Annotated in this window: 414 protein-coding genes, 6 pseudogenes and 3 riboswitches (2 of these 423 running past the window's edge); of the genes and pseudogenes, 69 read left to right on the plus strand and 351 right to left on the minus strand. The window is 29.6% G+C overall.

What is annotated here, in order from left to right; translation table 11 throughout:
* Positions 1-119, plus strand: partial view of a MerR family transcriptional regulator gene (locus CLFE_RS12330; RefSeq protein ID WP_077853130.1) — the final stretch only. Its footprint begins 313 nt before the window's first position; the window shows 119 of its 432 coding nt (coding positions 314-432); its start codon lies off the left edge, out of view; its stop codon occupies positions 117-119.
* 258 nt (positions 120-377) lie between these two features.
* Here the strand turns inward: CLFE_RS12330 and CLFE_RS12335 are convergent, their stop codons facing one another.
* Positions 378-1,508, minus strand: a complete 1,131-nt coding sequence (locus CLFE_RS12335; protein ID WP_077894057.1) for an aldo/keto reductase — start codon at positions 1,506-1,508, stop codon at positions 378-380.
* A 269-nt stretch (positions 1,509-1,777) separates the two neighbouring features.
* Here CLFE_RS12335 and CLFE_RS12340 point away from each other — a divergent pair, with 269 nt between their 5' ends.
* From CLFE_RS12340 to CLFE_RS12355, 4 genes are all read left to right on the plus strand, one after another.
* A complete protein-coding gene (locus tag CLFE_RS12340) occupies positions 1,778-2,314 on the plus strand; it encodes a flavodoxin family protein (protein WP_077894058.1) in 537 nt (178 codons plus the stop codon).
* 26 nt (positions 2,315-2,340) lie between these two features.
* Complete coding sequence (dmpI, locus tag CLFE_RS12345; protein WP_077894059.1) at positions 2,341-2,529, plus strand: 4-oxalocrotonate tautomerase DmpI; 189 nt, start codon at positions 2,341-2,343, stop codon at positions 2,527-2,529.
* Between the two features lie 222 nt (positions 2,530-2,751).
* The gene (locus tag CLFE_RS12350) at positions 2,752-3,420 is read left to right on the plus strand and encodes a ferritin-like domain-containing protein (RefSeq protein WP_077835196.1); all 669 of its coding nucleotides are present in this window, start codon (positions 2,752-2,754) and stop codon (positions 3,418-3,420) included.
* A 92-nt stretch (positions 3,421-3,512) separates the two neighbouring features.
* Positions 3,513-4,331 (plus strand): TIM barrel protein, encoded by an 819-nt coding sequence (locus CLFE_RS12355; protein ID WP_077853133.1) that lies wholly within the window; start codon positions 3,513-3,515, stop codon positions 4,329-4,331.
* On the opposite strand, the gene hydE is transcribed toward CLFE_RS12355, so the two are convergent.
* From hydE to CLFE_RS12425, 14 genes are all read right to left on the minus strand, one after another.
* A complete protein-coding gene (gene hydE, locus CLFE_RS12360; protein ID WP_077894060.1) occupies positions 4,328-5,383 on the minus strand; it encodes a [FeFe] hydrogenase H-cluster radical SAM maturase HydE in 1,056 nt (351 codons plus the stop codon). The genes CLFE_RS12355 and hydE overlap by 4 nt on opposite strands.
* Positions 5,376-6,617, minus strand: a complete 1,242-nt coding sequence (locus tag CLFE_RS12365) for a M16 family metallopeptidase (protein WP_077894061.1) — start codon at positions 6,615-6,617, stop codon at positions 5,376-5,378. The genes hydE and CLFE_RS12365 overlap by 8 nt, the downstream gene beginning before the upstream one ends.
* 87 nt (positions 6,618-6,704) lie before the next feature.
* Entirely contained in the window at positions 6,705-7,268 is a 564-nt protein-coding gene (locus CLFE_RS12370; protein ID WP_077894062.1) for a DJ-1 family glyoxalase III, read from the minus strand.
* Positions 7,269-7,278: 10 nt separating this feature from the next.
* On the minus strand, positions 7,279-10,143 hold the full coding sequence (locus CLFE_RS12375) for a DNA topoisomerase IV subunit A (protein WP_077894063.1): 2,865 nt from the start codon (positions 10,141-10,143) through the stop codon (positions 7,279-7,281).
* A 20-nt stretch (positions 10,144-10,163) separates the two neighbouring features.
* On the minus strand, positions 10,164-12,116 hold the full coding sequence (locus CLFE_RS12380; RefSeq protein WP_077853138.1) for a DNA gyrase/topoisomerase IV subunit B: 1,953 nt from the start codon (positions 12,114-12,116) through the stop codon (positions 10,164-10,166).
* Positions 12,117-12,243: 127 nt separating this feature from the next.
* Positions 12,244-13,305 carry an iron-containing alcohol dehydrogenase family protein gene (locus CLFE_RS12385; RefSeq protein WP_077835189.1) on the minus strand — a complete coding sequence of 354 codons (1,062 nt, stop codon included), beginning with the start codon at positions 13,303-13,305 and terminating at the stop codon, positions 12,244-12,246.
* A complete protein-coding gene (locus CLFE_RS12390; RefSeq protein ID WP_077853139.1) occupies positions 13,302-13,961 on the minus strand; it encodes an MtnX-like HAD-IB family phosphatase in 660 nt (219 codons plus the stop codon). Before CLFE_RS12390 ends, CLFE_RS12385 begins: the two co-directional genes overlap by 4 nt.
* A gap of 12 nt (positions 13,962-13,973) precedes the next feature.
* The gene (locus CLFE_RS12395; protein WP_077894064.1) at positions 13,974-14,822 is read right to left on the minus strand and encodes a DegV family protein; all 849 of its coding nucleotides are present in this window, start codon (positions 14,820-14,822) and stop codon (positions 13,974-13,976) included.
* 37 nt (positions 14,823-14,859) lie between these two features.
* Positions 14,860-15,501, minus strand: coding sequence for a lactate utilization protein (locus CLFE_RS12400; protein ID WP_077894065.1), 642 nt, complete (start codon positions 15,499-15,501; stop codon positions 14,860-14,862).
* 22 nt (positions 15,502-15,523) lie between these two features.
* Positions 15,524-16,396: a pyridoxamine kinase gene (locus CLFE_RS12405; RefSeq protein WP_077894066.1), complete on the minus strand. Its 873-nt coding sequence runs from the start codon at positions 16,394-16,396 to the stop codon at positions 15,524-15,526.
* A gap of 15 nt (positions 16,397-16,411) precedes the next feature.
* The gene (locus CLFE_RS12410; RefSeq protein WP_077853532.1) at positions 16,412-17,338 is read right to left on the minus strand and encodes a radical SAM protein; all 927 of its coding nucleotides are present in this window, start codon (positions 17,336-17,338) and stop codon (positions 16,412-16,414) included.
* Between the two features lie 182 nt (positions 17,339-17,520).
* Positions 17,521-17,718, minus strand: a complete 198-nt coding sequence (locus CLFE_RS12415; protein WP_077894067.1) for an alpha/beta-type small acid-soluble spore protein — start codon at positions 17,716-17,718, stop codon at positions 17,521-17,523.
* A gap of 714 nt (positions 17,719-18,432) precedes the next feature.
* Positions 18,433-18,768, minus strand: a complete 336-nt coding sequence (locus CLFE_RS12420; RefSeq protein WP_077835182.1) for a hypothetical protein — start codon at positions 18,766-18,768, stop codon at positions 18,433-18,435.
* An 11-nt stretch (positions 18,769-18,779) separates the two neighbouring features.
* A complete protein-coding gene (locus tag CLFE_RS12425; protein WP_077835181.1) occupies positions 18,780-19,031 on the minus strand; it encodes a hypothetical protein in 252 nt (83 codons plus the stop codon).
* Between the two features lie 223 nt (positions 19,032-19,254).
* On the opposite strand from CLFE_RS12425, the gene CLFE_RS12430 reads away from it, so the two are divergent.
* Positions 19,255-20,004: a glycosyltransferase family 2 protein gene (locus CLFE_RS12430; protein ID WP_077894068.1), complete on the plus strand. Its 750-nt coding sequence runs from the start codon at positions 19,255-19,257 to the stop codon at positions 20,002-20,004.
* A 138-nt stretch (positions 20,005-20,142) separates the two neighbouring features.
* Positions 20,143-20,922, plus strand: coding sequence for a potassium channel family protein (locus CLFE_RS12435; protein ID WP_077894069.1), 780 nt, complete (start codon positions 20,143-20,145; stop codon positions 20,920-20,922).
* Between the two features lie 95 nt (positions 20,923-21,017).
* Here the strand turns inward: CLFE_RS12435 and CLFE_RS12440 are convergent, their stop codons facing one another.
* Together CLFE_RS12440 and CLFE_RS12445 are read right to left on the minus strand one after the other, a co-directional pair.
* Positions 21,018-22,757 carry an ABC transporter ATP-binding protein gene (locus CLFE_RS12440; protein ID WP_077894070.1) on the minus strand — a complete coding sequence of 580 codons (1,740 nt, stop codon included), beginning with the start codon at positions 22,755-22,757 and terminating at the stop codon, positions 21,018-21,020.
* 108 nt (positions 22,758-22,865) lie between these two features.
* On the minus strand, positions 22,866-24,245 hold the full coding sequence (locus CLFE_RS12445) for an MATE family efflux transporter (RefSeq protein WP_077894071.1): 1,380 nt from the start codon (positions 24,243-24,245) through the stop codon (positions 22,866-22,868).
* A 635-nt stretch (positions 24,246-24,880) separates the two neighbouring features.
* Here CLFE_RS12445 and brnQ point away from each other — a divergent pair.
* Positions 24,881-26,215: a branched-chain amino acid transport system II carrier protein gene (brnQ, locus tag CLFE_RS12450; RefSeq protein ID WP_077853173.1), complete on the plus strand. Its 1,335-nt coding sequence runs from the start codon at positions 24,881-24,883 to the stop codon at positions 26,213-26,215.
* 898 nt (positions 26,216-27,113) lie between these two features.
* The gene (locus CLFE_RS12455; protein WP_077832954.1) at positions 27,114-27,491 is read left to right on the plus strand and encodes a hypothetical protein; all 378 of its coding nucleotides are present in this window, start codon (positions 27,114-27,116) and stop codon (positions 27,489-27,491) included.
* A 40-nt stretch (positions 27,492-27,531) separates the two neighbouring features.
* Here the strand turns inward: CLFE_RS12455 and CLFE_RS12460 are convergent, their stop codons facing one another.
* On the minus strand, positions 27,532-27,900 hold the full coding sequence (locus CLFE_RS12460; protein ID WP_077851454.1) for an HIT family protein: 369 nt from the start codon (positions 27,898-27,900) through the stop codon (positions 27,532-27,534).
* A 142-nt stretch (positions 27,901-28,042) separates the two neighbouring features.
* Here CLFE_RS12460 and CLFE_RS12465 point away from each other — a divergent pair, with 142 nt between their 5' ends.
* Complete coding sequence (locus tag CLFE_RS12465; protein WP_077894072.1) at positions 28,043-28,783, plus strand: DUF434 domain-containing protein; 741 nt, start codon at positions 28,043-28,045, stop codon at positions 28,781-28,783.
* A gap of 27 nt (positions 28,784-28,810) precedes the next feature.
* Here the strand turns inward: CLFE_RS12465 and CLFE_RS12470 are convergent, their stop codons facing one another.
* Both CLFE_RS12470 and CLFE_RS12475 read right to left on the minus strand, forming a co-directional pair.
* The gene (locus tag CLFE_RS12470) at positions 28,811-29,719 is read right to left on the minus strand and encodes a ketopantoate reductase family protein (protein WP_322975634.1); all 909 of its coding nucleotides are present in this window, start codon (positions 29,717-29,719) and stop codon (positions 28,811-28,813) included.
* A gap of 63 nt (positions 29,720-29,782) precedes the next feature.
* The gene (locus tag CLFE_RS12475) at positions 29,783-30,232 is read right to left on the minus strand and encodes a methylglyoxal synthase (RefSeq protein ID WP_077894073.1); all 450 of its coding nucleotides are present in this window, start codon (positions 30,230-30,232) and stop codon (positions 29,783-29,785) included.
* Between the two features lie 295 nt (positions 30,233-30,527).
* Between CLFE_RS12475 and CLFE_RS12480 the strand changes: the two genes are divergently transcribed.
* A complete protein-coding gene (locus tag CLFE_RS12480) occupies positions 30,528-30,725 on the plus strand; it encodes a nitroreductase family protein (RefSeq protein WP_077894074.1) in 198 nt (65 codons plus the stop codon).
* Positions 30,726-30,737: 12 nt separating this feature from the next.
* Here CLFE_RS12480 and CLFE_RS12485 read toward each other — a convergent pair whose 3' ends face one another.
* The 5 genes from CLFE_RS12485 to CLFE_RS12505 form a co-directional block, all read right to left on the minus strand.
* A complete protein-coding gene (locus CLFE_RS12485; protein ID WP_077894075.1) occupies positions 30,738-31,280 on the minus strand; it encodes a 2'-5' RNA ligase family protein in 543 nt (180 codons plus the stop codon).
* A gap of 34 nt (positions 31,281-31,314) precedes the next feature.
* Entirely contained in the window at positions 31,315-31,608 is a 294-nt protein-coding gene (locus CLFE_RS12490) for a DUF2325 domain-containing protein (protein ID WP_077832959.1), read from the minus strand.
* Between the two features lie 139 nt (positions 31,609-31,747).
* Complete coding sequence (locus tag CLFE_RS12495; protein ID WP_077894076.1) at positions 31,748-32,587, minus strand: methyl-accepting chemotaxis protein; 840 nt, start codon at positions 32,585-32,587, stop codon at positions 31,748-31,750.
* Positions 32,588-32,615: 28 nt separating this feature from the next.
* On the minus strand, positions 32,616-34,637 hold the full coding sequence (locus CLFE_RS12500) for a methyl-accepting chemotaxis protein (protein WP_077851460.1): 2,022 nt from the start codon (positions 34,635-34,637) through the stop codon (positions 32,616-32,618).
* Between the two features lie 292 nt (positions 34,638-34,929).
* Complete coding sequence (locus CLFE_RS12505) at positions 34,930-35,490, minus strand: tyrosine-type recombinase/integrase (protein WP_077894077.1); 561 nt, start codon at positions 35,488-35,490, stop codon at positions 34,930-34,932.
* Between the two features lie 303 nt (positions 35,491-35,793).
* On the opposite strand from CLFE_RS12505, the gene rpsD reads away from it, so the two are divergent.
* The 6 genes from rpsD to CLFE_RS12535 all read left to right on the plus strand — a co-directional run bounded on the left by rpsD (position 35,794) and on the right by CLFE_RS12535 (position 42,599).
* Entirely contained in the window at positions 35,794-36,384 is a 591-nt protein-coding gene (rpsD, locus tag CLFE_RS12510) for a 30S ribosomal protein S4 (RefSeq protein WP_077894078.1), read from the plus strand.
* Between the two features lie 140 nt (positions 36,385-36,524).
* Positions 36,525-37,424 (plus strand): metal ABC transporter substrate-binding protein, encoded by a 900-nt coding sequence (locus tag CLFE_RS12515; protein WP_077894079.1) that lies wholly within the window; start codon positions 36,525-36,527, stop codon positions 37,422-37,424.
* A gap of 108 nt (positions 37,425-37,532) precedes the next feature.
* Positions 37,533-38,645 (plus strand): permease, encoded by a 1,113-nt coding sequence (locus tag CLFE_RS12520; protein ID WP_077894080.1) that lies wholly within the window; start codon positions 37,533-37,535, stop codon positions 38,643-38,645.
* Positions 38,646-38,657: 12 nt separating this feature from the next.
* Positions 38,658-39,389, plus strand: coding sequence for a TIGR03943 family putative permease subunit (locus CLFE_RS12525; RefSeq protein WP_077832966.1), 732 nt, complete (start codon positions 38,658-38,660; stop codon positions 39,387-39,389).
* Positions 39,390-39,513: 124 nt separating this feature from the next.
* Positions 39,514-40,944: an anion permease gene (locus CLFE_RS12530; protein WP_077894081.1), complete on the plus strand. Its 1,431-nt coding sequence runs from the start codon at positions 39,514-39,516 to the stop codon at positions 40,942-40,944.
* A 20-nt stretch (positions 40,945-40,964) separates the two neighbouring features.
* Positions 40,965-42,599 (plus strand): NAD-dependent malic enzyme, encoded by a 1,635-nt coding sequence (locus CLFE_RS12535; RefSeq protein ID WP_077894082.1) that lies wholly within the window; start codon positions 40,965-40,967, stop codon positions 42,597-42,599.
* 97 nt (positions 42,600-42,696) lie between these two features.
* On the opposite strand, the gene CLFE_RS12540 is transcribed toward CLFE_RS12535, so the two are convergent.
* A complete protein-coding gene (locus CLFE_RS12540; protein ID WP_077894083.1) occupies positions 42,697-43,422 on the minus strand; it encodes a metallophosphoesterase family protein in 726 nt (241 codons plus the stop codon).
* 173 nt (positions 43,423-43,595) lie between these two features.
* Here CLFE_RS12540 and CLFE_RS12545 point away from each other — a divergent pair, with 173 nt between their 5' ends.
* Positions 43,596-44,477 carry a LysR family transcriptional regulator gene (locus tag CLFE_RS12545; RefSeq protein WP_077894084.1) on the plus strand — a complete coding sequence of 294 codons (882 nt, stop codon included), beginning with the start codon at positions 43,596-43,598 and terminating at the stop codon, positions 44,475-44,477.
* Here CLFE_RS12545 and crcB (CLFE_RS12550) read toward each other — a convergent pair.
* Both crcB (CLFE_RS12550) and crcB (CLFE_RS12555) read right to left on the minus strand, forming a co-directional pair.
* Entirely contained in the window at positions 44,472-44,825 is a 354-nt protein-coding gene (gene crcB, locus CLFE_RS12550) for a fluoride efflux transporter CrcB (protein ID WP_077894085.1), read from the minus strand. The two genes, CLFE_RS12545 and crcB (CLFE_RS12550), sit on opposite strands and share 6 nt — an antisense overlap.
* 11 nt (positions 44,826-44,836) lie before the next feature.
* Positions 44,837-45,256: a fluoride efflux transporter CrcB gene (crcB, locus tag CLFE_RS12555; RefSeq protein ID WP_077832972.1), complete on the minus strand. Its 420-nt coding sequence runs from the start codon at positions 45,254-45,256 to the stop codon at positions 44,837-44,839.
* Positions 45,257-45,310: 54 nt separating this feature from the next.
* Positions 45,311-45,372, minus strand: a riboswitch (Fluoride riboswitch).
* Positions 45,373-45,563: 191 nt separating this feature from the next.
* Between crcB (CLFE_RS12555) and CLFE_RS12560 the strand changes: the two genes are divergently transcribed.
* Positions 45,564-46,808 carry an MFS transporter gene (locus tag CLFE_RS12560; RefSeq protein WP_077894086.1) on the plus strand — a complete coding sequence of 415 codons (1,245 nt, stop codon included), beginning with the start codon at positions 45,564-45,566 and terminating at the stop codon, positions 46,806-46,808.
* A 15-nt stretch (positions 46,809-46,823) separates the two neighbouring features.
* On the opposite strand, the gene CLFE_RS12565 is transcribed toward CLFE_RS12560, so the two are convergent.
* Positions 46,824-47,750 (minus strand): ribonuclease Z, encoded by a 927-nt coding sequence (locus CLFE_RS12565; RefSeq protein ID WP_077894087.1) that lies wholly within the window; start codon positions 47,748-47,750, stop codon positions 46,824-46,826.
* A gap of 300 nt (positions 47,751-48,050) precedes the next feature.
* On the opposite strand from CLFE_RS12565, the gene CLFE_RS12570 reads away from it, so the two are divergent.
* Entirely contained in the window at positions 48,051-48,614 is a 564-nt protein-coding gene (locus CLFE_RS12570; protein WP_077851469.1) for a P-loop nucleotide/nucleoside kinase family protein, read from the plus strand.
* Positions 48,615-48,639: 25 nt separating this feature from the next.
* Here CLFE_RS12570 and CLFE_RS12575 read toward each other — a convergent pair whose 3' ends face one another.
* From CLFE_RS12575 to CLFE_RS12620, 10 genes are all read right to left on the minus strand, one after another.
* Positions 48,640-49,710, minus strand: a complete 1,071-nt coding sequence (locus CLFE_RS12575; protein ID WP_250944613.1) for a sensor histidine kinase — start codon at positions 49,708-49,710, stop codon at positions 48,640-48,642.
* 286 nt (positions 49,711-49,996) lie between these two features.
* Positions 49,997-50,701 (minus strand): LytR/AlgR family response regulator transcription factor, encoded by a 705-nt coding sequence (locus CLFE_RS12580; protein ID WP_077894089.1) that lies wholly within the window; start codon positions 50,699-50,701, stop codon positions 49,997-49,999.
* An 85-nt stretch (positions 50,702-50,786) separates the two neighbouring features.
* Positions 50,787-51,518 (minus strand): hypothetical protein, encoded by a 732-nt coding sequence (locus tag CLFE_RS12585; RefSeq protein WP_077894090.1) that lies wholly within the window; start codon positions 51,516-51,518, stop codon positions 50,787-50,789.
* A 122-nt stretch (positions 51,519-51,640) separates the two neighbouring features.
* The gene (locus tag CLFE_RS12590; protein WP_077894091.1) at positions 51,641-52,930 is read right to left on the minus strand and encodes a methyl-accepting chemotaxis protein; all 1,290 of its coding nucleotides are present in this window, start codon (positions 52,928-52,930) and stop codon (positions 51,641-51,643) included.
* A gap of 124 nt (positions 52,931-53,054) precedes the next feature.
* On the minus strand, positions 53,055-53,693 hold the full coding sequence (locus tag CLFE_RS12595) for an epoxyqueuosine reductase QueH (RefSeq protein ID WP_077894092.1): 639 nt from the start codon (positions 53,691-53,693) through the stop codon (positions 53,055-53,057).
* A gap of 170 nt (positions 53,694-53,863) precedes the next feature.
* A complete protein-coding gene (locus CLFE_RS12600) occupies positions 53,864-54,721 on the minus strand; it encodes an SDR family oxidoreductase (RefSeq protein ID WP_077832981.1) in 858 nt (285 codons plus the stop codon).
* Positions 54,722-54,917: 196 nt separating this feature from the next.
* Positions 54,918-56,030, minus strand: a complete 1,113-nt coding sequence (locus CLFE_RS12605; RefSeq protein WP_077894093.1) for a 4-hydroxybutyrate dehydrogenase — start codon at positions 56,028-56,030, stop codon at positions 54,918-54,920.
* Positions 56,031-56,197: 167 nt separating this feature from the next.
* On the minus strand, positions 56,198-56,605 hold the full coding sequence (locus CLFE_RS12610; protein WP_077832983.1) for a YjdF family protein: 408 nt from the start codon (positions 56,603-56,605) through the stop codon (positions 56,198-56,200).
* Between the two features lie 198 nt (positions 56,606-56,803).
* Complete coding sequence (locus CLFE_RS12615; protein WP_077851477.1) at positions 56,804-58,801, minus strand: fructose-1,6-bisphosphatase; 1,998 nt, start codon at positions 58,799-58,801, stop codon at positions 56,804-56,806.
* Between the two features lie 154 nt (positions 58,802-58,955).
* Positions 58,956-59,093 (minus strand): hypothetical protein, encoded by a 138-nt coding sequence (locus CLFE_RS12620; protein ID WP_169850973.1) that lies wholly within the window; start codon positions 59,091-59,093, stop codon positions 58,956-58,958.
* A gap of 126 nt (positions 59,094-59,219) precedes the next feature.
* Between CLFE_RS12620 and CLFE_RS12625 the strand changes: the two genes are divergently transcribed.
* Positions 59,220-59,657, plus strand: coding sequence for a MarR family winged helix-turn-helix transcriptional regulator (locus tag CLFE_RS12625; RefSeq protein WP_077894094.1), 438 nt, complete (start codon positions 59,220-59,222; stop codon positions 59,655-59,657).
* Between the two features lie 22 nt (positions 59,658-59,679).
* Here CLFE_RS12625 and CLFE_RS12630 read toward each other — a convergent pair whose 3' ends face one another.
* The 6 genes from CLFE_RS12630 to CLFE_RS12655 all read right to left on the minus strand — a co-directional run bounded on the left by CLFE_RS12630 (position 59,680) and on the right by CLFE_RS12655 (position 68,102).
* Positions 59,680-60,441, minus strand: a complete 762-nt coding sequence (locus tag CLFE_RS12630) for a GGDEF domain-containing protein (RefSeq protein ID WP_242951655.1) — start codon at positions 60,439-60,441, stop codon at positions 59,680-59,682.
* A 572-nt stretch (positions 60,442-61,013) separates the two neighbouring features.
* Positions 61,014-62,264 carry an alginate O-acetyltransferase AlgX-related protein gene (locus CLFE_RS12635; RefSeq protein ID WP_077832987.1) on the minus strand — a complete coding sequence of 417 codons (1,251 nt, stop codon included), beginning with the start codon at positions 62,262-62,264 and terminating at the stop codon, positions 61,014-61,016.
* A 21-nt stretch (positions 62,265-62,285) separates the two neighbouring features.
* On the minus strand, positions 62,286-63,707 hold the full coding sequence (locus CLFE_RS12640) for an MBOAT family O-acyltransferase (RefSeq protein WP_077894096.1): 1,422 nt from the start codon (positions 63,705-63,707) through the stop codon (positions 62,286-62,288).
* 335 nt (positions 63,708-64,042) lie between these two features.
* Complete coding sequence (locus tag CLFE_RS12645) at positions 64,043-65,140, minus strand: hypothetical protein (protein WP_077832989.1); 1,098 nt, start codon at positions 65,138-65,140, stop codon at positions 64,043-64,045.
* A 14-nt stretch (positions 65,141-65,154) separates the two neighbouring features.
* Positions 65,155-67,464, minus strand: a complete 2,310-nt coding sequence (locus tag CLFE_RS12650; RefSeq protein WP_077894097.1) for a glycosyltransferase — start codon at positions 67,462-67,464, stop codon at positions 65,155-65,157.
* Between the two features lie 374 nt (positions 67,465-67,838).
* The gene (locus CLFE_RS12655; RefSeq protein WP_077832991.1) at positions 67,839-68,102 is read right to left on the minus strand and encodes a helix-turn-helix domain-containing protein; all 264 of its coding nucleotides are present in this window, start codon (positions 68,100-68,102) and stop codon (positions 67,839-67,841) included.
* Between the two features lie 151 nt (positions 68,103-68,253).
* Between CLFE_RS12655 and CLFE_RS12660 the strand changes: the two genes are divergently transcribed.
* Positions 68,254-68,610 (plus strand): helix-turn-helix domain-containing protein, encoded by a 357-nt coding sequence (locus CLFE_RS12660; protein ID WP_077832992.1) that lies wholly within the window; start codon positions 68,254-68,256, stop codon positions 68,608-68,610.
* Between the two features lie 276 nt (positions 68,611-68,886).
* Here the strand turns inward: CLFE_RS12660 and CLFE_RS12665 are convergent, their stop codons facing one another.
* Together CLFE_RS12665 and CLFE_RS12670 are read right to left on the minus strand one after the other, a co-directional pair.
* Positions 68,887-69,981: a helix-turn-helix domain-containing protein gene (locus tag CLFE_RS12665; RefSeq protein WP_169850974.1), complete on the minus strand. Its 1,095-nt coding sequence runs from the start codon at positions 69,979-69,981 to the stop codon at positions 68,887-68,889.
* A gap of 101 nt (positions 69,982-70,082) precedes the next feature.
* The gene (locus CLFE_RS12670) at positions 70,083-70,661 is read right to left on the minus strand and encodes a GNAT family N-acetyltransferase (protein WP_077894099.1); all 579 of its coding nucleotides are present in this window, start codon (positions 70,659-70,661) and stop codon (positions 70,083-70,085) included.
* A gap of 168 nt (positions 70,662-70,829) precedes the next feature.
* On the opposite strand from CLFE_RS12670, the gene CLFE_RS12675 reads away from it, so the two are divergent.
* Both CLFE_RS12675 and CLFE_RS12680 read left to right on the plus strand, forming a co-directional pair.
* Positions 70,830-72,164 (plus strand): glycosyl hydrolase family 18 protein, encoded by a 1,335-nt coding sequence (locus CLFE_RS12675; protein WP_077894100.1) that lies wholly within the window; start codon positions 70,830-70,832, stop codon positions 72,162-72,164.
* Positions 72,165-72,347: 183 nt separating this feature from the next.
* Entirely contained in the window at positions 72,348-74,144 is a 1,797-nt protein-coding gene (locus CLFE_RS12680) for an urease accessory protein UreH domain-containing protein (RefSeq protein WP_077894101.1), read from the plus strand.
* A 20-nt stretch (positions 74,145-74,164) separates the two neighbouring features.
* Here CLFE_RS12680 and CLFE_RS12685 read toward each other — a convergent pair whose 3' ends face one another.
* From CLFE_RS12685 to CLFE_RS12700, 4 genes are all read right to left on the minus strand, one after another.
* A complete protein-coding gene (locus CLFE_RS12685; RefSeq protein ID WP_077832997.1) occupies positions 74,165-75,541 on the minus strand; it encodes a sensor histidine kinase in 1,377 nt (458 codons plus the stop codon).
* Positions 75,538-76,221: a response regulator transcription factor gene (locus CLFE_RS12690; protein WP_077894102.1), complete on the minus strand. Its 684-nt coding sequence runs from the start codon at positions 76,219-76,221 to the stop codon at positions 75,538-75,540. The genes CLFE_RS12685 and CLFE_RS12690 overlap by 4 nt, the downstream gene beginning before the upstream one ends.
* 120 nt (positions 76,222-76,341) lie before the next feature.
* A complete protein-coding gene (locus tag CLFE_RS12695) occupies positions 76,342-76,887 on the minus strand; it encodes a glutathione peroxidase (protein ID WP_077832999.1) in 546 nt (181 codons plus the stop codon).
* 61 nt (positions 76,888-76,948) lie between these two features.
* The gene (locus tag CLFE_RS12700) at positions 76,949-77,806 is read right to left on the minus strand and encodes an NAD(P)/FAD-dependent oxidoreductase (RefSeq protein WP_077894103.1); all 858 of its coding nucleotides are present in this window, start codon (positions 77,804-77,806) and stop codon (positions 76,949-76,951) included.
* Positions 77,807-78,048: 242 nt separating this feature from the next.
* On the opposite strand from CLFE_RS12700, the gene CLFE_RS12705 reads away from it, so the two are divergent.
* Entirely contained in the window at positions 78,049-79,659 is a 1,611-nt protein-coding gene (locus CLFE_RS12705; protein WP_250944600.1) for an IS1182 family transposase, read from the plus strand.
* 180 nt (positions 79,660-79,839) lie between these two features.
* On the opposite strand, the gene CLFE_RS12710 is transcribed toward CLFE_RS12705, so the two are convergent.
* The 10 genes from CLFE_RS12710 to CLFE_RS12755 all read right to left on the minus strand — a co-directional run bounded on the left by CLFE_RS12710 (position 79,840) and on the right by CLFE_RS12755 (position 88,741).
* Positions 79,840-81,141, minus strand: a complete 1,302-nt coding sequence (locus tag CLFE_RS12710) for a pyrimidine-nucleoside phosphorylase (protein ID WP_077895542.1) — start codon at positions 81,139-81,141, stop codon at positions 79,840-79,842.
* Between the two features lie 18 nt (positions 81,142-81,159).
* Positions 81,160-82,341, minus strand: coding sequence for a phosphopentomutase (gene deoB, locus CLFE_RS12715; RefSeq protein WP_077895543.1), 1,182 nt, complete (start codon positions 82,339-82,341; stop codon positions 81,160-81,162).
* A gap of 13 nt (positions 82,342-82,354) precedes the next feature.
* Positions 82,355-83,536, minus strand: coding sequence for a NupC/NupG family nucleoside CNT transporter (locus tag CLFE_RS12720; protein ID WP_077895544.1), 1,182 nt, complete (start codon positions 83,534-83,536; stop codon positions 82,355-82,357).
* A gap of 182 nt (positions 83,537-83,718) precedes the next feature.
* A complete protein-coding gene (gene deoC / locus CLFE_RS12725) occupies positions 83,719-84,366 on the minus strand; it encodes a deoxyribose-phosphate aldolase (RefSeq protein ID WP_077895545.1) in 648 nt (215 codons plus the stop codon).
* Between the two features lie 201 nt (positions 84,367-84,567).
* Positions 84,568-84,963 (minus strand): cytidine deaminase, encoded by a 396-nt coding sequence (locus tag CLFE_RS12730; RefSeq protein ID WP_077833007.1) that lies wholly within the window; start codon positions 84,961-84,963, stop codon positions 84,568-84,570.
* Between the two features lie 96 nt (positions 84,964-85,059).
* Positions 85,060-85,992, minus strand: a complete 933-nt coding sequence (gene deoR / locus CLFE_RS12735) for a DNA-binding transcriptional repressor DeoR (RefSeq protein WP_077895546.1) — start codon at positions 85,990-85,992, stop codon at positions 85,060-85,062.
* A gap of 27 nt (positions 85,993-86,019) precedes the next feature.
* Positions 86,020-86,997, minus strand: coding sequence for a D-isomer specific 2-hydroxyacid dehydrogenase family protein (locus tag CLFE_RS12740; RefSeq protein WP_077895547.1), 978 nt, complete (start codon positions 86,995-86,997; stop codon positions 86,020-86,022).
* Positions 86,998-87,167: 170 nt separating this feature from the next.
* A complete protein-coding gene (locus CLFE_RS12745) occupies positions 87,168-87,521 on the minus strand; it encodes a hypothetical protein (RefSeq protein WP_077895548.1) in 354 nt (117 codons plus the stop codon).
* Positions 87,522-87,703: 182 nt separating this feature from the next.
* A complete protein-coding gene (locus CLFE_RS12750; RefSeq protein WP_077895551.1) occupies positions 87,704-88,069 on the minus strand; it encodes a nuclear transport factor 2 family protein in 366 nt (121 codons plus the stop codon).
* 213 nt (positions 88,070-88,282) lie between these two features.
* Positions 88,283-88,741, minus strand: coding sequence for a phage holin, LLH family (locus tag CLFE_RS12755; RefSeq protein ID WP_077895549.1), 459 nt, complete (start codon positions 88,739-88,741; stop codon positions 88,283-88,285).
* 146 nt (positions 88,742-88,887) lie between these two features.
* On the opposite strand from CLFE_RS12755, the gene CLFE_RS12760 reads away from it, so the two are divergent.
* Positions 88,888-89,673: a rhamnogalacturonan acetylesterase gene (locus CLFE_RS12760; RefSeq protein WP_077833013.1), complete on the plus strand. Its 786-nt coding sequence runs from the start codon at positions 88,888-88,890 to the stop codon at positions 89,671-89,673.
* A gap of 55 nt (positions 89,674-89,728) precedes the next feature.
* On the opposite strand, the gene CLFE_RS12765 is transcribed toward CLFE_RS12760, so the two are convergent.
* A complete protein-coding gene (locus tag CLFE_RS12765) occupies positions 89,729-90,916 on the minus strand; it encodes a leucine-rich repeat domain-containing protein (RefSeq protein ID WP_077895550.1) in 1,188 nt (395 codons plus the stop codon).
* Between the two features lie 342 nt (positions 90,917-91,258).
* Here CLFE_RS12765 and CLFE_RS12770 point away from each other — a divergent pair, with 342 nt between their 5' ends.
* A complete protein-coding gene (locus CLFE_RS12770) occupies positions 91,259-92,869 on the plus strand; it encodes an IS1182 family transposase (protein ID WP_250944600.1) in 1,611 nt (536 codons plus the stop codon).
* Positions 92,870-93,035: 166 nt separating this feature from the next.
* On the opposite strand, the gene gshAB is transcribed toward CLFE_RS12770, so the two are convergent.
* The 3 genes from gshAB to CLFE_RS12785 all read right to left on the minus strand — a co-directional run bounded on the left by gshAB (position 93,036) and on the right by CLFE_RS12785 (position 95,804).
* Positions 93,036-94,022 carry a bifunctional glutamate--cysteine ligase GshA/glutathione synthetase GshB gene (gene gshAB / locus CLFE_RS12775; protein ID WP_077895402.1) on the minus strand — a complete coding sequence of 329 codons (987 nt, stop codon included), beginning with the start codon at positions 94,020-94,022 and terminating at the stop codon, positions 93,036-93,038.
* Positions 94,003-95,481 carry a glutamate--cysteine ligase gene (locus tag CLFE_RS12780; protein ID WP_077895403.1) on the minus strand — a complete coding sequence of 493 codons (1,479 nt, stop codon included), beginning with the start codon at positions 95,479-95,481 and terminating at the stop codon, positions 94,003-94,005. The genes gshAB and CLFE_RS12780 overlap by 20 nt, the downstream gene beginning before the upstream one ends.
* Before the next feature lie 158 nt (positions 95,482-95,639).
* Entirely contained in the window at positions 95,640-95,804 is a 165-nt protein-coding gene (locus CLFE_RS12785) for a zinc-ribbon domain-containing protein (RefSeq protein ID WP_077835958.1), read from the minus strand.
* Between the two features lie 330 nt (positions 95,805-96,134).
* On the opposite strand from CLFE_RS12785, the gene CLFE_RS12790 reads away from it, so the two are divergent.
* From CLFE_RS12790 to CLFE_RS12800, 3 genes are read left to right on the plus strand one after another with little or no spacing between them, the layout of a single operon-like run.
* A complete protein-coding gene (locus CLFE_RS12790) occupies positions 96,135-96,779 on the plus strand; it encodes a TetR/AcrR family transcriptional regulator (protein ID WP_077895404.1) in 645 nt (214 codons plus the stop codon).
* The gene (locus CLFE_RS12795; RefSeq protein ID WP_077835960.1) at positions 96,780-97,478 is read left to right on the plus strand and encodes an ABC transporter ATP-binding protein; all 699 of its coding nucleotides are present in this window, start codon (positions 96,780-96,782) and stop codon (positions 97,476-97,478) included. It begins immediately after the preceding gene.
* Positions 97,478-99,718: an ABC transporter permease gene (locus CLFE_RS12800; protein WP_077895405.1), complete on the plus strand. Its 2,241-nt coding sequence runs from the start codon at positions 97,478-97,480 to the stop codon at positions 99,716-99,718. The genes CLFE_RS12795 and CLFE_RS12800 overlap by 1 nt, the downstream gene beginning before the upstream one ends.
* A 42-nt stretch (positions 99,719-99,760) precedes the next feature.
* Here CLFE_RS12800 and CLFE_RS12805 read toward each other — a convergent pair whose 3' ends face one another.
* From CLFE_RS12805 to CLFE_RS12855, 11 genes are all read right to left on the minus strand, one after another.
* Positions 99,761-100,354 carry a CHAP domain-containing protein gene (locus CLFE_RS12805; protein ID WP_077895406.1) on the minus strand — a complete coding sequence of 198 codons (594 nt, stop codon included), beginning with the start codon at positions 100,352-100,354 and terminating at the stop codon, positions 99,761-99,763.
* A 15-nt stretch (positions 100,355-100,369) separates the two neighbouring features.
* Positions 100,370-101,182 (minus strand): hypothetical protein, encoded by an 813-nt coding sequence (locus CLFE_RS12810; RefSeq protein ID WP_077895407.1) that lies wholly within the window; start codon positions 101,180-101,182, stop codon positions 100,370-100,372.
* A gap of 227 nt (positions 101,183-101,409) precedes the next feature.
* Positions 101,410-102,627: a DUF438 domain-containing protein gene (locus CLFE_RS12815; protein WP_077895408.1), complete on the minus strand. Its 1,218-nt coding sequence runs from the start codon at positions 102,625-102,627 to the stop codon at positions 101,410-101,412.
* Between the two features lie 83 nt (positions 102,628-102,710).
* The gene (locus CLFE_RS12820; protein ID WP_077850534.1) at positions 102,711-103,946 is read right to left on the minus strand and encodes an MFS transporter; all 1,236 of its coding nucleotides are present in this window, start codon (positions 103,944-103,946) and stop codon (positions 102,711-102,713) included.
* A gap of 30 nt (positions 103,947-103,976) precedes the next feature.
* Positions 103,977-104,960, minus strand: a complete 984-nt coding sequence (locus tag CLFE_RS12825; RefSeq protein ID WP_077834232.1) for a glycoside hydrolase family 43 protein — start codon at positions 104,958-104,960, stop codon at positions 103,977-103,979.
* A 281-nt stretch (positions 104,961-105,241) separates the two neighbouring features.
* Positions 105,242-108,781: a DUF4132 domain-containing protein gene (locus CLFE_RS12830; protein ID WP_077895409.1), complete on the minus strand. Its 3,540-nt coding sequence runs from the start codon at positions 108,779-108,781 to the stop codon at positions 105,242-105,244.
* 9 nt (positions 108,782-108,790) lie between these two features.
* Entirely contained in the window at positions 108,791-109,108 is a 318-nt protein-coding gene (locus CLFE_RS12835; RefSeq protein ID WP_077895410.1) for a hypothetical protein, read from the minus strand.
* A gap of 10 nt (positions 109,109-109,118) precedes the next feature.
* Positions 109,119-110,783 carry an SWIM zinc finger family protein gene (locus CLFE_RS12840; RefSeq protein WP_077895411.1) on the minus strand — a complete coding sequence of 555 codons (1,665 nt, stop codon included), beginning with the start codon at positions 110,781-110,783 and terminating at the stop codon, positions 109,119-109,121.
* The gene (locus tag CLFE_RS12845) at positions 110,759-111,868 is read right to left on the minus strand and encodes a VWA domain-containing protein (RefSeq protein ID WP_077895412.1); all 1,110 of its coding nucleotides are present in this window, start codon (positions 111,866-111,868) and stop codon (positions 110,759-110,761) included. Before CLFE_RS12845 ends, CLFE_RS12840 begins: the two co-directional genes overlap by 25 nt.
* Complete coding sequence (locus tag CLFE_RS12850; protein WP_242951727.1) at positions 111,852-114,257, minus strand: DUF5682 family protein; 2,406 nt, start codon at positions 114,255-114,257, stop codon at positions 111,852-111,854. The genes CLFE_RS12845 and CLFE_RS12850 overlap by 17 nt, the downstream gene beginning before the upstream one ends.
* On the minus strand, positions 114,218-115,330 hold the full coding sequence (locus tag CLFE_RS12855) for an ATP-binding protein (RefSeq protein ID WP_077895413.1): 1,113 nt from the start codon (positions 115,328-115,330) through the stop codon (positions 114,218-114,220). Before CLFE_RS12855 ends, CLFE_RS12850 begins: the two co-directional genes overlap by 40 nt.
* Before the next feature lie 200 nt (positions 115,331-115,530).
* On the opposite strand from CLFE_RS12855, the gene CLFE_RS12860 reads away from it, so the two are divergent.
* Entirely contained in the window at positions 115,531-116,226 is a 696-nt protein-coding gene (locus tag CLFE_RS12860; protein ID WP_077895414.1) for a rhamnogalacturonan acetylesterase, read from the plus strand.
* A 92-nt stretch (positions 116,227-116,318) separates the two neighbouring features.
* Here the strand turns inward: CLFE_RS12860 and CLFE_RS24275 are convergent, their stop codons facing one another.
* Positions 116,319-117,167, minus strand: a complete 849-nt coding sequence (locus CLFE_RS24275; protein ID WP_284738932.1) for a methyl-accepting chemotaxis protein — start codon at positions 117,165-117,167, stop codon at positions 116,319-116,321.
* A gap of 229 nt (positions 117,168-117,396) precedes the next feature.
* Positions 117,397-118,323: an ROK family protein gene (locus tag CLFE_RS12870; protein WP_432706047.1), complete on the minus strand. Its 927-nt coding sequence runs from the start codon at positions 118,321-118,323 to the stop codon at positions 117,397-117,399.
* A 126-nt stretch (positions 118,324-118,449) separates the two neighbouring features.
* On the opposite strand from CLFE_RS12870, the gene CLFE_RS12875 reads away from it, so the two are divergent.
* Entirely contained in the window at positions 118,450-118,650 is a 201-nt protein-coding gene (locus CLFE_RS12875) for an alpha/beta-type small acid-soluble spore protein (RefSeq protein ID WP_077834240.1), read from the plus strand.
* A 182-nt stretch (positions 118,651-118,832) separates the two neighbouring features.
* Here the strand turns inward: CLFE_RS12875 and CLFE_RS12880 are convergent, their stop codons facing one another.
* From CLFE_RS12880 to CLFE_RS12965, 18 genes are all read right to left on the minus strand, one after another.
* Positions 118,833-120,038 carry an IS256 family transposase gene (locus tag CLFE_RS12880; protein WP_250944772.1) on the minus strand — a complete coding sequence of 402 codons (1,206 nt, stop codon included), beginning with the start codon at positions 120,036-120,038 and terminating at the stop codon, positions 118,833-118,835.
* Between the two features lie 179 nt (positions 120,039-120,217).
* Positions 120,218-122,170 (minus strand): ABC transporter permease, encoded by a 1,953-nt coding sequence (locus CLFE_RS12885; protein WP_077895364.1) that lies wholly within the window; start codon positions 122,168-122,170, stop codon positions 120,218-120,220.
* Positions 122,157-122,924: an ABC transporter ATP-binding protein gene (locus CLFE_RS12890; RefSeq protein WP_077834242.1), complete on the minus strand. Its 768-nt coding sequence runs from the start codon at positions 122,922-122,924 to the stop codon at positions 122,157-122,159. Before CLFE_RS12890 ends, CLFE_RS12885 begins: the two co-directional genes overlap by 14 nt.
* 111 nt (positions 122,925-123,035) lie before the next feature.
* Positions 123,036-124,085 carry a sensor histidine kinase gene (locus CLFE_RS12895; RefSeq protein WP_077895383.1) on the minus strand — a complete coding sequence of 350 codons (1,050 nt, stop codon included), beginning with the start codon at positions 124,083-124,085 and terminating at the stop codon, positions 123,036-123,038.
* A 20-nt stretch (positions 124,086-124,105) separates the two neighbouring features.
* Positions 124,106-124,795 carry a response regulator transcription factor gene (locus CLFE_RS12900; protein WP_077895365.1) on the minus strand — a complete coding sequence of 230 codons (690 nt, stop codon included), beginning with the start codon at positions 124,793-124,795 and terminating at the stop codon, positions 124,106-124,108.
* Between the two features lie 81 nt (positions 124,796-124,876).
* Positions 124,877-125,839: a sulfite reductase subunit C gene (asrC, locus tag CLFE_RS12905; RefSeq protein WP_077834244.1), complete on the minus strand. Its 963-nt coding sequence runs from the start codon at positions 125,837-125,839 to the stop codon at positions 124,877-124,879.
* An 11-nt stretch (positions 125,840-125,850) separates the two neighbouring features.
* A complete protein-coding gene (gene asrB / locus CLFE_RS12910) occupies positions 125,851-126,645 on the minus strand; it encodes an anaerobic sulfite reductase subunit AsrB (protein ID WP_077895366.1) in 795 nt (264 codons plus the stop codon).
* On the minus strand, positions 126,638-127,654 hold the full coding sequence (gene asrA / locus CLFE_RS12915) for an anaerobic sulfite reductase subunit AsrA (protein ID WP_077895367.1): 1,017 nt from the start codon (positions 127,652-127,654) through the stop codon (positions 126,638-126,640). Before asrA ends, asrB begins: the two co-directional genes overlap by 8 nt.
* Before the next feature lie 2 nt (positions 127,655-127,656).
* Positions 127,657-128,427, minus strand: coding sequence for a formate/nitrite transporter family protein (locus CLFE_RS12920; RefSeq protein ID WP_077852644.1), 771 nt, complete (start codon positions 128,425-128,427; stop codon positions 127,657-127,659).
* Between the two features lie 69 nt (positions 128,428-128,496).
* Positions 128,497-129,183 (minus strand): Crp/Fnr family transcriptional regulator, encoded by a 687-nt coding sequence (locus tag CLFE_RS12925; RefSeq protein ID WP_077895368.1) that lies wholly within the window; start codon positions 129,181-129,183, stop codon positions 128,497-128,499.
* 113 nt (positions 129,184-129,296) lie between these two features.
* Complete coding sequence (locus CLFE_RS12930; RefSeq protein ID WP_077895369.1) at positions 129,297-130,250, minus strand: hypothetical protein; 954 nt, start codon at positions 130,248-130,250, stop codon at positions 129,297-129,299.
* Complete coding sequence (locus tag CLFE_RS12935; RefSeq protein ID WP_077895370.1) at positions 130,243-130,797, minus strand: ECF subfamily RNA polymerase sigma factor, BldN family; 555 nt, start codon at positions 130,795-130,797, stop codon at positions 130,243-130,245. Before CLFE_RS12935 ends, CLFE_RS12930 begins: the two co-directional genes overlap by 8 nt.
* A gap of 152 nt (positions 130,798-130,949) precedes the next feature.
* Positions 130,950-132,365: a HAMP domain-containing sensor histidine kinase gene (locus tag CLFE_RS12940; protein WP_077895371.1), complete on the minus strand. Its 1,416-nt coding sequence runs from the start codon at positions 132,363-132,365 to the stop codon at positions 130,950-130,952.
* Complete coding sequence (locus CLFE_RS12945; RefSeq protein WP_077895372.1) at positions 132,362-133,015, minus strand: response regulator transcription factor; 654 nt, start codon at positions 133,013-133,015, stop codon at positions 132,362-132,364. Before CLFE_RS12945 ends, CLFE_RS12940 begins: the two co-directional genes overlap by 4 nt.
* Positions 133,016-133,119: 104 nt before the next feature.
* A complete protein-coding gene (locus CLFE_RS12950) occupies positions 133,120-133,869 on the minus strand; it encodes a hypothetical protein (RefSeq protein ID WP_077895373.1) in 750 nt (249 codons plus the stop codon).
* Between the two features lie 117 nt (positions 133,870-133,986).
* On the minus strand, positions 133,987-135,153 hold the full coding sequence (locus tag CLFE_RS12955) for an MFS transporter (protein WP_077895374.1): 1,167 nt from the start codon (positions 135,151-135,153) through the stop codon (positions 133,987-133,989).
* A 360-nt stretch (positions 135,154-135,513) separates the two neighbouring features.
* Positions 135,514-137,265, minus strand: coding sequence for an ABC transporter ATP-binding protein (locus CLFE_RS12960; protein WP_077895375.1), 1,752 nt, complete (start codon positions 137,263-137,265; stop codon positions 135,514-135,516).
* On the minus strand, positions 137,262-138,992 hold the full coding sequence (locus CLFE_RS12965) for an ABC transporter ATP-binding protein (protein WP_077895376.1): 1,731 nt from the start codon (positions 138,990-138,992) through the stop codon (positions 137,262-137,264). The genes CLFE_RS12960 and CLFE_RS12965 overlap by 4 nt, the downstream gene beginning before the upstream one ends.
* 95 nt (positions 138,993-139,087) lie before the next feature.
* On the opposite strand from CLFE_RS12965, the gene CLFE_RS12970 reads away from it, so the two are divergent.
* Positions 139,088-139,894 (plus strand): MerR family transcriptional regulator, encoded by an 807-nt coding sequence (locus CLFE_RS12970; protein ID WP_077895377.1) that lies wholly within the window; start codon positions 139,088-139,090, stop codon positions 139,892-139,894.
* A gap of 76 nt (positions 139,895-139,970) precedes the next feature.
* Here CLFE_RS12970 and CLFE_RS12975 read toward each other — a convergent pair whose 3' ends face one another.
* From CLFE_RS12975 to CLFE_RS12990, 4 genes are all read right to left on the minus strand, one after another.
* Positions 139,971-141,260 (minus strand): DUF1963 domain-containing protein, encoded by a 1,290-nt coding sequence (locus CLFE_RS12975; RefSeq protein WP_077895378.1) that lies wholly within the window; start codon positions 141,258-141,260, stop codon positions 139,971-139,973.
* A gap of 185 nt (positions 141,261-141,445) precedes the next feature.
* Entirely contained in the window at positions 141,446-142,822 is a 1,377-nt protein-coding gene (locus CLFE_RS12980) for an MATE family efflux transporter (protein WP_077895379.1), read from the minus strand.
* Positions 142,823-143,393: 571 nt separating this feature from the next.
* Positions 143,394-143,582, minus strand: coding sequence for a hypothetical protein (locus tag CLFE_RS12985; RefSeq protein WP_077895380.1), 189 nt, complete (start codon positions 143,580-143,582; stop codon positions 143,394-143,396).
* Entirely contained in the window at positions 143,570-144,163 is a 594-nt protein-coding gene (locus tag CLFE_RS12990) for a hypothetical protein (RefSeq protein ID WP_077895381.1), read from the minus strand. Before CLFE_RS12990 ends, CLFE_RS12985 begins: the two co-directional genes overlap by 13 nt.
* Positions 144,164-144,636: 473 nt before the next feature.
* Here CLFE_RS12990 and CLFE_RS12995 point away from each other — a divergent pair, with 473 nt between their 5' ends.
* Positions 144,637-147,588 (plus strand): DEAD/DEAH box helicase, encoded by a 2,952-nt coding sequence (locus CLFE_RS12995; protein ID WP_077895382.1) that lies wholly within the window; start codon positions 144,637-144,639, stop codon positions 147,586-147,588.
* A 204-nt stretch (positions 147,589-147,792) separates the two neighbouring features.
* On the opposite strand, the gene CLFE_RS13000 is transcribed toward CLFE_RS12995, so the two are convergent.
* The 8 genes from CLFE_RS13000 to CLFE_RS13035 form a co-directional block, all read right to left on the minus strand.
* Positions 147,793-148,998, minus strand: coding sequence for an IS256 family transposase (locus CLFE_RS13000; protein WP_169851002.1), 1,206 nt, complete (start codon positions 148,996-148,998; stop codon positions 147,793-147,795).
* Positions 148,999-149,137: 139 nt separating this feature from the next.
* Positions 149,138-149,521 carry an 8-oxo-dGTP diphosphatase MutT gene (gene mutT, locus CLFE_RS13005; RefSeq protein WP_077832062.1) on the minus strand — a complete coding sequence of 128 codons (384 nt, stop codon included), beginning with the start codon at positions 149,519-149,521 and terminating at the stop codon, positions 149,138-149,140.
* Between the two features lie 480 nt (positions 149,522-150,001).
* Positions 150,002-150,520, minus strand: a complete 519-nt coding sequence (locus tag CLFE_RS13010; RefSeq protein ID WP_077894998.1) for a DUF1003 domain-containing protein — start codon at positions 150,518-150,520, stop codon at positions 150,002-150,004.
* Positions 150,521-150,724: 204 nt separating this feature from the next.
* Complete coding sequence (locus tag CLFE_RS13015) at positions 150,725-151,213, minus strand: hypothetical protein (protein WP_077894999.1); 489 nt, start codon at positions 151,211-151,213, stop codon at positions 150,725-150,727.
* A 37-nt stretch (positions 151,214-151,250) separates the two neighbouring features.
* Positions 151,251-151,775, minus strand: a complete 525-nt coding sequence (locus CLFE_RS13020) for a hypothetical protein (RefSeq protein ID WP_077895000.1) — start codon at positions 151,773-151,775, stop codon at positions 151,251-151,253.
* Positions 151,776-153,182, minus strand: a complete 1,407-nt coding sequence (locus tag CLFE_RS13025; RefSeq protein WP_242951711.1) for a hypothetical protein — start codon at positions 153,180-153,182, stop codon at positions 151,776-151,778.
* 196 nt (positions 153,183-153,378) lie between these two features.
* Positions 153,379-154,158: a nucleotidyltransferase domain-containing protein gene (locus CLFE_RS13030; RefSeq protein WP_077895001.1), complete on the minus strand. Its 780-nt coding sequence runs from the start codon at positions 154,156-154,158 to the stop codon at positions 153,379-153,381.
* On the minus strand, positions 154,148-155,146 hold the full coding sequence (locus CLFE_RS13035; protein WP_077895002.1) for a nucleotidyltransferase domain-containing protein: 999 nt from the start codon (positions 155,144-155,146) through the stop codon (positions 154,148-154,150). The genes CLFE_RS13030 and CLFE_RS13035 overlap by 11 nt, the downstream gene beginning before the upstream one ends.
* 191 nt (positions 155,147-155,337) lie before the next feature.
* On the opposite strand from CLFE_RS13035, the gene CLFE_RS13040 reads away from it, so the two are divergent.
* The 3 genes from CLFE_RS13040 (at position 155,338) to CLFE_RS13050 (ending at position 158,505) form a co-directional block, all read left to right on the plus strand.
* Positions 155,338-156,582, plus strand: coding sequence for an aminopeptidase P N-terminal domain-containing protein (locus CLFE_RS13040; protein ID WP_169851014.1), 1,245 nt, complete (start codon positions 155,338-155,340; stop codon positions 156,580-156,582).
* A 243-nt stretch (positions 156,583-156,825) separates the two neighbouring features.
* The gene (locus CLFE_RS13045) at positions 156,826-157,488 is read left to right on the plus strand and encodes a phosphatase PAP2 family protein (protein ID WP_242950772.1); all 663 of its coding nucleotides are present in this window, start codon (positions 156,826-156,828) and stop codon (positions 157,486-157,488) included.
* Positions 157,489-158,505 carry a glycosyltransferase family 2 protein gene (locus CLFE_RS13050; RefSeq protein WP_077895004.1) on the plus strand — a complete coding sequence of 339 codons (1,017 nt, stop codon included), beginning with the start codon at positions 157,489-157,491 and terminating at the stop codon, positions 158,503-158,505.
* Between the two features lie 44 nt (positions 158,506-158,549).
* Here the strand turns inward: CLFE_RS13050 and tlp are convergent, their stop codons facing one another.
* From tlp to CLFE_RS13075, 5 genes are all read right to left on the minus strand, one after another.
* Entirely contained in the window at positions 158,550-158,777 is a 228-nt protein-coding gene (tlp, locus tag CLFE_RS13055) for a small acid-soluble spore protein Tlp (protein WP_077895005.1), read from the minus strand.
* 104 nt (positions 158,778-158,881) lie between these two features.
* Positions 158,882-159,634, minus strand: a complete 753-nt coding sequence (locus CLFE_RS13060) for a DUF554 domain-containing protein (RefSeq protein ID WP_077895006.1) — start codon at positions 159,632-159,634, stop codon at positions 158,882-158,884.
* A gap of 49 nt (positions 159,635-159,683) precedes the next feature.
* Positions 159,684-160,505, minus strand: a complete 822-nt coding sequence (locus tag CLFE_RS13065; protein WP_077895007.1) for a MerR family transcriptional regulator — start codon at positions 160,503-160,505, stop codon at positions 159,684-159,686.
* A gap of 187 nt (positions 160,506-160,692) precedes the next feature.
* Positions 160,693-162,996, minus strand: coding sequence for a glycosyltransferase family 2 protein (locus CLFE_RS13070; protein WP_077895008.1), 2,304 nt, complete (start codon positions 162,994-162,996; stop codon positions 160,693-160,695).
* A gap of 199 nt (positions 162,997-163,195) precedes the next feature.
* A complete protein-coding gene (locus CLFE_RS13075; RefSeq protein WP_077895009.1) occupies positions 163,196-163,987 on the minus strand; it encodes a DUF4405 domain-containing protein in 792 nt (263 codons plus the stop codon).
* 439 nt (positions 163,988-164,426) lie between these two features.
* Between CLFE_RS13075 and CLFE_RS13080 the strand changes: the two genes are divergently transcribed.
* Positions 164,427-166,145: a carboxylesterase family protein gene (locus tag CLFE_RS13080; RefSeq protein ID WP_077895010.1), complete on the plus strand. Its 1,719-nt coding sequence runs from the start codon at positions 164,427-164,429 to the stop codon at positions 166,143-166,145.
* A gap of 100 nt (positions 166,146-166,245) precedes the next feature.
* Here the strand turns inward: CLFE_RS13080 and CLFE_RS13085 are convergent, their stop codons facing one another.
* The 8 genes from CLFE_RS13085 to CLFE_RS13120 form a co-directional block, all read right to left on the minus strand.
* The gene (locus tag CLFE_RS13085) at positions 166,246-167,130 is read right to left on the minus strand and encodes a VIT1/CCC1 transporter family protein (protein ID WP_077832077.1); all 885 of its coding nucleotides are present in this window, start codon (positions 167,128-167,130) and stop codon (positions 166,246-166,248) included.
* 150 nt (positions 167,131-167,280) lie between these two features.
* Positions 167,281-167,604: a thioredoxin gene (gene trxA, locus CLFE_RS13090; protein WP_077895011.1), complete on the minus strand. Its 324-nt coding sequence runs from the start codon at positions 167,602-167,604 to the stop codon at positions 167,281-167,283.
* A gap of 47 nt (positions 167,605-167,651) precedes the next feature.
* A complete protein-coding gene (locus CLFE_RS13095; protein WP_077851202.1) occupies positions 167,652-168,134 on the minus strand; it encodes a glutathione peroxidase in 483 nt (160 codons plus the stop codon).
* Between the two features lie 167 nt (positions 168,135-168,301).
* A complete protein-coding gene (locus CLFE_RS13100; protein WP_077895012.1) occupies positions 168,302-169,486 on the minus strand; it encodes a serine hydrolase domain-containing protein in 1,185 nt (394 codons plus the stop codon).
* A 106-nt stretch (positions 169,487-169,592) separates the two neighbouring features.
* Positions 169,593-169,943 carry a prenylated flavin chaperone LpdD gene (gene lpdD, locus CLFE_RS13105; protein ID WP_242951712.1) on the minus strand — a complete coding sequence of 117 codons (351 nt, stop codon included), beginning with the start codon at positions 169,941-169,943 and terminating at the stop codon, positions 169,593-169,595.
* Positions 169,944-169,997: 54 nt separating this feature from the next.
* Entirely contained in the window at positions 169,998-170,606 is a 609-nt protein-coding gene (locus tag CLFE_RS13110) for a UbiX family flavin prenyltransferase (protein ID WP_242951713.1), read from the minus strand.
* Between the two features lie 75 nt (positions 170,607-170,681).
* Positions 170,682-171,101, minus strand: coding sequence for a MarR family winged helix-turn-helix transcriptional regulator (locus CLFE_RS13115; protein WP_077895013.1), 420 nt, complete (start codon positions 171,099-171,101; stop codon positions 170,682-170,684).
* 79 nt (positions 171,102-171,180) lie between these two features.
* Positions 171,181-171,705 carry a methylated-DNA--[protein]-cysteine S-methyltransferase gene (locus tag CLFE_RS13120; protein WP_077832081.1) on the minus strand — a complete coding sequence of 175 codons (525 nt, stop codon included), beginning with the start codon at positions 171,703-171,705 and terminating at the stop codon, positions 171,181-171,183.
* 383 nt (positions 171,706-172,088) lie between these two features.
* Between CLFE_RS13120 and CLFE_RS13125 the strand changes: the two genes are divergently transcribed.
* Positions 172,089-173,471, plus strand: coding sequence for a sugar porter family MFS transporter (locus tag CLFE_RS13125; protein ID WP_077832082.1), 1,383 nt, complete (start codon positions 172,089-172,091; stop codon positions 173,469-173,471).
* 91 nt (positions 173,472-173,562) lie between these two features.
* On the opposite strand, the gene CLFE_RS13130 is transcribed toward CLFE_RS13125, so the two are convergent.
* The 3 genes from CLFE_RS13130 to CLFE_RS13140 all read right to left on the minus strand — a co-directional run bounded on the left by CLFE_RS13130 (position 173,563) and on the right by CLFE_RS13140 (position 175,869).
* Positions 173,563-174,123 (minus strand): DNA-3-methyladenine glycosylase I, encoded by a 561-nt coding sequence (locus CLFE_RS13130; protein WP_077895014.1) that lies wholly within the window; start codon positions 174,121-174,123, stop codon positions 173,563-173,565.
* A 99-nt stretch (positions 174,124-174,222) separates the two neighbouring features.
* Complete coding sequence (locus tag CLFE_RS13135; protein ID WP_077895015.1) at positions 174,223-174,456, minus strand: non-oxidative hydroxyarylic acid decarboxylases subunit D; 234 nt, start codon at positions 174,454-174,456, stop codon at positions 174,223-174,225.
* On the minus strand, positions 174,457-175,869 hold the full coding sequence (locus CLFE_RS13140) for a non-oxidative hydroxyarylic acid decarboxylases subunit C (RefSeq protein WP_077895016.1): 1,413 nt from the start codon (positions 175,867-175,869) through the stop codon (positions 174,457-174,459).
* Between the two features lie 288 nt (positions 175,870-176,157).
* On the opposite strand from CLFE_RS13140, the gene CLFE_RS13145 reads away from it, so the two are divergent.
* Positions 176,158-177,030 carry a methyl-accepting chemotaxis protein gene (locus tag CLFE_RS13145; RefSeq protein ID WP_077895017.1) on the plus strand — a complete coding sequence of 291 codons (873 nt, stop codon included), beginning with the start codon at positions 176,158-176,160 and terminating at the stop codon, positions 177,028-177,030.
* Between the two features lie 59 nt (positions 177,031-177,089).
* Here CLFE_RS13145 and CLFE_RS13150 read toward each other — a convergent pair whose 3' ends face one another.
* A complete protein-coding gene (locus tag CLFE_RS13150) occupies positions 177,090-178,484 on the minus strand; it encodes an NAD(P)/FAD-dependent oxidoreductase (protein ID WP_077895018.1) in 1,395 nt (464 codons plus the stop codon).
* Between the two features lie 139 nt (positions 178,485-178,623).
* A riboswitch (purine riboswitch) is annotated at positions 178,624-178,728 on the minus strand.
* A 596-nt stretch (positions 178,729-179,324) separates the two neighbouring features.
* Positions 179,325-179,413: riboswitch (glycine riboswitch) on the plus strand.
* A 138-nt stretch (positions 179,414-179,551) separates the two neighbouring features.
* On the opposite strand from CLFE_RS13150, the gene CLFE_RS13155 reads away from it, so the two are divergent.
* Complete coding sequence (locus CLFE_RS13155) at positions 179,552-180,910, plus strand: amino acid permease (protein WP_077895019.1); 1,359 nt, start codon at positions 179,552-179,554, stop codon at positions 180,908-180,910.
* 88 nt (positions 180,911-180,998) lie between these two features.
* Here the strand turns inward: CLFE_RS13155 and CLFE_RS13160 are convergent, their stop codons facing one another.
* The 4 genes from CLFE_RS13160 to CLFE_RS13175 form a co-directional block, all read right to left on the minus strand.
* Entirely contained in the window at positions 180,999-181,847 is an 849-nt protein-coding gene (locus CLFE_RS13160) for an SDR family oxidoreductase (RefSeq protein ID WP_077895020.1), read from the minus strand.
* A gap of 170 nt (positions 181,848-182,017) precedes the next feature.
* Positions 182,018-183,112, minus strand: coding sequence for an aldo/keto reductase (locus tag CLFE_RS13165; RefSeq protein WP_077895021.1), 1,095 nt, complete (start codon positions 183,110-183,112; stop codon positions 182,018-182,020).
* Between the two features lie 3 nt (positions 183,113-183,115).
* Complete coding sequence (locus tag CLFE_RS13170) at positions 183,116-184,612, minus strand: MFS transporter (RefSeq protein ID WP_077895022.1); 1,497 nt, start codon at positions 184,610-184,612, stop codon at positions 183,116-183,118.
* 244 nt (positions 184,613-184,856) lie between these two features.
* A complete protein-coding gene (locus tag CLFE_RS13175) occupies positions 184,857-186,452 on the minus strand; it encodes a histidine kinase N-terminal 7TM domain-containing diguanylate cyclase (RefSeq protein WP_077895023.1) in 1,596 nt (531 codons plus the stop codon).
* A 293-nt stretch (positions 186,453-186,745) separates the two neighbouring features.
* Here CLFE_RS13175 and CLFE_RS13180 point away from each other — a divergent pair, with 293 nt between their 5' ends.
* Entirely contained in the window at positions 186,746-187,891 is a 1,146-nt protein-coding gene (locus CLFE_RS13180) for an SGNH/GDSL hydrolase family protein (RefSeq protein WP_077895024.1), read from the plus strand.
* A gap of 41 nt (positions 187,892-187,932) precedes the next feature.
* Here CLFE_RS13180 and CLFE_RS13185 read toward each other — a convergent pair whose 3' ends face one another.
* From CLFE_RS13185 to CLFE_RS13205, 5 genes are all read right to left on the minus strand, one after another.
* Complete coding sequence (locus CLFE_RS13185; RefSeq protein ID WP_077895025.1) at positions 187,933-189,534, minus strand: glycoside hydrolase family 140 protein; 1,602 nt, start codon at positions 189,532-189,534, stop codon at positions 187,933-187,935.
* 73 nt (positions 189,535-189,607) lie between these two features.
* Entirely contained in the window at positions 189,608-190,924 is a 1,317-nt protein-coding gene (locus tag CLFE_RS13190) for a M20/M25/M40 family metallo-hydrolase (RefSeq protein WP_077895026.1), read from the minus strand.
* A gap of 295 nt (positions 190,925-191,219) precedes the next feature.
* The gene (locus tag CLFE_RS13195; protein WP_077895027.1) at positions 191,220-191,387 is read right to left on the minus strand and encodes a CapA family protein; all 168 of its coding nucleotides are present in this window, start codon (positions 191,385-191,387) and stop codon (positions 191,220-191,222) included.
* Positions 191,388-191,738: 351 nt separating this feature from the next.
* Entirely contained in the window at positions 191,739-192,701 is a 963-nt protein-coding gene (locus CLFE_RS13200; RefSeq protein WP_077895028.1) for an aldo/keto reductase, read from the minus strand.
* Between the two features lie 106 nt (positions 192,702-192,807).
* Positions 192,808-193,374 (minus strand): TetR/AcrR family transcriptional regulator, encoded by a 567-nt coding sequence (locus CLFE_RS13205; protein ID WP_077895029.1) that lies wholly within the window; start codon positions 193,372-193,374, stop codon positions 192,808-192,810.
* A 149-nt stretch (positions 193,375-193,523) separates the two neighbouring features.
* On the opposite strand from CLFE_RS13205, the gene CLFE_RS13210 reads away from it, so the two are divergent.
* Positions 193,524-194,321, plus strand: coding sequence for a hypothetical protein (locus CLFE_RS13210; RefSeq protein ID WP_077895030.1), 798 nt, complete (start codon positions 193,524-193,526; stop codon positions 194,319-194,321).
* A 108-nt stretch (positions 194,322-194,429) separates the two neighbouring features.
* Here the strand turns inward: CLFE_RS13210 and CLFE_RS13215 are convergent, their stop codons facing one another.
* From CLFE_RS13215 to CLFE_RS13285, 15 genes and pseudogenes are all read right to left on the minus strand, one after another.
* Complete coding sequence (locus CLFE_RS13215) at positions 194,430-194,918, minus strand: Ig-like domain-containing protein (protein WP_077895031.1); 489 nt, start codon at positions 194,916-194,918, stop codon at positions 194,430-194,432.
* 30 nt (positions 194,919-194,948) lie between these two features.
* Positions 194,949-195,203 (minus strand): hypothetical protein, encoded by a 255-nt coding sequence (locus CLFE_RS13220; protein ID WP_077895032.1) that lies wholly within the window; start codon positions 195,201-195,203, stop codon positions 194,949-194,951.
* Between the two features lie 89 nt (positions 195,204-195,292).
* A complete protein-coding gene (locus CLFE_RS13225) occupies positions 195,293-195,451 on the minus strand; it encodes a hypothetical protein (protein ID WP_250944616.1) in 159 nt (52 codons plus the stop codon).
* Between the two features lie 332 nt (positions 195,452-195,783).
* Positions 195,784-196,776 carry a ketopantoate reductase family protein gene (locus tag CLFE_RS13230; protein WP_077895033.1) on the minus strand — a complete coding sequence of 331 codons (993 nt, stop codon included), beginning with the start codon at positions 196,774-196,776 and terminating at the stop codon, positions 195,784-195,786.
* Between the two features lie 38 nt (positions 196,777-196,814).
* Positions 196,815-197,582 (minus strand): alpha/beta fold hydrolase, encoded by a 768-nt coding sequence (locus tag CLFE_RS13235; RefSeq protein ID WP_077895034.1) that lies wholly within the window; start codon positions 197,580-197,582, stop codon positions 196,815-196,817.
* A gap of 492 nt (positions 197,583-198,074) precedes the next feature.
* Positions 198,075-198,286 (minus strand): annotated as a pseudogene (locus CLFE_RS13240) (helix-turn-helix transcriptional regulator).
* Between the two features lie 228 nt (positions 198,287-198,514).
* Positions 198,515-198,994: a cysteine hydrolase family protein gene (locus CLFE_RS13245; RefSeq protein ID WP_077895036.1), complete on the minus strand. Its 480-nt coding sequence runs from the start codon at positions 198,992-198,994 to the stop codon at positions 198,515-198,517.
* A 12-nt stretch (positions 198,995-199,006) separates the two neighbouring features.
* Complete coding sequence (locus CLFE_RS13250; RefSeq protein WP_077895037.1) at positions 199,007-199,906, minus strand: NAD-dependent epimerase/dehydratase family protein; 900 nt, start codon at positions 199,904-199,906, stop codon at positions 199,007-199,009.
* Positions 199,907-199,935: 29 nt separating this feature from the next.
* A complete protein-coding gene (locus tag CLFE_RS13255) occupies positions 199,936-204,819 on the minus strand; it encodes a DUF4132 domain-containing protein (RefSeq protein WP_077895038.1) in 4,884 nt (1,627 codons plus the stop codon).
* Positions 204,820-204,835: 16 nt separating this feature from the next.
* The gene (locus tag CLFE_RS13260) at positions 204,836-205,255 is read right to left on the minus strand and encodes a hypothetical protein (RefSeq protein ID WP_077895039.1); all 420 of its coding nucleotides are present in this window, start codon (positions 205,253-205,255) and stop codon (positions 204,836-204,838) included.
* 187 nt (positions 205,256-205,442) lie between these two features.
* A complete protein-coding gene (locus CLFE_RS13265; protein ID WP_077895040.1) occupies positions 205,443-207,416 on the minus strand; it encodes a methyl-accepting chemotaxis protein in 1,974 nt (657 codons plus the stop codon).
* Positions 207,417-207,677: 261 nt separating this feature from the next.
* Positions 207,678-208,844, minus strand: coding sequence for an iron-containing alcohol dehydrogenase (locus CLFE_RS13270; protein ID WP_077895041.1), 1,167 nt, complete (start codon positions 208,842-208,844; stop codon positions 207,678-207,680).
* Positions 208,845-209,094: 250 nt separating this feature from the next.
* Positions 209,095-210,309 carry a sensor histidine kinase gene (locus tag CLFE_RS13275; protein WP_077895042.1) on the minus strand — a complete coding sequence of 405 codons (1,215 nt, stop codon included), beginning with the start codon at positions 210,307-210,309 and terminating at the stop codon, positions 209,095-209,097.
* Between the two features lie 27 nt (positions 210,310-210,336).
* Positions 210,337-211,002 carry a response regulator transcription factor gene (locus CLFE_RS13280; protein WP_077895043.1) on the minus strand — a complete coding sequence of 222 codons (666 nt, stop codon included), beginning with the start codon at positions 211,000-211,002 and terminating at the stop codon, positions 210,337-210,339.
* A gap of 20 nt (positions 211,003-211,022) precedes the next feature.
* Positions 211,023-211,667: a GTP pyrophosphokinase gene (locus CLFE_RS13285; RefSeq protein WP_077895044.1), complete on the minus strand. Its 645-nt coding sequence runs from the start codon at positions 211,665-211,667 to the stop codon at positions 211,023-211,025.
* A 329-nt stretch (positions 211,668-211,996) separates the two neighbouring features.
* Between CLFE_RS13285 and CLFE_RS13290 the strand changes: the two genes are divergently transcribed.
* Entirely contained in the window at positions 211,997-213,607 is a 1,611-nt protein-coding gene (locus CLFE_RS13290) for an IS1182 family transposase (RefSeq protein ID WP_250944600.1), read from the plus strand.
* A gap of 197 nt (positions 213,608-213,804) precedes the next feature.
* On the opposite strand, the gene CLFE_RS13295 is transcribed toward CLFE_RS13290, so the two are convergent.
* From CLFE_RS13295 to CLFE_RS13335, 9 genes and pseudogenes are all read right to left on the minus strand, one after another.
* Complete coding sequence (locus CLFE_RS13295; protein WP_077895529.1) at positions 213,805-214,203, minus strand: hypothetical protein; 399 nt, start codon at positions 214,201-214,203, stop codon at positions 213,805-213,807.
* Positions 214,204-214,218: 15 nt separating this feature from the next.
* Positions 214,219-216,957: an AAA domain-containing protein gene (locus CLFE_RS13300; RefSeq protein WP_169851035.1), complete on the minus strand. Its 2,739-nt coding sequence runs from the start codon at positions 216,955-216,957 to the stop codon at positions 214,219-214,221.
* A gap of 327 nt (positions 216,958-217,284) precedes the next feature.
* Positions 217,285-218,868: a [FeFe] hydrogenase, group A gene (locus CLFE_RS13305; RefSeq protein WP_077895527.1), complete on the minus strand. Its 1,584-nt coding sequence runs from the start codon at positions 218,866-218,868 to the stop codon at positions 217,285-217,287.
* A gap of 201 nt (positions 218,869-219,069) precedes the next feature.
* Complete coding sequence (locus CLFE_RS13310) at positions 219,070-220,188, minus strand: cation diffusion facilitator family transporter (protein WP_077895526.1); 1,119 nt, start codon at positions 220,186-220,188, stop codon at positions 219,070-219,072.
* A 419-nt stretch (positions 220,189-220,607) separates the two neighbouring features.
* Positions 220,608-221,249, minus strand: a complete 642-nt coding sequence (locus CLFE_RS13315; protein WP_077895525.1) for a lactate utilization protein — start codon at positions 221,247-221,249, stop codon at positions 220,608-220,610.
* A gap of 279 nt (positions 221,250-221,528) precedes the next feature.
* Positions 221,529-221,984, minus strand: coding sequence for a DMT family transporter (locus tag CLFE_RS13320; RefSeq protein WP_077895524.1), 456 nt, complete (start codon positions 221,982-221,984; stop codon positions 221,529-221,531).
* 102 nt (positions 221,985-222,086) lie between these two features.
* Complete coding sequence (locus CLFE_RS13325; protein ID WP_077895523.1) at positions 222,087-223,295, minus strand: alpha/beta hydrolase family protein; 1,209 nt, start codon at positions 223,293-223,295, stop codon at positions 222,087-222,089.
* 107 nt (positions 223,296-223,402) lie between these two features.
* Positions 223,403-224,038, minus strand: coding sequence for a TetR/AcrR family transcriptional regulator (locus tag CLFE_RS13330; protein ID WP_077895522.1), 636 nt, complete (start codon positions 224,036-224,038; stop codon positions 223,403-223,405).
* 627 nt (positions 224,039-224,665) lie between these two features.
* Positions 224,666-224,908, minus strand: a pseudogene (locus CLFE_RS13335) (DNA methyltransferase); the annotation flags it as partial.
* A gap of 300 nt (positions 224,909-225,208) precedes the next feature.
* Here CLFE_RS13335 and CLFE_RS13340 point away from each other — a divergent pair.
* The gene (locus CLFE_RS13340; RefSeq protein ID WP_169851002.1) at positions 225,209-226,414 is read left to right on the plus strand and encodes an IS256 family transposase; all 1,206 of its coding nucleotides are present in this window, start codon (positions 225,209-225,211) and stop codon (positions 226,412-226,414) included.
* A 194-nt stretch (positions 226,415-226,608) separates the two neighbouring features.
* Positions 226,609-226,995 (plus strand): hypothetical protein, encoded by a 387-nt coding sequence (locus tag CLFE_RS13345; protein WP_077894814.1) that lies wholly within the window; start codon positions 226,609-226,611, stop codon positions 226,993-226,995.
* A 132-nt stretch (positions 226,996-227,127) separates the two neighbouring features.
* On the opposite strand, the gene CLFE_RS13350 is transcribed toward CLFE_RS13345, so the two are convergent.
* The 17 genes from CLFE_RS13350 to CLFE_RS13430 all read right to left on the minus strand — a co-directional run bounded on the left by CLFE_RS13350 (position 227,128) and on the right by CLFE_RS13430 (position 245,555).
* A complete protein-coding gene (locus CLFE_RS13350; RefSeq protein ID WP_077894813.1) occupies positions 227,128-228,132 on the minus strand; it encodes a hypothetical protein in 1,005 nt (334 codons plus the stop codon).
* Positions 228,133-228,203: 71 nt separating this feature from the next.
* Positions 228,204-229,076, minus strand: a complete 873-nt coding sequence (locus CLFE_RS13355; protein ID WP_077894812.1) for a restriction endonuclease — start codon at positions 229,074-229,076, stop codon at positions 228,204-228,206.
* A 218-nt stretch (positions 229,077-229,294) separates the two neighbouring features.
* Positions 229,295-229,435, minus strand: a complete 141-nt coding sequence (locus tag CLFE_RS13360; protein WP_250944618.1) for a hypothetical protein — start codon at positions 229,433-229,435, stop codon at positions 229,295-229,297.
* Between the two features lie 608 nt (positions 229,436-230,043).
* A complete protein-coding gene (locus tag CLFE_RS13365; protein ID WP_077894811.1) occupies positions 230,044-231,519 on the minus strand; it encodes an LlaJI family restriction endonuclease in 1,476 nt (491 codons plus the stop codon).
* A 6-nt stretch (positions 231,520-231,525) separates the two neighbouring features.
* Entirely contained in the window at positions 231,526-233,181 is a 1,656-nt protein-coding gene (locus CLFE_RS13370; protein WP_077894810.1) for an AAA family ATPase, read from the minus strand.
* Between the two features lie 407 nt (positions 233,182-233,588).
* Entirely contained in the window at positions 233,589-234,656 is a 1,068-nt protein-coding gene (locus tag CLFE_RS13375; RefSeq protein ID WP_077894809.1) for a DNA cytosine methyltransferase, read from the minus strand.
* A 34-nt stretch (positions 234,657-234,690) separates the two neighbouring features.
* A complete protein-coding gene (gene dcm, locus CLFE_RS13380) occupies positions 234,691-235,671 on the minus strand; it encodes a DNA (cytosine-5-)-methyltransferase (protein ID WP_077894808.1) in 981 nt (326 codons plus the stop codon).
* 294 nt (positions 235,672-235,965) lie between these two features.
* On the minus strand, positions 235,966-237,741 hold the full coding sequence (locus CLFE_RS13385; protein ID WP_077894807.1) for a recombinase family protein: 1,776 nt from the start codon (positions 237,739-237,741) through the stop codon (positions 235,966-235,968).
* A gap of 60 nt (positions 237,742-237,801) precedes the next feature.
* A complete protein-coding gene (locus CLFE_RS13390) occupies positions 237,802-237,948 on the minus strand; it encodes an SHOCT domain-containing protein (RefSeq protein WP_077854706.1) in 147 nt (48 codons plus the stop codon).
* A 440-nt stretch (positions 237,949-238,388) separates the two neighbouring features.
* The gene (locus CLFE_RS13395) at positions 238,389-238,616 is read right to left on the minus strand and encodes a helix-turn-helix domain-containing protein (protein WP_077894806.1); all 228 of its coding nucleotides are present in this window, start codon (positions 238,614-238,616) and stop codon (positions 238,389-238,391) included.
* Positions 238,613-239,080 carry an RNA polymerase sigma factor gene (locus CLFE_RS13400; RefSeq protein ID WP_077894805.1) on the minus strand — a complete coding sequence of 156 codons (468 nt, stop codon included), beginning with the start codon at positions 239,078-239,080 and terminating at the stop codon, positions 238,613-238,615. The genes CLFE_RS13395 and CLFE_RS13400 overlap by 4 nt, the downstream gene beginning before the upstream one ends.
* Before the next feature lie 1,017 nt (positions 239,081-240,097).
* Positions 240,098-241,057 carry a methyl-accepting chemotaxis protein gene (locus tag CLFE_RS13405; protein ID WP_077894804.1) on the minus strand — a complete coding sequence of 320 codons (960 nt, stop codon included), beginning with the start codon at positions 241,055-241,057 and terminating at the stop codon, positions 240,098-240,100.
* Between the two features lie 20 nt (positions 241,058-241,077).
* On the minus strand, positions 241,078-242,130 hold the full coding sequence (locus CLFE_RS13410) for an FIST N-terminal domain-containing protein (protein ID WP_077894803.1): 1,053 nt from the start codon (positions 242,128-242,130) through the stop codon (positions 241,078-241,080).
* A 244-nt stretch (positions 242,131-242,374) separates the two neighbouring features.
* On the minus strand, positions 242,375-243,535 hold the full coding sequence (locus tag CLFE_RS13415) for an iron-containing alcohol dehydrogenase (RefSeq protein WP_077894802.1): 1,161 nt from the start codon (positions 243,533-243,535) through the stop codon (positions 242,375-242,377).
* A gap of 14 nt (positions 243,536-243,549) precedes the next feature.
* Positions 243,550-244,002, minus strand: a complete 453-nt coding sequence (locus CLFE_RS13420) for a flavodoxin family protein (RefSeq protein WP_077894801.1) — start codon at positions 244,000-244,002, stop codon at positions 243,550-243,552.
* 15 nt (positions 244,003-244,017) lie between these two features.
* Positions 244,018-244,770 carry a carboxymuconolactone decarboxylase family protein gene (locus tag CLFE_RS13425; RefSeq protein WP_077894800.1) on the minus strand — a complete coding sequence of 251 codons (753 nt, stop codon included), beginning with the start codon at positions 244,768-244,770 and terminating at the stop codon, positions 244,018-244,020.
* A gap of 17 nt (positions 244,771-244,787) precedes the next feature.
* Entirely contained in the window at positions 244,788-245,555 is a 768-nt protein-coding gene (locus CLFE_RS13430) for an EFR1 family ferrodoxin (RefSeq protein WP_077894799.1), read from the minus strand.
* 141 nt (positions 245,556-245,696) lie between these two features.
* Here CLFE_RS13430 and CLFE_RS13435 point away from each other — a divergent pair, with 141 nt between their 5' ends.
* Positions 245,697-246,083, plus strand: coding sequence for a MerR family transcriptional regulator (locus tag CLFE_RS13435; protein WP_077894798.1), 387 nt, complete (start codon positions 245,697-245,699; stop codon positions 246,081-246,083).
* A gap of 112 nt (positions 246,084-246,195) precedes the next feature.
* On the opposite strand, the gene CLFE_RS13440 is transcribed toward CLFE_RS13435, so the two are convergent.
* From CLFE_RS13440 to CLFE_RS13515, 16 genes and pseudogenes are all read right to left on the minus strand, one after another.
* Complete coding sequence (locus tag CLFE_RS13440; protein ID WP_250944620.1) at positions 246,196-246,441, minus strand: Rossmann-fold NAD(P)-binding domain-containing protein; 246 nt, start codon at positions 246,439-246,441, stop codon at positions 246,196-246,198.
* Between the two features lie 15 nt (positions 246,442-246,456).
* Positions 246,457-246,642, minus strand: a pseudogene (locus tag CLFE_RS13445) (SDR family NAD(P)-dependent oxidoreductase); the annotation flags it as partial.
* 278 nt (positions 246,643-246,920) lie between these two features.
* Positions 246,921-247,688 (minus strand): EFR1 family ferrodoxin, encoded by a 768-nt coding sequence (locus CLFE_RS13450; RefSeq protein ID WP_077894797.1) that lies wholly within the window; start codon positions 247,686-247,688, stop codon positions 246,921-246,923.
* Positions 247,689-247,950: 262 nt separating this feature from the next.
* Positions 247,951-248,787, minus strand: coding sequence for an alpha/beta hydrolase (locus CLFE_RS13455; protein WP_077894796.1), 837 nt, complete (start codon positions 248,785-248,787; stop codon positions 247,951-247,953).
* A gap of 409 nt (positions 248,788-249,196) precedes the next feature.
* Positions 249,197-250,186, minus strand: coding sequence for an aldo/keto reductase (locus CLFE_RS13460; RefSeq protein WP_077894795.1), 990 nt, complete (start codon positions 250,184-250,186; stop codon positions 249,197-249,199).
* A complete protein-coding gene (locus CLFE_RS13465; RefSeq protein WP_169851006.1) occupies positions 250,155-250,295 on the minus strand; it encodes a hypothetical protein in 141 nt (46 codons plus the stop codon). The genes CLFE_RS13460 and CLFE_RS13465 overlap by 32 nt, the downstream gene beginning before the upstream one ends.
* Before the next feature lie 162 nt (positions 250,296-250,457).
* Positions 250,458-251,723 carry a flagellin lysine-N-methylase gene (gene fliB / locus CLFE_RS13470; RefSeq protein WP_077894794.1) on the minus strand — a complete coding sequence of 422 codons (1,266 nt, stop codon included), beginning with the start codon at positions 251,721-251,723 and terminating at the stop codon, positions 250,458-250,460.
* Between the two features lie 27 nt (positions 251,724-251,750).
* Positions 251,751-252,470: an alpha/beta hydrolase gene (locus CLFE_RS13475; RefSeq protein ID WP_139356217.1), complete on the minus strand. Its 720-nt coding sequence runs from the start codon at positions 252,468-252,470 to the stop codon at positions 251,751-251,753.
* An 18-nt stretch (positions 252,471-252,488) separates the two neighbouring features.
* On the minus strand, positions 252,489-253,385 hold the full coding sequence (locus tag CLFE_RS13480; RefSeq protein WP_169851005.1) for an alpha/beta hydrolase: 897 nt from the start codon (positions 253,383-253,385) through the stop codon (positions 252,489-252,491).
* Positions 253,386-253,414: 29 nt separating this feature from the next.
* Positions 253,415-253,897: a flavodoxin gene (locus CLFE_RS13485; protein WP_077894793.1), complete on the minus strand. Its 483-nt coding sequence runs from the start codon at positions 253,895-253,897 to the stop codon at positions 253,415-253,417.
* Between the two features lie 95 nt (positions 253,898-253,992).
* Positions 253,993-254,550: a flavodoxin family protein gene (locus CLFE_RS13490; RefSeq protein ID WP_077894792.1), complete on the minus strand. Its 558-nt coding sequence runs from the start codon at positions 254,548-254,550 to the stop codon at positions 253,993-253,995.
* Between the two features lie 142 nt (positions 254,551-254,692).
* Positions 254,693-255,325 carry a flavodoxin family protein gene (locus CLFE_RS13495; protein WP_077894791.1) on the minus strand — a complete coding sequence of 211 codons (633 nt, stop codon included), beginning with the start codon at positions 255,323-255,325 and terminating at the stop codon, positions 254,693-254,695.
* Between the two features lie 41 nt (positions 255,326-255,366).
* Complete coding sequence (locus tag CLFE_RS13500) at positions 255,367-256,356, minus strand: aldo/keto reductase (RefSeq protein WP_077894790.1); 990 nt, start codon at positions 256,354-256,356, stop codon at positions 255,367-255,369.
* Positions 256,357-256,450: 94 nt separating this feature from the next.
* The gene (locus tag CLFE_RS13505) at positions 256,451-257,668 is read right to left on the minus strand and encodes an MFS transporter (RefSeq protein ID WP_077894789.1); all 1,218 of its coding nucleotides are present in this window, start codon (positions 257,666-257,668) and stop codon (positions 256,451-256,453) included.
* A gap of 129 nt (positions 257,669-257,797) precedes the next feature.
* Entirely contained in the window at positions 257,798-258,643 is an 846-nt protein-coding gene (locus CLFE_RS13510; RefSeq protein WP_077894788.1) for an aldo/keto reductase, read from the minus strand.
* Between the two features lie 118 nt (positions 258,644-258,761).
* Positions 258,762-259,613 carry an aldo/keto reductase gene (locus CLFE_RS13515; protein ID WP_077894787.1) on the minus strand — a complete coding sequence of 284 codons (852 nt, stop codon included), beginning with the start codon at positions 259,611-259,613 and terminating at the stop codon, positions 258,762-258,764.
* A gap of 134 nt (positions 259,614-259,747) precedes the next feature.
* Here CLFE_RS13515 and CLFE_RS13520 point away from each other — a divergent pair, with 134 nt between their 5' ends.
* Positions 259,748-260,602, plus strand: a complete 855-nt coding sequence (locus CLFE_RS13520; RefSeq protein ID WP_077894786.1) for a LysR family transcriptional regulator — start codon at positions 259,748-259,750, stop codon at positions 260,600-260,602.
* A 464-nt stretch (positions 260,603-261,066) separates the two neighbouring features.
* Here CLFE_RS13520 and CLFE_RS24490 read toward each other — a convergent pair whose 3' ends face one another.
* The 8 genes from CLFE_RS24490 to CLFE_RS13560 all read right to left on the minus strand — a co-directional run bounded on the left by CLFE_RS24490 (position 261,067) and on the right by CLFE_RS13560 (position 265,845).
* Positions 261,067-261,321 (minus strand): hypothetical protein, encoded by a 255-nt coding sequence (locus tag CLFE_RS24490; RefSeq protein ID WP_432706048.1) that lies wholly within the window; start codon positions 261,319-261,321, stop codon positions 261,067-261,069.
* A 48-nt stretch (positions 261,322-261,369) separates the two neighbouring features.
* The gene (locus CLFE_RS13530) at positions 261,370-262,143 is read right to left on the minus strand and encodes a prolyl oligopeptidase family serine peptidase (protein ID WP_250944622.1); all 774 of its coding nucleotides are present in this window, start codon (positions 262,141-262,143) and stop codon (positions 261,370-261,372) included.
* A 35-nt stretch (positions 262,144-262,178) separates the two neighbouring features.
* Entirely contained in the window at positions 262,179-262,838 is a 660-nt protein-coding gene (locus tag CLFE_RS13535; RefSeq protein ID WP_077894785.1) for a flavodoxin, read from the minus strand.
* A gap of 80 nt (positions 262,839-262,918) precedes the next feature.
* Positions 262,919-263,458 carry a flavodoxin family protein gene (locus CLFE_RS13540; RefSeq protein ID WP_077894784.1) on the minus strand — a complete coding sequence of 180 codons (540 nt, stop codon included), beginning with the start codon at positions 263,456-263,458 and terminating at the stop codon, positions 262,919-262,921.
* Positions 263,451-263,996: a DUF4405 domain-containing protein gene (locus CLFE_RS13545; protein ID WP_250944624.1), complete on the minus strand. Its 546-nt coding sequence runs from the start codon at positions 263,994-263,996 to the stop codon at positions 263,451-263,453. The genes CLFE_RS13540 and CLFE_RS13545 overlap by 8 nt, the downstream gene beginning before the upstream one ends.
* A gap of 229 nt (positions 263,997-264,225) precedes the next feature.
* Positions 264,226-264,762 carry a flavodoxin gene (locus tag CLFE_RS13550; protein ID WP_242951694.1) on the minus strand — a complete coding sequence of 179 codons (537 nt, stop codon included), beginning with the start codon at positions 264,760-264,762 and terminating at the stop codon, positions 264,226-264,228.
* 137 nt (positions 264,763-264,899) lie between these two features.
* The gene (locus tag CLFE_RS13555; RefSeq protein ID WP_207651412.1) at positions 264,900-265,472 is read right to left on the minus strand and encodes an alpha/beta hydrolase; all 573 of its coding nucleotides are present in this window, start codon (positions 265,470-265,472) and stop codon (positions 264,900-264,902) included.
* A gap of 229 nt (positions 265,473-265,701) precedes the next feature.
* Positions 265,702-265,845, minus strand: a complete 144-nt coding sequence (locus tag CLFE_RS13560; RefSeq protein ID WP_207651411.1) for a hypothetical protein — start codon at positions 265,843-265,845, stop codon at positions 265,702-265,704.
* Positions 265,846-265,979: 134 nt separating this feature from the next.
* Between CLFE_RS13560 and CLFE_RS13565 the strand changes: the two genes are divergently transcribed.
* Complete coding sequence (locus CLFE_RS13565) at positions 265,980-266,834, plus strand: LysR family transcriptional regulator (RefSeq protein WP_077894782.1); 855 nt, start codon at positions 265,980-265,982, stop codon at positions 266,832-266,834.
* Between the two features lie 256 nt (positions 266,835-267,090).
* On the opposite strand, the gene CLFE_RS13570 is transcribed toward CLFE_RS13565, so the two are convergent.
* The 27 genes and pseudogenes from CLFE_RS13570 to CLFE_RS13700 all read right to left on the minus strand — a co-directional run bounded on the left by CLFE_RS13570 (position 267,091) and on the right by CLFE_RS13700 (position 296,475).
* Positions 267,091-267,996, minus strand: coding sequence for a conjugal transfer protein (locus tag CLFE_RS13570; protein WP_077894781.1), 906 nt, complete (start codon positions 267,994-267,996; stop codon positions 267,091-267,093).
* 17 nt (positions 267,997-268,013) lie between these two features.
* Complete coding sequence (locus CLFE_RS13575) at positions 268,014-269,012, minus strand: bifunctional lytic transglycosylase/C40 family peptidase (protein WP_077894780.1); 999 nt, start codon at positions 269,010-269,012, stop codon at positions 268,014-268,016.
* Positions 269,009-271,345 (minus strand): CD3337/EF1877 family mobilome membrane protein, encoded by a 2,337-nt coding sequence (locus CLFE_RS13580; RefSeq protein ID WP_077894779.1) that lies wholly within the window; start codon positions 271,343-271,345, stop codon positions 269,009-269,011. The genes CLFE_RS13575 and CLFE_RS13580 overlap by 4 nt, the downstream gene beginning before the upstream one ends.
* Positions 271,342-272,922: pseudogene (gene tcpF / locus CLFE_RS13585) on the minus strand (conjugal transfer ATPase TcpF); the annotation flags it as partial. The gene CLFE_RS13580 and the pseudogene tcpF, both read right to left, overlap by 4 nt.
* A 96-nt stretch (positions 272,923-273,018) precedes the next feature.
* Positions 273,019-274,851, minus strand: coding sequence for a group II intron reverse transcriptase/maturase (gene ltrA / locus CLFE_RS13590; protein ID WP_432706049.1), 1,833 nt, complete (start codon positions 274,849-274,851; stop codon positions 273,019-273,021).
* A 753-nt stretch (positions 274,852-275,604) separates the two neighbouring features.
* Positions 275,605-276,513: pseudogene (locus CLFE_RS13595) on the minus strand (conjugal transfer ATPase TcpF); the annotation flags it as partial.
* A complete protein-coding gene (locus CLFE_RS13600; RefSeq protein ID WP_077894778.1) occupies positions 276,497-276,889 on the minus strand; it encodes a conjugal transfer protein in 393 nt (130 codons plus the stop codon). The gene CLFE_RS13600 and the pseudogene CLFE_RS13595, both read right to left, overlap by 17 nt.
* An 80-nt stretch (positions 276,890-276,969) precedes the next feature.
* Complete coding sequence (locus CLFE_RS13605) at positions 276,970-277,470, minus strand: antirestriction protein ArdA (RefSeq protein ID WP_017895459.1); 501 nt, start codon at positions 277,468-277,470, stop codon at positions 276,970-276,972.
* 77 nt (positions 277,471-277,547) lie between these two features.
* On the minus strand, positions 277,548-278,090 hold the full coding sequence (locus tag CLFE_RS13610; protein WP_077894777.1) for a DUF6037 family protein: 543 nt from the start codon (positions 278,088-278,090) through the stop codon (positions 277,548-277,550).
* 65 nt (positions 278,091-278,155) lie between these two features.
* Positions 278,156-278,377, minus strand: coding sequence for a hypothetical protein (locus CLFE_RS13615; RefSeq protein WP_017895460.1), 222 nt, complete (start codon positions 278,375-278,377; stop codon positions 278,156-278,158).
* A 56-nt stretch (positions 278,378-278,433) separates the two neighbouring features.
* Positions 278,434-279,630 carry a MobT family relaxase gene (gene mobT / locus CLFE_RS13620; protein ID WP_432706050.1) on the minus strand — a complete coding sequence of 399 codons (1,197 nt, stop codon included), beginning with the start codon at positions 279,628-279,630 and terminating at the stop codon, positions 278,434-278,436.
* Between the two features lie 361 nt (positions 279,631-279,991).
* Complete coding sequence (avs1c, locus tag CLFE_RS13625) at positions 279,992-280,252, minus strand: AVAST type 1 anti-phage system protein Avs1c (RefSeq protein ID WP_139356216.1); 261 nt, start codon at positions 280,250-280,252, stop codon at positions 279,992-279,994.
* Positions 280,253-280,310: 58 nt separating this feature from the next.
* A complete protein-coding gene (locus CLFE_RS13630) occupies positions 280,311-286,184 on the minus strand; it encodes a trypsin-like serine peptidase (protein WP_077894775.1) in 5,874 nt (1,957 codons plus the stop codon).
* Between the two features lie 16 nt (positions 286,185-286,200).
* Positions 286,201-287,451, minus strand: coding sequence for an MBL fold metallo-hydrolase (locus tag CLFE_RS13635; protein WP_077894774.1), 1,251 nt, complete (start codon positions 287,449-287,451; stop codon positions 286,201-286,203).
* 211 nt (positions 287,452-287,662) lie between these two features.
* Positions 287,663-288,706 (minus strand): InlB B-repeat-containing protein, encoded by a 1,044-nt coding sequence (locus CLFE_RS13640; protein WP_242951693.1) that lies wholly within the window; start codon positions 288,704-288,706, stop codon positions 287,663-287,665.
* Positions 288,707-288,763: 57 nt separating this feature from the next.
* Entirely contained in the window at positions 288,764-289,552 is a 789-nt protein-coding gene (locus CLFE_RS13645) for a hypothetical protein (protein ID WP_242951692.1), read from the minus strand.
* 17 nt (positions 289,553-289,569) lie between these two features.
* Positions 289,570-289,929: a hypothetical protein gene (locus CLFE_RS13650; RefSeq protein WP_250944626.1), complete on the minus strand. Its 360-nt coding sequence runs from the start codon at positions 289,927-289,929 to the stop codon at positions 289,570-289,572.
* Complete coding sequence (locus tag CLFE_RS13655; RefSeq protein ID WP_242951690.1) at positions 289,919-290,083, minus strand: hypothetical protein; 165 nt, start codon at positions 290,081-290,083, stop codon at positions 289,919-289,921. The genes CLFE_RS13650 and CLFE_RS13655 overlap by 11 nt, the downstream gene beginning before the upstream one ends.
* Positions 290,084-290,106: 23 nt before the next feature.
* Positions 290,107-290,496, minus strand: a complete 390-nt coding sequence (locus tag CLFE_RS13660) for a hypothetical protein (RefSeq protein ID WP_077894773.1) — start codon at positions 290,494-290,496, stop codon at positions 290,107-290,109.
* Complete coding sequence (locus CLFE_RS13665) at positions 290,496-291,035, minus strand: hypothetical protein (RefSeq protein WP_077894772.1); 540 nt, start codon at positions 291,033-291,035, stop codon at positions 290,496-290,498. Before CLFE_RS13665 ends, CLFE_RS13660 begins: the two co-directional genes overlap by 1 nt.
* Entirely contained in the window at positions 291,036-291,188 is a 153-nt protein-coding gene (locus CLFE_RS13670; protein WP_169851004.1) for a hypothetical protein, read from the minus strand.
* 128 nt (positions 291,189-291,316) lie between these two features.
* Positions 291,317-291,658 carry a hypothetical protein gene (locus CLFE_RS13675; RefSeq protein ID WP_077894771.1) on the minus strand — a complete coding sequence of 114 codons (342 nt, stop codon included), beginning with the start codon at positions 291,656-291,658 and terminating at the stop codon, positions 291,317-291,319.
* A 10-nt stretch (positions 291,659-291,668) separates the two neighbouring features.
* Positions 291,669-293,153: a hypothetical protein gene (locus CLFE_RS13680; RefSeq protein ID WP_077894770.1), complete on the minus strand. Its 1,485-nt coding sequence runs from the start codon at positions 293,151-293,153 to the stop codon at positions 291,669-291,671.
* Positions 293,122-294,198: an ATPase, T2SS/T4P/T4SS family gene (locus CLFE_RS13685; RefSeq protein ID WP_077894769.1), complete on the minus strand. Its 1,077-nt coding sequence runs from the start codon at positions 294,196-294,198 to the stop codon at positions 293,122-293,124. Before CLFE_RS13685 ends, CLFE_RS13680 begins: the two co-directional genes overlap by 32 nt.
* An 84-nt stretch (positions 294,199-294,282) precedes the next feature.
* Positions 294,283-294,453: a hypothetical protein gene (locus CLFE_RS13690; RefSeq protein ID WP_017750486.1), complete on the minus strand. Its 171-nt coding sequence runs from the start codon at positions 294,451-294,453 to the stop codon at positions 294,283-294,285.
* A gap of 459 nt (positions 294,454-294,912) precedes the next feature.
* A complete protein-coding gene (locus CLFE_RS13695; protein WP_077894768.1) occupies positions 294,913-295,179 on the minus strand; it encodes a hypothetical protein in 267 nt (88 codons plus the stop codon).
* Between the two features lie 21 nt (positions 295,180-295,200).
* Positions 295,201-296,475, minus strand: a complete 1,275-nt coding sequence (locus tag CLFE_RS13700; protein ID WP_242951689.1) for an FtsK/SpoIIIE domain-containing protein — start codon at positions 296,473-296,475, stop codon at positions 295,201-295,203.
* A gap of 127 nt (positions 296,476-296,602) precedes the next feature.
* On the opposite strand from CLFE_RS13700, the gene CLFE_RS13705 reads away from it, so the two are divergent.
* Positions 296,603-298,057, plus strand: coding sequence for an IS1182 family transposase (locus tag CLFE_RS13705; RefSeq protein ID WP_250944628.1), 1,455 nt, complete (start codon positions 296,603-296,605; stop codon positions 298,055-298,057).
* 118 nt (positions 298,058-298,175) lie between these two features.
* Here the strand turns inward: CLFE_RS13705 and CLFE_RS13710 are convergent, their stop codons facing one another.
* From CLFE_RS13710 to rlmD, 10 genes are all read right to left on the minus strand, one after another.
* Positions 298,176-298,733: a hypothetical protein gene (locus tag CLFE_RS13710; protein ID WP_242951584.1), complete on the minus strand. Its 558-nt coding sequence runs from the start codon at positions 298,731-298,733 to the stop codon at positions 298,176-298,178.
* Between the two features lie 26 nt (positions 298,734-298,759).
* Positions 298,760-298,921, minus strand: coding sequence for a hypothetical protein (locus CLFE_RS13715; RefSeq protein ID WP_242951583.1), 162 nt, complete (start codon positions 298,919-298,921; stop codon positions 298,760-298,762).
* Positions 298,922-298,990: 69 nt separating this feature from the next.
* Positions 298,991-299,377, minus strand: coding sequence for a YdcP family protein (locus CLFE_RS13720; RefSeq protein WP_077892974.1), 387 nt, complete (start codon positions 299,375-299,377; stop codon positions 298,991-298,993).
* A 20-nt stretch (positions 299,378-299,397) separates the two neighbouring features.
* Positions 299,398-299,712, minus strand: a complete 315-nt coding sequence (locus tag CLFE_RS13725) for a YdcP family protein (RefSeq protein WP_077892973.1) — start codon at positions 299,710-299,712, stop codon at positions 299,398-299,400.
* 443 nt (positions 299,713-300,155) lie between these two features.
* Entirely contained in the window at positions 300,156-301,238 is a 1,083-nt protein-coding gene (locus tag CLFE_RS13730; protein ID WP_077892972.1) for a hypothetical protein, read from the minus strand.
* A gap of 142 nt (positions 301,239-301,380) precedes the next feature.
* Positions 301,381-302,772, minus strand: a complete 1,392-nt coding sequence (locus tag CLFE_RS13735; protein WP_077892971.1) for a hypothetical protein — start codon at positions 302,770-302,772, stop codon at positions 301,381-301,383.
* Positions 302,773-302,852: 80 nt separating this feature from the next.
* Positions 302,853-303,020 carry a hypothetical protein gene (locus tag CLFE_RS13740; protein ID WP_250944631.1) on the minus strand — a complete coding sequence of 56 codons (168 nt, stop codon included), beginning with the start codon at positions 303,018-303,020 and terminating at the stop codon, positions 302,853-302,855.
* Between the two features lie 59 nt (positions 303,021-303,079).
* Positions 303,080-303,280 (minus strand): hypothetical protein, encoded by a 201-nt coding sequence (locus CLFE_RS13745; RefSeq protein WP_077892969.1) that lies wholly within the window; start codon positions 303,278-303,280, stop codon positions 303,080-303,082.
* Positions 303,281-303,446: 166 nt separating this feature from the next.
* Positions 303,447-304,904, minus strand: coding sequence for a caspase family protein (locus CLFE_RS13750; RefSeq protein ID WP_169850914.1), 1,458 nt, complete (start codon positions 304,902-304,904; stop codon positions 303,447-303,449).
* Positions 304,905-305,448: 544 nt separating this feature from the next.
* Complete coding sequence (gene rlmD, locus CLFE_RS13755) at positions 305,449-306,810, minus strand: 23S rRNA (uracil(1939)-C(5))-methyltransferase RlmD (RefSeq protein WP_077892968.1); 1,362 nt, start codon at positions 306,808-306,810, stop codon at positions 305,449-305,451.
* Positions 306,811-307,000: 190 nt separating this feature from the next.
* On the opposite strand from rlmD, the gene CLFE_RS13760 reads away from it, so the two are divergent.
* The gene (locus CLFE_RS13760; RefSeq protein WP_077892967.1) at positions 307,001-308,920 is read left to right on the plus strand and encodes an LTA synthase family protein; all 1,920 of its coding nucleotides are present in this window, start codon (positions 307,001-307,003) and stop codon (positions 308,918-308,920) included.
* Between the two features lie 84 nt (positions 308,921-309,004).
* On the opposite strand, the gene CLFE_RS13765 is transcribed toward CLFE_RS13760, so the two are convergent.
* Positions 309,005-309,739 carry an HAD hydrolase family protein gene (locus CLFE_RS13765; protein ID WP_077892966.1) on the minus strand — a complete coding sequence of 245 codons (735 nt, stop codon included), beginning with the start codon at positions 309,737-309,739 and terminating at the stop codon, positions 309,005-309,007.
* Positions 309,740-310,012: 273 nt separating this feature from the next.
* Positions 310,013-310,654, minus strand: a complete 642-nt coding sequence (gene uppS, locus CLFE_RS13770; protein ID WP_077832050.1) for a polyprenyl diphosphate synthase — start codon at positions 310,652-310,654, stop codon at positions 310,013-310,015.
* A 155-nt stretch (positions 310,655-310,809) separates the two neighbouring features.
* Here uppS and galE point away from each other — a divergent pair, with 155 nt between their 5' ends.
* Positions 310,810-311,793 (plus strand): UDP-glucose 4-epimerase GalE, encoded by a 984-nt coding sequence (gene galE / locus CLFE_RS13775; RefSeq protein ID WP_077832049.1) that lies wholly within the window; start codon positions 310,810-310,812, stop codon positions 311,791-311,793.
* Between the two features lie 58 nt (positions 311,794-311,851).
* On the opposite strand, the gene CLFE_RS13780 is transcribed toward galE, so the two are convergent.
* The 27 genes and pseudogenes from CLFE_RS13780 to CLFE_RS13910 all read right to left on the minus strand — a co-directional run bounded on the left by CLFE_RS13780 (position 311,852) and on the right by CLFE_RS13910 (position 339,449).
* The gene (locus CLFE_RS13780) at positions 311,852-312,118 is read right to left on the minus strand and encodes a hypothetical protein (protein ID WP_077892965.1); all 267 of its coding nucleotides are present in this window, start codon (positions 312,116-312,118) and stop codon (positions 311,852-311,854) included.
* A 297-nt stretch (positions 312,119-312,415) separates the two neighbouring features.
* A complete protein-coding gene (locus CLFE_RS13785) occupies positions 312,416-313,801 on the minus strand; it encodes a putrescine aminotransferase (RefSeq protein ID WP_077832047.1) in 1,386 nt (461 codons plus the stop codon).
* Between the two features lie 40 nt (positions 313,802-313,841).
* Positions 313,842-314,600, minus strand: a pseudogene (locus CLFE_RS13790) (ABC transporter permease); the annotation flags it as partial.
* A gap of 1 nt (position 314,601) precedes the next feature.
* Entirely contained in the window at positions 314,602-315,501 is a 900-nt protein-coding gene (locus CLFE_RS13795; protein ID WP_077832045.1) for an ABC transporter permease, read from the minus strand.
* Positions 315,494-316,582, minus strand: coding sequence for an ABC transporter ATP-binding protein (locus tag CLFE_RS13800; RefSeq protein WP_349497245.1), 1,089 nt, complete (start codon positions 316,580-316,582; stop codon positions 315,494-315,496). Before CLFE_RS13800 ends, CLFE_RS13795 begins: the two co-directional genes overlap by 8 nt.
* Before the next feature lie 9 nt (positions 316,583-316,591).
* Positions 316,592-317,656, minus strand: coding sequence for an ABC transporter substrate-binding protein (locus CLFE_RS13805; RefSeq protein ID WP_077892963.1), 1,065 nt, complete (start codon positions 317,654-317,656; stop codon positions 316,592-316,594).
* Positions 317,657-317,669: 13 nt separating this feature from the next.
* Positions 317,670-319,145 carry an aldehyde dehydrogenase family protein gene (locus tag CLFE_RS13810; protein WP_077892962.1) on the minus strand — a complete coding sequence of 492 codons (1,476 nt, stop codon included), beginning with the start codon at positions 319,143-319,145 and terminating at the stop codon, positions 317,670-317,672.
* A gap of 244 nt (positions 319,146-319,389) precedes the next feature.
* Positions 319,390-320,727 carry a 4-aminobutyrate--2-oxoglutarate transaminase gene (gene gabT, locus CLFE_RS13815; RefSeq protein ID WP_077892961.1) on the minus strand — a complete coding sequence of 446 codons (1,338 nt, stop codon included), beginning with the start codon at positions 320,725-320,727 and terminating at the stop codon, positions 319,390-319,392.
* Positions 320,728-320,973: 246 nt separating this feature from the next.
* Positions 320,974-322,170: a PucR family transcriptional regulator gene (locus tag CLFE_RS13820; protein ID WP_077892960.1), complete on the minus strand. Its 1,197-nt coding sequence runs from the start codon at positions 322,168-322,170 to the stop codon at positions 320,974-320,976.
* Between the two features lie 220 nt (positions 322,171-322,390).
* Positions 322,391-322,669, minus strand: a complete 279-nt coding sequence (locus tag CLFE_RS13825) for a hypothetical protein (RefSeq protein ID WP_077892959.1) — start codon at positions 322,667-322,669, stop codon at positions 322,391-322,393.
* Between the two features lie 11 nt (positions 322,670-322,680).
* Entirely contained in the window at positions 322,681-322,884 is a 204-nt protein-coding gene (locus CLFE_RS13830) for a hypothetical protein (protein ID WP_207651365.1), read from the minus strand.
* A 585-nt stretch (positions 322,885-323,469) separates the two neighbouring features.
* Entirely contained in the window at positions 323,470-323,907 is a 438-nt protein-coding gene (gene dut, locus CLFE_RS13835; protein ID WP_077832058.1) for a dUTP diphosphatase, read from the minus strand.
* A 2-nt stretch (positions 323,908-323,909) separates the two neighbouring features.
* Entirely contained in the window at positions 323,910-324,635 is a 726-nt protein-coding gene (locus CLFE_RS13840; protein WP_077892957.1) for an MBL fold metallo-hydrolase, read from the minus strand.
* Between the two features lie 30 nt (positions 324,636-324,665).
* Positions 324,666-325,967 carry a hemolysin family protein gene (locus CLFE_RS13845; protein WP_077892956.1) on the minus strand — a complete coding sequence of 434 codons (1,302 nt, stop codon included), beginning with the start codon at positions 325,965-325,967 and terminating at the stop codon, positions 324,666-324,668.
* 153 nt (positions 325,968-326,120) lie between these two features.
* Complete coding sequence (locus CLFE_RS13850) at positions 326,121-326,654, minus strand: TetR/AcrR family transcriptional regulator (RefSeq protein WP_176124630.1); 534 nt, start codon at positions 326,652-326,654, stop codon at positions 326,121-326,123.
* Positions 326,655-326,791: 137 nt separating this feature from the next.
* Positions 326,792-327,844 carry an amidohydrolase family protein gene (locus CLFE_RS13855; protein ID WP_242951582.1) on the minus strand — a complete coding sequence of 351 codons (1,053 nt, stop codon included), beginning with the start codon at positions 327,842-327,844 and terminating at the stop codon, positions 326,792-326,794.
* 156 nt (positions 327,845-328,000) lie between these two features.
* A complete protein-coding gene (locus CLFE_RS13860; protein ID WP_077892955.1) occupies positions 328,001-328,864 on the minus strand; it encodes a S66 family peptidase in 864 nt (287 codons plus the stop codon).
* Positions 328,865-328,868: 4 nt separating this feature from the next.
* Positions 328,869-329,408 carry a nitroreductase family protein gene (locus CLFE_RS13865; protein WP_077892954.1) on the minus strand — a complete coding sequence of 180 codons (540 nt, stop codon included), beginning with the start codon at positions 329,406-329,408 and terminating at the stop codon, positions 328,869-328,871.
* Between the two features lie 21 nt (positions 329,409-329,429).
* On the minus strand, positions 329,430-329,996 hold the full coding sequence (locus CLFE_RS13870) for a hypothetical protein (protein WP_077892953.1): 567 nt from the start codon (positions 329,994-329,996) through the stop codon (positions 329,430-329,432).
* A 27-nt stretch (positions 329,997-330,023) separates the two neighbouring features.
* A complete protein-coding gene (locus tag CLFE_RS13875; RefSeq protein ID WP_077892952.1) occupies positions 330,024-330,539 on the minus strand; it encodes a GNAT family N-acetyltransferase in 516 nt (171 codons plus the stop codon).
* 74 nt (positions 330,540-330,613) lie between these two features.
* On the minus strand, positions 330,614-331,351 hold the full coding sequence (locus CLFE_RS13880) for a TerC family protein (protein ID WP_077892951.1): 738 nt from the start codon (positions 331,349-331,351) through the stop codon (positions 330,614-330,616).
* 133 nt (positions 331,352-331,484) lie between these two features.
* Positions 331,485-332,918 (minus strand): 6-phospho-beta-glucosidase, encoded by a 1,434-nt coding sequence (locus CLFE_RS13885; protein ID WP_077892950.1) that lies wholly within the window; start codon positions 332,916-332,918, stop codon positions 331,485-331,487.
* Between the two features lie 62 nt (positions 332,919-332,980).
* Positions 332,981-334,870, minus strand: coding sequence for a beta-glucoside-specific PTS transporter subunit IIABC (locus CLFE_RS13890; protein ID WP_077892949.1), 1,890 nt, complete (start codon positions 334,868-334,870; stop codon positions 332,981-332,983).
* A 154-nt stretch (positions 334,871-335,024) separates the two neighbouring features.
* Positions 335,025-335,858, minus strand: coding sequence for a BglG family transcription antiterminator LicT (gene licT / locus CLFE_RS13895; protein WP_077892948.1), 834 nt, complete (start codon positions 335,856-335,858; stop codon positions 335,025-335,027).
* Between the two features lie 306 nt (positions 335,859-336,164).
* A complete protein-coding gene (locus CLFE_RS13900; RefSeq protein WP_077892947.1) occupies positions 336,165-337,586 on the minus strand; it encodes a glycoside hydrolase family 1 protein in 1,422 nt (473 codons plus the stop codon).
* A 142-nt stretch (positions 337,587-337,728) separates the two neighbouring features.
* The gene (locus CLFE_RS13905) at positions 337,729-338,466 is read right to left on the minus strand and encodes a DeoR/GlpR family DNA-binding transcription regulator (protein ID WP_077892946.1); all 738 of its coding nucleotides are present in this window, start codon (positions 338,464-338,466) and stop codon (positions 337,729-337,731) included.
* Between the two features lie 86 nt (positions 338,467-338,552).
* Positions 338,553-339,449 (minus strand): MBL fold metallo-hydrolase, encoded by an 897-nt coding sequence (locus CLFE_RS13910; protein WP_077892945.1) that lies wholly within the window; start codon positions 339,447-339,449, stop codon positions 338,553-338,555.
* 342 nt (positions 339,450-339,791) lie between these two features.
* Here CLFE_RS13910 and CLFE_RS13915 point away from each other — a divergent pair, with 342 nt between their 5' ends.
* Complete coding sequence (locus CLFE_RS13915) at positions 339,792-340,655, plus strand: acyltransferase family protein (protein ID WP_242951585.1); 864 nt, start codon at positions 339,792-339,794, stop codon at positions 340,653-340,655.
* A gap of 84 nt (positions 340,656-340,739) precedes the next feature.
* On the opposite strand, the gene CLFE_RS13920 is transcribed toward CLFE_RS13915, so the two are convergent.
* On the minus strand, positions 340,740-340,919 hold the full coding sequence (locus CLFE_RS13920; protein ID WP_077892943.1) for an HTH domain-containing protein: 180 nt from the start codon (positions 340,917-340,919) through the stop codon (positions 340,740-340,742).
* A 192-nt stretch (positions 340,920-341,111) separates the two neighbouring features.
* Here CLFE_RS13920 and CLFE_RS13925 point away from each other — a divergent pair, with 192 nt between their 5' ends.
* The gene (locus CLFE_RS13925; protein WP_077892942.1) at positions 341,112-342,296 is read left to right on the plus strand and encodes a DegT/DnrJ/EryC1/StrS family aminotransferase; all 1,185 of its coding nucleotides are present in this window, start codon (positions 341,112-341,114) and stop codon (positions 342,294-342,296) included.
* A gap of 29 nt (positions 342,297-342,325) precedes the next feature.
* On the opposite strand, the gene CLFE_RS13930 is transcribed toward CLFE_RS13925, so the two are convergent.
* The 4 genes from CLFE_RS13930 to glyA all read right to left on the minus strand — a co-directional run bounded on the left by CLFE_RS13930 (position 342,326) and on the right by glyA (position 351,902).
* The gene (locus tag CLFE_RS13930) at positions 342,326-343,294 is read right to left on the minus strand and encodes a 3'-5' exoribonuclease YhaM family protein (RefSeq protein ID WP_077851798.1); all 969 of its coding nucleotides are present in this window, start codon (positions 343,292-343,294) and stop codon (positions 342,326-342,328) included.
* 47 nt (positions 343,295-343,341) lie between these two features.
* A complete protein-coding gene (gene addA / locus CLFE_RS13935; RefSeq protein WP_077892984.1) occupies positions 343,342-347,097 on the minus strand; it encodes a helicase-exonuclease AddAB subunit AddA in 3,756 nt (1,251 codons plus the stop codon).
* A complete protein-coding gene (gene addB, locus CLFE_RS13940; protein WP_077892941.1) occupies positions 347,078-350,536 on the minus strand; it encodes a helicase-exonuclease AddAB subunit AddB in 3,459 nt (1,152 codons plus the stop codon). The genes addA and addB overlap by 20 nt, the downstream gene beginning before the upstream one ends.
* 130 nt (positions 350,537-350,666) lie before the next feature.
* The gene (glyA, locus tag CLFE_RS13945; protein WP_077892940.1) at positions 350,667-351,902 is read right to left on the minus strand and encodes a serine hydroxymethyltransferase; all 1,236 of its coding nucleotides are present in this window, start codon (positions 351,900-351,902) and stop codon (positions 350,667-350,669) included.
* Positions 351,903-352,082: 180 nt separating this feature from the next.
* On the opposite strand from glyA, the gene CLFE_RS13950 reads away from it, so the two are divergent.
* Both CLFE_RS13950 and CLFE_RS13955 read left to right on the plus strand, forming a co-directional pair.
* Positions 352,083-352,856 (plus strand): threonine/serine exporter family protein, encoded by a 774-nt coding sequence (locus CLFE_RS13950; RefSeq protein ID WP_077892939.1) that lies wholly within the window; start codon positions 352,083-352,085, stop codon positions 352,854-352,856.
* Positions 352,853-353,311, plus strand: coding sequence for a threonine/serine exporter family protein (locus tag CLFE_RS13955; RefSeq protein ID WP_077892938.1), 459 nt, complete (start codon positions 352,853-352,855; stop codon positions 353,309-353,311). The genes CLFE_RS13950 and CLFE_RS13955 overlap by 4 nt, the downstream gene beginning before the upstream one ends.
* Positions 353,312-353,740: 429 nt before the next feature.
* Here CLFE_RS13955 and CLFE_RS13960 read toward each other — a convergent pair whose 3' ends face one another.
* The 22 genes from CLFE_RS13960 to CLFE_RS14065 all read right to left on the minus strand — a co-directional run bounded on the left by CLFE_RS13960 (position 353,741) and on the right by CLFE_RS14065 (position 375,879).
* Complete coding sequence (locus tag CLFE_RS13960; RefSeq protein ID WP_077832017.1) at positions 353,741-355,105, minus strand: MATE family efflux transporter; 1,365 nt, start codon at positions 355,103-355,105, stop codon at positions 353,741-353,743.
* 1,232 nt (positions 355,106-356,337) lie between these two features.
* Positions 356,338-356,625: a metal-sensitive transcriptional regulator gene (locus tag CLFE_RS13965; RefSeq protein WP_077832015.1), complete on the minus strand. Its 288-nt coding sequence runs from the start codon at positions 356,623-356,625 to the stop codon at positions 356,338-356,340.
* Between the two features lie 261 nt (positions 356,626-356,886).
* On the minus strand, positions 356,887-358,671 hold the full coding sequence (gene aspS / locus CLFE_RS13970) for an aspartate--tRNA ligase (RefSeq protein ID WP_077892936.1): 1,785 nt from the start codon (positions 358,669-358,671) through the stop codon (positions 356,887-356,889).
* Between the two features lie 116 nt (positions 358,672-358,787).
* Positions 358,788-360,218 (minus strand): coproporphyrinogen III oxidase, encoded by a 1,431-nt coding sequence (locus CLFE_RS13975; RefSeq protein WP_077892935.1) that lies wholly within the window; start codon positions 360,216-360,218, stop codon positions 358,788-358,790.
* Positions 360,219-360,237: 19 nt separating this feature from the next.
* Positions 360,238-360,837: an MBL fold metallo-hydrolase gene (locus CLFE_RS13980; protein ID WP_077892934.1), complete on the minus strand. Its 600-nt coding sequence runs from the start codon at positions 360,835-360,837 to the stop codon at positions 360,238-360,240.
* A 10-nt stretch (positions 360,838-360,847) separates the two neighbouring features.
* Entirely contained in the window at positions 360,848-361,297 is a 450-nt protein-coding gene (dtd, locus tag CLFE_RS13985) for a D-aminoacyl-tRNA deacylase (RefSeq protein ID WP_077892933.1), read from the minus strand.
* 10 nt (positions 361,298-361,307) lie between these two features.
* Positions 361,308-363,530 carry a RelA/SpoT family protein gene (locus tag CLFE_RS13990; RefSeq protein ID WP_077892932.1) on the minus strand — a complete coding sequence of 741 codons (2,223 nt, stop codon included), beginning with the start codon at positions 363,528-363,530 and terminating at the stop codon, positions 361,308-361,310.
* A gap of 132 nt (positions 363,531-363,662) precedes the next feature.
* Positions 363,663-364,181 carry an adenine phosphoribosyltransferase gene (locus CLFE_RS13995; RefSeq protein WP_077832009.1) on the minus strand — a complete coding sequence of 173 codons (519 nt, stop codon included), beginning with the start codon at positions 364,179-364,181 and terminating at the stop codon, positions 363,663-363,665.
* A 168-nt stretch (positions 364,182-364,349) separates the two neighbouring features.
* Positions 364,350-365,219, minus strand: a complete 870-nt coding sequence (locus CLFE_RS14000) for a DHH family phosphoesterase (protein ID WP_077832008.1) — start codon at positions 365,217-365,219, stop codon at positions 364,350-364,352.
* Between the two features lie 104 nt (positions 365,220-365,323).
* On the minus strand, positions 365,324-366,226 hold the full coding sequence (secF, locus tag CLFE_RS14005) for a protein translocase subunit SecF (RefSeq protein ID WP_077892931.1): 903 nt from the start codon (positions 366,224-366,226) through the stop codon (positions 365,324-365,326).
* Positions 366,226-367,479, minus strand: coding sequence for a protein translocase subunit SecD (secD, locus tag CLFE_RS14010; protein ID WP_077832006.1), 1,254 nt, complete (start codon positions 367,477-367,479; stop codon positions 366,226-366,228). Before secD ends, secF begins: the two co-directional genes overlap by 1 nt.
* Positions 367,480-367,718: 239 nt before the next feature.
* Complete coding sequence (gene scfB, locus CLFE_RS14015) at positions 367,719-369,083, minus strand: thioether cross-link-forming SCIFF peptide maturase (RefSeq protein ID WP_077892930.1); 1,365 nt, start codon at positions 369,081-369,083, stop codon at positions 367,719-367,721.
* Between the two features lie 250 nt (positions 369,084-369,333).
* A complete protein-coding gene (scfA, locus tag CLFE_RS14020; protein WP_077832004.1) occupies positions 369,334-369,474 on the minus strand; it encodes a six-cysteine ranthipeptide SCIFF in 141 nt (46 codons plus the stop codon).
* A 67-nt stretch (positions 369,475-369,541) separates the two neighbouring features.
* A complete protein-coding gene (locus CLFE_RS14025; RefSeq protein ID WP_077832003.1) occupies positions 369,542-369,913 on the minus strand; it encodes a TIGR04086 family membrane protein in 372 nt (123 codons plus the stop codon).
* 86 nt (positions 369,914-369,999) lie between these two features.
* Complete coding sequence (gene yajC / locus CLFE_RS14030) at positions 370,000-370,284, minus strand: preprotein translocase subunit YajC (RefSeq protein ID WP_077892929.1); 285 nt, start codon at positions 370,282-370,284, stop codon at positions 370,000-370,002.
* A 29-nt stretch (positions 370,285-370,313) separates the two neighbouring features.
* Complete coding sequence (gene tgt / locus CLFE_RS14035; protein ID WP_077892928.1) at positions 370,314-371,444, minus strand: tRNA guanosine(34) transglycosylase Tgt; 1,131 nt, start codon at positions 371,442-371,444, stop codon at positions 370,314-370,316.
* 17 nt (positions 371,445-371,461) lie between these two features.
* Positions 371,462-372,487: a tRNA preQ1(34) S-adenosylmethionine ribosyltransferase-isomerase QueA gene (gene queA, locus CLFE_RS14040; protein ID WP_077892983.1), complete on the minus strand. Its 1,026-nt coding sequence runs from the start codon at positions 372,485-372,487 to the stop codon at positions 371,462-371,464.
* 29 nt (positions 372,488-372,516) lie between these two features.
* The gene (ruvB, locus tag CLFE_RS14045; protein WP_077832000.1) at positions 372,517-373,563 is read right to left on the minus strand and encodes a Holliday junction branch migration DNA helicase RuvB; all 1,047 of its coding nucleotides are present in this window, start codon (positions 373,561-373,563) and stop codon (positions 372,517-372,519) included.
* A gap of 12 nt (positions 373,564-373,575) precedes the next feature.
* On the minus strand, positions 373,576-374,178 hold the full coding sequence (ruvA, locus tag CLFE_RS14050; RefSeq protein ID WP_077831999.1) for a Holliday junction branch migration protein RuvA: 603 nt from the start codon (positions 374,176-374,178) through the stop codon (positions 373,576-373,578).
* Positions 374,179-374,252: 74 nt separating this feature from the next.
* Positions 374,253-374,900 carry a hypothetical protein gene (locus CLFE_RS14055; protein WP_077892927.1) on the minus strand — a complete coding sequence of 216 codons (648 nt, stop codon included), beginning with the start codon at positions 374,898-374,900 and terminating at the stop codon, positions 374,253-374,255.
* Between the two features lie 301 nt (positions 374,901-375,201).
* Positions 375,202-375,354 (minus strand): acyl-CoA reductase, encoded by a 153-nt coding sequence (locus CLFE_RS14060; protein ID WP_250944633.1) that lies wholly within the window; start codon positions 375,352-375,354, stop codon positions 375,202-375,204.
* A 357-nt stretch (positions 375,355-375,711) separates the two neighbouring features.
* Positions 375,712-375,879, minus strand: a complete 168-nt coding sequence (locus CLFE_RS14065) for a hypothetical protein (protein ID WP_169850912.1) — start codon at positions 375,877-375,879, stop codon at positions 375,712-375,714.
* Positions 375,880-376,097: 218 nt separating this feature from the next.
* Between CLFE_RS14065 and CLFE_RS14070 the strand changes: the two genes are divergently transcribed.
* On the plus strand, positions 376,098-376,520 hold the full coding sequence (locus tag CLFE_RS14070; RefSeq protein ID WP_077853079.1) for a biotin/lipoyl-containing protein: 423 nt from the start codon (positions 376,098-376,100) through the stop codon (positions 376,518-376,520).
* 108 nt (positions 376,521-376,628) lie between these two features.
* Here the strand turns inward: CLFE_RS14070 and CLFE_RS14075 are convergent, their stop codons facing one another.
* A complete protein-coding gene (locus CLFE_RS14075) occupies positions 376,629-376,754 on the minus strand; it encodes a small, acid-soluble spore protein, alpha/beta type (protein ID WP_139355760.1) in 126 nt (41 codons plus the stop codon).
* 397 nt (positions 376,755-377,151) lie between these two features.
* Here CLFE_RS14075 and CLFE_RS14080 point away from each other — a divergent pair, with 397 nt between their 5' ends.
* On the plus strand, positions 377,152-377,592 hold the full coding sequence (locus tag CLFE_RS14080) for a YiiD C-terminal domain-containing protein (RefSeq protein ID WP_077892925.1): 441 nt from the start codon (positions 377,152-377,154) through the stop codon (positions 377,590-377,592).
* Positions 377,593-377,722: 130 nt separating this feature from the next.
* Here CLFE_RS14080 and CLFE_RS14085 read toward each other — a convergent pair whose 3' ends face one another.
* From CLFE_RS14085 to CLFE_RS14120, 8 genes are read right to left on the minus strand one after another with little or no spacing between them, the layout of a single operon-like run.
* On the minus strand, positions 377,723-379,255 hold the full coding sequence (locus tag CLFE_RS14085; RefSeq protein WP_169850911.1) for an AMP-binding protein: 1,533 nt from the start codon (positions 379,253-379,255) through the stop codon (positions 377,723-377,725).
* Between the two features lie 25 nt (positions 379,256-379,280).
* The gene (locus CLFE_RS14090; protein WP_077831991.1) at positions 379,281-379,523 is read right to left on the minus strand and encodes a phosphopantetheine-binding protein; all 243 of its coding nucleotides are present in this window, start codon (positions 379,521-379,523) and stop codon (positions 379,281-379,283) included.
* A 14-nt stretch (positions 379,524-379,537) separates the two neighbouring features.
* Complete coding sequence (locus CLFE_RS14095) at positions 379,538-380,545, minus strand: 3-oxoacyl-[acyl-carrier-protein] synthase III C-terminal domain-containing protein (protein ID WP_077831990.1); 1,008 nt, start codon at positions 380,543-380,545, stop codon at positions 379,538-379,540.
* A 30-nt stretch (positions 380,546-380,575) separates the two neighbouring features.
* Positions 380,576-383,419, minus strand: a complete 2,844-nt coding sequence (locus CLFE_RS14100; protein WP_077892923.1) for an amino acid adenylation domain-containing protein — start codon at positions 383,417-383,419, stop codon at positions 380,576-380,578.
* Positions 383,419-389,166 (minus strand): beta-ketoacyl synthase N-terminal-like domain-containing protein, encoded by a 5,748-nt coding sequence (locus CLFE_RS14105; protein WP_207651364.1) that lies wholly within the window; start codon positions 389,164-389,166, stop codon positions 383,419-383,421. The genes CLFE_RS14100 and CLFE_RS14105 overlap by 1 nt, the downstream gene beginning before the upstream one ends.
* A 13-nt stretch (positions 389,167-389,179) precedes the next feature.
* Entirely contained in the window at positions 389,180-390,445 is a 1,266-nt protein-coding gene (fabD, locus tag CLFE_RS14110) for an ACP S-malonyltransferase (protein WP_077892921.1), read from the minus strand.
* A 9-nt stretch (positions 390,446-390,454) separates the two neighbouring features.
* Complete coding sequence (locus CLFE_RS14115; protein WP_077892920.1) at positions 390,455-393,019, minus strand: non-ribosomal peptide synthetase; 2,565 nt, start codon at positions 393,017-393,019, stop codon at positions 390,455-390,457.
* Positions 393,009-393,758 (minus strand): thioesterase II family protein, encoded by a 750-nt coding sequence (locus tag CLFE_RS14120; RefSeq protein ID WP_077831985.1) that lies wholly within the window; start codon positions 393,756-393,758, stop codon positions 393,009-393,011. Before CLFE_RS14120 ends, CLFE_RS14115 begins: the two co-directional genes overlap by 11 nt.
* 1,124 nt (positions 393,759-394,882) lie before the next feature.
* Here CLFE_RS14120 and CLFE_RS14125 point away from each other — a divergent pair.
* From CLFE_RS14125 to CLFE_RS14145, 5 genes are all read left to right on the plus strand, one after another.
* Complete coding sequence (locus tag CLFE_RS14125) at positions 394,883-395,617, plus strand: LytR/AlgR family response regulator transcription factor (protein ID WP_176091548.1); 735 nt, start codon at positions 394,883-394,885, stop codon at positions 395,615-395,617.
* A gap of 479 nt (positions 395,618-396,096) precedes the next feature.
* A complete protein-coding gene (locus CLFE_RS14130; RefSeq protein WP_077831983.1) occupies positions 396,097-396,864 on the plus strand; it encodes an acetyl-CoA carboxylase carboxyltransferase subunit beta in 768 nt (255 codons plus the stop codon).
* A 21-nt stretch (positions 396,865-396,885) separates the two neighbouring features.
* A complete protein-coding gene (gene accA, locus CLFE_RS14135; protein WP_077831982.1) occupies positions 396,886-397,692 on the plus strand; it encodes an acetyl-CoA carboxylase carboxyl transferase subunit alpha in 807 nt (268 codons plus the stop codon).
* Between the two features lie 14 nt (positions 397,693-397,706).
* The gene (locus CLFE_RS14140) at positions 397,707-398,171 is read left to right on the plus strand and encodes a biotin/lipoyl-containing protein (protein ID WP_077831981.1); all 465 of its coding nucleotides are present in this window, start codon (positions 397,707-397,709) and stop codon (positions 398,169-398,171) included.
* The gene (locus tag CLFE_RS14145) at positions 398,164-399,528 is read left to right on the plus strand and encodes an acetyl-CoA carboxylase biotin carboxylase subunit (protein WP_169850910.1); all 1,365 of its coding nucleotides are present in this window, start codon (positions 398,164-398,166) and stop codon (positions 399,526-399,528) included. The genes CLFE_RS14140 and CLFE_RS14145 overlap by 8 nt, the downstream gene beginning before the upstream one ends.
* A gap of 132 nt (positions 399,529-399,660) precedes the next feature.
* On the opposite strand, the gene CLFE_RS14150 is transcribed toward CLFE_RS14145, so the two are convergent.
* The 13 genes from CLFE_RS14150 to yunB form a co-directional block, all read right to left on the minus strand.
* The gene (locus CLFE_RS14150; RefSeq protein WP_077892918.1) at positions 399,661-400,362 is read right to left on the minus strand and encodes a TetR/AcrR family transcriptional regulator; all 702 of its coding nucleotides are present in this window, start codon (positions 400,360-400,362) and stop codon (positions 399,661-399,663) included.
* A gap of 555 nt (positions 400,363-400,917) precedes the next feature.
* Complete coding sequence (locus CLFE_RS14155) at positions 400,918-401,244, minus strand: hypothetical protein (RefSeq protein WP_077892917.1); 327 nt, start codon at positions 401,242-401,244, stop codon at positions 400,918-400,920.
* A gap of 172 nt (positions 401,245-401,416) precedes the next feature.
* On the minus strand, positions 401,417-401,653 hold the full coding sequence (locus tag CLFE_RS14160; RefSeq protein WP_077892916.1) for a hypothetical protein: 237 nt from the start codon (positions 401,651-401,653) through the stop codon (positions 401,417-401,419).
* A gap of 239 nt (positions 401,654-401,892) precedes the next feature.
* Complete coding sequence (locus CLFE_RS14165) at positions 401,893-402,072, minus strand: hypothetical protein (RefSeq protein ID WP_077892915.1); 180 nt, start codon at positions 402,070-402,072, stop codon at positions 401,893-401,895.
* 242 nt (positions 402,073-402,314) lie between these two features.
* Positions 402,315-402,668, minus strand: coding sequence for a hypothetical protein (locus tag CLFE_RS14170; RefSeq protein ID WP_077892914.1), 354 nt, complete (start codon positions 402,666-402,668; stop codon positions 402,315-402,317).
* Between the two features lie 12 nt (positions 402,669-402,680).
* On the minus strand, positions 402,681-402,893 hold the full coding sequence (locus CLFE_RS14175) for an EndoU domain-containing protein (protein WP_077892913.1): 213 nt from the start codon (positions 402,891-402,893) through the stop codon (positions 402,681-402,683).
* A 27-nt stretch (positions 402,894-402,920) separates the two neighbouring features.
* On the minus strand, positions 402,921-403,580 hold the full coding sequence (locus CLFE_RS14180; RefSeq protein WP_242951580.1) for a hypothetical protein: 660 nt from the start codon (positions 403,578-403,580) through the stop codon (positions 402,921-402,923).
* A 129-nt stretch (positions 403,581-403,709) separates the two neighbouring features.
* On the minus strand, positions 403,710-404,450 hold the full coding sequence (locus CLFE_RS14185) for a YebC/PmpR family DNA-binding transcriptional regulator (RefSeq protein WP_077835975.1): 741 nt from the start codon (positions 404,448-404,450) through the stop codon (positions 403,710-403,712).
* A gap of 133 nt (positions 404,451-404,583) precedes the next feature.
* A complete protein-coding gene (locus CLFE_RS14190) occupies positions 404,584-405,228 on the minus strand; it encodes a YigZ family protein (protein WP_077892912.1) in 645 nt (214 codons plus the stop codon).
* 25 nt (positions 405,229-405,253) lie between these two features.
* Positions 405,254-406,657: an aminotransferase-like domain-containing protein gene (locus CLFE_RS14195; RefSeq protein ID WP_077892911.1), complete on the minus strand. Its 1,404-nt coding sequence runs from the start codon at positions 406,655-406,657 to the stop codon at positions 405,254-405,256.
* 13 nt (positions 406,658-406,670) lie between these two features.
* Complete coding sequence (locus CLFE_RS14200; RefSeq protein ID WP_077850753.1) at positions 406,671-407,567, minus strand: nucleotidyltransferase domain-containing protein; 897 nt, start codon at positions 407,565-407,567, stop codon at positions 406,671-406,673.
* Positions 407,568-407,588: 21 nt separating this feature from the next.
* Complete coding sequence (gene hflX, locus CLFE_RS14205; protein ID WP_077892910.1) at positions 407,589-409,370, minus strand: GTPase HflX; 1,782 nt, start codon at positions 409,368-409,370, stop codon at positions 407,589-407,591.
* 198 nt (positions 409,371-409,568) lie between these two features.
* A complete protein-coding gene (yunB, locus tag CLFE_RS14210; RefSeq protein WP_242951827.1) occupies positions 409,569-410,171 on the minus strand; it encodes a sporulation protein YunB in 603 nt (200 codons plus the stop codon).
* 305 nt (positions 410,172-410,476) lie between these two features.
* On the opposite strand from yunB, the gene CLFE_RS14215 reads away from it, so the two are divergent.
* A complete protein-coding gene (locus CLFE_RS14215) occupies positions 410,477-412,858 on the plus strand; it encodes a PBP1A family penicillin-binding protein (protein ID WP_077892909.1) in 2,382 nt (793 codons plus the stop codon).
* A 34-nt stretch (positions 412,859-412,892) separates the two neighbouring features.
* Here CLFE_RS14215 and CLFE_RS14220 read toward each other — a convergent pair whose 3' ends face one another.
* From CLFE_RS14220 to CLFE_RS14310, 19 genes are all read right to left on the minus strand, one after another.
* Entirely contained in the window at positions 412,893-413,444 is a 552-nt protein-coding gene (locus tag CLFE_RS14220; protein WP_077833864.1) for a stage V sporulation protein AE, read from the minus strand.
* Positions 413,441-413,806 carry a stage V sporulation protein AE gene (spoVAE, locus tag CLFE_RS14225; RefSeq protein WP_077833865.1) on the minus strand — a complete coding sequence of 122 codons (366 nt, stop codon included), beginning with the start codon at positions 413,804-413,806 and terminating at the stop codon, positions 413,441-413,443. Before spoVAE ends, CLFE_RS14220 begins: the two co-directional genes overlap by 4 nt.
* On the minus strand, positions 413,799-414,827 hold the full coding sequence (gene spoVAD, locus CLFE_RS14230) for a stage V sporulation protein AD (protein WP_077833866.1): 1,029 nt from the start codon (positions 414,825-414,827) through the stop codon (positions 413,799-413,801). The genes spoVAE and spoVAD overlap by 8 nt, the downstream gene beginning before the upstream one ends.
* 10 nt (positions 414,828-414,837) lie before the next feature.
* Positions 414,838-415,296, minus strand: a complete 459-nt coding sequence (gene spoVAC / locus CLFE_RS14235; RefSeq protein WP_077892908.1) for a stage V sporulation protein AC — start codon at positions 415,294-415,296, stop codon at positions 414,838-414,840.
* Between the two features lie 94 nt (positions 415,297-415,390).
* Positions 415,391-416,149 carry an RNA polymerase sporulation sigma factor SigF gene (gene sigF / locus CLFE_RS14240; RefSeq protein WP_077833912.1) on the minus strand — a complete coding sequence of 253 codons (759 nt, stop codon included), beginning with the start codon at positions 416,147-416,149 and terminating at the stop codon, positions 415,391-415,393.
* A gap of 32 nt (positions 416,150-416,181) precedes the next feature.
* Positions 416,182-416,616: an anti-sigma F factor gene (spoIIAB, locus tag CLFE_RS14245; RefSeq protein WP_077850749.1), complete on the minus strand. Its 435-nt coding sequence runs from the start codon at positions 416,614-416,616 to the stop codon at positions 416,182-416,184.
* A 13-nt stretch (positions 416,617-416,629) separates the two neighbouring features.
* Positions 416,630-416,965, minus strand: coding sequence for an anti-sigma F factor antagonist (spoIIAA, locus tag CLFE_RS14250; RefSeq protein WP_077892907.1), 336 nt, complete (start codon positions 416,963-416,965; stop codon positions 416,630-416,632).
* Positions 416,966-417,141: 176 nt separating this feature from the next.
* Positions 417,142-418,887, minus strand: coding sequence for an Eco57I restriction-modification methylase domain-containing protein (locus CLFE_RS14255; RefSeq protein WP_077892906.1), 1,746 nt, complete (start codon positions 418,885-418,887; stop codon positions 417,142-417,144).
* A gap of 26 nt (positions 418,888-418,913) precedes the next feature.
* Positions 418,914-419,549, minus strand: a complete 636-nt coding sequence (locus CLFE_RS14260) for a cyclodeaminase/cyclohydrolase family protein (RefSeq protein ID WP_077892905.1) — start codon at positions 419,547-419,549, stop codon at positions 418,914-418,916.
* Positions 419,550-419,716: 167 nt separating this feature from the next.
* Complete coding sequence (locus CLFE_RS14265) at positions 419,717-420,280, minus strand: nitroreductase family protein (RefSeq protein ID WP_077892904.1); 564 nt, start codon at positions 420,278-420,280, stop codon at positions 419,717-419,719.
* 125 nt (positions 420,281-420,405) lie between these two features.
* A complete protein-coding gene (locus CLFE_RS14270) occupies positions 420,406-421,317 on the minus strand; it encodes a glycosyltransferase family 2 protein (RefSeq protein ID WP_077833873.1) in 912 nt (303 codons plus the stop codon).
* Positions 421,310-422,443, minus strand: a complete 1,134-nt coding sequence (locus CLFE_RS14275) for a glycosyltransferase (protein WP_077892903.1) — start codon at positions 422,441-422,443, stop codon at positions 421,310-421,312. The genes CLFE_RS14270 and CLFE_RS14275 overlap by 8 nt, the downstream gene beginning before the upstream one ends.
* Before the next feature lie 4 nt (positions 422,444-422,447).
* Positions 422,448-423,866, minus strand: a complete 1,419-nt coding sequence (locus tag CLFE_RS14280; RefSeq protein ID WP_077892902.1) for a flippase — start codon at positions 423,864-423,866, stop codon at positions 422,448-422,450.
* A gap of 87 nt (positions 423,867-423,953) precedes the next feature.
* The gene (gene rfbD, locus CLFE_RS14285) at positions 423,954-424,796 is read right to left on the minus strand and encodes a dTDP-4-dehydrorhamnose reductase (RefSeq protein WP_077892901.1); all 843 of its coding nucleotides are present in this window, start codon (positions 424,794-424,796) and stop codon (positions 423,954-423,956) included.
* 16 nt (positions 424,797-424,812) lie between these two features.
* Entirely contained in the window at positions 424,813-425,673 is an 861-nt protein-coding gene (locus tag CLFE_RS14290) for a polysaccharide deacetylase family protein (RefSeq protein ID WP_242951579.1), read from the minus strand.
* 96 nt (positions 425,674-425,769) lie between these two features.
* Positions 425,770-426,507 carry a WecB/TagA/CpsF family glycosyltransferase gene (locus CLFE_RS14295; RefSeq protein ID WP_176091580.1) on the minus strand — a complete coding sequence of 246 codons (738 nt, stop codon included), beginning with the start codon at positions 426,505-426,507 and terminating at the stop codon, positions 425,770-425,772.
* A 59-nt stretch (positions 426,508-426,566) separates the two neighbouring features.
* Complete coding sequence (locus tag CLFE_RS14300) at positions 426,567-427,787, minus strand: O-antigen ligase family protein (RefSeq protein WP_077833879.1); 1,221 nt, start codon at positions 427,785-427,787, stop codon at positions 426,567-426,569.
* A 6-nt stretch (positions 427,788-427,793) separates the two neighbouring features.
* Complete coding sequence (locus tag CLFE_RS14305; protein WP_077892900.1) at positions 427,794-428,786, minus strand: glycosyltransferase family 2 protein; 993 nt, start codon at positions 428,784-428,786, stop codon at positions 427,794-427,796.
* Positions 428,787-428,800: 14 nt separating this feature from the next.
* Positions 428,801-429,697: a glycosyltransferase family 2 protein gene (locus tag CLFE_RS14310; RefSeq protein ID WP_077833881.1), complete on the minus strand. Its 897-nt coding sequence runs from the start codon at positions 429,695-429,697 to the stop codon at positions 428,801-428,803.
* A gap of 381 nt (positions 429,698-430,078) precedes the next feature.
* On the opposite strand from CLFE_RS14310, the gene CLFE_RS14315 reads away from it, so the two are divergent.
* From CLFE_RS14315 to CLFE_RS14330, 4 genes are read left to right on the plus strand one after another with little or no spacing between them, the layout of a single operon-like run.
* The gene (locus CLFE_RS14315; protein WP_077892899.1) at positions 430,079-432,673 is read left to right on the plus strand and encodes a YfhO family protein; all 2,595 of its coding nucleotides are present in this window, start codon (positions 430,079-430,081) and stop codon (positions 432,671-432,673) included.
* Positions 432,674-432,675: 2 nt separating this feature from the next.
* Positions 432,676-433,629, plus strand: a complete 954-nt coding sequence (locus tag CLFE_RS14320; RefSeq protein WP_077833883.1) for a glycosyltransferase family 2 protein — start codon at positions 432,676-432,678, stop codon at positions 433,627-433,629.
* Positions 433,629-434,456 (plus strand): glycosyltransferase family 2 protein, encoded by an 828-nt coding sequence (locus CLFE_RS14325; protein ID WP_077852876.1) that lies wholly within the window; start codon positions 433,629-433,631, stop codon positions 434,454-434,456. The genes CLFE_RS14320 and CLFE_RS14325 overlap by 1 nt, the downstream gene beginning before the upstream one ends.
* Before the next feature lie 10 nt (positions 434,457-434,466).
* Positions 434,467-434,868, plus strand: a complete 402-nt coding sequence (locus CLFE_RS14330; RefSeq protein WP_077833885.1) for a GtrA family protein — start codon at positions 434,467-434,469, stop codon at positions 434,866-434,868.
* A gap of 91 nt (positions 434,869-434,959) precedes the next feature.
* Here CLFE_RS14330 and CLFE_RS14335 read toward each other — a convergent pair whose 3' ends face one another.
* From CLFE_RS14335 to CLFE_RS14395, 13 genes are all read right to left on the minus strand, one after another.
* Complete coding sequence (locus CLFE_RS14335) at positions 434,960-437,251, minus strand: Ig-like domain-containing protein (protein WP_077892898.1); 2,292 nt, start codon at positions 437,249-437,251, stop codon at positions 434,960-434,962.
* A gap of 410 nt (positions 437,252-437,661) precedes the next feature.
* Positions 437,662-438,972, minus strand: a complete 1,311-nt coding sequence (locus CLFE_RS14340; RefSeq protein WP_077892897.1) for a glycosyltransferase — start codon at positions 438,970-438,972, stop codon at positions 437,662-437,664.
* 13 nt (positions 438,973-438,985) lie between these two features.
* The gene (locus CLFE_RS14345; RefSeq protein ID WP_077892896.1) at positions 438,986-442,120 is read right to left on the minus strand and encodes a glycosyltransferase; all 3,135 of its coding nucleotides are present in this window, start codon (positions 442,118-442,120) and stop codon (positions 438,986-438,988) included.
* A gap of 33 nt (positions 442,121-442,153) precedes the next feature.
* Positions 442,154-443,413, minus strand: coding sequence for an ABC transporter ATP-binding protein (locus CLFE_RS14350; RefSeq protein WP_077833889.1), 1,260 nt, complete (start codon positions 443,411-443,413; stop codon positions 442,154-442,156).
* Between the two features lie 58 nt (positions 443,414-443,471).
* The gene (locus CLFE_RS14355; protein ID WP_242951578.1) at positions 443,472-444,257 is read right to left on the minus strand and encodes an ABC transporter permease; all 786 of its coding nucleotides are present in this window, start codon (positions 444,255-444,257) and stop codon (positions 443,472-443,474) included.
* A gap of 11 nt (positions 444,258-444,268) precedes the next feature.
* Positions 444,269-445,657 carry a sugar transferase gene (locus CLFE_RS14360; protein WP_242950850.1) on the minus strand — a complete coding sequence of 463 codons (1,389 nt, stop codon included), beginning with the start codon at positions 445,655-445,657 and terminating at the stop codon, positions 444,269-444,271.
* Between the two features lie 393 nt (positions 445,658-446,050).
* The gene (gene rfbC / locus CLFE_RS14365) at positions 446,051-446,608 is read right to left on the minus strand and encodes a dTDP-4-dehydrorhamnose 3,5-epimerase (RefSeq protein WP_077833892.1); all 558 of its coding nucleotides are present in this window, start codon (positions 446,606-446,608) and stop codon (positions 446,051-446,053) included.
* A 96-nt stretch (positions 446,609-446,704) separates the two neighbouring features.
* Positions 446,705-447,760, minus strand: coding sequence for a dTDP-glucose 4,6-dehydratase (gene rfbB, locus CLFE_RS14370; RefSeq protein WP_077833893.1), 1,056 nt, complete (start codon positions 447,758-447,760; stop codon positions 446,705-446,707).
* 42 nt (positions 447,761-447,802) lie between these two features.
* A complete protein-coding gene (rfbA, locus tag CLFE_RS14375; protein ID WP_077833894.1) occupies positions 447,803-448,669 on the minus strand; it encodes a glucose-1-phosphate thymidylyltransferase RfbA in 867 nt (288 codons plus the stop codon).
* Positions 448,670-448,768: 99 nt separating this feature from the next.
* The gene (locus tag CLFE_RS14380) at positions 448,769-449,677 is read right to left on the minus strand and encodes an NAD-dependent epimerase/dehydratase family protein (protein ID WP_077833895.1); all 909 of its coding nucleotides are present in this window, start codon (positions 449,675-449,677) and stop codon (positions 448,769-448,771) included.
* A gap of 30 nt (positions 449,678-449,707) precedes the next feature.
* On the minus strand, positions 449,708-450,619 hold the full coding sequence (gene galU, locus CLFE_RS14385; RefSeq protein ID WP_077833896.1) for a UTP--glucose-1-phosphate uridylyltransferase GalU: 912 nt from the start codon (positions 450,617-450,619) through the stop codon (positions 449,708-449,710).
* A gap of 96 nt (positions 450,620-450,715) precedes the next feature.
* Positions 450,716-451,789, minus strand: a complete 1,074-nt coding sequence (locus CLFE_RS14390; RefSeq protein WP_077833897.1) for a tetratricopeptide repeat protein — start codon at positions 451,787-451,789, stop codon at positions 450,716-450,718.
* Positions 451,790-451,860: 71 nt separating this feature from the next.
* The gene (locus CLFE_RS14395; RefSeq protein WP_077892895.1) at positions 451,861-453,588 is read right to left on the minus strand and encodes a phospho-sugar mutase; all 1,728 of its coding nucleotides are present in this window, start codon (positions 453,586-453,588) and stop codon (positions 451,861-451,863) included.
* Between the two features lie 331 nt (positions 453,589-453,919).
* Here CLFE_RS14395 and CLFE_RS14400 point away from each other — a divergent pair, with 331 nt between their 5' ends.
* Positions 453,920-455,383 carry an aminotransferase class I/II-fold pyridoxal phosphate-dependent enzyme gene (locus CLFE_RS14400; RefSeq protein ID WP_077892894.1) on the plus strand — a complete coding sequence of 488 codons (1,464 nt, stop codon included), beginning with the start codon at positions 453,920-453,922 and terminating at the stop codon, positions 455,381-455,383.
* A 50-nt stretch (positions 455,384-455,433) separates the two neighbouring features.
* Here the strand turns inward: CLFE_RS14400 and CLFE_RS14405 are convergent, their stop codons facing one another.
* The 5 genes from CLFE_RS14405 to CLFE_RS14425 all read right to left on the minus strand — a co-directional run.
* Entirely contained in the window at positions 455,434-455,886 is a 453-nt protein-coding gene (locus CLFE_RS14405; protein WP_077892893.1) for a 2-thiouracil desulfurase family protein, read from the minus strand.
* A 9-nt stretch (positions 455,887-455,895) separates the two neighbouring features.
* Positions 455,896-458,262 carry an endonuclease MutS2 gene (locus tag CLFE_RS14410; protein WP_077892982.1) on the minus strand — a complete coding sequence of 789 codons (2,367 nt, stop codon included), beginning with the start codon at positions 458,260-458,262 and terminating at the stop codon, positions 455,896-455,898.
* A 1-nt stretch (position 458,263) separates the two neighbouring features.
* Positions 458,264-460,621 carry a U32 family peptidase gene (locus CLFE_RS14415; protein WP_077892892.1) on the minus strand — a complete coding sequence of 786 codons (2,358 nt, stop codon included), beginning with the start codon at positions 460,619-460,621 and terminating at the stop codon, positions 458,264-458,266.
* A 171-nt stretch (positions 460,622-460,792) separates the two neighbouring features.
* A complete protein-coding gene (locus CLFE_RS14420; protein ID WP_077892891.1) occupies positions 460,793-461,011 on the minus strand; it encodes a hypothetical protein in 219 nt (72 codons plus the stop codon).
* 31 nt (positions 461,012-461,042) lie between these two features.
* Positions 461,043-461,373, minus strand: the end of a protein-coding gene (locus CLFE_RS14425; RefSeq protein ID WP_077892890.1) for a recombinase family protein. 1,268 nt of this gene lie beyond the right edge of the window; 331 of the gene's 1,599 nt are visible here — the last part of the coding sequence; its start codon lies off the right edge, out of view; the stop codon is at positions 461,043-461,045.

A 461,373-nucleotide genomic window follows, 5' to 3' on the forward strand; every position in this document is an offset into this window, starting at 1 on the left:
TTATAGATCACAAGTTAAAACATTATAAAGCCATTAAAGATAGAAAAATAGAGGATGACACAAATCCTGATAAATGGGATAAAAAAAGAGCAAACGATGAACTTTATACACTTTCTTAATATATAACCTAAATAAAAATCAATTCATATTTAAGATTTATCTACAGCAACATAGAACCAATCTATTAACATAATCAGCTAAAAAACCTCAATTCACTAAAACTAACAAGTTTTTAATTAATTGAGGCTTTTTAAGTACTCTATTAAATAATTAAATTACATTTTCACCTTTGCCACTGCATTTTTTTATCATATTGTTATTTAAGCCATCAATATGGTAATTCTTTTACTAAAATAATCATAGAAAAATAATGATTATCAGCAATTAGTTTTCACAAAAGTATTACTAACCTTAACTAATTCTTCTCGAATAGAAATATGTTGAGGACAAACTCTCTCACATTTACCACACTTAATACATTCATTAGCTCTTTTCTTGCCATGACCACTTACTAGCCAATTTTCCTGCATTTTTGCTGACTCTTCATTTTTATATAATGTAAGATAATTCATTGCTGTAAACGAACCTGAAATTCCAATATTATTAGGACATACTTTTGAGCAATAATTACAAGATGTACATGGAATTAATGGAATACTATTTAAAGCCTTTTGTGCTTCAAAAATAGTATTTCTTTCCTTATCAGATAAAGGTGTAAAATTCTTCATATATGAAAGATTGTTATTCATCTGTTCTATATTGCTCATTCCTGACAAAACTGTTATTACACCATCTAAACTAGCAGCAAAACGAATTGCCCATGATGCATAAGAAGCATCTTCATTGGCCTTTTTAAACACCCCTTTTACCGGTTCTGGTGGATTTGCTAACATCCCACCTTTTACTGGTTCCATTATAATAACTGGTTTTCCATGCTTTCTTGCCACTTCATAGCATGCCCTCGACTGAATGGCCGGATTTTCCCAATCTGCATAATTTATTTGTAATTGTACAAACTCCATTTCTGGATGCTTATTCAAAATATCTTCTAATTCTTCTGGTGTTGAATGAAAAGAAAAACCTATATGCTTAATTAAACCTTTACTTTTCTTCTCCTTTACAAAACTCCACATGTTAAAATCATCAAAAAACTTTGTACGATATTCTCCAAGATTATGGAGTAAATAAAAATCAAAGTAGCCTGCTCCAGTTTGCTTTAAAGAAGTTTCAAATTGACTAATTGCTTCTTCTCTTGTTTTACAATTAATCCACGCTGCATTTTTTGTTGCTAACTGAAACTTCTCTCTAGGATATCTTTCTACAAGCGCCTGACGAATTGCATCTTCACTACCAGCATAAGCCCATGCTGTATCAAAATATGTGAAGCCCTCTGAAAGAAAAGAATCTACCATCCTCTTTACTTGTTTAATATCTATAGCCTCTTTATCTTTAGGCAAACGCATTAATCCAAAACCTAATTTTTTAATTTCTTCTCCGATACTTTTCATAATATTTCTCCCTTTCAATTTTAATTTTATAAAGTACTACTTTCATAAATGATAAAACAATATATTAGCTCTAGTAACTGAAAATAATATGCTTGCAATTATATGCTATCATCCTCGAGTAACTCAAAGTCAAGTCTTTTTGAATTTTCATTTTATAATAATTGTAAATTTATTGCGAAAAATTTTAAAAAAAGTCCTTGACCTTAAGTCGAGTTAAAGGTTTATAGTTAATTCATAAACAAACACCAAAAATAAAGGAGACAAGAAAAATGAAAATAACAGTTATTACTGGAAGCCCACGTAGAAAAGGAACATCAGCTTTATTGGCCGACAAATTCATTGAAGGCGCAAAAGATGCTGGACATGAAGTATTACGTTTTGATGCTGCATTTGAAGATGTAAAACCATGTTTAGCTTGTGAGTATTGTGCAAATCATAATGGTGAGTGTGTACGTAGGGATGCTATGAATACATGGTATGACAAAATGATAGCTTCAGATATGGTAGTATTTGTAACACCATTATATTATTACGCAATGTCCACACAAATAAAAACAGTTATTGACCGTTTCCACGCTAATAATGGAAAACTTGCTGGAAATAAAAAAGCAATGATTTTTGCAACTTCTTACGGTGCAGATGACTGGACAATGGAAGCCCTAGAAAAAAATTATGAATCTATACTTCGCTTCATGAATTGGGAGGATGCAGGAAAGTTATTTGCAATTGGATGTCCTTCAAGAGAAATTATTGAAAATTCCGAGTTCCCAAGTAAAGCATACGAATTGGGGAAAAATATAAAATAAAGGTTAATTAAAAGGAGCTTAAAATCATGCCAGTTATAACAGTAGAAGCAGGAATATTAAATAAAGAACAAAAATGTACTTTAGTAAAATACCTTACTAAAACAGCATCGCATATTATGAATGTACCTGAACAAGCAATTATTGTTTTATTAAAAGAAAATGATATGAATAATATAGGTTTTGGTGGAAAATTAATGTCTGAAGGAAATGCTTAGCCTTAAGGATAAGAGGATACAGCTAATAAGTCGTATCCTCTTCTTTTTAAGAACTCCTTCATATTTAATCTAAAAAAAGTTACACAATATAAAAAACAAAATCATCCTTCTGATATTTTTCTCTTAAATTTTGTAGCACTTTTTAAAAATTCTTAATAATATATAGTATAAATCATAATTTAAAATATAGGTTTAAACAAAAACATTAGGAGAGATAAAAAAATGGATTACTATGATTATTATGATGAAATAGATGATTATTCAGAAAATGATTACAATGAAAATTACTATGATAAAAAGAAACCTTCTAATTCTTCAAATTATAATTCCAAACCTAACCATACTAAAAAGATTTCATGTGAATCAAATATGCCATTTCCCCCAATTGAAGTGACAAAATGTAATACAAGCTATGCAAATCTTATATATGATTCGTATGCTTCAAGTGGCGGCAGTGAACTTCAAGCAATAACTCAATATATTTACCATCACGAAACTATATTTAATAAGGAAGTTTCTGATACTCTTTTAAATATAGCTATAGTTGAAATGAAACATCTTGATGCTCTAGCTTCATTAATATTCAAATTGGGTGGAAAACCTGCCTTCTTTAATAGCAATAGAGATTGGTTCTCTACTGGTCAATTAGCTTACTTGGATAATATATACAAAATGGAATGTCCACCTTGCAGCAAAGATTATTTATGTTCCAAATTAAATGCTGATTTAGCAGGTGAAAAAGCTGCTATACGAGGCTACAAGGATTTAATTGAGCAAATAAGAGATCCAAAAGTTGATGCTGTTATAGAAAAAATTATATCTGATGAGAAAGTTCATGTTAAAATTTTAGAAGGCTTTATATCCAAATACTGTACTGGAAACAGAAGCTGATTTTTGATATAATGTAGTACAAAATAGCAGTTGGCATTTAACTCTATGTCTTCTGCTATTATTTTATATGTATTAAGAAAGGAAGAATAGCTTTGGATAGTTTATTATTTGGAATTTCAGGTATACCAAATGGAGATGGCATTGAAAAATTTTCTTATAGTACAGGAATAGAATACTTAAAAAATATTGGTCTTGATGCTATGGAGTTACCATTTGTAAGAAGCGTTAATATAACAGATAAAAATAAGGATATTGTTTTGAAAAAGAAAAATGAAAGTAACTTATATATATCCGCTCATGGATCTTACTATATAAATTTGAATTCAGATGAAGAAGAAAAACAAAAAGCCTCCTTAGAAAGAATAGTGAAGGGTGCTGAAGCTTTAAAAAAAGTAGAAGGCCGAAGTTTAATATTTCATCCTGGCTTTTACTTAAAAGATTCAAAGGAAGAAACTTTCCATACTATAAAAGAAAATTTAAAAAAACTACCTGATATAGGTGTTGATTTTCGGCTTGAAACCACTGGAAAACCCACACAATTTGGTTCTTTAGAGGAAAATGTTGCATTATGTATGGAAGTTAAAACCTGTAAGCTTTGTATTGATTTTTGTCACCTTCACGCAAGATACAATGGTCTTTTCAAAACTGTGGAGGATTTTGATAAAGTACTTTCTTACGTTGGCGAAAAGCTTGGAGCTGAAGCTTTAAAGGACATGCATATACATATGTCTGGAGTAAATTACGGCATAAAAGGAGAAAAAAATCACCTTCCTTTTAAAGAAAGTGATTTTCCATATGAAAAATGCATAAAATCCTTTGTGAAATTTGATATAAAAGGCTGCATAGTATGCGAAAGTCCCTTACTCGAAGAGGATTCTCTTCTTATAAAGAAAATTTATGAAGCTTCTTAATTTATAGTTTCTTTTTTATAAGTTTTATTTCTAAACCCTTTAGCTTCAGAAACTTTTCTGTTTATCTTATTTATTTTCAAAGATATACATGTTCTACAATGCCCAGGTGTATCATTAACACATATTTTACCTGGGTAAAGAGCATATAATTTTCTCGCTTCTCCTTCTGTAACATTAGGCATAACAACATTTGCACCACTTGTAAGTGCTATAGACCTTCCATTAGGATAAAGTGATTCCATAGCTGTTGTTGCAGGAATATTTATATCTGGCAAAAGGAGTCTAATTAAGGCAGTTACTTTTATACTTAAAAAGAATTCTCCTCCCTCTTCTTCTCCAAGCGGTGTATCTTCATTAGGTATAAAAGGCCCTACACCTATCATATCTGCATCTATTTTTTTAAAAAATAATATGTCATCTGCCAAAGATTCCATGGTTTGATTTGGAAGACCTACAAGACACCCAGAACCGACCTCATATCCAAGCTCTCTTAAATCATAAAGACATTTCTTTCTATTCTCATGACTCATTTGAGGATCTAATTTTTCATAAAGCTCTTTATCTGTGGTTTCAATTCTTATAAGATATCTGTCTGCTCCTGACTTTTTGTACTCTTCATACTCCTCAAAAGTTTTTTCTCCAATACTTAAGGTGATTGCCATATCTAATTTTTTTATTTCACTTACTATATATTTTATTTTATCTACTGTATAGTAATCATCCTCACCGGATTGAAGCACAACAGTTTGATAACCATAGCTTTTAGCACCTTTTGCAAGTGAAATTATCTCATCAGGTTCCAATCTGTATCTTTTTATATTTTTATTATCTCTCCTTAAGCCACAATACATGCAGTTCCTTTTGCATATATTAGAAAATTCTATTAAACCTCTTAAATGAACTTCATCGTAAACATACTTTTCACGAACTCTATCTGCTGCTTTAAATATTTCTTCGTTATGATCATTATCCTTCAATAAAGTTACTAGTTCATTCTTTGTTAATTCATGTGTTACCTCTGCTTTATTAATTAACTTTATTATATTATCCATATTTTCTCCTATCCTCAATTTTAGGCTTAACTATTTGAATAGACGGCCTACTTAAAACCTTTTTAACAACTTCAATTATATAATCTTCACTTAATAATTGAATATCCTTCACTTCATCGTAAACATCTCCTGGTCTGCCAAACATTATCTCATAGGTTGAAAGTTCCTTTGCTAATTGAATAGATCTTTCAAGCTTTAAAAGTCTTTTTATTTCCATAGATTTTTCTATTTTTAAAAGCCTATTCTTCGAAAATACACCTTTTAAATTCATTGCTTCTCCAATAACTTCATTCACAAATTTAATACTTTTATCTAAATTGTAGGAGGCTGTTCCAAGTCCTATATAAAATAATTTTATTCCGCCATCATTATTTATTTTACTATATACATCATATGCAAGTCCATATTTAGTTCTTATTTTGTCATATAACATAGAACTTGTTCCTTCACCAAATATAACATTAAAAGCCCTTAAAGCTTTTATTTCCGTATTACTTAATTTATGTATAGGCGCTAAATACTGAATTACCGCTCCTTTTATATCCATTTCACTTGTAAATGTTCCAGAAATATTATTTTCATATTCATAATTAACTAAATGAAAATTCTTATCATTTTTCAAATTCATATACTTTGAAATAATATTTATTACTTTGTCTTCTTTTAGTGACGTTACAACGCTTATAGCACAATTATTGGCTGTATAATATCTTTCATAAAAATCCTTTATGTCTTTTAACGTAAAGCTCTTTATATTTTCTTCATTCCCTATTATGCACTCTTTTAATCTTATATTTGAAAAAGAATTTTTTAATAATTCATCCTCACAAAATTGCTGCTTATCATCTTTCCATTCTTTAAGTTCTTCACATATTACATTCTTTTCTTCTTCAAACCCCTCCTCAGGAAAAGTAGGATTTACAAGTATATCGCTATAAAGTTCAAAGCCTTTCTCAAAATCCTCTGAAAGAGTAGTACCATAATATATAACATAAGGAAAATTAGTCATAGCATTATTAAAACCAAATATTTCATCGAATTCTTTATTTATATGGGCTTCACTTCTTCTCTTAGTTCCCTTAAATATGCAGTGTTCTACTGTATGAGCTAATCCATACTGTCCTTTTTTTTCACATGAAGCCCCTGCTCTAAAAGCAATACAAAATGACGTAACGTTACTTTCTCTATATTCATATATTATTTTTATTCCATTTTCTGCATATAGTTTTTTCATATAATTTTCACTCCAGCTATAATTTTTCAAAGAAAAACTTACCTTATATTCATACTGTAGTATAAATATAAGGCAATATCTTAATCATTATTTCAAAGCATCCTCCACAAAATTTACAAGCATGCCCTCTTTTAAAGTTTCAACTTCAGCCTTGCTCTTTAACGTTTCAACTAGTTTAAGAGCAAAATATATAGCCGTTGCAGGTCCTCTGCTTGTTAATATGTTATCATCCTTAACTGTTACTTCTTTAAGATAATTACAATGCCCCATTTTCTCTTCAAAACCAGGATAAGAAGTTGCCTTCTTTCCATCTAATATTTCAGCCTCTCCTAAAACCATTGGTGCTGCGCAAATAGCAGCTACAATTTTCTTTTCTTTATTAAATTCTTTAACTGCATTTATAACAAATTCACTATTTTTTAAATGTTCAGCCCCTGGCATTCCACCAGGAAGCACCAATCCATCATAATCTTTAAGATTAATCTGTTTTATATTTGTATCTGCAAAAACTTTTATATTGTGTGCCCCTACTACCTCGCTATTATCAAGAGAGCACATATCACAAACAATATTAGCTCTTCTAAGTACATCCACTACACTAAGGGCCTCTATTTCTTCAAAACCATCTGCTAAAAACAATAAGATTTTCATAAAAAACCTCCTACCTAACTTTTATTTCACTAATAAAATCTGTCATTAAAAGAGTAGTAACATTTTTACCCTTTCCACCTCTATTTTGAACTTTTATATCTTCAATTGCAACCTCAATTTTATCATTAAGTTTTGATTTAAGTATTATCTTATGTGAATTTTCCTTAACAACAAAACCATACTCCGTAGAATCTTCTTCATTTAAACTTATACCAGTAACTCCTGATGCAATTTTTCCCATTGCACTAACTGCTGATGATAAGAATTTTATTCCCATTGCCTTTTTAGTTATAAGTAATATTTCTTCCTCTTCCTTTTCAGAAATATCTACATTTATTAAAATATCTTCTTTGTTTCTTAACTTATAGCATACTTCAATTCCACTCACATCTTTAAATTCAACTAGCCTAGTCTTTTTTACGAACCCTTTAGCACTGAAGAAATATAAAAATTTATCTTCGTGGAACTCATCTATTGAAATAGTCTTTATTACTTTTCTATGTGAATTAAATTCTTCATAAAGCTCACTTAAATTTATAGACTTATCATCCATGTTTTTAAACATATATGAAGGCATGATAATTACCTTACCATCATCTATAAAAATCATGAGAGTACTTACTGTTGTTGTATCTATATAATTTCCTCTAGAAGAACCTTGTGTTTTAATTGTACCATTTTTACTTACTTGAATTCCAAAGGTTCTATAATCATCATCTTCTACAAATTCAACCGAAATAATTTTATCTAGTGGTGAAATATTTATAGCTTCATGCCCTATTTTATTTCTATCCATTTCCTCAGTCAAAGGTTCTTTTACTGTAAAATGGAGTCCTTTTTCTGTAGACACCTTTATAAAACCTTCTTCTCTTGTTCTTAAAACAATTTCGGTCTTTACTAATTTTTCATCTTTTTTAAGCTTTAATGCCATTATTTTTGAATATATAGTATCAAACTTGTGAAGAGCCGTTTTCTTTATATTCCCTTTATCTGTTATAAATATAATATCCTTTTGCTCACTTAAATTTTCTACGGAATAAATATTTAGTATATTTTCATTTTCTAAATCCAATCCCTTTAGGATATTATCAACCTTTTCTCCTTTTTCTTTCCACTTATATTCCGGAATGCTATTACCCTTAAGTTTATACATATTTCCTTCATCCGTAAATATAAGGAGATTATGTGCTGTATTTGTTTCAATTAAAAATCTATTAAAGTCACCTTCTCTATACTCTATATCCTTTATATCTGAATTAGATCTTAAATAAGTTTTCTTCGGAACACTTTTTACATATCCCTCATTAGACATGGTAACAACAATATCTTCTACAACTGTAAACTCTTCTGCATCTATTTTAGCTTCACTATCATCCTCAACTACAGCAGTACGTCTATCTTCACCATATTTTTTTTCCACTTCTTTAAGTTCACTTTTTACTACCCTAAGTAGTTCTTTTTCATCACTTAATATTTTTTCAAGCTTTTTAATCAACTTAAGAAGTTCTTCATATTCCTTTTTAAAGGTTTCTATTTCAAGACCAGTAAGCTTATACAACATAAGTTCAACAATTGCTGTTGCTTGTTCATTATTAAATCCAAACTTTTCTACAAGATTTTTCTCTGAGTCCTTTTTAGACTTAGAAGCTCTTATAGTGCTTATAATCTCATCCATAATGTCTATTGCTTTTATAAAACCTTCCACAATATTAAATCTCTTTTTAGCTACATTTAAGCTGTATGTAGTTCTTTTAGTAACTATATCTTTTCTATGGTTTACATAGTGCATTATTATAGTTTTTAGATTCATTGTTTCCGGTTTTCCATCAGCTAAAGCTACCATATTAAAATTAATATTACACTGAAGTTCAGTTTTTTTAAACAAATATTTCAGAATCTTATTTACAGTTTCTTCATCTGCGGATTTTTTAAATTCTATTACTCCTCTAATACCTCTTCTATCTGATTCGTCTCTAATATCCGATATACTTTCAAGGATTTTAGAGTGTTTTTTATCCGCCGTCATTTCAGAAATAGTTTGAAGTATTTTAGCCTTATTTCTTCTATATGGGAATTCACTAATTACTATAGAAAGCCTTCCACTCTCAAGCCTTTCTATTTTCGTTTTTGCTCTTAATGTTACTTTTCCTTCTCCCGTTTCATAAGCCGCTATTAAAGAATTTTTTCCGATTATTATTCCTCCTGTTGGAAGATCCGGGCCTTTTACATACTGCATAAGCTCTTTAACTGTTACATTTTTATTATCTATGTACTTTAAAACAGCATCTATAACTTCTCTTAAATTATGAGGTGGAATATTGGTAGAAAGTCCAACAGCAATTCCAAATGCTCCGTTTACTAAAAGATTAGGATAGGCCGCTGGAAGTACTGAAGGTTCTTTTTCAGAACCAGAGTAATTATCTACCATTTTAACCACATTTTTATCTATATCATTTATCATTTCAAGCGCTATTGGTGTAAGCCTTGCTTCAGTATAACGCATAGCAGCCGCACTATCTCCATCTATACTTCCCCAGTTACCATGTCCATCTATTAAAGGGTGTCTTGTTGTAAAATCTTGTGCTAAAATAACCATAGACTCATAAACTGAAGAATCACCATGAGGATGATACTTTCCTAAAATGTCACCTACTATCCTAGCTGATTTATAATACGGCTTATCTGGAAATGCTTTTAGCATATATGCACCATATAAAATCCTTCTATGAACAGGTTTTAATCCATCTCTTACATCTGGAAGTGCTCTATCCTTTGCAACTTCAACCGCATAAGGAAGGTAGTTTTCTGGCATAGCCTCCTCTAGTGGTATCTTTATAATATTATTATCCTTAGGTATATTAACTTTCTTTCCCATTCTAAGTCCTCCCCAAACTATTAAAATTCAGCGTATTTATACATATAATTTTTTCTAGGTTCAACCACGTCTCCCATAAGAAGAGATACCATTTTTTCAGCCTTTGCCGCATCCTCTATAGTAACCATTTGAAGAGTTCTTGTTTCTGGATTTAAAGTAGTTTCCCAAAGTTGATCTGGATTCATTTCTCCAAGACCTTTGTATCTTTGTATAAGATATCCTTTTCCAACTTCTTTTTTTGCTTCATCAAGCTGTTCATCGCTATAAGCGTATTTTACTACTTCACCTTTTTTAGTATTCTTGTATACCTTATATAATGGTGGAAGAGCTATATAAAGATGTTCATTTGCTATAAGCTGACGCATGTACCTATATACATAAGTCATCCACAAAGTTCTTATATGATAACCATCTACATCAGCATCACTCATTATTATTATTTTGTCATACCTTAAATCTTCTTCCTTATAATTATCCAGTATTCCTGTTCCTACAGCAGTATTAAATATTTTTAATTCTTCACTTCCAAGCACATTTTCAAGCTTTTGCTTTTCAGTATTCATTATTTTTCCTTTAGAAGGCATTATACTTTGAAATCTTCTATCCCTAGCTTGCTTTGCACTTCCTCCTGCTGAATCTCCCTCAACTATTATAAATTCGCAAAGAGATGCATCTTTAAGAGTACATACCGCTATTTTACCTGCAAGTGGTGCTGTTCCTTTTCCTACTTTTTTCTTTTCAGCATCATTAATTTTTTTTATTTTTTCTCGTCTTGCAGCAGCATTTACAGCATTTTTTATTATCACTATTGCAGTATCCTTATTATCCTCAATCCATTCCGAAAAGCCTGAATAAGACAAATCATTCATCATAGTATATGCTTCATTATTTCCAAGCTTTGTTTTAGTTTGTCCTTCAAAAACTGGATTTGTAAGCTTAATTCTTATTATAGCTGTCATACCTTCCCTTACATCGTTACCCTCAAATTCCTTATCCTTTTCCTTCAACACTCCAAGCTTTTTAGCCCATTCTTTGAAGGCTCTTGTCATTCCTGTTTTAAAACCAGCTTCATGTGTACCAGCTTCTGTTGTAGGAATATTATTTACATAACTTGCAATGTATTCAGTAGTTGAATCTGTAAATTGAAGGCATACTTCCCCATAAAGTTTAAGTCCACTGATCTCCCTTTCTCCATCAAATATTATTGGAATTTTATGAAGAACAGTTTTACTTTCATTTAGATAATCTATAAAATCGAGAAGTCCCCTTTCTGAATGATATGTCTTTACTACAGGCTCATCTTCTCTATGATCTTCTAATATTAAAGTTATTCCTTTATTTTGAAAAGCGATTTCTTTTAATCTTTCATCTATAATATCAATCTTAAAATCTGTACTTGTAAAAACTCTTTCATCAGGCTTAAAGGTTACCTTCGTTCCTTTCTTATCTGTTTTACCGATTTTTTCAATTGGTGTTACTGGTGTTCCTGGCATATCCCTTTTAAGTTCTTTATCATACGCATATTCAAATCTTTGTCTATATATGTACCCATTTTGATAAACCTCAACCTCAGTCCACTTTGATAGAGCATTTACAACTGCTGCACCTACTCCATGAAGTCCTCCTGATGTTTTATAGTTTTTGTTATTAAATTTTCCACCAGTATGAAGCTCTGTATACACCATTTCAACTCCGGATTTTTTCTTTATTGGATGTATACCTGTTGGAATTCCCCTTCCATTATCTATTATTGTAACACTTTTATCTTTATTTAATATTATTTTTGCCTCGTCTCCAAAACCATTTGTAAGTTCATCTATAGCATTATCAAGTATTTCCCATATGCAGTGATGAAGTCCCTTTGCTCCAGTTGAACCTATATACATTCCCGGTCTTATTCTTACAGGCTCAAGTTTCTCTAGAGATGTAAGGGAGGTAACATCATAGTTTTCAATATTTTCATTTTTATCCATTAAGTCCGTCCTCCGATAATCAATATAAAAAATAAAGTAATGAAATTAATTCATTACCCCACTATTCTAAAATCATAAAAGGTTTTTTATAATTTGTCAACACATCAAAAATATAAACTTTCTTTCTTTATGTCAATATTTCATTTAATATTTCGTCACTATCTACAATTTCTTTAGCAATTTTAACATTTTCTTCCACATGCAAATAAGTATACCTAAAAGGCTTTATACTACATGCTTCATCAATAGCCCTTTTAAAATCATTTTTCTTCATATTTAATTCTTTTACGTAGTCAAAAAATCCAGTATCTCTTAAAATTTTCTCAATTCTTTTTTCCCTATGTTTTTGAACCTTAGACATTATATAAGTTGCTATTCCAACTTGAATTCCATGTAAATTAGGATTTATCAAAAATTTATCAAGTGCATGTGATATTAAATGTTCAGCACCACTAGCAGGTGAGCTATTATCAGCAATTTCCATGGCTATACCATTCATTATAAGAGAATCTACAAGTTCTTTTAAAAAAAGTTCATCCTTTATACTTTTAAAATCAGTTCTTACAAAGCTATTAACTGATTTTTTGGATATCATAACAGCAAAATCATCCATTCTTGATTTGCCATTTTCCTCCTCGAATTTCCAATCATAAAGAGCTGTTATGTTGGATACAAGATCACCTATACCAGAGTATATAAACTTTTCAGGGGAACTCTTTATTACATCTATGTCTACTATTATTCCCTCTGGAGTTTTTGCAGGTACAGAGGTTCTTCTTCCATTTATCATAAGCGATGCAACTGGACTTGAAAATCCATCATTGGATGTAGAAGTTGGTACACTTATAAAAGGGATCTTCCTTAAAAAAGCCATATACTTAACAGCATCTATTACCTTTCCTCCACCTACAGCTATAAGTGTATCTACCTCGTTTGTTATATTAAAAGCATTAGTTCCAATTTCATCAAAGTCTATACTTTTAACCGTTTTTTTGTCTTCAACCTTAATTTTTTCATTTTCCAGTGAACTTTCAATTTTTTCACCAAATAATTCATATATACCTTCTCCAAAATAAAGTGAAACTTTCTTAGAATTTCCCCTTTTTATTATTTGTCCTATGTTATTTATATTTCCATTTCCAACTTCAAGTATTAAAGGAATTGCTATTCTATGAGATATTCCTTTCAAAATCCCCACTCCTTCAAATATTTTTCTACGTATTTTAATACTTCATCAAATCCATCAAATGCTATAAATTCTTTATTTCTCTCTTTTAAAAAATCACGTAATTTACTCTTTGCAAAAACCACATCTGATAAAATTGCAGGTTCAATGTCAGGTGTACTATCTCCTGCATAAAACACCTTCTTATAGCTGCTTTTTAACTTTTTAACTACCTTACCTTTATCTATTCCATAATTTCCAGAATAAAATTCATCCTTTGGATTTAAAACAAAGTGAAGCCCATTATCTTTATATACACTTTTATTAGAATATATATCTACATCTTTTATACCTGCATTTTCAAAAACTTTATCAATATAATAATTGGCTCCTGCACTTACTACTACAAAATCTCCACCATTTTCTTTTATCTTTTCTATAAATTCCTTTATAAAAGGGTCAATTGATATGGTGAGTACATCTTCTATTATTTCCTTCTCCCCTCTACCAATGTGACTGAAAACATATCCTAGATAATCAACATCTGTTATCTTATTATTTCTCCAATCCTTATATAATTCTCCTACTTCTTCTTTTAAATATTTATCTGTTATTATTTTATAAAAATCTCTTTTGCTTATTGTTCCATCAAAATCAGATATAAATACAAAGTTCTTCATTTAAAATTCCTCCTAAAGCCTATTTTTCATTATAACTATGCCTAAAAGTCCCGGTCCTGTATGAACTCCCGCTACTGGACTAATTTCTCCTAAAAAAAGATTATCAATATTATCAATACTTGAAACCAGATTTTTTAATCTGTCTATCTCCTCATAAGCTCCTCCATGCATAACCCATACATCACAATTATTCTCCAAAATCGTATTTTTTACTATTTCAATAAGCTTTTTAATAGCTTGCTTTTTACCTTTTGCTTTAGAATGAGTATAGTACACACCCTCATCATTTATTGAAATTATAGGTTTAATATCAAGTAATTGTCCTACTGTTCCCGAAACTTTACCTATCCTTCCACCCTTTATTAAGTACTTTAAAGTATCTACTACATAATAAACCTTTATATTGTTCCTAATTTCAGGCATTTTTTCTATTATGTACTGAAAACTTCTACCTTCACATATCATTTCCCCACATTCCTTAACAATGGCACCTTCTCCCATAGTTATAGATTTTGAGTCGAAGATAAAACTTTTAATTCCTTTATGATTTTCACTTACTATTTTCAAACTATTATGTGTACCTGATAAATTTGAAGATATTGTAACTGCAATAACATGCGTATATCCTTCATTTTCAAGCTCAGTATACAATTTTTCCATATCACCCATAGATGGAAGTGATGTAGACGGAACTTCTATATGTAAATTATCATAAACCTCTTTTGGAGAAATTGTCACCCTATCTATATATTCCTTATCCTTATATATTATCCTAAGCGGAAGTACCTTTAAATCATATTTTTCTATCATACTAATATCTACATCTGATGTGCTGTCCGTTACCAAAGCTATTTTTTCCATGTTTTAATCTACCTACCCTACATTTTATAATATTTAATTAATAACCTAACTCTTCTTCAACTATAATAACCTTAATTCTTCCCCTTTCTCCCTGTCTTTTTATTAATGTATATTCATTACAAATTCTATCCGAACTTTTACAATCCATACAGTACCCAACTTTAGTACATGGAGTATTTTTATTCAATCTTTTTGCGTTTGTTGGTGCAGAAATTCCTCTATTTCTTTTAATTGCTTCATCTACATCTTTAACTATTTTATTTATTCCTGCAATAACTATAACTTTATCTGGTCCAAAAAGCATCGCTGCAACCCTATTACCATTGCCATCTACGTTATATAATTCTCCATTTTCAGTTAAAGCATTAGTACTAACAATATAACTATCTGCAAAAAAACTTTTTCTAAATATATCTTTTATCTCTTTTCTATTTAAACCCTCTTTGTATCTATCCAAAAAATTATAGTTTCTATTTCTTATATGTTCTATTACACCTGTTTCAAAAAGTGTCATAGAACCTCCCACTGCAACTGTCTCACCCTCAAGTACAATGTTGTCAATAATATCTATTATATCCTTAGTACTTTTCGCCAAATAAGCTTCCATATTATTTTTTTCAAGATTATCCATAGTTCTCTTTATTTTTTCCTTAATCATCCACGAAACATTTGAATCCATATCTTATTTATTCCTCCTTACCTTAAATTAATTTATAACTTCCATTCATAAAAGGTAAATTTAATACCTCAAGCGATTTTTCAATAAGAATACCTTCACGAGTAGGATAATTGAATCCATAACTTTCTTTTATAGCAGAGGTTACAAATTGCATGCCTCTACCTACTGCCTCTGGCAAGTTATCCCCCTTTAAAATTCGTCCAAGTATCGCACTAGCAAAACTATCTCCTGTACCAGGATAACTTACCGGGATATATTCATTTGTTACTTTCCAAAACTTATTTAATCTTTTTTCATAAACTATGACGTTTATTACTCCCTTATCTTTGCTTTCTGGTACACTTGTCATAATTACAATATCTGGTCCCATAGCTGCTAATTCTAAAATCCAACTTTTTATAGTTTCTTCATCTAAATTAACATCGTATTTTTTATTTAATAAATATGCTGCTTCAGTGAAATTTGGAGTTATTATATCTGCACTTTTTATGAGTTCTCTCATGCTTTCTACCATTTTATTATCCATAGTTTGATATAGCTTTCCTTCATCCCCCATAACAGGATCAATTAAAACAACAGTGTTTTCATTAGAAAATTCTCTTATAAATTCACTTATAATCTCAACCTGCCTTGGTGAACCTAAAAAGCCAGTATAAATAGCATCAAATTCTAAATTTATTTTTTTCCAATGATCCATAAATGCCTGCATATTATCTGTTAAATCAACAAAACTATAATCATCAAAATCTGTTGTGTGAGTAGATAATACCGCTGTTGGCATAGGACAAACCTGAATTCCCATATATGAGAGTATAGGAATTATAGCTGTTAAAGAAGCTCTACCAAATCCAGATAAGTCATGTATAGCAGCAACTCTTTTTACTGTTCTAGTCATACTAATCCTCCAATATTATTTAAGTCTATATGTACTATAGTTTTTATATTCTACTACTTCTATATCATCGTCACGCTTAAATTTATCAAAAATTTCTTCTTCATTTTTGCATTTCCTTGATTCAAGAAAGCTTTTAACTTCAAATTTATTCATAGGATGTCTTGATATTATACTTTTAATGGCCTCAAAATCATCTTTTATTTCACTAAAGAACGCGCCAGATGAAAGTCTCTGTATAGAGGTACCCTTAAGGATTTTAATAGCCTCATCTAATTTTTCTTTAGAAGGTTCCTTAACATATCCTTCAGCTGGAGGTCTTACTGGTGTGTTGATATACAATCTATCGTATCTAACCTTATCTAGTATTTTTCTTATTTCCTTAAGTTCATCTGTAGAATCATTAAATCCATCAACTATCATTGTTTCCATCCAAAGCTGACCTCTATATTCCTTAGAAAATTTCACAAGAGCCTCTGTAACATCATTAAAATTTATTTTTCCATTAGGTCTATTTATCCTTTTAAAGGTAGTCTCATTTCCAGCATCAAGAGATGGTAATACTATATCCGCTGCTTTTAATGCCTTTCTTACTCTGTCGTAAACAAGCATTGATCCGTTTGTTATAACTGCAACCGGCTTTTCTGTTAGATTTTTCAATCCAATTATCAGCTCCTCTAAATCATAACTCAATGTGGGTTCTCCTTCTCCAACTACGGTTACAACGTCCATTGCTATATTCTCTTTAAGATAGTCTCTAAATTCTTCTAAAATATCCTCTGTTTCAAAAAATTTCTTAGGTTCCTTCATTAAATTTTTAGTTCTACCAAGCTGACAATAAACACATGAGTATGTACAACTTCTTTTTTCTATTGGACTTATTCCTAAAGAATTTCCCATTCTTCTCGAAGGTATTGGTCCAAAAATATATTTATATTCCTTCATTTTCCTAAATAACCCCCGTATGTGATTTATTATATTTAAAACAATAATTGTTAATATGTATAAAATACTTACCTATTATCAGATTCTAGTCTTAATTATACCACAATTTACTATGCTCAAAATATTTTATATTATATAAAAGAATATAGGATATATATTTTCTAATATATCCTATATTAATATCACAAATCATACTTTTGATTATACCTTTGTATCTTCTTATTCCCAATTTTTCCACCAATAGACCCCGCTTCTTTTGAGGTCAAATCACAGCCATACTTAAATTTCAAATTTATCCCAATATCATTTGCTGCCTCCATTTTAAAAATATTAAGCTTCTCTTTTTCTTCTGGTACTAATTTCTTATTATAATTTGCCATTACTGCACTCTCCATTTACTAAAACTTTTATACCTATTTTTAGTAAATAAAAAGTATTTTATTCAAAACCTTGTTATAAAAAATAAAAAAAATACGAAAGGTATAAAACATACCTTTCGCCAAAATTTAGAATAAAATAATTTATTCTATTACCATAGATTGAAAGATGGAAACGAAAATAATCGATATGTACTCAATTATTTTACATTTGATAAAATACACATTTCACTGCATATTTTATACAATTAAGGTATTTTAAATAAAAATTTTAATATACTTAATTAAATTTTTATTTTGGAAAATACTTCTTAATCAATGCACCATATTATATCATATTTTTACATTCAAAGTAAAATTTACAGTATCATTTTTTTATTATTAATCTTTAATTTTCTCACTTTTAAGTGTTTTTTCGTGATTTATCTTACTTATTATAGTTTATAATATACGCTTAAATTTATATATATATGTATTTTGATTTAACCTAACCTTTTACCTAATTTTTTTTAATTGAAACTCGTAAAAAATACTCAATTCAAATTCGTTCCTCCGCGCAATACGACATATAATGAATTAATTTACATATATTCAAATTAATGTTGTTTTTATATTTTAAATATGAAAAAGACAAGGCTGCATACACTGTCAACCTTGTCTAAATGCATTGTAAAATTTAAAATATCCTTTTACAAATTATAAAATATTACACTGTAATTATTTTTTAAACATATTCAAAATAATCTTTAGCACCTCTGTTAATATTTTAAAATCACTTGCCATATTTTCTTTTTTATCTATTATTGAACTAGTTACTTCTACAGCTGCTTCACTTACCATATTAAAATTTTCCGTCATTTCACCCGCATTTTTTACAACCTTAGGTAATTCTTCTGTAACACTCGAAATATTTTTACTATTTGAATCTAGAAATTTATTTACTTTATACATAAAATTACACATACGCTTTAACAATATTATTAAAAAAATCAAAGCAACTACTCCTAAGATCCCTAGTAGCACGCAAAAAAGCGTATAAACATTTATATACATATACTTCCCCCTTAATCCAATTTTGCTTTATGTGTCAAATACTCTTTTAACTTTTTCTTTGATTGCTGAAAATCTAATTTTTCTCTGACTTTAGAAGTAGATTTCTCTATATATCTTTCATCCTCTAGTTCACTGTCCTCAGTTTTCTTCTGCTTGTCCAATTTTAATTTTTTCAATAAAGAAACTGAAATAATACCCAATGCCCCAGCTACTACTACACATTTTAATTTTTTCCCTTTGTTTTTTTTTAATTTAAGTAACAATTAAATTCCTCCTCCTCTACTACCTATTAATTATCTATTATATATCATCTTCAATGTAACTTCTACAACAACTTTCTAATAAGTCATACAATTTCCATATTAACATTTAATTTCTTAATATAATAAAAGAACAATTAATACTAATTCTTACACTCCACTAAAATGTATCATAAGGTAGCAAAACTTCATATTATAATATCATAAATTTGAATCAGGTGATTAAATGACTAATAATACATTAAAATTTAATACTATTAATTTAAGAAATAAATTTTATTACAAAAATACTCCTTATGTATCTATAGTGACTGTCACAAATAAATCAAACTATTTTGACAATATAATAGAAAATTATAATAGATTAAAATACAACAACAAAGAACTAATAATTATTTTTAATATAGATAACATAAATATTCAACATTATAATAATTATACAAAGAATCTTTTAAATGTAAGAGTATTTCATATAGATGAAAAATATACTTTAGGTTATTGTCTAAACTTCGGAATATCAATATCAAGATATAACTATATTGCAAAAATGGATGATGATGATTACTATGGAGCTAATTATTTAACTGATGAAATTAATGCTTTTAACTATACAGATGCCAAAATAATCGGAAAATCTAGATATTTCACATATTTTGAAGATACAAATGAAATAGGAATTAATAAAAATCCCACTCACAGATATGTTATTTCTATTGCTGGTGGAACTCTATTATTTAAAAAAGATTTATTTAAACATCATAAATTCAGACACTTAAATGTAGGCGAAGATGTTAGCTTTTTAAGGGATTGTTTTAAATCCGGTATAAAAATTTATTCTGTTGATCCCTTCAATTATGTATATATAAGACATAGATCCTTAGAGGAACATAATTGGAAAGTGCCCTCCCAACTATTAAAAAGCCAATATTTAAAGCTTTATAAAATCACTGATTATGGTAGTATAGTTAAAATATAAGGGCTTTGTAATCTAACTTTTTGTAATTCAAACTCCTCACTTTTTATACAAAATATTCAAAAATAAGCCTCTTTTGTAATTACACCTTGAATTTATATTTTTTTTGAAGAATAATATAATAAGTAAGGGGGAATTAAATTGCACGCTAGAAAGTATAAAGAAATAATTTATAATGTAAATTCATTTATCTTATCCTTAACTATATCAGTTATTTTAATAATACAATTATCTTTTAAATTATCTACTGAAGTAGAGCGTATATTTAATATTATAGATAATATTGTACTTATAATTTTTACAATAGACTACTTTACACGGCTTTTTCTATCAAGAAATAAAAAGAAATTTTTTAAGGAAAATATACTAGATTTAATTTCAATAATACCTTTCAACTCAATATTCCAAGGTTTTAGAATACTTCGAATATCAAGATTTTTAAAATTAACACAACTATTTAAGTTTTTAAAACTATTTAGATTATTTTCTTTTTTATTAAAGTCAAAAAAACATTTCACCAAATTTGTTAGGACAAATAATTTCCAGTATGCTCTTTATACAACAGTATTCGTATTGATTCTAGGAACTATTGGAATACATTTCATAGAAGGTCTTTCTTACAATAATGCTCTCTGGTGGAGTTTTGTTACCATAACAACTGTTGGTTATGGTGATATTTCTCCCTCAACTACCTTAGGCAGAATACTAGCTAGTATACTTATGCTTGTAGGAATAGGCTTTTTAAGCATGTTAACCGGTACTATCTCAACTTTCTTTCTTAGAAAAAAGACCAATACAAGCTATGAAAATTCCGTTTTAAATGATATTAAATATAAGTTAGATAACTTCGATGAACTAACTTCTGAAGATATTGACAACATATATAAAATATTAAAGGCACTAAAAATGCCAACATTATAATTAATAAGAAGGCATTCTATTAAGTAATAAAAACCATAGAATGCCTCCTTATTAATTTTCAGTTTATTCTTTAAGGCAAAATAAAGCCTCTAATTTCATGCCTCAAGCCCATCAAACTGCATGTTATAATAGTAATAATAAACTCCTTCTCTTTTAAGAAGTTCCTCATGATTTCCCTTTTCCTTTATTCCCCTATCTTTTATAACAATTATTTCATCTGCATTTCTTATAGTACTTAACCTATGTGCTATAACAATACTTGTTCTTCCATGGGAAAGCTTTTCTAACGACTTCTGTATATACCTTTCGCTTTCATTATCAAGCGCAGAAGTTGCTTCATCTAAAATTAGTATTGGCGGATTTTTCAAAAATACTCTCGCTATAGATATTCTTTGTTTTTGGCCTCCAGAAAGCTTAACTCCTCTTTCACCAACAAAAGTATCATATCCATCCTCAAGACTCATTATATAATCATGTATATTAGCTCCTTTTGCTGCTTCAATTATCTCTTCTTCTGTTGCACCATATTTTCCATAGGCTATATTATCCCTTATAGTACCTGAAAATATATAAACGTCCTGTTGTACCACTCCAATAGCATTTCTAAGCGAATTAAGGGTAACTTCTCTTATATCCTTTCCATCGATTGTTATAGCTCCTTCTGTAACATCATAAAATCTAGGAAGAAGAGAACATATTGTAGTTTTTCCCCCACCAGAAGGTCCAACAAAAGCTACATTTTTGCCCTTTTCTATTTTAATATTGAAATTATGAATTACTTCATGAGTTTCATCATATCTAAAACAAACATTTTTAAACTCTATATTCCCCTTTACGTTTTTCAATTCTTCTGCATTAGGCTTATCAATTATATTAGGTTTAGTTTCAATAACTTCAATAAATCTTTTAAACCCAGCATATCCCTTTTGAAATTGCTCCATAAAATTTATAAGTACATCAATAGGATTGATAAATATATTTATATAAAGTGCATATACTGCTAAATCTGAAATCTTCAGTGTACCTTGTTTTATGAATACAGCTCCAGAAACTATAATTGAAAGGTAAAGCATTCCTTGAAAAAGAGAATTACCAGCTATAAATTGCCCCATTGCCTTGTATGATTTAACTTTTGATTTTAAATAGTTATTATTACTTGCATCAAATTTTTTCTGTTCAACAGCTTCATTTGCAAAAGATTTTACAACTCTTATTCCTTCAAGGCTATCCTGAACTGAAGAATTTACACTGGCTATCTTTTTTCTGTTATCAAAAAATATTTTTTGCATTTTTCTATTTTTATTTACTGAAAAAATAACCATAAACACAGTTACTAGAATAAGTATAAGTGTCATCTTTACATTAATCATAAGTAAAATAACAAAAGATCCAAGTATCTTAAGTGCTGAAATAAATATATTTTCTGGTCCATGATGAGCAAGCTCTGATATATCAAACAAATCAGAAACAAGTTTAGACATCATCTCTCCTGTATTGTTCTCATCGTAATACGAAAAAGGAAGCATTTGAAGATGATAAAATAAATCTTGCCTCATATCAGTTTCCATTTTAGCTCCCATAACATGTCCCCAGGAAGCTATGAAGTACTGACAAAAATATTTCACTATATACATAACTGTAAGACCTATTCCAATATAAATAATCCCTCTTAATACCACTTCTCTATTTTTCATAAAAAAGTTCTTAGAAAGATAACTTAAAATTATTGGAAAAGATAAATCAACTAAAGAAACTATAAGTGCACAAAACATATCTGTAAAAAACAGAAATTTATATGGTTTATAATATTTTATAAACTTTTTAAATACTTTCATTCATTTCCTCCTTCTCTTATAATCATAAAACACTGCTTAAAATTTTAAAAAAGCAGTGTTTTATGATTAATTATATTTCAAATATAATCTTTTATTTTAGTATAAATTTTAAATTTTAACCGAAGTTTTTACTCTCTTAATTACAATATGATCCTTCCACTTTCCACTCTTAAATCTTATTATATACAAAATTCCTCTAACAAGCCAATCTGTATACATTCCGAGAAAAATGCCCAGAAGTCCAATTTTCAAAGTGTTTCCAAGAAAGTTTCCAAATACTATTCTAAAAAGCCACATCCCTATTATTGAAGTCACCATAGTATATTTTGCATCTCCTGCTCCTTTAAGTCCTGCTGGCAAAGTAAATGCCGAAGACCATATAACCATTGCCAATGCATTAACTATTAATACTTGTGATGATAATTTTATAATAGCACTATCACCTGTATAAAGTGCAGGTAAGTATCTTGAAAAAACAATAGACGACAGACCAACTACTGCTAACAAAACAGTTGACAACTTGGTTATATATGAGAGACATTTTTCTGCACCTTTGTCATCAGCTCTCCCCATGTGTTGTCCAACCAAAGCAGTAGCAGCGATAACCAAAGAGTTTCCTGGTATATTCAAGAAATTGCCTATTGAATTCACTACAGTATTAGAAGCCATAGCCACTGTGCCCATGCCCACTATAAATATTTGCATAATAAGTTTTCCACCATTGAATAAGAGAGATTCTACACTAGCAGGTATACCAATACCAAATATAGGCTTAAGAAGCATCTTATCAAATTTAAACTTGGTTAACTTTCTAAGTTGAACTATCCTTGAGCCTCTTACCATTACTATTAATATAATTATTGCACCTATAGTTCTAGCTGTTGCTATACCTAATGCAGCACCTGTAATTCCCATACTTTTTACTATAACTTTACCATTAAATTTTATACCCCATATAAACAAAGCTGTAAAAAGCACATTTAGTACATTCATCAATATGGAAATCTTCATAGGAGTCTTAGTATCTCCTGCACCTCTTAATATTCCATTAGATACTAAATCTACCGTTATAAGAGGATAAGTAAGTAACGTTATTCCAAAATAGCTATTAGCATCCATTATAACTTGCCCTTCAGCATTTCCAAATAAAAATGCCAAAAGTGGTTTTCTAAATATAGCCATTATAATTGTTATTATAAAAGCTATAATAATAGTAGAATAAAGAGCTTGTTTAGTAGTTTCATTTGCCTTCCTTATATTATTTTGTCCAATATATTGCGCAACTACTACCGTACCTCCTACTGCTAAAGCAGAAAAAAAAGCAATAAATATATTGTTTATTGAATCAATCATACCAATAGCTGAAACGGCTTCTTTTCCTATGTGACCAGCCATCATTGTATTTATCATCCCCATAAGAGTTACAAATAACTGCTCAACAAAAATTGGAGCTGCAAGTTTAACTACATCTTTTCTTACTAAAGTCATATAAACATCATCCTAACAAAAATACATCTCAGAATATCATACATCAAAATAAGTATTTTGCAATATATGAGTTTTCTAATTTTGTAGTATCTAGTAGAATTTTAGCTTATATGCTTAAACAATCTATGAATCCCTTTAATTTACTTAATGAGATTTTTTCTTAAAAATATTCTTACTTAAATACACTTAATCGTAAAATTATATTTTTACATCCACTATTATATTTTTACACTTTTCGCAAAATAAAAACGTATTTATTGATTTTTTATTAAGTTTAATTCATTTACTTAACGAATTTTTTATGTTATAATGTCTATGGGTCTTAATTTATAAATTATATAAATCAGAGAATTATTTATATAATGAAAATTATTCTTTAAAAATAAAGCTAAATTCAAATAAACTTTATCAGATTTCTACCGTTAAAAAGAAAACGCATCAATAAGTGTACATCACAAATTGTATCTATAATTATAGGATGGTAATGCAAGCAAAACCCATCCCTTTTGGGGATGGGTTTTTATTATATAACAAAAATCTTAATATACATGTAATAATACTATCATTATAAGTTTTAATTTACAGTAATGGTATTATTACATTATATATACTTAATTTCAGGAGGCGTAATAACAATGAAAGAACTATCTAGAAGGAACACGTTTTTTGTAGGGCTATTACTTTTTTCAATGTTTTTTGGTGCTGGTAATTTAATTTTTCCTCCTTTTTTAGGACAAGTATCTGGAAAATATGTATGGATAGCTTTTGGTGGTTTTATTATTTCTGCCGTTGGACTTCCTATTTTAGCAGTAGTAATAGTATCAAAATCCAAGGGACTATATAATCTTGCAAGCCATGTAAGTCCAACCTTCGCAATAATATTTACCATAATAATTTATTTATCTATAGGACCTTTTTTAGGTATTCCAAGAACAGGAAGTTTGGCTTTTACAATGGGAGTACAGCCATTTTTGCCTAAAAGCATAATTTCTAGTCCAATCCCTCTTTTTATATATACCTTAGTGTATTTTGGAATAGCTTTTTGGCTTAGCTTAACTCCATCTAAACTAATAAATAGATTAGGAAAAATTTTAACACCTATTCTTTTACTTTTAATTTTTATTGTATTTATAAAAAGCTTAATAACTCCAATAGGACCTTTTGGAGTTCCCAAAGGAGACTACTCTTCTTTTCCTTTTTTTAAAGGTTTTTCTGAAGGATATTTAACAATGGATGCAATTGCAGCTCTTAACTTTGGAATTGTAATAACTTATGCTTTGAAATCTTTAGAAGTTACAGGAGAAAAAGCTATAATCTCTTATTCCATTAAAGCTGGCCTAATTGTTGGTGCTTTGCTTATAGTAATTTATGCAATGCTTTCATATGTTGGTGCTTCTAGTAGAATTATTTCCTTAAATGCTCAAAATGGTGGTGAAATCTTAACAAATGCTGCTTCGCACTTATTCGGTGGATCAGGAATAATAATACTTGGTTTAATTTTTACCCTTGCTTGTCTTAACACAGCAACAGGTTTAATAACTTCTTGTAGTGAATATTTTTCAATTATAAGTAAAAACAAGATATCATATAGAACCTGGGCATTTATTTTTGCTTTTTCTAGTATGCTATTTGCAAATGTAGGACTAACAAACATATTATCTTTCTCTGTCCCTGTGTTAAATGCAATTTATCCTATGGCAATGGTACTTATGCTATGCTTCTTATTGAATAATTTATTTAATGGATCAAAATATGTTTATATACTAGTAATGCTGTTCACATCCATTTTTAGTATTTTAGATTCTCTAAATCAAACTCTAATACATTCAAAGTCTATAACTAATTTATTTGATATTTTACCACTTTACACAAAGGGGCTTGGATGGATTGTACCTTCTATTTTAGGATTTATAATAGGTTATTTTATATATCTTTTAACCAGAAACAAAGATGCAATACCTTCTAACTAAATACTAGTTTTCAATTCCTGTATAAGAACTCTACCAAGCTCCTTATACAGGAATATTTTATTCTTATCCTTATTATATTGCCTTATTATCTCACTTTTATATAATGCTACAATATTACACATTCTAATCTATAAAAGATTCTAAGGTCGAACCTCTTATGCAGGAATATTTTATTCTTATCCGTATTATACTGCCTTATTATCCTATTTTTATATAATGCTACAATACTACACATTCTAATCTATAAAAGATTCTAAGGTCGAACCTCTTATGCAGGAATATTTTATTCTTATCCGCATTATACTACCTTATTATCCTATTTTTATATAATGCTACAATACTACACATTCTAATCTATAAAAGATTCTAAGGTCGAACCTCTTATGCAGGAATATTTTATTCTTATCCGCATTATACTACCTTATTATCCTATTTTTATATAATGCTACAATACTACACATTCTAATCTATAAAAGATTCTAAGGTCGAACCTCTTATGCAGGAATATTTTATTCTTATCTGCATTATACTACCTTATTATCCTATTTTTATATAATGCTACAATACTACACATTCTAATCTATAAAAGATTCTAAGGTCGAACCTCTTATGCAGGAATATTTTATTCTTATCCGCATTATACTACCTTATTATCCTATTTTTATATAATGCTACAATACTACACATTCTAATCTATAAAAGATTCTAAGGTCGAACCTCTTATGCAGGAATATTTTATAGATTACAATGTAAGTATTGTATGCATTATATATAGTTCATAGTTTTTTTACACGCAGTTCATTGAATAAATTAATAAGGTATGTTAAAAATACTATATATATTAATAGTAGTAATACTAACTAGCTAGTATAGTTTTACTTATTAAGGAGGAATTTACTTGAATAAGTACTCAAAATATTTCAAAGATTCATATGGATGGGATAAATTTTCAACATATCTTTCTATTATCGGCTTACTCCTTATAATAAGTGGCAGATACGCTGCTATCTTCGGATTTATTCTAATCATATTAGCTGTCTTAAGAAGTGTTTCTAAAAATAAGTATAGAAGATATCGTGAACTTCAGTCTTTTGAAGATTTTTCTTTGATATTACGTCAAAAGTTTTATAAAGTTAAGCAAAATATTTATTCATTTAAAAATTACAAAACCTTCAAATGCCCAAATTGCTCTCAAAAACTCAGAGTTCCAAGGCATAAAGGAAAAATAATTGTTACCTGTAATAATTGCAAATCAGAGTTCAAGAAAAAATCTTAAAAGCTTTGTCTCAAAATTAAATTGAGACAAAGCTTTTATTCTATATACTTCTCTTAAAATTTATGATTCCACCTTTAGGCTCATCAACATCACCCTTATATCTAGGTATTAAATGTATATGCATATGCTTTATCGTCTGTCCTGCATAATATCCAACATTTACTCCTATATTGTAACCAGAGGGTTCATATTGAATATCTAAAATTCCCTTTGCCTCATGCAAAAGACTATACATGGCTGTAATTTCCTCCCCTGATGCTTCAAAGAAAAATGGGAAATGTCTTTTAGGAATAATTAATGTATGTCCTTCATTTACTGGATTTTTATCTAATATTGCAAAAGCCAATTTATTTTCGCATATTATATCAAAGTTATTACTACTACAAAATGGACAATTATTATTTTCCATTGACTCATCTCCTTAATGTTTTAATATACCAACTCATTATATACTTGTTACTATAAAAAATAAATATTACAAAAGGTTTATTTGCAAATTTCAAAAAAATAGAACATAATTTATATATAAATAACTTATTGGAGGTAAAATATTGGACTTAAATAAAAATTTAAGAATTGGAACAAGAGGTGTAGATCCTTTAGATAAAAGATTTTTCTCCGAAAAAGAAATTTCAAGATTAAAAAAAGCTCAGGAGGAAGTTTTTTGGCTTTTAAATAGAGGTTATAATATGAATTCCGTAATAAATTTAATTGGTAATCACTATCAATTTTCCTTACGCCAAAGGCAAGCACTTAGGCGTTCAACTTCTCCTGAATATAGCGTTAATCTACGGAAATCAAAATTACTCTCTCCTTCAAATTTATCACATAAAAAATTACATATAGATGGTTTCAATTTAATAATAACCTTGGAAGTTGCCTTTTCTAAGGGAATTTTAATTGTAGGAAATGATTCTGTAATAAGGGATATCGCCGGAATACAAGGCAGTTATAGACTCATAGATAAAACCGATATGGCACTTAATTCTATAATTAAAACCTGTAAAACTCTAGGATTATACGAAATTAATTTTCTACTAGATTCTCCAGTTTCAAATTCTGGTAGACTAAAGGAAAGAATCTTAAAGCATTTTTCAAAGGAAAACTTCAATGTAACTGTCGATTTAGTTCCCAATGCAGATATAGTTCTTTATAACCTTGATAATGTAGTTACTTCAGATTCAATAATACTTGACAAATGCAAAAGCTGGATAAACTTATCTAATGAAATAATTGTGGATAATATTCCTAATGCACATTTAATACACCTTAATACAATACCAAACTTATAGCTATTCATAAGTTTGGTATGATTTTCATTATTCAATTGCTTTTATCATATTAAAAAGAGTCTTACTAACAGGAGTATCAATTCCATACTTTTCACCTAAATTACAAACAACTCCTGATAACATATCTATTTCGGTTTTTCTTCCCATCAATATATCTTGATACATTGATGTTTTTCCTTGTGGTTCACATTGATCTAATACCTTTAACCACTTGTTAGTTTCCTCAATTTTTAAGTTAATCCCAATTTTTTCTGATAGCTTAATTACCTCCATCATGACTGAAAGCATTATATCTCGTGCATATTTATTTTCTTGAAACACCCTATAATTTGCTTTAAGCAGTGCTGACACAGGATTTATGCTAGCATTTAGCATGAATTTGGACCACATAGCATAAACTATATTATCAGGTACTTCATAATTTATTTTAGCACTATTAAATAATTTTTTAACTAATTCTATTTTTTCATACTTATTCTCATTTTCTTTTTGGCCAAATATTACTTTTCCCTTATCTGAGGTATACACCTCATTTCCTTTTCTCACAGCATCAACTGCACAAAATGAATGGAGTAATTTATCCATACCGTATACTTTGCCTATCTCTTCCTCGCTACTAATTCCATTTAGAAAAGAAAGTATTATAGTATTTTCGCCAACATAATTTCGTATCTGATCCATGGCTTCTTTTAGTTGACTATACTTTACAGCAATTATAATCAAATCATCTTTTTCTAAATCATCACTGGGTGATACATATTTAAAATCGTACTTAACACCATTTATACGAAATCCATTTTTTATATATCTTTCTTTTCTCTTATCATCAACTATAACCTTAAAATTTTCAGGGTTTAAATCATACAACTTTTTTCCAAAGGCACAACCAACTGCTCCCATGCCTACTATTGATATATTATTTATCCTATTCAACATTTTCACTTCCCTAAAGCTTTATAAATAGATTAATTCAAACTAAGCTTTTAGAATTAAGAACAATTAAAAATTATTTGCTCTAATTTTCTGATAATAATCTATAATATGTCTTTCATGCTCTTCGTCCATAGCAGGTGACTTAATTAAAAAATCCGCTGTAGATTCGTTCATCGCTACTACAATATCATATAAAACAGAAATTCTAAGTAGTGCCTTTACATCAGGATCATGAGGTTGAGCTGTAAGTGGATCCCAGAAAAAAATCATAAAATCTATATCCTCATTTACTATGGCTGCTCCTATTTGTTGATCTCCACCCATAGGACCACTTTTATATGGTAGAACCTGAAGTCCTGTTTCTTCCGATATAAGCTTTGCAGTAGTGCCTGTCCCACAAAGATCATGCTTACTTAAAATTGCTACATTTGTCTTACACCAATCAATTAAAGCTTTTTTTCTATTGTCGTGTGCAACCAATGCTATTTTCTTTTTATTTTTCATTATTAATGCCATACTTTAATCCCCCTCTTATGTAAAATATATTTGTTATTATAAATTATACCATATAAAAAATTAATTTGTACCATTTAAGCTTTAAAAATACAATGAAAAAACTTAGAATTAAAATGCATAATACTTAGAAACAAGGTAAATTTTTTACCATGCGATATAAGAAAAATAAATATTAACAAAGTCTTAAATATAATATTTAACATAAGAAATATAAGGAAATTTTTAAGCAAACAAATTGAAGAAGAAAAATCAAATGCAATGTTAAAGTTAGTTATATTTGCTCCTAGTGCACTGAATGATTGCTTCTTGCGATGAATCTGCAGTTCCTTCTGAAATTGATGATGCATTGGCTTTAGGAAATATGTCTTTAGCTGCTTCTTGTCTTTCTATTGATTCTTATTGGATACACTCGTTAAGAAACTTGTTTTCTAGCAAAAATGGAAAATCACTAAACGAAGCTTTAAAAATACCTAATACTCATAAAATAATTTAACTAAAGTTGAAGTTATTTTTCAACTTTAGTTAAATTATACTCTTTATCAATCTCCCATTTGTTTACATTCCATTTGTACAAGCTTATGTTATCAAAATAGCACTTATAGTTACATTCATAATTCTTTACATGTGTTAAAATCTCATCAAAATGTTCTTTTACTTTTTTACTTACTATTGTACAATGAAAAACTTTATCCTTCCCCTCATTATTTTTCCACTGAAGCCATTTAAGCCTTTTAAGTTCGTCTATTAATTGGTCATGTACCTCTTTTCCTTCTCTTGATAAATTCACCTTCATATATACTACATCTTTTCTGAAACTAGAAAAACCATCTATACTCATTTTCTCAGCATTAAATCTGCATCGAAATTTTTCAAGCACCTCTTTTAATTCATATATATTTTCTTCGCTAGTTTCAAAAGGCGCCTTTATTGTAAAATGAGGTGGCAATTTAGATCGCCTAGCATTAAATTTACTTTTCACCTCAAAGGCTAACTTTTCATTCAGTTTTGCTGCTTCGCCTTTTATAATACAGACCAAAACATATCTCATTTAAATTACTCCTATCTAAATTTTTTTAATTCTATTATTCATCTATCTTTTTTATATAATCCTTTAATTCATCCTCTATATATGACCAGGAACGTTTTGAAAACTTTACTCTAACACCAGACTTTTTCGATTCCCTTTTTATTATATCCATAAAATTATGTCCTACAAAATCTACCAAAACTAAAACCAAATCTAAATTAGAGTTTATCCTTATTTTCTTATTTCCTGATTTTCTTCCTGTAACATGCTCTATTTTATTAAATCCACTCTCCTTTAATTTATCTTTAATATTCCCAAGTTTATCTCCTCCTATAAGCAAAACACTCAATTAAATCCCTCCTTATTGAATATGATTATCATTATCACATAGTGTAATTTTATACTTTTTTTAATTTTAAGTCAATAAAAATAGCCAATAACATATACGTTATCAGCTATTTTTATTGAAAACTTATTTAAATTTAAAACTATACCCTTTCAGCTAAATCTTTAAGTATTTGAGAAGTAGAATTTAATTCTTGAATAGAAGCATTAACCTGCTCAAAGGCTGCTACCTGCTCCTCAAAAAATTCTCTAGTCTTTTTTGTATCATCATGAATACTGTTAACAGATTTACTTATTTCCTTTAAAACAGAATCTATCTTACCAAGAGATTCTGTGCTAGAATTAGATAATTTTCTTATTTCCTGAGCTACTACATTAAATCCTTTTCCAACTTCGCCTGCTCTTGCGGATTCTATAGCCGCATTAATTCCAAGTAAATTGGTTTGCTTAGATATACTTTGAACAAAATTTATTATATCATCTGTATTTTTTGCAGTATCAATTGCTCCATTAACAAGGTTTCCAGTACTATCATTTAATTTCACTAATTCTTGAACTCCCAAGGTTAAATTACCAATAACATCAGTTATTTGTCCAATGGCTTCCGCAAGCTTTTTGGATAAATCATATATCTTTATACTTTTTTCTAAATTTTTGCCTGCCACAACTACACCTTTTACTTTATTAGAGTCGTCCTTAATTGGAACAGCGTAAGATTTAAAATATAAACCATAGACCTCTTTAGGAACTTTTTTTATGATTTTTTCACCAGAAACTAGTGCATCATATACTGCCCCGCCTTGTGGTATGCTATCATTTTCATTGGCTTTAATTTGCATATTATCATCAGAAAATACCCCTATATACTTTTCTCTATCGGTTATTCCTACTGCTAGTTCCTTATCGAAAAAGATACTCAAATAAGGCATTACTATAGAAAAAGCTTCTGCTAATTTTTCCGGTGTTACATCTTTATCTCTCATAAATTCATATTCTCCCTTATTCCATATATTAAATTTTAAACTTGCTAACTAAACCTTGAAGTTCCTTAGCACTATTTTTATTCTTCTCAACACTATCTTCAATAAGCTTAACTTTCTCTACAATATTTAATGACTTCTCTGCTATATTAGAAACTCCAACAGCTCCATTATTAACAACTATTGCAATCTCAGATATAGCCCTAGAAATTCCATCAATAGATGAGTTTAACTGTTTTGAGGTTGAATTAAATTCACTCATAAGTCCATTAATATTTTCTGCATCTTTACTATATACCTCTGCAGATTGTACAAATTTATCATAATCACTATATACATTTTCATCTACAAATTTTAATAATTTTATGGACTCACTATTTAAATCTTTAACAGATGAATTCACTGTTTCTACTACACTTTGTATCTTACTAGCCATATCGCTTGATTGTTCTGCTAAAGTTCTAACCTCTTCTGCAACAACTGCAAAACCACGTCCTGCCTCTCCAGCTCTTGCAGCCTCTATAGCAGCATTCAATGCAAGTAAATTAGTTTGTTCTGTTATTTGTAATATAGCGCTTGCTAAATTATCTATTTCTTTTACTGCTTCAGATTTTTTAATGGCTTGTTCAAGTTCTGTTTTGACGTTATTGTATATTTCATTAGTGGATTTCTTAGAATTTATTGAATCGTCTTTAAGCTTTATAGACATTTTATTTGTATTAGCTGTTAATTCTGCAGCACCTTCTGCCTTCTCAGCTATATTAGAAACAGAATTGCTTATTTCTCCTGTAGAAGCTGAAACTTCTTCAACAGTAGCAGAATTTTCTTCCATACCTGCAGAAAGATTTTCAGTTTCACTAGAAGTTTCATCCGCATAAAATTTAAGTTCTTTTGTAAGGTCTTCAACGTTATCTGCATTGCCATTTATGCTAGTAGAAACGGTATTAAGTTCTCCTACGATTTCTCTAAATGTACTTCTAATTTCAAGTACTGATTTAAAAATAACTCCTACTTCATCCTTAAATCCTCTGTATTTATCATAACTCTTGTCTAATACCAAATCTAATTTGGCTGTTTTGTCTGCAAGCTTTGCTATATCGAGTATAGGGTTTGTAATGCGTTTTGAAAATAATAATCCAACTATAGATGCTAATACGCCAAATATGATAGTCATTGCAATAGATATGTAAATAGCACTCTTAACAGATTTCATCATCTCAGCTCTAAAAGATACAAGTACTAGTGTCCACTTCAAATTAGGCATTTGATAGTAATATACAACCTTTTCCTGTCCTGCATCCCCATATTCAACAAAATCTGAAGTTTTAGAATTGCCTTTAAGTAAGTCAGTTATTACATCCTTCATTTTTCCATTTCCTATAGGCTTTCCTATATCTTGAGTTTTTCTGTTATACAATACTTTTCCTTTTTCATCTACCATATATGCATAACTGGAAGGAGAACTATTGGTTTTAACATTTTTTAAATACTTTGAAAAACTAGCACCCTCTACTGATGATGCTACAACTCCTATAACTTTTCCACCACTAACTATTGGACTTGCAAAAACTACTATTGGTTTATGTGTTGTATTTGATATAGTAGTATCACTTATAGTTTCTTTTCCTAAAAGAGCATCCTGTGCATACTTCTTATCGGCATAACTTTTTCCAATAAATGAAGTGTTACTATCTGAAATATCTTTAAGATTACTATCTAAAACAAATGTATGCGATATATTGCCCGCTTTTTTCACATAATCCTGAAGCCATGTATTATTTTCATTTACTTCTGGTGTTATTTGACCATCCGGACTTTTAAGTGCTAACTTTGTAACTGCACTTCTAGCTGCTACCAAACTATTAACAGATTGCTCTTTATTTACAACCGCATTAATACTGTCAACACATTGTGCTGTTACTGACTGCATTTCACCTTTGCTTTGATTGTTTATAGCATTTATCTCGTTTATGCTTATTGCTGCACTTACAGCAACTGTTGAAAATATAACTAAAACTATAATTACAATTGAAAACTTCTTTTTTATCGACATTCACTACCACCTCTTAATTGTAAATTTATCCTTTGGTTTTTAATATCGTAATAAAATCTTTATACTTAAGTTCATAAAGATATGTTAAGTTTTTAACATATCTTTACATTTAATATTTTATTAATAAAAAATATTAAAATTATTAATATTTTTCACATCACTATGTATTATTACGAAAAATATAAAAATCAAGGAAATATATTGTGCTTATGGTAGTAAAAATATATAAAAGTATTTTTTATCACAAAATGTTGGTATTTTCCTATAATCCTCTATCGTGCAATATTATTCACTAAAACTGTACTAAAGAATACAAGTTATCCTTTTGCTCTTGATTTATTCCTATGTACCTAAGGGTTATAGCTTGGGAACTATGATTAAAGGTATCCATAATTAAGCCTATATTGTATTTTGATGCTTTATAGGTCCAATACCCCCAAGTTTTACGTAGGCTGTGAGTTCCAAAGTTTTCAACTCCACAAATAATAGCTGCTTCTTTTAGTATTCTATAGGCCTGTACTCTTTCTAAATGACCTCCTTTTCTACTATAAAATAAATATGAGTTCATACTTAGTTTCTTTTCCTTTACAAATATGAGTATAGTCTTTTTTATAGCAGGATTTAATTTAATCTTTTTAACCTTTCCAGTTTTCTTTTCTTTGAGTATAAAATAATATTTATATTCATAGTTTGAGTTAAAAATATCCTTAACCTTTACAGGAAGTATATCACTTATTCTAAGTCCTGTATTTAATCCAAATTTAAATAAGACTCCATATTTAGTATCCTTACCATTTAAATAATAGTAAATTTGTTTAATTTTCTTTTTATCTCTTATAGGTTCTACAACCATGAAATTACCTCCAAATATACTTAGAAGAAAATGTAAAACGTTACATTACATTTTTCAACACATGTAAACATTATACCATAATAGATTCAACTTAAATTTATTAAATAAGTAATTTTTTCTATCTTATATAAAGAAACAAATTAAGTATATTGTTTCATTAGTATGATTTATATGATTGTAATTCCTAAATAGCACCGGTTTAGCTTTAAAAGCTTAGAATTCAAACAATTATAAATAAAAAACAGATTTAAGCTAATACTATATTTAATATTATTGAAAACATCTTAAGGAGGCAGTTATAAAGTGGCAACTATACGAGAACCAAGATTCAAGTTATCTAGGCGCCTAGGAGTAAATATCTATGGTCATCCTAAGGCTATGAAAAGATTTGAAACTTCAAATAAAAGAAAGAAAAAAATTTCTGATTATGGATTACATTTAATAGAAAAGCAAAAATTAAAGGCCTACTATGGTGTTCTTGAAAGACAATTTAGAAAATATGTTAAAGCTGCAATGAAAAACAAAGAAGCTAGTGGAAGTTCTTTACTAAAAATATTAGAATGCAGATTAGATAATATAGTTTATAGGATAGGTTTCGCTAATTCTATACGTCAAGCAAGGCAAATGGTAAATCACGGTCTTATATTGGTTAATGGAAAGAAGCTTGATATTCCTTCTTACGAAGTACAAATCGGAGATATAGTATCACTAAAAGAAAAACATAGACAAAATGAAATGTTCGTAAATAACTTTATTAATCTTTCAAATTTTAATTTACCCTATATAGAAAAAGACCTCGATAATTTTTCCGGAAAGCTATTAAAAATACCTGATAAAGAAGAAATACCTGTAAGGGTTAATGAGGTTGCTGTAATAGAATTTTATTCAAAGTAAAAATAGGTCCTACTTGTTAATTCATGTAGGACTATTTTTATAAAATATATTTTTAAAAAATAATTGACAAATTCTACATATGAGCATATTATTATGTTGTTAATGCAAATGATTTGCAAATACCTTTTAGGAGTGATAATGTGTTTAAAAAATTTCTTTCTTTAATTGCTGCTTTAATTGTCGTTATATCTCTTGCTTCATGCAGCAATAGTTCGTCTACTAATGATAAAAAATTAAAAGTTGCTGTATCCTTTAATGCGATGAAGGAACTCACATATGCCATAGGCAAAAATAAAATAAACATAGTAACTATAATACCAAATGGTACAGAACCCCACGATTTTGATCCAAAAGCAAAGGATATAAAAACTTTATATGATTCTAAAATTTTCATATACAGTGGACTTGGTATGGAAACTTGGGTAGATAAAACTTTAAAGTCAGTTAACAACAAAGATTTGATTTCTGTTGAAGCTTCGAACGGAGTAAAAGCTATAAAAAATTCAGATGCTAGCGAAATAGCTGAACATGGCAAATATGATCCACATTCTTGGCTTAGCTTAAATGATGCCAAAATAGAATCTAAAAACATACGAGATGCTCTTACAAAGGCAGATCCAACTAACAAAAAATTTTACTATGATAATTATAATGAATTTTGCAAAAAAGTAGATTCCTTAAATCAAGAATATGTAGACAAATTCAAAACAGTTAAAAATAAAGACTTTGTAACAGGACACGCTGCCTTCGCATATCTCTGCAGAGATTATAATTTAAACCAAAAAAGCGTAGAAAATGTTTTTGCTGATGGCGAGCCTAGCACAAAACAATTAGCTGATTTAACCAAATACTGCAAGGATAACAATGTAAAAACTGTCTTTTATGAAGACATGGTAAGCCCTAAAGTATCTAGCACCCTGGCAAAAGAAGTCAATGCAAAAACACAAAAAATATATACTATAGAAAGTGCCGAAGACGGAAAAGACTATCTAGCTTCAATGAAAGCTGATCTAGATGCAATTTACACTAGTTTAAAATAATTTTTTCATAAACTAACACAAAACAGAATATCTATAAGTGTATTACAAAAGTAAAATCAACATTATTGATTTTACTTTTTTATTTAAATAAATAGGTGGTGATATAAATTGGAAAATAGTCGTCATAATGAAATTTTTCTTCCCTTTATTATATGCATAATCTTTCCTATTGTATTTATGCTTACTACTAACATTGGAGTAATTAGAAAAACCTTTTCTTTTTTACTTGAAAATCCTTCACTCCAAAGCTTTGTTACTATTTTTATAAGTATTATTTTAGAGGCTCTACCTTTCATTATTATAGGTGTTTTTCTATCTTCTCTAATTCAGGTTTTTATATCTGAAGAAACTCTTGCTAGAATAATACCCAAAAATACAGTTCTCGGAATTTTGTTTGCAGCTACTGTAGGACTTATATTTCCTGTATGTGATTGTGCTATAATCCCTATAGTTAGAAGATTACTTAAAAAAGGTCTTCCTCTTCCTATAGGTGTAACATTTATGCTATCTGTACCAATTATAAATCCTGTAGTTCTTACTTCAACCTATTATGCATTTTTAAACAATCCTTATGCTCCATTTATACGTGCCGTTGCTGGATGGACAAGCGCAGTAATAATAGGCTTTATGATAAGCAAACTGGACAAATTTAACACTAGACAAGCTAAGCTTCATGAAATTTTATTTAAAGAAAGACTTTATACACCTAAAAACGCTCATGGTATTCATGAACATAATCATGAACACTGCCACCACGATCATACTTGTAGCTGCGGTCATATTCATCATACAGAAAAAAATTTTTCAGCGCTAACCTTAGTTCATGTATTAGAGCATGTAAGCTTAGAACTTCAAGATGTTGGGCGATTTGTAATAATGGGTGCTTTTCTTTCAGCTCTTATGCAAACTTTTATTCCGAGAAAATATATATTATCAATAGGCCATGGAAATATATCATCAATTATCGTTATGATGCTTTTAGCCTATGTATTATGTGTATGTTCTGAAACCGATGCATTTATAGCTCGTACCTTTGTTAATCAGTTCACTAATGGCTCAATTATAGCATTCTTAATTTTCGGACCAATGATAGATATAAAAAATACTCTTATGCTTTGTGAAACTTTTAATTTAAAGTTTGTATTTAAATTAGTGTTATCAATAATTCTTGTATGCTTTCTTATAGGTTTATCCTTTAATTTTCTTAAAATTCCGTTATAAAAGGAGATTAAAATGAAAAGTGAATTCAAATGGTTTATTATTCTTTTAGGTTTTACATATTACATGTACTATCTTATATCAAGTAAAAAACTTTACTTATTCATACACCCTAAAATGACAGCTTATATAATTTTTGCGTTTATAGTTTTTTTTATATTGAGTATTTTTCAAATAAAGAAGCTCTTTTTTGATAAAAGTTCTAACTCTATAAAGATAGCTTCATCCATTTTCTTTCTTCCTCTTATACTAGCTTATTTAATAAATCCTCAAGGTTTAAATTCTAACATTGCAGAAAAAAAAGGGCTAACCACTACTTCTCTTGAAACTACTAACCCTGTTTTAAAAACCCAAGCTAACTCTATCAAGTTAAACGATGAAAATTTTTCAGATATGACAAGCGAAATAGAAAATAATATAAATAAGTACAAAGGAAAAGACATAGAAATATCTGGTTTTATTTTTAAAGATTCATCTTTTCCTAAAAATCATTTTGTAATTGCTAGAATGCTCATAGTATGCTGTGCTGCTGATGCAGAAGTTGTAGGCCTTACTTGTAATACTACTTTTAATAAGTTAAAAGCAAATGATTGGGTTACCATAAAAGGAACCATTAACTCTATGAATAATTTTGATAAAGAAAATACAAGTCAGCCTATAATACCCGTAATCAATGTTAAAAGTGTACATTCTATTCAAAAACCCTCTAATCCATATATCTATCTAAAGAAAAGCCTATCAAAGTAATATTAGCTTAAATATTTATCAGGTTATAAAATATATTTATAACCTGATAAATAAACTATATTTCCAATTTTGCTTCTTATCTTTTATAATAAACATGAAAAATAAAGGAAAGGAAGCCTTATATATGAATATTAGCTCGTCAAAAAACCCTTCTTATATTAATTATTTAAAACTCCTAATAGCTATTTTAATTGGAGTTTTTATATGGGTTATACCTCATCCTTATAATGTACAACCTTCAGCGTGGCATATGCTAGCAATTTTTATAGCTACTATAGCTGGATGTATATTAAAGCCATTCCCTATAGGTGCTGTATCTATTATAGGTTTAACCTTTGCAATAATAACAAAAACTATTGATATGAATACAGCTCTTATAGGTTTTAGCGAAGGAAGCATTTGGCTTATAGTAATTGCTTTTTTCATTTCGAGAGGTTTTATAAAAACAGGACTTGGCTCCAGAATAGCCTATCATTTTATAAAATTATTTGGTAAAAAGACCCTAGGACTTTCATATTCAATCATATTTTGTGACCTTGTAATAGCTCCTGCCACTCCCAGTAATACTGCAAGAGCTGGCGGCATAATTTATCCAATAATTAAATCTCTTTCTGAATCCTTTGGTTCAAGACCAGAAGATAATACAGAAAGGAAAATAGGCTCTTTTTTAATATTTTCCGAATTTCATGGTGATATTATAACTGCTGCAATGTTCTTAACTTCAATGGCTGCAAACCCATTAGCTAAGACACTTGCAAAAACACTTAACGTTAATATTACTTGGTTTTTATGGTTTATGGCTGCTCTAGTTCCTGGTATTATATCTCTTATTTTAATTCCACTTATTATATATAAGATTTATCCACCAGAGATAAAAAATACTCCTAATGCTCCAGAGCTTGCCCAAACAGAATTAGAGAAAATGGGACCAATGAAAACTAATGAAAAACTTATGGCTTTAGTTTTTACTATAATTCTTATATTATGGGTTACTGGAAGCTTGACTAAGGTAGATGCCACTTTAACCGCATTTATAGGTCTTTCATTACTTTTAGTATTTAAAGTGCTTAACTTTGACGATGTAAAAAGTGAAAAAAGTGCTTGGGATACTTTGATATGGTTTTCCATTTTAGTTATGATGGCAAATGAGCTTAATAAACTTGGTTTAATAAAATGGTTCAGCAGCCTTGTTAAATACAGTGTGCACGGCTTTAGTTGGCCAATCATACTACTAATTTTGCTTATATGCTATTTTTATATACATTATATTTTTGCCAGTTCTACAGCTCATGTAAGTGCAATGTACTCAGCCTTTCTAGCTATTGCTATTGCTGGAGGTGTTCCTCCAATGTTAGCTGCTTTAAGCTTAGGCTTCTTCGGAAATCTTATTGCTTCAACTACACATTACAGCAGCGGCCCTGCTCCAATTTTATTTGGTTCAGGTTATGTTAATCAAAATAAATGGTGGAGTTTAAACTTTGTTCTTGGTATAGTATACTTTATTATATGGTTAGGTGTAGGTTCAGTATGGTGGAAATTAATTGGAATCTATTAATTTAAAAGGAGATGTTAATAATGAACAATAATTTAAAAGGATTAGAATTACTAAGAAATCCATTCTTTAATAAGGGAAATGCTTTTACACTTGAGGAAAGAGAAAAATATGACCTTACAGGCCTTCTTCCTAATAATGTAATGACACTTGAAGAGCAAGAAAAAGTGGTATATGACAAACTAAAATCTATAGATTCTTCATTGGATAAACACTTTTATTTAATGAATATATATGATTCTAACAGAACTTTATTTTACTATGTTGTAAAAAAACATGTAGTTGAATTACTTCCAATAGTTTATACGCCTACAATTGGTGATGCAGTTATAAATTATTCTAAAAACTATGATACCCCTAAAGATGCCGTTTTTCTATCAATAAACAGTCCTGAAACTATAAAAAAATCTTTATTAGCTGCATCAAAGGACTTAGATGAAATTAAACTTATTGTCGTAACTGACGGTGAAGGAGTTCTTGGTATAGGTGATTGGGGCGTTCAGGGAGTTGATATCTCCATAGGTAAACTTGCCGTATATACTGTAGCTGCTGGTCTTAATCCTAGAAATGTACTACCTATAGTAATCGATGCAGGAACTAACAATGAAACTTTACTTAACGATCCTTTCTATGTTGGAAGTAAACACAAAAGAATTACTGGTGAAAAATATTATTCCTTTATTGATAGCTTTGTAAAAATATGTACAGAATTATTCCCTAAGGTTCTTCTTCATTGGGAAGACTTTGGACGCGGAAATGCTAGTACTATACTTCAAAAATATAGAGATAACATATGCACCTTTAATGATGATATTCAAGGTACTGGTGTTATGATGGTAGCCGCTTTAAATTCTGTTGCAAAGGTTACTCAAATACCTATAAAAAACCATAAGATACTTGTTTTTGGTGGTGGGACTGCTGGTATAGGCGTATCTGATCAATTACTTCTTGAAAAAATAAGAAGTGGTCTTTCAATGAAAGAAGCTTTAAAAGACTTTTATATTGTGGATCGTCAAGGTCTTATTACTGAGGATATGTCTGATTTGACAGAAGGTCAAAAAAAATACGCTAGATTAAAAAATGAATTCAATAAACCTTTAAAGGATCTCGCTGAAATAGTAAGTGCAGTTAAGCCTACAGTTCTTATTGGAACTTCCGGAGTTCATGGTGCATTTACAGAAGCTGTAGTGAAAAATATGGCAAAATACTGTGAAAGACCAGCAATAATGCCTATTTCAAATCCAACAAAGCTTGCAGAAGCAAAAGCTGTAGATATCATAAATTGGACTGATGGAAAAGCTCTTGTCGTAACAGGAAGTCCATCCGCTCCTGTAGAATATAAAGGAATTACATATACAATCGGTCAAGCAAATAATGCGCTTCTTTATCCTGGCTTAGGTCTTGGAATAGTAGTTTCAAAAGCAAAAACCGTTTCTGATGGTATGCTAGCAGCTGCTGCCCATGGAGTTTCATCTCTAATGGATCTGTCTGTCAAGGGAGCTCCTATGCTTCCTGTAATAGCTAAACTTAGAGAGGCCTCAAAACTTGTAGCCACTGCTGTTGTTAAAGAAGCTATAAATGAAAATTTAAATCAAGTTAAGATTGAAGATGCTGAAAAAGCAGTTGAAAAAGAAATTTGGGAACCTTACTACAGATAACTTTACTTTAATAGTGTCAAAATACACAAAGTTTTAAGAGAAGTCATTTTGAACTTCTCTTAATTTGTTTTTGTACATCATACACAAAGTTAATACATCACATAGAAGCCTTCAATATAACTCTCTTATATTCATTAATTAGAGGAAATTTATTATCAATTGCTATATTGATAATATCATTAAAAGGATAACTAATTCTTCTATTTACTAAATTAATTTTGCCGTTAACAAAATCTAAAATTCCATAAGATATTCTATTATCACCATCAAGGGAATTTCCTATACTTCCCACATTAAATATAATTTTATTATTTACTTCCCCTATAAAAGAAGTATGAGAATGTCCACTTAAAATAACCTTCTCCCCTACACCTTTTATTGCCTCCTTAATTTCTTCTTCTGAAACACTGCTATCTATTGCCCCAACTATGGATTTAGGTGTTCCATGAACACATAGTACGCTAATTCCATTTAAATTAATTGAACATTCTAAGGGTAATTCTTTAAGAAATAATATTTGCTCTTCCTTTAAATTATTTTTTGCATATTCATAGTATAAATATAGTTCTTTTTCTCTTTTGGTTGAAGGCCTCCATAGATCTGTAATTTCTTCAAGCCATAAATCTGTATTTCCCTTAATCCATGCTATAATTTCTAAATCCTTATCTTTGAGCATTTTAAGAGACTGCATCGGCATAGGACCTTTCATTATCACATCGCCTAAGATAATAATTTTTTTAATTCCTAAACCCTTCAAGTCATTTACTGCATATTTTAATGCTACTCCATTACCATGAATGTCAGATAAAACTGCTACTTTCATAAAACTCCTCCTTATTCAAATATTTAATTTCTTCATAATTGAACATACTGTATACTAAATAATTTTTATAATACAATCTCCTGCTATGTAAATTGATTAGATATAGAATACAATAACTACAAAGTATTGTTAATATTCTATATTTATTGTATTCTATCTTTGGAGGGATAAACATGAACTTACGAGATTTAGAATACTTTAATTGCCTTTGTGAATCAAAAAGCTTTACCGAAACAGCAAAACTTCTTTATGTTTCTCAACCATCCATAACTATATCACTGCGACGCCTAGAAAAAGAATTAAATATAGAGCTTGTTATAAGGGATCACAACAAAAATAAATTCTCTTTAACTGAAGCTGGGAAGGTTCTTGAAAAACACACTAAAAATATATTACAGGAAATAAAAGAAACTTCTTTTGAGATTTCAAAATTAACTGGAAGTAAAATAAAACTTGGTGTTCCACCTATAATTGGAGCTTATTTTTTTCCACCTCTTATGAAAAAACTTATAAAAAACAATTTAGCACAAAAAATAGAACTTGTAGAAAAAGGTTCTGCGGCAATGAAGAACTTAATAATAACAGATGATGTAGACATGGCTCTTTTAGGTTCACTTGCTCCTATAGAAAATGCTGATATAAATTCAACAATTTTAAAAGAAGATGCATTTATGGTATGTGTGAGTAAAAATAATCCCTTAGCAAAAGAAGCAAAATTGAGTATTAATGATATTAAAGAAGAAAAGTTTATAGTACTTGGTGATTCATATATTCACAACAAAGTATTTAATGACCTATGCTTAAAAAATAATATTTCACCAGCTAATGTATACTATACTGATGAAATACAAACTGCTAAATCATTAATAGCCTCTGATCTTGGAATAGGTATAATGATAAACATGGCTGTAAAAAATATGGACACTATAAAAGCTATTCCTCTTTCTACTGAAATTCTTTTTTATATTTCAATTGTGATTAAAAAAAATCACTATATGACGCTCCAAGAAAAAAATATAAAGGCTGTACTAACTGAAAATATCAATTATTTATAGTTTAAATAAACTTTCTCCAAGGTAAAATCCTAAAACCCCAATTATCATAGAAGCTAGTATATATATAACTGCATTTAAACTTTTTTTATTTTGAAACAAGTCAAAGCCTTCATACATAAAGGTAGAAAAGGTTGTATACGCTCCTAAGAAACCATCAGCTAAAAGAAGTGAAAGATTTTTACTTGCACCTGACATTGTTACTACACCAAGTAAAAATGACCCTGTTATGTTTATAATAAATGTACCCCATGGAAATTTTGATTCAACCTTTTTCGAAATTATATTTCCCAGCTTATATCTAGTAATACTTCCACAAATTCCACCTATACCAATTAAAAAATAATTCATTTTTCTCCTCCTTAAGATACCTTTTCCTCTTCTTTTCTACTATTGAATAACCTTGCTACTATTTTTCTAGAAACAATGGCACCAAAATATGCAAATAATAACCCAAACAACACTGATGTTATAATATAGGCCATAGCTAAAACATACATCTTTTGGTCCATAAGCATTACAGTTTCCTTACACATAGTAGAAAAAGTAGTATATGCTCCTATAAAACCTGTTCCAATTCCAAGTCTGATATCATCATTAAAATGCCATATTTCATATGCTGTAGTAAAAAGAAGTGCTAAAACAAATGCTCCACTTAGATTTATTATAAATGTATTTATAGGAAATCCCCCTATAAATGTGTGTATTTTTACATTCTTAATAACACACCTTAAAATGGCACCAATAGCTCCACCCATACCAATAAAAATATATTTTTTCATAACTGCCCTCCCAAAATAATTTGTAAAAAAACAAAAAAAACTCCTACATATAGTTAATATGCAGAAGTCATCAATCCATTAGGATATTTACGGCGAACCTCATCACCTATGAAATTAATATTATTTTATCAATTGATGTTAATATTGTCAAATAAATTTTAATTAATGCATAGTATTCATTTTAGCACTTCTTTCTCATCTAGTCCTATTTTTATAAAAAATTCTATTTACATCCATAAAATCATCATCTAAAATATATAAGTAACAATTTTATTATAAAACTAATATTTATTACCTGGAGGATTTTATGAAAAAACTAAACACAAAAGAAAAAAGTTGGATTATGTATGACTGGGCAAATTCTGCTTATAGTACAGCTATAACTGCTACAATTCTCCCTTTATACTTTAAATCTATAGCTTTCAAAAGTGGTATAACAGCCTCTTCTTCTACAGCTTATTGGGGATATTCAAACTCAATTGCAACACTCTTAATTGCTGTCTTATCTCCAATACTTGCAACTATGGCTGATTACAAAGGTTATAAAATGAAGCTTTTTAATATATTTTTTGTTTTAGGAACAAGCTTTACCTTTCTTCTTTCTGTAGTACCTACTAATTACTGGTTTGTATTAATAATATTTTATATTTTAACCTCCATAGGCTTTTCTGGAAGTTGTATTTTTTATGATGCTTTTTTAGTAGATGTTACCGAAAGAAAAAATATGGATAAAATCTCCTCGCTAGGATTTGGAATGGGATATATCGGTAGCAATATACCTTTTATATTATGTATTGTAATAATAGCCTTAGCTCAATTTAAGATAATTCCTATTTCTTTCTTTTCAGCCTGTAGAATATCTTTTATAATAACGGCAATTTGGTGGGTAATATTTACTATACCTATGATAAGAAATGTAAAGCAAACTTATAGTATTAATCTTGAAAAAAATCCTATAAGGAAAAGTTTTTTTAGATTATTAGAAACTTTAAAGGATATAAAAAGCCATAAACAATTATTTATTTTTCTCCTTTCGTATTTTTTCTATATTGATGGAGTAAATACAATAATCACTATGGCAACATCCTACGGTTCGGACCTTGGAATAAATTCTACTACTATGCTAATAATTCTTTTAACTATGCAATTTATAGCTTTTCCCTTTTCCATTATTTTCGGAATGCTTTCAAAGAAATTTCAAGGAAAAATAATGCTTTATGTAGGTATTATAATATACTCAATAATTTGTATATATTCATACTTCTTGAAAACAACCTTGGATTTTTGGATACTTGCAATTCTTGTAGGAACCTCTCAAGGTGGGATACAAGCTCTTAGTAGATCCTATCTTGGAAAACTAGTACCTAAGGATAAGGCAAATGAATTTTTTGGTTTTTATAATATATTTGGTAAATTCTCTGCCATTTTAGGTCCTTTAATGGTTGGTGCAGTTACACAAATTACTGGCAGTTCAAATAAAGGGGTACTTAGCGTTCTTGTCTTATTTTTAATTGGTGGTATTATTTTAAAAAAAGTTCCCTCTGAAAATTAAATTGTAATATACCTTTTAATCTTCAAAGTTAAGTACTTTTATTTTCTTATCTGATCCTATATAAGTATTCTCAAATAATTCTTTGGCATTTTCCAAATAATTTTCTGGCTCACTTAAGGCAGGACTAAAATGAGTGAGCCAAAGTTCTTTTACCTCTGCCTTTTTAGCCAAATCAGCTGCCTCTGAAAATATCATATGTTTTTTTTCTATGGCTTTATCTTTTTTTTCCTCTTCACCATACATACCTTCACATATAAACAAATCCGATTTACTTGCAAACTCTACTAAATTTTGTGTAGGTCTTGTATCTGTACAATATGTTATTTTTATACCTTGTCTTCTTTCTCCTAAAACCATTTCGGGTTTATAAGTTTTGCCTTCATAAATGGTTTCTTTTCCTTTTTGAAGTTCATTCCATACCATAACTGGTACCTCATTTTCCTTTGCTTTATTTACATCAAATTTTCTTTTTCTATTTACCTTAATTGAATAAGCAAGACATTCTATACTATGCTCTACTGGCAAAGCAAAAATCTCCATATCCCCTATTTTAAAAATTTTATCCGAAAATTCACTGCAAGATTGTTCTTCTAACTCTATTAGCTCTATTTGATAAGGTAATACTGGTGCTACCACTGTAAGACCCTTAATAACTTTACTTAATCCTTCTGGTCCTATAATTGTAAGTGGCTCTATTCTTCCAGAATTAGCTATAGTAAGTAGTAGACCTGTAAGTCCCATAACATGATCTGCGTGATAATGAGTAAAACATATAGCATCTATGTCCTTAAACCCCCAAGCAATTTCTTTCATTGCTACTTGAGTTCCCTCTCCACAATCTATTAATACCTTTCTTCCATTATATGCTATCAAAAGCGCTGTTAAATTTCTGTCTGATGTCGGCAAACTTCCTCCACATCCTAAAAGACAAGCATCTAACATATTAATCACCTACTTTCAAAATTTCATGTTATAAAGCTTGATATTTACTAAACAATCAATTTTTCATATTATTGTTTAATTAATAGCCTTTTAACTTAGTATAAATATTACTCTATACTTATATACTAATTATTAAAAGTATACCCTTGACATTATTTATTGTAAAGTTAAGTCCATAAAATTATTATTTTTTATTATCTTTTATTATTTTTCAATAATTTTTAATCACAACAATAAAATTTGTGGTATAATATTCTTGTGTTTATGTTAAAAATTCTACATACAAAAGGAAGTGTATTTATGAAAAAATATTTAATACTAGTGGGTTCTCCTCCAGCTTGTGGCAAAACTTATGTTTCTGGAGAATTAGCTAAACGACTTAATAATCCTGTATATTTAGATAAAGATACTGTAATTCCTCTTTCAAAAATGGTTTTTAAGGCTGCAAACCAGCCATATAATAGAGATTCTGACTTTTTTAAAGAATATGTTAGAGATGCCGAATACATAGCTACATTTGACTTAGCTTTTGAAAGTCTTGTATATAATGACCGTGTAATAGTTAATGCTCCTTTTTCTAAAGAATTTAGAGACAAAGAATACATTGAGAATTTAAAAACAAGATTAAAAAAATATGATGCAGAACTAATTCCTGTTTGGGTAAGCTGCGATATAGACGTATGCCATAAAAGAATGATAAAAAGAAATTCAGACAGAGATACTTGGAAATTAAACAATTGGGATGAATATGTACAAGGACAAAACTATACTACACCTGACTTAGAGGGACTTTTTGTTGTTGATAATTCATCTAACGAAGATTTTGAAGCTGGTCTAAAAAAATTATTAGAAAAGGTTTTATAGGATATCCTATAAAACCTTTTTAATTTCATATCTTAATCATCATATTAACCGTAACCTTATTCTTCTCTTCTTTAATATCAAAGGTTCCATTATACTTTTTAAGTGCAAATTTTATATTATAAATCCCAATACCGTGATTATTTGTATTCTTAGCACTTATAATGTTATTTTTAATATATTTAATTCCAATATCCGTTGTGTTGGAAACCTCAATTATTAAAAACGAATTTTTAACAATTGATTTTATTGACACAAATTTAACCAATTTCTTATTTTTTATTCTTCTGCAAGCTTCAATAGAATTATCAAGTGTATTGTTTAAAATAGAACTTAAATCGATAGGTTCTATTTTTATATTTTCAGGTACAGTAAAGTCACACTTAAATTCAATTCCTTCATTACTTGCAATAGTATATTTTTCATTTATAACAGCATCTGCTACAACATTGCCTGTTTTTATATAAGAATCAAGTTTTTTTATTGTCTCAGAAATATTATTTAAATATTTTTTCAAGGCATCAATATCCCCAGAGTATGCTAGTAAATTCAAACAATTAATATGTTTATTAATATCGTGCATAGTTCCCCTAGTACTTCTATATAACTTTTGAATATTTTTATTATGCTCAAATTGCAGATTCAATTGTTGTTTCATTAAACTATTTTTTTCATTTTCTCTATCATACTCTAGCATTTTTTGAAAAGTATAGGCAGAAATAAAAATAGATATTATTAAAAATACTGATATAAGAGGAAGCAAATAATAAGTATTTGTAAAAATTTTAGGTAAATAGTATTTTGTTTTACCAATATTTATTATTTGTATATTATAAAATATAAGACTAATACCGTAAATAGCTGCACATGGAATAATAAGCTGGAATTGCTTATATAAATCTAATTTATAATCTTTTATTTTAAGAACGTTACTTATAGCTGTTAGTAATAAAAACAATATTACTTCCTTTAAAATATCTCCTAAATTTATTAGTATAGTATTTAAAACTTTATAATATCCTATTTTAATGAATAATCCATTTAATATAGGATATAGCTTAAAATCTATTATGAAAAATGTTAAACTTATTAGAATCATAATCGTTTCTATAAGAATAACAGTATATAATTTAACCAAAGACTTGGCACTACAGGTAATACTAATAATTATAAATTCAAAAAAAATAAATATAAATACAATTTTAAAATTTGATGAATTATTACTTGTTCTGGAAATTATCGAAACAATAATTTCTAATAAAAAAAATAAATATACCATTTTCTTATTGGAAAACTCTAGAAATTTATTATAAAAATAATACCTAATTGTTATAATGAGTGCAGTCGTTATAATAAAGTTCACAAATATCTGAGTTTCACTCATTTTAAACTTCTCCCTTTAAGTAATACATAAACGCTTTAGAAAAATCATTTAACCTATATTTAGATATGTAGATTTTTTCATTATTCTCTAAGGTAATAGAATTATTGTCATAACTTTTAACATATCGTAAGCTTACAATGTAACTTTTATGACATCTAAAAAAATCATATTCTTTAAGTTCCACTTCAACTTCAGATATTTTATTATAATATTCAATCACATCATAGGTAGTATGTATTTTAATTTTTCTTTTTTCAGCTTCAATATATGTTATATCCTTTAAAAGAATTTTTGTAGATTTACTTATAGTTTTAGCTATTATAAATCTATCTTGCTTTTCAATCTCAGAAAATATTTGACAAAGGATATTTTTCAGTTTTTTCTCGTCTACAGGCTTTAAAAGATAATTAAAAGCTCGTACATCAAAAGCATCAAACACATAATCTTTATATGAACTTATAAATACTATAATAGCTTGTTTATCGCTATTTCTTAAACATCTAGCTGCTTCTATCCCACTCATTTTATCCATTTTTATATCTAAAAAATATATATCAAACTTTATTATAGATTTTATAACTTCATCTGCACTTTTAAATTCTAAAACAGCAAAGTCTTTTTGATCATGTTTTAAATTTTTACAAAGCATTTTGAATATTTCTTTTCTCTCTATATCATTATCATCGCAAATAGCTATTTTAAGCATAAAATTAAAGTCACCCCTTTTTATTATATCATAAATGGGTCAGTGAAAAACTCCAGACCCATTTGTGGTGAATATATATTCTATGCTAATCTTCACTTTTCTTAACAGTATTTTTATTCTCTTTATTATCTTCATTCTCTTTAGCAATGTTTTCATAAGTTTTTACTGCTTTTTCTTTATAACTATTAGTAGCCTTACCTGCTTTTCTTACTTTTTCTAATTCGCCACCTATCTGATTTCCTATTTTTCTTTCAATATCTTTTATGTTGTCTATTCTTTCTTCCTTATACTTAGTATTTATATTTTTCTTTTTATCTTCATCTACTTCGTACTTTAGTACATTGGCCTCTCCTTCATTTCTTTTCTTTTGTGAAAGGGATGTTTTTATATTAGATAGACTACTACTGCATTGAATCAAATTCTTTAAATTTTTATCATCTTCACCATCTGCTTTAGAATTATCATCTTTTTCATCGCTATTTTGCTTATTTTTTTCCAACATTTCTCTTTGCTTTTCCAGTTGTATTTCTGATATTTGCTTATCAATTTCCGCTATTTGTTTATCAATATCCTGAAGCTCTACTTGGAGCCCTTGCTGACTTTCCCCTTTTTCTAGAGCTTTTTTTGATATTTTTTGTTTAGTTTTTTGAAGATTTTGCTTTTGCTTTTGTAATGCATCAATTTCTGTATCATTTCCATTAGAAGTATTTGCGTTGTAATTCACACTTGATTTATTATCTTCTTTTGTTTTATCTTTAATTTGTCCATATTTTATGCCTGTACTCACACTTAATCCAGCACTTAAAGTTATACTCACGACTATTCCTCCCTCTTCAGTGTTTTACATCAACTATATCGTAAGAATATTCACAAAAAATATATTTCTTGTATTAAGAAGAGATTTAAATGTAATGAATGGACTCCCTAATGCAAGATTTTTTATACTGTGAATTTTTGTATAATATTCGTTAATTTTTCTGCACTCTGAGCTTGACTTTGAGCCACTTGTGCTACTTGCTCAATAGCCTGAGTTGTTTCCGTTATAGCCCTCTTTATATTACTAGTATGTTCAGCTGTTTTTTCAGCCCCTTCTGCCATAGTTTGTGTAGCTTCACTTACTCCACCAACGGTAGCAGATATTTCTTCTGTCATGGATGCTATTTCCTCTGCCATGCCACTTACAAATTTAGAATCCTTATAATATTCCTCTGCCATTTGTCCAAATTTAATAAACCCTTCAGCCACATTATCTTTTATAAATTTAAGCATATCTTCACTTGTCACAGATGAAGCCTTAAACGCATCATTTACTCTAACTATCATATTTTGTATATTCTCTACTGCCTTTGCAGATTGTTCTGAAAGATCTCTAATTTCATCTGCAACAACAGCAAATCCTCTACCTCTTTCTCCCGCTCTTGCAGCCTCTATAGATGCATTTAGAGCTAAAAGATTAGTTTGCTCTGATATACCTGAAATAGTATCTGCCATTAATTTTATACTATCAACTACTTTGCCTTTTTCTATAACTTCTAAAAGCTCGTCTTCTTTTTCCTTATAAAGTATATTTGCATTTTCTATAGTTTCTTTTGTTTCTTTTCTAATTTTATTGGCTTTTTCCTGTGATTTTGTAGAATTATCGTTTCCTTCTGATGATTTACCACTCAATTCATTTATACTTGCATTAACCTCTTGAATTGAGGCTGTTATTTCTTCACTTGCTGAGCTAGTATCTTCTGCACCTATTACTATTTTATTAGTGGCTTCATCTATAGTTTCTGCTTTAGATGTAATTTCTTCCACATTTGCAGCAAGTTCTTCACTTGCTGAACTTACAATTTCAGATTCACTTATTATGTCTTCTACTATCCCCTTAAGGCTATTTTGACATTCTATTAATGCTTTCTTTACCTTTCCAAACTCATCTTCTCTATCAGTCTTATATTCTTTTGATAAATCTAACTTTGACATTGAATGTGCAAATTCAACTATCTCCTTTAATTGCAAGTGTATATCTCTTGATATTATCACTGCAAAAAATATACTAAAAATTATTCCTACTAATGTAAGAACTATAATAGCTTTATTTAAATTAGAATTATTGCTACGTATATTACTAAAATTGTTATAAAAAACAGAAATTACCCCCACCAATATCAAAAATAAAGTCACTACTAAAAAAGATATTGTTAATTTTGTTCTTACCCTTAAATTTTTTATATACTTCATCTGAACCCCTCCCTTATGTTATACCACACTAATTCTACAATATTATAACATTTTTGTAAACTTATAATTCAGCATTATTTGAAGATTTTGTTCTATATAATCAGTTTTAAAAAAATAAGCACCTTTAAGTGCTCATTTTTTCTTCATTTCTTTCATTTTGTGAGAATATACATCCACAATAATCTTGCCTATATAAATTATATATATTAGAAAGCTCAATAGAACGTTTATAACCATTTTTTTTCTTAAAATCAGAATACAGATATTTAATATTATATTTCTCTCCTATTTTTTCTCCTAGCTCATTTAACTTTTGAGCGTTTTTATATGGACTTACAGATAAAGTAGTTGTAAAGTATTCATATTTTTTTTCTTTAGCCACAAGTGCTGTCTCCATCAGCCTTAATTCATAACATTTAAAACATCTTTCTCCACCTTCTCTATCATTTTCTAACCCCTTAACACATTTATAATATTTTTCAGTATCATAATCTCCTTCTATAAAATCCACTTTATACTTAGTTTTAAATTGAGAAATAAATTCCTTTTCTTCCTCCACTCTCTTCATGTATTCTTCCCTAGGATATATATTAGGATTATAATAAAAAACTGTTATTTTAAAATAGTTTGATAGATATTCAATAACATAAGTACTACATGGAGCACAACAGCTATGAAGAAGTACACTTGGTACTTTATTTTCCTTTAAAATTTCTTCTATTATATCATCTAGCTTTTTTTGATAATTCACTTTCAATTTCATCAATCCTTTAAAGTAATTTTCTTAATCTAAATTATACACCATAAAAATGTCATTATCTTTTGCATTTATTATACTACATTAATAACCTTACAAAAGCAAATTAATATTAATTACTATAAAAATGCCGATTTCACTTTGCTTAGTGAAATCGGCATTTAATACATTGTATTTTAAATTACTATTTCTCCACCATTTACATGGATGGTTTGACCAGTTATATAGGAAGACATTTCAGATGCTAAAAACACATACGCACCCGCACATTCTACTGGTTGACCTGCTCTTTTTAACGGTACATTTTCTCCGAACATTGAAACCTTATTTTCATCAAAGGAAGATGATATTAAAGGCGTCCAGATTGGACCAGGTGCTACTGCATTTACCCTGATTCCTGATTTAATCAAAGAAGTTGATAAAGACTTCGTAAAGGATAAGATAGCACCTTTTGTCATTGAATAATCTATAAGCGCTTCATTACCCTTAAAAGCTACAACTGAAGTTGTATTTATTATACTAGAACCAGCTTTCATTTTACCTATAGCTGCTCTTGTCATATAGAATGTTCCATATACATTAGTTTTAAAGGTTCTGTCAAATTGCTCATTAGATATATCTTCTATACTATTACAAGGATATTGTACCGCAGCATTATTTACTAATATATCAATTTTGTCATATTCTCTTATGGTATTCTCTATGGCATAACTGCAAAAGTCCATATTACCTATATCTCCGGGCATAAGAGTACATTTTCTTCCTAAACCATCTAATATACTCTTTGTATCCTCAGCATCCTGATGTTCATCATAATATATTATAACAACATCTGCACCTTCATGAGCATATGCTACAGCAACTGCTCTTCCTATACCACTGTCGCCTCCTGTAATGATAGCTGTTTTACCTTTTAAAAGTCCTTTTGATTTGTTATAGTTTTTATCATAATACACAGGAGCTGGCTGCATTTCATATTCGTAACCTGGTTGGTGATTTTGGTGCTGTTTTGGAAAAGAAGTTGGAAAATTCATATGAATACCTCCTAAAAATTCAATTCCTTATTTTTTTATTTTATAAGCACTCTTTAAGTATGTCTCAAATTAAGATACACTAATACAAATTTATTATTATACTCATATTTATATTTTCCAATTAAATATTAATTATTCTTATTAATTAATCACTCATTAAGTATATATTTACACCAAAACCATGTTAAAATATTTTTCAATATAGCCTCTCATATATTCCTTTAATATCATCTCTTGATAAAGATACATAATTATTTACAAGAAGTCTTTTTTGTCCTTCTATAACACTGTCTGTAAATTTTTCAATTTCTTCTTTTTTCATACCATATTCTTTAAGAGGCCTTCTTGAAAGAAGGTTATCAAGAATATTATTAAGTTCATCATATACAGAGTTAGAACTACACTTAAGCACATCCTTTAAAATCTTATTCAAATCTTCTATTATTCCTTCAGGTTTAATTTTATTATATACATTAAAAACCTCAGTAAAGAATTGATAATTAGCTTCACCATGAGGAACATGATAAACTCCACCAAGAGGATAAGAAAGTGCATGTACAGCTCCAACTCCGGCATTTCCAAAAGCTATTCCTGCATAATTGCTTCCAACTATAAAATCATCAATAATTTCACTTCTATATTCTTCACCATTTTTAATTATTTCTTTATATCCGTTTATTATTAATTTTATTGCTTCAATACTAAATAATTGAGTAAAATAATTAGCTTTAGGTGATACATAGGATTCTACAGCATGTATTAAAGCATCTATTGAACTTGTAACAAAAAATTTAAAAGGAAGAGTTTTTACAAATTCAGGAATAAACACTGCATAATCTGCATATAGCTCTGGAACTGCAAGTCCCATTTTTGTGCCCTTTGACTTTATTTCAGCTATGGATACATTTGTAACTTCACTTCCTGTACCACAGGTTGTTGGAATTAAAATCAATTCTTTTTCTTTAACTATAGGAACTTTTTTTTCAAATAAATCTAAAGACCTCTCCCTTTTAAGGGCTAAAAGCTTACATATATCTAAAATAGTTCCTCCACCAATTCCTATTATTCTCTTTATTCCTTCCTTATCCATATCTGATACAATTGCATCTATCATTTCATCTGATGGCTCTCCTAAACCATAATCTTTACGGAATACAAATTTAGCTTTTAAATTCAATTTTTCTATAGATCTTTTATATAAAGATTCATCAGTTAAAATAAAATCTCCTACTCCTACTTTAAATTCTTCTGCAAACCCTGAAAAGTCATTGAACTTGTGTATTTCTGGTACCAAACTTACTAATTTCATTTTCTACACCTCTTTTAATTATTTGTTTTATACTACTATAACCCTTCCTATTTCACAATATAACAACTATACAAATAAAAGCTATTTAACTTGTATCTTTTGCACACAAATAAAGGAAGATACATTATTTTGTAGCTTCCTTTTGTTTTCATATTCAACTTAAACTTTTAATGACCCCTTTTTTTCATTTTTTTCTTTTCCTGCTTCAATATAAATTTATTCTCTTCAATTTCTTTTTTTCTTAATTTACTAAAAGTCCTTCTCTCCTCTTTTTTTGCTTCTAAATCAAGTTGCATTGCATTTTGAGCTTTAGTACAAGTGGCCCTTTTTACCTCTTTTTTTATTTTCCTTTGAAGTCTTTTAGGATTTATTTTCTTTTTAATAATTTCTTTTTCTTCTAGAGGTCTAGTAAATTTTAAACCTCTAAAATTATTTAATACAAAATAATATACTTCATAATCTTTAGGTTCTGCACCAAAAACTACTCTAGAAACTTCGTATTTTCCTTCATAATTTCTTTCAAAAACTCCTACCCAAAACGGATTTTCAAAAAATACTTTTAAACTAATATTCATTTTTATTCCCTCGCTAAAATTATATTTTAAAGAGAACGGACAACCCACGAGGGCAGGTTACTGACATTTAAATCATAAATGCGTTTGGACTACCAACCAAAACTGTGTTTTTATCTCTACTTAAATATATTATATCATTTAAATTTAATGTCAAGTACAAAAAAGAGAAGTCATAAAATATAACTTCTCTTATAAATCTTATTTTTTTACAAACTCTTTAATAATTCCTTTTTTATAAGCAAGTAAAAGTAAATTAAGTTCTTCAAGCTGCTTCTTTAAATCCTTACCTACATCTGTATCTCCAACCCTCTTTCTTTTCACTGCCTTTTCAAAGATTACCGTGGAAGATAGTATATCTGTTTCTTCTTTTATTGCTTTTTCTGTTGTTTCAAATAGTTCATGTGATACAAGCTGAAGTCCAAAGGAATTATAAATTAGCGTATATCCTGCGATTCCTGTTTTACTGTGATAAGCCTTTGAGAATCCACCATCAATAACTATTAATTTTCCATTAGCCTTTATAGGATTTTCTCCATTTTTGCTTTCTACAGGAACATGACCATTTATAATATGTGATTGCTCTGACTGTAGTCCAAATTCTTTTAATATGTTGGTGCAGGTTTCTTCTTCATCTCTATAATGATAATAGGGATCTTTTTTTTCAATATGTGCTTTCTTATCATTAATGAAATATCTTTCAAAGGTTGTCATTTTTTCTTTACCAAAGAGAGGTGAAAATGGTCCTGTCCAGAGATACCATATCATATCATCTCCATATTCACTATCTTTTGAATTCTCGTTATAGAAGAACCCCTCTCTGGCTAAAGCATCAAGTTTATCAAGAAGGTTTTTCCCCTTATAATTATGCTTACCAATTAGCACATCCTTAAAACTCCCGTCCTCATTTAAAGGTATGCACCCGTGATATAGTAAATTTGAATTAAATTTCAAGTAAAGACTTCCATGAGAAAATAGAAATCTTACATGCCTATTTAATTTCTCACTATTTATAAATGATAGCTTTAGCTTTCCTATTACTTCTTTTTCCTCAGGTGAAAGCTTATATGGATCATTTTTATCTATAGTTGGGAAATTTGTATCATTTAATTTGTATTTTTTTCCTTCTAATTCTATAGTATTATCTTCAAAATTAATTTTGCTTAAAAGAAGCCTATGTTCCATTTTAAACTCAGGATGTCTTTTTATTACCTCCCCTTCAAGTTTAAATTGTATTATAGAAATTGCCTTGTGCATTTTTCCTATAAGTTCAATTTCTTTCAAATTATATTTTTTGTTTGTCTCTATTTTAGGAGTAAATCTTTCACATTTATCACTTCCGTAAAAATCCATTGCAAAAGTAGCTAGTGGTAATAGATTAATTCCATATCCATCCTCTATGGTTGATAAGTTAGCATATCTAGCTGAAATTCTTACTACATTTGCCATACACACTAATGATCCAGAAGCTGCACCCATCCACAAAATATCGTGATTTCCCCACTGAACATCCACTGCATGATATTCCTCAAGTTTGTCTATTATAATGTCCGCTCTTGGTCCTCTATCAAATATATCTCCTATTATATGAAGTCTATCTATTACAAGCCTCTGTATAAGCTTTGATATTGCTGTTATAAACTCTTTTGCCCTGTCTATACTTATTATAGTTTTTATTATTTCATCATAATACTCCTGCTTATCTACTCCCTTTGGCTGTTCATGCAATAATTCCTCAATTATATATGCAAATTCTTTAGGAAGAGCTTTCCTTACCTTAGAGCGTGTATATTTGGATGAAACATTCCTACAAACTTCTATGAGCCTATATAGCGTTATTTTATACCAATCATCGATATTCTCCTCTTGATTCAACATTATGTCAAGCTTTTGTTCAGGATAGTAGATTAATGTTGCCAGACTCTTTTTCTCGCTTTGCATAAGTCTGTTTCCAAAAATATCATCTATTTTTCTCTTTACTACCCCAGAAGCATTCTTAAGAACATGTATAAATTGCTCATATTCTCCATGAACATCAGATAAAAAGTGTTCCGTTCCCTTAGGCAGATTTAAAATAGCTTGTAAATTGATTATTTCTGTAGCCGCTTCATTGATTGTGGGGTACTGTTTTGAAAGAAGAATTAAATATTTTAAATTCCTTTTAATTTCTTCATTCTTGGTGTTACTTTCTAATAGCATAATAGTTTAACCCTCCATATTTAGTTATATCGTTTGTTGTCTTTAATGGTATTTTATATTATTATGCTTTTACCGTCAACAGGTTAATTTTCTAGCTATTTCAAGGCTTTATCGAAACAATACAGTAAAAATTGTTCTAATAAATATGAATAATTTATTCCTCTATTAATTTTGATATTTCATCTTGAAGTTTACTTAGTTTTGTAATTGTTGTAGATCCTTCTACTACATTTCCCTTGTAACTACTACGATGTATTCCTTCCCTATTTATATTTTCAGTTTGAAATCCCAAAGTTAAATTTTGCGCAATACAATTTTGAAAAATTTTAAATTAAAAAACTTATTAACAAAATTGAATTTTTACTTTATAATAGTATATAATACATTTAATTTGCTAGATAATACAGGGAGGCTACTAATGAAAAATGACGAACAACTTAAATTAAAAAATCAACTATGCTTTTCAATATATGCATCTTCAAGAGCTATAACAAAAATCTACAAGCCTTTTTTAAATAAGCTAAATCTAACTTATCCTCAATATTTGGTTATGCTTGTGTTGTGGGAAGAAAATTCAATAACATTAAAAGACCTAGGTAATAAACTGTACCTTGATTCTGGTACTCTTACACCACTTTTAAAAAGACTGGAAGGCCTCGATTTAATTAGTAGAAAAAGATCTTCAGAAGATGAACGCTTACTTTTTGTTAACATCACTGAAAAAGGTAAAAAATTAAAGGAAAATGCTTTGGATATTCCTATTTGTGTTCTTCAATCAACAAATACAGATATCGAAACCTTAAAAAGAATAAAAACAGATGTTGATATACTTCTTAAAAATTTATCACATCAATAAAACACTGACAGATTTTATTCTGTCAGTGTTTTATATTAGATTTATTAATTCTTTTATCTCTATACATATTTTTATCTGCTTCTAGAAATATTGCTTCAAAGTCTTGTCCATCTCGCTTGTATTTAGCATGTCCTATACTTACGCTAGCATCATATCTCTTAAAATTCTCTCGCACACGCCTTTTTATAAGCTTCTTTATTTCTTCCACTTCACTATCTTTTTCAATCTTTAAAAGTGCAATGAACTCATCTCCACCAATTCTTCCAACAAAGCCGCTGGTTCCAACTACACTTTTTATAACCAATACTGATTCTACTATGTATTTATCTCCTATTGCATGTCCATATTTATCGTTAATTTTTTTAGTTCCATCTAAATCAAATAGCATAATATAAAAATTATTATTCTTAGCTATATTGTTTTGAAAAATTTCATTAATCCCCCTTCTATTGTAAGCTCCTGTCATTTTATCCATATTTGCATCTTCATATAATAAATTTACCGCAACCATAAATTTATTTGATAGAAATATTATAAAAACAACAAAAAATATTGTCCCAACGGTAAAACATGCAGCAAGAATATTTTGTACTTCTATATTTATAAATTTTGCAATAACATCTAAAAACGTTCCTGCCGTTATAAGTCCTACACCTAATAACATTAAAATAAAAATAGGCTTTTTTAAGTTTATTTTTTTTGAAATACTTATTCCAACACATAATAAGTAAATGAAGAAAGTAAATGCAAGTAAAAATACTATAAGCTTCCTTAGTTCAATCATAGTGTGCATCTGTCCTTTTTTATAAATTCACTTTTACAAATTTTATTATATCTATATTGAAAGTACATTTAATTTGTTAAATATAAACTTTTATTATATAATTTAATTCCACTTTATATTGTACACCAAATTTATTAAAAAAACCAAAAAAAATTAGTTTTATTATATTTTTTTTGGTTAATTTGCTATTTATGGATAGATATATTGAACTTTTATCTGCTTACTTCCTTAATTTAAAATTTTCCCTATCTTGTTTATAATTCAAACTTCCAAGGGGGGCTTGGCTTTGGTTTATAGCATAAACTATTGCCATAAATCTCTTCTAATTTAAATTTTTTAAATTTCAACTCATAATTATGTACTGAATTCACAAAATAACCTCCTCACTAACCATGTTTGCATTTAATTAATTTATCTTTATATTATTAACTAAAAATTATCTATTTATAACAACAATTTCTTTGTTATCTCATATTAATTATATTCAAATTATTAAAAGTGCCTAAAATCGACTTGATTTTAGGCACTTTAACTCTAGTTGAACTTTTTATTTTTTACTATATTCTATATAACTATTTCTTCTCATAAAAGTTAAAGAAACTAGTATCTAAATCCTGTGGTGAATAAGATATAAATACATAATTAACCTTTACACTATTCACAAAATCAGGAATACTACCACTGTAGTATCTAGGATCTACTAAATACACATCTGAGCATACTGTAGATAAAAATGCTGCAAGAGGTACTGTTAAAGAATCCTTAACAAAAAGCATCTTAGGTCCATTAGGATTATTCTTATTAGTTATATGAGTAATACCTTGATTACCTAAAAGATACATGGAGTATTTATCAGACTCTGTATCATAATCTTTATATTGACTACTAAAAGGTGATGTTGTTAAAAGCACTTCTTCAAATCTACCATTCATATTAAATATTAATTTTCCTGTTTTACTATAATAATTATATGAAGTTTTAAATTTAGGATATGCTAGTATAAAATCATCATCTCCAGCATATGTAATTCCTGTTTTTCTTGCCATAGAACCAGCAAACGAATCTTTATATGTTATAAAGTTATAATTATCTTTATTAGTATAAAAATTATTTGGATCAAGATTTAGTGAATACTTTTTATCAAATGTATTTACAAGCTGTCCAAATTCCCAAAATACAGTTGGTATCTGCCAATGGTGGTCAGTCCTGTAGAACAGTTTATCTGTAGGTATTCCACTTTTATCTAAATTCTTACGAAGATCAATTGTATCTATATTCTTCTCTTTAAGTATATTTAAAAATTGATCTGTAGTTTCATTTACATAATTGTATGGAATTCCAGTCGGAAATTGTGTTTTGCCTGCAATATACTTATCTGGAGGCATAATATATGCAAACTTTACATTCTTATCTTTAAGTCCGTTTTTAAATGCCTCCGTCCTTCTTGCTAATTCGTATACAGGATTAGCTTGATCCGCAAAATAACTATAATGAAGAATTCCATCTTTATCCTTAACAACTTCAAAGTTTGATTCCTCATTTTTAAACATTAATCTTTGTATATAGCTATATGCATCTACAAATTTATACTTCATAAATACATTATCTTCCATAGCATATTGAATAGAACTTATCGTATCTTTAACCGAAGCAGAAGCTTTTTTTTGAGTTTTATATGCTTCTAGTAAAGGTTTATATGAAACAATTAAATTCTCTATCGAAAATGTAATGAGGAAAATAATGAATATGATAGATGTTATAAATTTTTTACCAAAAATTCCGCTTGTGCTTTTTTCATTGCTCCTCTTCATAATTCTTTTCATTGTATTTCATTACTCCTCTTTTTAAAATTTAAGATATATAAATGGATTATATGTTCCTTTTATTAAATAAGAAATGCATATAAAGAACAAACCTAATACTGCAATAGGATATATTCCATTTAATATTTTATAGCCAGGTGCCTTCTCAAAAACAAGTTTATTTACTTTTTTAGCAATAGGCATTGATAGTATAATTCCAGCTATAAATATAATTGCATTTTCTTTGATGAACATGAAGGTGTAATTACTCCAAAAAGAATTACCTGCTAAACCAAACATAGAAGAAACATATTTACCCGCTTGTATTAAATTGGTTGATCTAAATAAAACCCATCCAAGATTTATTACAAAAAGAGCGTATATATGCTTAATTACAGGATGTATTTTTAAATCATCAAATGAGAATACCTTCTCAAGGGCAATAAATACAAAATTTAAGAATCCCCACATTATAAAGGTCCATTCTGCACCATGCCATACACCTGTACTAACCCATACTATAAATAAATTTCTTATAAGCTTATCTTTGTTATCAACTCTTGAACCACCGAGTGGAATGTAAATATAATCTCTAAACCAAGAACTCAAAGATATATGCCATCTTCTCCAAAATTCTGTTATGGATTTTGATATATATGGATAATCAAAGTTTTCATCAATTTTAAATCCAAACATAAGTCCAAGACCTATAACCATATCTGAATATCCTGAGAAATCAAAAAATATTTGTAGTGTGTATGCGATAGATCCTAGCCAAGCTAAAGTAACTGGTACTGATCCATTTGAACTCATTGTAAAAACTTTATCAGCTATAACTGCAACACTGTTTGATATTATAACCTTTTTACCTAAACCAGTAAGAAATCTACAACATCCTACAGAAAATTTTTGCCAACTATGTTCCCTATTCTTTATTTGTTCTCCAACTTTAACATAACGTGAAATAGGTCCTGAAATAACTTCTGGGAAGAAGGCTATATACAATCCAATATTTAAAGGATTTTTTTCTGCTTGCACTTTATTTCTATAAACATCTACCACATATGATATTGACTTAAATGTAAAATAAGATATACCTATAGGAAGTGCTATACTAGGAATAGTAAGCTTATGCCCACCTACTTGATTTATGTTTTTTACAACAAAGCCTAAATATTTAAATACAAATAACATACCGAGATTATACGCACAGGTTACAAATACAATAAATTTAGGAGCAAATTTTCTTTCCCTAAATTTCCCCACTAAGAGACCCAAAATATAATTTACAATTATGGATATAACCATAGTTCCTAAGAAACCAAAATCACCCCATGCATAGAAAACCAAACTTGCCAAAAGTAAAACTACATTCTGTAATCTTCTTGAAAAAGAACAAATATAGTACAAAAGCAAGACTGCTGGGAAAAAGTAAAATAAAAAAACAATACTTGAAAATAACACTATTTATCTCTCCTTATTATTTTTAGGTATAAGTATATGAAGTATATCGTAATCCCATTTTCACATAATTAAGTACACTAAAATAAACTTTAAGTACTTAAAAAAATTGTGATTTTAAGCTTGCTTTATTACGTTTTATTCTACAATAAATTATCCAATCGGAGCCAATTTGATTACTGCCAAACTCTCCTTTAACTTTAGATTAAATATTGATTTGCCAACTTTATATTTTGAAAAGTTGTCTTCATACACAAAATATTTGTCGCACTTTTAAATTTTCACCCTTTTAAAGGATAAATTTTAAACACTGCAGTTAGATTTTCCTTTAAAACTTGCTATGACTCATTATCTTCAGCGAATCTTTTTCTCCAAAACATAAATAAACCACCAAATGCTGCAAATATTACAACAAAAAGAATTCTTATAGTGTTCATTGTATATCCACTTAAAATAAATTTATAAAATCCGGTCATCAAACTTGGTACTTTGGAAGGATCAGGCAAGCTTTTTCCCTTAACACTTAAAGTCCAAGAATTATAGAGTCTCACTCTCTTAATTTCTGCTAAATTATTATTTATAAGCACAAGTATACTTATATTTTGAGGCTTTACTCTCTTATTTATTATAAGTCTACCTTCATTTGTTATCTTAATTCCATCTACTGGATTTTCAATACTATATTTAATATTTTTAGTATCCAATTTAGGAGCTGTTGCCTTATATAGTGATATTGACTCACCTAAAACAGGTATTTGAACATCAGAATCTCCTGATAATTCAAAATCAGTCTTACCGTCTTCGTATATATCACCAGATTTACCAAGTAAACCCACTGAGTTTATCTCAAAATCTTTTGATTCATTTTCTTGCATAGTTGCTACTAGTGCCCAAGAAGCTACATTTGTAAGCTCGTATTTTGTTTTATCTTTAACATTACCATCTACTTGCAAATTTTCTAAAGGTATATATACTTTTCCTGAGAAGCCTTTGGGAACTTCAAATTCTCCATAAGCCGTTCTAACTCTTTTCACCAAATTACTTCCATCTTGCTTCATCATTACAAAACCATTATCAGAAACAGCAATTTTTGTACCATCCTGCAATTGTGAAACAAAATTCATTAATATGGCATCTTTAGATTTATTCTTAATATTGAAGGAAAATTCACCACTATTTGACCAATTAGCACTTATTACCTTATATATAACTGATGAATAATATCCTTTTTTTAACTTCTGTGAATTAGCAGTAACCTCTATTGAATCACCAGCTGCATTAGGTGTAATTTTTGTATTTGCATTACCTGCAATTTTAGTATCTTCTAAAGAAAGATTAGCTGCACGCATTGGTCTTGCAAATATACTGCTACCAGTAATTAAAAATATCACAGAAAAAGATACTAATAATTTTCTGCATACTTTATTAAAAGCCATGTTATACCTCCATTTTACAAATATGCCATTTCATTGAGCTCATCAGAAGGGCCTGCCTTCTTTTTCTTTTTAATCTCTATTTTCTTCATAGTTTCATATTCATTTGCCCAATTATTTAATGCTTTCTGAAGCTCTGTGTTGTCAGAAATTTCATCATAATTATCAATTCTATAAAGCTTAATAGATTCCTCAAATGGTTTTTTTGTTTTATTATTATTAGTTTCGTAATCCATCTTTTTCTCAAGTGAACACTTAAGTATAGTATCTGGCAAAATAGAAATATTAATATGCTTTACATTGTTATATTGAGAAGCAGTTTTTATAAGTGCATATGCATAATCAAAATTTATAATTTCTAATTCTCCACATTCTCTGGATTCTAATTTTTTTCTTATCTCAAGTCTTGGATGCTTTCTATTAAATTGATTAACCTTTTTACTTCTAGTTAAAACATTAAGTCTTATATCATCAAATATACTATTACTTTTACTAATGTATTTAGGAAGTACAGGTGGTCTATCATATATTACATAAAGAAGTTGCTTGTAATTTTCTTCTGAAATATCAATTATTTTAAAAGCATATTTCCATTTATCTTGAAGCCTATCTACATGAACAACCTCTGCTTCAAAAGTACAAGAATACCTGTCTGTATCAAGCTTAATTTCAACTGAATTATTTTCGTATACATCTATTGGTGCATCTAAAACAACTGAAACTCCGCCCTCAGAAATATCTTTTGTTTTACCTTTTACTTCTACGCCTTTTTTATTAATGCTACAATCTATGCTAACGTTAGCTCTCTCAGATTTTCTATGTGGAGTTCTACCAAGCATAAAGAATACTGACATTAATATATTATATAAATTAGCTATTAACCAAAATAATACCACCGAATACGCTAAAGTATCTTTTGTAAAAATTAATCTAAAACAATTTATTATTCCAAGAAAAGATAAAATTACAAGAATAATATGAGGAATTGCTTTCTTCCTCTGATAAGACTTGTCACTAACTGCCCCACCTTTTCTGGTTACAGCAAATTTGTTCTGTGATATTCCTATAGTTTCTAAAATTACTGGTAATATTAGCGAAGGAAACAAAATAGTATCATATATACTTGTCCATTTGTTAGTTCTTATATTTTTTGATAATCCTTTAAGAGATGCATTTGTTAATAAATACATTGGAAGCCAAAATACAAGAACCTGCCATAAATTACACTTAACAACTATTACTCCAAATACGGAAAATAGTATAGGTGAAAGAATATATATAAGCCTTTTTATTCCAGAAAACCAATATGAAATAGATGATAAGTAATTTAACTTTTGCTTTAAAGTTAAGCCTTTTATCATAAGTATGTTCAAACGCTTTCCTGTTTGTATACATCCTCTAGCCCATCTTTCACGCTGTTTTACAAGTCCTTTTAAGTCTTCTGGTGCTAAACCTGATGCGTGTATTTCATCTATTGCATAACAATGATATCCTTTGCTTTCAATATATATTCCTGTTGCAAAGTCTTCAGTTATTGCTTCTGTATAGAATCCTCCAACATCATTCAATGCTTGTCTAGCTATTACAGTATTAGTACCACCATAAATTACAGAATTAGTCTTATTCCTTGAAACTTGAATATCTCTATAAAAATAATCTTGCTCATTTGGTATTCTATTTTCTGAAAACAAATTATATTGGAATAAATCAGGATTGTAAAAACTTTGAGGGGTCTGAATAAATCCAACCTTTTCTTCTGTAAGAAAATATGGTACACATGCCATTAAAAAGTCATGCATAGGAATCATATCAGCATCAAAGGTTGCAATCAATGGTGATTTTGAATGTGCCATGGCATTATTTAAGTTACCTGCCTTTGAACCTTTTCTCTCAGTTCTTGTTATGTAGTTTATTCCCATATGATCAGCAAGTTCTTTCATTTCAGGTCTATTACCATCGTCACATAAATAAATATGTACTTTTTTCTTATCAGGATAGTCCATGTTGACACATCCGTTTATTGTTTTATACAACAATTCTCTAGGTTCATTGTAAGTAGCAATAAAAACATCAACATCTGGAAATAAGTCTTCTGAAACCTTTGGTCTTTCAGGCTGTTCTATGCTAGACATATTGTAAAAGTGAACTGCTGCCTCAAACATACCCATTATTTCAACAACTAAAAGTATTATTGCAGCCACAAGAGATACTATTGTACCTCCTAAAGGTAATGTGCAAGTAATTCTCCATATAAGATAAATTATAGTAAAGATTACTGTGCAGCAAATTAAAATTCTTTCATTACTCTTTTGCTTCTTCAATTTCATAATTCACTCTAGTTTTCAGTTTATACATATCAGTAATATCTAAAAACCAAAAGTTCCCACCTTTCGTTTGTTTGCTCAATGTTTTTTAATAAAACCTCAATTTTATAAATAAAAATTTAATAATCAAATAAAAAAAACCTTATAAAAGTAGCCACCTTAACTAAATTCCTCAGTTTAAATCCCACAATAGATAGTTAAGTTAGACACCCTATAATTAAGAGCAAATTTTTAGTTCTGTTAACATTTTTAGTATTTTCAACAATATTTATCATTTCTATCTTCCATCTAGGTATTAATATTCAAATCGTGATTTTTAAATATTTTTATTTTATCTTTTTTATTCAACTATTTTTTATTTGAGCAAATTCAATTTTTTAAGTTTTTTGTAAATTGTTACTATTCATACTCACATAAGGGTTGTCCTTCTTGTTTAATTTCAATATTTCTTTAAGGGTTAATCCTGTAGCGTTGCATATTCCTGCAACTTCATCTCCATAAACTTTACGAGAGTTATTGTTAAGTATTTCAGTAAATACATGTTTATTTATTCCAGCTTTGCTTGCAAGTATGTTTGGGTTAATAAAATTATCCTGCATATACTTCTTCAATTCAATCTTAAATTGCTCGTCAAATGTCATATTATGTCCCCCCCTTCTAAAAATTGTTGAATACAATAATATAATACTCTAAAATTTGCTGTTTTTCAATATTTTTTCGTTATTTTGTTGAATTTATGTTGACATTGAATATTTGAGTAGATTAAAATAATGGAATGGAGGTGATTTTTAAATGTTTAAGCATGAAATAGGCCGCAAATTAAAGGCAGCTCGCGAAAACGCAAATTTAAAACAATCCGAAGTAGCCAAAATAATTGGTTCTACTTTTCAAAAAATAAGTAGTTTCGAAACAGGACGTACACGTGTTGATCTTGAAACTTTAATTAGGCTATGTGAAATTTATAATGTTGATGCCGATTATATCCTATCTACAGATCAAAAAAATTCAAATAACATAACTTTAAAACCAGAAGAATCAAATTTAATAATAAAACTTCGTCAATTACCCGATTCTGTGAAAGAAGATATTACAGATTTTGTAAATATGAAATACAATAAACTCACTATTTCTTTTTTAAAAAACAAGTAAAGACACTTTTTATTATTTTTTTCGTTTTAATATTACATAAGTTTATATGTTTTTTTTATTTTTGCACTATTTCGTTTTGTTTTTATTATTAATTTTAACATACATTAAAATTTTTCGCACTAATTAAAATATTAATATTTTTGTTTAAATAAAATTGTGATCGTATTCATTTTAAAATATTTATCGCAAAATATAATCAGCGAGAATTTCTTATAAAAATTCTCGCTGATTATATTTTTTATTTTAATTAACTTTACTAAGATACCTATTATTTATTTAAACTTTAGCATACCTTTTATTAAGCCTCTCTATCTCTTCAATTACATTTTTAAATGCTACATCATCTCTGAGTAAGTCAAAATCTTTTTCCTCTAAAGTTTTTAGTACAGATTCATACATATTTATTTTCACATCAACCTCATGATCTTTTATCTCATCAAAACAATCTATAGAGGCTAAATTTTGAGGTTTATTTATATTAGTTCTCTTCATAAAATCTAGCATTCTATTTATAGCTTCCATTGACTTTTTCTTTTCATTAAATTTCAAATATACCTTAGCAAAATACATGTGATAAAAGCTTAAACCAGTTACAAAATCTCCGTGAGGCGAAAATGCTTCTTTTATATTTAATAGTAGACTGTAATACCTATCTATTTTTTCTAAGTTTTTTTCTTTTTCATAAGTTTCACATATTCCCATACAACATGTAGTAGAATAAACCATATTTCTATAAAAATCTGTTTGATATATTTCTCGTGCTTTTTTAAATTCATTTTTTGCGGAATAAAGATTTGCAAGTGCAATATTAGGATTAAGCTCACCTTTATTCATTCTATTTAATGCTTTTTCAGCTTTATCAAACTCTCCAAGTGAACTATACAATACACCCATCTGATAAAGAGCTTGTTCAATCAAATGAGATTTATTTGAATTTTCTATTATATCCTCAAATATTTCAATACAATACTTTTTCATTTCTTTTTCATCCATAGCATAAGAATACATGTAAAATAATGCTGCTATTTTTAATTTCAAGTCATAACAACAATTATATTTTTTCACATATTTATTGCTTATATTTATAGCCTTTTCTATATTACCAGTTGCAAACAAGGTTTGACACTCTTCAAATATAGTTTTTATTTCTTTTTTTGAAAGCTCAATTTTGTAACTTAAAAGAAAATCTATTGAAACTCCAAAAAAATGTGCAAGCTTAGGTAATAATGTTATATCTGGATATGAGGTGCTACTCTCCCACTTTGATACTGCCGCTGTAGATACACCCATAAAAGTCCCAATCTCATCTTGAGTTATGCCTCTATCCCTTCTTAATTTTGATATAACTTCTCCTATTTGTAATCTATTCAATCTAATCACTCCTACTAATATTTTTTGGAATTCCATGTTCATAGTATATCTCATTAAGCTTAATTTCTAAATAGAAGCATAGTTAAATTTAAAATAAAAACTTAACCATTAGTTAAATTGATAAATTCTTTGTAACTAATTATGTAAGACGGATGATATAATCCTGTTGGCTTATAAAACTCATCCTTAATATAAGTAAACCCTAATTTTTTTATAAGCTTTTCTGATGCTGTATTCTTAGGATTGTGTCCTACAAAAATTTCTTTAGCTTTTACTTCTTTGAAAGCATATTTCATAACCAATATGCAAGCTTCCATAGCTATTCCCCTACCCCAATATTCTTCCTTCAAATGTACTCCCATCTCAAAAATCTTATTTTTAATATTATATGGATGTAGTCCACAAACCCCAACATTTTCTCCTGTAGCTTTAATGAATATAGGCCAATACTGAACTTTGTTTTCTTTGTAGGTTTCTATTTCCTTTATAAGCCTTTTTTCAATATCTGAACTTGACATTTTGCCACTTGCTGTAATATACTTTGTAATTTTGCTATTTCCCCAAAGTTCTGTAGCATTTTTCAAATCACATCTTTTCCAAATTCCAAATCCTAATCTATCTGATACTATAAAATATTTATTATTAGCTACTTTTTCTTTATCAAAATTATTCTTAATCATAATAACCTCCTTTTATAAATTATATAATTTCTATTTTATTCTCTTTATTCATCTCCTGCAATTTTCTTCTTCGTATAATTGGAAAGTATTCCGTAAGTTACCTCGTATATCTTATTGAATACTTATACGATATATAATTATTATATAATATAAGGAGGAAAATCTATTTTGAATACTCCAAGAAAATTTTTAATCCTTGTGGTAATAATCAATATTCTGATTTTCAACACTACACTTACACTTGCAAAGCCCCTTATGAAAACTTCAACTCCAAGTGTGCCAGCAGCTCCTAATAGTTTAACTTATTCTTCTGTAACAACAAATAGTGTAACCTTAAATTGGAATAAGGTTTCTGGTGCATCAGGCTATAGAATTTACAGAGCTTTGTCTAATGATTCAAATTATAGTTTAGTAACTACAATTTCAACTAACACATACACAAATATTTCATTAACACTTAATACTAAATACTGGTATTTTGTACAAGCTTATAATCCATATGGTACCTCACTTGATTCTACACATATAAGTATTACAACTGATTCTGAATTATTAACTACAAAAAAATTAGTACTTGGATTCACAACCTATTATTATTCTGGAGATACCTCTTCATATAATTCAATAGTATCAAACGCAAGCAGTATTGATGAAATTGCAACACATACTTACTTAACAGATGGTAGTGGAAATATTTCGGGAATAGTTCCAACAAATCAAATAAACTATTCAAATAGCAATGCAATTAAAACTTTGGCTACAGTTCAAAATAACTTTGATGGTGCTATTTCAAAAAACTTACTTGAAAGCAGTACAAATAGACAAACATTAATAGGTAATATATTAACTTCTTTAAAAAACAATGGGTACAAAGGCGTTAATATAGATTTGGAGGGTGTTTATTATTATGATAGAAGCTATTTAACAACTTTTATGAATGAACTTTATTCTACACTTAAACCACAAGGCTTCTATGTAACTATCTCTGTTCCTGCAAAAACAAGTGATAGTCCTAATGCTTCTTGGAATGGTGCTTTCGATTATGCTAGCCTTTCTAAAGCAGCTGATCAAGTTATATTAATGGCTTACGATGAACACTATAGTGGGGGGACACCTGGTCCTATAGCTTCAATTGGTTGGACACAAAATGTAGTCAAATATGCCTTAACAGTTATCCCAAAAGAAAAAATTTTATTAGGATCTGCTGCCTATGGCTACGATTGGTATTCTAACCAAGCTAAAGCATACAGTATTTATGGAATTTATAACTTATCATCAAAATATAATACACCTATAAACTGGGATTTAACGTCCAAGTCTCCCTATTTCTACTACACCGATTTAAATGGAATAAATCATAGTGTGTGGTTTGAAAATGCCGAGAGTCTTAACTATAAACTAGATTTGGTAAACACTTACGATTTGGGAGGACTTGCTATATGGAGACTAGGTCTTGAAAATAGTGATTACTTTACAAGTATCAAAACAAAATTTAATAGGTAACCCTCTAATGGCTGCAAAATTTAATGCAGCTATTTTTAATTTTATCTATTTAAATTCCAATATACTTTTTTATTGTCAAGTATTTCTATAACTTAACATTTCTTTATAAAATCTACACAACTATTTAATACAATTAGTTTATAAAATTGATTACTATAATTAATTAAATTTTGGAGGTTTCGAATGAGTATTAAAAAAAGTACCATAAAGGTATATGATATGACCTGTTCTTCTTGTGAAAAGAAAATTGAAAAAGCATTAAAAAATCTTTCTGGCATTACTTACGTTAAAGCTAATTTTATCAAACAAACTGTTACTGTAGAGTACAACGATGATATCTGCACTTTGGCTATGATTAAAACTTCAATAAATAATGTAGGCTATAGAACGGAAACTAAAAATATTTATAAAATAATTGGATTTATCTTCATTGCTCTTTTTATGATTTACATGAGTAATTCAGCTTCAGGCTTTGATATAACTTCAAAACTAAATGGAGCTACATATCTTATAATATTCTTTGTAGGAGTATTAACCTCAATCCACTGTGTTGGTATGTGCGGTGGTATAATGCTTTCTCAAAGCATTAGTAAAGAAACCAATAAGCCTTCCTCTATAAAATCAACTATTTTCTATAATAGTGGAAGAATTTTATCCTATACTATTATGGGTGGACTAGTTGGTGCATTTGGTTCTGTATTTAATCTATCATTAGGTTTAAAATCTGCCCTACAAATATTTGCTGCCGTATTTATGATTATTATGGGACTTAACATAAGTGGTTTTAGCTTTTTTAGAAGAATTCAGCTAAAACTTCCTTTCTCAAAATATGTATTTAAAAAAGCTCCTAAAACACCATTTTTTATTGGAATGCTAAATGGCTTGATGCCTTGTGGTCCTCTGCAAACTATGCAGCTTTATGCTCTAAGCACAGGAAGTCCTTTAAAGGGAGCTATTTCTATGTTTGTTTTTTCTCTAGGTACTATTCCCTTAATGCTAACCTTCGGTGTGTTTTCTTCGTATATAAGTAAAGGAAGTACAAAAACCTTATTGAAATTTAGTGGTGTACTTGTAATGGCTTTAGGTATTATAATGGGCTTACGCGGATTAGCTCTCGCTGGTATAAATGTTCCTACTGTCAACAGCATAAGTGCCTCTGTACTGGCCTCTTCATCCTCAAATAAAAGTACTGACTCTAATTCCAAAGCAAAACTGGTAAATGGAGTACAAGTAATTAAAATGACTGCTGATGAAAATGGTTATACGCCAAATGGACTATATGTTGAAAAAAATAAACCTGTAAAGTGGATTATATACGGAAAATCTTTAAATTCCTGTAATGGAACTGTTGAAATTCCATCACTAAATAAAGAGATGGTTTTAAAGCCTGGTGAAAATATAATTGAATTCACACCAAAAAATAATGATATTTCCTTTAGTTGCTCAATGGGCATGATTAGAGGAGTAATCAAAGTTGTAGATAATTTAGCTTCAGTAGATACCTCTAAAAATGATTCTTCAATTCCAAAGTCGAATGGTTCAATGAGCTGTTGTACTGGAAATTCTTCCTCCTCTAATTCTAGTATTTATGGAAATGATTTATCAAAGGTTCCTACAGCTACTCTAATTAATAAGGCTAGTATATCTCAAAATGTTCAAACTTTAACACTTACAGGTAAAGGATATGAGTTCAAACCTCTTATAGCCGTATTAAATAAAGCTATAGACACAAATTTAACCTTAGATTTAAGTAATTTTGATAATCCTAGTGGCGAATACTCCATAATAAATCTTACTACACAAGAAACTGTAACCACATTTAATTACGACAAATCGCCAATTAATGTAACTTTTAAAATAAATTCAAGCGGACGATATGGAATAACAAAAAGTGGCAGTTTATTAGAAGTAATAGAAGTAGTTGATGATTTGAATACTGTAGATTTAGAACAAATTAGATCAAAATATTTAGGCAACTAATTTAAGGCAGGGAATATTGTTTAACTATTCCCTGCTTTAAATTTAGAAAAGTATACTATAAATTCAGAACCGTATCCTTCTTTGCTTTCAACATTAATATCTGCTGAATGAAGATCTAATATGGTTTTTACAATTGCCAAACCTATTCCATTTCCTAATGCTTTATGTCTGCTTTTATCTCCTCTATATAATCTTTCAAATACATATGGTACATCTTCCTCTTTTATTCCAATGCCATTGTCTTTAATCTTAAAAATCACCTTATCTCCATTTTCTTCAAGTGAAATCCATATATCTCCTTTGTCTTTATTAAATTTTACAGAATTTGATAACAAATTTACAAATACTTGTTTCAGTTTGTTGTAATCTCCTAAAGTGCTATAATCACCCTTAGCCACATCTAAATGAATTTTTATGTTTCTCTTTTTTGCTATATTATTAAACTCATTGCATACTATTTTAACTAAATCATCTAAAAATAGCTTATCCATATTTAATGATGTCTGCTCTGCTTCAAACTTTTTAAGTAAATCTAAATTATTTAAGAGCTTTCCAAACCTTATTACCTCTTCATTTAGTTTATTTAACCTTTCACCAGTAACTGGTATTACTCCATCTATCATAGCTTCTAAATTATTTTGTAGTACATTTAAAGGAGTTCTGATTTCATGAGATATGTCTGATACAAGCCTTCTTCTTAATAGATTTTGATGTTTTAATGTGCCACCAAGCATATTAATGCTTTTAATAAGATCATTTATTTCAACAATATTGCTTTTTACTTCGGATCTAAATTCATAATTCCCCTTTGAAAATTGAACTGAGGTCTCTGAAACCTTCTTAATTGAAAACGAAACACCTTTAGATACAAGTAAACTTAATATTGCTACTATAACAATGGCTATAAATACGCTTAAAATTATACCTTGGTTTATTGAGTTTTTAAAATTAATATCTGCCTCTGATAATATTACTGCATGATATTGCCCAATTACAGCATACCCAACTATTCTTTTATTGACCTTTATGGGCAACGTTTTAGAGCTATACACTCCACTATTTTCAGTTTTCATAATCCAATGATTACTATTTTTAATATCATTCGGATTCATACCCCAAATAACTTTTTTTGAACCATCAAGTAAAGTTAGACAATAATCACTCATATAAGCTTCGTGCATCATTTCACTTCCTGAATTTTGCGTCCACCTTTTATCCCTTTTATAAATTTCCTCAAAATAACTTACAATTCTTATATCTCTTTGCTTTTGAATATCAATCATATATTTATCAAAGGTAGTTTTCATAGCTATATTTACAAAAATGGCTGATAAAATTACCCCTGCCATTGTACAGATTATTAATATAGTACTAACTTCCCTTCTTATACTTCTCATAAAATATCACCACCAAATTTATATCCAAGCTTAGTAACGGTTATAATATATTTGGGGTTTCTAGTATCTTCCTCTATCTTTTTCCTTATATTTTTTATATGAACATCGATGGTCCTATCTGTACCATCGAAATCTATACCAAAAACTTTTTCAATCAACCTTTCTCTGCTTAAAACTCTACCTTTACTCAAAACCAGTGCATATAATATATCAAATTCATTAGGTGTTAAGCTTATTTCATTATTATTAACTACTACCATCCTTTTATCACTGTAGATCTTTAAATTTCCATTATCAAGGATAATTACTTCTTCCTTATCATAAAGTCGTCTAAAAAGAGCATTTACTCTTGCTATAAGCTCTCTTGGACTAAATGGTTTTAGTAAATATTCGTCTGCTCCCATATTCAATCCTTCTATCCTATCCTTTAAAGAAACCTTAGCTGTTAAAATAAATATATATACATCTGAAATTCTTCTTAGTACTCTACAAACTTCTTCACCATCAATATCTGGAAGCATCAAGTCTAAAATAACTAATTTAAATTTCACTTTTTTAAATAATTCAATAGCCTCTATTCCTTGTGTTGTTGAATATACCTTATATCCTTCTTTTTTTAAATATGCCTCTATAATTTCAAGTACGTTTTCTTCATCTTCAACTACTAATATATTTTTCACAAAGTTCACCTCTATTTTATATATGATATATTTTTATTATAAACAATTTTTTTGTAGTTTTTGTGAAGAAAGTCAAAGAAATCTAGCAAAAAGTGTTTGCTAGATTTCTTATAATAATTTTTATAATAGTTTTTCTATATCAGAAGCTATTTCTTTTGGTTCTGATGTTGGTTCAAACCTTTTTACAACATTTCCTTCTTTATCTATTAAGAATTTTGTGAAATTCCACTTTACTGAATCACCCTCTAGAAAACTTGGAAAATTCTTTTCTAAAACATCTAAAAGTGTTTTTCCTATCTTATGTTCCATATTAAATCCTTTAAATGGAGCATTTTCTGTTAAATATTTAAATAGTGGCTGAGCATTTTCTCCTCTTACATCTCCCTTTTCAAATAGCTGAAAAGTTACTCCATAATTAATCTTGCAGAAGTTCTTTACTTCATCATTATTTCCTGGTTCTTGCTCCGCAAACTGATTACTTGGAAAACCTAATATTTCAAATCCTCTATCTTTATATTCCTTATATAGTTCTTCAAGTCCTTCATATTGTGGTGTAAAACCACATTTACTTGCAGTATTTACTATTACTAAAACCTTTCCTTTATATTCTTCTAAAGAAACCTCTTTTCCTTCTATAGTTTTTGCTTTAAAATCATAAACTGACATAATGTATTGACTAAACTCTGTAAATTTAAAGAATCTAGTCTTCCTCCCTTCATCTTTTTATTTATTTAATTTTATCTATGTAACCTACAGCATTAAGGGCAGCTATCTGCCCCTGTCCTGCAGCTTTCATATACTGATATGGTTTTCCAGCACAATCTCCTGCCGCAAAACAACCTTCTATATTAGTTTTCATGTTTATATCAACAGCTATATGTTCCCTATCCATTAAAAGACCTGGAACCAATTGACTCGGTGCTACACTATCTTTTATTATAAATACAGCATCTGTTTTAATTTTATCTTTATATGTTTTTAAATAACTTACTTTGTCATCTCCTAATATTTCAAGCGGTTTGTCTTCAATAATCTCTATATATTTTTTCAAATTAACCTGTCCTTTATACATAGGCAAATAATAAACTTTTTCCGCAAGTTCACTTACATAGTTAGCATCTTCTTCCGCTTCTTTTGTATAACCTATTATTGTTACAACTTTTTCCTTATATAAAGGTGCATCACAAGTAGCACAATATCCTACACCTCTACCAAGTAGTTTTTCTTCACCATTTAAAGGTTTAGAAAACTCCACTCCTGATGCCATTATTACTGAAGTTGCTTCATACATTTTTTCGTTAACAGAAAGCGCAAAATATTCTCCCATAGAATATATTGAATTTACTCTTTCTTTTTTAATTTCAATATTCATATGCTTTACGTGCTCTAAGAATTTTTCCTTAAGCCCTATTCCTGAAATATCATATATTCCAAGATAATTATTTATTTTAGGGGCCTTTAGAAGTTTATTACTTAAATTTTCATTTCCAAATAATATAACCTTTTTATTTCTTATTACTGCATTTATTGCTGCTGATAAACCTGCTGGTCCACTTCCTATTATGGCCACATCATATCTGTCCACATCATTCACCTCACTAATTATGTTCAAAAGACATTTGCCAAATTGTATTTTGTCAAATTCGATTGACTACAATTGAATTATAATACTAAATTCTATCAATGTCAACAGTTATTTAATATAATTTATTTTTAAATAACAAAAAGGGGCTGTTGCAAAACTAAAAAATAGTTTTGCAATAGCTCCTTTGTTGTATATAAAAAATGTGAGTTCCGAAGAACTCACATTGATTGTATAATTAAATTATGAACGTAACTAAATTATACACAAAAAATTATAATCAATTTAATGATAATTTGCAACTTATATTACCATTAAATTTAGAAAACTTAATACCAGAAGATGATTCGGTTCGTTTGCTAAGCTATTTGTTGGAGGGATTAAATTATAAAAAATTGTACAAGGCGTATTCTTCCGTAGGAAGAAAATCAGCAGTTGAACCCAAAATCATGTTCAAAATAATATCTTATGCTTATTCTCAAAATATTTATTCAAGTAGAAAGATAGAAAAAGCATGCAAAAGAGATATAAATTTCAAATGGCTACTTCAAGGCTTTAAAGCACCTGATCACGCTACTATAAGTAGATTTCGAAAAAAATATCTTTCAAATGAAGTGATTGAAGATTTATTTTATCAACAAGTTAACTATTTAGCTAAAGAAAAAGAATTATTATTTGAAAATGTATTTATCGATGGTACTAAAATTGAGGCAAATGCCAACCGATATACTTTTGTTTGGAAGAAAGCTATTTATAAAAATGAAGGTAAGATGTTTGATAAAATTATTGCTCTTGTTAAAACCATTAATCTTGAAAGATTAATGAAATTCACTATTGAGAGAGAAACTTTGATTGATGATATAAACAAAATTCTTCAATGGCTTTTATTTGAAAAAGAAAAAAGAAATATAGAGTTTGTTCATGGAATCGGTAAAAGAAAAACTGCAATTCAAAAGTGGATAGAACAACTATCACAATATAAAGAAAGACAAGAAAAATATAATTTAAGTAAGAAAATATTTTCAAAAAGAAATAGCTATTCTAAAACTGATACTGATGCAACTTTCATGCATATGAAAGATGATCATATGAGAAATGGTCAATTAAAACCTGCCTATAATGTACAAATAGCAGTTGATAGTGAATATGTAACTGGTGTTGGAGTATTTGATGATAGAAATGATATAGCAACATTAATACCAATGATTACTAATATGCAAGAAAAAATTGGTCATAAATATACTAATGTGATTGCAGATTCTGGTTACGAAAGTGAAGAAAACTATTTGTTTTTAGAGTCTAATAATCAAATACCATATATAAAACCTCAAACTTATGAGAAATGGAAAAAAAGAAGTTTTAAAAACGACATCAGTAAGCGTGAAAATATGAAATATGATGTTAAAACAGATACATATATTTGTCATAATAATAGAAAATTATTCCCATCATATATTATTCATAAAAAATCTGCAAGTGGGTATACGTCTGAGGTTACTGTTTATGAATGTGAAAATTGCGATAACTGCACTTTGAAATCAAAGTGCACAAAAGCAAAGAATAACCGAAAAATGCAGGTTTCAAAGACTTTTATTAAAAAGCGTCAAATTTCATACAACAATATCAAAACTGAATTGGGAACTAAATTGAGAATGAACAGATCTATTCAAGTTGAAGGTGCGTTTGGAATTTTAAAAAGCGACTATGAATTCAAAAGATTTTTAACACGTGGAAAAAATAGTGTAAAAACTGAATTTATTTTGCTTTGTTTTGGATATAACATTAACAAATTACATTTAAAAATCCAAAATGAAAGAACTCAAAAGTATCTTCACGAATTAAAAACTATTTCCTAATTATGGAATAATATAGTTAGGTTTATTTTAGTGCGTCAAAATCTCATGGAAATTCAAATAATTAATATAGTATTTAAAATATTAGGCAATTTTATAGCTTAAACAAAAAAAGAGCATCGCTCATGATTAATTTTAATCATTTTGCGACACTCCCAGGTCATAACCATCTCAAATTAATCTTTATTCGGTAATAATTTTATGAATTAAAACAGGTTTTTCTGCTTTATTATTAATAGATATATTTTCATAAATTTTACTTTTTACTTCTTCAACATTTTCTTTATTAGCATAAATAGTTACAAGTGACTCTCCTTTTTGTATGCTATCTCCTACTTTTTTATTTAACACGAGTCCAACTGCTAAATCTATCGTATCTTCCTTTGTAGCTCTTCCTGCTCCTAAAAGCATTGCTGCAAGACCAATCTCATCAGCTACAATATTAGAAACAAATCCACTTTTCTTTGCTGGAACTTCAATTTTATATTTTGCTTGTGGCAATTTATCTGGATTATCTGCAACAGATTCATCTCCACCTTGATTTTTAAGGAAAACCTTAAACTTCTCTAAAGCCTCACCATTCTTTATTACCGCCTCAAGCATTTGTCTTGCTTCTTCTAGAGTATTTGCCTTCTTAGCTAACATAACCATTTGACTTCCAAGGGTTAGCACAAGTTCTGTTAGATCTTCTGGGCCCTCTCCTTTTAATGTATTAATAGCTTCTTTAACCTCAAGAGCATTACCTATTGCAAAGCCTAAAGGTTGAGACATATCTGAAATTACTGCCATAGTTCTTCTTCCAACGTTATTTCCTATTTTAACCATAGCATGTGCTAATTTTTCAGCGTCCTCCTCTGTTTTCATGAATGCACCTGCACCTGTTTTTACGTCTAAGACTATTGCATCTGCACCTGCTGCAATTTTTTTACTCATTATTGAACTGGCAATTAAGGGAATTGATTCTACACTTCCAGTTACATCACGAAGAGCATAAAGCTTCTTGTCTGCTGGAGTTAAATTTCCTGATTGTCCGATAACTGCTACCTTGTTTTTATTAACTAATTCAATAAATTTATCCTTTGTAATTTCAACATGAAAACCATCAATAGATTCTAATTTGTCAATAGTTCCACCTGTATGTCCAAGTCCTCTACCTGACATTTTAGCAACAGGTACTCCAACAGCTGAAACAAGTGGTGCTAAAACAAGAGTTGTCGTATCACCAACTCCACCTGTTGAATGTTTATCTACCTTTATGCCTTCAATTGCTGATAAATCAATAGTTTCTCCAGAATTAACCATTGCCATAGTTAAATCTGCTCTTTCTTTTTCAGTCATATCCTTAAAATAAATAGCCATAGTTAAAGCACTAGCTTGATAATCTGGAATTGTTCCTTTAGTATAACCTTCAATAAAAAAATTAATTTCTTGGGTTGTTAATTCTTTTCCGTCTCTTTTTTTTGAAATTATATCTACCATTCTCATCTTAGTTTACCATCCTTTTTATATCAGTTTTTTTAAAAAGCTCTCACCATGCTTAGTAGCTTTCACCTTGAAATTTTCTGAAATTGTTGCTCCTAAATCCGAAAAAGTTTTAAGAATGCCTAGGTTCTTTCCTTCATCGAATCTATTTGAATAAACAAGTATTGGAACAAATTCTCTTGTGTGATCTGTTCCAGTGTAAGTTGGATCATTTCCATGATCTGCTGTTATTATAAGCAAATCATCCTCTTTAAGCTTTTTAAAAACTTCACCTAGCCTAGTATCAAATTCCTCTAAAGCATCTCCATATCCAATAGGATCACGACGATGACCGTAATTTGCATCAAAATCAACTAAGTTAGTAAAGCTAATTCCTGTGAAATCTTCATCTAAAACTTTAATAAATTTATCCATACCATCCATATTAGAGACTGTTCTAATTGCTTTAGTTACACCTTCACCGTCAAAAATGTCAGAAATCTTTCCAATTGCAATAGACTCTAAATCTGCCTCTTTTATATAATCCATTACCGTCCTTCCAAAAGGTTTTAATGCATAATCATGTCTATTAGAAGTTCGCTTAAAGGTTTCTTTAGTTTTTCCAACATATGGTCTAGCAATAATTCTTCCTAACATATATGGCTCTTTTAATGTTATCTCTCTGCAATATTTGCATATTTTATATAACTCATCTAGTGGTATAACTTCTTCATTTGCTGCAATCTGAAGTACTGAATCTGCTGAAGTATATACTATTAACTCACCAGTTTTAAGCTGTCTTTCTCCAAGTTCTTTTATTATTTCTGTTCCACTAGCAGGTTTATTCCCTATAATCTTTCTTCCAGAAAAATCTTCTATCTTTTTAATTAATTCTTCTGGAAAGCCCTCTGGGAAAACAGGAAAAAATTTATCAATATATAACCCCATCATTTCCCAATGGCCTGTCATAGTATCTTTTCCCGCTGAAGCTTCCTGCATTTTACCAAAATAAGCTTTCGGATGAGCTTGTTTTTCTACTCCCATAATCTCATAAATATTTGACAATCCAAGAGCTGCCATATTAGGCATATTTAATCCCTTTTTCTCTTCTGCAATATGAAATAATGTATTAACACCAAAATCGTTAAATTCCTTTGAATCTGGTGCTTCTCCTATACCTACTGAATCCATAACTAAAATATGTATTCTTTTAAAAGGTTTCATTATAATCTCTCCTTTATACTATTAATCCAACAATAGTTGCTGTTAGTGCACTTACTAAGGTTGCCCCATATAAAAGTTTTAATCCAAAACGAGCTACAACATTTCCTTTTTCTTCATTTAATCCTTTAACTGCTCCCGATATTATTCCTATAGATGAAAAGTTTGCAAAGGATACTAAAAAGGTTGAAACTATAGCTGTAGCCTTTATGGATAAATGTACATGTCCACTTGCTAAAGTAGTCATTGCAACAAATTCATTAGATACTAACTTAGTTGCCATTATACTTCCTGCCTTTACAGCTTCATTTAACGGTACTCCCATTAGAAATGCAAAGGGTGAAAATACATAGCCAAGTATATCCTGAAAAGACATTCCAAAAATCCAAGTAAACAATGAATTTATTAATGATATTATTGCAACAAAACCAATAAGCATAGCTCCAACTGTAATAGCTACTTTAAAGCCATCCATAATATATTCACCTAAAACTTCAAAAAAAGATTGTTTTTTCTCATTTTGAACTTCTAAAACATCCTCTTCGTCTGTAACAGTATATGGATTTATAATCGATGATATAATAAATCCGCCAAATAAATTTAACACAATTGCTGTTACCACATATTTAGGTTTTATCAAAAGCATATACGAACCAACTATGGACATAGAAACTGTTGACATAGCTGATGCACATAGTGTATACAGACGTTTTTCTGGTAACAATCCTAATTGTTTCTTAACAGAAATAAATACTTCTGATTGTCCCAAAATTGCTGATGCTACTGCGTTATATGATTCTAATTTTCCCATACCATTAACTTTACTTAATACTAGTCCTATGTATTTTATAACAAACGGCAGTATTTTACAATATTGCAATATACCTATAAGTGCAGAAATAAAAACAATTGGTAGAAGAACATTAATAAAAAATGTACTTTGATGACTGTTCTCTAATCCTCCAAATACGAATTTAACACCATCTCCTGCACATTTAAGAAGTGCCCCAAAACCATCTGCAATTCCACTTACAAGTGCATTTCCAGCTCCTGTATTAAGCAGCAAAAAACCTAATATAAACTGCAAAATAATCATTACAATTATAGGCTTGTATTTTACCTTCTTTTTATCATTACTACCTATCCAAGCTAAAAATAATATTACTACTAATCCTATTACGCCAATAATATATTCCATTATATTCCTCCTCAATGTCTGCAACTTTTATATTATAAACTATATAACGTTTACATAAAAAGTATTATTATTAAGTCTTTATTATTTTATATCTAAGCTATTTTAAGCCTACTTAAATATCCAGTTTCATATTCTCTATAATTCTAAAAATTAAACAAATATAAAACTGGACAATTGTAATTTTATTCTTCAGAAATTATTGTGATACTTGCACTGGCCCCTATACGAGTTGCTCCTGAATTTATCATTTGTAAAGCCTCTTCTCTAGTATGAATACCACCAGATGCCTTTACACCCATATTATCTCCTACAGTTTTTCGCATTAATTCAATATCCTCTGCCTTTGCTCCTGCTGTTGAAAAGCCTGTTGAAGTTTTCACAAAATCTGCACCTGCATCTTTAGCTAATTTGCAAACTCTTATTTTTTCTTCATCAGTTAAAAGACAAGTTTCAATAATTACCTTAACTATAGCCTTTTCTTTAGCTGTTTTTACAACCTCTTCAATATCCCTTTTTACATAATCGTTATTCTCATTTTTTAAATCTCCTATAGAAATAACCATATCAACTTCTTCTGCCCCATTTTCTATGGCATTTTTTGTTTCAAATACCTTTGTTTCAGTTGTACTAGCTCCAAGAGGAAAACCTATGACTGTACAAACTTTAACTTTACTATCTTTTAGCTCCAAGCTTGCTAATTTAACCCATCGTGGATTTACACAAACTGAGGCAAATTTATACTTTTTTGCTTCCTCTATTAATTTAAGTATTTGTTCCTTTGTAGTATCTGGCTTTAAGGCTGTATGATCTATTATGTTAGCAATCTCCATATTAAAACTCTCCTTATTTTTTATGTAGTTTTTTAAACTTTAACCTAATAATTAGCATTTTATTCTATATAATCTATTTTATATTCCAACTGAACATTTGTAAAGCTGCGTATGAAATTTATTTCAAATAACTTTACAATAATCTTCTTCTAAAGGAATAAGCATCCTAAACGCAAAATGGATGCTTATTTAATAACTATTTTATTTTTGTAAATCTTCTTTAGTAAAAGCACCTGGTAAAATTTCATCTAATGTTTTAACTATATACTCTCCATTATTTTTTCCTAAAATTATCTTTATATCTTTTGCTGCAAATTCAGCTATCACCTGTCTACATATTCCACAAGGATAAGTATAATCATTTTCTACTCCTACTATTGCAATAGCATTAATAACTGTATGGCCCTCTGATACAGCCTTGAAAATAGCTGTTCTTTCTGCACAATTAGTTGCTCCATAAGATGCGTTTTCTATATTACATCCAGTATATATTTTTTCATCTGTAAAAACTGCTGCTCCAACTTTAAATTTTGAATATGGTGCATATGCTTTTTCTCTAGCCTCTAATGCTTTTGAAACCAATGTATTAAAATCCATATTAATTAAAATCTCCTCTCTATGTAAAAAATAAAGTCTACACTAACCTTTTTCTACAACTCTATAATAAATATTTTTTTTACATTTGTAAATGTATTATAAAATTTTCTCCGCTGTAAACTGATCTGTAATTAGAACATTGGCGTTTTTTCCATTAAGTGCACCCCTTATTGCATCTACTTTATGATTTCCACCTGCTATAAGAATAGACTTTTCTTTTTCTTTAAGGGAACTTAGAGAAACTCCTATGGTTCTACTATCTATATTTTCATTGCATATTTTACCTCTATCATTAAAAAACCTAGAACAAATATCACCTACTGCCTCTTTTTTTAGTATATCTTTTTCCTCTTCATTTAAATATCCTAATCTAAAAAGAAGAGCATCATCTCTAACACTTCCAACAGTAAATATAGCAATGTTAGCTTGTTTTCCCATCTCTATTATACTCTTAATGTGTCTATCTTCTTCAACCATATTTTTTACAACTGCATTGTCAAAAATTACTGGCAGAGGTAGATACCTTGGAACTGTTTCAAACGCTGCAGCAAACAGAGACATAGTTTCATAAGCATATGTATTTATCTCAGAATGACTAACTCCGCCTTTTAATTGAACTATTTCTACCCCCTTAACCTTTTTGTGCATGAGTCTCTTAGCCACTTCATACATAGTTGTTCCCCAGCTTACACCTATAATATCTCCATTCTTTACGATCTCCTCTAAATATTCTGCTGCCTTTTTACTAATGTATTCTCTAATAGTTATATAATCATCTTTTGGCGAAAAAACCACGCATACATCTCTTAAATCATATTTGTTTTTAAGCCTATACGCTAACTTATCTAAATCTGAGAATGGATCAGTTATATTTATTGAAACGTAACCTTTTTCTTTAGCATACTTTAGAAGCCTTGATATTGTTGGTCTTGATATTTTAAGCTGTTGTGCAATTTGCTGTTGGCTAAAATCAGATTCATAATATAATCTTGCTACTTTAATACTTAATTCATGCTTTTCTTTATCCATAGCTTCTTCTCCTTTTCCAATATAGGATCACAACTTCCACGGATTTTCCTTTCCTTCAGAAAATGCTATACAGCTGAGTATTGAATTTTCAACCATGTCGCTAACAGCTTGATCTGTATAGAAAGCTGTATGTGGGGTAATAATTACATTAGGATAAGATTTTAAAACCGCTAATTCTCGATTTTTTAATACCTCACATTTAAGATCATTATAATAAAGGCCTGTCTCATTTTCTATCACATCCAAAGCTGCTCCTGCAATCTTTCTTTTTTCAAGAGCATCAATGAGATCATATGTATTTATTAAAGCACCTCTTGCAGTGTTTATGATAAATACTCCATCCTTCATTTGAGATATTGAATTTTTATTTATAATATGATAGTTTTCTACTTTGCCAGGTGCATGAATTGTAATAACATCACTATTTTTTAGAAGTTCATCTAATTTCACATACTTTGCATAAGCCTTAACTTCCTCAGCCTCATGAACATCGTAGGCTATAATGTTACATTCAAATCCTTTTAAATTTTTTATTACTGTTTTTCCGATTCTCCCTGTTCCAATTACACCTACGGTTAAATTATGTAATTCTCTTCCTTGAATACCTTTTAATGAATAATCTTGAACACTGCTGTTTTGCATAATAGCTTTTAATTTTCGAGTTACCATTAAAATCATCATTACTGTATAATCTGCAACGCTTCTTGGAGAGTAAGTTACATTTCCAACACTAATTCCTAATTCCCTAGCTTTCTTTACATCTATGTGATCATACCCTATAGTCCTAGTTGATATAAACTTAACTCCTATTTCATTGAATTTTTTAATTAATAAAGCATTAATAGGTGTAGTTATAATACTTATACAATCAAAACCTTTTGCAAGTTCAGCAGTTTCAATGGTCGGAGCTTTATGTGTTAATATCATATCAACATTATACTTTTTTTTAAACTTTTCAAAATACTCAGTTTCATCATCCATATGACTATATACGAAAATTTTCACATTTAAACATCCTTTCTGATGCATATTTTATTTTATAGTATTGGATAAATGTTCTATTTATTTTATTATATCATCTTTTATTGACAATAATACCCCAAATAAAAGTCCATATATATAAAAATTGCTTATTCATCAATTTTTACATATATGGACTTAAAACCTTATGTAGTTTATTCTTCAGCTACATTATCCTTAGAATCTTGTGTAATAACTTCTGTTGAATCTTTTAATGATAGTAACCTTGAAATTTTGTTATTTACAATTCCTGCACCTACTAAAGCAACTGCTATTCCACCATATAATCCAATGGCATTAAATATTTCAGGTAAAAGCTGTTGTGGAAGTAATTGAGCATTAACTGTAGCAGCTTTATATCCTTGTGCTACATATTGGCTAAGCGCTTTCTTATAAACTACAATATTATCTACTAATAATGCAATTCCTATAATAGCAACCACTGCAGCCGCTATATATAAAACGATAGATGCTTTAGATTGTTTAGAACTTACTTTCATATTTTCCATTTAGTTTCTCCATTCCGCCTTAAAAGCTATAATAATATAATTCCTTTTATACCGGTTCACATAACAAGAACCTATTATAGTATACCACTTTATTCCTTATAAAAAACACATTTCATGATAATTAACATTTTGTTTGCATATTTTAATAATTTGTATATATAATTTACTATAATACCACATTTCTAAATCTTTGGAATGTTAGTTCCTTGATGAAATATAAGTTTAAATTGCCCATTAACACATTTCCATATTGAACTTCTTAGAGAATATTTTTCTCCCTCGTTATGCTTTATTACTTTATAAAGTGCTAATATACAATTTTCTTCTAATTTCTTAATTCTAAAATCTAAAACTTCATAATCTACATCAGAAGTATCGTTTGGATCTTGAAATACATCCCCTTCTTCGTAATGATACTCCTTTCCTGAGCTACAAAATTCAATATAATCTTCTGAAAGTATTTCACTGACTTTGTCTGCTGATTTTCTAACAGATGACTTTAATAAACTACTTTCAAGTTCAAATATTTTTTTAGATATAGCATTCATTTTAATCATCAACCTTCCATTATAGATTTTTGAAGAAATTTTAAATTCTATTTTATTACAATAATAACATTTTCTCAAATTACTATAATATTTTAATATTATGTATCATAAATATAAAATATAAAAACGCAGGTACCGTGTAATATTATCCTGCGTTTTACTATTAAATTTATCAATTTTTCGGCTTGCTATATTTAAGTAACTTAAAACCTATTATATATTTGTATTATTTACTCTTGTATCTGGTCCCTTGCTATGTCCAAGATTATTTACAGCATTCTTTATTGCTGCATCTATAATTGCTTTTTTATTATCATCAATATTTATATTTAGCTCCTTTAAAACATTAAAAACTACATTTTCTGCTAATTCTGATCTTTCATCTCTATCTATATTCCCTGCATGAAATAATTGTTCTGCACTTCCTACCGCTATTTTTGCCCATCTATCAATAATCTTCAATATTTCTATATCTTCATTTTCAAAAAGATCTTTAGACTTTGCATCTAAAACTGTATCTGATGTATCAATTACCTTTTGAGTTTCTTCTAATATTCCACTTATGTCTACTCCCTTTTTCTTCAACAAATGAAATATTGCCAGCATAGTAATAAAAACTCCTAAAATAATTCCTATAATAGTAAACAACATTATAATTTCAGTCTCTGACACTTTTAATCACCCTATCTTTCACCTTATAAGGATACATTATATTATATTCAAAAATCCCCTATATATGTTTATATTATTTTTTATTTACTTTAATTCATTTCTTTGGTAATATAGAATTATAATTCAACTTATGGGGGGAACTTAAAATGATTAAATCTTTAAAACTATTGTTATCGTCTATAGTAATCGTTACCACTATAGGTGCTTTTTCTCAAAGTACAGTATCTGCGAAAAATGTCTCTAATACTAACAAGAAACCGATTACAGTATATATTGCAGGAGATTCCACCGTTTCAAATTACACCAGTGATGTAGCTCCTAGAGCTGGTTGGGGACAAGTCGTCGGACAATATTTTTCTAAATATGTTACTGTAGATAACTGTGCTATTAGCGGAAGAAGTTCAAAAAGTTTCATTGACGAAGGCCACCTCAATGAAATCCTTAGTAAAATAAAACCTAACGATTATTTGCTAATTCAATTTGGTCACAACGATGAAAAGATACAGGATCCAACAAGATATACTGATCCAGATACTACTTATAAAAGCTATCTTAAACAGTACATAGATGGTGCTAGAAGTCATCATGCAACACCAGTACTTATTACTCCTGTATCTAGAAGAAGTTTTGATGCAAATGGAAAAATCACACCTTCTCATGGAAAATATCCATCAGCTATGATTGATCTTGCTAAGGAAGAAAACGTTACCGTAATTGATTTAACCTCTGTAAGTGCAGCTTATTTTGAAAATCTCGGTCCTCTAAAAACAGAGAATATCTTCCTGCATTTAAAACCAGGTGAAAATCCAAATTATCCTAATGGTGTAAGTGATGATACACACTTTCAAGAAAGAGGTGCAAAAAAAGTTGCTAAGTTAGTTTTAAAGGAATTAAAAAAATCAAATTGTCCTTTAAAATACTATATTAAATAAAAAAACAGCTAATGGCTTTATAAATCAAGCCATTAGCTGTTTTTTTATTTATTTACTACATTTTTCCTAAAACAAGTGAAGTTAAATTTGGCAAATTATGAAGAGTTAACTTTCCTGATATAGTACTCCCTGACATATTAACAGACTGAAGGTTTAAAAGTCCATCTAAGGATACGTTATTTAAAGTTGATATTGCTTCTAAATTTAATGATTGTAAATTAGGCAAATTGCTTAATTCTATGTTTTGTATTTTAGTGCTATATAAATTAAGTACTTGCAACTCTGCCATTCCATCTAATTGACTCACATCTGTAATATCATTCCAACCCAAATATAAATTCTTTAAATTTTTTAATCCTTTAAGTGAACTTACATCTGTAATATAATTAGTACCTAAATCAAGTGATTGTAAATTAGATAAAGTTCCTACACATCCTAAAGTTCTTATTGAATTACTACTTAAGTTAAGATCTTGCAATTTATTTAAACCTACTAATGCACTTGTATCACTTATCCTATTTCCACATAAATTAAGATTTTTTAGGTTGATTAAGCCTTGTAATGCACTTATATCATATAAGTTTGTACAGTTTAGATTTAAAGACTCTAAATTTTTCAATGCACTTAAAACGCTTACATCACTTAAACTTCTATTCCACCCTAAATCAAGACTAATTAGATTACTTAAATTCTTCAAATCGCTTATATCCTTTAATTCGTTATTTTTTAGATTAAGCGTTTTTAAATTTGTTAAATTCTCAAGAGAAGTTACATTACATATTTCGTTATTACTTAAATTAAGAGTTTGAAGATTAGTTAACTCTGATAAAGGACTTAAATCTGATATCTTATTATTTGTTATAGTAAGACTTTCTAGTCTATTTAAACCTTTAAGTGGTGTTAAGTCCGAAAGAAGTCCCATTGAAGTATTTTCTATATCTAGACTTTCTAGATTAGTCAAATTTTCAATGCCACTAATATCCTCTACATTCTTGTTTATAGTTAGTTTAGCAATTTGAGCTAAATCTGTTTTATATAAGTCACCTGTTGGTTTACTTAGAGCATCTCTCACAGCTTGTTCAAGGTTTTTATCCTTAAAATTTATAATTGGATTACTAACTCTAGTTATAGCTTTTGTGTAATCTTTAGTTTGTGCCATTACTTGACTGCCATTAACTCCTATAAAACTAGTAATTAATGAAATACTTAGAATTAAGCTCACCTTACATTTTACATTTTTCATTATAAATACCTCCATTTAGTGCAATTTCATTTATATTATACCATTTTATATCATTTAAGTATATATTAACTTTTCAAGCAAATAATATTAATTTTACTATTTTAATTTAAAAATTGTAAATATTAAACTTATTTATCGATAAAAATATTTTTTTGTTTTATTTATAGGATTGGCGACTCAATTTTATTATTGATAAAACTTTATTTAGTCTATATGCATAATCATATTAAATAAATAAAAAAGGGGCTGTTGCAAAACTAAAAAATAGTTTTGCAATAGCTCCTTTGTTGTATATAAAAAATGTGAGTTCCGAAGAACTCACATTGATTGTATAATTAAATTATGAACGTAACTAAATTATACACAAAAAATTATAATCAATTTAATGATAATTTGCAACTTATATTACCATTAAATTTAGAAAACTTAATACCAGAAGATGATTCGGTTCGTTTGCTAAGCTATTTGTTGGAGGGATTAAATTATAAAAAATTGTACAAGGCGTATTCTTCCGTAGGAAGAAAATCAGCAGTTGAACCCAAAATCATGTTCAAAATAATATCTTATGCTTATTCTCAAAATATTTATTCAAGTAGAAAGATAGAAAAAGCATGCAAAAGAGATATAAATTTCAAATGGCTACTTCAAGGCTTTAAAGCACCTGATCACGCTACTATAAGTAGATTTCGAAAAAAATATCTTTCAAATGAAGTGATTGAAGATTTATTTTATCAACAAGTTAACTATTTAGCTAAAGAAAAAGAATTATTATTTGAAAATGTATTTATCGATGGTACTAAAATTGAGGCAAATGCCAACCGATATACTTTTGTTTGGAAGAAAGCTATTTATAAAAATGAAGGTAAGATGTTTGATAAAATTATTGCTCTTGTTAAAACCATTAATCTTGAAAGATTAATGAAATTCACTATTGAGAGAGAAACTTTGATTGATGATATAAACAAAATTCTTCAATGGCTTTTATTTGAAAAAGAAAAAAGAAATATAGAGTTTGTTCATGGAATCGGTAAAAGAAAAACTGCAATTCAAAAGTGGATAGAACAACTATCACAATATAAAGAAAGACAAGAAAAATATAATTTAAGTAAGAAAATATTTTCAAAAAGAAATAGCTATTCTAAAACTGATACTGATGCAACTTTCATGCATATGAAAGATGATCATATGAGAAATGGTCAATTAAAACCTGCCTATAATGTACAAATAGCAGTTGATAGTGAATATGTAACTGGTGTTGGAGTATTTGATGATAGAAATGATATAGCAACATTAATACCAATGATTACTAATATGCAAGAAAAAATTGGTCATAAATATACTAATGTGATTGCAGATTCTGGTTACGAAAGTGAAGAAAACTATTTGTTTTTAGAGTCTAATAATCAAATACCATATATAAAACCTCAAACTTATGAGAAATGGAAAAAAAGAAGTTTTAAAAACGACATCAGTAAGCGTGAAAATATGAAATATGATGTTAAAACAGATACATATATTTGTCATAATAATAGAAAATTATTCCCATCATATATTATTCATAAAAAATCTGCAAGTGGGTATACGTCTGAGGTTACTGTTTATGAATGTGAAAATTGCGATAACTGCACTTTGAAATCAAAGTGCACAAAAGCAAAGAATAACCGAAAAATGCAGGTTTCAAAGACTTTTATTAAAAAGCGTCAAATTTCATACAACAATATCAAAACTGAATTGGGAACTAAATTGAGAATGAACAGATCTATTCAAGTTGAAGGTGCGTTTGGAATTTTAAAAAGCGACTATGAATTCAAAAGATTTTTAACACGTGGAAAAAATAGTGTAAAAACTGAATTTATTTTGCTTTGTTTTGGATATAACATTAACAAATTACATTTAAAAATCCAAAATGAAAGAACTCAAAAGTATCTTCACGAATTAAAAACTATTTCCTAATTATGGAATAATATAGTTAGGTTTATTTTAGTGCGTCAAAATCTCATGGAAATTCAAATAATTAATATAGTATTTAAAATATTAGGCAATTTTATAGCTTAAACAAAAAAAGAGCATCGCTCATGATTAATTTTAATCATTTTGCGACACTCCCTTTCTAATATTATTAATATCCCAGTAAATCCAAAATTTGTTTTTCAATATGCCTATTTTCCCCTTCATAAGGAAAATCGTGCATATGGATTGCAGGATTAAAATTTAATTCTATAATACTATGGTTTTCATCATTAGGTATTTCGTTTATGTCATTAATTATTATATCTGCACCACAAATTTTTGCGCCTACAGCCTTAGCTGCCTTAACTGCAATTTTCTTATAATCTTCTATCATTTTATCAGTAAAATCTATGCTGTCTCCACCTGTACTCACATTAGAATTTTCTCTTAGATATACAACTTCATCTTTATCTGGTATATAATCAAAATTCTTGCCACTAAATCCAAGATAGTCTTTTTCAACATTTCCTAATATAATTTTTTCAAGTGGCTTTACGTATCCCTTACCTCTACGTGGATCTTTGTTTTTCTCCTCTACAAGCTGTGTTATACTATGTATTCCATCTCCTACAACATTTGCAGGAATCCTATGGATAATACCAACAGTTTCATCCCCTATAACTAAAAATCTGTATTCTTTTCCAGGTATAAACCTTTCAATCATAACCGAACTATCATATTCAAAGGCATGGTCCACTGCATTTTGAAATTCTTCAATATTTTTAAGCTCTTTTAATATGATTACACCTTTGCCAAAGTTTGTTGATTTAGGTTTTATTACTATGTCTTTACCTTCGAACCTACTGAAATTTTCTTTTGCCTCACATGGAAGCTTCAGCGTAACACCATCTGGTACATTTATATTATTTTCTTTTAAAACCATTTTGGTTACTTCCTTATTTTCCATTATTAATGGTGCTATATACGTATCTAAGGAAGTTTTTGTTGCCTGTTTCACGTATTCAACCTTATCACCTTTTTTTAATCTTATAAAATTATCATCCATATCAAGTACATCTACCTGTATATTTCTCTCCAAGGCTTCATTTATTAAAATCTGAGTTGAAAGTTCAAGTTTAGAATAATTTTCGTTCATTTTTTTCACCTCTTTGTATATTTGCACGTTCTATTCCAAATTCAATATAACTTCTTTCTTTATCCTTTATTTCTCTATAAATTCTCTCTGATGGTAACAACTCTATATTATAAAGCTTTTTATACTGTATTTCTACACTTTCACTGTATATCTTTTCAACACTATTTTTGTCCATAACTTTAGCAACCATTCTTAATTTTTCAAATATGTCTTCACCAAAATCTTTTAATGGTGTTTTAGATCCATCATATTTGTAGAGCATTAAATCCTTACTTCTTCCTAATAAAGCTACAAGTTGATGATTTGTATTTATTTTCTCCATTTCTTCTTCATCTATAAACTTTCCCTCTTCAAAAAGACAAAAAACATTAAATACTTGAAGAAAATTCATTTCAACTATACCAATTCCAACTTCTTCAAAAGGATTTATATCTAAAATTCGTATTTCTATATATTCTACTCCTCTATTCACTAATGCTGTAAGTTGTGTCTCCTCTTTTTTTATATTTCTTTTAAAACGTATTGGTGCATAAAACTCGCTTTCAGTTTGAAGTAAATTTCCGTTAAGCTGAATTTGAACTCCATCTTTATATATGCCAAGCTTTGAATATTTTTCACTTTTTGCTCTCATCATTTCTTTTAATTTATTTTCATATTCCTTAAGACTATTAAAGTAAACATTGTACTTTTTTTCATCTGTGTCTGAATATCCAAATCTACTTACACGAAGGGATGTTGCAAATTTATTAAATTCCTTTATTACACCTGCACAACATGGACAACGTTTCTCTATTTTTTCAAGTTCGCTGCATATAACCGAATGGTAAGTTTCATCACACATGGGTGATGCGCCAAATAAATATATAAGCAGCCAATGATATCTCAAGAAATTTCTTGTAAGTGAAAAATAAATTTCATCAATAAATTCTCTTTTACCTTTTTCTATCTTGAATTCTCCATATAAAAATTCGATCAATTTATCATCAAAGGAAAAATTATAATGAATACCTGATATCATCTGCATCTTTTTACCATAGCGAAGTGCAAGACCATTTCTATAGATTTGCTTTTCTCTTCCCTCTTTTGTATCAGGAAATTGTGCAACTGGTATATCTTCTTCATTAGGAAGTTTGGGCGGCATACTAAGCGGCCATAAAAGTTCCCCTTTTGTTATCCCATCTCTAACCTCTGCATCTATATCCTTTAATACGCTGTAAACTTCACTAGCTGATTTTAAAGGTGGTGTTATCATTTCTATTTGACTTTCAGAAAAATCAGTTGTTATTCTTGGATTTTCAAATTTATCACCAAATACAGATGGATGAGGTGTTAAAGCTAAATTCCCTGAAGAAGTAACTCTTTGAGATTCTCTCTCCACACCAAAATTTCCTTCTGATAACATATTACTTTTATCTTCACCCGAAAAAAGTTTTATCATTTCAGGAAAATTCCAATACATAATACTCCTCCTTGATATATTTATTATATTTAACCAAATAACTTATATAATTTTGCTATGTTCATATAATAATAAAACAATAACACTTTGTCAAACAAGTTTTAATATATGAAAAAACCCTATAAGTAGTAACTTATAGGGTTTATAAAAAATCATTATTATCTTCTGAATCCTCTGTTGTTCTGTTGTTTTCTTGCTCTTCTACAATCAGGACATCTTTGTGGTTCATTATCGAATCCTTTTTCTTTATAGAAAGCTTGCTCGCCTTCAGTAAATACGAATTCTTTTCCGCAATCTTTACAAACTATTGTCTTATCTGCCATTTTCACATACCTCCTTTTTAAAAGATTAAGATCATAACTGATTACCAAAATAACCTTTAAAAAGAGGATATGTTTGTTCATCTAATTTAATCTTAGTATAAAAGATCTATTTACTTTTAATACTCAATCATTATATCACATCAATAAATACATTACAATATATTTTTTAACTTTCTTTGTAAATATAGTGCATAGTACAAATAAAATTCTATTAACTAATATTACTGTACTTTATAAAAAACTCTATATTGACAAATATAATTTAAAACAATATACTATGACTACAAGGTCATATGACCTTGTAGTCATAGTAATACTGGAGATGATTTTTTGCCAAAACAAACTTTTTACAATCTTGCAACTGAAAAACAGGAAAAAATAATGAGATCTGCTATAAATGAATTTTTAAATAATGGCTATGAAAAAGGTAATATAGGTAATATAGCCAAAAATGCGGGTGTTGCTAAAGGAAGTATGTACCAATACTTTGAAAACAAAAAAGAATTGTTTTTGTTCTGTATTCAGTGGGCTTCAACTTTAATTGTCCAAAAATATGGGAACTTTTCTGCCTACAAGGAAAAAAAAATTAATCTATTTGATTATATATATGAAAGTACTACTGCAATGTGGTTTCAAATAAAAGAAGAGAGAAATGTTATTACCTTTATTCAAAATGCCTTTATGGGTAACTATGGTTCTGTAACTGAAGAAGCAACTAAAAGCATGATGGAAATTTCAAATACTTACACCTTGAACTTAATTAGAGATGGAAAAAAACATGGATATATAAGAAAAGATATAGACGACATGATGCTTTTAATGTTTATGACCGGTGCCTTTGCAAAAATAAGAGAATATTTATTCAAGAAAAGTGATAATTTAGGGCAGAATATTTTAGATGAAGATTTTGAGGAATATAAAAAACAAAGCAAAGCCATGCTTGATTTAATAAAAAATGGAATGGGGGCAAAATAAATGTTTTTGGAAATTAAAAATTTAAAAAAATCCTATATTTCAGGAGATGTTAAGACAGAAGTGCTAAAGGACGTCTATATGGAACTTGATAGTGGTGAAATTGGGGTTATTCTAGGTCCTTCAGGATCAGGAAAATCCACTTTACTTAATATAATTGGAGGCATAGATAGAGGTGATTCTGGAAGTATTATAGTAAATGGAAGTGATATTTCAAAATTTAGTGATGAAAAACTTACAAATTACAGAAGAGAAAGTATAGGTTTTATATTTCAGTTTTATAATCTAATAGGAAGTCTTACTGCTGGTGAAAACGTGGAAGTTGTTTCAAATATAAGTAACTCTCCCTTAAATACAGATGAAGTTTTACGCTCTGTTGGAATGTTAGATAAAAAATATCGTTTTCCAAAAGAATTGAGTGGTGGAGAGCAGCAGAGAATCTCCATTGCAAGAGCTGTAGTTAAAAATCCAAAACTACTTCTATGTGATGAACCTACTGGAGCCTTAGATTATTTAACCTCTAAAGAGATTTTAAAATTACTTCAAAAAATAAATAAAGAATTCAAAACCACGATAATTATGATAACCCATAATACAGCTATAAGCTCTATGGCAAATAGGATTTATAAGGTTCGTGATGGAAAAATTGTAGAAACTTCAATTAATGAAAATATCATACCTGCAGAAAGGATTGAGTGGTAATGATAATTAATAAGAAAATTAAAAGAACCATGCTTGAAAACAAAGCTCAATATATGGGTTCCTTAGCACTTATTATAATAAGCTGTATGCTTTACACAATGTTCAACCAACTTGCAGTAAATATGAACAGGATGACTACTTCCTTCGAAAAAAATTATTCTCAAGATGACGCTAGCTTTATCACAGCTAAACCACTTACAAATCTTGATGTGCTTCAAACCAAATTCAATTTAAAAATAGAAAAAGGTGGGAGCTTCGACTACGAAATCTCAAGAGGTAAAACTCTTAGAATATTTAGCGAAAATATAAAGGTAGATATACCAGCTATAATCTCAGGGAGCAAATTAAGCCCTAACGGTATTTTAATAGACCCATCTTACGCAAAAGCAAATGGATTAAAAATTGGAGATAAGTTGAATATCAAAAATAAAAAATTAACCATTAATGGCTTTATGTCTCTTCCAAACTACGTATATGTGTTAAAATCAGAAACTGATATTATGAACAATCCAAATACTTTTGGTATAGCTGTAATAAGTAAAAATAATTTTAGTAATCTAAATTTGGGTAATAATTTCTATAGTATAAAATTTAATAATCAGAATGATAAGCAAAATAAGATTTCCAAATTAAAAAACTACTTAAAAACCCAAAATACAGCTGTACTTAGCTGGATAAATATCGATGAAAATCCTAGAATAACTTACGTTACTGCAAAAATTGAAAGTATAAAATCAGTAAGCTCAGTTATGCCAATTGCTATTCTTCTTTTAACCTGTACGCTTACTGGTATAGTTATTCTTAGAATGCTAGAGAAAGAGTCTATAATAATAGGAGCCTTATATGCTTTAGGCTACAGAAAAAAAGAAATACTAAAACATTACCTAATCTATTCTATTTCTATAGCCTTTATTGGCGGTATTATCGGAACTATTCTTGGAGGTATAACCTTAAAACCAATGGTCAATTTCATGGTTTCTTACTTTAATATGCCAACTGACTCTCTAAGCTTTGACTTTAAATATGCAGCTATAAGTATTATTCTACCAATAATTTTTCTCTTTATTTCTAGCTATTTTATTATTAATAGAGAACTTAAATATTCTCCTGTGGATCTTATGCGCGGCGGAAAAGATACAGGCAAAGTAAACTTCCTTGAGAGAAAGTTAAAACTAAATAAACTAAACTTTAATTCTAAGTTTAAGTTGAGGCAACAACTTAGAAATATACCAAGAAGTCTTCTGCTTCTATTCGGAATTATAACTGCTACCATGCTCTTACTTTTAGGTTTTGCTTCTAAGAATTCTATAGACTACTTAATGCAAGATTCTATTACAAATACGTATAAATATAATTATGAATATGTATTCAACAGTCTAAAACTTGATTCACCTCCTATAGGAGAAAAATTTTCTGAAACAGCTTTTACTTTAAAAAACAATACAAAAACAACTATAACCGCCTATGGTATAAATCCTAATACAAAATATATTTCATTAAAAGATAAATCTCATAATTTTATAAATAAAAATAAAGTTATAATAACAAGAGCACTAGCTGATAAATTGAATGTGAAAGAAAATGATACAATAAAAATAATAAATAAATTTAATTCTAAAGAGTATAGTATTAAAATTGATGAAATTGCTGAAACTTATGTGTCTCAAAACTTATATATGCCACTTTCAAAATTAAATAATATGCTAAATTATCCAGAGGGAAGTTACATTGGAATATGGAGCAGTACTAAAATAAACATTCCAGAAAAAGAACTTATAAGCTCTTCCAACATAGATGACTTTAAAAATGCTCTAAAAACACTAACTGAACCTTTACAATATTCTATAGGAAGTATATCTCTTATGTCCTTTATGATTGGACTTATAATAATATATGTAGTAACTTCTATGATTATAGAGGAAAACAAAATAAATATATCTCTTATGAAAATACTTGGCTACAAAAAGAAAGAAATTTTCTCTTTAATTTTAAATAGCTCTTCCTTTATTGTGATTATTGGATATATACTTGGAATTCCCCTACTTCTAAGTTCTTTAAAAGCTATGTTTAAATCAGTTACCAAAGATATGAATTTGAGTTTTCAGGTTAAGCTTAATTTCACTTCTATTATAATAGGTTTTATTGTAATATATCTAACCTATTATATTTCAAGCTTTTTAAACAGAAAGAAAATAATGAAAATATCAATGGTAGAAGCTTTAAATTCAGCACGTGATTAAAAAAAGTAGTACAAAACTTTTTCTGTTTTGTACTACTTTTTATCATTTCCTAAGCCACCCCGCTGGAATTCGCTTTCCTCCAACAAAATACTTTCCATCTTTGCATTCTAAATCAAACATATCCCTGGTTCTAGTCCCCATGTTCTGTTGAATAATTACTATATGATCATCTGTAACCTTTGTTACTATTGCAACATGTCCATATTTTGTATCTGTAAAAATTAATATATCATCAGCTTTAGGTTTTTCATTTCCACCATTTTTATATTGAATAAGTCCTCTATCTTTATTGAGCTTTCCCTGAGCTACCTTAGGATCAAAAAAATCTTTAGCATTTCCAAAACCATTAGGCATTTCATGGTGCTTAACTTCATAATAAAATCTTTTTATGTATTCAACACACTGCCACTTATAGCCATAATAGTATCCATCACTGCTATAATTTTTACCATGGCTTTCTGCATATTTTTTACCATTATAATATACATTTACACCTTTGTAGCTATCCATATACATACCTATATTATGTATTTTATCTATGTGTTTTTGATAGAGTTTATCTGAAGCAAATCCTATAAGTCCTAAAATTACTGCCGAAATAATTACCCCTATTAATATTTTTAATACCTTTCTCATTTTGAGCTCCTCTAATTACATATTGGAAATATTAACTGAAGTCTTAAAGGCAAACTTTTCTTCCTTACCTGGTATATAAGTGAGCTCAACTAGTCCACCTATTTGAAGCTTTTCCATAAGTTCTTTATTGCAAAGCATAGTCCTTGTAGCTTTTATATCACTACCATCATAAGACTTAAAACTAACAGAAACCTGCAGCTCTGTCTTACCCATACTATTATTCATTGGTTTTAATTCTTCTATTAAAGCTGTTGCTGTTTTTCCATTCCTTCTAATTTCTCTTCTTTCTTCATAAGTTAATCCTGTAGGGTCATTTTTCGCCGAATAATAATCAATTTTATCCTGAAGTTTTTCTAAGTCAGGATTAGGGTCTACCATAATTCTTGTTTTTTTCTCGGGATTATACATAATAGGAATAGGATACCCCTCTTTAAGAAAAGATAGTTCTGTTAGTTGAACAAAAGTTTCCACCTCTCCTAAAAATCTCTCACCATTTTCCTCGATAACCTCAAGTTGAATTTTAACTCCTGGTTGATTATTCATTGTTGAGCCCGTTTGTACTACATTCTTAATAAATCCAATATTTTTTATACCATTAGCACTTAAACTATTACTTCTTAAAATTGGTAAAACAATTACTCTTAAAATCACAATTATAGGAATTAATAAAGCAATCATCCCAATAAGTTCAGGCAAAGCAGCTACTAATCCACGTTCTCTAAGCTCATAATTAAATGCATTAAAAATTGATTTAAAACCAAAACATAAACTAAGACCTAATCCACCAAATATTATTACAATCCAAAATATTACTTTAAGTTTTTTCATTTTTACTTACCATCCTCCTAAAACTTTACAAATAATCCAACCTATAAATATATAATAGTACCTTAAAATCAGCATTTTAAATATTTGCGAGTTAGTTTTCGACATAAAAGTCCATAATTCCAATTTATTATAACATGAATTACAATTAAACACATAATTTTATTCAAAAATTTTCACTATATTAATAAAAAAACACCTAGTATAAAACACTATACTAGGCTTTTTGTTTATTCAAGTAATCGTTTTTCTCCGGTAATCTCTTGAATTTCTTTTATATTTTGAGTAATTTCAAGTACACCAATGAATTCACCCTTTTCATTCTTAACGGCATAATATTTTATAAGCACATATAATTCTCCCATGTGAATCCAAAAATCCTCATGCTCCTTTTTACCACTCTTTAAATCCTCAACTACTTTTTCTACTATATGAACACTAGCTGGTGGATGACAGTTTTGAACCTTTCTCCCTATAACTGTTTTAGTTCTTGGAAATATCCTCTCACTTCCACCAGAGAAATATTTGACTATTCCCTCTTTATCAACGAAGGTTATATCCAAAGGAAGGGTATCTAAAATAGCACTTATTTCATTTACTTTCAGTATACCTGTATCAAATTTTATATATCCTTCTGAATTTTCATTTGCAAGCTTACTTTTCTCTTTTCCTTCTAAATTTTCTCTTATAGGTTTCCATTTTACTGAAGGTGATACTAAACAATAACCTATTTCATCACTTTCACTTTCTATATCAAGCCATTCATCTTCACTAAAAGTATCAATGCACATTGGAAGAAGTATGTTTTCCTCTTTAAATATCATTTCATCAATTCTTTTTGTGGTATTTTCTATGATTGTTATTATTTCTTGCGGCCCTTTTTCTACAGTATTTACGACTTCTTTACATTCTTTTAAGGCTCCTCTAATTTCATCATCCACTCCCCACATAACCTTTGGAGGTGCTGTTATTCCATACTTCTCCAGGTAAGGAAATATCAAATTTTCTTTTCTACTGTAATGCTTATCTAAATCAAAAAGCATATTTATATTTTCCATTAGTTTTAACCTTACAGAGTGGCTATCTGCTTTCTTCAGTTCATCCAAATTTGGCATCAAATGAGACTTAATGTAGCTTTTAACAGCCTCATTTTCTTTTTTAATAACATCTACAGGATGACCTTCCTCCTTTTCAGGATGATGTATTTCTTCTATTGAACCTTTAAAAACTGCTGCATGAACATCACAAAGTCTCTGTATTTCTTCTACCTTCATTCCTTCTTTTATAAGCTCAGCTTCCATTTCTGATATCTCTTTAGTTGAAACTCCTTTTATAATTTCCTGAAATTTTTCTCTAACCTCGTCAACGTTTTTTCCATTGTGAAGCTCTAAAATTATTTCTTTTAACTTTTTTTGTCTATACTCCCTGTTATTGATTATTCGACTCATTTTAATTCCCCTTTTATAAATAAGTTTTATATTTAGCTTTACCTTTGAGGAATTAAGTTATACAAGCAATAAATAAAACCTTTCTACACAGCTGTACTAGAAGATAATTCTTTTACTTTTTTGTCGTTTGTAAGTGTGATAACGCTTACAAGGGTAATAGCAAGAACAACTACACTTAAAAAATAGTAAGTATATCTAAAACCTATAGATGAATATAAATTTCCTGCTATTGACGAGAAAATTGCAACTGCTAATTGTTTTGCAAAATTAAAGCCCAGAAGATATACAGTAGCTGAAAAGCGTACATCAAACACATGTGTTATATACTTCATTATTGAAACTAAAAGTAATGGCATTTCAAATGCTGCTATTAATCTAATTCCAGACAATATAACTGGATTTGTAAAAGTAGCGCTACCAAAAATACGAATAAAGGTTAAAGTTCCGAATAAAATCAATCCGTTTTTAGCACCTATTCTATTTACAATTGCTGGAGCAAAAATCATAAGAACTGCCTCTAAACCAGTTTGAAATGAAACAAGCTTACTAAACACACTAGTACCAACTGCCTTACTTGAGAAAAAGCTTGCATAATAATTAGGAAATTGTTGATCAAAAACATCATATATGCATGCTGTTCCTATTATTATTAAAGCTAAAAACCAGAATTTTTTCATTTTAAGAATAGAGAAAACGATCTCTTTATTTATTTGACTTTTTTGACTTTCTTTTTCACTGCTTTCATCATTATTATTAACCTTAGCTATATAAAGTAGAATGCAAAGAACTACTGCCGAAAGTGATGCAAACCAAAATATACTTACAGGATTTTTTACATATAGTATGCCTCCAACAAAGGATGCTGTTGCTCCTGCAATTGAACCAAACAATCTTACATGACCATATTCAAACTTATTGTTTCTACTTACTTTTTCAATATAAGATTCTACAACACCTACCCCTGCATAAAAACATGCACTTAAATACACACTTCCAATTATAGCTCCAACATATATGTTAAAATGAAGAAGAGGAATATATGCGTAGCTAAAGAAGGGTCCCATAAAAAGCATCAAGATTGCAACAAAAGCAAATAAATATTTTTTAAAAACAAGTTTATCTTGTATAACACCGAAAAACGGCTGATAAATAAGTGCAACTAAAGATATAGACGAAAAAACAAATCCTGCTTTGCTTGCATTTAAATGTGCTACATCCGTTAACCACATTGGTAAAAACGTTAACACTACTGCCCATATTAAAAAATAAAAGAAAAATAATCCTCCAAAATTAAAAAAATCTTTTCTAAAAATCTTCATTAACAATGCCCCCTATTAAAATATATTTTCTTATGCTTTTACTGGAGTTTCTATTTCAGGACTGTCTTTTTCTGGCACTCCAAAATCAGGCGTTCCATCTGCCCTCCAATTTATAATTTGTACCCTTGTATGTCTGTTAGGATCATATAGCGGGTCGCCCTTAATTTCTGTATAGTTTCTTGCGTGATAAACTAAAATATCATCCTTTCCATCCTCTGAAACAGTAAAGCTGTTGTGACCTGGTCCATATTGATGATTTTCCATGCTGCTTTTAAATACTGGTGTTTGTGATTTTGTCCAGGAATTTTTATCAAGTAAATTACTACTTTCATCTGCGGTTAAGATTCCCATACAATAATTCACATCAGTAGCACTAGCTGAATACGTTATAAAGATTTTTCCATTCTTTTTTAATACTGCTGGACCTTCATTAACCCAAAATCCACGTATCTCCCACTCTAACTCTGGTTTTGTAAGCATAACGGGTTTTGTTTTGAGTGTCCAAGGGTTTTCCATTTCTGCTATATATATATTCGAATGTCCTTTGATGTTAATATCTTGTTGTGCCCACACATAGTAAAGCTTTTCATTATGCTGAAAAACAGTGGCGTCAAGAGAAAAAGTTTCCCAGCCTGTTTTTATTTGCCCTTTTTCTGTCCAATTCGGAGTAAAAGGATCTTCGTTTACGTTTTCTATAACAAACATTCTGTGATTAAAAGTATCATCATCTATGTTCTTATCTGGTGCTGCTGCAAAATATATATACCAAGCTCCATTAATGAAATGTATTTCCGGCGCCCAAATTAGGTTACTCATTTCTCCACTTTCATGCTTTTTCCATACATCCTTAGTTTCAGCATTTCTAAGTCCTTCTATTGTTTTAGCTTTTCTTATTTCTATTCGATCATATTCAGGAACTGATGCTGTGAAATAATAACAACCATCACTATGCTTGTATATCATAGGGTCTGCTCTTTGAATAACAATAGGATTTAACATTTTTTCATCTTTCATTCCAAACACTCCTTATCAGTACAAATAAGTATAATTATGATAATATATACGTATATATTATCATAATTATACCTCCTCATTGCGCTTTTTTCAAAATTTTGATATGTAATTGACAAGGTTTACATTATGTATACAGCATTTATACTCGTTTTCTTTTTATTTTCTATCCTACTTGTTTTCAACAATTGATACGTACAAATATTAAAATTTGTTCATATATAACTATATAAAAAGAGATTGTAGTAAATTTATTCCTCTACAATCTCTTTTTATAATTTAAATTAAAATTTAATTCCCGATTTCTTTTTCCAATTATCATCTACTACATTACTAGATGCTACTGCATTACTTACTTGATAAAGTATTTCACTAAAATATCTACTAGGTACTTCCTCTGGTTTTATAACATTAGCTTTTTTTATTTCATCATATACATAGCTGCCTCTTTTAACTGTATTTGCTTTATAAAATCTCAAAGTATAGATTGTAGTATCTTCATTTTCATATCCTACACCCAAGCCTTCAAATTTTAATTCAGCACCTATGTTTAATTTATCATCTTCTGCATAAAATTCATAGTAGACTCCTGCATCTAAAATAGAACCCCTTGACCAACCATAATTCATTATTTTTCCCGAAAGTGAAAGTCCATTTATAATCATTCCTCCGAATCTCTCTATATACTCCTTTCCTTTTTCCTCTTCGTTGACCTGAAATACTTCTCTTTCTAATTGTCTAATGGGCTGTATAATTTCATAATCTGAAAGCTGCTGCTTCCAAAGTTCTAAATCTTCATTATTTAACTCTAACGGATGAACTAGTCCTATACTGTGATTTTCTGAAATCTCAAACTCATCTTCATCTTTTGTATTGAAAGTTCCATCCTCCATATATCTAAAGGTATCTAAAAGCTTAGACTCCTTATACACACCCCATACTAGACCTATTGCAAAGCTATGCATAATAGGATTTTCTACAAATAAATTAATCCATTCATCCCTTAACCATTTTCTTTCTGTAGAAAGTGCTAAGTCTAATCTATTAGTTTGAACTGCTTTTACTGTTTTTAGCTGTTTTTTAAACATTTTGTATTCTGCATAAGCTTCTTTTGCTTTTGTTTCATCATCTCTTTTACCTGGGGATGGGAGAGCCTTAAGCTTCTTTTCATTTTCATCGTAAACCTGAAGCGTTAAATCCTCCATCAATCTTACTGCAAACCTCCTTATTCCATAATCAAATATTCTTTCCCCTCTTTTATTAAAACCTAAAGTTGGAACCACTCTATCTGAAAGTTCTTCTACAGAAATATTTAAAGCTTTAGCGGCAATTTTAAGAGCCTCTTGTCCTGCCTTTTTAACTTGTTTAAACTTAAACTTTCTAGAAATTCCATCTACTATTAAGAGTGCTTCATTACTTCCATTTATAGCCAAAGCTTTTACCGCTTCACTTGCAATAGCTCCCCTAGAATTCTTTGACCATTCATTTATGCGTTTTTCAAGCTTTGATACTATTTCATTTCCTCCGTACACTGAACTAAAGCTTAAAACCCATCTCTTTTTGGCTTCTGCACCCTTTGAAAACCAGATATCAAAAACCTGATTTGCAAATATTTGAAGATCTATTTTATTTAACTTTTGTGAAAGATTATTCCCCTCATAACTTACTCCTATTTCCTTAAGTGAAGAGTAACAAATAATAAGCGCTTTTAAATAATCATTTTCACAAAATTCTTCTTTTCCTTTTAACCTTACCTTTGAAAGTGAATCCAATTCAAGCCAAGAAAGAGAATTACTTTTATTTTCTTTAACCAACTTTTTAGTAATTTCTACATCTTTAATTTCATTAGTCTTAAACTTTTTTTCAAGACTCAAAACATCAAGAAGTGCTTTTTTTAACTTATCATTTTTTTCTGTTTTAAGAACTTCACTCAATGTTTTTTTAATCCTATCTTTAGTTTCTCCTTTGGTTTTTTCATCCATTAACCATTCTGATAAAATATTTACACAAACTTCTCTTTCGCTCTTCTTTTTTGATTTTAATTTTTCTATTATTAAATTAATAAATTCTAATTTTCCTATAAATAATTTTACAAATCGTTCTCTAACTCTTTTAGATGCATCCCCAAACATATCTATAATTTGTTTCATACTATCCTCTTCTTTAATTATAAAAGCATGATCTAAAAATACACACTTTCCCTCCACAGAAAGGCTTTTTATATTTTTAATAACTTCCATTGAATTTTTATCTATGAGTTTTTCTAATACTGCTTTAAGTGCATCTATTTCTTCAACTGTACAATCATAATAATTTATCATATTATCAATTGTTTTCATTTGCATTTCTACAGCTAAACCATACTTTTCAAATAAATTAAATATATTATCGAATTTTTCTTTTACATATTTAACTTTACCATTTTCATAATTGCAAGCAAGTCTTCTAATAACCCCCTGATAGCCTAACGCGCCTAAAAGCACAATAGTACGTTCATATACACTAAGGCTTATATCCTCTCCTTTAGGTAAAAGATAAAGAATTCCAATTAAGTCATCCATAACTCCCCAAGGAAAATCCTCACCAAAATCCGTCTCTTTTATAGTGTTTTCAATTTTCAAAATAGATTTTTCACTACATAGAAATTCTTGTATTTCATTTATTTTTTCTAATGAAATTTCTCTACTTGAAAATGTTTTTGTGAATATATTTATGCAGTCATAACAAAGCTCTTTAATGTATTTTTGCCTTTTACTTGTATTAAGCATAAATTTTATTAATTCACTTCTTACATAACCTTCACTTATTTTTATAGCCTCTTCAAAAGCTTCCTTATCTTCTTCGTATTTCTTTTTTAATACATATTTCAAATCATTTGATCCTATAAATTTTTTAACGTACCAACTAATATAATACTTTAAAGATATTCCAAAAGCCTTGTATATTTCTATAGAATCAACTTTCTTTATATTGTCATAAGCAAAATCTAAAGTATTTTTATAATCCACTTCAGATAAAAATTGCATAATTCTTTTTAGAACAGGTGACTTATCTAAATTTAAAGTTGAAAATAGAGCCAAAATCTTAAATATGTATATATCATATTTATGTACTTTAATTTTATCCAGAATTTCTTCTTCAATCTTATCTATATTTCCCTTTAAAAATTCCTTTACAGGGCTTGTTACATTTGATGGTAATTTTTTATCATACAATCTATCTATTGAGTCCACAAAACTACATTCTATACTTCTTAGAAAATCATCATAGATACTATCCTTTTCAATGTCCGTGCTGCTGCAATATACAGAATAGAGAATCATCCTTGAATTTTCTCCTGCAAATTTCGCAGCCTTAACCACATCCTTAGGACTTTCCCTGCATATATCATATATAATTTTAAAATCCCTCTTATTTAATCTAGCATAATCAAAGGTTATATGTTCTAAATACAAGGCTAAAACTATATATTTCTCTATTCCCGCTTTCATATACTCATTTAAAGTATAATCATATAAAACATACTGAGCTTTTGTAATTATTTTAATAGCTGAAACCTCACCCAAAGAGAACAATATGTCTATGTATTTTTTTAGATACTTACTTTCTCTATAACTATTTATAGCTTTGTAAGCTTCTACAACTTCTTCTACGTCGTCATAAGAAAATGTATTAAAATCAAGCCTTGGCAATAAACTTAAAAATTCTGTTTCACTAATTTTGTCTTCTATATAATCCGGTAATTTTTCTATGATATTTTCATGTATTTCTAACTGTTCAAGTGCCTTTGATATTTTATCTAATAAGTGCTCTTTTAAATTCATTTTTACCTCCTAAGTTATCTTTTGTTTTAAAATCATAAGCTGAAGCTTTTGGCTAATAATACTAAGGTACTCATTTAATTCACAATATTCATGAGTTAATCTTGCATAGTTAAAATCAAAGCTATGTCTTTTTTTATTAAATTCATTTACTATATTCTTTAATTTTAAAGCACCATATTTCATGCCTACACTTTCTAAAATAGTGCTTAATCTTAAAAACTCCCTTACAGTAACTTCATGAGGAGAATTAAATCCACTAAAAAACAAATCTCTTATATTATCTTGAACTTCATTTATAATTCTCTTGATCTCTCTATACTCCTTCACGTTATCACCCCTAAAGAGTTAAATTATTTATTTCTCCAATTTTATCATAACAGCTTATAGGAAAGAATCTTAATTCTCCATTTTCTATATAAACCCTTCCAAAAAAACAATTTGATTTTTGGCGTTTTACTATTCTTTCAATTCTCCTTATCATATCTTTTGTCCTAGTAGAATCTTTTACAGATAAATTAATTATTCCATTGTTTTTATCATAGATAGGTACTATAAATTCCCCATTTACATCTTTAAACATTGTAGCTCCAAACTTAGATACATTAAGAAAAATCATATTATAATTCTCTTCCTTTTTTTCATTCATAAATATATTTTCTAAAACAGAATTCCAATCATCATAGGTTATTTCATCTCTATTTAATTCATATATACTAGTTTTATCAATTATTGTTCCATAAGACTTAGAGCTTGAAGATAATCTTCTTTTGAAATTAGACCTAGCATAAAATAATTTAAAACTTATACTGCTTAAATCGCATATACTGCAATTTAACTTCCAAGGAGAATTACTGTTCCAATTCTTTTTTTGTACTTCATCATAATATGTTGGCATCAAATCATTATAAGTATATATATGTGCTGATATGTTATCCATAAAATAATAAGTAATCCCTTCATAACCTGAATTGCTTTTCCACCTCTCAGCTGCAAAACCACTAAGCACTAAAGGAGGAATTTCATAATAGGAGCTTTTAAATTCACCTACTAATTGTTTTAAGCTATTAGAATCCTTTGAATTATAAAGAAAACCCGCCTTAGAGTACAGTGAAGTAAGCTCATTTAATAGCTTTTCTTTTATAAAAGATGCATTTTTATTAAAGTAAAGAGAGAAATCTTCTTTAATTCTTCTTACAGTTTTCTCAAAATTGAAAAGCCCATAATTATGACATATTATTGATAAATTATTTAATCTGTCTAATGTGGTTATTGATGCTCTTGAAAGTCCTGTAACCAGTATTTTTTCAATTTCTTCTTGCACTTTTAATGAAGCTTTTTTAAACCTTTCTTCATCAAATTCTACGGCTTTTGGCTTAAACTTTTTAAGTTCCTCTAAGGTAACAAATCCCTTTTTCAATTTATATAAAATAATCGCTTCTGCTTTATGAGTACAAAAATCTTTATTCTTACAGCTGCATATATAATTTTCACTTTGTCCCAAAAGCTTAACCGATGCGTCCTCATCCTTAAGAATAACTTCCACAATAGAGCCTTCATTTACCTCAAAATTCACTCCGTTTTCTATTTTATTAAGTATATTCTGTAATTTTTTTTCTCCTATTTTCTTCTTTATTTCTTCTATTTTAAAATCTTCTATTATTTTAAGATAATCTTTCTTTACTTGATTTATATCTTTTAACTGAAAAATTTCATCTTTATTTTCAAGTAAATGCAAATATGCCATAATAATATGCTTACAAATACTCCTTGAAGGGCAGCTGCACTTATACTTATTTATGTTTTCTTCTATATAACACACTATATCATCGAATTCAAATCGTATATATGAATCTTTAATTTCATACTTTATACTTTCAATCTTTAAAAGATCCTTTTGTGCCCTCTTAACAATTCCCTTGTTACTTATTCCTATAAGATAAGCCTCATTTATGCTTTCAACAAATACACTTATTTTTTTCAGGAAATTATCTTTGCTATCCAATCTGCTAACCTCCCTGGTGTTATAGCCGCAACCTCTGCTCCAAGCTTCGTCATATTTAACGCTGCATTTTTATCATAGGAAGGAGCTGCTTTAATATCAAGTGATGTAAGAACTATAAGCTTTGTTCCACTTTCAATAATAGATTTTACCCTCCTATAAAGTTCATTATATCTATATCCTTCATATAAATCTGTGACTAAAACTAGTATTGTTCTATGAGGATTTTCAACTAACCCTTCACAATAAGTTAATGCTTTTGTTATATTAGTTCCACCACCAAGCTGCACGCTCATAAGGGTTTCAACAGCATCTTCAACGTAATTAGTTAAATCTACCACTTCCGTATCAAATATAACAAGATTTGTTTTTAGCATAGGAAGTTTTGAAAATATACCTGCCATAATTGCACTATGAATTAAAGAATCAAGCATAGAACCGCTTTCATCAACTGCTATTATTATTCTCCAGGGATTAAATCTTTTAACTCTTTCATTAAAGTATATTTTATCTACATTAATGGTCTTTTTGTCAATATCATAATTCTTAAGATTCATTTTTATTGTCTTTTTAAAATCTATATTCCTTGAGGACTTTAGCGTTGTTGATTTATTTTTATTAATTATTCCTGTAATTGAATTCTTAATGTCACTTTCAATACTTTTAGTTATATCCTCTGCAACTTTTTTTACAATAGCCTTTGCTGCATCTAAAACTTCCCCCCGCATAAGGTGCTTCATTTGAAGTATACTCTTTAAAAGTTCCCTGTTGGGTTCCAATTTTTCAAGCACTTCTTTATTGGTTAACATCTCTGTAAGCTTATATCTTTCTATAGCATGCTTCTCCATAATCTCAACGGTTTCTTTTGGAAAGAGTTTTCTTATACTAGTTATCCACTTTGGAACAGTTAAATTTGACGGTGCCAAACTTCCCCTACCTTTTATTCCATCCTTTTCACTGTATTCTCTTGAGTATAAGAACTCTAGTAAATCGTCCATTTCTATGTATTTTGCATTATTTTCTTCAAAGGGTATTCTTGAATCAGAATATTTTCCAAGTATAAGTCTCCACTTATTTATATTGTTCAATTAAGAATCCCTCCTCTTTCATTTTATCCGTAGCATATACATCTATATAAGAACCTAGCTTTAAAATATCTGAAGATACATCTTTAAGGCTATCAAAATGCTTTTTATTAATATTACAAATTCCAGCAACCTTTTCACCAATTTCATCTATTTCTCTAGGAATAAAATAACTAAAAGCAAGTCTTAATTCCGGCATAATCTTAAAAAACTCTTCGTCAGTAACTGTATTTAGAAATTTATCTATAGCTTTTAATATTGAACTTTCTACAAATACTAAATCTCTTGCAGTTGAAAAAAGTCCATTTAAAAACTTTGGTGCATTAAGAACCTTACCTTTAGTTCCAAGAATATATCCTTCCACTGCTTTTTTAATTTTATCTTGTTTAAACTCATTCATTCCATAAAGTATTCCATATGCTGCACCCTCAATTCCGGCATTTACGTCTTTCACTTTAATAAGGCTTATTAAGGCTTCCCTTAACAAAATATCATCTATTTTAAGTTCTCTGTTTAGAACTATATTAAATAGCTCCTTTAAGACATTAATTCCCTTTAAGGTTTCTTCTTCTGGTATATTAGCAATGCCCTTAATAAGTATGCATGCCTTACTATAAATGCTAAAAATTATATCTTCAAGCTTAATAATTGAATTCATAAAATATAGTTCTTTCATGCTGCTAATATAATTAAGATAATGCATACACTCAATTAGAGAATATATATTTCCATCCTCTGAAATAACTTTTTCAAGACAATCTATTGTTAAAGAAAATGCATCATCAAGCCCCATATTGAAGGTATCCACTAAAATTTTTGATAACATAGCTGAATTTGAAGAAGTATCTTTTAACCTTTTTCTTATAATATAGGTTGTAGCTTCCTTCAAAGTTCCACCATAAACCGAATTTTCAATTAAAGCAGAATCTACCGCTGCGCTCCATCTATAATTCCATATTTCTCTAACTAAATTCAAATTCTTCTTTAAAATAATATTAGGTCCCTTAATCCTATTACAAAAATCAGTATTTAGAAACTGCATTCTATACATAAAACAGCTTATTTTTCTATGCTTTTGGGACGAAAATATGTCCAAAGAAAGTTCCTGCCTTAAGCTTATATTTACTTTAAGCTTGTACTTATCTGTAGTATTTTTAAAATCATAATACAAAGGTGGCATATTAAAAGAACTGCAAAGACTTCCTACCTTGTTTCCTCTAATGTGCTTATATAAAATTTCAAGCGGCCCCTTAGTAGCTACATTCAGATCACCTTTTATAAATGAAGAGATTACACTATCTATAAGTTCATATACTCCAGGACTATTCTTTTCCCTAAGGCTAGAAAGTCCACCTGCCATATCAAATGCACATATTTCATCAAAGGTTGAAAGACATCCATCATTCTTTCTCACTAATTTTCCCGTCTCAATTAAATTTAAAAGTACAGCTTCTTCATAAGGTTTATCAGAACTTTTCTCTATATTTTTCCATACTTCTTCATAAAAATTTGGATATGGCATACCACTTGCATAACCATTAAGACTATCTAAAGCCTCCATAGAATATGGCATAACATATACTCCTGTATCGCTTCTATTAGCCTTTTTCAATTTAAATTTGTTTTCAGTATTAAGTAATTTTATTATTCCATAGGTATGAAAACCACCTGTAACTACAAGAACCTTTTTATATTTCAGGCAGGCTTTCTTTATGTTTTGTGCCATAAAAGCTTCTCTTTGAATACAGCCTTCAAGGAGAAGTTCCTCTTCTTTACTATATAATCTAGACAAATAGCAATAAGAAAGGATATCTCTAACAAAAACTTCTTTGCTTTCAGAAAGTCCTTTAACTTCAAAATCCTTCTCCCAAAATTCATTAAAATCTCTACAATTCTCCTTTTTTAAAACCGACTCTATAAATCTATTTTTAAAAAGAAGGTAGTCATCGTTATAACTTAATTTATCATCTCTCTTTAATAGTCCTTTGCCTAATACGCTATTAGCTAATATATCACCATAAGATAAGTCTATAAATTCTGTTTTTATATTTTTCTTCTTTCCTTCTCTTATAGCAACAAGTTCTGGAGAATAATCTAAAAAAGGATAATAGCATCTATACTTTTCCTTTGAATTACAGTAACAATAATAAATAGCAAATGGAGCTTTATTTTCCTCATAAGAAAGAAAATCTATTATCTCATTTCCATCATAAGGTCCCTCAATTAATATTACTTCTGGTGAATATTCATTAATTGTATCTCTTAAATGATAAGCACATGCTGGACTATGGTGCCTTATAGGAAAAAACACTAATTCTGAATTCAAATCAAAGAAAACCTTAAACAACTCTTCTATTTTATCCATTTCCTTGCTTTGTAATAACTCTCCCATAGTTCTCCACCTTCTACAGCTTTTGACTTAACTATAACATTAAAATAATTTTTTAATTTTTGAATATCTTCCCTAGTCTCTTTAAGTATAGCTCCCATTATATTTTGCACCAACGAATCTAAACTTATGGAACTTTCTCCATAGTAATAGCCAGAAATCATTGTCTGGTAGTATACTGATACTGCCTCAGCAGTACTCATAACAGAAGCAGGCTTATCTATTCTTATTCCATTAGATGATATCCCTTCCCTCAATTCATGAAAGGTGATTGCTAAAAGCTCTGCAACATTTTTATCTACCTCCATTTTGACTTTATCTTGATCTTTTAATTTTTCCACTTCATTTATTATTATCTCAGCCTCCATAGAAACATGTCTTATAGGAACTATAGTTTCAAAATTAAATCTTCTTTTTAGAGCACTACTCATCTCATTAACACCTTTATCTCTTGTATTTGCAGTGCCTATAACATTAAAACCTGGTTTTGCAAATAAAACTCCTATTTCTTCACCAAGTTCAGGTATACTTAAAACTTTATCGCTTAAAACACTTATTAAACTATCTTGAATTTCTGAAGGACACCTTGTGATTTCTTCAAATCTTGTTATTATTCCCTTTTCCATTCCTACAAAAAGTGGTGCTTTAACTAATGCTTCAACTGTTGGTCCTTCATTTAAAAGCATCGAGTAATTCCAAGAATATTTAATCATATCCTCAGTAGTTCCTGCTGTTCCTTGTACAGTGTTATTACTATAGCCACATATAGCAGCTGCTAAAAGTTCTGATAACATTGTTTTTGCTGTTCCTGGTTCACCAACTAGCATAAGTCCTCTATTTCCGGCAAGAGTTATAATACACCTTTCTACTAAAGCATCATTTCCAAAAAACTTTTTCTTTATTTTTATTTCTTTATTTCTATATATAATGGGCTTATCACTTCCAAGTATGAACTTTCGCACTGATTTTGGTGACAATGTCCAATTGCTTGGTTTTATACCATCATCATCATTTTTTAATGCCCTAAGTTCTTCTTTATATAGTGCCTCTACAGGAGGCTTTAACATATTCTGCATTATAAAATCACTCCCTAGTAATTTACTTTATTATCTCATATTTTATATAAACGTACCATATTTATATTTTTTTCGATAATTATATTAAGCATTTCACTCGTATTTTTATAATATATTTAATTATATTTTATTATTTATTATACTTTACATAAAACACAATATTTGTTAATATAACATTGAAATACAAAGGAGATGTTTTAATGCATACAAATTCAATAACAAAAACTATTTCTATTTTTTTAGCTGGCGATTCCACTGTAGCAAACTACCCAGCCAATGAAGCTCCTATGGCTGGCTGGGGACAACTTATAGGAAAGTACTTTAAGGAAAATATCATTATCAGAAACTATGCCTTACCTGGTAGAAGTTCAAAAAGTTTTATAGATGAAGGTGTATTAGATAAAATATTAAAAGAGATAAAAGAAAATGATTATTTACTAATTCAATTTGGACACAATGACGAGAAAAAGTATGATCCTTCAAGATATTCAAATCCAGATAACAGCTACAAAGAATATTTAAAACAATATATTAACGGGGCTAGACAGCATGGTGCAATTCCAATACTTATAACGCCTGTCTCAAGAAGAACCTTTGATAAAAATAACAATATTGAGTGCTCTCATGGAAAGTATCCTGATTCTATGAAAGATTTAGCAAATACTGAACAGGTTACGCTAATAGATTTGACTCGTATAAGTAAGAACTACTTTGAAAGCCTAGGAGCTGAAAAGACAAAAAATATTTTTTTACATTTAAAACCTGGAGAAAATAAAAACTACATAAATGGAGTAAACGACAATACACACTTTCATGAAAATGGAGCTAACGAAATAGGCCATTTGATAGTAAAAGAATTAAAATCAGATAGTACATTAAATAAATTCATACTATAACAAAAAAGAACATTTACAGACTTTACCTTAATAAAATCATAAACGTTCTTTTTATATACTTAATTTAATAATTAAACTCAACTTATCATACATTATTGGAATCTATTAATAAATTCATTTAACTTACTAACTTTTGCGTTTATATTCTCAATATTAGAGTTTAAATTTTGCATTGCTGAAGCTTGCTGTTCACTGACCTTTGCAGTATTGTTAACCACATTTGAAATACTCTCCACCGACGAATTCATATTATCTATAATTTTTTTAATATTGGCTGCAGACTCCTTACTTTGATTAGCAAGTTTTCTAACCTCTGATGCTACCACTGAAAATCCCTTTCCATGCTCTCCTGCTCTTGAAGATTCTATTGCTGCATTAAGTCCCAGTAGATTTGTTTGATCTGCTATATTCTTTATAAGTTCAAGTATTTCAGAGGTTTGCTTAACTGTATTTAAAGTTTCATTTACTATTTTAATAGCATCTTTTCCTGCATTAGCATTTTGCATTGATAAATCCGCCATATTAAATATGCTTTCCTTTACTTCATAGGTAGAATCTAGTATATCCTTTACATTATTCATTAAAGTTGTAGTTTCATCAACATCTATTCCATTTCCTATTGAACCTATAATTTTTCCTTTTGAATTCCTTATAGGTGTTACCAATACTTGAATTTCTTTTCCTAAAACATCAGCTGAAATTGAGTTCTTTATACTTTTGCCGATTTGCATTGCTTCTTTTGCAAGACCTACCGCCGGAGAACCAACTTTTAAGTTCAAATCAAATCCCTTTGCTGGTTCATATCCTACATAGTTTTCCAGATTAGTAATTCCAAATGCCATATCTTCTCTAACAACCTCTTTTAAATAAGGGATTACTATTTTAAAAGCTCTTAGTATCTCCTCATCGCTTATTTCTCCCATTAAAACTTCCTCACTCACAATACATTTCCTCCTCATGTAGCTAATATAATCATATATTATGTTGTATTTCAGGATATTCTTGTTTACTAAACTACAAAATAAACTAAAATATAGAAAGCTTTTATTCTAAAATAGAATAAAAGCTTTCTATACTATTATTACGCTATAAATAAATATTAATGTAACAAAATATTAATATTGCTATTTGTAAAATCTTCCTTGGTTGGCTAAAAGCAATTTATATAAATTATTTAGTATCTATTGCCAAAAGCAAACATCCTGTTATTCCGGCATTATCTTTAAGTGCTGGTGGCACTATATATTCATCTAAATTAGGCATAGAAACATAATTTGCCATTAACTTTTCCAGTTCTTTTCTTATAAGAGGAAATAATTGAAGCTGCTTCATTACTCCGCCTCCAAGCACAATACGTTCTGGACTTAAAGTTAAAGTATATACCATAAGTGCTTGTGCAATATAATAAGCCTCTATTTCCCAAACCTTATCTTCATTTGTAAGTTCATATGCCTTTTTACCCCATCTAGCTTCTATACTAGGTCCAGCTGCCATACCTTCTAAGCAATCTTTATGGAATGGACACTTTCCTTCATATTTATCATCTTTATGTCTTCTAATTAAAATATGTCCCATTTCTGGATGTCCATATCCTTCAAGCAGATTTCCATTAATTACTGCTCCTCCACCTATTCCTGTTCCAACAGTTAGATAAAGACAGCTATCTAAATTAACAGCTGCGCCCTTCTTTAGTTCTCCAAGTGCCGCAGCGTTTACATCCGTAGTCCAACCTACTGGAATATTATATCTCTCTTTAACTGCTCCTAAGAAATTATAATTAGCCCAACCTTTTTTCGGTGTACTTGTTATGTATCCATAGGTTTTTGACTTTTTATTTACATCAATTGGTCCAAAAGATCCTATTCCTATAGCTTCAAGTTTAAATTTATCAAAAAATTCAAATACTAATTTCATAGTTTCTTCTGGAACTGTTGTTTTAATACTCTCTCTCTCTACAATATTTAGATTTTCATCACTAACTGCACAAACAAATTTTGTTCCACCTGCTTCAATAGCGCCATACATCATACTAACTCCTTCTTTCTGTTTGTTACTTTTTTCACATTTTAAATTATCATTTAATTTCTTTTCTGTCAATAAGAATAACCACTTAAGTATATATATGCAAATTACTTTTACTCATAAAATTCATATGTATATCTTTATATAAAAGCATAAGACTAATAAAGAACATTATTATATTTACACAAGGAGGTGTAATTTATGAGCAAGCGTCCATTAGTGCCAGAAGCAAAAGAAGGGTTAAAAAAAATGAGAGAAGAATATGCACATGAAATCGGTGCTGGTTTTGAAAACAAAAATACTGGTCCTGAAAAATTAAATGGATTTATTGGTGGACCTGTTGGTGGTTTAATGACTAAAAAAATGATTGAATCTGTTGAAAAAAAAATGTCCGATAAATAATTTTTATTTTGCTACAAAAGTTGAGCGTGTAAAATTCTTTCTGTAAAATAACTTTCTATGGTAAGTTTTAAAAGACAAGATTGTCAGAAAAGTTACTTTCTATCTTGTTTTAAATATACATTCTAAAAATATGTATGTCAAGAACGCCTTTAAAAACAGGCGTTTTTGGCATATTAAGCTTTTTATTCAGTAAGTCGTCCTTCATACATAATGGATAATTCACCGTACACTTTACCCCAATTTCTTAGTGGCAAACGCCATTTTTTTGTAGCTTCAAAAGTAGCAAGGTATAAAGCTTTTAAAAGTGATGTATCGCTTGGAAATACAGTTCTTTGTCTATTTAATCTACGGTATGTGCTGTTGAGACTTTCGATTGCATTTGTAGTATAAATAACTTTTCTTACATCAGCAGAGAACTTAAAAATAGGGCTAATAGCATCCCAATTTGATTTCCAGCTTTTCATTGAGTTAGGATAATGTTTTTCCCATTTTTCAGTGATTTCTTCTAATTGCTTATATGCAATTTCCTCAGAAGGTGCATGATATATAGTTTTTAAATCTTTTGCAAATTCTTTTTTATCTTTATCAGCAACATACTTTAATGTATTTCTTACTTGATGAACTATACAACGTTGATATTCAGTATTTGGAAAAGCTACTGATATAGATTCCTTTATCCCTGTAAGACCATCTGCACAAAGGATAAGGATATCTTGAACACCTCTATTTTTTAATTCATTGAGAGCACTAAGCCAATATTTACTGCTTTCATTTTCTCCAATATTTATAGAAAGTACTTCTTTTCTGCCTTCATTATTTATACCAAGAATAATGTAAGCTGCAAGCTTACGTATAACGTTATTTTCCCTTACGGAAAAATGAACTGCATCAATGAAAACAATTGGATATACTGTAGATAAAGGTCTATGTTGCCATGCTTCTATTTCAGGAAGAAGTTTATTGGTTATATTTGAAACCATTCCTTCACTAACTTCAAACCCATATATATCTTCAATTTGTTCTGAAATTTGTCTGGTACTTAATCCTTTAGCATACATAGAAATAATTTTTTCTTCTATACCAGAAATATCTTTCTGGTGTTTTTGTACTATTTTAGGTTCAAAAGAACTTTCTCTATCCTGTGGTACATCTATATTCATCTCACCATATTTGCTTCGAATTCTTTTTTGTTTTTTCCCATTTCTTGAGTTTGTAGTTTCGGCTCGTTCATATGGTTCATAGCCTAAATGCTCGTCCATTTCACCTTCAAGCATAGATTGAATAGTTCCACCTAATAGATCTTTTAAAGCTTCCTGAATATCCTCAGCTGACTGAATATCATACTCTTCTATAAGAGCTGATATAATATTTCTTTTTCCTTCATTCATTGGTTTTACCTTATAAATATCTTTTTTTCTTGCCATAATAAAAGGCCTCCTATGATTTTATTTTACCATAGAAAGCCTTATTATTTTTATTTACAGACTTTTCTTCACGCGCTCCAAAAGTTGGCAATAGTATAATTTTATTGCCAACCTCCGTAACAGATAAATTTAACTATCAATATTTATACCCAATTATTTATTTGCTTAGTGTACATATACCTTGCAAAGTTAAAATATACCGTTTGAAGTGCTAAATAAATTCCTACGATAAGCATCAAATATCCACTAAGACTTGTACCTAGAATATTACTTAATGCCTTAATTGCAAAGGCTGTATGCAAAAATGCTATTACAAAAGGTAAAAAGAACATTATAAAACATTGCCTGCTAATAATCTTTCTTACTTCTTCTATTGATACTCCCAATTTTTTAAGGGCTACAAATTCACGTCTGTCCTTCTGAATTTCATTAAACAACTTGAAATAAAGGATACTTCCTGTTGCTATAAAAAATAATACTGAAATAAAAGTACCTATAAAAAAGAAAACTGCCATAGCTTGCATACTTTTACTATATCTCAATGTTCTTACTATAAATCTATCTCTCACATCCTTTGAAATTTCTAATTTTAATTTTTTTATAGATTTCTCTGACTTTTCAAAGTACTTCACATTGTATCCATAATATACACTTAAACCATTAGATTTTACATTTTCTTTAAGCTTTTTAAAATCCTTATCATTTAATATAAGAGTATTTGTACTCCCCTTATCCTCGTTAATTATTCCCCCTCCTATCTCCTGTTTAAGTTTATATTTTATATTTTTCCCATCAATATTTAAGTTTATATAGTTATTATCATCAAAGCTTTTCTCATTTTCCTTTATATCAAAATTATACGAACGAATTACCGCTTCATTTTTTTCAACATCAATTAAATCTTTGCCCTCTTCACTTGCTAGTCTATTATAATCACTGCTTTTCATAATATAAAAATCTTTTTCATTTTTGCTACCATACTTTGAAACACTGGTCTTAAAAGTTTCATTTACACTGGCCTTTATAAGGAGTACTTTGTTTTCTACTACATTATCACTATTTTTAAGGCTATCCTTAACCTTAGCTGGTGATATTATTTCATGAGAAAATTCACCATTTTCAATAAAACTTATGTCCTGTGGGTAATTCAGAAACATCTCCTTTTCAATAGTTTTCTGAAAGGAATATACACTAGCAGATGCCGTAAGCGTTACCGCTGAAAGTATTGATACTGTAAAGAGTATTTTTGCATTATCTCTTAATTTGTATATTATTTGAGCTAAGGTTATCATATTTATTCCTCTATAGAAAACCTTTTTGTTACTTTGAAGTTTACTCGCGAAGTATACACTAAATTGAGAATAAAGAAGGTAGGTTCCCCATACCGTCAGCCCTAAAATAATAAACATAGTAAATATTATTATTTGATAGGATACCACTGCTAAAACATAACCAGCTACAATGAGAATTATAGCTCCTATTGCTTTCTTTTTAGAAAACCTAGGTATAGGGTCTGCTTTTCTTTCTCCCTTTAAAAGTTCTATAATATTATTGCTTTTAATTTTGAAGCTAACAACTGCTTCTGTTCCCTGAAACAGTATTAAAAAGCATATAACAGTAAGTACTACTGCTTTTATTGATATTAATAATGGAAGCTCTGAATTTAGATGTAAAATTACTGAAACCGCCATAAAAAATAGCTTTGAAAATAATATTCCAAGTAAAAGTCCTGTTAATATTGAAAGCAAGGCTACAATAAGATTTTCAGCCATGACATATCTTCTTATTTCCTTTTTAGTTAAACCGAACATAGACAAAAGTCCAAATTCCTTTTCTCGTGACTTTAAAAAACTTGAAACAGAATATTTAGTAAAAACCAAAGTAAAAATAAGTATTATAATTTCGCAACCATACATTACCTCTGTAGTAACTGCTCCCATTTGCCCCATAGTTTTTATACTTTTTACATTAGGATTAAGAATAAAATTAGCAAATATAAAAAATACCATAACAACAAATACATTACTTAAATAATACATTATGAACTTATTTAAATTTCCCTTTATGTTTTTTAGAATAATACTATATAAGGTCATTTTGTCTCCCCCCTATTACAGTAAGTGCATCCATAATTTCCTTAAAGAAGGCTCCACGATTGCTTCCTTTTACAATCTCCAAGAAATGTTTTCCATCTTTAATCATTACTATTCTTTTACAAAAGCTTGCTGCAAAAGGATCATGAGTAACCATCATAATAGTAGTATCTTTTTCATTATTTAGCTTTTCTAGAGCCTCCATTACATCTTGCGACGCCTTTGAATCAAGATTTCCTGTAGGTTCGTCTGCAAGTATTATACTTGGATTGTGAATTAAAGCTCTTGCACAAGCTGCCCTCTGCTGCTGTCCTCCTGAAGTTTCATAGGGTCTTTTCTCTAATATCCCTTTAATATTTAGTATTTCAGCAATACCTTCAAGTCTTTTTTCTATTTCCTTAACCTTCATTTTTTCTAATACCAATGGAAGTGCTATATTTTCTTTTATTGATAATGAATCTAGAAGATTAAAATCCTGAAATATAAAACCAAGTTCTTTTCTTCTAAATAAGGCAGCATTCTTTTCATCAAGTCCTGCTAAATTAACTCCATTTATAAAAAGCTCTCCTGAAGATGGCGTGTCGATTGTAGCCAAAATATTTAGCAAGGTACTTTTTCCACTACCTGAGGGTCCCATAACTCCTACAAACTCTCCTTTTTCAACTCTTATACTGAATTTATCCAGTGCCTTTACCTTAAGTCCTCCTCTTTTGTCTCCATAAACCTTAGTTATATTTTCAGCCTTTAATACAGACATAATATCCTTCCTTTCTAGTAAAAACTTTATACGTACATTATAAAAAAAATAGAGAAATCTACCTATCGATTTCCCTTTCAAATATAAATCTAAACTTACAATATTGAAAGCTTACAGTTTAAATATATTTTTGCCCTTATAAAACACAATAGAAAATGAAGCTCCTTTTACCTTATTTGTTTCAGCAAAGATATCATGTCCTAGTTCTCCACATATTTTCTTTGAAAGGTACATTCCCATACCTGTAGATTCATCTGTTTTTCTTCCATTCTTCCCTGTGAAAAAGGCATCAAACACCCTATTTATATCTTCCTTTGGTATTCCAATTCCTTCATCCACTATCTTCAATATAATCTTACTTTTCTCTTCTTTTACTTCAAAGGTTATATGTTTATCTCCCTTTTCTGTCTTAGAATACTTTATAGCATTTATAACTATCTGGTTTATTACAAATTTAATCCATTTTCTGTCCGTCTCAACTAATACCTCTTCTTCTTCAATTATTCTAGGAAATATATGATATCGTATAAGAGATTTTTTGTTGTCATTAATAACCTGTCTTAAAACTTTTGTTATACTAAGTTCCTCCACATTAAAATCAAGATTGAATTCATTAAGTCGAGCATTGTAAAGCATCATATCAATACCATGCTGAAGCTTCTCATTTTCCTCCAATATACTTTCAAAAACCTCTTTATTTTCTTCATTAATTTCATCTTGAAGAGTAAGATTAATAACGGATACAGGTGTTTTCATCTGATGTACCCATTGATTTACAAAATATATGTACTCTTTATGTTGTTTTTCATACTTTACTGTTTTATTCTCAGAAAGTCTGTATACGTTAAGCAAAATTTTTCTAAACAGCTTCTCTTCCGCTGTATTTCCTCTTCCTAAATTTAATATAGAATCTAAATCCTCTTCTGCTTTTAATATTAAATTCAACTGATTATAAAACCTTTTATTTTTATAATAATCATGCATTAAAAACACTATAATTAAAATTGCTGAAATAAGAAAAGCATATAATATATTAGTTTTTGAAATATAGACCCTATTTATTATCAAAGTTAAATTCATTATTATAATAGCTACTGCAGTGCTTAAACCATAGATTATTATATACGATGTTCTATCTTTAATAAATTCCTTAAAATTCATTTCTTCACCTTTCCTACTTTCTACCAATTTACTTTTATTCTATACCCTTGTCCTCTTTTAGTATCTATAGCATTACTTATTCCTATGTCTTCTAACCTTTTCCTAACCCTAGTCATATTTACAGACAGAGTATTATCATCAACAAAATCCACATCGTTCCATAAAATCTCAAGTAAGGTTTCTCTTGAGACAATTTTATCTGCATTTTTAAGAAGAGAATACAACAGCTGAAACTCTTTTTTACTGAGTTCTATCTTTTTACCCTCGTATTCAATTACGCTTTGATTTATATATAAGAATAATCCTTTTGTTTCAAAAACTTCATTACTTACATTGTTAGCATAACTTCCATAAACCCTTCTTATAACTCCCTTTATTTTTGCAATAAGCACATCATAAGAAAATGGTTTAGTTACATAATCATCAGCACCGTTTTCTATAGCCATAACCTGATCCATATCTGAATCTCTGGCAGATATAAATATTATTGGTACCTTTGAGATTGCCCTTATATCTCTACACCAATAAAAGCCATCATATACCGGAAGATTTATATCCATCAAAACCATATCAGGCTTATCTTTTATAAATTCACTTTTAACATTAGAAAAATCCTTTATAGGAAATGTCTTATATCCATACCTTTCAAGATGGCTTTTTATAAGACTATTTAATTTCTTATCATCTTCAACTATCATTATACTGTACATTTTATACACCTCTCCATAATTGTATCATAAATAACAAAAGAACATAAAAGCTATTTCTAACCCTTATGTTCTTAATATAATTTAATATTTTATACCTTTCCAGTACAGCGGCGTATAAACCTCTGCTATTTCAGGAAGGTTAACATCCTTAAGCGCCCACTTTTTAAATTCTTCAAAACCTGTACGATCAACAATGTAACCTATGTGTTCTTTACCTTCTATAGCATTTGGATCAATGTACTTTGTTACATAATCGTAGGTATTAAGAATGATTTTTATAATACTATCCTCATCTACCCATTTTATAAAATCTTCTCCTAAACGGGGATTTTTCTTTCCTGTTCTTCCTAGAAGTGTTAATCTATAATATTTCTTTTCGCTTCTAGTCCAAGCTCCTGTAGGACACTTTAATACGCACTCTCCGCAGCCAATGCATTTTTCACTGTTTCTAACTACTTTATAATTTACAGCACTTAAAGCTCCCACTGATTTCTTCTTACAAACCTTAACACAGGCACCACAGCTAACGCATACATCACTATCATAATGTGGCTCTGTCATACCCATAATACCAAAATCATGCATTCTAACCTTTGCACAATCATTAGGACATCCTGTTAACGCAATTTTAAAATGTAAATCATGGGGAAATACAGCTTTTTCTATTCTTTGAGCAAAGCCTGTAGTATCATAACATCCATATGGACATACTCTATTTCCTACACACGCAGTTATATTTCTTGTTCCTGAAGCGCTATAACCCTTAAAAGCTGTATCTTGATTGATATTAAGACCTTCTATAATTGGCTGCAAAAGTTCATTTACTTTAGGCATATCTTCAAACTTAATTCCTGGAATTTCAAAGCCTTGACGGCTAGTTATATGAACAGAACCATCTCCATAAGTTTCTGCTATATTCTGAATCATAGAAAGAAATTTAGCTTCCAAGTGTCCTCCTGGTACACGTATTCTAGAAGCTGTAATACCTCTCCTCTTAGTAACACGGAAGGCATTCTTTTTTAAACTTTTTGTATTAATATCCATTCCTGTCCCTCCTAATCAATTAAATTTTTGCCTTTTGTGAAATTAAATACAGGACCATCTAAACAAACATATACATCATCAATCTTGCAATGGCCACATTTTCCTATTCCGCAGCACATCTTTCTTTCCTGTGAAATCCATATATTTTCCTCTTTAAAGCCCACATTTAAAAGACCTTGAGTACTAAATCTCATCATTGCTGGAGGTCCAACAACTATAGCTGAAGCTTCTTCCACATTTTTCAATTCTAACTCTGGAATATATTTTGTAACTAAACCTTCTTTAAAATTAGCATCCCCTTCAGCTGAGTCAACTGTTAAAATAATATTTACATTATCTTTCCACTGTTTAAAATCATCTTTAAATAAAATATCCTTTGGAGTCTTAAATCCTGCTATAAGTGTTACACCCTTAGCTTCTTTACTATTTCTAGCAAAATACTCCACAACCCCTCTTACTGGAGAAACACCAGTACCTCCTGCTACTATTACTATTTCCTTATTCTTATAATTTTCTACATCAAAGCCATTTCCATAAGGTCCTCTTAAAAATAGCTTATCTCCCACATAATGTTCAAAGACTTCATTTGTAACTTTACCAACACGTCTTATAGTAAAATCTATTGTGTTTTCTCCAATGCCACTTACAGAAATAGGAGCTTCACCATATTTAGGCATAGAAACCTCAAAAAATTGACCTGGTTTTACATCTCCTTCATAACTCATGCGAAAGGTGTATTCTATGTCCGTATGCTTTATTACTTCTTTAATTTCAGAAAGAAAAGGTATATATTCGTTTTTACTCATTGTCCTCTACCTCCTTAATAGCATCCTCTAATTTATTAATGCAATTAGAAAATGAAATATACTGAGGACAAATATCATCACATCTACCACAGCCTACACACATATGATATCCATTTCTCTTCTTATAGTCATAAACCTTATGCATTACTTTAAATCTCATTCTTTGTCCATTTTTGTTGCGATATTTTCCACCGCCTGCTACATCAGTAAAGCCGTCTACCATACATGATGCCCAGACTCTTCTTCTCTCTCCAACCTTTTTATTGTCTGTATAAAAAATATCTTGCATTGAAAAACATGTACAAGTTGGACAGACAAAATTACAACGTCCACAATTAATACATCTCTCATCATATTCTTGCCAAAGCTTTGAATTAAATATTTTATTAGTTATTCCCTCTGGAACTTTTACATTTATATTATTCTCAGTTACAAAAGCTGGCTTAACTTCAAGCTCTTCTAAACCTTCTTCTTTAAAAAACTCTTCTAATACTTCCTCTTTGTTGTCTACATAAAAATAATCATCTTTTTTATCAATACTTAAATCATACTTATCTGTTTTATTTGTTCCCATAGAAACACAAAAACAATTTTCAAAAGAAGAACTGCAAGGCATTAAGATAAATTTCACTTTTTCACGAATACGTTTGTAGTAATGATCCTCAAAACCATTCTTTAAATAAATCTGATCCAAACGCTTTACTGCATTAAGGTCACAGCTTCTTAAAAAGATAACAGCCCCCTTTTTAGGACCTTCTGCTTCTTTTACCTTGTCCTCAGTAAAGAAAAATAAAGTTTCCGAAATAGGCATTATAACTTCCTTAAATGAAAAATCAGATTTTACATCAAACTCTATTTCTTCTACCTTATCTATAGCTGCATATCTTACTCTATCTGTATCAGAAAAGGCTCCCTTCCCTAGTAAACGTTTAGGTGCATATATAAAATAATCTTCCTTTAACTTATGAAACAAAGTATTTAAGTTTTCTCTTGTTAATCGATAGCCCATAATTATGCTCCTTTCTTTTTCCTTGAAATAATAAAGTACGGAAACGCTACAAATAAAATAGCTCCAACCATATTTCCTAGACTGACAATACCAATATTGTAAAAGTATCCTCCTAAACTAACAGCTGCCTTATGTGGAGCTAACATTCCTAATGTAAGGAGTGTCATATTTGCAACGCTGTGTTCAAAGCCACAAGTAATAAATGCAAACAGGCACCAGAAAATCATTATAAGCTTTCCACTTTCGGATTTACATTTAAAACCACACCACACTGCTAAACAGACTAATATATTACAAAGTATTGCTCTTAAAAATAAAGGCACTATAGCAATATGCATTTTAGTTGCTGCTGATGCTGCAATAAATTGAGCTGTAGAACCATTTAATAAACCAGCACCATAAAACACAAATGCCAATAAAATAGAACCTGCTAAATTGCCTATAAAGCAAACAATCCATAATTTTATTGCTTTAGAAAACTTAATAGTTTTTGATAACATTCCTGCTGTCATAACCATATTATTTCCTGTAAATAGTTCTGAGCCTGCTATTATAACTAAACTCAATGCGATTCCAAAGGATACACCCATCACAATTTTAGCAGCGGCCATGCCTTTAAGCATACCTCCAATTGTAAAAATTAATAAAACTCCAAATCCTACATACATACCTGCTAGTACAGCTGCTAAAAAATAACCTATAAGATTTTTATCTAAAAAGTCAGTCTTAGTTTTTGCAGCTTTAGATACTACTTGAAAATCTTCTTCAAACACAATTAAAACCCCCTTTTTATTTCTTGTTAAAAATATAACAAAAAATAAAAAAAATAACCGTGATTTTAATCACGGCTCTTTAAAATAATTATTGAGTTTCTCACGATTTGGAATAATAAATTCATTTCTTTTTAAAATCACTAAATTTTTTTCAGATAAAATTTTAAGCTGTCTAGACACCGTTTCCCTTTTAGACCCAAGCATATCAGCTAAATAAGTTATACTAAGCTCCATATTAATTTTGATGCCCTCTTTAACCTTAATTCCATAATCTCCAGATAGTTTCCACAGTTTTGCTGCAATCTTTTTATCTCCTCTTATTGAGTTGGTAGTGTTTTTCAATTGACGATATAATCTTCTGATTTTAATTGCCATAGAATCCAGAATAGCTTTTGTAAGCTCAAAATCCTTTTCAATAATTTTTATAAGTTTGTCCTTTGGGAAACACAATATTAAGGCCTCTTCAAGCACTTCACAATTTACAGAAGCAAACATTTCTTGAAATATAACTTCATTAAGCATTTTCCCTTTTCCAAATACAAATATAACCTTTTTCTCTCCTACGCTATTAATTTTATATAGCGCTGCTAAACCTTCAATTACAATATATATAACCGATACCTGATCTTTGTCTCTAAAAATATGTTCTCCTTTTTTTATCCTTTTAAGACTTCCATAGTTTTCTAACACTTTTAATGTATTCAAGTTTACATTTTGAAGAACTTCTACCTGTTTAAACGTTTCTTTTAAATCCATATTAAGTACTCCTTTTTATCTACATTAAAATATCAACTTATTACAATTTAACATTTTAATATAAAAATTTAAAGCCCATATTCAATAGAATACAGGCTTTTATATAAAAATATTTACTTAATAGATTCTGCTATTTTCTCAAGTTCGTTTACGGATACTCCCTTTAATATTAAGCTATAAAGACATTTATTATACTCCCAATCAATAGATCTTCCACCAGAAAGTATAGCATTTACATTATTTATTTTTATTTTTTTAATATCATCATCACCTGCCATACTATATTTTGTTTCTTCACAAGACAAACGTTCTTGAAGAAACATTTCATTTGATTTTTTAGGATTTTTAAAATACATTGTAATATACTTATTATTGTTAAAATTCCCCTTATTGTCTTTATATAATACTGCACGATCAAATTTATAACCTGAAGGTAAATATGCAGGAAGCGTAACCTTAAAGCAAGTATACTTATTTACATCTTTTACAGCTGTAATTGTATATGTTGATTCCTCTCTTTCTTTCACAGTTACTATTTTTCCATTACTAAAATCAGAAATTTTTTCTCCATCCTTTGTATAAAGCTGATCCTTATTTTCTTTTGTAAGTTTAGTTATAACCTTACCGTTTTTATCAAAAAGTTTTCCTTTTAAATTCTCTGGCACTGCATCCTTATTTTTAACACTTTTTTCAACCTGAACTTTAACTGCACTTATTCTATCTACTGATATTTGTTTTAATATTTTTTCTGAAAAATCCTTAGCAAAAGAAGTTTGCATAAAGGCTGCTCCAGCCACTACAAAAACTACAGCTGCGGCACCTGCCTTCATCAATATATTTGATTTTTTCATATTATCTTCTCCCTTTTTCTTATTAATATTTTCTAAACATTTCTCATACACATATGATTTATTTACTTTTTTACTAAAATCCTTATTAGCCAAAGTTTTACCTAACTTAAAAAGCTCATTATATTCTTTATCCTTACATGTGTTAATTTTCTCTACACCATCAATATAGTCCTCAATATCTGATGAAAACTTACTTTCTATATCCTTTTTATTCATCTATATATCCCTCACTTTCCATTTGGCTTTTTAATTTCTTCATTGTTCGAAATAAGATTATACCAACATTGCTACTGGTCATACCTAATAGTTCTGATATTTCTTTATTTTTTAAGTTTGCACCAAATTTAAGGGCTATAATATTTCTTTCCTTTTTATTTAAAACCTTTAGTGCTTTTAAAAGCTTATCATTAACCTCTTCTTTTAAAATAGCCTCTTCCGGACTAGGCTCATTTGATAGTAGTTCTTTAAAAATGTCAAGTGAAAATAGGGTATGCCTTTTTAATCCTCTAAAATAATCATTTAATACATTTCTAGCAATGGTAAAAAGCCACACCTCAAAGGAAGACTTTTTTTCAGAATAAGAATCAATTTTTAACATAACTTTTTCAAAAATCTTACTCATTAAATCCTCTGCAGTATACTGACAATTAACTCTATAGTATATATAGTTATAAACTCTCTTGGAGTAGTTTTCAAAAATATAAGAGAACGCTCTTTCTCTATCTTCTATTTTGTCTAAATTATTTAGTATAGACTGTTCCATATTCTATAGCCTTCCTTCTTTTTACTTAGCTAAGTATTTTCACATGTTAATACGCTTAACTTTAGATTTCATTACAGGCAATAACAATTTTTTTTAAATATTAAGGTCTGACTTTTACATTTTATAAGTCAGACCTCATTGTTTTTCTATTCTTAGATTATTACCTTTACATTTGTACCCTCTTTAAGCTTACTTATTATATAGATTTCGCCTTTATGAATATCCACTATTTTTTTACATAAAGCAAGTCCTATACCCGCGCCATTATTGGCTCTTTCTCTAGCTTTATCTACCATATAAAAAGGTTCCATAACTTTTTCTACAGCATCTTTGGGTATGCCCGCACCCTTGTCTATAACTTCCAGCATTAACCTTTCTCCATATCCATATACCTTTAAATATATTTCATCATAGCTTTTTGAGGCTTTTATGGCATTATCTATTAAATTTGTAATAAGAATTGTAATAAGTTCCAGTTCCATCGAATATATAATCTTATCATATGAAACCTTAAGTGAAATGCTTTTTTCCTGAAGTTTATGTTTCATAGCCCTTTTAACCCTTAATACCATATTTTCTATACTTTCTTCTTTCATTGAGAATTCTTCTTTTCTTAAAATAGTTAACTGCATAAGCTTTGATGACAATTTTTGAAGTCTTCTTCCCTCATCATATATGTAGGTTAATGAAGTGAAAAGGGTTTTTTTATCATATTTTGCAGTTCTCAAAAAATCAGCATAGCCTATTATAGAGGTTAAAGGCGTTCTTATTTCATGAGTTAAGTCATCTATAAAACGCTGCTTATCATCAGCACTTCTTCTTAACTCTTCAATTTTATCCTCAATAACTCCTGCCATATAATTAAAATTTTTAGCTAAAAGTCCTATCTCGTAATCCTTTGACACATAAACTCTCTCACTAAAATTTCCCTCTGCAATCTTTTGGGTTGATTTTATCATACTATTTATTGGTTTTACTATGAATTTACTTAATATTATCATTACTACAATTAAGCTCACTACTATAATGATGTTCAATTTCAAAAGAATACTGAATAAGTATTTTCTATTAGCATAAATCCTTGATACATCTTTAATGTAACAAAACTTATAATTGCTGTTTTGAAGCTTTAAATTTGAGGCTATAAACAAATAACTGTTATCATTTACGTCACGAACTATGTACTGCAATTTATTAGAGGTTAAATATAATTCTGGTCTTTTTTTTGGTAAAGCCCCTAGCAAGTTATTAAAAATACTATCTCCATTTTCATCTGTAACCTCCACATATACGTTTTCATTTTTAAAATTACTTAAATATGTATTTATGAATAATCTTAATTCTTCTTTATTTAAATTGTAAGCAACATTATTTCCATCTCTTAACTTAAAAAAAACCATATTGGATTGTATAAGTGCCGTAAATCTCCTTTGCTCACTTATAGCAGAACTTATTTCCTCTTTGAGATTTGATTTAAAGCTGCTATTTATTAAATATATAGAAGACGGAACAAAAAACACTTCAAAAACAATAAGTGTACATATAAAAATTTTTTTCCAAAGCTTCATTCTTCTAACCTATATCCTAACTTAAAGATGGTTTTAACCTTATCCTTCCAGTTAAGCTTCTTTCTTAACTTTTGTATGTAATTATCAATTGTTCTAGAATCTCCAAGGTAATCATAGCCCCAAAGCTCTTCAGCTATTCTTTCTCTTGTTAATACTATATTTTTGTTCTTTATTAAATAAGCAGCTAATTCAAATTCCTTAACCGTAAGTTCAACAATTTGTCCATTTTTTTTAAGTCTCATTTCTTCTAGTTGAACCTCTACATCTTCAAACTTCAATAGCTTTTCATTTTTATTATAGTGTCTAAGTACATTATCAATCCTGGCTAAAAGCTCCATTCCATCAAAGGGCTTTGTAATATAATCATCCGCACCCATTCTAAGACCATAAACCTTATCTAAAGACGAACTTTTAGCAGTTAAAAAAATCACTGGCACATTTCTATGCTTAATTTTTTCAAACAAACTAAAGCCGTCGATTTTAGGAAGCATTATATCCAAAAGTATTAGATCGTAGCTTTCTTCTTCAATTAATCTTAATGCTTCCTCTCCATTGTAGGCAGCTTTATTTTTATAATGTGCCACATCTAAATTTAGTTTTATTAAATTTGAAATAGGCACTTCATCCTCAACTATCAAAATATTTATCAATGTACCTTTCTCCCCTTTTGTTTCTTGTAATACTTTTATTTACAATTATAGACCAAGTATTAATTATTTTAAATATATACTTGGTCTAATTTAAATTCTAAAAACTATCTATTGAAAACATTGCTATAATCTTGATAATGCATAACATTATAATCTTTTGTACTAATCTCCAAATCTATTATATTCCATTTATCATAATTTGATTTATTCTTAACTTTAAAACTCACATAAGCAAGATTATTATTATTCTTAATTGAAATAGAATTAAGATCCACATAAGACGCCTTACCTATTTCTTGAAGATAGCTTATTGCTGCATTTTTAACCTTTATATCATCTGCTTTGTATTGTACATTTAAATCTTCTCTGCTTATAGCCGTTACATTTATCACTTCTCCAGTGTTTTCATCAATCTGAACAAAATATGTTCCATCATTAGAATTAGTATTAAAATCAACACTTACAGTATAATCCGAGTGTTCTGACCACTCTAACTGTTCCCTTCCTGAATTAAGCTTTTTCTCATCATTAGCATATTTTTTCATGTAGTTCTCTGCACTTTGCTTCATTTTGTTATATTCTTTGGCTTCAGTTCTTGAAATCTCTGTTCCTGAAAGTCTACTAACATCCACATTGGCATAATCCTTCATTGCTTTTGTTGCAATTTGAATTGCTTTTTCATCACTTACAGTATTATTTAATGAATAGTTACTTTTATTAGCTTTACTATTTTCTGCTGCAACAACCACATTTTTAGTACCTGCATTACCATTTTCATTTTCATATATACCTAATGAAGCTCCTGAAACCACCGCCATTGTAAGAATAGCCATACCAATTTTTTTTACTATCATTTTTATTCTCCCTTTAAATATATTTGTTTTGTGCACAAAACCCTTATTACAATTTCATTATACAAAGAAGCTTTAAAAAACTTATTATCTACTTGTCATAAAGTTGTAAAAATTTGATTAGAATTTTTTCTTTAAAAAAAGTATTCCAATAAAAAATTCTAGTAAAGATGCAATAATAAAAATCCATTTTACCTCTATGAAGCTTGAAGCAACTGAACCAATTAAAAGTGATAATACACTTATAGGCTGAACTATAGAATTAACAAACCCCGAAACTCGTCCAAGTAAATTCTCTGGTGTCTTTTCCTGAATAACTGTTTGGAGTATACTTCCATTAAAGGTGTCTAATATACCCATTACAGAAAACAGCGCAAGACTTAAAGGGAAATATGTATTAACTGAAAAAGCTATAACAATGAGAGCATCCATTATTAGACAAGCTGAAAGAAGAAATAGTTTATTTTTCTTTTGAAACCTTCCAAATATTATTCCTCCAACTATGGCTCCAATTCCTGCAAATGCAAATAAAAATCCTACTCTCTTAGCCATAAGCACACTTCCACCTAAATAATTTGCAGTAAAAATATAAATAAGTGGCGTCTCCATGGAGATAATAAAGGTTATAAAAATATCTATTAAAAAAATCCACTTTATATTTTCATTTTTCATTACAACCTTAAAGCCAGAAATAAAATCTTCTTTTAACTCTAACTTTTCACTAGAACCTTCATTTAATTTAAAGAAAAGGGAAAGAATACTTATTAATATAAAGGATACACCGTCAAGTATAAAAGCACCTCTACTTCCAATAAGATTTATTAGCACTCCTGCAAACGCATATCCCATTACTACTACAATTCCACTTATAGACATAATAAGTCCATTAGCCTTACCTAGGTTCTTTTTATCAAGCAAAAGTGGAATAAGTGCAGTTTCAATTGGCATTAGAAAGGCTTTAAAAATACCACTTAAAATAATTATCAAAAGGGTTGTAGTAATACTTTTAGTTATTGCAAACATAAAGGAAGTTACAGCAAAAAGCATATTTACAACTATAAATGATATCTTCTTATTCTTTTTATCTATAAAATTTCCTACAAACATACCTAATATTAAAATTGGCAAGCTCTCAAAAATATAGATTAGGTTTACGTTAAAAGCTCCCCCTTTAAATTCTGTAACTTTATTTGCTAAAGCTATGGTTGTAAGCTTTGTTCCAATTCCAGAAATAAATATTCCAATTAAATAAATTATAAAATTTGAGCTTTTGTATATGTTTTTCATTAAATTCCCTCCATTTTAAGCCTGTCATGAAGGTTAAACTTATTCTTACAAAAAATAGCAAAAGCCTAGACTTCTGCCTAGGCTTTTAACTTTCTCTTTATTAAAAAGTGTCTGACAGGTTATCGTTTAAGTTTACATAATATTTATTTTTCAATATAAATGCCCTGTAAACTTGTTTTTTGCTCATATCGATAACCATTATCATTCACTCCTTTTTACTTTATATGATTTTATTTTGACACAAATTTAAAACTAATTCAAGTACCCTATTTTCCATCTTAATAAAATGCACCCCAATATTAGCTTTATTCGTCTAATTTTTGAGGTGCACTTAAATAATATTCATTTTTCCCTTATAAGCTATTCTGCGAACTGTGCATTATAAAGCTCTTCATAATATCCTTTTCTTAAAAGCAGTTCTTCATGGGTCCCCTGTTCTACAATATTTCCATTATTCATTACTAAAATCAAATCCGCATTTTTTATTGTAGATAATCTATGTGCAATTACAAAAGAAGTTCTCCCTTTCATAATATTTCTCATAGCATCTTGAAGCTTTTTTTCGAGCCTTGTATCTACAGAGCTTGTAGCCTCATCCAAAATAAGTATAGGTGGATCACTTAGAACAGAACGAGCTATTGTCAAAAGTTGTTTTTCTCCTTGAGAAATATTGCTACCCTCTTCATTTAACACCATATTATAACCACCAGGAAGTGTAGTAATAAAGTGATTGATATTTGCAACCTTTGCCGCCTCAATAATTGCCTCATCTGTAGAATTTTCTTTTCCATAAGCAATATTTTCTTTAATAGTACCATTAAATAGCCAAGTGTCTTGAAGCACCATTCCGAATTTTGCTCTAAGATCATCCCTTTTAAGCTTTCGAATATCTACACCATCTATTTTAATTACGCCATCAGTAACCTCATAAAACCTCATAAGCAAATTAATTAATGTGGTTTTTCCCACACCTGTAGGTCCAACTATTGCTACCATCTGGCCACTTTTTACTTTAAAATTAAGATTATGAATTAAAGTTTTATCCTTTGTATAAGAAAAATTTACATTTTCAAAGGATACATCTCCCTTAACATTTTTATCCCCCGTTACTGTTTCTAAGCTTTCTGTTTCATCCTCTTCATTTAAAAAATCAAATACTCTATGAATTGCTGCTATAGAAGATTGAATAACCCCAGATAATTGAGTAATTTGAGACATTGGTTGATTTACCTGCCAAATATAACGTATGAATGCTTGAAGTTGACCTACTTTAATTACACCAGCCATTACATAAAAAGCTCCCCAAATAATTATAACTCCAATTCCAATATAAGTAGCAAAAGTCACTAAAGGATTCATTAAACCGCTGATAAACTGTGCTTTAAAACCACTTTGACATAGTTTATTATTAGCATATGTAAATTCGTCTATTGCATCCTTTTGCTTTCCAAATAGTTTAATTTCATTGAAACCAGTGAATTTTTCCTGCACAATACTATTTAATTTTCCAAGTGCATCCTGCTGCTGTTGAAACAACGGCTGTGACTTTTTTGTAACTATTTTAGATATAATAATAGATAACGCTATAATTATTAAAGAAACTACAGCCATAAGACTTTGAATATTAAACATCATAAACACAGCAAAACTAAGTCCCAAAGCCGCATTTAGAATCTTAGCAAAGCTTTCCTGCAGTGCATTTGAAATAGTATCCACATCGTTAGAAGCACGACTTAAAACATCTCCTACAGGATTTTTATCGAAATATGCCATTGGAAGTTTTGCAATTTTCGCCTGAACCTCTCTTCTCAAATCTACCATAGCACCTTGTATAGCATCTGTAAGTAAAAATTGATAAATGAGATTACTTAACGCTCCCAAACCATAAACAAAAACTAAGGTTATTATAATTTGATTTATTTTTATAAAGTTAACCCTTCTTTTTGCTGTAACATCAGAGAAAAGCTGTGTTGTAATTTTTCCTTCTAAAGTAGGACTCCATGCAACAAAGAAGGCATATGAAACAATTAGTAATATGGCTAAAATTATCCTAACCCTATATTTTTTAAGATAAGGGATCAAACGCTTAATGCCATTATCCTTATTCTTCATCGACATAACTCCTCCCTTGACATCTGGCTAGCTGCTATTTCGTAATAAGTCTCACAACTTTCCAAAAGCTCATTATGATTTCCTACCCCAACTACCTTTCCTTCATTTAGTACAATAATTTTATCAGCATCCATAATTGAAGATATCCTTTGAGCAACAATTAATGTAATAGCATCACTAATCTCACCTTTAAGACTTTTTCTTAGTTTTGAATCTGTTTTAAAATCCAAAGCAGAAAAGGAATCATCAAATACATAAATATCCGGTTTTCTTATAATTGCTCTTGTAATACTAAGCCTTTGTTTTTGTCCACCAGATAGATTCCTTCCTCCCTCTTCTAACATTTCTTCAAATCCATTTGTCTTATTTTTTATAAAATCGTAAGACTGTGCGATTTTGCTGACTTTTTTTATTTCAGTTTGCTTTGCATCATGTTTTCCGTATTTTATATTTTCTTTTATGCTTCCTGAAAATAATAGCGCCTTTTGTGGGATGAAACCAATTTTTTTGCGTAAAGCCTCTAAACTATATTCTCTAACATCTACTCCATCTACCTTTATACTTCCTTCAGTAACATCATATAATCTAGGAATTAAGTTAATAAGTGTACTTTTACCACTGCCTGTACTTCCAATAAAAGCAACTACCTCTCCTTTTTTAGCTTTAAAGCTTATATCCTTAAGAACTGCTTCTTCGCTTAAAGGATACTTAAAGGTAACATGATCAAACTCTAAAGTTCCACTTTCATCTCCACTTTCTACTGCATTTTCTGAATTCTTTATACTAGGAATTTCCTTAAGTAATTCTTCAATACGCTTAGCACTTATTTCTGCACGAGGATACATTACAAATACAATTGAAAATAGCATAATAGAAAACATGGCATGAAACATATACTCTTCAAAAGCAACTAGCTGTCCAACTTGAAGTGTTCCCATGTTTATCATTTTACTTGACATAATAAATACAATTACTACTGCTATATTTAATAACATAAAAAATGCTGGTTCTGAAACAGACATAAGTTTAAAAAGCTTTTTGGCATTATCAGCATAATCTTCATTCGCTTTTGCATATCTTTTACTCTCATAATTATCCTTTCGAAATGCCCTTATAACCCTAACACCACTTAAATTCTCCCTTAAAATTCTATTTAGTTTATCCATTCCCTTTTGTTGTCTATCACTTATTGGATCACTGGTTTTTGCAATTATAAACACACCTAAACAAATAACAGGAATACAACCTGCAATAATCATAGATAAGCTTATACTTGTCCTTATTACCATAAACACACTTATTAGAATCATAATAGGTGTAAGTAACGCAGTTCTAAATATTACATTAATAAACTGCATTAAAACAAAGGCATCATTAGTAGTTCTAGTTATCATGCTTGATATACCAAATTTATTATATTCAGTATGAGAAAATTCCTGCGACTTTTTAAAAATATCATTTCTTATATCTCTTATAATTGAAGTACTTACCTTTGAACTACAATAAGCCAGTATTATATTACCTACTCCCCCAATAACGGCTACCACTAAAATAAGAACTCCAAGTTTATAAATATATTCTTTATTATTAACGGCAATTCCCTTATCAATCATATTAGAAACAATAGTTGGAATTCCCAGCTCTGATGTTGCAAAGCCAAGTACTCCTAAGATATTTAAAAATACATATAATTTATACCTCTTTAGGTATTTTAAAATTAACTTCAACTTTTTACCTCTCTTTTTTATATACTTGATTTCATAGGTCACATATAATATGATAAAGTATAATGTTACCTTATAGTCAAGAGGAGATTAATAAAATGCATGAAAAATATTTTACCACCGGGGAATTTGCCAAAATGTGCAATGTTGAAAAGCATGTTTTATTTCACTATGATAATATAGACCTTTTTAAGCCTGCTATAATAAACGAAAATGGATATCGCTATTATTCATACAATCAATATTTCACTTTTTATGTAATAATAAATTTGAAAATGCTTGGAATGTCCCTAAAAGATATAAAAGTATACCTTCAGCAGCGCAATCCTTCCTTACTTTTAAAACTGCTTGAAGAAAAAAGTTTGGAAGTAGCTGAAAAAATAAAATGGTTTCAAGATCTACAAAAGACTATTGAAACCATGAAAATCACAACAACGGAGGCTCTAAATAGCGATGACACTATATGTTTAAAAGCTCTTCCTTGTGAAATTATTTTCAGATCAGATAATATAGAAAATGCCTCTGGAAAAAGCTTTGCCAGCTTTATGCAAGAATATACTAGGTTTTCTAAAAATTTAGATATCACCATACAGGAATCTATAGGTAGTATATTATCAGTTAAAAATCTAAGAAATAAGAACTTCTTTACTCTTTCTTACTTATATATAAAATCCGATTCCTTTATAAAAGGCAAAACTGCACTCCGCAAAGCTGGTATGTATTTATGTGGATATTTTAAAGGTAGCTATGAAGATACAGATACGATGTATGATAAGCTGTTAAATTATGCAGATAACAATGGTATTAACTTAGGAGAATATTCTTTTGAGGAATATTTGATTTCTGATATTGCTGAAAAGGAACCAGAAAATTATGTTACAAAAATTATGATAGAAACTTTATAAACATAATACTCTATTTCCTTTTTGGCTATTTAACATTTTAAAATTGTATCATATTTAAGTCAGCTTTTAGATAAAATTATGTCTGTTGATAATTGGTTGCAGCAATATTACACTCTTCACATATAAAAGCATACTTAACTCCTTCACCGTACTCCATAACATCTTCACTATCTATTTGTCCAATAAATTTCATAGATTTATTGCATTTGGGACATTTAGGATACTCTGCATCTTGAAGCCAAGTTGGATGTCCACCAATTTGTGATATACTAGTTTGAGCAAAAGGACTTGCTGCATGATAACAGCTTCTTTTTTCTTGTGCTAAAACAAGATTGTTATTATACTGAATTTCCTCTTCATCCTCTACATCTGGAAGATAACTTGGTTTCTTATTAAAACTACTCCACTTATAATTTCCTTCTCCATCTATTTCAGTGTAAATTGTGCCATAACAAGTACAAATATCACAGGTAGCAATTCTAAGCCTTTTCCCTGAAAGCTTTAAAAATTCTAAGGAAGGATGTGATAAATCAAATTCAAATAAAACAATAAGTCGTGAATTGCACCATGGACACTTCTCCTCTAAATCTGATAAAATCTTAACTGGATTATCATTTTTATTAATTTTTACAGCATCTACAAGGGCATAACTTTCTTTATAAAATAGTTCTCTTTTTTTACCCTTTTCATCTAACTCCCAACCAGCTTCTAAAGCATACTCTTCTGGCTTTATATATAACTTCTCTTTCCAAACTGGCGGCTGACTTTTCCACTCATTAAATAAGCTTACTATTCTTTTATCTCCAATCCAAGATAATGCAAGCAATAACTCATTTCTATCATTTTCATTCTTCTCTATCTCTTCAATTAATGCGTCTCTTACTTCTTCTGAAGCACCTTTAAAAGCAATACTTGGCCTATAATTCTTTGATTTTATTAATATTTCTAAACAGTCCGTTAAGGCAACCTTTGTGAAACAAGCTAATTCTATTATAATTTCTTCAGCTTTATCTATTTGCTTTTCTTTAATTAGCTGTATAACATAACCTTTAAGCTTTTGAATATCTTCTAGAGTAAGTACTTCATATATTTCTTCTACAGTTTTTTCATATGGCAAATAATTTTTAAGAGGATCATATTTTTTTGAGTTATGCATAATGATTAAAATTTCTACTAAATCCGTAATACCTTCATATAAATTTATATCTTTACGATTCTTTTTTATATATTTCTCTTTTTCTTTTCTCTTTATTTCTGTAAAACAAGGCATACAGTATCCACCCGTTTTCTCAACTGTACTTAAAAGAGGCATGCCTTTACATTCACTATTTTTACAAGGAATTCTTAATACGTCTTCTTTATTCATATTTTATCTTTAGCTTGAGAATATATTATAATTACTAAACTCCTGCTAAATCTCCTTTCTTAATTTTATGTAATTTGTAATATTTATTTTGTATGTATCTATCATCCTTTAATTTGAATCAATTTCAAGAAGCATTACAATATCATTTATCTCTATCCATTTCTTAATTCTTATAACCAATTTTATTATTGTTTTGATTGTATATCTAATTCTTTTAAAATTCTTTTGAAATGTAAAAAAAACATAATACTTGTAACACTAACGGCTATAAAATCAGCTATTGGCTCTGACAAATATACAGCTTTAACCTTATTGGAACTAAATAAAGGAAGTACATATATAAACGGTATCAAAAGAATTACTTTACGTAGTAGTGCTAAAAATACAGATGTCTTAGCATTTCCTAATGCAATAAAAGTTTGCTGACAACTTATTTGAATTCCAAACATAAAGGAAACTGCCATATAAATTCTAAGTGCATCAACTGAAGCTTTAATTAAATTGGCATCTCCAGTAAAAATCTTTGCAACAACTTGAGGAAATAACATAACAAAAATCCATATTGTAATAGAATAGGTTAACGAAGATTTAATCAACAAACTAAATGCCTTTTTTACTCTACCTACATTTTTTGCTCCATAATTGAAACCTATAATAGGTTGTCCTCCTTGTGATAGTCCATTAAGCGGCAACATTGAAAACTGCATCACACTATACATTATTGTCATTGTCCCTACTGCTAAGTCTCCACCATATCTCGCTAATGAAGAATTAAAGGTTATTGATAAAATTGACTCTGTTATCTGCATAATAAATGGTGCTAGTCCAAGTGCAAAACAAGGCAATAATACTTTCATATTGGGTTTTAAATACTCTTTCTTTATTTTTAATAAACTTTTTGAACTTACCAAAAAACGAATTACCCATACTGCTGAAACTGCTTGAGCAATTATATTAGCTAATGCTGCTCCTTTTACTCCTAATCCTAAAACAAATATAAATATAGGATCTAAAATTATACTAAGTATTGCTCCACTAAGTACAGTAATCATACTTATTTTTGCAAATCCTTGTGCAGTTATAAACGTATTCAATCCCAATGCTAGTTGGACAAATATAGTTCCACAGGCATACATTCTCATAAAATCCACTGCATATACTATGGTGTTTTTGCTAGCTCCAAATAACATAAGAAACTTCTCACAAAAAACAAGTATAATAATTGTTAATACTATAGACATTATTATAAGTGCAGTTGTACAATTTCCTAGTATTTTTTCAGCAGTATCCTTTCTACCCTTACCCATCATAATTGAAGCTCGTGGTGCACCACCCATACTTATCAAATATGCAAATGCTGAAATTGCCATAATTAAAGGCATTGTGACACCAACTCCAGTTAAGGCTTCAACACCTACATTAGGAATATGTCCAATATACATTCTGTCAACAATGTTATATAAAACGTTAACAACTTGTGCTATAATGGCCGGAATAGACATATTAAAAAGTAGCTTTCCTATGCTTTGTGTGCCTAAATTATTTTCCTTAGTTTGTTCCATTTATAGTTCTCCTTATCTTTTTATAATATCATAGTTTTTAATCTTATTTTTTCCATAATATCTATCTTTTCTAAAAAAACTTCTAATAACTGCTTTACATTCAAATTGTTTTTGCACCTTTTCAATATTTAATATCTTAAAACTATTAAAATAAAAAATGATATTTTCATTATATAACTTTTCTCTGAAAATATCATTTTTATTTTAAATTACAATTCTTTAAGTTTTTCAACAACTAATATATCTGCCTCCTGTAATAACTTTTATTTTCATACTACCCATTAAGTGTCTCCGTTATCAACAGCTATTACTAGTAGTTCCTGGGTCTTTCTTCAATAACCATGTTGCTTTTCTCTCAATTTACTGAGCTTTTTACCATTTTCGAACAGACTTCTGGCATGCTTAAGCTTGCGGTTTCAAGCATAATTAACTATGGCATCTCTTATTTGTTCTTTTGATTCTTCATTAACTAATTTTATCAATTTGTTCTTTAGTTTAAAAAGATAATTCTGCTGTCAGTTTCAAACATTTTACTTATTATATTTCTTATACAAATCACTTCTAGTTCCGATTAAAAATCCTCTTTTTCTCTGCTGCTCTTTAATATAAAAGAAGAAGCTTGTCCTTCACCATAGTCTAACTGAATTAAACATTTGTTAGTTTTATCAAAAACAAATTCACTTAAAAATCCGCTATTATTAATACCATTTGAATAAGTTGCTCCATGACAACGAGCAGTATCTTGATCTAAAAAAAGCAAGCAAGATGAGATTTTAAAGGTTCTTCAATTTTTTCAAATATAGTTTCCCATTTTTCATCTACCCTTTTAATCGGATTATCGATATCCATAATATTTTCATATCCATAAGTTGCACAAAACAATGAACATAAAGCACTATAGAACGTACCATCTGTGTGAACTCTAGCTATTATTGTGGCAAATTCAAATTCTTCACTTTTATTCATGTCAATATCAAACTTTTTTACAATACGAATTAAACTTGAACCTTTTAGATAAGGACTTTCCCCAATAAAGATTCTTTCTTTCATAACAGCATCTACTACCTCTTCTCCAAACTCTGAGAAAAAATCATAATCTTCCTCAAGCATAATAAGTGAATTATTCAAATCAATAAGCCATTTTTCATGCATACCCTGTTCATCTTTCCAAGGTTTAATAATTCCATCTGGAATTATTTCAAGTGCTTCTTTTGTTAGATATTCTCCTATAAATTCTAGAATAAACTCATCCCAATAATAATGATGGTAAACTTCCCCTTCTTCATCCTTAATATTACAATTCAAAATCAATTCAAAAGCTTTTTTCAACTCGTTATCCATATTTCTTGTACCTCCATTATAAAAGGACAGCTCTGCTTTTATTTTAATCATTATTTTAAAAACAGAGCCTTACCTTAAGTTAATTTATTAATCACTAAATATAATTTGGAATAAAAATAAAATTACTACTATATTTTTCTAGAATAGCTGCATAAACATCATTTTGATTACATTCGAGTATTTTTACAATTACTTATATTTTAGCATTAACCGGTAATATTATATAGAGTTTTTTGTTAATTATTTAAGTTTAATGAAGGCTAAAGCTTTTAGTTTTTACAAATTTTAGTTTTCGTTGAATTGCTTCTAATTGTCTATTTCAGTACTATACTGTTTTTAAATTATTTGAAAATCTAACTTTTTTAAAATATTCAAGTTCAATACTATCTTTGGTTTACTCATTATTGTTAGTAATACCCATAACATGATATAATATGCTTATTGCTACATATTTTTGTCAAGGAAGGTCATGTATGGATAATTTAATAAAAATCAATAATACAACTAGCCCAATAGACCCAAAATCGATAGAATCCCCAATTTCAAATGATATTTTAGAAGCAACTAAAACTGGTTTAATAAATAACCTGATAAATTCAAATTTAGCATTAAGACCAAAGCTCATTATAAATGATTATAGTAAAGGTGAAAAAGTTTTAAGTGATATTAAAGCAGAACTAGCAAATTGTACAGAATTTATGATATCTGTAGCTTTTATAACAAGCAGTGGCTTAATACCTCTTTTAGAAACCTTAAAGTCCCTATGTAAAAAAGGAATTCAAGGAAAAATTCTAACAACGAATTATCTTACATTTAGTGAACCTAAAGCATTAAAAAAGCTTTCACAATTTTCAAACTTAGATATAAGGATGTATTGTAAAGATAATTTTCATACTAAAGCTTACATATTTAAACATTCTGATCATTATAAAATTATAGTTGGTAGCTCAAATCTAACACAGTCTGCATTGACCAAAAACAAGGAATGGAATATAGAATTATCTTCTCTTGAAGAAGGTAGTCTAACAGCAAATGTATTAAATGAATTTGAACTAATGTGGTCAGATGCTGACATTTTAACTGCCGATTGGATTAAAACTTATGAAGAAATATATTTAAAACAAAGACAATCTATGCGTGAAAGTAAAATTCCAAAACTTTCACAATATAAATTAAAACCAAATAAAATGCAAGTATCCGCAATTCAAGCTTTAAATAACTTAATAGAAAAAGGTATTAAAAAGGCTTTACTAATTTCAGCTACTGGTACAGGTAAAACTTATTTGTCAGCTTTTGCTGTAAGAAACTTCAATCCTAAAAAGATACTTTTTATTGTACATAGAGAACAAATTGCTAAACAAGCCTTAAAGAGTTATACAGATGTTTTTGGTGATACTAAAAAAATGGGACTACTATCTGGCAATTCAAAGGATACAAACAAAAACTTCATATTTTCAACAGTGCAGACTCTATCTAAGGATGAAGTTCTATTTAGTTTTTCAAAAACTAAATTTGATTATATTGTTATAGATGAAGTTCATAAAGCCGGTGCTAATAGTTATCAAAAAATCATTGAATATTTTACTCCTAAATTCTTATTAGGAATGACAGCTACCCCTGAGAGATCAGATGACTTCAATATTTTCAAATTGTTTGATTACAATATTGCTTATGAAATTCGCCTTCAACAAGCCTTAGAAGAAGATTTACTTTGTCCATTTCATTATTTTGGAATTACTGATGTATCTGTAGATGGTAAAAGTTTAAACGAAACTACCGATTTCAAATATTTAGTTAGTGATGAACGTATTAAGCACATCGTTGACAAAATTAATTTTTATGGTTATTCAGGAGATAAAGTAAGAGGCTTAGTGTTTTGCAGTAATAACAAAGAAGCTATGGAATTATCAAATAAATTTAATACCTATGGTTTTAGAACTTTAGCCCTAAGTGGCGAAAATTCTCAAAGCGAACGCGAAAAAGCCATTGAACGCCTAGAACAAAATGAAAATATTAATTGCTTAGATTATATTTTTACAGTTGATATTTTTAATGAAGGCGTTGATATACCTGCTATTAATCAAGTTGTTATGTTACGACCTACTAAATCCTCTATAGTTTTTATACAACAATTAGGTAGAGGCCTTAGGAAAAGAGAAAACAAAGAATACGTTGTTGTAATAGATTTTGTTGGAAATTATAATAACAACTTTTTAATTCCAATAGCTCTTTCTGGTGATAAAAGCTATAACAAAGATAATATGAGGAAATTTATTTTAGAAGGAAATAGAACTCTTCCAGGTTGTTCTACAATTAATTTCGATGAAATTTCAAAGAAAAGAATTTTCGAATCAATTGATAAATCGAACTTTAACGATATCAAGCTTATTAAAGAAAGCTACACTTTTTTAAAAAATAAACTAGGTAAAATTCCTAGCTTAATGGACTTTGATTTGCATGATTCTATTGATCCTATAAGAATATTTGATAATAAAAGTTTAGGATCATATCACAAATTTTTATCTAAATATGAGAAAAAATACAACACAAAACTTACTGAAACACAAGAAATTTTTGTAGAATTTGTATCTAAAAAACTTGCACCTGGAAAGCGAATTCATGAATTAGAAATGCTTAAATGTGTTATAAACCATAAATTCAATTTAATATTTAAACTAAAACAAACTTTAAAAGAAAAATATAACATAACCTTTAAGGATAGTACAGAAACCTCAATTATTAATATACTAACAAATGAATTTCCAAGTGGTTCTAGTAAAAAAACTTATGAGAAATGCATATTCATAGAAAAAGATATGTCTGACTATAGAATCTCAAAAGTTTTTGAAGAAAATTTAAAAAATAAAGATTTCAAAGCTATTATCCTAGAATTAATTGAGTTTGGTATATATAGATACAAAAAATTTTATAGCCAGCATTACATGAATACAAATTTTAAGTTATATCAAAAATATACTTATGAAGATGTATGTAAACTATTAGAATGGGAGAAAGGAGAAGTAGCTCTTAATATTGGCGGATATAAATTTGATAAAAAAACAAAAACCTATCCTGTTTTTATAAACTATTCAAAGTCTGATGATATAAGTGATTCCATAAATTATAAGGATAGATTCGATTCTCAATCAAAATTAATTGCAATATCTAAATCCGGTAGGACTGCAAAATCTATTGATATTATTCAAGCCTATAATGCTGAAAAAGATGGTGTTGAAATGAGTTTATTTGTTAGAAAGAATAAAGATGATAAAATATCCAAAGAATTCTACTTCTTAGGAAAAATCAAGGCTGTGGGAATTCCTCACCCTATTATCATGGAGAATACAAGTAAAACTGCTGTAGAAATTGAATATCAATTATATACTCCTGTAAGAGAAGATATTTTTAATTATCTAACATCATAAATTTATTAAAATAAAAATGATATTTTCATAACTTTTTTCTGAAAATGAGAGTGTAAAATTCTTTCTGTAAAATAACTTTCTATGGTAAGTTTTAAAAGACAAGATTGTCAAAAGTGACTTTCTATCTTGTTTTAAATATACATTCTAAAAATATGTATGTCAAGAACGCCTTTAAAAACAGGCGTTTTTGGCATATTAAGCTTTTTATTCAGTAAGTCGTCCTTCATACATAATGGATAATTCACCGTACACTTTACCCCAATTTCTTAGTGGCAAACGCCATTTTTTTGTAGCTTCAAAAGTAGCAAGGTATAAAGCTTTTAAAAGTGATGTATCGCTTGGAAATACAGTTCTTTGTCTATTTAATCTACGATATGTGCTGTTGAGACTTTCGATTGCATTTGTAGTATAAATAACTTTTCTTACATCAGCAGAGAACTTAAAAATAGGGCTAATAGCATCCCAATTTGATTTCCAGCTTTTCATTGAGTTAGGATAATGTTTTTCCCATTTTCCAGTGATTTCTTCTAATTGCTTATATGCAATTTCCTCAGAAGGTGCATGATATATAGTTTTTAAATCTTTTGCAAATTCTTTTTTATCTTTATCAGAAACATACTTTAATGTATTTCTTACTTGATGAACTATACAACGTTGATATTCAGTATTTGGAAAAGCTACTGATATAGATTCCTTTATCCCTGTAAGACCATCTGCACAAAGGATAAGGATATCTTGAACACCTCTATTTTTTAATTCATTGAGAGCACTAAGCCAATATTTACTGCTTTCATTTTCTCCAATATTTATAGAAAGTACTTCTTTTCTGCCTTCATTATTTATACCAAGAATAATGTAAGCTGCAAGCTTACGTATAACGTTATTTTCCCTTACGGAAAAATGAACTGCATCAATGAAAACAATTGGATATACTGTAGATAAAGGTCTATGTTGCCATGCTTCTATTTCAGGAAGAAGTTTATTGGTTATATTTGAAACCATTCCTTCACTAACTTCAAACCCATATATATCTTCAATTTGTTCTGAAATTTGTCTGGTACTTAATCCTTTAGCATACATAGAAATAATTTTTTCTTCTATACCAGAAATATCTTTCTGGTGTTTTTGTACTATTTTAGGTTCAAAAGAACTTTCTCTATCCTGTGGTACATCTATATTCATCTCACCATATTTGCTTCGAATTCTTTTTTGTTTTTTCCCATTTCTTGAGTTTGTAGTTTCGGCTCGTTCATATGGTTCATAGCCTAAATGCTCGTCCATTTCACCTTCAAGCATAGATTGAATAGTTCCACCTAATAGATCTTTTAAAGCTTCCTGAATATCCTCAGCTGACTGAATATCATACTCGTCTATAAGAGCTGATATAATATTTCTTTTTCCTTCATTCATTGGTTTTACCTTATAAATATCTTTTTTTCTTGCCATAATAAAAGGCCTCCTATGATTTTATTTTACCATAGAAAGCCTTATTATTTTTATTTACAGACTTTTCTTCACATGCTCCTGAAAATATCATTTTTATTTTAAATTACAATTCCTTAAGCTTTTCAACTACCAATATATCAGCTGGGACCCATTTTAGCTTGTCCACTTCATCTAATGATATCCATTTAGTGGCATTATGAGCATTTAAATGCATCTTTCCTCCGCATACCTCACACAAGAAACAATGCATTGTAAGATGAAATTTTGGATAATCATAATCAACTGTAGTTACATATTTAGAAACTTCTATGTCCAGTTCCAATTCTTCTTTAATTTCACGAATGAGAGCTTCCTCTCTGGTTTCTCCAGCTTCTATTTTTCCACCAGGGAATTCCCACATATTTTCAAATTCACCATAGCTGCGACGAGTGGTAAATATCTTATTATCATGCTTTATTATTGCAGCTACTACTTCTATTGTTTTCATAGTATAATCACCTCTACCTTTATAGATTATACTACATAATTCCATATATTAATACAGTTTACATATTATCATTTAATCCTATGTGTATTTTCACCTATATTTATAATCTTTTTTAAAATTATTAATATAATACGTAAGACCTTTTCTAAATTCTTATTATTCAATTTTTCTATTCTATCTTATTTTCATCCAAATAACATATTTTATCTACATTAAACTCAATCATCTCGTCTTGCAAAATATCTTAACTTTCTATTAGGATATCTTTCCTTTAGTCCTTTAAATCTATCTAACACTTTTTGTTCATCCATTATATACTACAAATCAAAATCTAATAAATTTAATTCTATTGTTTTACTAAATGCATATGTATATTGAAATTTATTAATTTTTAATTTAACTTTTAGAGCCTCTACATTGATAACTATTTACCTATTCTTTCGTGTTTTTAACAGCTCTATCCCTTTCTTCTTAAGCCTCTCACTTCCCACCACGCTTCTCCATCTCATCAATTTTCCCCATTATAAACTTTTGACTTTTTATAATTTCATCCATTTTTAAATGTAAATCTTCTATAATTATTTCAGATTTCAAATTCACCTTATAATCATTCCTAGCTTTTATCCTATCTTTAGCTTCTTCTCTATTTTGAGACATCATAATTATAGGTGCTTGTATGGCAGCAATACAAGATAAAAACAAGTTCAAAAGAATAAAAGGATAGGGATCAAACGGTTTTATTATATATGACACATTTATAATTATCCATACTATAATGAGTCCCACTGCTGTTAATATAAATGGCCAACTACCAACAAATGCTGAAATTTTATCTGCCATTTTATCTCCAACGCTTAATCTACTTTCATCTATTACATTTGCATCCTTTGAAACTTTTCCTTGTATAAGTTCATGTATAAGATCCTCTTCTATATCACTAAACTCAGCTTTATTCTCTAAGATTTTTTTCGTAATTTCTCTATAATTATATTTTTTCACTGACCAATTCCAACCTTTAAATATAAAAGATTAGAACTTTTCACCCCAACTTTCATATAATACTTTTATTTTATTATTACCTTATTTAATCGATTATACTAAATTGAGATTTTATCTTTACTATAAATTTTATAATAAAACAAAAATGCCAGTAGTTTAAGTTAACCAATGGCATTTCACATTTTAATATAATTGAAAAACATTTTACTCATCTCCTGGATTCTTATAACACCAATATTCATCATATGGGAGTTTTCTTAACTTCTCCATATCCTGAAAATTAAAAGCAAAATCATCTTCAAACCATATATAATCCTTTGGATTTAATTTCAAATATTCATATGCAAATTTAAAAATGGAGTTTTCATTATCTGAAACCTTATCTATTACTGCTACATTATAAAGTTTTTGTTCCCAATCTACATAATCAAACTCTTCATCCCACTCTTCATTTATGAATTTTTTATGCAGCCTAAATATTTCAAATATAAATCGATCTTCTTCATCAATATCAAAACCTTTGCTTGATATATTAATGTGTGCATGTTTAAAGCGACCATTCTCATCATACCTGTTACTTGTTCCAAGTGATAAATTAAGATTAGCTCTAAACACCGCTTTCATTACATCTCTTAAAAGCTCTTCTGGTGAAAAATCTCTTCTATCCTTTAATATTACTCCTGATAATCCCATTTACTTTAACTCTCTTCTAATATTTCCTTTGCCAATACTAATTTTTATCTTTTAATTTATCATTTGGATTTTTATAACACCAACATTCATCATATGGCAGTTTGCTTAATTTCTCCATATCCTCAAAAGTATAAACCCAATCATCTTCAACCCAAAAGTAATCTTGAGGATTTATTTTTAAATACTCATGTATAAACTTAAATACTATTTGTTCATTATCTATTACATTTTCAATAAAAGCTATTTTACATAATTTATCTCCCTTTAAAACCCAATCAAATTCATTCATATCTGTATAACTTTCATTTATTTCATCTATATAAAAATTCAAAGACTGTCCCTGTTCCACTTCTTCATTACCAAAATCATCAGCAGAACGATTGAATGCAATATGATCAAATATTCCTAGATTTAGACAACAAAACTCACCATTTTTATGATTAATTATATTTTCTCCTCTAATTTTAAGTTTTGCATTAAATATAGATTTTTTAATATCATTTATTGAATTCTCAACTATATAATCATCTTTTTTCTTTAATATACATCCAGATGTGGCCATTTATTTCAACTCTCCTTTTAATTCATCTAAATTATTAACAACTGTTATACCTTTTTCTTTTATTTCATTTATCTTCTCAACAGTATACTTATTATGTATATCTATTTTTTCATCTATATATAATATAACTTTTTTACCATTATAATTTAAATAATTGGGATTGTCCCTATCTGCATACTTATAAATTTGATCCATATGAATAGCTTTTGTTGACTTTTTCACCTCTATAATACATTTGTCAGTTGCTACATCAATATCACCAGCAGCTTTAGCTTTAGTCATATTTTCAACTTTTTGTCCAAATGCAGTTACTTTTAAAGATGTTTTTTCATTAATAAATTTTGCAACTTTCGCCTCTATTCCTTCTCTAACATTCTTAGGCTTAATGTACTTAGCTTTTATAGAATCAATAATAGTTGACGGTCGTTGTTCTACATAGCGAATTTTGTTTCCAGCTTCATTAGTATAATCTGTCAATTTATTTCCCATTTTATTAAACTTAATAACTACATTGGGATTGCCTTCTCCATCATGAGCAATTTCTGCTAATTTACATAATTTATTCTTTAAAGATTCAAAGGCTGTTTCTAATATGCTTCCTTCATTTTTTACATTTTGTGCAACTTCCTCTATTTCCCTTAATGCTCCTATTCCTACAAGAGATAATTCTGGTCCACCTAAATTGAATTTAGATAAAACATTTTTAAATTCTGTTAATTCATCACCAATATATTCTACTGCTTTTCCACCAGTCTCTATTCCCTTTGAGGTGACCTTAAATCCAGCTTTAAATAAACCCGCTGCAGCGAATATTCCAACTTTACTTACTTCATCTACAACTTTACCCCCAGCCGCAGCATCACCATTAAATAAAATGTCTGTATCATATCCAAAGATATCTGTAGACAATCCGTCTATGTCAAAAGCTTTAACTTCTTTCTCAAATCTATTTAATTCTTTATCTTTTTCTTTTTGAGCCTTATAGAATTGACTCTTTGCATTACTACCATAATATAAATGATAAAATAATATTGTGGCTAAGGGCTGTGCTTCAAAAGAGTTCATCATATCTTTTGTTATATTATCAGCACTTTCACCTCTGTATAACCTAGCTCCATAATTCTTATTAAAGGGAATATCAGTATCTGCTTTTATAAGCTCTGTCTTTGCACTATTTAAGTTTATAGACATTTTTTCCATTGCATTTAGAATATCTACTTCCGATTTTGTTACAATTCTTATATTATTTTCTATTACATCACAGGACTGTGAATAAATACTTTTATGTAAAAAATCTCCTTGCTTGTAACTTTCCTTTTTTACATCATACAATTTTTCTATTCCTACTCTTAATTCTTTTAAAAATATGTCCATCTTTGATACTACAAATGATATTTTATCTGCCATGTAATCACCATTCTTTTGTCCTATGTTTTTTTGTAAAATATAATAAAACTAGTTTAAGAATAACCGCTACTATATTAACATGCTTATTAGTGTACCATACTAAAAAATACAAGTAAATTGATTTTTTTAATTTTATTTTAATGAGATTTTACTTTGCGTTAAAGCTATATTTACAAATATAACTCACTTATCCTAACTACAATATACTCCTCATAAAAATCTCATTAAGCTCGTCCCATTCCACTTTTCTGTCATCTTCATAGGTGTTTATTATATTCTTATAATAAGAAAGCTGATTTTCAATATACCTATTTAACTTATCAATACGCCTGCCTTTATCTGATTCCTTCATTGTTTTCTTAACAATAACAAGTTCATCCACTAACTCTTTCATTTCACCTTGAAGCATGCTATCCATTAAAGTACTAAAAAGTACTGGAGGCGGACATGACTTTTCCTCAATCCATTTTGAAGCGAGCAGTGGCCTTATTACATAAAAATACTTTTTATATTTCACATAATCCTCTTCTAAATATTTGTGAAAGTTACTCTTTGCAGTTCCGTAATAATGATACATAGAGGCTTTCTTCGAAAAATATTTTTCTGCCCTGCAGTAGATTTCCTTCCACTGATCTGTAGTTCTGTATACCACTGGTGAGTTTGTCCATTCAAATAAAGTAGCGTTGGACTTATGAAATAACTTTAGTGCTTTGTTTAAATCCCATCCATTTATATCAAGGGTTTCATCCAGTTCCCAATCGATTATATCCTTGGTGTCCTCAAGTTTTAAATAATATTCTTTAGGACGTACATATATAAATCTGACATCATAATCACTGTCTGGTGAGGCAAAACCCCAGGCTCTACTGCCGGATTCTACTGCATGAAGTATTTTAACATTTTCCTGTTTTTCTATTTCATCTAATTTAAAATTAATTAGTTCCTCTATAGTTCCTTCAAAATCTTTATATTTCATCCTTAACCACCCTTTCGTTGACGCTCATTACGAATTCTTCTACTCTATCAATGTCCGGCTCTTCCTTAAGATTTGTATGTTTAGCAGCATAAGATAATCTTTCCTCAAAGTCATTAAGCATTGTATAAAAATCCTCATTAAAATTACCATCTTCCTTTTGAAATTTGCCATTTCTTATATCTAAAAGAAGCTCCTTTTCCTTAGCTCTATAAGTACTTATTTCTTCCTTTTCTAAAATATCAATGGCCATCATAAACAATCTTATCAAATGCATAGCATGCTTATTAAGATGATTATCATCCTTCTTTTTATTGCGCTTTCCTATTTTGTCATAATCTCTTACTATATTGTTCATTTCCGCCCATATATTTTTATAATCTCTTAGGGGGTAATGCCTTAAATTAGCATCTAAATATATTTCTGAGTTATCAATATAAACTTTAAGACTGCCTTCTTGAAAGTTCTCATACCTCTTTGAAAAATCGTATAGTGCGTTTTTCACTGAATTAAATATATGCTTTTCCTTTTCTTCTTTTGGGTACGAATCTCTTGCTAGTGCATTTTGGAGTCTTCTTAACTGACTTAAAGCATAACCGTAAAAGGAATGAACGGCTCTCTTTGACAAAAACATCTTCTTATTATTAATAAGTTCTCTGCCTATATCATTTAAATACAAATAATTCTCTTCATTTAATCCAAGTAACTCAATTGTATTGGGATTGCAGTTTAATAATAAATTGATCATTTTATTAAAACCATATATGCAGGTATCCGTATTGTCATCTACATACTGATCAAAAGATGTCATTCCTATTAAATCTGATTTTCTATTTAAGGTGATTCCTCTTATGTCTATATCACTATTTTCATTATTAGTTCCATAAGCATAGCTTCCTGACAAGCCTAACAGTATAACGTTTTTTCCTAAATGTTTATTAATATTCAGGAAATTGTATTCTTTATTCTTTAGTATATCTTTAGTAATCATTTAAAGCTTCTCCTTTTCGTTATAAAAGTATATGACTACAATTATAATTATTATATTTAGCCACTTCAAGAAATATTTTATACAATATTTTCTTTTCACTAATTATAAGTTTTAAAGTAATTTTACTGAACAAACCTGTGTTATAATATATATAATTTTAAAAATATATCATTAATATGGGGGTTATTATTTTGAAAAGAGAATTTCACATAGAAAATCGTAAAACCTTGTACAGCACTTTAGAACCAGGGTCACTTATAGTTGCCTTTAGTGGTCATGCACCTAGAAAAACCGGCGATGAAGACTATCCTTTTTTCGCTAATCGTAATTTTGTATACTTAACAGGAATAGAGCAGCAAGATAGTATTCTTTTAGCTTCCAGCTTTAAAAATTCTTCAGAAGAAATGTTGTTTTTACTTAAGCCTGATGCTCTTAAAGAACGCTGGACAGGCAGAAGAATTACACCTAATGAAGCTTATGATTTCTCAGGTATAAACACTATAAAATACCTGGATGAATTTAAAGATTTTTTAGATAAGATAATTAAAACCGATAAAATCCAAAATATCTATTTAGATTTTGATAGATTAAGAAGTGATGAGCCTGACAGTGGTGCCTACAAATTATGTAGCTACATAAAAGCTAACTATCCCTTCATTGTTATAAAAAATCTTCAGCCCCATTTAAGAAAACAACGTACTATAAAAAAACCTTGTGAAATTGAAGCTATGAAAAAAGCGGAGAAAATCACACGAGCAGGTATTATTTCTATGATGCAGGCTTCTAAACCCGGCATGTATGAGTATCAATATAAAGCTGAATTTGATTATACCTTAATGCAGCATGGTGTTTTATCTCCTGGTTTTCCTTCTATAATTTCTGCTGGAAAGAATAATTTTTGTATACACTACTATTCTTACAAAGGTCAAGCTCAAGATGGAGATATGATTTTAAATGATGTAGGAGCTTGTTTTGATAATGAAATAAATGATGTATCCCGCGGATGGCCTTGTAACGGTAAATTCAATGAAAAACAGCGTTTATTATATGAATGTGCCTATGAAACCTCTGAATATATGTTTAGAACCTTAAAACCTGGTATGCCTATGAAAGATGTGGACTTAATGGTGCGTAAATACAACTTTGAAAGACTTAAGGATATTGGTTTATGTAAAAACTATGATGAAGTTTCAAAATACATATGGCACGGCGGAGCACATCATGTAGGCTATGATGTGCACGACTTAGTTGATTCCTCTATGCCTTTAACACCTGGGATGGTATTTTGTGTGGATGTTGGCATATATGTTGAGGATTGGGGAATTGGTTTTCGTTTAGAGGATAACTGCTTAATTACCAAAAATGGCTGTGAAAATATATCTGGAATAACACCTAGAACTATTGAAGATATTGAGGCTGTAATGGGGAAACGATAAACAAAAATTTAAATTTTTGTTTAGTATTGTAAAAGCTTCTTTTAAATTTATAAATTATTAATAGATTTAAAAGAAATATATATTTAATTTTAATCATTTAGTGATAAAATTAAATTAATGTTGTTTTTAATCTATTGACTTATATAGTATAAACACGCTATACTTAAAGTTATTTGGTAATATATTATATTAAACAAATTGGGCACAAATTAAGCAATTTACATTCATTTTTAAGAGGAGTTTATGATGAAAGCAATTAAAAAAATATATAACATTATACCTGAATATGCCATTAAACCTTTAATTTTATGTGTAATTTTCAACTTTAGTGTATATTCAGGAGCACGACTATTTTACAAAGATGCTACTTTTCACAATTTAACAACCTTTTTAGATAATAAGATTCCTGTTGTTCCAATTTTTACAGTTATTTATCTTGGTAGTTATATATTTTGGATTATAAACTATTTATTAATTAGTAGAATAAATAAAAATTCCTGTTATCGTCTTATAATGGCAGACTTATTAGGAAAGCTAATATGTGGTATCATATACATAGTATTTCCTACTACTAATATAAGGCCTAACCTTGTTTCGTCTGGTATTTTTGTGGACATGCTTAAATTTTTATATAGTGTAGATGCAGCAAATAATCTTTTTCCTTCTATTCATTGTTTGGTTAGTTGGTATTGCTTTGCTGGGCTTAGAAATTGCAAAACTATTCCTAAATGGTATCGTGCCTTCTCCTTTTTTGTAGCAATTATGATATGTATTTCAACTGTAACAACAAAACAACATGTTATAATTGATGTTTTTGGAGGCATAATATTAGCAGAATTAACCTGGCAATTATCTTATTATTTACAACTTTATAAAGCATTTAAATTCATCAATCAGGAGGTATAAATGAAAGTTCTGACTATAGTGATACCTTGTTACAATTCGGCAGCCTACATGAATAGAGCCATAGACTCTCTGCTAATTGGCAGCGAAGACATTGAAATCTTAATTGTCAATGATGGTTCTGTTGATAACACTTCAAAAATTGCTGACGAATATGAATCAAAGTATCCTAATTTAATACGTGCAATACATAAAGAAAACGGTGGTCATGGTGATGCAATAAATACAGGTCTTAAACATTCAACGGGCATGTACTTTAAAGTTCTAGATAGTGATGATTGGTTCGATAAAGAAAGCCTAAAGAAAATACTTAACATATTAAAAAATATGATTAACACTTCTAATAAATTAGATTTACTTATTTCAAATTATGTATATGAAAATGTGAGTATAAATAAATTTAAGAGTATTAATTACAGAAGTGCAATGCCAATAGAAAAAATATTTACCTGGGAAAATTTAGGCCATCTTAGAAACAGTCAAAATATATTAATGCACTCTGTGATTTATCGTACTGAATTGCTCAAAGAGTGCGGTATAGAACTTCCTAAACATACATTTTATGTGGATAATATTTTTGTATACAAACCACTTCCTTATGTGAAAACAATGTACTATGTAGATGTTGATTTATATAGATATTTTATAGGAAGAGATGATCAATCAGTTAATGAAAAGGTAATGATAAAGCGTATAGATCAGCAGATTAAAGTAACCAAAATACTTATAGACTGCTATGATCCTATGCTTATCTCATGCAAAAAATTACGCAAGTACATGATTAAATATTTAGTTATGATGATGACTGTTAGCACTGTACTCTTATTAAAAGATAATACAGAAGAAAGCCTAAATAAAAAAAAAGAACTTTGGAACTACTTAAATTCTAAAAATAAAAAACTGTATTTAGAAGTAACTAAATCCTTTCTTGGTCTTATGATTCAAATAAGAGGTATTTTAGGAAGGAAAATTATACTACTAGGTTATACCTTATCTAGAAAAGTTTTTGGTTTCAATTAAAAAGTGACGGCACTAATTAAAATAAAATGTGCCGCCATTTTTTATTATTTATAATTGTTTTTTTTAGCTAAAGCTTCATCTTTAATTTCAGACTTAAATCCTTCCACTGCCTTTTCTCTTCTACAATTTTTCTCCTTTAAATCCTTCTTTTCCTTTGGATCACTTACTTTTTCAATCATTTCATCTGCTAAATGAATATTTTCAATAGTATTATCTATATTTGATTGAATTCTGTCTACATTATCTCTTCTATCATCTGGGTTGATTTTCATATAAACATCTCCTTTATCCAAATTATATATAGAACTTTCATCTTTTATTTTTTTCTTTGTGTTATAAAAATATGTATATTTATTTTTGGATACGAAGGGATTTTTTAATGTACTAGGGTAGTCCATAAATGAGATATTGGCATAACTAATACAAGTGCCGGCAGCATATTTGCAATAGGAAAATTTTTTATATTACTTATTCTAAAACCTGTTGCAAACATTATTATTCCTCCACAGGCAGTAAAATCCGCAATCATTGTTGGCGTAGTAAATGGCAATATAACGCTTGCACTAAAAAATAATATCATAAGCACAACTATTTGAGGTATGCAAATAGCTGAAACAAAAAATCCAAGAGAAGTTGCAAAAATTGCTGAAGTGAACAAATCAAGAATAGATTTTGTAAATAATATAGAATGATCCCCTGTCATGCCTTCATTTAAAGCTCCAAATATTCCTGTTCCACTGGCACAAAATAAAATCACTATTGCAACAAATTGCTGCATAAAATCCTCTGGCTTTATTTCTTTCTTTTTTTTATCTACAGTTGCTGCAATCTCTGTTTTATTTTTCAAGAACAATTTTTCCATATATTTTTTTGAATAACCAGCCACCGCAGCAATTCTGCTTTCTAGCTTTATTAATTCTCCAATTACAGTTCCAATTATTATAGCTAATATAACTGCTGGCATAGTTTTTATTTTACCCATACTTATAATTCCCATAGACATAGATGCAACACCTGAAGTTAAAGGAAGTGATATTCTTAGTCTTTCAGGAACCTTGTCCCCTAAAGCTGCTCCAATTACACCTCCAAAAAGTACTGCACAAGAATTTACTATTACTCCAATAGGCATTATCTTTTCCTCCATCTCTTATGTAAATTTTATTTTAAGTTTATATAATTTAAATTTCAACAGGTATCTGTAACTGGCACAGGTCGGTTTTACTTCTACTGCTATAAAAAGTAGCATCTAGAATACATGCATCAATTATATCTCCTACTATTTTATAATTATTATTATTTATCCATTTAATAAGATTTTCTAAATCCGTAGTGTTATATGGCATTCCATATTTATACATACAAGCATATTTTCCCTTTGGTAACACAATAGTATTTTCAATAGGATATTCTACATCTGGCAAAACTATAAAACCTCCTGCATCTTCAAAAATATACTCTTTATCTATTTTATCCTTCTTTATAATAACACCAAATTCACTAGCTGGAAGAATATTGTGTTTGTTAATTATCTTCCGTATTTTAACTTGAGTAAGGTGCAGTTCTTCTCTGGATATTTCCTTCTCAAACGGTATAAATATTACTCTTCTTTCTCCAAATTCCTCTACCATAGGTCTATACAATTCATCTTTGAATTCTTCTACACTAGAATATAAATTCAGCCTTTCTTCTATAGATGCACGTACTTTATTTAACTTTTCTATTTCTTCATCAATAAATTTTTCATGACACTTTAATAAGGATATAGCACTTCTAGTATCCCTATTTTTTATATGCTTTTTTATATCTTCCAGCTTAACACCTATAGATTTTAAGAAACAAATTTCTCTTAAGAAAGGAATTTGATACACACTATAATACCTATATGCATTCTTATCAATGTATATAGGTTTAAACAAATCTATCTTGTCATAATAAATCAGTGTTTGCCTTGAAAGATTATGTATTTTCGCCATTTGACTTATTGATAAGTAATTTTCCAACTTCATTTCCCCCATAATTTTCTTATATTACCGGCAAATATATTATATAGGGTTTCTTACATTTAAATTATAAAGTGTATTACGACTATACAGTCAATAATTATTTTTAAATTTGTAGAAACACAAAAAAGGGGCAATGTTAATCCCCTTTGCCTTAACTTATTTTACTACATTTATATCTAAAATACTAATATATTATATCTTCTTTAACTTCTACAATATCGTTAACTAAGTTATCCTTATATTCTACATCTCCATTTAACAATCTTACTAAATCGTAGTTTATGAATTCATTATAATTGGCAACTTTATATACTAATACATCTTTTCTATTTTTATCTGATAGGGTTTTATCATAAATACAATGAAGGCTAATATTGAGTTCTTTAACTATAGGTATTGTAAACTCATCATATTTTTTACTTTCTTCAACTGCAATGTACATATAGTTAAAATCTAATACACGTATACTAGTTTCATTTTCTGCTGCCAATATTTTTATATCTCTATTGATTTTTACTCTAGGAAGCTTTCTATTTAAAGTAAAAATTCTTTTTCTTCTATTTCTTATATTTCTAAATATGTTAATAAGCATAAAGTCTCTCTTTTGTTTCTCAGGAAATGGCGGTACTCTATCATATAGTATTAGTATTAACTCTGAAAAATTTTCTTTGTCAATATCAGTAATATTAAATACATATTTATAATCACTTTTAAAATTATCTACTCTTACTATTTTCCCAAGAAAGGTTGCTGAATTTCTAGCTGTTTTTATCCCTATTGTGTAATTCTTATCTGGCTCTAGACACATTGGCTTCGCTATCTTTATGGATACTCCTGTTTCTGATATATCCACAGTTTTGCCTATAACCTTATTATCATTATTCACTATATAAGCCTCTTCTCCTACGAATATTCTTTCGTTATTTCTAAATTTAGGCCTTTCAGAGGCAAAGAAAATAGCCATTCCTAGCAAATACAAATTATAAACAAGCCAGAATAAATTTATTATATATTGAGCTTGGAAATTACTGGTTACATATAAGTATATTATCTTAATGATTCCAATTAGAGATAGTACTGCTATAACTATCTGAACTCTAACAAGCTCGAATCTATTTATAAAATTATCACGCTTTATATTTTCCTTTGGAGTTACCTTGAATTTAGACATTTTAAAGCCAAAGGTTTCTTTTAAAACTCCCTTTGTTATCTGCGGAAACAATATAGTATCATATATATGACTCCAAGAAACCGTTCTTACCTTATCTGAAAAATGATAAAAAGCTATATTTGTGAAAACAAACATTGGCAGCCATATTTCTAACATTTGAAGAGCTGGTGTTGATAATACCACAACATTAAATACAGAGAACATTATTGGCGCCATAAAAAATATCAATCTCCATATTCCAAAATACCAATAGGAAAATGCACTAAAATACATTATCTTTTGATATATGTTAAGACCCTTCATAAATAAAGGATTAAAGGCTTTAAAGGTTTGTATTACACCTCTACCCCAGCGTATTCTTTGACTGTATAAATCCTCAAGACTTTCAGGTGATAAACCCGATGCATGTATTTCATTTAAATATATACATTTATATCCTCTACTTTGAATTTTCATTCCAGTAGCAAAATCTTCTGTAATTGTTCCAACCACCAGTCCTCCTATTTCATTTAAAGCTTCTCTTGATAGAACTGTATTAGATCCAGCATAAATTATTGCATTAAATCTACCCTTTCCCGCTTGTATTAATCTTGAAAATAAATTCTGTTCATTGGGAATAGTTCGTTCCGTAAATAGATTATATTGAAATGGGTCTGCATTATAAAAATTTTGTGGTACTTGTACAAATCCTATTTTTTCTCCCTGCATAAAGAAAGGAATAGTTTTAAGTAAAAAATCATGCATTGGAATCATATCTGCATCAAAAGTTACTACATAGGGAGAATCAGTTTTACTTAAGGCATTATTTAAATTTCCTGCCTTTGCATGAGCATTATCATTTCTTGTTATATACCCTATATTAAGGCTTTCACATAATTTTTTTATTTCTTCTCTTTTCCCATCATCACATATATAAATATGCACCTTTTCTTTATTCGGATAGTCCATATTCTTACAACCTACCAAGGTTTTATATAGAAGCTCCTCTGGTTCATTGTAAGTAGCGATAAAAATATCCACGTTGGGAAACTCTTTATCACCCACTTCTGGAGTTTTTGGTGTTTTAATATCCCATAGTGTTAAATAAAACATAGAGGATTCAAGAAATCCCATTGCTTCAGCAATAAATAACATATATGCCGCTATTAAGGATATATACCCAAAGGTTTTTGGTATAGTGTAAGAGAATCTCCAATATAAGTAAATACTGTAACTAGCATAAAACGTAAATAGTATTACAGTCTTATAAAATAAATGTGCTATTCTTTTTCTTTTGTAATTTTTTACTTGCTGTACCTTCACTGATCTCTTATCCAATTGCTCACCTGCTTTTAGTTATATTTAGCACTGATTGTATAGTCCAATATTTATCTTTAGACTTTTTTATACAATTTTCTACATAAAATGCTATTGTTATTATATCGAAGCTTTTATTCATTCTTTGATATTTTATATAACAAAAAAAGATGTAGATTTTACCCTCTACATCTAATAAACTATTTAATTTACCTTTACCTTATATTGAGGCTTTAAGCTTTCTTTTTAACAATGCTTTTTCAGAATAATACAAGACTACTAAAAACACTCCTATAATAGACATATCCTGTGCTACACCACTTATAATATTTCCATTTACTCCTTTTTCTCTAACCAAACCAGTTTTATGTTTAATATTATCCTTCATGCCTTCATTAGGCTTTGGTGCTTTAGCCGCTGTTTCTTTCAATTCATGCTTAGGCACTGATTTAAAAGCAAGTGTAATCTTAGAAACATAGTTAATTGATACAATACTATATAATCCAAATACTAATATTACTACAGCTATCAATTTAGCAGCATAGCCAAATGCTTTGCTTTCTCCATTAACTCCCACAATCTTTTTAAATACATTCATAACCCACTTCCAGTGCAAGCCTAAATGAATTCCTATAAGTGCCAAACCTATAAACGCTGAAGTAATATGTGTTCTTTCATTAAATAGTCCATTATATATACCTAGGTTTGGAAATAAAAATTTTGAAATAGCTAGTCCGCTTATAATAATTATTATCATATCAATAAATGTAATTATGTTCAAAAAGTAAACTAACCTAGCTCTCACAGCCATCTTTTTATTAAAAACAGCTAAGGTCATATTTTTTATCCATTTAATATTTAAAATCATATGAAATACTACTGCTGCTCCTATTATAACTCCTATGATTTCGTGGATTCCATGTACGTGAAGAAACTTTGAATTGAATACTAATAAAAATATTATTCCCATTAAAAGATCCAGTGTAAACTTTAAGAAATTAATCTTTCTCACTAAAAAAACCCCCTTCCTTTAATATTCCTTATATACTTTACATATAGAAAATTAAATGTGGACTAACATTTCTATAAATAAAATATACAAATCCCTCTAATGTAAATAATATCAAATAAAGCTTAATTTTTGCTGAGAATTTATTTAACAAATTAAAAATTAATACAATTTTATCCACAACTAGTATCCTGTAGCATGAAATAAAGGTATACTTTCTCACTTATTTTAAGTGTAAAAATTATATTAATACTTATTGACAATTATTCAGAAATATTTTATTATATAGTTATGTTAAACGATTACAAGCAAATATATGGATTGTTACTGTGCAAACAGGCGAAACCTTAATTAATAAAAAGAAGTTTTTTATTTCTTTTTATTAATTAAGGTTTTTTTATTAAAATACCTTTAATATTACCAAAAATAGGGGGTCTACAAAATGAAAAAGTTCAAAAAAATTGCCACTCTTTCTGCAACTTTAATTTTTATTACTACACTTACCTCTTTTAAAAACACTACTACAAAGGCTTATGCTAATCACAATAAATATAAGTATACAGGAACTATAGACCAAGCAACAAAATATGGTACTGTAGAAGGATTAGTTGACAGTAATACTAACACACTCCAGTGGCTAGGCGTACCTTACGCTAAAGCTCCTATAGGGTCCTTAAGGTGGAAAGCTCCTCAAGACCTTTCAAGCTGGACTGGAATAAAAGATGCAAAGAAATTCGGAAATGTTGCAACTCAATTAGATTCCACAGGCAAAAATGTAATTGGAAGTGAAGACTGTTTGTATCTAAACATTTGGAGACCAAATACAAAAGAAAAAAATCTTCCTGTTCTCGTATTTGCTCATGGCGGTGGTAATATTACAGGTTCAGGAGCAAGTTTTCAAGGTGATATTTTAGCTAACAGAACAAACTCTATTGTAATTTCTATTAACTACAGATTAGGAGCTATGGGATGGTTTTTAAATGATGCTGTAAAGGATGGAAATAAATTAGATGATTCAGGTAACTATGGTTTATTAGATATCTTTAAATCATTAGATTGGGTTAACAAGAATATAAGTGATTTTGGTGGAAATCCTGACAATGTAACACTATCAGGACAATCCGCAGGTGCTAGAGACGTAATAGCTAGTTTAATTTCTCCTATATCAAAGGGATTATATGAAAAGGCAATACCTATGAGTGGTGGAATGACCTTGACAAGTACTGATGAAGGTAAAAACTTCTCTAATCAAATGATAGAAAAACTATTAGTTAAACAAGGAAAAGCTCTTAATGAAGCTGATGCAGCAAAATGGATTAAAAACCAATCTAAGTCGCAGCTAAATACATATTTAAAATCTGTAGATTCAAAAGAATTAGTCTCTTTATATGGAAGTGTAGCTATAAAGATGAATCCATTCCCTCATTTATATAAGGATGGCTATGTTATACCAAAGGATGGCTTCAATGAAATCAAAAAAGGCAACTATAATAATGTACCTATAATAGTTGGAAGTATGTCAAATGAATTCACTCTCTTTTCTGCCACAGATCCTTATTTTGGAGGAAGTGTTTTAAACCAAAGTATATTTAATGATCCTACAAAATCAAAAATATATACTGATTCAATATATTATGGAAGCAAATTATATTCAGGCTTTAATGCTGACAATGTAGCAGATTTAATAGCTTCAAGTAATAAAAAAGATAATGGTATTTATGCTTATAGATGTGGATGGGGTACACAAGATGGTGTTATAACAAATAATACAAAATATTTTGCAGCTGCTCATGGACTTGATATAGATTTAATTACAGGTCACTACAATATGGGAAATTATTTTAGCGGTTTCTATACTGATGCAAACAAACCTGGACGTGATTCTCTTGGCACTGTTATGGATAGCTACCTTAAGAACTTCTTATATACTGGCAATCCTAATGGTAATAAATTAACCAAATGGGGTACATGGCAAACATCAAATAAAAAAGCTAGAATAATGAAATTTGATGCAACTACAAATACTTCATTAACTTCCATGTCAAAAGAACATCTAGTAAAGCAGGATATAATTGATGAAATGAATAGTTCCTTACCTAAAGATGAAAGAGATATAATTGTAAATAGTTTATTCAATGGCCGTTTTTTCTGGCAGTATTAATATAATACAAAAAATATATAACTAAATATGGATTTATGGTAACCTTAGAAAATAGAATCATTTGTATCCTGCCATAAATCCTATATTTTAAATTTATTTATTAAATATCAATACCTAAGAATTTCTTAACCAACAAACCTATAATAAAAGAAATTGCTGCAACCGAGAGGCTAATACCTGCCATCTCTATAAACTGCTTTTTAAAAGAAAGATCTTTTGCAATAGAAATGTAGTAGTTAAAACCTGCAATAATTAAAATTACTAATATCAGCATAATGCCCAATGCTAAACCATATGCTTTCTCCGGAAGTAAAAGATACGGTAGTATTAGTAGTACCACAGTAATTAAATAGGCAATACCTGTATAAGTAGCAGCTTTTAGTGAACTTTTATCCCCTTCTGATCTTGAGGATAAAAACTCTGAAGCTGCCATAGATAAGGTTGCCGAAATTCCTGTGATAAGCCCTGCCAGTGATATAAGTTTATTGCTCTGCATTGCAAAAGTATATCCTGCAAGACTTCCCGTAAACTCAACTAAAGCATCATTTAATCCAAGCACCATAGATCCAACATACTGAAGACGTTCTTCATCCAATAAATCTATCAATTTTTTTTCATGCTCAACTTCATCATTGAATACAGAAAGAGCTTCAGGTACTTTATCAAGTAAAAGTTGTTGTATTTTACTTTCATATAGATTTTTGCTATTTAGCATTTTCTCCATCAATTTAATTGCAAAGGTAAATCCAAAAAACTTAGCCATACAAGAATAGTAAAACACTCTAAACCTTGAAGCCGGCATATCAACTTCTGTGTATTTTTTCCATATATCATAGTGCTTCTTCTCTTCATCAGCTATTTTAAGCAAAGTTGTTCTATTTACATCGTTTTTAATATATTTTGCAATTTTTAAATATGTTAGCCTCTCAGTTATTTCGGCTATTTGAAGTTGTTTTAGTGTTGCTATTAAGTTACTATCAATCATAAAGACCTCCATTAATGAATTTCAGAATAACTTATATACGTAATATTATTGTTCTTAATTCAAGCTTTTTTTCTCATCCATATATGGTTTATACCTAATAAGCAACCTTTTATTTTAAGAAATTTATTCACCTTAGTTCCATATTTATATTTAATTATTTTTCATTAAAACATTTTCTATGCTTTTTTCAATTGATTTCTTAGGTAAAAAGCCTGTTATTACTTCTTGCTTTATTCCATCTTTTAATATTAACATTGTAGGTATATTAGATACATCATAAGTATTTGCTATTTCTGCATTTTTATCCACATCAACTTTTAAAAATTTGGCCTTTCCATCCATTTCAGCTGATAGCTCTTCCAATATTGGACCTATCATCTTACAAGGTCCACACCATTCAGCAAAAAAATCCACAATAACTACACCTGAACCTATTTCTTTTTCAAATTCATTTTTGTCAGTTATTTTTATCATTATAAGTCCTCCTCAAATCTTTCGTGGTTTTATTTTATTTAAACAAATTACTGTACATTTAATAACTTTTCAATGTCCTTTTTAATCTTTAAGGGTGCAACTGTTGGCGCATATCTTTTAAATACATCCCCTTTTGTATCAATTAAAAATTTAGTAAAATTCCATTTTATTTTATTATTTAGTAGTCCCTTTGCTTCCTTAGTAAGATATTTATAAATAGGATGTGCATTATCTCCGTTTACATCTATTTTTTCAAACATGGTAAAAGTAACACCATAGTTTAATTTACAAAATTGATGTACTTCTTCATTAGTCCCTGGATCTTGGTTTGCAAATTGATTACATGGAAAACCTAAAATTTCTAGACCCTTGTCTTTATATTCTTTATATAATTGTTCTAATTCTTCAAATTGAGGAGTTAAGCCGCATTTACTTGCAGTATTCACCACTAAAATCGCCTTACCCTTATAATCCTCCATTTTCACTTCTTCTCCATTCATTTTTTTTGCAGTAAAATCAAAAAAATTCATATTAAATCTCTCCTTTATTTAAATTTATATAAATTAAATTTTTCAAAATTGTATTGTACAAAATTGATTATACGTCATGTTATTCAAAATGTCAAATAAAATTTTCTTTATAATCATAAAAAAATATAACCAGAAGTTAAATTCCAGTTATATTCGTAACTATTTAATTATTTACACATGGAGCTTAAAATAATATTTCTTAGCTTTCTAGTTAAGGTAGTTGTTCCTGCATCTTTTTTTTGTATCATAAATAAGAATATCAAACGCTCTTTTGGGCAATTACAAAAATATGGTCCAAGCCAACCATCCCAACCATATTCCCCCAAAGTGGCCAAATCTCCAGCTCTACTGCAATCTTTCATAACACGCATTAGATTTCCATAGCTGTATCCACATAAACTTTCCCAACTATCAAGACCTTTTTGCTGCTCTTTGCTTAGGCTTCCACTTGTTAAATATTTTACTGTATGAGGCTTTAGAATCCTAATTCCATTCAACTCACCATTGTTCATAAGCATATTTGCAAATTTTGCATAATCATCTATGGTTGAAGAGAGTCCTGCTCCACCAGATTGAAAAGCTGGCTCTCTGTCCATACTATGTATTATTCCTAGATGATTACCTGTATAAAGCTCTAAATCCCCTTTTCCATCCTCTGCATAAGTTCTTACTAAACGTCCTCTTTTTTCTTCTGGTACAAAAAATCCAGTATCCTTCATTCCTAAAGGTTCAAATATTTCTTTCCTTAAAAATTCACCAAATCTTTTACCAGTAGCAACTTCAACAACAGCACCTAATACATCTGCTGAAGTTCCATACTCAAAGTTTTCCCCTGGCTGAAAGGATAATGTACACTGCCCTAATCTGCTTGCTATTTCTAAAGTACTCATTGGATTATCACTAAAAAGCCTCTTATCTATTTCTTCAAATAGCACTTCAGTGTCCTTACCAGCTCTGTTATTTCCTCCACCATATACTAAACCAGAGGTCATAGAAAGTAAATCCTTAAGCATAACTTCTCTCCTTGCCTTAACTCTTCCCTCTTTACTGTCTACCATCTGTTCTTTAAATGTACTTATATACTTACTTACAGGATCATATAAATCAATTTGCCCTCTTTCTAAAAGAATCATCGCCGCAGCTGCTGTAATTGGCTTAGTCATAGAATACAGCCTAAAAATAGAATCTCTTTTTACAGGAATTTTCTTTTCCCTATTTGCTAAACCGTTTTCATGATAAAAAATCTCTTTTCCATCCTTTATTATCATTAAATTTGCACCTGCTACAAAATTGGCATTAATATGTTCCCTCAATACTTTTTTAATACTATTTATCTCAATATTTCCAAACATTTTTATTCCCCCTACTTTATTCCATTAACTTTATATTAGCATGTACACTTCATCTTTTCTACCCTTTAAATTAAAAATAGTAGGCTCATTACCTACTATTTATATATTATAATATTTTATTTTTAATAACCTTGTTAAGAACTTCTTCAAATTTAATTTCTGCATTTTTTACTAAAGTAAGTATTTCTTCTTTTGTAGCGTTATCTATATGAATCCCAACTACAACCGTAACACTAACTTTTAAATTCTCACAAGCCAATTTAGCAAATTCTTCTGCTAAATCACCTTCCTTATGATTTGGAAGACTATTACACTTTATTATAATATTATTCTCTTTAAAATAAGCTGTTGCAACAGTTCCTATATGTGCCTTTCCTCCTGTTACAGAAAAAATCATGTCTTCTCCTATATAAATAGGTTCAACCTGTATATCATAGTTCCTTGATGTTTTTTCCAATTACTTTCCTCCTAAAAAATACCGCACTCATTAACTTTTTAACAGTATCTTAATTTATACCCACCTTTTAACTTTACCTGTATCTATACCAAAAAGATCTAAAGCTCTACCTATAGATTGATCTACAATATCCATAACAGTTTTAGGTTTTGTATAAAAAGCTGGAACTGGTGGAAAAACTATAGCTCCATTTTCCATTACAGCTTCAATACTACGTATATGTGATAAATTATATGGCGTTTCTCTTACCATTAAGACCAAACGCCTTCTTTCTTTTAAAGTCACATCTGCAGCTCTAGTAATTAAATTATCATTAATGCTGTATGCAATTTGAGACAAGGTCTTAATAGAGCAAGGGGCTATTATCATTCCCATATTCTGAAAAGAACCACTTGAAACAGCTGCGCCAATATCATCTACTGAATATGTAATTGAAGCAAGCCTATATAAGTCTTCAAGTTGCATTTCAGTTTCTAAAGCTAGTGTCATTTCAGCAGCTTTTGATACTATCAAATGAGTTTCAATATTTAATTCTTTTAGTATCTCAAGTATTCTAGTACCGTAAATAATTCCACTTGCTCCTGTTATACCGACAATTAATTTCTTACTATCTTTTGTAATTTTAAACATCTCCTTTTCAATTCTTATAGCAATGCTTGTCATAACAAGTATTACTATAAAAAGTTCATAATAATACTTTATTTTAACAATCTTTACAATAAATTTATCGAAAACCTACTAATTTTCTATAAGCTTTTTCAATATTGCTTTCATATTTTTAATTTCTTCTTCAGAAAGATTTTTAAGTATAGACTTTCTATAATCCGTTACTAAAGGCTTTAAGATTTTAATTAATTCCATACCTTTTTCAGTAATAAAAACAAAGTTATTCCTTTTATCTTTTGTACCAGGAAGCTTTTCCACATATCCCTTTAGCTCTAACTTTTTTAAAATTCTAGTGGTATTTGCTTCATCTTTATAGGTTTCATTAGCCAATTGCCGTTGTGTTTTACCATTACTACTAGTATAAATTTTAGTAAGTAACGTAAATTGCTCTGGTGTAATTTCATAAGGTGCCAGTACAGAAAATAGTGCATTTTTATTTATAGCTGCTGCAATATTTAATAAATATCCCAATGAATTATCGAAATCATTCATACAATTTTAAACAACCTTTCAAAATATTTTTCCTGACAAGCATTTTATTACAACTTATTATTTTGTGAAATCGTAAAAATCATTTAGGCATATGGAATTTATCCATACCAATACCCTCTAAAGTTAAAAGCTTTACCTTTATGTCAAGTCCGCCACCATATCCTGTAAGATTACCTTTTGCACCTACAACACGATGGCATGGAACTATTATAGAAATAGGATTACTACCTACTGCTCCTCCAACTGCTTGTGAGGACATTTTTGTTTTGCCCATCTTTTTTGCCACCATTTTAGCAATATCTCCATAGGTTATAACCTCTCCATAAGGTATATCACCAATTATTTTCCAAACTAATTTTCTAAATTCTGTTCCTTTCAGCTTTATATTTGGTATAAAGTCAGGTGCTTGACCACTAAAGTAACAATCTAACCAAATTTTTGCCTTTTTAAAAATTTCTAGGCTGCTTAATGACATATTAATTATCTCTGAATTTTTACTATACTCTATATTTTTTATAAATAATCCTGTTATATTTTCTCCATCACTTATTAAAGTGAGCTTTCCTATTTTTGAATTATAATTGCAAACATACTCTTTTTCCATAATTTATCCTCATCATGTCAATTTCATAACTATTTTATTGCATTAATAATATCATTTATTTATATATTAGTCTACAAACAAAAAATTGATTAAAATGCCTATAAGCAAATCATTGTAGACTAAAATTCTATATATATGTTATGAATCTATATAACAAAATCAAATAAAATAATAAAGAACCCAATTATAATATTTTTAAACTAACTTTATAAAGCCTATTGAAAAAGTTTTTTTAAAGTGTTATACTTATTTTGTAATTACTACACTTATTTTTTTAATTTTTTTAAATTTTGGAATATGATTAATCACTGTAGTTTTTTATTTTTTATTCATTTTGTAATCGATTACTTTATTTAATAATCTAAAAATAGGGGATGTTTTTAATGAAATTAAAGCTTAATAATTCTTTAGTATATGCATTCGGTGCACTTAGTGGACTTCTATTTGGTTATGATACCGGCGTCATTTCTGGTGCAATTCTATTTATTGAAAAGCAAATGCACTTAAATTCTTGGCAGCAAGGCTTTGTTGTTAGCGCTGTTCTTCTTGGTGCTGTCCTTGGCGCTGCAATTATTGGACCAATGTCTGATAAATATGGTAGAAAAAAATTAATATTACTCTCTGCAATTATTTTCTTTATTGGAGCAATTGGTTCAGCCTTTTCTCCAGAATTCTGGACATTAATCTTATCACGTATAATCCTAGGTGCGGCAGTTGGTTCTTCATCAGCCTTAATTCCAACATATTTAGCTGAATTATCACCTGCTAAAAAACGTGGTTCTATGTCAAGTTTATTTCAGTTAATGGTAATGAGTGGAATACTACTTGCGTATATTACTAACTACAGTTTCTCTGGTTTTTATTCTGGTTGGCGTGTAATGCTTGGCTTTGCTGCTATTCCTGCTGCTATTCTTTTCTTAGGTGGACTAGTATTGCCTGAGAGTCCTCGTTTCTTAGTTAAAACTAAAAGACTTGATGATGCTAAAACTATACTAGATCAAATGAACAATCATGATAAAGCACTTGTTACTGCTGAACTTACTCAAATTAAGAAACAAGCTGAAATTAAAAGTGGTGGATTCAAAGAGTTATTTGGTAAACTTGTTCGCCCTGCGTTAGTTATAGGGATAGGTTTAGCCATTTTCCAACAAGTCATGGGCTGTAATACAGTTCTTTATTATGCACCAACTATTTTCACTGCAGTTGGTTTTGGCGTTCAAGCAGCTTTACTTGCTCACATAGGAATTGGAATTTTTAACGTTATTGTTACTGCTATCGCAGTTGTAATTATGGATAAAATTGATCGTAAAAAAATGCTTATATATGGTGCTATAGGAATGGGCGCTTCTTTATTAGTAATGAGTATATCAATGAAATTCTCTAATGGCTCATTTACTGCTTCAATTATTTGCGTCATCGCTTTAACCGTTTACATTGCTTTTTTCTCTGCAACCTGGGGCCCCGTAATGTGGGTAATGATTGGTGAAGTTTTCCCACTAAATATTCGTGGTTTAGGTAATTCCTTCAGTAGTGTAATTAATTGGGGTGCTAATATGATAGTTTCTCTAACCTTTCCTCCATTATTGAGTTTCTTTGGTACTGGAAATTTATTTATTGGTTATGGTATTATCTGTTTTGTTTCAATATGGTTTGTTCATTCTAAAGTATTTGAAACACGTAATCGTTCACTTGAAGAAATTGAATCTTCCCTTAGACAATATTCAAATAAGAATAAAAGTTCTTTAAATGTTGAATTGCATAATTAGGACAAATTAAAATTTGTAAATAAATAATGTTGCAGGACTTTAACTAAAGGTTCTGCAACATTATTACTTTAATGTTAATTAAGCAGTAATTTTATTTATTTAAAGAGTGATATTTACAGGAAACCATATGATCATCAACCATTCCAATTGCTTGCAAAAACGAATAAATTATAACAGGTCCAACAAATTTAAACTGTCTTCTTTTTAAATCCTTACTAATTTTCTGTGACAACTCTGTTTGCGTTGGCATATCAGATTCATTTTCCCAACTATTTATAATAGGTTTAAATTCAACATACTGCCATAAATAATTAGAAAAACTCCCAAATTCCTCTTGGATTTTTAATATTTCTATTGCATTATTTCTTACAGATTTAAGCTTCAAAATATTTTTTATAACCTTATAATTTTCCCTTATTTCTTCAATTTCTTCATCACTTAACCCTGAACAATAAAAAATATCGAAGTTATGAAAAGCTTTTTTATATTCTTCTCTTTTACAAAGTACAGTATTCCAAGATAAGCCAGCTTGTGCTCCTTCTAGTGAAAGCATTTCAAATATATATTTGTCATCATAGCTAGGTTTGCACCATTCATTATCATGATATTTTTTCATCATTTCGTTTTTCTTATGCCACATGCAACCGCTCATATGTTCACTCCTAACTTTTATATTTTAAGTAATATAACCCCTTTAGTCCCTCTCCTTTTATTTAATATATATTGTACTTATTTTTTTAATTTATCACCACTACTTTTCATCCTTTAAAAGCTTAGGAATTGGAGGCATTACCGGAAAAGAACCTATATCCCTTCTATTTATCTTAAATCTTTCATCATATTTTTCAGGATTTGTTATATCATCACCTTCTGTAGACCTCCATGAAAAGTTACATTCTTTACATATATACACCTCCCATGCATTATCTTTAGGTGCTTTTGTTAATAATTCTACTTTTTCAGAATCACATCTTGGACAAATCATTTATTTATTCCCCCTTATAAAATTTTTCATATAATCATACCAATAATCCACTTTTTCTGGCGTATCAAGTGCATTCACATTTCTAGATACGTCTGGAGGCACTGGTGTAGTAGCATCAATAATAAGTTTAGTATGCATTCCAACTGGTTCTGAGGAAGGATCTAACGGCATACCTGGTGCATTTGGAATCATAACCACGTCTTTATCTGGCCTTACCCTTGTTGTAAGCGCCCACATAACCTGCGGAAGATTAAATGGGTCTACTGTTTCATCAACCACAATAATTATTTTAGAATATGGCATGCCATGTGGAGTTGATAAAAGTCTCATGGCAACTGACTTTCCATACCCGCCAAATCTACATTTAGTAGATATTATAACTCCAATTCCATGAGTATACATAGCATTAACTGCTGCAACCTCAGGAAAATCTCTTTTTAACTGTCTATAAAGAGGTAAACTTGTATTTAATCCAACTAAATAATCAACTTCTGTCCATGGCATTCCTATATATAAATTCTCGAATATAGGATTTTTTCTGTGAGTCACTTTAGTTATTTTTATCTCTGGCTGAAGTCTAGCTCCTGAATAACTTCCTGGAAACTCTCCAAATGGTCCTTCTAATTTTCTCACTCTTGGAATTATATAACCTTCTAATACTATTTCACTTCTAGCTGGAATATCTAGACCATTGCTGCTTTTTGTGAGTTCTATAGGTTGTCCTTTTAATACCCCTGCAAACTCGTATTCTGATTGTGCATATTCTATAGGTGTACTTGCCATAAGATTTAGTACTGGTTCATTACCTATACATATTGCTATAGGAAGCTTTTCGTTTCTTTCTTCTGCCTTTTTTAAATGGATTGCTATATCATGAAATTGCAAGGGCTGAATTGCAAGTGAATCTTTTCCCTTTACTTGTATTCTATAAATACCAACATTTTGCTTTTCAAAATTATCTAAATCATCGGGATCCCTTGTAACTGTAAGAGCTTTAGATAAATAAAATCCACCATCGTATTTATTAACTCTGAATAATGGTAATATATCAAAAAGGTTAATATTTTCTGTTATCTCTACTTCTTTAATAGGCGCTTCTTCTGTCCATACAGGTTTTACAGGATAATTGGACCACCTCTTATCTAATTCAAAAAATTGTTCTTTAACAGTAGTGTTTTTGGGCAACCCCAACATAATAGCATGATTCTGCCATGAACCATGTACATTTAAAAGTACACTATTGTTATATCCCTTTACTCTTTTTATCCATACAGCCGGACCATTATCTATATCAGCGGCTGATTTTCCTATTGCAGATAAATCTGGTTCCGGCATAACCTCATCTTCAATTTCTATTAACTGTTCTTCTTCTTTCAAAACCTTTATAAATTCTCTAAGATCATTATATCTCATATTCTCTCCCCTTTTCATGAAATTTTATTTTATAATACAAATTATACTCTTAAAGCAACTTTATATCAATATTTTACATATTTGTATATATAACTGCATTTTTTTATAATCTATATATATTTCTCAATTATCTAGTTTCATATTTTGTCATTATTGAATTTTTTTGCTTATTATCTATCAATTAAAAGTACAATTTGTTGATTAATATTGTATATTGTACTATAATTTACTTATATTTCTATCAATTCATATAACTATATGATTTACATACTAAGGGGGTAATACAATATGATAGAGAATTATGAGAAATTGACTTTAGACTCATATTTTACTGATAATGAAGATTCCTTGTTATTATATTTTTTAGGAAAGGCTTGTCCTTTGTTTCAACAATCCTTTCCTCTTGACACTGCTATAGGCATAACAGATAGAGAAAACTTTCTATGTTATTATAATGGAAATGAACTAAATTGTGGTGACCTTGAAGGTAAAAAAATTCCTCACGGAGGACTTATTACAAAGGCAATGGAATCAGGAAAGATAGAAAGTGGATTAATGCCTAAGGAGACTTATGGAGTTCCTTTTAAAGCTTCCGTGATCCCTATAAAAGGTAAGGACAATAAGATAATAGGCACATTAAATGTAGCTGTAAATTTAAAAAATCAAAACATGCTATCGGAAATAAGTCAAACTATTCAATCTTCATCCGAAGAATTAAGTGCTACTTCAGAGGAGATTGCATCATCAGCCCAAATACTGTTAAATAAAGTTTTAGAAGTTCAGGATTATACTAACAAAATAATGAACAGTATTAATGAAACTCATAAAATATTAGAATTTATCAATCATATTTCAAAAAACACAAAACTTTTAGGACTCAATGCTGCCATTGAATCAGCAAGAGCTGGTGAAGCTGGAAGAGGTTTTTCTGTTGTGGCTAATGAAATTCAAAAAATGTCTCAATCAAGTGCTGAAGCCGTAACAAACATAAAAAATATTTTAAGCACCATAAATAACATTGCTACTAATTTAAATGAAAAAGTAAATGAAACTACTGATATATCAAATACTCAAGCCTCTGCTACAGAACAAATCTCATCTTCTGCCGAAGAACTTAGTGCATGTACTTCAAATATTTCTGAAATTGCTAAATTGGTTTAATAAAAAAAGTTTCTTAAAATGATTTTATTCATTTTAAGAAACTCTTTTTATTTATACAATTATAATTTTCTTCCCATCATTACTCCCATAGCTGAGGCCATCATAAGTCCTCTAGTCCAACCACTGGAATCTCCTAAGCAGTGTAAGCCCTTTATATTTGTTTCAAAATTTTGATCTATATCAATTCTATTACTGTAGAATTTAATTTCAGGTCCGTATAATAATGTTTCTCTACTTGCAAAACCAGGAACCACTGTGTCCATAGCCTGTATGAAGTTTAATATATTTGTCATAGTTCTATATGGAATAGCTGAAGTTAAATCTCCTGCTTCTGCATCTGGAAGAGTATGTTTTACATTAGATTCACTTAGTTCATGCTTCCAGGTTCTCTTTCCATCTAATATATCTCCATATCTCTGAATCAATATCCTTCCATTTCCAAGCATATTAACAAGTTCTGCAACTTTTTGTCCATACTCTATAGGCTCATTAAAAGGCTCTGAAAAATTATGAGAACTAAGTATAGCTAAATTTGTGTTTTCAGACTTTTTATCCTTATAAGAATGTCCGTTAACTATAGCTAAATTGTTATCATAATTTTCTTGGCTAACAAAACCACCAGGATTTTGACAAAAAGTTCTTACCTTATCCTTAAATGGTGCAGGGTGTCCTATAAGCTTTGATTCATAAAGTACATTATTTACACTTTCCATTACTTCATTTCTTAGTTCTACTCTAACTCCAATATCAACTGTGCCAGCTCTATGCTTTATATCATGGGCATTACACATATCCTTTAACCAATCAGCACCCTTTCTTCCTGTAGCAACTACTACATTATCAGAAAAAACTTCTTCATCCTTGCTTTTGGTTAATGAATCTGTAATTATTACACCGTATATTTTACTATCTTTTATTAATAAATCCTTAACTGTAGTATCAAACTTTATCTCAACACCACTATCAAGTAAATGATTTTGTATTTTCAAATATATTTCTTGAGCTTTTTCAGTTCCTAAATGTCTTATTGGACAATCTACTAATTTTAAGGATGCTTGAATAGCTTTTCTTCTGATTTCTTTTACAGCTTCATTATTTCCTTTACCTTCAACTTTAGTATCAGCACCAAAACTTAGATAAATTGAATCCGTATAATCTATATATTCCTGTACTAAATCAGCTCCCGCAAGTTCTGGCAAGTCTCCTCCTACTTCATGGCTAAGCGATAACTTTCCATCTGAGAATGCACCTGCTCCTGAAAATCCAGTAGTAATATGGCAATATGGTTTACAAGACATACATTTTTTTGTTTTATCCTTAGGACAATGTCTTTTATCTATACTTTTTCCTGATTCAATTAAAAGAATTTTAGATTGTTTTTTTTGCTTTTTTAGCTCATATGCAGTAAATATTCCCGCTGGACCAGCACCCACTATTATTACATCATAATTCATTCTTATCTCTCCTTGACATATACGTTGTAATAAAATTATTACATTCTGATTTCTAAAATATCACTGCTTAATAGGTTTAAATCTAGGATATTTTTAAAATCAGAACATATTAGAACCTTCACAACCTATATATTAAATATAATTTTTAGCAGACACTTATAGTCCTATAGCTATTTTCGGCAGCTTGGTAGAAACATCCAACCCATATTGTTGGATTTATATAAGTGAATATTTTTTGTTTTTTAAACTTATTAGTTCGTCTTACTAGGTAATTTTAGCTCAATTTAATATAAAAATCAAGAAAAAAGCCAAAAATTCTATTTGAATCCAAATAAAATATGAACATTAATAATTCTATATCTATTTTTTATAGTTTCCTTAATATTATACATTTTTATATTACCTTAATAAAAAATTATTTAAATATCCACCTAATCTAATTCGTACATGTAAAACTAACTAGCATTACAAAATCATTAAATTTACTATTCATCCTCATTAAAGCTTTCAAGTACAATTTAACATTATTTAATTATATCTATTTAATTCTTGTAATTACGACTAAAAAATCTATTGATTTTAAATAAAAACAAAAAAATGTTGCAATTTTATTAAATATGTATTAGTATATAAGCGTAAAATTTAATAGTTCAGATGAAGATAGTGGGAGAGTTATGACTTTTGTCATTCACCGAAGAAGTAAATCTTTCAGGTATTTATTTATATTAATTTTTAAAGTTACTCTCTATTTATTTTGCATAAAATTCAGAAAACGAATTTTTTATAAGAGAAAATGGAATTCTACTAATTAAGATTATATAACTAGAGATGACCGCTATTGGATGAACCCTTGGAGAGACTCTTTAAGAGCACCGAAGGAGAAAGCTGTGAAAAGCGAAACTCTCAGGTAAAAGGACAGGGGGACAGATAACACATCTTACAAAAGTAATATTTTGTCAATTACTTCTTTTAGATTTTATCTATTCCCATTTGTGTCTCCAATCAAAATTACTTTATAGAAAAAGGCTTTATAATTAATTGCCTTTTGACTAAGATGGAGGGATAAAATGGAACAATCAAAATCAGACAATCAAAATTTATCACGAGGTTTGAAAAATCGACACGTTCAATTGCTTGCAATCGGGGGGGCTATTGGTACAGGACTGTTTCTAGGTTCGGGGAGATCTATTCACCTAGCCGGTCCATCAATTCTATTCGCCTACTTAATAACAGGGGTAATTTGTTTTTTAGTTATGCGTGCCCTTGGAGAATTATTACTTTCTAACTTGAACTACCACTCTTTTGTGGATTTTGTACAAGACTATTTAGGTAAAGGAGCAGCATTTATTACTGGATGGACTTATTGGTTCTGTTGGATTTCTCTTGCCATGGCCGATGTAACTGCTGCAGGACTTTATGTACAATATTGGCTTCCAGGTGTACCTAGATGGCTTCCTAGTCTCGTTATTCTTATTGTTTTACTAATTATGAATCTCACGGCAGTAAAATTATTTGGTGAAATGGAGTTTTGGTTTGCTTTAATTAAAGTTGTTGCAATTTTAGCACTAATTATAATTGGATGCTTTATGATTATCAGTGGTTTCTCTACAAATGCCGGTTCGGCTAGCTTTACTAACCTTTGGAAACACGGTGGTTTATTTCCAAATGGTTCGCATGGTTTTATTCTATCCTTTCAAATGGTGGTATTTGCTTTTACTGGAATAGAATTAGTTGGTCTTACAGCCGGTGAAACTGAAAATCCAGAGCATGTTATTCCAAGAGCTATTAATAATATTCCAATTAGAATCATTATATTCTACATAGGTGCACTTGCAGTTATTATGAGTATTTACCCTTGGAACTCAATAAATCCAGATAAAAGCCCTTTTGTACAAGTATTTTCAGCAATAGGCATAACTGCTGCTGCAAGTATTGTAAATTTCGTTGTATTAACATCAGCAGCTTCTGCATGTAATAGTGGTATTTTCAGTACAAGTCGTATGGTTTACTCTCTTTCAAAAGAAGAGAATGCTCCAAAAATGATGAATAAACTAACTTCAAATAAAATACCTTTTAATGCTACAATATTTTCTGCAATTGTAATTTTAATTTCAGTTATTTTAAATTATATTATGCCAGAAGGAGTGTTTGTTCTTATTACAAGCATATCAACTTTTTGTTTTATATTCATTTGGGCAATTATAGTTATTTGTCACTTAAAATATAAGAAAAATACAAAGCTCGCTTCTAAAAATAAATTTAAAATGCCCTTATACCCAATTGCCAACTATGTAATTCTTGCATTCTTTGCTTTTGTTATAATTACTTTAGCACTTAACAATGAAACTCGCGTAGCCCTATTTATAACACCTGTATGGTTTATAATCCTTGGTGTAATTTATATGTTATTTAAGAAAAATAAATAGTTATTAAAATTCCTCTAGTACGATCATTTTAGAATCTATACTAGAGGTTTTTTTATTTAAATTATACTTTATTTATATACATAAATCTTTATTTGCTATTCCTTGGTGAAAGATCTCCATACCAATAAGATGCTGTAACACCACCATCCATCAAAAAATCGCTGCCTGAAATAAATGCACCACTGTCACTCATTAATAATTCTGCAACTGCTGCAACTTCATCAGGTGTTCCTGCTCTTCCAGCCGGACAAAGTTTGAGCATTTTTCTATATACTTCTTTATTAAGCCCATTTAATTCATCATTGGCTAAGGGAGTTATAATAATTCCAGGACTAATAGAATTGATACGTGCCCTCTTCTTACCCCATTTAACCGCTTCTGCCATTACACGCAAACTATTACAACGCTTTGATAATTGATATGCATGAAGTGTATCTTTTATTTTATCAGCTTTAAGAAATTCAAGTTTAAGTAGTTTTTCTACAGGTGTTGTAGCCATCAAATCACTTTGTTCCTGTGAAATCACTCCAAGCCGATAACCTGATTGAGAAGATATTATTACACCAGAACCACCTTCTTTAATAACTTTACCGAATTCATGCAAAAGTAACGCTGTACCATACAAATCTACTTTTAAAATATCTTCAATTGATGCCTGTGATGGGGATACTCCAGCTGCATTAATAAATCTTGTAATCTCTCCAAATTCTTGTGCCTTTTTAATTAAACTTAAAATAGATTCTTTTGATGAAATATCCACAAAAAATGCACTACTTTCAAATCCCGAATTATATAATATCTTAGCAACATCTTCTGCATTTTTCAAATATACATCAGCAACAACAACATGTTTTCCAACTCCAATTCTTCTCACAACAGCAAGACCGATAGAACCCGCTCCTGTTAAAACAATGACTTCTTTTTCTCTCCCTTTCACAACTAATCTCCTCTTTCTTCAATTAATAATTTACGCTGTTACTAATATTTTTTCAAAGTTTTCTTATTATTATCCAAGTACATTTTTATTTGCTTAATAAGTTTGTATTAGTACAGAAGTAGCCATACTAAAATTTTTAGTATGGCTATCACTCTATTTGTAATCCTAAATTATTTGCTAAAATAAGTTTTTATCTCATACATTCGTGTTTCTTGTTTTACTGAAAATGGGCATCTAGATTCACAATGTCCACATTTTACACAATCCTCTGCATGAAGTGGAAGCTTATGATAATGACTTTCTGCCATATAATCTCCTGCCTTAGCAAGGTCATAATATTTATTAATTAATCCAATGTTTATTCCCTTGGGACATGGCTGACAGTGATTACAATATACACATTTCCCAACAGCCGTTTGTGGGGTAAATTCTCCAATTACAGAATAATCCTTCTCTTCATCTGTTACCTCAAAGTATTTTAAAATATCAAGTAAATCTTTTTTTCCACGTATTCCTGGAAGTACAGTAAGCACTCCTGGTCTATCTAGTGCATATTTTATACATTGATACCTATTTAGTGCTCTACCAAATGGTGAAGTTTCTGCATTCAAAAGTTGTCCACCACTAAATGGTTTCATTACAGAAATTCCAACACCTGCTTTTTCACATTCTCTGTATAGATTCATACGATCCTCTACTGATCCTAGTGCATAAGTTCCTTTAGTATAATCATAAGCTGGATTGATACTAAACATAAACATGTCCACAAGTCCTGTATCTAAAAATCTTTTTGCTATTTCTGGCGAATGAGAAGAAAATCCTAAATGACGAATAATCCCATGCTTTTTCAATTGTTTTGCATAATCTAACAAACCAGAAGATAGCATACTGTTATAGTCTTCTATATCATCAATACAGTGAATGTATCCCATATCTGTATAATTCGTATTTAAATCATCTAATTTCCTAGAGAACTCTTCTTTAATTTCTGATAATTTTCTTGTCCATCCATACTCACCATTTTTGTAGCTAGCACCTAAGTGCATTTGTAAATATACTTTCTCACGTCTACCCTTAAAAGCCTTTCCATATGCTTTATAAGGCTTTTCTTTTGATGCAACCATGTCAAAAAAATTCACGCCATTATCTATTGCAAAATTTATAGTTTCTTCTATTTCCTCTTCTGAACTTTCATGGATAGACCCCATTCCAATACCAATAGTACTAATTTTCTCATTTCCATGTGGTAATTTTCTATACTCCATATTTTACCCTTCCCTTTCAATAAATTCTTCAGTAACATTTCTTTTTTTTGATTTAAAATATATTGCAAAATTAAAAATCAAAGCCAGCACCAATAAAACTAAAGCAACCAACATAATATTGTGTAAACCACCATACATAATATTTCTCATAATAGGCAATAATTTTTTAGGCAGGTGACTTGCACTTTGAGAATCACTTAATTTATTTAGCATATAAATAGTAATTTTTCCGTGAGCTGCAGCAACCCCCTTAATCAAGGCATTGTTTAAAATGACCCCGTATATTGATGACATAAAGGTTTGACTCAAAATACGTAAAAGATATGCAAAGGATGTTGCAACTGGAATATCTCGTTTTTCTGCATCCTCCTGTACACTAATTTGTAATACATTAAAGCATAAACCTATACCAAAGCCTTCAAATATTCCTACTATTAATAGAAACCATAATGGCACTGTTATACCTGCCCAAACCATACCAATGAATGCAATAAAAAAAGCTAACGTTCCTAGAGCAATAGTACGATATTTTCCTATATGAGGTTGTACTGATGGACCAACCACTGAACCAACAAAGTTTGTAATAGAACCGGGAATTTGAGTCACCCCTCCAATTAAAGCACTTAGACCTAATAATCCCTGTGCCCACATCGGTATGTAAATATTAAACGCAACAAATGCCCCCCATAAAAGGGCAAATAATATAAAATCTATTACTAGTGGACCATTCTTAAAAAGTCTATTAGGTATTATAGGGTCATCTGCCTTTTCTTCCACTTTAAACAGTACTATTAATAAAATCAGCCCAACTAGAATTAAAATACCAACTAGAATTATTGGTTCTGATTCTATCATTTGAATTCCTGCTAAAAGCAATACCAAACTAACTACCATTATGGTAGCACCTAAATAGTCAATTTTCTTACCTGTAGAACTTCTTTTGCTGTCTTTAAAAAAGAATTGAATGCTAAGTATTGAAATCAATGCAATTGGCACATTAATATAAAAAACCCAATGCCAACTAAATGTATCAACTATCCAACCACCAATAAGTGGTCCTATAATAGCTGCCGCACTATAACTTGCTGTAGCATATCCAACAACTTTTCCCCTTCTCTTTAAATCGGTATACAAATCTGCATAAATAATAAATGGCAAAGTATTCATTCCGCCCGCACCTATTCCCATAATAGTTCTTGCAATCAAAAAGAACACAATATTACTTGATGATGCTTGAAATATAGATCCAATAGCAAAGAGTAATGTAGAAATTTCATACGCTCTTTTATTCCCTATACGCTCTCCTAATTTACTCCAAAGCGGAGTTACTACTGCCATTCCTAACAGAAAAACAGCTACTATCCAACCCATATATTGAATTCCATGCAAATCACTTACTATTGCAGGCAAAGCAGTATTTACAATTGTTCCGTCTAACCCTGCCATAGCATTTGATAGTAATAATGCTAATGTTACTATCAAAGTTTCTTTCTTACTCATATTTTTCAACTTCCTCCCATCTAAACTTCAAGATGAAAACTTACTTAATTTAATACTATATCTTAAAGTGAACTAATAACATTCTAATTCTACAACCTAAAGTTAACTCTAAGTCAATAATTTTTTTAACAATGAAAAAACTATATTGCAAAATTAAACATTCACAATATAGTTTTATATAACCAACTTTTAATCAATGGCTTTAGTTAGTCAAACTATTTATTTAAAATAGATCATTATATATTCAATATACAGCAATTCGATTTCTTCCATTTTTCTTAGACTCATATAAAGCAATATCAGCTTTTTTAACCATCTGCTCATAAGAATTTGCCATTGTCCTTTTACAGCATTCTACCATGCCGAAGCTAGCAGTAACTTTAATAAGTTTGTCTTCATAAAAAAAATCATGATTTTGAAAAGCTAATCTAATACATTCAATTGCTAATTTGGCTTGTTTTAAAGACAATTGAGGAAGAAAAGCAATAAACTCCTCACCACCATATCTTCCTATTAAGTCTTTATTTCTAAGCATATTTTTAGCTATAAATGCCATTTCCTTTAAAATGTGGTCTCCTGCCTGATGTCCATACGTATCATTAATTCTCTTAAAGTAGTCAATGTCTATCATAACTAATACCCCAGTTTGATTTTTCCTATGCAATTTATCAAACTCTACATTAGAATATTTTGTGAAATATGCTCTACTTAAAAGTCCTGTAAGTTGATCAAACCTAGCCATTTTTTCAAGTTCAAGTACCTCTTCTTTTTCCTTCGTTACATTAGAAATTAATATAGTACTTCCAACTCTATATCCATGATAATATAACGCCTTCAATCTGGCTTTAAAATAAATAACACTTCCTTTTGAATTAATTCTGAATTCAAAAGTATCCTTTATAAAGCCTCCATCTAAAAGCTTTTTTGAACACTCTTCACTACCACTATACCAAATCTTTATCATCTTCATAAATTCACAAGCTTCACTTGTACAAAGCTCCAATTTTGTACCTATTAAACTTTTATCTAAACATTTAAATATTTCCTTTGCAGCATAATTAAAATCCTTAAGATTAAAATTTGTGTCCATAACAATTACTCCATCATAAATCCAATCAAATATTATTTCTCTAGATACAGGAATAATATGCATAATATCAAAGGGATATACTGCAGCTGCAAACAATACATAAACAAAGAACATTATGAAAGCTCCATAATCCATCTTAATAGGCACAATTTGTAATTGATCAAATCCTTCAAAAAGTATGGCACTTATGGATATGCAAATAATAATTTTAAGCTGACGCCGTGCAAGTCCCGAGGCTTTTAAAAATGCCTTATAATACATAATTGTTGAAATTACTATACACCCAAAGAAAAAACTATAATAAATATAATACCAAAAGCATTTTTCATAAGTTAAAATATAAAAATATCCGTTACTTATGAGTTTCTCATTCCTATACATAAAATTTAGCTTATCATTTGCAATTCTAAATATACAAGTAAGTGTAGGTATTATAAATATGAGCACTTTTATTATATTACTGATTTTTTTATCCTTATTAGCTAAGGAATAAGCTTGTATTACCCAAAGCACAGGAATAAAAGACAATCCCATGTATTCAAACTTACTACATAAATTTACACTCTCAAGTGATGTTGATGTTATCTCCATACCATATCCAAATGAATAAATAGCTGAACTGAAGCAAAGAAAAAGGAGTGGGAACGCACCTAAAGCCTTTCTTCGTCTCCAAGAATAGATTGCAATTACAATAATGCTAAAAGTCTCAATATAAAGAAAACTACTTAAAAAATCATTTATTCTTCCCATTATTTACTCACCTTCTGTGAGATATATGTTGCAGTAAAGTTTCTACCTTGTGGCTTCTAAAACATTCCTGCTTAATAATTTCTACTTTAGAATATTTTAAAAGTCAGAAGGTATTAGAACCTTCTCAACTTATATATTAAGATTTAAAATCCATATTTTCTCATCATAATCATAATATGCTGTATTCTTAAAATTATTGTTTCTACTAATTAAATAATAGATTTATATTTTACCATATTTATGTATGATATAATATAAATGTAATTTAACACAATTAAAAGGAGTGATAATTTATGAAAAAACAACTTACTTACCTTCTAACTAGCTTTATGCTTTCTTTATGTATAACTCCAACATCAAGTGTTTTTGCAGCTAAAAATATACATACAAACATTAATTCTGAAAATCAAAACACAACTTTACTAAATAATATAAGCTCAAATAAATCTATTTCAAATGTTCTTCTAACTGGGCGCTTTGATACAAGCGATTCTGTAGGTCCAAAGTTTGCATGGAGTAATTCCTCAATTAAAGCTAATTTCAAAGGAACTGGAATAAGTGTTAATTTAAAATCTTCAGGAAATGATTGGTTTGATGTTATAATTGATGGAGATGTACAAGCTCCTATTGGTATAACTACTAATACAACATCTCCTTTTATCCTAGCTTCAGGTTTAAAAAAGGGAACTCATACTGTAGAATTAGTTAAAAGGACTGAGCCTCTTGTTGGTGAAACTCAATTCTTAGGCTTTACTGTTACTGATGGACATCTTTTACCATCACCAAAACCTTCTTCAAAACGCATAATGTTCATTGGTGATTCAATTACTGCCGCCTTTGGAAATGAAGGTGCAAACCAATATGAAGATTTTTCACCAGCAAAAGAAAATGCTTATCTCTCCTATGCGGCTATGACTGCTAGAAATTTGCATGCTGATTTAATGAATATTAGTTGGTCTGGAAAAGGAATATATCTTAATGCTGATAAAACTACTACAGATGTAATGCCTGAACTATATAATAGAATTTTGCCTAATAATAAAACTAACCTTTGGAATTCACAAAATTGGATTCCTCAAGTAGTAGTTATTAATCTTGGTACAAATGATTTCGAATCTGGTGTAGCAGTAGATAAAACAACCTTTGTTAAAGGCTATTCAGATTTTGTAGATTTAATAAGAAAAGAATATCCCAAAGCTGATATTTACTGTGCAATTGGACCTGGATTAGTTGGTGAAAATCTTATAATGCAAAGAAGCTATGTAACTAACATTGTTAATTCAAAAAAATCTTCTGGGGATAATAAACTTTATTTTATTGAATTTCCCATTCAAGATGCAGCAAATGGATATGGTGAAGATTGGCACCCAAGTATAAAAACTCATACCTTAATGGCAAATCAACTTACTAGTCAAATAAAATCTAATTCTGGATGGTAATTTAATAAAAAATGAAGCTCATATAAAACGAGCTTCATTTTTTAATCTTGTTTTTTTAATACTAATAACCAATCGCCTTCCTCCTTTTTTAGAGGAATTTTCCATTGATCATGAATTAATTCTAACTCTTCAAAAACATCGTATTCGTTAGTACGTGGATCAAACCAAGTTAATTTGTATTTACCCTTTTGTAATCCCTTTACTTTTACAGTTTTTCTCGCTGCATCTGAATAATAAATCACCATTCTGTTCTTAGCTTTATTGACTGTTATAAGTGGTGCTTTTTTACCGAAAAGATTAGTTTCATTTTCATCATCTGGGTCTTTATAAGGTGTTAACTCCCAAAAATGAATTTTTTCATAGAAAGATTTCATATAACCCATTTGTTCTCCACCAATTCCATCAATTGCTTCATACCAAGTAATGTCAAATCTATTAAAAATATTCATAGGATTAGGTTGACCTTTTTCCCATACATTATCCCAAATTCCTTGAGCCCCATAAGTGTAGCCACAACCTCCAAGCTGAATTGACATATATGCAACTCTTCTTAACATATCTGCTGTACACATGCGTGTTCCATTTTCTTCTAAAGTAGAGCAAAATTCATAAAAACATTCCCCCTCTATAAATGGCTTTTTAGGATACTTTTTTAAAAACTCCCTATAATAAATTGGACTAACTGGAAAATCACCATGTCCAGCTTGATTCAATGTAAAATCAAACCAGGTTTCACCTTGATAATAATCTGCAAAAGGTCTTTCATTTGTATAATGCGCTGTTTGAAGAGTATTATAGCCGTCTAATTTTTCTATATATTTAGCTACTTCACACCAGCCATTTATACATAATTCTCTACTTTCTTCAGTGTAGCCAGCAACCTCTCCTGCTAATGTCCAAACAATGGGTAATGAACCATATCTAGCTATTATGTATCTTGCTAAATTCTTTTGATTATCAACATCACCAATTATCGACATAAACCATGCAAAACCTATAGCATTAACAAGCCCCAAATCTGCTAAATAATACATACGTCTATCTAATTCATTTTGATAAAATTCTATATTAGGAAGCTTTCCATTTTCAGTTTCTATCCAATAATACTTGTCACCCTCCATAATACTATCACTTCTTAAATTCGTCTGATATATATTATAACCCTGATCTACACGTTTTTTAGCCATTCCCTTAAACATGCTATCTATTTTAGAATGATTTGATTCATCCCATTTTTCTTTGTAGGCAAATTCCCAATGCGTATCCCCTAGCCAAAAAAATGGTGTTCCATCATCATATATTAAATACTTACCTGACGGATGAACCTTTAAAAAACCATGTTTATATATGTCTAAATCTCCTTTATACTCAACACATTCAACTTTACCTTTTATATCATTTAGTTTAGATGACTCATCTGCTGATATTACAAAGCTCCAAATTCCAAGTTCTGTAGGCGCAAAGGAAATTTTATAGACATTACCTCCATCATAGTAGGCTTCTCTTTTAATAATTCTACCTGACGGTGCTGTAAATAAAGCACTTATATTTGCATCTAGAAATGGATTTTTATATGTAGCTTCACTTTTAAACTCTAATATTATTTGCCGCCACTTTTCTATTCTTTTGTTTTTATAGTTCATTTTACACCTCGCTATTTTTTATCCTATATCTAATTTAATTATTTTTTTAAACGATTTCAACATAAATTAACTATCATCTTATTGTATTCAGTAATTTAAATATAGAATTCGTTCCAAATTCCAACGCCTTTAAGGGGATACGTTCATTTGAAGCATGTATGAGCTTAGAATACATTATATCTTTAGGAAATAACATTGGTGTGAATCCATAGGTTTGTATACCAAGCTTTGAAAAAAATCTCGCATCCGTAACACCAGCCATGACAAATGGAATAGGTATTCCCTCCTTATCTCCTTCTTTAATAATATCAGAAAGCGTGTTGAACATTTTTAAATCTACTAATTGAGGTCCTGGATCATAACTTGTAACATTTATTTCTCCTATTTCTCCTATAATTGACTTTACCTCATCTAATATATTTTCCACACTATATCCTGGTAATATTCTTCCGTCTAACTCCAAGGTAATTTCCGAAGGTATAACATTTATTTTATTTCCTCCTCTTACTATTGTTGGACTAACACTATTGTGTAGAATAGGATCAAAAAAACTCATTTTATTACCTAAAACTTCGAGAATCTTGTCACACTCACTAGGATTAGTTAATCCTTTTAATATTTCACCTATTTGGGGTTCAAAATTTTTAGCCATTTCATTAATCATTATTTTCGCAGGTTGTGTAATATGTGCTGGGAGTTTTTTTTGATCCAATGCAGTTAATATACTTCCAAGCTTGGCCATTGCACCATCATGTATTGGCATTGAACCATGTCCACCTTTACCCCTCGTTACTATCTTAAGGCAGCATCTTTGTTTTTCCGCAACCATAATAGGATAAAATTTCTTTTCTCCTATATACATAGTAAATCCGCCAACTTCACCAATGGCATATTTTACATTTTCAAATAGATGTGCATAGTTCTCAACAACATACCTAGCACCATATTTACCATCCGATTCTTCATCTGAAACTATACAAAGAATTATATCACAATGTGGAATAATTTTTGAAGTTTTAATTTTTATAAGTGAAGAAACCATCATTGCTATTGCACCCTTCATATCAAGTGTTCCTCTTCCGTATACACAATCATCATCAATTGTCCCTTTAAAGGGTGAATGTTTCCAAGTTTGATTTTCTGTTGTAACAACATCCACATGTCCATACATTAAAAATGGCGCAGCGCTTCCATCTCCCTTTAGCCTTGCTATTAAATTAGTCCTTCTTTGTGTTTTGCCAACGATTTTTGTTTCAATACCCACCTCTGATAAGAGTTTTTCTATATATCTAATGCATTCATTTTCATTTCCTGGTGGGTTTGTTGTATTAAATTGTATTAATTTTTGTAGCAGTTCTACTGGATTTATATCCTTACTTTCTTTTAACATAATTTATCACTCCCTAGCTTATTTCTATAGATGATTTCTTTATTATTAATAGGTAAAATTTTTTCAAAAAGAAGCTTTTCAAGTCTTTTAATTTCATTAATTTGATTTTTTGTGAAACAATATATGTTTTTTCCTCTCCTTAAATCAGAAAGAGTTTTCAAAAAATCTAACAACCTATAATCATATATACCATTTTTCAACTTACGAACAAGAGTATATGTAGGGAATACTTGAATTGGGGTAATTTAAACGTATAACATTAACCATATATTCTTTTCTTGGTATTAAATCGCGATTATTTAAACAATATGTATAAGATAAAAAAAGCAACTCTTATTCCGTTTTTTTCACTAATAGGTATGTCTCTCTGCTCTTTTGTATCTCTCGCTGTTCCTACATGTCTATGTTTATATCCATTTTGATTAAGAAAATCCAATGTAGCTAAAAGTCCTTTCTCCCCCATATCAAAGCTATAATTATTTGCTGTTGAAAAAAGAATTCTTGAATCTCATCCCATAAATTTTTTAAATTATGTTGTATTAAAATTTCCGAGGTACTTTATATTTAAAATTATTTTCGCATTCTTGTGAATAATTATACTTTTTACCTTTAAATATATTTATAATTCTCAAAAACTGCCTAACAAGAAATATTTTAAAATACATATTTACTTTCTCCTTTTACAGATTAGAAACTGCATTTTGCATGTGCATCATAGGTTTTTTGTATTAAAATCTAAGTTTTTTACTCTATATTCTTTACTATAATACTCTAATTCTTCTTGATCAATCTTTAAATGAAACATTTATATTTCTTAATCATAAGCAAGGATTTTATCAATTATATCTAATTCTTCTTTGCTAAACTCTAAATTATCTACTGCTTTTACATTATCTTCAACTTGAGCTGGTCTACTTGCACCAATAATTACTGATGTTAAATCTCCTCTTAATGTCCACGCTAATGCCATTTGAGCAAGACTTTGTCCCCTTTTTTTAGCTACTTCATTGAGCTTAATAACCTTGTTAAGCTTTTCATCTGTTATGTCCTTTTCATGCAAATACAAACTGTGTTTCCCAATTCTTGAGTCTTTAGGTATTCCATTTAAATATTTATCTGTAAGAAGTCCTTGAAAAAGAGGTTTAAATGCAATAGTACCTATTCCTTCTTCTTTATGTATCTCTAACTGTTTCCCCTCAATTTTTCTATTAAACATGGAATATTGGAGCTGATTTATTAAGCATGGAGTTCCAAGCTCTTTTAAAATCTTTGATGCTCTTTTTGTTTCTTCTGGTCCGTAGTTTGATATACCTACATATAAAGCTTTTCCCTGCCTAACCATTAAATCAAGAGCTCTCATTGTTTCTTCTAATGGCGTTTCTGGATCATATCTATGATGATAAAATATATCAACATATTCCAACCCTAAACGTTTTAAGCTTTGGTCTAAGCTTGCAATTAAATATTTTTTTGAACCACCATCACCATAAGGGCCTTCCCACATATCATATCCAGCTTTCGTTGATATAATCATCTTATCTCGATCATAGGATGTATAGTTCTTATTTAATATCCTCCCCAAAGTTTCCTCTGCTGAACCATCATATGGTCTTCCATAATTATTAGCTACATCAAAATGGGTTATTCCAAGTTCAAAAGCTCTTTTAAATATTGCTTCGCTATTTGAAAAAACGTCCCTTGAACTAAAATTATGCCATAATCCTAAAGATATTGCTGGCAGCTTAAGTCCACTATTTCCACATCTATTATATAACATATTATTACCCTCCATATGTATTGTATTTTTAATACATTGTATATGATTTCATTTATAATTCTACTACATAATAACTATGAATAGCAACCGTATACATAAGTAGACTTTAGAACTCATTATAAGTTATTTTAGTCCATCCACCTATAACAGCATCGATAACTAAATCAGTAAGTTCTCCAAGTTCCATTTTAGAATTTGAACTTAACCAATTTGTATATATACCTATAATTCCAGAAGAAATGTATTCTACATACACCTCAAGCTTATCTTCTGAAAACCCAGACTTTAAGTAAAAGGATTCTTTAAGTGAGTTTTTTAAAATATTTTTGCATTCTTCCAAGAAAAAGGAATAAGATGATCTATTAGAAATATTTCGATAAAAGCTAATATCTTCTTCCATAATTTTAGTCAATCCTTTTAGAAAATTCTCTATCTTAAAAGGTCTATCACTTTTTAATAATATACGAACCTTTTCTGCTGCCCGTAATCCAAATTCCTCCAAAACATCATCAATAGCTGTATAGTGAAGATAAAATGTTTTTCTATCTATATTGGCCATATCAGCTAATTCAGTTATTGTTATTGATTTATATTCTTTTGTTTTTATCAACTTTACAAATGCATTACATATTGCTTCTTTTGTTTTCTGTATTCTTCTATCTACCTTTTTCATTAAATCCTCCTAAATATTCAACGAACTTCACTTAAACGTGTATTAATTCACATTTTCTATTATATTGGCAATTGAATATATCTTTAAATATAATTATAATACACATATGAGTAATAATCAATAAATGTACATTTATAGGAGGTTTTATTATGATTGAAAAACTATTTTCTTTCTATCCATCAAATTACACTCTCAAGGATTTCACATATTCTTTTAGTTCAAGCAACCCCAATTTAAAAATTCTCCTTATTGTAGCAGTATTTACTTTTTTCATAGGCTATATGGAATATGTTTATAGTTTTAAGTTGGTAAGAAGAGAAAAAAGTGCTCCCTATCCTGTTTGGATGCATACTTTCTATTTTGCTCATGATTTTATGGGCGCAATGGTATTTGCCTTAGCTTCAAAGGCTACAGGAGGTTTCTGGTTTTTTACTGTTGCTTCTATAGCACTGGTTGTGTGGAATATATTTGAAGTATACAATTTGTACAAATGTATTGTTGTTGAACGTCAAGAAATATGGGGACACCTATATAACAAGCCAGTAACTATAAAAAAAGCTTTTATTCGTGTAATCGGTCAAATCATTGTTTTTATTGGTGTAGTTAATTTGTTTAGAATTTTCATGAATGATCCTTATATGTTCAAATGGTTTATTTTTACTAATATCTTAATTGCTATAGTTCCAGGCCTATATTGGGAAAAAAGAAAAACACAAATTGGAGCTTCCTACAAATTAGCTATTGTAATACTTATTGGTACAATTAATTCTTTTCTTCCTGTTAATATGTGGTCATTATCAAGTAATTACTTCTCCATTTCAAATAACCCATGGTTCTATTTGATAGGCATTATTAGTGTTGGATTTGCAATTAGAAATATTGTTGTTCTTAAAAGGCTTCCTAAAAAACCCACAAAATTGAAAAATGGAACAAAAACAGTTTTTTAATATACCCTACATGATTTCAATATAATAATTTTACTTGTAATCTAAAAGGGCACCTTAAACTTTGATCAGGTGCCTATACATTTAATTTATGTTGTATCCATTAACCTTTCATTCAATGACACCACAACCTAAAACTTTAAGTGTCATTATCATTCTTATACCTTTAGTCACAACTGGATCAAAGGAGGTATGATTGTATTTATTTAGTTCAACTCCTAACCCTTGTACATTATTTACTGATACCCAAGCACCATCTTTGTTCATAACCTGTATTTCTACCACTGATGATGCTGCTTTTAAAGCTAAATTTTCAGCTATACCACTTACTACCATAACTTCTGTTTTTATATGTGTACTAATTCCATCTATATGTCCTAAAACTTCAAAGCTCCCACTTTTAGAATAACTATTCATAGACACAGCATCCCAATTAACTGTAGTATCATAATAAATACCATCAGAATACAGTGCTTTTATTTTCTGTGGCAAAACAGGTGCTATTCCCACTTCAGTTACAATATTTCCACAGGGGGCTGTAACAATTTTTTTATCTCCAGTATTTACTGTACCCGTAGTGCTTTTATTCATATCCGTCATAGAAAAAGACAGTTCATTTCCATTTCCTAGTTAAATATATAAATAATTTTTATTCATATCTCCAAACTCAAATATTCTTGCACCATCACCTTGAATGCCATTGAGTTTTACATCTGCATCAACAGTAAAATCCTTAACTCGTTTTGTCAATGTATTTGTTAGCTTCACATATCTACTGATACTTCCATTCATAGAAACTGCTTTTCCAGTTTTTCCATCTGATAAAGCTACATTTCCCACTAATTTAGCATTATTTTTCGCTTGAGATTCATCTAAAACATTCACAGTAAAAGTATCACTACTTTCTAATTCTCCATTACTTACATTTAACTTAAAAGCATATTTTCCAGCTTTATCAACACTTACACCTGTTATTAGCTTACAATTTTAACATTTGCACCACTTGGCTTATCTAAAACTGACCATTTATCAGCTAATGCCATTTGTGGATACCCATCATCTGTAGCTATTCCTGCCAATTTAAATACATCTGATAAATGTATAGTTTGCTGGTTTAGTATTATGAGATGCACATTATTTAAAAGTTACTACAGTATTTTTAGAAGATGATAATTTAACAATAACTGTTACTTTTTTACTATTTAATACTTGAACCTTACCACTTTCTTTTCCACCAACTAATACCTTCATAAGAACCCTTCTTTAATCCTGTAGTTTCAATGTTTAGTTGGTGTTCATTCAGTTAGATTATTTATATTTAATTTAAAACCTGAATTATCTTTATTCACTTCTGCCTTAGTATATTGATATCTATCCAATTAAATATATAATTTTTCATTGATAAAGTTTAATCTTGTACACAATCCATCTAAAGGAGTAACTTTATACAAATTGCCAGTGCTTCTTATTTATAGGTACCCTCCCTTTTTACTATGTAATCATTATTATTTTTATTTATATAATTAATTAAGTGTTTTCTCAATTTATTTATATTTGGCGTTATCAAATTTGATTTTTTAGTCAATTCTAATAAGGCTTTGTCTAAATACTCCATTTCCCTCCAAGCAGATTTACAATGATCACTTATTGCTAACCTTCCAAGTGGCGTCGCTGCGCATATTTTTAGTCCCAAATAAACTAAACTTCTATGCTTTTTTACAAAATTAATACTTCTCTCTGGATCAATCTTATATCCTAACTTAACTAGTACATCACATCCTTCAATTATAGCATCAATAACAGCATTTAACGCTTGTCTATTTTTAGATACCTCTCTAAGATCACAATTCGACATATAGGCCAAATATGCTAGTGGCATAATAAAAACAATATGTGTCTTAAAGAAATCCTCCATATTCATATGATAATGTATTTTAAACCTTGATTTTTTAAATATTTTTTCTATAATAGGTTTATAGTCGTCTTTTCCTTCTAAATCTCCAATATCAAAATCCGGATGTTTGGTATGTACACTTATTACTTTGCCTCCTTCTCGCCTTCCACCAATACTAAAAAAACCAAAAATCACTCTAGGCTTACTCTCTGATGTATTTTTAACTTTGTCACTTATTTCTTTAGCTTTATCTTCATTACCAACAAACACAAATAACGGACAGCTAATATTTTCACTAATAACTGGCAGTACAGCTTCAACTTGTAAGGCTTGCATAACAATAAATGTCACATCATAATAATCATTTGGCAATAATTCTTTTACTACCTTTATTTTATCTACTGTGATTTTCCTTTGCAGCCAATGGCTAATTACTAATCCTTTTTCTTTTATCTCTTTATATCTACCACCTCTAGCTAGAATAGTAACTTCATGACCTACCCTATTTAATTCATAAGCAGCATAAGAGCCTAAAACTCCTGCTCCATATATTAATATTTTCATAAGTTTGTCTCCTCAATCCTTTGCTTTTAAAGCCCAAATTATAATATACAACGCTTAACAGTTTCTACCCATTCTTTGGGATGACATAAAAGAAGTTCTTCATGTGATAAGTTATGTTCCACTATATGGGGTTTTATAAAATGCTGCTGATACCTATTTTTATATTCTTCTCCCATCTTAGCTGCGTAAAAGCAGTGAATGGTTGTTCCACGTGCTTCAATGTCATTTCCAATTCTTGTTATCAAATCCGTATAAAATTGATTTTTCATGCTATTTTTCTTAACAAAAGACATATCAATTCCATTTATGCCCATCATTTTAAGGATATTTTTCGTATATTCTTCTCCCCCATTTTTTATCATTTGCTTTTTAATAAGTTTAGGCACTTTCCCTTTATGTAGTAATTTATATAACAATAAAATCATAATTTTCGTCTTAACTAAAGCTGATATTTTTGAAGCTTGATCTAAATCTAAGCTTCCTAAAATCCCATGCTTCATTTTAATTTTTCCCCTTTTAGCCATCAATCCTACAAGCGAACCACCAAGAGAACAGCCATATACTGCATGTATCTTACCCTGTAATCTTTTGTTTATGTATTCTTCAATTTTTGTCACCTCCGTTGTAATGTCCTGAAATTCTGTTTCCTCTGTCTCATCAAATCCGTCATAGGATATGCATAAAACAAAAAAATCTTTAGCTAATAAATCTATTACCCCGGAGAAGTTATTTTTCCAATGACAAAACGTTCCTGGTAGTAGCATAATGGCTGGATTTTCTTCTTTTCCAAAGTTGTATAACTTCATAAATATAATCCCCCTTATTCCTTCATTCCATTGTAAGCTTTACAATCTTATTATTTTTATTGTAACTAAACGAAATACTTGATGTTATTTTAAATAAGATTGTAATATTCTTAAGTTCATACTAAGATTCCTTTTCAAAATGAAGTCCATAGCAAAGCTTTTCCGTGTACTTTCCATAAGAAATTTCCCATTGAAATACAAATAGCATCTGGATATTCATTTATGAATTTCTGTATTTCACGGTCTAATATTATTGTTCTAGCAATAACTCCCCCTTGCATTTTAGTATTGTAAATTTATTTACTAATAATGAAACTTGTATTTTTAAGTATATAATTAAAACTCACTCTGTTGATATTGATTATCATGTTCATTTACATTCTACCACTTACTGCCATAAACTTCAATGAATAATTTTCCATTTGTATTAAATTTACATAGCAAAATAAAATAAACGACTATGCCTTCTGACATGGTCGTTTATTTTTATTATCATATATCATCATTCACAAATTGAAATATTTCTTCTACAGATTTTCCAAATGCCTTAGCAATATCCATAACTAATTTTAATGATGGATTATATTTTTCATTTTCTAGATACCCTATAGTCTCTCTTCTCACTCCTATTAATTTAGCTAATTTTCTTGTTTCATATTTAATTGTCTGCGAAGTTCATGAATCTTAGTCTTTAATCTTGTCAATTTTACTCACCAACATCTTCATAGTATACAAAAAACACATACCTCCTAGTAAAAATGGAATAACTATAAATTTCTACTTTCCATGTACCTTTTATTATATTTATTAACATAAGTTATAAATATCCAATACCTTCATCATATAAATTTATTTTTTTAACACAAAACTCTCAAGAATTATTTACTTGAGAGTTTCATATTATACATTTTTCAAACTAATTTAATAGGTCATTATTCTAATGTTATAAACGCCACACCCATTTCCTTTAACTTCTTTTTAGTCTTTTTAAACTTTTCATAATTACCAACACCAATAAGTGCTTCATTAAATAAAACCTTATACTGATTATTTATTCCATCAATAGAAGAAGCACCCACACAATAATTGCCATCTACTCCTACTAATTCAAGTTCAGTTGCATTTATCTTTTGCAAATAATTTAATAACTCTTTATTAGAGAAACAGCTTGCTCTTCTTTTTTCAAACACATTGTTAGATACAACAGAAAGTCCAGATACTAATTTTTTAGGCTTTCTACTGATTTCCCAAAAGAATCTATTTACAATATAAATAACTGACTCACTAGGATATTCCAAAATTTTAGCATTAATAGCTTGTATAAGTTCCTTTGCTTTATATGGATACATCCTTTTATTCCTAGAAGTTCCTACATACTCTTCCTGCATATCTATCACTAACAAACATTTCATTAAAACACCTACTTAAAAATTTTGTTCAATAAATTTAATATAGTCTTTTTTTACAACTTCATCAGAATTATTTCTAAACCACTCATAGGATTCCTTTAATCCCTCAAACAATTTTTTCTGTTCTGGTAATAGTTTACTCTGTCTTGTAATATCCAATACATATTCATAATTATAAAAACTAAAATAGTCTCGTTGATTATCATGATTAGTAACATATACTTTTTCAAGAGGTGCCCCCACTACTTTATAGCATAGTTCAACAAAAGTATTTATATCCACTATTTCTTTATTTCCAACATTGAGCACATGTTCATCTGGATGACTTTCTAGAATTTTTTCAATAACCCTACATAAATCTTCTACATGAAAAAATTGTAGTTTCATTTTTCCATCATTGGGAATATAAAATTTTCTGTTCTTCAAAGCACATTCAAATACAAAAGATTCTCTATATACATTTTGCATTGGTCCATATAAATATGGTGGTCTTAAGATATATGCTTTGGGAACTCTTAAAAGTAAATATTCTTCTGCTTCAATTTTATCAGTTCCATATTTACCCCAAATAGAGTTCAAACCAAGCTTTTGATTTTCAGAAAAAGGCTGTTGGTTTGTTTCTGGATAAACAGCAGATGAACTAATAAATATATACTCCTTAAATTTTCCTACTGCCTCTAATAAATTTTTAATGTCTTTTTGATTATACCCGCATACATCAATTATGATATCAAAAGAATACTTGTTTAGACAATCCTTTAAATTACCTCTATCTGCACATATTAAATTAACATCATCTATCTGCTTCTTAGTTCCCCTATTTAAAACATATACTTCATGACCTTTTGTTTTAAAATATTTTGCTACATATTTACTAACAAATACAGTACCACCTGTAACTAATATTCGTTTCATAAAATTCACCCCCTAAACTTACCTTTTGATCATCTAATCTGCTCTAATATGCTTGGATCTTTTATCTTAGTATCCTCGGCTAGCAGTGTTATCTTTGTTATTATTTCAACGCTTCTTGGATCACTATCTATAAATGGCAGGAATATTCTTCCTCTATGCGAAGATGGAACTGAAAGTATATTTACTGCACCACTTCCCATTTTATGAACTATTCCACTACCTAAATGCACAGTATATTCTCCGTATTTTCCAGTGATATATGCGTGTGAGCCTTTTAACCTAACATTGGAAAGCTTCATAAGTTTTAATATCTCTTCTACAATTGCTGTTCTAATTTCAATAGTTGAAAGACTTGCTTCTGGATCTACTCCACCTACATGTGCAACACTTACAACTAAATCCATATCTCTCATTACCTCTGAAAAAATCAATTTTGATATCTTATCTAAACTTATAGGTTTATAGGTTTTTCTATCCTCAAATCTTAAAAATTGGAGCACAGGTGATTCCATGTCTGCTGGTGAAAACCAATTAGCCTCAGCATATACAGTGGCAATAATATTTTCCTTGTAATAAATCTTTTGTAGTCCTTCTTCATCACTTGCAATCCACCCTCTAGTCTTTAAAAGTGCTAAAGTCTTTTTAGGCTGTACTTGATGGCCTGCATATCTTCTGGACAAAGTTTTTTCCTTTAATTCATCAGAATTTGGAAGATATAATTCTCTAAATACTTGCTTAAAAGGTTGTACAATTTTCCTTGAGAATATATCCTTTTGATATTCCCTCCAAACCTTACCTTCATATAAATGAACAGGATGGGCTATTATGACATCATCATTTTCATTAAATTTATAGCTATCATTTTTATAATCAGTTAATGTATCCCTAACTAAATATCCAATAAAGTCTCCTGCTTTAAATAAAAGATTTTTAATTATCGGTTTTAACACTGGATTTTCACATAACTTTATAAGCTCTTCTCCTTTAAAGCTTTCTTTACTTTCCATTGACTCTTCGAAACTTTTTTTGGCCCTTAAGTATTGCTCCTTTAAGTCCTTCTTTAATTGCTTTATTTCTAATATATATTCATTTTTCTTAAGCTTTGTTGGAATGTTTTTTAATTGCTTTCCTGCTTTAGTGCATACCACATCTGCTTGTCCTAAATCATCAACCGTAAGCTTTACTTCAATGTCATCTATTAATTTTGGCTCTAAATAGGATAGTACACTTTGAATTTTAGCTGTTTCCATATTCCAAACTAATCTATTTACATCTGAAAAGCCAGCATTTCTAGCAAGGTTAAGTAATGCAATTTTTGCACTTCTAGCTTCGCTTGCTCTTCTTTGAGCGCCAAACTTTTTACTTTCCTTAATAAACTCCTGAATATATTCATAACGCTGTAATACATCCTTTTCATTCTTAACAGGAATTAATCCATAGGTAAGTAAATAATCCTTGTTTCTCTTATCTATAACTCTTTTTTTAACTTCTTTAAGCTTAAGCTTTCCTAGCGTAGCATCCGCAAAGAGCTGGGACCTTTTATGCATAGACCCTCCAGCAATATATTTTGCACTATCATATATTTCCTTAAATCTCTTTTGTCCAATTGTTTTATAAGCTTCCTTAAACCAAGCTTGGTCGAAGGCACCATCCTTTAAATCCCCTACTGATATAGGCGTATATCTTGCTATAATTGCAGCTTTCTCCTGTGAAAAGTAATCATTAACATGAGCATGAAAATATAAACAAGCTGACTTTAAACCATCATACCCTATATAATCTGAAACTATATCCAGCCACTGTGGTGAGTACATAGCAGCCTCAATCAACTGTTTTGTAGTTACTTTATTACCCTTTAGTGCTTTCTTTAAACTTTCCTTATTTTCTTCTTCTTTAGGATAACAGCATTTCAGTAAATGACTTAATATAGCTTTCTTCGTACAATCTCCACCTACATAGTTATATCCTCTTACATAGGTATCTTTCTCTGAATTTAATACTATGTTTGCAAAAATATTAACTCCATGACATTTTTGAATTTGAGCTGCTAGTTTTGTTACTTCTGTATCTAAATCGCCCCTTGCAGCTTCGATTTCTGCAATAACCTCTGCTGCTTTTTCACCTAATTTTAAAAGTTTTTTGTATTTTTCTACCCCTTTTTTGTAATATGAATTTGAACACGTAATACTATATATGTTTTCCGCACTTCTAGGCCTTTCAATAATTTCCTTAAAGCCCTCATTTTCATCAATAATTCCTAGTTCAAGTGCCCTGCCAAAATAATTTAGATTCAAAGCTCCCGGTGCATAGTAATTACTAGCTTTATAGTAATTATAGGCAATAGAGAAAGCTTCTTTAAAGGATTTCTCATCATCTTTTGAATTTTGTAGCATTGAGCTAATCCAATGTTGTATATGAGCTGCTGAAGCTACATAATTCCTGGTATTACTTCTACTGTAGCTGAAATATCTATCTTTTTCACAGTATTCCTCCAAATGCTTTTCAGTTGGTATTTTTTCATATATGTCCTGTACTATTCTTTTGCTAATTCTGAATTTTTCCTCTTTCGGAAGTTCATCTTCCAACAAGTGAATATAACCTTGCACATGCTTATAATATTTTTTGTTTTTTCTATCTCTTTTAAGTTTTTTAAAAATAACGTAATTGAAGTTACTTTCTAAAAAGTCCTCATACCAACTGTTATATCGTATATATTCTCCTTCATCAATCATACTTATGTAAAAATCAAGCTCCATTAGTTTCCACAAACCAAGTTGATTTTCCTTTGCAAAGTCTCTTACCTTATCTCCTATAGGATAATTATCTAAATTATTGATATTATTCTTCCTGTCAAAGGGAATAAGATAGTATGAACCACCTAAGGTTACTGTTGTCTTTCTATCATCCCATTCTGTCACTTCATATTCAAAATGACGATTTTCATGTATTAAATCAGTAAATTTATCAAAAATATCTTTTGCATACTCATAATCCATTGAAAACTCGTAGGTTACTTTTCTATCCTCTTCAATCTTTAGTGGAGTATATTCCTTAGAAGGCTTATACAACCCAAAGCCATTTTTAAAACTCCCTTTATCCTCACTTCTATTTTCAAATGTATCCTTTTCTATGTGAACATGCTCTAAACACTTTTCAATTATATCCTTATAGCTTGAGTTATTTTCAATATTTTTTACAATTTCTATTGCTGCTGTGCTTTTATTTTCTTCTTTACTTTCTGCTAAGCTTTTAACAGTATAATAAAGTTTTTCGCTTGGCTGTCTAATTAAAAGCTTTATTATATTTTTCCTTAAATCCCCATACTTATATTTAAGTAAATTTTGTATATAAATATAGTCTTCATCATTTAATTCTATACTTTTAACACTTTCAAAAGCCTTCATTCTTACCATTTGACTTCTATCACCTAAAGCTTCGATTAGAGCTTTCTTCTGATTTATATTTTGAGTATTTTTCAGAAATTCTTCCATAAAAAACACTCTTGTGTATACTTCCATTTTATTTTTATAAGCTATAAGTGTATCTATTATAGCCTGGTCTTTTGTAGTTCCTACTGCTATCATTAATTTTTCCACTAGTACCTTCACATCAAGGCTAACATTAATCCAAGGGAAAACCACTTTGCTGTACTTTATTTCTTTTTTTGGCATTGCATCAATAATTATCTTTAGCTTATCGAAAAGTTCTTTTCCATAATATTTACTTCCCAAGCTTTTATACCTCTTAAGCCCTCTTGAAGCATATCTTACACCTAGGTTATTAAATATATTTCTAACAGCTAAGGCTAATATCTCCAAATCCTTCTCTTCTAGCATTTCACAGAATTTCTTGTGCATTAAGGTATATTCCTGTGTTTCAAATAAAAATTCAAGTGCCAACAGTTTTTTATATTTATATTCACTTTTAAGTAAGCCCTCTAATATTTCTTCTGTGTCTTTAATTTCATCAAAAGCTACCGCCCAAAGGCCTATATAAATTAAAAGATTTTCCTTCGAAGCTATACAATTATTTTTATATTCTTCATCTATTAAACATGTATATGCTGCTTCAAAAGCCTTTTTTATAACCTTTGGCTTTTCCACCTCTAAATTTAGACCAGTCCATGTACAAAAAGCTCTAACTACAGAAGAAAATCTTATTAGATTGTTATCTATTATAATTTTAAGAATGTATATAAAACCTTTTCTAGAACCTTCATCAATGCTTTCAACTATTGACTGCCTTAACCCCTCTTGAAGCTTTGCCGCCAGTAAAAGCTCACCTATCATTTTATGAGCCTCGTAACTTTCACTCATTAAAAGACCTATAATCATTTCTCTCGTTATTATTGAAGTATTATTGTCGTTATATATAACCTCTTTAAGCTTATTTAAAACCTCATTTTCATTATTATCTATTTTTACTGCTATAATATCTGAAATAATACCAATGTATTTATATTCCTCACTTTGACCTTGAAAATATTTATCAAGTGAAAATCCTGACGCCACCCAATATGTATATTCCCTTAACTTATTAATGTTTTTATTAAGATACAATTTTGATTCTTTTTTACTTTTATAAGATCTTCTATATCCGCCCAAAGAGTAACAATAGTTTGAGGCTTTATTCCAAATTGTTTTAAATATTTTTGCATTTTCTTTATCAAGTAAAAGCTCCAAAAAACTGTACCTATCACCTTCAAATATTTCATCTATAGATTTAGTATTTTCAGTCCATAAAGCTTCTATAAGTTTCTCATAAGTAGCCTCTACTTTTCCATAGCCGGCCTCAATATAATTTTTAAAAAGCTCTATAATTTTTATTGCTTCACCATTTTCAACAGCTTCTTCGTTTAAAATCTTTTTTAAATGCTTTATAGTTACTTTTTCTCTTTCGTTATAATAAATCATATTATTTCTCCTTTGCCTACCACAATCTTCCTGATAGCATTGTAAATTTAATAAAGGTTAGAATATCTCCATCTCTTAAACCTATAGGTGTATCTAATTTTTCAGTTTCATTATCATTTATAAATACCTTATATATACCATCTTCAAAAGACACAAAAGCGTTTTGTAAAGCTTTACTTAAATTTTGTTTAGTGTCATTGTACATACTGCCAAATGCAATTTTACCAAGTTCCGCTTTTTCTTGTATTTCTTTATCAGTTAGATATTCTACTAGTTTTTCTTTTTTTAAATTATCATTAAAGTCTTTAACATTTTGAGTTATAACTTGCTCTATTAAGTCTCTTAAAGTATTGGGAACAACTTCTAAAATCATTTCTTCTTTTTCTATATAATTCTTCCGTGATCCTGCCTGTTTTACATTTAAATATATTTTCATATATCCTCCAAATATTTTTAAATACTTTTAAATATTGTAACAAAAAAACTGGCGATAAACCAGTTTTTTAAATGTATTCTTTATATTTAGAAAATTATCTTGTAAAATTTTAAGTTTTAATCAAAAGGGCCGTTACAAAACTAAAAATAGTTTTGTAACAGCCCCTCCCTTCAATAGCTTTTAAAGTTTACTCAGTTTTAAATTTTTTTGTTAATGAATTGAGATCTACCGCCATATTACCTAATTCTTGTGCAGATGCCGTCATTTCCTCTATGGAGGCTACTTGTTCTTCTGTTGCAGCCGATATATTTTCAATTTCTCCAGTTACTTTTCCTGAAAGTTTAATCATATTTTTAAGGCTTGAGTTTATATCCTTTTCTTCTTTATTTATAAAGTTAATAGATGAATTTACCGCTTCCATTGAAGTTTTTATTTGATCAATTGAATTAAATATTTGTGAGAAATATTCGTTGGTTTTATCAATTACAGAAACACCCTCTGAAACATCCTGCATACTCTTATCCATAACCTCAACAGCAATATTTGTTTCATCTTGTATTCCAATTACTATTTTACTTACCTGTTCAGCCGCTTCTCCAGACTGTTCAGCCAATTTTCTAACCTCATCAGCTACAACTGCAAATCCCTTACCTTGCTCTCCGGCTCTAGCAGCCTCTATTGCCGCATTTAATGCTAATAAATTTGTCTGCTCAGAAATACTTTTAATAACATTTGTTATTTCACCTATAGACTTTGAATACTCATCTAGCTTTTTAATTACGACAGCAGTTGAGTTAACTGACTTATATATATTATTCATGCTAGAGGTTACACTAGTAAGCGAAGTACTTCCAAGCTCTGATGAACTAGATGCATGCTTAATGGCATTTGATACAATTTTTGATTTTTCAAGCATATCATCCATGGTTCTATCTAAGTTAGCTACATTAGAATTAATGTTGTCTATACTTAAATGTACATTCTCTATGCCTTGAGATACCTCATTGGTATTATTAGCTGTATTCGTTGCTGCAATAGATTGCTGTTCAGAAACACTAACCATTTCATTTGAAGAATCTGATACCCGCTGAGAGTAATCTTTTATATTAATAACCATATCTCTTAAATTGGATACCATTTTTTCAAAAGATTTAGAAAGAATACCGAGTTCATCCTTACTAGAAATATCTATAGATTTTATACTTAAATTACCTTCTGATATATCATTTGCCGCATCTGCTAATACAGTTATTGGTTTAGTACCCTTTCCTAATATGAAGAATACTAATATACAAGTTATAGCCAATATAACAATTCCAATAACAGCTGTCAGTATAGAGCTATTTATACTACTTTTTATTGCAACATTCTTAGAAATTTCGGAACATATAAGCCAACCTGTTTTTTTATCCTTTACATAACTTATAAGCTTAGTAGTTCCATCCTTTGTTACCTCTACAGAACCATTATTACCTGAGAGACCGCTTTTTACAAAATCATACTTACTCATATCCGTTCTCTCATCTAAAGACTTAAAATCCTTTGTTGGATCAGCAATCATCTTTCCTGTAGAATCTAATATATAAACAGTTACATCCTTAGATGATAATTCTTTTACAAAATCCTTCATAATTGACAGTTCCATGGTACCTTGAATTACACCAACTATATCTCCTTTTTCTGAAGTTCTTATTGGATTAGCTAATACCGCAATAAGCTTTCCATTACCCTTAGATATAAGTATTTCAGATACTACATCCTCGTTACCCTTAATAGCTTTTTTATAAAAGCTACGATCTGCTACATTAGATAGAGAACTATTATCATCAGATCTAACTATCTGCTGTCCTGAACTATTTGTAACCACCATACTATTTATGTATGGATAGAGTTTAACATCTTCTGCTAGTACAGGCTTGATTTTATTTACATCTAAAGATCTAACTGCAGGATCTCTTGCTAAAACTTTTAGCCCTCCCATAGAATTTTCAATAATACCATTGATTTTTTCTTTTATAATTTGAGAAGTCTTATAGTTCTTATTTAATGCATTTTCAGTTGCAGCATTTTTTGAGAAATAAAAATTCAATACTAGAAAAAATATTAATGGTAATGTACTAGATATTATCAAAAGCATTGTAAGCTTTTTTCTTATACTCATTAAAGTTATCCCTCCTTAAAAGCCATTTAAAAGTTATATCGATTACGTTTAATATTAGCTTCAATGATTTTTATAGGAGTATTTGGAATTCCCTTCCTTTTTCAATGCTTCTTATTATTCACTACTTGTCTTAGATTTGTATTTCTCACTTACATATAGAGATATTTATTAAATAAATTTATTAATAAAAGAAGAAGGTTTCACATTCGCATAAAAAATAATATGCTAATATGAAACCTCCAATTATTTAATTTTACAGATTTACATACACTCTGTTAATATTGTCTCAATTTCCTTTGTAGTTAAAACTCGATATCCTCCTGGAAGAATAAAGCTTGATTTAGCTATATCTGAAATCATATCCTCTGTTACACCAAGCTCACTAATTTTCATAACAAGTCCTAATTTATTCATATATTCTTCCATTGCATCAAGACCTTCTTTTGCAACCTCTTCATCTGTTTTACCCTCTGGATTCACGTTCCATACATTGATAGCATATCTTTTGAATTTATTAAGACCATCCTTCATTATAAATCTATAATATGGTATAGATACTGCTGCTAAAGTCATGCCATGAGTTGCATTTGTATAAGCGCCTACTTGCTGTCCAATCATATGCACCATCCAGTCTGTTGACTTTCCCTTGGCTACAAAGGTATTAAGTGCCCATGTAGAAATCCACATAATATTACTTCTTGCCTCATAGTCTTCTGGATTTTTTACAGCAATTAATGAACTATGGATTAAAGATTTCAAAAGACCTTCCATTACATAGTCAGAAGTATTATCATCTGTGTTTGAAAAATATTGTTCTAAAATATGTGACATTATATCAAAAAAACCTGCTACCATTTGATATTTGGGAAGTGTATAAGTGACCTTTGGATTCATTATAGAAAACTTAGGGAATACATTTTCGCCAAATACTTTACCAATCTTCAATTTATCTTTTGTATTTGTAATAACCGCTCCACCATTCATTTCACTTCCTGTTCCTACCATTGTAAGAATTGTTCCTACAGGAACTACCTTATTATCTGGCTCTTCCATTCTGAGATAAAATTTCTCCCATGGATCTTCATTGCAGTGAATAGCTGCTGATAATGCCTTTGAATAGTCAACAACTGAACCTCCCCCAACTGCTAGTATAAAATCAATGTTGTTTTCACGAGCTAATTTAACTCCCTCGTATAGCTTATCTAATGTAGGGTTTGACATAACACCTGAAAGCTCTGTAACTTTTTTCGAACAATCCTTTAAAATTGTAATTACCTGATCATATATTCCATTTTTCTTAATGGAACCTCCTCCATATACGAGAAGAATATTTTCTCCATAATTTTTTAATTCACTAGAAAGATTACTGATAGCATCCTCTCCAAAATATAATTTTGTTGGATTACAATAACTAAAATTCCCTAACATCCTTTATTCCTCCTAATATCATATATTTACTTTTACTTAATTATTAAATATTATTTACAAACTGTATTGTTTTATTTCTATGAACAATAACTATCATACAACTTAAACTTAACTTTAAGTCAAGACTTTTTTTAATACTTTTCCCGTAAAATGAAAAGGTAATATTATACTAACAAAAGCCCCCAAGTGCTTTATTTTCACTTAAGGGTTCCTCAAACATATTAACCTTATACAATATTTTATTTTCTATCTAAATTAAAACAGTAAAGCAAATGGATTTGCCATCTTCACTTTTTGCAAAAATCTTTCCTCGATGCCTCTCTACAATAGACTTTGCAATTGAAAGTCCAATTCCATATCCTCCCGTCTCCCTTGATCTTGAAGAGTCTGACCTATAAAACCTATCAAATAGCTTATTTAAATTTTCTTTATCTATACTATCTACTGTATTATATACTTCTATCTTTATGCTTTTCTTTATACTCCTTAATGAAATTTTTATAGTTCCATTATCATTAGAATATTTAATAGCATTGTCAACAAGAGTAGAAATAAGCTGACGTATACCGTTTTCCTCTCCCTTAAACATAACACTAGATTGAACATCCATTAAAAGCTTTTTATTCTGCTTTTCTGCAATAACTTGAAAAGACTTGGTTATTTCAACTGCTACTTTGCTTAAATCAAAATCAGAAAATACTAAATCTAAATTTTCATTCATTTTAGAAAGCATCAAAAGATTTTTCACAAGCCTATCCAATCGATTAGACTGATTTCTAATACTTGTAATCCATTCATTTTTGCCAGAAGTAAGTTCAAGCACATCGGCATTAGCTGAAATTATTGCAAGAGGAGTCTTAATTTCATGTCCTGCATCTGTAATAAATTGCTTTTGTTTTTCCATACTTTCAATAATGGGATTAATTGCCTTTTTAGAAAAAACAGATACAAGAATAAATACACAAATTAAAGTTACTAAAGCAACAATACAAGAAATTATTAAAAATAATGTAGCTTGTTGTATTTGCATTCTACAATCTACAAATACAAGCATATAGCCATAAGGTTCATTTACAACAGAATATTTATATACATCTTTATAACCACTTTTTTTGCTGCCACTTAATATTTTATTAGCATATTTAATCACCTCTCCCGAAGTAACGGCAGCCACATGTTCCGCATCAATTTCTTTAATATTATTGTTTTTATCTACTTTCACCACAAAATATCTTGTTTGAAATTGTGTTTCAGGATTCATTTCAAAACCAAACTTTTGCATATCATCTCTTTTATAATTTGGAAATGCCCCTTGGTTTTCTGAGAGAATCTTAATCTCTTCATTTACCTTATGGTCCATCTGATAAAAACTAACTGCATTAATTGAACCAAGGAGAATAAACACAACCAAAGCTAGTGATCCCATTGTAATCATAATAAATCTTCTCTGTAATTTTTTCATCATTTGCATTAACACTCCTTGCCCTTTAATTTATATTTCAAGTATGTATCCACTATCAACCTCTTTAATTTTAATATTAGCTTCTAAAGCTTCCAGTTTCTTACGTAAATACGATATGTACACCCACACCACATTTATTTCAGCTTCTGAGTCCTTCTCCCAAACCCTCTCCATAAACTGCTTTACTGAAATTGAACGTTTGGTATTATTCATTAACATCTGAAGCATTTGAAATTCTTTATTTCCTAGTATAAGTGAAGATTTTTCATTTGATATTTCATAATTCTCCTTATTAAGGCTTATATTTCCCACCTTAATTAGGTTCGGTGTAAACTCAGATTTTCGTCTTGTCATAGCACGAAGCCTAGCAAGAAGCTCTCCCATAGCAAAAGGTTTACCTAAATAGTCATCCGCTCCTTTGTCTAGTCCTAAAATTCTATCTTCAATTTCCGCTTTTGCAGTAAGCATCAAAACCGGTGTACAAATTCCCTTTTCTCTTAATTGTTCTAATACCTCAATACCACTCATTTTAGGCATCATAATATCTAAAACAAGTGCATCATAACTTTCAGAAAATGCATGTTCAAGTGCCTCTGCGCCATCATATACAGCATCCACTGAATATTTATTAAACTTTAAAATAGCAACCAATGCATTTGATAATTCTTTTTCATCTTCAGCCAGTAATATCTTCATCCTTACTTTTCACCTCTATATTATATTTGTGTTATCATATCACGAATAGTCTGTAAATTTAAATCCGTTGAAGCGATTTCATCTGAACATCTCTTTAATTCTGAAACAATCATCTTTTCATTATCAATATTCTTTTTATATTTTAACTGATGTTCTAAGCTTGCCCAACAATCCATTGCAATAGTACGAATTTGCAGTTCACAATATACCATTTCAATTCGATTTTCTAAATGTATTGGCACTTGTAATATCATATGGTAACTGCGATATCCACTCTGTTTTGGATTACGAATATAGTCCTTTTCATTTACAATTACAATGTCCTTCTGCTTTTTTAGCATATCTACAATCCAATAAATATCATCTAAGAACCTACATATAACACGTATTCCAGCTGCATCATGTGTTTCTTTTAAAGCACTTTCAATATTAACGGGCAAATTTTTACGCTTTAATTTTTCTTTCATACTCTTAGCTGATTTGATCCTTGCCTTGCAGTGCTCTATTGGATCTTCACATTCATCGTTAACTTTATATTTTCGAATAATGTCCAATATTGAAATTGTTTCAATAATAGCTCCTTCCAATAATACATAGGATTCTTTATAGAACTCTTTTTCAAGAGATGATGTTTCACATTTAATACCATACTTAAGTTGCTGCAAAGTATATCCCCTCCATTTAAATTCCCAAAAATAATTTTCTATTCATTCAACATATTACACTATAATAAATTAGTAATTATGGGTTCTGTGTGAATTTTTCGTAAACTGAAGATAAATTGAAAATTGATTAAAGTAAAATTAATTATAGTATGTGGCTATTATATTGGCTCAAACAACAATGCAAAGTTATACCTATTGATACTAGTGATGCTGTGATGACACATTAAGAGGGGCTGTTGCAAAACTAAAAAATAGTTTTGCAATAGCTCCTTTGTTGTATATAAAAAATGTGAGTTCCGAAGAACTCACATTGATTGTATAATTAAATTATGAACGTAACTAAATTATACACAAAAAATTATAATCAATTTAATGATAATTTGCAACTTATATTACCATTAAATTTAGAAAACTTAATACCAGAAGATGATTCGGTTCGTTTGCTAAGCTATTTGTTGGAGGGATTAAATTATAAAAAATTGTACAAGGCGTATTCTTCCGTAGGAAGAAAATCAGCAGTTGAACCCAAAATCATGTTCAAAATAATATCTTATGCTTATTCTCAAAATATTTATTCAAGTAGAAAGATAGAAAAAGCATGCAAAAGAGATATAAATTTCAAATGGCTACTTCAAGGCTTTAAAGCACCTGATCACGCTACTATAAGTAGATTTCGAAAAAAATATCTTTCAAATGAAGTGATTGAAGATTTATTTTATCAACAAGTTAACTATTTAGCTAAAGAAAAAGAATTATTATTTGAAAATGTATTTATCGATGGTACTAAAATTGAGGCAAATGCCAACCGATATACTTTTGTTTGGAAGAAAGCTATTTATAAAAATGAAGGTAAGATGTTTGATAAAATTATTGCTCTTGTTAAAACCATTAATCTTGAAAGATTAATGAAATTCACTATTGAGAGAGAAACTTTGATTGATGATATAAACAAAATTCTTCAATGGCTTTTATTTGAAAAAGAAAAAAGAAATATAGAGTTTGTTCATGGAATCGGTAAAAGAAAAACTGCAATTCAAAAGTGGATAGAACAACTATCACAATATAAAGAAAGACAAGAAAAATATAATTTAAGTAAGAAAATATTTTCAAAAAGAAATAGCTATTCTAAAACTGATACTGATGCAACTTTCATGCATATGAAAGATGATCATATGAGAAATGGTCAATTAAAACCTGCCTATAATGTACAAATAGCAGTTGATAGTGAATATGTAACTGGTGTTGGAGTATTTGATGATAGAAATGATATAGCAACATTAATACCAATGATTACTAATATGCAAGAAAAAATTGGTCATAAATATACTAATGTGATTGCAGATTCTGGTTACGAAAGTGAAGAAAACTATTTGTTTTTAGAGTCTAATAATCAAATACCATATATAAAACCTCAAACTTATGAGAAATGGAAAAAAAGAAGTTTTAAAAACGACATCAGTAAGCGTGAAAATATGAAATATGATGTTAAAACAGATACATATATTTGTCATAATAATAGAAAATTATTCCCATCATATATTATTCATAAAAAATCTGCAAGTGGGTATACGTCTGAGGTTACTGTTTATGAATGTGAAAATTGCGATAACTGCACTTTGAAATCAAAGTGCACAAAAGCAAAGAATAACCGAAAAATGCAGGTTTCAAAGACTTTTATTAAAAAGCGTCAAATTTCATACAACAATATCAAAACTGAATTGGGAACTAAATTGAGAATGAACAGATCTATTCAAGTTGAAGGTGCGTTTGGAATTTTAAAAAGCGACTATGAATTCAAAAGATTTTTAACACGTGGAAAAAATAGTGTAAAAACTGAATTTATTTTGCTTTGTTTTGGATATAACATTAACAAATTACATTTAAAAATCCAAAATGAAAGAACTCAAAAGTATCTTCACGAATTAAAAACTATTTCCTAATTATGGAATAATATAGTTAGGTTTATTTTAGTGCGTCAAAATCTCATGGAAATTCAAATAATTAATATAGTATTTAAAATATTAGGCAATTTTATAGCTTAAACAAAAAAAGAGCATCGCTCATGATTAATTTTAATCATTTTGCGACACTCCCTTTATTAGATTGAAGCTCTAACAACTTCAATTATACCAAAATGTTATATGCAATTTTTAGTTATATATTGCCATACTTGCAAACCAAATTTATATGCTAAAGAAATTACTGTTTGATTATATTTAATATCATGACCTACTAACTTTGTAATTTGAGCTGCTGGCAATGGTTGTTCTAATATTTGAAACCTATCTAATTCCATATAATGTTCTTCATTAATACTTTCATTATAATCATCAATCTCTGGAATACCTGTAGCAATTCCCCTTGCTATTATGCCTTTTCCATTACTATATAAAAAAACTAAATCATTTGTTTCTATTTCATCTATATAATATTTCCATGGTGCATAATATGCAGAGCATTTCTTTTTCTCTATCATATTATCTTCATCATTACGATTGTTAGATTTATTGGTATTAATAATATATACTTTTGGCATACTATTACCTCCCTTTTATTTTTTTAACATAAAATTATTTGTTAATAGATCATTTAAATGCATATCAAATTGTTCTTTTGTCACCGCTTCCTTGGATTTTAATCTCCATAACTTAATTCTCATATGCTCAAGAGCAAAATCCTTTTTCTTATCTCTGTCCATCTGTTGAGATTTTTTATGGGACTTTCCATCAAGTTCAATTACCAAAATAGGTTTACCAATACGATTATCATAGATTGTAAAATCTAAATGAGCATTATTTATAATAAACTGTTTGATTAAAGGGTTTTTCTCTAAAAACTTCTTATCTGTTACCACACTAGCTAATGGAAGCTTCATAACTAAATGATATTCGTGATGTTGTTGAGTATAGCTATCAATGTATTCTTTAACTGTTTTCTCAAAAATATTATCACAATTTTCTACCACTGTATAAGTCCTCATCTGCTGATATAAATAATCAAAAAGACACACCGTCTTATCTGGTATTGTTTTACCATAGGCTTCTATGTACTCAATTAAGTTTCTCGTGTTTACATTGTTTTGCTTGAAAAAATCAACATCTGTTACCAAAACAAATTTCGTTTTAGCTCTTGAAACAGCTACATTTATCAATTCCTTTGAAAACAAATTTTTTTCTCCCTTCAAATGATTTATAGCCATATCTATATTGTTCAGAACGGTACAGAAATAAACTTCATCCTCTCCCTTTCCTTGAAAAGTATGGATTGTACCACATTGTTTCTCATTGTATTTTCCTTTCAATTTAATAGCCTGTTCATGAAATGGTGTGATAATAAATTTTCCTTCAACATCTGAACCTATTGCGTTATCAATAGTTACAATTTCTCTTAAATTAAAAAATGAATTATTCTGTGATTCAACATATTTACCCTTATTATCATCTATCAAAATCATTGCATCATCACTTGCATTTTTATATATTATAAGCTTATTATCATAGAAATAACGGTTACAATAATTTATAATAGTATAATTGCATCTATAATGTTCTAATAACAAATTAGATACTGGCTTAGTGGTTTTTGAAATAGTACTTAAGAAGCTTTCTTTTGTATAATCATATTCCTCTTCCACTTTGTTACTAATATCACTTGAGGATATATTGGTAATTGCTGGTAATTGCTTATTATCCCCAACTATTACTATCTTCTTAGCTAAATATAGAATAGGTAAAGCTGATAAAATATCACATTGTGAAGCTTCATCAATAATAATACAATCAATTTTTGTAGCATCTTTAAAAAAAGAATAAAAATTAGCTAGCACACCATCCACTGTAGTCAAAACAACAGGATATATGCTTATTAAATCATCCTTACACTTCTTCGCACATGTATCATCATCGCTGTTTTTTATTTTAGAATAAATATTCTCATAGACTTTACTATCATATTTCTCCTTCAAATTTTCTAATAACAACTTCTTGGATAATTCTATATACTCATCTTTATATATTTTACTGATTTTATCTTGCAATTGCCTTAAATTTTCATTTTCTAACTTCTTCTCTAAATCTTCAATTTCAATTTTTAAAAACTTTTCTTCCAAAAGGCTTTGAAGCACAACCCCATGACTTTCCAAATTAGTTAATGGCATTCTCCACTTAAAATACGTTAAAATCTTCTTAATAAAGCCTATCTTTTTCCCCTCTGCCATCTTCACTAATAATCTAGCTAATTTATCTAGATCTTTCTTTATATTTTGGGAACTACTATTTTTACCATTGATTTTTGTTACTAGCTGCTCATATGTAAAAAATCCATATGCTTCTCTACGTTTTATTAAATGTCTATATTGATTTTTAAATTCACTTAGTTGGTTTTTATGTAAAATCAAATCATTTAGCTGTTTCTCTAAATGTGCTAATTGATCACATAATGTATTCATTTTTTCCTTTTCAGCTTCTATTGTTTCAATTATTATATCTTTCAATTGCTGCTGATATGTTAATATTTTTTCTTCTAATATACCACTTAGTTCATCCATAACTTCTTTATTTCCTAAACGAATAAAAAAATCTGGAATGGGCATTTTTTCTAGTTCTTCTACAACATTATTAATAGCAGAATTGTTTTTTGACACTATTACTACTTTTTTATTTTCATATACCATGTTGGCAATAATACTAAGAATTGTAGTAGTTTTTCCTGTACCTGGTGGTCCCTCAATGATAGAAATCCTGTTATTTAAAGCTGATTCTATTGATTTCTTCTGTGATATATTAGATTGCTGAAGTAATAAAATAGGGTTTTTGGATTTATTACTCTTATTTAACTTTCTATCATCACTATTTTTTCCTGTAAAATAGAAAAATAGAAGATTATCACTTTGAGTATGCAAATTTTCAAAAATCAATTGATAAATAGTTGTTTTGAAATCCCAGTATTTATAATCAAATGTTCCTTCCTTTTCCCTTTGTTGCAGTAATTTTAATATTTCAAAATAGTATAGTTTAAAGTTTTCAATAGTAGATTTTATATCCTTCTGATTATATTTTTCACTTATTTTATAATAACAAAATTCTTTTTCAATTTCTTTGTCTTTGAACTTACAGTTTTTGATATTTTGAAGTCTTATTTTACCCTCTTTACCACTATTTAAAAACTTATACGAAACCTTTTGGGTGTCATATTGTAATACACTAATAGCAAATTTATTTCCTTTTACACTCTCTATCTCCAAGGGCTTCTTTTTATGTATCGCATATTCTAAATACTCTTTTATTCTCATTTTTCTATCTCCAAGATTTGTCATACTAATAACTTGTTCTCTCTAAGTTAATATCAATGATTATTATAACATATTTAGAAAATACTAGAATACAAATTTTCAAAGTGTGTAGCTTACTATTTAATGTATTCACCATTTTATATTAACATTAAATATAGATATTAAAATTTTGACGTTTATGTTTAAAATAATAAGAATATTAATGTCCCATTATAGAAGACTTCTTGATTTTTAAATATATTAAAATATCCTAGTAGCGCAATAGTAAGCTTTACTAGGATTAATTTTATTTCTTATCTTAAATTTTTAGAAAAGTTAAAGTTGCTTTTATTTATGCCTTTTGCTTTGTCGTTTTAGGGGAGCTTTTAGTTCAGAGGATTTATCTTCATAGCTTGTATGGAGTAAAGATTCAGCTTTCTTCCCATCGGGATCACCCATATAGTTTTTGTACATATCCTGAAGCTCAGGATTTTCGGCAGAAATTCTAGTAGGCAAATTTTTGTCTATTTGTCTTAAAACATTTCTTCTTAAATCAATATAACTAGTATCTAAAACTTTACCAGTAGCTTTATCATAGTATTCTATATTTATGGTCTTGGTTCTACAAAGCTTGCTGCATAATGTACAACCTACACACTTATTTTTGTTAGTTTCAGCACGACCATTTATGTTATAAGCTATTGCACCTACAGGACAGTTTTCTATACAGGTTCCACAAGCTATACACTTATTTTCATTTACTTGTGATTTTTTTTCTATTCTAGGTGTCCCACCTCCATTAACACAACCGCCAGGACAAGCCATAACTTCAATAAAAACATATTCTCTCCATTTATCACTACTTAAGAATTTGTCCATTTCATATAAGCCGCTTATAACAGCAACCTTCATAGGTTCATTATTAATAATTACCTGTGCTTCCTTAACTGAAGTATACGCATCTACAGGTGTAAATTTAATATCATATACTTTTGACAAATCACCTTTCAAGTAATAGGTAACAGTTCTAAGTGTAGACTCCATAACACCACCAGATGCACCAAATATTATAGCTCCACCAGTATAATCACCCATAAACGAATCTGCTTTTTCAGAAGGGATAGCATTTATATTTATTCCCTTTTCCTTTAATAGTTCAGCATATTCCCTAATAGTTAGAACTACATCAATATCCTTATAATCATCTCTACCCATATTAGGTTTTTCAGCTTCATATTTTTTAGCAGTGCAAGGTTTAATGGAGATTGTGAATATATTTTTAGGTAAAATTTTAAAGGTATCTGCAAAATAAGTTTTAATGGCAGCTCCCATCATTTGCTGAGGTGATTTAGCTGTAGATAAATAATTTAAAATCTTAGGATGAAAAAGTTCAGCATACCTAACCCAAGCCGGACAGCAGGAAGTGAACATCGGAAGCTTCTCTTTAGTGGATATTCTTTTTATTAATTCAGTACCTTCTTCTAATATAGTCATATCAGCTCCAAAATCAGTTTCAAATACTTTTTGAATTCCAAGCTTTCTAGCAGATGCCGCTATTTTACCCTCAACATTTGTACCTATTGGAAGATTAAATTCTTCTCCCAGTGTTGCCTTTAGTGAGGGTGCTGCTATTGATACTAAATATTTACCACTAGTTAATGCTTCTTTAACTACATTAATATCATTTCTTACATTAATGGCCGTAGTAGGACAAATAAGAGTACATTGCCCACAATATATACAGCCAGTATTGGAAAAAGTACCTTGTTTGGGAATTACTGTCCTTCGACCTTCATCTATTGCTTTCAATACTGAAATACCAGTCTTTTCTGCACAAGCTATAGCACAACCTGTACAACCAATACATTTTTTCTTGTTAATTTGAATAATGTTATCAGATTGAATTCTAGAAATTTTCTTTGATTTACTCACATCAAAACTCCAAAATTATTACTACATTTATAATTAATACAAAGCTATAAGATTTAGTACATAAAACTAATTTTTTAAAGAGCCTATAAAACATATAAACAAGAAATAGTAGATTTTAATGGATTACGATAAACTCCTGAATACTTAACCTTGAATATGCAAATATCGAAATTTAATAATACTTCCATAACAACCAATTCCCTATCTTACCCTCATTTTTCTATTCATATTTATTTTACTGTTTCCTCGATAATTAGGCATAATTTTAAATTTAATCATAGCTTTATATTCCTTACCTACTTTACATATTTTATCTTCAACTATTTTTCTTATTTCATTTTCTTTCTTTTCTAGCCTCATGGGTAGACTTATATCAGCATGAATAACTTTATGCTTTTGAGCTTGTACAATTCCAAAATTCTTAACTAGAATTGCTTCATCAATCTTCTTAATTTCTTCAACTATTCCAAAATATATTTGTTTTTCATTTTCATCATTTAATAGATAGCTCATCTGAATTACACTATCACATCCTAACTTCTCATATAATTCATATGAAATATCTTCTGAAATACCTTTTATAAGTTCAGAATTTTCCTGGTCATAAACTTCTATTTCCATGGCTACCATGAATTTTCCAACACCATAATCATGAATGGTCATTTCCTTGATGTTTTCAACCACTCCATACTGCTTCACAATCATTTCAATTTTATCTATTAGTTCTTTATCTGGAGCCTTCCCAACAATCCTTTTTCCTGTCTCACTTATAGAAGAATATCCTGTATAGATAATAAATACAGAAACAATCATTCCACACCAGCCATCTATTTTCCATCCGAACGCAGCATTGGCAATGGTTGATACTAGTACTGCTCCAGTTGCTATACAATCACACAAACTATCAACTGACATGGCTTTCATTGACTCTGAGTCACTGCTTTTAGATACTTTTCTGTAGTAAGCATACATATATAACTTAATCACAATAGATATAATCAGAATCAAGAATACAACCAAACTAACTGTTATATTTTTAGGATTTCTGACGCTCTTCCAAGAGGTTTTTAACAATTCATACCCTGCAAGCATCACAACCATTGAGCTGAATAGACTCACCATCCATTCCATTCGTCCATGACCAAAAGGATGCTTTTCACCTTTCCCATATCTGGCAATTTTTATTCCAAGTAGAGCTATCGTTGAATTTCCAGCATCTAAAATATTATTCCATGCATCTGCAGTGATTGCCATAGATCCACTAATAGTTCCTATTATAAATTTACAAAGAAACAATATTATATTTAACAAAATAGGCATCTATTTCAACTCCATTCGTAATTTATCTGATAATCAAACCTTTATTTCAAATATCAATTTAGTCAAGTTCCTGCAAGCAAAGTTGATTATAAGTAATACCTAATTGTACCATAAATAATATAACATTGGATTTCCTTTATTCTAAATATAAGTTAAATTAATCATAAATTCTTTTATTTTTACAACCATTGGCTCTAATTCATAGTAATGTAGAAAATCACCGTATTTTTTTATGAATGACACATATCTTAGATATAAAAAATACCGTAAATTCATTAGAATAATACGGTATATCCCCTTAATTATTATTTATTCAAAAACAAACCAAACTCTTTTAATTAGATTATTATAAAATTCTAATTGTTTTTGAACTATTTTTTCTGAATTCATTCTATTGTACTCGCTTTACTATATATTTTTTAATATCCCAGCTCTTCTCCTATAATAATAACTTTTATTCTATCTTTAACAAATTGACCTCTAATTGTTGTAAAATGATTGCATATTCTATTTTGACTCTTGCAGTCTACACAATACCCTAATGTAGTACAAGGCGTATTTTTATCTAATCTCTTTGCATCAATTGGTGCTGCATAATTTCTTACTCTTTTTTCTGCTTCCTCTATGTTTTTAACAATTTTATTTATCCCAACTACTAAAATTACTTGTTTAGGTCCATAAATCATTGGTGCTACTCTACTTCCATTTCCATCAATATTATAAAGTTCTCCATTTTCAGTTAAAGCATTTGTACTACATATAAAAGTATCAGCAGAAAAGTTTTGAATATAAATCTGCTTTTTTTCTTCACTTGTAATACCTTGCCTATATTTATCTAAAAATTTATAATTACCTTTTCGAAGAAAATCTATTACTCCCGTTTCAGATAGTGTTATTGAATCTCCCACCCCTATAATAGAATTTTCTTTTATCAAATTCTTTAATATTTTAAATAACTGCTCTCTTTTCTCTATATAATATCCTTTCATATTATTATTCTTTAAACTTTCTAATGTTCTATCAATTTTTTTCTTAATATACCATTCAACATTTTTATCCAAACTTAGTTACCTCCACAAAATATAATTCTATAAACAATCTAACCATTAATAATATCAACAAATGCTTTTGGTGCTTTAGACATAGGAACATCTTTTCAGCTATCCCCATAATTCTCTCTGGTATTTTTTCTTTAATTTGCACTATGTATAACTACTCTTGCTCCAATTCTTTTTCAATATAATCTTTTATAACACTTGTATAGAATTATAAAGTATGAATATGTTGTAGTAAATGATAAATTTATTTAGTACAACAATTTATAAATAATTTGAATGTGCCTAATTAGCTTGAACTATATAAACGCCTAAAATTAATAAAAAAACTCCTATAGCTCTTAGCGGACTTAATACATGAATTTGATTGCCTAATAATCCAAAATGATCAAATAGTACTGAAAGGATTATCTGACCACATATTACAAGACTAAACATATTAGCAAATCCAATTTTAGGAGATACAAATATGGTTGAAAATATATAAAAGGCTCCAAATAATCCTCCAGTTAACATCCACCAACTAGTATTTCTGATGTTTGATATAGTTGGTAAAGTACTAGAACCATTTAATAAAGTAATAAAAAATACAAGAGCAAGTCCTAAAGTTCCAACAGCAAAGCTGACAAGAGATGAAAGTATAGGATTTCCTATTTTAGAGCGAAAAGATCCATTTATACCAACTTGCAAAGTCAAAGCAAAGCCTGATATTAATGAGAGTAAATAATACAGAAATGTCATAGTATAACCTCCATTAAATTTAATATTATAGAGCTTTCTATGAAAAATCAAATTAAACATAGAAAGCTTTATTTAAAAAAACAATTACAATTAATTTAAGTTTTAGTTTAAATAATGTTCAAATATATCATCTAACCAATCAAACATAACTTGATGAAACAGTGCATGATTACCCTCCTGACAATGTTCTTCTGCTCCTTCATTTATAGTAAAGACACGAACTGTCTTTGGTGCTTTTATTGAATCTAAAAGAGCATTTAATTGATCATTAGAAACAAAGTGATCCGTTTCTCCCATAGTAAGCAACATAGGACATTTTATCTTTTCAGCAACTCCTTTTAAAGAAGCTTTCTTCATTTCATCAAAAACTTCATATCTGTGTTTCAAGCCAAATACCCATTTACCATTGTTTAGCATCCAACGAAGATTCGAATTATTTTCTTCAGCTTTTGCAAGCATTGCTTCTTTTTGTTCTGCTGGTAAGTTTAATATTTTTTCAAGCTGAGGATTTTGATTTATGGTAGATTCATAAGTATCATAGAATACATTGAAAGCAATACATGCTTTTATACGTTCATCAAAAGCTGCTGCTCTTGGTGCAAAATACCCCCCTAAGCTCATGCCGAGCAAAGCTATTTTGTTAATGTCGATATCGTTTCTTGTTTGAAGGTAATCTATTGCAGCACCTACTGGAACCTCCGCATCATGACGCATATAAAGGTTATTTTGTCTTAAAGCTTCTCCTTGTCCTGGGCATTCAAAGATTAAACAGTTATAACCACGTTTTATTGCTGGAGCAGCCCCACAAAAATAAAGTTCTTGAAGAGTGGAGTCATATCCACCGATAAATAATAAAGTTGGTATTGATGTGGTATTAACTTCATCATAGTCTAATGCTCCATAAAAATAACCTTTTAAATGTGTACCCTCATATGGTATTTCAACTATTTCGAAATGTGAATCTATAAGCTTCATTGCTTTTTCAAAAGTGTCAACACTCTTTTTAAAATTTTCGCTGCGTCTTAGGTCAGTTCCTTGTAAAAAGAATTCAGCAGTTCTATAATAATTATGTGCTCTAAGGAAAGCTTCTCTGGCACTAATTTTATGTCTCTTATTTAAGCATTCAATACCTGTTTGTTCAACTCTTTCAGCTGTATTTTTCCATTCTTCATACCAGCTATCAAAGTCTCCTTCTTTAATTTTAGAAGCTGTTGCTAAGGCTTCACCTATTTCTGCTCCTTGATATCCTGCATAAGTTACAGCTCTTAATAATTCAAATGAAAATGCTTGGTCTTGAAAATGTAGTTTCATGGTTAAATCCTCCTTATATAATAATTTTTAGTTTTTATTGTTAGTAAACATATTATTTTAATTGAACATTCAGTGAACCAAATGCTTAAAATTCCACAAAGGAATTTTTATTTTTTCCAAGTCATTTGAGTATAATTTATAATTTGCTCTAAATACTCATCTTTGCCTATTGAATACAAATTTTTTTCTCCAAAAAGTGTATTTTGTAATATATATGTGTAGATAGCACTCCAAAACTGATTTGCCATCATGAAAAAGTCCAAAGCTCTTATTTCATTTTTTTCAGCTTTCTCTTTTAAAATAAGTTCTGTTTTATGAATTACTTTCTTTATATGGTTATTAAAAGTATTAATATATTCATCAGATAATATATTTTGCTCTTTTAATAATATAATTAATATATTCTTATCATTTCCAATATACTTAAATATTATATTTCCCAATTTTAAAAGAATTCCTTTAAGTGGTGTGTCACAAGTAACCTCAGATATATCTTCTTCAAATTTAATCCATTTGTCATCGATAAATTCTTTAATAATTATATCTAAAATTTGCTTTTTTCCATCTGGAAAATAGTGGTATATAAGCCCGTCAGCCATGCCAATATTCTTTGTTATCTGTCTAGTTGTTGTTGCATGGTAACCATTCGAGGCAAATAGTTCCTTTGCTGAGTCTAAAAGCTGACTACGTCTTTCTATTGCTTGAAGATCTCGGTTCGTAAGTTTAATGTTATTATTATTCAAATCATTCACCGCCTGTTCAATGAAATTATATAATATATTTAAATATAATGCAATAGTATACGACTAATATTTTTCTTGTTAATTTAGGAATAATTAATAGGTATTGTAGAAAATACATTTTTAATATGAACAATTTTAAATTTATTTGTAATCACAAAAGACAAAAATAAAAAAAGAAAAGTAGATAGATTTTTGACACAAAAAATCTATCTACTTTTCTTTTTCATATATATAATATTTTCCAAAATAATTTCATTAGGATTAAGGCGCAGATATATTGCTATATTTTTTATTCTAACTTCTACACATGCTATATTTTTTAAGGCTTTATAGAGTTTAAGCTTGTTTTCAGTTACATCATCACCTAAAACTAAAATATAGTCTTTAACGGAATAGTCCTTGATTTATTACATTTTAATTTCTAGTTCTTTTATATTCAAAGATTACAGGACAGTTGTTCTCATCCATGCCTAAACTATCCATTCTACCACCATTGGAGGTTATATATTAACTTTTAAGAAATGTAACACCAAAAAAATACAGACATGTTTTTTTCAATGAGCGTTTGCAGTTCTCTTTCAAGTGTAGACCACTCGGCTTTAAGTTCCTCAACTTCATCGCTTATATTCACTCTGCATTTTTGTATTTATCTACACGTAATTTTGCTAGTTCACAGTACTCCTTCGAAATATCAAAGCCTAAATATCTTCTATTATTTAAATATGCCATTTTGCCTACTGTTCCTGAACCCATAAATATATCAAGCACTATATCCCCTTCATTAGTCCATGAAATAATATGATTATGATCTTCTGCTAATTTTTCTGGGAAAATAGCTTTATGAATATGTGCCTCACTATCTGAAGTTGAGTTTTTCCCAACATTGAAAGATTTGACAAGGCGTAATAACTATAAAGAATTTATAAATCTTTTATCTCATAATGAAAAACATAGAGCGATTCAGTTATTATTAGCAGAATTAGGTTATAGCATTAAATTTGCAAGAAATGATCATAGTGTTATTTTAAAAAATAATCAATATATATCTTCTTTAGGGAGCATGTGAAGAAAAGTCTGTAAATAAAAATAATAAGGCTTTCTATGGTAAAATAAAATCATAGGAGGCCTTTTATTATGGCAAGAAAAAAAGATATTTATAAGGTAAAACCAATGAATGAAGGAAAAAGAAATATTATATCAGCTCTTATAGACGAGTATGATATTCAGTCAGCTGAGGATATTCAGGAAGCTTTAAAAGATCTATTAGGTGGAACTATTCAATCTATGCTTGAAGGTGAAATGGACGAGCATTTAGGCTATGAACCATATGAACGAGCCGAAACTACAAACTCAAGAAATGGGAAAAAACAAAAAAGAATTCGAAGCAAATATGGTGAGATGAATATAGATGTACCACAGGATAGAGAAAGTTCTTTTGAACCTAAAATAGTACAAAAACACCAGAAAGATATTTCTGGTATAGAAGAAAAAATTATTTCTATGTATGCTAAAGGATTAAGTACCAGACAAATTTCAGAACAAATTGAAGATATATATGGGTTTGAAGTTAGTGAAGGAATGGTTTCAAATATAACCAATAAACTTCTTCCTGAAATAGAAGCATGGCAACATAGACCTTTATCTACAGTATATCCAATTGTTTTCATTGATGCAGTTCATTTTTCCGTAAGGGAAAATAACGTTATACGTAAGCTTGCAGCTTACATTATTCTTGGTATAAATAATGAAGGCAGAAAAGAAGTACTTTCTATAAATATTGGAGAAAATGAAAGCAGTAAATATTGGCTTAGTGCTCTCAATGAATTAAAAAATAGAGGTGTTCAAGATATCCTTATCCTTTGTGCAGATGGTCTTACAGGGATAAAGGAATCTATATCAGTAGCTTTTCCAAATACTGAATATCAACGTTGTATAGTTCATCAAGTAAGAAATACATTAAAGTATGTTTCTGATAAAGATAAAAAAGAATTTGCAAAAGATTTAAAAACTATATATCATGCACCTTCTGAGGAAATTGCATATAAGCAATTAGAAGAAATCACTGGAAAATGGGAAAAACATTATCCTAACTCAATGAAAAGCTGGAAATCAAATTGGGATGCTATTAGCCCTATTTTTAAGTTCTCTGCTGATGTAAGAAAAGTTATTTATACTACAAATGCAATCGAAAGTCTCAACAGCACATATCGTAGATTAAATAGACAAAGAACTGTATTTCCAAGCGATACATCACTTTTAAAAGCTTTATACCTTGCTACTTTTGAAGCTACAAAAAAATGGCGTTTGCCACTAAGAAATTGGGGTAAAGTGTACGGTGAATTATCCATTATGTATGAAGGACGACTTACTGAATAAAAAGCTTAATATGCCAAAAACGCCTGTTTTTAAAGGCGTTCTTGACATACATATTTTTAGAATGTATATTTAAAACAAGATAGAAAGTCACTTTTGACAATCTTGTCTTTTAAAACTTACCATAGAAAGTTATTTTACAGAAAGAATTTTACACTCTCTCTTTAGGAAATTTTTTAACTATAGATAATATATATTTGGATAAAATTCTTATTAAAAATATTAAAAATTCTATAGATCTTATAGATATAGTATGGTGTGAACCCAAAAGTAATAAACCCATCGCAGCTTTTGAAGTAGAACTTGGGAAAAATTATCGTAATATTTTTACTAGATTTTCTTCTTTTGCTGCTACTAACTATAATCCATTGCTAATAGTAGTAGGTAATGATTATATAAACTGTCGCTACAGGCTCAGCGATCCTCCATGTCCTGAGCAATTTAAATATAATACTTTGGGCTATATGACTTTAGATAAATTAGAATATATCCTTCAACATATTAAACATTATGATGGCATTTTTAATAAAGAAACTTTGTATAAATTTATTTTTAATGAACACTCCATAATATATTTTAATTAAAGATATCAAAGTATTTATACTCAACACATCCTTAATTAAAATATATCTTTTCTTTGTACATTGATATATTCGCTAATTCAATATATTTTTTATACTATTTAAAAAATTCTATAGCTTACATTAATTAATGACTTATCTCTTATTAAAAATTTCAAACTTTTTTCCGTGTTTTGCATATATAATATTATAAGGATTATCGCTTGGAAACTTCACATCAGTTTGATCTATATATATAAAATCCCCTATTTTAAAGTTACTATCTTCTTCCCATTCATCTATATAATGTTGGTTAAAGAAATAATATTTTAATTCATCATTTTCAAAGTAATAGTATCCAACTAATTGATGTGGTAATAAGCCATACTTAACCATAACTTCATTGATTTTATTTTCGTACCAAGGTAATCCCATACTTCTTAACTTTTTACCTACATAATTAGCATTTCTATAGGTATCTCCTTCCTCAGAAACAAGTGCCCAATAATCTAAAATAACAAACCTTTTATTAAATACAGACCTATTATTTGAATTCTTTAATATATTCCAATTTCCAGCACCATACATATATGCAGTCTTATATCTAATTTCTCCCATAGATGTTGATACCCATGGGCTTATATCACTAAATTTTTTACTTCCTGCTGTATGTAATGCATAACATAACCATTCCTTAATAATAATCAAGTCACTCTCTAAACTACTAATTTCAATAGCACGTTTTATTTTATCTATAATCTCTTCCTTGCAATTATGCTTTAATATCATACGATAATTTTTAAAGTATTTATTCCAATGATAATCAATTTCCTCTTCATAAACCTTAAGCAATTTTAACAATAACTCTTTATTTACTACATCCGGTTCTAAAAACTCTCTTATCTTTGATTTATCTAGAAATGCATGTCTAGACTTTTCACCCCAATTAAAAATTATATCTGGATCACTAATAATATGATCAAGGATAAACTTTCTTCCTTCTCCACGTGCTAGTCTTATTAAATTGGTATTTTTTTCAGCCAACAATAACTGCTCTTTTAAAAAACTTTTACTTAATTTACATACCTCTGAGTTTTGAGATTTAAAATAAGGAATTGAGTGTATTAAATTTTTAGGTAATAGGCTGTCAAACACATTCACTTTTATCTCCTCCATAGTTCAGTAGCCTTATGTTAATAAATTTCTATCATTAATAAACTATATATATTGATTTATATGGACTTAAAGAACTCTTCATCGATTTCATAATCCTTTATTTCTTTAAGACCTATTTCGTATTCAGCTAATTTATTAATGAATTCTTCACCATCAATTAAATCTATTTGTTTCTTTCCTGGTTTTGACGCTTCATCTTTTGCAGATATTGAAAAAGTACCTGTGGTAATAAAAACTCCTTTTTCAACATCTGTAGTCAAAGAGCCTCTAAAATTTCTTATTTCTGGTGATCCAACAACACCTTTATATCTTTTACATTGAAATGCCACATTAAAACTAAATATTCCATTAATTCTAAATTTGCCATTACCATCTATACCCCCATCTCCTGATTTCTTTGTAACTACAACTTGTGAGAATCCACATTCTCTAAGTAATCTTTGAGAAAGCCTTTCAAATCCGTACGGGTCCATATTGATTAATACTTCTCTTATATGCCTCCTCCATGGTCTAACTTCTTCTGGTACTTCATCTTCATTTTCTTCTAATACCTCTTCATCTGATACGTTATCTTGTGTTTTAATCTTACGTTTCTCAACTGTATTTTTTATAATTCCTTTCACATCTATAGTTACACCATTAGAAAACTCAGAAGTTAATGACCAAACACCCCTTTTACTATTTTCTATTATTTTTGAATTTTTCAGATAAGTCCTTGCCCACGCTAATTGGTATTCCAATTCAGTTGTATTACCTGAATCACTATGTTGTATATCAACAATCTCATCAGGCAGTTTTAATATTTCGATTATTTTATCTGTTATTTCTTGTATTGTAGCAGATCCACCAAGCATTTTAATTACTTCAAAAGTTGTACCTATTAAACTCTGACATCGTGGAATTCTAGAATCAATTTTTCTTTTTGACATAATTATTGTCCTCCATTAATGTAATAACTTAATTATAGAATGATGTAATATTTTTTACATATGAAATATTAAGATATATATGAAAACAATATATAAAAATAACTTATTTGGTTAAAATAAGAATATCACAAATATATACAAATGCATGAAAAGAAGAAAGTTTATCATAACAAGTATCAATTTTTCTAAAATGCTTTATGTTATTAAAAAACATTCAACTATATGTCGTTACTTATATATTTTATATTTTTTATTACTATATCTTTTGTACTCATAATCATCATATAATAAAAAAATATACTATCAAAACATTTTAATCTAAAATAATTTGCCTTAGGTATAATATCTTCATAATCCATATACAATTTCAAATACTTCACTAAAAACTAACTTATTGTTATTGGCATAAACTCCTACAATATCCTTAGATTAAAATTCTATAGATAAGTTTTACAATTTTTTCAATACCACTTTTTTAGCATAATCGTAAATCATTTTCTTGGAATATTTATATGCATTAAGTTTTGTATCCTTTATCATTTAACTTTCAATAAAGTCATCTCACTCCTCATCTATAATCAATTATATATCCTTTTTATACTAGACTGTAAATACCTACTTCAATAATGAAGTTAGAGATAACTATATAGTAGATGGTATAAATTAAATGTTTATTTATACCAAAAGATAATTTTTTAGATAAGATATTAAAAAGTTTAATCCTTTTATTATTAGTTATATATTGTCTTGTAATTCAATAAAATTCTTTAATTTCTTTAGATTTACTTATAATTTTTCAACACGATATAAATCAATATATAGTTGCTATTCACATTTTCAATAATTATATTTAATGTTTTGAAAAATGAAATTATAATATAATATCAAATTATTGAATTATTGAATTAAATGATCCGTATCTTTCCATAATTGAACTATTATATAAAAAATTAGTATTCACTGATCTTTATAATTCCAACGCTTTAACATTTATTATTTTACTAGTAAGATATTTTTCGTACATCATCTTAGCTGGTAACAAGCGAATTTGAATATCCTGTAAACCTAAATTACTAAGCATTTGCATTCTGACAATACCTTTTTTAACAATACCTTGTCCTTGGGTTGGCATTAGAAAACAGTTTTTCACTGTATCAATTTTATAATTGTCTATAAAGTTTTTATATGCCAATTGATACAAATATTGCTTCATAACATCTTCAATGCCAGGATAATTTCGCAATTCTTTTTCCTTTTCCAATTGAATATTATAATATTTGGCATCAAAAATAATAAACTGAGTAGTTCCTTTATTTTTCAAAATTGAGATAAGATCAGGTCTCAAAGTATCCTTTGCACTCTTGTTAAAAGTAGTGCTTTCATCATCAAATCCTATCCATGATGGTTTTTCTATAATATCTATTAGTCTTGTATTTGATTTATAACCACCATCCAATTCAACAGGAAAATCAAGTTGCCCTATTGCTATGTTGAGTTTATTACTGAATACTTCTGCACATACTTCCTCCCATACGAGATTAAAACTATTTGTCCCATACATGCTAATTCCATATGTATCTTCTAATGTTCTCTCATTGGACACATATGCGTACAGTGTTTTAATTAAAATTTGTTTTCTAGTTATAAACTGGACATTTAATTCTGATTGAAGACGATAAAGAACATACTCTCTATCTCCAAAATCATCTATATTTTCTTCAGAAAGTTCAATTGGAGATATATCAAATAAATCTAACAATTCAGACTCCTGCAATTGTCTAGAACAATTTGTTAATATACACTCATGTAACCTTTTAAAAAAATCATACTCATCATCAACTGTTTTTTCTGTATATAATTCAGTATAATACGGACGATTATTGTTTATGATAGCAAAACCATCGTTAATTGTTTTATCCCACAAAATTTCACCTTCACCATTAATCTCTACAATATCTTCAGTATTATTATAAACACCATATTCATAATAATCATTTATTAAAAATAGAATAACTGCTAAGAGATTAAAACTTTTATTGTCCCCGTTTCCATTATATAGGTTTACGATTTGTTCTTTAGATTTATACTTATTCAACACTTTTAACACTTGCTTCATTTCATTAAGAGGCTTATCTACTTTAAGCAGATACTTGGGATAGCATTTTATAATACGCGTACCAATTGTAATAACACCAACATATGTAAATACATAAAGATATGCATCATTTTCTGATTCAACTTCAGTAATCTCTACATCTTCATCAATTAAATTCGAAAGTTCTCTTTGCTTCAAATCATTCTTTACATTTTTCAACACACCAAATGCTTTAAGATTTCTTATAAATCTATCAAATTCATCAGACTTTAACTCAAATATATTACTAAGTTCATTTTGTGAATATCTTTTCTGCTCTCTTACGAATTTAGATATAATCTTCTTCATAGGTCACTACACCCCTCTACTATTAGCATAAAGTTCCCTAAAATCATCTCCAAAAATATCAATTCCTATTTCATCAAATGCATTGCAAACTGAAGAATATTTTGCCGTAGAATATCCCTCAGAATTACAACCATTGAACAATTTATGCTTATGCTGTTTAGCAGCGTCTTCATAAAGATACATGATAATTTTATTCTTAAATGCCTCTTTAAATTTTTCTGAATCAGCAATTTTATTATTACTAACTACTTTCATCACTTTTTTAGATAAAAAATACGGCCCTATCAGCTTGTCTTCATTTACATTATAATCCTCTGCTAATTTTTCATTGATAGCTTTTCTTAACTGATTCCACTCAATCTCCAATGCATGACTACCTTTACCTAGAATTATTTTTCCTTTAATATCTTTATCATTTTTATCAATTCCCAAATATTCAAAATTCCAACGTCTTTTGAATGCCGTATCCATAGGGAATACTCCTTGATCAGCACTATTCATAGTTGCCCATATAAACATATTGTCAGGAATCTTTATTCTCTGATAAGAGTTGTATTCTCCACCCAATTCCTTTGCTAAATATTTCATAACATCTTCACTTGCGCGAATTTCATATTCACTCACACCATAATCATCTCTATCAAGTAATTGAAAAACATCACCAAAAACAGCAGCAACTTTAGCACGATTAATTTCTTCAATCAACAATAAATGTGGTTGTGGATTGCCAGTTCTTCCACTCTTTAAAGCTTCTACATATACCCTCATAAAAGGGCCTGGTACAAACTTATATTTAATTTCCGAACTATTATTCTCTGTTACTGGTTTATATGTTCCTACAAAATGCGAATAGGCATAGTCAGGATGAAAAGTTACCCTCTCATATGTACCATTAGTGCCGCTAATTAATGTATTACAATCTTTTTTTAACTGATAACTTTTTCCGGTTCCTGGTGCTCCGAAGATAATACGGTTGCGCTCAAAATCAGATAAAAAATTAGTTTTGAAAGTTATATTCTCTCTACTATCATGACTGACAGTATTTTGTGTTATTATATCAATATGTTCATTTAATTCTGATACATTACCTGTATGCAACCATTCTGAATTTTTTAAATAGAAATATAAAAATTCTTTTCTAAATGCACATGCAAATTCTCCATGACCTTTATATTGTTGTACAAACCCTTCGCGAATAGCATTTGCTATACTTTGAATTTTAATTTGTTTTGACACAGGAGTATCAGGTGACACTGCATTGGACAACTGTAATCTCCAAGAACAAAAAATTGTCTCTCCATCTCTTTTGTAAATACCTAATGAAATTGCTTTTTCTCCATTTTGTAGTTTCTCATAAGCAAAATTCCAATATTTCGCCTTTGGTTGTATTCTCTGCTCGTCCATTAAATTGTTTCTACCACCTGGTGTTGTTCCTTTAGCACAAACAAATACATTGTATTGTTCATTACCATTAGGTATACTAACATTATATACATCATTCATTTCTGAACTTACTTGTTGTATATTAACACTATTCCCCAATGCATTAAAAGCATTTTCTAATTCCATCATTACTTGTTGTGCTGAAAGTGTATCTGTTGTTCTATTATAATCTGCAGCTACTATATTTCCATTTTTTTCGGCCCATTGATATTGTGACATTTAACATTTCCTCCCTCTATAATATCCAAATTTATTTAATACACTAACTTATTATTAGATTTTTATATAATTAACCATGCAAAACTGCTAAAAATATTATTTTATACTAAAGCAACAACATTTGCCTCTTCTTTTAATTAAATTTGTAGAAGTTCAATTAAAAAATAATTATTTATCTTAACTTTATTATTCAATTTTTTATATAATTCTACCATTTAATTATATATAATCTTTTAATAAAAATCCATATTGTTACTACAAAATAACTCTTTCTGCTTTTCTTAAATGTTCTACATAATTTAACAATAAATATTTAATTCTATAAATGTAAATGATCAATCCTTTTCAACATGCTAATTAAATATCATAATATTAGTGTTATATAATTTATAACAAAAAACAGTATTCTATTTAAAATACTGTTTTTTTATATTCCTTGCTATTTTTTCTACTAATAATGGTGGTACAGCATTTCCTATTTGCCTCCATTGATCTTTAAAATCACCGTATAGTTGGTAATCATCATCAAAAGTTTGTATTCTTTTTATTTCAGAAATCCTTAAAAACCTATTCTTCCAATGAAACGGTCCCATATTATTTGAAAAACTCGCTTGAATTGTCCACGAAGGTCTCTCTGGTGAAAGTTTCAATAGAAATGACCAATATCTTGACCTCCATTTAAAAACTGGTTTAGGGTACCCCCTTTTTTTAGTAAAATACAAATAATTATCACCTGGTGGCACTAACTTCAATAAATCTTTATGTTTAGAGCCAGCTTGCATTTTTTCATCTTCTGGTAAATCATAGTCTAAATCTCCAATAGCTTCCCAACAAGTTACCCAAGGTTTCATTTGTTTATGCAATAATTCACTATATTTTTCAGGATTATAATGCGTTGGTTCTGGAAATACAAATGACTTTCCAAATTTTTTTTTCACCCCAATACAAATAAATCTTTCTCTTGTTTGAGGTACTCCATAATCAGCAGCATTTATTACTCTGTAACTGATATTATATCCCAACTTTTCAGATTGATCTCTTAATAGTTTAAAAGCAGCTTCATGCGGTTTAAATACAAATCCATGGACATTCTCAAAGAAAAACACTTTTGGATTTAACTCTTCTAATGCCCTGAAGTAATTATATAAAGTAAATGAATTTTCATCTTCTAATGCCCTCTTCTTATCTTTTAAATAAAATCTTGATTTTGAATAAGCTGGACAAGGTGGACCACCTACCAGGCAATCTATTTCTTTTACACCTGTTCTTTTGGAAATTGATTTAAAATCTACCTTTCTAACATCATTGCATTCTACAATTTTATTAAATTTATATATCCCTTTAGTTGTATTTAACTCTAAAGTTTTACATGCGGGTTCCCAGAAATCAGTAGCAAATATTATATCATATCCAGCTTTTTGAAATCCCAAATCAATACCACCACCACCAGAATAAATACTTACTACACTTATCATCTTATTTCATTTCTCCTTTTAGTTCAGTATAATATTAATTATTTAATAATTTATCAAATAGTTCCTCCAACATATATACAGGTATACTATTCCCACTTAATTTATAAATTTTATTTCCCATATCTTCGATTTTTTCATAATCTTCTAGCTGAAAACATTGTAATAGTAAAGATTCTTTTGGTGTAATCTTTCTAATAAAACCTTTGCTAGATATAATATTATATCTACCATTTAATTGTGCAGATAAGGTTGTCATTATGCCATTTTTAGAGTACACTCTATATTGTTGGCTTGGTTGTTTACCATATATATTTTTTGAATTTAAACATATTACTTTATTTTTAATAACTTCTTTCTTTTCAGGTATTGCCTTTCTAACATTATCTGTTTTAGCCTCATCCATAATTCTTTTTTTAATTTGATCTTTTATATTATCACAATCATCATCTACTAATAAATCATGTAAATTTTTCATTGCTCTATTAGATTTTTCAGGAATTGAAAATTCACCTTCTAAACTCGCAACAATAAATACTCTTTCTCTATTTTGACATGCGCCAAAATTTTTTGAATTTAATAATTTATATCTTACTATGTATCCTAAGTTTTCTAAACATAAAATTATCTTATTTAAATCCTCTCTAAATCGTACATTAAGTAGATTTTTTACATTTTCAAATACTACATATCTAGGTCTCTTATGGGTAATAATTTCCAATGCACTCCATACAAGACCACTTCGAGTACCTTTTTTCATTCCTTTTTGCTTTCCATTATGGCTTATATCTTGGCACGGAAATCCAGAAATAAATAAATCAAAATCTTCAAGTTTAGAGATTTCAATCTTAGATATATCACCTAAATTATTATTTTCTCCATATAGTTTTTTATAAGCTTCAATGGCATCTCCATTTATTTCAGATGTATATAATACTTCAAAATCAATACCTAGATTTGAAAGTGCTTTTCGTGGTGCTCCAATACCTGCAAATGCCTCAAATACTTTTAATGCCATTTTGCCACCTCTTGCATATTTTTCTAAAATAGTTATAATTATCAATGCTTCAAATTATTTATTGTTTTATTAATATTTTTACCCATTTATCCTTAAACATATATTATACATCAAAATTTATCAAAATGTAATTATATTTTTAATTTAATGCATATTTGATAAATAAAGTTTTGAAAAGCAAACTATAAATGGTATATTATTTTAAAACCAGTAATAATTAAGTTCCTATCTAATTATTCAATCTCTTTATAAAAAACTTAAAATCCTGGAAACCCTTTGATTTCAGGCTATTTCTTAACTAGCTTCACCACCGTCTCCACATGTGTCGGAGCTACTATTAGAATGCATTTTTTCAACCTCGTTATTATCATGTGAATGCAATTCATCAGTTTTATGCCTACCTTTAGCATTTTTCCTTTTAGGTCTAAATTTATCCCAATTTAAACTATTCTTAAATCCTGTTTTATAGACAAATGTAATTTGTGCCGGGTCTTTATTTCCGTCTTCATCAATCCCACCTATAATAACTTTTTCTACTACACTTTCAAAAACATATCTATCAAATTCATCTAATACTTCATTTTTTTCTAGTGTCTTTTTAAATTCTTTTAAGCGACGTTTTATGTCTTTTTCATTTTCAGAAGTTTTAACAAGCCTTTTTCTATCTTCAATAAGATTTTCTTGAGTTACTACCAAATCAGCATATTTTGATTCATATGTAGCTTTACCAATTGAATCCTCTAATCTCATATCCACTAACTTATTTTTCTTTCCTTCTAATGTATTTATTTCCTTATCCATTTTTGATATTTGCTTGTTAGCACTACTACTATTTAAATTATCTTCCATTCTCTTCAAAAATTCTTCAAGCACTTCTTTGTCATCAGAGCATAATATACGATAGCTTTCTACAAATGCATCTTCAATAGCTTTTTCTGGTATTGCCTTGCTATCACTGCAAAATTTCTTACCTTTTTTAGTAGCTGTAACACACTGCCAGATAACTTTGCTGTAGTCTGTTCCACTATGCCAATTTCGTCTAGTTAATCTACCGCCACAAAAGCCACATTCAAGCATACAACTAAAAGCGTATTGTCTACTGAATTTTTCTCTTTTAATACTTCCATCACTATTTTTAACTCTGTTTTGATTTCTTCTTTTTAGAATTGCCTGTGCCTTTTCAAATGTTTCTTCACTAATAATTGCTTCATGGTGATCTCTAATATAAAATTTATCTTCTTCACCAAAGTTCTCTAGTCTTCTCTTTGAAATTGGGTCAACAGTAAAAGTCTTTCCCATAAGCAAATCGCCTTTGTATTTCTCATTTTTGATTATTCCAATTACAGTCGACTGCGCCCATGAACTGCTTCCATATCTTGTTTTATATCCAAGGTTCTCTAATTCTTTACCAATCACTGAACCTCCAGCACCTTCAATATATCGATTAAAAATATACTGTACAATTTTAGCTTCTTCTTGGTTTACAGTTATTGTTTTATCCTCTGGATGATAGTCATAACCTAGACATCCTTGAAATCCAACCAATTCACCACGTTTCATTTTCATTTTAAGTCCTTTTTTTACATTTGCAGATATATTTTCAACTTCTTGTTGTGCTACAGAGCTAAGAACTACAAGCAGTAATTCGCCATCCATTGTAAGAGTATTAATCTTTTCATCCTCAAAATAAACAGCAATATTCTTTTCTTTTAGCATACGAACATATTTTAATGTATCTAAGGTGTTTCTTGCAAAACGCGAAATAGATTTTGTAATCACCATATCAATTTCACCATTCATACATTCATTAATCATTCTTTGAAAATCTTCTCGTTTTGTCACCTGTGTTCCTGTAATTGCTTCGTCTGCAAAAATTCCAGCCATAGCCCATTCTTTATTTTTCTTGATTAGTTCTGTATAATAGGCTACTTGTGATTTATAGCTATTTAATTGGTCTTCACTATCAGTGCTTACTCTACAATAAGCGGCTACACGTAATCGTTCAATTGTTTTACCCTTATTTCGGTTTATTGATATACCTTTGGCTTTTATTACTTCAACTTCCTTCATATAAATCACCTCTTCGCATTCTCTTTGTTGTATTAATTATACATCAAATAAAAATGCAAATCAAGCAGTTATATCTGATACTATCTTATAATCTTTCATAAGTCCCTTTTTTACTTTTGTATATTCTTCTTCTGAAATCAGCTTACGAACAAGTAATTTTTTTAACATTGCAAGTTGCATACTATAACTAATCAAATCCTTGTTCATATAATCCCCCCTCTACTAATCTGTTATTTATTAAACAAATCGAATAGCTGTGGCACAGCTCACGGGAATTTAACCCCTGCATGGTTCTCATGCAGCCGTATCCATTGCCTGCGACGGTTTTATCACGCTCGGACTAAGGCTATACGGGAGTATCATTATTACAGTAAGAAGTCATGACAGTAATCTTGCCAAAGATTACTTACGGAACACTGACAGTAATCGCTCTTTTCAAGATTGTGACTTATCAGTCCGTCGGCTCTTTCATTATTGAAATGTATTCGACTGCTTTATATACTACGCGACTATAGCGCTTTCTTTGTCAAAGATCGAAAATAGGCTTTGTCAGCCTATCAGAGCATATTAGCCAACAGTATGCTCTGATAGAATGACAAATTTTAAACCAGGGCGTATGTAATGTTGCCCTACGCCCCAAAAGGATGTTAGATTTTAAAATTCAAAGTCATTTGCAGCAAGGCAGTAGTAAGCTGTTCTTGAATAGACTTGTCCACAAAGTAATATCCGTTACCACATTCATCAGCAAGCACCTTTGTAGAAAGCTTTGCAATATACCCCTCATAATGCTTCAATATATACTGGATTGCTACATCATCACCCTCCCTTGCTGCTTTTATGATCTGAAACGGAATCAACTTCTTTGCTCTTTTCATAACTCCTCCTCTAATAGTTTTTTTATAACTTCTAAAGCGCTAGTGCGGTTACGATATACGGTACTGCGGTTTACATCAAATTCTTCTGCGATTTCTTCATCTGACATTTCTAGATAATAAAACATCAGAATGATATCACGCTTGCGTTTTGACAAAATATCTAGTGCCTTTGCAATTTGATAGTCAGTAACTTCCACATCCAATGACAAGATTTTATACATCCGGTTGTCCAAATGATATATATCAAAAGTTTGCAGTTTGTTCAGCTCAAAGTCTGATATTTCCGAAAATAGAAGTTCATGCCTGCTACGCCTACCAATAGATCGGCTGCAGTTACTTTGAGTACATATCATCACTTTTCTTGCCATATAATCAAATTGGAATTGAATGGTCGTCTGAAAATCGTCTTGTACATGACTATTAAGTTTTTTTAATGATGGCTTGTTTAACGAAGATAGATTCATAAAGTATCACCCCCTTTCCCAATTAGTGAGAAATGAGAAAAATTCGTTTCCTGTTCTCTCTTTCACACTGACTCTCACCAGGAGACTGATACTTGTTGCAGAAAATATTACTATTGGGAGGAAATTTTTTAAGAACTGAAAAAGCCCGAACGAACGTAATCATCCATACTGGCTTTTAAATAGACATATTTTTTTATTATTTCATATAATTCTCCACAAATTATGTCATGACTATTCCAAAATGAAAATGAGCATTTTATTATAAAGCTATTTTGTTTATGAGTAAGCTTTATATCCTTATAATGACAACCTTTCTATTTCACAGCTGTCTAATAGTCGTTGATACTAGGATGAATAATGCTTGTTCTTGAAGAAAAAAAGACAGTGGCATTAACAGATAAAAAAGCCACTATAAGATAAATTAATTTATATATGATATGCAAATGTAATTCCAGCCTAATAGCGGATCTTACCGTTTAAATATATTGTATTTTGAGTAATTTTTAGTTATTATTCATTGCAACAAAAATAGCAGTTTGTGCCTTGTAATTTTATTTCTGAAATTACAAATAAATTTTTGTAAGTATTACATATTAAAACTCATAACAATTTCCCCTAGTTTTTTCATTATGCATGCACTTTCAAAAATGCGTATTATTTTTGAATCACACTACATAAATTCATATTATCAACCTTTGTTGAAAGTTTGAGTTTGAAGTTTTTTATGTTCCTTACTTGACTGATCCACAACTGCGTCATAAGTATAAAAATATACCACAAAAATTTTTTTGCATAAATATTTGTTTTTATAGAAATGAAATATTTCAAAAACTTATCATCGATAATCTTTTTGATTGCTGAATAAACAAATATAAAGATTAATAAATTGCTATTTTTATTAGAAGTTCTACCATTAGTTCTTAGCTTTAACTCATATAAAAAGTTAATAAAATGTTATAAAAAGAAATTAGTAGAAGTAGCAAAAAGTAAATTTAATTTTATTGAACCTTATATTATTTATAAATCTTCCTTTAACAATGGCTTCAATTGTTCGGTCATATTATCTATATTTTCAAAAAGGACACTTTTTCTAGTATCAAATTTATTAATCATATTTATATGTTCTGTCATATCATGATATGATTCTTGTGATGCTGATATATAATCATTAATTTGTTGCATTCCATTAGAAGACTCGTTAATAGCATTAGTAATTTCAACATGTACATCATCAAGTTTTCCTACAGTGCTCTTTATTCCACTAAAAATTTCATTGGTATCATCTACACTTTGCCCGCCATTTTCTAAGGCTTTTTGTGAAGTCTTAAATGCTTTACTTAATTCTTCTGTACCACCTTCTACATTAGTAACACTGTTTTTTACGAAGAAAACTAGATTTTTTATTTCACCTGATAATTTTCTTACTTCTTCCGCAACTACAGAAAACCCTTTACCATTTTCTCCAGCTCTTGCTGCCTCAATAGATGCGTTAAGTGATAACATATTCGCTTGATTTGCAATGCCCACAATTTCATTTGTGCATTTTTTAATTTCATTAACCGAATTTTGTAACATTTGAAAAATAGTATCCATTTCATTAAAGCTAGCATTTACCTGATTAGCGTTTTCTTTTAGGACATTTCCCTGTGTTTCTGCTCTATTAATAGACTTAATAATATCCTTTTTAACTTCATTAAATCCTCCTGAAGCAGTTTCTATCTTAGAAAGAATATTACTAAAGTTATTATTAATCTCTTCATTTAGTCTAGAATTGTCATTTAGAACTTTTTTAAATGATAGTTCAATTTTACGAATCTGTTCTGAAGTGTTCAACTCTTCTGCAGTCAAATTTTCATTACATTTCTTAAGATAATCAATAGCATATACAATAGGTGAATTATCTTTTGGTCGCGTAATATTATTAATTTCTATTATATCTTCAACTTTATCTTTATTTCTAAATCGAAATAATTTCATAGCAATTCCCCTTCCAAACTTTATTCAAATGCAAAACATACCATTGTTAAATTTACGTGTTGTGAATTAAAATGCTCTCCCATTGCTACAATTCCAACATGATTATCAGCAAAATTCATTGTTTTTAAATATTCTTTCCAATAATTAACATTTCCAAAAAATGTATATCTTCCCGTGCAATTCATAGAAAAAATTCCTGAAATATGATGCATGTCATTTTTAATTGAAGTAACTGTATTATTAATAACTTTTTTATAATCATCTAACTCTAAAATTGAAATGATGTCTGTATTGTTTATTCGTTTATAGCATTGCAATGATTTATCTTGTAATTGAGCAATCCCCATTATGCAAAACTCATCACCAACCCATTTTCCTAATGGATTTCGAAAGTATTGTGTGTTCATTTCATTTGGGGAAATATTAAGATAATCGCAATAAACAGATTCTGCTGGTTTGCCATTTAATTCATAAAGAATATACTTTTTTGAATCTGCTTTAGTTACTACCATTTTTAAATCAGTTGGCTTGTAGATAGTTTCCTTATAAGCTTTTAACCTTCCATTATTCTTAATAAACACATATGCACAAGCATCTTCATATATAACACCATTGCAAGAAACCATATTACAATCAACGCCAGTTCCTATTAAAGAAATATGCTTATTTTCTAAAATGCTTCCTAAAGTCGTCATTAGACAGCTATGATTTCCTGTTGCAAAATCAATACAAATTGTATTTTCTGACTCAGCTTTTACCTTTTTTATATCATTTTCCATTCGACTAATATACTTAACCGGCATAGAAGAAAGTTCTAATATAACATTAGCAGCTACACTAACACAATCAGAAAATGCAATCACTGTTATTCCATTTTCAATTGTAAAAAATTTGGTATAACTAGTACAAATACATCCGATGCTTGGAACACCTGGATACAATTGTTCTAATTCCTCTACATGTCCTTTAAATTTATTTTCATTTGACAATAATATAATCAAAGAAGGATTAAAAAAACCTTTTACTGCTTCAGATAAATTACCAGTAGAGCTTGTTCCTATTTGTTGTTTCATAAGTAAATCTCCTTTCAAATTTTAATTATGACTCTAAATTATTTATTAATTTTATAACAATTTAGAGTTATATTATATAAATTTATAATTAAATGGTATCTATTGTCATATAAAAATAACATCATCACCATATATTATGGTGATGAAGCTATTTGTTAGTTTCTATTTAAACTTTATATTTTAAAAGCGACAGTTTACTAGTGCTCATATTTAGTTATGTCAATTTTTAGTTTCTTCTTTCAACCTACATGCTTTCCTTCAGTATTTCAAAAATCTCATCTCTCTCAAATTTCTTACAGCATCCGGCAGTCAGATTACAGGTATTTGCAACAGAACGTAATATACCTTCATCTGTAATACTCATTTTTGAAAGTGTAGTTGGCAATCCGATTTCTTTGATAAATGCTGCTAGTGCATCTACACCTGCAAGTGCAATTTCTTCTTCGCTCTTGCCTGCTTCATCCACATTCCACACTTCTCTTGCAAGACGTGCAAACTGTTTTGTTCCAGAAGGTGCCATATGGCGATACAGTGCTGGATGGATTGCAGCAAGACCCTGACCATGATTACAGTCTGTGTATGCACCTAACTGATGTTCAATCTGATGTGCTTGGAAATCAGTTACTTTACCAATCTTTAAAATACCATTTTCCGCCATTGCAGATGTCCACATAAGTTCACTTCTGGCATCCATATCCTTTCCATCAACAAGTAATTTACGGATATTTCGAATAGTACTTCTCATAACTGCTTCATTGATCTCATCGGATGTATTGAAATCTCTTGGTGTTCCAAGATATGTTTCCATACAGTGACTCAATGTATCAAAAGCACCGGAAATTACCTGTTTCATTGGTAATGACAATGTGTACGCTGGATCAAGAACTGCAAAACTTGCATATGTTCCCACAATTGGGCCTTTCCACATCTTGTCCTCATAAGTAATGACTGCTCCAGGATTCATCTCTGCTCCTGTTCCAGATGCTGTTACTACTGCTCCCATTGTTATTCCAGCTGTTGGAAATTTATTAGACTTATATTCCATGTCCCAGATATCTTCCCCTAAGGTTGCCTGTGCCGATACCACTTTGCAACAGTCAATGACCGAACCGCCACCAACAGCAAGGATAAAATCTACACCTTTTTCCCTTACAAGTCTTGCCCCTTCCTGTACCTTTGAATAGGTAGGATTTGGCATAATTCCTGCAAAATCAACTACCTCTTTTCCTGCTTCAGTGAGAAGCTGTACTAACTCATCGTATACTCCGTTAGTCTTAACTGATCCTCCACCATATGCAAGCATCACTGTTTCTCCAACTTTTCCAAGCTCTGCTCTTAGTGCTTTCTTAGCAGCACCTTCTCCAAAATATACCCTTACTGGGTATGAAAATGTAAATTCGTTCAATATTAAAATCCTCCTTATTCTGGTTTTACCATTTTATTAAGTTCTAGTGCTCCAACTGCAAATCCTCTTAATTTCATTCCTGTTACTCTACACACACCAGTAATCAAATACTTAATAGTATCAACTGCCTCTTTACTTGGTGCTCCTCCCTGTGCAAAGAAATACAGTTTTTTTCCTCTCAGTGTTTCAGCTTCTGGCAACATATAAAGCCTGTCAAAGAATGTCTTAAGCATTCCACCAACAGAGTACCAATATACTGGGCTTCCAATTACTAGAGTGTCTGCTGCAGTAATTGGAGCAAACATTTCATTTATCTGATCATCCTCATATACCTGTCCGTACTGATAGATTTTGTAATCAGTCATTTGTAAAGTATCGTAATTTAACCCTCTTAAATAATCTGTGCCCATTCGGAAGGTGTTTCCATTTTCATTTGGACTTGTGTTCATAAATAATATCTTACTCATTGTATTCACCCTTTCCTATTCTGCTTTTCCAGCAACTTCATCAATAATATTCATTGCATTCAATGTTCGTGGATAACCGATATATGGCATACACTGTTCCACAACTTGATACATTTTTTCCTTATTATTACCAACGCCAAAATTTCCCATAGTATGACCTCGAAGCTGATTTTCACATCCGCCCTGTGCCAAAATATAGCAGAAAGTAATCATTTCACGCTCCTTATTATTAAGTCCGGTACGTGTGTAATAATCTCCAAAGCAGTTATCTGCCAACCATCGATTTACATTTTTTCTTAAAATCGGGCCATTAGTCTGTCGATCAGCTATTCCTGCGCCAAACAATTCCACCTGTTTTGCTAAGCCTTTATCAAATCTGCTATTTTCATCAGTAGTAGCTTGCTCTTCCAACGGAAGTTTGATACCATGCTGCTTCATAATTTCACTTGTAGCAATCACATAATCATGGATACGTCCAATTCCTAAATATGCGGTTGCCTGATAAACAACCTCACGGATTGCTATCGGATCAATGCCTGCATTTAGGGAAGCGTGAAGTATATTCTGGTATTCTCCCATACCCTGACATCCAAGTAATACGGAAAGGATACATAGCATTCGCTCTTTTTCTGTCAAACTTCCTGTACTCACTACTTCATTCTGTGAAAAGTTAGCTGTAATTTCTATCCATTCCGGGTCAGTTACTCTCAGAGTGCTTTCTGTTCCTTTGAACAGTTCCTCCATCCTTTTTTTAGCTGCTTCATTCATATTAAAACCTCCATTCCTTACACATTCTGGTTATTTGCTTCAATGATTTCCTTCAGTTCAATGTACTCATTTCGGTATCTTGCATCAGGATTCTTTTCAGGAATAGTAAGACCAATTGCTTTTTGTGGACAGGCATGTGCACAAGCCAGACATGTTTGGCAATTACCTGGTATATGCACAGCTTTTCCATTTTCTACTTTAATTGAGCCAGATGGACAAACTTTTGTGCAGATACCACAGCCAATGCATTTATCTCCTACTTTTAATAAATGCTGCCATGCATCTGCAGGCATTTTGCTCATATTTCCAAGGAATTGCTGATGTGCTTCTCTATCTGTATCTGTAACTTTAGAAATCATGTGTTTTTTGTTTTTAATGTCCTCCACGATTTCAGCAATATGCTCATCTACCTTTTTATCAAGTAGAATCTGTTCATTCATATCAAAACTTGGAAGCCAGTTATCAACCATTACAATAATATTGATATAGCTTGCTGTAATTCCACATTCTTTGCAAAGATTATCCGCAAGCTCAGCAGCACCACCATGTCGATTTCCATAGGTAAGAACCATATAGAAATATTCTGTATCAAATGTAGCTTTTTTCAAAAAGTCTTTTACCATAGGTGGAACTTCATGCCCATAGACAGGAGAAACAATACCTATGCTATCATCTTTAAATTTAAGCTTTTCCCGTTTCATAATCTGTGGAATGCTAATTGGTTCTTCATTAATATGTTTAGCCACATAAAGGCTATTCCCTGTACCTGTAAAATAAAATAACATTTGAAATCTCCTTGCATATTCTTTTTTTATTTGCTATAATACGATTATAACAATCGGTTGCTACAACCGGTCAAGTGTTTTGTGAAATTTCATCAATTTATTTTTCTACTTTATTTTTCAGAGTACAAAGGAGCTTAATATATGTATACAATGAAACAAGTTTGTGAAATTACCAGATTGACCTATGAAACATTAAAATTTTATTGTAATGAAGGTCTCGTACCTAATGTGAAACGTGATAATAATAACCGACGCATTTTTGATGACAGAGATTTAGCGTGGATTAAAGATATAGCATGCTTAAAGAAATGTTCTATGAGCATTGCTGATATTAAAGAATACCTTGCACTTTGTCTTGAAGGAAAATCTTCAATTCCAGCTCGCCAGAAAATGCTAAACGAAAAAAAAGAAGCCTTGCTCTCCCAAATTGAAGAGATCAACGCTTCTATTGATTATATTGATTGGAAACAAAATTTCTATGAAGATGTTATTAGCGGAAAAACTGAATATGTCAGCAATCTAATATAAAAAAACTACTCATAGCATGATAAATAGTACACTACAAATAATCAAAGAGATTCTATATAATTTATATCACTTTTATTTGTCTCAGAATTTGTTATACACACCACTCATCTGCTTAAACAAGAAAATCTGTAGTAACACTCTCCTTTTCCCAAGCTTCCAGTTGAGCACGATCTTCATCAAGTGCACCGCTTACCACTTCAACAGCATCTCTTCCTAATAACAGCAAAGAAGGTGGATTTGGAGCTTCGACAGCCTTGATAATAAGTTGCGCTCCCTTCGCTAGGTCTCCAATCTGGTGACCGTCGGTAGTATCATTCCCTATTCGGCGAAGTCCGGCAGTTTTGGCATAATCATTCATAGCAATTTGAGACTGCTGCAATGATCGGCCGGCGAAATCAGTCCTGAATGCGCCCGGCTCAACAATGATCACCGATAAACCAAGAGGGCTGACTTCTTTCTGAAGACCTCTTGACAATCCCTCAAGAGCACATTTAGTCGCTGAATAATAGCCAGAGCCAGGTGCTGTAGTACGGGCGGCAATCGAAGAAACATTTACGATTGTACCGTTTCAATCACAAATAAGCGTGCCTTTGAGCACATAACCTTATCTTTGTTTAAACAATCTTATTTAAATATTAGGCTGTCAGTCAATATCGTTTCTTCCTATATTTTTATACCTTTTTACTTCAGAAAAGAGTCTCTATAGCTTTAAAAATCGTGTGTAAAATGTGCTGTGGAATCTACGTCCACAAATACCTAATTAAAAGTTACTTGTTTATCCTCTAGTTTTGTGGATAAACAAATAACAGTTTATTTTCATCTCAAATATTATAAATTTTATTCATTCTGATTATTAGCCTCTATAATTTCCTGTAGTGAAATATGCTCATTACGGTAACGAGCATCAGAATTCTTATCCATAATGCTTAAAGTAATTGCCTTATGCGGGCAGTTCTGAGCACATGCCAGACAGAATGTACAAGTATTACTTCTGCGAGCAACTTTTCCATTTTCTATATAAAAATTACCTATAGGACAGACCTTGGAACAAATACCGCAACCAATACAGGCATCCGTAACTTTAATCTGTTCACCGTTGTTGAAACTTGGCATTTCTTTATTTCTCTTCATTACCATTGCATAAAGATTTCGCCCTTCATCATCAGCTGCAACTATCTTATGCTTTCTGGCTGCAACATCTGCAACAGCTGCTGTAACCTGCTCATCAACCTTCTTATCAATAGCCTTTTCCTCATTCATGTCAAAAGCAGGCAAGTAGTTATCTACCATTAAAACAGCACCGATGTAATCAATCTTGATGCCACATAATTCACTAATCTTTTTAGTATACTCACCAGCAACAGTGTGATCTTTGCCATAAGTCATGATCATATAGAAATAGTCTGCTTTAAATTTCGCTTTCTTCATAAAGTCAATAACAAACTGTGGAGGCATGCCGCAGTAAATGGGACAGACAATGCCAATTGTCTCATCTTCAAAGTTCAGATTATCATTATTAATAACCTGAGGAATACTAATAAGATTTGTGTCAAACTGCTTTGCTACGTAAAGGCAGTTGCCAGTAGCAGTAAAATAAAATACCATAGTTTTCTCTCCTTTTTTATTACATTAAATTAAGCTCTTCTTACCTGCTTAAACTTAAACTGATTAAACACTCTACTATAGCTGGATCATAATGTGAGAACAATAAGCTTTCCACTTTATCTAAAGCAACAATCAAATCCATATCTTCTACTGTTAATTCAAAATCAAATTTATTATAACCAAATCAATTCATAAGTAGAAGTTTCAATAAATTTTTCAGTTCAAGCCCAAAGGGCTAGGAATGAACTTTAGTCCATTAATCCTATTTTCCAACATTACCACTGTGAATACTCTTTGTGATATTTTCAAGCGGTAGCCAATCCATAGCTTTTAATATATGGAGATCCCAAAATTCCCAATCATGAGCACCAGGACCTTCTACATAAGTAAACTCTACATTGTTGTCTCTTAAGAAATCTCGATAATCTCTAGTTTGATTAATTAAAGAAGTATCTTCAGTTCCACATGATATCCATATTTTAGGTAATTCCACTTTTTCTTCAATTAGCTTAGTAATTAAAGCTTTATAATCTTTATCACTACCAATAAGTTCATCTATATTTCCAAATATGGTTTCAAAATAGCATCTTCTAAATACAGGCATCTCCGCATTATTGCTGGAGTTTAAAACCATGTCTAAAATTAACGCAGGAGATAAAGCACAAATATGGCTAAAGGTTTCATGATATTTAAGTCCATTCACTAATGAACCATATCCTCCCATTGATAATCCTCCAATATAAGTATCTTCTCTTTTAGTTGATAGTGGGAATAAATCTCTTGTTTTTTCTACTAATTCTTCGCCGATAAATTGACCGAATAAATCACCAGAATTAATATTATCTACATAAAATTTATTTTCTCCCGAAGGCATAATAACAACTAAATTCCTTTCTTGTGCCCATGCTTGGATACGTGTACCTGCAACCCAATCAGTATAATTTCCAAACATTCCATTTAATAAATATAATGTTTTAAATGGTTTCTTTTCTCTGACTTGCATGCCTTCAAATGTCATTTTATCAATTGGGACAATAGCATTAATTGTTACAGTTCTCATTAATTTTTCTGAAAAAAAATCTACTCTCACTAAAGCCATAATTTTTATTCCTCCTCGTATAATATAGCTATACCAATCAATAGCCATTAGATCATCTCTACTAACGGATATTTATAAATATAAATTAATTATTATTCGTACATCTCAATCTTTGCTATAAGATCACTTTGTCGTGATTATTGCATTCTTATGAAATTCGTGAACTAAAGCTTAAAACTGCACAACGAAATGTACGTTACTAATTCTTCAAGACCAGTTTCTTAACCACTTAGACAAGTTATTATGTTTCAAAATGAATAAATTATTTTCAATTCAATCTCAGTAAAATTTCATCATAGTTCACATGCTTTTGTGATTTGCTTGCTATACTCTTTTTTACTCTTAAAATTAACTATTGACTTTTACTAGCTGGTCTTTTTTTAATTACTTTCTGTATGTTTTTCTAATTTTATCTGTTCACACGGCTTCCTCCAAATATTTCTGACATTTTCATATTATCAAGTAATTTATCAATTTTATTTACTTCTTGCGTAGTAAGTTCAATATCTGCAGCACTTGCATTTTCTTTTAAACGTGTTAATTTTCTAGTTCCAGCTATTGGTACAATCCATGGTCTTTTACAAATCATCCATGCAAGAGAAATTGCTGCTGGCGTAGAATTTTTTTCTTCTGCAATGTGGTGTAACATATCTAATAGCTCTTTGTTTGCATCATATGCTTCTGGTTTAAACTGTGGCATAAAGCTTCTATAATCTCCCTTTTCATTAAATGTTGTACTCTTCTTATATGCATCAGTTAAAGCTCCATTTGCAAGTGGACTAAATGCTACAAGTCCAATATTTAATTCCTCCAATACAGGAAATAAATCTTCTGTATCTCGATACATCATGGAGTAACGATTCTGAATTGCCGTTATAGGGCATACTGCATGAGCACGTTGAATAGTCTCTTCATCCACTTCTGATATTCCCCAATGAAGTATTTTTCCTTCCTTGATTAACTCTTTCATTACACCAGCCACTTCTTCTACTGGTACATTAGCATCTACACGGTGTTGATAGTATAAGTCAATATAATCTGTTCCAAGACGCTTTAAACTTCCTTCAATCGACTTACGAATTGTATCAGGTCTACTGTCTGTATGTAACCCTGTTGGAGTAATCTGAACACCAAACTTAGATGCAATGACTACTTTATCTCTATATGCTCTTAAAGCTTTTCCAACCAACTCTTCATTATAAGCCATGCTTCCATCCGAATTGGTTCCTGCATAGCATTCTGCAGTATCAAACATGGTATACCCCATATTTACTGCTTCTTCAATAAGTTTAGTCATTTCATTGACATCTGCTGGTACTCCATAAGCATGTGTCATTCCCATACACCCAAGGCTTACTGCTGATACTTTAAGATTTTTTCCTAAAATTTGCTTCTTCATTTTCCAAAACCTCCATATATATTTTTTTGTAATTGTTTACAAATTCTATAGTTTCTTTACTTGCACTATAAATCAAGCTCTTTCCCATAGATAACGCAATCCCCATCATGTTTTTAAGAACCCCTCCAAATTCCCTTCCATAACATGTCCTTTAAAGTGAACAAGGTTAAAATCTTAGAATTTACCCGAAGCCAAATGTTTTTGTAAATCATCATAGATTAAAATTCACTATATTTTTCACTTCATAAATCATATCTCAAATCTTCACAATTTAATTTTTGATAAGCATTGCTGCACAAGGAAAGTTAATCATTTTATTATCATGAAAAAATTTCAGAAGAGTTTGAAGATAAGGAATATCATGCTCAATATTTTTGCAAAAAGATTGTATTAACCTTATAATATGCTGCTCTCCAAATTGCTCTTTATTATATCCAGCTATACCAACTAATAAATTTTTAATCATTGCATAATGTGTAACTATAAACATAAATTCTGTAAATACAGTTTTAGGAACTTTAAAAGTTTCTTTTTTATAAATGCTTATTTTTTGTCCAAAAGGAAAAATATTTTTGAAGACATAATTTACAAAATAATTTTCAAAAATGTATTCATGCTGACTCATAAAATTGTCATAATAGTTAGATTTAACTTGCATATATAAAGCAGCCAAATCCTCATCTGACATTTCATTTGTATAATTAAGTCCTTGTTTGAACTGTTCAAAGCATTCCAAAAACCTTTTACTGGTAACACTTGATTTTAATCTATATTCGATTAAAATAACTAGTGTTTTCAACAAAGCTGCAGGTTGTTTTGGAATAGTGCTAATAATTTTATTAAAACCATAATTATCAATTATATATGTATATTTTTTAATAAGCATTATAACTTCATCACTGTTTGAATTAGTATACATCTGATTTAAATCATTACAAAATTTTCCAAGTATAATTAAGCGATTTTCAAAGGTATAATTTCTATTCTGTAAAAGTGATAAAGTAAATGTTCTTAATTTCTCAAAATATGGATAAACTTCATCCGGATATTTACCATCAGATAAATTTAAAGTCGATATTTTACTAATTCTAGTATCTTCATCTTTATCTATCAATGAAAACTGCATTGGATTAGGATTTAGCAAAGCAAGAAGCACAGCATGTGGACAAGACATATCCATAGCTAATTCCAACTTTCCATTAACCATGTTATAAATACGCGGAAAAATACCACAAGTAACTGACAAATAACTTTCTCCGTACATCTTCTGAATACTACAAAGTTTCTTTTCTGTTAAAAAAGAACATGTATTATCCGATAGTACTGTTTCAGCAAAGCTACCTTCTACCTCCATTACATCCTTCCTTGTAATTTTACTTCTAAATAATTCATCTCCATCCTTTTGCACAGCATCTTGATATTTATCGTAACTTTCTTTATCTATGGCAACTCTCCATCCTGAACAACAAGTATCTTCACAATTTGAAGCTATACATGTAAATTTGGGCACATAATTAGGTTGTAGTACTTTTCTCAAGTCCATCACTCCTAGTATTTTTCTCCTTTAATTGTTCTTAAAAATTTTTGTTAACCACTTGTCATAACCTGGAATCCAATCACCATTAGCACCAAAACCATGAGGCCACCCTTGCAAAACATGTTCTTCTACTGATACGCTCGCTTTTCGCAGAGCTTTTGCACAGGCTGGGAAATCATCTGCAAAAGGATCTTTTGTTCCATAAACAAAATATGCAGGTGGTAAATCAGATGCTGCAAATTTTTTCACATCTGTAGATGCAATCGCTAATCTTCCGTAAAAGGAATAGATCATACCAACGCTACTGGCATCAGCGGAAACTTCGTCCATCTTATCTGGAATATAATTAAGATCAAGTGATTTTCCATTGCTGCGCACCTGGAACGCGCCACCAGAGCAAATAAGGATTGCGCCTTTTATTTTGGTTCCTTCTTTTGCTGGAACTGTCACTAGATTAGGGCGAAAATCCCGATTGTCTGTATAATTACCGTTGTTTTTTGTATATTGGGTAACAATCGGCATGTTGCCTTTTTCCCATAGATAGACAGTCTGTTGCTTTTGCAGATTAGGTGAAAAACTTGCCGCAGTTCCACCACTATTTTCCCTCAACTTTCCTGTGTTACTGCTTTTTGTGGCAAATTCCGAGGATGCAGTCGACAAATCGCGATTGTTGTCTGTTTTTCCTCTACAACCTGTAAGGCTAAACAGAAGCAAGAATGCCAGGAAAGTTGCTGCTACTTTTTCCATACAATTTGTCTCCTTTCTTTATAACATAGATATTTTCCAAAAACGAACCGCTTCATTCAGCCAACCTTCTGCACTCGTACCGATGCCAAGACCAAATCCATGTCCAACACCTGAATATTCATGAAGTTCTGTATCAATTCCAAGTCTGTCAAGTGCGTCTACCCTACGCTTCATTGTAGATGCATTCGCTATACCATCCTGTTGCCCTACCACCACAAAGGTAGAAGGATCATTTCTAGTGTAATCACTATGTCCGGTATATGCCATGATAACTGCTGAAGGGCGAGGAAGTTCCTTTTTACCAAATCTTTTCGTTCCATAAGAGCCTAAGTAAGCTGCCATTCTCGCCCCTGCCGAACTACCCCACAGAGAATAATATTTTGTGCTTACTCCAAGTTCATCTGCATAACTAAAAACATATGCAATCGCCGCAGCAAGGTCTTCACATGCCACATCAACACCTCCTACACGATACTGTATGACAAAAGCATTATATCCTTGTTTGCTCAACTCTATAGCATGCGGAAAGCCCTCATGAATCGATCCAACATATGAAAAGCCTCCTCCTGGACATACAATTGCAAAAGGCTTATCTGTCTTTCCACGAAAAAAGAACAATCCCGTATTATTCTTCTCTGAATCTTTCTTCTTCTCTTCGTTACTGTAAATATCGCAAAAGATTTTTTGTCCATCTGCCACTTCGTCAATCATATAATTGATGGTATCCACAACGTTTTTAGACCTTACATTGCTGTGATATGGAAGAAGCCATTGCACCTTTGACAATGGCATGTTCACCTGATATCCAAACTCTAAAGGAAGTATAAGCTGACTAAATCCATCAAAGGCTGGATGTTTTAAAATAGTTCTAATCGTATCACTTGTTTTCATATGTGTGTAAATTTTCTTTTCCATACTCTCACTTTCACTATTTTTTATTTAATTTATGAAATCATTCCTAATTTCTGAAGCCAACTTAATACTTCTTTTTCCGACGTACGCACGCTGCCTCCACTAATTGGGAGCCCTTTTAGAACATTTGATTTCGGACAAAGTTTCTTTATATCTGTTTGACTGTTACCCATTTGACCTCCTCCGTGTGTACAAAATGGAATAATGGTCTTATCAGAGAAATCATATGATTCTAAGAATGTAAATACACCCATCGGCATTGTGCTCCACCAATTTGGGAAGCCGATATATACTACATTATAAGAACTCATATTTTCTACCTTAGTTGATAGTTTCGGTCTACTGTTACTTTCTTTTTCTTTTTTAGCTACCTCAACTACTTCATGATAATTAGTTGGATACACTTCTACTGTATCAATTTTAAACAAATCACCTTTTACTTTATCACTTATTACGTTTGCTATTACTTCTGTATTTCCAGAATGTGAAAAGTATGCAATTAAACTTTTTGCCATTTCTATCCTCTCCTATTCTTTGCTTTTAATATAGATATATCTTATACATTTAGTATTGTTGAAATTCCAGTCCACAGTACCTATAGCTGCATATTTTATTCTGCAACCCATTCTCCAATCATACGAGCGTGTTCTAAATATTCTTTATTGTGTAAACAAGAATCTGCAGAACCACAATTTGTAAACACTTCTGTTTTAAATTCTTCAATGGATTTTTGAAGGCTTGGAAGCGTTAAGATATTATTAACATGGCGTTTCATTTCTTCAGGTGAAGATCCTGTGCAGGTCAACAAAACGCCCACCTTTTTCTTTGGACCTAACTCATAGGTTGGGCAGCAAAATGTACAACAAAAACGATCAATTACCGTAATAGCCTGCGAAGTCATGCAGTTATAATAGATTGGTGCTTCAGCAATAATTCCATCACTTTCGTGTATTAAGGCTAATAATTGAGCAAAATCATCTTCTTGTACACATTTACCATTATTTTTGCATTTATAGCAAGCTTTACATGAATAGATCTTCTTGTTTCTCACATCTACTCTTTGAACTTCTGCCCCTTTTTTCTTCGCTGATTCCATGGCGACTTCAATCAATGTATCACCGTTACCTCCAATTGTAGGTGTAGTTGTAATAAACAATATTTTTTTCATGAAAATCAATCCTCTCTATATCTCTATATTTATCATTTTTATTTTTTTTAACTAAACTGTAGAAACAATCTCATTATGATATATTTTTCAGTACAGCTAATGAGATTTTCTTTTTAATTCACTTATTCAGTACATCGGAACTTTATCTTATAAAATTAGTGAATATCCCAGTTTCACGTTCTGGCATTTCCACACCACCTTCAAGTCCTACTTCTTTACATTTTAGGAAAAATGCCATATTACGTCCTAATATTCTCATAGTTTGCAATCCTTCTGAATCCTGTTTAACCTGCTCAGGTGTTGCACCATGAACCATATTCCAATACTGTGAAGAAACAATAGGCATCTGCATCAATCCAAAATACTTATTCAATTGGTCATATGTCGCTGTAGTTCCAGCTCTTCTGGCAGATATAACACATGCTGCCGGCTTCAAATAAAATGACTGCCTGCCTCCATTAAGATCTGTATAAAATGCTCTGTCCATAAATGAGGTTATTGCTCCACCTGCAGCTGCAAAATGTACTGGTGAACCAAAAATAAAACCATCATAATCTGCAGCTATATCAAGAAATTCATTTACTTTATCATCAAATACACACCTCTTCTTTGTAATACACGTCTTGCATGCAATACATCCATTCAATGCCTTATTGCCAATCCAGAATATGTCTGTATCAATGCCCTCCTTCTGTAGAGTATTTGCAACTTCTGATATTGCAGTATACGTACATCCTTTCTCATGTGGACTTCCATTTACTAATAACACTTTCATTATTATCTCTCCATTTCTTATAATAGTATTTTTTATTATATTTATTTTCCTGCTCTTTTAGCCATATCTGATCCTACTGGGTAACGCTCTCCAACTACAGTAATTTTTAATAGTGCATCTTTCAATTTGCTTAGTTCATCATTCGTCAAAGTAATTTCTGCTGCGCCTGCATTCTCCTCTAAACGATGAGTTTTGGTTGTACCTGGTATTGGAACAATCCAAGTTTTTTGTGCTAATACCCAAGCTAAAGCTATCTGTGCAGGTGTAGCACCTTTTTCTTCTGCTACCTTATGAATTAAATCGATTAATGTCTGGTTTGCTTTCATATTTTCCGATGAAAATCTTGGGAGTTGACTACGAAGGTCACCTTTAGCAAACTCAGTATCTTTATTGAAAGAACCTGTCAAAAATCCTTTTCCCAATGGTGCAAATGGCATAAATCCAATTCCTAATTCCTCTAAGACTGGCAATAATTCTCCTTCAGGCTGTCTCCACATCATAGAGTATTCACTTTCTACTGCTGTAAGTGGACATATTTCATGTGCTTTTCTAATTGTGTCTACTCCTGCTTCTGAAAGTCCCCAATGCTTTATCTTTCCTTCTTTTATCAAATTCTTCATTGTATCTGCGACTTCTTCAATTGGCACATTTTGATCCACTCGATGTAAATAGTACAAATCAATTACATCCGTTTTTAATCTCTTAAGAGATCCCTCTAAAGATTCTCTAATTACTTCTGGTCTTCCATCCAAAACCTGTTTTCCATCAACTATTTTTATTCCACATTTAGTGCTGACTACGACTTTATCTCTGTAAGGTCTCAATGCATCACCCACTAGTTCTTCATTAATATATGGTCCATATACTTCAGCAGTATCAAAAAGAGTATATCCCATTTCAATAGCCTTATGCATAAGTGAAATCATTTCCTTTGTATCTGAAACACTTCCATATCCATAACTCATCCCCATGCACCCAAGTCCAATTGCTGAAACCTCAAGACCACTATTTCCTAATTTACGTTTTTTCATTTTTAAAACCTCCCATCTTTCTGTATATTTAAAAATACAATAGTTACATTCATCAATCCCTCCAAGTTTTAAGAAACTTCGACAAGATTAATGTTTATGCACAATTTTCCTCAATATCATTAATACCTTTTTTACTTAAATAAAAAATTATAAATCCCACACTACAAACAGCAAGAATTACGAATATTATTCCTTCTGTATAAAAGGTTCCTCTAAGTGATTTGATCCATGAAATTTTCTCCAAAATCATAGCACCATACGGTGATGTGCATGCACCTAAATTATAGCCTACTAATAATAAAGATGTAGAAAGTTCACTATTTTTAATAGAGCCACTATTAATTTTATTAATTAAATACGGCATAACCATTCTAAATGCAAATCCTATAATAAGACCGCAAATAGCTGTTAAAAATACACTATTTGAAAAACCTATTAAAAACATTGCAACTGCCAATAATATGAATGCGATTGGTAAAGTAAATTCTTGAGTTACTTTTACAAGTTTACCAAATAACAATCCTGATATCATAGCTCCTACTCCAATCATAAGATTAACTGTACTTCCATCAGTAGCAGTTCCATAACCAATATTTATCATTAATGTTGTTACTTTTATACCCATGGTCATATAAAGAACAGCCACTGTAAATATTAATGCAACATATCCTAAGACTGATAGGAAACTTCCCTTGTTTAGATTTTTATCTCCTTGTTCCTTTTTATCACTAACTGTTGCAGTTTTTAAAATAATTTTGTTCGCTGGAACATTTGGTACAAAAATAGCAAACAAAATGAATACTGGTATTGCAATAATATAAGCTAAAAATGATATTTGCCAATTTATTCTTAATAATTGTCCGGCAACAAAAATAATTACTAGTCCACCTAATCCTTCGCAAGAGCTCTGAAATCCGAATAATGTTGAACATTCATTATCATCATAAAAATATTTAATCATAACTACTAATAGAGAATTAAATAATCCAATTCCAAAGCCAAATAAAGCTCTTGAAATAAAAATCAAATAGAAATTATTTGATGTAATTGGCACCAATCCACAGACAGCAACTATTCCAATACCAATAAGAATTGTTCTTTTATATCCAATATGTCTTGCAATATAACCACTTATTAATACCGAAATCATAAGAAATAAAGACGGAATTGTAATCAAATTTTCTACTAATGATAATGGTATATCAGAAAACGTCTTTGCCATTGCAGGAATATTGGCATTCATAGCCCCTGCAGATGCAACCATAAGCGAAACTGATAAAATAGAAATTTTTCTCATTGATTTATTTTTCATTTTTTGTCCTCTCTAAATTTTCATTTGTTATGTTGTGTACAGAGTTATCCTATACCCTTCCATTTCTAACTTCTTATATATTGAAAAAGGGTGGTAGTCTCCCAGCTCCTTTTTCAATATTATGTCTCTTTATCTTACCAATCCTGTTATATACTCAACTGTTGCTGGATCATGGTGTGAAAAGAATAAGCTTTCCTTAGTATCTAAGTCTTCGATTTTCTTCATATCATCATCTGATAATTCAAAATCAAATACACTGATATTTTCAATCATCCTTTCCTTATGTGTTGACTTAGGAATTACAACTACACCACTCTGAATTAAAAAACGAAGTGCTGTCTGACCAACGCTTTTCCCATATTTTGCTCCGACCTCTTTTAATACTGGATTATTGAACATGTCATTCTTACCTTCTGCAAATGGTGCCCATGCTTCAATCTGTGTGCCATACTTCTTCATATATTCTTTGGCTACTACCTGCTGATTAAATACATGTGTTTCAACCTGATTGATAGCTGGCTGAACCTCAGCGAACTGTGAAAGGTCAACGAATCTATCAGGATAGAAATTGCTCACGCCAATTGCTTTTAATTTTCCTTTTTTATAAAGTTCTTCCATAGCACGGTATGTTCCATAGTAATCGCTGAATGGCTGATGAATCAACATTAAATCAATATAGTCAAGCTGCATTGCCTTTAATGATCCCTCTATAGAAGCTTTTGCCTTTTCATAACCAGCATTTGAAATCCAAACCTTTGTTGTGATAAATAATTCTTCTCTTGGAACACCACATTTTTTTATTGCATTTCCTACTGCTGCTTCATTTCCATAAGCCTGTGCTGTATCAATAGAACGATATCCTACTTCAATTGCATCTAATACTGCCTGCTCACATACTGCTGGATCAGCTACCTGAAAAACTCCAAATCCTAATATTGGCATTTCTACTCCATTATTTAATTTTACAAATTCCATTTTAAGTACCTCTCTCTTTTTATATTTTTGTTGTTTATTTGCTTCTTTATATGTTATCAGTCATATTCGACTGTAAAACATCGCACTAATTTATCTATAGAACGCATAGAATTATTATTTAATTGTGAATTTTCCATCTATTAAGCCATTTAGCCGTACATGTACTGTTATAATCTATTATTTCACTATGTCCAATATCTATACTTGATATTACTTTCATATCCTGTTCACTCAACTCAAAATCCCATATATTTATATTTTCTTTCATACGCTTTTTATGAACTGTTTTAGGAATTGCCACAACACCTTGCTGTATTTGCCACCTTAAAATAACTTGTGCAACACTCTTTCCATACTTAATTCCAATTTTCAATAGTGTCTTATTATTAAATATATCCTTCTGCCCTTCAGACAACGGTCCCCATGCTTCCGGCTGCACCTGATATTCTTTCATAATATTAAGTGCCGACTGTTGTTGATGGAAAGGATGTATTTCAATTTGATTGATTGCCGGAGTGATTTCACTATTCAAACACAAATCAACTAGACGTTCCTGACTAAAGTTACAAACGCCAATAGCACGGATATAACCTTCCCTTTGCAGTTTTTCCATTGCTCTCCAAGAATCATAATAATCACCAAACGGTTGATGAATTAAATATAAATCAAGATAATCAAATCCAAGTTTTTTTATAGAGGTTTCAAAAGCTTTTAATGTATTTTCATATCCTGTATCTTGAATCCATAACTTTGTAGTAATAAATAGTTCTTCTCTTGAAATACCTGATTTTTTGACTGCTCTCCCTACAGCTTCTTCATTAAAGTAAGCTGCTGCGGTATCAATCAAGCGATATCCCACATCGATTGCATCACTTACACATTGTTCGCACTGCTTTGGATCTTGAATTTGAAAAACTCCATAGCCTTCTATAGGCATCTCAATTCCATTATTTAAAATAATATATTTCATTTTACGATCTCCAAGTTTCTTCTTCGTTATGAAATAAGTATAAACATTTTTTATAAAAAAGTACAATGCCAATTGCGAAATGTGCTATAATTAAAATGCATACTGAAACGATATAGTAATTAGGAGGTAGAACTATGTTTGAAATATATCAATTAGAACAATTACTGGCATTTGCTAAATATGGAACACTATCAAAAGCTGCAGAGGAGTTACATTTGTCTCAACCAGCACTAAGTCGTTCTATGCAAAAGCTTGAAGATGAACTTCATGTGCTACTATTTGAACGCCAAAAGAATAAAATAGTATTAAATCAAAATGGTGCCTTAGCGGTAGAATATGCTGAAAGAGTATTAAATCAAGCGATCGACATGGTAGAACGTATACGTTCATTTGACAGAAGTCAGCATACTATTGCCGTAGGTTCATGTGCTCCTGCACCTTTATGGTCTGTCACTCCTCTGTTATCGACTCTTTATCCAGAAATGACAATATCCTCAGATATGAAAAGTACAAAACTATTATTGCAAGGGTTAAGAGATGGCATATACCAATTTATCATTTTACATGAAGCTATAGACGATTCAGATGTACATTGCATAAAATATGGAGAAGAGCACTTATTTTTATCCCTTCCACCAGCCCATCCCTTAGCTGGACACAAAGGTGTTCATTTTAATGATATAGATGGCGAAAATTTTCTTCTCTTTTCTAAAATTGGGCTTTGGAATGATCTATGTTTAAAGACTATGCCTTCTTCTCATTTTTTAGTTCAAGATGAACGATTCTCCTTTGAAGAACTTGTTAGGAACTCTGCTCTTCCTTCTTTTACATCTGATTTGTCCATAAAACACTATGGTAATGCTACAAATCGTGTAATTATTCCAATTCTAGATTCAGAAGCTACCGTATCATATTATTTTATGTGTCTTGGGAGCACAAAGAACAAAATGGAAATTATTCTTCATGAGATTGAAAAGCACATGCTCTGATTATAGACTCTGCGAAACGGATACGCGAAATGGTCATGATGTTTTGATAACGGTTCTTCTCGGCAGTTTTCAATATAGGCAAGTTTGATTCGATATCTTCGAAGAAATAAAAGAAGAACGGACAACATCCAAACGAAAAAGATTAGAAATCCATTTAGCATCACGCTTGTCTATTTTAATTTACACAAACCTATGGATGTTCTTCTGAAATGAAAGGTGCCTTATATGCTACTAGCTCTTCTTTTCCTTATTGCTGTCATGCTTTTCTTTACGTTCTTCCACCATCTTTGCGAACCATTCAACCATCGCTGGATCATAATGTGAGAAGAATGAACTCTCTTTCTTATCAAGATTTAGTTACTTGATAAACTCCATAGCCTAATATAGACATTTCTACTCCATTACTTAATTTTACATATTCCATGATTTATTTCTCCTTCCGCCATTCGGGCATTGACTATTAATTAATTCAATTTCTTTCCATCAGAAAAAGCATTACCCACCTTTTCACCAATCTTAAGATAAGCTGCATTCATCGCATTTGTGGTTCCATCCTCACTATATGTACCGATAATCAGTACTGGTTGAGGATACAAATATGGTTTCGCTTCAAAGTCTTTTCTCCTTGTCTTAATTCTCCTTTTTTCTTTGATTTTTATTATTAAATAGCCAGCCCATGATATGTATATCTTTGGAAAATAATGCCCCACCGCCACCATGTTGATTTGTTATTCCATGACTTGTAAAATAATCAGCACTTTTTACATCTAGAACAGGGGCTGTCCAATTTCTTTATTGGACAGCCCCTGTTCCCGATAAAGCTTGCGAAGTGTATTATAAGCTTTCTTTGATGGCTGAGAACCATAATATTCATCATTTTCACCAACTGCAGAATATACTGGTGTTCTACTTTTCACTACTTTGTCATATGCTCCATCCCACTTGGAACTGCATTGCAGATAAGCAGTGAAAAGTTCTGGTTTTTTCCCCATTACCAAGGACATGGTTTCTCCACCACCTGAATATCCAATAGCATAGACCTTCTTCGTATCAATATTATAATTCTGTAAAAAATATTCCACCAATTCAATTGTCTCATTTGCTGATGTTTCGCCCCAATCCTCCAACTGTGGGGCTACGACGATCATTCTATCATTGTACTTTTGTGCCTCAAATCCAAACTCTTCTGTTCTGATATTTTCTGCCACACCCTGAAAGTAAAGCCCCTGATATCCTGGAAGTGTAAAATACAAAGCATATGCTTCATTTCCATCATAGCCTTTAGGAATATAAACATTATAATGAATTGCTTCACCCGATTTAGTATGTAAAACATTGTCTACAGAAAATCCTCTATATTCCTTTTTCCCTGATGTAACATACTCATCTGTTTTATCCGTTTTCCTCTTGTCTTCATCATTCTTTTCACTTATTTCTTTCTTCTCAGACCTTTGATTCCGATTCATAATTGTATTTAATGATGCATTTTTCTTGTCAGTCGAATCCTTACAAGCTGTTATGGCAAAAAGTGAACAGAGCACAATTGCTACCATATAATACTTTTTTTCTTCATAAACTATTTTCTCAAACTTTCTACCCATTTCTGTACATCTTCTGTAGAAGCACCAGAAGGGAATCTTTCACCTTTAAGCCAGTTACCTTTTCCCGCCATCTTAGCAAGTAGTTTGCCACTATCTCCAATATCTGAGGATGCAGAAGTACAAAACGGAATAACTGTCTTTCCTGTAAAATCATTTGCTTTTACAAATCCGTCTACAGGCCAAGCTGCAATTCCCCACCAGATTGGATAGCCGATAAACACTGTATCGTATGACTTCCAATTATCAACTGTTGTAGTGGTAAGCTGAACATTTCTGCTACTAGGATTATCATGTTCCTTTGTTACACGACTGTTATTATTTGACCAGTTCAGATCATCATTACTATATGGTTTTACAGGTTTCAATTCAAAAGTATCTGCTTTCATAGTCTCTGCAATTGTTTTAGCAACCGCTTCTGTATTACCTGTTGCCGAATAATACACAACAAGCACTTTTCCACTTTTACCCTCTGTTTCAGTTGATTCTTTACTGGAATCATTATTTATCGCTTTTTTTTGTGATACCTTCTGTGATTTTCCTGCCTGGTTTTCATTTGTATTGGATCCACATCCGGCAAGCACACCCATAAGAAATGTGCAGATTAAACCTATAATGATTATTTTTTTGTTTTTCATGCTTATTCTCCTCGTATAAAATAAATTTTTAAATTAACTCTATTGACAAAACTAGCTTCTTGAAAGATAAAATATCTCCATTACACTCTCTTTCCCATTTCATATGCTTCCTGCATTGTCTTCTTTGTTTTTACGGAACCAGCTTCATATGTTCCTGTTCCATAGATCACACCTTTTTCCTGAGAACCACCCAGACAAGCCGCAAACCCACGGAAACACTCCAGTGTCACTTCCATGGCAGCTCTGTCTTCATCGGCACATGTCATAATATAATAGAATTCTTTATCCTTCAATTTTGTCCACTGAGCCAGTGTTCTGTCAATTACTGTTTTCATCTGTGCATCAATGGAATAGAAATATACTGGACTTGCAAGCACGATAACATCTGCCCAATGCATTCGTTCTAATATTTGTGACATATCATCTTTTATGGCACAGATTCCAGCATGATCCCTACAATAATAGCAAGCAGTACAATAACCGACTTTCTTCTCTCTCAAAAATACTTTTTCTACGATATTGCCGGCTTCTGTAACTCCTCTTGCGAACTCATCACATAAAATATCTGAATTGCCACCTTTTCTTGGACTTCCTGATAAAATGAAAATATTTTTATTCATTACGTTTCTCCTTTGCTTTTAAATATATAAATAGTTTCTGTAGGTAATATCCAGCAAAGATCATTAAAATTGTTATTGCAAGTAAATCTAACTCATAGAAAATAAATGGTTCTTTATAATTGAAAAATACAAAGTGCATTTGTAATGTTATGTAAGATATAAAATTTCTTTTAACCAATGCATACACTCCATATACAGCTGCCATCCCTGCAATACCTCGCAGAATCCATGTCCGTATCTCGCTTTTCTCCGTAATATGAAATACCTTACGAAACATTCCAAGGATCATTCCATAATGTAATCCTATATGAAATCCCATTAATAAGAAGCTTGCATAACTTGAAACCACATGCAGATTCATTGCAAGAAACCAACTCATATTCAGGTCGAGAAACCGAAAAATATATTGAGACATTCCGATGCCACTAACCATCAGAACAATCATATCTATAAGAAGTAACATATCTGCTATGATCAAAAGACTTCTCTGTATAAAGTACTTTCCTTTTCCAAGTGTAGAATACCACTTATAATTCATAAAGTGATGCAGAAAAAATAATATAAGCATGACTGTTCCTGCAATCTCATGATTCTTCTGTCCGGTGAACTGGAATGACATGAGTACAAATAAAGCAATACTCATTGCGATATCAATCACCATTTTTGCCTTCAATTTCAAATTCATTAATTACCTCTTTTCTGATACTAATTTGATATAAATATATCTGTAAGCCATGTATTATCTTCCATACTTATTGTTATTTCAATTATTTTGCTAGCCCAAGTTTATCCAACCACTTAATGACTGTTTCTGTTTGATCTGACTGCATATCACCTCCTCGTATGGCAAGTCCATCTAAAACCTTTGCCTTTGGCTCAAACTTCTTAATTGTACTATATGTTCCTCCATCTCCAGAACCTTCATGGGTATTAAATGGGATAATTGTTTTTCCACTAAAATCATATTCATCAAAAAATGTGTACATAATCATTGGAAGCGTGTACCACCACATTGGGTATCCCACGAATATTACATCATAATCATACATGTTGATGTTAAGATTCTTGAATTTCGGTCTTCCATTGTTATCTCTTTCCTTTTTTGTATAATCAAACAGTTCCTGTCCGGTAGGATAAACTTTTACTGGTTCAATTCTTCTAAAATCACCACCAACCTGATCAGATATAGTTTTCGCTAATTTCTGTGTGTTACCCGATTCAGAGAAATATACAACTAATGCTCTTTTACCTCTCATGTCTATCTTAGCTTTTTTATTATCTTCGTTTACAATACTACTGTTCATTCCAACACTGCGTCCTCTATGCATAAAGTAGTAGATAACACCTACAACAAATGCAAGGGAGACTACTATTGCAATAATTTTGATTAACATTTTATTCATAAAAACCCTCCTTATTTTCATATTCATCTTTCATGGTTTCAGAACCACATAATTCCATTATAGGTATATTCCATGGACGCTATCCCATCATGGGCATAACCCTTCTTGATGCGAAATGTCAGATTTCCATCATCCATAAATTCACCACTCATAGGAAGAAAATACCGGAAATAATCCAAGCAATACTCAAATGTACGCCATGTTGTCACCGACCCCATAGAAAACCCTCCAAATCCCCGATGATCTCTAGATTGCTGAAGTGCCTCCTTTGTGGTATTTTCTGCATAGGTACTGAATCTTCCTTCCACAGCAGGTATCAGATCATTGACCAACTCATTATGATAATTTTGGGTCAATCTTATAGCAAGAGAATAATCTCCACTATCTGATTGACTCAGGTTATTATAGGTCGGAAATACCATTATCAACGGTTTGATCTTGCCATCCTGTATTGCATGATCAATTATGCTCTTGAAACCTGCATGTTTCTTATCTGCCCCCATTGTTGTTGCCTCGTTGCACCATCCGCCATGCATAAAATAGAACACTTCGTACTTCTTGTTCTCCGAATAACCATATGGCAGATATACATAGGCAGTCTTAGTAAGCACTTTGCTTTTGCTCTCATAAGTGAATGATTCGTATGTGTGTGTCGTAATCCAACCGAACCAGTCTACCCAGTTCCTTACATGGAAAATGATATTTCAACGGAATAGACTCCAATTTTTGTGGAAAATTTCTATAATTTGTATTCATGTTTCAACTCTCTTTCTGCCATTCAAATCACAAGTGCTCGCCGAAAAAAAGAAATGATCTGAACCAACGATGACCACCAGAACATCAATCACCATTAAAAGCCTGTACTATATCAATAGAATGATATCCTACTTCAATTGCATCTAATACTGCTGGATCAGCTACCTGAAAAACTCCAAATCCTAACACTGGCATTTCTACTCCATTATTTAGTTTTGCAAATTCCATTTTATGATCTCCACGTTTCCTCTTCATTCTGAGATAATCATAAACATTTTTTATAAAAAAGTACAATACCAATTGTGAAATGTGCTATAATTAAAATGCATACTGAAACGATATAGTAATTAGGAGGTAAAACTATGTTTGAAATATATCAATTAGAACAATTACTGGCATTTGCTAAACATGGGACACTATCAAAAGCTGCAGAAGAGTTACATTTGTCCCAACCAGCACTAAGTCGTTCTATGCAAAAGCTCGAAGATGAACTTCATGTTATTCTATTTGAACGCCAGAAGAATAAAATAGTATTAAATCAAAATGGTACCTTAGCGGTAGAATATGCTGAAAGAGTATTAAATCAAGCGATCGACATGGTAGAACGTATACGTTCATTTGACAGAAGTCAGCATACTATTTCTGTCGGTTCATGTGCTCCTGCACCTCTATGGTCTGTCACTCCTCTGTTATCGACTCTTTATCCAGAGATGACAATATCCTCAGATATGAAAAGTACAAAACTATTATTGCAAGGATTAAGAGATAACATATACCAATTTATTATTTTACAGGAAATTATAGATGTTTCAGATATACATTATACAAAATATGGTGAAGAGCACTTATTTTTATCCCTTCCACCAGCTCACCCTTTATCTGGACACAAAGGCATTTATTTTAATGATATAAATGGCGAAAATTTTCTTCTCTTTTCCAAGATTGGATTTTGGAATGATTTATGTTTAAAGAAACTGCCTTCTTCTCATTTTTTAGTTCAAGATGAACGATTCTCCTTTGAAGAACTTGTTAAAAACTCTGCACTTCCATCTTTTACATCTGATTTAGCCATCAAGCACTATGGTAACGTTACAAATCGTGTAATTATTCCAATCCTTGATTCAGAAGCTACAGTATCTTATTATTTTATGTGTCTGTCCAGCATGAAGAACAAAATGGAAATTGTTCTTCGTGAGATTCAAAGACACATGCTCTGATTGTAGGCTTCCAAGAATAATGCACTATACTCTAGACAAAATTTCTACAGGAAATGTAGAGCGTTTATCAAGCAGTATGCAGAAAGTGAAAGACCAAAATATCCTCAAAAGCCACTAATAGTATATCTGCATATGTTTAGGAGGAAAGGGACAACTAATCTTTACCAATACGGCGTTAAACTTTAGCTTGTGTCAAGAATCCTTGGACATTCATCTACCGAAAAAACTAAAGTTAATAGTGTACCTGCTAGTTTTTTTATTTAACAATCATCCAATTTATATCTTTTTCTAAAATCAAATCAAACTGTGAAATTTGTGTTGCTTTTGTTTGCTGATCTAAATATTTGACTGATACAGATACTTCAATTTGATTTTTTTTCTTCGTATATATAGGATTAAGTAATTCTGCAAAAATATAATCTTTATTAATAGGCTTCAATGCACTATCTTTTACATAATAGGATAATTCCTTTTCAGTCGCCGTTGGATAGAGTTTAAAAAATGTCTTTAGAAATTCGTTGATTTCTCCAGTAGTTGTAGCGTCCACCGCCCCATTATCTTCCTTTGCCTTTGGCTGATAGCTCGATTTTGAAGGTATGCTGCAAATTGTTGGATTCTTTATTATAACCATATTTCCAGAACCATCTACATATACTGTAACTTCATAGGCAGAATTTACATTTTCTTTATTTTGACCATCTACAATAAGCTGGTCTACTGTAAAAATCACTTGAAATTGCTTTTCTCCATCTTGTTTTACAGACCAAATCTCCACATTTTGAACGGCGGAGCTAGTAGGTATATCTCTACGTATGGTATCAACATTTAAAGTTTGCAATTCTTCTGTAAGATATTTTTTAATATCCTCATTTCTGCTATCAATTGAAGCTTGCGACGGCTGCCATGTATAATAATCTTGTGCAAAATTCTTAACGAAATTTTCTATCTTATGTGTATCAACTATCTCTTTATCAATAACTTTAGTTTCATGAACTGTTTTAATGTTTATTGCTGTAAAATTCTTATAGACTGCAAAACAAAAACTTGCTATAAGAAGCATCCACAAGGCAATTACTGCTTTTTTATGTGTATTTACTTTATATACTTTTAATTTTTTAGTTTTTGGCTTTGTTTCTTTATTTTCTCTTTTTATAAAATTCATATATTTCACCTTTCCTTCTATTTTTTAATTCTTCCTGCACAAACTAAATGTTCCTGCCAATAAGAGCTTGTTAAATCTGCATATCCTATAGGGTCACCAGCCTGATACATATGATTATTTCCTTGATATATTCCTACGTGAGTAATATAAGTTCCAGCATCATATGTGGAATGAAAAAACACCAGATCTCCAGCCTGTGCTTCTGATAGTGGAATATGCTGTGTAGCGTCATACTGCTCTTGTGCTGTTCTAGGTAAATTGACACCAGCTTTTCCATAACACCACTGAACAAGCCCACTGCAATCAAATGAAGTTGTTGGAGTATATCCACCATATACATACTTCCATCCCTTATATTTCAAAGCTTCATTCATGACAGCTTGTACAGTTGCATTATCAAATTTTTCCGATGTTATATACTGTGACACAAGCAAAACATAAAACATATTTCCATAGCTGTACTTCCATCCTCCATTTTCTTTAGCAGCTATTGGATTATCATATTTTTCTTTATTTCCTCCAGACTTCTCATTTGAAAAATTCTCTGCAAGTTCAAAAGTATATTTCTTTCCTCGACTTGCCACATAATCAATAAAACCGTCTCCATAGTTATAAGATTGGATAACCGTATTAATATCACAATCCTTACTTTTAGCGGTTTTAAGCAGAGAAGCAAAGTACTTGCATCCCTGCTTTATAGATTCTTCTGCATTTAATGTATTTGCTGGAAGTCCCTCCGATTCACTTGATTGCATAACATCTTGAAGTATACCGCCAGATTCCACCTGCATAATTGCAAGCAAGTAATTTACATATTCTGAAATTCCATATTCTTTAGCGTATTTTTCAACTATAGGTTTATATGCCAATACTTCCGCAGATACGCTTACTCCACCATCTTCAATATTTGAACCTCCGTTATCTTCATCTGAAAAAATTATAGCTACAAAGAAAAGTAGAACAAAGAACGCTGCAAATATACCAGATATCAGAATAATGAAATGTTTTTTCTTCATTTCTTCTCCCCTCTCTTCTTTAAAGATTGGTGGTTGCTAATAATTTTAAATTTCTTCTGTATACCTGCTCCACGGTTAACATTAATTCCATTTACTTTTATAGATTTTCTTTGAAATCCTTTCTCTGTTGAAACAGAATATCTAATTTTAGAAGGCTGTTTTTCTATATTTGAAGTCCGATTGCTTTGCCTATCAGATGGAGGCTTACGTTCTGTTCTTGTTGAAGCTCCATCTTTTCTAACAATTTTACGTTCTTTATTCAATAATGGATTATCTAAGTTACCATCCTTTAATTTTTCTATAGGTTTTTTAATAACTCTTTCATTTGGCGTATTGGCATTTAGTTTATTCTTGCTACCATTTTTTATATCAGGCTGTATAGTTTCCGTTCCACCCCTTTTAACAGGATTAAATGTTTTTCCTTGTGTTCCAGTTGTAGCAGGTCTTTCATGAGTTGAATTAATTATTTTACTAGGCTCTAATGGATTTTCAGTTTTGCTTTTACGTGCCTGTTCCATTTTTGAGCGGCGTTCTGCAATCGTCATTCTTCGCTTATTTTCTTTATCTTTTCTTCCTTGCTGTCTTGCTTTTCTTGTATCCGTAATACTTGCTTTAAAGTCAGAAATTCCGTCTTCAATCTGTGATTTTTCATGATACAAAGCATACTTAGCATTAACCGGCAAATCCTTTGCCTGCTCTTTAATATGTTCTGCTTTATCTTTGATGTGGTCTTTAGTATCCAATACTTTACCTGCTGCTTGTCCAACTCTTCTTCCAAATGATTCTCTATTATTAGGATTTTCCTGTTGTTTTCCGTCTGGTCTTGTATGATCTGCTTGTATAGCTCTTGAAGTAGAAGTTTCAAAATTGTTATTTGATTTTTTACCTGCATTAGATTTTTTTCCATTAGCTGCAATTGAACGTCCAAGCTTATGTTGAAGACGGTGCATATGTGCCATCATAAGCATACGTGGTCTTCTTAAAATCTGTCTTCCCATGCTTTGAGATTCACCGCTTTGTAGTGAAAACATGCTCATTAAATCACCAAGTTTAAAATAAATACCTGCAAAAGTCACTATCTGTAAAAAAGCTATTAAAAAAAATGGATAACCAGTAGATAAATTATAAAGCATAGTAGAAATACTAAAAGCAGTTGTAACTATTAATGTAATTCCTGCTCTTGACATAATAGTATTAAATAGCTTCATAATGGCACGCTTTGTCATACTTTCAAAGGTTGGTATCATACTTAGCAGAAAACTTACTGGTAAAAACATCGCATAAATTATAAAAAGAACCTGTGAAAAAATCATAATGCCAGTAAGCAGAAATACAAAGGCTGAAATTCCAATATTGAAGACAAAAAGAAAAAACACCATTCCTAAACGATTAATAGTTTTTGTGATGGTGAGATTGGTATTTTTATTATCTTCTATTTCAGACTTTACTATATCTTCTCTGTCTTTTCCGTTATTATCATCTGGACTTGTAGATATTAATTTTTCAACCCTGTTTTCTCCAATAGTTTTTATATCAGAGTTATCATATTGCAGTAGTAACCAAGGCTGCTTTACCTGGATAGCAAACAAACTATCACGAATAAGATCCACACTATCTTTACCCTTACTTTTAGAGTTTGGCATTACAATTTTTGTACCAATTGATAAACTGGCATTACTGATGTCAGCAGAAAATCCATTAATTTTTTCTATATAGTCTGGTGCATAGGCAATAAATGCAGCTGATAGTACAAATACAACAATGAAATTCACCACTGCATGAATAGCTTTCGTAGTTTCCCTTTTGATAAGTCCTGTATAACCAACATAAATTCCAAGTATCAAAATGAAAATCAGCAGAAATCCTCCATAGAAACCATTTGAAGAAAAACCACTTGTACTAATACCTGCTATTGTCTGCATATTCTTTCCAATTGAATCTGCTGTTGCTGATATAAAATCAAGAGAATATGCTTCCTGCACTAAGTACCCTGTAGCATTAGATAGAAAAAGGCTGATAGTCCATATAAAATTTGTAATAGCATACAGACCATACATAACCTGTTTTCCAATTCCATCAACCCAATTCCACGGTAGCCAGCTCCAGCTATTATCCACATAAAAATCAAGTTGGTAATTATCTAGTGGATACTTGCTGTATTCATTACTAGCCTTCACTGTATCATCAACAAGCCCTGCTGCTCGTGCTACTGTTCCCACTATTGCCAATATAAAAATAGCAATTACTAATACTATAAGTACAGTAATCACTATTTTTCTTACACGCTGCCAATTAATTTTTCCTTTTTGTTTCTCTAGCTTTACTTGCTTCATTGCTCTACCTCTTTTCTCACAGGTGGACGAGTATCAAAAGCGTGCAGTAATTCTTCAAAAATAGGATGGAATTGTATTACACCAACTCTACCGTATAAATCGCTGATAAGGCAATGTCCATTCTCCAAATCACGTAAGCGTTTCTGGTTATTTTCATCCTCCTTATCAACTCCGAAAAATTCTAAAGTTTTCTTTATCTCATTAATATCTGTGGAGCGAAAAGCAAATTTTAATCCCAAATTATTTTTAAGCTTTTCATCTAGCAGGTCATCTGTGTTCTGAGTTACGAAATATACCCCTGCATTCATAGCTCTACCAGCACGCACTAATTTCATAGAAAGTGTTTTCCCCTGTGCTACTTGCAGAAAACTCCACGCTTCATCAAGATCTACGATTTTAAAAATACTGCGGTCAGAATGTATAAAGTCAAGGGCAAAGGTACTAATAACAATTAGCATAGCCACTGAAAGAAGTTCCATTGTAGTATATTCCTCAAAAGATGTTTCCTTATCTGGAAGCACCAAATCAGCAACTTGTATGATATTTAGCTGTTTTTCTAAACTTATAGATTGAGAAATAGAACCATCTGAAAATAATAAGTGTGCAAAATCATAATCTATGAAAGATTCAATATGCTCTGCAATACTATTACTTATAGCAGTATTTTCAGCTCTCAATTCATCTATAACTAATAGAAGTCCTCTTTTTCTACTCTTTGTCACAGCTCTAATTGCTTTTCTTAATACTGGAAACTTCTCACCATCACGAGAAGAAATACCTGTGAGGAAAGTTAATATATCAATTGCTAAACTTTCAGAATCCTTTGGCCTTTTCATAATCACATAAGGATCAAGCAGTCCTTTGTTACTCTCTTCACTTGTAAGATTTACAATATTGATTTCCTCCGCAATTTCTGGAAGTGTCTCTTTCCAGTTTCCACGCTCCGACTTAGGGTCTACAATAACTGCCTGTGCCCCAAATAGTACAGAGTAATAAACAATCATATTATTTGAAAATGATTTTCCACCACCTAAAGAGCCAACAAAAGCAGCAGCCAAGGCATTAGTAACTGAGCCTTTAACCCCTTGACTTGCAAGAGCAGGTTTTAAATATACATTTCTTCCTGTGTCAAGATTATACCCTATATAAATTCCTTCTGTTTCTCCGAGCATTTGAGTTGCTCCAAAGCCTAAACCAGCTAAAAAATCAGAAGTAACATATTGTATATAGTCATTCATATATCTTTTACTTGCAGGAATAAATTCATTGTGTAAGCCCATCATATCACCAAAAGGTCTAACAAGTTTAACATTCAAATCGTCGTAAAAGTCTTTTACTTCATTGCATCTACGCTTCAATTCGTCTAAATCTGGCGCAGATACTCTTATTACATAACTAAGTTTATACATTGATTCCTTGCTCTGATCTAAATTTGTTTCAAGTTCATTTACGCTGTCCAAAGCTTCCATGACATTTGAACTTGTTTCCGTATCACTTTCAAAAGCATGATTATCAAGGTCTTTTAATTCCTTTTTCTTATTACGAACAGTAGATAAAGCTTTCTTATTTGCTACTATTTATAGCGATAGGTAACTCTTTGATGTTATCGCTAAGTTTTCCCCCGCTTCACACCGTGCATGAGAGTTTCCCCTCACACGGCGTTCCAACAAAATTTACATTATATTCACTATTTCTAAATTTTCTGCTAATAGTCTTAAAGAATTAACTTTTTTCATAGCCACTTCATCAGGTTTCAATAATTTACAGTATTTTTGTATTGTTTCGACCGTAGTTGCATGAATCAACTTATGCACGTCTGAATGAACCCATATAAGGTTTTTATATTCATCTGTACCACCTAAAGATTTAGGCTTTTTATGATGACATTCCATTTCCCCAATGACAAGAGAACAACCTGTTACAGCACATTTACCTTGTTGTCCTGCAATTAGAGAAATACGATTGTCATTGTATTCCGTTGATTTTTCATATTCTTTACTTGTCAATAAATACTGAATTAGATAAGCGATACTAACTCTGTCGTGTATAAGGCTACGTCCAATCACTGTATAATTATTGATTTCCTGAGTAAAACCTTTGGGTTTGCAGAATTTACAGCCATAAATAGGGAATATTGCTATTCCTACGACAGCTTTTACCTTGCCATTGTATTTTCCATAAAGTTTTACATACGTTTTTGATTTCATGGCTTCAATATTGCTTTTCTTTAAGTGTATTTTAAGTCTATTCTCAAAGCTCTGGCTAACAGCAAAGTTTATTTCTCTAAAATTATCCGCTACTTGAGTTGATATTTTGTAATAATTATGAATTCCCAAAATCATGGAGTTAAGTTTATTTACTTCATGAGATGTTGGACTTTTCTGTATCTCTTTTATTTGTTGCTTTAAATTCTTCTTTATTGCTGTTTTTGCCTTTTCTGAAATACTACTTTTACATATATATTTTTTCCGTTTTGGTTTCATAAATAGTCTAAAACCCAGAAATTCAGTTTTGCCTTTTCTTACGTTCGTTATCTTTGACTTTTCGGGGCTTATTTCAAGCCCTAGTCTTTCTGATAACCATTGTCTTACAGCAACAAAGACCTTTTGTGCTGTTTCATAATCTCGGCAGAAAATTTTAAAATCATCTGCATAACGGGCAAGGAACATTTCTTTTAGTTTGCTTCCTCTCAAGGCTCTATATTTGTTCCTAAATGTATATTGACATTTTGTTGTTTGCATAGTTTCCCATTGGTTACTTATCCACCAATCCAGTTCGTTTAATACGATATTAGATAGAAGTGGACTGATAATTCCACCTTGCGGTACACCTTTTGTCGGTATTCCTTGTCCCTGTATTTCTGACTTTAGCAATTTTCCAATAACACACAACAATTTTTTGTCCTGTATTCCTAATGTCCACATTTGTTTTAGTAATTTTCCGTGATTAACATTATCGAAAAATCCTTTAATGTCAACGTCTACCACATAATGCAGTTGACTGTTCCACATTAAGAAGCTAGCCCTTGCGATTGCGTGTTGGGTTGACCTGTTAGGGCGGAAGCCATAACTGTGTTTGTGGAATTTCGCTTCACAAATAGGTTCTAATACTTGCTTCATACATTGCTGTATAATTCGGTCGTCCATACATGGAATACCTAGCGGTCGTGTTTTACCATTCGGTTTAGGGATTTCTACTCGCCTGACACTTTTAGGAATATAATTTTGCAGTTTGCCTTGAAAGTATTTAACAAACTGTTCTTCATTCCATTCCTTGTAATCTGCGATTGTTTTACCGTCTGTTCCTTTAGTTTGAGAACCATCATTGTTTTTGATGTTTCTGTATGCCAAAAGAATGTTGTTTTCATTCGAGATTATCATCATTAAATCTTTGAATTTCCTGTTATTACAAGATTTCGAATATAATTCATCAAATATATATTGCATATTGTAGTATTCGTTATTTCTCAATAGTTGTTTTTTCTTTAAGGTTGTATCACCAGTCAAGTCGATTACTCCTCCTTTATTAGCGAGTTTTATCTCTGTTAGTCATACTAGAACCTTGAATTATTTAGCAATAGTGTAGTTTTGTAAATTTTATCTAGTGGCTATCCCTCCACAGCTTGTTATTACTGCTTCATTGGTACTGTGCCACCACTTTCGCTATGATAGATACAAGTTATAACATTAGCGGAATATCAGCATTTTGCTGATATTCTGACATTTTCCGCCAGTTTATGTCTTTCCTTGTAACCGCAACATCTGTGTGCTATCACTTTAATATTTGCGTCCATAGCTTACCACGTTCCAACAAGTCTATCTGTACATATATCTTTAGGTGCTTACTATAAGCCTGTACGCTTGATTGTGCCTGTAACACAATATGGTATTTCATAACGTAGATTTTTACTCTACCACACGCACTCCGCATTGACGGCATACACATTTCTATGTATTCATGATTTAGACCTGTACATTCGCAAGTTTGTCAGATTATTTCTAATCCATTCTCACCATAGATATTTTATAAACCCCCGGCATATAGGATACGGAAGTTGCCTCCAACTCCTTTTCGTTATTACATATTTTACGGTATCTCTCTGCCGACTTTACCGAGTTTTATACGCTTCACTTTAGCATGATGAAACGCATATCGGAGTATCAGGGAAAGCGTTTCTAGGCGTTACCCTTTCATTCCACTTTTTGACTTGTTAGTTGTAACTTTACTTTCATAAAGCCCTCCGCTTTTATTTACGCAAGTTTTGCTTGCGTTGACACTGTACGGAAACGTGTCGCACCTACATTCATACTAGTATCAATAGGAAAAGTAAATTGCTGCTGCTGATAATAGAAGATTTCTGATGAAGGGAAATCCAATTCTCCCACAATAGAATTAATTGTAAAGTAAGTAACATAGGATGTTGATTCCTCATGTTCAATTTTTAAATATCGCTGGTTTTCCTCAACCAGACAGCGAGTAGGCTTCAATAAATCATAGCGTTTTACCAAGGTTTCTTCTTTGAATTTCTTACTAGGCAAATAGTACTCATAATCTTCATAGGCTGTTCCTATCTGACCATATAAGTGTTCAATGAGATAACCAAAATCATTTTTATCTAAACGACGAACTTTAAAACGGCGTGAAATCTTATTCTCCAATAGCTTTTCCATCTTTGTAAAACGTCCAATTTCATTATTACTCATTGATGCAAAGTCACCCATAAATTTCTGATTTACTTCTTTTAAGAAATCAGAAAGTACATTTATTGCTTCTTTTTTAAGATTCTTTATTGTTACTTCCTGTTCATTTAATATCAGTTTAAAACCAATAAAAAATCTATAGTCAATCTGATTATCACCAATCATAGAAACCAGAGCTTCTGCTTGCTCGTCTATTTTTTTATATGCAACTTCTTTAAGTCTGCCTGTAACTTCTTCCTTTGAGCGTTCTTGTGTTGCCCGTATACTGGATTCTGTACTAATCTGTAGAGCATGAATTTTTCCATCACGATTTTGTGCTATTAGTTGACGGAAGCTATCATGCACAATAAATTTCTGTTCTGCTGATAGAAAAGAATAATTATAAGGTATAAGCTCATAGTAGGCAAAGCATTCTCCATCATGATTCCAGACCAGATTATTTTCAATATATTTAATTGGATATGTCATATACTTCACTCCTTACTATTGTTATTGCCTCGTTCATCCTCTGATTGTGAAGCTTCACTGGTTTACCTGCATAAGTTATTTTTGGTCTAATAACGTATGCAATAAAAGATTTTAAAAATCCATAAGGCTTCTTTCCGTCAAAGGTCTTCTGACACATAAACCAAGTTATCCCCATTGGAATTCCAAAATACTTTAAAAAAACTCCATTTATCATGGAAAGTGGCGGTATATTTCCTAGCAACATAACAACAAACAGTGACAAAACAAACCATGTCATTTGTGTAAAGGTAATTGGAAATGGTAACTTAAAATCATTGATAGAATAAAGCACTTTTTCTACTGACCAGATATTTGTATAACTTCTTATTTTTTTCATGTGATGCTCCTTTCTTTTTACACTGAAAAAAAGGCAGTTCCATAAATAAGAACTGCCATATAAAATCAGTTATTTAATTGTTATCCTATATATTCAAAAACACCATGAGCTGTAACAAGAAAGTTTCCATTTAACTCTAAATCTCGTCCATAAGATTCATAGTCAATATAATCTTGAAGACTAACTGGTATTTCTCCAAATGTTCCTGTTTCTTCAATAACGTAACGTGCTACATCTTCCATATCATCACAATCTGGATAATAGATAATGTCGTCAACATGTTCTGCCATTTCTTCAAAACTGCTGAAGAAGTTTGTCTGAATTTCTCTCATTTCAAATTCAATAGGTGTTCCTTCAAGTTCTTCAGCCAAAGCACATAAACGATTAATTTCCTCGATTGGAGTATATTCGTCAATATCAAAAGGAAGCTCATAATCGTGTATAGCATACTCTTCATATTCATTATTTAAGCCGATTTTCTCCTTCATATCTTCTATATCAATTGGTGGAGTGAACCAAGCACCAACTAGCTCACCTTCATTGTATTTGCCTAGATTGGCAATGTAAACTTGCATTTCCATATAATAAAAAACACATCCTTTCTAAAATTAGGTATAAAAAAAACAGCAAATCTAAATAGATTCACTGCTTTTAAAAACTATTCTTCTTTATCAGTATAAAAAACACTTATATTTTTTCCTTTAATTCTTTCGTAAATTTCTGGATATAATAATCTAGTTTTTTCATGATTTTCTGGTGTAGCATTTTTCCCTGACTTTGGATGCTTATCCCAATCAACTAGTCTTTTTATATAGAGTTTATCGCTTTCCTCACAATTATATATTTTGCTAAGTGTTGATTTGGATATTTTTTCATTAGATATCACATGAGGAATCCTTTGATTAAATTCTTCAAAAAACTTATTTGTGGAAAATTTAGTTTTGCCATCTTTCAATTCAAGCATATCTTTTAATATTTTCAGTTTATCACCTAGATATGTATTGATTTGATAGCCAGGCAATACATCTAAAATAAGATAAAGTGTACTTCTTTTTTTTATAAGAGTCAGTTTAAATGGTTCACAATTCACATCAAACATAACATTAAATTCTACACCATTATGAGTATAATCAAAAATATCATAAGTCTTATTATGTTTCAAAATATCCACATACAAATCATGTAAATTTAATTTGATCATAGGAAACACCCCCTAGAATACTTTTAATTATTATATCAAGTAATCAGCAGTGTTTCAACAAACCGCTATGCACCTATAATTTTATTGAATAATTGTAATAGAATATCTTTAACACCTGCTGCGTTAAATACAAGTCCAACGGCAATCAATGCAATAACTAAGAACCCTATAAGCTTTGAAAACTCACGTTTGAAGCCTAAGTAAACTCCAATAAAAACAATTGCCATAAGTACTAAAGACTGTGCATTTGATAAAAACCAATTGTATAAATTTTGTCCAAAATTCATAAATTATCTCCTCGTATAATATATTTAGGTTTATAAAGGTAACCTATAATCCTCTCTTACTTTAGAATAGGACCTGTTATCACCTCCTTAACTGTAGCTGCCTGCTGCTTTAAAATCTTTTCATGTCTTTCTTTCAGTTTTGCATTGGTGATAATCTCATTTATAAACTTTGTATTATTAATTTCATCAAGCTTCATAGCCATTTTTAAAGTTGGGGCAACTTGACGAGAAAGCCAATTTAAAGTTCTTCTAAATGAATAAGGTTCTGGTTTAGTAGTAAGCTTCATGGAGTCTCTATTTTCTCCTATAAACCATGCCCATTCATCATTTAATTTCCAATCACTACGCGGCTTATCATCATCTTTATCCACAAAACGAACATAGCGATTAATAATTTTAAAAGCTGTGCTCTCTGGATTGTCATAAAACATCAAATCTTTAAGTGCATAATAAGCTCTTTCATTTTTAAGTCTTATTTCAAAACGATTTTTTACTTCCGCATCTTCTATTGGAATATTGTTTTTCTTATACTGTTCATAATCTTTTTCATAGATGCAAAAGTAAACTTCACTTTGAAGCGAACCAATATACAGGGTATTTCCCATACATTCCTTTTCATCTCTGCGTACAAGCTCACCACTTCTATAATTCTTAAAACTACGAAAAACTGAAATGCATTCTTCATTTCTGCATTTTTCTGTGAGATTAGGAATATTTAAAATTCCAACCTTATCATTTATAGCAAGATCAAGACGTTTCATTACGCCCCCTTCTACCAGTGCATCCATAAAAAATTCATACCAGCTTCGCTCTTGTGCCAAAAGATAATTTTCAAATTGACGACAACCACGCCCTTTCATCTCTACAAGCACACCTTTTTCTTCTTCACCAGATACAAGTACAAAAATATCACCCATACAATAATGTTCTGAATAAGAATAGAATCCGTAATCTTCATGAAGCATATAGGAGAGTTTTAGCCTTAAAACACCTTCTACAATGTGCTTAACATCAAGTGTTGGAAAACGAATTCTAACATAGTCAAATAGCATTTCTAGCGGTGAATCTGGATTAAACCGTTCTAATGCTTTTGAAATAGATATTTGAAGCTCTGCTGACGGCCTAACCTTACCAGTTTCAATGTCACTTAAATACTGCCTTGTAATACCAGCAGCTACCGCAAGCTTATTTTGTGAAATGCCATATTCTCCCCTCTTTTCTTTCAATTCTTTTACCCATGAGCTTTCTTCCAATAAAAATTCCTCCAATCAAAAAAGCGCATATCAACTTTTAATAATTAGCTGACATATGCCTTATTTTTAATGTTCTTTACGAACATGTGATATTTATTTTTATACATCTATAAAAATTTACATAAAAAAATAGGCCAAGAATTTTCTCTTGACCTCTACTATATAAATAATTTATTTTCTACAGATTATACATAAGTCTCTACTACAAAGATACTCACCAATAAAACAATTTTTGTTCTATCCTTATGTTTAATCTCGCTGTTCTGGTTATTACCTTAATACTTTTTTATTATCTTAATGAGAATGACTATTGCAGATCCAATTATATTGATAATAAATATAATATCGTCCATTGTATTTATTACCCTTCTTCATTACTTAACATATTCATATCAAATATACTATTACTCATCATATTAGCTTGTAGCCTAGCTGCCTCATCAACTGTAAGTAAATCTATCCTCCCATTATCCATTCTTCTAACTTTCATTAAACTATCAACTACACCCAAACATTGAGATGCAAATTTCATTTTTCCATCTCTTATTGCTACTTCCAATAGATTCATTCTATGTTCAAATTCCTTTCTCGTATGCGGTATATTCATAGCATTTGTATTCATTAAAATCACTCCTTATAATAAGTAAAAAAATTATACAATCTCTATACTATAAATTTTCTTAATATCCATCTACTTCAATTATTGTATGTTCATGCATATCTAAAAATATTGTTTTAATGTCATCGGATATTTTATATATTAGTTTCCTGTCTTTTGGAAAATTATTAGCTTGTTTTGAATTTATTATAACTTGACACCCTTCATTCTTCGCTAACCCACAAGAATCACTCCATACTCTTCCACTATTCCATATATCCATCTTAAAGTCATTATCTGTTGCCCTTATAATTCTTTTAAATTTTGTAGTAGGTAGAATTTGTGCTATTGATCTACCTTTTACAAGAGTAGGCATCACTAAATTTACTGTGCAAATAATATCAGTCTTATCATTAGTTTCTTCATGTATATATTGATTAGAATAATATTTGCTTTCTCTACTTATATTTAATGAATATTTATCTATTGTATCATTTTGTGGCACAAGATATGTTTCTAAATTTATATTATTTAAACCTTGCTCTTTATCATATGAATAATTGCAATAATACAATACTATATTATCTCCGTCAAATGTACATTCATTAATCAATAAATCATCGAATTTTCCTTGACTATATAATAACTTTTTAAGTTTTTCTGCTCTCAAATAACAATTAAAGCTTTCCACTTTAGGGCTTGGAAAATACGGATTTATTCTTCTAATATCATTTGCTATAATTTCACTTTTTTCTCGAAGTATATATTTATTTAATACCATGTTCAAACTTTTATATAATAACATATGTGAATATCCAAAATGCACAGTATTCCTATTAAATGATTTACATAAAGCAAAATTTAACTTTTCAAGCTCATCTATACTTCTAGGTGTTATTTCACTTATTATGTTATTAATTAATTCTTTTTTAATGTCACTTAATACTCCATCATGATGTATTAGCTTAGCTATAATAAATTTTTTATCTGCTTTTTTTAAAAAGCTAATATTCGTGCAATCACAATCTAAATTTTCTACTTTGCTGAAATCTTGTGATTTAAAATAACTCTCAATTGTTTCAACATATATTTGAGCATCTAGATGTATGTTACAATAATTATTATATATCTGTAAAAATGTTGATTTTAGAATAAAATTATTAGAAGATATTATTTTTCCTAATAATTCATAATTATAAATTAAACTCCACAATTGTTCATCTTGTTTATCAGATAAATATAAGCATATAGTTACACAAAGTTCTGAAATGTTAATATCTTCGCTAAAACATAATAGTAATGTATTCTTCAAGTATTCCTTGTTAGTTTTAATTAACCAAGGTAATAAATCAATAATTTTCTGTGAGACAAATGGATCAGGATACCATGCTAACCATAGAATAAGTTCTAATAAAACTTGTTCTTCATCTCTTACTAAATCCCATTTTGTTATATCATTATACTTATAGCTATATTGTGAATTAGGGATTACAATGGTTTCAAGGTGATCAAATATTTCAGAAATAATCTTCTGTTTTTCTAACTCTCCACATTGATTTCCAATAAAATTATATAATCTATTTGCTATTATCCAATATCTACAATAATTATCATCTGTAATTATAGATTCTAAATTTTTAACTATCATCTCTGGGCTTTTAGCTGCATTTAGAATACTTTCAAAACAATGGCTAACTTCTTTACCTGAATTTTCACTCCATATATCCCATCCGCCTTTACGTATTTCTAATATAACTTTCTGATATGTATTAATAGCCGTTTCAATATTTCCCTTTATTAATTCCTTATCAGCATATTCAATATCTTTTTTACAATTTTCCAACACAGAAAATCTTCCAAAAGTCCCTTCTAAATATAAATCATCTTTAATTTTATTTGTATTTTCTTTTATTGAATCAGAGGCTTTTTTAATTGAAACATCTGTAGAAATATCACTATCATACTTTGCTATAGCATTTTTAGTTTCAATTATTATTGTATCTTTGGATAAATTTAGCACTCTGCAAAGTTTATTTAAAATAATATTAAATATTTCTTTATTAAGATGCCTTTGATATAATTTTATAAAATAATATCTTTTCATCTCATCACAATCACATACTAGAATTGTCATTATTCTTTCAATATAAGTAGATAAATCATTACTACTAATTTGATTCATTTCATTAACAATCTTAGACTGTATAACAATATAATCATTTAAATATCTTTCATCTCCAAACATGAAAACTTCAGACAAACTCCATATTAGTGCTTTTCCATTTGATTTTACTTCTTTTAAAATATTTAATATTGAACTATCTAAAAAAATACTATTAGCTATTCTATAACTTTTTAATCCATATTTGTTAGTATCAATATTTTCAATCTTAATATTACATTCTAATGCTTCCATGTCCGGATATATTTGAATCTTTAAAAAATTAAATGCAATATTATAAAATGACTTTCTCCACAATTGACCAATTAAACTTTCTTTCTCGACTCTAATATATCTTTCAAATGTCATCCCACCTGCTGCTGAATCTAGCAAAAGGAAATTTCTTTTAATCAAGTCCTGTGTAATATCCTTTGAACTCATTGGTGCAAAACTTTCACTTAACAATGAAAGTTGATCTTCTTTATACCAAGTTGGCCCCATAGATGTCTTTAACATCTCATAGTATACATCTTTAGCAGTTTCCGTACACTCTATCAAATTATATATTTCAATTATATTAAGTAAATATGGTGTCCTTTCCCATCTATTCATAACTTTATTTTTTATTTCTCTAAAAGTTAAATCGACAATTCGTTTTATATATAATGTGTTAATATTATTTTTAATTAAAACATATATAACTTCAAAAAGAACATTAAAATATCCTTCAGAATAAATTCCGAATTGATTTAAAGATTTTCTTTCAATAAACTCCAAATAGTATTCTATTTCGTCTTTTTTTAATTCTGTTATATATTCTGTAATATATCTAAATAAAATAGGAAATATTTGTTCTGGTATGCTATAGCTATGTTCAAACTTTGTTCTTTCATCAAAATCAAATAATTTCTTTTCAAGCAATTCTAGTAATTGAGTATAGTCATTCTCAATACTCGAATAATCATTATTAGCTTTACAATATAATCCTCTTCCATAAATACATGCTACATATTTTATTAAATTATTAATTCCTTTTTTCCAGTCATATATAAATGTTTCTGCACAAATATCTATTGATTTTTCGTTTAATAACAACATATATCCTTCATTACGATAGTAACCAAAAAAAGAATTAAATTTATCTGCTGATATATCAACGCCATTCTCATTCATTAAATCGCTATTCATTTGATAATAGTTGCACTTTGCAATTAAATTTTTTACAAGTTCATACTTTGTGCTTTGGTTTATTAAAGCTTCTATACATAAATAATTATCCTCTTGTGGTGAAATTTCTATCATTTTTTCAATATCTTTTACTATCGTTTTGTAATTATTTATATATTTTTTATGATATTTATTCTCCATATCTAATGCATTACATAATAACATAATATTAAATTCTGCCATATCTGTATTTACTTCTAAATTATTCTTTTTAGCAAGTTCAAGTGAAAAATATTCACCATATTTCCATAAATTATATGCTAGTGAAATACCAACAATATAATTTAAATCTTTCATTCCAGCATCTGTACTATTATACAATAATTTAAGTATGTTTCTAGATTTGTAGGCAGAACTCTTCTTATCAAACTTTTGATACATATTATATGCTAACAATAAACTACTTATAAGAAAATTAGGTATTCCCTTATTATCTTCTAAATAATCTTCTAATATCGCTTCAAGTTTAATTATTATATTCTTAGCTTGCTTTGAATAATTTTTCTCTATAAGCATTTCAAGACAATAAAGTGTGTCTTCTAACGAAAGAACTAAGGTATTTTTTCTAATTATATATTGCATTGCTTTATCCGGTCTGTTAAATGATATTTCTGCTTTTGCTATTTCAAATGCGAAATTAATAAACATTTCATTGTACCTAAAATTGCTTCTCTCTAATAATAATAATAATCTAATAACAGATATATAATCTCCTTTTTTGCATGCTAAACTCAAAATTCCTTTTATATCCTGCATCATTAAATCTGGAGTAACATTTAAAATTGTACATTTATCTATCCAACTTTGATTACACTCAGATATACTTTTTTCTAAATCCTCAGGTTCTCCATTAGACAAATGGTAAAGAAGATTTACAACTGAGAAATCCTCATTACTATTTTTCAAACAAATTTTGGCAATTTGATGATGTATTTCATTATTCATATAATCAGTCTTATCATTTATAAAATCTGCAAATGAACTATGAAAATATGTAATTATGTTTTCATCAAGAAACAAATATCTAAGTTGTTGAAATACAGTTTCAAAACTTAACTTAATATCACTAGGCAGTACCTTTCTAAACATTACTTTATCTATAGCAACTCTAATTCTTGATAAGTACGCTGCAAAATTTAATTGCAGTGGATTTTGTGATATTTTTATCCACAAGTAATTATAATATTCTTTTATGTCTCCACTATAAGTTGGAAGTTCATCTATAAAAGTATTTAAATCTTCTTTGTATCCGAAATTAATATAATTTATAATATATCTTAAATACAAAGGATGCCCCATAGATTTACTACTTAAAGTTTCTAGTTGAACTCCATTAAGTTCTTTATTTAATACTTTAGCTAAGTAATATTTCGTTTCTTGAATATTATATAATTTAAATTCTAAAATATTATTCTGTATATCAATTGACTGTAAGAAATTTATTGGCAACTGTAAATAATTATTTGATGTTATTATAAAAAATATGCTTTCGTATTTTGCCATTAAGATAAAGGATAGAAATCTCTGTATTTCTTCTTTACTACTATTTGATAATTCATCAATACCATCAATAAAAAACAATGCTTTTTCATTCTTTTCTTTAAGCTTCATTGATAAATTTGAAAATAATTTTCCTAAATACTCTATTTTTTTCACATAAGGTAAATTTTGTGTATCGATTATTCTAGCCCTTAACTGATAAGAAATTTTCTCATTCAACCACTCATAAAAAACATCTGGTGACATTCTATAACTAATCGGCATCGTATCTTGTGGCACCTTACTAAAATATTTCCCTATTACTTTTACCCCTCGTATAGATTTATAGTATTGAACAAAAGTGGATTTACCAATACCAACGCTTCCTTGCAGTATTATAGTTGCTTTGTTCTGATTATTTACAATTTCATTTAATTTATTATTTATATAAAAATTTTCCATAACTTCTGAACTAATTAATTTAACATTTGATACATTATCGTCTTGACTTTCAGACAATGGAATTATGTTTTCAGATCCAAGAAATTCTTTAACCCTGCTAAATTCTATGGCTTTAAGTACCGGTCCATTTTGATGTATAAGTATTCCTTGAACTTTTTCATCAATTATTAATGGTGCTCCAGATAAACCTTTATAGTTTGTAAGATTCCCGGTTTTAACATCTAAATCTATATTAAAATCACAAGGATTAAATGCATTATGCACATTAGTTAGTATCCCTCCAACATGTGCTATCTGTGGGCTAGTTTCTCCTGCATATCCATAACTATACCATTCTGCACCTACAGTTACCATGTTTGTATTTAATGGTATAACCTCTGTTAAATCTATTTCTTTATCTAAAACTAAAATTTGAACATCATAATCGCATTCATTTTCTATCTTAGTACATTTACTTTCTATTACTTTGTCACCGAACTCTAAAAATTTAGCTATTATATTTTCAGAATCTTCTTCAATGACGTGTGAAGCAGTAATTATTGTATTTTTATTTACAAGAAAACCTGTCCCTTTGTCATTTCCATCGCATATTATTTTACAAATATATTTCTTTAATTCTTGTAACATTATTATCCCCCCCATCCTATTTAATAATTATAGATTCATTGCTTAAATACCGAATTGTATAATTAAACTCATCCTTTAAAATTTTCTTATCAAATTTTTTTATGGATTGTGTTTCATTACTAATAATTATACTTCTTCTATTCTGATCATTGCTGGATATATCGATTTTTCTATTAATTATTTTGGAAATTGTTTCAATATCCGGATGATCATATTTTCCATTAGTTGATATTAAATATATTGCAGAATCAAAGTTTTCCAAAAATTCATCACAAATATTGAACTTACTACCATGATGTGACACTTTTATTAAATCAAAATAAGTTTTCATACCTTCTTTTTTTAGTCTTAATAAATTTTTATAATATATCTCAGAAAATGAATCTCCTAAAAAAAGCAAATTTTTATCTTTAAAAGTCAGCATAAATGCAATAGAAGATCCATTTTCTATTTTTTTAGTATCTTGTTCAATTTCAAGTTTTGATAATTTGCGTACATCCTTTGTATTTATTACACTTTCTTGAGATATTTGATGGATAAGCTGTTCACTTTCTAAACGGCTTATCAAGTACATATATGCTTCATATGCATTTCTCGTTAAATCATTTTCTATTAACGTTATTTTCTTCCTAATTTTTTTTAAAGATTTTTCCCATAATTGATTGAGATTTTTTAAATTTTCAGCATTAGGCGATAAAAAAGTTATAGATGTATTATTATCTATCTCTATTTTAGGTAAGTCATCAGCCAATATTATACCATCAGTAAATTGACTAAATGAATTCCATCTATAACCACCTTTTAATATATAACTTGATAAAAATAATTCCTGCTTCATGCTTATGTTTTGTGAAACATTTCCACCTTCACCTTGCAACGCTGCTTTTCCTTGTGAAAGTACACCCTCAAATACGGCCTTATCGTATTCATCACATGTACCATTCTCATAATTAGATATTTGCAATCCTTTTATCCCATTATAAATTATATTTTCTATTTTAATAATATTACTAACATCATTGCTTACATTCTCTTTAAACAGATATAGTGCTCCCTCTATATGATCCGCATGCATATGAGTCAAAATAACAAAATCTAATAGTCTATTATGATTTTTCATCTCGACTAACTTTGGCTTAATACAATTATAGTAAGTATCCCTTGTCCCACAATCAATGAGAATATTTATTTCTTTTTCACTCTTAATCGTAACTAAAAAGCTATCTCCACAATCCGCTTGAAACATTATAACTTCAACTTCATTCATAAATTTGACTCCACCCTACTTTTATATTAATCACGTAAACTTCACTAGTATAATTATTTATTAAATTATATTAAGAACTTCCAATTATAGATGTAATAAATTATAATTCTACATATAGTTATATTATCCTCCATAACTTGTAAAAGAACCAATAAAATCCGAATTATTTCTCTCGGATTTTATTAATATTTTTACAAGTTAATTTACTATGCTATTTTTTAGTGATTTCCGCACTAAAACTTCTTAAAAATCCTTCTAATACACTTCCACCTTTTGAGTTTCCCATACCGTTTTTAGTTACATACTGTTTAGCTAAAGAAATATCATCCTCGTTGAATACCCAAGTCTGTGCTACATGCGACCAATTGCCATTTTTGCCTTTAACATTATTCATAGCTGCAACTAATGTAGCTCTATAATCTGTTTCGCTTTTCCACTTTGATGTAGCCTCCAAACCACCATTCTCATAATATTCTAAGTAATACTTAGGACTAATAAACCTTGCGTATTTTTTTACTCCATCAAAATCCATAGGTCCTTCCTTAGTTGATTCTGTATCAACTATAGCAACTTTTATCTGCTTTTCTGTTGTATTATTTTTGCTGTCTGTAGTTATATATATTATAGTAGCTTCTCCAGAACTTGTAAAACTGGTAAACATTGAAGATGAATAGTTTTTAACTCTCACCTGTGTTGTTCCATCTTCTCTATCAATTGATTTTACCGTTCTTAAAAGCTCTGATTCTGTAATTACACCTGTTTGAGCTTCATACAACGTAAAGTAACGGTCATAAGCGGTTAAATCTGGTGCATAATCCCATATTACATAGAAATTAAAGGTATATCCATTTATACTTGTCAGATTCTTGATTTCCTGCCGTTCCATAAAACTAGCTGAGAAAGCATTCGGGTCTGTATTCCATCCTAGATAGGTATTAGGATGAACTGGTGGAGTAAAGCTCATTGCTGCTAAAGTGTACGTCATATCATACTTGCAGGTTAATGTTTCCATAGCACCACTACCACCATTTGAATGAAACACAATATAATAGGTATTTGCTTCTGCATTTGCCTTTAGACTTACATTGTCAGTTACAGTAAAAGTATATTTTTTATTGTTAGAATTATACGTACCACTCCAGCTCGTCCAAGTATATCCTGTTTTCACATTTGCATCGACTGTAGCGCTTGCACCATAATAATAACTGCCCTCACCTAAAACGCTGCCTATTCCTGTACCAGCGGTTACACTCACAGTATATTTTTTTCTTGTAACAGAAATATACGAAGTCTTTGCATCTTTTGCTGTATATTAAATACTTGAAGCATTATAGCAATCATCTTCTGTCCTTGACCATTTTACAGTTTCACCATATACATAGTCTTTATTAATTACTACATTATAGTCCCCATAATCTCCATTAGCTTGTTGATACCTTACATACACAATCTGCCTTGATTTCAATTGAGTAACATAGTTTATTGTTTTATTAAAATAGCTATGCAGAGAACTTGGATTATCCCAAGGTGCAGCATTTGCTATTCCATCATAATTCGTATAGACACTTCCCCAAAAATGTCCATAATCATCCATAGAACAGCTATTTGTATGATTACCATAATTATCAATTCTAATAGTTACCATGCAGCTATCAACTACCAGATAGCCACCATTAATTATAAATTCATTGTAAGCTGTACTGTTTGTTTGTGCCAACTTTGACTTTACATAACTAAGGTTTATTCTGCATAAATCGTAAATATATCCGCTTGACGATACTTCAGCCACTCTTTCTACGGTATAGCCAGATAAATTAAAATAAATGTTTGTAGATTGTGAACTTGTAGTAACTTTCATTCTATAACCTATAGTCCCCCAATTTGTTGTATTTCTATTTACAGTAGATGCTCTTCCTTTTGTTGCATAATAAAAATATCCATCTTTAAAAACAATATCAGAACTATAGTTATTATAAAATGTTACTGCATTATCAAAACTACTCGCCATTACCTCTTTAGTTGATGAACTAAAAACAGTTATTCCTAATATAGACAAAAATAAAAGCAGACCAATTAAGCCTGTTCTCCACATTTTCTTCATTCTATTTATTTCCTTTCCTAGAATACAAATGCTGACCAATTATAGCAAACTGTCTTGTGAGTTCCATTGGAATTCTGTTTTCCAGTGCTGTAAATACCAACAAAGGAATATAAATTGCCACCATCTCTAAGATTTACTTCTGGTATCTTGTCATACAGTGTATATCCTTTACTGGTTACACTAACTTCCTTATAATCAATGCCTTGTTCATCTAAATATTTCATTATAGTATTCTTCAAGTCTGAATCTGACATATCCCCTTTCTTCCAACTTTCAATCAATCCGTCCATCTTTGTCTTCTGAACAGATGTAATATCTCCCTTGGATGTTTTAGACTCATTCCATCCTTTTAAAATTGGAACATAGTTATCTTGCACTAAATTTTGGGGAACTATCATTTACTTTCACAGGCTTTTCTCTTGAATTCAAACTTATAAATATATTAACGAAAACGACTGCCATTACTACTATAGCCACTAATATTATAGATTTCCTATACTTCTTACATTGCCTCTTCAACTGCTTTTTCAACTTAATAAATCCTCCTCCCAATTTTATTTTATATTAACTCTGTACTGTTCCATGATTGCTGTTTGTTTTACTGATACCTGTCCCTCTGTTCCAATAGGGTGTTTATACTTTTCTATTACTTCAACAGACAATAAGCCTTTCTGATAGTCCACATCTAGGACGTTTACAACAACTGTGCTATCTGAATTAACCTGCACAAGTAGTGCTTCCATAAAATCAGCAACCAGTTCATCATTACTATTTACAGAATAGGTTTTACTGTCAAACTGATTTTCAATAGTTTCCTTCAAAGCTCCATTCACTGCATTATTTAATTCATTCTGCCTAATATTTATTCCCCAAAGTGTCATAACAATTACAATAGCTATAATAGAACAAATTGTAATTCCAAATCCTAAAAATACATTCTTCATTACTGGCCTCTCCTTTCATCTGCTGCAATCGGTATTTTCCAAATACTTGTCAGATTTTCCTTATCTCTAATCTGAAAGTACACTTCATAAATACCAGCACTAGGGAAATATATAACTCCATCTGTTTTAGAATAAGAACTTATTATACTTGTTCCATCTGCTCTTCGTATATCTAAAACCTTGCCAAACATAATGTCTGGGAACATCTTTTTAATAATCACATCATCCATTGGATATATTACACCTTCCATATCTTTAGCATAATATCTTTCAAGAAAATCAACATTTTCACTCTCAAAAAACCTTCCCTTTGATGTGATGTAAGCTGCTTCTGGTTTAGTTCGTTTATGCCATGTAATTACAGAATCAAAATCACTATAGGAAGAATAATTGATTTCTGTTTTATTTAAGGGTATTCCAGCGATTTCAAGAATACCTTGTTTGCTGGAAATACATACTCCAAACAAAATTCCAATAACAAGAATTGATGTAATTATGGCAATAATAGCAGTACCAAATTCTTGAAATATTTCTTTCATCTATATACTGCCCCCTATAACACTTGTAATAAATTTCTGCACAATTGTGGCCATTGGGGTACTTAAAAAGAAATAAGCCACAATGTTAAGAAACAGTATTCCACTTATTGCTTCAATAACAAACTCTCCGTATTCTTCAAATATCTCCTGCATTTTGTACCTCCTAACTACTGATTACCTTTAAAAATCCAATTAAAATTGCTGCCATACTACTTCCTGCTATAGCATAAATAATACTGCTTCCAAACTGCTCCATAATAAGCTTCATTAATCCATCCTCCTTACCTTGCAAAGCCCCTAATTTGCTGTGTATTCATAACTTTAAGAAAATCAATACGATATTTATATTTTAGAATTATTTCCATTAATGTAGGCTTACCGTCTTCATCTTTAACTACACTGTTACTATCTATCAGTAATTCATATCCAGCACTTGAAGCCTGTTTTTTACAAGCATTAATAACACTTGGTGCAGAGTTAGCATCTTCTATTTCTGCTATTACAGAGTTGTGAAAATCTCTTGCATTACTAGCATCAATACTAGCTGACATAATTCCTGCCATAGAAAATATTGATATAAGGAATATGAAAATGCCTACATAAGTTTTAATTATAGTACTCATAATCTACCTCCTACATTCCAAAATTCAAGTTTTTAAGAAACAACATTAGGAGTAATGACATATCAACCATAAGTTTAAAAGAAGCTAGTAAAGAAGGTAATAAAATATAAACCTTCATTCCAGCTATTTTATCCTCCTGAGATAGCTTTTCTGCCTTATCCATTAGTGCATTATTACGATCAATTAATTCTTCTACTTGCTTAGCTACATCTCCAGAATTTCCACTTGATAGTGAATATAATATCTTCATAGCTGACTGCACATCAGGATTGCGGTATTCCTTTAAAAATCTATGATATGGTTCTATTGAATTAGGATTTTCTTCTAGCTCGTCTACAAGATTTTCTAGTGCATACAATAATACTTCTGGTGAGTTATCTATGGATTTACGAATTGCTACTTGTACATTATCTGTCTGCAATAACAAAGCAACTTCCATAAGCCAGTTAGGAAACTGCTTTTCAATTTCTTTTGCCACCTTTTTCTTAGCAAGGCTATGTCCAATTTTATGTTGATTTAAAAAGAAAAGTACAACTACAATTCCTACTACTGCAATTACAATATTTTTAAAATATAAAAATCCACTGATAAATAATACTGCTGGAATCACGGCTATTTTTTTACTAACTTTTGCTTCCTTTGCCTCATCATAGTCTCTGACTTGAATATATTTTTTTCCTATTCCTGTGCTATTAACTTCCTTCTCAATCCAACTTCTACAAAGCTTTTTATCAGCTTTCACATAAATTAACATGCAACTTCCTATTAATACCACTGCTGATATCTGACATAACTCCATGGAACTAATATTCAATTTTCCACCCAATAGATAAAGAGGTAAAATACAAATAAGCAAAGTTGCTACCAAAGCAATTACTATGTTTCTTTTTACAAGCTGAAATTCTTTCTGTAAATTTGATACTCTATCCGCCCACATAGCTCTATTCTTTGTAAGCAGTGTAATACTTCCACTAACATCACCACCACGTCTTTGTGCTGCAATAACAAAGTCATGTATATTGTCAATTCTTTCACAGTTAAAGAATTCTCCTATCATATTTAACGCTTCTCTCTCTGGATCTTCACTATCGGTTGTATATTGAATATGCTCTATGGATTTTTCCAATATATCATGAAAAATTCCTTCATCAAAAATTGCAGCTGTTTCTAATAATGCACTAAGCACAGTTCCATTTCTTTTAAAAGAATATAAAAACTGCTCCATATAGCTATTAGCTAAAGAAAACATTGTTGTATGATATCTGCCCTTAATAATCTGTATAGTAACCATTGGAGAAAGCAGGAATCCTATAATTCCAATAGCAGCAATATATTTCAGTTCCAGTTTATAAAGAAGGCCGAAAATAGCAGCCATAAGCACAATCATTCCATAAGTTATAAATGCCTTTCTAAGTGTATATTCATAACCATACTTAGCTAACTCATTGATCAAATTTTTATATCTAAGATATCTTAGTGCACTTTTTTTCTTCAATATTGTTACCTCCTTCACTTTCAAACGGCTTTATTTCCATTCGTTCAAACTTCTCCATAACAGCTTTAGGTATATTCTCTTTTACAAGCTCTCCATTAAGTACCATTGGGAAAATTATATTACTACCATTTTCTCTATAGAAAAAGCATACTTGGTCTATATATCTACGAACCTTTCCATCTCTCATTTGTTTCTTACGTATTAAAATTCCTACATCAATAAACATATAAATGTCATTTTCCATCCTGTCAGCATCTATTCTGCTTTCAAGCATATTCAATATTCTATCTGGAATCTTTCTTGCATCATCTGTATGAATAGTTGTAAAGCCTCTAATTCCGGTGGATAGGCTCTCTAGCAAATATTTAACTTCTACTGAACGTGCTTCTGATAACATAAGCCATTTTGGATTTTGACGAAGACTTGTTTTAATTGCCTTTGTATAACTGAATCCTTCTGATACTATTAGCTCTACACAATCTTTATCTGGATTGATTTCTCTATAATGAAGTTCTGATGTATCTTCAATGGTAATTACCCTCTCATTGCTTGGAATATACTGAGAAAAGAATTTTATTCCTTCTGTCTTTCCAACTCCCGGCTCTCCACAGAAAACAAAATTCATACGAGCTTTAACACAGTTTGTTAATAACTCTAATATATCTCTGTTGCAATATCCATCTTTTATTATGCTTTCTCTTGTCATTCTTACAGCAGGAAGTGTTATTCTGATACAAACTGTTCTTCCAGAAATTGCAGCCGATTCATGAACAATGCTAATTCTCAGTGTATCTGTATCGGCTTCTAAAAGATTTTCAATCTTATTAAATGCTCTGCTTACATTGTTAGCAATATAATGACTGAACTTTTCAATAAATTCTTTAGTTATACCGTGATCCTCCACTTTTATTCTTTCATTATCAGTATTGGTAATCCATAAATCTCTACCGTTAAAATCAATGTCTGTGATCTTATCATCTTCAACATATGGCCAAAGCAATCCAAAATGTGCAGGTACTAATTCCCACTTTGTACTACGTTCCATAGTTCTCCTTTCCAAGAGTGGAGATTATCCACTCTTTGTGTAATAATTAATTTCAAATAGATTTTTTAATAACTTTATTTGATATTAACCTGTAATAGTGCTGGCTGCTCTTTTAAAGAATTCATCAACTAAGTTTTTAAAAGAACTTGCTACAACTCCATCTGTTGATAAAAGCACTACTATAATTGCTACTAATGCGCTGATAGCTACTGCTGCAATAATTACTGATCCATATTGTTCAAATATTTCTTTCATTTTCATACCTCATTCTTTCTTTATTTTTGAGTAATAAAAAAACAGCTATTTTTCAAGCTGTTCCAATAAATCATTTATTTTTTAGTTTTGCTACATATACCAAATGGTTTGTCTCGTATAAAATGAATGCTAATTTCAATACTCACCTCCTTGTCACAGTATCAAACTAAATATTATTATTCATAAGCTCCTTTCCACCTTAATAAAACAATTAATGCCTAAATGTCAACTTTTAAGCCTCAGTTGACATTTAATTTTATTTTCTGAAACCCGTTGAAACTAAAGGGATTTCTGTCTATTTTATTGCCTATTTCCTGTTGATTTGTGCCCCCCTGTTAGATACGGGTGGCTAATAATGGCGTGGCTATCGCCACACCAAAAGCAGGTCAGCCCGTCCCTGCGGCTTTCGCTTCGCACGCCGCCTGGCCGTTCTGCCTGCTTTTTATCATTTTAACTTGCTTAACTAAAACCACGATAGGCAACTATTATTTGTCCATTTTCTACGTTAATATTAAACTCAAATCTTATAGGATATTCTGCTTTTGTTTGTTCATAATCTAAATAAACGCTACACTCCATATCAGCAGTAAATTCCGAAAAAACATTCTGTAATAATCTAGTACCAGAGGCTTTACAATATTCCACTGTTTGTTCTTCAAAGTCCTTAATATATTCATCATATCCTATAATTTCCTCAACATTTTCAATAGAATACACTTCTTGCATAAAATTCAGACCCTCCAAATGTTAATCTGCTTTCTCTGCTTTTACAACCAATTTACCTATTTCATTTAAAAAATCATGCCCTTTAGGTACAAGTGGAGTATAAAATTCAGATATAACACTTGTACCTGTATCTACATACCCCCTTCCTTTAATTTGCTTTAGGAAGAAGTCTTTATCAGTTTCACCAAACATCATTCCATAACCCATTTCTGACATACGACCTAAAGCTACACGAAAATTAAACTGGTCACGAATCCCATCCCCAAGATATTTCGCATCTGGTCTTTGGCAGGCAAGAATCAAAAAATATCCTGACTGTCTCCCAAGCATAACAAGCTGCTTTAACTTATTAAGAACTGCGGTACTTTCCTTACTTCCTATCATTTCCATAAAAGCAACATATTCATCAAAAATGAGGAAATTAGCAGGCAATCCTAAATAAGCATAATTTTCACCTGTTTTATATCCTTCCATTTGTTTCATATCCTCATTACGCTTCATCATTCCATCATAAAAGTTATCAATGCACGCAATCATATCATCCTTTTTACAATAAACATTTGGCATAACAGCTTCCAAGTCTGCGAGGTCCGAATTTTTAGGATCAAGAACATAAAGTGTAGAATTAGTACGCAGCAGAGCTTCAATCAATGTCAAGATAAAATAACTTTTTCCGCCACCTGTACCACCTGCAATAAGCATATGAGGTAATTTATCATATTCCCACCAGATATTTTTCATTAATCTTAACTTTCCATGTTCAGCCTGTATATCTTCTATAGAAATACGATTTGCTATTGTATCATAGAGTAACGTATATTCTACATAAGAATCCTTCAATTCCTTGTCTGTAAGTTCACAATACAAACCACTTTCAAGCTTTTTTTCAAGATGCAAGAGCTGATCTTGATATTTACCTAATATAATTTCTACTTGAATATGAATCAAACCATTTTTGAGCTTGTAGTATATCTTTGGAAAATGAGTTATTCTTTCCTTTGTCTTTCCTGAAGATATGTCTTTAAAAAAACTGTTTGACTGTACCTGTTCTGCTTCATACCATTTATTTTCTAATATCATCCTTGCTAATTTTTGTCGGTGCATGAGCTGCTTAATTCTATCATATTGGAAATGATAATATAGCCATGCTGAAATTAAACTTATTGCCGCTGCAAAAATCACACTAAACACAAAATAAAAAGTGATATGAAACTGTAAAGTGCCATTTTTTAGAATACTTACGTTTCTCCAATCTATACGCAATATTTGTTTTACATTAAGTAATAAAAACACCATACTAAAAATTGCTATTAATGAAACAGTAGCAAAATTAAAAACCAGCGATTTATCGCTGGCTTCAGAGTGTCGACAAAGTCGACACTCATTTCTTTTTATTGTAAAATAGTAAATGGTGATGAGTAAAATGTTAACAAAAAGAGGAAAAGAATTAAGAAGTCAAATTGAATTAAACAGCTTAGAGGATCTGGTTCCGAAAGATCATTTATTAAGAAAAATAGATAAATCCATAGATTTTAATTTTATATATGATGAAGTATCAGAATTATATTCTGACTTTGGTAGACCTAGCATTGATCCAGTAGTACTTATAAAAATAGTACTTGTTCAATATTTATTTGGAATACCTTCAATGAGACAAACTATAAGGGAAATTCAAGTTAATATAGCTTATAGATGGTTTCTTGGTTATTCAATGAGTGAAAAAATACCTCATTTTTCTACCTTTAATAAAAATTATGAAAGAAGATTCAAAGATACTGATGTATTCACAAATATATTTGTGAAAATCCTTGAAATTGCTGAAAAAGAAGGCTTTTTAGCACTAGAACAAGTTTATATTGATTCAACACATATAAAAGCTAGTGCCAATAAGAAGAAATTCAAAAGAGTTAATGTTGAAATTGAGGCAAAAAAATATAAAAACAAACTTGATAAAGAAATTGATTTGGATAGACAAGAACATGGTAAAAAACCTTTAAAAAAAACTAAAAAAATAGAGACTAAGGAAATTGTACAAAGTACTACTGACAAGGAAAGTGGAATGTTTTATAAGAATGAAAAAGAAAAATGTTTTGCTTATTTAGCTCATACTGCATGTGATGATGCCAATTTTGTTCTAGGCTTTGAAGTTACTGCTGGAAATGTTCATGATAGTATTGGCTTTTATGATGTTTATAATAAAGTATATTCAAAATTTGGAGATAAACTAGTTGCTGTTGCAGTAGATGCTGGATATAAAAATCCATGCATTGCTAAAACAATACTAGATTCGGGTATTTTACCATCTATGCCATATAAACGCCCTATGACCAAGGAAGTTTTCTTTAAAAAGTATGAATATGCATATGATGAATTTTATGATTGTTACATATGCCCTAATAACAAAATATTAAAATATTCAACGACCAACAGAGATGGATATAAAGAATATAAATCTAATAATCACGATTGTGAAAGCTGTGCTTTCATAAAGAAATGTACTAATAGTAAAAATAAGCAAAAGCTTATTACTAGACATATATGGGAGAATTATTTAGAAGAAGCTGAATATCTCAGACATGAACGGTATGTTAATAGTGTATACAAAAGGAGAAAAGAAACTATTGAACGTATTTTTGCAGATGCAAAAGAAAAACATGGTATGAGATTCACTCATTTAAGAAGCTTGGCTAAAATTAAAATGGCAGTCACTCTTACTTTTGCATGCATGAATTTAAAGAAATTAGCAAATAGGCTTTGGAAAAGAAGAAGATATTTGCTTGTGCTATATAAAATATACTTTAAAATACATATTTATTCCCAATATAAACTAAATGGCATATTTTCATTTTTGAAAATATGCCATTTGTCTACAGTCTGAAACCAGCGATTTATCGCTGGCTTTTATCCGATACCTTCTATTTTTAATTATTTGCATTATTTATCCTTTCAAATAAAAGATAGAAATATTCATTACTTATCTTTGTTCTACACATTAATTAACTATTTTTAGAATATATCCAAAACAAAATACTATCTGTAAGCCTTAATGAAAACAAAGCATCCTCAATTGTTGGAATTTCCTGTGTTGATTCATTTCTATGAGTACCATAATCTGACATCATTGAATAAATCATATAAATCATCTTTGTTTTCTTTAACTTTCCATCCCTGTTTTCATTAAAAAATTCTGCTAAATCTTCTTTTTTTAGATCTTGATTAAGTGCATTTGATAAATCTTGTGGGGTGGCTTCACTACTATCCCCACTTGTATTAAAAGCGCCTCTCATCCATTTTGCAAAATCTTCTGTACCTTTAAATTTTGAAAATATGCTGACAATACAGGTTCTGCAAGATTCTATACAAGCACCAGAGTGTCCTTGAATATACGAATCAATAGCTGATTCATATGAATCATAAACTTCTGGATGTTCTGTTTTTAGCCACGATTCAACAGAAAACAACTCATTAATTCTTGAATCATTGTTTTGCATACATGTTGACACATATATTTTGCTTCCATCAATTTCAATTGTAAGCCCCATCAATTCATACAAATGTGATAATTCTTCAAAATCATCTACTAAATATTCAGATATATAAGATATTTTGAATATTTGTCAAAAAGCTCATTAAGTCCTACACACTTTAATCTTGCTTTAAATTCTGAATTTCTTTGTATAAAAAATCCTTTTCTACTAATTATTTCGGATATTTTAGAAAGAATTATTTCTTTATCATTCATAAATTTTTTCTCCTTTATTTTTCTTTTAAGAAAATTATACCATCCAGTAATTTTAAGCACAATCAAAGTCTACTTATTATCATGTTGTTGGTTCTGAATTTTGTTAGCACCAGAATGTGCAGTCTGCTTTTCACTTTTCAAAATGATATCCTCTGCCTTGATATACCAGTCTACATCTGCACCTTGAAAAGTAGCATTAGCGACAGTATCTGCTACAGGATTTATTATTTCAACTTCTGCGTTGTAGTCGAACTCCTTTACAGGTACAGTTGCAGGAATACTAACTTGAATCATTCTTCCTTGCCCTCTTGATTTCAAATCGTAAGTGCGTTCCTTGATTTCTTCAGATACTGTGCCATCTTCATTTTGTAAATGTACCTCACGTCTTAAAGCAGAAAACTTTAAATTTCCAAATGTAGCTTCTTTATCAATAACAATTCCATTTGCTAATCTCATATAAATTTACCTTCCTTTCCTTATGCTTCTACCATGTCATCTGCATGAAGAATATAATTTGTAAATCCTCGAGTTCCAATTTTATAACCTTCTGCGGTAATTCGTGCATTAATTAACTTTACCCTCTTTTCAACTTCAAAATGCTTTTCACCTGCTTCAGTTGGAAGAATAACAACAATATCATCTGCCCTTTGAACGTCTGAATATAAATTGTAGCTGCGTGATAAAATTGTATTATGCCCATTTACCCTTCTCTGTTCAATCTTGCCTTCACCAGCATATTCTAAGTTTCCAAATGTCTTTTCCATGTTTGGGATTACATATTTTAATTCCATATTTCTTTACCTCATTTCTTTTTATATTTAAATAAATAATTTACTTCTGAATTTTTTCTATTCTGCCACATAAAAAATACCTAAATAACTGTATTTTATCAAGGGCAAGCTCTGTGCTACGCACCCTTGACAAAATCCATTCATTTAGGTAAATATCAATTAGGCAGAATAAGAAAAATTTTATTATCTTTTAATGGCGGTGAACGTTCCTCATTTTTTCTTTGTATCTGAATCACATCCTTTCTATTTTTTTTCATAGAAAATAGACATTCATTTCTGAACGCCCTAATAAAATTAATTAATAAATTTTTTTCAAGTAACGAGAAAAATACAAAAGAGCCGATGCTAAAATTATATCACTTCAACGCTTAAAATTGGAATTTGTCATTTTTTTATTATATGGATAATGTCAAAATAAATATATTGGCTTTATGTCTTAAATATTATTTTAGTATATGAGGTGGAAATAACTCTTTTATCTGATCATCAGATTCATAAATATACTTTGCATATTCATAATCGTTAAAATCATCATCATCTCCATTAAAAACTATTGATCCACTATCAATATTTATTAACTCTTGGATTTGATTTACATCACCATCAAAGCATTTTCTAATTTTACTGTCTTTCATTAGTAATGCAAAATCTTTTTTTAAGCATGCTATTAATATATTACTTTTTTTGTTATCAGGTAAGACAAATAAAAACACAAATAAATTATTCTTTTTCAATGGTATATTATATGCAGATGAAAATGCGATTTTCTTTTCTCTTATTGTGAATTGCTTAAATACTATTTCTGAATAATCTTCTTTTTGCAACATATTTATAAGCTTTTTTGATAACTGATCAAATGCTGTATAATCCTCACAATTTATTTTATTTGCCCCTTTTATACTATATCTAAATGTAAAATTAGTTTTAATAAAGCACCATATTGCTTTAAACTTATTTGTTGACTTCTTACTAAGTACACTATCAATTTTTACTTTATGAATAGTACTTTCTTTAAGCATATTTTTTACAATTTCATTGTTAAATGATTGAATTATTAATGAAGTTTGCTTATACTTTTTCTGTGATTGATATCTTTTATATGCAACTACTCGTAAGATTAATAAAAAAGTATGCTCATTGGTATAAATGTCTATTTTTGTTTTTTCTAATGGCATAAATATTAAATTATCATGATATTTACAGAACCCCGGGAAAGTTGTTGCTTTCTTAATGCCTGTTTCTTTTAGTTCATTATTTATTGGATTTTTATAATTAATTTCTATTGTCCTTACTTTTCCATTTTTAGATATAGGCTTTAAATTTGCACCTTTGGAAACTAAATGTGAATCAATAGCCTTGTTCTTACTTTCTGACTTACTGTTACATTCATTATTATTCAAAAGACATATTGATTCCATAACAACATTATTATTTATCCAATTGATATACTTATTACAAGCTGCAATAAAAGATTTTGATGGATTTTGATTAATTAAATTTGCTAATATTGATTTGTAACTTTCCATTTTTACCACCTATTTTGATTAATTTGTATTATTGATATCCTCTAAAGTTCAAGATTCTACAGTAAACAAATTGTTTTATAAATAATGTGAAGGATAAAGATTAATAATTCCAGTTATTGGTTACAGCACCACAGCTGAGCGACTATGACTGACCTTTTAACTTTAATATATACCCTTCCATAAATTCAGCATATGTTATTTGGCCACATTTTTTCATTCCCTTTATAACATAATCAATTTCAGAAACAGGATTAATATCATGCCATCCAATTCTATACTTTCTTTTCATGTTCCAATACAGAAATTGTAAGTCTTCGGAAAAATAAGCATAATTTTTTTCTTCACATCTCCGACCAGTAATTTCAGAAAATGTAAACAGAAGATTCAATTCATTTATACTAATTTCACTTGAAGATTCTTCCCAATTACGTTGACCTAACGAACATTCAGCAAAAATTTTCATGGTATCATCACTCAAACAAGAAAACACTTTCTCTTCACACATATATGAAGAAAACTCTCGATGCCTCCGTATAATTTTGAGAGCATAATCAAATTTGTTTGAACCAATATTGTATTTCTTTTTTACAAGCTCTTTTACTTCTTTTATTTTCTCATCAAACTCATCTGGCAATGGTAATAATTTCGATACTTCTTCTAATTGTGCCCGCGAAAGGTCTTTTGTAAATGTCCCTGTATTATATTCTTTTTTTAAATACCACATTAGCCAATCAATTCTGCTAAATAGTTTTGTCATTTCTTCAAACTGAACAGCAATAATATCTAATTTAACAATACTAATTTTCTTGGTTTCAAAATGTGGATTTCTATCTTTGTCTGACCAATATCTAAAAGCATCGCCATTAGGGTCAATATCTTTATAATAACTTAAAAGTGGTAAAACATCATCAAACAATTCTTTTATTCTAATATCAATATGATAGATGCTGGTGATTTTTTGTATTAGCTCATTTAAATTGTGGGTGAATTCTTCTTTCTTAGAGTCTTTAAAACACTCTTCAGAAAATGAGTCAATACAACCTTGAATTGTTGTAAGACGTTTCTGTAGCATTTCTCGTCTTTTTTTATTTCTCTCAGTATGAGCATCACTATTATTTTTATCACTATGGCTAATTATCCAATCGCAATCATCACGTTGCTGAGATATTTTTAATTTGATTCTTCTTGCTTTATTTAGCTTAACAAAAGTATCACGATTCTCTTTTACGCTTTTTATATATTGAATAGAACTATATAGCTCTTTCAAAAACAGCTCTATACTATGCCGTATGCAAAACAATATGGGATACACCAAAGAGTCAGAGTAGTTTTTATATTCGCCAATGCTTTTAATTAGAGTATCTACAGCACTCTTAAACCCATCATAAATTGTAGATTGATTGTATCCCCCGTTAGTACCAACACAAGCAGTATATTTAATATTACTGTTTATTTTATTGAATGGTGATGTTTTTAAATAACGTTGTCTTATAATTTCTTCTTCACTGTATTGCTGTTTCTTATCGTTTTCCATACTATCCCCCATATCTGCACTACAAATTATTAATTTATAATAGTAAACCTTAAATTGGAATTTGTAAATTTGTTTTATTATTATAATAAAATTTGTTTTTCAATCATTTCCCATTTAATTATGTTCTTTTTTATTTCCCGACCTGCTTTATTTCTTGCATAACCATTAGCTCCATTATCGATAATAACTCTGGCACTCTGCTCTGCTTCGGCAACGATTTTAGAATCAACTCCTGCGGCCTCAGCCATCCAAAGTAATAGTTCTGGACATATTACGCGATACACAGTTTTAGCATCAGCTTTACCATCTAGTGTAGAAGCATATGATTCAAGAAAATGCCACCGCTGGTTGGGTTCAGCCTCTTCACAACTAATTGTTTTATTGCCTTTTTAGCTTTTTTAATATATCCATTTTTCTTTTGCCCATATCCTGATTTTACGAAATGATCAGAAATAGGATAGTGTTTTTCCTTCTCGGTATAAAATTTTATAAGATCCTGTATCGTCATTTTTCATGAACTCCTTTAATTTTACAACATAATATTAACACAAACATCTATTAATAGTTTAATATCTTTCTATCTATATTGATTTGTACATTTCATTGTTTATAAATTACTATTTATATGAATAAACCTCAAATACAAATTAGTATCCTAATTTGTATTATATAAATTAAAAAATCAATATCTTATTTCCATCCTTAGTGATAATCTTAGAATACTCAATCATATTGCCCCCAATAGGACTATATTTTACATATTTTCCTATAAGATTTCTATTTCTTTCTCCAAAAATATTTTTTAATTCTTTTGGTTGTACACTATGAATAGGTGATGTAAGAGATATAGTATAGACACCATCACAAAGAGTTTGTCCTTTATCAGAAAAACCATCTGAAGGAACTGTATTATCTATAACTTTACTGTTACACTGTGCAAAGTAACTACCATCTTTTCTTTTTAGTGAATAAATAAATGGTGTTCCATTTGGGAGGTTTACAGTTGAAGTAAAATATAATAACCCTTCATTTACCTTCGCTTCTATATCAAATTCAATTAAAATTTCTTGACCTTTAATTGGCGGAATTTCTTGCATTTCTTTAGGAATTGGAAGAGGTTCTCCCATCCTCACATATTTATCTTTATAATACCATCGGAAATTTTTTAATCTGAATCCCCATGCTGACAAATAATTAATGTTTATCTCATCAATATCTTCATCAGAAAAAAATCTATTTTCTTTTGAATAACTAACACGTGAGTAACATCTGAGAATTTCAATTATAGGAATTTTATATCTATTATAGGCATCTACATATGCTAAACATTCAATATCCTTGATATCTTTCAATTCTTGCTTATGGTAATATTTCCATCGTTCCTGAATAAAATTATATATCTCCATATCAGAAATTTCATTATTTCTACTTTGGGGTTTAACCAGAAAATAGAAATCCCCTGTAAGGCTAGAATGTTCCCATGGGACTTGACTGTTTGCAGATAACTCTATTACCTTTGTTCTCACCATCTTGAACATCTCTTCAATCTTCAAATTTGGTTTAAATATGTACTCTTTAAGAACCTCTGTAAATAATCCATTACTATTTTCTCCATCAGCAGCTGTTGATTCTGGACTAGTAGAAAAAGATATTATAGTTCCCATAGGAGGATTTGAAACTGCAGCAAATCCACTTTGCATTGTTCCTCTTAGCTTATTTGAAAATGGATTAGTTCTACATGAATCTAGAATTATAATATTTGTTTTATCTTTATACATAGATATGCCATTAAATAAATTATCCATATCAAAACATGATAACGCTGTTAATTCTTCATTACTGATTTTACAATCTATCGGAACCAAATAGTTTTTTCCATTAATCTGCATCCCATGCCCTGCATAGTAAAATAACCCTGTAGAATAATTGTTAAGTTCCTTTTCAAATTCTATAATTTTTGAATTTAAATCATTCTGGTTAAGATTTAAGTATTTATTTACTTTAAAACCTAATTTAATTAAACAATATGCCATATCATTTGCATCATTACATGGATTTCTTAACTTTCCAACCTCCTCATATTCTGAATTTCCTATAACTAATGCTAATCTATTTATTGTATCCGTCTTCAATCCCCTCAACTTCCCATTATAAACATAATAACTGTGTTATACATTATGTCCTTCATATACCATTATTCTACAAATTGTAATAGTTCCCTTTAATTTAGTATACTCTTTAAGTAAAAATAAAAAAATCTACAATCAATTAGTTTGCAGATTTCAACCATTTTAAGTTAATAAATTACTATTTTATTGAATTTTTATACATAATTCATAAACCACATTAAGAAAACAAATGTGCTTTAATAATATTAAATTAAAATAAGTACAAATTATAAAATAAGTGTATTTTTGATATTATTTTAAAATGAAACACTTATTAAGTCTAATAAAATCCATAAAAATCACTCACTTTTTTACATAAAAAAGCAAGTGATTTTCAATGATATTTTTCACAATATCTCTTTTTCCTAACACTATTCTTTTGTGTTCCCACACTCCATATCAATAACCACAGAAACGTTAATATATTTTTTTAACTGTTTATTACGGATTTTATCCCCTTCACTCGTAAAAACAAAATGGTTGAAGAAGTGCCTAAAATTAAGGATTTCTATATAATTTTTCGTTGTAGCAACACAACCGTCTCCACATGCCCCGTCCCCGGAAACATATCTACAACCTTAACCTTCTTAACTTCATATCCATAAGCTCTTAAAACCCCAAGATCATTTACAAGGGTCTTTGGATTGCAAGAAACGTAAACTATCTCCGGTGCATTAAACTTAATAACATATTTCATAGCATTAGGATGAACTCCTGGTCTTGGTGGATCAAGGATTATTGTATCTGGTTTTTCCTTTACTTCTCCTATAACTTTAGCTACATCGCCTGCTATAAAAGTACAGTTTGAAATATTGTTAAGCTTTGTGTTTTCCTTTGCAGCTTCAACTGCCTCTTCGATAAGCTCTATTCCTATTACCTTATCTGCCTTTTTTGATGCCAACTGTCCTATGGTTCCTGTACCACAGTACAAATCAAAAACAGTTTTGTTCGAAACATCACCTAGAAAATCTAGAACCTCGCTGTATAGCTTTTCCGCTCCTTTAGAATTAGTTTGGAAGAAGGAGAATAGAGATATCTTAAACTTTAAGTCTAGTATTTTTTCTGTTATGTAGTCTTCACCAAATAGGGTTATGATTTTATCCCCTTGAACCATGTCTGCAAGTCCATCGTTTATAACATGAAGTATTCCCTTTAACTGTCCAAGGTAACTTATACTTTTAAGATTTTCTGTAAGCTCAGTTAAATCAAAATCCACTTGAGAAGTAGTTACAAGGGCTATTAATATTTCTCCTGTGTTTTTAGCTTTTCTTACTACTAGATTTCTTAAATAACCTGTGTGCTGTATGACCTTATATATAGGAAGGCTTTTTTCTCTAAAATACTGAACAACTGTTTTTAGTATTGTTCTAAAGTCTTCATCCACTATAGTACAATTATCTGTGTTTACTATAGAAAAACCGCTGTTCTTAGCATGCATTCCTAAAGTAAGCTCCCCTCCTTTTACAAAATCCCCGAAGGTATATTCCATTTTATTTCTGTATTCTTCCTTTTCAGGACTTCCCACTATTCCTAAGTACTCAAAGCCATCTATTTTTGCATCTTCAAAAAGCTTAAGTACTTCTCTTTCCTTTAATTCAAGCTGTTTTTCGTAGGATAAAAACTGATGAACACAGCCTCCACACACTCCAAAATCAGGACACTTAGGCTGAACCGCTCCAGAAATATTTTCTACTATTTCCTTAAGCTTTGCTTCTATTTTCTCACGTCTTATTTTGCTTACTCTAGCTAAAACCTTTTGTCCTGGTACAGCTCCTTTTATGTAAACTTTTTTATCGTTATGTTTTGCTATTCCAACTGCTGGAAACTCTATATCTTCAATTAAAAATTCTCGAACTTCATTCTTTCTCATGTTTTCTTCTCCTCATGTACTTTCAAATTAAAACTTTCCCATAATATTATGCACTAATATTCAAAGCATGTAAACCTAAAAATTTATATATTTAAAGAGTAATAGGAAGATATATAGCTAAAATACTTTACAAGGTTTTTTTATTGGAATATTATAGAATAAGTGAAACTTTTTAAAGACTGGAGGATTTATGAAAAATTTACTTAAAAATCTCAAAAATTTACTCATTACTAATACATATTTACTAAGAAAACTTAAAAACTTACTCCTTGATAATTTAGATATATTGCTTTTTTTAATCATTATTCCTATAAAATTGATTAAATTTGACAGACTAATTTATCCAGAATACACACATTATAAGTTAATTATTAAACCTATAATGTCCTCTACTGTATGCCTTTTAAGTATAGCTGTAATTTTCAAAAGCAAAATCAGAACTAGACTTTTGTATATTTTTGATATTCTAATAAGTATTCTAATTATTGCAGATACAGTTTACTTTAGCTATTTTAAAGACATAATTTCAATAGGTGTTTTAAAAAATGGAGTTATGCTTGGAGGTGTTAAATCTAGCGTCACTAGTTTAATAACCCTTTCTGACTTTTTATATTTTGTGGATGTTTTAGTATTAATTCCTATTTTGTTTATTTATAAAAAGCATAAAAGAAATGAATTAAAGCTTGCCTTTAGAGCTTCATTATTTCTTATTTTGTTAATTCCAGCTGGATATATTAATGGAAAAGCAATATACAATATGTCTGTTTCTCAGCCAAATCTATTACAAACTATGTACAATAAGGTCTACATAGATAAATTTTTAGGCACTCTAGATTTTCATGTGCTTGATCTATATAATGTAACACAAAACAAAATTTCCAATAGCAAGAAGCTTTCAAGCAAAACTGAAAATAATATAAAAAATGCTCTAAATAAAAACAGCTCGAATGCACCGTCTGTTATGACAGGCCGCTACAAAGGAAAAAACCTTATAATAATTCAAGTAGAGGCACTACAACAGTTTGTAATAAATTCAAAGGTAGAAAATCAGGAGATTACTCCAAATTTAAATAGATGGATTAATAAATCTTTATATTTTAATAATTATTTTTATCAAGTGTCTTCTGGGAACACCTCTGATGCAGAGTTTTTAAGTAACAATTCCTTTTATCCTGCGTCTTCAGGTGCTGCTTACTATTTATATGCAGGGAATACTTACAGTTCTCTTGCAAAGGAAATGAATGATAATAATTATTATACTGCTGTACTTCATGGCTATAAGGAAGGGTTTTGGAATAGAAATGTTATGTATAAGGCTCAAAAATTCAAGGATTTCTTTGGAGAAAAAAGCTTTAATTTAAACGAAACTGTAGGTTTGGGTCTCAGTGATAAATCCTTCTTAAGACAAAGCCTTACTAAGCTTAAAAGTTTTTCAGAGCCTTATTATTCATTTGTAATAACTTTAAGCAGTCACTATCCTTATGACGATACCACGGGCTATGGGGATTTTAATGTAGGCTCCTATGACGGTACTTTACTTGGAGACTACCTTAAAGGCATACACTATACAGATGCTCAGCTTGGAGAATTTTTAGATAATCTTGAAAAAAGCGGTATTATGGATAATTCAGTGGTAGTTTTATATGGAGATCATTATGCTATACCAAAAGATAAAATTAATGATCTTTACGATTTTCAGAATATAAAAAACCCAACTGATTTAGATTGGTATCAGCTGCAAAAGGTACCTATGTTTATTCATTTTCCAAAGGATGAGAATAAAGGTGTAAACAATGAGTACTCTGGCCAAATCGATTTATATCCTACTATAGCAAATATGTTTGGTTTACCCCAAAATTATATGCTTGGTACAGACTTATTCTCTACAAAAAATAGAATGGTTATCTTTAGAAACGGATCTTTTACTGATGGAAATGTATTCTATGTATCCTGGACAAATACCTATTATGATATAAAAACAGGAACTACTATTGCTGAATCCCCTAAATTAAAGAAAGAAAAGGATGACGCATTAGTTCAACTTCAGTATTCTGACAACACTTTGAACCATAATCTACTAAAAAAATTCACAAGCAAAAAAAAGAAATAAAAAAATACCTCCAAAGTAGATTTGGTTATTTACCATGTCTACTTTAGAGGTATCATATCATAATGAGTTCTTATTTTTTTATGATTAAACTATATTAAGCATATCACTATCGATTTCAAAATTATTTTGAAAATCCTTAACGAAATCAGAAATTGACATTATATATCCAACTTCGTCAAAAATAGATGCATCTCTATAATGATCTCCCAACACAGCAAATTTTTTGATATTCCAGTTTTTTCGTTTTGCAAGGTACTTTAAAGTATTTCCCTTATCGACCATATAGTTTATGCATGACACATGATTTAAATACATATGTGGAGAACATTCTAAATTGTTTTTTCCTATAAAGTTCAAAAACTCAATTCTCTTATCATCATTTCTTATATATATTTCAATTTTTACAACATTTGAAAACTTACTTCTAATACCTATGTAAGTTGTTTCCTTTAAATCTTTAGCCCATGCACCATAATTCATAACAGCTCTGTCAGTACTTATTATAGCATCTAAATTTTGATTACTTGCCCAATTACCAAGCTGACAAACCGTATTTATTGACAACGGAATCATTTCTTCATATGCCTTTTCAAATGGCGAATATATTTGTGCTCCACCGGCTATTATAGCTGGTTCTTTTACTCTCAAATGTTTCATAATACTGTCTATATATTCTTTATTATTATCACTATACAACACAATAGGTATATTTTTTTCTATTAGTAAGTTAAGTGTCTTTAGCTTTCTATCGAAGCTGATTTTTAGTTCTTGTACTGCATTTAATAAATAATCTACATCTATTACTAACCCTTCATACATAAATCTATTCCCCCACGCTTTGTTTAATAAAAAATTATATATTGGCTAAATATTTTGTAAAATATGAAATATCCTCATCACAACTAATAATACTATTTTTTTTGTCAAATGTAAACAATAATTTTTACTTAATCTTAAAATTATTGTTAGATTTAATCGAATTTTTTGTAATTTTCAATAATTTAAGTTTTATTTTATCTTAAAATAGAAATAGAAATTATTATCTACATATTATTTTTCACTAAATAAACTATATTTTAAAGTAATATTTCTCTAGCCACCTAGAGTTACATCCTGCTTATTGTACCAATCTAACGCATTCAAAAAATGTTCCTTCTTAAAATCTGGCCAATAATCATCTATAACATAAAAATCTGAGTATATTGATTGAACAGGCAGAAATCCACTAAGTCTTCTCCTACCTCCCCATCTAATTATTAAATCTATTCTAGATATATATGAAGAATTAATATCATCTGTTATTTTTTTACTGCTTCTTTTTCCTTCTTTTATTTTATTTAAATCCCATTCCCATCCATAGTTAACTAAAAAATTAACCTTAATACCTCCACGTCCAAAGGATTTTCTTTTTGTGTAAGGAAGAAGTTCTTTAGGAAACATATCTGATTCAGTATTTCCTACCACAAGAAGTGATACATCTTCTTCTAAAATGCTCTCAACTGCTTTAATGCAAGCATCTGTAAAGGCTAATCTTTGATTTTTAGGTCTCTTTGTATTATCAACTGTAAAACCGTAGTAAGTAACCTCCTTTATTTTAGCTTCCTTGCATAGTCTTAAAAGCTGAAGTCCTGGAGAAATACCAGTATCGTATCCCTTTTCCTTTGACATTCCATTTTCTACTGCCCACCTTCTATTACCATCTGGAATTATACCTATATGATTTGGTAAACGCATAAAATAATCCCTCCAATACCTAATATGTTGTTAGTATAGCTATTATTGTAATAACTTATACATTTATATTTACAATATATTTACTGAAAGTATTTTTTTTCATAGTAAATATATGCTAAAATAAAATTATCCATTATACAAGGGAGGTATTTAGTATGAACGTACTAGTTTGTGGAGGAGCAGGTTACATAGGAAGTCATATGGTAGCTTATCTTACTGAAAATGGTCATAATGTAGTTATTGTAGATAATCTTTGTACCGGTCACAAAGAATCCATAAAAAATCATAAACTTTATGTAGGAGATTTAAGAGATGAAGCTTTTATAAATAAAGTTTTCGATGAAAATAAAATAGATGCTGTTATTGATTTTGCAGCAAATTCACTGGTTGGTGAAAGTGTAACAAACCCACTAAAATATTTTGATAATAATATTCAATCGGTAGTTAAGCTTATTAACGCTATGAAGGACCATGATGTAAAACATATAGTATTTTCATCTACAGCTGCAACCTATGGTGAACCTGAAAATATTCCTATTTTGGAGAGTGATAAAACTTTCCCTACTAATCCTTATGGTGAATCAAAGCTTGCAGTAGAAAAAATATTAAAATGGTGTGATAATGCTTATGGAATTAAATTCACTGCTTTAAGATACTTTAATGCTTGCGGAGCTCATATAAGCGGAGATATTGGTGAAGATCACAATCCTGAAAGTCACCTTATCCCATTAATTCTTCAAGCTGCTTCTGGAAAAAGAGAAAAAATAATGATCTATGGAGATGATTATGATACGGAGGATGGTTCTTGCGTAAGGGATTACGTTCACGTTTCAGATTTAGCCTCAGCTCATCTTTTGGCTTTGGAAAGACTTAGACGCGGCGAGAATAGTGCAATTTACAACTTAGGAAACGGAAAAGGTTTTTCAGTCAAACAAGTAATTGAAACAGCTAGAACTGTTACCGGCATAAATATAAAGGCTGAAGTGGGTGCAAGACGTGCAGGTGATCCTGGAACTTTAGTAGCCTCATCAGCTAGAGCTATTTCTGAATTGGGATGGACACCTAAGTTCAATTCTCTTGAAACTATAATAGAAACTGCATGGAAATGGCACAAAAATCATCCAAACGGTTATAAATAATCTTTTATTATAAATCCCCATAATGCTTATCCTTGCATTGTGGGGATTTGTAATCTATCTAAATACATTTGTTATAGTACTTTGCAGCGCTTATAAGAATACCTTCAAAATCCACTTCTCTATACTGAGGTAAACTATATAACTTTACTTCATCATTGCCATCTTCAACTTCTATTGCACTTATCAATTCTCCATTAGCTTCTACTCCTAATTTAAAGCACGATTTAAAATTAAAACCTTCTACAAAAGTTAATTTAGAAACACTGGTATTGATAAATTCTGTCCAATTCTTCATATCATTATCATTTAACTCTCTCACTACCATAAATACGCTCCTCTCATAACTGGAAGTATAACCTTTTAACCCTAACCATATAATCTTTACAACAAAAAATATCATATTATATATATTATCGTATTTTTTCTATGTAATTGAATCCATCATTTCAATTCTATACTTAAACATATAAATATTTACAATATAATTATATAGCATTTATACATATTTGTTAATATTTATATTATTTTAAAACACAAATTAATCAAAAATGTAATATAAATAATAAAAAATTAAGGATAATTTCTTATAAAAAAAAGAAATTATCCTTAATCTTACAAATATCTATACTAAATTACTTAAAACTTCATCAAGAGCTTTCACCACTCTATCACACTGTCCTTTTTCTATTGTGAGCGGTGGCTCTATTCTAATGGTTTTTGCATTTATAAGTGTTCCCGCTACTAATATTCCTTTATCGAAAAGCCCCTTTGATACTTTGTAGCCAATTTTATCATTCTCAAACTCCATTCCAATCATAAGTCCCATTCCTCTTACTTCTCTTACTATATCTTTATACTTGTTCCCTACTCGTCTAAGCTCTGAAATAAAATATTTTCCCATTTTCTCCGCTCTTTCAGGCATCTTATCTTCTAGTAAAACATTTATGGTTGCAATAGCTGCAGCACAGGATAATGGATTGCCGCCAAAGGTAGTTGTATGAATAAAAGGATTTGGGAAAAATTCCGAAAACACCTCTTCTGTTGCAATAACTGCTCCAATAGGCATTATTCCGCCTCCTAATGCCTTAGCTAAACACATTATGTCAGGTTCCACTCCATAGTGTTCTGTGCAAAACATTTTTCCTGTACGCCCCATACCCGTCTGCACCTCATCTGCAATAAGTAATATATCAAATTGATCACATATTTCCTTTACCTTTGCAAAATAGTCTTTAGGAGGAAGTATAACACCTCCTTCACCTTGTATGGGCTCCAGGATAATCGCGGCGATGTCTTCGCCAACCATGCTGGATGCTCTAACTGTCTTGTACATCATATCTATATCTCCATAAAATACATGCTTAAAACCTGAAACAAGTGGAGCAAAAGGCTTTCTGAATACTCCCTTTGAAGTTGCTGACAATGAACCTAAGCTTTTACCATGAAATGCTCCCACTGTTGATATAAAATGATTTTTTCCTTTCTTATTCTGATGAATTTTAGCGAGCTTTATGGCTCCTTCTACAGCTTCTGTACCACTATTTCCAAAAAATGAATATTGAAGTTTTCCTGGGGTAATTTCATAAAGAAGCTTTGCCAGTATTGCCCTTAAGGGATCAAGCAAATCTTGACTATGAAGAGCTTGATGTTTAAGCTGATCATTTACTGCTTTTAATACTTTAGGATTTCTGTGACCTACATTATAAATTCCAAAGCCTCCAAGACAATCTATATATTCTTTACCATTTACATCAATGAAGCTATTAAGTCCTGCATCCCTCCATTCTACCGCAGCATATTGTCCCCCCTTTGTTACAGACTTTCTATAATCAAGAAAGCCTGGATTTACAAAATCTCTAAAATTATTGACTGTTTCTTTTATTATGAATTTTCTGTCATTTTCATTTAAAGTATCTTTACTGATAAAATCTAAAACCTTATGGGTATAGTCTATTAGATCCTCTTGTTCTTCTAAATTATCTATTAATTCAGCATTATTACTAATCATAAAATCACTCCTAATCTTTTCTATATTTTAATTGCATTATTTCAGATATAATTGCGAAACTTAAAGTTATCACTATCATTACTGTTGATAATGCATTTATTTCTGGGGTAACACCTACCCTTACCATTGAATAAATTTTTAAAGGTAGTGTTTCATAGCTTGGACCCGAAACGAAAAAGCTTATTATCACATCATCAAGAGATAAAGTAAGTGCCATGAGTGCACCTGCTGCTACTGCTGGAGCTATAATTGGCAGTGTAACCTTAGAGAAGGTTTGAAATTCATTAGCATACAAGTCCATGGCCGCATCCTCAAGCGACTTATCAAAACCATTTAGTTTAGCTCTTATAACTACAACTACATAAGATATACTAAAGGTTACATGAGCTAATATAAGAGTTATAATTCCAAGGGATACCTTAGCCTCTGAAAAGAATACTAAAAGAGAAATCCCCATTACTATTTCTGGTATTATTATTGGTACATATAAAAGACCATCTAAAACTGTCTTTCCTTTAAATTTATATTTATACATTCCAACCGCTGCAAGAGTTCCTACAAAAGTAGATATTACTGTGCTAAAAAATGCAACAACAAGGCTATTATTTAAAGCTGTAAGTATGTCGGTGTCTTGAGATAATACTCCATACCATTTTAGAGTAAAGCCTTTCCATACTGCATTTACCTTTGAATCATTAAAGGAGTATGCAATTAAAATTATTATTGGTGCGTACAAAAATAAATATATAAGAAATGAATATCCTGACAGCACACCTTTTTTTATTTTATTTTTCTTCATTTTAAAGCACCTCCATCTTCTTATTTCCTTTTCTAAAGTAAAAAATAATAAAAATTATTGTTATTACTATAAGAAGTATTGAGATTGCAGAACCGAAAGGCCAATTTCTAGCTGTTAAAAATTGATTTTGTATAAGGTTGCTCACCATCATCACTTTGCTTCCACCAAGAAGATCTGGAATAAAAAACAGTCCTAAGGCAGGTATAAAAACTAAGAGGCAGCCTGCTGCTATTCCGGGCATGGTAAGTGGCAGCATTACATTTAAAAAGGTTTTTACAGGTGTTGCTCCAAGATCACTGGCGGCTTCTATATATGTTTTATCTACATTATCTATTGAAGTATAAAGTGGTAATACCATAAAAGGAAATAAGGTGTACACAAGCCCAACTAGTACAGCACCTGTTGTATAAATCATTTTAAGTGGTGTTTTTATAATATTAAAATTCATAAGATACGAGTTTATAATACCTGTAGTTCTTAATATTACAATCCAAGCATAAGTTCTAACTAAAGAGTTAGTCCAAAAAGGTATCATTATAAGGATAAATAAGATTATCTTATATTTTTTTGGTGAATTGGCTATAAAATATGCAAAGGGATATGCTAAAACAAGACATATTAAGGTGGCTAAAAATGCAATCCACAAGGAATAAAGTAATATTTTTATATACATTATATTGATAAGATTTTTGTAGTTTTCTAAAGTGAATTTATACTCAATTTGACCATAGCTTCCTCTTGTTAAAAAACCCATTATTACTACTATAGCAAGTGGAAGTGCTACTAGAAGAGACATCCAAATAATTACTGGAGATAAGGTAAATACATGTCCATAGCTTTTTTTCTTTTTTGTTTTATTCTTTGTTATAATAGTCTTATTTTCTGTAATTACCTTATCCATAGCTTACCACCACCCCGTCCTTTGACTGCCAATGAACAAATACTTCATCTCTACTATTTTCTATTTTAAATGTACTTGCAGCCGGCTCATTTACTACTATTTCACGTCCGCTACCTAAGACTACAATTGTTTTATTAATTGATCCAACAAATATCCTCTCCTTTATTTTTCCTTTAACAACATTATTTTCTCCTCTGTTTTCATAGCTTAACTTCATTCTCTCAGGTCTTACTGCTACATAAACAGCCTCTTCATTTTTCAGTTTTCCTAAATTTTTATCTGTAATTTTTATTATTTCATCATCTTCAATTAAAGCCTTCGCTTCCTTTCCATTGTTTTCTTTAATTTTTCCTTCAAACATATTGGTTTCTCCTATAAAATCAGCTACAAATTTTGTTTTAGGTCTTTCATAGATTTCATCCGGCGTACCTATTTGTTCAATTTTACCCTTATTCATAACTGCTATTCTATCAGACATAGTTAGCGCTTCTTCTTGATCATGAGTTACATATATAAAAGTTATTCCAAGCTTTCTTTGCAGGTGTTTAAGCTCAAACTGCATTTGCTTTCTAAGCTTTAAATCTAAAGCTCCAAGTGGCTCATCTAAAAGAAGTACCTTAGGACTATTTACAATGGCTCTGGCAATTGCTATTCTTTGTTTTTGTCCTCCGCTTAACTGCAAGGGATATCTTTTTTCAAAGCCCTTTAATTGTACTAAATTCAAAGCCTCCATTACCTTTTCTTTAAGCTTATCTTTAGGGAATTTTTTAATTTTAAGACCAAAAGCTATATTATTGAAAATATTCATATGTGGGAAAAGGGCGTAGTTTTGAAAAACTGTATTTACATCCCTTTCGTATGGATTTTTAGTGGAAACATCATCTCCATCTAAAATTATTTTTCCTCCTGTTGGTTCTTCAAAACCTGCAATCATTCTTAAAGTAGTTGTTTTTCCACAACCACTTGGACCTAAAAGAGTTAAAAATTCTCCCTTCTTAATATCCACACTTACATTATCTACAGCTTTTTGGTCAGAAAAGGCTTTTACTACATTTAAAACTCTTATCATATACTCCATTATTCTACCTCCTTACTGCTTAAATTCAGTCCATATTGAATCGTATAATTTTGTAGTATCTCCAAGATCTTTTACATGCTCACTTTTATCTACTACATCCTTATCTGGATAAATGGTTTTGTTGTCTGTATACTCTGATCCCAGCATTTTTCGTGCTGCATCATTTGGATTAGTATAAGGATAAGCCTTTGATATTTCTACACTCACCTTAGGATCTAATATAAAATTCATGAATAATTCTGCATTTTTCTTATTTTTAGCATCCTTAGGTATTACTAGATTATCTTCATTTGCATATAAACCTTCTTTAGGGAAAAAGGTTTTTAAATCCTTGTTATCCTTCTCGGCTAAATACGCTTCTGCTGTCCAACAAAAGCCTACAGATGCTTCTCCATTTATTAATGAAGTCTTAGGACTATCGCTGTCAAATAACTTTATATTAGGCTTTAATTTTTTTAGTTCTTCCTTTGCCTGATTGAGCTTATTTGTGTCTGTTTCATTAAGCGAGTATCCTAGCTTTTTTAATGCCATTCCAATTATGGCTCTTTCATCATCGAGCACCACCATAGATCCTTTAAATTTGCTGTCCCACAAGTCGCCGTAGCTGGTTATTCCTTCTGGAAATTTCTTTGTATTTACAACTACCACCACATTACCACACAAATATGGAATACTGTATTTGTTACCCGGATCAAAGAATTGATTTTTGTAATCCGCTCCTATATTCTTCAAATTACTTATATTACTTTTATCTACCTCTTCTAATAATTTTTGTTTTTTCATTATATCCACCATGTAATCACTTGCCACTGCTACATCATATTGCCCAGAGCTTGCTTGAACCTTTGCTAGCATTTCCTCGTTTGATGAGTAGGTTGTATAATTAACCTTTATGTGATACTTATTTTCAAATTCCTTTATAACTGATTTAGGAAGGTATTCCGTCCAGTTAAATACATTAAGTGTGCCACCGCTATCTTCTGCATTTTTAGACCCTGCACAGCCTGTAAAAACTACTGCTGCCATCATTGTAATTAATGCTGCACTAATTATTCTTTTTACTTTTTTATGGACCATTTACCATTCCCCCCTATACTTTAAACCACTCTATGGGCTTTACATCAAGATTTATATTTATTTGCTTAACCTCCGTATACTCTTCATAGCCAAATGTACCAAGTTCTCTTCCTATACCACTTTGCTTATATCCGCCCCAAGGTGCTTCGTTGTAGGTTGGATTATATGTGTTTATCCAGGTTATTCCTGCTCTTAATTTTTTTATAACCCTATGAGCCTTTGCAATATCATTTGTAAAAACTCCACCTGCTAAACCATAAGGAGTATCGTTGGCAATTTGTACAGCTTCTTTTTCATCCTTAAACTTTTGAACTACTAATACCGGTCCAAAAATTTCTTCTTTAACTATCTTCATGTAAGGTTTTGTATCTATAAATATAGTAGGCTCTACAAAATATCCATTCTTGAGTTCTCCTTCAAGTATTCTATTACCTCCACATACAAGCTTTGCTCCTTCTTTTTTTCCTTCTTCTATATAACTCAGAACTTTTTCCATGTGTGCCTTTGATACTAATGGTCCCATTTCTGTGTCTTTTTCTGTACCTTTTCCAACTTTAATTTTTTTCGTTCTCTTAACTAACCTGTCTATGAATTTATCATAAATACCTTCTTGTAAAATCAGTCTTGATCCTGCTGAACATATCTGACCTTGGTTACAAAATATAGCAAACATAGCATAATCCACTGCTGTTTCAAAGTCTGCATCATCAAAAACTATATTAGGAGATTTTCCTCCAAGCTCAAGAGAAATGTTTTTGATATTTGAACTTGCTGCCTTCATTATGCTTCTTCCTGTATCTGTACCTCCTGTAAAAGCAACTTTATCTACATCCATATTACTAGCTATCTCATTACCTACAGTTTCCCCTGCTCCCAAAACTAAATTTACTACGCCTTTAGGGAAATTAGCTTCTTCAAATATTTCAAAAAGCTTAACTGCGGACATTGGAGTTAATTCGGAAGGCTTAAAAACTATGGTATTTCCTGCTGCCAGTGCTGGTGCTATCTTCCATATTGCCATTAGAAGTGGATAATTCCAAGGCACTATCAGTCCACAAACTCCTATGGGTTCTCTAACTACCATCGCTTGAACATCATCTGGTACATCATAGGTAATTCCATGAGGTTTAGTTGCAATTCCTGCATAATATCTTATACACGCTGCTGCATCAATTACATCCACCTCTGTTTCTCTCAAACTCTTACCATTGTCCATTGTTTCTATAAGACTAAGTTCCTCCGATTTTGTCTCTATAATATCTGCTACCTTAAATAATAATCTTGCTCTCTCCACAGCTGGAGTATCCATCCAACCGCCCTCATAAAAAGCTTTTTTAGCCGCCATTACTGCTTTTTTAACATCTTCGTTATCCCCTTCTGCTGCTAAAGCAATAACTTTACCATCTGCTGGATTTAATATTTCCCTAGTTTTATTATTTCTTGATAGTTGCCACTGCCCATCAATATACATTTTTAAAACATCCCACATTTGTCACCCTCCTCAGAAAATTGTTGTTTTGTTAAAACTTTATTATTTTTTATTTGTATTTATTGATAATTTATTAAATATGTTATATATAATTTATCATATTGTTAATAAAAGTACTATGTACAAAAAGTACAAATATACTTACATTTTTTTATGTGTTTATAACAATTTATACAAAAATAGAGTTTCAAATGAATTATAATCACTTGAAACTCTATATACCCTTTTATATTATTATATATTTTTAAATATTTGCCTTTATAGCTTCTTCTAAAATATCCAAACCATAGTTTAACTGCTCTTCAGTCATTACAACTGGTGGAAGGAAACGAAGAACATTTCCTAGGAGTCCTGCATTTAAGAAAAGTACTCCATGTTTGAAGCAGTAATCTAATATTTTTGAAACAATTTCACGATTAGGCTCCTTCGAATCCTTGTCCTTAACAAATTCAAGTCCTATCATAGCACCAAGACCTCTTACATCTCCAATTACATTATACTTTTCTTTCATTTCATTAAGCCTAGTCATTATAGCTTTGCCAAGTTCTAATGCTTTTTCATTTAAATTTGATTCTTGAATTTTATCTATAACCTTAAGCGCTGCTACACAGGAAAGAGGATTTCCCCCATAAGTTCCACCAATGCCTCCAACACATGCTGCATCCATTATTTCTGCTTTTCCAACTACAGCAGATACAGGAAGTCCATTAGCTATAGATTTTGACATTGTTATAAGATCTGCATCGACATCGAAATATTCGTGTGCAAACAGCTTACCTGTTCTTGCAAAACCAGCTTGAACTTCATCTACAATAAATATTATATTATTTTCATTACATATTTCTTGTAGTGCCTTAAAATATTCTTTAGGAGGAACTACAAATCCGCCTTCACCTTGAACTGGTTCTGCTATTAAACATGCAATCATATCTGGAGAAACTACTGTTTTAAGCATTGTCCTAAGTTTTTCTGCACAAGCAATATTACACTCTGGATACTTACATCCAAGTGGACATCTATAGCAGTATGCGTAATCTGCCTTATAGGTTTCACATACAAAAGGACCAAATCCATTTTTATATGGTTTGTATTTGCTTGTTATAGACATTGTCATATTTGTTCTACCATGAAAGGATCCCTGCATAGAAATTATTCCTGATTTTTTAGTATACGCTCTTGCTATTTTTATGGCATTTTCTACAGCTTCAGCTCCACTGTTTGCAAACATGGCTTTTTTCGCAAAACTACCAGGAGTTACCTCTGTAAGTTTTTCTGCCAAATCCACATAAGGTTCATACATATTTACATGAAAACAAGCATGAATATATTTATCAAGCTGCTCTTTAACAGCCTCTACTACTCCAGCATCTCTATGTCCAATATTCTGAACACCAATTCCACCTGCAAAATCTACAAATACATTGCCATCAATATCTTTAACTAATGCGCCCTTGGCTTCATCAACAAATACTGGATACGAACATCCTACTCCCTTTGCAACATATTTTTCCCTTTTCTTAAAAAGTTCATTTGATTTAGGTCCTGGCACCGTAGTCACAATCTTAGCGTTTGTCTCTTCCATATTCAATTCCTCCAAATCATACACAAAATTTCTACTTAAAATATACTTAGCAAACTCAAAATCGTACTATTTTATCACTTTCTTCTATGTTTCTTAATAGATTATCAAAATATTCGTTTTGTTTTTGCATTTTTATCAATAACACTGTATATAATTTATCACATTTCAAACAAAGTTCATATATCTAAAATATACAAATTTGAAGGCTTCCCTTTGTCCATTTTTAGTATTTATAGACTATAGCCACTATAAACTTATACTTTCCATTTTTAGAAACTTCTTTATTTTAATAGCAGTATCGAAATTAAATAATACATTTATATCTCTAAGATTGCACTTTGATATTTCCTCTATTCTCTTTATCCTATATTTTAAAGTATTCCTATGAATAAAAAGTTCTTCAGCTGTCTTATTTATATTTCCACTTTCTCTTATATACATATCTAAAGTTCCCATAAGATCAGTACTATTTTTAAGATCATAATCCATTAACTCTCCAAGAGTATCCAAATAGAACTTCTTCATCTCTTCTTTGTCCTCCATCTTAAAGAACAATTTATATATTCCAAGCTCATCATAACTTTTAAAGGCATTGATTTCTCTATTAAGCTTTAGAACTTTAAGACACCTATGAGCCTCATTAACACTTGTCTTAAAGTCCTTAAGATCACTAAAACCTCCCCCAATTCCTATATTTACGTTTATGTTTTCAGTTTTTAAATTGATACTTTCTATAATATTCTTTGCTATATTATTCATAGTAATCTTTTTATTTTCAGGTATCATAAGAATAATGGAATTATACTGCATTATATATATACTCTTTTTCTTCCACTTATTCAAAACATCTATTACAATCTGTTCTACATAATGTTTTGTTGGTAAATTATCCTTAAACGTATTATTTGTATTATTAAGTCCAATAACGAAAGATGTATAGTTCTTTTTAGGATCATACCCATATACCATGGCTCTATTAAGTATATCTTCTGAAAAAGTAAAATCTCTAAAAATTATGTCTTTCATAAAGTTATCCATAGACTCTTGGTCTACCTTATTTGCAAAAATAGCTTTACATATACTTTGGCTTACATCTATGAATTTAACTTCAAAAGGAATCTGAAATACAGGAAAATTGAGTTGATTTCCAATCTCTACAACCTCCTTGGGTATTCCCTTTATATATGGTCCTACACTTATTACAATTCCTGAAAGATTTCTTGAATTTATATCTTTAATAAAATCCACAAGCGCATTTATATTATTTTTTATACCTATACCGCTTATAAGTATGAGTTCTCCCCCTTTAAGCCATTTCGAATATTCTGGATATTCAACGACTTGAACCCATCTTATAATTCTGTTTAAACCTTCCTCTCCTGCCACAACTTTTATCTTTTCAAGGTAAGGCAATTTTAAAATACTTTTACAAGTAGTAAGCATGTTATCCCCCCTTTTAGTTTATATATTAATTATTAATTCAATATAGTATTATTTTATCATAAAACAACTTGTTTTTTTACATATTTATTAATAATAATGCATTTTAATTAATAGCTGATAAAAAAATAACGAATCAACTTACCTAATTTTTAGCTGATTCGTTATTTTTAAATTATTCTTATTTATAGAGCATTTATTTTTCAATCTAATAATTACTTATCTATAGCTTATATAATAAATCTCCTGCTCTTATCTTAGAAAAGTCATCTGATTTCGCAACATTAATTCCTATATTTAAATTTTCCCATATTGAAATAGATATATTAACATCTAAAACTGTAAATATAATTTCTCCATTGGATGTCTTAACCATAACAGATTTATCCTTTAAATTTAACATCGATATATTTTCCTTTGTGATTTTAGGGTTATTGCCCAAAATTACACACCCGATTGATGGTAGTGTAGCTGTATCATCTATTGGCATAATATATTCCATAAGTATTTCTCCTATCTTTCATATATATCCAAGCTTTTTTTAACGTCTTTAAGTTCTATTCCTTGATTTTTGAATCTGGTTAATCCATAAAGTATTACATTAATTATTTCCCTTTGATCTAAATCTGGTGCAAATCTAACATCTCTAATACTCACTTGAGCTTCGTCTGATGCTAAATTTTCATAATTGTATTTAATATTTCCATCTGTTTGCAAGAGTAACCTTCGCATCATTAAGCTTATTAGATAATTTATACATTTTAAGAAGCTATATTACTTAATATATAAAATATGCTATAATAAACCATATGCAAGGAGGCATTAACAAGATGAAAAAAGCCGTAAATGTTTTAATATTTATATTATTTTTTGGTTTACTCTTGATATTGTTGGCATGAAAATAGGACATTTCTATCTTGTGGAATCGGCTATAAAAGACGAGCCTATAGATATAGTCTGGTGGGTAATTTTTATACTTTGCTTTATCCTGTTTATTATAAAAGACAACATAGGAAAATATATACTTCTTTCCTTTATTTCCATTTGGTGTGTCATTCAATATTCCATGTACTTAAAATCCCAAAAAAGAATCGAAAGCTACAATAGTTTTTTCAAAGAAACTCACCACATAATTTCTCCTTCAAGTAATTTTTTAATAAAGGATACCTATCACATTTTTTTAGATTTGCTATTATTTATAGTACTCCTTAGTCTAATTATTTTTACTATAAAATCAAGAAAACAACATAATTAAAAAAGGAAAGCTATTGAATAAAATAACTTTCCTTTTTTGTTTCCAAACTATTTTTTTAATCCAGAAGAACCAAATCCGCCTTGTCCTCTATCCGTATCTGAAAGTTCTTCTACCTCTTCAACCTTTACTCTAAGTACAGGCTTAATTACCATTTGAGCTATCTTCATTGACTTTTCAACCTTAAAATCTTCTTTTCCGTGATTTATAAGTATTATTTTAACCTCTCCTCTATATCCTTCATCGATAGTTCCTGGAGTGTTTAAAACTGTTATTGAATGCTTTAACGCAAGTCCACTTCTAGGTCTTACTTGTGCCTCAGTGTCACGTGGAAGCTCCATTTGAATGCCGGTACGTATTAGCGCACTTTCTCCCGCTTTGATTATCTTCTCTTCAATAGAAAACAAATCTAAACCAGCATCCCCTTCATGAGCATATTCTGGAAGTATTGCTGCTTCATCTATTTTCTTAACTTTTAAATTTACCATCATTAAATTTCTCCTTCACTTACCATTTTCAAATTATCCTCGTGTATTTTTCTTTCATAGTCAGTATTAAATTCTATTTTATCTCCTCTTTTTAGTGCCTCTAGATAATTAATTGTATCCAAAATATCTTTTTTAGTCAAATTCAGAGTATGTCCAGCAAAAATTCTCTCAGTACCATATTCCATATATGTTTTAAGAGTATTTATATATGAAGCTATATCTCCGTTTTCCACATAAATTATTGGTTTTTCAAGATTATCTCCAACATATAAGGTTTTAGTTTCACTATCAAAAATTGAAATACTATCTTCCGTGTGACCTGGGCTGTGAAATAACACAATACCATCTTCATGAAAATTAATTTTGTTATTAAAGGTCAATGTAGGAAGACACTTTTCTACATTGCCTAAAATATACTCTTTATTTTCTTCTATTTGACTCTCCCAAGCTTTATCTAATATCTTTCTACAACGTTCATGACTTATTATCAAATCCTTTTTAAATGCAGAATTTCCCCAAACATGATCCCAATGAAAATGTGTATTAATAACAAAGACCTCTTTATCTTTAATCTCTTCTATAACTGGTTTCATGCTTTCAGTGCCACAAAAGGTATCAATGACATATACTCTATTTTTCTTTTTAATTATAAAAACATGTGTAGTACATTCTTTAATATTGTCATAGGAAAAAATACATGTACTTTTGTCCACCCTATTAATTATCATTTCTTTACATCCTTTATTATGAATTTTAAATTAACTACTCTTTTGAGATAAATTTCTAATTAGTATCTCCTCTATTCTTTTTCTATTACCTTTTAGTATAACAAACTCATATCCATTATACGTTATTTTTTCATGTGGTTTAGGATACTTTTTACACTTAGAATAAAACCATCCACCTATTGTATCAATATTTTCTTCATATATATCTATATCTAATAATTCATTAATATCTTCTATTAAAACTTTTCCATCTACAACATAGCTTCCACTTTCAGTTTTTTTAATTTCTTCAGTTTCTTCATCAAATTCATCTTGTATTTCTCCAACTATCTCTTCCAAAATATCTTCAATAGTAACAAGACCAAAAGTTCCTCCATATTCATCAATTACTATTGCCATTTGCATTCTTTCCTTTTGAAAGGTTTTAAATAGTTCACTAATAGACATAGATTCTGGTACAAACTTAACTTCTCTTATAATTTCTTTTATATTTTCATTATTATCTTTAAATTTTAACTTATATAAATCCTTAATATGTACAAGACCAATTATATTATCTTTGCTCTCTTCACATACAGGATATCTTGTAAATCTCTCATTCATTATAGTATTAATTATATCTTCAAAGGAATCCTCTATAAAAATACACTCCATATCTGTTCTAGGTACCATAATTTCTTTTACAGTCTTTTCGGAAAAATCAAATACATTATCTACAAATGTCAATTCTGTTTTATCAATCAATCCATGCTTATAGCTTTCCTCAACTAACATTCTTATTTCTTCATCAGTATGAGCATCTTCATGTTCATCAAGCTGCTTTATACCAAATACCTTTAGAACAAAATCTGTACTCTTATTAAATGCAACTATTATTGGATAAGTTATTTTATAAAATATTATTAAAGGTATTGCAGTATGTTTTGCCATACTTTCTGTATTCAAAATAGCCACTGCCTTTGGTGCAAGTTCACCAAGAACAATATGAAATCCAGTTATCATTACAAAGCCAAATATAGCTGACATTGAATGAGTTATATTTAAGGGCATATTAATAAGCTTAAATAGTGGAACTAAAATTTTAGATATTGCTGGTTCTCCAATCCATCCAAGACCTAAGGATGCTAGAGTTATTCCCAATTGACATGCAGATAAATAAGAATTCAAATTTTTAATTACACTTAAAGTATATTTAGCATTTTTATCACCATCAAGTACTAAAGTTTCTATTTTAGATTTCCTTACTTTCACCATTGAAAATTCTGCCGCAACAAAAAATGCATTCATAAATACAAGTAAGAATATTATAATTACATTTATTAAAGTAACCATATATAAGTCAACTCCTTACCCTGTTGTACCTTATCTTATACGTAAATACAACTTCGATTATGTAATAGTTTTACCAATATAAAAAAGGACTATACTAAAATGAATTGGTTATTTTAGTATAGTCCTTTTTCTTTAAGTGTTATTTAAGTAATATTACTGCAATAATTCTAAGCTAAATGAAATAAAAATTCCTTTAAAGGTTATCCTGCTAACAAGCTCTGCCATATATATAGCGCTATATTTCATCCCATCTCTAAGCCATTTAAACGTAAGTCCAATATGTGCTGAAATTACGTATTGAATTAAATAATCCTTTGGTATTGGAAGCTTAGTTTCATCAATATATTTAAAAATTTCTTCATAAGTTTCTACCGCACTATCTTCCATCCTTTTTCGAAAACTTGATATTCCATGATTACCTAACATAACCTTAAAAAATTCTGAATGCTCCTCTATATATTCAAAATGCTTCATATAACATCTATAACAAGCCGTTTCATAAAAATCAGATAAAGTATCAAATTTTTCAGGTTTTGTTTGTTCTCTTAGCTGATAAAACATATTATCAATTATCTGATTTAAAAAATCTTGCTTGTCTTCATATAATGAGTAAAAAGTACTTCTGGCTATTTGAGCCTCATCTACAAGATTCTGAACGGTTATTGCTTGAACATCTTTATTCTTCATAAGTTTAATGAGTGCTTTAATTAAGTAGTTCCTACTTCTTACTTTTCTCCTATCTTGCATAACTACCACAGCCTTCTTACATAAAATATTTTATAGTAAGTATAACACACGGCAATCTTCAATTAAATACCATTAGCTCAAATATTTAACTTAAGCAAATCAACAGCATTTTGCCTTCCCATTTTAACTTTTTCTGCATAACTTATTGGCAAATTATCAAACCATATAGCTGCTTCGTCAAGACTTTCGTATGGAGTATCAGCAGAAAACATAATTTTTTTACTATCGCATGTCAAAATTGCATTCAAAAGAGCGTGTGTATCAAAGTGCCCACTAGTTGTTACCCAAACATTATTTTCAAAATACTCTGTTACTGGTTTTTTATGATTACCACATGGTACTTGATCATCAAAACGACGTTGCATTCTTGTTAAACCTTGAGTAAGATTTTCTCCTAAATGCCCAATAATTAACTTTGCGCTTGGTAATTCATCAAATAAACCACTACATAATAGTCTAATGGTATGAAGTGCTGTTTCTGCTCCAAACCCCCAAGCTGAACCTGAAAGTCCATTATATCCTTTATATCCAATTTGTTGACTTGGAGCTGGATCACGTGGGTGAAGATATAATGGAACATCTAATTCAGTCATCTTTTTCCAAAAGCAAAAATTTTGAGACTCATCTAAATATTCAATATGATCTTTATTACCTTTCATGGTATATCCATTAATGAGTGCTCCAACAAATCCAAGTTCCTTAACGCAAAATTCCAATTCTTTTGCTGCCTCTTCCGGCTCTTGCATAGCTACTGCTGCAAAAGCATTAAATCTTTTAGGATACTTTTTCACATAATTTTCATAAACCCAAATATTCATCTCATGAGCAATTTTTATAGCTTCCTTTGTGTCAAGAACCTCTTGTACACCTGGTTGTGTCAAAGACATAATTGACATCTCAACACCATTTCTATTCATATCCTTAATACGTTCCTCAGCAGAATGTAATTTAGTTTTCACAACTTGGAAATATTTCTCTTTATCTCTAGCAGTTTCATATTGTGGATCACCTGTAGCTTCCCAATCAGGAGATTCATAATGATCTTCAAGTGAAATTTTTCCACTCATAATCTTCTCACCATAAGTTCCAACGTAGTCTTTTACATATTCCTTCCTAAACTCTAAATTCATAAAATCATCCTCTCTATTTTGCTTTTATTTCCTTTTAAGTTTAGTAATTTTTGAAACTTATGTAAATAATCAATGAAATACATTTTGTCCGATAACATACATTTCATAGCAATATGTTTTAGTCCAATAAAATTACGTACAAATCTTTACCATATGTTATACAATTTTAATTTTTTCTCCAATTATAATACATTTACTATTACTACCATGTCCTATTTCCTCTGTTTTAATTATTGGAACATTGAATTTTTCTGTTTTTTCAAGAATTATTTCCTTCAGTATATCTATATTTCCATCTCTTTGAATTTCACTAAAGGTACCTAATATTATTCCTGAAAGTTTATCAAAATACCTAAGCATAGAAAGCTGTTCCATTAAAGAAGCTATATTACTTACATTACCACCCATGGCTTCAAGCAAAAGAACTTTTCCTTCTGGATTTATAAAATACTCAGTTCCTGCAAGCTTTAAAAAACATCTTATATTCCCACCTATTACTTCACCTTCAATAGAACCTTTTCTAAGCCACTTATATTTAAAATCAAAAATATCTTTCTTTCCTTCAATAAAGGATTTTTCAAACCACTGCCTTTGAAGAGATGCATTTTCACGTCCAAAATTATATACTGCATAATGATAACCTTTAAATCCTATTTTTTTATACAAGCTATTTAAGACTACCGTTAAATCACTCATTCCAAAATAAGGCTTAGGATTATTTTTTATAATATCAAAATCTAAATAATCTAAAATTTGATTTGCTGAATTGCCTCCCGAAACATCGAAAATCGCTTTTATATCCTTACTTTTAAAAAAGCTCATAAGTTCTTCTGCTCTTTCAGCTCCTGTGCCTGAAAACTGAGCTTTTTTTCTAAATATACATTTTGAAATTTCACATTCAATTCCCATCAACTTAAAAGCATCAACTACACTGTAAAGTCTTGATTTATTTTCTATATTTATTCCATCAGAACAACTTATTAAAGCTACTTTGTCACCTCTTTTAAATCTAAACTCCATACTATCACCATTTTTCCATATGAATTATATCTTCTAACCTTTTTCTCGGGCGCATCTTTGGTTTTTCATCAGAATATCCTAAAGTTAATACGTGAGACACATACTTATCTTTAGGTATATTAAGTACAGGTCTTATTTCATCTTGTGTAAACCAAGCAACATAACAAGTATCTAATCCGAGATTTTTTGCCTCTAGCACCATATTTTCAGTGGCCATTGCCGTATCTCTTATAATTTGCTTTAATTCAAGTTCTTTACTCTCTTCGTCTAATTTTATTTCTATATTTGAATCAAGCCTTGATCGAATATCACAAACACATACTATAATAACTGGGGCTGTTTTCATCCACTTTTGATTATGTGATACCTCTATAACTCTTTCTCTATTTTCTTTTTCTTTTACAACTATAAAGTGCCAGGGTTGAGTGTTATCGCCAGAAGGTGCTAATCTGCCACTTTCAATAATTTCCATTATTTTTTCCTCTTCCACAGGCCTATCTATATATTTTCTTATACTTCTTCTTTCTTCTATTTCCTTAAGCAATTGCAAATCCTCCTATTAAGCTTAATTTTTTTTAATAAAAATGCTTTTATCCCTTGCATCAAAAGCTTCTATCACGTTACTCGGATCACTTTCTACCCTACCGGAATCTTTTGTACTAGGCAGTTCATTTGAAGCTATCCATAGTTTATCAAGCTTTTCTTTTGGTAAATAGTAATGTCTTCCTTTAGAATCGATTACTCCAAAAGAATTTACATTTTCATAATCAATCCATTCTTTTTGTATACTTATGTCTATACTTTCCCCTTCCTCTACAACTTTAGGAAGTGTATCTGGCATAATCTTAACCTCATAAATAGCACCATTTTCAAACTCTATTTCTATAAAAATACTAGTTATTTCAAAACTGTTATCTCCACTATTTTTAACTTTTACATTTATTAAAAGCTCATATCTTCTACCATAATCGTCTAAAACTCTTGTACCTTTTGTCTCAGTTTCTTCTAAAACTATGTTTTGTGCAATATCAGCAAAAACCGTCAAACTAGTTTTAGCTTTCCTGCTAACTATTATTTTAACCCCTATCAAACTAACTATTACTACACAAAGAATAATTAAAATATACAACATAATTAAACCCCTTACCCTTTAATTCTCTCAATCTATAAAAAGTCCCATAGAAAATGAATCATAGAATTTTCCTTCAATAAAGAAATCTCTTTTTATTATTCCTTCTTTAATAAAACCTAAGTCTTCATATAGAGCTATTGCCCTTAAATTATCCGTTCTAACTCTTAAATTTATCTTTCTAATTATAGAAGCTTCTTTGCTCCAAGCTATTAATCTTTCTATTAATTTCTTTCCTATCCTTTGTCCCCAGTATTCTTTAAGCACACTAACTCCAAATTCACCTGTATGCCTAACCTTTGAATTTTTTCCTCCTGCAAAGTTAAGATTTCCTACTATCTTTCCTTCAGCTTCAGCTACTAAGAAAAGTGCATTATGGCTTTTTACTGCATTTTCAATAAATTCCTTTTCCTCAAATTCACTTTTCTTGAGTTCGCCTTGTCCAAAAGTCAAAAAATCTGATTCTCCTCCAATTTTATAAAGATATTCTAGCATAAGAGCTGCATCTTGTGTTTTTGCTTCTCTAATTATTATTTTTTCCTTCATTATTCCCCATCTCCTTTGTATTTAGCTGTAATTCATATTATACTACTTCCAGAAATGGGTTTAAATCAATAAATTTAAAACTTATGCACTCTATGTCTACTTTCCTTTACATAATGAAATATTATAGTAACCAAAAAAACAGCAACTAAGACTATAAAAAACACTGTATTAGGTATTTCAATATTTATTAAATTCAAAAGCATTTTTATTCCTATAATTCCTATTAAAATATATGCTGAATTTTCCAGCTCCGGTATCTTATCTATTAAAACTAAAAAAATTTGAGCTACACATCTCATTGATAGTATTCCTAAAACAGCTCCTAAAAATAGAACCCAAACTTTATTTGATACTCCAAAGGCAGCTGAAACACTATCTATACTAAAAGCTATATCCATTAATTCTACCGTAATTACAGTACCCCAAAAGCCCTTTTTTAAAGCTTTAGTTTCATCTACTTCATCCTCTTGTGATTTTCCCGCAAAATGACTATAAGACATCTTTAATAGATATCCTGCTGCTATTAATTTTATCCACCAGATTTTAATTAAATATGTTCCCACTCCAATGGCAATAAATCTAAATATGTAAGCTCCCCATATTCCATAAAGTAAAGCCTTATTTTGTTGTTTTTTTGGCAAATGCTTAACCATTATTGCAAGTACTACTGCATTATCTGAAGATAGAAGTCCCTCTAAAATAACTAAACTAAATATTATCATCCAATTTGACGGATCTGTTAAAGTGGCTGTAAGTACTTCTATTGAGAAAAACTGGGCATAGTTGTTTATAAGTCCCTGTAAAAAGTTCATATTAATCGTCTCCTTATATACTATTATAATACAAATTGATGAATAGTATACTTTTTTGCCACATATACCGTTATTTCTTAAATAAAAAACAGTTTAAGGCTAATCTCAAATCAGCTTCAAACTGTTTTTTAATTTATTCTATATCAGATCCATTGGATTCTATTACTTTTTTGTACCAATAGAAGCTTTTCTTTTTAGAACGTTTTAGTGTGCCCTTTCCTTCATTATCTTTATCTACATAAATAAAACCATAACGTTTCTTCATTTCTCCAGTTGATGCACTTACTAAATCTATACACCCCCAAGGTGTATATCCAATAAGCTCCACTCCATCTACGTTAACAGCATCTCTCATTGCTTCTATGTGACGTTTTAAATAATCAATTCTATAATCATCCTCCACATATCCACTTTCATCTGGAGTATCTACTGCACCTAACCCATTTTCAACAATAAATAATGGTTTTTGATAACGGTCATATAAAGAATTGAGCGTTATTCTAAGCCCTAGAGGATCTATTTGCCATCCCCACTCACTTGCTTTTAAATAAGGATTTTTCAATGTAGCAAATACATTTCCTTCTGTACTCTTATTTATATTAGGATCTGCACTGGTTAAACGGGATGCATAATAACTAAAGGATATAAAATCAACAGTATTATTTTTTAAAAGTTCTTCATCGCCTTCTTCTATATTTAGCTTGATCCCTTTTCTTTCAAGCATTTTTTTAGCATAGTTTGGATACTCTCCACGAGATTGTACATCTATAAAGAAATAGTTTTCTCTATCCTTTTCAATAGAACTCCATACATCCTCTGGTGCACAGGTGTTTGCATAAGTATTTCCAGCTGCCAGCATACATCCAATTTTAAATTCTGGATTTATTTCATGGGCAATTTGTGTTGCCTTAGCACTTGCAATAAGCTGATGATGTGCTGCCATGTATTTAACCTCTTCTTTATTTTCACCATCTTCAAACACTAAACCTGCGCCAATGAAAGGTAGATGCAGTAACATATTTATTTCATTAAAGGTAAGCCAGTATTTAACCTTATTTTTATATCGATTAAATATAACTCTGCACAATTTTTCATAGTAATCTACCATTTTACGACTTCGCCAAGAACCTATTGTCTTCACTAAATGCACAGGAACATCAAAATGAGTTATTGTAACTAAAGGTTCTATTCCATATTTTAAACATTCATCAAACACATCATCATAAAATTTTAGACCTTCTTCATTTGGAGTTTCCTCATCTCCATTTGGAAATATACGTGCCCAAGCTAACGACATTCTAAAACATTTAAAGCCCATTTCTGCAAATAGAGCTATATCACTTTTAAAATTATGATAGAAATCAATAGCTTCATGACTTGGATAAAAGCTTTCATCATCACATTCAAGCATCTTCTTTTCCCCTAACATTACAGGAAAACGATCCTTTCCGCTTGGAATTACATCAACTGTAGATAATCCCTTATTTCCATCTAAATATCCACCTTCACATTGATTTGCAGCAGTAGCGCCTCCCCATAAAAATCCTTCATTAAAACCTTTTATCATTATTAATCTCTCCTTATAAAACTCTAAGCATAAGTAAACTTAAACTTATGCTTAGAATTTTTTTATATCATTACTGTTAATAGTTGATCCTTACGTTCAACTTTAGTTTTATCAGTTTCTATAATATCTAAATAATTTTCTGAATTAGTTACAACTACAGGTGTAGTAATAACATATCCAGCCTTCTTTATTGCTGCTATATCAAATTCCAATATTACATCTCCAGCTTTAACATAATCACCTTGCTTTAATATTGTTTTAAAGTATTTTCCTTCTAGCTTTACTGTATCCATACCTATATGAATTAATATTTCACAGCCTTTATCACTTGTTATACCAATTGCATGACCTGTTGGAAATACTGTTGTTAAAACACCATCTACTGGCGCTACAAGCTTTCCTTCTATTGGTTCAATTGCAATTCCTTTTCCTAATGCTCCTGTAGAAAAGGCTTCATCCTTAATTTCTGATAAAGGTTTAACTTCTCCTTTTAATGGACTAACTAATGTTTCTTGTTTTACTAATGCTTCTTCACTTTTTTTTTTGCTATCTTCTACATTTTCATCATCTTTAAAGCCTGCTACAAACATTATTATAAAGCCTAATACAAAACTTATTACAACTGACATAACTGCACCGTAGAAACCTCTGTCTATTCCTTTTGGCCCTATATAGCTTGGTATTGCAAATATTCCAAGTCCACCCATCATCCATAGTTTAGTTCCCATGAAGCCTGTTATACCACCACCAATAGCTGCTCCTATACAACTTATAATAAATGGCTTTTTACGAGGAAGTGTAACACCATATATAGCTGGTTCTGTAACACCAAATATACCTGAAATAAATGCTGGAAGCGCAATTCCTTTTAATTTTATGTTCTTTGTCTTAATTAGTATAGCTAAAACTACACCTGTTTGAGCAAATGAAGCTCCAAGAGTTCCTGCTAGTATTGGATCGTAATGAAGCACTGCTAAATTGTTCATTGCTATAGGTACTAACCCCCAGTGAAGTCCGAATATAACGAATACTTGCCAGAAAGCACCTATAAATATACCTGCAAGAATTGGACTTAAGTTATATATAGCAAGTGTTCCTGCTCCTAATAGTTTACCAGCCCAAGTTGAAATTGGTCCTATAACTATTAATGATAGAGGTACCATAACGAGTAAAGTGCAGAATGGAACTAAAAATGTTTTTACTACATCTGGTATTATCTTTGCAAAGCCTTTTTCAACCTTAACACCTACATATGCCGCTAGAATTATCGGAATAACAGTTGAGGAATAACTCATTAATATAACAGGAATTCCTAAGAAAGTTACATAAACTGGTGATGCAAATATGGTTCCTGCAAACAACGTATAAAGAGGTTTTCCAGTAGTTAATGTTGTTAATGTAGGATAAACAAGAGACGCACCTATTGCCATACCTATAAAATGGTTACCCTTAAATTTCTTAGCTGCTGAGTAGCCTAGGAATATAGGGAAGAAATAGAACAAACAGTCACCTACTGCATTTAAAATATTATAAGTTCCAGAAGTTTTAGTAAGAAGTCCAAAAGCTACAAACATTGCATTAAAGCCTTTTATCATACCTGTTGCAGCAAGTACTCCCAGTGTTGGTGTAAATACACCTGAAATAGTATCTATAAATGCATTAAATAAATTTGTTTTTTCTTGTGTTACTTCATCTGATGAAGACTTAAATCCACCAATTGCTACAACATCAGCATAAACATCTGGAACATGGTTACCAATAACTACTTGATATTGTCCACCACTTTTGATAACGGTTACAACGCCATCCATATTTTTAAGCACTTCTGTATTTGCTTTGCTTTCGTCCTTTAATTTGAAACGTAAACGTGTAATACAGTGTGTCAAGCTATTAACATTTTCTTTTCCTCCGACATTACTTATTATGTCTTTGGCCAACTTTTCGTACTTCATAATAATCTCTCCTTTTTTTTGATTTTTAATAAAAATAGGAATATTATAAGTGCTTTACTTTATTATGTAAAAAGGCGAGACCATGATGGATAATATTCTTGATATTATCCACTTTGGTCTCGCCTGCATTACCAGTAACAATCCAATTTTTTATTTAATTTTTTTTAGAAACTCTTTGAATGTGAACTGTTAAATAGAGTTTTTCCTCATCAGACAGTTCTTTTCCTAAATAATTTTGAACCTTAAGCATACATTCATATGCCTTTTTATATTTTTCTCTAACTTGTTTTAATAAAAAATCCTCGTCTGAGGTATCAGATAATTCCACTTTGTCTAATCTATGAAAGAAAAATCTTAAATGTGTGACAAATCTTTCATAACTTATAGACTTTTCATCAAGTACTATATTATAAGTATATTTAACTATATTTAAAATATCTTGTATCATTTTTGCCTGCTTTGCAGCATCTGGTGCTTTATTAAGCGAATTATTAATCTGTGCATTTATAAGATGAAGAGCTATATTAGCAGCTTCGTCTTCTGGCAAGTTTTTTCCTAATTCATCATGTATGAATTCTATTGCTTTCATTCCTACTTTAAATTCTTTAGGATAAAACTTTTTGATTTCCCAAATTAACGGATTGTGTGTACTAATTCCTGATTCAATCATCTTAAAACAATTACTTACATGATCAGTGAGAGTGACATATATATAATCATTTAGCTTAGCATCTAAAACATTTTTAGCATACTCAATAATGTCATAACATATTGACACATATTCTGTAGGAACATCTTCAAGCAATAGTTTAAACTTTTCTGATGCATCTTTACCCTTAAGGACAAAAGTTTTTTCTATTAGCTTTTCATCTATTTTTTCTCCTACACTCTTCTTAAATGCAATCCCACACCCCATGACAACAAATTCATGTTTATCTGAGCCTTCAGCTACTATGGCATTATTATTAAATATCTTTTTTATTATCATTGTCCTTACCTCATTTACTACCTTGATCTAAAATAAAAGACCCCACTAATGAAAATAATATTTATAATTGTCTTCAAAAGCTAGGGTCTCGCCTGATCGAATCAGTAACAATCCCAGATATTAATTTGTAATCGTTTAACCATGATTTAATAATACACTGTTTTATTTTAGTTGTCAATAAGTTTTTTGAAATTTTATCATATTAGGTCGTTTTTTATTTTATAGTATCTATTTTATCCTTTTCATAGTATAATTAGTCGAAAATGCGGCAGGTTAAATCCACTTTCTATTAACCTGCCGCATTTATTATACTAAATTTTCTCCATTTGATTCAATTACTTTCTTATACCAATGGAAGCTTTTTTTCGTCTTCCTTCCCATATCGCCTTTTCCATCATTGTCCTTATCTACATATATAAAACCATAACGCTTTTTCATTTCACCAGTTGAAGCACTTACTAAATCTATGCATCCCCACATAGTATACCCCATTAGATCTACACCATTTTTAACTGCTTCTTCCATTTGCACAATATGATCTCTTAAATAATCTATTCTATAATCATCATTTATCGAACCGTCTTTTTCAACTACATCAACAGCTCCAAGTCCATTTTCAACTACCATAACAGGTATTTGATAACGATCATAAATATGATTCAAAGTCCATCTTAAACCCTTAGGGTCTATTTGCCATCCCCAATCAGATGCTTTTAAGTATGGATTTTTATATCCTCCAAGAAGATTTCCAGAAACCTCTTTATCATTCTTATCTGTAGTTACCACATTTGACATATAGTAACTAAAGGAATAAAAATCAACACAACCCTCTCTTAAAGTTTTTTCATCATCTTTTTCCATTTTAATTTCTACACCATTTTCTTTAAAATAGTTAAGCGCAAAACCTGGATAATATCCTCTTACCTGAACATCAGAACATAACATATTATGAAGTTGATCCTTTCTTTGAGCCTCAAGTACATCATCTGGATTGCAAGTTTTAGCATAGTTACACATATAGGCTATCATACAACCTATTTTAAAGTCTGGATTTATTGAATGGCCTAATTTGACTGCTTTTGCACTTGCTACAAATTGATGATGAAGAGCTTGAAATCTAAGCTGCATCTCATTATCACCTTTTTTAGGAATTATTCCTCCGCCCATATACGCACCAAACTCTGGAATTGTAAGACAGTTTATCTCATTAAAAGTAAGCCAGTACTTTACTTTATTTTTGTATCTATTAAATATAGTTTCACAGTATGTTGTATAGCAGTCAACTACTTCTCTTCCTGCCCAACCATTATATTTTTTAGTTAAACCAAAAGGTGTTTCATAATGAGATATAGTTACAAGTGGTTCTATATTATATTTTAAAAGTTCATCGAATACGTTATCATAAAATTGAAGTCCTGCTTCATTAGGTTCTTTATCATCTCCATTTGGAAATATTCTTGACCATGCAATAGACATTCTAAAAGTTTTAAACCCCATTTGGGCAAATAGCTTTATATCTTCTTTATAATGATGATAAAAATCAATTGCTTCATGACTTGGATAATAGGTTCCTTCTTCTAAAACAGGTGTAATACGTCTAGGAGTTGTGTGCGTTCCTCCAGTCATCATATCAGCTGTACTTGGTCCTTTACCATCTTCATTCCAAGCCCCTTCAAATTGATTAGCAGCTGTAGCTCCTCCCCATAAAAAACCATCTTTCATTTTCATTTACAACACTTCCTATCGTCAATTATTTTTGTTCTTCATATGAACATTATACTTCTCATAATTCATATAGTCAATATAAAAGTTCACTATATGAATTATTATATAAAAAAGCAATCTACATTAGTTGCAGATTGCTTTGTAATTAAGCATATATTATTTTCAAATTATCATCTTCAAAATCGATTTTTGAATCAGTTATAACCGATAACTCTTCAATTTTAGCATAGGTATAAAATTTTCTAACATTAAATTTTGATGTATCTGCAAGTACATAGCACTTTTCAGCCGCTCTTATTACTGCCTTTTTCAACTTTACATCATCCATTGGATTGGTCTTAAATCCCCCAATAGAATCAATTCCCATAGTTCCTAAAAACGCTATATCAAAATTCATCATACCTATTTTTTTTTCTGCATCTTCGCTCATAATTAAATTTCTTTCCTTTTTAGCATAACCACCTAAAACATATGTGTCTATATCCTTCTCAATTAACTTTTGTATATGCATTATTCCGTTTGTAACCACTGTAACATTTTTAGATTTTATATAATTAATTAAGTAATAGCAAGTTGACCCAGAATCTATAAATATAAAATCATCATCCCTTATTAAACTTGCTGCTTTTTCAGCTATTTTCATCTTTGCTTCTTTATTTTCACCAAAAATCTGTTCAATTATTCCTTTTTCAGCTTTAAAGGTTTCAATTATTTGTGCACCGCCTCTAGTTCTCATTAAAAGATTTTTTTTCTCCATCTCTATAAGATCACGCCTAACTGTTGATCTCGATATATTAAAGACATCCATTAATTCTTGAACCTCAGCTTCTTTATTTTCTTGTAAATATTTTATGATTTTTTCCCATCTTTCAAACATCACCATAATAATCACCTGTTGAATTCAAATTGTTCATTATATGAATAAAATATTATCATTCTATTCACTTCTTGTCAATTAAGGTTGTCTAGCTATTGAGGCTTCTTAAAATAATATAATTTACCATCCTCTACAGAGTATTGAAGTAAATTTTTGTTATAAAGGTATGCTATAAAAGCCGAAACTGCTGAGAAATTTATGTGATATTGATTAAAATCCATAGATAAATCATTCAGTATTGCTAGATTTTCAAGTATATCTTCCCTTGTTAAGGGCTGATCTAAAAGTTCCATTATTTGATTTTTATAATTTTCTATATTATTTAAATTATCATCTACTATTTCTATAAGCTCTTCTTTATCAAAAAATTTATCAGAATGACTTATAACAAAATAGTCCGCATCGATTTCTTTTAAGCCTTTTAAAGTTTCTTCTTCTTTTTCTACATCATAAAGGTATGGAAGTGAATATTTTTTTAGTGTTTCAGAAGAGAAAACACTATCCCCTAAAAAACATACCTTCTCTCTTGTTATTATTCCTATTAAATCTATGGTATGTCCTGGGAGCTTTACTACTTCAAATTTTTCATCACCTATTTTATTTTCTCCTTTATCCATTATATAGTCAACAAAAAAAGCTTTGTTACTTTTATGTAGTTCCTTTATGGCACTTGCTCCAAAAAGTCCTGTTGGATAAAGATGCACATTTTCCATACTTACTTTTTCTTTTTCTGAAGTATAGACTAAACAGCCAGGATAAGTATTTTGAAAATATAAATTACCACCACAATGATCCATGTGATGATGTGTGTTTATTATGTATTTAGGGTGCAGACCATTTTCTATTAAAACTTCATCAATTTTTCTAGCATCACTATTGTGCATTCCTGTATCTATTAGTAAACAATTTTTATTTTTAAATACATATACTCCTATATTGGTAGGTGCATTTATATAATAATTATTTCCTTTTATTTTCTCTAATTTCATGTTTTTTATGGATTAATATAGCTTTTTAAAGAAAGAGCACTTTAATCCAATTACCTCCTTGCAAACTATAATTTACTGTATATTCCATAAGATGTATAATTTTTGTATACATTAAAAGAAAGTATGGTGATATAAATGTCCTCTCTAACTTTCAAGCTTATTTTTTCTTATAGAATTTTTATTTATTTACTAGTCTTTATTTTATTTCCTATACTGCTTTTTTACAAGTCTTCCATTTCACGTGTCAAACAATACAATGATGAATTCCTTTCAAAAAAATCTACAGACTGCATAAAGGGTCTATCCATACTAGTGATAATTTTACACCATATATCACTTAAAATGCAACCTGTAGGATTTATGGCAATTTATACTTGCTTCGGACATATTGCTGTTAGCACATTTCTATTTTTTTCAGGCTATGGTTTAATGGTTTCAAAATTAAGAAAAGAAAATTACTTAAAAAACTTCTTTTCAAAACGCTTAAGTAAAGTCTATTTACCTTTTGTTATTATAAATGGTATAACTATAGTAATAGCAGCGTTGGTTCTTCATGCTAAATTCAATTTAAAAGATGTATTGCTTTATCTTTCTGGTATTCAATTAATAGACTCTACACAATGGTTTGTAATAGCAATATTAGTATTTTATTTATGTTTCTATATATGCTTTAAATTTTTTAAGCCTATAATAGCACAGCATATACTTCTTTTTCTTACCTTTGTATACTTCTTTTTTATGATATTTACAGGCTTTAGAGAATGGTGGTTTAATACTGCTTTCTCATTTCCTATTGGTGTATACGTTGCAATAAATTATACTACCATCAGTAACTTTCTAAAAAAGAACTATATACTAACACTTATTCCTACTTTAATAGGCTTTTTAGTTTTTTTCGCTTTAGCACATATGATTCCATCATCAATAATGCCTTTATATCAAACAATAACTTCCGTAATATTTGTGCTTTTAGTTCTATTATTTTTACTTAAATTTAAAATTTCATCACCTCCACTGCTTTTTATTGGAGCCATATCCTACGAAATGTATCTTGTTCATATGAAGGTATTAGTAGCTTACTTTACTGCTGTTCATATAAAAGGCAGTTACAGTGTATATTTATATCTTGTACTTGTTGTTCTAATATCCTTTGCTTTTAATAAATTATTTAACTTAAGTAAAAACAAAAAAGTAAAAGTAACTTAATTTTCTTGCTTTCTATAACATGAAACATCAAAAAGTTAGAAAAACCAGAAACAATTTTTCTGGTTTTTTTATGTATATAATAGTCTATTTTTCCACAGAATAATAACATCTTTTAGGTGATATCACTTTACCATCAGCTTTAAGTGCTTTTATAACTTTATCCGCTTCTTTAGCATCAACGCCTACTTTTTCTGCAACCTCTTTAACTTTAAGTGGCTCATCTGAATCTGTCAGTACCTTCAAAATACTTTCTTTTAATTCCATAACTACTCCTCCATAATAATTTTTATTTATTAATAACTATTGTTAATATACTACAATTTTTGTAACTTGTAAATATAAATCTTAAATTTTATAATATTATTACAATATAAATTTCTTTATTTGTATAAATTAACACAAATTTATAACGACTTTATTAATATACAGTTTATTACTTGAAAGGCGGTAATCACAATGAAAAAATATAACATACCATTTTCACCACCAGATCTTACAGAAAAAGAAATTGAAAGTGTTATTGAAGTTTTAAAATCCGGATGGATTACCTCAGGTCCAAAGGTTTTTGAGTTTGAAAATAAGGTGGCTGAATATTGTGAGTGTGAAAAGGCTGTTGCTGTTTCTAGTGCAACTTCAGCTCTTGATTTAATAATGAGAGTTTTAAATTTTAATGCTCCTGATGAGATAATAACAACTCCCTACACTTATGCCTCTACTTCAAATACTATATGTCATAGAGGAATTAAACCAATATTTGTAGACCTTGAAAAAGATTCATTTCTAATAGATATAAATAAAATAAAAGATGCAATAACTGCTAAAACAAAGGCTATAGTAACTGTTGATATTGCAGGTATACCTTTAGATTATGATGCAATTAGAAATCTTCTAAAAGAGCTACATAGAGAAGATATCGCACTAATATCTGACTCTTCTCATGCTTTTGGAGCTACATATAAAGGAAAAAAGGTTGGCTGCCAAGCTGATTTTCATGTATTTTCTTTTCATGCAGTAAAAAATCTTACAACCGCTGAAGGTGGAGCTATAACTTTTAACGACAACAACTTTAATGGAAAAGAAGATTTATATAAAGAATTTAAGTACACCGCTTTAAATGGTCAAACAAAGGATGCTCTTACAAAATCAAAGGCCGGCGGTTGGCAATATGACATTTTAACTGATGGTCTGAAATGCAATATGACAGATATTCATGCCTCTATTGGTCTTGTTCAGCTTACTCGTTATAAAGATATGTTAAAAAGAAGAGCTGAACTTACAGAAATCTATACCGATGCTTTAAAGGATAAAGCTTGGGCTATTATACCTTTTACAAAGGATTATGAAAAAGAAACTTCTTATCATCTATATCCATTAAGAATAAAGGATTTTACTGAAGCTGAGCGTAATGAAGTAATAAACTTACTTGCAGAGATAGGTATACCAACAAATGTACATTTCACTCCTCTGCCAATGTTCACTTACTATAAATCTTTAGGGTACTCTATTGACGACTATCCTAATTGCTACAATCAATATAAAAATGAATTAACTCTTCCGTTATATTCATCGCTATCAGATGAGGATGCAAAATCTGTTGTTACTGAAGTTATAGCTGCAATTGAAAAAGTTAAAGAGAAATAAAAAATCAGGGAGCTTACGTTCCCTGATTTTTATTTGTCTTCATTTTTATCAAATTTTGATTTATATATTCTTCTTCTATCTAAAGACCATATTGCGTCTGACATTTCTCCAGGATCCGTTGTTTCAAGTGCTTTTTTCATATCAAACATAGACGCATCCATATCATCTAAATGATGCAATACTTCCGCTTCTGGAAACATCGGTTTTTTAGGGCTTCCGTATTCGGCTTCATAATGATGAGATAGTACCATGTGTTCAAGCATCATAGATATTTCCTTATCTGCTCCTACCTTTTTAGCTGAATTTCTAACCTTTTCAACTCCTAAAATTATATGACCTAAAAGCTGTCCTTCTATACTATAATCAGTAACTATTCCAAGCTCTGAAGATTCCATTTCCTCTAGTTTTGCCATATCATGAAGTATTACACCTGCATATATTAAATCTGTATTTAGGAATGTATATACCTCACTTATTTTTTCTCCTGCCTTAAGCATAGTTGATGTATGATATAAAAGCCCTGAACGAACTGAATGATGATTCTTTTTTGCAGCAGGCCAATACATTATTTTCTCTCCTGCACTCTCCAAAACATCATAAAGAATATTCTTTATATCATCATTTTTTACTTTTTCTACATACTCTAATATAGTTGAATACATATCATCTGCAAGGTATGGTGCAGACGGAACAAAATCAGATACTTTAACTTCATCTGACTCTACAGTTTTTCTTATTTTATCTATCTTTAATTGAAGGTTATTCTGCCATTCAATTACTGTTCCCCTTACCTTTACAAGAATATTGTTTACAAAGGTATCCTCGTCTGAATCAGATGCATCCCAAAGCTTTCCATTTATATCTCCTGTTTTATCACCAAAAGTAAAATCAAGATACTTCTTGTTATTAGAAGAAATTCTTTTTTCCACTGATTTAATTATAAAGAAGCCATCTATTCTATTTCCTGCTTCTAGTTCACTAATAGTTTTTAATTCCAAAAATATTCCTCCATTCCTATACTATCAAATAAAAAATACCCCTACCCTTATTCTATTTTAATAGTATCACCTGTATAAAACAAATAAAGATATTTTTCCTTTACCCTTAATCCTGTTATAGTTTCAAGAGCTCTTTTATAATAATTAATTTGATAAGTATACTTTTTTATTATTTCATCTAAATTTTCATCATTTACATAATCATTTTTATAGTCTAAAAGCACTATTTCATTGTTTTCTTCAAAAAATAAATCTACAATTCCTTGAACTACTATGTTTTCATCATTATAAGTATCTGGCAAATCCTTATATATTTCTGTACTTTTAACTCTTATTTGAAATGGAAACTCCCTATAAACTTTTTCTGCATTAATAGTTCTATTTCCTACATCACTTGTGAAAAACTTCAAAATTTTATTTGCATTTACAACTTCAGCCTGCTTCTCTGTTAATATTTTTCTAAAAACCATGTCATCTATTTGATGACTTATATTTTTTAAGCTTATATCACTTCTTATATCATTAAAATTTAAATGCTGCATTACTGAGTGTACTGCTGTTCCCCTCTTTGCTGGCGATAATTTTTTAACACCCTCAAGGAAAAGAGGTTTTTGTAAAAGCTGAGGCGTATAAATATTAGCTGCAGCTACACCTTCTTTATCTTCATTTGAACTTCTTTTAAGTTCAGTAACTGAAAGCAGCGATGGAAGCTCAGTAGCCCTATCATATTGATATTTAAACTGAAGTCTATCTTCTATTTTTTCTACATATTCACTTTCATAAGGCGAATTTTTTATAATATCTAATTTCTTATAAAACTTTTCTAACTTCTCATTAATGTTTTTCTCATTTTCTAATAATACTTCATTAAAACTTAGTATATCATCTCTATCTAGTAAATTCACTTGCCATTTAGAATTATCATAAATTAAAGTTTCTATATCATCAGTATCTATTATATCTCTTAAATTTTCAGCATCCTTGTGACGTATAACTGCGCTGGCTATCCAATCTAAAAAGCTCTTACTTTTAAGTATATAGTCTTCTGATATCTTATTTTGTTTACTTCTTAAATTCACGGCCCATTTAAAAACTGACTTTTTTATATCTTTAGCTGCGCCTACTATTATAAGCTTTTCTTTTGCTCTTGTAAAAGCCACATATAGAATTCTCATCTCTTCTGAAAGCGTTTCTAGCTTTATCCTAGTTTTTATAGCCTCTTTTGCCAAAGTTTTATGTGAAATTCTTTTTTTATAATCCACATATTCTGGACCGAATCCAAGGTTATTATGAAAAATTACAGGATTATTTATATCCATTAGATTAAAGTTTTTTCCAACGCCGCCCACAAAAACTACGGGGAATTCAAGACCTTTACTTTTGTGTATACTCATTATTCTAACTACATTTTCATTCTCACCTAAAATTTTTGCACTTCCCATGTCACCACTAGTTAATTTAAGTTTATTTATAAAATTTATAAAATTAAACAACCCCTTATAACTAGTTTCACTATAGACCTTAGCCCTTTGAAATAACATTTTTAAATTTGCTTGACGCTGAATTCCTCCACTTACGGCTCCAACGTAACCATAATATCCAGTATCCGTGTAAAGATACCATATAAATTCATCTATAGGTGTGTATATTGCTTCTTTTCGCCACACTTGAAGTCTTTTTAGAAAGCTTTTTATCTTTATTGAAAGCTCATCTTCCCCATTTTCTTCTACTCGCTTAAGTTTATCATAAAAGGTATCTCCCTCAATAAGCTTTATGTCTATTAAATCTTCTACTGTAAATCCTCCAATAGGTGATTTTAAAACTGCTGCCATAGGTATATCCTGTCTTGGATTATCAATTATCTTAAGAAGCGATAGCATAGTTTTAATTTCCGGTGCATCAAAATATCCTGAATTTGCATCTGCAAAAACTGGTATTCCCATATTTTTAAGTTCATCTAAAAAAACATTTGCCCAACCTTTTGTAGATCTTAATAAAATTACAATATCTTTAAATTCCGTTTTTCTATATTCATTTGTATTTTTATCAAGTACCTTAAAATTTTCTTTAAGCTCTAAAATTCTTCTTCCTATAAGCCTTGCCTCAAGCATTATATTATCTACGGTCTCTTCATCCTCATTATTCTCTTTCACTTCATCATTTTCTTCACTTTTTTCTATTATATTTAATTCCACAGAATGAGATATTGAGTTTTCTTCCACTTTCTCGTAACTTGCACCTAAATTTAAGCTTTCATTATCATTATAATCAAGTTCTCCAATATTTACTGACATTATTTGCTTAAATATAAAATTCACTGCATCAAGAACTTCTTTTCTACTTCTGAAATTTTTATATAAAAGAACTTTCCTATCCTTTTTGCCCTTTTCATTTTTATAACTATTATACTTATCCAAAAATATGCCAGGATTAGCTTGCCTAAATCTATATATACTTTGTTTTACATCTCCTACCATGAACAAATTAGGATTTTCAGTATCTTTTTTTGAAATAGTTCCTAATATAACTTCTTGAACCATATTACTATCTTGATATTCATCTATCAAGATTTCTTCATATTTATCTCTCATTTTTAGTGCAGTTTCAGAAGGCACTATATTTCCTTTATCATCACTTTTTACAAGTATTGATAAACACATATGCTCAAAATCATTAAAATCAATTATTCCTCTTTTTTTCTTTTTATCCTTATATCTAACATCAAATTCTATTACAAGCTCACTTAAGGTTTTCATAAGAGGATATAGTTCTTTAAACTGATTTTTTATATCTTCATTATTTTGTGAAAGAATATCGTCGCTTATTTTGGACAAACTTTTCTTAATGCCATCCCTTATATCACGCACAAGTTTTTGTTTTTCTTTATCTGCATCCTTAGGGCATCTTTTTAAAGTTTTAAACTGCACATTTTTAAGTTCTTCATAAAACTTTTCATAACTATCTGATGCAGAAATTAAATTTTCAAGCATTGAAAGTTCACTCTGAAAGTTTTCTCTATAACTCTCAATAGAAGGACATGTATTTATTATATTTATTGCCTCTTCATATTGGCTTTTATTTCCCTTTAATTGTATTTGTATATTTTTAATTAAAACCTTGGCTAAATCAGACTCTCCAAATTTAAAATCTTCATTTACATTGAATTTTTCTGCTGCACTTTTAAGCCATTCATGAGGCTTTGGATTACTCATAGAAAAATTATAAAGATTCATAACCATATTAAATAAAGTCTCATCATTTTTGTTACTGCAATAGCTTTCTACAAGTTTTAAAAACTCTATGCTATTGTTATTTTTATTTATTCCCTTTAACGTATATTCGGCCTGAAGATATTTATCTTCAAATAATTCCTCTAGCGTTTCATTTTTAAGTAATGTAATTTCTGTTTCATCCCCAACTCTAAAATCAGGATCTAAATCAAGCATGTGAAAATTATTTTTTATAACATTTAGACAAAATGAGTGTATTGTGGTAATTTTAGACTTTCCAATCAGCGCTAATTGTTTTTGAATTATTCTTGAATTAGGCTTCTCTGAGAGCTTTTTAACTATAGCATCACCTATCCTCTCTCTCATTTCAGATGCTGCTGCATTAGTAAAGGTAACTACTAAAAGTCTATCTATATCAACTGGATTTTCCTCATCTGTTATTATCTTTACTATTCTTTCAACAAGAACAGCTGTTTTTCCGGATCCTGCTGCTGCTGCTACAAGTAAGTTACAATTTCTAGTATCTATAGCCTCTTTTTGCTCTTCTGTCCACTTAGTTTTTCCCATCCTTATCACCCTCTTCTTCAACTTCTATATCTACAAGCTTCCAGACTTCTTCATCTGATTTTTCTTTTACATATCTATAAGTATCACCATCAAAAATCGTATCAAACCTACAGATTGAAGAATAAGTGCAATAATCGCAAGGTTTATCTTTCCCCTTTTTATAAGGTCTTATCTTTATATCTCCCATTAAAAGCTTCTCGCAATTTTTAACCACTAAATTTCTTACATGTTTTATCAACATTTCAAACTGCTGTTTAGTTGCCGCACTTGATCTTCCAAGTGTACCATCCTTTTTAATGGATGCAGGAATTATAAGAGAGCTTCCCTCCATTTCCCTATCCATTTCTTTTACAACTTCCGGATCAGAAATCAAGAGTCCCTTCATTTTGAGTGATTTCATTATTTCATCTTTAATTTGATTATCTGTCAAATTTTCTTTTCCTTTTACTATAGGATCATCCATTGTAAAATAGAGTATAGCTCCTGGCAAAAATCTATCATCCTCATCTACATTTTCATTTTCTAGAATTGCATTAAGGTATAGTAAAAGCTGTATATCGAAACCATAATACACATCTGAAAGTTTAAATATTTTATTTCCAGATTTATAATCTACTATTCTTATATAGGTATTGCCATCCTTCTCTAGCATATCTATTCTATCAATTCTACCTGTCAAAATAACCTCAGTGTTATCATGAAGTATAACCTTTATTGGTGGATAATTTCCTCCATTTTCAAAAGCCACTTCATATCCAACTGGTCTAAAGCTTCCTCTTCTAAACTGTTCAGCTACAATTGTTGCTGTTCTTTTTAAAATTCTTTTAAGTCTTGAGGTTATATAACTATATCTTGGAGAACTGTTAAGTATTGAACCTCCTCTACCTTCCACCTCTTGATCTACTATTTTGTATATTTTTTGCTCACATATATCCTCATTTACATCCTTCCAGTCTATGTTTTCATCTTTTATGTTCTCACAAAATTTATCTATTACTTTGTGCATAAAAGAACCTAAATCAGGTGGTGTTAAAGTAAATATTTTTCTATCTTTTATTTTAAGTCCATATTGCACATAATAAGAAAACGGACATTCTATATATTTTTCAAGCCTTGAAACACTCATTTTAAGACTACCACCATAAAGTTTTAAAGCTTTTTCTTTGCTTATATAATCAACCTGATTAGTATAAGCTATTGCTTTAAACATACTTTCACATTTTTCAGCCCACTTTTCATTTTTAGCATACCACCTATATACATCATGCCATATACCGCTAATTTTGTCATCTTCATCTATCTCTTTTCTAAACGATGATATCATTTCATTAAAAGTAGGTACTGTTGAAGAAATAAGCTTCATGTCTTCCTCATCATTTTCAGCTTTTATTACATCACTCTTCTCTATTATTTTAGGGAAAAGCGTCTTTATTCTGTTTATTATAAGAGATGGCCTTAAAGTTTTACCTTCATAATCAGCTATAGGGTAACTTAAGAATAAATACTCACTTGAATTTGTAATAGCAGTATAAACCAAAAATCTTTGTTCCATAGCTTGAGTTTTAGTATCCTTTGCAAGTTCCACGCCTTTTGACATTAAAACTTCTCTATCCCTATCACTTAATATACCTTCCTCCATTGCTGCTGATGGAAAAACTCCATCATTTACACCCATTATATAAAGAAACCTTATGGCATGGCTTTTAAGACGATCTATACTACCAACAAGTACTTGATCAAGAGAAGATGGTATAAGTCCCATTTTATGCTCTTTTATTCCTATAAAAAGTATTCTAGAAAATTGTTCTAGGTTTACTTTTTCATTTCCCATTACTTCAACTAACTGGTCCATTAACTCCATTAATATGTTCCATATTTGACTGTACTCATTGGCTAAAATCTGCCTACCATTTTTTCTAAATTCATCTACCATTTTTTCTACAGCCACTGGAACATTTATATCATGTAAAAATTCAAATAATGCAGTACATATTTCTGTTACATTGTTTTTTCTTAATACTTTTTTTCTAAAATCTAAAAGTGGTTTTAGAAATTTATCTTTTATCTCATTTACCTTTTCTATTTTTTCTTTATTTTCCTCTGAAATCTCACCTGATAAGCCATCACTATAAACATCATAAGTCCATTTATCAGTCCACTTCTTTTTTCCTTTTATGCCTGCTGCTAAAACATAATTTTCTAATATGTCTATTTCGTCTATATCAATATCTACAAAACCTGTTTTAAGATATCTAAATACAGTTTCATAGGACCAATTCTTAATAAAAATATCCATAATAGATCTTATAAGTATGATAAGTGTGTTATCTTCTATATCCTTATTCTTATCTATAAAAAAAGGTATACCATATTCCTTAAAAATAACAGCCACGGTTTTTTCATAGCCTTCTAAATTTCCTGTTACAACTGCTATATCTGAAAATCTTACATTGTCTTCACGAACAAATTTAATAATATTTCTCGCTATATCCTCAACTTCTGTATACAAATTTGAAGTTTTAAAAATTTGTATCTTTTTAGGTTTATCTTTATAAATTTCATATGGGAAACTGTATAAATTTTTCTCTATCATGCCTAGTTCATAACTATTTTTAAATCTATAAAATGGTCTTTTATTTAAGTTTACTGGTTTATCTATACTTACGTTATTATCTTGAGCTATTTTTATCATTCTTCTTTCTGTATTTTTAGTAACAGAAAAAATATCATCATCCATAGGAATACTTTCATACTCCATAGTTAACGCAATATTAACTCTAGTACATCTTTTTAATAACTCTTCTAATACACCATATTGTTGGGGAATAAAGCTTGAAAATTCGTCTAGCCATATTTCAGCTCCCGACAACATTTCTGAGTACTTTATCTTTTCTTTAAGTATTGTTAAATCATCATCTGGATCTATATAATTTTTATATAAAAGTCTATTAAATTCATCATATATTAAACTTAAATCATGTAACTTATTTTTAAGTTCTTCATCCTCTACATTATCTATAGTTTCTCTAAGTAAATCAGTTGTAAGTTCATATTTTTTAAATTCACTTATTGTATCCGATATAGTATTTACAAATCCCTTTTGTCTTGCTGAAAGACCAAAGACTTTGAATTCACTTTTTAAATTATTCATTATATGATAAAAAAGCATACTTTTGCCTGACGAATTCATATATTCTCTAGCTATGCCTCCCACTTCGTCAAAAACTCTATATGCTAATCTCTTAAAACTTATTACCTTAACTCTATTGATGCTTTTTTCTCCAATTAAGTCTAATATGCTTTTTTCACTTTGAAAGGAAAATTGCTCTGGCACAATTAATATAAGGGGCCTATCTCCGCCTTTTTCAATTCTATTTTTTATACTACTAATACAAAACTGGCTTTTGCCACTTCCTGCTCTTCCATATATAAATCTCAAGCTCACTTTTTACACCCCTCTACATTCTTTTAATAAATTAAAATCAATAGAATTATACTATATAACTTAAATTATATACAATAAAAATATACATTGCAAAACTTGCAATGTATATTTTTATTATTAACACTTTACTTTATTTGTATATAGGAAATTTACTACATAATTCTGAAATTTGCTTTCTTATTTCACTTAAATCTTCGTCTCTGTGTTCTATTACATAGTTTATAAAATACGCTACCTTTTTCATTTCTTCTTCCTTAAAGCCTCTAGTTGTAACCGATGGTGTACCCATTCTTATTCCACTTGTTATAAAAGGACTCTTCTTTTCAAAAGGTATAGTGTTTTTGTTTGCAGTTATTCCAACAGAGTCAAGAAGATGTTCTGCATCTTTACCTGTTATATTTTTGTTAGTCAAATCAACTAATAAAAGATGATTGTCAGTTCCTCCTGAAACTATTCTAAATCCGTACTTTGTAAGCTCATCTGCAAAAACTTTAGCATTTTTTATTATTTGCTCTGTATAAGTTTTAAATTCATCCTTTAAAGCCTCTCCGAAACATACAGCTTTTCCAGCAATTATATGCATTAAAGGCCCTCCCTGCATGCCTGGGAATACAGATTTGTCAACATCCTTTGCATATTTTTCTTTACAGAAGATTGCCCCACCTCTTGGTCCTCTTAAAGTTTTATGCGTAGTTGTTGTTACAAAATCAGCATATGGAACTGGTGATGGATGAAGTCCTGCTGCTACAAGTCCTGCTATATGAGCCATATCTACCATCATATATGCTCCTACTTCATCACATATTTCTCTTATTTTCTTAAAATCAATAGTTCTTGAATATGCACTAGCACCAGAAACTATCATTTTAGGTTTACATTCTAACGCTTTCTTTCTAAAAGCCTCATAATCAATTTGTTCTGTATCATCACTTACACCATAGGCAATTACATTAAAAAGTTTTCCTGAAAAATTAACTGGACTTCCATGTGTTAAATGTCCTCCGTCTGTTAGATTCATTCCCATTATAGTATCTCCAGGTTTTAAAACGGCAAAATATACAGCCATATTAGCTTGGGAACCAGAATGAGGTTGCACATTAGCATGCTCAGCTCCAAAAAGCTCTTTAGCTCTCTCGCGTGCTATTTCTTCAACTTTATCAACAACGTAACATCCACCATAATATCTCTTTCCTGGATAACCCTCAGCATATTTATTAGTTAAATATGAACCCATAGCCTCCATTACAGCTTTACTTGTAAAATTTTCTGATGCAATCAATTCTATATTATTTTCTTGTCTTTCATTTTCCTCTTCTATTATAGAATAAACTTCTGGATCACTTACTTTTATATTATTAAAATCCATTTTAAATACACTCCCCAACATATTAATTTCATCAACAAAAAAATTATCAATTTTATGTATGATTATATACCAAAATGACGTAGAATTCAAATAAAAGTTTATGTTATAATAACTTTTGGTCACTATATCTGACGAATTTTAATTTTGAAAATAATATATTTTGAAAGGTTTTGTTACCATATGTCTACAGAAAAAATTATCAATCTAGCCTCCTATGCTGGGAAAATATTGCTTCAAAGTGGAGCTGAAATTTACAGGGTAGAAGAAACCATGAATAAGATTTGTATGTCTTTTAATGTACAGGATGCCGAAAGCTTTGTCACACCTACAGGTATAATAATTTCCATTACTGGTAAGGATGGAAAAATAACTTCTACTATTAAAAGAATTCAAACAAGAACCGTTGATTTAGAAAAAATATCTGAAGTAAATGATCTTTCTAGATTACTTCAACGAAAAAGTTTACCCTTACAAGAGGTAGAAGCAAAGTTAAAAAAAATTGACAATGAAAAAAAACATTCTGACTTTTTTCTTATTACCTTTAGTGCTATTGCTGCAGGTTTTTTCACTTTGATTTTTGGAGGAACTTTTAGAGATTTCTCAGCTGCATTTTTGATAGGACTACTTATAAAAATATTTTCAATAGCTCTATCTCGACTTAATATAAATGACTTTTTTTTAAACTTGGTTGGTGGTGCTATTGCTGCACTTATAGCTTTGATATTAAAAAAATTAGGATTTATTATATACCTTGATAAAACAATAATAGGATCTATAATGCTTTTAGTTCCTGGTCTTGCTATCACAAATGCTGTAAGAGATACTATAGCTGGAGACTTGGTATCTGGTATATCAAGAGCTCTTGAAGCCTTTTTTATAGCTGTAGCTATAGCTGCTGGAACTGGTTTAGTATTTAAAATATGGATTAATTTTTTTGGAGGTACTGGTCTATGATATTAAATTTCTTATATTCTTTTATGGCCTGCATAGCCTTTTCAGTACTTTTTAATGTAAAGGGTAAAAAAATATTTATTGCATCCTTTGGTGGGGCTCTAGGATGGGTTTTATATATGCTTTTACTTAATCATAACGTTTCAATAACATCTGCAATTTTTATAGCCACAATTGTTGTTTCTGTTTATTCAGAAATAATGGCTAGAATTTCTAAGACCCCTGCTATGGTATACTCAGTTACAGGCATTATTCCTTTAGTTCCAGGAAACGGAATGTATTACACTATGTATGAAACCATATCTGGAAAACTTACAAAGGCTACTGAATGGGGTTTTAAAACTTTAATGTATGCTGGTGCAATATCAATTGCAATTATGCTTGTTTCTTCAATTGCAAGACTAATAAAGAAAGGGAGAACTAGCTATATAAAACCTATTATAAATAAAAAAATATGATTTTCAAAAACACCTTTAATATAAATATTATTACACGTATCAAAAATAGTAATACTTCACATAAACAAGACAATTAAAAAATAAAATCTTTTCTGCCTGCCAGTAGATTAACCCTACTGGCAATTTTCACACTAAATATAGTATATCTGTTGATAGAATAACTATGCTGTAATAATCCTTGACTCATTCTGTATATGAGGCATAATTCTCAAACTATAGCAATTGTTAAAATATTTTTTCTTTTTATAATTAAGAATATTTGCGTTTAAATGCCATAAAAATAGCTCCATCCTAAGTAAAAAGTTTTTATTATTTTACCTTTTTACCTAGAAGGGAGCATATGAAAACAAAAATAATATACTAATGAGACAGAGCTTATATCTTTTTCAAAGTGTTTTAAATTTTATTATATATATATTTATTTTATTATTATGCAGTTGCACATTCTGCAGAATGTTTATTAATCTCTTTATTAAGACTAAATGCCAAAATTATCATACCTACAATGGTAAGAAAATCAGCAATTGCTTGAGAAAAAATAACTCCATTTAAACCAATAAAATGTGGTAATATTAAAATTGCAGGAATAAAGAAAACACCTTGTCTTCCTATACTAAGCAGCCAACCACCAGCAATTTTACCTAATGCTAGAGAAAGCATAGAATATATTGCTTCTATTCCCATTCCAGCAAACATTATAATATTAACTCTAAGTGCAAACTCTCCAATTTTTATAACTTTAAAATCATTAGCAGTAAATAATGAAATAACAGGTCCTGCAAATATGAATAAAATTATAGTCATTAAAATACAAAATGATGATGTCCAAATCAAACCAGTTTTTGTTGCTTCCTTTACCCTATCATATTGTTTAGCTCCATAATTATATCCTGCAATAGGTTGAAAACCTTTTGCAAAACCTGATACAGCATAAACCCCCATTGAAACAATACGTGTAACTATCCCCATTGCAGCAATTGCTGAATCTCCATAAGGTTTTGCAGCACTATTAGTAAATCCCATGGCTATACTTGCTGCTAACTGAAATACTAAAATTGGTATACCCACTTTAAATATTTCCTTATATATAGTACCATCCAAGCGAATATCTTTAGGTGAAAAAGTAAATACACTTTTTCTTTTTAATATATAGATTAAATACATAAAGGATGTTATACCCTGTGCAAGAGCTGTTGCCCATGCAGCTCCGGCAATTCCGTACTTTAAACCATAAATAAATATAGGTGCAAATATAACATTAAGTGCAGCTCCCATAAACATAGCAATCATTGAAACTTTAGCAACACCTTCGCTAGTAGCAATGTTATTCATTGTTACATTAAAAATATTAAAAATAGAACTGATAACATAAATCATAGCATATTCACGGGCATATGGATAGATAGTATCTGTTGCACCAAGCCCATATAAAATTGGCTTCATTAACAATATAATTATAGCAATAACTATAGCCGCAACTATTAAACTTGAATATAATGCAGTTGATGCTACATTATTTGCTCTTTTTCTCTCGTTAGAACCTAAAAGTCGTGAAAGATAAGAAGCTGCACCGCCGCCAAATAAAACTGCTAAACCTACAATTGCCTGACCTAAGGGGAAAGTGATTGACACTGCTCCCATTTGACTTGTTCCAAGTCCTCCTACAAAATAGGCATCAACTAAATTATATATTCCTGTTATAAGCATACCAAACATAGTTGGTAATCCCATTTTTAATAGCACCTCCGGAATTGGAGCTTTTCTAAGCATTTCTATATGTTTTTCTTTGTTCATAATAAAATCTCCTTACATTTTAATTTTATATAATAAAAGTAATAATTTGAATGAATTTATTCATTCAAATTATAAAATATAATTTTTCAAATACATTAACTACGCAACAATTCCTAGTCATTAATATACTTACTTCTTTTTAGTTAAACTACTGAATGAATATATTCATTATTACCTATTTTTATCTATTTGTCAAGTTAAAGTATTTTTTTAATTTTATTCTTTATGTAGTAAAAATTATTATTATTAATCATTTTAGCAAATAACTTACTTTACTCATTAATAGTTTAGATTATACTTTAGAATAATTTAAACTATAATCCAAACTTTTACAACAATAATATATATATGTTGTAAATTAACATATAATAATAGATATACTTTTGTAAACAAAACCTAGAAAGGAAACTAAATAATATATAAAATCAAATAGAAAAATATCCAAGAGAAATCTTAGATTTAAAGTTGAAGAAACTTTCTATTATTTTTGCTTTAATAGCATTAGGAAGTACTGTTGTACTTCAATTAAAAATTAACATGAATAGTGTCAATGCTCTGATTTATATTTTAAAATCCATTATATACCGTTTTATGTTTTTTGAAAGGTTAGTTTTTTGGGGTGTTTTTTTGGAGATTGGTTATTTAGGGTTAAAGAAGGATAATGGACTTCGTCCAAACCTCATGTATGTTTAGAAGCATAATGGACTTCGTCCAAACCTCGTGTATTGGATTTTATCTCTTAGTAAGTTTTTGGGGTGTTTTTTTTGGAGATTGGTTGTTTGAGGTTAAAGAAGGATAATGGACTTCGTCCAAACCTCATGTATGTTTAGAAGCATAATGGGCTCCGCCCAAACCTCATGTATTGGCTTTTATCTCTTACTAAGTTTTTGGGGTATTTTTTTGGAGATTGGTTGTTTAGGGTTAAAGAAGGATAATGGACTTCGTCCAAACCTCATGTATGTTTAGAAGCATAATGGGCTCCGCCCAAACCTCATGTATTGGCTTTTATCTCTTACTAAGTTTTTGGGGTGTTTTTTTGGAGATTGGTTGTTTGAGGTTAAAGAAGGATAATGGACTTCGTCCAAACCTCATGTATGTTTAGAAGGATAATGGGCTCCGCCCAAACCCCTGATATGCATTTGGGTATTCTATTGAGTTTTAGATCTTTTTTGAGAGATTGGTTACTCTGGGTTATAGAAGGATAATGGGCTCCGCCCAAACCCCTGATATGATTACTTTACGAACATTGTTATGGCTGATATTATATCATCAATATTGGAATCATCTAGCTTTTTTTCATCTATTTCTTTAAGTTCATCCTTCATACACTTTTTAGCATAATCCTGAAGCATTAATATTCCTATTTTATTAACTGCGGCTTTGACTGCAGCAATCTGAACAAGAACATTTTTACAACATGTATCAGACTCTATCATTTTTTCTATTCCCTTTACTTGACCTTCTATTTTTCTAAGTCTAACGATTAAATCCTTTTTATTTTTTTCATTATTTTGATTCACTGATTTCACTCTCCAATAATATAAGAAAAAGATATTTATTTTATAAAATTATTATAGAGTTTCTAATTAAACTCTTGATTCATATATTATATCACATAAATACTCTGCACATATTTAAATCAAGTGAATTTAATTTTAGAAACTCCATAATTTGTGTTTTACTATAAAATACAGCACAAATTCCAATTTAATTACATTTAAGGATTATAACTGCCAAATGCCCATAAAAGGTTATTCTACATTTATAGCTTTTTATGCTGATTACTCTTTATTATTTTCAAATCTTATACCAAGCTCACAAAGTTGATTTTCATCTACTACATTAGGAGCCTCTGTAAGTGGACAAAATGCGTTCTGATTTTTAGGGAATGTTATTACATCCTTAATATTTTCAGTTCCTGCAAGGAACATTATAAGCCTATCTAAACCATAAGCAAGCCCAGCATGTGGTGGTGGTCCGAATTTAAATGCTTCAAGCAAGAAACTAAATCTTTCCCATGCACTTTCCTTGGTAAATCCAAGAACTTTAAACATTTTTTCTTGGAGTGCAGTATCATGTATTCTAACACTTCCTCCACCAAGCTCTTCACCATTTAAAACTATATCATATGCTTTAGCTCTAACTCTTGCTGGATCTGATTCAAGATATTGTATGTCTTCATCCATAGGCATTGTAAATGGATGATGTTCTGCTTGAAATCTTCCTTCTTCTTCATTGTAAGATAAAAGAGGGAATTCAGTGATCCATACAAATCTAAACTCTTTATTATTTTTTAAAATCTCTAGTTCTTTTGCTAATTCTAATCTAAGTGCTCCTAAAGCTTGAAAAACAACAGAGTTTTTATCTGCAACTATAAGTATAAGATCACCAGTTCTTCCTTGAACCTTATCTATTATTGCTTTTAGTTCTTCTTCTTTTAAGAATTTAGCAATAGGTGATTTTATTCCATCTTCTTTTAAAGCTATCCATGCCAGACCTTTTGCCTTATATGTTTTTACAAATTCGCCTAATTTATCGATCTTCTTTCTAGGCATATCTGCAGAGTTTGAAGCTTTAACTGCTCTAACACTTCCCCCATCTTCAAGAGCTGATTTAAACACTTTAAAATCTGAAGCTTTTACTTCTTCACTTATATCATTGATTTCCATTCCAAATCTTAAATCAGGTTTATCTGATCCATACTTCTCCATAGCAGTTTTCCAAGTCATTCTTTCTATTGGAAGTTTAACTTCAACATCTGCCATTTCTTTAAATACTCTTTTTATAAGTCTTTCATTTAACTCTATAACATCATTTTCCTCAACAAAAGACATTTCCATATCTACCTGTGTAAATTCAGGTTGTCTATTGGCTCTTAAATCCTCATCTCTAAAGCATTTTGCTATTTGAAAATATTTATCATACCCAGACACCATTAAAAGCTGTTTAAAAAGTTGTGGTGATTGTGGAAGTGCATAAAATTTTCCATTGTAGTTTCTACTTGGTACTAAGTAGTCTCTTGCACCTTCTGGTGTACTTTTGGTAAGTATTGGAGTCTCCATTTCAAGAAAATCTTCTCCATCCATAAAATCTCTAATTATCTTTGTAGTTTTATGTCTTATCTTAAAAATTCTCTGCATATCTGGTCTTCTAAGATCAAGATATCTATATTTAAGTCTTATACTCTCAGCAGCATCTAAATTTTCTTTTATGTATATTGGTGGAGTTTCACTTTCTGATAATATTTTTATTTCTTCTCCCTTTAATTCGACCATACCAGTTGGCATATTAGGATTTGGTGATTCTCTTTTCACTAAGTTTCCAGAAACCGCAATACAATATTCAGATTTAGCTAAATCCGCTTTATTAAAGGCATCTTTGTTTATTTCTTCTCCAAAGACCACCTGTAAAATGCCTTCTCTATCTCTTAAATCTATAAATACTAATCCTCCAAGATTCCTCTTTCTTTGAACCCATCCCATTACTACAACTCTATCTCCAATGTGCTTCTCTCTTATTTCTCCACACATAATGGTTCTTTTCAATCCATTTAAAGATTCTCCCATTTTTTATTCCTCCTAAAATACGTAATACCTATGTCATAAATAAACCACTTCATATAGTCCATTGAAGTGGTCTCAAATTTAATTTTAAACCTATAATATACTTTTATCAAGGTTTATTATCCATATAATGTTTTTAAAAACTCTATTTTTCCTTTTACTTTTTCTTCAATTCTATTTATATATTCTTTTACATCTTTTAAGTTTCCATATCTCTCTATTCTGTTAGTGTCTTTAAATATTATTTTAGAAACACCATGACATCCAATTGCAATTATAGGTTCACTATCTTCTATCATTTCTATATTATATATACATTCCCTATCTTCTATAGAATACCCTACATTCTCCATATTTCCTATCATATTCTTTTGCCTGTACATGTAATATGGCTTCATATTGAGTTTTCTTGCTAATGCATGAGCACTGTCAAACATGCTTACTATTTCACTCTGATCTGGAGCATCTATTTTTTTATTTTCTAACATATCTTCAAATAATTTAGACCCTCGTTTAAGTGATAATCCATGTATTGTCAAACTTTCAGGTTTAAGCTTCAATATTTCATTTAAAGTATTTTTTATTTTACTTACATTTTCTCCTGGAAGCCCTATTATAATATCCATATTTATATTATTAAAGCCCACTTTTCTCGCCATAATAAATTTATCAATTACATCTTGAACTGTATGCCCTCTTCCTATTTTTTTCATAGTTTCTTCATTCATAGTTTGTGGGTTTATACTTATCCTATCAACCTTATATTTTTTCATAGTCAAAAGCTTCTCTTCTGTTATACTATCAGGCCTTCCGCACTCTACTGTAAACTCTTTAATATTATTATTCTCTATAAAATTCTCATGCACAGCCTTCATTATATTTTCAAACTGCTGATTATTTACGGATGTTGGGGTTCCTCCTCCAAAATATACACAACTTATATTTAATTCTTTTTCTCTTATGTATTCTGCCGTTTTTTCAATATCATACATCATAGCTTTTAAATAATCTTCCACATAACTTTTACAATGATTAATAGTATCTGATATAAAGGAGCAATACATACATCTTGTAGGGCAAAATGGCATGCCTAGATATATACTTACAGTTTTATCTTTAACTTTTAAAAATTTCTTCTCATTTTGGCTAACCTCTATACAAAGTCTAGCTTTTTTTTCTTCTGTATTGTTATGACGCTTAAAGTATTCAATTATTTCTTTTTCACTCTTATTTTCTTCTATAAGTTTGCTAGCTATTTTACTTGGTCTTATACCTATGAGCGTTCCCCATGGTATATTTTTTTTACCTGTTACTTTAGAAAAATACTTAAATACAGCTAATTTAACATTTTCATTATCATTAAGGTCAGAATCAAATTCATAGCTTTCTGCCGTTTGTTTTGCTGAATATATTTTGGAACTATTAGAACTAAACTCTATTTTGTAATCCCACAAATTTGAATTTACGATTTCAACTTTATCAAAAAACAAAACTGCCATGTGATAGACAGCATACGAATAAGCTTCATTATTTATATTTATTTTTGTCATAAAATCCCCTCTAGCTTAATTAGATAAAAGGATTATGTGTTTTTTCATATCCTATAGTGGTTTTTTCCCCATGTCCTGGATATACCACAATATTTTCATCAAGCTTCATAAGTTTATTTTTTATAGCATCTATAAGATTTTGAAAATTCCCGCCCGGAAAATCCGTTCTACCAATAGAACTATTGAAAAGAGTATCCCCAGAAAATAAACGATTATCTATTAAATAACACATTCCACCTGGTGTATGTCCGGGAGTTTTAATACATTTAATTTTAATATCTCCAAATTGAAGTTCATCGCCGTCACTTACACATTTAGTAGCATTTTCATTTGAAGCTCCAAACATATACTCACCATTATCAATCAATTTATAATCTTCTTCACTTATATATACGTCTACGCCAAACTCCTTTTTAAATTCTGATACCGCAGCTGTATGATCAGCGTGTCCGTGTGTTAATAATATAAAGCTAAGCTTCGTTTTTGTGGCTTTAAAGGCCTTTAAAAGAGCTTCAGGTGCATCACCTGGATCTATAACTACACTTTCATTAGTATTCTCATCAACAAGTATATAACAATTTGTCATATAAGCTCCAGCTTGAATTACACTTATTTTCATACTACCACCCCTAAAATACTTTTTTACTATCAATAAGAAGCGTTACAGGTCCATCATTTTGTATTTCTACGTCCATATGAGCCCCAAACTCTCCTGTTTGAACATTTTCAATTTCTTCACTGCAAAGTTCAACAAACTTATTATATATTTTTTCAGCTTTATCTCCGGAAAGTGCTTCTATAAAACTTGGTCTTCTACCTTTTCTACAATCTCCATACAATGTAAACTGAGAAATTAAAAGAAGTTCTCCATTAACATCCTTTAAAGATTTATTTAATTTTCCTTCTTCATCTTCAAATATTCTTAAATTCAATATTTTATTCTTTAAGTACTCTATATCCTGTATAGTATCGCCTTCTGTTATTCCAATAAGTATATTTAATCCCTTTTCAATTTTTCCAATTACTTTACCTTCTACTTTAACTGAAGATTTCGTTACCTTTTGAACTACTGCTCTCATAAAATCCTCCTTAACTATTAGTTCTGTATATATCAATAATTCCTGGAAGCCTTTTGAGTTTTTGCATAAGAACTGCTAAATGATCTATATCCTGTATTTTTAATTTCAAATTAAGGTATGCCATTGATCCCTTCGAAGTTTTCGCATTAACGGATTCTATACCTACTTCCAAGTAACTTATAACCTCAACAACATCTGCAAGAAGAGCTTGCCTATCTTCTGCTTTAATCTCCACTTCAGCAATATAGCTCTCATTTTTACTTTTTCCCCATTTTACTTCTATAATTCTAGAACCATCTTCTTTTATAAGATTGTTTACATTTGTACAATCAGTTCTATGAACGGAAACTCCTCTTCCTTTGGTTATATAACCAATTATAGGATCACCTGGTACTGGAGTGCAACATTTAGCAAACCTAACAAGCACGTCAGAAACTCCCTTAACTGTTACACCTGGTTGATCATTTTTATAAGATTTCTTTGCTACATTTTCTTTATGAATATTCTTTTTAACGTTCTCAAGTATTTCTTCATTTGTATGTTCATGCTCTTTAGTTTTTTCATAAATATCTTTAAATCTAGCTAATATTACTGAAGCTCCAACCGCACCTATACCAACTGACGCATACAAATCATCTATAGAATTCATATTATATCTCTTTAATACTAAATCTAAATTTTCACCTTTAGCTATTTCTCCAAAATTAAATTCCTGTTTTTTGGATTCCTTCTCTAAAAGTTCCTTACCTTTGCTTATATTTTCATCCCTCTTAGCCTTTTTAAACCAAGACCTTATTTTGCTTTTAGCCTGATTACTAGTTACAGAATTAAGCCAATTTATATTAGGTCCCTTAATTAAAGAGGTTGTAAGTATATCTACTATCTCACCTGTTTTTAGCTTGTAATCAAGAGGAACTATTTTTCCGTTTACTTTTGCCCCTACACATCTATTTCCTACATCTGTATGTATTTTATAAGCAAAATCTACTGGTGTAGCGTTGTACGGCAAATTTATCACTTTACCTTTAGGTGTAAACACAAAAATCTCATCTGAAAACAAATCTATCTTAAAGTTCTCCATAAACTCTTGTGCACTAGGTGTTTCTCTTTGCCATTCAAGCATTTCCCTTATCCATGTCAATTTTGTATCATCTTTATTAGAACTTTTACTTTGTGGTATATTTTGAGGATTTTCTACTATACCTTCTTTATACTTCCAGTGTGCTGCTATACCATATTCTGCTGTTTTATGCATATCATAAGTTCGTATTTGGATTTCAAATGGCTTTCCTTCTGGACCAATTACTGTGGAATGGAGAGATTGATACATATTAGGTTTAGGCATAGCTATATAATCTTTAAATCTACCTGGTATAGGTTTATACATTGTATGAACTATTCCAAGTGCCGCATAACATTCTTTTATATTATTCACTAATATCCTAACTGCTGTTAAATCAAATATTTGATCTAAACTCTTACTCTTATTAAGCATTTTTCTGTATATACTATAAAAGTGTTTAGGCCTACCATCAATATCTGGAATTATTCCTGATGCTTCAAGATTTGATTTAAGATCATCAACTATTTTACTTATATACTCTTCTCTTTCCACCCTTTTTTCAGCTATCAAATCTACAAGCTCATAATATTCCTTTGGTTTAAGATATCTAAAAGATAAATCTTCAAGTTCCCATTTTATTTTAGACATACCTAGTCTATGTGCAAGTGGAGCATATATATCAAGAGTTTCTTTGGCCTTTTCTCTTTGTTTTTGTTCACGTTTAAATTTAAGAGTACGCATATTGTGAAGTCTATCAGCAAGCTTTATTAAAATAACCCTTATATCCTTTGCCATAGCAAGAAGCATCTTCCTAACATTGTCCGCTTGTTGCTCTTCTTTCGTCTTATAAGTTATTTTATCTAATTTTGTAACCCCTGATACCAAATCAGCAACTTCACTGCTAAACATTTCCGTAATATCATCATAACTATAACTTGTATCCTCTATAACATCATGAAGTATTCCCGCAACTATGGTGCTCATATCCATACCCATCTCTGCCAAAATACATGCAACATCAAGTGGGTGACTTATGTATGGTTCACCAGATTCTCTCATCTGATCTTTATGAGCTTCATGGGCAAAATCATAAGCTTTAATGACAATCTCCTTATCTATATTATTACAATTTTCATCTATCTTTTCTAATAAATCTGATAATTCAGCCATTATGGTACTCTCCTAAAATCAAAGGCTGGTCACATAACCAGCCAAATTTTTTCTTATTATTATATAGTATACATTCTAATTTTGCAATTGTAAAGGGATTAAACTTTTATTTACCTTTTTTAGACTTTTTATCTATACATCATATTTAACCAATGACATAATATCATATTCACCAAGTTTATCTTTACCATTTAACTCTGTAAGTTCCACAACAAAGCAAGCTGCTACAACTTCTCCTCCGAGTGTTTCTACTAATTTTGCTACAGAATTAATTGTTCCTCCTGTAGCTAATAAATCGTCAACTATTGCAACCCTCTGACCTTTTTTTATTGCATCCTTATGCATTTCTAAAACATCTTCACCATATTCTAATTCATATGTAACAGCAACCGTTTCACATGGAAGTTTTCCTTTTTTTCTAACTGGTATAAATCCAGCACCTACACTGTAAGCAACAGGAGCTCCAAATAAAAAACCACGTGCTTCAGGTCCAACTATTAAATCCACCTTCTTATCTTTAAGGTATTCTCCAATTTTATCTACTGCATACTTGTATGCATCCTTATCTTGAATAAGAGTAGTAACATCTTTAAAACTTATTCCCTCTTTTGGAAATCCATCTATAATTCTTATATGATCCTTTAATTCCATTCAACTTTCCCCCTAAAATATATTTATAAATTAATAAAATTCACTTATATAATCTTTATTTGTCCCATACTTAATATCAAATAAAAAGCTCATATTAAAATCTTACAATATGTATATCAAAATCATACAGAATAATTATATAACAATTATTCCACATTTTTCAATAAATCAAAATATTTTTTTGTTATATCTAAATTCATTATTTAGATATTTTGCTATTTGTTCTGCTTTATAACTATCAGCTGTAGTGAACAATTGAACTATTATCCTAGCATTATCAATTTTTCCAACAGCATTAACTGTAGGTTCTGCAGCCTTAGCAAGAATGCTTACCCCCATTACATTAACTTTTTCAACTGACTTTAATTTCATAAGAGCCTTTATTCCATAATTATTAGTGTTTTGTATTTTTCTTATACCTTCATCAACCATTATTTTATTTTCACCTGACAACTCTTTACACTTATGTACTGTACCAATTGCTGTAAGATCTAAATACTTATTAACAGATTTCATTTGATAATACATAGATATGGCTTCACATAACTTAAATACTATTCCAGAAACACAAAATTCTTTAAATGGATATTTAGATTTTTTACTATTAGGATTTACAACTATTGCATGATTTTCTTCATTGCATACTTCATGATAATCAACTACTATTGTATCTATTTTAAGCTTTTTTAATAATATAGAACTTTCTTTAGAATTAACTCCACATCCTATTGTTATAAGCAAATTTGCTCCAAAGTATTTTATTTTATCATTAACATAACTAGCATTCACTTCATAGCTGCCACAAAAGTCATCGGGTATAAAATATTCCACATCAGCATTAAGATATTGCAAAACCAATAGCATAATGGACATACTAATTATGCTGTCTACATCACAATATCCATATAGCACTATTTTCTCTCTATTATTTATAGCTGTTGCTATTCTCTTCAATGCTTCATTCATTCCTTCAATTAAGAATGGACTATGCATTCCCTTTAATCCGAAATATTGTAAATTATCTCCCGTTTTTTCCATTTCTATTCCTCCGAATTTGTAGAAAACAAATATATTATAATGTATTATGAGACATTTTACAAATACTTTTTTAGCTAAAAAAATAAAACAGCCTACAGGCTGCTTTATTTTTGAGCTAATGCTTTACTTTGAAGCTTTTTCTTATTAGTTCTCTTCTTAAATATAACCCATAACGGACTAGCTATAAATATAGATGAATAACATCCAGATATTACACCCACAATTAAGGGTTTTGTAAATTCTCTAACAGACGGAACAAAAATATGTACTGAAGTTACTGCTATTAAAACAGTAAGTACTGTATATATTGATCTTGTCAAAGTTTCATTTATACTAAAATCAGCAATTTCCTCGGTACTCATCCTTCTATGTTTTCTACTATTTTCTCTTATTCTATCAAATACAACTATAGTATCACTCATGGAATAACCTATAATTGTTAACATTCCTGCTATAAATGGAGAATTTAATGGTATTCCAAAAATTGCATATACTGAAAGTGTTACTAGTACATCATGAACTAATGATATCATAGCAGAAATACCGAATTTAAACTCAAATCTCCAAGCTATATAAAGGAGTATAAATACAAGTGCAATTGCAAGTGCTATTAGCGCCTTTGTTTTAAGTTCATCACCTATAGTTCCACCTATTTTTTCTTGAGAAACTAACGCCTTTGATTTTAAATTATATTTTTTCTGCATATCTTTGAAAATTTTATCAGCATCCTTATCTGTCATTGAACTGCTCTTTATTTCTACTTCAGTTGTATTAGCTGTAGTTACAGTACTATCTTTCACATACTTATTTACTATTTTTTCAATATCAGTTTTTGCAAAGGACTTACCTATTCTTACATCTATAGAATTTCCACCAATAAAATCAATACCAAATTCTAATGGTTTACCTGTAGTAACTCCTCTATATATCATAAAGGCAACTCCCAAACATATTATTGCAAGTGATATAGCGAACCAAACTTTAGTGTGTTTAATAACTTTAAGCATTACTTATCACTCCCTTCCAGATTAACTCCGAAATGAGATGCTTTTTTTATAAGTCCCATATCAATAGCCCATCTTAAAAGCTGTTTAGTTACAACAATAGCTGTAATCATACTTATTAAAACACCTATTACAAGTGTTAATGCAAATCCTTTTACTTCTCCACTTCCAAGCGCATAAAGTATACATCCAGAAATAATAGTAGTAACATTTGAATCTATTATTGACGACATAGCTCTATGAAAACCCGCTTCAAAAGCCGATCTAACTGTTTTTCCCACTTTAAGTTCTTCCTTAAATCTTTCAAATATAAGAACGTTAGCATCCACTGCCATACCTATTGTAAGTAAAAGGCCCGCTATACCCGAAAGTGTCAACGTAGCTTTTACTGCTACAAAAGCTCCCAATACTAAAACAGTAAATAAAGCTAGTGCAATATCTGCCATAAGACCAGGTATTCTATAAACTAAAATCATAAAGAAGAATATTATACCTATAGCAACTGCTCCTGCAAGTATACTATCTGGAAGTGCACTTGCACCTAAAGACGCTCCTACAGTTTTAGATTGAACCACCTTTAAAGTTACAGGTAGTGCTCCTGAGTTTATTATATTTGCTATACGTTGTGCTTCTTGAATTGATTTATTACCTGTTATTTGCGCACTTCCACCTGTTATTACTGAATCAACAGTTGGATCACTCAAAAGGTCTGTATCCATATATATAGAAATCTTCTGACCTAAATATTTTTGTGTTGCATCTGCAAATTTTTTAGTTCCTGAACTATTTAATTGAAGCGATATAATTGGTTGATTTGTATTTGGGTCATTACCTGCTGTTGCTTTTTTTACATCACTTCCTGTTAAAACTGTTTTCTTATCAGGTCCTACAAACTTAAGTTTTCCTGTTTTTCCTATCTTGTTTATAACTTCATCTTTGTTATACATTCCAGGAACATCAATTTCTATTTTGTTGTTTCCAACTCTAGATACTGTTGTTTCACTAACTCCAAGCTTATTTACTCTTAGATTTAGAAGTTCTATTGTCCTGGACATTGCATCACTACTTGCCTTACCTTGTATTTCTTCTACTACAGAAACACCACCCTGAAGATCAAGACCCTTATTTATTGATTCTGTAAAGGATTTTATTCTATAATCTCCTACATTAATACCTGTGAATCCTACATAAGCTAAACTAGCTATTATAAGAACACTTATTATTAAGAAGATAGCGCTTCTACTCTTCTTTTTCATTTTTATCCCCCTTTATCACCAGATTATGCCATATAATTTATATTGTAAAGCTTATTCTTTAATTTTGCAACAATAATTTTAAGTTATTTTGGAAGTTTTATGTCCAAGCAATACAAATGTAAACTATATTCTTTAATTTAGTGTTTGTTTTTATTAAAATTAGTACTTATTCCCTAAAAATGCAATTTACTATATTTTTAATTATACCCACTGATATAATCCTTAGTCAATACGATGTTCTAATCCCCAATTTGTGCTTTTAAAGCAATAGCACACTCTATTCTCTTTTTCTGCATTTTACATCCAATCTCATAAGGTATATGCATATCTCCATTAAAATTATAGTTATTAGCTTGGCATCCTCCACTGCAGTAGAATCTAGCCCAACATTCTCTACATTTAGGTTTATTATATATATGTGCTTGTCTAAATTCATTAGCTATATCTTCATCCATATCATCATCATCATAAATTGTTCCCATTATAAAATCCTTATTTCCAACAAATTGATGACAAGGATATACATCACCAGATGGAGTAATTGAAACATATTCATGTCCTGAACCACATCCGGATATTCTTTTATAAACACATGGTCCACCATTTATATCAACATTGAAATGATAAAATTTAAATTCTTTTCCTTCTTTGTGTCTTTTTATCATTTCTTTATATAATTGATCATACTGTTCAAATATTTTCGGAAGATCCTCTTCTCTTAATGAAAGTGAATGTTCATCTGGAAGTACTACTGGTTCAACTGATATTTCCTTGAATCCCATATCCGCAACATACTTTATATCTTCAAAAAAATCAGTATTATTTCTTGTAAATGTACCTCTCACATAATATTGCTTTGATTTATCTCTTTTATCAACCATCTTTTTTATATTTTTAAGTATAGAATCATGTGATCCAGTACCATCTGCTCTTACTCTTACTGCATCATTAACTTCTTTTCTACCATCAAAACTTAAAATTATATTACCCATATTTTTATCTAAATAATCCATTATTTCATCATTTAAAAGTGTTGCATTTGTTGTCATTGTAAATCTTATATTTTTATTATGTTTCTTTTCCTCTTCTTTAGCGTATTCAACAACCTGTTTTATTGTATCAAATGCCATAAGAGGTTCTCCACCAAATAAATCCACTTCTATGTTTTTACGTGGTCCACTATGTTTTATTACAAAATCAATAGACTTTTTAGCAACTTCTGGAGACATTATTTCCCTACAGCCTTTGTATTCTCCTTCATCTGCAAAACAATATTTACATCTTAAATTGCAATCATGTGCTATATTTAAGCAAAGAGCTTTTATAAAAGATGGTTCGTTAGTACTTTTTTTAGCTATATCCTCATATAAGTCTTCTGAATAAAGCGCACCTTCTGCAATAAGTTCTTTTATTTCATCATAAACTTCTAAAATTTCTTCTTTATTATACTTATTTTTAAATTTATCTATAAGCGTTTCCTTGCTATCCATTTTATCTTCATTTATTAAATCATAAACAATTTCATCTACTTCATGTATAGAACCCGAATTAACATCTATAATATATCTGTGATTATCTTGAGCGAACTTATGAACTAATGACAAATTTTTTTCCTCCTTAAAATTTTTGAAATTTTCACTTAACCAAATTTATATTTTAGGAGTTGTCCCAAAATACTGCAACAATAAGGAAGGGTTTAACATCACTATCGCTAAAACTACGGATTTTCTTTGCGAAAAATTTTCATAACTTTTCCTCTCAAAAATCTTAGTTTTTAACGAGTAAAGCAACGTTAAACCCCTAGTCCTCGTTTTCACTCTTATATAAAGGTGACTTTTACCTGTCTTTTATATCTTATTTATTTTCACAAGCTAAATTTGCAACTGTGCAAGATGTCTTACATGCTGATTGACATGAGTTTGCACACTCTTTACATCCAGGCTTTTTAAGACTTTCTTTTATATTTGATTTATTAATACTTTTTATATGTTTCATTATGATTCCTCCCATTTAATACAAGCTACAATAAATTATAGCATAATTTAAAAATTAAATAAAGATTTTAAATATTAATTCCAAGCATTCCTGATAATGTACCAACTATAATTGCAAGTATAACTCTTATAATATCTCTTAATTGAAGGTTTCCACTGGAACCATCTATAAGAGATACAATATAAAATATTGCAATATATAGTAATCCAACTAAAAGTCCATTAAGCCAACCTTTTTTTCCTGATTTTCTTGAAGAATAAATACTTCCATACATTACACTTAAAAGTGTAGTAACCAGTATAACCATGTTAGTAATTCCTTCTGAAAAGCTAACCTTAGTTGAAACAAATGAAAAAATAAGAATTACAAGAAGTGTAATAAATATTGATCTTATAACTCCTCCTACTGCTGAAATATAAATTTTACTACTTTTCTCCAAATAAAATCCCTCCACCTACACCAAACAATTTTATACAACATCTATATAATAATTATTTATGTAGATAAAAGTTATTTTATTACCTTCTACTTTGAATTATCTGATTTTCTATTTTCAACACTTGCTATTGATTCCTTTTTCATTTTTATTTTAACTTTATCAGGACCTGTTTGAATAATAACAAATTCATCTTGAATACTAGTTATTTGTCCTACCATACCTGATCTTGTAACCACATTATCTTTTACTTTAAGTTCCTCTAACATTTTATTAAATTTCTTTTTTCTTGATCTATCTGGTATGTACATAGCAAGATAGAATACAGCAAGTAATCCAACAACATAAAGTATTGTTATAACTGTAGTTGGCATAATAGTTCACTCCCATAATTACAAAATTTTTAAGCCTTACCATTCCATGCTTCTAATTTTTCATTCTTAAACTCTTCAAAACGATCCTCATCTATAGCCTTACGTATATCTGCCATAAGTGTATTATAAAAATAAAGATTGTGAAGTACACATAATCTCATAGCTAACATTTCTTTTGCCTTAAATAAATGTCTTATATATGCTCTTGTATAGTTTTTACATGTTGGACACTGACATCCCTCGTCTATAGGAGTATCATCCAATTCAAACTTTTCATTTCTAAGATTTATTTTACCACGTTTTGTAAATACATGACCATGTCTCCCATTTCTTGCAGGAAGAACACAATCAAAGAAATCTACGCCTCTTGATACTGCCTCAAGTATATTAGTCGGAGTTCCAACTCCCATTAAATATATTGGCTTATCCTGTGGAAGGTGTGGAACAACTGCATCTATTATACGATACATTTCTTCATGAGTTTCACCAACTGCAAGCCCACCTATTGCATAACCATCTAAATTCATTTTTGCTATAGTTTTTGCATGCTCTATTCTTATATCCTCATAAACTCCACCTTGATTTATACCGAAAAGCATTTGATTTTTATTTATTGTGTCAGGAAGAGAATTTAATCTATCCAATTCTTCTTTACATCTTACAAGCCATCTAGTTGTTCTTTCAACTGACCTTTCTACATAATCTCTTGGTGATGGATTTTCTATACATTCATCAAAAGCCATAGCAATAGTTGATGCTATGTTACTTTGTATTCTCATACTTTCTTCTGGTCCCATAAATATTTTTCTTCCATCTATATGAGAATTAAAATATACACCTTCTTCTTTTATTTTTCTTATTTCAGCCAAAGAAAAAACCTGAAAACCACCAGAATCAGTTAAAATAGGTCTATCCCAATTCATAAATTTGTGAAGACCACCTAATTTTTTTATTACATCATCACCTGGACGAAGACTTAAATGGTATGTATTAGAAAGCTCAACTTGACAATTAATCTCCTTAAGATCCATGGAAGATACTGCTCCCTTTATAGCTCCTAGTGTTCCCACATTCATGAAAACAGGTGTTTCTATTGTACCATGAACAGTTTCAAATCTCCCTCTTCTCACTTTACCAGTTTTTTTTAAAAGTGTGTACAAAAGTATTCCTCCTCAGTCTATTTTATAAACATAGCATCTCCAAAACTAAAGAATCTATATTTGTTTTCAACCGCATTTTTATATGCATTTAATATATTTTCTCTTGAAGATAATGCACTAACTAACATAACTAATGTTGATTTTGGAAGATGAAAGTTTGTTATAAGCCCATCTACTATTTTATATTTATAACCAGGATATATGTATATATCTGTCCACCCTGATTGTTCTCTTACCTTTCCATCTTCATCTGCAATAGTCTCTAATGTTCTAGTTGATGTTGTTCCAACAGATATAACTCTTCCACCATTTTTTTTAGTTTCATTTATAATATCTGCGCTTTCTTTTGAAAGCATATAAAACTCAGAGTGCATATGATGGCTTTCAACATTTTCTACTTTAACAGGTCTAAATGTACCTAATCCAACATGAAGTGTTAAAAATACAGTTTTTATTCCCTTTGCTCTTATTTTATTTAATAATTCATTAGTAAAATGTAATCCAGCCGTAGGCGCTGCTGCAGACCCATTATTTTTTGAATACACAGTTTGATACTCTTCTTTGTTTTCCAATTCTTCTGTTATATATGGAGGAAGCGGCATCTGTCCTAATTCATCAAGTATCTCCTCAAAAATACCATCATATTGAAATTCAACAATCCTATTGCCGTCTTCGCCTATACTCTTAACTTCAGCTTTTAAAATTCCATTTCCAAATTCAAATTTCGCTCCTACTTTAGCTCTCTTTCCTGGCTTAACAAGTGTTTCCCAAGTATCTTTATCTATTCTTTTTAATAACAAAAACTCCATTTTCCCACCAGTTTCCATTTTATTTCCAATTAATCTAGCAGGCAAAACTCTAGTATCATTTAAAACAAGACAATCCCCAGTATTTAAATAATTTATTATATCCTTAAAAATCTTATGTTCAACTTCTCCACTTTTTTTATTCATAACCATAAGTCTACACTCATCTCTTTTATCGCAAGGATGCTGGGCTATGAGTTCCTCTGGTAAATAATAATCAAAATCCTCTAGTTGCAAAATATCCACATTCCTTTCACTTATGTACTTTAACTCTCTTTTTTAAAAAATGAGCACTGATTACTTGATGCACTATCTTGTTTCGATAAAAATGGTACATTTAAATGTTCATATGCTTTTTTAGTAGCCATTCTTCCTCTTGGTGTTCTCATTATAAAACCCTTCTGAAGAAGATAAGGTTCATATACATCCTCTATTGTATCCGTCTCTTCTCCAACAAAATATGATAGAGTTTCAATACCTACAGGTCCACCATTAAAATTACTTACTATTGCCTTTATTATTTTATTATCTATACTGTCAAAACCTGCATCGTCAACTTCAAGTAATTTAAGAGCTTTTTTAGAAGAATTAAGGTCAACTATCCCTTTTCCCTTCACATCTGCATAATCTCTAACTCTCTTAAGAAGCCTATTGGCAATTCTAGGTGTTCCTCTTGAACGCCTTGCTATTTCAAGAGCAGCATCTTCATCTATATCGATTTCTAATATAGATGAAGATCTAACTATTATTTCTTTAAGTTCTTCATAATTATAAAACTCCATAGGACAAAGTACTCCAAATCTATCTCTTAAGGGTGCTGTTAAAAGTCCAACCCTAGTTGTAGCTCCTATAAGAGTAAACTTTGGTAAATCTAATCTTATGGATTTAGCTGCTGCTCCTTTGCCAATTATTATATCTAAAGCATAGTCTTCCATTGCCGGATATAATATTTCTTCAACACTTCTATTAAGTCTATGTATTTCATCTATAAATAACACATCATATTCTGAAAGTCCTGTTAAAATAGCTGCCAAATCTCCTGCTCTTTCAATAGCTGGACCTGATGTAACTTTTAAATTTCCACCCATCTCTTTTGCTATTATATTTGCAAGAGTAGTTTTTCCAAGTCCTGGCGGGCCATAAAAAAGTACATGATCAAGAGCTTCTCCTCTTTTTTTTGCAGCTTTTATGAATATATCCATCTTCTCTTTTACTTTACTTTGACCTATATATTCATTTAATCTTTGAGGTCTTAAATTATATTCTGTAGAATCTTCTCCTAAATTTACTGATGTTAAAATTCTTTCATCCATATTAAATCACTCTCAATTCATTAAAAACCTTAAACAACTTTTTATAATATTTTCAATGCTTTCGTTCTTGTCCACATTATCTATAGCCTTATCACACTCTTTCTCTGAGTATCCAAGTGAATTTAATGCAAACCTAACTTCTTCTATCTTTTGGGTATTACTATTTTCAATTATATTAAGATCGCTAATTTCCGAACTTCCTTCAACATCTGATGCTTTGAATTTATCCTTTAACTCAAGTATTATTCTTTGAGCTGTTTTTTTACCTATTCCAGGAGCCTTTACTATTGTCTTTTCATCACCTGTAATTATAGCATATTTTAAATTATTTACAGTACAAATAGATAGCAGTGATAAAGATGCCTTAGCACCAACACCATTTATGGTAAGCAATTTATTAAACATCTCAAGTTCATCTTTTGTTAAAAAACCATAGAGTCCTATAAAATCCTGTCTCACAATTTGAGTTAAGTATATAAGCACTTCTTCTTCTGTCTTAGGCATATTTGCCATAGTATTTCCTGATGTAAAAATTTTGTATCCCATTCCGTTGTTTTCTACTATTATGTAATCTTTATTTATACCTATATATTTTCCCTTTACATACTCATACAAAATTATTACCCCCATATAATATTATTATTGCTCCTTAACTCTCAGATTTTTAAAAATAAAACCTACAGATTATTTTAATCGTAACCTGCAAGTTTTTTTGCATCTTCTTTGGAGCCAAACACCAAGAATCCTTTTTCCAAACGATTTTTAGTTTCATTTTTAAGTTGATTTGTGTTTATATATGCTTGTTCTTTGGTATCTTGAAGATTTCCATTATCATCTACTTTATATACCTCTATTTTATCATTATTCTTGCTTTTATTTAGTACAAAAACTCCATCAACTTTATGATTATTTATATATTTATTTTTTATAACTTCAACTTTCATATCATTGTCCCATACTACAATGTATCCCTCTTTTTCATAGCTTTTGGTGATTTGTTCTTTTGTCATATTTTCCTTATGTTCTTTTGCTACATTTGTTTCTTCATTTGATTTTAAGACAGTATTTTTTGTTTCATCTTCTGGATCAAATGTTATATCATATTCTTGTTTAACTATTAAAATATCAGATGTTTTTTTTCTTGTATTATTGTTTAAAGTGTATTTAATCTTATCACTTTCTTTTTTTCCTAAAAATTCCTCAATACTATTAGATATCTTATATTTTTCTGTAGCTACAATTTTTTTTAAATTTTCCTTATATCCTATACAAAAAGAAAAAACAAAAGTCCCAATTAAAGCTACAACACTTAAAATCACTTTCTTTTTCAGCGTCATACTATCCCTCCTACTTATATTGGATAGTATTGCCATGTTTAATATTTTTATTCAACACAATCTACATAAATACGCTATCAATTATTATATATCAACTATTTATATAATTGCAAATAATTATAGGCCTTCTTAGAGTATACTCAACTAAAAAATATAATTCTTTTATTATATTTTTTAGACTTGTCTACTAACAATATAAACTCTTTAAGATTTTGTAATCCATTGTGAGATGTACCTGGACTATGGAATAACATTTTTCCAAGATTAGTTACTATACTGACATCTTAAAAAGTCATCTTTTCTACAAATTCTCATTATCTCCACTGTATCCCATAGTCTGCAAATAGTCTTTTAATTTTTCAGCTGCATAATCTACAACTTCATTATTATATGGGTATGGACAAACAAAAATAAATCTATAAAAGCACCTATTTATATATTCTTTATCTGGCATTTTATATGATAAAATCACTGTATAATCAGCATTAAAGGACTAATATACTCTAAATTCTTTATATATCTTATTATTATTTTTCTCCAACTAGATATAACTTTTAATTTTAAGAGAATACTGTCCATACATAGGAAATACTCTTTCATTACTCTTAGTTCTGGATAAAAAACACAGTTATATTCACAGGACGAATCATAAACGCTATCATCCATCACCGCAAATTCTCTTATTTGCAGTATGTCACACATTCTTCTGCCAACTATGCTTAGACCCCTGTTTGTACTACTTGACAACATCCATCATCTAATTTCTCAGGAGATATTGTAAGAAGGCTAAGAAATAAGTTAGCAGATTTTTTTAAATAGTATCTGCTATAAAAAGTATATTTACTATATCTCGTTCACTTTCCAAATCTTTAATTAGATTATAGCCTTGAATTTCACACAATAATCTATAAGACCTACAGTCTGCATATTGTCCAACGATATTACTCTTCAAATCATTGAAAAAATTCCAACACTCCATACTGCAGCACCTCACATGTTTTACATTTATTATATTTTTTCTACATTAAAATATATTAATTTCACAATATCACATATTTTTTCCATATTTGTGGTATAATTATATTGTTGATTTTATATTGTATTTTATGCCAAAACTAAAAATAATAACTTAATTTTAATCTAATATTACTACTTCTAAAAATTATTTTTATTAACAAGGAGAAATTTTAATAAAATATGACTATGAAAGAAAAAGAAATTTTAAAACTTATTAACCAAATGACAAAATCAAATATTTCTTATATTGAATTAAAATCACCTACTTTAAGCTTAAAAATGCAACAAAAAAATTTTCATTCTGAGAAATCTGATAACATAATATTTAATAATGAAATTTGTTGCACTAAAGAAGATGATAATATTGTACAAATAAAATCACTGTATGTTGGAATCGTCAACATTTTTAATATTAAAACAGATAATATATATGCTAAACTTGGAAGCAAGGTTCTTCAAGGACAAACTCTATGCAATATTAATTACTTAAATCTGTCTATAAATGTTTCTTCATCTGTAGATGGAATATTATCAAAATCTTTTATAAATGATAAGGATCTAGTAGAATACGGACAAATTCTCTTTGAAATCACTAAAGATTAACAATTTAACTCACACATGTGTAAGAAAAATAAAATCTTTTGACACATGTGAGTTAAGTTTTGAATTAATTGTACCATAAAACTAAAAGACTAAATTCAAATTATGGAACTATTTGTGTTTTACAAATTTTTCAGATTCATTTGAGAGTTTTTCTTCCATCTTTTTCAGTTCGGTTTTTGTTTTTTGTCCTGCTTTTTTATTAGATTTTGAATTTTTGTTATCCTTATGTGACATAATAATTTACCTCCAAAAAGTAGTTTAAATTTATTTATCATATAAGTTTGCCCCAAAAACTAAAAATATACTCCAATAAACATTAGTATTTATAATCTAAATACTTTAATAATATCATAAATTATTTAGCTTCTTTTTTTAATACATGTTTTAAAACATACTTTTTGCTTTTTATAACCAATTATACATTATTTTCATCATATCCATTATTTAATATCAACACATATCAATCTATTACATATAAAAAAGTATAATATTATATTAAGTATGCAATAAATAGCCATTATTTTATACTTATTAACTCTACAATTAAGAATTCATTATATTTATACGTTTACTTATTAATTATATTTTAAGATTCTGTGCTTCTTGCATAATGAAAGGAATGAAATTTATTATGGATAAAAATGAGTTTCAACAATTAATCCATAAACAAATACCAATTATTAATGCCATGGGGATTGATGTTTTAGAATTCACACCTTATAAGGTAAGAATTTCAGCAAAATTAAATCCAAATATAAATGATAAAGGAACTGCATTTGGTGGTAGTATAAGCTGTCTAATGACACTCTGTGGTTGGGCAATGACATTTGCAAATATTAAAGAATCATATCCAGATGCTAATATTGTAATTCAAAAAAGCACTATAGAATACCTAGTACCTATAAAAAAAGATTTTATAGCAGAGTGTACTCTAGAAAATGAAGATGATAAAAAAAACTTTCTTGAAATGTACTCAAAACATAAAAAAGGTAAATTAGATCTTAAAGTAACTTGCTATGATAAAGATGTTTTATTAGTAAAATATCAAGGTCGTTATGTAGCATTTCATTAGTTTTTATTTTTTATATAAAACTATTTAATTTATATAGCCTTCAGTTTAAAATCTCACAAAAATAAGCCACTACATGTTAGCGTAGCGGCTTTATTTTATTTCAACATAGTTTTTTACCTTTAAAATATACCTATAATATAATTTTACATACAGATGTATCTTTTAACGCTGATCGTTTTAATTTTCCAGTAAGTCCTCTAGGTAACGACTTAACAATATAAAATTTCTTAGGACACATATCACGACCAATATTTTGTCTAATACTCTTTTTTAAGTCGCTAACAATAGCATCTGCCGAACTTTTACCAATTACAATATAAGCAACAATTATTGTGGTTTTTTCATCACTTATTTCTCCAGCGACTGCCCCTTCTTGTACCAATGGATGATCTGCAATTACACTTTCTATTTTTGAACCGTTAACCCATACTCCATTTACCTTGAATGTATCAGTATTTCTACCTATATACCAAAAATATCCTTCATTGTCTTTATAAAATATATCTCCTGTTTTCACACCATTTCCGTACTTTATTTCATGAGTTTTATCTTTATTATTCCAATATCCTTGCATAATACTATTCCCAGCTATAAATAATTCACCAGGCATCCCATCTTCTACTACATTATTTTCCTCATCTAATATTTCAGCCTTATATCCAGGCACAATTTTACCAACGCTTCCTATCTTAGCCTCACCAATTCGATTTGATAGTACTGCTGCTAATGATTCTGTACAGCCATACTCTTGTAAAATTTCACAATTAAACCTTTTCTTCCATGAGTCATAAACTGATTTAGGTAATCCTTCACCTCCTGTAACACATAAACGCATATTATGAAATCCGATATCATTAGAATCTAGCAATTTCAATATAGAATTAAAAATCATTGGTACCGCAATAAAAACTGTAGGCTTAAATTTATTAATATCATCAATTACTGAAAATAAATTATCATTGTCATTAGACTTTATAATAGCACTTCCTCCCACTGCAAAAGGAATATAAATCGTAAATAACACTCCGAGGGCAAATGAAATCAAAGGATGCGAATAGAATATATCTTCGCTGTTACTTTTTAAAATCTGTTTACCAAACGAATCAATAACTGTTAGTACATTCTGATGAAAGTGCATGGCTCCCTTAGGTCTTCCACTACTACCTGATGTAAATTGCCAAAATGCAATATCATCTTTAGTTGTTGGTGCTAACTTACAACTTGTATTCAAATTATATATATAATCTTTTTTGTCACTAACAACTATTATTTGTTTTAATAATTCATGTTGATAATCTCTAAGTTTATTATAAAAATCTCCTGTAGTAAATAAATATTTTATTCTAGATTCATCAATAAGAGAGTTTATATTTTCTAAGTCTAATTTTATATTAATTAAAAGTGGTACAACTCCAACTCTAATAGCTCCTAAAAACAAAAATATATATTCTGGTTCATCTGGCATTAATAGTCCTATTCTATTTTCCATATCTAAGCCAAGTTCTCGCATATAATTTCCAAATTGATTTACCTTATTATTCATATCGCCATAGGTATACATAGAATTTTTATAATATAGTGCAATTTTATCTTTTCTACCTTTTTTTAAATTACATTCTTCAATTAAGTAATTACTAATGTTAAATACTTCACCGTAAATCATATACTTCCTCCCAGTGTTTTGCTCTTTATTTATTAACATTTTCTAAAATATATTCGCAAATATCTTCTAATGTTATGTCTTCTTTAACTGTTAATTTCATAGACACTCCATATTTTTCTTTTATAGAAACTGCCATATCAATTAACTCAACTGACTTCAATCCTAGTTCTACGGTAGTTACACTTTTCATATCATTCAAAAATTCTTCTTCTATACCTATATCTATCAATATATTTTTTAAAAATGCTCTTATTTCATCTATATTCATTGATAATTCCCCCACTATAATTTATATAATACCGCTGATGTAGTATATCCAGCACCAATTGCACATAACACAATATGATCATCTTTTACTACCAATTCATCATTCAAAGCATATTCCAAAGAAAAAAATGGACTACAGCTTCCATTATATCCATACATATCTCCTGTATAAATATACTTGTCCTTTTTTAAATGCAGCTTTGCCATTGCTGTTGCAATATGATACAGCGAAAATTGAGAAAAAAAGTACTTCTTTATGTCTGCTGGTAATAATGCATTTTTTTTAAGTAAATTTAATATTATGTCATTCCAAACATCAGGTATAAAATCTAAATTCACTTCTTCATTAACACCTGCTTTAATATCTTTATCATCTCTATTATTCTTCATTAACATATCTTTAAATCCACTTTTAGGAAATACATTCATGTTATCATAATTCCAATCAGTTTTATAACTAGAATCTATAAATCCTCTTTTTACCTCTTCTTCTTTTTTCTCTAGTATAACTGAAGCAACTGAATCTGAAAATATTGAGTAGTCTATTGGATCTTTATCATCTCTTATATAACTTTCAATAAATACTGTAGTTATCATTGCCTTACTAAACTCTTTGTTTGAAAGCAGATACCTAGAAATTTGATCTATAGCTACTACTCCTCCTGCACAATTGGCATTCATGTCATATGCAACTTTAACGTTTTTCGCATTTAACTTTTTACCTAGTTTTATTGCGTTTGTTGGAGCTATGTATTCTGGTGTATCAGCAACAACAACAATTATGTCTAATTCATCTGCTTTTATGTTAGCCTGTTTAAGGGCTTTGTCTGAGGCAACTTTGGCAAAATCAAAGTAGTCTATATCTTCATCAATACTAAATCTTTTATTTTTCCCTAGTATTTTCATAAGACTTCTTACTCTAATACCTGTACCCTTAAAATGGTTCTCTATATCTTCATATGTTGTAACATTTTCCTCTGGATAAGTAGTGCCTATTCCTGTAATTACTATATTATTAAACATATCAAATCTCCTTTCCACTAGTTAAATTTATCAACTAATAGTTATTCTACTATTATTAATTTTAATTCCGCCTTCTAAGCAATGTAGAAATCTTTGATTTTTTTCCAAATGGAAATGTGATTCTATCTTTTCAAAATTCATATCACCTATAGAGCAAACTCCAATATTTAGATTCTCACATATTTGAGTTAATGTTGATACCATAATACCCGTATCGATAAGAGAATATAAATATCCAGATCCTTTATACCTAGGCATTGAAACTTTTGCATTATAGATAAAGTAAATAGAAAAAGCAGATTCTTTAAATATATCCTTATTAGTAAAGTAATGTGCGTCTGATGTAATACATTCTTTATCCTCAACTAAACATAGTAAATTATCAACTGAATTATAATAATACAAGCCATTGTCTACATTCTCTATTCTATCTTTTTTTACATATATAAACACATCCACAGGATATAATCCACCAGCACTTGCATAGTAATAGTATTTATACCCCCCTAATTTTATTTGCTTAAACGTACTCAACATTGTTGAAAAATCATCAAATGATATTTTAGTTTCACAATCATATTCTCTGCAGCTATATCTTTTTGCCATATTTTCAGGCATTTTAGTTTCTTGCCTAAGTTCTATGACTTTTTCACTATCATAACTAAGCTTTCTATTTAATTGTTCACGCTTATATTTTTCATAAACTTCCTTTTTAACAATTAAATCATTTCCATAGTCATGCTTTAATAAATTATCTTGACTGCTAAACAAATCTTCAATTTTTAAAATCTCATTTACAAGAATCTTATCATTCATTAATTTATCTAAAGCTTGTCTTAATTCTAAATTATTATAATATGTGAATTCATTCACTATAGTTTCTAATGTACAGCCATTTTGTGTTAAAAAGTACAACTTTGGTAATAATGATAAATAAACTTTTTCTGAATATTCTTTTTCGCCGATTATCAATACATCATTCTCAATTCTCCATTGCATAATAGGTGACCAATAATATATCTCTTCTCTTTTCTTGTTTATAGTTTTCTTATCATCAACACCATCAGACGAATGCGTTATTGAAGTCTTTTGTATTAATCTCTCTAAGTCTTCAATATTATTTAACTTCAAAAAATCCTTAAATTTTATCTGAATACTAAAAGCTTCTTCTAATTTAGATATGATAGACACCATTAATATTGAATTTAATCCCATTTCGTAAAAATTATCCTTAATACCTATCTTTATCTTACCTTCAAAAGCATCTTGAAAAATCATAACTAATTTCTCTTGAATTTCATTAGAAGGTGCAGCATAATTTTCATTTACCTCATTATCATCTATTGGCTGCGGTAAATTCTTCCTATCAATTTTACCGTTAGCTGTTAAAGGTATCCTTTCAATTTGGATTAACTTTGTAGGAATCATATATGGAGGAAGCATTTTACTCAAATGTTCTTTAATTTCACTCTTTGGCATATTTTTGCTTGCTACGTAATATCCACAAAGATAATTATTATTTAAACTATCCTTCTTTACAGTGACAATTGAAGACTTAATACCCTCAAATGAATTCATTGTAGTTTCCACTTCACTTAATTCTACTCTATATCCACGAACCTTTACTTGATTATCTTCTCTCCCAATGAACTCAACGTAGCCACCTTTATTTAATATTCCATAATCACCAGTTTTGTAAATTTTTCCAAAATCCGGATGGTTAATAAATGCTTTTTTCGTTTTTTCCTCGTCATTTATATAACCTAATGCTACACCATCTCCACCAATATATATTTCTCCTTTAATTCCTTCGGGACACAATTTTTGTTCATAATTTAATATATATATACTTTGGTTTGCTAATGGCATTCCATAAGGTATACTTTTCCACGTATCTTTTACTTCTTCTATTGGATAGTAAATAGACCATATTGAGGCTTCCGTAGCTCCACCCAAGCTAACAACCTTGCTATTTTTAAAATGATTTTTTATTTTACTTGGAAGATTTAGAGGTATCCAATCACCACTTAATAGTACTAATCTTAAATCAGAACTATTATCTTCAGCTTTTATGTTATCAACTAAAATTGTCATTGTTGAAGGAATAGAATTCCAAATTGTTATTTTATTATTTCTCATAACCTCTAAAATATTTTTAACATCTCTTTGATCCGCAACTTGTACTAAAGTAGCCCCTACACTTAAACATCCAAAAATATCATATACAGATAAATCAAAACACATTGAAGATAATGCAATTATTCTATCTTCCTCACTAACATTAAACTTTCTATTTATATCCAGTATTGTATTGCATGCAGATTTATGTGTTATTTCAACTCCTTTGGGAACTCCAGTACTTCCAGATGTATAAATAACATACGCTAAACTATTTACATCAACTTTTATTGAAAGCTTATTTTTATCATAAAAACTTAAATTCTCAGTATCATAAGTATCCTCTTTTAGAATAATATTACAATTACTATTATTTTTAATATACTCTACTCTGTCATCCGGATAATCAGGATCGATAGGCACATATGCGCAACCTGCTTTAAGGATACCTAAAACATTAATAATTGTATTTATCTTCCTTGAAGCAATTACTGCTACTAATTCACTTTTTTTTAAATGCTTTTTTAGTAAATAGTTGGCTACTTGATTTGACTTTTCCTCTAACTCCCAATAACAAATTTTATTTTCTCCCTCTATGATAGCAACATTATCAGGATATTTATGAGCTGCTTTTGAAACAATTTCATGTAGAGTATTTATTTCTATATTTTCTTTAGTCTTATTATACCTAGTATATATATCCTTAACATTTGTACTTAAATTCAACTTTTCAAGAATATTAAATTTTTGATCCATTATTTATCCTCCTCTGTATTTATGCTAATTAAATAATCCAATATTCCTACATACTGATTAAACATATTATTTATAACATCTTTATCAAATATTTCGCTTACATAATCCCAATTAATTACCAATTCGCCACCTATTTCCCCCGCTTGATGATCTATATATACCTGTGGTGTTTGACTCATTCCTATTTTTGTTTCTCCAAATTCTGACCAAGGATTATACTCTCCATCAAATAACATACTTGTAAAAACAATAGGCATTACTGGCTGACCAACCTTTTTATCTCTAACTGCAATTTTTCTGATCATTTCTACTCCATCAAATGATCTATGTTCTAAAGAATTTAGAACATCTTTGTGAATATTCTTTACACGATCGAAAAATGATTCTTCATTATTAAAATTAATTGGGATTAGCATTACTGATGTAAAATCACCAACAATCTTATCTACATCTTTATGAAATGGTAATCTATTGAATACAGTTAGACTTACTGTAAATCTGGATTGATTACTCCAATAAGCTAATACCTCTGCATAAGCTGTACAAAGTAATGAGGATGGTGAAACACCTAATTCTTTAGCTATATCTTTTATTTTGCCCCAGTTTTCTTTATTATAGGTTCTTGAAAGTCTCTTAAAACTTGGATTAGAAATATCAGAAGGATTAACTTTATAAAGTAACTCAGGAGCCTTAGGAAAATCCTCTAGCTTTTCAAGCCAATATTTTTTATCATTTTCATACATTTTAGAATGGTTGAATTTCTCTAAAGCTAACATATAATCTCTAAAAGTCAGTTCAAGTTTTGGTAACTCAAGATTTTCATTTTTATAATAAGAAATCCACTCATCTCCTATAATTCTTAAACTACTTCCATCCATTATTAATGTATCAAATGCAATAAATAGATGATGTTTTTTGTCATTTATCTTTAAAGCCACTATTCTTATTAACGGCCATTCATCTGCCTTAAATGACTTCAAAGCTACTTTTTCTCTTTCTTCAGTAATATATTTTTCTATTTCTTCATTATTCATTTGAGAAATATCAGTAATTTCAATATTATATTTTAACTCACCCTTTAAAATATGCTGTGTACCATTATTATCAACTACTGCTCTAAGCATTGGATGTCTTGCTATTAACTTATTTAGGCTTCTATTCAATCTCTTAATATCCAATGAGGTCTCTATTTCCATATATACTTGAGGTGCTACACCTCCCATTTCAAATGAATCATTTCTACCTAATAAATATGACATTTGAATATCTGTAATTGGAAAACTATCATACATTGAACTTGGATCAGGAGTTATTGAAAGATATTCTTCTTGTGTAATACTTTTCTCTTTACTTTCTAACATCTGTGCGAGTGTTTTAACTGAATTTTGTTCATTGAATTCTGAATAACTTAGATTAGTTTTTAATTTTTTATTTATCTTGGATACAATTTGCATCATAGCAATTGAGTGACCACCGACCTCATAAAAATTAACATTAATATCTATTTCGTCTAATCCTAAAACATCACACCATATTTCTGCTACTATTACTTCTACCTCTGTATAATTGTTACTTTCCCTACCTACAATACTTATTTGCTTCTTGTTAGGTAAATTAACCTCTCTATTTTCTTTAAACTCCCCTAAAACATTATTAAGTTCTTCAGTCAATTCTTTTGAGAGTTCAGATTTCTTCATAATTTCTTCTATTATTTGAACTGCATTATAGCTTTCATTATTTTTTTCCGGTATTTCCACCCAGCACTTAGTTTTTTCAAAGATATAGGTTGGTATTGATACTTTAGTATATTTCTTATCGCTATATAATCTTTTCCAACTTATTTCTGCCCCTTCTTTATAATATCTTGCTATTTGCTCCAAATACATCTTATCGCGACGTCCATTATCAATAAATAAACTAATAAAATTATCTATGTTCTCGTAAGAAGCTTGTTCTACTGAATCATTATTATTTTCTTTTATAAACGTTTCATATCCATTATCTAATATTTTGTTTATTTTATTTTCTAAATCTTTTATATCTTTGACAACAAGCGCTAATCTGTATTTATAGTGACTTCTGCCACAACTAGCTGTATAACATAGGCTAGTAATATTATTGCACGTATTATTCTTTAAATATTGACTATAACTTTTAATATATTCCCATAAAGAATTAGCACTCTTGCTTGATAAGACAAATAAATTAACACAATCAGATTCTTCCTTATATTTACTGTTTTCCTCCTCAAGAATCACATGGCAATTTGTTCCACTAAATCCGAATGAATTAATAGCACATCTTCTTGGTGTTGATCTTTCCGCCCATTTAACGGATTTATTTAAGAAATATACTGGAGAATTTTCAAAATTAATTTTTGAATTTGGAATTTCCCAATTAATACTTGCTGGTAATTCTTTGTATTTTAGTGCTAATACCATTTTTATTACAGCAGCAATTCCTGATGTTGCATTACAATGACCTATAGATGATTTAATACTTCCTATTCCACAAAACTGCTTTTTGCTTGTAAACTGTTTATATGCATTTGTAATACTATTAACCTCAATAGGATCACCAATTTCTGTTCCCGTTCCATGGCATTCTATGTAATCAATTGTTTCTGGATTAATATTCGTATTTTTTAGGCAATCAACTATCATCTGTGTTTGAGCTTCTGGATTAGGTGTAGATATTCCCATCGAAGCACCATCTTGGTTAACAGTAGAACCTTTTATTACTGCATAAATATGATCACCATCTTCTCTTGCTTTTTTCAATGGTTTAAGTAATAATGATGCAACTCCTTCCCCCCAAACAATTCCATCTGAAGAGTTGTCAAAAGCCCTTAAATGATAAGAGGAGGATTCAACTCCAAGCTTATTGTACTCATTACATATAGGCATTATTTCTACTCTCGCTCCACCTGCTAATGCCATCTCACATTCTCCATTTAGAATAGCTTGACATGCTAAGTGAACCGCTACAAGAGATGATGCACATGCTGTATCAACTAACATACTTGGTCCCTTTAAATCAAGTAAATACGAAATTCTACTTGGTATTACAGAAGATAAATTAGGGCCTACAGCTAATTTAAATGACTCCTCATCTACTTCGTTGACAATTCGCCAATAATTAAAAGCAAAGTCATTGGCATATCCTAAATATACACCTGTCTTAGTTCCTGCTATTTCTTCTTTAGAGTATCCAGCATCTTCTATAGTTTTCCAAGCTTCCTGAAGAAATAGTCTCTGGTGAGGATCCATTATATTAGCCTCTTTAGGAGATATATTGAAAAATTTCCAGTCAAATTCATCAATATTCTTCATATATCCACACTTAATATATTTTACATTACCATCATATTTACCAGAGTACCTCAAATACTTATTGGCATATTTTTTTCTATCCCTAGGAAAATTTACAATACATTCCCTTTCAGAAATCATATTATCCCAATATTCTTCTACAGAATCGGCTGCTGGCAATTTAGCTGAAATTCCAATAACCGCAATATCTGTATCATTATTTACCATTTTAGGCTCTTTATTTTGAGTTTCATTTTCTATATTAGCAAAATTATTATCCAAATATTTTCCCAATTTGCCTATTGTAGGATAAGAAAAAATATCAGCAATAGAAAATTCAATTCCTAATACCTTCTTTAAATCTTCATGAAATTTAGTTAAAACAATGGAATCCCCACCCATATCACTAAACCTATCATTTATACCTATTTTATTAATTCCCATTAATTTTTTCAGTATAGTAGTAATTACTTTCTCAGTTCTTGTATATAATCCATTACTTCTACCTGATAAAATAATTGTATCGTCTATATCAAACTTCACTTGTTGTGATTTATTTATGTCCTTCTTTTCTTTATTAATATCCTTTTTAGGCACCTTTATCCAACATATATTTTTCTTAAATTGATATGTGGGAACATGTACCACTTTATAACTTTTTTCCTCATACAGTTTACTAAAGTCAACATCTGCACCTTCTATATATAATTTAGCGATATTACTTAATTTTTCACTACTAATATTATTGTCAATTAAACTATTAGCCTCACTTGTAAGTTTATCCTTATTCAATTTATCTACTAAAAAATTTTTATTATAATAAACCCCATCTAATTTATTATCTAATAATTTTTCATATAATTCCTCTACGCTTTTAAATACAATAGCCATCCTATAATTATAATGATTTCTTCTAACATTAGCTGTATAACATATATTTCCTATGCCATCTATACATGTATTCTTCAACATGTTTTTGTACTCATTTACCAACATTTCAAGACTTTCCTTGTTCTTGGCCGACAAAGTTAATATATAACTATCACAGTGATTATCGTTATCTTTTACACATAAACTTTCATCTTTTTCTAATATCATATGCGCATTTGTACCACTTACACCAAAAGAACTAATACCACATCTTATAATTCCATTATTATCATCTAACTTTCTTAGCTTATTATTAATGAATAAAGGTGAATCTTCAAATTTAATACTTTTATTAGGATAGTCAAAATTAATTAGTGGTGGAATAGTTTTATATTTCATCATTAAAAGCACCTTTATTACACCAATAACTCCTGATGCTTGTATAGAATGTCCCACATTAGGTTTTATGCTGCCTATAGCACAAAACTGTTTTTTATCGGTATACATTTCAAATGCTCTTTTTATTCCTTTTATTTCAATTGGATCTCCAAGTTTTGTTCCTGTTCCATGTGCCTCAATGTAACTTAAACTTGTAGGTGAAATTCCAGCTTTTTGCCAAGTTGTAGTAATAAGTTCTTCTTGGGCTATTTGATTTGGCGCAGTAATTCCTGAAGATTTTCCATCTTGATTTAATGAACTTGCCTTTATTACACCATATATATTATCCTTATCCTCAATTGCTTTACTTAGTGTTTTAAGAATTACTACTCCTATACCTTCTCCTAATAAAGTACCATTAGAACTATCATCAAATGTTTTAACTCTACTATTTTTTGATTCAACTCCTAAACTAGAATGATTTTTACTAGGTAATACTCTAATACTTACTCCACCTGCAATAGCCATATCACATTCTTTACTTTTAAGTGCTTGTGAAGCTATATGTATTGCAGTCAGTGAAGAAGAGCATGTTGTATCAATTATCATACTAGGACCTTTTAAGTTTAATAAATATGATAATCTACTTGCTAAAATAGGTTTAATATTCCCTGTCTGTGCTATCCCTACAACATCAGGATCTATGTTAGAAATAATATTTAGATACTCTGAATCATCACCATAACCAACATATACACCAGTTTTACTGTTTGACAATTTCTTTTCAACACATCCTGCATCTTCTATTGCCTCCCATGCGGTTTGTAAAAACAATCTTTGACCAGGATCCATTAACTCAGCTTCTTTAGGGTTAATATTAAAAAATTCATAATCAAATTTATCAATTTCCTCTATATAATTAGCATAAATAAATTTAATTTCTTCCCTTTTATATCCTAAATATTCCAGATAATCTATATTGAATTTTTTTCTATTTTGAGGAACTGCTCTAACACACTCTTTTCCAACTTTTAAACTATCCCAAAATTCTTCAACATTATCTGCACAAGGCGCCTTTACTGACATTCCTATAATGGCTATACTTTCATCCTTATAAGCATTTTTATTACTACTATCTTCATCACTAAATTCTGTTATATCAATTTTATTAAGTATATCAAGATTCATATGTTTCTCCTTTCTATAGTACTCTACAAAATCTGTCTATCATACTTTCTAATTCATAATTCCCTGACTTTACTATTAACTCTTTAAATCTTTCCTCTCTCTCGATTTGAGGTATCATTTTAGTATCTAATGCTGTTTGTGTTAATTGTAAGACCCTTCTACATAGTTCCAAAGTATTTGAATCATATGTTATAATGGATTTTTCTATTGAGCGAATTTCCTCACACGTATCTATAACATTTTTTTTATACATATCTTCATTTATGGCATTATTTTTTGTACATGCTATTATTGATATACATCTTTGTATAAAATCTCTATATTGTTCAGCTATAATGCTAGCATCTTTTAATTGTTTTCTTACCTCATTAAAATTCTCAGGATCATCATACGAAAAAGTCGAAAGTTTTTGATCCAATGATCTAAAAAAGTTTCTTAATGTCTTTTTAGGTCCAAACTCTATAACAGTATCAATACGAGTTCGTAAAAAATAATTCATAGTATCAACCCATTTTACTGGTTGTACAATTTGTTTCACCAATTTCTCTTTAATATCTTTACCGTTCTTATATGGCAAACCATTTGTATTTGAAATAACTTCTTGTTTTGGATCTAAAAATTCATAGTCTTCTAAAAAACTTTTAAATTTAACTGCAGCATCACTCAAAAGCAAGCTATGAAATCCACCAGTTACATTTAATCTTTTTACTGTTGCTCCTATATTTTCAAAATACTTAGCTGCTTCATCAACTAAACCTACATTTCCTGATATAACTGTTTGCTTTTCAGTATTATAATTAGATACTGATAGGATGCCACTATCATTTTTTCTTTCATTACAATAATCTTCTATTATATCACTATTAATATCTATTATAGCTGCCATAGTTCCATCTGTTTTAGTTGCAGCTTTTCCTATTAGTTCTCCTCTTTTTTTAACCATTGCTAATGCATCACTGAATGAAACTGATCCTTCACATGTTAATGCTGAATATTCTCCTAAACTATGTCCTGCAAAAATCCTTGGTTTTATTCCAAATTCATCACTAAAAACTCTATAAAAAGCAGTACTTAATGTAAGAACTGCCGGTTGACAATTCTCTGGTCTTTTTAGTTCATTTTCATCTCCTTCAAAACATAACTTCATCAAATCAAATTTTAATTTTTCATTAGCTTCCTGAAAAGTTTCTTTGGCTACAGCAAAATTTTCACATAATTCTTTTCCCATTCCAACATATTGAGATCCTTGTCCTGAAAAAACAGCTCCTATTTTATTCATAAAATCCTCCTATTTCATTGTTTTATATTCGTGCTCCACAATACCTATCGCTTGAGTAAACTTATTAACAAATTTTTTAAAGGTACTAATATTAATTTTCTGCCTATTAATCTTAATATTAATTGATTTTTCTATACTACTTATCCACATAAATATATCAAATTTAAAAGAACTACTAATTTCTTCTGCTTCTTGTAAACTAAAAATAGTAACTACCTTATCAATTTGAATGTTATTATTTATTCTACTAATATCTATTTTGTTATTTTCTTTTCCTAACAAATTCACCCTATTGATCAAATCCTCTAAACTTACAAAATCTTTGATATTTAAATATTCCATATTTAATGCATTGCCTTTCTTGTTTAATAAATTAATACCAATTGGCTCATTTCCACAAATATTTCCCAATAATTGAGCATATATTGAAAATATAATATTGGATACTTTCTCTGTATCACTATTGTAAAAGTAAGGATACTTCTTCAAACTAATATTTAATAACTCAAATCTTTCTTCACTTTTTAAATCGCTACTATAATTCATAAATGAATTAGGTAACTTATTACCTAATAACTTGATTACCTTGTTTTTACTTTCTATTGAATCAACTATTAATTTAGTTAATTCTCTAATAGTATCAGCTTCAAATATATCCGTAACCGAAACACAATCTTCATATAATTCATCTAATTTTGTAGTCATAACAATTAATAGATTAGAACTTCCGCCTCTATCAAAAAAATTATCATCAATTCCTATATCATCACTCATTAATGTTTCTTTCCATATTCTTAAGAGATTACTTTGAACTTCATCATATAAATTCTTTTCAACCTTTACGCTTTTATTTTTTGTTAAAAATTCATCAATTTTATTTAATATATCACTATATTGTCCATCTAAGTAATTTTGTTGTATCTTTAATCTTTGTAATTTACCACTATCAGTCTTTTCCAATTTTGGTATTGGAATCACCTTACCTACATATAGTCCGAGCTTATTACTAATATAAGATTTAATTTTTTTAGCTAATACTAGGAATTCCTTTATACCTGCATTTATATCATATTTTACAAAAATATAAATTTCATCGGTTTGTAAATTTTTATTAAATACACCACAAGCAGCAGTATTACCTGATAAACTTGAATCAGCTTTTTCTGCTATACGCTCAATATCATATGGATAATAATTTTGTCCATTAATAAATATAATTTCTTTTGCTCTACCAGTAATAATAATTTCATCTTTATCTCTAAAACATAAATCACCTGTTATAAACCAACCATCCTCTAAAAAGGACGACTTAGTCGCTTGTTCATTATTATAATAACTACTAATAACATTTGTTCCCCTAACTTGAAGGTCTCCTACCTGAAAATCTTCAAGAACATTGTTATTCTTGTCACATACTCTTATTTCGCAATTATCAATTGGATATCCAACACCAACTAATGCTATACTATTATCAACTTTATCAGAAGTTTGTATTTCGACTTTCTTTCCATATATAAGCTTTTCCCTATTAACCTCATATAATTTTAATCCCTCTCCAACTTTTGGTATTGATATTACTGAAGTAGATTCCGAACAACCATATGCAGGGTACATAACATTTTGCTTAAGTCCATATTTTTTTAATTTGCTTAAAAACAATTTACATAGCTCAACATTAATAGGTTCAGCACCGTTAAAAACAATTCTAATATTAGAAAGATTCCAATTTCTACCAATGGATTCATTATTCGCATTTAAAAAATGTTTAAATCCAAAATTAGGTGAATATATCATAGATACTTTATGTTCACTTGCTTTATCTATCCATAATACAGGATTGTTAACAAATAATTTTTTAGACATTATGTATTGACTAATTCCCATTAAAGTACTAACCAAATGTACAGAAACCAATCCTAAATTATGACTTAAAGGAGCCCAATTAAGTGTAGCATCATTACTTGTTATTTCTTCACGTTTAGCCAATGCATTTACATGTGTATACAAAGAGTTATATTTAATAGGAATTCCTTTGGGTATACCGGTTGATCCTGATGAGAATTGAATAAGCGCTATACGATCCTCTTTCATAGAATTGTTTAATTCACAATCACTGCCATTGTCCTCATATTCATCAAGTATATTTAAGCTAATAAATTTATCAGTCATCTCATTTAAATACACTGAATTTTCAGAATCAATATAAGTTCTTAATACTTCCATATTATCTTCATCACTCAGATAGTATGCTTTATCTAAAACACTCCATATTCTAAAAACTTTAATATTATTTTCATCATTTTCACCAATATCTAATGGAACTGCTGTAATTCCTCCAAGTTGGCAAGCCCAAAATATGTAAATACCTTTTTCTATATCTTCTATTTGATATAAAATTTCATTTCCTTGCACTACCCCTTTTTCTCTAAAAACTCTTAAGTACCTACAAGCATTTTTATATATTTTATTATATGATATGAACTCTTCTATAGTATCTGATTTTATTATTGTTACACCCTTATTACTATTAGCTGCATTATCAAGGAAACATTCAATTAAATCTTTATCCTTCATAATTTACCCCCATACTTTTATTATTTAAATTTATAAGTATTTTCTTTAAAACTTTCATAACTTCTTTTTCATCTTCTTCAATAAAGAAGTGTCCTCCTTCAAAGTTATAAAAATTACAACTTCCATAAGTACAAGATTTCCAAGCATAGAGCTCTTCATTTGTAATATTGTCTTTTATCCCATTAAAAATACTAATATCACATTCCATTTTAAAATTATCCTTGTCGCATACATACTCCTCTATAAGTTCAAAATCTGTTCTCAAAATATGAAGAAAAATTTCACCATATCTTTTATCTTCTAAAATTTCCCTCTTAGCACCTCCAAACCTTAAAACCTCTTCTACAAATTCTTCATCACTTAAATTGCTTACTTTTACATCATTTGTCCCATAATAAGGTGCTCCATTAGCTGAAAATATAATATGCTCTGGCTTTTCAACACTTGAATTATAAATTCTTTTACATATTTCGTATGTAATCCAACTTCCCATGCTATGTCCAAATATAATATATCTTTTATTTTCTTCACTTTCCAATACTTGTTTTATAAATTCATAACTTTCATCTGCCATTTCTTGAAAGTTATTGTATGGTTTGCTCATTAATCTTTCACCCCTACCAGCTAACTGGACAGGTATAATGTCAACCATTTCTTTTAAATAATTATTCCAACTTAAATATGATTTCGCAGATCCACCTGCATACGGTAAACAAAACATTTTGATTTTTTTATTCATAATTTTCTCCTCACCTTAATTGTTCAATAAATATTTTACTATACTACTTTGTGAACATTATCCTAATACATATAATAAATTACCATTGATTCTAATATTTATATTACGACAATTATAATCTATTTATTACTTATCGTTGAATTTTATATAATAATTTGTAGTAATTTAAATACAAGTAATTACTTTTTGTATTTTTTTAATTACTTTAATTTAAAGCAATAATGTAATAACAATATTTTTTTATATTGCATAATAAACACTTTAATGTAAAAAATGTAGCATTAGTTCGTATTTTTTACAATTAAATGCCTATAATATAGCAAATATTTATATTTCAGAAAACTCAGCAAATGCATTTATTGAGTTTTTTGAAATAATTTGTTATAATATACATTATATTTTATATTTATTATTATAATACTATAAAAAATTCATTATACTAATTATCCTAAATCAGTAAAAATTCTAAAATTTTTATAAATATTTAAGTAATAAAAAAACACATGACAAAAAAAGTAATAAAAAATTACTTTTCAAAATAATAAATTTTATAAAAGCCTTAAATTTGAAGCATAAATATAGCATTAGTTTTTAAAAGATATACTATTATAATAGTTTTTTAGCAAAGTGGAAATCCCCATAAACTTATTTCTTATCGAAATATAGCAAAAATACTATTGGGATATATTTAATTTCAGAAAGCTTATTTAGATTAAAGTTATCAATACACTTTAATCTTGAAAGCTATAATAATTGGAATTCTATGAAAAGATCTTTGGGTAATTGGCCCAAAAATTATACTTAAATTTGGTTAAGAATAATGAATGAATCATAATTTGATTCACTGTATAATCACTTTATGAGCTACAATAAATTCCTGTGTGGCATTAATTTACTTTATAGGCAACTCTTATACTAAATGTATCCTTACTCTATAAAACATCATGTGTTGTATAGCTAATTAACAAGTAAAATAAGACAGTAGTTAGATTATCAATTAAAATGACATATGTATAGTTTATTGAATTAATTAATATAGTCTTATAATAATAATAGTAAAAAATCTTTAAGAAAGGACATGTATAATGAATTTTTGCTATCTGTTCGTTATACAAGGTGATGATATGTTAAAAATAGCCATATGTGATGATAATGAGTGTTTTTGTATACAACTAGAAAACATTCTCGAAGATATATCTGATAAATATAACTTTGAGTTTGATATTTATACCTTTAATTCTGGAAAAGCCTTTTATGAAAAAATCAAAAATAATTTTATTTTTGATTTGATATTTTTGAATGTGGAATTGAAAAATTTAAATGGTTTGCAAATTGGCAGACTTATACGTAATAAATTCAGTTCTACTTTTGTACATATAGTTTACTTATCTGTAAAAAAAGATTACGCATTACAACTTTTCAAGTTACAACCTTTAGATTTTCTAGTCAAACCAATTAAATATGATGATATATTTTATGTCATAAAAACAATTAATAGCATAATCAAAACAAGTCATAAACCTACATTTGATTATAAAATTGGAACTTTATTATTTAGAGTTCCACTTAATGATATTATATACTTTGAAAGTATAAACAGAAAAGTCAATATGATTACTTATAATAATACCGTTTCCTTTTATAGTACCTTAAACAAAGTTCATGAGAAACTTGATAAAATTTTTTTTATATCAATTCATAAATCTTATATAATTAATTATAATCATATAAAAGAAATTCGATACACACAGGTAGTTATGTCAAATAATTTGATTCTTCCTATCAGTCAATCCAAAAGAAGTCAAGTACGCTCTATGATTATGGCAAACAAAAAGGATGAAGAATTATATATATTATAACTATATACCGGTCTTATTCATTAATTATAAATTACCTAATTTTCACTCTTGTAATAAATAAATTCGTTGCAAGAGTGAAAAATTTATTCTACTTAAAATTACCCCATTTGCTTTAAAATCCTTAATACTAGGATATCAAAGTTATGCAAATATGTCAATGAATAAATTCAATCATTCATGATTTCATTAGTTTAAATTTATACATAAAAATATCTTTATTTCAACATATTTAAATATTTACATATATATGTGTGATAGACTGTACTTAATTAGCTATTTAAAGACAACATATTGTAGATGATGATGTCATATTTGCATCCTAATGAACATCTACTGTTATTACAAATCCAGCTTCAAAAAAAGAATAAAACAGTTATCTTCTAATAGTTTTTCAAAATTTATAATATTACTATTTTGTAAAATCTAGTAGTTTAACATGTAAAATATGTAGACCGCGTTAGGAAGGAGGTGGATATTTTTTGTTTATAAAATGTCCAAAATGCGGATTTGTACAAGAAAAAAACAAATTGGCTAAATATTATTATGTATGTTCTAAATGTAATTTCTATCAATCAATTGATATTAACTCAAGAATTGATATGATTACTGATAAAAATACATTTCATGAACTAGATAATGAATTTACAATTAGTGATCCTTTAAACTTTGATGGATATAAGGAAAAACTTCATTGTACTATAAAAAAAACAAAACTAAATGACGCTGTAGTTGTAGGTGAATCCTATATAAACGGTATAAAAATTTGCTTAGGAATATTAGATTCTAGCTTTATGATGGCAACTATTGGAGCTGTTGTTGGTGAAAAAATTGCTAGATTATTTGATTATGCTAATGAGAAAAATTTACCCGTTATTATATTTTGCACATCAGGAGGCGCACGATTACAAGAAGGTCTAATTTCTTTCGTTCAATTTTTAAAGGTAAGCTGCGCATTATCCAACTTTAGCAAAAATGGAGGTTTGTACATTAGTGTACTAACTAATCCAACCTTTGGTGGTGTAAGTGCAAGTTTTGGTTTCTCAGGAGATATAGTACTTGCAGAGCCAAATGCTAATATTGGTTTTGCCGGTAAACGTGTTGTAGAACAAATTATAAAAGAAAAAATACCTGATAATTTTCAAACATCAGAATACTTAATAGATAACGGATTTATTGATGCAATTGTACCCAGAAAAACTATGAAATCAGTATTAACTAAACTATTAAAGTATCATATTAAACAATAATAATTATGTGGGGAGTAACCAATGGAAGAATTATCAAATGGCAAACATCAAACTATTGATACATGGGATATTGTGTTAAAAGCAAGAAGTGAAAAAAGGTTTAAAAGTCTAGATATCATAAAGGGTGTATTTGAGGACTTTTTTGAGTTACACGGTGATAGGTGTTTTGGTGATGATAAGTCAATTATAGGTGGACTAGCCTATTTGGATGGATCTCCTGTTACAATCATTTCTCAACAAAAGGGATATGATATTCAAGATAAAATCGAAAGAAATTATGGAATGACATATCCAGAAGGCTACAAAAAATCATTGAGATTAATGAAACAAGCTGAAAAATTTAATCGTCCAATAATTTGTCTTGTAGATACACCTGGAGCATATGCCGGCATAGAAGCTGAAAAAAGAGGTCAAGCTTTATGTATAGGCCAAAATTTATATGAAATGTCATTGTTTCATGTTCCTATAATTTCTATTATTGTAGGTGAAGGTGGAAGTGGTGGTGCACTAGGCCTTACACTGGCAAATAAAATATTTATGCTTGAAAACTCCATATTTTCAGTTGTTTCACCCGAAGGTTGTGCTTCAATACTATGGAAAGACTGTAGTCTTGCACCAAAAGCTGCAAAACTTCTAAAGCTTACTTCAGATGACACTCTAAAACTAGGAATTATCGATAAAATCATTTACGAAAATGTAGAATTTAAAGTACTATGTGATAATATTAAGAATTTACTTATAAAAACTTTAAAAGAATACAAAGAAATGTCACCAGAAGAAATTTATGATGATAGAAATAAAAAGATAAGGAATATTGGCATAGTGTAAAGTGGGGTAATATAATGATAGAAAATTTAGAAGACATTATAAAATTATGTGAACAATCCAAGTTAGGATATTTTAAATATGGCAATGGTAAAGAACAGATTGTTTTTAGTAAAGCTTCAACTGAGGCAAGTTTAACTGCTGATGATATTATAAAAGATACAGATAGTTATCATATAAATAATACTATTATATCTGAATCATCTGAAGACTCAATAAATACAATACATGATAATGATACAATTAATATCATGTCGTCTGATTTTGTTGGTGTTGTGACTTATAGTGATTTATTAATTAATAAAGAAAAGAATATTGAGGTAAAAAAAGGAGATCTTTTGTGTACTGTTGAAGCAATGAAACTCAGTAATGAAATTTTGGCAAAGGACAATGGTGTAATCGAAGAAATTTTAGTTAATAATGGTGATATAGTTGAATACGGTCAAGAATTATTTAGAATTAGGGTGAATGTTTGTGATTAAATATAAGAGAACTCTTGTTGCAAATAGAGGTGAAATAGCCGTAAGAATCATACGAGCTTTGCGTGAACTTGGAATTGAAACAATTGCAATATATTCCAAAGCTGATGCTGGAGCTATACATACAAAATTAGCCGACAATAAAATTTGCATTGGGGAAGCTGATAGTCTTGATAGCTATTTGAACAGTTACAAAATAATTTCTGCTGCAACCTTACTAGGTGCAGATTCTATACATCCTGGAATCGGCTTTTTCGCAGAAAGTGAAGATTTTGCCAAACTATGTGAGGAATACAATATAGATTTTATTGGGCCTAATAGTGATTTAATGAAATTAATGGCAAATAAAGAATCTTCAAAAATATTAGCAGCTAAAGTAAATGTTCCTGTCATTGATGGCAGTAAAACTACTATTAAAGATTTTAATGAATGTGAAACTGTAGTCAGAAAATTAGGTTTACCAGTTATTATAAAAGCAACCCATGGTGGTGGTGGAAAAGGAATTAGGGCAATACATAATATAAAAGATGTTCTTCCAAGCTACAATATGGTCATTAATGAGGCTAAGGCTGCATTTGATAACAGTGATATTCTAGTAGAAAAATTTTTAGACCATACAAGACATGTAGAAGTTCAAATTTTAGCAGATAAATATGGAAATGTAATCCACTTAGGCGATAGAGAATGTACTATACAAAACCATAACCAAAAACTAATAGAAGAAACTCGATGTGTTAATATTACTGATGATTTGAGAGAAAAGCTCTACAAAGATGCAGTAAATATTGCTAAAGAAATCAAATACATTGGACCAGGAACAGTTGAATTTTTAGTACTACCAGACAATACTTATTTTTTTCTTGAAATGAATACAAGACTTCAGGTCGAACATACTATAACAGAACTTATTACAAATATTGATATTGTAAAAGAACAAATAAAGCTTTTTAGTGGAGAACAACTGTCTTTAAACCAACAGGATGTTAAATTTAATGGTTATGCAGTTCAGTGTAGAATTTTAGCTGAATATTTAAAAGATACCTTTATACCGTCCTTTGGAAAAATAACAAAAATGCATTTACCTGGAGGCTTTGGAATAAGAGTAGATACAGGATACTCAAGCGGCGATATCATTACACCATTTTATGATCCTTTATTAGTAAAAATATCATGTGTAGCAAAAACTAAATATGAGGCTATAAAAAAGATGAAAGTAGCCTTAGATGAAGTAGTTATAGAAGGTATCAAGACCAATGTAAACTTTTTAAAAAATACTATAAGCAGTTTAGACTTTGTAAATGGTAATTACGATAATCGTTATATTGATAAATTTATCATAAATAAGAATAATGTTATCTAAGATATTTTAAATAGTTGTTGCAATCCAGTTTTTAGTTTCCATAATAAACAAGTCAAAAATATTAATATTTTTGACTTGTTTATCTGATACTTCTATCAATATTAAAATATTTCAAAAATACGTATTGACTTACTATTCCATCCATCCTTGACCAACCATTTCTGGGTGTTCAACTTTAAATATACTTACAAATATATCTTTTAAGAAGCTTAAAAAATATATCATATATTCTGTTGTATTTTTAGTAGGAACATCAGTATGAAAAGTATGGATTAATCCATATGTAAAAAAGCTAACACTATTTGGTATATCAGTACAATTGAATGTTTGCTCTTTAACCCCTTGCTCTACAATTGGTATAAGTACCTCTACTAATTGATCAGCAACGTCATCTAGTCTACTGGCTCTTATCTCTGTATTTTCACTATTTTCATTAAAGCTAGCTTCAAATTCATAATTTTTCGTTACATATGCTACTATTGTTTTTAAAAGCATGTTGAACTTATCTATTGCACTCACATCTTCACCTAATGGTATTTTTATTTGCTCTACCGCTTGTATAGCATAATATTCAGATGCTGCAGAAAAAATTTCACTTTTTGACTTAAAGTATCTGTAACATAAACCTTGTGAAATATGTAATTTTTGAGCAATATCTTGTATTGTAGTATTCGCATAACCTTTCTGAGAAAACAATTCCAAGGCTGCTTGGATAATCTCTTGCTTTCTTTCATCTGGTTCTTTTGAAATTCGTTTTTTATATGAACCTTGTTTTTCTTTGCGAAGTTCATGTACATGCCTATGATTATAAATGATTGACGAGATTTTACTCATAAATTTTCTCCTTTACTAATAGGCTCTCTAAATTAATAAACTTATTATCTTCCATTATTTATCTTTTGTCAATATTGTAATGCTAACTAATATAATTGAATAAATTCATTCATATATAACATATAACAATAAGGCTTATTTGTCAATAAAACTTATTTGAATTTTATTGACAAATAAAGCTTATTGAAGGAAAAGTAATTATTCTACACAGATACTATAACTCTAAAATTTTATATAATATTTATTTTTCATTATAAAGCAATTACTTTTCTAATTAAAAATCCCTCTACTCTTCAAAAGCATCATCAACTTCACCATTGTGATAAACATCTTGGACATCGTCGCTGTCTTAAAGTTTAAACGCAGTGTTTTCAAGGCTTTACATGACTTTAATCACTTTTACATAATAGATGTATGTCATCATTAATGATCTTAATTTATCATCATTAATCAATAGTATATCATTATTTGCATATGAAATCAAAAAACTTTTGCATCACTATATTAATGTAGAAACTCAATATCATTATATGAAAATTTAATTTTCTTATTTTATTATATGACCCTAAAATAATCATCATGATATTCACCATCTAAACCATAAATCACTTCATACTCAGCAAACTCTTCATCATTATATTCCAATCGTATTTTAGCCAATATATACTTATATGTTCCATCATCAGTATCATAATCTTGCCATGTATTTATTACATAAGCTACACTATGAAAAATTATTTTAATATCTGATTGCTTTTTACCACAAAATATTTCATTATACTCTTCTGATTCCTCTCTTTCATAATAAAATATATAATTTTTATAGTTTTTTAAAACCATTTCTTTGATATCTCGCTTAGATAACCATTCTTCTAAATTCATATATGAACCCTCCTAATGCATCCCTTTATCAAAATCACTCCCATATAAAAAAATAAATAAACCAGCTTACTTTCTTTTGGGCTAGGTTACTTATTAATATTATATAGCTTATTTTTCCATAGTACTTATATAAAATATATTTATGCTATTAGCTTTAATCTATAAATATATTTTATAATCCTTCTATATCCGTAAGTTCTGACCATAATGCTTTTCGTCCTAAATTATTCATTATACTTTCAAAATTATCACAATTATCTTCTGTTATATTTGTATCTTTCCACACAGTATCACACTCATCACAAATATACAATACCACCTCTGTTCCTTTAATAGTTGCCTTATTTATTACTCCCTGACCATCACAAAATGGACAATATGTAACATTCTTCCTAATTGTATGATTCATAATCTCCCTCTACCCATATCATTAAAAATTACATACTAATCGTTTTTCTTTTATCTTCAATAATAAATTTATTATTTGCATTGAATGTAATCTAATATTTAATCACCAATTGAAATAATACCAATTCTTTCTTTAATAGCTTTTTTTCCTACTGTTATTTGTAGAATTGCCTCATTATAATCATCATAATTAATAAGCAAATTTGATTCTAATAAGTACTTACAAGTACTAACGATTTTCTATACTTTACTAATAGAGATTTCAACATCACTATATGAATCAATATTATATAATTCACTCAAATCTTGTGATGCATCAATTCTTATATTATAAATATAATCAATTAACTCGTCACAGAATTTAACACTTTTATCAGATATTTTTATATTACTAATCGAGTTGCCTAAATAAAAATTCATAATCCCCCCATTTTTTAGGAAATGCAGTAATTACATTACCTTTATTATCTATTACAACTTTTTCTGTTAAACTATTAAATTTTTTTAGTTTAACAAAATAGCTTCTTTTCAGTTAAGAATTACTACTATCAAGTTCATTGAGAAATTTCATTAACAGGTTGACAACTAACTAAAAAATAATGAACAAGCTATCTTTGAGCCAGCTTGTTCATTATTTAATATGTATTTATTATTATACATCTTTACTTATTCTGCTCTTTAAACCTTTTAACTTCATCACACCAAATATCAATTAATTCCCTAAGCTCTTTTGTTTCAATTTCACACCAATCTCCCATTCCGTCTTCTGCCAAACAATCTATTACTTTAGTCTTATCCTTGTGAATCAAAATACCACATACATTTCCATTTAGTTCTTCATATTCACTTTCTTCATTTAATACACTATCTAATGCCTCTATGTATGATTCGGAATCTACTTCTGCATCCGACATTAAAAATTCACTAACTAATTGTACTTGTTCTTCCATTATAATAATTCTGCTTTTTCTTCCGCTTTTAAAAACTATTTCATCAAATTTATAACTATATTTCATAAAATTCTCCTTTTAATATATTGGAAACGCCGATATTATTTTTTTATTTTTATTTATAAACATTTTAATCTGCATTCCATTTTTTGTTTCTCCGACAAAAGTATTGTTACTTCCTTTCACAAACTCTCTATTACTATATGCCTCATTTATTGAATCAACACCCCTTTGTGCAGACCAATCTTCCGGAAAAAATGAAGATTTGGCTTTTTTTATTACTGTATTCATTTTAACTTTTCCTTTGTATATTCCAAATTAGTTAGGTTTAGATTTAGTTCCCTCTATAATTTCTCCTTTGGCGTTTGGAAAATTCTCATAATGATAACCAGTCGCCATACCACTGCCATTTATTTGTCCCTCTAAAATATGATTTAGTGCACCTCCGCTAAAATTCCCTACGTTTTTTAAATTTGATATTGAACTTCCATTATTAGCTTCACTAAAATAAAAATTACCTTTAGAAAAATCACTACCCATATTATAAAGTGAAGACCCAAACATTCCTATTCCATGTCCAGCTAATGCAATTCCAGCACTTTCTACTAATGGTACTGCCGGTGCAGCCGCTCCATCTGTAGCCACTGTTAATGCTCCAGCACCAAGTCCTCCAAATCCCATAATAGACAGTCCACCAAAAAACTCAACTGTACCTTGTGCTAATCCCTCTATGTCTCCAAATGTTTTGCCATACTGATATGCTGCTAAAACTCCATATCTGTTTTCATTTTCTAAATTATATCTTAATCTTTTATCATTATATAAACCTGTAAGATTAGGTATATTTAGTGCTAAATTATTAGAAATAGAAACAATCGCACCTAATCCAAAATACCCTATAACTTTTTCCATATTACTTATAGTATCTTTTGAATCTTTGACCTTTGAGAAATCTTCTTTTCTTCTAATAATACGCAAAATTGCATAAAAAATAACACCTCCATATGTGATTGTTACATCTACATATAAAAGTGTTATATGTCATCTCAAAACGATAAAAACACGTATGTCACCATAAAGTGTTTTTATTAAAACGCTCTCAGTCTTCTACTCTTCAAAAGCATCATCAAATTCAGCATTGTGATAAACATCTTGGACATCGTCGCTGTCTTCAAGCTTATCTATCAATCTTTGAACCTTTTCTGAATCATCAAGATTTAATTTTACAGTAGTATCTGGAATCATCGTTAGTTCTGCAGATACAAACTCAAAATTTTCTTTTTCAAGTGCTTCACGTACATTTGAGAATTCTTCTTGAGTTGTTGTTATTATAAACACATCTTCATCAGAAGCAAAATCTTCAGCACCTAATTCTAGAACTTTCATCATAAGCTCATCTTCATCTATTGCATCATTTTTTTCAATTACTATTTGTCCTTTTCTTTGGAACATCCAAGATACGCATCCTGTTGCTCCTAAATTTCCACCACTTCTATCAAAAGAACATCTTACGTCACTGGCACTTCTATTTTTGTTGTCTGTCAATACATTGACAAGCATTGCAACACCCGCAGGTCCGTATCCTTCATAAATTATTTCTTCATAGTTTACGCCTTCAAGCTCTCCAGCACCCTTTTTTATAGCCCTAGTTATAGTATCCATAGGCATGTTTGATGCCTTAGCTTTTGCAACACAATCTCTTAACTTTGCATTACTATCAAGATTAGATCCACCAGATTTAACCGCAACAGCTATTTCCTTACCTATTTTAGTGAATATTTTTCCTCTTTTGGCATCTGCCTTTCCCTTTTTAGCTTGAATATTATGCCACTTTGAGTGTCCTGACATATCTAAATTCCTCCTAACCTTATGTACATAAGAACTATATAGTTCCTACTATATGATAAAATAACTATTCAAAAGTCATTTAATTATAAACATATACTTATTCATTATATCACAAAGACTATTTTCAATTCAATTACTCTTGAAATAATCTATTTTCACTTTTAAAATAATATTCCTCGTCACCAACATTAATTTTTAAATTTCCATGACATATTTCTGTTACTTCTTTTCTTACCTCTTCTAATTTATCGCTCTCACAATTAAACAATATTTTAACTTCATCCGTATATTCTATATTCTCAATATGCCAATTTTTATTTGCGAAATGATACTGAACCTTTCCCAACAGATCATAGCTTATCCCTAAAGATAATGGTACTCCTTTTACCTTTAAAACTATTCCCGCCTCTTTAACAGCATCAGCCGCACTTTTAGAATAAGCCCTAACAAGCCCTCCGGCTCCTAAAAGTATTCCCCCAAAATATCTTGTTACAACAATCGCAGTATCTGTTATTCCATTTTTTTTAATGACATCAAGCACAGGAACTCCAGCCGTACCTTGTGGTTCACCATTATCACTACACTTTTGTATCATTCTATTTTCTCCTACAATATATGCTGGTACATTATGTGTAGCATCCTTATGTTCATTTTTTATTTTTTCCACAAATTCTTTTGCTTCTTCTTCACATTCTACTCTTTTTATGTGTCCTATGAAAATTGATTTTTTCTCTTCAAATTCAACTCTTACCTCACGTCCAACTGTTAAATAGTCCACAACTCTCACATCCATTCAGTAATTTCTATTTCAGTATACTATTTATAATCTCGATTCCCTTTTTTATTCTCTCCTCATCTGTCTTAGAAAATCCAATCTTAAAATACTTACGACCACATATACTATTTTTATAAAAAAACACACCTGGTGTAATAAGTACTTTATTCTCTTTACATTCATAAAATAAATCTATACAGTTTTTTTCTATAAAATCTTCTATTTTTAAGTAAAGGCTAAATCCTCCACCCGGCCTAATAAACTGAACCTTATTACCTAGTCCACTTAATAAAGTATTTACCATAAATTCATATCTTCTTTTATATATATTATTTATTTCACTTATATAATTTTTCCAATATCCATTCTTTATATATAAATCCAAAGCTCTCTGCATTAAACTTGAGGTTGATATATCCGTATTTATTTTAGAATTTTCTATATGATCTTTTATTTTACTTGGCATCACAAGATATCCTATTCTAATTCCCGGCAAAAATATCTTAGAAAAACTCTTTATATATATTACTCTATCCCATTGATCTATAGCTTTAAAACTTATATAATCAATATTTTTATCATACTTTATTTCAGAAAGATAATCATCTTCTATAATATAGAAATCATATTTATTTGCTAGCTCTATTATTTTTTTCTTTTTTTCATAGCTATAAGATAATCCTGTAGGATTTTGGAAGTAAGACATAGTATAAAAACATTTTATATTGTTTTTCTTTAATATTTTTTCAAAGTTCTCTATATTAATACCGCCATTTTCCATATCCACTTCAAATATATTCGCTCTTCTCCATTTAAATATAGAAAGTGCACCACTATAGGTTGGCTTTTCTACTATAATATTATCATTAACATTAACTATAGCTTTTGAAACTATATCTATTCCCTGTTGAGCTCCAGAGACAATAAGTATTCTATCTGAATCTATCTTTTCATTCCAAAAGTATTTGCTTATATTATTTCTAAGACCCCTATATCCGAGTGTTTCTTCATAAGATAACGCATCTACCCCATCCCTATCTAGTACTTCATTTATTACTTTTTTAAAATTGTTTACTGGAAAAAACTCTGCACAAGGATTCTCTTCTGCAAAATCAACATATTCATTATATTTCTCCTTTGTGATTTGCTTAAAAATATTAGAATAATCTCGAAGAATTTTTTTGTTTATATCTCTTTTTTTTGCATAAGTGCCGCTTCCCATTTTAAGAAACGCGTATCCCTCACCCTGAAGCTTTTTATACACATTAACTATAGTATCATTATTTACTCCCAAAAAAACCGATAGTTTCCTTATTGGTGGAAGTTTTTCCTCATCAATTATTTCACCAACATCTATAAGTCTCTTTATATTTTTGGCTATTTGAATATACTTTGGTGTCTCTTCTCTAAAACAAATTTTATACTTTTCCATTAAAAATCACCTTTTATAAATAATATACATTTTCCACACAAAGGCTTTTTCCATTTCTTATTTTATATTCTCTAGTTTCTTTCCTAATTATTTTAAATTCCCATAACTTGCTTAATATTTCCTCAAAATTTATAGAAAATTCTTTAAATACAATATCCGTACTTATATCCTCTGCACTTAATTTTTTGTCCTTATCCCTCATAAAGTCAATTAAAATAGATGTGATTGATTTTATATTTTTATTTATGAATTCTTCTATTTTTTTAATTGCCTGTATTATCGCTTCTTCAACATTATCTTTTGAAAAAAATAGCTTGTCTATATAATTTTTAAAATCATCATTTATATTAATTAACATATTTACATCATCTTTATTTATCATATAACCAGAATAATTAATATATAACTTTGAAAATTCTTCTACACATTTTACAGCTGAATAATAGGATGTGTATATCCTATTATTATTTAAATATTTTTTGCATAGTCCAATACTTTTTAGTAAATCTGATATATATACCATATTCCACTTTTCTCTATCAATATCTGGATAATATCTTCCACTATCATACTTTTCCGTTATATCCTTATCTTTTGAAAACACCAATTTAGATGACGCAAATATTCTATGAAAAAAGCCGCCCTTTATATCATTCTCGTTAAGAAGTACAAATTTACTTTTTCCCATAAGTTTTATATGAATAGGCACACCATTTTGCTCCATATAAATATTTTTTATATTATCCATTCTTTCTTTTATTATTACCAATAAATCTATATCAGATTCCTTCCATAAGTCCCCAGATACCATACTTCCAAATACCATAGTAGCAAGAACTTCTTCATTTAGCTTTAGTGATTCAACTATAGCCATATATGCTTTTTGATATTTTAATATATCGTTTTCCAAATTTTCACCCCCGAGTAATAATTACATCATATACTCATTGCATTTATTATAAACTTCATTATCAACTACTGCCACAATATGAGTTCCTTCGTTTTCGAAGTCTTCTTTCTTAACAATAGCTTTTTCATGAATATATGAAGCTATCTTTTGATCAGCATATGGTATTAAATATTCAACTTCTCTAGTTGTGCTAGGAATTCTTTCTACCATTTTACTCATAAGCAAATCTAAATTAACCTTATTTTTTGCTGATATTTCAATAATATCTTCCTCTTTTATACGTTCTTTTATAAGTTTTAATTTTTCTTCTGATAGTTTATCAATTTTATTTAATACTAGTATCTGAGTTTTATCACTCGCACCCAATTCCTTTAAAACTCCATTTACTGCTTCTATCTGCTCCATAAAAGTATCTGAAGCTGCATCAACCACATGCACTAATAAATCAGAATACACTACCTCTTCAAGCGTAGATTTAAAGGCTTCAACAAGATCATGTGGAAGTTTTCTTACAAATCCAACCGTATCTGTTAACACAGCTCTTCTCCCATCTACAAGATTAATTGCTCTAGTAGTTACATCTAATGTTGCAAAAAGCATATCTTTTTCAAGAACACTTTCTTTATTTACACTATCCAATGGTGCTGCTATTTCACATATTGCATTTCTTAAAGTTGATTTTCCGGCATTGGTGTATCCTACAAGAGAAATACACGGTAACTTTTCGGATACTCTTCTCTCTCTTTGTACTTGTCTTGTTGTTTTTATCTTTCTTAATTCCTTTTGAATTTCATACACTCTTTCACTTATATGTCTTCTGTCAATTTCTAGCTTCTTTTCACCTGGTCCTTTAGTTCCTATACCTCCACCTGTTCTTGAAAGCACTTTTCCAAGTCCCATAAGCCTTGGCATTCTGTATTTAAGCTGTGCTAATTCAACTTGAAGCTTAGACTCCTTTGATCCAGCCCTTCTTGCAAATATCTCTAATATTAATGTGGTTCTATCAATAACCTTTAGTCCTATGGCTTCTTCAAGATTCCTAACTTGTGCTCCAGAAAGTTCATCATCAAAAATTATAACATTTGCGTGATGAACTTGGGTTAATAATCTTATCTCATCAACTTTACCTTTTCCTATAAAATATGCATTATCTATTTTTTCTTTTTTCTGTATAACCTTTTCAACTGCTAAAACTCCACATGCATCTGCAAGTTCTTTTAATTCCTCTAGACTTTCCATAGTATCTACTCCTACTATTATTGCCCTTTCAGAATCATCATAATCAAGTTTTAAATTACTAATATGATTTTCAGCATAATTAATTTCATCTATGAACTTAAAATTTATAGCCTCTTCTATACTTATAGAATTATAAAGCTTTGGAATTATTTTATTATTTTCCACATCACAAAATCCGATACTGACACCTGTAACATTCCCTTCAAGTGCTCCAACTGCAACTATAGCATCCAATCTGGAATTTAATAATGATGATATATCTATATCAGAAAACCTAGGATTTCCACTAGGATGTGTATGTATTATTCTAATTCCTGATAATTTTCTTTCTTTTAAATTAAAAAGAGGTGTTTCAACACTCCTTGCGTCTCCAATCGATACACTTAAAATTTTACCTTTTCTATCAATTGCAACACTTATTTCTCTTTCGATTAAATTAGTTACCCTGCATATTAAATTTATAATTTCAATTGTAAAAATACTTTCTTTTGAATACATATCATATAATTTTTCAAGTTCATTAATTAAAGAGTTTCTTACTCCCTGTGTATTTCCTGATATCATAATTCAAGTTCCTCCTTAAGTGTTAAATATATAAGTTGTGCAATTTCTAATACCTTCTGACTTTTAAAATATCTAGAATGGAATATATTAAGTAGTGATATTTTAGAAGCCACAATGTAAACTTTATTATAACGTATATATATCATACATTATATCATTTTTATCTGCAAATTTATACAAATCTTAAATCACATATATTTAAGGTATATTAAATCCAGAATTTTTAAGATTTAAACCTAAAGCCGAATTCGGTATTTTGCCTACTATTACAGTTTCTGATACTGGTATTTCATTTTTAATTTCTATATCATCATAGGACATTGGAATCATAACCCTTACTTTAGTTTTAACCAAAATCATTATTGTATGCCTTGTTTGATTAATTCCAGCTCCTTCAAATTTTGATACATAACTTGTTTCAACATTTCCTATTTGCTGTGCTTTAATAGTAAGCTTAGGCCCCATATATGCTAACATATTATTCTTTAAAATATAGCCTAAAGGTACTTTAATTCCTATCTCTCCTAATTTTTTAATATCATATTGAGCCTCCAATGCCAAATCACAAGCTAATTTGTTTAATTTTACTGTATTTGCTTTCATCATAACTATATTTCCCTCATTATCTTTTTCTATTTCTATTATTTTATTATAGTCATAATTCTTATTATATACTTCTGACATATTTTTATTTACTATTTCGGTAATTTTCGACTTTATGTCTGAATTTGCTGTCTGCATTATTACAGGTGTTATTAATTTATCAAAGCTATATATAAGGCTATTGAATAATACTAACATAAATGTTAATATTATTATAATAACTAACTTTGATTTCTTTCCGCTAATATATACCACCTCTTTCCATATTTGTGCAATGTTTTTTTAATTTATTAAAAAAACATTTCACAAAACAATTTTTTTATATTAAATAACTATTAATTATATGGAAGATTATTTAACTTTAGTTTATAATATGGTTAGCTACACAAAAATATTATTTCAAATCAAAAATGATAGTATTGTTTTAGAATATAGCAATTTGTTATTATATCAATGTGTGGTATAATTATTCAACATAGTTTAATACTTTTAAGGAGGAAGTTATGTCTGATAATATTAAGACTAACAGTAAAAATAGATCTGTTAAAAGAACAAAAAAAGTGAAGAAAAAAAAGAAGTTTGGCTTCTTTAAAAAACTATTTACTGTTCTGTTTTGCCTTTTTATTTTATTATCCGTGGCTGCTGCTGGGGTTATATTTGCAGTAATAAAAACGGCTCCAAACTTAGATGTAAATGGTACAATATTAAATTTGGATCAGCCTTCGCAATTATATGATGACAACAATAATGCAATGGATACTGTTGTAACAAGTCAAAAACGTTATGTTGTAAGTATAAATGATATACCAAAAAATTTATCAAATGCCTTTGTAAGCATTGAAGATGAACGTTTTTATAAACATAACGGTATAGATACTAAAAGAATACTAGGGGCTTTTTACAATGATATAAAATCAAAGCTTCACAAACAAAATAATATTCAAGGTGCATCAACTATAACTCAGCAGCTCATAAAAAATAGAATGTTTTTAAATGATTCAATAGCGAATAGACTTTCATTTAAAAGAAAAATTCAAGAAGCTTATTTATCTATAGAACTTGAAAACAAATTAAGCAAATCCCAAATACTTGAAGCATACATGAATACAATTTTTCTTGGTGGTCAAGCCAATGGAGTAGAGGCTGCATCAAGGCAATATTTTAACAAAAGCGCTAAAGATTTAAATTTGATAGAATGTGCATTTATTGCAGGACTTGCACAAAGTCCATCTGCATACTATCCGTTCTATGGTAATGCAGCTAAAAATCCAAATATATATTTAGATAGAACAAAGCTAGTTTTATATAAGATGAGACAAAATAATTACATAGATTTTGCAACTTACCAAAATGCTATAAATGATCTTAATAGCAACAAATTAGCTTTTTCACAGCAAAAAATAGCTAATAAATACACTTACGAATGGTTTTCTATACCAGTCGTAAACCAAGTAAAGCAAGATTTAAAATCTCAGTATCATTACACTGATGAAGAAATAGATTCTCTGCTTCGAGATGGTGGACTTAAAATATATACTACTATGAACACTAACATGCAAAATAATGTTCAATCTATAATTAATAATAACAATACATTAAAAAGTGTATCTTACTCTGACAAATATAATATAGTTCAACCAGAAGCTGCTGCCACTTTATTTGACTATCATACAGGAGAAATAAAAGCTATTGTTGGTGGTAGAGGCGATCAACCTCCTACTTCCTTTAATAGAGCAGACTCTAGTAGTTATCTACGTTCTGTAGGTTCTAGTATAAAACCTCTTACAGTTTATGCTCCAGCAATAGATACTAAACTAGCTACAGAAGACACCATGATTAACGATTCTCCACTTTCAGCTGATGTTGCTGAAAAATATGGTTCCAATGGAACTCCATATAATCCTCATAATGATGACTACAATTTTATGGGTCCAGTAAATTTAAAAACTGCCATGAAAAACTCAATAAACCTTGTAGCAATAAAATTAGAGGATAAACTTGGTCTTTCAACAGGAGCTTCTTACGGTGAAAAATTTGGTCTTAATTTAAATAATAAAGACAAAGGTAGTATTGCAGCCTTATCACTTGGTGAAATTGGTGGATCTAATACCACTACTATGGCTGCCGCTTATGGTGTATTTGGAAATAATGGATTATATTCAGATCCTAAATTATATAGAAAAGTCATAGACAAAACAGGAAAAGTACTTTTAGAAAATACTTACTCAACTAAAAAGGTTATCTCACCTCAAGCTGCCTACATAATGTATGATTTATTAAAAGGCCCAGTTAGCTCAGGTGGTACTGGTAGTAACGCTAACTTTGGTGATATGCCAGTTGCTGGTAAAACAGGTACTGCTTCAGATTCTAAAAACTTATGGTTTTGTGGTTTAACTCCATATTATTCTGCTGCTGTTTGGGTTGGAAATGATAAGCCATCTAAACTTAGCTTAGGAAGTAATGATGTTGCTGAAATATGGGGAGAAATAATGAAAATGGCTAATGCTAGCTTAACCGTTAAAGATATCGAAGTACCAGGTGGCGTAACTAAGATAGGTGATTCTTACTATATAGACGGTACTAGTCCATCTAATTTAAGTGAAGATGAACAGCCTTCGAAGACTACAACTAATGCAAATAACAATACTAATACTACTAATACTACAGTGCCAAGTACTAACACTCAAGCTGCACCTAATAACAATGTTACTAACCCAAATACTACTAATAACAATGCAACTAATACTACAGTACCTAATACTACTGAACCTAATAACTCTAACCAACCACCTGTTACCCCTACACCTTCTACTAATACTGATACCAATACTACTAATACTAATACCAATACACAAAATAGCCAAAATCAAACTAACAATAAATAAAAATAGGCTGTGCAAGATCTTGCACAGCCTATTTTTATTTTTCATAACTATTAATAATTAGCTTTACTGCTGCTGTAAGTATTGGGCATCCTTTACTTAAATCATCATTGCCATCCATCTTTCCAGGATCTCCTATCCCAATAATTACAGGTACATCATTAGGATTTATGGTATTTATTGTATCCCCTATAATTATTCTATTATCCTTTTCGTTTCCATACTTATCCACAGCATGTTTTATAATATTTCCCCATTTATCTATTGAATAGTCAACTCTTATACCACTTCCAGCAGAATTTGATGCCACTGCTACTATTCCCATTAATATTACTTCTTGACTTTTTATAATTGTTTGTATTATTTTTTCTCCATTTCCACGTCCTATATCACCTCGGTCATCTACCATTATGATTGTAGGATCTTCTTTTGCACATTTAATAAGCTTTATAACTTCCTCTCCGTTAATTTTACTTGGATTACCGCTTGAAATAGAAATACAACGTCCATTTATATTTTTAGCTACCCTCTCAGCAGCCTTTTTAGCAATTTTATCTCCATCTGTTAATATTATAATTTTATGTTTCATTTATAATTTTTCGTTTTTGAGTTAAATAATAAAGCCATTAAATATCCAAAAAATACTGCTCCAGTAATTCCTGCTGCTGTACCTTTTATACCACCTGTAAATGCTCCTATAATTCCATCTTTGTCTACCTCTCTAATGGTTGCTTTTGCAAGAGAATATCCAAAACCAGGAAGAGGCACTGTAGCACCAGCTTTACCATATTTAACAATAACATCATATATATCGAGCGCTCCTAATATTACTCCTATAGTAACAAGAGAAACAAGTATCATAGCTGGTGTTATGGAGAACTTATCCATTAGTATTTGTACAATAACACACATGGCTCCTCCAACTAAAAAAGATAATATATAATTACTCATTTTTCATCCCTCCAAACTCAATAGAAACAGCGTGTGCAATTCCCGGTATAGATTCACCCTGAAGATTTGAAGTTGTACTCATAAGTGCTCCTGTGGATATTAGAAGAGCTTTCTTTATTTTTCCATTAAGCATATTCTTATATATATATCCACAATCTACAACTGCTGAACATCCACAACCACTTCCTCCTGAATTCGTATCCTGTTCATCGCAGTCAAATATTTTTTCTCCACAATCTATATAAACATTACTCATATCATATCCATACTCTTTTTTTAAGAGTTCTTCCGTTATCTTTTTTCCAACTGTTCCAAGGTCACCTGTAGCTATAACATCATAATCCTGTGGGGTTCTACCTGTATCTTGAAAATGCTGTTTTATAGTATCTACAGCTGCCGGTGCCATTGCTTCTCCCATACTATCAGGACTTGTTATACCATAATCTTTAACCTTACCTGCTGTTACAAACGTTATGTAAGGAAAATTTCCTTGTCTTCCAAGAAGCATTGCCCCTGCTCCCGTTACAGTCCACTGTGCATATGGCTTTCTTTGACTTCCATATTCAAGTGGATACCTAAATTGTCTTTCAGCAGCCGAGAAATGAGATGAGGTAGCTGCTACTGTATAATCTGCAAACCCACCATCCATAATCATTGCTGCAATACTCAATGATTCCGTCATTGTAGAACATGCTCCATATAGTCCATAAAACGGTATTTTTACATCCCTTGCAGCAAAACTTGAAGATGTAATTTGATTTAAAAGATCTCCTGCAAATAAATAATCTATATCCTTTTCAGTTAAATTTGATTTCTTTATAACCTCTGTAATTACTGTATATAGCATATTACTTTCTGCCTTTTCAAAGCTCTCTTCTCCATTCATATCATCACTTAAGATTATATCGAAATAATCTTTAAGTGGTCCATTACCTTCTTTAGGACCTACCATAGATACTGCCGAAATTATTCTTGGTTTACTGTCAATTCTTACTGTTTGAGAACCCAATCTCTTTTTCAAATTAGTCACCCTATTTCATTAAATTAATTAGATAGTATATTATCCCAACAATAACTGAAGAACTTAATCCATATACAAGTACTGGTCCTGCTATTGTAAACATTTTAGCACTTACACCAAAAACAAATCCCTCTTTTTTAAACTCTATAGCTGGAGCAACTATTGAATTTGCAAAACCTGTTATAGGAACTATACTTCCTGCACCTGCTATATTTGCGATTTTATCGTATATACCTATACCTGTTAAAAAGGCTCCTATAAATATAAGTGTTGTAGACGTGTACATGCTTAAATCCTCAGCTGGTACACCATATCTTGAAAAAATATCAGAAATAAATTGACCTACATCACAAATTATTCCTCCTATTAAGAATGCACCTATACAATTCTTTAAGGTATTAGGTTTTGGTTTTGCAGCTTTGGCTAAATTATTAAAATCAGTTTTAATTTTCTCCTCTGGTACCTCCATGTATTTTTCACTCCTTATATGTTTTATTTATTTCTAGTGTTTGCACTTAACTTATTTTTTAAACAAAAAAATAGTATACACTTAATTGTGCATACTATTTAGTTAGCTTTTCCCTTATAGCTTTCAATATTCTTTTCTCTATTCTCGAAACTTGAACTTGGCTTATTCCAAGCATACTAGCAACCTGTGTTTGAGTTTTATCCTTAAAATATCTAAGCATTATTATTTGTTTCGATTTTTTATCTAAATTTTTTATAATCTGCTTAAGTACAATCTTATCTATAACTTCCGAATCTTCTGAATATGGTTCACTTAATTTATCTATTAAAAGCACAGGTGAACCATCATCTTGATGAACAACATCATATAAATATTGCATACTCGTGGTTGATTCTGTTGCCATTATTATCTCTTCTTTATCTATTCCCGAAAATTCAGACAGTTCTTCTATTGTAGGTTCTCTGTTTAACTTTTTTACTAGTTTTTCTCTATCATAGTGAAGTTGTCTTGCCGTACTTTTTACACTTCTACTAACTTTTATTATACCATCATCTCTTAAAAATCTCTTTATTTCACCCATAATCATGGGAACTGCATAAGTAGAAAATTTAACTTTATATTCCGAATTAAAATTGTTAACGGCTTTTACAAGCCCCATACAACCTATTTGAAAAATGTCATCATACTCGTAACCTCTATTTAAAAATTTTCTACTTATAGCCGATACTAGAGGAAGATTGTTTTCTATAATTTTATTTAAAGCTTCTTTGTTTCCTTCTTGAACACTTTTTATCAATTTCTCGTTATCGTTATAATTATGCTCTTCTTTTTTTAAAGTATTTTCTTTTCCCATAACATTAGCTTCCCCGCTATTTCCCTCCTCCATTAATCTGATTCAACAATATCAAATTTCTTTTTCATTGTAATCCTGGTTCCCTTCCCTTTTTCCGATTCAACTTTTACATTATTCATAAAACTCTCCATAACTGTAAATCCCATTCCAGATCTTTCTAAATCCGGCCTTGATGTATACAGGGGTTCCATTGCCTTTTCTATATTTTCAATTCCTATTCCTTCGTCTATAACTTCAATAGTCAATTCTCTATCTTTTATTGATGATACTATAGTCACTATTCCCCCTTTGTTCTCATATCCATGAATAATCGAATTTGTAACTGCTTCAGATACCGCCATTTTTACATCTTCAATTTCTTCTAATGTTGGATCAAGTTGTGAAGCAAAAGCTGCTACAGTAACTCGTGCAAAACTTTCATTTTCAGATTTTGCTAAAAATTTTAGTTCCATTTTATTTTCTAACATTGAAATCCCCCCATTAAATATTTCTGACAGCTTTATCTAAACTGGCATAAATGTTTATTATCTTAAGCATTCCAGACAACTCAAAAATTCTTTTGACAGATTCTTTTGGTCCAACTACACATATATTACCACCGAATGATGTGAGCTTTTTGTATCTTCCTATTACCACTCCAATTCCTGAGCTGTCCATAAATGTAACATTAGAAAAATCTAAAATTACATTCTTATATCCTTTGAATTTTATATGATCATCTATTTTATTTCTAATTTCTTCTGAGCTATGATGATCTAATTCTCCAATTATAGATACTACAAGTTTACCATCGATATCCTTAAAATCCAAATTCATAATCAATTCCCCCTGAAAATATAAATCACTTGTACTAACTATTTATTCTATATGCTTATCCAAATTCCTTTTTTTATATAATAAGTTTATATTTGTATTTTTGCCAGTTTATTTCTTTTTTATTCACTTATCTCAAAAAAAAAATCGGAATAAAAATTAATTATCCCGATTTTTCTTTAAGTTAGGTTATGTATTATACCTATTTCTTTTTTAGTAAAATCAAACTTTTTATAAAGCGTTTCTTCATCAAACTTATTAGTATTCATTAAGATATCTGGAATACATAATTTCATAAGCGTATTTGGATAATACTCATATATATTTTCTCCAAGCTTTTTAGCAAAGGTTTTAAAATAAAATTCGTAAGTTTTACTGTTTAATATGTTTATTAAATATTCATAAGTAAATTTACTATTATCTTTTAAAACAAGACAATATACATCTGCACTAAAATAACTCTTCTTGTCTATTGCAAATCTATTTTGAGAAGCCTTATAAGGAAAAATTATCTTCTTTTTTTCAAACACCTGACTTTTTCTCCCCCACTGTAGTTGATACCACTTTCTTATGCCTTTCTTACATTCACGTCTCATTTCAAGCTTATCTTTATACTTGCTAATATAGTTTATAGCATTAGGATATTTGGATACTTCATCAATAAAATCTGAATATATTATATACAAATCACTTTCAGTCACTTTGTTTTCTCTTACATTTTTGTTTTTAATCCATCGTCTTATTATTTCTTCTTCTATTTTCTCTCTTAATATTGTTTCTTTATCTATTATGAATGCTTTATCACATCCAGTGATTATTCCTTGGTAACTAATACAAACATCATTTAATGTTAATACACTATTTTTTTCAATTTTGTTTATTATACTGATTTCCTCATTATTTCTAAGTATCCATCTACCTTTATCTAATGCTTTCATATTGACATAAAATTTTTCAATACCTTCTTTATGTCCATAGAAAAGCGAAGAATAAAATTCTTCCTTTTTGCTATTCTTCATGACCTTTGGTTTTATTACTTCTGTACTTTGCTCAGAATTTTTGCCATTATTTAAAAAAATCATTACTGCATCTATACCTGCATTTTTAAATGGCCTAATTCCATAAAAGTCAACGATTTTATATATACTACAGCTTTCAGCTAAAATTCCTCTAAGCTCTTCACCACTTTGAGATTCTAAAAAATATCTTGAAGTTATAAATCCAAGTTTTCCATTCTTTTTTAAGCATGTTATGGATTTTTCAAAGAAACAATATGATATATCCCCCTTATCTTTATAAGATGGATACATACTTTTTAATACTATTGAATAATTTTTATCTATTGCCTTTAATCCTACATAGGGTGGATTACTTAAAAAGACATCAAATTTATTTGTTATATCATCCAAAAGGAAATCTCTGCATAAAAAATTATTTGAAAAGCATTGAGTTTTATAAAATAAATCTATATTAAGTACTTTTATTGCGTTTAAATCAACATCATAACCAAACAAATTATACTTTATTATATGATTATTTATATTATCTTTTTTTAGTGTTAAATTGTTTAAATCATTTATTTTATCTAAATTTTTTACGTATATATTTTTTAAATACATAAAACATGGTATTATTATGTTTCCACATCCACATGCAGGATCTACTATTTTCAAAAATGGATTTTTTATTATTTCTTCTTCCTTAATAGTATTATTTATTATGTAATTTGATATTTCAAGAGGAGTATATACCACTCCTCTTTCTTTCTTTTTCGCTATAAAATTATAGTATGTTTCAGAAAAACTATCCTCTATAAGTAAATCTGATTTACACTTATTTATGATTTCTATTTTTTCTTCTTTATTTAAAGTGCCTCTTATTTCATTATATATATTATTTATTTTACTTAAAAATTCATCTATCATATTTTCTCCAACTTTAATTATATCCGCTATATATTTAAATATACTTCACTTAATATTTTCTCTTTCCACTCTTTACTACTTTTAATTAAATTTCTACAACTTTTTTCTAATTTTTCTTTCGTTTTAATATCATTTATAGAACCTATATTTATTTTTATATTTAATATTGACGTTTCTATAGCTGCATCTGCCATTATTGCTGCTGCTGCTGCATCAGTTATTAAATTTTTATTACCATATTTTGCCGAAATCAAAATCAGTTCAAAAAGCTCATTTACATTTTGAGCTATATTCTCTGGCACCTCTGCTGCAAATTTTGAAGCTTCTTGTATGGACTCATGTCTATATATTTTTTCCTCCTCAGTATCCTTTGGAAGCTTATAACTTTTTATTATTTTTGAAAAAGCCTCTGCATCTCTATCTATTCCTGTCAAAAAATAATCTTTGAGCTTGTCTGATTTTTTCAAACTCTCTTTTATCATTTTTTTTATTTCTTCATCATAATCATTATACTTCTTTTTACCTACAGTAAAATTAAGTACCATACAATTTAAAGCTGCTGAAAGTGCTGCTGAAAGTGCTGCTGCCCCACCACCTCCGGGAGTTGGCTTCTCAGACGCAAGTTCTTTTATAAATTCTTTTACTGATATATTTTCTAACATAATGTCCCTCCAATACATTTATACAAATCCCTATATTATTTTGTCACTTTTCCATAAAAACTATAATTATGTTTTTAATTTATATTGTATCACGTTTTACTAATAAAAAAAGTATATTTGATGAAAATAGGAGCAGGAGTGTAATTAAAAACTCCTGCTCTTATTTATTATTTCATGACAAGATGTTTCTTTTCTGAATATGGCATACTCCAATAGTTTCTAAAAATATGATTTTCTATATCCTTTGCCTCATAATGAGCTTTTGACTGCTCTACCTCACCTACTGGTGTCATTGCAACTATAGAGTACTTTTCTGGAATTCTAAGTTCTTCTTTTACCTTTTGCTCATCAAAGGAAGCAATCCAACAAGTACCATATCCCTCATTTGCAGCTGCCAGAACAAAGTGTTCCATAGCAATAGCACTGTCCACTAAATAGTATTCTTTTCCATTTATATGACCAGATTCACTTGGATCTCCAACTATAATAGCTAAAATAGGAGCATCCTTTACAGCATTTTTAGCTTCTTCATCACTATTTATAATCAAATTTGCAACTGCATTCTTTTTACTTTCATCATCTACAACAATCAAGCTATATGATGTTTTATTTTTCCACGAAGGTGCCATCATGGCAGCATTAAGCATATTATCTAATTTAGGAGTAGCCACAGGAACATTTTTAAATTTCTTCGTACTTACTCTAGACTTTATTACTTTATAAAAATCCATAAACTCACACTCCTTTCGAATATATTTTGTGTAAAGCAAAAATTTTTATGTACTTTTATTTAAGTATCTTTTATACAAAAGTAAAATTCCTAAGTTTACATTTTTTAACTTAGGAATTTTACTTTTTATTTTACATATTTTTTTATATCTATAATATCTAGTGTATTTTTATCACTTTTAAAACCCTCTAATATATATTTGAATAGTGCTAATGGCTCTTTTCGTAGAATTATTCTCCCTATAGCCTCAATGTATATGTATAATCCAAATATTAGTCTTTGATATACCTTAGAATTTCTTCTTACAAATATAACTCTATTCCTATTTAAATATGCATAAGAAAGACTTCCAAATTTATTTATAGTAGCTGATCCCTTATGATAAATTCTACTTCCATAAACGCATAAAATTTTATATCCTGCTTGTATGGCTTTAACACAGAATTCTGTCTCTTCAAAAAATAGAAAGTAATTTTCAGGAATCAATCCCACTTTTTCAAAAATCTCTCTCTTGACTAAAAAACATGCTCCTTCTAAATAATCTACATAAATATCTTTCTTTTCTATGTCATTGTAATTTTTACCCTTAAAGTATCTTCTAGCAGCTGCAAAACACAAATTTATATGCGCTCCCATTCCTTGAATAATATCCTTTTTATAATAATCACATATACAAGATCCAACTATACCAATGTCACTTTTTTCTTGTATCTTTTCAACTAATCTACTCAAAAAATCTTTTTCAACTACAACGTCATTATTTAGTATACATATGTATTCCGCATCATTTTTTAGTGCATATTTTATGCCTATATTATTTCCATTTGCATAGCCAAGATTTTTCTCGGATTCTATTATATTATATGAAGGTAATTTTTCTTTTAACTTCATATAAGAATCATCTGTAGAACAATTATCTACTAACACAATTTCATAATTATCGTATTCTATGTCCTCTACACTTTTTATACATTCTATAGTATCTTCATAAGCGTTATAATTTAAGATTATTATAAATATTTTAGGATTTTTAATCATTTACACTCTTACCTCTTATTTCAGTTATCTTTTTATATAAAATCTCTGTAATCTTGTTCCAACTATACTTTTTTCTCACAAACTTTTCAGTGCTTTCTCCAAATATTTTAAGTTTATTACTCTTTATCATTTTAGTAAGTATTTCAGTAAGTACTTTTGAATCTTTAAACGGAATCAATTCTCCATTACTATTCTTAATTATTTCAGAAGCTATTCCAACATCTGTAGATACTATTACATCTCCAAATGCTCCAGCTTCAATTAATGAAAAAGCAAAACTTTCATATTCAGATGTTAAGCAAAATATTTTTGCCTTCCTATACTCTTCAAAAAGCTCAGTTCTATTATAAATCGGTCCTTTAAATTCAATATACTTTTTTTCACCAGCATATTTTGAAAAAAATTCTTTGATATATCCCTTAAACTTTTCATCAATAGGTCCTACAAATATAAGCTTCCAATTAGATCTAATTTCTTTATTAATGTCTTTAAATGCATTTATAAGAGTGTCCATAGATTTTTCAGGACTTCCTATTCTTCCTACTGTTATAATTATATTTTCCTTAGTACTATAATCAACATCTTTTTCAAAAATTGATTTATCAAAATCCAATCCGTTCGAAACATTAAGCAATTTACCTTTATAAGTTGGAAGTATATTTTGGAATTTTTCAAATATATCTTCCTGTTCTACTCCTATTATATCAACTTTTTTAAAATAGGAATTTAAAATAATTCTTTCAAAAAACTTTAAATTTTGAAGTTTTACTACAAGTTCATTAGAACAATCTAATTTCAAGAATATGGTACCTTTCTTATTAAAAAATTTATATAAAAATGCATATACAACAGACTTAAATGTGACATGAAATATTTGAAGCACATCTATATTTCTTGCTTCTTTCTTTAAGTACTTAAATATATTTATAAAATGCTTATGCTTTCTTTCTATAAAATGAATTTTTAATCCTTTTACTTCACTTTCAAGATACTCGTACTTATCATTATTATAACATGCCACACATGAATCTACATTGTAAAGTTTATTAAGCTTATAGGCAAGCATACCTACATCTTTTATTAAATGAACATTCTTTGCTTCAGGATAAAGCACACAATATTTCATAAAATCAACTCTTTCTCACAGCAAATTTTTTTATATCCGCAACTGTAAAATATCTAAATAAGATAATAAAAACCAAATAAATAAGCGCACTTATTACTATATTAAAAATAATATTCACATTAAAATATTTCAATATATATGTAACTAAAGACATTGCCATACATGGAACTAATATTTTTAAAAATAATGTGTACTTTGAAACTTTAATTACTTTATCCGAATAATATTTCATAATTAAAATAGTAATAACTTCAGATATAACAGTAATTAACGCTGCCACATTCATACCAAATTTAGGTGTAAGAATCAAATTTACAATTAGATTGAACAAAGATGATACAACTACTGCTTTTAAATATTTTTTTTCCATATTAAAGGCATTTAGTCCATATGCATATATCTCTCTAATGAACAATATAAGACTATATATTAAAAGTATTGAAAATGGCATATATGCACTTTCATAGGTATTTCCAAATAACAATATTATTATTTCCTTTGATAAAATGATTCCACCAAAAACTATAGGAACAATTACTGCTATTATTACTTTTGAAACATTCTTAATTAAATCACCTAAAGCAGTGGTGTCTTTTTCATTAAAATACCTTATCATAAGTGGAAACACTACTCCAAATATTATAGTCACAATATTTGTTAAAAACGATATTACATAATATGCCGATGCATATATTCCTGCAATAGAACTTCCCCAAGAAAATCTTATTACAATTCTATCAACATTGACATTTATTGTTGCAAGAACACCTGCTACTAAAAACGGCCAGCCATATACAGAATACTTCTTTATTCCTTTAAGGCTTATTTTCAAATTAACTTTTAACTTTTCTCTAAAAAAATACACATAAAACTGATAAATAGTTGCAATTAAAAGTCCCACTACTGTAAAAATAGCATAATAATTAATCTGGGATGGATTTTTTAAGAACAAAACTATTAAAATAAATGGTATTAGGCTTTTTAACACATTATATACTGCATTATATTTCATTTCTTGAATACCATTATAAACCCAGTCTATGCATAATGCATTTGGTAGAAGCGTTACACTATACAAAACCAATAACCAAGCTATACTTTTAGAATTGAAAGACAAAACTACAGCTAATAGTAATATAATAAGAAAACTAATTAAAAAGACTATTATTCTAAAAAGTGTTATTTCTCCAACAATATCTTTAATATTATCTTTATTTTTAGAAATTTCTCTTGTTCCATAAGTTTGAAGACCAAATAATACAACAATGGAAAAGTACAGTAAAATAGCCTGTACTGTTGTTATATCTCCAAAACCTGATTTTCCCAATACATGTGCCGCATAAGTACCTGTAAAAAAAGTAAAAAATTGTGCTACCAGAGTGGAAAAACCCATTGAAAAGAAATTTTTAGCTACTTTATTCATAAAAACCATCCTTATGTATAATGAAACCACTTAACCTTCTCACTTAATATACATGGAGTTAAGTGGTTCATATTATATATATTTTTTTTACTTTTGAAGTAATTCTATATATTCCTTTAAAGATTCTTTCCAATCTCTTGTTATATCTCCTGTTGTAAGCTCAAGCATATAATTTCTAAGTACTGAATATTTTGGCCTTTTAGCTGGTCTTGGGAATTCTTCTGTAGTACATGGATTTACTTTTACATCTATTCCTGTTAATCTAAATATTTCTACTGCAAAGTCATACCAAGAACATACCCCCTTACAAGTACAATGGAATGTTCCATAATTCTTCTCATCCACTAGCTTAAGTACTACCCTAGCTAAATCTACTGTGCTTGTAGGTGTTCCAACTTGGTCATGTACAACTTTAAGTTCATCATGATTTTTTCCAAGACTTATCATTGTCTTAACAAAATTATTTCCATCTCCATAAAGCCATGCTGTTCTGACTATGTAATATTTAGGATTTAATGCTTTTACAAACTTTTCTCCTTCAAGCTTAGTTTTTCCATAAGCTGACTGAGGGTTCTCTTCATCAAATTCGCATATAGGAGCTTTTGCTTCTCCGTCAAAAACATAATCTGTTGAAATTTGCACTATTTCAGCTCCAACATTGTACGCTGCTGCTGCAAGATTTTTAGGTCCTATAGCGTTTATTTTGTAGGCTAAATCATATTGTTCCTCGCATTTATCTACTGCAGTATGAGCCGCACAATTGATTACAACCTCTGGCCTTTTTTCTTCAAAAAACTTATTTACAGCCAAAACATCAGTTATATCTAAATCTTGTACATCTGTAGGTATAACTTCTACATCTCTTCCTTTTAATTGCTTTTGTATTTCTCTTCCTAATTGGCCATTTGCTCCTGTTATAAGTATTTTCATATGCTAAACCCTCCATTTAATTTATAATTTTTCTAAACTGTTCTAAATTATAATTATTACTTATATATATTCTTTTAAGTTCATAAAATCCATCTGACAGAGATGCGTTTCCCTCCTTAGTACATGCTGCTAATCTGTAGCCAAGCTTCTTTGCTATCTCCATAGTATCTTTATTATATTTTCCAAATGGGTAAGCTAAATAATACTCCTGTTTATGTAGAATACCTTCAAGCCTTTCCTTTGAACGTTTTAATTCACTATATTGATTGTCATAGGATAAAAGAGACAACTTTGAGTGACTTGCTGCATGTGATTCTACAGCTATATTGTTTTTTGAAAGTTCCACTATTTCTTTGTCTGAAAGATATGGACACGTATTTATTAAATCTGTTATTGTAAATATTGTTGCCTTAAACCCTAATTCCTTAAGTACAGGATATGCATTCACATAATTATCTTCGTAACCATCATCAAAGGTTATAAGTATTGGTTTTATAGAAAAAGGTTTCTTATTATTCATAAATTCATAGAGTTCATCAAAACTTATAGGAGTATATCCACTTTGCTTCACTATTTCCATTTCACTCTTGAACTTTTCTTTTGAAACCTTAAGTTCATCTCCTTTACCATCCTCAATCCAATGATACATTAAAATTGGAATTCTAAGGTTCTTGCTCTGTTCATCATAAAGCTTAAGTTCCTTTTCTCTAAGTAAAGCTTCTTTCTTTTTCAGATTAATATTTCTTTGCTTTACCTTAGAAAATTCTTTAGCATAATTAGCCTTCTTTTCATTGTATGAAAAAAAGCTAAAACCTAATATAAACAATACAAACACTATAAACATAGAAATTGTAACATACTTTTTTTTATTTTCCATAACACATAATATTTAGTGAACTGCCACTAAACTAATTCATCACCTTTCTCACTAATTTATTATGTATTATGCATTGTTTTTTACCAAATTATACATCTAATTTAAAGTTCTGTATTTAGAATATATTCCTATTATTTTCAAATCATCAATAAAAACTCTTTTAAATATCTTTTTAGGTTGCTTAAACATCCTATAGAACCATTCAAGACCAGCTTTTTGCATCCATACAGGTGCTCTTTTTAAATTCCCAGCCTCTATATCTATAGAAGCTCCTATTGCTAAAGATACGGGCACTTTAAGCTCATCTTTATATTTAGCTACAAATTTTTCTTGTTTAGGAGCACTTACCCCTACTGCTAATATATCTGGTTTTATATCATTTATCATTTTTATAATATATTCTATTTCATCTGGTTTTTTTTCGAAGCCAAAACTTGGTGAGTAAGTTCCTGCTATTTTAAGTCCTTTGTATTTATTCTTAAGGTTCTCTCCTGCCTTAAATGCAACTCCTTCTGCCGCGCCTAAAATAAATACTGTATATTCCTTTTCAGCAGCTAGTTTACAAACTGTTGGAAACAAATCAGAACCAGATACCTTCTCTTTTACTGGTGTTTTGAGCCACTTAGAAATCCAAACTAAAGGCATTCCATCAGTTAGAATTAAATCAGCATTATCATAAACTTTTTTAAATTCTTCATCTTTTTCAAGTCTTACAATATGATCCACATTAGGAGTAACTACATAGTGATATTTGCCATCATTTATAAATCCATCTATTATTTCAACTGCTTCTTTCATATTAACATTATCTATATTTGTATTTAAAAACTTCATTCTATACTTTGTCAATTTAATTCTGCCATAACTTTAGGCAGTTCACCTCCTTCTAAAAGTTAGTGTCTATCAGCCATTGCAACAAACATCCAGAAAAAAGAAGTAATTGCAGGAACAAATAAAAGATTATCTGAGAAATTCATAAACAAAAATGCGACAGTGGATGCAATAAAACCTAAATAGAATGACTTTTTAAGCTTTATATTTGTCTTTTTATATGTAGCATAAATTTTCAAAAACACATTAATAATAGCTGCTATAAAAAATATTTCTCCAAAAGCTCCAAGCTCCGATCCTATTTTCAAATATGAATTATGCACAGGAAATCTAGAATAATCAGCATATCTAAGCTCCGGATATTTTTTCACATAAGCATCGTAATTTGCAACATAATTTCCATTTCCAACACCTGACATAGGATGTTCCTTTATCATTTTTAATGCAGTCTTCCAAAGCTTTATTCTTGCTTCATTTAAGTTTTTATCATTTATTGACTTAAGTCTTGTCATTACTTGGGGAATAAACATTGAAATTCCACCTAATACGACTATTGGTACTATCAACTTTACACTATAAATTAAAGCCAAAACACAAAAACCTAATGCTAATCCTATAAGGGAATTTCTAGATCCTGTTAAAACAGCATTATATATAACTAAAACAGAAAGAATACTATAAAATGCTTTCTTTTTTAAATTCTTCTCAAAAATTGCAAACATAACAATAGGGAAAACGGCTAAAATCATAAATGCCGCCAAGGTATTAGGATTTCCAAAAACTCCTGCAATTCTTACCATTGTTACCCCGTTGGCTTTATAATCATATTGATGCGGAATTCCAAATCCAGTTATCTTCTGGAATACTCCATATATACTAGTACATGTTACCGATGCTACAAAACTAAAAACAAATCCTTTAAAATTCTTTTCTTCTTTATATCCTAAAGATAAAATTATATACATAATTATATACGAAAAAAATCTTAAAGACTCCTCTAGTGCTAGTGGCTTTTCTTTTGCATACGTTACAGAAATCATCATTACAATAAATAAAAGTACCAAGAAAAATAATGTTTTATCACCAAGCATTATATAAAAACATTCTTTAAATTTTTGTCTATTACTTATAATCTCCACTAAAAACAAAACAAAAATTATAAGCAGCAGCATATCGCTTATTGTAATATTATTATGTATTTTCAAATTGTAAGGAATAAGTGGATTTAAAAATATAAATAGACATATAAATAAATAATTAATTTTTTTTATGCTATCATTCATAAAAGGTTATTCTCCCCTTTTCAAAGTATTTACGTCAAACCCAAGACCTATTTTTATAGTATTAAAATATATTTTTATTATTGATAGTATGTACCTATCCCTTTTAAAAGGTAATAAAATAATATTTCCTATCATTCTAAATGTAAGTCCAAAAACCAAATTAATTCTAACCAATATTTCTTTAAATTTGCCGTGATTTTTCCTAAAATATTTTATCATACTTTTGTATCTTTCATAAAACGTTATATCTTTTATTTTATTGCTACTTTGTCCGATATAGTGTATTATCTCCCCATGAGGATAGTAGACAGCTTTAAACCCAGCTTTACTTGCTTGATAACAAAAATCTATTTCTTCATAATACATAAAATATCTTTCATCTAACATTCCTATTTTATCAATTACTTCTCGCCTCACAAGAAGTGCAGCTCCAACAAGTACCTGTACTTCACGTGGCTGATCTATCTTCTTAAAATTCATCATGTACTGCTCTACATCTTTGGAACCTATTTTCCCAGACATACCTAGAATCACTTTTTTTAATAAAGGAATCTTAAGTATATTTTTAAGCTTATATATATGATAGAATTCTCTTTTGAAGGTCGGAAAACCTGAAACTGAAGTCTGATGTGTCATATCTCTATTCAAAAGCTTCGGCCCCAAAAGACCAACTACTTTATTTTCATTCATATATTTAATCATCTTCTCTATTACATCTTTTAATAGAACAGTATCGCTATTAAGTAAAAATATGTACTTTCCACTACTTTGTTTTATAGCAAGATTATTTGCATAAGCAAATCCACCATTAACTTTACTTTCTATGAGTTTAACCCACGAGAACTCATTTTTCATCATTTTAACACTGCCATCTTTTGAGTCATTATCTGTTACTATGACTTCATATTCAACATTTTCCACTGTCTCTTTAATCGAATTAAGACAATTTCTTAATAGATCTTCCGTGTTATAGTTAACTATAATAATTGAAATATCCAATGTAATCATCCCTTCTAACCCTTTGATCCAACTCTATTTTCAGGCAGAATTACAAGTTTTATTAGTGCAATCATCATTAAAAATTTAACTCCAAGCCACACAACTGGATCAAGAATTAAATTTCTTTTATTGTTTTTCCTATAAAATATCCACATTGCCCTATAAAATTCATATGTAGCCTTATGACTAAGTTGTTTACTGCTTTCTCCCTTATAATGAATTATAGTTCCAACGGGACAATATCTAACTACATATCCTTCTCTCCTTGCACGAAGACACCAATCCATCTCTTCTCCATACATAAAAAACTCTTCATCTAAATAACCTATTTTTTCAATAACCTCTTTTTTCATCATCAAATATGAACCTGACACTGAATCTACATCTATGAAGTCATCAGGTGATGCATAAGTTAAATTATACCTTGTAAACTTTTTATTGTTCTTAAATATCTTACTAAGTCCAAAAATTTTATAAAAAGCATCTTTTGGCGTTGGTATCATCCTTCTACATGCAAGTTGAAGTGTACCATCTGGATTTAACACCTTACAACCAGCAACTCCAACCTTCTTGTCTTCCATAAGGCATTTATAAGTTTCACCAATTACATTTCCATTAACAACCGTATCTGGATTTAGTAGAAGCACTGCTTTACCTCTGCTTACTTTTATTGCTTTATTATTACCAGCCGCAAAACCACTATTCACTTTACTTTCTATAAAAACAAAGTCTTTCTTGCCTACAAATTTTTCTTTTATAAATTCCGCACTATTATCTGTAGACTTATTATCTACTAGAATAACCTCAAATTTAATTTCTTTAGTATTATCATATATAGAATTAATACAAGGTGCTAAGAACTTTTTCGCATTATAATTTAATATTATCACACTTAGATCATACTCTAACATATATCTTCTCCTAACATACATATCACGTTTAAACTCAAAACAAATTATTAACATTTAATTTCTACTTAAGTTATAGTATTTAATGCGTAACACAGTAAATTATAACATAAAACCAAATTTGTTGTATAGGCAAATATGCAATCATGATGTCAACTTTGTAATGATTAATTATTACAGGAAATTTTATTTGTAAGCAATTCCATAATATTGTAAATTATGAGTAAAGTTTTTGCCCAAATAAAATCTAATTAAAGCTTGTCCTCACAGGATCCTCTTAATGCTGTATTCTTCAAAATAAAATAGACAAATATTAGTGATTGTTGTATAATAATTTTGTTTTAAATAATATATATATTAATAATTTTAAGGAGCGCTGAATTGATGACTACTAATAAGAAATGGTTAAAATACAATCTAATGGCATTTATTAGTATTTCGATATTGATGCTTATTAGCAATTATCAAATATTAAGATTTCATATTGTTATGATAGCCGATGCTGTTAATGGATCTTTACCTATAATTACTTTTATTTCAGATTCCATAAGACACTTTTCATTACCTCTATGGAATCCTATGCTTTATTATGGGTATCCAGAATACTCCCAACTAGGCTGTCCGAATATGTGGTATCCTATCGTCTTTTTATTATCTATATTTGTAAAAAATTCTATGCAAATAGTTAATCTAAGTTATGTAATACATAGAATATTAGCTGGATATTTTATGTATAGTTTTGTAAAGTACCTAATTGTCGAAAAAAATCTCAAAAAGAGTAAGGATGGCGCAGCTTTTATAATTTCACTTATATGTGGAATTTTTTATGCGTATTCGGGATTTTTTATATCAAATGCTCAACACGATATTATTTTAATAAGTGCAACTTGGTTACCATTTATATTAAAATATTTAATAAAATTTATTATTAACAGTACATTTAAAAATTTCTTCATTTGTATCTTCAGCTTGTCAATGGCACTATTAGGGGGATATCCAGGTTTATTCATAATCTTCTTCCTTCTTATTTTTTTAATAATTGTATTTGAAGTCACTTCAAAATACGATTTTAATGATTCAATAAAATCGAAACTTATTATTCCTATTCTAAAAGAATCTATACTCAAGTACATATATTTAGGAATAGGAACTGTAATTTTATCGTCAGTATGTGTAATCCCTTTTGTTACTAATATGTCTGGCATAACACGAGGAACTCTAGACAATTCCACCATATACGTAAATCAATTAACACCTGTTGGATTCTTATCAATGTTAGTTCCAAATTCCAACAAATACATGCCTATAATTGATCCCTCTATGGTTAGCTGCTATACTGGTATATTAATAATTTTCCTAATTCCGATAATGTTAAAATTATGTAGCAAAAGAGTAACTCTTTACTTATCATTAAGTTTATTAAGCATAATTATGTGCTTCGGTAATACAACCATTTTGTACGGAATTTCATTGAAACTTATACCTCCACTTAGCCTTCAAAGGTTTCCAACACTTTGGAGAATACCTTTTTCTGTGTTTTTAATTGCTTCAGCTGGAATTTGTATGTCAAATATAGCCCAAAGCACTGAACGTTATAAAAAAATATTCTCAAGTTATTTAAAATATATTATTTTAGGTTTATTTTTTGCTGTTGTCTCCTACACCTTCTTCTTTGAAGGAACCTTTATAAAAACCAAAATTGGCTATGATATACTAAACGGACTAATAATAACTCTAATTCTAGCTATTTTATATTCTAAATTATTAAGTAACTTTGAAAAAATTAGCTCAAGAATTATAGTATTATGCCTTGTTATTTTTGAGGTTTTAAGCTTTAACTATTCTCAACTGTATTATACAATTGCCAGCAACAAACTTTCAGATGTTACTTATATATCTGATGGTGTAAAAAATAGATATGATCTTCCTTCTTACACTTCAAATATATATTTAGATAACAGATATGAAGCAGAACGTTCACCTTATTATTCAAATAGGGAAATTATATTTAATAAAAAATTAGATGAAGAAGGCTACAGCCCATACATCATGAAAGATTCCTATAATGTTAATAGCTATTATTATAGATACAAATTACTCCAAAATCCAATATTTTTCTTGACTAATAATACTGTTAGCAAAGAATATTCAAATACTGTTATGAAGGATGCTGATTTAGACAATAATGTAATATTTACCGATACTACTAGTGGTAATACAAAGAATTACTCAAACACTTCAGCTTCAGTAAAAAAAGTTATTCATGTGTATAATGAAAATGAAATACAAAGAAAAAATGACAAACAAACAAATATAAGTATTAATTTTGCAAATACAAAAAGAGATAAAAGCAAATTGTATGCTTTATATTTTGAAAATAATATTTCAAATTCAAAAATCGACTTTAAATATTCATTAAATGATTTAACAAGTTCAGAAGCTAGTAATTCAGGTACTTCAGGAAATCTTCTTAGCAATACTGTTATTGGGTTTTCAAATCAAATTGGTGGATATGTAAATTGCACAAACACAAAACATTATGTGATTTTGCCTCAAAACTTTGATATAAAATATATTAAATTAACCTTAGAGAATAAAAACACGGCATTGTCAAATGCAAAATTAGTAGAATTAAATAGAGAAACTCAAAACTCAAATGTCAAGGTTGATTCATTTGGAAATAATGATATAAAGTTAACAGTAAACAGTAATAATAATCAATATTTAGTTGCACTTCAAGCATATCACAAAAATTGGAAAGCATATGATAACGGAAAAGAAATACCTATTTATAAAACAAATATGAATTTTAGATCAGTAAAAATCTCTAAAGGTGTTCATAATATTGAGTTCAAATTCCAGCCAACAGATTTTTATTTAGGATTTATTTTAACTTGCTTGGGTTATATAATCTCTATCGTTCTAATTGTTTTGGAATACACAGGAAAATTAAAATTTAATCATGAGGAGATAAAGTAAGTATGGATAATAAAAAATATTCTATAATAATTCCACTGTTTAATGAGGAAGAAGTAATCGAAGAGTGTTATTCCAGAGTCAGTTCTATTTTAGATAAAATAGATGCTGCCTCTGAAATAGTTTTTGTTAATGATGGTAGTAAAGATAAAACTGAGTCTTTAGTAAATGAAATCTGTGCAAAAGACAGCAGAGTAAAGCTAGTTAATTTTTCAAGAAATTTTGGTCACCAAATTGCCATAACTGCCGGAATGGATTACTGTTCTGGTGATGCTATGGTTATAATGGATGCAGACCTTCAAGATCCACCCGAATTGATTCCAAAAATGATTGATAAATATAAGGAAGGTTTCGATGTGGTATATGCCGTAAGAAAAAAAAGAAAAGGCGAAACAGCCTTTAAAAAACTTACAGCTTTAGCTTTTTATAAATTATTAAAAAGCATGGCAAACATTGATATACCTGTAAACACAGGAGATTTTAGACTCATTAGCCGCCCTGTTTGCGAAGCATTAAAGTTAATAAAGGAAAAAAATCGATTTGTTAGAGGACTAGTTTGCTGGGTTGGTTTCAAACAAACTGGTATAGAATATGTGCGAGATGAAAGATACGCTGGTGAAACCAAGTATCCTTTAAAAAAGATGCTAAAATTTTCTATGGATGGTATAACTTCATTTTCTCCTAAACCATTAAGATTAGCTAATTATCTAGGTTGTTGCTTTTCCCTGCTAGCCTTTATATACGCTATATACGCCATTTTAGCCAAAATACTATACAACAGAGCAATACAAGGCTGGACTACACTTATTGTGTTAATAAGCCTTATAGGTGGTATAAACATGATTTTGTTGGGTATACTTGGTGAATATATAGCTAGAATTTATGATGAAACGAAAGATAGACCTTTATATATATTAAAAAATTTAGTTAATATAAAAGAAGATAAGGATGATAAATAATGGAAAAACACTTGGTTAGCGTATGCATTCCAATTTATAACGGCGGCCAATACATAAAAAGTACTATTGAATCAGTATTAAATCAAACATACAAAAATATAGAACTTGTGCTCGTAAATGATAATTCTACTGATAATACCGAGAATATTATTTTAAGCTTTAATGATAGTAGAATAAAATATTATAAAAACGTTAAAAACCTAGGCATGGTAAATAACTGGAACGCAGCCATAGGGTATGCAACTGGAGAATACGTAAAACTATTATGTCAAGATGATTTATTAGAAAAAGATTGCATAGCAAAACAAGCTAATATTCTAGATACTGATAACTCTGTTCAATTAGTTACCAGTGCTAGTTATGTTATTGATGAAAACGGAAAGAAATTAATTAGCAGAAAAATATTTCGAAAAAGCTTACTCATTAATGGAAAAAGTATATCAAAACGCTCTTTTGTTATAGGAAAAAATCTATTTGGTGAACCAACTTTAACTATGTATAGAAGAAGTATACTATCTAAAATAGGATATTATGATAAAAACTTTTGGTATGTACCTGATTGGGATTTTAATGTTAGATGTCTTTCCCAAGGAAATTTATATTATTTGAACGAGAAATTATCATCATTTAGAATTTCTAAAACTTCACAAACAAGTGAAATCATTAAAAATAATAGACAAATATTATTTGAAGAAGATAGACAATTTCTTAATAAACACTTGAATTTAAAGACTTTCTCCATGTCAAAATTCGAAAAAATGCGTCATGACTTTAATACTAGATTTAGGACTCAATTAAAAAGAGCATTCATAAAATTTATAAATTAAGGAGAACTCCATGAAAGATGCAATATTGTGTAATTTAAAAAAGTACTATGAGTTTTTCAAATTTTGTATTACAGGTGCTATGAACACTCTAATATCTATGCTTTCTTATTTTATACTTTTAAAAATAGGTGTATATTATATTTTAGCAAATGTAATATCCTATTTTATAGGAATGATTAACAGTTACATTTTAAACAGAAAATGGGTTTTTAAATCAAAAGACCCACTAATTAAAACAGCATTTAAATTCTGTTGTGTTAATGTAGTAGCCTTAGGCTTAAGTACATTAATACTTTATCTATTTGTAACGATTCTTAGAATAGATAAATTTGTAGCTCAACTTCTAACAACAACAATCATTATGCTGATCAACTACGTATCAAATAAGTTCTTTGCCTTCAAAAAATCTTAAATGCATAAGAGCAGCTAGTAAATAGTACTAGCTGCTTATTTATAAATAAGCAGTTATTATTTAACTTCAATTTAAATAATAACTGCCTATTTTAATTAAACGTAGGTATATCAAATTTCAAAATAGGATTTGTACAAAAATCAATCAACTTTTTAATATTATAGATTTGGTTATACGCCCATTTTACATCAGTAGCATATTGATGTGTTCCCGGATTTGCGGGATTCCATCTCATCTTATATAGGGTATTTTGTCCATAAGTTGAATTGTTTATATAACTACTTGATATCCAGCTAGTTCCACCTAATATAGCCTTATCAACAGTAGTCCATCCTTGTTTATAAGCAAATTGTGATCCATAATAGTTAGGATTTGAATCAAACGCATTTATTCCAAACATATTATATACAACGGTTCCATTTACATTCATTCCTGTTGCCAACGTAGAAGTTCCATTTCCTGTTTCTAAAAGTGCATGTGAAACCAAATAAAACACACTTATATTATTCTGCTGAGCAGCTTGAAGAAATGCTGCACCATGTCCTTGTAAAACTCCTTTACCAACAAGCATATTGTTAACTTCGTCAACACTTATACCTGATTGATAGTTTAGAATTAAAAATTGATATATGCCATAACTATCAAAAAAATTATTAGGATTAGCATAATATTGAACTGTATTCCTATCTGCTGAAACCCATGAATTCCCAGATTCTGTTACCGGCTCACCATTTTGCATTTGCTTGTCAACCATTTGTGAAAGTGATATATTATACTTTGTATTTGAAGCATCAACTCCAACTATCTTTGTAATTTTAAAAGTCCAAGAAATAGTTTTTCCATTTTTATCATAAGCTGTTAATGTAACAGTGTGTACCCCATTTCCTAGTCCTGTCGTATCTAAAGTATAGTTGTATCCACTTACATCGCTATTTTGATACATAGGATATGCGTTTTTAACATCAGGTCTTGATGCACCATAAGTAGTATCTGCTTTATATTGGCCATCTACAGAAACGGTAACCTTTTGAATTCCTGTAGAACCAATTGCCCATCCTCTTAAATTTAAATTGTTTAAACTTGAATCCTTAGCGAGTAAATCTCCACCCGGCTCATCCAAATACATCATAGGTTGTAAAACCTTGCAATTTAAACTTATAGATTTAGTTAATATCTGTGCATCTTTTCCTATCATTTCTACCTTTAAACCATTGCTTCCATCGTTAAATGAATTCATTGGCATTGAAAAAGAATAGTTTATTTGCGCTCCATTTACAGAAGTAATATTTGCTTTTCCAAGTAAATTCGCATTTCTATACACATCAATTTCTTGAACACCATTAGCCTCAATAGCACTTCCATTAATTGTAGCTGTCTGATTGTCGTAATATACACTTCCATCACTTGGTGATGCTATACTTAAGCTAGGTGCTACAGTTTGAGACATATCTCTGACAATTCTTATCCTTACTGCTTGTATATTATAGTTTGCATTTCCTGCCACTGCACCATCTTGTACCCAATCCATCCATCCTATATTAGATGTGTGAACCTGATACTGAATATGGTAACCAGATATACTATTTAATTTTATTTTTATTTGTCTAATTCCCAGTGATTCTCCAACTGTTCCCGCTATATTACCGTTTTGTACTTCTGACATCCAACCTTTATTTTCTACATTAGCTTGATATGATATACTAGCTCCATTTGGTAAATTATCACTACTTATTTTAAAAGATTCCAGATTAAGGTTTCTTCCTGTTGTTCCTGCAATCTCCATATTTCCTACTGAATTCATCCATCCAACATTTTGAACCTGCGCTTGATAATTTGCATTTATATCTCCTGTAGGCTCAGCTGGTTGTGGAACAGGCTGCTGTGCATCCTTTACAATCTTAATCCTTATAGCTTCAACTCTAAGGTTTTGACCTGTTGTTCCTGCAGTAGCACCATCTTGTACCCAATCCATCCATCCTATATTTTGTACATGGGTTTGATATTGAACATGATAATTTGAAACTCCAGTAAGATTAATTCTTATAGCTTCAATTCTAAGAGCTTGGCCTGTTGTTCCTGCTATAGCATTTGCTTGTACTAGTGGCATCCATCCTATATTCTGTACGTGCACTTGATAATTGATTGCTACACCTGGTACAACACTTTCATTAGTAAGACTTATCTTCAATGCCTCGATTCTAAGATCTTGGCCTGTTGTTCCACTAATATTACCATCTTGAACAGGTTGCTGCCATCCTATATTTTGTACATGTGATGAATATTGAACACCTAAGTCGTTGGTTTGTGCACTTACTTTACTTGAAAATATAGATATAAACATTAAAACGAACATAGTAATTATTATGTTCATTTTTTTAGTCATTAATGTTCACCTCCCTTCAGCAAAATAAATAGTATATATTATTTTTCGTAATATATATTTATAAATTGAGTATATTGAGACTTTTATATTAAAATAATATCAATATTTAATTGATATTACTCAATTTAGCTTACTTATTACCGGTATTTAATTTTTTCTACATAAATATAATATTATTATTTTATATCTTCCAAGTCAAGTTAACTAATCCACTGATTTACCACAATAAACTTATTTTCCTTATTTTTATACAATAAATTCGCCTTAATATATTATTTCAACAACTTTTTTATAAATGGCTTATTTTTACTATAATATAAATAATTAAATTCAAAAAATATTAAAATTTAATTATTGTTATAAAAAATGTCTATCTAAACCTTAAATGTTAGATAGACATTTTTTATCTCTTATTTGAATATAACTTTTTTTATCATACGTTTAAGTTTAGAAATAATCCTTACATAATAATATTTCATGAGACCCTGACTTTTATAGAAAAATTTAACTTTCTTTACTTTATCAGAAGAAATATAAGGATTTTCACAGAACTGAAGTAGCGGCTTAACAACATTGTTCCATTTATAAGATTCTTTTACTTGTCTAATGTTTTGTTTTGCCTCCTGATATTTTTCCTTATTATCAATTAATTCTAATATTTTATTTGCCAATTCTTCATGATTGCCAGCTGTATGGCAAAGTCCTAAATCATTTTTTTCTACAAGTTCAGACATATAGTCTCCATTAGTAAGAACCATGGGTAAATCGCACCATAAATAATCTAATATTCTAGTTCTAAAAGAGTATCTAGTTTCAAGATTATTTAAATATGTACTTACTCCTATATCTGCTTCTAGAAGATAATTTTGTCTTTCATTATAATCAACCCACTCATTAAAAAATACATTTTTATTATAAATTCCATATTTCTTACTTCTACTTATACACTCATCGGCTACTGTTGTATCAACATTTAAGCTTGGATGACCAATTCCCATAAAAAATAACTTTATGTCATTTCTCTTTAGGCATATATCTTTCATAGATTCAATTAATGTAATTGGATCAAACCAGTTCCATATACCTCCACCCCATATAAGTACTTTATCATCTTCATTTATATTAGGCCAAACTCCCTTTAAAACATTCTTATTTTTTTTAGGTTCTTCATCATTAAATCCAAATGGTACAACATCAATTAATTTTTTCATTTGGACATCATCTGTGTAGGTAACAGGATTAATTCTATTTAATGCCGAAAGCATTCCCATCCAATAATCTTTTTGCTTTTCACTAGCACATATAAAGAAATCACCAATAGCTAATTGCTCTAATAATATATTTACATCTGTTTCATGATAATCTACACGCTCTTTTAAACTTAAAAACTTCCGTAATTCTAAATTTTCTAATGTAATTGGATCATATATATCAACTGCTATAGGTTTTTTTATATGCTTTAAAAAAGGATACAATCTAAAGGCTATTCCTTGAACTACTACAGAATCCACTTCTTTAACTTTATTTTTAAGTACTCCCTTATCACCTATAATAACTTCGAACTTTTCATTCTCGAAACTCATATCAGTTTCTTTATTAGGTATAAACAAAACAACCGAAAGCTTTTTTGATAATTCCCTTGCAAAATTTAAGTACCTTATACCTGGTCCTGACATTTTTTTTGCAATATTATCAGGACTAATCAATAAAACGCTTCTCATTTTTATTCTCCCACTATTTTCTTAATATTTTCCTAAATATTCTAAATATATTTAAATTCTTAATTCTACTAAGATTTCTATCCAACTTACCTACGTGGCTTTCAAGTTCATTTACATTTACTTTTACTTCTCCTAAAGAATTTTGTAGACTTGATATCTTTTTATTTAAAGAATGCATCTCTCCTATTTTTTTAAGAATCAAACTATTTAACTCTGTTTGATTTCCCTCAGCTGAAAGAATTTCTTCTGAAATATCAGGAACATAAGAAGTTTCGTCTTCATCAAGTACAATACATCTATCTTTATCTATAGGATTAACCTTATATATACATTTTGTTTTAAAAAGTAAACTTCCCTTGAGTTCTTTTCCATTTTCAACTATACAGCCTAAATAATCATTTAAATCTTCTTCGTCTTCTCCATCATTTTTCCATACAGTTATACAATTAGTATAATCATCTGTATCTGCATCTAATATGAATTTAAAAGTCCTATTTTGAGAATTCATTATAGGCTTCTTGAATTTTATACTTATCCATGAATTATCTGAAAAAGCAACTGCATCTAGACTTTCCTCAATTATTATATTATTTGAACTTTCTTCATACAAATAAAACTTTATTTTATGATCATTTTTCCTACCATAAGTTGCAATTTTTATATCAATAGCCGCTAAATTTGGATATCTACATATAAATTTCTGACCAATCTTTCTTTCTTTGGTTAACTGTCCCACATTGGATGTTTGTCTTTCCTGGGAAATATCAACAATAAGATTTCTATTTGAATCCACATTAACTTTTTTCTTCTTTATTGGATTATTACAGAATTCTATTAAAGGCTTCATTACTTCTTTCCATCTATATTCTTCTCTTATTTTAGCTATATTTTCCTTACAAGTTTCATAAAAGCCTTCATCTGTAACTAATCTCAATATACCATCCTTTAAGCTAATTGCATCTCCATATTTCACAACAACTCCTAAGCCATCTCTTTCTATAAGTTCTGCAAAATAGTCACCTTCTGTAGCTATTATAGGAAGCTTAGCCCAAAAATAATCTAATATTCTAGTTCTAAATGAAAATCTAGTTTCAAGATTATCTAAATGACAACTAACTCCTGCAAAAGATTCCATAAGAAAATTTTGTCTGTCATTATATTCAACCCAATCCATATTAAAAAATACGTATTTATCCTTTAAATCCAAATCTTCAGCCAATTTTATAGCATTATTACACATTTCCATTTCTGGCACTCCAGGATTAGGATGTTTAACGCCTAAGAAAAATAATTTAATATCATCTCTTTCTTTAGATATTTCTTTTATTGCCTTAATCAATGTAATTGGATCAAACCAATTCCATATACCTCCACCCCATATAAGCACCTTATCTGTATCTTTTAGATTAGGTATTTTATCCTTCATCATTTTTTTGCTATTTACAGGTTCATCATTACTAACACCAAATGGAACCAAATCAATAAGTTTATCAAGCTTATATGACAAGTCATATTCGTAAGGATTTACCTTATTTAAAGCCGAAAGCATTCCTATCCAATAATCCATCTGTTTATCATTAGCACATATGAAATAGTCTCCTAATTCAAGTTGCTCTAATTGTATCTTCAAATTTAAATTATTTGCTTCAACTCTATTTTTTATACTTTTATTTTTGTAGGTTTCTAAAATTTCTATAACAAAAGGATCATATATATCAACTATAAGTATCTTCTCGGAACATATATCTTTAAGTTCAGGTATTATTTCAAGTATTAGTCCTTGAATTATTATTATGTCGCTTTCATATGCTGATCTTATAAGATTATCAGCCTTTCCAGGTTCGTATGATACCATTTCAATATTAAGTTCAGAGGTATCTATTTCATTTTCATTAGGTATTGCTAAAAATACTTCATTATATTTGCCCAATTCCTTAGCAAACTCCCAATATCTTATACCTGGTCCAGCCATCTTTTTAGCTATCGGCTCGTTAGATATAAGTAAAATCTTTCTCTTAAACTTAGCATCTAACTTTTCTTCAATATTATATGTATTTAATAATTTTTGAAACTTATCTAAGTACTTATAATCATGATAGTATTCCACAGGAAATGGCATCAATGGATTCGGTATTAACTCTTTTAAATCAGTATCCTTGACCTTTCTATTCTTTTGTATATACTGTCTTTTCTCATTAAGTCTTTGCAAATTATTTGTAAGGTCATTTATAGCAACTAGGGAAGAGAAATTCTTTTCATCAGAATCAATTTCAAAAAAAGCATCCTCAGTATTTGTTATATCAAAAATTTCTTCATCTAATTTCAAATCCATCTGTATTCTTTGAATCATTAAAAGTAAATTGCATAAAACAACATCAAAATTGTCACTTGAATAATTTTTATATATTGTATACAATGCATTTCTTTCAAATAAAGTTTTCATTTTATGCTGATTGAATTTTTTAGATGTTCCATTATGTCTATGATAGCATATAGCCTTAGAACAAAATTTAACCTTATATCCTAAAACCCATAATCTCCATCCAAGATCAACATCTTCATAATAAGCAAAGTAATCTTTATCAAATCCGCCTATTTCTAAAAATACATCCTTCTTTATTAGCATAGATCCACCGCAAGCAAAAAGTATGTCTCTATCTTCATTATACTTCTTATTTGCGTCTTTAATATCCATACCATAATCGTATTGATAACCATATCCAGCAAAACTTACGCTTCCACCCGCAAAATCCAGCTTAGATCCATCCCAATTTAATATCTTACTTCCTACACACACATAGCTGTCATCATTGCAATTTTGAAGAGTTTCAAACATATCATTAAGCCAATTTTTGTCTAATTTCATGTCATTATTAATTAATGCTAAATACTCTCCTTCAGCTATTTTAGCTGCATCATCATTAGGTTTTGCAAATCCCTCATTAGAATCATTTCTTATAATTTTAACTGCGGGATAATTTTTCTTTAAAAATTCCACTGATCCATCTTTTGAACCATTGTCTACAACTATGTATTCAATTTTATCACTTGGATATGCTAGATTTTTAAGTTCACTAAAACAATTTTTAAGATGCTGCAATCCATTATAATTTACAATTATAAAACTTACTTTAGGATAACTATTCAAAATATTTTCCCCACTTTCATTCTCAAACGATTATTAAAGCATCCAATCACAACTAATTTTAACTCTTCCGTCCTCTTTTATATTACCTTCATGAATAGTAAACCAATAATGCTTATGTCTAAAATCATATATTTCTTCCATGTTTTCATCTAAAAGACCAATAGAAAAATAATATTTAGATTTTAGCAAAAGTTCATTTTGCAAAGAAAAGCTAACCATATTAGTATCCTTCATTTCAGTAATTAACATTCCATCTTGCTTGCAATCATGGTATACAAGTTTAAATCCTTCTTCAGTGACTATTTCAAATGCCATAACAGCTGCTTTAATATCAGTATTTTTCTTAAATTCAACATTTACTTTTATATTTTCTTCAGTACCAAAAAAGTTTCTTGGTCTCCCCTCTTTATCAGAGAAGTACAATTTTGTTATTTCTAACTTTTTATTTCCTTCTCTATTTCCATCTTTAAACTCTTCTGCTTCATGAAGTTTAAAATCAAAATCAACTAAGCTTTCCTCAGCAGTTTCTTCTTCCTTTTTATGATCTTCACTTTTAGCATACAACAATTTCATATATAGTCCGACCATTCTATCTGTAGAACCCTCTATTACTTCTCCACCTTTTCTTATGAATATACATCTATCGCATATACGTCTTACTGTACTCATATCATGTGAAACAAATAATATAGTCTTTCCTTGTTCTTTAAATTCTTGTATTTTATTAAGACATTTTTTCTGAAAATTTGCATCTCCAACTGCTAAAACTTCGTCTACAAGAAGTATATCTGGATTTACAGTTACAGCAACAGAAAAACCTAATCTCATATACATTCCAGAAGAATAATTTTTAACTGGCGTATCCATGAACTTCTCTAGTTCAGCAAATTCTACAATTTCATCATATCTTTCATCTATTTCCTTTTTGCTAAGCCCCATTATTGACCCATACAAGTAGACATTTTCTCTACCAGTCATATCTGGTTGAAAACCAACTCCAACTTCAAGAAGTGATGAAATTTTTCCAGTAACACTTACATTTCCTTCATTTGGTCTAATAATATTTGCAACTAATTTTAAACTAGTACTTTTACCTGTTCCGTTTTCTCCAATTATACCTACAGTCTCTCCTTGACTAATTTTAAAAGAAGCATCTTTAAGTACATGAAGCTTAGTAACTTCAAGTTTATTTCTATTAAGTACCTTGTTTAAAAACTTTTCCTTCAAAGAATAGCTCTTATTTTTATATAAATTAAAATATTTCGAAACGTTTTTAAATTCAATAACTACCATAAATATATTCACTCCAATTTATTCTAAAGCAGTCCATTTAGATGAAACTGCTTTTAAATTAAACTTCCTCTGCAAAATCATTCTCTATTCTTCTAAATACTTTATCACCTATGTATATTAAAGCTAAATCCCATATTATTATTATCCCTACATACATTGGGTTGGGCAATTTTCCTTCTATTAAAACACTTCTTAAAGCTTCCATAATCATAGTCATAGGATTTAAGAGCAGTATATTTCTGTAAACTTTAGGAATAGCACTTAAAACATACACAATAGGCGTTAAGTAAAACCATGCCATAAATATAACTTCTACAAAGTGGGAAATATCTCTATAAAGTACATTAAGTGAAGATAATATTAAAGATAATCCAATAGAAAACCCTAAAAGCAGTATTAATATTATAGGTAGTAACAGTATACAAAAAGTAAACTGTACACGTGATACTATCATAGCTCCAAATAAAATAACAAGAGTTATTAAAAAGCTTACGAAATTAGAGAAAATTATAGACAAAGGCATTATCTGCCTTGGAAAGTATATTTTCTTAATTAAATTAGAATTAGAAATGATTGATGTAGTACTTCCTTGAACAGCTGCTTGAAAAAATTGCCAAGGCAAAAGTGCTGCAAGTAAGTTAACTGTATAATTAGGTGTTGTCTGATGCATAATATATTTAAACGCAAAGGTATAAACAATTAAAAGCATTATAGGATTTAAAAATGACCAAAAGAATCCCAAAGCAGAATTTCTATATTTTAATTTCAATTCCTTCATAGTTAAGTTTTGCAAAAGTTCTTTATATTTTATTATCTCTTTGATAGTGTTAATCAAAGGTTTCACCTACTTTTTTTCTAATATATTTTTATTTTTATATTCTTTTTCTTTAATATTTCTTCAAGCTTTACATCATCTTTAATAGCCTCAGTGCTTTCCTTCATAAACATTATTTTAACCGTTTGTATAATAAGCTTTATATCTAATAAAATAGAATAATTTTTTATATACATTATGTCATATTTTATTTTATCTTCTGGTGTTGTATTATACTTCCCTAAAACTTGAGCTAGTCCTGTTAACCCTGCTTTTACAAAAGTTCTGTATTTATAATCTGGTATTTCTCTTTCAAATTTTTCTACATAGAAAGGTCTTTCCGGTCTTGGACCCACTATGCTCATATCACCTTTTAATATATTAAATAATTGTGGTATTTCATCTAACCTAGTTGCTCTCATAATTTTTCCTATTTTAGTTATCCTAGAATCATTTTCTGTAACTAAAACTGGTCCTGAATTTCTTTCCGCATTTTCTATCATAGATCTGAATTTTACTAATTTAAATTTTTTACCACCGTCTGTAACCCTTTCTTGAAAATAAAATGGGCTTCCACCATCTGTACATTTTATAATTATAGGCAATATTATAAGAAATGGGGAAAATACCACAGTAGCTATTATTGCCACAACTATATCTAATAATCTTTTTACTGTTTTTTGTTCTGAACTAAGCTCTAAAGTATCTACTTTTAAAATAGGCACATCATCTATTTGCTCAAAATTAGCTTTATAAAATGCTATATCTGTAACTGACGGAATTATAAATATATTTTTATTCATGTACATACTCTGTTTTATAATTTCACTTTTAGTGTTTTCATCTAGATCATCTGAAATAAGTACTATATCAGCTTCTTCAACAATACTTTCCTTATCCTTTGTATAATTCTTAATTATGCTATTTATACTGTATAAGTCATCATGCTTTAAAAGTATCTTTTTTGCAATGTTTTCTCCATTTTCACCTATTATTACAACATTTTTGTTTCCATAAACTTTTCGTTCTAATTTCCACCATAGGCACTTAAATATAGATAAGAAAACAAACTGAAAAACAGAACTAAGAAGTATTACTAATCTTGGATAAGAAAATCCTCTTAGAGAGAAGGTAATAGCCATTGTGAACACAAAAAGCATTATTACTGTAAGAAAAATAGAATAAACTATCTCCCACAGACTCTTTTTAAGTATGTCAACAAGTCCAAATATATACATAAACGCCATATATACAATTACTGTAAATGGCAATGATCTTTCAAAAGGAGCATAATTAAATTTTGGAGGACTAAATTTAAATTTAACCATGTATGCTAAGTATATGGAAAATGCCACAATAAATATTTCTAGAACAATAGATAAAATTCTGTAGAAATTTGAAATTGTGTTGTTTTTTTTCAAGAACTTCACCTCTTTTACCTAATTTTTTAACAAAAATAATCACTAATCTACTATAACAAATTAAGTATATTATTTCAAGTGACATCCACCAATGCTTCTAACTATTATAAAGAATAACTAAAATAAGAATACATACTATGATTTAAGGCTTCTTATTAAATATTCCTTAACTTAAGATAGGGTTTCTATCTTAATTAAAAATCTATACATCAACCATTTTAATAATAATGTATAAATCAAATTTATGTATAGAAACCCTACTGGTTAAACTAGAACAAAGCTTAAATTGCAAATGTATTCTTAAATACCAATTTTAATGTATTATATTATACGCACAATCTATTAGCCTGCTGTTTTTCCTATTTTTAAAAATAAGTTTCAAATATAGTTTTTCAAAAAATACTAGAACTCAATTTTACAATCACTTAATTTAGGCCATTTTTGATCTTTATCAGAGAAAATCAAATTTTCAATTCCTTCAATAGGCCATTTTATACCAACCTCTGGGTCATTCCAAAGTATTCCACCCTCAGAAGTCGGATCATAGAAATCAGTACATTTATAGCAAAATTCAGCTTCTTCAGATAAAACTACAAAACCATGTGCAAATCCTTCTGGTATATAAAATTGTTTTTTGTTTTCTTCACTTAAAGTAACTCCTACCCATTTACCATAAGTTTCAGAACCATGTCTAAGATCAACTGCAACGTCAAAAACTTCTCCCTTAACTACTCTAACAAGTTTTCCTTGTGTATGCTTTTTCTGAAAATGAAGTCCTCTTAAAACTCCTTTGCTTGATTTTGATTGATTGTCTTGAACAAAAACCATATCAAGTCCTGCTTCTTTAAATTCTTCATAATTGTATGTTTCCATGAAATAACCTCTGTTATCTCCAAAAACACCTGTTTCTATTATGTACACTCCATCAATATCTGTTTTTTCAAATTTAAATTTTCCCATTTAAATTCATCTCCAATTTATAATTTTATATTCTACTTTTACAGTAAAATCAGTAATTATTTGCTTTTTGCAAACAATTACTGATTTAATAGTTAACTATTTGTTATTATACATCTTTTTGTAATACTCTTGATATGTACCAGATGTAACATTTTCCATCCACTGTTTATTCTCAAGATACCATTTAATAGTCTTAACTATTCCTATCTCAAACTTAGTTTCAGGATACCAATCAAGCTCATCTTTGATTCTTGTTGGATCAATTCCATATCTTCTATCGTGACCTTTTCTATCTTCAACATATTTTATTAAGCTTTCATCTACTGTACTATCAACATTATCATGAATATATTGTACAACTGTTTTAACTATAAATATGTTTGTTCTTTCATTATGTCCACCAACATTATATACTCTTCCAAGTTCTCCTTCATTTAATACCATATCAATTGCTTTACAGTGATCTTCTACATAAAGCCAATCTCTTATATTCATTCCATCACCATATACTGGCAATTCATTTTTATTAAGGCAATTATTTATTAATAATGGTATTAACTTTTCTGGAAATTGATAAGGTCCATAGTTATTAGAGCATCTTGTAATATTTATAGGCATTTTAAATGTATCAAAATATGCCTGAACTATCATATCAGCACTTGCTTTACTTGCAGAATATGGACTGTGTGGATTTAAAGGTGTAGTTTCAGTGAAAAATCCATCTTTTCCTAATGAACCATACACTTCATCAGTTGATATTTGAAGATATTTTTTACCTTCTTTAAAGCCATTTTCAGTTTCCCAATTATTTTTAGCTATATTAAGTAAATTAACAGTACCTAGTACGTTAGTTTGAACGAACACTTCAGGCATCTTAATACTTCTATCAACATGAGATTCTGCAGCAAAATTAACAACATAATCTACATCATAAGATTTAAATATGTTCTCAATGGCTTCCTTATCACATATATCAGCTTGAACAAAAACATAGTTTGGATTTTGTTCACAGCCCTTTAAATTTTCAAGATTACCGGCATAAGTCAGTTTATCAACATTTATTATTTTTATATCTTTATATTTCTCAAGCATATAATGTACGAAGTTTGAACCTATAAATCCAGCTCCACCCGTTACCAAATAAGTTTTCATGTATTTGTTCTCTCCTTCACAACTTATAAATTACAATTTATTTTACTCTTCAATTAAGTTGAATAAGTATTTACCATAGTCTGTTTTATGAAGCGGTCCAGCAAGCTTGCTAACCTGTTCTTTTGAAATATAGCCTCTTCTGTAAGCTATCTCTTCTATACAAGCAACATATAAACCTTGTCTTGTTTCTATTGCCTCAACAAAATTAGCTGCATCTAAAAGTCCTCTATATGTTCCTGTATCAAGCCAAGCCATGCCTCTACCAAATAACTCTACTTTCAATTTTCCACTTTCAAGATAAGCGTTATTAACAGCCGTTATTTCTATTTCTCCCCTATCAGAAGGTTTAACATTTTTAGCTATCTCAACTACATTATTATCGTAGAAATAAAGTCCTGGAACAGCATAATTTGATTTTGGATTTTCAGGCTTTTCTTCTATTGATATAACATTATTGTTACTATCAAATTCAACCACACCAAAAGCTCTAGGATTGCTCACATGATACCCAAAGATTGTAGCTCCTTCCTCTCTTGATGCTGCCTTTTGAAGTCTTTCTGAGAATCCATAGCCGTGAAATATGTTATCACCTAGCACAAGTGAAACTCTATCATTTCCTATAAATTTCTCCCCTACTATGAAGGCATCTGCAAGCCCTCTTGGCTGATCTTGAACAGCATACTGTATGTTAAGCCCAACGTGACTTCCATCACCCAAAAGTTCTTTATAAGCGTTTAAATCCCTTGGAGTTGATATTATTAAAATATCTCTTATTCCTGAGAGCATAAGCACTGATAAAGGATAATATATCATTGGCTTATCATAAATTGGAAGTAGCTGTTTTGATGTAGCCATAGTTATAGGATAGAGTCTTGTCCCAGATCCTCCAGCTAAAATTATACCTTTCATTATTAAGTAACCTCCTTGATTTATCTTAATATATGTCTATATATAGTAATTTCGGTATTGCAGAATTATTATACTATATAATTTTTTTATTGTCTAATTTTAATTAAAGCTTCTCATTGTTTCCTCAATACCAGATTTTAAATCATATTCCGGTTTCCACCCACATGCACTGTTTATTTTGTCATAAGACATATAGCTTTCAAAAATATCTCCAGCTCTTTCTCCTATATGAATTATATCCACTTTTTCTCCTTGTACACTGCACATAAGTTCAGCTAAATGATTTATAGTTATCCTTGTATTTGTACATACATTATATATTTCATTATGCAGTGAATTCAAAGCATATAGATTTGCCTTTGCAACATCTTTTACATATACAAAATCTCTTACCTGCTCTCCATTTCCATATATACAAAGTGATTCGCCCTTTAAAAGTTTTTCTGCAAAAATAGAGACAACGCCACCTTCACCACTACTATCTTGTCCTGGACCATATACATTTGAGTACCTTAATACTGTATAATTAATGCCATATAGTTCCTTATAAACACTTAAATAGTGCTCTACAGTATGCTTTGTAATACCATATTGAGATATCATATCAAGGGGATGCTTTTCATCTATTGGTAGATATTTAGGTTCACCAAAAATAGCTGCTGATGCTGGATAAATTACTTTTTTTACTCCATATTTTTTGCACATTTCAAGTATATTTACACTACCCAAAACATTCACCTTAGCATCGTATATTGGATCTTTTACTGAATGTGCCACACTTATTTGAGCAGCATTATGTATTACGATTTCAGGTTTTTCGATTTTGAACGCATCTTCTATACTGCTATCTACTATATCCATTTTATATAATGGAACATTCTTTGGCAGATTACTACCATTACCATGTACCATGTTATCTATAACTGAAACCTTATGACCATCTTCTAACAACATATTAACTACATGTGTTCCTATAAAACCAGCACCGCCAGTTACCAGTATATTCATCTCAATTTTCTCCTTTTTTACATAAAAATTTTATTTTGCTTTCTTTGTTAACTCATCATACAATTGTTTAAAATTAGGATTATCTTTTATTGTAAATAAATACTTCATAAATGGTTTTTTAAGTTCATCTCTTTTAAGCGCATATTCAACAGTAGCTTGTAAAAATCCTAGTTTATCTCCTACGTCATATCTTCTACCTGAAAAAATGTAAGCATACATTGCTTCTGTCTTCATAAGAGTTTTTAGTGCATCTGTAAGTTGAATCTCATCGCCTTTACCTGGTTTAGTATTGTCTAGTATATCAAATATAGCTGGAGTTATTATATATCTTCCAAGTATAGCTAAATCAGAAGGTGCTTCTTCTTGTTTTGGTTTTTCTACCAAATCCTTTACCTTATAAACACCATCTTCTATATGCATGCCATTTACTATACCATATTTTGACACTTCTGAATTTGGTACTCTTTGAACTCCTAATATAGAAGTTTTATATTCATTGTAACAATTTATAAGCTGCTTTAAGCATGGTACTTTAGCATTTACTACGTCATCACCCAACAAAACCGCAAATGGCTCATTACCAACAAATGTCCTAGCACAATTAATTGCATGACCAAGACCTCTTGGTTCCTTCTGACGTATGTAGTATATATTAGCCAAATTAGATATGTCTTTTACAATCTTAAGAAGTTCTTTTTTATTATGGCTTTCAAGTTCACTTTCGAGTTCAAATGACTTATCAAAATGATCCTCTATTGCTCTTTTATTTCTTCCAGTAATTACGAGTATTTCTTCTATTCCTGATTGTACTGCTTCCTCAATTATATATTGTATTGTTGGCTTATCCACTATTGGAAGCATTTCCTTAGGCTGTGCCTTCGTTGCTGGTAAAAATCTTGTTCCTAACCCCGCTGCTGGTATTATAGCTTTTTTGACTCTCATTGTTGAAAAACTCCTCTCTCTTGCTACCACGACTAAAATATCACCTCGAATTTTATTATTGAAGTCTAATTGAATATTAACCTAGTTTACATTATACTACTTTTCTAGAGAATTGCCTAACTTTAAAACAATTTCATCTTCAGGATTCAACTTTTTTGCTATTTCATAATGTAATTTTGCCTGGGTTAGGTCACCTTTATTCATATAGCATATAATGAGATTTGTACATATCTCTATAGATTTAGTTACATCAAAAGCTTTTCTTAAATAATTTATTGCATTATCCATATCTCCCAAAGCTGCGTAATTTATGCCAAGTTCATTAAATACCTCTACAACATTACTATCAAGCGCCATAGATTCATTAAGATAATAAATAGCTTTTTCATAATTGGCAAGCATTCTATAAGTTACCCCTATGTAATATAAAAGCACTGCATCATCTTGAAATTCATCTAAAAGCTTTATAAATATTTTTAAAGCTTCCTTAGGATCTTGACTCATTACTTCCTTTGCTTTTTCATAATTTTTTATATCCTGCAAAGAATGTTTTAATGCTTTTGTGGTTTCATTTTCCTCTCCACCATTTTGGATATAGGTATTTATAGCTAACCAAGCACCTTCATAATCTTTATTTTCATTCTTTATTATTGCCTCATAGAAATATGGCTTTATGTATCCTTCAAGATTTTTAGCCCTATCTATCACTTTGAGCTCTTCCTCTTGAAATTCTGCTTTTTTCTCTCTTATAGCTTCACTTATCATCATAATTTTTTCATAATTTTCTTCATTCGGTTCTATAGTAATAAGACCTTTTAGTAATATATACGCCTCTTCATAATTGTTTTCTTTAACCTCGTCATAAATAATTTCTTTTATATATTGTGTTGTCATTTCTGAATTTTTATTCATAAGTTCGCTGTATATATCATTATACTTGAAGTTTTCATCTCCACCCAATACATAAAACATGCCTTCCACAAAAAATGATAGTGGTATGTTTTCAAACTTACTTCCTGCCTTAACTTTGTCTATAAGTCTTTTAGATCTTATAGGTGCATATATATTCTCTCTTACTTTTACATTAAAAATAGAATCAATACTTTCTTTTTTTAACTCAAGAAAAATTAATTTTGATACCTTGTCTTTAAATTCTTGTTGTATACTCATATTTTCACCACCACTTAAGCATGAAAATGGAAGGCAATATCACCTTCCACTTCATTAATTAGATAATTTTATTATTTACAAGCCTCGTTTATAATATCCATAACATCTTTATTGAATTTATCCATTTTGGCTTCAGAATCATTTTTATCTTTGCCTGCTACTGCTAGATATACTTTCATTTTAGGCTCAGTTCCAGATGGTCTTACTACAAACCAAGAGCCATCTTCTAAAATAAATCTAAGTACATTAGACTTAGGAAGTTCAATTTTCTTTTCTTCATTTTTAGGTACATCTTTTTCTATACTAGTTTTGTAATCAAACTTTTTAACTATCTTTACCCCTGCTACATCATCTGCCATATTTTCTCTTAGATAGTTAAGTGCCTTTTGTATTTTTTCTTGACCTTCTTTACCTTGAAGCTCTATTGATACCAGTTTTTCATTATAATATCCATATTTCTCATACAATGCATTAAGTGCATCATCTAGACTTAAACCTTTTTTCTTATAATACAGTGCCATTTCGCATACTAAAGTAGCTGCAACAACAGCATCTTTGTCTCTTACAAAAGTACCTGCTAAGCATCCATAGCTTTCCTCAAAACCAAATAGATAAGTATTAGATTTAGTTTTTTCAAACTCTTTAATCTTTTCTCCTATATACTTGAAACCAGTTAAAACATCTATAAGTTCCATGCCGTAATCTTCTGTAATCTTACGTGTCATTTCAGAAGTTACTATAGTTTTTATTACTGCTCCATTGTCTGGAAGTTTTCCCGTATCTTTAAGAGAAGAAATTATATAATGTGTTAAAAGTACTCCCGTTTGATTTCCTGTAAGTACTTTATACTCTCCACTCTTATCTTTAGCAAGCACACCTATTCTATCGCAATCAGGATCAGTTCCAAATATAACATCTGGTTCAACTTCTCTAGCTAAGTTTAAAGCTATATTAAATACTGATGGCTGCTCTGGATTAGGATATGGTGCAGTTGGAAAATTACCATCTGGCTCTTCTTGTTCTTTAACTACTGATAAATTTTCATATCCAAGTTCCTTTAAGACTCTTCTAACTGGAATATTTCCAGATCCATGTATAGGAGTATATATTATTTTTAAGTCTTTAGCACTTTTTTCTACCATATCTTTTCTTATAGTAAGATCTTTAACCTTATCTATGTAAACCTTATCTACTTCTTCACCTATTATATTAAGAATACCCTCTGCCTCTGCCTTCTTTACATCTATAAGTTTAACACCTGAAAAATCATCTGTTTTTTCTATGCACTCTAAAACTTCTGCTGCCGCTTTGTCTGTAAGTTGATTTCCGTCCTCATTATAAACTTTATATCCATTATACTCTTTTGGATTGTGTGAAGCTGTAATTACAATTCCTGCTTTACAATTTAAATGTCTTACAGTAAATGAAAGCATAGGTGTAGGTCTAAGTGACTCAAATAAATAAGTTTTTACACCATTTGCACACAGAACACTAGCTGCTCTCTCAGCAAACTCTCTTGACATTATTCTTGAATCGTGAGCTATAGCTATAGATGCATCTTTGTAGTTTTTAGTAAGATAATCACTAAGTCCTTGAGTTGCTTTACCAACAGTATATATATTCATTCTATTACTTCCTGCTGCAATAACACCTCTAAGTCCACCCGTTCCAAATTCCAGGTCTTTGTAAAATCTATCTTCTATTTCCTTTTCATCCTTTATTGCTTCTAATTCCTTTTTAGTTTCAGCATCTACATATTCTGAAGCTAACCATGATTTAAATTTTTCCTTGTATGACAAATACAACACCCCCTAAAATTTTGGCTATAGATATTATACTATAAAACAAAGGAAATTAAAACTTAACTTACTGTTTAAATGTAAACTTAATATTAATTCCCATAGTATAATTTTAATTATAATGAAATAAATTATATTATTGTCCATAAAATTCAAACATATACATGCAAAATATTAAACCTACAATATTAATATCACCATAATATATTCTTAATATGTAATTTTAGAATTTATTATTGCATTTAAAACCATACTAAACTATAATTATTATGTTTTTAAACAAGCATAAATTTACATTAATTTAATATTAAGAAAGAGGGTGCCTAGCAGGTTGTATAAATTAAATCAAAATGAAACACCACTTTACAATGCTTTAATGGAATATGTAGACAGAGATACTATTCCATTTCATGTACCAGGTCATAAGAAAGGTAATGGAATTGACGAGGAATTTAAAAATTTCATTGGTGAGAATCCCTTTAAAATTGACGTAACTGTATTTAAATTAGTAGATAGTTTACATCATCCTACAGGTCCTATAAAAAAAGCTCAAGAATTAGCGGCTGATGCTTATGGCTCAAAAGCTGCTTTTTACTCTGTAAATGGAACCTCTGGTGCTATACAAGGTATGATTTTATCTGTAGTAGGTGATGGAGATAAAATTATTGTTCCTAGAAATGTTCATAAATCTGTAACCGCTGGAATCATATTAAGTGGCGCTGTACCTGTATACATGCAGCCAGAAGTTGATAAAAAAGTTGGAATAGCCCATGGTGTTGCACCAAAAACCGTAGAAGAAACTCTCAAGAAAAATCCTGATGCAAAAGCTGTACTTATTATAAATCCTACATATTACGGAGTATCTACAGATATAAAAGAAATAGCTGATATAGTACACAGCTATGATATGCCGCTTATTGTAGATGAGGCTCACGGACCTCATTTAAGCTTTAACGATAGACTTCCTATGTCTGCATTAAATGCTGGTGCCGATATGTGTGCTCAAAGTACTCATAAAATAATAGGAGCTCTTACTCAAATGTCTTTACTTCATGTGAATTCAGATAGAATAGATATAAATAGAGTACAACAAATAATGAACTTACTCCAAACTACCTCACCATCTTATATTCTTATGGCTTCCATGGACTGTGCTAGAAGACAAATAGCTCTTCATGGAAAAGAACTTTTAGATAGTACAATTGATTTATGCAATTATGCGAGGCGTGAAATAAATAAAATTGAAGGCTTTTACTGTTTTGGTGAAGAAGTTCTTGGCAGACCAGGCTCTTATGCTTTTGATCCAACCAAACTTACTATAACTTGTACAGATTTAGGTATAACAGGTTATGATCTTGATATGCTTTTAGCTAATGACTACCATATTCAAGTAGAACTTTCTGATTTATATAATGTACTTGCTGTAGGTTCTTTTGGTGACACCAAGGAAAATATTGATGCTTTAATTAACGCTTTAAAACAAATAAGCAAAAGTATTTCTTCAACTGATAAAAAGAAAAAGACTTCCTTTAAGGATATTCCTGCTGTTCCTAAAAGAATACTTTCTCCTAGAGAAGCTTTTAATGGAGAAAAAGAATCCATACTAATTAAAGACAGCGTAGGAAAAACAAGTGGAGAATTTTTAATGGCTTACCCACCAGGTATCCCCATATTATGTCCAGGTGAAATTATAACCCAGGAAATAGTACACTATGTTAATGACTTAAAGGTTGCTGGTTTATATGTACAAGGAACAGAAGACCCAGAAGTCAATTATATTAAAGTATTAAAATAATAAAAAGAGATTTAACTTATGGAAAACCATAATAGTTAAATCTCTTTTTATTAATATAATTCTGTAATGATTTCTATTCCATTTTTCTTTAAAATTTCTGCTGTTACACCATTTCCTTTTACTAAGGTTTTGCTAAAGGTTCCATTATATATTTCTCCAACACCACAAGAAGGACTTTTAGCTTTTAAAATAGCTTTTTTACAATTGAAAAGCTTAGCTATTTTAAAAGTTTCCTCTGCACCTTTTATAAAATATACTGTTACATCTCTTCCTTTATTATCGATAACTTTAGCGTTCTTTTCCAAAACCTCTTTGCCTGTGCCATTAATAATTTCGGCTGGATTTCTAGGCGTAGACATTCCACCAAGTTGCTCTGGACATACAGGAATAACTTTTTTCCCCTTGCAAATTTCTTTAACCTTATCACTAAAATTATTTTCACCACTATATTTGCAATTCACTCCTAAAAGACACGCTGAAACAATAATACTTTCCTCTTTCATATTATCACCTTACTTTAATTCAACAACAGTAACTCCTGTGCCGCCTTCTCCAAAATTACCAAGCCTGTAGCTTTTTACATGAACATTTCTTTTAAGCATGGTGTTTATAGCATTTCTTAATACACCAGTACCTTTTCCATGAATTACTGTTACAGAACCTAAGCCTGCCATGTATGCTTCATCTAAATATATGTCAGTTTTATATATTGCTTCTTCTGAATCCATACCTCTTAAATCTATAGATTGAGAAACTGATCTTAAATTAAGCTTTGCCTCTCTCTTTTTTATAGCCTTTTCTTTTTTGGATATTGGATTGTTCTGTGTTTTTCTTAAATCTTTTAGTTTTACATTTATTTTCATTATACCTGCTTGAATTTCAACTTCACCTTTACCATCTTGTGATGATACTACAATACCCTTCATATTAAGAGAAGGTATAAATACTTCCTCTCCTTCTTTGACTGACTTTAGTACTTCTCCTTCATCCATTATTTCTTTATTTAAGCTTTCTTCTGCATTATCAAGCTTTTCCTTTAATTTTTGTCTACTATCTTGAAGCTTTTGCCTTGCTTCTGAGGAATAGCCCAATCTCTCCATTTCTCTCATGTCTTTTAGTATCTTATCTGCTTCTGCTTTTGCTTCTTCTATTATTCTTTTGGCTTCGCGCCTTCCCTCATGAAGTGCTTTTTCCCTAGTTTCTGTAATAGAGGATACCTTCTTCTCATATTTATCTTTAAATTTTTCTGCTTCTTCTTTTAAAAATTCTGCTTTTCTTAAATTTTCCTCAGCTTTTACACTTCTTGTTTGCAAACTTTGAATTAAATCCTCAAACTCTAATGTATCCTTTGATATACCTTTTCTAGCTTCTTCAATTATATAGTCCGAAAGTCCAAGTCTCTTTGAAATTTCAAAAGCATTTGACTTTCCAGGTATACCTATTAAAAGCCTATAGGTTGGTCTTAAAGTTTCCACATCAAATTCAACCGAAGCATTTTCAACATTTTCAGTTTTAAGTGCATATGCCTTAAGTTCACTATAATGTGTTGTTGCAACTATTTTTGATCCTCTTGTTCTTAAATTTTCAAGTATAGATATTGCAAGCGCTGCTCCCTCTGTTGGATCAGTTCCTGCCCCTAGTTCGTCAAATAGCACAAGAGAATTACTATCCGCCTCATCAATTATCTTAACAATATTAGTCATATGAGAAGAAAATGTTGAAAGACTCTGCTCTATACTTTGTTCATCTCCAATATCTGCATATATCTCTTTAAAAAAGCTTACTGTAGAATTTTCTCTAGCCGGTATCATTAGACCACTCATTGCCATAATTTCAAGAAGTCCTGTGGTTTTAAGCGTCACAGTCTTACCTCCAGTATTAGGTCCTGTTATAACTAAGGAAGTAAACTCCCTTCCCATGTATATATTAAGTGGGACTACCTTAGACGGATCTATAAGAGGATGCCTTCCCATAACTATATCAATTATTCCCTTATCATTTACATGTGGAGCTGTTGCATTTATATGACTTGCATATTTAGCCTTTGCAAATATAAAATCCAATTCTGTTACTATTTCCTTATTATTTTTCACTGCAACTATACTTTTATATATAAGTGATGATAGTTCTCTTAATATTCTTTCTATCTCAGCCTTTTCTTTTAACATAAGCTCTTTTATTTCATTATTTAAATTTACAAGTCCCATAGGTTCTATGAAAAGTGTAGCTCCTGTAGAACTTTGATCATGCACAAGTCCTGGCACTTGAGCTTTATATTCAGCCTTTACTGGAATAACATATCTTTCTCCACGCACAGTATATAAATTCTCTTGAAGATACTTTGAATAACTTCTCATAAGGGAATTGACCTTATCTTTTATTGAAGAGTTTTTATCTTTAAGACTTCTTCTTATACTATAAAGTGCAGTACTTGCCTTATCAGATATTTCCTCTTCTCCTATGATGGCATTAAATATACTATCTTCAATATTCTTTAGAGGAATTATGCCATTACATATATCTTCAATTATTCTATAACTTTCTTCCTCCTGTTTGTGACTTATGTATTCCTTAAATTTTCTTGCACATCTAAGCATACTAGCTACCTTAAGGAGCTGACCTGGCACTAAAGAAAATCCCTTTCCTGCCATACCTACTGCTTCCTCTACATCCCATGCGCCCTCAAATGGCGGTGAACCTTTTTTCATTAAAAGCTCAAATGCCTCTTTAGTTTCTTCTATATGTTCTTTAACCTCATATAAACTACCATATGGTTCAAGTTCTTCTATAAGTTTTTTCGCTGCACTAGTACTTGTATATTTTTTTATTTGCTCTTTTATCTTAAAATATTCTAGTACCCTAAGTGATTTTTCGTTCACCTTATTCAACTCCTCTTTTATAACTTCCTCTTGTAAAGCCTTTAAATTCTTCATTAACATTACCGTTTTTAATCCACGAGAGAACCTTTTTAACGCTATCTAAATCTTCATCAATAAAATCCACCCTAAAAGAATCTACTCCTAAAGTCTTTATTTCCTCTAAATTATTTATTAGGTTTACCGGAAGTGGATTGTATATATGACTTCTACAATATTTATCTGTTATTACATCAAATTCTACTCCCATTTTATCCTTGAGCACAAAGCTTGATTTCATACATGTACCTGCACAATTATTTTTAGAGGATTTTCCACCAAAAACACTTCCTATAGGACAATACTCACTTACCATCGCTTCTATTTTACCATATACAATTAGTTGAGTATCCATACATTTGTACTTATTTAATTCCCTTATTTCATTTTTACTAAGTTCCGTACTGAGACAACATCCTACTATATCATTCTTATAAAATCTTAATGCTTCACTATTAAATATATTTACCTTATAGTCACCTATTATTTTAAGTGTATTTTTATATTTGCTTATTATACCTGCGTTGGCAGTGACTATACCCTTAATATTATGTGAACTTTCATCTATTATCTTACATATGTTATAAAATTCTTCCTTTATAATATTAGGAACTTTAATATATACATCTTTAAGCTCTTTTATATTAATGTCACAATTTTTTTTAAATATATCTACTATTACATCTTGAAAACCTTCTTCTACTACAGCTTCATATTGTTCTTTACTAGAAACTGAAATCATAAGTTCTGGAATTTTAACTTCTTTTTTTTCCGAAGACTCAATTTTTCCAATTTCAAACTCACTTCTATTTTTATAACTATCTTCTATTAGATTTTTAAATTTATTTATTGCCTCTCTTCTTACCGAATTTAAAATAGACATAGGTATATATCCTTCATCAAAAGAAGAGAATTTTATATTGTTAATTTCAAAAGGAGTTCCACCTGTTTTTCTCAGATTTTCTTCTATTCTTTCTTTTACGAGAGGACTTTTCTCGGCCTTTTCTACTTTATCACCAAAAACCTCTATTTTAATATTTCTATTTTTTTCATTTGAGCCTAAACTGTACCCCTCTGCAAAACTTACTGAAATTTTAAAACTATCATGTAACTTAAATTCCACTTCTAAATCCAAATAAATTTTTCTCTTAAAATCATTTTTAAAGCTTTCTTCAATTTCCTTAGTAAGCTTTAAATCAAGAGTTTTATAAATATCGTCTCCTGCCTTATAAAAATGGGGAAAAATTTTAACCTTCTCTCCTGCCTTAGCTTCTTTAAGCTCCACTGAATCCTTAAATATTTTTGATACAATAGCACCTTTAATATCGTTTCTAACTCCATCCTTTAAACTCAAATCTTCTTTAAGCAATATACTATTATCCTTTAATACTTTTCCTATAAAAATCCCTGTGTTTTTAGGAAAATTATACGCCATCATATCTCTCCCTTTATTACCTAAAAGATATGCTCTTGAAAAACCTTCTCTATTGAACAGTTTTAAAAGTTTATTTTTCTCTTTATTTATATTAAGCTTATTATCAATAGCTTTTCTATATGATGAAACAACTCCTCCTGCATATTCAGGCTTTTTCATTCTACCCTCTATTTTTAATGAAGAAGTTCCTGTTTCAATAAGCTTATTTAATATATCAATGGTGCACATATCCTTTGTGCTTAAAAAATATCCTTTTTTATTTTGACCCGTAGTTTTATCAATAAGCGTATAACTTTGTCTACAAGGCTGAGCACACCTGCCCCTATTACCACTTCTGCCACCTATTATTGAACTCATAAGACACTGACCTGAATAGCATACACACAGTGCTCCATGAACAAAAATTTCTGTTTCTATATTAAGTTCTTTAGATATATACTCAATCTCCTTTAATGACAACTCTCTTGACAGTACAATTCTCTTAAAACCTTTTTCTTTATAATAAAGAGCTCCTAACCCATTATGAATTGTTAGTTGTGTTGATGCATGAATCTCAAAATCAGGAATATATTTTTGAGTAAGCTCTAATATTGATGTATCCTGAACTATAAGTGCATCCACTCCTATTTTATAAAGAAATTTTATATATTTAATAACCTCTTTTATTTCATCTTGTTTTATAAGCGTATTTACTGTAACATACAATTTAACTCCATAATCATGACAGTAATTAACCGCTTTTTCCATTATTTCATCATTAAAATTTTCAGCATATGCTCTAGCTGAAAACTTACTTCCACCTACATAAACTGCATCAGCACCATTTTGAACGGCTGCGTATATACTTTCAATACTTCCTGCTGGTGCTAGCAATTCAATTTTATTCATAAGTACCTCCAATTGTATTAAGTAAATTTAATACTATAAAATCAATATAGTTTCTAATGCCCTATAACTATTATACATAAAGTATTTATTATTACAAATATAAAGTTTCACACAATAAAATAAGGAGGGTCTCCCCTCCATTAATTTTTATTAATTTTAACACTGTCAAAATTAATCTTTATCTAATTCTTCAATGTCTTCATTTAAGTATTGATGTGAACAATCTTCATCCTCTGGCACAAAAAAGTCTTCTTTTTGGGGTGGATCAAATATATCAAAAGGAAATTCAAGATTATTGAAATATTCACATGGATCTTCTGATATCTCTTCACACACATCAGGCTTACAAAAACCTGTAGATGGAACTATAAGATTTACTAATCTAAACAATTTTATTATAGTAAATAGTCCTATGGTAACATTAACTGCTTTCAGTTACATTATGGTACTGCGTATTAAGGTACTGTGTGTTTTGTGGCTTTTGGGGTTTCTGGTAACGTAAGTACACTTTTATTGTTCGGTCGTCAGATATTTCTATACGTTCAACCACTTCCTTTAACATTTGATTAGTCCATTCTTCGCGGTTAAATCTGGCTAACTCCTTTATAGACCTAATAAGTAACTGCTCTTTGTTTTCCTGCGACCTGTTGGTTACTACAGCCATGTCCAATTGTTCCTTATGCTTTAACAGTGCTTGTAACTGCCCCTCTATCTGTTCATTCTGCAACTTGTACTGCGTGGCGCCGACTATC

Source organism: Clostridium felsineum DSM 794 (assembly GCF_002006355.2).
GTDB classification, from domain to species: domain Bacteria; phylum Bacillota; class Clostridia; order Clostridiales; family Clostridiaceae; genus Clostridium_S; species Clostridium_S felsineum.

Excerpts from the sequence above, each read along its gene's own strand:
- CLFE_RS13420 (WP_077894801.1), bottom strand. The coding sequence starts at position 244,002 with ATGAGTAAGATATTATTTATGAACACAAGTCCAAATGAAAATGGAAAC.
- CLFE_RS14150 (WP_077892918.1), bottom strand. The coding sequence starts at position 400,362 with ATGAGTAAAATCTCGTCAATCATTTATAATCATAGGCATGTACATGAA.
- CLFE_RS12590 (WP_077894091.1), bottom strand. The coding sequence starts at position 52,930 with ATGAAGTATATAAAAAATTTAAGGGTAAGAACAAAATTAACAATATCT.
- CLFE_RS14085 (WP_169850911.1), bottom strand. The coding sequence starts at position 379,255 with ATGATTTACGGTGAAGTATTTAACATTAGTAATTACTTAATTGAAGAA.
- CLFE_RS13850 (WP_176124630.1), bottom strand. The coding sequence starts at position 326,654 with ATGAAGAATAAAGATGTTCAAGCAATAACCGTTCAGAATCTTGTAGAT.
- CLFE_RS12980 (WP_077895379.1), bottom strand. The coding sequence starts at position 142,822 with ATGGAACAAACTAAGGAAAATAATTTAGGCACACAAAGCATAGGAAAG.
- spoVAC (WP_077892908.1), bottom strand. The coding sequence starts at position 415,296 with ATGGAGGTACCAGAGGAGAAAATTAAAACTGATTTTAATAATTTAGCC.
- CLFE_RS12805 (WP_077895406.1), bottom strand. The coding sequence starts at position 100,354 with ATGAGAAAGGTATTAAAAATATTAATAGGGGTAATTATTTCGGCAGTA.
- deoR (WP_077895546.1), bottom strand. The coding sequence starts at position 85,992 with ATGGATAAAGAAAAGCATGAATTAAGTATTAAAGTAGCAAGATTATAT.
- CLFE_RS14185 (WP_077835975.1), bottom strand. The coding sequence starts at position 404,450 with ATGTCAGGACACTCAAAGTGGCATAATATTCAAGCTAAAAAGGGAAAG.
- CLFE_RS13685 (WP_077894769.1), bottom strand. The coding sequence starts at position 294,198 with ATGGAACGTAGTACAAAGTGGGAATTAGTACCTGCACATTTTGGATTG.
- CLFE_RS14120 (WP_077831985.1), bottom strand. The coding sequence starts at position 393,758 with ATGAATAAAAAAATCAAAATGTTTTGTTTACCGTATGCAGGTGGATCT.
- CLFE_RS14155 (WP_077892917.1), bottom strand. The coding sequence starts at position 401,244 with ATGAATTTAGAAGAATGGTTATCTAAGCGAGATATCAAAGAAATGGTT.
- CLFE_RS13270 (WP_077895041.1), bottom strand. The coding sequence starts at position 208,844 with ATGTTAGGGAATTTTAGTTATTGTAATCCAACAAAATTATATTTTGGA.
- CLFE_RS13060 (WP_077895006.1), bottom strand. The coding sequence starts at position 159,634 with ATGCCTATTGGAGTAATAGTAAATTCTTGTGCAGTACTTTTTGGAGGT.
- deoB (WP_077895543.1), bottom strand. The coding sequence starts at position 82,341 with ATGAAACCTTTTAAAAGAATACATATTTTAGTTATGGATTCAGTAGGT.
- CLFE_RS13360 (WP_250944618.1), bottom strand. The coding sequence starts at position 229,435 with ATGGATTATGAAGATATTATACCTAAGGCAAATTATTTTAGATTAAAA.
- CLFE_RS13015 (WP_077894999.1), bottom strand. The coding sequence starts at position 151,213 with ATGGGATTATCAGGAGTAATATTAAAGGATAGAAGAGATTTTTCACCA.
- CLFE_RS14320 (WP_077833883.1), top strand. The coding sequence starts at position 432,676 with ATGGATAATAAAAAATATTCTATAATAATTCCACTGTTTAATGAGGAA.
- CLFE_RS12505 (WP_077894077.1), bottom strand. The coding sequence starts at position 35,490 with ATGGTTGTAGAACCTATAAGAGATAAAAAGAAAATTAAACAAATTTAC.
- CLFE_RS13475 (WP_139356217.1), bottom strand. The coding sequence starts at position 252,470 with ATGGAAAAAGTAGCAGCAACTTTCCTGGCATTCTTGCTTCTGTTTAGC.
- rfbB (WP_077833893.1), bottom strand. The coding sequence starts at position 447,760 with ATGAAAACTTATTTGGTAACGGGTGGAGCTGGATTTATAGGTTCAAAC.
- CLFE_RS12855 (WP_077895413.1), bottom strand. The coding sequence starts at position 115,330 with ATGCAGAATATGTTAAAGCCTCCTGTAGAGGCACTATATAAAGAAGAA.
- CLFE_RS12750 (WP_077895551.1), bottom strand. The coding sequence starts at position 88,069 with ATGAATGCTATATCTAAAAAAATATTTGAACTTGAAAGTAGTTTATTA.
- CLFE_RS13855 (WP_242951582.1), bottom strand. The coding sequence starts at position 327,844 with ATGAATTTAGAGTTTAGGAAGGAATATGTAAAAGACTACGTTGGAACT.
- CLFE_RS12720 (WP_077895544.1), bottom strand. The coding sequence starts at position 83,536 with ATGGAATATATTATTGGCGTAATAGGATTAGTAGTAATATTATTTTTA.
- CLFE_RS12600 (WP_077832981.1), bottom strand. The coding sequence starts at position 54,721 with ATGAATTTTCCAACTTCTTTTCCAAAACAGCACCAAAATCACCAACCA.
- CLFE_RS13260 (WP_077895039.1), bottom strand. The coding sequence starts at position 205,255 with ATGAAAATATATTTAAATGTAAAACAGGCAGGATCACGGAAGAATTAT.
- CLFE_RS13290 (WP_250944600.1), top strand. The coding sequence starts at position 211,997 with ATGAACGTAACTAAATTATACACAAAAAATTATAATCAATTTAATGAT.
- CLFE_RS12760 (WP_077833013.1), top strand. The coding sequence starts at position 88,888 with ATGATTAAATCTTTAAAACTATTGTTATCGTCTATAGTAATCGTTACC.
- CLFE_RS12860 (WP_077895414.1), top strand. The coding sequence starts at position 115,531 with ATGCATACAAATTCAATAACAAAAACTATTTCTATTTTTTTAGCTGGC.
- CLFE_RS12570 (WP_077851469.1), top strand. The coding sequence starts at position 48,051 with ATGAAAAAATATTTAATACTAGTGGGTTCTCCTCCAGCTTGTGGCAAA.
- CLFE_RS14380 (WP_077833895.1), bottom strand. The coding sequence starts at position 449,677 with ATGAATATACTGGTAACTGGCGGTGCTGGTTTTATAGGAACACATGTA.
- CLFE_RS12810 (WP_077895407.1), bottom strand. The coding sequence starts at position 101,182 with ATGAAAAAACTTAAAGTAATATTTTGGATTGTAATAATATTTGGTGGA.
- CLFE_RS13825 (WP_077892959.1), bottom strand. The coding sequence starts at position 322,669 with ATGGAATATATTATGCCAATAGATGATACAGCTACACTACCATCAATC.
- CLFE_RS13780 (WP_077892965.1), bottom strand. The coding sequence starts at position 312,118 with ATGGTAGTGAGAGAGTTAAATGATAATGATATGAAGAATTGGACAGAA.
- CLFE_RS13485 (WP_077894793.1), bottom strand. The coding sequence starts at position 253,897 with ATGGCAAAAAGTTTAATTGCATACTTTTCACATTCTGGAAATACAGAA.
- CLFE_RS14065 (WP_169850912.1), bottom strand. The coding sequence starts at position 375,879 with ATGGAGTGTTGGAATTTTTTCAATGATTTGAAGAGTAATATCGTTGGA.
- CLFE_RS13355 (WP_077894812.1), bottom strand. The coding sequence starts at position 229,076 with ATGTCAAAAAGAAAAATTGATTCTAGAATTCCACGATGTCAGAGTTTA.
- CLFE_RS13410 (WP_077894803.1), bottom strand. The coding sequence starts at position 242,130 with ATGAAACAACAAATAGGAACAAGCTCTACTGGTAATTTATCTGAAGCA.
- CLFE_RS13045 (WP_242950772.1), top strand. The coding sequence starts at position 156,826 with ATGATGAAAGCAATTAAAAAAATATATAACATTATACCTGAATATGCC.
- CLFE_RS12650 (WP_077894097.1), bottom strand. The coding sequence starts at position 67,464 with ATGAAATTGAAGAAGCAAAAGAGTAATGAAAGAATTTTAATTTGCTGC.
- CLFE_RS13660 (WP_077894773.1), bottom strand. The coding sequence starts at position 290,496 with ATGAAGAATGTATTTTTAGGATTTGGAATTACAATTTGTTCTATTATA.
- CLFE_RS13150 (WP_077895018.1), bottom strand. The coding sequence starts at position 178,484 with ATGAATTATGATGTAATAATAGTGGGTGCTGGTCCAGCGGGAATATTT.
- CLFE_RS13990 (WP_077892932.1), bottom strand. The coding sequence starts at position 363,530 with ATGGCTGAATTATCAGATTTATTAGAAAAGATAGATGAAAATTGTAAT.
- CLFE_RS14055 (WP_077892927.1), bottom strand. The coding sequence starts at position 374,900 with ATGACGCTGAAAAAGAAAGTGATTTTAAGTGTTGTAGCTTTAATTGGG.
- CLFE_RS12545 (WP_077894084.1), top strand. The coding sequence starts at position 43,596 with ATGAACTTACGAGATTTAGAATACTTTAATTGCCTTTGTGAATCAAAA.
- dtd (WP_077892933.1), bottom strand. The coding sequence starts at position 361,297 with ATGAGAGCAGTAGTTCAAAAGGTAACGAAATCTTCAGTTAAAGTAGAA.
- CLFE_RS13565 (WP_077894782.1), top strand. The coding sequence starts at position 265,980 with ATGTTTGAAATATATCAATTAGAACAATTACTGGCATTTGCTAAACAT.
- CLFE_RS13880 (WP_077892951.1), bottom strand. The coding sequence starts at position 331,351 with ATGAACTTTTTACAGGGACTTATAAACAACTATGCCCAGTTTTTCTCA.
- CLFE_RS12530 (WP_077894081.1), top strand. The coding sequence starts at position 39,514 with ATGAATATTAGCTCGTCAAAAAACCCTTCTTATATTAATTATTTAAAA.
- CLFE_RS13490 (WP_077894792.1), bottom strand. The coding sequence starts at position 254,550 with ATGAAAAAAATATTGTTTATTACAACTACACCTACAATTGGAGGTAAC.
- CLFE_RS13255 (WP_077895038.1), bottom strand. The coding sequence starts at position 204,819 with ATGATTTATTATAACGAAAGAGAAAAAGTAACTATAAAGCATTTAAAA.
- CLFE_RS13520 (WP_077894786.1), top strand. The coding sequence starts at position 259,748 with ATGTTTGAAATATATCAATTAGAACAATTACTGGCATTTGCTAAATAT.
- rfbA (WP_077833894.1), bottom strand. The coding sequence starts at position 448,669 with ATGAAAGGTATAATTTTAGCTGGAGGATCTGGGACAAGACTCTATCCT.
- mutT (WP_077832062.1), bottom strand. The coding sequence starts at position 149,521 with ATGAAAACAATAGAAGTAGTAGCTGCAATAATAAAGCATGATAATAAG.
- CLFE_RS14405 (WP_077892893.1), bottom strand. The coding sequence starts at position 455,886 with ATGAAAGAGGAAAGTATTATTGTTTCAGCGTGTCTTTTAGGAGTGAAT.
- CLFE_RS13745 (WP_077892969.1), bottom strand. The coding sequence starts at position 303,280 with ATGACGATACAGGATCTTATAAAATTTTATACCGAGAAGGAAAAACAC.
- CLFE_RS13050 (WP_077895004.1), top strand. The coding sequence starts at position 157,489 with ATGAAAGTTCTGACTATAGTGATACCTTGTTACAATTCGGCAGCCTAC.
- CLFE_RS13600 (WP_077894778.1), bottom strand. The coding sequence starts at position 276,889 with ATGAAAAAAATAAGAAGTTATACAAATATCTGGTCAGTAGAAAAAGTG.
- CLFE_RS13505 (WP_077894789.1), bottom strand. The coding sequence starts at position 257,668 with ATGAAAAATAAATCAATGAGAAAAATTTCTATTTTATCAGTTTCGCTT.
- CLFE_RS12575 (WP_250944613.1), bottom strand. The coding sequence starts at position 49,710 with ATGATTCTAATAAGTTTAACATTTTTCATAATAGATTTTAAGCTATAT.
- CLFE_RS13805 (WP_077892963.1), bottom strand. The coding sequence starts at position 317,656 with ATGGTCCATAAAAAAGTAAAAAGAATAATTAGTGCAGCATTAATTACA.
- CLFE_RS13245 (WP_077895036.1), bottom strand. The coding sequence starts at position 198,994 with ATGAAATGTTTGTTAGTGATAGATATGCAGGAAGAGTATGTAGGAACT.
- tlp (WP_077895005.1), bottom strand. The coding sequence starts at position 158,777 with ATGAAAATCAACCCAGATGATAGAAGAGATAATGTAGACAGAATTCAA.
- CLFE_RS13135 (WP_077895015.1), bottom strand. The coding sequence starts at position 174,456 with ATGATTTGTCCAAGATGTGATTCTGAAAAAGTAGAATTATTAACAAAA.
- CLFE_RS12595 (WP_077894092.1), bottom strand. The coding sequence starts at position 53,693 with ATGAAATTGAAAGTGAATTATCAAAAAAAGCTAGATGATATAATAGAA.
- CLFE_RS13125 (WP_077832082.1), top strand. The coding sequence starts at position 172,089 with ATGAAATTAAAGCTTAATAATTCTTTAGTATATGCATTCGGTGCACTT.
- CLFE_RS12475 (WP_077894073.1), bottom strand. The coding sequence starts at position 30,232 with ATGGCATTAATAATGAAAAATAAAAAGAAAATAGCATTGGTTGCACAC.
- CLFE_RS12950 (WP_077895373.1), bottom strand. The coding sequence starts at position 133,869 with ATGATAGTAAAAAAAATTGGTATGGCTATTCTTACAATGGCGGTGGTT.
- CLFE_RS13495 (WP_077894791.1), bottom strand. The coding sequence starts at position 255,325 with ATGAAAGTGTTATTAGTAAATGGAAGTCCACATGAGAAAGGATGTACG.
- CLFE_RS13905 (WP_077892946.1), bottom strand. The coding sequence starts at position 338,466 with ATGGTGATGTTTGAAAGATGGGAAAAAATCATAAAATATTTACAAGAA.
- CLFE_RS12795 (WP_077835960.1), top strand. The coding sequence starts at position 96,780 with ATGTTTTTGGAAATTAAAAATTTAAAAAAATCCTATATTTCAGGAGAT.
- CLFE_RS13515 (WP_077894787.1), bottom strand. The coding sequence starts at position 259,613 with ATGAAATATATTATTTTAAATAATGGAATTGAGATGCCTATAGAAGGC.
- CLFE_RS12710 (WP_077895542.1), bottom strand. The coding sequence starts at position 81,141 with ATGAGAATGGTAGATATAATTTCAAAAAAAAGAGACGGAAAAGAATTA.
- CLFE_RS13890 (WP_077892949.1), bottom strand. The coding sequence starts at position 334,870 with ATGAAGTACGAAAAGTTGGCCAAAGACATAATAAGTAATGTCGGAGGA.
- CLFE_RS12820 (WP_077850534.1), bottom strand. The coding sequence starts at position 103,946 with ATGAAGATTTTTAGAAAAGATTTTTTTAATTTTGGAGGATTATTTTTC.
- CLFE_RS13870 (WP_077892953.1), bottom strand. The coding sequence starts at position 329,996 with ATGTTGTATATTTTAATTATTCTTTGTGTAGTAATAGTTAGTTTGATA.
- CLFE_RS13395 (WP_077894806.1), bottom strand. The coding sequence starts at position 238,616 with ATGAAAAGAGCAAAGAAGTTGATTCCGTTTCAGATCATAAAAGCAGCA.
- CLFE_RS12745 (WP_077895548.1), bottom strand. The coding sequence starts at position 87,521 with ATGGAAAATATGAAAGTAAGTTCTAAACAATCTAAAGCATCTATCGTT.
- CLFE_RS13185 (WP_077895025.1), bottom strand. The coding sequence starts at position 189,534 with ATGAACTATAAAAACAAAAGAATAGAAAAGTGGCGGCAAATAATATTA.
- CLFE_RS14275 (WP_077892903.1), bottom strand. The coding sequence starts at position 422,443 with ATGAAATATTGTGTGCTTTATCCTGAAGCAAAGAATGTTCATTTAATA.
- CLFE_RS13085 (WP_077832077.1), bottom strand. The coding sequence starts at position 167,130 with ATGATTGATAGTAACTTAATAGCAACACTAAAACAACTTCAAATAGCC.
- CLFE_RS12485 (WP_077894075.1), bottom strand. The coding sequence starts at position 31,280 with ATGAGATATGTTTTGGTCTGTATTATAAAAGGCGAAGCAGCAAAACTG.
- ruvB (WP_077832000.1), bottom strand. The coding sequence starts at position 373,563 with ATGGATGAAAGAATTTTAACATCAGTAAATTTAGGAGAAGATTCTACA.
- CLFE_RS12770 (WP_250944600.1), top strand. The coding sequence starts at position 91,259 with ATGAACGTAACTAAATTATACACAAAAAATTATAATCAATTTAATGAT.
- CLFE_RS13675 (WP_077894771.1), bottom strand. The coding sequence starts at position 291,658 with ATGAGTACTATAATTAAAACTTATGTAGGCATTTTCATATTCCTTATA.
- CLFE_RS13120 (WP_077832081.1), bottom strand. The coding sequence starts at position 171,705 with ATGGAAAAAGAGTATGTTTGCAATTATAATTCAAAAATAGGAAAGCTC.
- CLFE_RS12460 (WP_077851454.1), bottom strand. The coding sequence starts at position 27,900 with ATGGAAAATAATAATTGTCCATTTTGTAGTAGTAATAACTTTGATATA.
- CLFE_RS13030 (WP_077895001.1), bottom strand. The coding sequence starts at position 154,158 with ATGAAATATAAAGATTTTGAAGGAACTATAGAGGAACTAATTAATTTT.
- CLFE_RS12825 (WP_077834232.1), bottom strand. The coding sequence starts at position 104,960 with ATGAAAGATGAAAAAATGTTAAATCCTATTGTTATTCAAAGAGCAGAC.
- CLFE_RS12645 (WP_077832989.1), bottom strand. The coding sequence starts at position 65,140 with ATGGCTTTTAATAAAGTATGCAGAAAATTATTAGTATCTTTTTCTGTG.
- CLFE_RS14260 (WP_077892905.1), bottom strand. The coding sequence starts at position 419,549 with ATGTTAGAAAATATATCAGTAAAAGAATTTATAAAAGAACTTGCGTCT.
- CLFE_RS13300 (WP_169851035.1), bottom strand. The coding sequence starts at position 216,957 with ATGAGAATAAAAGAGTATTTAGAATATGCGATACATAAAAAGAAGCCC.
- galU (WP_077833896.1), bottom strand. The coding sequence starts at position 450,619 with ATGAGAGTCAAAAAAGCTATAATACCAGCAGCGGGGTTAGGAACAAGA.
- CLFE_RS12375 (WP_077894063.1), bottom strand. The coding sequence starts at position 10,143 with ATGGGAAAGAAAGTTAATATACCTAAGGATAATAATATTATAAAGATA.
- CLFE_RS13370 (WP_077894810.1), bottom strand. The coding sequence starts at position 233,181 with ATGTCACAATATCAATGGGCCGAAAAAAATGGAAATATAGTAGCTGCA.
- CLFE_RS14090 (WP_077831991.1), bottom strand. The coding sequence starts at position 379,523 with ATGAATATAGATGAAATAAGAGCATTTTTAAAAAATATATTGATAGAT.
- CLFE_RS14140 (WP_077831981.1), top strand. The coding sequence starts at position 397,707 with ATGATAGAAAATTTAGAAGACATTATAAAATTATGTGAACAATCCAAG.
- CLFE_RS13140 (WP_077895016.1), bottom strand. The coding sequence starts at position 175,869 with ATGAGATATAATGATCTTAGAGAATTTATAAAGGTTTTGAAAGAAGAA.
- CLFE_RS13480 (WP_169851005.1), bottom strand. The coding sequence starts at position 253,385 with ATGGAAAAGAAAATTTACACACATATGAAAACAAGTGATACGATTAGA.
- CLFE_RS13610 (WP_077894777.1), bottom strand. The coding sequence starts at position 278,090 with ATGATCAAATTAAATTTACATGATTTGTATGTGGATATTTTGAAACAT.
- CLFE_RS14310 (WP_077833881.1), bottom strand. The coding sequence starts at position 429,697 with ATGTTAGAGTATGATCTAAGTGTGATAATATTAAATTATAATGCGAAA.
- CLFE_RS13910 (WP_077892945.1), bottom strand. The coding sequence starts at position 339,449 with ATGAAATTAGAGAAAATAAAAGGAAATAATTATTATATAAATGCACCT.
- CLFE_RS13130 (WP_077895014.1), bottom strand. The coding sequence starts at position 174,123 with ATGAGCGGTTGCATGTGGCATAAGAAAAACGAAATGATGAAAAAATAT.
- CLFE_RS13725 (WP_077892973.1), bottom strand. The coding sequence starts at position 299,712 with ATGGAATTAAAATATGTAATCCCAAACATGGAAAAGACATTTGGAAAC.
- CLFE_RS12535 (WP_077894082.1), top strand. The coding sequence starts at position 40,965 with ATGAACAATAATTTAAAAGGATTAGAATTACTAAGAAATCCATTCTTT.
- rlmD (WP_077892968.1), bottom strand. The coding sequence starts at position 306,810 with ATGAGAAAGAATGAAGTTCGAGAATTTTTAATTGAAGATATAGAGTTT.
- CLFE_RS13450 (WP_077894797.1), bottom strand. The coding sequence starts at position 247,688 with ATGGTATTTTATTTTACTGCTACTGGCAACTGCCTTTACGTAGCAAAG.
- CLFE_RS13035 (WP_077895002.1), bottom strand. The coding sequence starts at position 155,146 with ATGATTACTAAAGATATACTAAAGAATAAAGAATACAATTTCCTGAAT.
- CLFE_RS14330 (WP_077833885.1), top strand. The coding sequence starts at position 434,467 with ATGAAAGATGCAATATTGTGTAATTTAAAAAAGTACTATGAGTTTTTC.
- CLFE_RS13215 (WP_077895031.1), bottom strand. The coding sequence starts at position 194,918 with ATGACGGATATGAATAAAAGCACTACGGGTACAGTAAATACTGGAGAT.
- CLFE_RS12970 (WP_077895377.1), top strand. The coding sequence starts at position 139,088 with ATGCATGAAAAATATTTTACCACCGGGGAATTTGCCAAAATGTGCAAT.
- crcB (WP_077894085.1), bottom strand. The coding sequence starts at position 44,825 with ATGAATTATTTTTTAATTGGTATAGGTGGAATTTGTGGAAGTATTACT.
- CLFE_RS13110 (WP_242951713.1), bottom strand. The coding sequence starts at position 170,606 with ATGACAAGCATTGCTATAAGAATTGAAAAGGAGATGTTTAAAATTACA.
- CLFE_RS14070 (WP_077853079.1), top strand. The coding sequence starts at position 376,098 with ATGACTATGAAAGAAAAAGAAATTTTAAAACTTATTAACCAAATGACA.
- CLFE_RS13630 (WP_077894775.1), bottom strand. The coding sequence starts at position 286,184 with ATGTTACAAGAATTAAAGAAATATATTTGTAAAATAATATGCGATGGA.
- CLFE_RS13210 (WP_077895030.1), top strand. The coding sequence starts at position 193,524 with ATGATTGAAAAACTATTTTCTTTCTATCCATCAAATTACACTCTCAAG.
- CLFE_RS14335 (WP_077892898.1), bottom strand. The coding sequence starts at position 437,251 with ATGACTAAAAAAATGAACATAATAATTACTATGTTCGTTTTAATGTTT.
- spoIIAB (WP_077850749.1), bottom strand. The coding sequence starts at position 416,616 with ATGTTAGAAAATAAAATGGAACTAAAATTTTTAGCAAAATCTGAAAAT.
- CLFE_RS12730 (WP_077833007.1), bottom strand. The coding sequence starts at position 84,963 with ATGGATTTTAATACATTGGTTTCAAAAGCATTAGAGGCTAGAGAAAAA.
- CLFE_RS12990 (WP_077895381.1), bottom strand. The coding sequence starts at position 144,163 with ATGGATAACGAGTTGAAAAAAGCTTTTGAATTGATTTTGAATTGTAAT.
- CLFE_RS12445 (WP_077894071.1), bottom strand. The coding sequence starts at position 24,245 with ATGACTTTAGTAAGAAAAGATGTAGTTAAACTTGCAGCTCCAATTTTT.
- CLFE_RS13175 (WP_077895023.1), bottom strand. The coding sequence starts at position 186,452 with ATGGGAAGAATAAATGATTTTTTAAGTAGTTTTCTTTATATTGAGACT.
- CLFE_RS14290 (WP_242951579.1), bottom strand. The coding sequence starts at position 425,673 with ATGGAAAATAAAAAAAAGTATGTTACAATTTCTATGTTTATAGTGTTT.
- CLFE_RS13295 (WP_077895529.1), bottom strand. The coding sequence starts at position 214,203 with ATGCCAAAAGTATATATTATTAATACCAATAAATCTAACAATCGTAAT.
- CLFE_RS13390 (WP_077854706.1), bottom strand. The coding sequence starts at position 237,948 with ATGAACAAGGATTTGATTAGTTATAGTATGCAACTTGCAATGTTAAAA.
- asrC (WP_077834244.1), bottom strand. The coding sequence starts at position 125,839 with ATGGATATTAATACAAAAAGTTTAAAAAAGAATGCCTTCCGTGTTACT.
- CLFE_RS13375 (WP_077894809.1), bottom strand. The coding sequence starts at position 234,656 with ATGATAAGTGTAGTAAGTATTTATTCTGGTGGTGGTGGTATTGATTTG.
- CLFE_RS13550 (WP_242951694.1), bottom strand. The coding sequence starts at position 264,762 with ATGAACAGTAGTATTGTAAACGAAGATAATAAAAAAGCTAAGATAGAC.
- spoIIAA (WP_077892907.1), bottom strand. The coding sequence starts at position 416,965 with ATGAATTTGGATTTTAAGGATATCGATGGTAAACTTGTAGTATCTATA.
- CLFE_RS12540 (WP_077894083.1), bottom strand. The coding sequence starts at position 43,422 with ATGAAAGTAGCAGTTTTATCTGACATTCATGGTAATGGAGTAGCATTA.
- CLFE_RS13325 (WP_077895523.1), bottom strand. The coding sequence starts at position 223,295 with ATGAAACTACATTTTCAAGACCAAGCATTTTCATTTGAATTATTAAGA.
- CLFE_RS13205 (WP_077895029.1), bottom strand. The coding sequence starts at position 193,374 with ATGAAAAAGGTAGATAGAAGAATACAGAAAACAAAAGAAGCAATATGT.
- CLFE_RS12580 (WP_077894089.1), bottom strand. The coding sequence starts at position 50,701 with ATGCTTAAAATAGCTATTTGCGATGATAATGATATAGAGAGAAAAGAA.
- scfA (WP_077832004.1), bottom strand. The coding sequence starts at position 369,474 with ATGAAACATATAAAAAGTATTAATAAATCAAATATAAAAGAAAGTCTT.
- brnQ (WP_077853173.1), top strand. The coding sequence starts at position 24,881 with ATGAAAGAACTATCTAGAAGGAACACGTTTTTTGTAGGGCTATTACTT.
- CLFE_RS12685 (WP_077832997.1), bottom strand. The coding sequence starts at position 75,541 with ATGAGAAGTATAAGAAGGGAAGTTAGTACTATATTAATAATCTGTACA.
- CLFE_RS12605 (WP_077894093.1), bottom strand. The coding sequence starts at position 56,030 with ATGAAATTAGTAAGTTTGGTACCAGAAATACACAAGTTCAATGACTTT.
- CLFE_RS13180 (WP_077895024.1), top strand. The coding sequence starts at position 186,746 with ATGAAAAAACAACTTACTTACCTTCTAACTAGCTTTATGCTTTCTTTA.
- CLFE_RS14000 (WP_077832008.1), bottom strand. The coding sequence starts at position 365,219 with ATGGAAAAAACGGGAGATAATTTACAATATTTCGGATTAAAGGGAATG.
- CLFE_RS13615 (WP_017895460.1), bottom strand. The coding sequence starts at position 278,377 with ATGAATTTTGGACAAAATTTATACAATTGGTTTTTATCAAATGCACAG.
- CLFE_RS13925 (WP_077892942.1), top strand. The coding sequence starts at position 341,112 with ATGAAAAAATATAACATACCATTTTCACCACCAGATCTTACAGAAAAA.
- CLFE_RS12565 (WP_077894087.1), bottom strand. The coding sequence starts at position 47,750 with ATGTTAGATGCTTGTCTTTTAGGATGTGGAGGAAGTTTGCCGACATCA.
- CLFE_RS13025 (WP_242951711.1), bottom strand. The coding sequence starts at position 153,182 with ATGGCAGATAAAATATCATTTGTAGTATCAAAGATGGACATATTTTTA.
- CLFE_RS14115 (WP_077892920.1), bottom strand. The coding sequence starts at position 393,019 with ATGAAGGATAAAGATTTAATTGAATGTTTCCTTGATAATGCAGCTAAT.
- CLFE_RS13200 (WP_077895028.1), bottom strand. The coding sequence starts at position 192,701 with ATGTTATATAATAGATGTGGAAATAGTGGACTTAAGCTGCCAGCAATA.
- CLFE_RS13975 (WP_077892935.1), bottom strand. The coding sequence starts at position 360,218 with ATGACAAAAATAAATATAAATAATGAAGCTTATTCGTATGCTGTCTAT.
- CLFE_RS13560 (WP_207651411.1), bottom strand. The coding sequence starts at position 265,845 with ATGGAATTTGCAAAACTAAATAATGGAGTAGAAATGCCAGTGTTAGGA.
- CLFE_RS13900 (WP_077892947.1), bottom strand. The coding sequence starts at position 337,586 with ATGAAAATGAAAGATGGTTTTTTATGGGGAGGAGCTACAGCTGCTAAT.
- avs1c (WP_139356216.1), bottom strand. The coding sequence starts at position 280,252 with ATGAATACAAATGCTATGAATATACCGCATACGAGAAAGGAATTTGAA.
- deoC (WP_077895545.1), bottom strand. The coding sequence starts at position 84,366 with ATGGAGATTGCTAACATAATAGATCATACAGCCTTAAAGCCAGATACT.
- CLFE_RS12500 (WP_077851460.1), bottom strand. The coding sequence starts at position 34,637 with ATGTCGATAAAAAAGAAGTTTTCAATTGTAATTATAGTTTTAGTTATA.
- CLFE_RS12400 (WP_077894065.1), bottom strand. The coding sequence starts at position 15,501 with ATGGATTCAAATGTTTCGTGGATGATTAAGGAAAAAATAAAGAGAACT.
- yajC (WP_077892929.1), bottom strand. The coding sequence starts at position 370,284 with ATGCCAACTACAGTTATAACAATACTTTATGTTGTTGGATTACTTGCT.
- CLFE_RS12350 (WP_077835196.1), top strand. The coding sequence starts at position 2,752 with ATGGATTACTATGATTATTATGATGAAATAGATGATTATTCAGAAAAT.
- CLFE_RS12430 (WP_077894068.1), top strand. The coding sequence starts at position 19,255 with ATGACTAATAATACATTAAAATTTAATACTATTAATTTAAGAAATAAA.
- CLFE_RS13170 (WP_077895022.1), bottom strand. The coding sequence starts at position 184,612 with ATGAGTAAGAAAGAAACTTTGATAGTAACATTAGCATTATTACTATCA.
- CLFE_RS13715 (WP_242951583.1), bottom strand. The coding sequence starts at position 298,921 with ATGAATGATAAAGAAATAATTCTTTCTAAAATATCCGAAATAATTAGT.
- yunB (WP_242951827.1), bottom strand. The coding sequence starts at position 410,171 with ATGTTAGTATTATTCAATAGCCTTATATATAGCTTTGATAAATTAATA.
- CLFE_RS13500 (WP_077894790.1), bottom strand. The coding sequence starts at position 256,356 with ATGAAAAAACGTAAATTAGGAAATAGTGGTCTTGAGGTTTCAGCAATT.
- spoVAE (WP_077833865.1), bottom strand. The coding sequence starts at position 413,806 with ATGAGTAATTATATATTATCTTTTTTAGTTGGAGGAGCCATGTGTGTT.
- uppS (WP_077832050.1), bottom strand. The coding sequence starts at position 310,654 with ATGCGTTTACCAAATCATATAGGTATAATTCCAGATGGTAATAGAAGG.
- CLFE_RS14170 (WP_077892914.1), bottom strand. The coding sequence starts at position 402,668 with ATGAAATATAGTTATAAATTTGATGAAATAGTTTTTAAAAGCGGAAGA.
- CLFE_RS12655 (WP_077832991.1), bottom strand. The coding sequence starts at position 68,102 with ATGACATTTGACGAGCAATTTAAGATTGAATTGAAGAAGTATATGCAG.
- CLFE_RS12365 (WP_077894061.1), bottom strand. The coding sequence starts at position 6,617 with ATGAAAAAACTATATGCAGAAAATGGAATAAAAATAATATATGAATAT.
- CLFE_RS13735 (WP_077892971.1), bottom strand. The coding sequence starts at position 302,772 with ATGGAAAACGATAAGAAACAGCAATACAGTGAAGAAGAAATTATAAGA.
- CLFE_RS12470 (WP_322975634.1), bottom strand. The coding sequence starts at position 29,719 with ATGTTGAATAGGATAAATAATATATCAATAGTAGGCATGGGAGCAGTT.
- CLFE_RS13740 (WP_250944631.1), bottom strand. The coding sequence starts at position 303,020 with ATGGCTGAGGCCGCAGGAGTTGATTCTAAAATCGTTGCCGAAGCAGAG.
- CLFE_RS13535 (WP_077894785.1), bottom strand. The coding sequence starts at position 262,838 with ATGAAAAACAAAAAAATAATCATTATAGGTTTAATCTGCACATTTCTT.
- CLFE_RS14075 (WP_139355760.1), bottom strand. The coding sequence starts at position 376,754 with ATGTCACATAAGGATAACAAAAATTCAAAATCTAATAAAAAAGCAGGA.
- CLFE_RS13885 (WP_077892950.1), bottom strand. The coding sequence starts at position 332,918 with ATGATAAAAGGTTTTAATGAAGGATTTTTATGGGGAGGCGCTACTGCT.
- CLFE_RS13845 (WP_077892956.1), bottom strand. The coding sequence starts at position 325,967 with ATGGTTACTTTAATAAATGTAATTATAATATTCTTACTTGTATTTATG.
- CLFE_RS12830 (WP_077895409.1), bottom strand. The coding sequence starts at position 108,781 with ATGAATTTAAAAGAGCACTTATTAGATAAAATATCAAAGGCACTTGAA.
- CLFE_RS14105 (WP_207651364.1), bottom strand. The coding sequence starts at position 389,166 with ATGAATCTTGATATACTTAATAAAATTGATATAACAGAATTTAGTGAT.
- sigF (WP_077833912.1), bottom strand. The coding sequence starts at position 416,149 with ATGGGAAAAGAAAATACTTTAAAAAAAGAAGAGCATAATTATAACGAT.
- CLFE_RS13670 (WP_169851004.1), bottom strand. The coding sequence starts at position 291,188 with ATGCAGGAGATATTTGAAGAATACGGAGAGTTTGTTATTGAAGCAATA.
- CLFE_RS13690 (WP_017750486.1), bottom strand. The coding sequence starts at position 294,453 with ATGAAAGAAATATTTGAACAATATGGATCAGTAATTATTGCAGCAGTA.
- CLFE_RS13340 (WP_169851002.1), top strand. The coding sequence starts at position 225,209 with ATGAATGAAGGAAAAAGAAATATTATATCAGCTCTTATAGACGAGTAT.
- CLFE_RS13575 (WP_077894780.1), bottom strand. The coding sequence starts at position 269,012 with ATGAAGAAAAAACATTTCATTATTCTGATATCTGGTATATTTGCAGCG.
- CLFE_RS13705 (WP_250944628.1), top strand. The coding sequence starts at position 296,603 with ATGTTAACAAAAAGAGGAAAAGAATTAAGAAGTCAAATTGAATTAAAC.
- asrB (WP_077895366.1), bottom strand. The coding sequence starts at position 126,645 with ATGAGTAAAAACGAATATATACCTTTTCTTTCTGAAATTAAAGAAGTA.
- CLFE_RS13980 (WP_077892934.1), bottom strand. The coding sequence starts at position 360,837 with ATGAAAATAAGTGTAATTCAAGCTGGAGCTTATATGACAAATTGTTAT.
- CLFE_RS13460 (WP_077894795.1), bottom strand. The coding sequence starts at position 250,186 with ATGAAGAAGCAAATTTTAGGAAAAAATCTTAAAGTATCAGCAGTAAGC.
- gshAB (WP_077895402.1), bottom strand. The coding sequence starts at position 94,022 with ATGAACGAAAATTATTCTAAACTTGAACTTTCAACTCAGATTTTAATA.
- CLFE_RS12695 (WP_077832999.1), bottom strand. The coding sequence starts at position 76,887 with ATGTCAGTTTATGATTTTAAAGCAAAAACTATAGAAGGAAAAGAGGTT.
- CLFE_RS13230 (WP_077895033.1), bottom strand. The coding sequence starts at position 196,776 with ATGAAAATATTAATATATGGAGCAGGAGTTTTAGGCTCTTATGCTGCT.
- CLFE_RS12390 (WP_077853139.1), bottom strand. The coding sequence starts at position 13,961 with ATGAAGAACTTTGTATTTATATCTGATTTTGATGGAACAATAAGCAAA.
- CLFE_RS12560 (WP_077894086.1), top strand. The coding sequence starts at position 45,564 with ATGAAAAAACTAAACACAAAAGAAAAAAGTTGGATTATGTATGACTGG.
- CLFE_RS14340 (WP_077892897.1), bottom strand. The coding sequence starts at position 438,972 with ATGAGAAGCGTTTTATTGATTAGTCCTGATAATATTGCAAAAAAAATG.
- CLFE_RS13425 (WP_077894800.1), bottom strand. The coding sequence starts at position 244,770 with ATGAATGAAGCAGCTAAAAAAAGGATGGAGGAACTGTTCAAAGGAACA.
- crcB (WP_077832972.1), bottom strand. The coding sequence starts at position 45,256 with ATGAAAAAATATATTTTTATTGGTATGGGTGGAGCTATTGGTGCCATT.
- CLFE_RS12765 (WP_077895550.1), bottom strand. The coding sequence starts at position 90,916 with ATGAAAAATGTAAAATGTAAGGTGAGCTTAATTCTAAGTATTTCATTA.
- CLFE_RS13875 (WP_077892952.1), bottom strand. The coding sequence starts at position 330,539 with ATGAAGGAAAAAATAATAATTAGAGAAGCAAAAACACAAGATGCAGCT.
- CLFE_RS12660 (WP_077832992.1), top strand. The coding sequence starts at position 68,254 with ATGTTTAAGCATGAAATAGGCCGCAAATTAAAGGCAGCTCGCGAAAAC.
- CLFE_RS13250 (WP_077895037.1), bottom strand. The coding sequence starts at position 199,906 with ATGAAACGAATATTAGTTACAGGTGGTACTGTATTTGTTAGTAAATAT.
- CLFE_RS12370 (WP_077894062.1), bottom strand. The coding sequence starts at position 7,268 with ATGAAAATCTTATTGTTTTTAGCAGATGGTTTTGAAGAAATAGAGGCC.
- CLFE_RS13115 (WP_077895013.1), bottom strand. The coding sequence starts at position 171,101 with ATGAATGATTTCGATAATTCATTGGGATATTTATTAAATATTGCAGCA.
- CLFE_RS24490 (WP_432706048.1), bottom strand. The coding sequence starts at position 261,321 with ATGGTGGCGGTGGGGCATTATTTTCCAAAGATATACATATCATGGGCT.
- CLFE_RS12935 (WP_077895370.1), bottom strand. The coding sequence starts at position 130,797 with ATGGAACAGTCTATACTAAATAATTTAGACAAAATAGAAGATAGAGAA.
- CLFE_RS14325 (WP_077852876.1), top strand. The coding sequence starts at position 433,629 with ATGGAAAAACACTTGGTTAGCGTATGCATTCCAATTTATAACGGCGGC.
- CLFE_RS13765 (WP_077892966.1), bottom strand. The coding sequence starts at position 309,739 with ATGTATGAAGGGTTAGTAATAGATGTAGATTATTTATTAAATGCAGTA.
- CLFE_RS13540 (WP_077894784.1), bottom strand. The coding sequence starts at position 263,458 with ATGAATAAAAATATTTTCATTTTATCAGGAAGTCCAAGAAAAGGTGGC.
- CLFE_RS14295 (WP_176091580.1), bottom strand. The coding sequence starts at position 426,507 with ATGAAGTTTTTAAATACAAATATAGATAATGTTAATATGAAAGAAGCA.
- CLFE_RS13465 (WP_169851006.1), bottom strand. The coding sequence starts at position 250,295 with ATGATGGGGATTGCGTTATCTATGGGAAAGAGCTTGATTTATAGTGCA.
- CLFE_RS13920 (WP_077892943.1), bottom strand. The coding sequence starts at position 340,919 with ATGGAATTAAAAGAAAGTATTTTGAAGGTACTGACAGATTCAGATGAG.
- CLFE_RS12610 (WP_077832983.1), bottom strand. The coding sequence starts at position 56,605 with ATGAATATTAGTTTAAAAGTATTTTTTGAAAATCCGTTTTGGGTAGGA.
- CLFE_RS13795 (WP_077832045.1), bottom strand. The coding sequence starts at position 315,501 with ATGGATAAGGTAATTACAGAAAATAAGACTATTATAACAAAGAATAAA.
- CLFE_RS13310 (WP_077895526.1), bottom strand. The coding sequence starts at position 220,188 with ATGCCTATTTTGTTAAATATAATATTGTTTCTTTGTAAATTTATAATA.
- CLFE_RS14175 (WP_077892913.1), bottom strand. The coding sequence starts at position 402,893 with ATGAATACAGTAATAAAAAAAGCCAAATCTTCATTTTTTCCGGAAGAT.
- hflX (WP_077892910.1), bottom strand. The coding sequence starts at position 409,370 with ATGATATCAGGAAATACACAGGGAGTAAGAAACTCTTTAATTAATGAA.
- CLFE_RS13195 (WP_077895027.1), bottom strand. The coding sequence starts at position 191,387 with ATGGGGGAGAAAGGACTTTTAGCTACATTGGATTTTCTTAATCAAAAT.
- CLFE_RS14265 (WP_077892904.1), bottom strand. The coding sequence starts at position 420,280 with ATGGATTTTTATAAAGTAATAAAGTCTAGAGTAAGTACGAAGAAATTT.
- CLFE_RS13785 (WP_077832047.1), bottom strand. The coding sequence starts at position 313,801 with ATGATTAGTAATAATGCTGAATTAATAGATAATTTAGAAGAACAAGAG.
- CLFE_RS13095 (WP_077851202.1), bottom strand. The coding sequence starts at position 168,134 with ATGAATTTTTTTGATTTTACTGCAAAAAAAATGAATGGAGAAGAAGTG.
- CLFE_RS12850 (WP_242951727.1), bottom strand. The coding sequence starts at position 114,257 with ATGGGAGAGTTATTACAAAGCAAGGAAATGGATAAAATAGAAGAGTTG.
- CLFE_RS12415 (WP_077894067.1), bottom strand. The coding sequence starts at position 17,718 with ATGGCAAATTATAATAAGAAATTAGTACCAGAAGAAAAAGAGAAGCTT.
- CLFE_RS13435 (WP_077894798.1), top strand. The coding sequence starts at position 245,697 with ATGTATACAATGAAACAAGTTTGTGAAATTACCAGATTGACCTATGAA.
- CLFE_RS12480 (WP_077894074.1), top strand. The coding sequence starts at position 30,528 with ATGATTGCTTCTTGCGATGAATCTGCAGTTCCTTCTGAAATTGATGAT.
- CLFE_RS13760 (WP_077892967.1), top strand. The coding sequence starts at position 307,001 with ATGAAAAATTTACTTAAAAATCTCAAAAATTTACTCATTACTAATACA.
- CLFE_RS12885 (WP_077895364.1), bottom strand. The coding sequence starts at position 122,170 with ATGACCTTATATAGTATTATTCTAAAAAACATAAAGGGAAATTTAAAT.
- CLFE_RS13860 (WP_077892955.1), bottom strand. The coding sequence starts at position 328,864 with ATGGAGTTTAGATTTAAAAGAGGTGACAAAGTAGCTTTAATAAGTTGT.
- CLFE_RS12630 (WP_242951655.1), bottom strand. The coding sequence starts at position 60,441 with ATGATTGAACTAAGGAAGCTTATAGTATTTTTACTTGCATTTACTTTC.
- CLFE_RS12875 (WP_077834240.1), top strand. The coding sequence starts at position 118,450 with ATGAGCAAGCGTCCATTAGTGCCAGAAGCAAAAGAAGGGTTAAAAAAA.
- CLFE_RS13400 (WP_077894805.1), bottom strand. The coding sequence starts at position 239,080 with ATGAATCTATCTTCGTTAAACAAGCCATCATTAAAAAAACTTAATAGT.
- CLFE_RS13365 (WP_077894811.1), bottom strand. The coding sequence starts at position 231,519 with ATGAAGAAGATTATATCTAAATTCGTAAGAGAGCAGAAAAGATATTCA.
- licT (WP_077892948.1), bottom strand. The coding sequence starts at position 335,858 with ATGATAATAAAAAAGATATTTAATAATAATGCCATAGTAGCTGAAGGC.
- CLFE_RS13510 (WP_077894788.1), bottom strand. The coding sequence starts at position 258,643 with ATGGAATTTGTAAAATTAAATAATGGAGTAGAAATGCCAATATTAGGA.
- CLFE_RS12335 (WP_077894057.1), bottom strand. The coding sequence starts at position 1,508 with ATGAAAAGTATCGGAGAAGAAATTAAAAAATTAGGTTTTGGATTAATG.
- secD (WP_077832006.1), bottom strand. The coding sequence starts at position 367,479 with ATGAAAAAGAAGAGTAGAAGCGCTATCTTCTTAATAATAAGTGTTCTT.
- CLFE_RS12895 (WP_077895383.1), bottom strand. The coding sequence starts at position 124,085 with ATGAATTTTAAGGAATTTATTAAAGATAGAACATCGTATATAATAATC.
- CLFE_RS14100 (WP_077892923.1), bottom strand. The coding sequence starts at position 383,419 with ATGGATCAAAAATTTAATATTCTTGAAAAGTTGAATTTAAGTACAAAT.
- CLFE_RS12405 (WP_077894066.1), bottom strand. The coding sequence starts at position 16,396 with ATGACTAGAACAGTAAAAAGAGTTGCTGCTATACATGACTTATCTGGA.
- CLFE_RS13235 (WP_077895034.1), bottom strand. The coding sequence starts at position 197,582 with ATGAAGTTATACAACTTTGGAAAAGAAGAAAATCCAGCCATTATGCTA.
- hydE (WP_077894060.1), bottom strand. The coding sequence starts at position 5,383 with ATGGATAATATAATAAAGTTAATTAATAAAGCAGAGGTAACACATGAA.
- CLFE_RS14415 (WP_077892892.1), bottom strand. The coding sequence starts at position 460,621 with ATGAATAAAATTGAATTGCTAGCACCAGCAGGAAGTATTGAAAGTATA.
- CLFE_RS13280 (WP_077895043.1), bottom strand. The coding sequence starts at position 211,002 with ATGAAGATATTACTGGCTGAAGATGAAAAAGAATTATCAAATGCATTG.
- fabD (WP_077892921.1), bottom strand. The coding sequence starts at position 390,445 with ATGAATAAAATAGGAGCTGTTTTTTCAGGACAAGGATCTCAATATGTT.
- CLFE_RS14270 (WP_077833873.1), bottom strand. The coding sequence starts at position 421,317 with ATGATTAAAAATCCTAAAATATTTATAATAATCTTAAATTATAACGCT.
- CLFE_RS13155 (WP_077895019.1), top strand. The coding sequence starts at position 179,552 with ATGGAACAATCAAAATCAGACAATCAAAATTTATCACGAGGTTTGAAA.
- CLFE_RS13700 (WP_242951689.1), bottom strand. The coding sequence starts at position 296,475 with ATGGTGTTTTTATTACTTAATGTAAAACAAATATTGCGTATAGATTGG.
- CLFE_RS13165 (WP_077895021.1), bottom strand. The coding sequence starts at position 183,112 with ATGGAGTATAGAAAATTACCACATGGAAATGAGAAAATTAGTACTATT.
- CLFE_RS13020 (WP_077895000.1), bottom strand. The coding sequence starts at position 151,775 with ATGGCCACATCTGGATGTATATTAAAGAAAAAAGATGATTATATAGTT.
- CLFE_RS14125 (WP_176091548.1), top strand. The coding sequence starts at position 394,883 with ATGTTAAAAATAGCCATATGTGATGATAATGAGTGTTTTTGTATACAA.
- CLFE_RS13605 (WP_017895459.1), bottom strand. The coding sequence starts at position 277,470 with ATGGAAATGCAAGTTTACATTGCCAATCTAGGCAAATACAATGAAGGT.
- CLFE_RS13000 (WP_169851002.1), bottom strand. The coding sequence starts at position 148,998 with ATGAATGAAGGAAAAAGAAATATTATATCAGCTCTTATAGACGAGTAT.
- CLFE_RS12780 (WP_077895403.1), bottom strand. The coding sequence starts at position 95,481 with ATGTATTGGAATTTTCCTGAAATGATAAAACTTTTTTCGGGTGAAGAT.
- glyA (WP_077892940.1), bottom strand. The coding sequence starts at position 351,902 with ATGGATTTTAATAATATAAAAGTAAGTGATCCAGAAGTTTATTCTATA.
- CLFE_RS12340 (WP_077894058.1), top strand. The coding sequence starts at position 1,778 with ATGAAAATAACAGTTATTACTGGAAGCCCACGTAGAAAAGGAACATCA.
- CLFE_RS13810 (WP_077892962.1), bottom strand. The coding sequence starts at position 319,145 with ATGTGGGATGTTTTAAAAATGTATATTGATGGGCAGTGGCAACTATCA.
- CLFE_RS13430 (WP_077894799.1), bottom strand. The coding sequence starts at position 245,555 with ATGTTATTTTATTTTACAGGTACAGGGAATAGCCTTTATGTGGCTAAA.
- CLFE_RS13440 (WP_250944620.1), bottom strand. The coding sequence starts at position 246,441 with ATGAATGATTATGCCAAAACTGCCGGACTTCGCCGAATAGGGAATGAT.
- CLFE_RS12625 (WP_077894094.1), top strand. The coding sequence starts at position 59,220 with ATGAAAAATGACGAACAACTTAAATTAAAAAATCAACTATGCTTTTCA.
- CLFE_RS14280 (WP_077892902.1), bottom strand. The coding sequence starts at position 423,866 with ATGAATAAAGTAGCTAAAAATTTCTTTTCAATGGGTTTTTCCACTCTG.
- CLFE_RS13955 (WP_077892938.1), top strand. The coding sequence starts at position 352,853 with ATGATATTAAATTTCTTATATTCTTTTATGGCCTGCATAGCCTTTTCA.
- dmpI (WP_077894059.1), top strand. The coding sequence starts at position 2,341 with ATGCCAGTTATAACAGTAGAAGCAGGAATATTAAATAAAGAACAAAAA.
- CLFE_RS14060 (WP_250944633.1), bottom strand. The coding sequence starts at position 375,354 with ATGCCAGATAAAGAATATATAAATAGGTGCTTTTATAGATTTATTTTT.
- CLFE_RS14255 (WP_077892906.1), bottom strand. The coding sequence starts at position 418,887 with ATGATAGATGAATTTTTAAGTAAAATAAATAATATATATAATGAAATA.
- CLFE_RS12420 (WP_077835182.1), bottom strand. The coding sequence starts at position 18,768 with ATGTATATAAATGTTTATACGCTTTTTTGCGTGCTACTAGGGATCTTA.
- CLFE_RS13570 (WP_077894781.1), bottom strand. The coding sequence starts at position 267,996 with ATGAATTTTATAAAAAGAGAAAATAAAGAAACAAAGCCAAAAACTAAA.
- CLFE_RS12410 (WP_077853532.1), bottom strand. The coding sequence starts at position 17,338 with ATGAAGGAATATAAATATATTTTTGGACCAATACCTTCGAGAAGAATG.
- CLFE_RS12955 (WP_077895374.1), bottom strand. The coding sequence starts at position 135,153 with ATGAAAAACATATACAAAAGCTCAAATTTTATAATTTATTTAATTGGA.
- CLFE_RS13695 (WP_077894768.1), bottom strand. The coding sequence starts at position 295,179 with ATGCAAGAAGTGTATTCTATTGAAAATGTTGAGGAAATTATAGGATAT.
- CLFE_RS12995 (WP_077895382.1), top strand. The coding sequence starts at position 144,637 with ATGGATAATTTAATAAAAATCAATAATACAACTAGCCCAATAGACCCA.
- CLFE_RS14080 (WP_077892925.1), top strand. The coding sequence starts at position 377,152 with ATGGATAAAAATGAGTTTCAACAATTAATCCATAAACAAATACCAATT.
- CLFE_RS12495 (WP_077894076.1), bottom strand. The coding sequence starts at position 32,587 with ATGAGAGATAAAGATGTAACACCGGAAAAATTAGCAGAAGCTTTTTCT.
- CLFE_RS14300 (WP_077833879.1), bottom strand. The coding sequence starts at position 427,787 with ATGAATGATAGCATAAAAAAAATTAATTATTTATTTATATGTCTATTT.
- CLFE_RS14195 (WP_077892911.1), bottom strand. The coding sequence starts at position 406,657 with ATGGAAAAGTATAAAATTTGTTTTAGAGAAGAGACACCAAAGTATATT.
- CLFE_RS12940 (WP_077895371.1), bottom strand. The coding sequence starts at position 132,365 with ATGAAGCTTTGGAAAAAAATTTTTATATGTACACTTATTGTTTTTGAA.
- CLFE_RS12925 (WP_077895368.1), bottom strand. The coding sequence starts at position 129,183 with ATGGATTTAAAAGAAACGTTTAAACAGGTAGAAGTTCTTCAAAATGTA.
- CLFE_RS13915 (WP_242951585.1), top strand. The coding sequence starts at position 339,792 with ATGCAACCTGTAGGATTTATGGCAATTTATACTTGCTTCGGACATATT.
- CLFE_RS12525 (WP_077832966.1), top strand. The coding sequence starts at position 38,658 with ATGAAAAGTGAATTCAAATGGTTTATTATTCTTTTAGGTTTTACATAT.
- CLFE_RS12815 (WP_077895408.1), bottom strand. The coding sequence starts at position 102,627 with ATGAGTCGAATAATCAATAACAGGGAGTATAGACAAAAAAAGTTAAAA.
- dut (WP_077832058.1), bottom strand. The coding sequence starts at position 323,907 with ATGGTAAATTTAAAAGTTAAGAAAATAGATGAAGCAGCAATACTTCCA.
- CLFE_RS13190 (WP_077895026.1), bottom strand. The coding sequence starts at position 190,924 with ATGTTAAAAGAAAGTAAGGATATAAATCCAGTAGAACTGCTACAAAAA.
- CLFE_RS13720 (WP_077892974.1), bottom strand. The coding sequence starts at position 299,377 with ATGAGATTAGCAAATGGAATTGTTATTGATAAAGAAGCTACATTTGGA.
- CLFE_RS14095 (WP_077831990.1), bottom strand. The coding sequence starts at position 380,545 with ATGTTTAATAATATAGTAATTACAGGAATAGGCACTACTTATCCAGAG.
- rfbC (WP_077833892.1), bottom strand. The coding sequence starts at position 446,608 with ATGGGAAAATTTAAATTTGAAAAAACAGATATTGATGGAGTGTACATA.
- CLFE_RS12960 (WP_077895375.1), bottom strand. The coding sequence starts at position 137,265 with ATGAAGAATAAGGATAATGGCATTAAGCGTTTGATCCCTTATCTTAAA.
- CLFE_RS13320 (WP_077895524.1), bottom strand. The coding sequence starts at position 221,984 with ATGACATTTCTGTATTATTTACTCTCATTAATATCAGGCTTTGCTTTG.
- CLFE_RS13275 (WP_077895042.1), bottom strand. The coding sequence starts at position 210,309 with ATGATGAAAAAATTACAGAGAAGATTTATTATGATTACAATGGGATCA.
- rfbD (WP_077892901.1), bottom strand. The coding sequence starts at position 424,796 with ATGAAAATACTTATAACAGGAGCAAATGGCCAATTAGGAAGAGAAATA.
- CLFE_RS13545 (WP_250944624.1), bottom strand. The coding sequence starts at position 263,996 with ATGAATTATAAGTGGTATTCTACACTTGGAAAAGGAAAGTACTTTATA.
- CLFE_RS13645 (WP_242951692.1), bottom strand. The coding sequence starts at position 289,552 with ATGAAGAAAATGTGGAGAACAGGCTTAATTGGTCTGCTTTTATTTTTG.
- CLFE_RS13455 (WP_077894796.1), bottom strand. The coding sequence starts at position 248,787 with ATGGCTTTAGTGAGAGTAGATTTTTTTTCAGAAAAATTAATGAGAACT.
- CLFE_RS14350 (WP_077833889.1), bottom strand. The coding sequence starts at position 443,413 with ATGGTAGTTATTGAATTTAAAAACGTTTCGAAATATTTTAATTTATAT.
- CLFE_RS13145 (WP_077895017.1), top strand. The coding sequence starts at position 176,158 with ATGATAGAGAATTATGAGAAATTGACTTTAGACTCATATTTTACTGAT.
- CLFE_RS13665 (WP_077894772.1), bottom strand. The coding sequence starts at position 291,035 with ATGAAAGAAATATTTCAAGAATTTGGTACTGCTATTATTGCCATAATT.
- CLFE_RS14390 (WP_077833897.1), bottom strand. The coding sequence starts at position 451,789 with ATGAGTATACAACAAGAATTTAAAGACAAGGTATCAAAATTAATTTTT.
- CLFE_RS12670 (WP_077894099.1), bottom strand. The coding sequence starts at position 70,661 with ATGATTAAGAATAATTTTGATAAAGAAAAAGTAGCTAATAATAAATAT.
- CLFE_RS14165 (WP_077892915.1), bottom strand. The coding sequence starts at position 402,072 with ATGAATTTTTATTTAGGCAACTCGATTAGTAATATAAAAATATCTGAT.
- CLFE_RS13635 (WP_077894774.1), bottom strand. The coding sequence starts at position 287,451 with ATGAATGAAGTTGAAGTTATAATGTTTCAAGCGGATTGTGGAGATAGC.
- CLFE_RS13730 (WP_077892972.1), bottom strand. The coding sequence starts at position 301,238 with ATGGAAAGTTACAAATCAATATTAGCAAATTTAATTAATCAAAATCCA.
- CLFE_RS13100 (WP_077895012.1), bottom strand. The coding sequence starts at position 169,486 with ATGTTTGGAAATATTGAGATAAATAGTATTAAAAAAGTATTGAGGGAA.
- CLFE_RS13960 (WP_077832017.1), bottom strand. The coding sequence starts at position 355,105 with ATGAACAAAGAAAAACATATAGAAATGCTTAGAAAAGCTCCAATTCCG.
- CLFE_RS13950 (WP_077892939.1), top strand. The coding sequence starts at position 352,083 with ATGTCTACAGAAAAAATTATCAATCTAGCCTCCTATGCTGGGAAAATA.
- CLFE_RS13080 (WP_077895010.1), top strand. The coding sequence starts at position 164,427 with ATGAAAAAGTTCAAAAAAATTGCCACTCTTTCTGCAACTTTAATTTTT.
- accA (WP_077831982.1), top strand. The coding sequence starts at position 396,886 with ATGGAAGAATTATCAAATGGCAAACATCAAACTATTGATACATGGGAT.
- CLFE_RS14215 (WP_077892909.1), top strand. The coding sequence starts at position 410,477 with ATGTCTGATAATATTAAGACTAACAGTAAAAATAGATCTGTTAAAAGA.
- trxA (WP_077895011.1), bottom strand. The coding sequence starts at position 167,604 with ATGATAAAAATAACTGACAAAAATGAATTTGAAAAAGAAATAGGTTCA.
- CLFE_RS12975 (WP_077895378.1), bottom strand. The coding sequence starts at position 141,260 with ATGAATAAAGAAGACGTATTAAGAATTCCTTGTAAAAATAGTGAATGT.
- CLFE_RS12890 (WP_077834242.1), bottom strand. The coding sequence starts at position 122,924 with ATGTCTGTATTAAAGGCTGAAAATATAACTAAGGTTTATGGAGACAAA.
- galE (WP_077832049.1), top strand. The coding sequence starts at position 310,810 with ATGAACGTACTAGTTTGTGGAGGAGCAGGTTACATAGGAAGTCATATG.
- CLFE_RS12635 (WP_077832987.1), bottom strand. The coding sequence starts at position 62,264 with ATGAAAAGAATTATGAAGAGGAGCAATGAAAAAAGCACAAGCGGAATT.
- CLFE_RS12800 (WP_077895405.1), top strand. The coding sequence starts at position 97,478 with ATGATAATTAATAAGAAAATTAAAAGAACCATGCTTGAAAACAAAGCT.
- CLFE_RS13580 (WP_077894779.1), bottom strand. The coding sequence starts at position 271,345 with ATGAAGCAAGTAAAGCTAGAGAAACAAAAAGGAAAAATTAATTGGCAG.
- CLFE_RS13820 (WP_077892960.1), bottom strand. The coding sequence starts at position 322,170 with ATGCTTACTACTTGTAAAAGTATTTTAAAATTGCCTTACCTTGAAAAG.
- asrA (WP_077895367.1), bottom strand. The coding sequence starts at position 127,654 with ATGGGCTATCGATTAACAAGAGAAAACTTAAATACTTTGTTTCATAAG.
- CLFE_RS12680 (WP_077894101.1), top strand. The coding sequence starts at position 72,348 with ATGAGTATTAAAAAAAGTACCATAAAGGTATATGATATGACCTGTTCT.
- CLFE_RS12440 (WP_077894070.1), bottom strand. The coding sequence starts at position 22,757 with ATGAAAGTATTTAAAAAGTTTATAAAATATTATAAACCATATAAATTT.
- dcm (WP_077894808.1), bottom strand. The coding sequence starts at position 235,671 with ATGGCATTAAAAGTATTTGAGGCATTTGCAGGTATTGGAGCACCACGA.
- CLFE_RS13995 (WP_077832009.1), bottom strand. The coding sequence starts at position 364,181 with ATGGAATTAAAGGATCATATAAGAATTATAGATGGATTTCCAAAAGAG.
- secF (WP_077892931.1), bottom strand. The coding sequence starts at position 366,226 with ATGCTTAAAGTTATTAAACACACTAAAGTTTGGTTCGCTATATCACTT.
- CLFE_RS12880 (WP_250944772.1), bottom strand. The coding sequence starts at position 120,038 with ATGAATGAAGGAAAAAGAAATATTATATCAGCTCTTATAGAAGAGTAT.
- CLFE_RS14315 (WP_077892899.1), top strand. The coding sequence starts at position 430,079 with ATGACTACTAATAAGAAATGGTTAAAATACAATCTAATGGCATTTATT.
- CLFE_RS12395 (WP_077894064.1), bottom strand. The coding sequence starts at position 14,822 with ATGGAAAAAATAGCTTTGGTAACGGACAGCACATCAGATGTAGATATT.
- CLFE_RS13265 (WP_077895040.1), bottom strand. The coding sequence starts at position 207,416 with ATGAGTATAAGAAAAAAGCTTACAATGCTTTTGATAATATCTAGTACA.
- CLFE_RS12930 (WP_077895369.1), bottom strand. The coding sequence starts at position 130,250 with ATGAATAAAAAGGATATAGAAAGTAAGTTTTCATCAGATATTGAGGAC.
- CLFE_RS12705 (WP_250944600.1), top strand. The coding sequence starts at position 78,049 with ATGAACGTAACTAAATTATACACAAAAAATTATAATCAATTTAATGAT.
- CLFE_RS13405 (WP_077894804.1), bottom strand. The coding sequence starts at position 241,057 with ATGAAATTATTTCGATTTAGAAATAAAGATAAAGTTGAAGATATAATA.
- CLFE_RS14160 (WP_077892916.1), bottom strand. The coding sequence starts at position 401,653 with ATGAATCATACAATTAGGAAGAATGTTACATATTGTCCATTTTGTGAT.
- CLFE_RS13840 (WP_077892957.1), bottom strand. The coding sequence starts at position 324,635 with ATGATAATTAATAGGGTGGACAAAAGTACATGTATTTTTTCCTATGAC.
- CLFE_RS14220 (WP_077833864.1), bottom strand. The coding sequence starts at position 413,444 with ATGAAACATAAAATTATAATATTAACAGATGGAGATAAAATTGCTAAA.
- CLFE_RS12900 (WP_077895365.1), bottom strand. The coding sequence starts at position 124,795 with ATGTACAGTATAATGATAGTTGAAGATGATAAGAAATTAAATAGTCTT.
- CLFE_RS12615 (WP_077851477.1), bottom strand. The coding sequence starts at position 58,801 with ATGCTATTAGAAAGTAACACCAAGAATGAAGAAATTAAAAGGAATTTA.
- CLFE_RS13385 (WP_077894807.1), bottom strand. The coding sequence starts at position 237,741 with ATGAAGGAAGTTGAAGTAATAAAAGCCAAAGGTATATCAATAAACCGA.
- CLFE_RS12380 (WP_077853138.1), bottom strand. The coding sequence starts at position 12,116 with ATGGATAAAAATGAAAATATTGAAAACTATGATGTTACCTCCCTTACA.
- gabT (WP_077892961.1), bottom strand. The coding sequence starts at position 320,727 with ATGGAAGAGACAAACGCTAAGATTGTGACTACGGTGCCAGGACCTAAA.
- aspS (WP_077892936.1), bottom strand. The coding sequence starts at position 358,671 with ATGGGAGAATCTTTAAATGGATTGAAAAGAACCATTATGTGTGGAGAA.
- CLFE_RS12785 (WP_077835958.1), bottom strand. The coding sequence starts at position 95,804 with ATGGCAGATAAGACAATAGTTTGTAAAGATTGCGGAAAAGAATTCGTA.